The 461373-nt window shown below is 57.8% G+C and carries 425 protein-coding genes, 8 tRNA genes, 5 other RNA genes, 7 pseudogenes and 1 riboswitch (1 of these 446 cut by a window edge); of the genes and pseudogenes, 269 read left to right on the forward strand and 176 right to left on the reverse strand.

The genetic code is table 11. From position 1 onward, the window contains the following. Positions 1-287: 287 nt before the first annotated feature. The 3 genes from ACL2XM_RS01060 (at position 288) to ACL2XM_RS01070 (ending at position 2627) form a co-directional block, all read left to right on the forward strand. Positions 288-1028 (forward strand): SDR family oxidoreductase, encoded by a 741-nt coding sequence (locus ACL2XM_RS01060; protein WP_413723485.1) that lies wholly within the window; start codon positions 288-290, stop codon positions 1026-1028. Positions 1029-1228: 200 nt separating this feature from the next. Continuing rightward, a complete protein-coding gene (locus ACL2XM_RS01065) occupies positions 1229-1891 on the forward strand; it encodes a dTMP kinase (protein WP_410016746.1) in 663 nt (220 codons plus the stop codon). A gap of 253 nt (positions 1892-2144) precedes the next feature. After that, positions 2145-2627 carry a glutathione peroxidase gene (locus tag ACL2XM_RS01070; protein WP_410013943.1) on the forward strand — a complete coding sequence of 161 codons (483 nt, stop codon included), beginning with the start codon at positions 2145-2147 and terminating at the stop codon, positions 2625-2627. 182 nt (positions 2628-2809) lie between these two features. On the opposite strand, the gene ACL2XM_RS01075 is transcribed toward ACL2XM_RS01070, so the two are convergent. Continuing rightward, the gene (locus ACL2XM_RS01075) at positions 2810-3730 is read right to left on the reverse strand and encodes a LysR substrate-binding domain-containing protein (protein ID WP_413732137.1); all 921 of its coding nucleotides are present in this window, start codon (positions 3728-3730) and stop codon (positions 2810-2812) included. A gap of 141 nt (positions 3731-3871) precedes the next feature. Here ACL2XM_RS01075 and ACL2XM_RS01080 point away from each other — a divergent pair, with 141 nt between their 5' ends. Beyond that, positions 3872-4261: a RidA family protein gene (locus ACL2XM_RS01080; protein ID WP_413721223.1), complete on the forward strand. Its 390-nt coding sequence runs from the start codon at positions 3872-3874 to the stop codon at positions 4259-4261. Positions 4262-4410: 149 nt separating this feature from the next. Next, positions 4411-5370: a quinone oxidoreductase family protein gene (locus ACL2XM_RS01085; RefSeq protein ID WP_413727411.1), complete on the forward strand. Its 960-nt coding sequence runs from the start codon at positions 4411-4413 to the stop codon at positions 5368-5370. A 197-nt stretch (positions 5371-5567) separates the two neighbouring features. On the opposite strand, the gene ACL2XM_RS01090 is transcribed toward ACL2XM_RS01085, so the two are convergent. Then, on the reverse strand, positions 5568-5975 hold the full coding sequence (locus ACL2XM_RS01090) for a RidA family protein (RefSeq protein ID WP_413732139.1): 408 nt from the start codon (positions 5973-5975) through the stop codon (positions 5568-5570). Between the two features lie 144 nt (positions 5976-6119). Between ACL2XM_RS01090 and ACL2XM_RS01095 the strand changes: the two genes are divergently transcribed. Next, positions 6120-6725, forward strand: a complete 606-nt coding sequence (locus ACL2XM_RS01095; RefSeq protein WP_413733170.1) for a TetR/AcrR family transcriptional regulator — start codon at positions 6120-6122, stop codon at positions 6723-6725. Positions 6726-6964: 239 nt separating this feature from the next. Here the strand turns inward: ACL2XM_RS01095 and ACL2XM_RS01100 are convergent, their stop codons facing one another. The 3 genes from ACL2XM_RS01100 to ACL2XM_RS01110 are packed head-to-tail and all read right to left on the reverse strand — an operon-like array spanning position 6965 to position 8697. Then, complete coding sequence (locus tag ACL2XM_RS01100; protein WP_413732141.1) at positions 6965-7807, reverse strand: MBL fold metallo-hydrolase; 843 nt, start codon at positions 7805-7807, stop codon at positions 6965-6967. A 13-nt stretch (positions 7808-7820) separates the two neighbouring features. Next, on the reverse strand, positions 7821-8147 hold the full coding sequence (locus ACL2XM_RS01105; protein WP_413732143.1) for a hypothetical protein: 327 nt from the start codon (positions 8145-8147) through the stop codon (positions 7821-7823). 4 nt (positions 8148-8151) lie between these two features. Beyond that, the gene (locus tag ACL2XM_RS01110; protein WP_413732145.1) at positions 8152-8697 is read right to left on the reverse strand and encodes a sugar ABC transporter; all 546 of its coding nucleotides are present in this window, start codon (positions 8695-8697) and stop codon (positions 8152-8154) included. 164 nt (positions 8698-8861) lie between these two features. Between ACL2XM_RS01110 and ACL2XM_RS01115 the strand changes: the two genes are divergently transcribed. From ACL2XM_RS01115 to ACL2XM_RS01145, 7 genes are all read left to right on the forward strand, one after another. Next, positions 8862-9752 carry a LysR substrate-binding domain-containing protein gene (locus tag ACL2XM_RS01115; protein WP_413732146.1) on the forward strand — a complete coding sequence of 297 codons (891 nt, stop codon included), beginning with the start codon at positions 8862-8864 and terminating at the stop codon, positions 9750-9752. A gap of 324 nt (positions 9753-10076) precedes the next feature. After that, positions 10077-10967 (forward strand): oxidoreductase, encoded by an 891-nt coding sequence (locus ACL2XM_RS01120; RefSeq protein ID WP_413732147.1) that lies wholly within the window; start codon positions 10077-10079, stop codon positions 10965-10967. A 138-nt stretch (positions 10968-11105) separates the two neighbouring features. Further along, on the forward strand, positions 11106-11645 hold the full coding sequence (locus tag ACL2XM_RS01125; RefSeq protein ID WP_413727840.1) for a DUF2058 domain-containing protein: 540 nt from the start codon (positions 11106-11108) through the stop codon (positions 11643-11645). Positions 11646-12022: 377 nt separating this feature from the next. Beyond that, complete coding sequence (locus ACL2XM_RS01130) at positions 12023-12364, forward strand: DMT family transporter (protein WP_410013953.1); 342 nt, start codon at positions 12023-12025, stop codon at positions 12362-12364. Then, the gene (locus ACL2XM_RS01135; RefSeq protein WP_413732149.1) at positions 12364-12957 is read left to right on the forward strand and encodes a TetR/AcrR family transcriptional regulator; all 594 of its coding nucleotides are present in this window, start codon (positions 12364-12366) and stop codon (positions 12955-12957) included. The genes ACL2XM_RS01130 and ACL2XM_RS01135 overlap by 1 nt, the downstream gene beginning before the upstream one ends. A 145-nt stretch (positions 12958-13102) precedes the next feature. Continuing rightward, the gene (locus ACL2XM_RS01140; RefSeq protein ID WP_413732151.1) at positions 13103-13372 is read left to right on the forward strand and encodes a hypothetical protein; all 270 of its coding nucleotides are present in this window, start codon (positions 13103-13105) and stop codon (positions 13370-13372) included. Between the two features lie 218 nt (positions 13373-13590). Beyond that, positions 13591-14067, forward strand: a complete 477-nt coding sequence (locus ACL2XM_RS01145; protein WP_413732152.1) for a cold-shock protein — start codon at positions 13591-13593, stop codon at positions 14065-14067. A 353-nt stretch (positions 14068-14420) separates the two neighbouring features. Here the strand turns inward: ACL2XM_RS01145 and ACL2XM_RS01150 are convergent, their stop codons facing one another. Then, positions 14421-15227 carry an SDR family NAD(P)-dependent oxidoreductase gene (locus ACL2XM_RS01150; RefSeq protein WP_413721208.1) on the reverse strand — a complete coding sequence of 269 codons (807 nt, stop codon included), beginning with the start codon at positions 15225-15227 and terminating at the stop codon, positions 14421-14423. Between the two features lie 280 nt (positions 15228-15507). Then, a complete protein-coding gene (locus tag ACL2XM_RS01155; protein WP_413728749.1) occupies positions 15508-16410 on the reverse strand; it encodes a LysR family transcriptional regulator in 903 nt (300 codons plus the stop codon). Between the two features lie 91 nt (positions 16411-16501). Between ACL2XM_RS01155 and ACL2XM_RS01160 the strand changes: the two genes are divergently transcribed. Continuing rightward, positions 16502-17518, forward strand: coding sequence for an NADP-dependent oxidoreductase (locus tag ACL2XM_RS01160; RefSeq protein ID WP_413732153.1), 1017 nt, complete (start codon positions 16502-16504; stop codon positions 17516-17518). A gap of 288 nt (positions 17519-17806) precedes the next feature. Here ACL2XM_RS01160 and ACL2XM_RS01165 read toward each other — a convergent pair whose 3' ends face one another. From ACL2XM_RS01165 to ACL2XM_RS01175, 3 genes and pseudogenes are all read right to left on the reverse strand, one after another. Next, the gene (locus ACL2XM_RS01165; protein ID WP_410013959.1) at positions 17807-18217 is read right to left on the reverse strand and encodes a type II toxin-antitoxin system HicB family antitoxin; all 411 of its coding nucleotides are present in this window, start codon (positions 18215-18217) and stop codon (positions 17807-17809) included. 71 nt (positions 18218-18288) lie between these two features. Next, positions 18289-18480 (reverse strand): type II toxin-antitoxin system HicA family toxin, encoded by a 192-nt coding sequence (locus tag ACL2XM_RS01170; protein WP_413729639.1) that lies wholly within the window; start codon positions 18478-18480, stop codon positions 18289-18291. A 294-nt stretch (positions 18481-18774) separates the two neighbouring features. Beyond that, positions 18775-19511 (reverse strand): annotated as a pseudogene (locus ACL2XM_RS01175) (transposase). Between the two features lie 108 nt (positions 19512-19619). Here ACL2XM_RS01175 and tnpB point away from each other — a divergent pair. Further along, positions 19620-19727: pseudogene (tnpB, locus tag ACL2XM_RS01180) on the forward strand (IS66 family insertion sequence element accessory protein TnpB); the annotation flags it as partial. Positions 19728-19774: 47 nt separating this feature from the next. Here the strand turns inward: tnpB and ACL2XM_RS01185 are convergent. From ACL2XM_RS01185 to smpB, 5 genes are all read right to left on the reverse strand, one after another. Further along, the gene (locus ACL2XM_RS01185) at positions 19775-19957 is read right to left on the reverse strand and encodes a hypothetical protein (RefSeq protein ID WP_410016824.1); all 183 of its coding nucleotides are present in this window, start codon (positions 19955-19957) and stop codon (positions 19775-19777) included. 183 nt (positions 19958-20140) lie between these two features. Beyond that, positions 20141-20425, reverse strand: coding sequence for a type II toxin-antitoxin system RelE family toxin (locus ACL2XM_RS01190; protein ID WP_413729641.1), 285 nt, complete (start codon positions 20423-20425; stop codon positions 20141-20143). Further along, the gene (locus tag ACL2XM_RS01195) at positions 20415-20666 is read right to left on the reverse strand and encodes a prevent-host-death protein (RefSeq protein ID WP_410013962.1); all 252 of its coding nucleotides are present in this window, start codon (positions 20664-20666) and stop codon (positions 20415-20417) included. Before ACL2XM_RS01195 ends, ACL2XM_RS01190 begins: the two co-directional genes overlap by 11 nt. A gap of 542 nt (positions 20667-21208) precedes the next feature. Further along, positions 21209-21591, reverse strand: a transfer-messenger RNA (tmRNA) gene (ssrA, locus tag ACL2XM_RS01200). A gap of 46 nt (positions 21592-21637) precedes the next feature. Beyond that, positions 21638-22120 (reverse strand): SsrA-binding protein SmpB, encoded by a 483-nt coding sequence (gene smpB / locus ACL2XM_RS01205; RefSeq protein ID WP_410013963.1) that lies wholly within the window; start codon positions 22118-22120, stop codon positions 21638-21640. 159 nt (positions 22121-22279) lie between these two features. On the opposite strand from smpB, the gene ACL2XM_RS01210 reads away from it, so the two are divergent. Together ACL2XM_RS01210 and ACL2XM_RS01215 are read left to right on the forward strand one after the other, a co-directional pair. Continuing rightward, positions 22280-22717: an SRPBCC family protein gene (locus tag ACL2XM_RS01210; protein ID WP_413721195.1), complete on the forward strand. Its 438-nt coding sequence runs from the start codon at positions 22280-22282 to the stop codon at positions 22715-22717. After that, positions 22707-23003, forward strand: coding sequence for an RnfH family protein (locus ACL2XM_RS01215; RefSeq protein ID WP_413721194.1), 297 nt, complete (start codon positions 22707-22709; stop codon positions 23001-23003). The genes ACL2XM_RS01210 and ACL2XM_RS01215 overlap by 11 nt, the downstream gene beginning before the upstream one ends. A 176-nt stretch (positions 23004-23179) precedes the next feature. Here ACL2XM_RS01215 and bamE read toward each other — a convergent pair whose 3' ends face one another. From bamE to nadK, 3 genes are all read right to left on the reverse strand, one after another. Continuing rightward, positions 23180-23527, reverse strand: coding sequence for an outer membrane protein assembly factor BamE (bamE, locus tag ACL2XM_RS01220; RefSeq protein WP_410013965.1), 348 nt, complete (start codon positions 23525-23527; stop codon positions 23180-23182). 113 nt (positions 23528-23640) lie between these two features. After that, complete coding sequence (recN, locus tag ACL2XM_RS01225; protein ID WP_410013966.1) at positions 23641-25302, reverse strand: DNA repair protein RecN; 1662 nt, start codon at positions 25300-25302, stop codon at positions 23641-23643. A gap of 87 nt (positions 25303-25389) precedes the next feature. Continuing rightward, complete coding sequence (gene nadK / locus ACL2XM_RS01230; RefSeq protein ID WP_413721191.1) at positions 25390-26268, reverse strand: NAD(+) kinase; 879 nt, start codon at positions 26266-26268, stop codon at positions 25390-25392. A 123-nt stretch (positions 26269-26391) separates the two neighbouring features. Here nadK and grpE point away from each other — a divergent pair, with 123 nt between their 5' ends. Beyond that, positions 26392-26988 carry a nucleotide exchange factor GrpE gene (grpE, locus tag ACL2XM_RS01235; RefSeq protein WP_410016750.1) on the forward strand — a complete coding sequence of 199 codons (597 nt, stop codon included), beginning with the start codon at positions 26392-26394 and terminating at the stop codon, positions 26986-26988. Between the two features lie 62 nt (positions 26989-27050). Here grpE and ung read toward each other — a convergent pair whose 3' ends face one another. Next, positions 27051-27734 (reverse strand): uracil-DNA glycosylase, encoded by a 684-nt coding sequence (ung, locus tag ACL2XM_RS01240; protein ID WP_410013968.1) that lies wholly within the window; start codon positions 27732-27734, stop codon positions 27051-27053. Between the two features lie 339 nt (positions 27735-28073). On the opposite strand from ung, the gene grcA reads away from it, so the two are divergent. After that, entirely contained in the window at positions 28074-28457 is a 384-nt protein-coding gene (gene grcA, locus ACL2XM_RS01245; RefSeq protein ID WP_410013969.1) for an autonomous glycyl radical cofactor GrcA, read from the forward strand. A 366-nt stretch (positions 28458-28823) separates the two neighbouring features. Here the strand turns inward: grcA and srmB are convergent, their stop codons facing one another. After that, on the reverse strand, positions 28824-30179 hold the full coding sequence (gene srmB, locus ACL2XM_RS01250; RefSeq protein ID WP_413721190.1) for an ATP-dependent RNA helicase SrmB: 1356 nt from the start codon (positions 30177-30179) through the stop codon (positions 28824-28826). A 132-nt stretch (positions 30180-30311) separates the two neighbouring features. On the opposite strand from srmB, the gene ACL2XM_RS01255 reads away from it, so the two are divergent. Continuing rightward, positions 30312-31109 carry a tRNA1(Val) (adenine(37)-N6)-methyltransferase gene (locus tag ACL2XM_RS01255; RefSeq protein WP_413721189.1) on the forward strand — a complete coding sequence of 266 codons (798 nt, stop codon included), beginning with the start codon at positions 30312-30314 and terminating at the stop codon, positions 31107-31109. A gap of 32 nt (positions 31110-31141) precedes the next feature. Here ACL2XM_RS01255 and nadB read toward each other — a convergent pair whose 3' ends face one another. Beyond that, on the reverse strand, positions 31142-32782 hold the full coding sequence (gene nadB, locus ACL2XM_RS01260; RefSeq protein ID WP_413732155.1) for an L-aspartate oxidase: 1641 nt from the start codon (positions 32780-32782) through the stop codon (positions 31142-31144). A gap of 422 nt (positions 32783-33204) precedes the next feature. Here nadB and rpoE point away from each other — a divergent pair, with 422 nt between their 5' ends. From rpoE to acpS, 11 genes are all read left to right on the forward strand, one after another. Beyond that, complete coding sequence (gene rpoE / locus ACL2XM_RS01265) at positions 33205-33780, forward strand: RNA polymerase sigma factor RpoE (protein WP_162368415.1); 576 nt, start codon at positions 33205-33207, stop codon at positions 33778-33780. A 28-nt stretch (positions 33781-33808) separates the two neighbouring features. Further along, on the forward strand, positions 33809-34462 hold the full coding sequence (rseA, locus tag ACL2XM_RS01270; protein WP_410013973.1) for an anti-sigma-E factor RseA: 654 nt from the start codon (positions 33809-33811) through the stop codon (positions 34460-34462). After that, positions 34462-35427: a sigma-E factor regulatory protein RseB gene (rseB, locus tag ACL2XM_RS01275; RefSeq protein ID WP_413732156.1), complete on the forward strand. Its 966-nt coding sequence runs from the start codon at positions 34462-34464 to the stop codon at positions 35425-35427. Before rseA ends, rseB begins: the two co-directional genes overlap by 1 nt. Continuing rightward, positions 35424-35900 carry a SoxR-reducing system protein RseC gene (rseC, locus tag ACL2XM_RS01280; RefSeq protein ID WP_413729645.1) on the forward strand — a complete coding sequence of 159 codons (477 nt, stop codon included), beginning with the start codon at positions 35424-35426 and terminating at the stop codon, positions 35898-35900. The genes rseB and rseC overlap by 4 nt, the downstream gene beginning before the upstream one ends. A gap of 298 nt (positions 35901-36198) precedes the next feature. After that, positions 36199-37998, forward strand: a complete 1800-nt coding sequence (lepA, locus tag ACL2XM_RS01285; RefSeq protein WP_410013976.1) for a translation elongation factor 4 — start codon at positions 36199-36201, stop codon at positions 37996-37998. 15 nt (positions 37999-38013) lie between these two features. Then, a complete protein-coding gene (gene lepB, locus ACL2XM_RS01290; RefSeq protein ID WP_410013977.1) occupies positions 38014-38991 on the forward strand; it encodes a signal peptidase I in 978 nt (325 codons plus the stop codon). 185 nt (positions 38992-39176) lie between these two features. Then, complete coding sequence (gene rnc, locus ACL2XM_RS01295) at positions 39177-39857, forward strand: ribonuclease III (protein ID WP_162368421.1); 681 nt, start codon at positions 39177-39179, stop codon at positions 39855-39857. Further along, complete coding sequence (era, locus tag ACL2XM_RS01300; RefSeq protein WP_410013978.1) at positions 39854-40759, forward strand: GTPase Era; 906 nt, start codon at positions 39854-39856, stop codon at positions 40757-40759. Before rnc ends, era begins: the two co-directional genes overlap by 4 nt. 11 nt (positions 40760-40770) lie before the next feature. Next, the gene (recO, locus tag ACL2XM_RS01305) at positions 40771-41517 is read left to right on the forward strand and encodes a DNA repair protein RecO (protein WP_413732158.1); all 747 of its coding nucleotides are present in this window, start codon (positions 40771-40773) and stop codon (positions 41515-41517) included. A gap of 43 nt (positions 41518-41560) precedes the next feature. Continuing rightward, entirely contained in the window at positions 41561-42292 is a 732-nt protein-coding gene (gene pdxJ, locus ACL2XM_RS01310) for a pyridoxine 5'-phosphate synthase (protein WP_410013980.1), read from the forward strand. After that, positions 42292-42678, forward strand: coding sequence for a holo-ACP synthase (gene acpS / locus ACL2XM_RS01315; protein ID WP_413732159.1), 387 nt, complete (start codon positions 42292-42294; stop codon positions 42676-42678). The genes pdxJ and acpS overlap by 1 nt, the downstream gene beginning before the upstream one ends. Before the next feature lie 139 nt (positions 42679-42817). Here the strand turns inward: acpS and ACL2XM_RS01320 are convergent, their stop codons facing one another. Further along, on the reverse strand, positions 42818-43078 hold the full coding sequence (locus ACL2XM_RS01320) for a YfhL family 4Fe-4S dicluster ferredoxin (RefSeq protein WP_410013982.1): 261 nt from the start codon (positions 43076-43078) through the stop codon (positions 42818-42820). Between the two features lie 424 nt (positions 43079-43502). Next, the gene (locus ACL2XM_RS01325) at positions 43503-43811 is read right to left on the reverse strand and encodes a hypothetical protein (protein ID WP_410013983.1); all 309 of its coding nucleotides are present in this window, start codon (positions 43809-43811) and stop codon (positions 43503-43505) included. A 605-nt stretch (positions 43812-44416) separates the two neighbouring features. Here ACL2XM_RS01325 and ACL2XM_RS01330 point away from each other — a divergent pair. Then, complete coding sequence (locus ACL2XM_RS01330; RefSeq protein ID WP_410013984.1) at positions 44417-44851, forward strand: GtrA family protein; 435 nt, start codon at positions 44417-44419, stop codon at positions 44849-44851. A 100-nt stretch (positions 44852-44951) separates the two neighbouring features. Here ACL2XM_RS01330 and ACL2XM_RS01335 read toward each other — a convergent pair whose 3' ends face one another. Further along, positions 44952-45800: a MurR/RpiR family transcriptional regulator gene (locus ACL2XM_RS01335; RefSeq protein WP_413721185.1), complete on the reverse strand. Its 849-nt coding sequence runs from the start codon at positions 45798-45800 to the stop codon at positions 44952-44954. Between the two features lie 180 nt (positions 45801-45980). Here ACL2XM_RS01335 and murQ point away from each other — a divergent pair, with 180 nt between their 5' ends. The 3 genes from murQ (at position 45981) to tadA (ending at position 48324) form a co-directional block, all read left to right on the forward strand. Next, positions 45981-46922 (forward strand): N-acetylmuramic acid 6-phosphate etherase, encoded by a 942-nt coding sequence (gene murQ, locus ACL2XM_RS01340; RefSeq protein WP_410013986.1) that lies wholly within the window; start codon positions 45981-45983, stop codon positions 46920-46922. A 192-nt stretch (positions 46923-47114) separates the two neighbouring features. Further along, the gene (yfhb, locus tag ACL2XM_RS01345) at positions 47115-47753 is read left to right on the forward strand and encodes a phosphatidylglycerophosphatase C (protein WP_410013987.1); all 639 of its coding nucleotides are present in this window, start codon (positions 47115-47117) and stop codon (positions 47751-47753) included. Between the two features lie 55 nt (positions 47754-47808). Beyond that, positions 47809-48324 (forward strand): tRNA adenosine(34) deaminase TadA, encoded by a 516-nt coding sequence (gene tadA, locus ACL2XM_RS01350; RefSeq protein WP_413721184.1) that lies wholly within the window; start codon positions 47809-47811, stop codon positions 48322-48324. Here the strand turns inward: tadA and mltF are convergent. Further along, complete coding sequence (gene mltF / locus ACL2XM_RS01355; RefSeq protein WP_413721183.1) at positions 48314-49945, reverse strand: membrane-bound lytic murein transglycosylase MltF; 1632 nt, start codon at positions 49943-49945, stop codon at positions 48314-48316. The genes tadA and mltF overlap by 11 nt on opposite strands. A 223-nt stretch (positions 49946-50168) precedes the next feature. Between mltF and purL the strand changes: the two genes are divergently transcribed. From purL to glyA, 6 genes are all read left to right on the forward strand, one after another. Further along, entirely contained in the window at positions 50169-54056 is a 3888-nt protein-coding gene (purL, locus tag ACL2XM_RS01360) for a phosphoribosylformylglycinamidine synthase (protein WP_413732161.1), read from the forward strand. Positions 54057-54704: 648 nt separating this feature from the next. After that, positions 54705-56141 carry a sensor histidine kinase gene (locus tag ACL2XM_RS01365; protein WP_410013991.1) on the forward strand — a complete coding sequence of 479 codons (1437 nt, stop codon included), beginning with the start codon at positions 54705-54707 and terminating at the stop codon, positions 56139-56141. A 2-nt stretch (positions 56142-56143) separates the two neighbouring features. Further along, the gene (locus tag ACL2XM_RS01370) at positions 56144-56929 is read left to right on the forward strand and encodes a two-component system QseEF-associated lipoprotein QseG (RefSeq protein WP_410013992.1); all 786 of its coding nucleotides are present in this window, start codon (positions 56144-56146) and stop codon (positions 56927-56929) included. Further along, entirely contained in the window at positions 56929-58266 is a 1338-nt protein-coding gene (gene glrR, locus ACL2XM_RS01375) for a two-component system response regulator GlrR (protein ID WP_410013993.1), read from the forward strand. Before ACL2XM_RS01370 ends, glrR begins: the two co-directional genes overlap by 1 nt. A gap of 65 nt (positions 58267-58331) precedes the next feature. Further along, entirely contained in the window at positions 58332-58670 is a 339-nt protein-coding gene (gene glnB, locus ACL2XM_RS01380; protein ID WP_331122444.1) for a nitrogen regulatory protein P-II, read from the forward strand. A gap of 280 nt (positions 58671-58950) precedes the next feature. Beyond that, a complete protein-coding gene (gene glyA / locus ACL2XM_RS01385; RefSeq protein WP_410013994.1) occupies positions 58951-60204 on the forward strand; it encodes a serine hydroxymethyltransferase in 1254 nt (417 codons plus the stop codon). A 169-nt stretch (positions 60205-60373) separates the two neighbouring features. On the opposite strand, the gene csiE is transcribed toward glyA, so the two are convergent. After that, positions 60374-61651, reverse strand: a complete 1278-nt coding sequence (gene csiE, locus ACL2XM_RS01390) for a stationary phase inducible protein CsiE (RefSeq protein WP_410013995.1) — start codon at positions 61649-61651, stop codon at positions 60374-60376. Between the two features lie 228 nt (positions 61652-61879). On the opposite strand from csiE, the gene ACL2XM_RS01395 reads away from it, so the two are divergent. Next, positions 61880-62545, forward strand: a complete 666-nt coding sequence (locus ACL2XM_RS01395; RefSeq protein WP_413733171.1) for a DUF1007 family protein — start codon at positions 61880-61882, stop codon at positions 62543-62545. 2 nt (positions 62546-62547) lie between these two features. Next, the gene (locus ACL2XM_RS01400; protein ID WP_413733173.1) at positions 62548-63591 is read left to right on the forward strand and encodes a nickel/cobalt transporter; all 1044 of its coding nucleotides are present in this window, start codon (positions 62548-62550) and stop codon (positions 63589-63591) included. Between the two features lie 12 nt (positions 63592-63603). Here ACL2XM_RS01400 and suhB read toward each other — a convergent pair whose 3' ends face one another. Beyond that, the gene (gene suhB, locus ACL2XM_RS01405) at positions 63604-64407 is read right to left on the reverse strand and encodes an inositol-1-monophosphatase (RefSeq protein WP_331122451.1); all 804 of its coding nucleotides are present in this window, start codon (positions 64405-64407) and stop codon (positions 63604-63606) included. A 117-nt stretch (positions 64408-64524) separates the two neighbouring features. Here suhB and trmJ point away from each other — a divergent pair, with 117 nt between their 5' ends. The 5 genes from trmJ to sseB all read left to right on the forward strand — a co-directional run bounded on the left by trmJ (position 64525) and on the right by sseB (position 69504). Further along, positions 64525-65268: a tRNA (cytosine(32)/uridine(32)-2'-O)-methyltransferase TrmJ gene (gene trmJ / locus ACL2XM_RS01410; protein WP_410013999.1), complete on the forward strand. Its 744-nt coding sequence runs from the start codon at positions 64525-64527 to the stop codon at positions 65266-65268. Between the two features lie 102 nt (positions 65269-65370). Further along, positions 65371-65871, forward strand: a complete 501-nt coding sequence (gene iscR, locus ACL2XM_RS01415) for a Fe-S cluster assembly transcriptional regulator IscR (RefSeq protein WP_413721180.1) — start codon at positions 65371-65373, stop codon at positions 65869-65871. A 51-nt stretch (positions 65872-65922) separates the two neighbouring features. Further along, positions 65923-67137, forward strand: coding sequence for an IscS subfamily cysteine desulfurase (locus ACL2XM_RS01420; protein WP_413732163.1), 1215 nt, complete (start codon positions 65923-65925; stop codon positions 67135-67137). A 155-nt stretch (positions 67138-67292) separates the two neighbouring features. Continuing rightward, positions 67293-68591, forward strand: a complete 1299-nt coding sequence (gene pepB / locus ACL2XM_RS01425; RefSeq protein WP_413732165.1) for an aminopeptidase PepB — start codon at positions 67293-67295, stop codon at positions 68589-68591. 118 nt (positions 68592-68709) lie between these two features. Next, positions 68710-69504, forward strand: a complete 795-nt coding sequence (gene sseB, locus ACL2XM_RS01430) for an enhanced serine sensitivity protein SseB (RefSeq protein WP_413732166.1) — start codon at positions 68710-68712, stop codon at positions 69502-69504. A gap of 106 nt (positions 69505-69610) precedes the next feature. Here sseB and sseA read toward each other — a convergent pair whose 3' ends face one another. After that, a complete protein-coding gene (gene sseA / locus ACL2XM_RS01435; RefSeq protein ID WP_413732168.1) occupies positions 69611-70453 on the reverse strand; it encodes a 3-mercaptopyruvate sulfurtransferase in 843 nt (280 codons plus the stop codon). A gap of 498 nt (positions 70454-70951) precedes the next feature. On the opposite strand from sseA, the gene ndk reads away from it, so the two are divergent. From ndk to ACL2XM_RS01485, 10 genes are all read left to right on the forward strand, one after another. Beyond that, positions 70952-71383, forward strand: coding sequence for a nucleoside-diphosphate kinase (gene ndk / locus ACL2XM_RS01440; RefSeq protein ID WP_331122459.1), 432 nt, complete (start codon positions 70952-70954; stop codon positions 71381-71383). 180 nt (positions 71384-71563) lie between these two features. Next, positions 71564-72760 (forward strand): bifunctional tRNA (adenosine(37)-C2)-methyltransferase TrmG/ribosomal RNA large subunit methyltransferase RlmN, encoded by a 1197-nt coding sequence (locus ACL2XM_RS01445; protein WP_410014005.1) that lies wholly within the window; start codon positions 71564-71566, stop codon positions 72758-72760. Between the two features lie 83 nt (positions 72761-72843). Beyond that, positions 72844-73599, forward strand: a complete 756-nt coding sequence (gene pilW, locus ACL2XM_RS01450) for a type IV pilus biogenesis/stability protein PilW (RefSeq protein ID WP_410014006.1) — start codon at positions 72844-72846, stop codon at positions 73597-73599. Next, a complete protein-coding gene (gene rodZ, locus ACL2XM_RS01455) occupies positions 73589-74575 on the forward strand; it encodes a cytoskeleton protein RodZ (RefSeq protein WP_413721175.1) in 987 nt (328 codons plus the stop codon). Before pilW ends, rodZ begins: the two co-directional genes overlap by 11 nt. Positions 74576-74606: 31 nt before the next feature. Continuing rightward, positions 74607-75728, forward strand: a complete 1122-nt coding sequence (gene ispG, locus ACL2XM_RS01460) for a flavodoxin-dependent (E)-4-hydroxy-3-methylbut-2-enyl-diphosphate synthase (RefSeq protein WP_413721174.1) — start codon at positions 74607-74609, stop codon at positions 75726-75728. Between the two features lie 23 nt (positions 75729-75751). Continuing rightward, positions 75752-77026: a histidine--tRNA ligase gene (gene hisS, locus ACL2XM_RS01465; RefSeq protein WP_410014009.1), complete on the forward strand. Its 1275-nt coding sequence runs from the start codon at positions 75752-75754 to the stop codon at positions 77024-77026. A 13-nt stretch (positions 77027-77039) separates the two neighbouring features. Continuing rightward, positions 77040-77663: a YfgM family protein gene (locus ACL2XM_RS01470; RefSeq protein ID WP_410014010.1), complete on the forward strand. Its 624-nt coding sequence runs from the start codon at positions 77040-77042 to the stop codon at positions 77661-77663. Between the two features lie 10 nt (positions 77664-77673). Further along, entirely contained in the window at positions 77674-78855 is a 1182-nt protein-coding gene (gene bamB, locus ACL2XM_RS01475) for an outer membrane protein assembly factor BamB (RefSeq protein ID WP_410014011.1), read from the forward strand. Positions 78856-78992: 137 nt separating this feature from the next. Beyond that, complete coding sequence (gene der / locus ACL2XM_RS01480; RefSeq protein ID WP_413721173.1) at positions 78993-80474, forward strand: ribosome biogenesis GTPase Der; 1482 nt, start codon at positions 78993-78995, stop codon at positions 80472-80474. An 81-nt stretch (positions 80475-80555) separates the two neighbouring features. Next, positions 80556-80777 carry a zinc ribbon domain-containing protein gene (locus ACL2XM_RS01485; protein ID WP_410014013.1) on the forward strand — a complete coding sequence of 74 codons (222 nt, stop codon included), beginning with the start codon at positions 80556-80558 and terminating at the stop codon, positions 80775-80777. On the opposite strand, the gene ACL2XM_RS01490 is transcribed toward ACL2XM_RS01485, so the two are convergent. The 5 genes from ACL2XM_RS01490 to mqo all read right to left on the reverse strand — a co-directional run bounded on the left by ACL2XM_RS01490 (position 80774) and on the right by mqo (position 87918). Continuing rightward, positions 80774-81115: a protealysin inhibitor emfourin gene (locus tag ACL2XM_RS01490; protein WP_410014014.1), complete on the reverse strand. Its 342-nt coding sequence runs from the start codon at positions 81113-81115 to the stop codon at positions 80774-80776. The genes ACL2XM_RS01485 and ACL2XM_RS01490 overlap by 4 nt on opposite strands. A gap of 80 nt (positions 81116-81195) precedes the next feature. Then, positions 81196-82230, reverse strand: coding sequence for a M4 family metallopeptidase (locus tag ACL2XM_RS01495; protein WP_413721172.1), 1035 nt, complete (start codon positions 82228-82230; stop codon positions 81196-81198). A gap of 145 nt (positions 82231-82375) precedes the next feature. Further along, positions 82376-82828, reverse strand: coding sequence for an N-acetyltransferase family protein (locus ACL2XM_RS01500; protein ID WP_413721171.1), 453 nt, complete (start codon positions 82826-82828; stop codon positions 82376-82378). Next, a complete protein-coding gene (locus tag ACL2XM_RS01505; RefSeq protein WP_413721170.1) occupies positions 82821-86036 on the reverse strand; it encodes a beta-galactosidase in 3216 nt (1071 codons plus the stop codon). Before ACL2XM_RS01505 ends, ACL2XM_RS01500 begins: the two co-directional genes overlap by 8 nt. Before the next feature lie 262 nt (positions 86037-86298). Continuing rightward, positions 86299-87918: a malate dehydrogenase (quinone) gene (mqo, locus tag ACL2XM_RS01510; protein WP_413732169.1), complete on the reverse strand. Its 1620-nt coding sequence runs from the start codon at positions 87916-87918 to the stop codon at positions 86299-86301. A 487-nt stretch (positions 87919-88405) separates the two neighbouring features. Between mqo and ACL2XM_RS01515 the strand changes: the two genes are divergently transcribed. Beyond that, positions 88406-89629 carry an MFS transporter gene (locus ACL2XM_RS01515; RefSeq protein ID WP_413729654.1) on the forward strand — a complete coding sequence of 408 codons (1224 nt, stop codon included), beginning with the start codon at positions 88406-88408 and terminating at the stop codon, positions 89627-89629. A 28-nt stretch (positions 89630-89657) separates the two neighbouring features. On the opposite strand, the gene xseA is transcribed toward ACL2XM_RS01515, so the two are convergent. After that, entirely contained in the window at positions 89658-91103 is a 1446-nt protein-coding gene (gene xseA / locus ACL2XM_RS01520; protein WP_413732170.1) for an exodeoxyribonuclease VII large subunit, read from the reverse strand. Positions 91104-91264: 161 nt separating this feature from the next. Between xseA and guaB the strand changes: the two genes are divergently transcribed. The 3 genes from guaB to ACL2XM_RS01535 all read left to right on the forward strand — a co-directional run bounded on the left by guaB (position 91265) and on the right by ACL2XM_RS01535 (position 95557). Further along, on the forward strand, positions 91265-92728 hold the full coding sequence (gene guaB / locus ACL2XM_RS01525; protein WP_410014021.1) for an IMP dehydrogenase: 1464 nt from the start codon (positions 91265-91267) through the stop codon (positions 92726-92728). A gap of 150 nt (positions 92729-92878) precedes the next feature. Next, the gene (gene guaA, locus ACL2XM_RS01530; RefSeq protein WP_413732172.1) at positions 92879-94456 is read left to right on the forward strand and encodes a glutamine-hydrolyzing GMP synthase; all 1578 of its coding nucleotides are present in this window, start codon (positions 92879-92881) and stop codon (positions 94454-94456) included. A gap of 276 nt (positions 94457-94732) precedes the next feature. After that, the gene (locus ACL2XM_RS01535) at positions 94733-95557 is read left to right on the forward strand and encodes an isocitrate lyase/PEP mutase family protein (protein WP_413732173.1); all 825 of its coding nucleotides are present in this window, start codon (positions 94733-94735) and stop codon (positions 95555-95557) included. 448 nt (positions 95558-96005) lie between these two features. Here the strand turns inward: ACL2XM_RS01535 and ACL2XM_RS01540 are convergent, their stop codons facing one another. Further along, positions 96006-96749 carry an SDR family NAD(P)-dependent oxidoreductase gene (locus ACL2XM_RS01540; RefSeq protein WP_413729657.1) on the reverse strand — a complete coding sequence of 248 codons (744 nt, stop codon included), beginning with the start codon at positions 96747-96749 and terminating at the stop codon, positions 96006-96008. A 92-nt stretch (positions 96750-96841) separates the two neighbouring features. Between ACL2XM_RS01540 and ACL2XM_RS01545 the strand changes: the two genes are divergently transcribed. After that, on the forward strand, positions 96842-97396 hold the full coding sequence (locus ACL2XM_RS01545) for a TetR/AcrR family transcriptional regulator (protein WP_413729658.1): 555 nt from the start codon (positions 96842-96844) through the stop codon (positions 97394-97396). Positions 97397-97743: 347 nt separating this feature from the next. Further along, entirely contained in the window at positions 97744-97878 is a 135-nt protein-coding gene (locus ACL2XM_RS01550; protein ID WP_410014026.1) for a hypothetical protein, read from the forward strand. Positions 97879-98359: 481 nt separating this feature from the next. On the opposite strand, the gene ACL2XM_RS01555 is transcribed toward ACL2XM_RS01550, so the two are convergent. From ACL2XM_RS01555 to ACL2XM_RS01575, 5 genes are all read right to left on the reverse strand, one after another. Further along, entirely contained in the window at positions 98360-98605 is a 246-nt protein-coding gene (locus tag ACL2XM_RS01555; RefSeq protein ID WP_413729659.1) for a hypothetical protein, read from the reverse strand. Between the two features lie 211 nt (positions 98606-98816). After that, on the reverse strand, positions 98817-99017 hold the full coding sequence (locus ACL2XM_RS01560) for a hypothetical protein (RefSeq protein WP_410014028.1): 201 nt from the start codon (positions 99015-99017) through the stop codon (positions 98817-98819). An 81-nt stretch (positions 99018-99098) separates the two neighbouring features. Further along, the gene (locus ACL2XM_RS01565) at positions 99099-99563 is read right to left on the reverse strand and encodes an ABC-type transport auxiliary lipoprotein family protein (RefSeq protein ID WP_413732175.1); all 465 of its coding nucleotides are present in this window, start codon (positions 99561-99563) and stop codon (positions 99099-99101) included. Continuing rightward, positions 99472-100341 carry an SDR family oxidoreductase gene (locus ACL2XM_RS01570; RefSeq protein ID WP_413729660.1) on the reverse strand — a complete coding sequence of 290 codons (870 nt, stop codon included), beginning with the start codon at positions 100339-100341 and terminating at the stop codon, positions 99472-99474. Before ACL2XM_RS01570 ends, ACL2XM_RS01565 begins: the two co-directional genes overlap by 92 nt. Before the next feature lie 55 nt (positions 100342-100396). Continuing rightward, entirely contained in the window at positions 100397-101329 is a 933-nt protein-coding gene (locus tag ACL2XM_RS01575) for an NADP-dependent oxidoreductase (protein WP_413729661.1), read from the reverse strand. Between the two features lie 107 nt (positions 101330-101436). On the opposite strand from ACL2XM_RS01575, the gene ACL2XM_RS01580 reads away from it, so the two are divergent. Then, positions 101437-102345 carry a LysR family transcriptional regulator gene (locus tag ACL2XM_RS01580; RefSeq protein ID WP_413732176.1) on the forward strand — a complete coding sequence of 303 codons (909 nt, stop codon included), beginning with the start codon at positions 101437-101439 and terminating at the stop codon, positions 102343-102345. Here the strand turns inward: ACL2XM_RS01580 and ACL2XM_RS01585 are convergent. Continuing rightward, positions 102342-102953, reverse strand: a complete 612-nt coding sequence (locus tag ACL2XM_RS01585; RefSeq protein ID WP_413729663.1) for a glutathione S-transferase family protein — start codon at positions 102951-102953, stop codon at positions 102342-102344. The two genes, ACL2XM_RS01580 and ACL2XM_RS01585, sit on opposite strands and share 4 nt — an antisense overlap. Before the next feature lie 488 nt (positions 102954-103441). Here ACL2XM_RS01585 and ACL2XM_RS01590 point away from each other — a divergent pair, with 488 nt between their 5' ends. Beyond that, on the forward strand, positions 103442-103873 hold the full coding sequence (locus ACL2XM_RS01590) for a helix-turn-helix domain-containing protein (RefSeq protein WP_413729665.1): 432 nt from the start codon (positions 103442-103444) through the stop codon (positions 103871-103873). A 46-nt stretch (positions 103874-103919) separates the two neighbouring features. Here the strand turns inward: ACL2XM_RS01590 and ACL2XM_RS01595 are convergent, their stop codons facing one another. Further along, positions 103920-104858, reverse strand: a complete 939-nt coding sequence (locus ACL2XM_RS01595) for an AraC family transcriptional regulator N-terminal domain-containing protein (protein ID WP_410014040.1) — start codon at positions 104856-104858, stop codon at positions 103920-103922. A gap of 156 nt (positions 104859-105014) precedes the next feature. On the opposite strand from ACL2XM_RS01595, the gene ACL2XM_RS01600 reads away from it, so the two are divergent. After that, complete coding sequence (locus tag ACL2XM_RS01600) at positions 105015-105512, forward strand: MarR family winged helix-turn-helix transcriptional regulator (protein WP_413728751.1); 498 nt, start codon at positions 105015-105017, stop codon at positions 105510-105512. Positions 105513-105797: 285 nt separating this feature from the next. Beyond that, positions 105798-106973, forward strand: a complete 1176-nt coding sequence (gene ampC, locus ACL2XM_RS01605) for a class C beta-lactamase (RefSeq protein WP_413732178.1) — start codon at positions 105798-105800, stop codon at positions 106971-106973. Here ampC and ACL2XM_RS01610 read toward each other — a convergent pair. Continuing rightward, complete coding sequence (locus ACL2XM_RS01610) at positions 106970-107884, reverse strand: LysR family transcriptional regulator (RefSeq protein ID WP_410014042.1); 915 nt, start codon at positions 107882-107884, stop codon at positions 106970-106972. The genes ampC and ACL2XM_RS01610 overlap by 4 nt on opposite strands. Before the next feature lie 154 nt (positions 107885-108038). Between ACL2XM_RS01610 and ACL2XM_RS01615 the strand changes: the two genes are divergently transcribed. Continuing rightward, complete coding sequence (locus ACL2XM_RS01615) at positions 108039-109058, forward strand: zinc-dependent alcohol dehydrogenase family protein (protein ID WP_413727877.1); 1020 nt, start codon at positions 108039-108041, stop codon at positions 109056-109058. A gap of 111 nt (positions 109059-109169) precedes the next feature. Here ACL2XM_RS01615 and ACL2XM_RS01620 read toward each other — a convergent pair whose 3' ends face one another. Further along, complete coding sequence (locus ACL2XM_RS01620) at positions 109170-109565, reverse strand: hypothetical protein (protein WP_413721156.1); 396 nt, start codon at positions 109563-109565, stop codon at positions 109170-109172. A 115-nt stretch (positions 109566-109680) separates the two neighbouring features. On the opposite strand from ACL2XM_RS01620, the gene ACL2XM_RS01625 reads away from it, so the two are divergent. Further along, complete coding sequence (locus tag ACL2XM_RS01625; RefSeq protein ID WP_410014045.1) at positions 109681-110289, forward strand: TetR/AcrR family transcriptional regulator; 609 nt, start codon at positions 109681-109683, stop codon at positions 110287-110289. 26 nt (positions 110290-110315) lie between these two features. Here the strand turns inward: ACL2XM_RS01625 and ACL2XM_RS01630 are convergent, their stop codons facing one another. The 3 genes from ACL2XM_RS01630 to ACL2XM_RS01640 form a co-directional block, all read right to left on the reverse strand. Next, positions 110316-111209: an SDR family oxidoreductase gene (locus ACL2XM_RS01630; protein WP_413732180.1), complete on the reverse strand. Its 894-nt coding sequence runs from the start codon at positions 111207-111209 to the stop codon at positions 110316-110318. Between the two features lie 122 nt (positions 111210-111331). Beyond that, a complete protein-coding gene (locus ACL2XM_RS01635; RefSeq protein ID WP_413732182.1) occupies positions 111332-112285 on the reverse strand; it encodes a quinone oxidoreductase family protein in 954 nt (317 codons plus the stop codon). 202 nt (positions 112286-112487) lie between these two features. Beyond that, complete coding sequence (locus ACL2XM_RS01640) at positions 112488-112934, reverse strand: N-acetyltransferase family protein (RefSeq protein ID WP_410014048.1); 447 nt, start codon at positions 112932-112934, stop codon at positions 112488-112490. Between the two features lie 424 nt (positions 112935-113358). On the opposite strand from ACL2XM_RS01640, the gene ACL2XM_RS01645 reads away from it, so the two are divergent. The 4 genes from ACL2XM_RS01645 to thiD all read left to right on the forward strand — a co-directional run bounded on the left by ACL2XM_RS01645 (position 113359) and on the right by thiD (position 116470). Then, positions 113359-114090: a helix-turn-helix transcriptional regulator gene (locus ACL2XM_RS01645; protein WP_413732184.1), complete on the forward strand. Its 732-nt coding sequence runs from the start codon at positions 113359-113361 to the stop codon at positions 114088-114090. Positions 114091-114393: 303 nt separating this feature from the next. After that, positions 114394-114621 (forward strand): hypothetical protein, encoded by a 228-nt coding sequence (locus ACL2XM_RS01650; protein WP_410014050.1) that lies wholly within the window; start codon positions 114394-114396, stop codon positions 114619-114621. 114 nt (positions 114622-114735) lie between these two features. After that, positions 114736-114836: riboswitch (TPP riboswitch) on the forward strand. 39 nt (positions 114837-114875) lie between these two features. Continuing rightward, positions 114876-115670 carry a hydroxyethylthiazole kinase gene (gene thiM, locus ACL2XM_RS01655; protein ID WP_413721150.1) on the forward strand — a complete coding sequence of 265 codons (795 nt, stop codon included), beginning with the start codon at positions 114876-114878 and terminating at the stop codon, positions 115668-115670. Beyond that, entirely contained in the window at positions 115667-116470 is an 804-nt protein-coding gene (gene thiD, locus ACL2XM_RS01660; RefSeq protein WP_410014052.1) for a bifunctional hydroxymethylpyrimidine kinase/phosphomethylpyrimidine kinase, read from the forward strand. The genes thiM and thiD overlap by 4 nt, the downstream gene beginning before the upstream one ends. Here the strand turns inward: thiD and ACL2XM_RS01665 are convergent. The 12 genes from ACL2XM_RS01665 to ACL2XM_RS01720 all read right to left on the reverse strand — a co-directional run bounded on the left by ACL2XM_RS01665 (position 116417) and on the right by ACL2XM_RS01720 (position 133800). Then, positions 116417-117331, reverse strand: coding sequence for a hypothetical protein (locus tag ACL2XM_RS01665; RefSeq protein ID WP_413732185.1), 915 nt, complete (start codon positions 117329-117331; stop codon positions 116417-116419). The two genes, thiD and ACL2XM_RS01665, sit on opposite strands and share 54 nt — an antisense overlap. Before the next feature lie 131 nt (positions 117332-117462). Beyond that, positions 117463-118362: a lipid kinase YegS gene (gene yegS / locus ACL2XM_RS01670; RefSeq protein ID WP_410016752.1), complete on the reverse strand. Its 900-nt coding sequence runs from the start codon at positions 118360-118362 to the stop codon at positions 117463-117465. 252 nt (positions 118363-118614) lie between these two features. Then, the gene (gene yegQ, locus ACL2XM_RS01675; RefSeq protein WP_413732186.1) at positions 118615-120003 is read right to left on the reverse strand and encodes a tRNA 5-hydroxyuridine modification protein YegQ; all 1389 of its coding nucleotides are present in this window, start codon (positions 120001-120003) and stop codon (positions 118615-118617) included. A gap of 155 nt (positions 120004-120158) precedes the next feature. After that, a complete protein-coding gene (locus tag ACL2XM_RS01680) occupies positions 120159-120497 on the reverse strand; it encodes a YegP family protein (protein ID WP_410014055.1) in 339 nt (112 codons plus the stop codon). A gap of 85 nt (positions 120498-120582) precedes the next feature. Next, the gene (baeR, locus tag ACL2XM_RS01685) at positions 120583-121293 is read right to left on the reverse strand and encodes a two-component system response regulator BaeR (RefSeq protein ID WP_410014056.1); all 711 of its coding nucleotides are present in this window, start codon (positions 121291-121293) and stop codon (positions 120583-120585) included. Further along, entirely contained in the window at positions 121290-122675 is a 1386-nt protein-coding gene (gene baeS, locus ACL2XM_RS01690; protein WP_413721147.1) for a two-component system sensor histidine kinase BaeS, read from the reverse strand. Before baeS ends, baeR begins: the two co-directional genes overlap by 4 nt. An 8-nt stretch (positions 122676-122683) precedes the next feature. After that, on the reverse strand, positions 122684-124138 hold the full coding sequence (mdtD, locus tag ACL2XM_RS01695; protein WP_413721146.1) for a multidrug transporter subunit MdtD: 1455 nt from the start codon (positions 124136-124138) through the stop codon (positions 122684-122686). 7 nt (positions 124139-124145) lie between these two features. Then, entirely contained in the window at positions 124146-127232 is a 3087-nt protein-coding gene (gene mdtC, locus ACL2XM_RS01700; RefSeq protein ID WP_413721145.1) for a multidrug efflux RND transporter permease subunit MdtC, read from the reverse strand. Then, positions 127229-130348 (reverse strand): MdtB/MuxB family multidrug efflux RND transporter permease subunit, encoded by a 3120-nt coding sequence (locus ACL2XM_RS01705; RefSeq protein WP_410014060.1) that lies wholly within the window; start codon positions 130346-130348, stop codon positions 127229-127231. Before ACL2XM_RS01705 ends, mdtC begins: the two co-directional genes overlap by 4 nt. After that, positions 130348-131604 carry an MdtA/MuxA family multidrug efflux RND transporter periplasmic adaptor subunit gene (locus ACL2XM_RS01710; protein WP_413732188.1) on the reverse strand — a complete coding sequence of 419 codons (1257 nt, stop codon included), beginning with the start codon at positions 131602-131604 and terminating at the stop codon, positions 130348-130350. Before ACL2XM_RS01710 ends, ACL2XM_RS01705 begins: the two co-directional genes overlap by 1 nt. 190 nt (positions 131605-131794) lie before the next feature. Then, positions 131795-132577: an ABC transporter substrate-binding protein gene (locus ACL2XM_RS01715; RefSeq protein ID WP_410014062.1), complete on the reverse strand. Its 783-nt coding sequence runs from the start codon at positions 132575-132577 to the stop codon at positions 131795-131797. A gap of 59 nt (positions 132578-132636) precedes the next feature. After that, positions 132637-133800: a methionine aminotransferase gene (locus ACL2XM_RS01720; RefSeq protein ID WP_410014063.1), complete on the reverse strand. Its 1164-nt coding sequence runs from the start codon at positions 133798-133800 to the stop codon at positions 132637-132639. 248 nt (positions 133801-134048) lie between these two features. Between ACL2XM_RS01720 and ACL2XM_RS01725 the strand changes: the two genes are divergently transcribed. Beyond that, positions 134049-134978, forward strand: a complete 930-nt coding sequence (locus tag ACL2XM_RS01725; RefSeq protein ID WP_413732190.1) for a LysR substrate-binding domain-containing protein — start codon at positions 134049-134051, stop codon at positions 134976-134978. Positions 134979-135009: 31 nt separating this feature from the next. Next, positions 135010-135966 (forward strand): aldo/keto reductase, encoded by a 957-nt coding sequence (locus ACL2XM_RS01730; protein WP_413729671.1) that lies wholly within the window; start codon positions 135010-135012, stop codon positions 135964-135966. Positions 135967-136062: 96 nt separating this feature from the next. On the opposite strand, the gene ACL2XM_RS01735 is transcribed toward ACL2XM_RS01730, so the two are convergent. Together ACL2XM_RS01735 and ACL2XM_RS01740 are read right to left on the reverse strand one after the other, a co-directional pair. Continuing rightward, the gene (locus tag ACL2XM_RS01735) at positions 136063-136245 is read right to left on the reverse strand and encodes a hypothetical protein (protein WP_410014066.1); all 183 of its coding nucleotides are present in this window, start codon (positions 136243-136245) and stop codon (positions 136063-136065) included. A 177-nt stretch (positions 136246-136422) separates the two neighbouring features. Then, complete coding sequence (locus ACL2XM_RS01740; RefSeq protein ID WP_410014067.1) at positions 136423-136653, reverse strand: DUF1272 domain-containing protein; 231 nt, start codon at positions 136651-136653, stop codon at positions 136423-136425. Between the two features lie 147 nt (positions 136654-136800). Here ACL2XM_RS01740 and ACL2XM_RS01745 point away from each other — a divergent pair, with 147 nt between their 5' ends. The 8 genes from ACL2XM_RS01745 to ureG all read left to right on the forward strand — a co-directional run bounded on the left by ACL2XM_RS01745 (position 136801) and on the right by ureG (position 142726). Next, a complete protein-coding gene (locus ACL2XM_RS01745; protein ID WP_413723403.1) occupies positions 136801-137313 on the forward strand; it encodes a GNAT family N-acetyltransferase in 513 nt (170 codons plus the stop codon). Between the two features lie 341 nt (positions 137314-137654). Further along, positions 137655-138488 carry an urease accessory protein UreD gene (locus ACL2XM_RS01750; RefSeq protein WP_410014069.1) on the forward strand — a complete coding sequence of 278 codons (834 nt, stop codon included), beginning with the start codon at positions 137655-137657 and terminating at the stop codon, positions 138486-138488. A gap of 11 nt (positions 138489-138499) precedes the next feature. Next, the gene (locus ACL2XM_RS01755; RefSeq protein WP_323476240.1) at positions 138500-138802 is read left to right on the forward strand and encodes an urease subunit gamma; all 303 of its coding nucleotides are present in this window, start codon (positions 138500-138502) and stop codon (positions 138800-138802) included. Between the two features lie 16 nt (positions 138803-138818). Continuing rightward, entirely contained in the window at positions 138819-139136 is a 318-nt protein-coding gene (locus ACL2XM_RS01760) for an urease subunit beta (RefSeq protein WP_410014070.1), read from the forward strand. Beyond that, the gene (ureC, locus tag ACL2XM_RS01765; RefSeq protein WP_413729673.1) at positions 139133-140836 is read left to right on the forward strand and encodes an urease subunit alpha; all 1704 of its coding nucleotides are present in this window, start codon (positions 139133-139135) and stop codon (positions 140834-140836) included. The genes ACL2XM_RS01760 and ureC overlap by 4 nt, the downstream gene beginning before the upstream one ends. 17 nt (positions 140837-140853) lie before the next feature. Continuing rightward, positions 140854-141306, forward strand: a complete 453-nt coding sequence (gene ureE / locus ACL2XM_RS01770; protein ID WP_410014072.1) for an urease accessory protein UreE — start codon at positions 140854-140856, stop codon at positions 141304-141306. 1 nt (position 141307) lies between these two features. Beyond that, a complete protein-coding gene (locus tag ACL2XM_RS01775; RefSeq protein WP_410016753.1) occupies positions 141308-141985 on the forward strand; it encodes an urease accessory protein UreF in 678 nt (225 codons plus the stop codon). A gap of 105 nt (positions 141986-142090) precedes the next feature. After that, complete coding sequence (gene ureG / locus ACL2XM_RS01780) at positions 142091-142726, forward strand: urease accessory protein UreG (RefSeq protein ID WP_413723401.1); 636 nt, start codon at positions 142091-142093, stop codon at positions 142724-142726. Positions 142727-142760: 34 nt separating this feature from the next. Here the strand turns inward: ureG and yegD are convergent, their stop codons facing one another. From yegD to ppk1, 6 genes and pseudogenes are all read right to left on the reverse strand, one after another. Continuing rightward, a complete protein-coding gene (yegD, locus tag ACL2XM_RS01785) occupies positions 142761-144119 on the reverse strand; it encodes a molecular chaperone (RefSeq protein ID WP_413732193.1) in 1359 nt (452 codons plus the stop codon). Between the two features lie 72 nt (positions 144120-144191). Further along, a complete protein-coding gene (locus ACL2XM_RS01790; RefSeq protein ID WP_413732194.1) occupies positions 144192-147554 on the reverse strand; it encodes a diguanylate cyclase in 3363 nt (1120 codons plus the stop codon). Positions 147555-147696: 142 nt separating this feature from the next. Continuing rightward, positions 147697-148956: pseudogene (locus ACL2XM_RS01795) on the reverse strand (magnesium transporter); the annotation flags it as partial. Positions 148957-149336: 380 nt separating this feature from the next. Further along, positions 149337-149483: a YfgG family protein gene (locus ACL2XM_RS01800; RefSeq protein WP_410014076.1), complete on the reverse strand. Its 147-nt coding sequence runs from the start codon at positions 149481-149483 to the stop codon at positions 149337-149339. A 263-nt stretch (positions 149484-149746) separates the two neighbouring features. Continuing rightward, positions 149747-151282 (reverse strand): exopolyphosphatase, encoded by a 1536-nt coding sequence (gene ppx, locus ACL2XM_RS01805; protein ID WP_413732196.1) that lies wholly within the window; start codon positions 151280-151282, stop codon positions 149747-149749. Between the two features lie 3 nt (positions 151283-151285). Next, a complete protein-coding gene (ppk1, locus tag ACL2XM_RS01810; protein ID WP_410014078.1) occupies positions 151286-153355 on the reverse strand; it encodes a polyphosphate kinase 1 in 2070 nt (689 codons plus the stop codon). A gap of 178 nt (positions 153356-153533) precedes the next feature. Between ppk1 and ACL2XM_RS01815 the strand changes: the two genes are divergently transcribed. Genes ACL2XM_RS01815 through pstB form a run of 3 tightly spaced genes read left to right on the forward strand, consistent with a single transcriptional unit; the run spans position 153534 to position 158207 of the window. Further along, a complete protein-coding gene (locus ACL2XM_RS01815) occupies positions 153534-155768 on the forward strand; it encodes a phosphate ABC transporter permease (RefSeq protein ID WP_413732198.1) in 2235 nt (744 codons plus the stop codon). Then, complete coding sequence (gene pstA, locus ACL2XM_RS01820) at positions 155765-157378, forward strand: phosphate ABC transporter permease PstA (protein WP_413727892.1); 1614 nt, start codon at positions 155765-155767, stop codon at positions 157376-157378. The genes ACL2XM_RS01815 and pstA overlap by 4 nt, the downstream gene beginning before the upstream one ends. A 13-nt stretch (positions 157379-157391) precedes the next feature. Beyond that, positions 157392-158207, forward strand: coding sequence for a phosphate ABC transporter ATP-binding protein PstB (gene pstB / locus ACL2XM_RS01825; RefSeq protein WP_410014081.1), 816 nt, complete (start codon positions 157392-157394; stop codon positions 158205-158207). Positions 158208-158311: 104 nt separating this feature from the next. Here the strand turns inward: pstB and purN are convergent, their stop codons facing one another. After that, complete coding sequence (gene purN / locus ACL2XM_RS01830; RefSeq protein WP_413732200.1) at positions 158312-158950, reverse strand: phosphoribosylglycinamide formyltransferase; 639 nt, start codon at positions 158948-158950, stop codon at positions 158312-158314. Then, positions 158950-159987, reverse strand: a complete 1038-nt coding sequence (gene purM / locus ACL2XM_RS01835) for a phosphoribosylformylglycinamidine cyclo-ligase (RefSeq protein ID WP_413732201.1) — start codon at positions 159985-159987, stop codon at positions 158950-158952. The genes purN and purM overlap by 1 nt, the downstream gene beginning before the upstream one ends. A 235-nt stretch (positions 159988-160222) precedes the next feature. On the opposite strand from purM, the gene upp reads away from it, so the two are divergent. The 3 genes from upp to hda all read left to right on the forward strand — a co-directional run bounded on the left by upp (position 160223) and on the right by hda (position 163026). After that, positions 160223-160849: a uracil phosphoribosyltransferase gene (gene upp, locus ACL2XM_RS01840; RefSeq protein ID WP_162368174.1), complete on the forward strand. Its 627-nt coding sequence runs from the start codon at positions 160223-160225 to the stop codon at positions 160847-160849. 57 nt (positions 160850-160906) lie between these two features. Then, positions 160907-162205, forward strand: coding sequence for a uracil permease (gene uraA, locus ACL2XM_RS01845; protein ID WP_410014084.1), 1299 nt, complete (start codon positions 160907-160909; stop codon positions 162203-162205). A 107-nt stretch (positions 162206-162312) separates the two neighbouring features. After that, positions 162313-163026, forward strand: coding sequence for a DnaA inactivator Hda (hda, locus tag ACL2XM_RS01850; protein ID WP_410016754.1), 714 nt, complete (start codon positions 162313-162315; stop codon positions 163024-163026). Between the two features lie 54 nt (positions 163027-163080). Here hda and ACL2XM_RS01855 read toward each other — a convergent pair whose 3' ends face one another. The 3 genes from ACL2XM_RS01855 to ACL2XM_RS01865 all read right to left on the reverse strand — a co-directional run bounded on the left by ACL2XM_RS01855 (position 163081) and on the right by ACL2XM_RS01865 (position 165716). After that, positions 163081-164553 carry a M48 family metalloprotease gene (locus ACL2XM_RS01855; RefSeq protein WP_413732202.1) on the reverse strand — a complete coding sequence of 491 codons (1473 nt, stop codon included), beginning with the start codon at positions 164551-164553 and terminating at the stop codon, positions 163081-163083. 105 nt (positions 164554-164658) lie between these two features. After that, complete coding sequence (bcp, locus tag ACL2XM_RS01860) at positions 164659-165126, reverse strand: thioredoxin-dependent thiol peroxidase (protein ID WP_410014086.1); 468 nt, start codon at positions 165124-165126, stop codon at positions 164659-164661. After that, entirely contained in the window at positions 165126-165716 is a 591-nt protein-coding gene (locus ACL2XM_RS01865) for a glycine cleavage system transcriptional repressor (protein WP_413723395.1), read from the reverse strand. The genes bcp and ACL2XM_RS01865 overlap by 1 nt, the downstream gene beginning before the upstream one ends. A gap of 128 nt (positions 165717-165844) precedes the next feature. On the opposite strand from ACL2XM_RS01865, the gene dapA reads away from it, so the two are divergent. The 6 genes from dapA to ACL2XM_RS01895 all read left to right on the forward strand — a co-directional run bounded on the left by dapA (position 165845) and on the right by ACL2XM_RS01895 (position 172331). Further along, the gene (gene dapA, locus ACL2XM_RS01870; RefSeq protein WP_410014088.1) at positions 165845-166735 is read left to right on the forward strand and encodes a 4-hydroxy-tetrahydrodipicolinate synthase; all 891 of its coding nucleotides are present in this window, start codon (positions 165845-165847) and stop codon (positions 166733-166735) included. Between the two features lie 18 nt (positions 166736-166753). Beyond that, positions 166754-167803 (forward strand): outer membrane protein assembly factor BamC, encoded by a 1050-nt coding sequence (gene bamC, locus ACL2XM_RS01875; RefSeq protein ID WP_413727896.1) that lies wholly within the window; start codon positions 166754-166756, stop codon positions 167801-167803. 245 nt (positions 167804-168048) lie between these two features. Continuing rightward, positions 168049-168762 carry a phosphoribosylaminoimidazolesuccinocarboxamide synthase gene (gene purC, locus ACL2XM_RS01880; protein ID WP_410014090.1) on the forward strand — a complete coding sequence of 238 codons (714 nt, stop codon included), beginning with the start codon at positions 168049-168051 and terminating at the stop codon, positions 168760-168762. Between the two features lie 159 nt (positions 168763-168921). Further along, positions 168922-169779 carry a neutral zinc metallopeptidase gene (locus ACL2XM_RS01885; protein ID WP_410014091.1) on the forward strand — a complete coding sequence of 286 codons (858 nt, stop codon included), beginning with the start codon at positions 168922-168924 and terminating at the stop codon, positions 169777-169779. Positions 169780-169801: 22 nt separating this feature from the next. Further along, complete coding sequence (locus ACL2XM_RS01890) at positions 169802-170254, forward strand: DUF441 domain-containing protein (RefSeq protein WP_331117787.1); 453 nt, start codon at positions 169802-169804, stop codon at positions 170252-170254. A gap of 22 nt (positions 170255-170276) precedes the next feature. Beyond that, positions 170277-172331 carry a tRNA(Met) cytidine acetyltransferase TmcA gene (locus ACL2XM_RS01895; protein WP_413732204.1) on the forward strand — a complete coding sequence of 685 codons (2055 nt, stop codon included), beginning with the start codon at positions 170277-170279 and terminating at the stop codon, positions 172329-172331. A 55-nt stretch (positions 172332-172386) separates the two neighbouring features. On the opposite strand, the gene ACL2XM_RS01900 is transcribed toward ACL2XM_RS01895, so the two are convergent. From ACL2XM_RS01900 to ACL2XM_RS01920, 5 genes are all read right to left on the reverse strand, one after another. Continuing rightward, a complete protein-coding gene (locus tag ACL2XM_RS01900) occupies positions 172387-172575 on the reverse strand; it encodes a YpfN family protein (protein WP_331117783.1) in 189 nt (62 codons plus the stop codon). A gap of 4 nt (positions 172576-172579) precedes the next feature. Further along, entirely contained in the window at positions 172580-173254 is a 675-nt protein-coding gene (locus tag ACL2XM_RS01905) for a M15 family metallopeptidase (protein ID WP_413727898.1), read from the reverse strand. After that, positions 173251-174378, reverse strand: a complete 1128-nt coding sequence (gene dapE / locus ACL2XM_RS01910; RefSeq protein ID WP_413723393.1) for a succinyl-diaminopimelate desuccinylase — start codon at positions 174376-174378, stop codon at positions 173251-173253. The genes ACL2XM_RS01905 and dapE overlap by 4 nt, the downstream gene beginning before the upstream one ends. 1 nt (position 174379) lies before the next feature. Next, positions 174380-174760: an ArsC family reductase gene (locus ACL2XM_RS01915; protein WP_410014094.1), complete on the reverse strand. Its 381-nt coding sequence runs from the start codon at positions 174758-174760 to the stop codon at positions 174380-174382. Positions 174761-174979: 219 nt separating this feature from the next. Continuing rightward, positions 174980-175156 (reverse strand): hypothetical protein, encoded by a 177-nt coding sequence (locus ACL2XM_RS01920; protein ID WP_410014095.1) that lies wholly within the window; start codon positions 175154-175156, stop codon positions 174980-174982. 363 nt (positions 175157-175519) lie between these two features. Here ACL2XM_RS01920 and ypfM point away from each other — a divergent pair, with 363 nt between their 5' ends. Further along, positions 175520-175579 carry a protein YpfM gene (ypfM, locus tag ACL2XM_RS01925; protein WP_410016756.1) on the forward strand — a complete coding sequence of 20 codons (60 nt, stop codon included), beginning with the start codon at positions 175520-175522 and terminating at the stop codon, positions 175577-175579. 117 nt (positions 175580-175696) lie between these two features. On the opposite strand, the gene acrD is transcribed toward ypfM, so the two are convergent. Further along, a complete protein-coding gene (gene acrD / locus ACL2XM_RS01930; RefSeq protein ID WP_410014096.1) occupies positions 175697-178873 on the reverse strand; it encodes a multidrug efflux RND transporter permease AcrD in 3177 nt (1058 codons plus the stop codon). A 307-nt stretch (positions 178874-179180) separates the two neighbouring features. Between acrD and nudK the strand changes: the two genes are divergently transcribed. Continuing rightward, positions 179181-179759, forward strand: a complete 579-nt coding sequence (gene nudK / locus ACL2XM_RS01935) for a GDP-mannose pyrophosphatase NudK (RefSeq protein ID WP_413723390.1) — start codon at positions 179181-179183, stop codon at positions 179757-179759. A gap of 218 nt (positions 179760-179977) precedes the next feature. Then, complete coding sequence (locus ACL2XM_RS01940; protein ID WP_410014098.1) at positions 179978-180685, forward strand: phage antirepressor KilAC domain-containing protein; 708 nt, start codon at positions 179978-179980, stop codon at positions 180683-180685. A 171-nt stretch (positions 180686-180856) separates the two neighbouring features. Here the strand turns inward: ACL2XM_RS01940 and tkt are convergent, their stop codons facing one another. From tkt to amiA, 5 genes are all read right to left on the reverse strand, one after another. Next, entirely contained in the window at positions 180857-182851 is a 1995-nt protein-coding gene (tkt, locus tag ACL2XM_RS01945) for a transketolase (RefSeq protein ID WP_413732205.1), read from the reverse strand. Between the two features lie 15 nt (positions 182852-182866). Beyond that, the gene (gene tal, locus ACL2XM_RS01950; protein WP_410014100.1) at positions 182867-183817 is read right to left on the reverse strand and encodes a transaldolase; all 951 of its coding nucleotides are present in this window, start codon (positions 183815-183817) and stop codon (positions 182867-182869) included. A 221-nt stretch (positions 183818-184038) separates the two neighbouring features. Further along, on the reverse strand, positions 184039-184488 hold the full coding sequence (locus ACL2XM_RS01955) for a YaiI/YqxD family protein (protein WP_410014101.1): 450 nt from the start codon (positions 184486-184488) through the stop codon (positions 184039-184041). Next, complete coding sequence (hemF, locus tag ACL2XM_RS01960) at positions 184488-185408, reverse strand: oxygen-dependent coproporphyrinogen oxidase (protein WP_413727903.1); 921 nt, start codon at positions 185406-185408, stop codon at positions 184488-184490. The genes ACL2XM_RS01955 and hemF overlap by 1 nt, the downstream gene beginning before the upstream one ends. Before the next feature lie 103 nt (positions 185409-185511). Then, on the reverse strand, positions 185512-186387 hold the full coding sequence (gene amiA, locus ACL2XM_RS01965; protein ID WP_410014103.1) for an N-acetylmuramoyl-L-alanine amidase AmiA: 876 nt from the start codon (positions 186385-186387) through the stop codon (positions 185512-185514). 243 nt (positions 186388-186630) lie between these two features. Here amiA and ACL2XM_RS01970 point away from each other — a divergent pair, with 243 nt between their 5' ends. Beyond that, positions 186631-187056, forward strand: coding sequence for a GNAT family acetyltransferase (locus tag ACL2XM_RS01970; protein WP_410014104.1), 426 nt, complete (start codon positions 186631-186633; stop codon positions 187054-187056). Positions 187057-187099: 43 nt separating this feature from the next. Here the strand turns inward: ACL2XM_RS01970 and ACL2XM_RS01975 are convergent, their stop codons facing one another. Further along, positions 187100-187495, reverse strand: a complete 396-nt coding sequence (locus ACL2XM_RS01975) for a YgiW/YdeI family stress tolerance OB fold protein (RefSeq protein ID WP_410014105.1) — start codon at positions 187493-187495, stop codon at positions 187100-187102. 299 nt (positions 187496-187794) lie between these two features. Between ACL2XM_RS01975 and ACL2XM_RS01980 the strand changes: the two genes are divergently transcribed. The 8 genes from ACL2XM_RS01980 to ACL2XM_RS02015 all read left to right on the forward strand — a co-directional run bounded on the left by ACL2XM_RS01980 (position 187795) and on the right by ACL2XM_RS02015 (position 195509). Continuing rightward, the gene (locus ACL2XM_RS01980) at positions 187795-188379 is read left to right on the forward strand and encodes an RpoE-regulated lipoprotein (protein ID WP_413732206.1); all 585 of its coding nucleotides are present in this window, start codon (positions 187795-187797) and stop codon (positions 188377-188379) included. 250 nt (positions 188380-188629) lie between these two features. Continuing rightward, a complete protein-coding gene (locus ACL2XM_RS01985) occupies positions 188630-189652 on the forward strand; it encodes a sulfate ABC transporter substrate-binding protein (protein WP_413732208.1) in 1023 nt (340 codons plus the stop codon). Then, positions 189652-190485 carry a sulfate/thiosulfate ABC transporter permease CysT gene (gene cysT / locus ACL2XM_RS01990; protein WP_410014108.1) on the forward strand — a complete coding sequence of 278 codons (834 nt, stop codon included), beginning with the start codon at positions 189652-189654 and terminating at the stop codon, positions 190483-190485. Before ACL2XM_RS01985 ends, cysT begins: the two co-directional genes overlap by 1 nt. Further along, positions 190485-191351: a sulfate/thiosulfate ABC transporter permease CysW gene (gene cysW / locus ACL2XM_RS01995; protein WP_410014109.1), complete on the forward strand. Its 867-nt coding sequence runs from the start codon at positions 190485-190487 to the stop codon at positions 191349-191351. Before cysT ends, cysW begins: the two co-directional genes overlap by 1 nt. Continuing rightward, the gene (cysA, locus tag ACL2XM_RS02000) at positions 191351-192442 is read left to right on the forward strand and encodes a sulfate/thiosulfate ABC transporter ATP-binding protein CysA (protein WP_410014110.1); all 1092 of its coding nucleotides are present in this window, start codon (positions 191351-191353) and stop codon (positions 192440-192442) included. The genes cysW and cysA overlap by 1 nt, the downstream gene beginning before the upstream one ends. A gap of 72 nt (positions 192443-192514) precedes the next feature. Further along, positions 192515-193402 (forward strand): cysteine synthase CysM, encoded by an 888-nt coding sequence (gene cysM, locus ACL2XM_RS02005; RefSeq protein WP_413723384.1) that lies wholly within the window; start codon positions 192515-192517, stop codon positions 193400-193402. A gap of 110 nt (positions 193403-193512) precedes the next feature. After that, complete coding sequence (locus ACL2XM_RS02010) at positions 193513-194193, forward strand: response regulator transcription factor (protein ID WP_410014112.1); 681 nt, start codon at positions 193513-193515, stop codon at positions 194191-194193. Beyond that, on the forward strand, positions 194193-195509 hold the full coding sequence (locus ACL2XM_RS02015) for an ATP-binding protein (RefSeq protein WP_410014113.1): 1317 nt from the start codon (positions 194193-194195) through the stop codon (positions 195507-195509). Before ACL2XM_RS02010 ends, ACL2XM_RS02015 begins: the two co-directional genes overlap by 1 nt. 1490 nt (positions 195510-196999) lie before the next feature. Here the strand turns inward: ACL2XM_RS02015 and crr are convergent. The 5 genes from crr to cysZ form a co-directional block, all read right to left on the reverse strand. Beyond that, positions 197000-197509: a PTS glucose transporter subunit IIA gene (gene crr, locus ACL2XM_RS02020; RefSeq protein ID WP_413723383.1), complete on the reverse strand. Its 510-nt coding sequence runs from the start codon at positions 197507-197509 to the stop codon at positions 197000-197002. 41 nt (positions 197510-197550) lie between these two features. Beyond that, positions 197551-199278, reverse strand: coding sequence for a phosphoenolpyruvate-protein phosphotransferase PtsI (gene ptsI / locus ACL2XM_RS02025; protein ID WP_410014114.1), 1728 nt, complete (start codon positions 199276-199278; stop codon positions 197551-197553). Positions 199279-199331: 53 nt separating this feature from the next. Further along, the gene (gene ptsH, locus ACL2XM_RS02030) at positions 199332-199589 is read right to left on the reverse strand and encodes a phosphocarrier protein Hpr (protein ID WP_162368145.1); all 258 of its coding nucleotides are present in this window, start codon (positions 199587-199589) and stop codon (positions 199332-199334) included. A 414-nt stretch (positions 199590-200003) separates the two neighbouring features. Next, positions 200004-200972 (reverse strand): cysteine synthase A, encoded by a 969-nt coding sequence (cysK, locus tag ACL2XM_RS02035; RefSeq protein WP_410014115.1) that lies wholly within the window; start codon positions 200970-200972, stop codon positions 200004-200006. A 143-nt stretch (positions 200973-201115) separates the two neighbouring features. Beyond that, positions 201116-201880: a sulfate transporter CysZ gene (cysZ, locus tag ACL2XM_RS02040; protein WP_410014116.1), complete on the reverse strand. Its 765-nt coding sequence runs from the start codon at positions 201878-201880 to the stop codon at positions 201116-201118. Positions 201881-202108: 228 nt separating this feature from the next. Between cysZ and zipA the strand changes: the two genes are divergently transcribed. From zipA to ACL2XM_RS02055, 3 genes are all read left to right on the forward strand, one after another. Continuing rightward, the gene (gene zipA, locus ACL2XM_RS02045; RefSeq protein ID WP_413723381.1) at positions 202109-203122 is read left to right on the forward strand and encodes a cell division protein ZipA; all 1014 of its coding nucleotides are present in this window, start codon (positions 202109-202111) and stop codon (positions 203120-203122) included. 68 nt (positions 203123-203190) lie between these two features. Beyond that, positions 203191-205215, forward strand: a complete 2025-nt coding sequence (gene ligA, locus ACL2XM_RS02050; RefSeq protein ID WP_413732210.1) for an NAD-dependent DNA ligase LigA — start codon at positions 203191-203193, stop codon at positions 205213-205215. 29 nt (positions 205216-205244) lie between these two features. Continuing rightward, positions 205245-205463, forward strand: a complete 219-nt coding sequence (locus ACL2XM_RS02055; protein ID WP_331120350.1) for a DUF3820 family protein — start codon at positions 205245-205247, stop codon at positions 205461-205463. 580 nt (positions 205464-206043) lie between these two features. Here the strand turns inward: ACL2XM_RS02055 and ACL2XM_RS02060 are convergent. Beyond that, positions 206044-207366 (reverse strand): transglutaminase-like domain-containing protein, encoded by a 1323-nt coding sequence (locus ACL2XM_RS02060; RefSeq protein WP_413723379.1) that lies wholly within the window; start codon positions 207364-207366, stop codon positions 206044-206046. Positions 207367-207886: 520 nt separating this feature from the next. Between ACL2XM_RS02060 and ACL2XM_RS02065 the strand changes: the two are divergent. Then, positions 207887-208425: pseudogene (locus tag ACL2XM_RS02065) on the forward strand (IS630 family transposase); the annotation flags it as partial. Between the two features lie 148 nt (positions 208426-208573). On the opposite strand, the gene ACL2XM_RS02070 reads toward ACL2XM_RS02065, so the two are convergent. The 4 genes from ACL2XM_RS02070 to ACL2XM_RS02085 form a co-directional block, all read right to left on the reverse strand. After that, positions 208574-209506 (reverse strand): putative B6 ABC transporter permease subunit 1, encoded by a 933-nt coding sequence (locus tag ACL2XM_RS02070; RefSeq protein WP_413732212.1) that lies wholly within the window; start codon positions 209504-209506, stop codon positions 208574-208576. Positions 209507-209516: 10 nt separating this feature from the next. Further along, positions 209517-210605 carry a putative B6 ABC transporter permease subunit 2 gene (locus ACL2XM_RS02075; RefSeq protein ID WP_413723377.1) on the reverse strand — a complete coding sequence of 363 codons (1089 nt, stop codon included), beginning with the start codon at positions 210603-210605 and terminating at the stop codon, positions 209517-209519. Further along, positions 210602-212164 carry a putative B6 ABC transporter ATP-binding protein gene (locus ACL2XM_RS02080; protein WP_413732214.1) on the reverse strand — a complete coding sequence of 521 codons (1563 nt, stop codon included), beginning with the start codon at positions 212162-212164 and terminating at the stop codon, positions 210602-210604. The genes ACL2XM_RS02075 and ACL2XM_RS02080 overlap by 4 nt, the downstream gene beginning before the upstream one ends. Before the next feature lie 62 nt (positions 212165-212226). Beyond that, positions 212227-213258, reverse strand: a complete 1032-nt coding sequence (locus ACL2XM_RS02085; protein ID WP_413732215.1) for a putative B6 ABC transporter substrate-binding protein — start codon at positions 213256-213258, stop codon at positions 212227-212229. Between the two features lie 117 nt (positions 213259-213375). Between ACL2XM_RS02085 and ACL2XM_RS02090 the strand changes: the two genes are divergently transcribed. Together ACL2XM_RS02090 and ACL2XM_RS02095 are read left to right on the forward strand one after the other, a co-directional pair. Further along, positions 213376-213798: a hypothetical protein gene (locus tag ACL2XM_RS02090; protein WP_413732217.1), complete on the forward strand. Its 423-nt coding sequence runs from the start codon at positions 213376-213378 to the stop codon at positions 213796-213798. Between the two features lie 198 nt (positions 213799-213996). Beyond that, positions 213997-215475 carry a 4-hydroxyphenylacetate 3-hydroxylase N-terminal domain-containing protein gene (locus tag ACL2XM_RS02095; protein WP_413732219.1) on the forward strand — a complete coding sequence of 493 codons (1479 nt, stop codon included), beginning with the start codon at positions 213997-213999 and terminating at the stop codon, positions 215473-215475. Positions 215476-215540: 65 nt separating this feature from the next. Here the strand turns inward: ACL2XM_RS02095 and ACL2XM_RS02100 are convergent, their stop codons facing one another. Then, positions 215541-216461, reverse strand: a complete 921-nt coding sequence (locus tag ACL2XM_RS02100; protein WP_413732220.1) for a proline iminopeptidase-family hydrolase — start codon at positions 216459-216461, stop codon at positions 215541-215543. Between the two features lie 90 nt (positions 216462-216551). After that, positions 216552-217310 carry a LuxR family transcriptional regulator gene (locus ACL2XM_RS02105; protein ID WP_413729703.1) on the reverse strand — a complete coding sequence of 253 codons (759 nt, stop codon included), beginning with the start codon at positions 217308-217310 and terminating at the stop codon, positions 216552-216554. A 253-nt stretch (positions 217311-217563) separates the two neighbouring features. On the opposite strand from ACL2XM_RS02105, the pseudogene ACL2XM_RS02110 reads away from it, so the two are divergent. The 14 genes and pseudogenes from ACL2XM_RS02110 to ACL2XM_RS02175 form a co-directional block, all read left to right on the forward strand. Further along, positions 217564-217977: pseudogene (locus ACL2XM_RS02110) on the forward strand (alpha/beta fold hydrolase); the annotation flags it as partial. Between the two features lie 23 nt (positions 217978-218000). After that, complete coding sequence (locus ACL2XM_RS02115) at positions 218001-218939, forward strand: ABC transporter permease (protein ID WP_413732222.1); 939 nt, start codon at positions 218001-218003, stop codon at positions 218937-218939. Then, positions 218936-219781 carry an ABC transporter permease gene (locus ACL2XM_RS02120; protein WP_413732224.1) on the forward strand — a complete coding sequence of 282 codons (846 nt, stop codon included), beginning with the start codon at positions 218936-218938 and terminating at the stop codon, positions 219779-219781. The genes ACL2XM_RS02115 and ACL2XM_RS02120 overlap by 4 nt, the downstream gene beginning before the upstream one ends. Further along, entirely contained in the window at positions 219778-220770 is a 993-nt protein-coding gene (locus ACL2XM_RS02125) for an ABC transporter ATP-binding protein (protein ID WP_413732226.1), read from the forward strand. The genes ACL2XM_RS02120 and ACL2XM_RS02125 overlap by 4 nt, the downstream gene beginning before the upstream one ends. Continuing rightward, a complete protein-coding gene (locus tag ACL2XM_RS02130) occupies positions 220767-221777 on the forward strand; it encodes an ABC transporter ATP-binding protein (protein ID WP_410014131.1) in 1011 nt (336 codons plus the stop codon). Before ACL2XM_RS02125 ends, ACL2XM_RS02130 begins: the two co-directional genes overlap by 4 nt. Positions 221778-221789: 12 nt before the next feature. Beyond that, on the forward strand, positions 221790-223304 hold the full coding sequence (locus tag ACL2XM_RS02135) for an ABC transporter substrate-binding protein (RefSeq protein WP_413732227.1): 1515 nt from the start codon (positions 221790-221792) through the stop codon (positions 223302-223304). A gap of 239 nt (positions 223305-223543) precedes the next feature. Then, complete coding sequence (gene eat / locus ACL2XM_RS02140) at positions 223544-224929, forward strand: ethanolamine permease (protein WP_410014133.1); 1386 nt, start codon at positions 223544-223546, stop codon at positions 224927-224929. 13 nt (positions 224930-224942) lie between these two features. Beyond that, positions 224943-226322: an ethanolamine ammonia-lyase subunit EutB gene (locus ACL2XM_RS02145; RefSeq protein ID WP_413732229.1), complete on the forward strand. Its 1380-nt coding sequence runs from the start codon at positions 224943-224945 to the stop codon at positions 226320-226322. A gap of 42 nt (positions 226323-226364) precedes the next feature. Continuing rightward, positions 226365-227171 carry an ethanolamine ammonia-lyase subunit EutC gene (eutC, locus tag ACL2XM_RS02150; protein WP_410016757.1) on the forward strand — a complete coding sequence of 269 codons (807 nt, stop codon included), beginning with the start codon at positions 226365-226367 and terminating at the stop codon, positions 227169-227171. Positions 227172-227235: 64 nt separating this feature from the next. Further along, positions 227236-227970 carry a 4'-phosphopantetheinyl transferase family protein gene (locus ACL2XM_RS02155; protein ID WP_413732230.1) on the forward strand — a complete coding sequence of 245 codons (735 nt, stop codon included), beginning with the start codon at positions 227236-227238 and terminating at the stop codon, positions 227968-227970. 210 nt (positions 227971-228180) lie between these two features. Further along, positions 228181-228627 (forward strand): MarR family winged helix-turn-helix transcriptional regulator, encoded by a 447-nt coding sequence (locus tag ACL2XM_RS02160; protein ID WP_410014136.1) that lies wholly within the window; start codon positions 228181-228183, stop codon positions 228625-228627. A 15-nt stretch (positions 228628-228642) separates the two neighbouring features. Continuing rightward, entirely contained in the window at positions 228643-230106 is a 1464-nt protein-coding gene (locus ACL2XM_RS02165) for an efflux transporter outer membrane subunit (protein WP_410014137.1), read from the forward strand. Between the two features lie 10 nt (positions 230107-230116). Then, positions 230117-231337 (forward strand): efflux RND transporter periplasmic adaptor subunit, encoded by a 1221-nt coding sequence (locus tag ACL2XM_RS02170; protein ID WP_410014138.1) that lies wholly within the window; start codon positions 230117-230119, stop codon positions 231335-231337. A 12-nt stretch (positions 231338-231349) separates the two neighbouring features. Further along, the gene (locus tag ACL2XM_RS02175; protein ID WP_410014139.1) at positions 231350-232873 is read left to right on the forward strand and encodes a DHA2 family efflux MFS transporter permease subunit; all 1524 of its coding nucleotides are present in this window, start codon (positions 231350-231352) and stop codon (positions 232871-232873) included. 18 nt (positions 232874-232891) lie between these two features. Here ACL2XM_RS02175 and ACL2XM_RS02180 read toward each other — a convergent pair whose 3' ends face one another. Beyond that, positions 232892-233812 (reverse strand): LysR family transcriptional regulator, encoded by a 921-nt coding sequence (locus ACL2XM_RS02180; protein ID WP_410014140.1) that lies wholly within the window; start codon positions 233810-233812, stop codon positions 232892-232894. Between the two features lie 110 nt (positions 233813-233922). Between ACL2XM_RS02180 and ACL2XM_RS02185 the strand changes: the two genes are divergently transcribed. Then, positions 233923-234747: an SDR family oxidoreductase gene (locus ACL2XM_RS02185; protein WP_410014141.1), complete on the forward strand. Its 825-nt coding sequence runs from the start codon at positions 233923-233925 to the stop codon at positions 234745-234747. A 63-nt stretch (positions 234748-234810) separates the two neighbouring features. On the opposite strand, the gene ACL2XM_RS02190 is transcribed toward ACL2XM_RS02185, so the two are convergent. The 4 genes from ACL2XM_RS02190 to ACL2XM_RS02205 all read right to left on the reverse strand — a co-directional run bounded on the left by ACL2XM_RS02190 (position 234811) and on the right by ACL2XM_RS02205 (position 238080). After that, positions 234811-235779 (reverse strand): alpha/beta hydrolase, encoded by a 969-nt coding sequence (locus tag ACL2XM_RS02190; RefSeq protein WP_410016758.1) that lies wholly within the window; start codon positions 235777-235779, stop codon positions 234811-234813. A gap of 622 nt (positions 235780-236401) precedes the next feature. Next, the gene (locus ACL2XM_RS02195; protein ID WP_413723366.1) at positions 236402-236815 is read right to left on the reverse strand and encodes a carboxymuconolactone decarboxylase family protein; all 414 of its coding nucleotides are present in this window, start codon (positions 236813-236815) and stop codon (positions 236402-236404) included. Between the two features lie 2 nt (positions 236816-236817). Next, a complete protein-coding gene (locus tag ACL2XM_RS02200) occupies positions 236818-237225 on the reverse strand; it encodes a nuclear transport factor 2 family protein (protein ID WP_413723365.1) in 408 nt (135 codons plus the stop codon). A gap of 18 nt (positions 237226-237243) precedes the next feature. Beyond that, positions 237244-238080: an enoyl-CoA hydratase/isomerase family protein gene (locus tag ACL2XM_RS02205; protein WP_413723364.1), complete on the reverse strand. Its 837-nt coding sequence runs from the start codon at positions 238078-238080 to the stop codon at positions 237244-237246. Between the two features lie 117 nt (positions 238081-238197). On the opposite strand from ACL2XM_RS02205, the gene ACL2XM_RS02210 reads away from it, so the two are divergent. Beyond that, entirely contained in the window at positions 238198-239100 is a 903-nt protein-coding gene (locus ACL2XM_RS02210; RefSeq protein WP_413729708.1) for a LysR substrate-binding domain-containing protein, read from the forward strand. Positions 239101-239138: 38 nt separating this feature from the next. Here ACL2XM_RS02210 and ACL2XM_RS02215 read toward each other — a convergent pair. The 8 genes from ACL2XM_RS02215 to ACL2XM_RS02250 form a co-directional block, all read right to left on the reverse strand. Continuing rightward, a non-coding RNA gene (locus ACL2XM_RS02215) (RtT sRNA) lies at positions 239139-239264 on the reverse strand. Positions 239265-239308: 44 nt separating this feature from the next. After that, positions 239309-239434: non-coding RNA, RtT sRNA (locus ACL2XM_RS02220), on the reverse strand. 45 nt (positions 239435-239479) lie between these two features. After that, positions 239480-239605, reverse strand: a non-coding RNA gene (locus ACL2XM_RS02225) — RtT sRNA. A 44-nt stretch (positions 239606-239649) separates the two neighbouring features. Next, positions 239650-239775: non-coding RNA, RtT sRNA (locus ACL2XM_RS02230), on the reverse strand. Between the two features lie 44 nt (positions 239776-239819). Then, a tRNA-Lys gene (locus tag ACL2XM_RS02235) sits at positions 239820-239895 on the reverse strand. Between the two features lie 17 nt (positions 239896-239912). Further along, positions 239913-239988 (reverse strand) — tRNA-Val (locus ACL2XM_RS02240). Between the two features lie 41 nt (positions 239989-240029). Next, a tRNA-Val gene (locus ACL2XM_RS02245) sits at positions 240030-240105 on the reverse strand. A 56-nt stretch (positions 240106-240161) separates the two neighbouring features. Further along, positions 240162-240237: transfer RNA gene (locus ACL2XM_RS02250), tRNA-Val, on the reverse strand. Between the two features lie 247 nt (positions 240238-240484). On the opposite strand from ACL2XM_RS02250, the gene gltX reads away from it, so the two are divergent. From gltX to ACL2XM_RS02265, 3 genes are all read left to right on the forward strand, one after another. Next, entirely contained in the window at positions 240485-241894 is a 1410-nt protein-coding gene (gene gltX / locus ACL2XM_RS02255) for a glutamate--tRNA ligase (RefSeq protein WP_413723362.1), read from the forward strand. Between the two features lie 126 nt (positions 241895-242020). Then, positions 242021-242096, forward strand: a tRNA-Ala gene (locus ACL2XM_RS02260). A gap of 66 nt (positions 242097-242162) precedes the next feature. Then, a tRNA-Ala gene (locus ACL2XM_RS02265) sits at positions 242163-242238 on the forward strand. Between the two features lie 155 nt (positions 242239-242393). Here the strand turns inward: ACL2XM_RS02265 and ACL2XM_RS02270 are convergent. Continuing rightward, on the reverse strand, positions 242394-243578 hold the full coding sequence (locus ACL2XM_RS02270) for a NupC/NupG family nucleoside CNT transporter (protein WP_410014143.1): 1185 nt from the start codon (positions 243576-243578) through the stop codon (positions 242394-242396). Between the two features lie 383 nt (positions 243579-243961). On the opposite strand from ACL2XM_RS02270, the gene ACL2XM_RS02275 reads away from it, so the two are divergent. Continuing rightward, a complete protein-coding gene (locus ACL2XM_RS02275) occupies positions 243962-245200 on the forward strand; it encodes an Nramp family divalent metal transporter (protein WP_413727918.1) in 1239 nt (412 codons plus the stop codon). Between the two features lie 177 nt (positions 245201-245377). Here the strand turns inward: ACL2XM_RS02275 and mgrA are convergent, their stop codons facing one another. Further along, on the reverse strand, positions 245378-246367 hold the full coding sequence (gene mgrA, locus ACL2XM_RS02280) for an L-glyceraldehyde 3-phosphate reductase (RefSeq protein ID WP_413727919.1): 990 nt from the start codon (positions 246365-246367) through the stop codon (positions 245378-245380). A gap of 321 nt (positions 246368-246688) precedes the next feature. Between mgrA and ACL2XM_RS02285 the strand changes: the two genes are divergently transcribed. Both ACL2XM_RS02285 and glk read left to right on the forward strand, forming a co-directional pair. Next, on the forward strand, positions 246689-247381 hold the full coding sequence (locus ACL2XM_RS02285; RefSeq protein ID WP_410014146.1) for an aspartate/glutamate racemase family protein: 693 nt from the start codon (positions 246689-246691) through the stop codon (positions 247379-247381). A 135-nt stretch (positions 247382-247516) separates the two neighbouring features. Next, the gene (glk, locus tag ACL2XM_RS02290) at positions 247517-248494 is read left to right on the forward strand and encodes a glucokinase (protein ID WP_413732232.1); all 978 of its coding nucleotides are present in this window, start codon (positions 247517-247519) and stop codon (positions 248492-248494) included. A gap of 86 nt (positions 248495-248580) precedes the next feature. Here the strand turns inward: glk and ACL2XM_RS02295 are convergent, their stop codons facing one another. Next, the gene (locus tag ACL2XM_RS02295) at positions 248581-249315 is read right to left on the reverse strand and encodes a LytR/AlgR family response regulator transcription factor (protein ID WP_413723358.1); all 735 of its coding nucleotides are present in this window, start codon (positions 249313-249315) and stop codon (positions 248581-248583) included. Between the two features lie 34 nt (positions 249316-249349). Further along, the gene (locus ACL2XM_RS02300; protein WP_413723357.1) at positions 249350-251029 is read right to left on the reverse strand and encodes a LytS/YhcK type 5TM receptor domain-containing protein; all 1680 of its coding nucleotides are present in this window, start codon (positions 251027-251029) and stop codon (positions 249350-249352) included. 395 nt (positions 251030-251424) lie between these two features. On the opposite strand from ACL2XM_RS02300, the gene alaC reads away from it, so the two are divergent. Together alaC and iraP are read left to right on the forward strand one after the other, a co-directional pair. Further along, on the forward strand, positions 251425-252657 hold the full coding sequence (alaC, locus tag ACL2XM_RS02305; protein ID WP_413723356.1) for an alanine transaminase: 1233 nt from the start codon (positions 251425-251427) through the stop codon (positions 252655-252657). 327 nt (positions 252658-252984) lie between these two features. Next, positions 252985-253287, forward strand: a complete 303-nt coding sequence (gene iraP, locus ACL2XM_RS02310) for an anti-adapter protein IraP (protein WP_413723355.1) — start codon at positions 252985-252987, stop codon at positions 253285-253287. A gap of 411 nt (positions 253288-253698) precedes the next feature. Here iraP and ACL2XM_RS02315 read toward each other — a convergent pair whose 3' ends face one another. Then, on the reverse strand, positions 253699-253893 hold the full coding sequence (locus ACL2XM_RS02315; RefSeq protein WP_410014152.1) for a hypothetical protein: 195 nt from the start codon (positions 253891-253893) through the stop codon (positions 253699-253701). A gap of 465 nt (positions 253894-254358) precedes the next feature. Between ACL2XM_RS02315 and ACL2XM_RS02320 the strand changes: the two genes are divergently transcribed. After that, entirely contained in the window at positions 254359-254985 is a 627-nt protein-coding gene (locus tag ACL2XM_RS02320; protein WP_413732234.1) for a glycoside hydrolase family 19 protein, read from the forward strand. A gap of 98 nt (positions 254986-255083) precedes the next feature. Here the strand turns inward: ACL2XM_RS02320 and ACL2XM_RS02325 are convergent, their stop codons facing one another. Next, positions 255084-255791, reverse strand: a complete 708-nt coding sequence (locus ACL2XM_RS02325; RefSeq protein WP_413733175.1) for an SOS response-associated peptidase family protein — start codon at positions 255789-255791, stop codon at positions 255084-255086. 416 nt (positions 255792-256207) lie between these two features. Between ACL2XM_RS02325 and ACL2XM_RS02330 the strand changes: the two genes are divergently transcribed. Together ACL2XM_RS02330 and ACL2XM_RS02335 are read left to right on the forward strand one after the other, a co-directional pair. Next, positions 256208-256927, forward strand: coding sequence for a LuxR C-terminal-related transcriptional regulator (locus tag ACL2XM_RS02330; protein ID WP_413729714.1), 720 nt, complete (start codon positions 256208-256210; stop codon positions 256925-256927). 660 nt (positions 256928-257587) lie between these two features. Further along, entirely contained in the window at positions 257588-259705 is a 2118-nt protein-coding gene (locus tag ACL2XM_RS02335; protein WP_413732236.1) for a phage tailspike protein, read from the forward strand. A gap of 515 nt (positions 259706-260220) precedes the next feature. Here ACL2XM_RS02335 and ACL2XM_RS02340 read toward each other — a convergent pair. Further along, positions 260221-261320 (reverse strand): IS3 family transposase gene (locus tag ACL2XM_RS02340; protein WP_413732238.1). Its coding sequence is split into 2 segments (ribosomal slippage): positions 260221-261068 and positions 261068-261320, totalling 1101 coding nucleotides; the frame shifts between segments, so codons are not numbered across the junction. A gap of 275 nt (positions 261321-261595) precedes the next feature. Between ACL2XM_RS02340 and ACL2XM_RS02345 the strand changes: the two genes are divergently transcribed. From ACL2XM_RS02345 to umuC, 5 genes and pseudogenes are all read left to right on the forward strand, one after another. Continuing rightward, positions 261596-261877 (forward strand): hypothetical protein, encoded by a 282-nt coding sequence (locus ACL2XM_RS02345; RefSeq protein WP_413732239.1) that lies wholly within the window; start codon positions 261596-261598, stop codon positions 261875-261877. A gap of 361 nt (positions 261878-262238) precedes the next feature. Beyond that, a complete protein-coding gene (locus tag ACL2XM_RS02350) occupies positions 262239-262523 on the forward strand; it encodes a hypothetical protein (RefSeq protein ID WP_410014158.1) in 285 nt (94 codons plus the stop codon). 195 nt (positions 262524-262718) lie between these two features. Then, positions 262719-263438: a PAS domain-containing protein gene (locus ACL2XM_RS02355; protein WP_410014159.1), complete on the forward strand. Its 720-nt coding sequence runs from the start codon at positions 262719-262721 to the stop codon at positions 263436-263438. A 189-nt stretch (positions 263439-263627) separates the two neighbouring features. Next, a pseudogene (umuD, locus tag ACL2XM_RS02360) lies at positions 263628-264010 on the forward strand (translesion error-prone DNA polymerase V autoproteolytic subunit). A 2-nt stretch (positions 264011-264012) separates the two neighbouring features. After that, a complete protein-coding gene (umuC, locus tag ACL2XM_RS02365) occupies positions 264013-265281 on the forward strand; it encodes a translesion error-prone DNA polymerase V subunit UmuC (RefSeq protein WP_413732241.1) in 1269 nt (422 codons plus the stop codon). A 28-nt stretch (positions 265282-265309) separates the two neighbouring features. Here the strand turns inward: umuC and ACL2XM_RS02370 are convergent, their stop codons facing one another. From ACL2XM_RS02370 to ACL2XM_RS02400, 7 genes are all read right to left on the reverse strand, one after another. Continuing rightward, a complete protein-coding gene (locus tag ACL2XM_RS02370; RefSeq protein ID WP_413723349.1) occupies positions 265310-265843 on the reverse strand; it encodes a contact-dependent growth inhibition system immunity protein in 534 nt (177 codons plus the stop codon). Between the two features lies 1 nt (position 265844). Next, a complete protein-coding gene (locus tag ACL2XM_RS02375) occupies positions 265845-266306 on the reverse strand; it encodes a hypothetical protein (protein ID WP_413732242.1) in 462 nt (153 codons plus the stop codon). Positions 266307-266376: 70 nt separating this feature from the next. Further along, positions 266377-267941 (reverse strand): IS3 family transposase gene (locus ACL2XM_RS02380; RefSeq protein ID WP_413730138.1). Its coding sequence is split into 2 segments (ribosomal slippage): positions 266377-267485 and positions 267485-267941, totalling 1566 coding nucleotides; the frame shifts between segments, so codons are not numbered across the junction. A 57-nt stretch (positions 267942-267998) separates the two neighbouring features. After that, positions 267999-268727 carry a hypothetical protein gene (locus ACL2XM_RS02385; protein WP_413732243.1) on the reverse strand — a complete coding sequence of 243 codons (729 nt, stop codon included), beginning with the start codon at positions 268725-268727 and terminating at the stop codon, positions 267999-268001. Between the two features lie 162 nt (positions 268728-268889). Next, a complete protein-coding gene (locus ACL2XM_RS02390; RefSeq protein WP_413732244.1) occupies positions 268890-270263 on the reverse strand; it encodes a hypothetical protein in 1374 nt (457 codons plus the stop codon). Between the two features lie 653 nt (positions 270264-270916). Then, positions 270917-270991 (reverse strand) — tRNA-Arg (locus ACL2XM_RS02395). A gap of 149 nt (positions 270992-271140) precedes the next feature. After that, positions 271141-272082 carry a formate/nitrite transporter family protein gene (locus ACL2XM_RS02400; RefSeq protein WP_413732246.1) on the reverse strand — a complete coding sequence of 314 codons (942 nt, stop codon included), beginning with the start codon at positions 272080-272082 and terminating at the stop codon, positions 271141-271143. 299 nt (positions 272083-272381) lie between these two features. On the opposite strand from ACL2XM_RS02400, the gene ccmA reads away from it, so the two are divergent. The 12 genes and pseudogenes from ccmA (at position 272382) to sixA (ending at position 281689) form a co-directional block, all read left to right on the forward strand. Beyond that, entirely contained in the window at positions 272382-273029 is a 648-nt protein-coding gene (gene ccmA / locus ACL2XM_RS02405) for a cytochrome c biogenesis heme-transporting ATPase CcmA (RefSeq protein ID WP_413727927.1), read from the forward strand. Then, the gene (ccmB, locus tag ACL2XM_RS02410) at positions 273017-273676 is read left to right on the forward strand and encodes a heme exporter protein CcmB (RefSeq protein WP_410014164.1); all 660 of its coding nucleotides are present in this window, start codon (positions 273017-273019) and stop codon (positions 273674-273676) included. The genes ccmA and ccmB overlap by 13 nt, the downstream gene beginning before the upstream one ends. Positions 273677-273736: 60 nt before the next feature. Then, complete coding sequence (locus ACL2XM_RS02415) at positions 273737-274474, forward strand: heme ABC transporter permease (RefSeq protein WP_410014165.1); 738 nt, start codon at positions 273737-273739, stop codon at positions 274472-274474. Then, positions 274471-274704 carry a heme exporter protein CcmD gene (ccmD, locus tag ACL2XM_RS02420; RefSeq protein WP_410014166.1) on the forward strand — a complete coding sequence of 78 codons (234 nt, stop codon included), beginning with the start codon at positions 274471-274473 and terminating at the stop codon, positions 274702-274704. The genes ACL2XM_RS02415 and ccmD overlap by 4 nt, the downstream gene beginning before the upstream one ends. Beyond that, positions 274701-275150, forward strand: a pseudogene (gene ccmE, locus ACL2XM_RS02425) (cytochrome c maturation protein CcmE); the annotation flags it as partial. The gene ccmD and the pseudogene ccmE, both read left to right, overlap by 4 nt. Before the next feature lie 140 nt (positions 275151-275290). Beyond that, on the forward strand, positions 275291-277258 hold the full coding sequence (locus tag ACL2XM_RS02430; protein ID WP_413732247.1) for a heme lyase CcmF/NrfE family subunit: 1968 nt from the start codon (positions 275291-275293) through the stop codon (positions 277256-277258). Beyond that, complete coding sequence (locus tag ACL2XM_RS02435; RefSeq protein ID WP_413732249.1) at positions 277255-277806, forward strand: DsbE family thiol:disulfide interchange protein; 552 nt, start codon at positions 277255-277257, stop codon at positions 277804-277806. The genes ACL2XM_RS02430 and ACL2XM_RS02435 overlap by 4 nt, the downstream gene beginning before the upstream one ends. 8 nt (positions 277807-277814) lie before the next feature. Continuing rightward, the gene (locus tag ACL2XM_RS02440) at positions 277815-278273 is read left to right on the forward strand and encodes a cytochrome c-type biogenesis protein (protein ID WP_410016759.1); all 459 of its coding nucleotides are present in this window, start codon (positions 277815-277817) and stop codon (positions 278271-278273) included. Further along, on the forward strand, positions 278270-279484 hold the full coding sequence (ccmI, locus tag ACL2XM_RS02445; RefSeq protein WP_413727930.1) for a c-type cytochrome biogenesis protein CcmI: 1215 nt from the start codon (positions 278270-278272) through the stop codon (positions 279482-279484). Before ACL2XM_RS02440 ends, ccmI begins: the two co-directional genes overlap by 4 nt. Before the next feature lie 34 nt (positions 279485-279518). Further along, positions 279519-280280: a phospholipid-binding lipoprotein MlaA gene (mlaA, locus tag ACL2XM_RS02450; RefSeq protein ID WP_410016760.1), complete on the forward strand. Its 762-nt coding sequence runs from the start codon at positions 279519-279521 to the stop codon at positions 280278-280280. Between the two features lie 110 nt (positions 280281-280390). Continuing rightward, positions 280391-280687: a YfcZ/YiiS family protein gene (locus ACL2XM_RS02455; RefSeq protein WP_410014170.1), complete on the forward strand. Its 297-nt coding sequence runs from the start codon at positions 280391-280393 to the stop codon at positions 280685-280687. Positions 280688-281206: 519 nt separating this feature from the next. Further along, a complete protein-coding gene (gene sixA / locus ACL2XM_RS02460) occupies positions 281207-281689 on the forward strand; it encodes a phosphohistidine phosphatase SixA (RefSeq protein ID WP_410014171.1) in 483 nt (160 codons plus the stop codon). Positions 281690-281695: 6 nt separating this feature from the next. Here sixA and smrB read toward each other — a convergent pair whose 3' ends face one another. Further along, on the reverse strand, positions 281696-282226 hold the full coding sequence (gene smrB, locus ACL2XM_RS02465; protein ID WP_410014172.1) for an endonuclease SmrB: 531 nt from the start codon (positions 282224-282226) through the stop codon (positions 281696-281698). Between the two features lie 205 nt (positions 282227-282431). On the opposite strand from smrB, the gene prmB reads away from it, so the two are divergent. The 7 genes from prmB to ACL2XM_RS02500 all read left to right on the forward strand — a co-directional run bounded on the left by prmB (position 282432) and on the right by ACL2XM_RS02500 (position 289502). Beyond that, the gene (gene prmB, locus ACL2XM_RS02470) at positions 282432-283364 is read left to right on the forward strand and encodes a 50S ribosomal protein L3 N(5)-glutamine methyltransferase (RefSeq protein WP_410014173.1); all 933 of its coding nucleotides are present in this window, start codon (positions 282432-282434) and stop codon (positions 283362-283364) included. A 37-nt stretch (positions 283365-283401) separates the two neighbouring features. Then, positions 283402-284487 (forward strand): chorismate synthase, encoded by a 1086-nt coding sequence (gene aroC / locus ACL2XM_RS02475; protein WP_410014174.1) that lies wholly within the window; start codon positions 283402-283404, stop codon positions 284485-284487. A 4-nt stretch (positions 284488-284491) separates the two neighbouring features. Continuing rightward, positions 284492-285322, forward strand: a complete 831-nt coding sequence (mepA, locus tag ACL2XM_RS02480; RefSeq protein WP_410016761.1) for a penicillin-insensitive murein endopeptidase — start codon at positions 284492-284494, stop codon at positions 285320-285322. A gap of 105 nt (positions 285323-285427) precedes the next feature. Next, complete coding sequence (locus tag ACL2XM_RS02485) at positions 285428-286225, forward strand: sulfite exporter TauE/SafE family protein (protein WP_413732250.1); 798 nt, start codon at positions 285428-285430, stop codon at positions 286223-286225. A 16-nt stretch (positions 286226-286241) separates the two neighbouring features. Continuing rightward, a complete protein-coding gene (locus ACL2XM_RS02490; RefSeq protein ID WP_410014176.1) occupies positions 286242-286817 on the forward strand; it encodes an elongation factor P hydroxylase in 576 nt (191 codons plus the stop codon). 9 nt (positions 286818-286826) lie between these two features. Beyond that, positions 286827-287123: a YfcL family protein gene (locus ACL2XM_RS02495; RefSeq protein ID WP_410014177.1), complete on the forward strand. Its 297-nt coding sequence runs from the start codon at positions 286827-286829 to the stop codon at positions 287121-287123. 306 nt (positions 287124-287429) lie between these two features. Beyond that, positions 287430-289502, forward strand: coding sequence for a TonB-dependent copper receptor (locus ACL2XM_RS02500; RefSeq protein ID WP_413733178.1), 2073 nt, complete (start codon positions 287430-287432; stop codon positions 289500-289502). 69 nt (positions 289503-289571) lie between these two features. Here ACL2XM_RS02500 and ACL2XM_RS02505 read toward each other — a convergent pair whose 3' ends face one another. The 4 genes from ACL2XM_RS02505 to mnmC all read right to left on the reverse strand — a co-directional run bounded on the left by ACL2XM_RS02505 (position 289572) and on the right by mnmC (position 296396). After that, positions 289572-290645, reverse strand: coding sequence for a porin (locus ACL2XM_RS02505; protein WP_413727933.1), 1074 nt, complete (start codon positions 290643-290645; stop codon positions 289572-289574). A gap of 121 nt (positions 290646-290766) precedes the next feature. Next, positions 290767-292317: a glycoside hydrolase 43 family protein gene (locus tag ACL2XM_RS02510; protein ID WP_413727934.1), complete on the reverse strand. Its 1551-nt coding sequence runs from the start codon at positions 292315-292317 to the stop codon at positions 290767-290769. A 51-nt stretch (positions 292318-292368) separates the two neighbouring features. After that, positions 292369-293802, reverse strand: coding sequence for a glycoside-pentoside-hexuronide (GPH):cation symporter (locus ACL2XM_RS02515; RefSeq protein ID WP_413728756.1), 1434 nt, complete (start codon positions 293800-293802; stop codon positions 292369-292371). A gap of 575 nt (positions 293803-294377) precedes the next feature. Next, positions 294378-296396, reverse strand: coding sequence for a bifunctional tRNA (5-methylaminomethyl-2-thiouridine)(34)-methyltransferase MnmD/FAD-dependent 5-carboxymethylaminomethyl-2-thiouridine(34) oxidoreductase MnmC (gene mnmC, locus ACL2XM_RS02520; RefSeq protein ID WP_413732251.1), 2019 nt, complete (start codon positions 296394-296396; stop codon positions 294378-294380). A gap of 155 nt (positions 296397-296551) precedes the next feature. Between mnmC and fabB the strand changes: the two genes are divergently transcribed. Continuing rightward, positions 296552-297763 (forward strand): beta-ketoacyl-ACP synthase I, encoded by a 1212-nt coding sequence (gene fabB / locus ACL2XM_RS02525; protein ID WP_410014179.1) that lies wholly within the window; start codon positions 296552-296554, stop codon positions 297761-297763. Positions 297764-297898: 135 nt separating this feature from the next. On the opposite strand, the gene flk is transcribed toward fabB, so the two are convergent. Both flk and ACL2XM_RS02535 read right to left on the reverse strand, forming a co-directional pair. Then, positions 297899-298933 (reverse strand): flagella biosynthesis regulator Flk, encoded by a 1035-nt coding sequence (gene flk, locus ACL2XM_RS02530; protein WP_410014180.1) that lies wholly within the window; start codon positions 298931-298933, stop codon positions 297899-297901. Between the two features lie 130 nt (positions 298934-299063). Beyond that, entirely contained in the window at positions 299064-299966 is a 903-nt protein-coding gene (locus tag ACL2XM_RS02535) for a DMT family transporter (RefSeq protein WP_413732252.1), read from the reverse strand. Between the two features lie 222 nt (positions 299967-300188). Here ACL2XM_RS02535 and pdxB point away from each other — a divergent pair, with 222 nt between their 5' ends. The 14 genes from pdxB (at position 300189) to hisP (ending at position 314006) form a co-directional block, all read left to right on the forward strand. Further along, the gene (gene pdxB / locus ACL2XM_RS02540) at positions 300189-301325 is read left to right on the forward strand and encodes a 4-phosphoerythronate dehydrogenase PdxB (protein WP_413732253.1); all 1137 of its coding nucleotides are present in this window, start codon (positions 300189-300191) and stop codon (positions 301323-301325) included. Between the two features lie 108 nt (positions 301326-301433). Further along, positions 301434-302444, forward strand: coding sequence for an aspartate-semialdehyde dehydrogenase (locus ACL2XM_RS02545; protein WP_410014183.1), 1011 nt, complete (start codon positions 301434-301436; stop codon positions 302442-302444). Continuing rightward, on the forward strand, positions 302444-303265 hold the full coding sequence (truA, locus tag ACL2XM_RS02550; protein WP_410014184.1) for a tRNA pseudouridine(38-40) synthase TruA: 822 nt from the start codon (positions 302444-302446) through the stop codon (positions 303263-303265). Before ACL2XM_RS02545 ends, truA begins: the two co-directional genes overlap by 1 nt. Before the next feature lie 40 nt (positions 303266-303305). After that, positions 303306-303959 (forward strand): DedA family protein, encoded by a 654-nt coding sequence (locus tag ACL2XM_RS02555; protein WP_410014185.1) that lies wholly within the window; start codon positions 303306-303308, stop codon positions 303957-303959. A 232-nt stretch (positions 303960-304191) separates the two neighbouring features. Then, positions 304192-305112, forward strand: coding sequence for an acetyl-CoA carboxylase, carboxyltransferase subunit beta (gene accD / locus ACL2XM_RS02560; RefSeq protein ID WP_410014186.1), 921 nt, complete (start codon positions 304192-304194; stop codon positions 305110-305112). A gap of 11 nt (positions 305113-305123) precedes the next feature. Beyond that, positions 305124-306392 carry a bifunctional tetrahydrofolate synthase/dihydrofolate synthase gene (gene folC / locus ACL2XM_RS02565; protein ID WP_413732254.1) on the forward strand — a complete coding sequence of 423 codons (1269 nt, stop codon included), beginning with the start codon at positions 305124-305126 and terminating at the stop codon, positions 306390-306392. Further along, a complete protein-coding gene (gene dedD, locus ACL2XM_RS02570) occupies positions 306382-307215 on the forward strand; it encodes a cell division protein DedD (protein ID WP_413723339.1) in 834 nt (277 codons plus the stop codon). The genes folC and dedD overlap by 11 nt, the downstream gene beginning before the upstream one ends. 642 nt (positions 307216-307857) lie before the next feature. Next, positions 307858-308358, forward strand: coding sequence for a colicin V production protein (gene cvpA / locus ACL2XM_RS02575; protein WP_410014189.1), 501 nt, complete (start codon positions 307858-307860; stop codon positions 308356-308358). Positions 308359-308379: 21 nt separating this feature from the next. After that, positions 308380-309897: an amidophosphoribosyltransferase gene (gene purF / locus ACL2XM_RS02580; RefSeq protein WP_413727938.1), complete on the forward strand. Its 1518-nt coding sequence runs from the start codon at positions 308380-308382 to the stop codon at positions 309895-309897. A gap of 132 nt (positions 309898-310029) precedes the next feature. Further along, on the forward strand, positions 310030-310602 hold the full coding sequence (locus ACL2XM_RS02585; protein ID WP_413727939.1) for a UbiX family flavin prenyltransferase: 573 nt from the start codon (positions 310030-310032) through the stop codon (positions 310600-310602). A gap of 357 nt (positions 310603-310959) precedes the next feature. Beyond that, positions 310960-311742, forward strand: coding sequence for a lysine/arginine/ornithine ABC transporter substrate-binding protein ArgT (argT, locus tag ACL2XM_RS02590; protein WP_410014191.1), 783 nt, complete (start codon positions 310960-310962; stop codon positions 311740-311742). Between the two features lie 75 nt (positions 311743-311817). Further along, positions 311818-312504, forward strand: a complete 687-nt coding sequence (locus ACL2XM_RS02595; RefSeq protein WP_410014192.1) for a histidine ABC transporter permease HisQ — start codon at positions 311818-311820, stop codon at positions 312502-312504. Next, positions 312501-313208 (forward strand): ABC transporter permease, encoded by a 708-nt coding sequence (locus tag ACL2XM_RS02600; protein WP_410014193.1) that lies wholly within the window; start codon positions 312501-312503, stop codon positions 313206-313208. The genes ACL2XM_RS02595 and ACL2XM_RS02600 overlap by 4 nt, the downstream gene beginning before the upstream one ends. A 24-nt stretch (positions 313209-313232) precedes the next feature. After that, on the forward strand, positions 313233-314006 hold the full coding sequence (hisP, locus tag ACL2XM_RS02605) for a histidine ABC transporter ATP-binding protein HisP (protein ID WP_410014194.1): 774 nt from the start codon (positions 313233-313235) through the stop codon (positions 314004-314006). 832 nt (positions 314007-314838) lie between these two features. Here the strand turns inward: hisP and ACL2XM_RS02610 are convergent. Next, positions 314839-315741 carry a TIGR01777 family oxidoreductase gene (locus tag ACL2XM_RS02610; protein WP_410014195.1) on the reverse strand — a complete coding sequence of 301 codons (903 nt, stop codon included), beginning with the start codon at positions 315739-315741 and terminating at the stop codon, positions 314839-314841. A 165-nt stretch (positions 315742-315906) separates the two neighbouring features. Continuing rightward, positions 315907-316539: a glutathione binding-like protein gene (locus tag ACL2XM_RS02615; protein WP_413723336.1), complete on the reverse strand. Its 633-nt coding sequence runs from the start codon at positions 316537-316539 to the stop codon at positions 315907-315909. Positions 316540-316694: 155 nt separating this feature from the next. Here ACL2XM_RS02615 and yfcE point away from each other — a divergent pair, with 155 nt between their 5' ends. Next, on the forward strand, positions 316695-317249 hold the full coding sequence (yfcE, locus tag ACL2XM_RS02620) for a phosphodiesterase (RefSeq protein WP_413732255.1): 555 nt from the start codon (positions 316695-316697) through the stop codon (positions 317247-317249). Between the two features lie 91 nt (positions 317250-317340). Further along, a complete protein-coding gene (gene yfcD, locus ACL2XM_RS02625; protein ID WP_410014198.1) occupies positions 317341-317913 on the forward strand; it encodes an NUDIX hydrolase YfcD in 573 nt (190 codons plus the stop codon). Positions 317914-319696: 1783 nt separating this feature from the next. On the opposite strand, the gene pta is transcribed toward yfcD, so the two are convergent. Together pta and ackA are read right to left on the reverse strand one after the other, a co-directional pair. Further along, positions 319697-321847 carry a phosphate acetyltransferase gene (gene pta / locus ACL2XM_RS02630; protein WP_410014199.1) on the reverse strand — a complete coding sequence of 717 codons (2151 nt, stop codon included), beginning with the start codon at positions 321845-321847 and terminating at the stop codon, positions 319697-319699. A 78-nt stretch (positions 321848-321925) separates the two neighbouring features. After that, complete coding sequence (gene ackA / locus ACL2XM_RS02635; RefSeq protein WP_410014200.1) at positions 321926-323128, reverse strand: acetate kinase; 1203 nt, start codon at positions 323126-323128, stop codon at positions 321926-321928. Between the two features lie 363 nt (positions 323129-323491). On the opposite strand from ackA, the gene yfbV reads away from it, so the two are divergent. From yfbV to ACL2XM_RS02655, 4 genes are all read left to right on the forward strand, one after another. Further along, entirely contained in the window at positions 323492-323947 is a 456-nt protein-coding gene (gene yfbV, locus ACL2XM_RS02640) for a terminus macrodomain insulation protein YfbV (protein ID WP_410014201.1), read from the forward strand. 214 nt (positions 323948-324161) lie between these two features. Then, a complete protein-coding gene (locus ACL2XM_RS02645; RefSeq protein ID WP_410016763.1) occupies positions 324162-324656 on the forward strand; it encodes a YfbU family protein in 495 nt (164 codons plus the stop codon). A 23-nt stretch (positions 324657-324679) separates the two neighbouring features. Continuing rightward, positions 324680-325339, forward strand: a complete 660-nt coding sequence (locus ACL2XM_RS02650; protein WP_413727941.1) for a sugar phosphatase — start codon at positions 324680-324682, stop codon at positions 325337-325339. 54 nt (positions 325340-325393) lie between these two features. Next, a complete protein-coding gene (locus tag ACL2XM_RS02655) occupies positions 325394-327268 on the forward strand; it encodes an SLC13 family permease (RefSeq protein ID WP_413732256.1) in 1875 nt (624 codons plus the stop codon). 48 nt (positions 327269-327316) lie between these two features. On the opposite strand, the gene yfbR is transcribed toward ACL2XM_RS02655, so the two are convergent. After that, positions 327317-327916 (reverse strand): 5'-deoxynucleotidase, encoded by a 600-nt coding sequence (yfbR, locus tag ACL2XM_RS02660; RefSeq protein WP_410014204.1) that lies wholly within the window; start codon positions 327914-327916, stop codon positions 327317-327319. Between the two features lie 102 nt (positions 327917-328018). Further along, the gene (locus ACL2XM_RS02665) at positions 328019-329233 is read right to left on the reverse strand and encodes a pyridoxal phosphate-dependent aminotransferase (RefSeq protein WP_410016764.1); all 1215 of its coding nucleotides are present in this window, start codon (positions 329231-329233) and stop codon (positions 328019-328021) included. Positions 329234-330266: 1033 nt separating this feature from the next. Here ACL2XM_RS02665 and lrhA point away from each other — a divergent pair. The 30 genes from lrhA to ACL2XM_RS02815 all read left to right on the forward strand — a co-directional run bounded on the left by lrhA (position 330267) and on the right by ACL2XM_RS02815 (position 364645). Beyond that, complete coding sequence (gene lrhA, locus ACL2XM_RS02670; RefSeq protein WP_410014205.1) at positions 330267-331202, forward strand: transcriptional regulator LrhA; 936 nt, start codon at positions 330267-330269, stop codon at positions 331200-331202. A gap of 671 nt (positions 331203-331873) precedes the next feature. Then, positions 331874-332311 carry an NADH-quinone oxidoreductase subunit A gene (locus ACL2XM_RS02675; RefSeq protein WP_331121040.1) on the forward strand — a complete coding sequence of 146 codons (438 nt, stop codon included), beginning with the start codon at positions 331874-331876 and terminating at the stop codon, positions 332309-332311. A gap of 15 nt (positions 332312-332326) precedes the next feature. Continuing rightward, a complete protein-coding gene (locus ACL2XM_RS02680) occupies positions 332327-333013 on the forward strand; it encodes an NADH-quinone oxidoreductase subunit B (RefSeq protein WP_331121041.1) in 687 nt (228 codons plus the stop codon). Positions 333014-333104: 91 nt separating this feature from the next. Continuing rightward, positions 333105-334904 carry an NADH-quinone oxidoreductase subunit C/D gene (gene nuoC, locus ACL2XM_RS02685; protein ID WP_410014206.1) on the forward strand — a complete coding sequence of 600 codons (1800 nt, stop codon included), beginning with the start codon at positions 333105-333107 and terminating at the stop codon, positions 334902-334904. A 2-nt stretch (positions 334905-334906) separates the two neighbouring features. Then, positions 334907-335440 carry an NADH-quinone oxidoreductase subunit NuoE gene (nuoE, locus tag ACL2XM_RS02690; protein ID WP_410014207.1) on the forward strand — a complete coding sequence of 178 codons (534 nt, stop codon included), beginning with the start codon at positions 334907-334909 and terminating at the stop codon, positions 335438-335440. Next, positions 335437-336786 carry an NADH-quinone oxidoreductase subunit NuoF gene (nuoF, locus tag ACL2XM_RS02695; RefSeq protein WP_413727943.1) on the forward strand — a complete coding sequence of 450 codons (1350 nt, stop codon included), beginning with the start codon at positions 335437-335439 and terminating at the stop codon, positions 336784-336786. Before nuoE ends, nuoF begins: the two co-directional genes overlap by 4 nt. Positions 336787-336895: 109 nt before the next feature. Continuing rightward, entirely contained in the window at positions 336896-339625 is a 2730-nt protein-coding gene (nuoG, locus tag ACL2XM_RS02700; protein WP_413723335.1) for an NADH-quinone oxidoreductase subunit NuoG, read from the forward strand. Next, the gene (gene nuoH, locus ACL2XM_RS02705) at positions 339622-340599 is read left to right on the forward strand and encodes an NADH-quinone oxidoreductase subunit NuoH (RefSeq protein WP_410014210.1); all 978 of its coding nucleotides are present in this window, start codon (positions 339622-339624) and stop codon (positions 340597-340599) included. Before nuoG ends, nuoH begins: the two co-directional genes overlap by 4 nt. Positions 340600-340613: 14 nt before the next feature. Next, positions 340614-341156, forward strand: a complete 543-nt coding sequence (gene nuoI, locus ACL2XM_RS02710) for an NADH-quinone oxidoreductase subunit NuoI (protein WP_410014211.1) — start codon at positions 340614-340616, stop codon at positions 341154-341156. A gap of 10 nt (positions 341157-341166) precedes the next feature. Next, complete coding sequence (gene nuoJ / locus ACL2XM_RS02715; protein WP_410014212.1) at positions 341167-341727, forward strand: NADH-quinone oxidoreductase subunit J; 561 nt, start codon at positions 341167-341169, stop codon at positions 341725-341727. Next, complete coding sequence (gene nuoK / locus ACL2XM_RS02720) at positions 341724-342026, forward strand: NADH-quinone oxidoreductase subunit NuoK (RefSeq protein WP_162367989.1); 303 nt, start codon at positions 341724-341726, stop codon at positions 342024-342026. Before nuoJ ends, nuoK begins: the two co-directional genes overlap by 4 nt. Continuing rightward, positions 342023-343867, forward strand: a complete 1845-nt coding sequence (nuoL, locus tag ACL2XM_RS02725; protein WP_410014213.1) for an NADH-quinone oxidoreductase subunit L — start codon at positions 342023-342025, stop codon at positions 343865-343867. Before nuoK ends, nuoL begins: the two co-directional genes overlap by 4 nt. Before the next feature lie 112 nt (positions 343868-343979). Then, positions 343980-345521: an NADH-quinone oxidoreductase subunit M gene (gene nuoM / locus ACL2XM_RS02730; protein WP_410014214.1), complete on the forward strand. Its 1542-nt coding sequence runs from the start codon at positions 343980-343982 to the stop codon at positions 345519-345521. A gap of 6 nt (positions 345522-345527) precedes the next feature. Further along, positions 345528-346985, forward strand: a complete 1458-nt coding sequence (nuoN, locus tag ACL2XM_RS02735) for an NADH-quinone oxidoreductase subunit NuoN (protein WP_410014215.1) — start codon at positions 345528-345530, stop codon at positions 346983-346985. A gap of 207 nt (positions 346986-347192) precedes the next feature. Then, the gene (locus ACL2XM_RS02740) at positions 347193-349139 is read left to right on the forward strand and encodes an FTR1 family iron permease (RefSeq protein ID WP_413729738.1); all 1947 of its coding nucleotides are present in this window, start codon (positions 347193-347195) and stop codon (positions 349137-349139) included. Between the two features lie 42 nt (positions 349140-349181). Further along, positions 349182-349706 carry an iron transporter gene (locus tag ACL2XM_RS02745; RefSeq protein WP_410014217.1) on the forward strand — a complete coding sequence of 175 codons (525 nt, stop codon included), beginning with the start codon at positions 349182-349184 and terminating at the stop codon, positions 349704-349706. Between the two features lie 106 nt (positions 349707-349812). Beyond that, positions 349813-351210 carry a Fe-S-containing protein gene (locus tag ACL2XM_RS02750; protein ID WP_413732257.1) on the forward strand — a complete coding sequence of 466 codons (1398 nt, stop codon included), beginning with the start codon at positions 349813-349815 and terminating at the stop codon, positions 351208-351210. Positions 351211-351213: 3 nt separating this feature from the next. Beyond that, complete coding sequence (locus ACL2XM_RS02755) at positions 351214-352503, forward strand: ABC transporter permease (RefSeq protein ID WP_413732258.1); 1290 nt, start codon at positions 351214-351216, stop codon at positions 352501-352503. 67 nt (positions 352504-352570) lie between these two features. After that, complete coding sequence (locus ACL2XM_RS02760; RefSeq protein ID WP_413723473.1) at positions 352571-353683, forward strand: ABC transporter permease; 1113 nt, start codon at positions 352571-352573, stop codon at positions 353681-353683. Between the two features lie 2 nt (positions 353684-353685). Then, on the forward strand, positions 353686-354411 hold the full coding sequence (locus tag ACL2XM_RS02765; protein ID WP_413723332.1) for an ABC transporter ATP-binding protein: 726 nt from the start codon (positions 353686-353688) through the stop codon (positions 354409-354411). Continuing rightward, positions 354389-354892 (forward strand): TlpA family protein disulfide reductase, encoded by a 504-nt coding sequence (locus ACL2XM_RS02770; RefSeq protein ID WP_410014221.1) that lies wholly within the window; start codon positions 354389-354391, stop codon positions 354890-354892. Before ACL2XM_RS02765 ends, ACL2XM_RS02770 begins: the two co-directional genes overlap by 23 nt. Continuing rightward, positions 354889-355227, forward strand: a complete 339-nt coding sequence (locus ACL2XM_RS02775) for a c-type cytochrome (RefSeq protein ID WP_410014222.1) — start codon at positions 354889-354891, stop codon at positions 355225-355227. The genes ACL2XM_RS02770 and ACL2XM_RS02775 overlap by 4 nt, the downstream gene beginning before the upstream one ends. A 95-nt stretch (positions 355228-355322) precedes the next feature. Next, positions 355323-355643 (forward strand): stress response protein ElaB, encoded by a 321-nt coding sequence (gene elaB / locus ACL2XM_RS02780; RefSeq protein ID WP_410014223.1) that lies wholly within the window; start codon positions 355323-355325, stop codon positions 355641-355643. Between the two features lie 189 nt (positions 355644-355832). Further along, positions 355833-357197 (forward strand): isochorismate synthase MenF, encoded by a 1365-nt coding sequence (gene menF, locus ACL2XM_RS02785; protein ID WP_410014224.1) that lies wholly within the window; start codon positions 355833-355835, stop codon positions 357195-357197. 135 nt (positions 357198-357332) lie between these two features. Continuing rightward, on the forward strand, positions 357333-359036 hold the full coding sequence (gene menD, locus ACL2XM_RS02790) for a 2-succinyl-5-enolpyruvyl-6-hydroxy-3-cyclohexene-1-carboxylic-acid synthase (protein ID WP_413727948.1): 1704 nt from the start codon (positions 357333-357335) through the stop codon (positions 359034-359036). Further along, the gene (gene menH, locus ACL2XM_RS02795; RefSeq protein ID WP_413727949.1) at positions 359033-359974 is read left to right on the forward strand and encodes a 2-succinyl-6-hydroxy-2,4-cyclohexadiene-1-carboxylate synthase; all 942 of its coding nucleotides are present in this window, start codon (positions 359033-359035) and stop codon (positions 359972-359974) included. The genes menD and menH overlap by 4 nt, the downstream gene beginning before the upstream one ends. 11 nt (positions 359975-359985) lie before the next feature. Beyond that, positions 359986-360843 (forward strand): 1,4-dihydroxy-2-naphthoyl-CoA synthase, encoded by an 858-nt coding sequence (gene menB, locus ACL2XM_RS02800; RefSeq protein ID WP_410014227.1) that lies wholly within the window; start codon positions 359986-359988, stop codon positions 360841-360843. Then, the gene (gene menC, locus ACL2XM_RS02805; protein WP_413732259.1) at positions 360843-361862 is read left to right on the forward strand and encodes an o-succinylbenzoate synthase; all 1020 of its coding nucleotides are present in this window, start codon (positions 360843-360845) and stop codon (positions 361860-361862) included. The genes menB and menC overlap by 1 nt, the downstream gene beginning before the upstream one ends. Positions 361863-361899: 37 nt before the next feature. Then, the gene (gene menE, locus ACL2XM_RS02810) at positions 361900-363297 is read left to right on the forward strand and encodes an o-succinylbenzoate--CoA ligase (RefSeq protein ID WP_413732260.1); all 1398 of its coding nucleotides are present in this window, start codon (positions 361900-361902) and stop codon (positions 363295-363297) included. A 64-nt stretch (positions 363298-363361) separates the two neighbouring features. Next, complete coding sequence (locus ACL2XM_RS02815) at positions 363362-364645, forward strand: nicotinamide mononucleotide deamidase-related protein YfaY (RefSeq protein ID WP_413732261.1); 1284 nt, start codon at positions 363362-363364, stop codon at positions 364643-364645. A gap of 102 nt (positions 364646-364747) precedes the next feature. On the opposite strand, the gene ACL2XM_RS02820 is transcribed toward ACL2XM_RS02815, so the two are convergent. Continuing rightward, on the reverse strand, positions 364748-365647 hold the full coding sequence (locus ACL2XM_RS02820; RefSeq protein WP_413732262.1) for a LysR family transcriptional regulator: 900 nt from the start codon (positions 365645-365647) through the stop codon (positions 364748-364750). Positions 365648-365826: 179 nt separating this feature from the next. Between ACL2XM_RS02820 and ACL2XM_RS02825 the strand changes: the two genes are divergently transcribed. Further along, positions 365827-366963: an epoxide hydrolase family protein gene (locus ACL2XM_RS02825; RefSeq protein ID WP_413732263.1), complete on the forward strand. Its 1137-nt coding sequence runs from the start codon at positions 365827-365829 to the stop codon at positions 366961-366963. Between the two features lie 84 nt (positions 366964-367047). Here the strand turns inward: ACL2XM_RS02825 and ACL2XM_RS02830 are convergent, their stop codons facing one another. From ACL2XM_RS02830 to ubiG, 5 genes are all read right to left on the reverse strand, one after another. Continuing rightward, on the reverse strand, positions 367048-368559 hold the full coding sequence (locus ACL2XM_RS02830) for an MFS transporter (protein ID WP_410014233.1): 1512 nt from the start codon (positions 368557-368559) through the stop codon (positions 367048-367050). 131 nt (positions 368560-368690) lie between these two features. Next, entirely contained in the window at positions 368691-368951 is a 261-nt protein-coding gene (gene yfaE, locus ACL2XM_RS02835; RefSeq protein WP_410016766.1) for a class I ribonucleotide reductase maintenance protein YfaE, read from the reverse strand. A gap of 12 nt (positions 368952-368963) precedes the next feature. Continuing rightward, positions 368964-370094, reverse strand: coding sequence for a class Ia ribonucleoside-diphosphate reductase subunit beta (gene nrdB, locus ACL2XM_RS02840; RefSeq protein WP_413723324.1), 1131 nt, complete (start codon positions 370092-370094; stop codon positions 368964-368966). A gap of 49 nt (positions 370095-370143) precedes the next feature. Next, positions 370144-372429: a class 1a ribonucleoside-diphosphate reductase subunit alpha gene (gene nrdA / locus ACL2XM_RS02845; RefSeq protein WP_410014235.1), complete on the reverse strand. Its 2286-nt coding sequence runs from the start codon at positions 372427-372429 to the stop codon at positions 370144-370146. Positions 372430-372744: 315 nt separating this feature from the next. Next, on the reverse strand, positions 372745-373488 hold the full coding sequence (gene ubiG, locus ACL2XM_RS02850; RefSeq protein WP_410016767.1) for a bifunctional 2-polyprenyl-6-hydroxyphenol methylase/3-demethylubiquinol 3-O-methyltransferase UbiG: 744 nt from the start codon (positions 373486-373488) through the stop codon (positions 372745-372747). 239 nt (positions 373489-373727) lie between these two features. Here ubiG and gyrA point away from each other — a divergent pair, with 239 nt between their 5' ends. Both gyrA and rcsC read left to right on the forward strand, forming a co-directional pair. After that, a complete protein-coding gene (gene gyrA / locus ACL2XM_RS02855) occupies positions 373728-376409 on the forward strand; it encodes a DNA topoisomerase (ATP-hydrolyzing) subunit A (protein ID WP_413727953.1) in 2682 nt (893 codons plus the stop codon). 147 nt (positions 376410-376556) lie between these two features. Continuing rightward, on the forward strand, positions 376557-379433 hold the full coding sequence (rcsC, locus tag ACL2XM_RS02860) for a two-component system sensor histidine kinase RcsC (RefSeq protein ID WP_413723322.1): 2877 nt from the start codon (positions 376557-376559) through the stop codon (positions 379431-379433). Positions 379434-379569: 136 nt separating this feature from the next. Here rcsC and rcsB read toward each other — a convergent pair whose 3' ends face one another. The 4 genes from rcsB to ACL2XM_RS02880 are packed head-to-tail and all read right to left on the reverse strand — an operon-like array spanning position 379570 to position 384546. Next, complete coding sequence (rcsB, locus tag ACL2XM_RS02865; protein WP_331121075.1) at positions 379570-380220, reverse strand: response regulator transcription factor RcsB; 651 nt, start codon at positions 380218-380220, stop codon at positions 379570-379572. Between the two features lie 8 nt (positions 380221-380228). Then, positions 380229-382940, reverse strand: a complete 2712-nt coding sequence (gene rcsD, locus ACL2XM_RS02870) for a phosphotransferase RcsD (RefSeq protein WP_413723321.1) — start codon at positions 382938-382940, stop codon at positions 380229-380231. A 22-nt stretch (positions 382941-382962) separates the two neighbouring features. Then, a complete protein-coding gene (locus ACL2XM_RS02875) occupies positions 382963-384114 on the reverse strand; it encodes an MFS transporter (protein WP_413723320.1) in 1152 nt (383 codons plus the stop codon). 48 nt (positions 384115-384162) lie between these two features. Continuing rightward, positions 384163-384546 carry a DUF4186 domain-containing protein gene (locus tag ACL2XM_RS02880; RefSeq protein WP_413723319.1) on the reverse strand — a complete coding sequence of 128 codons (384 nt, stop codon included), beginning with the start codon at positions 384544-384546 and terminating at the stop codon, positions 384163-384165. Positions 384547-385336: 790 nt separating this feature from the next. On the opposite strand from ACL2XM_RS02880, the gene ompC reads away from it, so the two are divergent. From ompC to ACL2XM_RS02895, 3 genes are all read left to right on the forward strand, one after another. Then, positions 385337-386473: a porin OmpC gene (ompC, locus tag ACL2XM_RS02885; protein WP_413729747.1), complete on the forward strand. Its 1137-nt coding sequence runs from the start codon at positions 385337-385339 to the stop codon at positions 386471-386473. Between the two features lie 467 nt (positions 386474-386940). After that, a complete protein-coding gene (locus tag ACL2XM_RS02890; RefSeq protein WP_413723317.1) occupies positions 386941-388044 on the forward strand; it encodes a porin in 1104 nt (367 codons plus the stop codon). Between the two features lie 451 nt (positions 388045-388495). Beyond that, positions 388496-389497: an ABC transporter substrate-binding protein gene (locus tag ACL2XM_RS02895; protein ID WP_413732264.1), complete on the forward strand. Its 1002-nt coding sequence runs from the start codon at positions 388496-388498 to the stop codon at positions 389495-389497. Here ACL2XM_RS02895 and ACL2XM_RS02900 read toward each other — a convergent pair. The 4 genes from ACL2XM_RS02900 to ACL2XM_RS02915 form a co-directional block, all read right to left on the reverse strand. Then, positions 389479-390621 carry an iron-containing alcohol dehydrogenase family protein gene (locus tag ACL2XM_RS02900; protein WP_410014243.1) on the reverse strand — a complete coding sequence of 381 codons (1143 nt, stop codon included), beginning with the start codon at positions 390619-390621 and terminating at the stop codon, positions 389479-389481. The genes ACL2XM_RS02895 and ACL2XM_RS02900 overlap by 19 nt on opposite strands. 61 nt (positions 390622-390682) lie before the next feature. Continuing rightward, positions 390683-391549 carry an ABC transporter permease gene (locus ACL2XM_RS02905; RefSeq protein ID WP_413732266.1) on the reverse strand — a complete coding sequence of 289 codons (867 nt, stop codon included), beginning with the start codon at positions 391547-391549 and terminating at the stop codon, positions 390683-390685. A gap of 40 nt (positions 391550-391589) precedes the next feature. Further along, on the reverse strand, positions 391590-392444 hold the full coding sequence (locus ACL2XM_RS02910) for an ABC transporter ATP-binding protein (RefSeq protein WP_413732268.1): 855 nt from the start codon (positions 392442-392444) through the stop codon (positions 391590-391592). Positions 392445-392476: 32 nt separating this feature from the next. Beyond that, entirely contained in the window at positions 392477-393481 is a 1005-nt protein-coding gene (locus ACL2XM_RS02915; RefSeq protein WP_410014246.1) for an ABC transporter substrate-binding protein, read from the reverse strand. Positions 393482-393773: 292 nt separating this feature from the next. On the opposite strand from ACL2XM_RS02915, the gene ACL2XM_RS02920 reads away from it, so the two are divergent. From ACL2XM_RS02920 to cbl, 4 genes are all read left to right on the forward strand, one after another. Beyond that, positions 393774-394805, forward strand: coding sequence for a malate/lactate/ureidoglycolate dehydrogenase (locus ACL2XM_RS02920; protein WP_413732270.1), 1032 nt, complete (start codon positions 393774-393776; stop codon positions 394803-394805). A 35-nt stretch (positions 394806-394840) separates the two neighbouring features. Further along, entirely contained in the window at positions 394841-395851 is a 1011-nt protein-coding gene (locus tag ACL2XM_RS02925) for a D-cysteine desulfhydrase (RefSeq protein WP_413723313.1), read from the forward strand. After that, the gene (locus ACL2XM_RS02930; protein ID WP_410014249.1) at positions 395848-396558 is read left to right on the forward strand and encodes an aspartate/glutamate racemase family protein; all 711 of its coding nucleotides are present in this window, start codon (positions 395848-395850) and stop codon (positions 396556-396558) included. The genes ACL2XM_RS02925 and ACL2XM_RS02930 overlap by 4 nt, the downstream gene beginning before the upstream one ends. A 268-nt stretch (positions 396559-396826) precedes the next feature. Further along, positions 396827-397783 (forward strand): HTH-type transcriptional regulator Cbl, encoded by a 957-nt coding sequence (cbl, locus tag ACL2XM_RS02935; RefSeq protein WP_410014250.1) that lies wholly within the window; start codon positions 396827-396829, stop codon positions 397781-397783. A 1685-nt stretch (positions 397784-399468) separates the two neighbouring features. Here cbl and ACL2XM_RS02940 read toward each other — a convergent pair. Together ACL2XM_RS02940 and ACL2XM_RS02945 are read right to left on the reverse strand one after the other, a co-directional pair. Further along, positions 399469-400638 carry an amidohydrolase gene (locus ACL2XM_RS02940; RefSeq protein WP_410014251.1) on the reverse strand — a complete coding sequence of 390 codons (1170 nt, stop codon included), beginning with the start codon at positions 400636-400638 and terminating at the stop codon, positions 399469-399471. A gap of 165 nt (positions 400639-400803) precedes the next feature. Continuing rightward, a complete protein-coding gene (locus ACL2XM_RS02945; RefSeq protein WP_410014252.1) occupies positions 400804-401658 on the reverse strand; it encodes an oxidoreductase in 855 nt (284 codons plus the stop codon). A 545-nt stretch (positions 401659-402203) separates the two neighbouring features. Between ACL2XM_RS02945 and ACL2XM_RS02950 the strand changes: the two genes are divergently transcribed. Then, positions 402204-403487 carry an MFS transporter gene (locus tag ACL2XM_RS02950; RefSeq protein ID WP_410014253.1) on the forward strand — a complete coding sequence of 428 codons (1284 nt, stop codon included), beginning with the start codon at positions 402204-402206 and terminating at the stop codon, positions 403485-403487. 88 nt (positions 403488-403575) lie between these two features. Here ACL2XM_RS02950 and ACL2XM_RS02955 read toward each other — a convergent pair whose 3' ends face one another. Continuing rightward, positions 403576-404103, reverse strand: coding sequence for a hypothetical protein (locus tag ACL2XM_RS02955; RefSeq protein ID WP_410014254.1), 528 nt, complete (start codon positions 404101-404103; stop codon positions 403576-403578). A gap of 282 nt (positions 404104-404385) precedes the next feature. Between ACL2XM_RS02955 and ACL2XM_RS02960 the strand changes: the two genes are divergently transcribed. From ACL2XM_RS02960 to ACL2XM_RS02975, 4 genes are all read left to right on the forward strand, one after another. Then, positions 404386-404787: a YidH family protein gene (locus ACL2XM_RS02960; protein ID WP_410014255.1), complete on the forward strand. Its 402-nt coding sequence runs from the start codon at positions 404386-404388 to the stop codon at positions 404785-404787. Continuing rightward, complete coding sequence (locus ACL2XM_RS02965; RefSeq protein WP_413729751.1) at positions 404784-405107, forward strand: DUF202 domain-containing protein; 324 nt, start codon at positions 404784-404786, stop codon at positions 405105-405107. Before ACL2XM_RS02960 ends, ACL2XM_RS02965 begins: the two co-directional genes overlap by 4 nt. A gap of 662 nt (positions 405108-405769) precedes the next feature. Beyond that, the gene (locus tag ACL2XM_RS02970) at positions 405770-407482 is read left to right on the forward strand and encodes a recombinase family protein (RefSeq protein WP_413732271.1); all 1713 of its coding nucleotides are present in this window, start codon (positions 405770-405772) and stop codon (positions 407480-407482) included. Between the two features lie 66 nt (positions 407483-407548). Further along, entirely contained in the window at positions 407549-408328 is a 780-nt protein-coding gene (locus ACL2XM_RS02975) for a hypothetical protein (RefSeq protein ID WP_413732273.1), read from the forward strand. A gap of 196 nt (positions 408329-408524) precedes the next feature. Here ACL2XM_RS02975 and ACL2XM_RS02980 read toward each other — a convergent pair whose 3' ends face one another. Then, positions 408525-409082, reverse strand: a complete 558-nt coding sequence (locus ACL2XM_RS02980; protein WP_413732274.1) for a tyrosine-type recombinase/integrase — start codon at positions 409080-409082, stop codon at positions 408525-408527. An 814-nt stretch (positions 409083-409896) separates the two neighbouring features. Between ACL2XM_RS02980 and ACL2XM_RS02985 the strand changes: the two genes are divergently transcribed. The 17 genes from ACL2XM_RS02985 (at position 409897) to ACL2XM_RS03065 (ending at position 422430) form a co-directional block, all read left to right on the forward strand. Continuing rightward, positions 409897-410106, forward strand: coding sequence for a hypothetical protein (locus tag ACL2XM_RS02985; protein ID WP_413732275.1), 210 nt, complete (start codon positions 409897-409899; stop codon positions 410104-410106). Between the two features lie 1642 nt (positions 410107-411748). Beyond that, a complete protein-coding gene (locus tag ACL2XM_RS02990; protein ID WP_413732276.1) occupies positions 411749-411913 on the forward strand; it encodes a hypothetical protein in 165 nt (54 codons plus the stop codon). After that, entirely contained in the window at positions 411891-412580 is a 690-nt protein-coding gene (locus ACL2XM_RS02995; RefSeq protein ID WP_413732277.1) for a DUF6945 domain-containing protein, read from the forward strand. The genes ACL2XM_RS02990 and ACL2XM_RS02995 overlap by 23 nt, the downstream gene beginning before the upstream one ends. A gap of 29 nt (positions 412581-412609) precedes the next feature. Beyond that, a complete protein-coding gene (locus tag ACL2XM_RS03000; protein WP_413732278.1) occupies positions 412610-412765 on the forward strand; it encodes a hypothetical protein in 156 nt (51 codons plus the stop codon). Continuing rightward, complete coding sequence (locus ACL2XM_RS03005; protein ID WP_413732279.1) at positions 412743-413204, forward strand: hypothetical protein; 462 nt, start codon at positions 412743-412745, stop codon at positions 413202-413204. The genes ACL2XM_RS03000 and ACL2XM_RS03005 overlap by 23 nt, the downstream gene beginning before the upstream one ends. Then, the gene (locus ACL2XM_RS03010; protein ID WP_413732280.1) at positions 413204-413548 is read left to right on the forward strand and encodes a hypothetical protein; all 345 of its coding nucleotides are present in this window, start codon (positions 413204-413206) and stop codon (positions 413546-413548) included. The genes ACL2XM_RS03005 and ACL2XM_RS03010 overlap by 1 nt, the downstream gene beginning before the upstream one ends. Before the next feature lie 23 nt (positions 413549-413571). Further along, positions 413572-413901 carry a hypothetical protein gene (locus tag ACL2XM_RS03015; RefSeq protein ID WP_413732281.1) on the forward strand — a complete coding sequence of 110 codons (330 nt, stop codon included), beginning with the start codon at positions 413572-413574 and terminating at the stop codon, positions 413899-413901. Positions 413902-414351: 450 nt separating this feature from the next. Continuing rightward, complete coding sequence (locus ACL2XM_RS03020) at positions 414352-414561, forward strand: hypothetical protein (RefSeq protein WP_413732282.1); 210 nt, start codon at positions 414352-414354, stop codon at positions 414559-414561. A gap of 4 nt (positions 414562-414565) precedes the next feature. Beyond that, complete coding sequence (locus ACL2XM_RS03025) at positions 414566-414919, forward strand: hypothetical protein (protein ID WP_413732283.1); 354 nt, start codon at positions 414566-414568, stop codon at positions 414917-414919. 30 nt (positions 414920-414949) lie between these two features. Further along, entirely contained in the window at positions 414950-415993 is a 1044-nt protein-coding gene (locus ACL2XM_RS03030) for a major capsid protein (RefSeq protein WP_413732284.1), read from the forward strand. Positions 415994-416130: 137 nt separating this feature from the next. Continuing rightward, positions 416131-416310: a hypothetical protein gene (locus tag ACL2XM_RS03035; protein WP_413732285.1), complete on the forward strand. Its 180-nt coding sequence runs from the start codon at positions 416131-416133 to the stop codon at positions 416308-416310. 73 nt (positions 416311-416383) lie between these two features. Beyond that, positions 416384-418336, forward strand: coding sequence for a hypothetical protein (locus ACL2XM_RS03040; protein ID WP_413732286.1), 1953 nt, complete (start codon positions 416384-416386; stop codon positions 418334-418336). 7 nt (positions 418337-418343) lie between these two features. Next, positions 418344-418967 carry a phage baseplate protein gene (locus tag ACL2XM_RS03045; protein WP_413732287.1) on the forward strand — a complete coding sequence of 208 codons (624 nt, stop codon included), beginning with the start codon at positions 418344-418346 and terminating at the stop codon, positions 418965-418967. 216 nt (positions 418968-419183) lie between these two features. Next, complete coding sequence (locus ACL2XM_RS03050) at positions 419184-419624, forward strand: DUF305 domain-containing protein (RefSeq protein ID WP_413723309.1); 441 nt, start codon at positions 419184-419186, stop codon at positions 419622-419624. A 31-nt stretch (positions 419625-419655) separates the two neighbouring features. Next, positions 419656-421104 (forward strand): YncE family protein, encoded by a 1449-nt coding sequence (locus ACL2XM_RS03055; RefSeq protein ID WP_413723308.1) that lies wholly within the window; start codon positions 419656-419658, stop codon positions 421102-421104. 25 nt (positions 421105-421129) lie between these two features. After that, the gene (locus ACL2XM_RS03060; protein WP_410014259.1) at positions 421130-421651 is read left to right on the forward strand and encodes a sigma-70 family RNA polymerase sigma factor; all 522 of its coding nucleotides are present in this window, start codon (positions 421130-421132) and stop codon (positions 421649-421651) included. Then, positions 421648-422430 carry an anti-sigma factor family protein gene (locus ACL2XM_RS03065; RefSeq protein ID WP_413732288.1) on the forward strand — a complete coding sequence of 261 codons (783 nt, stop codon included), beginning with the start codon at positions 421648-421650 and terminating at the stop codon, positions 422428-422430. The genes ACL2XM_RS03060 and ACL2XM_RS03065 overlap by 4 nt, the downstream gene beginning before the upstream one ends. 109 nt (positions 422431-422539) lie before the next feature. Here ACL2XM_RS03065 and ACL2XM_RS03070 read toward each other — a convergent pair whose 3' ends face one another. After that, complete coding sequence (locus ACL2XM_RS03070) at positions 422540-423178, reverse strand: nitroreductase family protein (RefSeq protein WP_410014261.1); 639 nt, start codon at positions 423176-423178, stop codon at positions 422540-422542. Between the two features lie 431 nt (positions 423179-423609). Here ACL2XM_RS03070 and pagP point away from each other — a divergent pair, with 431 nt between their 5' ends. After that, complete coding sequence (gene pagP / locus ACL2XM_RS03075) at positions 423610-424191, forward strand: lipid IV(A) palmitoyltransferase PagP (protein ID WP_413732289.1); 582 nt, start codon at positions 423610-423612, stop codon at positions 424189-424191. A 61-nt stretch (positions 424192-424252) separates the two neighbouring features. On the opposite strand, the gene ACL2XM_RS03080 is transcribed toward pagP, so the two are convergent. Continuing rightward, entirely contained in the window at positions 424253-425140 is an 888-nt protein-coding gene (locus tag ACL2XM_RS03080) for a class I SAM-dependent methyltransferase (RefSeq protein ID WP_413732290.1), read from the reverse strand. A 272-nt stretch (positions 425141-425412) separates the two neighbouring features. Between ACL2XM_RS03080 and ACL2XM_RS03085 the strand changes: the two genes are divergently transcribed. Both ACL2XM_RS03085 and ACL2XM_RS03090 read left to right on the forward strand, forming a co-directional pair. Continuing rightward, a complete protein-coding gene (locus ACL2XM_RS03085) occupies positions 425413-425640 on the forward strand; it encodes a YgdI/YgdR family lipoprotein (RefSeq protein ID WP_413727963.1) in 228 nt (75 codons plus the stop codon). 48 nt (positions 425641-425688) lie between these two features. Then, the gene (locus ACL2XM_RS03090) at positions 425689-425886 is read left to right on the forward strand and encodes a hypothetical protein (RefSeq protein WP_413723303.1); all 198 of its coding nucleotides are present in this window, start codon (positions 425689-425691) and stop codon (positions 425884-425886) included. A 99-nt stretch (positions 425887-425985) separates the two neighbouring features. On the opposite strand, the gene ACL2XM_RS03095 is transcribed toward ACL2XM_RS03090, so the two are convergent. From ACL2XM_RS03095 to ACL2XM_RS03125, 7 genes are all read right to left on the reverse strand, one after another. After that, entirely contained in the window at positions 425986-426810 is an 825-nt protein-coding gene (locus ACL2XM_RS03095) for a helix-turn-helix domain-containing protein (protein WP_413732291.1), read from the reverse strand. A gap of 117 nt (positions 426811-426927) precedes the next feature. Continuing rightward, positions 426928-427350, reverse strand: a complete 423-nt coding sequence (locus ACL2XM_RS03100) for a DUF2000 domain-containing protein (protein WP_413732292.1) — start codon at positions 427348-427350, stop codon at positions 426928-426930. Between the two features lie 227 nt (positions 427351-427577). After that, on the reverse strand, positions 427578-429161 hold the full coding sequence (locus ACL2XM_RS03105) for a rhodanese-like domain-containing protein (protein ID WP_413723300.1): 1584 nt from the start codon (positions 429159-429161) through the stop codon (positions 427578-427580). 27 nt (positions 429162-429188) lie between these two features. Then, positions 429189-430334: an LLM class flavin-dependent oxidoreductase gene (locus ACL2XM_RS03110; RefSeq protein ID WP_413729759.1), complete on the reverse strand. Its 1146-nt coding sequence runs from the start codon at positions 430332-430334 to the stop codon at positions 429189-429191. An 8-nt stretch (positions 430335-430342) separates the two neighbouring features. Then, positions 430343-431554 (reverse strand): acyl-CoA dehydrogenase family protein, encoded by a 1212-nt coding sequence (locus ACL2XM_RS03115; RefSeq protein WP_413729760.1) that lies wholly within the window; start codon positions 431552-431554, stop codon positions 430343-430345. Next, positions 431547-432332, reverse strand: coding sequence for a class II aldolase/adducin family protein (locus ACL2XM_RS03120; protein ID WP_410014270.1), 786 nt, complete (start codon positions 432330-432332; stop codon positions 431547-431549). Before ACL2XM_RS03120 ends, ACL2XM_RS03115 begins: the two co-directional genes overlap by 8 nt. 1 nt (position 432333) lies before the next feature. Next, positions 432334-433935, reverse strand: coding sequence for an ABC transporter substrate-binding protein (locus ACL2XM_RS03125; protein WP_413729761.1), 1602 nt, complete (start codon positions 433933-433935; stop codon positions 432334-432336). Between the two features lie 299 nt (positions 433936-434234). Here ACL2XM_RS03125 and ACL2XM_RS03130 point away from each other — a divergent pair, with 299 nt between their 5' ends. Genes ACL2XM_RS03130 through ACL2XM_RS03155 form a run of 6 tightly spaced genes read left to right on the forward strand, consistent with a single transcriptional unit; the run spans position 434235 to position 441964 of the window. Further along, the gene (locus ACL2XM_RS03130) at positions 434235-435839 is read left to right on the forward strand and encodes an ABC transporter substrate-binding protein (protein WP_410014272.1); all 1605 of its coding nucleotides are present in this window, start codon (positions 434235-434237) and stop codon (positions 435837-435839) included. 49 nt (positions 435840-435888) lie between these two features. Continuing rightward, positions 435889-437151, forward strand: coding sequence for an acyl-CoA dehydrogenase family protein (locus tag ACL2XM_RS03135; protein ID WP_410014273.1), 1263 nt, complete (start codon positions 435889-435891; stop codon positions 437149-437151). Positions 437152-437193: 42 nt separating this feature from the next. Further along, positions 437194-438549: an LLM class flavin-dependent oxidoreductase gene (locus ACL2XM_RS03140; protein WP_410014274.1), complete on the forward strand. Its 1356-nt coding sequence runs from the start codon at positions 437194-437196 to the stop codon at positions 438547-438549. Next, positions 438546-439898 (forward strand): LLM class flavin-dependent oxidoreductase, encoded by a 1353-nt coding sequence (locus ACL2XM_RS03145; protein ID WP_410014275.1) that lies wholly within the window; start codon positions 438546-438548, stop codon positions 439896-439898. Before ACL2XM_RS03140 ends, ACL2XM_RS03145 begins: the two co-directional genes overlap by 4 nt. Before the next feature lie 9 nt (positions 439899-439907). Continuing rightward, positions 439908-441140 carry an acyl-CoA dehydrogenase family protein gene (locus tag ACL2XM_RS03150; RefSeq protein ID WP_410014276.1) on the forward strand — a complete coding sequence of 411 codons (1233 nt, stop codon included), beginning with the start codon at positions 439908-439910 and terminating at the stop codon, positions 441138-441140. 11 nt (positions 441141-441151) lie between these two features. Beyond that, entirely contained in the window at positions 441152-441964 is an 813-nt protein-coding gene (locus ACL2XM_RS03155) for an SDR family oxidoreductase (protein ID WP_410014277.1), read from the forward strand. Positions 441965-442021: 57 nt separating this feature from the next. Here the strand turns inward: ACL2XM_RS03155 and ACL2XM_RS03160 are convergent, their stop codons facing one another. From ACL2XM_RS03160 to ssuE, 4 genes are all read right to left on the reverse strand, one after another. Beyond that, entirely contained in the window at positions 442022-443671 is a 1650-nt protein-coding gene (locus ACL2XM_RS03160) for an ABC transporter ATP-binding protein (protein ID WP_410014278.1), read from the reverse strand. A 6-nt stretch (positions 443672-443677) separates the two neighbouring features. Next, on the reverse strand, positions 443678-444520 hold the full coding sequence (locus tag ACL2XM_RS03165) for an ABC transporter permease (RefSeq protein ID WP_410014279.1): 843 nt from the start codon (positions 444518-444520) through the stop codon (positions 443678-443680). Further along, complete coding sequence (locus ACL2XM_RS03170) at positions 444517-445503, reverse strand: ABC transporter permease (protein ID WP_413723296.1); 987 nt, start codon at positions 445501-445503, stop codon at positions 444517-444519. Before ACL2XM_RS03170 ends, ACL2XM_RS03165 begins: the two co-directional genes overlap by 4 nt. Positions 445504-445620: 117 nt before the next feature. Beyond that, on the reverse strand, positions 445621-446184 hold the full coding sequence (gene ssuE / locus ACL2XM_RS03175) for an NADPH-dependent FMN reductase (protein ID WP_413723295.1): 564 nt from the start codon (positions 446182-446184) through the stop codon (positions 445621-445623). A gap of 283 nt (positions 446185-446467) precedes the next feature. On the opposite strand from ssuE, the gene ACL2XM_RS03180 reads away from it, so the two are divergent. Together ACL2XM_RS03180 and ACL2XM_RS03185 are read left to right on the forward strand one after the other, a co-directional pair. Then, a complete protein-coding gene (locus tag ACL2XM_RS03180) occupies positions 446468-447313 on the forward strand; it encodes a metal ABC transporter substrate-binding protein (protein ID WP_410016769.1) in 846 nt (281 codons plus the stop codon). A gap of 215 nt (positions 447314-447528) precedes the next feature. Continuing rightward, positions 447529-448470, forward strand: coding sequence for an SDR family NAD(P)-dependent oxidoreductase (locus ACL2XM_RS03185; protein ID WP_410014282.1), 942 nt, complete (start codon positions 447529-447531; stop codon positions 448468-448470). Between the two features lie 109 nt (positions 448471-448579). On the opposite strand, the gene ACL2XM_RS03190 is transcribed toward ACL2XM_RS03185, so the two are convergent. The 9 genes from ACL2XM_RS03190 to ACL2XM_RS03230 all read right to left on the reverse strand — a co-directional run bounded on the left by ACL2XM_RS03190 (position 448580) and on the right by ACL2XM_RS03230 (position 454418). Then, positions 448580-448675: transfer RNA gene (locus tag ACL2XM_RS03190), tRNA-OTHER, on the reverse strand. Between the two features lie 77 nt (positions 448676-448752). Then, positions 448753-449937, reverse strand: coding sequence for a phage integrase Arm DNA-binding domain-containing protein (locus ACL2XM_RS03195; protein WP_413732294.1), 1185 nt, complete (start codon positions 449935-449937; stop codon positions 448753-448755). Positions 449938-449939: 2 nt separating this feature from the next. Next, the gene (locus ACL2XM_RS03200) at positions 449940-450152 is read right to left on the reverse strand and encodes a hypothetical protein (RefSeq protein WP_413732295.1); all 213 of its coding nucleotides are present in this window, start codon (positions 450150-450152) and stop codon (positions 449940-449942) included. Further along, the gene (locus ACL2XM_RS03205; protein WP_413732296.1) at positions 450149-450445 is read right to left on the reverse strand and encodes a hypothetical protein; all 297 of its coding nucleotides are present in this window, start codon (positions 450443-450445) and stop codon (positions 450149-450151) included. Before ACL2XM_RS03205 ends, ACL2XM_RS03200 begins: the two co-directional genes overlap by 4 nt. Position 450446: 1 nt before the next feature. Continuing rightward, on the reverse strand, positions 450447-450938 hold the full coding sequence (locus ACL2XM_RS03210; RefSeq protein WP_413732297.1) for a hypothetical protein: 492 nt from the start codon (positions 450936-450938) through the stop codon (positions 450447-450449). Then, complete coding sequence (locus ACL2XM_RS03215) at positions 450931-451548, reverse strand: 3'-5' exonuclease (protein WP_413732298.1); 618 nt, start codon at positions 451546-451548, stop codon at positions 450931-450933. Before ACL2XM_RS03215 ends, ACL2XM_RS03210 begins: the two co-directional genes overlap by 8 nt. 117 nt (positions 451549-451665) lie before the next feature. Then, positions 451666-452493, reverse strand: coding sequence for a YfdQ family protein (locus ACL2XM_RS03220; protein WP_413732299.1), 828 nt, complete (start codon positions 452491-452493; stop codon positions 451666-451668). Positions 452494-452525: 32 nt separating this feature from the next. Further along, the gene (locus ACL2XM_RS03225) at positions 452526-452897 is read right to left on the reverse strand and encodes a hypothetical protein (RefSeq protein ID WP_413722661.1); all 372 of its coding nucleotides are present in this window, start codon (positions 452895-452897) and stop codon (positions 452526-452528) included. Positions 452898-453773: 876 nt separating this feature from the next. Further along, the gene (locus tag ACL2XM_RS03230) at positions 453774-454418 is read right to left on the reverse strand and encodes a LexA family protein (RefSeq protein ID WP_413732301.1); all 645 of its coding nucleotides are present in this window, start codon (positions 454416-454418) and stop codon (positions 453774-453776) included. Positions 454419-454515: 97 nt separating this feature from the next. Here ACL2XM_RS03230 and ACL2XM_RS03235 point away from each other — a divergent pair, with 97 nt between their 5' ends. The 10 genes from ACL2XM_RS03235 to ACL2XM_RS03280 form a co-directional block, all read left to right on the forward strand. Continuing rightward, complete coding sequence (locus ACL2XM_RS03235; protein ID WP_413732302.1) at positions 454516-454731, forward strand: Cro/CI family transcriptional regulator; 216 nt, start codon at positions 454516-454518, stop codon at positions 454729-454731. A 19-nt stretch (positions 454732-454750) separates the two neighbouring features. Continuing rightward, positions 454751-455215 (forward strand): YmfL family putative regulatory protein, encoded by a 465-nt coding sequence (locus tag ACL2XM_RS03240; protein WP_413732303.1) that lies wholly within the window; start codon positions 454751-454753, stop codon positions 455213-455215. A 277-nt stretch (positions 455216-455492) separates the two neighbouring features. Continuing rightward, the gene (locus ACL2XM_RS03245) at positions 455493-455669 is read left to right on the forward strand and encodes a DUF4222 domain-containing protein (protein WP_413722665.1); all 177 of its coding nucleotides are present in this window, start codon (positions 455493-455495) and stop codon (positions 455667-455669) included. Then, positions 455666-456685 (forward strand): conserved phage C-terminal domain-containing protein, encoded by a 1020-nt coding sequence (locus ACL2XM_RS03250; RefSeq protein ID WP_413732305.1) that lies wholly within the window; start codon positions 455666-455668, stop codon positions 456683-456685. Before ACL2XM_RS03245 ends, ACL2XM_RS03250 begins: the two co-directional genes overlap by 4 nt. Beyond that, on the forward strand, positions 456682-457026 hold the full coding sequence (locus tag ACL2XM_RS03255) for a hypothetical protein (protein WP_413732306.1): 345 nt from the start codon (positions 456682-456684) through the stop codon (positions 457024-457026). Before ACL2XM_RS03250 ends, ACL2XM_RS03255 begins: the two co-directional genes overlap by 4 nt. Then, positions 457023-457268: a PerC family transcriptional regulator gene (locus tag ACL2XM_RS03260; RefSeq protein ID WP_413732308.1), complete on the forward strand. Its 246-nt coding sequence runs from the start codon at positions 457023-457025 to the stop codon at positions 457266-457268. The genes ACL2XM_RS03255 and ACL2XM_RS03260 overlap by 4 nt, the downstream gene beginning before the upstream one ends. Next, positions 457265-458143, forward strand: coding sequence for a phage N-6-adenine-methyltransferase (locus tag ACL2XM_RS03265; protein WP_413732309.1), 879 nt, complete (start codon positions 457265-457267; stop codon positions 458141-458143). The genes ACL2XM_RS03260 and ACL2XM_RS03265 overlap by 4 nt, the downstream gene beginning before the upstream one ends. Further along, a complete protein-coding gene (locus tag ACL2XM_RS03270) occupies positions 458140-460095 on the forward strand; it encodes a DNA cytosine methyltransferase (RefSeq protein ID WP_413732310.1) in 1956 nt (651 codons plus the stop codon). Before ACL2XM_RS03265 ends, ACL2XM_RS03270 begins: the two co-directional genes overlap by 4 nt. Continuing rightward, positions 460092-460463 carry a RusA family crossover junction endodeoxyribonuclease gene (locus tag ACL2XM_RS03275; RefSeq protein WP_413732312.1) on the forward strand — a complete coding sequence of 124 codons (372 nt, stop codon included), beginning with the start codon at positions 460092-460094 and terminating at the stop codon, positions 460461-460463. Before ACL2XM_RS03270 ends, ACL2XM_RS03275 begins: the two co-directional genes overlap by 4 nt. Further along, positions 460460-461373 carry the 5' portion of a DUF968 domain-containing protein gene (locus ACL2XM_RS03280; protein WP_413732314.1) on the forward strand. It continues 94 nt past the right edge of the window, so the window shows 914 of its 1008 coding nt (coding positions 1-914); the start codon lies at positions 460460-460462; the stop codon falls past the right edge of the window. The genes ACL2XM_RS03275 and ACL2XM_RS03280 overlap by 4 nt, the downstream gene beginning before the upstream one ends.

Raw genomic sequence — 461373 nt, forward strand, 5'->3', positions numbered from 1 at the left:
TTTGAGATGTTGGCCAAGGCAACCGCTCAATTCAACAGGCTTATCCACAGCGCTCCTGGCCAAGGGATCTGCCGGGAATGCCCTTGCTATCAAAGTATTGTCTGCTTTGTGCCAGAGCAGACTTTGAAACAATTCTAAAAACGCCTGACAACGAAATGACTAACCAAAAGTGAATCTGCTCTGGATAGGTCATCCATTCATGCCACTTCTACACAATTAAACAGATGACGACTATGTTTATCTTTCGTAAGGTAAATGGCGATTATAAGGATCAAAAGGGCGTAATTATGGGAAGATTTCACGGTAAACGTATACTTATAACGGGTGGCACCAGCGGCATTGGGCTGGCAGGCGCGCTGCGAATTGTGAAAGAGGGAGGACAAGTTGCCATCACGGGGCTGAGTGAAGAACGTCTGGCCCAAACCCGCAAACTGTTGCCGGACACTGCACTGATCCTGAAAAGTGATGCTGCAAGTGAGGCTGATATTGATGCGCTCGCAACGGCAGTCAGCGGCTGGGGGCACCTCGACGGATTGTGGCTGAATGCGGGTTACGCAGAAATTGGCGCACCGGAATCCGTTACGGCCGACGCCTTTAATCGCATGATGAATGCCAATGTTCGCGGGCCCATGCTGCAGCTTGCATCACTTTCCAACACGTTGAACCCAGGTGCATCAGTGTTGGTCACCGCATCGTCTTCAGTCTATGAAGGTGCGCCCATGACGAGCTTATATGGTGCAACAAAAGGCGCCGTTGTCGCCATGGTAAAAAGCTGGGCCGCCTCACTGGCCGCGCGCAATATTCGCGCCAACACGCTGGTGCCAGGACCTATCGAGACTAATTTTAGACACTTCATGTCCGGGGAGTCGCGGCAAAAGTTTGAAGATTTTGTGGTAAGCCAGGTGCCTCTCAGGCGAGCCGGTACAGCTGATGAAGCTGCCGCCGTCGCACTTTTTCTGCTTTCAGATGATGCGTCCTACGTAACCGGAAGCCAGTATGCTGTGGACGGCGGGCTGGTTCACTATTAATGTGAAACCCAATTTAGATCATTATCTTACTATATGATTTGGTAATCTATTCATTTGCCTGTTTTGGGTATTGGGTTCACGCTGACGCTACAGGCAACTGCTACGAACGAAAGGGTGGTCAGCGGTTAATAAGAAGGTAATAAGATGCTTTTGCCAGATTTGAGTTTTAAGCAAACCCTATGTCAATCGTCATTTCAAGAATGAGTCGTCCGCTGTTTATTTCTCTGGATGGGCCCAAGGGAGTCGGCAAAACCACACTGTTGGAGGCCATTACGAAAGTACTCAGGGCAGATAACAAGACGGTGATCCGACTTTGCGAGAAAAAAAGCGATCCCTACAGGAGGGAAACAATGGCCCTCGTGAACAGGCTCGCTAGAAATCCCACCCTGGATTTGGAATTGGAAGTTTGTGAGCGCTTTGCCGATAGCCGTGCCTGGATTTCCGAGCATGTGCTGACTAAACAGCCACCGGGCAGCATTATCTTAATGGATCGTTGGTACCCGTCGGAAGCCGCGTTTCGCCGGATGGTTCCATTTGCAGAGATCTTACAGCTTAACATTGAACGAAACGTGCGAACGCCAGACCTGCATGTCGGGGTTGTTACTGCGCCTGACATTTCATGGACAAGGGCCGCGGCCAGAACGCGTGGGCTAAGTAGTACGGTAATTCATAAGCTGGAAGAGCATGTAGCCTGTACCAAGGCGTTTGAGCGAGAAGTTGCAGATCACGGCTGGGTTTTATGCCGTAATGAAGGAATCATCGAAGACGCAACGATGCAGGTTATTTCTGAGATCTACAGAGTGCTTGGATGCCCTATAGGCATCGGTTTTGCGGGCAGGGCTTCTGCCGCATGTCGCCAGTAATTACAGCGACCTATTCCGTCACCCTCCACCCCAGTGTGATCCTCAGATTTGTGTTGCGTCTACAGAATCGAAACCACTCAGTATTTTCAGTCTTGGTATGATTTACCGGGCTGGCTGCCAGCCACGGTCGTGAATACACATTGAATCGGCGCTGCTACTGACTCTATCTTACTCATAACGACACGAGGCCTTTAGCACGTCTGTTTGTTGTTCTTTTCGTTCGACTTTGCAAATCTTCTCTGAGGAGCCCGACATGATCACCTTTCATCAACTCACCGCCACCAGTCTGGGTGGCCAGCTCATCTCTATGGCCGACTATGCGGGTAAGCTGGTTCTGGTGGTTAATACCGCCAGCCATTGTGGCTTCACGCCACAATACGCAGGCCTTGAATCGCTCTACAAGAAGTTCGCCGCCCAGGGTCTGGTGGTGCTTGGTTTCCCCTGTAACCAGTTCGGTAATCAGGAACCCGGCGGTGCCGATGAAATCGCGCAGACCTGCCACATCAACTATGGTGTGAGCTTCCCGATATTCGAAAAAGTGGAGGTCAACGGCGCTGCTACGCACCCGGTGTTTCGTTACCTGAAAGACGAATTGCCCGGTGTGCTGGGGGGGCGGATAAAGTGGAACTTCACTAAGTTCCTGATCGGACGCGACGGCAAACCGGTCAAGCGTTTTGCACCGTTCACCACCCCAGAGAAAATGGAAACCGTAATTCTTGCTGCACTTGAAATCTAAGTGTTCGTGTAATTCGAATCGTCCACATTTAGAGAGCTTCCGATAAACTGATTATGCCCGAGTGGGATTAACGTCCGCTCTGTGCCAGGAGCGGACGTCGACATCTGAATTCCCTTTCAGTCAAGACCACCAGAATGACCACCAATCGACGCTGATGAGCGAATCAGGGGGCTGGGACGTAGTTACTTATTGTTAGAATTGGGGACATGGTGCTGCATCAATTCAACGATCCAATCAATAAAAACTCGCAGTTTGGCGTTGACATGGCGGTTCGGCGGAAACGCCAGGTACAGGGGCATTGGATTAATACGCCAGTGTTCAAATAGCGGAGTCAAGGAGCCACAAGCCTGATGTGCTGCCGCCATATAGACTGGCAGCGCAATCACGCCTAACCCGGCTAGCCCAGCTTCGAGGTAAGCATTGCCATCATCCACTGCAAGCACATAGCTGCTTTTGATTTCAATATGTTCACTCTCACAGTGCAGCACCAGAGGATCAATCTTACCGGTGCGTGAAGACAAGAATCCCACTATGCGATGGTCGGTGTTTTCCAGATCGCGCGGGTGCGCAGGAGCGCCAAGGCGTTCCACATAGCTGGGGGCGGCGTAGACGCCGATTTGCAAATCGCCGACATGGCGTGCGATCAGGGACTGGTCGGTGATTTCGCCACCGCGCAAGACGCAATCCACATTGTCGCCGATCAGATCCACCACCCGGTCGCTCACGCCCATGTCGAACTGGATATCAGGGTAGCGTGCGTGGAAAGCCGGTAGCGCTGGCACCAGCACAAGGCGGGCCAGCGGACTGGGCACATCCACCCGTAATCGTCCTCCGGGCGTAATCGCCGCACTGGAGAGGCTGTTTTCAGCATCCTCCATGTCCGCCAGCAGGCGGATGACGTGCTCGTAGTAGACCGCGCCGTCGGGAGTGACACCGAGCTTGCGGGTGGTGCGATGGAGTAACTTGACGCGCAGGCGCGCTTCCAACTGCTGAATAAGTTGCGTCACCGTGGTTTTGCTCATATGAAGCGTCTGGGCAGCCTTTGTGAAGCTACCTGCCTCCACCACGCGAGCAAAGGCGCACATCGCATCGAAACGATCCATTCCTTATCCTCTCTTTCTCACCGATTGTTTGGATTTTACAAACAATGATGGACAAAGTCGCCTGTTTATCCGCCCGATCCAGTACCTGTAAAGTGTCTTTATGTTCACCGGGCAGATTTCGCCCATTGCAAAGGTACAAACATGACAACACGCGAAGCAGTTTTTCCCTTCGGTCGGCAGGCGCTCTATGAGCGCAATCGCTATTCACCGGCCATCAAATCCAACGGTTTCTTGTTCGTTTCGGGGCAGGTGGGTAGCCGGGAGGATGGTTTGCCTGAACAGGATCTTAAAGAGCAGATCAGGCTGGCATTCGATAACCTTAATGCTGTTCTCGCGGCTGCGGGCTGCACGTTCGGTGATGTGGTTGACGTTACCCTCTTTGTCGTCGATCCCGAGTCAAACCTCGACGCTATCTGGAGTATCCTGCCAGAATATTGGGGGGAGGCGCCTTACCCTACGTTGACCGGGATCGGCGTGACGTGGCTTTACGGATTCCAGTTTGAGATTAAGGTGATTGCCAGGCTGCCCTAAGCGTTACGGGTCTTTCCGCCAGTCGAAAATTCAACAGGGCAGACCGCGCTGCCTGTAGAGGCAGCAGAGAGATTTCTGAATTGCTATATGCCGCATCGGGATGGTTTGCCAGGCTGGTCAGGATTTACTGATGAGACAGAGGAAAATTTATGAAAGCAGCGGTTTATGACGTGGAAGGCGCTCCCGGCGTCCTGAAATATGTCGATATCCCCGATCCGGTCGCAGGACCTGACGACGTTCTGATTTCTGTCGAGGCTATCTCGATAGAAGGTGGAGATCTGATCAACCGCCGTTTAACTCCGCCGCCTCTTCCTTCATGGATCGTCGGCTACGCGGCCGCGGGCACAGTTGTTGCAGTAGGATCGAACGTCCGTAGCCGTACGGTTGGGGACAGAGTCGCGGCTTTTCACATGCAGGGATCACATGCGGAACGTTGGTCTGTGCCCGCGGAACGAACCTGGCTTATACCCGATGGGGTGGATATGGCAGAAGCGGCGGTTTTACCGATTTCTTTTGGAACCGCGCACCATTGCCTTTTCACTCGAGGCATGCTCCGGCACGGAGAAACCGTCCTTATTCAGGCAGCAGCTGGTGGCGTGGGGCTCGCGGTCGTTCAGCTTGCCTCACAAGCAGGCGCAACGGTCATCGCCGTGGCAAGCGGAACGCAGCGAAGAAGCCGGTTGCTGGAACTTGGTGCCGATCATGTCGTGGATCGTGCAGAGAATAACGTCGTGGACAGTGTCAGACAGTACACCCATGGCAGCGGTGTTGACCTCGTCATCGATCCGGTGGGGACGACGTTGCCTGCTTCGCTTTCTGCACTCGCTCCGGAAGGACGTCTCATCTTCGTCGGTAATGCGGGCGGTGGAGGCCTGACTGTCGACTTGTGGCCGCCAATGCAGTCTAACCAGACACTCATGGGGGTATTCATGGGACCCCTTTTTGAAAGGCCCGGAGTTCGGGCAAGTGTGGACGACATGTTGCAGGCTTTAGCAGCAGGGCGCATCAGGATTGTCATTGACCGCATCTTCCCCCTGGCCAGCGCTGCTGCGGCCCACGAATTCGCCGAGACAGCGAAACCGCTTGGGCGCATCGTTATGAAGCCATGAGGTGTGTTTGACCCGTATGAGCGCACTGGGCTAATTACTGTGTTCTGGTGTCAAGGCTAAGTTCAGATGTCAAGGGTAGGGAAAAGCTGAAATGTCCGCTCTGTGCCAAGAGTGGACGTTATGTCGGTTCTGAAACAACGCTTTTCATAGTGACGTCCTCATCCCATTGATGAAGACGTCACTAACATTACGGTCTGTCAACCTGCGGAGGTTGAAGCTGGAATTCGGGCAATGACCTTAATTTCAAAATCGAATCCCGCAAGCCAGGTCACTCCAACGGCTGTCCAGTTCGGGTAAGGGGGCTGCGGGAAAATTGACTGTTTCACCTGCATAATCGTCGGAAACTGATTTTCCGGGTCAGTATGAAAGGTGGTGACATCAAGCAGGTCGTCAAACGTACAACCAGCTGCTGCAAGAGTCGCTGCCAGGTTATCAAACGCAAGTTGCACCTGCGCGGCAAAATCCGGCTCCGGCGTACCGTCGGCGCGGCTGCCAACCTGGCCGGAAACGAACAACATATCGCCAGAGCGGATCGCGGCGGAATAACCGTGTTCTTCATAGAGAGCATGGCGGTTAGCAGGAAATACAGGTTCACGCTGGATCATGGCATGTCCTTTCTTGAGTTAATGTGTGATGCGGGATGTGCGGTATGTAAAATTGATTTAATATACGCGGCGTATGTTGAATTAATCACACATACGCCGCGTATGTCAAATAACATCCGTTACGTATGTCAAAAAGGAGATCGTATGGCCGCCAAATGCCGCGCTGAAACAATGGAAGAGAACCGCGCCAAATTGATTACGGCAGCGCGGAAAGCCTTTGCCGAAAGAGGTTTTGCTGCCGTATCAATGGATGAATTAACCGCCAGCGTTGGCCTGACACGTGGGGCGCTATACCACAACTTTGGTGATAAAAAGGGGCTGCTTGCCGCTGTTATTGCTCAAGTAGATGGTGAAATGGCACAACGAGCCAAAGCCGCCGCCGCGACTGCCGGTGACGACTGGGAAAGGCTGCTGGCTGAAGGGATTGCCTACATTAAGATGGCGCTGGACACAGAAGTAAGGCGCATCGTTCTGCTTGATGGTCCGGCTTTCCTTGGGGATCCTGCACAATGGCCCAGCCAGAATAGCTGCCTCGAATCCACCCGCCAGACCGTTATAAAGCTGATCGAACGCGGCGTACTTAAATCGGTTGACGCGGATGCCGCTGCACATCTGTTAAACAGTGCCGCGCTGAATTCCGCACTTTGGATTGCTGCGAGCGACAATCCTCAGCGGGCGCTGCCAAAAATTATTGAGGTGTTTATTCAACTGGCAAGCGGCTTACGGAATAGTTCCAATAAACTACGATGAGACGCTTATAGGGTGGGGTGAGCGACGACCTTACAGTGCGCACCAAACAACTTAGTTTGGGTAATTACATTTGATCTGACAGTCAGCCCTGCGCCACGAGCAAACACGACTAACATCGCGGTGCGTTAATCAATGGAGAGCAGATCGCCCTCTCCTGGCTTACTCCTCTACCACTTCTGGTTTTTTGGAAGCGGTTAAGTGATTTGCGAACAGGTATTTCATGAGAGGCGAATAGCCATTCATTCTTCCGGGTAGGAAATTCGATATCCGCCATTAGCCATGAGAACGCTGGCAAACCCCCGACGCTCTAAGTGCATGCCTGCAATGAGCAGTTTTTCCCTGACTGCCTGTTCCAGGAGTTTTTTCCGTGTGTCTTCGGCCTGAGCGGGGTTGCAGTCAAATACAATGGAAACGGCCGGGTGTGCTGACTGGATATGCGGGAAGTGGACGATGTCTCCCCATATCAATAAGCATTTATCACCTGAATCGATGCGGAATCCGGTATGGCCTGGCGTGTGACCCGGCAGCCATACCGGGAGAATGCCCCCGGTTATCTCCTTCCCGTCCAGAAAGCGCAAGTTCTGCGCATACGCTTCTAACGTTCGGCGGACCAGCTTAAAATTACGCTGCCCACGCTCGCTGGCCATTTTTAATCTTTCATCATCCCGCCAGTATTCCGCTTCAAGAGGATGAAGATAGAGTTCAGCATGTTTATAGACTGGCCTTCCTTCAGCATCCAGCAGGCCGCCAATATGGTCAGGATGGCCGTGCGTCAATAAGACGGTGTCCACGTCAGCGGGGCTTACCCCCGCTGCACCGAGGTTTCTTTTGAGCAGCCCTCCGACGTTGTTCAGGCCTCCCGCGCCGGCGTCAACCAGAATGGTGCGTCCCTGACCGCGGATCAGATAACAGTTGATATGGATATTACCGGGTTCAGCGATCCCGGCGCTGCGCTGAATTAACCCAGCATCCGCCGTCTCAATGCCTGAAAGTAAATCCAGGCTGGCTGACATATTGCCATCACTCAGGGCGGTAACCAGAAAATCCCCAATCTGACGGGATGTGAAAGGCGGATGGTTCATAAATTCCTCATGGTCAGTTTCGAGCGAATATTTGTGGTGTGCTCGAGCCAAAACAGCGGATACGCGCCATTAGCCCCGAGGCCTGCCGAATGGCCAGATCCAGTTCACGCATAAACTTTTCCATCACGTCCGGCACACGCGATTTTGTCAGGCGATAACAGAGTTCGGCATACACCGGATGCCCGCATCCCGGCCTGACATCGACATATATGATGTGAACTTTTTCTGCTTCTGCGCCGAGAATCTCACTGCACAGTGCGCGGCAGATATGGGTGAAATCGGAGAGATCGGTGAACCTGTCAGACTGATCTTCAGAAATGTAAAAAGTCAGATTTGGCATGATTTTATTGTTTTCCTCTCTGGTGACCCTTAGCCGGGTTCTGCAATTGCGGTGTAAGCGTTTCGTAGAGGTATGCTCCGGGGACTTCTGCTAACTGCGCGGCATTTTCACGTGCAAGAACGTAGGCAACGCGCCGTTCCGGGGATTTATCCAGCCCTGACGCCTGCATTGCCAGTGCCCGGTATCCCAGCCCGGTCTCGATAAAGCCGATCGGCCGGGCGCTGAGCAGCAGTAGTTCATCCGATGATACGGCCGGAGCCGGGCCTTCACACTCATACAGATTACGATGCCAGTCAGTGATGTGCTCCTGCCAGCGCGAGAAATTACCGCCTCCTTTCAGCCGGTATTCGTCACTGGAGATCACATCCGCATCCTTAATGGTATGAATGGCGAGATAAACAGGGCAGCCAGGTTTCAGGGCCCGGAAGCGCTGGGAAGTACTGAATCCGGTGACGGAGACCAGCGCCGGCAGTTTTTCCCGGCTGTAAAATTCATTCCAGTCTTCCTCGCTTCCGGGATTGGCATAGGTGCATTCCACGATATACAACATTGACTAACCTCTGCATGAATAAACGGCAGGAATCTCATGAGCCCGTTTAATGATTTTTCATCATGCTACATGCTGTTTTTTTGGCTATAAATCGATATTATTTCATCGTTTAGTGATATTCATTCACTGATGGGTCACCCTATACACACAACAGGGGCGGTTTTATGCGCAGAAAAATTCCCAGCAGCACTTCCCTGCAGGCTTTTGAGGCTGCCGCAAGGCACGGTAATTTTGCCCGGGCCGCAGAGGAGTTATCGCTGACGGAAGGCGCCATCAGCCGGCAGATTGCGCGCCTTGAATCTTTGCTGAACTGCAAACTGTTTGACCGTACCGGAAGCCGCGTCAAGCTTAATCCTGTAGGGGCACGCTATGCACATCACATACGCGAAACGCTCGAACGACTCGACAGGGATACTCAATACATAATGGGGATGCCTGAAGGTAGCAAAAGTCTGGAAATTGCCGTCCTGCCGACGTTTTCCAGTCGTTGGCTGATTCCCCGCCTGAACGGCTTTAGATCTATGCATCCGGATATCACATTACATATTGCGGCCAGAACCGACCCATTCATTCTCACCGGGAGTGGCTTTGACGCCGCAGTTCATTTTGAACATGCCGCATGGGCAGGGATGCGTTTGCATTTTCTCTTTCAGGAAAAACTGGTGCCTGTATGCCATCCTGCACTGTTAACGGACAAGAACGTCTATGAGAGGTTGAACGAACTACCGCGTATTCACCGGCGGCAGAATCCGGAAGCATGGCATCACTATGCCCAGGAAAACGGAATAATCCTTGATAATCCGGCGCAAGGTGTCCGGTATGACCTTCATGAAATGGCAATAGCTGCCGCTTTGGCGGGACAAGGCGTGGCAATGGTGCCGCGTATGTACGTCGAAAAAGAACTGCGTAGCGGAGCGCTTGTCGCACCCTGGCCAGAATCAGAAAACCTGAGCAAAAAATTCTGTTTGGTAAAACCGGTGGAAACAGGAATAAATGAACCTGCACTGCAGGATTTTGAACACTGGCTACTGGCTGAAATTATTGGCGGGACATGACAGAATTGGGGTGACATAGTGTGGGCTGGTGTATGCCAACCGTCCCTGCCAAAATGAGGACCGGACTGCTAAGCGTCATCGGAACCATCATGAAATTCCGTCGCTGGTTACTGGCAGAATCACAACAGGCGCAGCTCAGTTACCGTTACTACATGAGTATTTACTCATGCCTCGATGACGACACTTCACTTTTCATCCGGGCGCGCGCTGTTTAGCATGAGCCTATGCCTGGACACATTATTTTGCTTACGTTATTCGCCGCCCTGCAACATGCCAGCTGGAACGCCTTATTACGCGGCGGTATTCACATCAGGAGAACACAAGATGTCTGATCATCCCACAATTGCTCTTATTGGTCCGGGTGCTATCGGTACCACCATCGCCGCTGTACTGCATGAAGTTGACCGCACGCCGGTCCTTTGCGGGCGCACCGCGCATCCGCGGTTAATTCTGCGCCACGATGAGGGTGAAATTGTGGTGCCCGGTCCGGTATTGACTCATCCGGCGGCTATCAACCATCCGTTCGATCTGGTGTTTATCGCGGTGAAAACCACCCAGGTAGCTGACAGCGCCAACTGGCTGGCCGCACTGTGCGATGAAAACACTGTGGTATGCGCACTGCAAAATGGCGTCGAGCAGAAAACCCAACTGGAACCCTACGTCAACGGCGCAACGGTGCTGCCTTCGGTAGTGTGGTTCCCGGCACAGCGCGAGCCGGATGCCTCAGTCTGGCTGCGCGCCAAACCGCGCCTGACGCTGCCGGATGTGGCGCCGGCAAAACGGGTCGCGGATGCGCTCAGCGGCACACGCTGCGCGGTTGAGCAGTCAGCCGATTTTATCTCCATCGCCTGGCGCAAACTGCTGCAGAATGCGGTCGCGGGTCTGATGGTACTGGCGAATCGCCGTGCAGGAATGTTCTCACGCGAGGATATCACTGAACTGGCACTGGCTTATCTGCGTGAGTGTCTGACGGTTGCGCGAGCGGAAGGTGCTGTACTGGATGATAACGTTCCGCAGGAAATCGTTAACGGCTTTCATCATGCGCCTGCGGATCTGGGCACCTCCATTCTCGCGGACCGGCAGGCCAATCGCCCACTGGAGTGGGATATCCGCAACGGTGTGATACAGCGTTATGGTCGCTCACAGGGTATTCCCACGCCCATCAGCGACGTGCTGGTGCCATTGCTGGCGGCAGGGAGCGAGGGGCCGGGCTGAAATCCTAAGGGCAGGCCACGCCAACCTCTGATAGACCCGCCAAACTCATGCCGCACGGTGATCAGGTGCTCAATCTGGTACAGCCTCATACATTACGGGTATAATCACACAAATTATTCGACTGTTTGAGAAACGAAGATGACAAAACTCACCTTACAAGAGCAGATGCTAAAAGCTGGATTAGTAACCAGCAAAAAAATAGCCAAAGTCCAAAAAACGGCTAAAAAATCACGGGCGCAGGCCCGTGAGGCAAGAGAGGCCGTGGAAGAAAATAAAAAAGCACAGCTTGAACGTGATAAACAGCTCAGCGAGCAACAAAAACACGCTGCTTTATCGAAAGAATATAAAGCCCAGGTGAAGCAGTTAATTGAAATGAATCGAATCAATATTGCCAGAGGCGATATTGATTTTAACTTCACAGATAATAATCTCATTAAAAAGATAGCTGTGGACAAGCTGACTCAATCTCAGCTGATCAGTGGCCGTCTCGCCATTGCCCGGTTGGTTGATGATAACAGCGGCGTGAGTAAATACGCTATTATCCCGGCGAGCGTAGCCGATAAAATTGCGCAGCGAGATGCGAACAGTATTGTATTAAATAGTGCGCTAAGTCAGGAAGAACAAGATGAAGAAGATCCGTATGCCGATTTTAAAGTGCCGGATGATTTGATGTGGTAATCGACGCCTTGCTGATGCTGATGTATGAAAAGTCCTTCCGGGCTTTTCATTAACATCGGATGTTCAGCCAGTACCGGAAAACGCAGGGTTATTCTCGACAGTCTCCAACGCCTGCGCTGCCGGCCCGACGGGATGACGTCTTTTGGCGTTCCCGCTTTTTATCGTATCCAGGCTAGGGTTAGTCCCTTTTTGCTGTTATGGGTGCCAACAGGCGTGACCGGCAACGTGGTGCCATGAGGATGGCCGCGGGGGGTTTCTGCCTGTCACAGCACGTCTTATGTTAATCCGAGGTTACGCAGCAGAAAAAAAACGCTGACGCTTAACTTGCATACCGGCCGGTAGGTATCTAGTATTGGTTTTTATTTCAGGAGAAAACCATGTCTTCACTACTCGCTTACGCAGCACTCGCACTCGCCATCGTTCTGGAAGTGGTGGGCACCCTGTTTCTGGGCAAGTCTGAACATTTTACCCGCCTTATGCCCTCGCTAATTTGCGCTGTTCTTTATGCCTGTTCCTTTTATCTGCTGGCTCAGGTGCTGCGTACGCTTCCGCTAGGGATTGCTTATGCCTCCTGGGGAGGGCTGGGCATTATTCTGACGACCCTTATCGGCGTGGTCGTTTTCAGGCAAAAACCTGATGCGGCGGCCATCGCGGGTATCGCGCTGATTGTTGTCGGCGTGGTGGTGATTAACGGCTTTTCCAAGATGAGCGCCCACTGATGATGACAGCGTCCGGCAGACCAAAAAAAGACCCTGTCAATGTGCGCCGCCGTTTGCTCAATAGTACGGCAAGTCTGATGGCGGCCCGTGGCTTTGCCGGTGTCAGCGTCAGCGACATCGCCTCTGACGCGGGTGTGACCAAAGGCGGCCTGTTTCACCATTTTTCCAGCAAGCAGGATCTTATCACTGCGGTATTTGATGATGAGCTGGAGCAGTTCAATGTGCTCCTTGAGGACTTTATGGTGCGTGACCCCGGCGGCTACGGTCGCTTTACACGGGCTTATATCAGGACGACAATTGTCGCCTGCACGGAAAAGATGTCAGCTCTGACGTTTTCTCTCTGTGCTGAACCTGAACTGATAACACGCTGGGAAAGCTGGCTCGCTCAGCGCCTGAAACAGCATCAGGAGACTGACAGTGCACCGGATCTGGAGATTGCCAGACTTGCGGCAGACGGCATCTGGTTCACGAGTCTGCTTAAAGGCGGAACGCCGGGAAACAGGGAAAGCCTGCTCAGCCTTCAGCAGAGGCTGCTTGCGCTGACACTGAACAATCATCCAGACCATATCAGCCCGGGAGTGGCAGATGAATAGGGCCAAAAACATTCCTTACTGGAAATGAGCAAATAAAATACGCGTGATTGATCTGGCGGCGGCGAATATACCGGCAGATGTATACAACTTGAAGTGAGACCGGATATATTGTTTATATCATATCCTCTTCCCGGTGGAGCACCCAATGCCGGAATACCTTTTTTTCAAAAAGGGTAAGCAAACCGTCGTGCTGGAAAGATCAGACACGGACCTGGCCTCTCGGCTGACCCATCAGGGTTATAAAAAACAATTTGAAGAGGTCAGCGCCACTGATGAAAAACACGCGCTTGCCCGCTTTGCTGATATCCGCCGGGAAAAACGAATAGATCAGCATAACTTCATAGCCGGCGCCGGAGCCATGCCCCTGATAGGTGTTCTGACGGCAGCGGCTGTTTTTCTTTTGCACAAAAAATAGCCAGACCTGATGCTGCTGCCGCCACGTTAACTCTTCCGCCACGTCTGGCCGCAGCGTTTCACTCTGCGTCGCTGACGCCTTTACCTGGCCGTCCCGTTCGCATACCCTACATTTATCGTCCAGACTTAAACCAAAGACGTAGTCTGCGCAGGCATTGTGTTTTACACTGCGCGCTGCAAAAACTGATTAGATAAACGATTAAGCAGGCGGTAACGGCGATGAATGGAACGATCACAACCTGGTTTAAAGATAAAGGTTTTGGATTTATCAAAGATGAAAACGGCGATAACCGTTATTTTCATGTGATTAAGGTCGCCAACCCTGAGCTGATTAAAAAAGATGCGGCGGTGACCTTCGAACCCACCACGAATAACAAGGGGTTATCGGCTTATGCCGTGAAAGTCGCACCGGAAAGCAAATACATCTATATCGCAGGCGAGCGTCTTAAGCTTACGTCGATCAAGTCTTACCTGGTTTACAGCGAAGAAGTGCCTGCCGAGACCCGCATTGATAAAGAAAATGCGGTGCTGTCCGTAGGGGTGCTGATGAGTAGCATCCGGCCGAAATCAGCCACGAAGCCTGGCGACATGCGCTCGCTGAAAAAACTGGCGATCACCACCTTCCAGGGAACGACGTTAATTTTCTCGGAAGATGAGATAGACGTGGATGCCACGGTAAAATTGCTCAAGGTCTGAAATAATTCGGACCGACCCCATGCCTCGACGAGCCGGCGGATAACGCCTGGCGTGTGTCCGTACCGCCGCCTTTCCCCCCCGGAACATTTCCATCTCCTGCCGCGGGAGGGAAAGACCTATGCCATTGGCGGCAGGAGAGAAAACGCTTCACAACATATCCAGACGATTTAGCGGCTCGCGCTGATCCCGAAGGATGCAACCCGGGTTGCGTTTCTTCTGATGCCTGTGCCGCGAAGCGGCGCGCAGGCCGCTATCCTGAAAGGGAACATTTGTCTGGGGAGAAAATGCGGCGGCGCCTCCTTACCCATGTCAACCCGCTGTATACCTGGCCATAGCAGCGGGTGTGATCAGCATTACATAAACCGGTCCGCGCCGCCGGACGCTTCCACGGTGTGCCCGGTAACGAACTGATTGCGTGCGGAAAGCAAAAACGCGGCGATAACGGCGATATCCTCCGGGCGTCCGAAACGCCCGACGGGGGTTCTTTCCTTACCGAGAATGTCCATGATGTCCTCATCGGTTTTACCGGCCAGTTCCGGACGGCGCTCGCGAACGTTGGGCAGCATGTTGTTTGCCCAGTTTTCCGTCGCGACCGCGCCAACGCCAATGGCATTGACCAGAATGCCCATCGGCGCGACATCCAGCGCCAAACTGCGGGTCAAATTATTAATGGCCGCACTCAGGGCATGGGAAACGGTTAGCGGCGGGTTGGGATACAGCCCTCCGATGGAGGAGATATTCACGATACGTCCCCACCGGCGCCGTTGCATACCCGGGATCACCTCGCGGCAAAAACGGCGCATGGCGGTAAATTTGGTGGCGGTCATCGCCTCCCAGTCTTCCTCCGTGGTGGTCAGCAGCGTGCCGGCATGGGCCCGGCCCGCATTATTGACCAGTAAATCAATGCCGGCAAACCGCTGCTCCGCCAGGCGGACTGCCTCGCGGGGAAACGCGGCATCGGTCACGTCGCCCGCCAGCGGCAGCGTGGAGACGCCATAACGCCGCGCCAGCCTGTCGGCGGCGTCGTCCAGCCGCGATTGGGTCCTGGCCACCATCACCAGATGCACGCCGTTTGCCGCCAGCTCTTCACAAATGCTGAAACCGATACCGGTGCTGGCGCCTGTCACCAGCGCCACTTTGTCTTTGAGATCCAAATCCATTACGGGCTCCTGCTGTTTAATTAGGGGGTCATCAGGTATAACGCATTTCATGCCCGGATGCTTGCTCACTGAAATCCAGACGTCTGAAATAAACGGCCATAGCGCGTATTCCGGCTGCGCTGTTATGCCGCGGGTTTTCAGGATCACTGTGGCAGGAGGGGGCAATGCATTCTATACCCGACGCGCTTTCCTCCGGTTGTGCGCTGCTACCGGCTGTCACCTGTTGCCGCGTGGTGACGGGACATGTCCGCCGTTTTGCGGGCGGTCCAGTTAAGAGAATTTAAAACTGCTCCAGCATAAATTCCAGAAACGCACGTACGGCAGGGTTTGAACGACGACTTTCATGCCAGACTGCCGAAATATTATGCCGTTCTACAGAAAAATCCGTCAGAACGGGAATTAACTCCTGGCGCCTTACCAAAGAAGCCGCCATAAAACTTGTCGCCATTCCTATTCCGGCACCGGCAGCGACTGCCGCTATAACGGCTTCGCTTGCATCAACGATGACAGTAGAGGACGGCACGATTTCGATCTCCCGCTCGCCAACCCGGAACGGCCAGCGAAAAATCCGCCCCGTATTTTGGTAACGCAGATTGACCGTTTTATGCCCTATGAGATCATTAGGGTGTTTTGGCGGGGCGCATTTGGCCAAATAATCAGGCGAAGCATAACAACCCATCTGATAGGGCGAAAGGCGACGCGACAGGAGATTTGAATCCGCGAGGTCGCCGAGCCGGATGGCAATATCAATGCTTTCGTCAACGATACTGATCACGCGATCGCTTAACCGTAAGTCAATCGTCACTTTTGGATGCAGGGCGCAGAATGGCGCAAGCGCAGGGGCGATCATATGGAGGCCTATCGGCAACGATGCCGCAATGCGTAATGTTCCCGCGGGCTCTGCCCGCGTACGCATGGCTACCTGCTCGAGCTCCTCGGCATCGCGCAACAACCGTAAAGCCCTCTCGTGCAGTTCGCGGCCTTCAGCAGTCAAAACCAGCGAGCGTGTGGTGCGGGTGAATAAAGTGACGCCAAGACGCTGTTCCAGTCGCTGGATGCTCTTACTTATCGCTGAAGGTGAAACGGATAGCGAGCGCGCAGCGGCGGTATAGCTGCCAAGCGCTCCCGCGCGAGCGAATGCGATAAGACCGGTGAGTCTTTCAAAACCTATTTGTTCCTTCATGGCAACATTAAAGCGAAATCCAGCCCCATTATCAATCATCATTATTAGTCATATTATCTGGCAACTGAATCCCCATTAGAGTGAGCTTGTGATGACTGAAATGATGAAAGCAGTACGACTGCACGCGTTTGGTGGTCCAGAGAACCTTAAATATGAAGATGCACCCCGGCCAACGATGGGATGTACGGAAGTGCTTGTTCGGGTGTATGCGGTCAGTCTCAACCCGCCAGACTGGTATCTGCGTGACGGTTATCGGGCGTTGCCGCCTGAATGGTGGCCCCATCCCCACTTTCCGCTCATCCTGGGCACGGATATATCCGGTGTAGTCGTAGCGGTCGGCAAAAATGTTTCCGGATTCAGCATTGGCGATGAAGTCTATTCCATGGTGCGTTTTCCTGAAAGAGCCATGGAAGGCAGCGGTGCCTATGCCGACTACGTGAGCGTTCCTGCATCAGAGCTGGCGTTAAAACCTCAGAACATCGAACATGTCCAGGCCGCGGGTGCGCCGATGTCACTGCTCACGGCCTGGCAGTTCCTTGTCGAACTGGGGCATGACGCGCCTAATCCGTTTCAATCATTCAAACATACACCTGTTCCTCTAAAAGGCCGGACAGTAGTGGTCAACGGCGCCGGAGGAGGCGTAGGACACCTTGCGGTGCAGATTGCCAAGTGGAAAGGCGCGCGAGTGATTGCAGTCGCTTCTTCCCGCAATGAGGCGCTTTTACGCGATCTCGGTGCGGATGAGTTTATCGACTACACCAAAATAGCTCCCGAGACCGTAGTAAAAAATGCCGATCTTGTCATTGATACTTCAGGTGGAACGCGCGTTGAGCGCTTTTTGAGCAGCATCAAGCAAGGCGGGGCAATGTTTCTTGTTAATCCTTTGCATTTTTCCGGGCAGAAGGAGGCCGCCGAAAGAGGAATTACGGTGTCAACAACGCAAGTGCGTTCCAGTGGCGCGCAACTCTCAGCGGCGGGTAGCCTTCTGGAAACGGGAATTATCAGGGTCGTCATTGATAGCACCTACCCTTTACAAATGGCTTCAGCTGCACATAAGCGTGCTTTATCAGGCAGTATCCAGGGCAAAATTGTGCTTACACACTTTTGATTATCTTATCCCACTTCGCCATGTGTTGAGGCCGGCTGGACTGCAGGATAAGAAAAGTAAAATGCTCATTATTTCCGGTTATTTTTACCTTGAGCCTTCGGTTCTGGGGCAGGTTATGGCCGAACTTACATGATTGTCTAATGCTGTGCGACGGCGCGAAGGAACAAGGCCAAAGGCGACGTCAACGTCGTCCGTTCCCGGTTAAACGTGCTTTCATGGGAATAAGGGGGCTTCAGCGAAAATCTCTGTAGGTGTAAACAAGATTGGCCCCGCTAGAGGCCATATCAATCAATTCCTCGCAATTTCCTTGCGGGCCAACTCCGCAAGAAACGCCGAACGGTTTTTGTAATGCCCGTTTGTCTCAATATAACGGTCGATGGCCGTAATGAGATTGCCGGGCATAGTGAGATTAAATTTAACGGCTTTGGTTTCGTACTTTGTCGGATCGAGCTCAACAAAGCCTAGGAAGCCGTCATCCTCTGACAGGCGATCATCGTGAATATAGGCTGAGGGATCAGTAGGGGCGGGAACGTGCTCGCCGCGCTCTGTTAGGGCTTCAGCATGTATACCGAATGCTTTTTCTGCGTCGCGAACGGCTTCTTCCAATGTATCTCCGGCAAAAAAACAACCGGGAATATCGGGGAAATAACCGTCATATTCACCGCTTTTAGTTCCGAAAATGAAAACTGGATAGATCATTAAGTACCTCGCATGACTTACTATACTAAGGGTGAAAGCGCTATTAAAGGCAGCTTGCGCCGTCCTTTCTGTTAAATGACCTTTAGCCCCGAAATCTTCTTTACTTGTCTTAGAACTCCTTTTGAGATTTCTTTCCTTGGGTGGGGAAGGGTGATGATTTCCCTTACTCCCTCCTTTTCAAGCGTGATATGACTGCTTGCTTTTTGTTTCCTTGCTATCCATCCATCATTTATCAATAGCTTGATTAACTTAGCGCTTTCCATCCTGACTCCATTTTGTCCCTCTGTGGGTATAGTACCCACAGAAAAAATATGAGTCAATATGATAGTGGGTATAATAACCACTTTTAACAATACTGCCTCCGGGTGGCCATTCCTTGTTGGACTATCTGTTAAATCTAACAATCAGCCACCATAGTCCCGCACCTACCTCGACAATATTGTGGCTTGAAATTTCTTCTGGGGTTTGGGTCACTAATCCGGGATCAGGGTCAGTCAGGTGGTTAGGCGATTGCGGCTCATTTCTGAGATAGGGCTGAAACTGTAAGCACACCGGTTTTAGTCCCACACACTTTTTGAGATTTCCGGATTTTCAGCCATCAGCCGGTACTCTTCCGGCGTCAGGTTATTCAGCGATTCATGAGGCCGCTCGCTGTTATATTCAGTCAGTCAGCACTCTGTGATTTCCCGTACTTCATTCAGTGTCCTGAACAGATAAAAATCCAGTATTTCTGTCCGGTACGTCCGGTTCGACCGTTCGATAAACGCATTCTGTGTCCGCTTGCCCGGCCTGATAAATTCCAGTATCACGCCATGTTCTTCCGCCCATTGCGCCAGCGATATCAGTTCCGGACCGTTATCCATCCGCAGTTTCAGCGGATATCCGCGATTTGCCACTATCCGATCCAGCACTCTAACGACGCGCTTATCCCATCATGGCCTTGCTGCCAAAAGCAGCTGACTTGCGAGAGGCCGGATACATTAACGCAAACAGCTTTTATCATCGTATGCTTGCAAAACGGGGGCGAACCATACATTTTTTCGATGACATCTTTTAACGCCCGGTTTTCCAGACTGAGATCGGCAAACATCTGTTTCAGGCTACGGTTTTCATCCTCAAGATCTTTCATCTTTTTGATATTAGAGGCTTCCATGCCGCCAAACTTCGCTTTCCAATTGTAGTAGCTGGCTTCAGCGATACCGGCTTCGCGGCAGACATCTTTAACGCTGCGTCTGGCTTCGACTGAGTTCAGAACGGCGATGATCTGGTGTTCGGTGAATCGGGCTTTACGCATGGCGATCTCCTCTCGGGACATAATCAGTATGCCGGAAGCTCTCTAAAGGTGAATGGTCCGTTTGGCAGGGATACTTACAGTATCTGGCTGGTTGCCGGCCACACTGATATGAGAAAGGGATTCCAGGGCCTCGCCGCCAAAGTCGTATCCGCCCTCCGGGAAGATCCGTTGTCCGGCCATGTCTTCGTCTTCCGGGGCAAACGCGGCAATTGGGTACCGGAGGCTAAACCGCGTTCCAACCGTGTAATAGCCGTTGTTTTGGTTCACATTCGCTCAGCGATTTGCGCTTGGGCGAGGCCGGCTTTTTTGCGTGCGGCCAACCGCTCATCAAGTAGGGCGCATTCCCGATCCGGTTTTTCGTATTCAGCCTTGAATTCCGGTTGCCCCATCCACTCAGTGACCATTTCGTCATGGGTTTTGGTTGGCGGCAGGCGTTTAGCGTTCATATGTTATCTCTTTCAATCTGGCTTCAGCGCCGGGGGAATCTGCATTTTCAACGTAATGCATTGGTATAAATGGATTAAGTTGCAATTCAGATTTTAGGATATACCTAAACGTATACCAATGCGGAAAAGTGATGGGATTATGTGGTCAGATTTTGAACCGTTGTTCCAGCACATGCCACCCGGTTATAGCCAGGCTTTAGCGGCGTTATAAACTTCCGAGCGGTCGCGTTTGCCCACGGCCAGCACCAGCACAATCACCTGTTCATCGATCGCCTGGTAAACCAACCGATACCCGGCAGACCTGAGCTTGATTTTATAACAATCAGGCATGCCGCTGAGCCGATTGGCGGGAATATGGGGATTGACCAAAATCTCTTTTAACTTCTTTTTGAACTGCTCCCGTAACGGCGCGCCCAGTTTTTTAAACTCCTTAAGAGCATGCTCTTCAAACTCCAACTCATAGCTCATCCAGCTTGACCTTAACGCGCTTACCTTTCATCCGTGAACGGGCGATCTTGCCAAGCTCGATATCTTCCTGATAATCCACCATGGCTTCCCATGTTTCCGGTGAAATGTAGTAACCGGAGATATGTCCGTTGGTCAACACTGCCACCGGTTGGCCGTGGGCCTCTTTCAGGGCGCCATTAGGTGACTTTTTAAAATCGCTGATACTCACCGACACATTGGCAAGGATAGGTTGTACCGACATAACGAGTCCTTTTTAGTATGATATTTGATACTAAATTTAGCACTAAGTTAAAAGGGTAGCAACAGTGTTACGTGGGTCCCACGCGGAAAGATTGACGTAATACTGTTCAGTCTTTTCATTTTTTATTAATATATAACATAGTGTTAAGTAATCAGGGGTGATGGATATATTTGTGGGCGGGGAGGCCTATCTGAAAGGTGATGCTAAACCGTTCAAAAAATATTTGATGCTCATGAGAAAGCCATAAAACGACGAAATAAAATAGCCCTGGCATGGGTCACACAACGGGTGTGAATCATGAATAGGAATAACTAAAACTTTGAGTTTTATTGTTTCTTGCGGGTGATTACACGGCAAGAAATTGTCCCTCTATGGGGCAACCGGGCAATGGTAAGGGGCATCTCTCCCGGAACAAGATTGGTTGCATGCCAAGGTGTGGCCTTATCAGCTGGTTTGCTTTACATCCGTTACTAGCCTGTCGCCATTTTGCCGCCAATCCAAAAGAGAAAGGGTCGCGCTTGCGCGCAACCCTTTGTTTTTATTGGTGGAGCTGGGGGGATTTGAACCCCCGTCCGGAATTATTACATCCTCGGTACTACATGCTTAGTCCAATCATTACATTCGCCAGTTAGCTGCGGATGGACACGCTACTAACAAACTAGCCTGATTAGATTTGACGCTTTGACCCCAGGCAGGATCTCTACGCGAGCTCTTTTGGGTTTGACCTCTCTTGATCCCCGTCCTAAGAGCGGAGGCTAGGGAGAGAGGGAACCATCAGTGGTTTAGACTGATTAAGCTGCTAAAGCAGCGGGTTCGTATTGCGAGTCGTTTGCAATTATTTTTTTTGAGGCTGTTTAACGAGGCCTACCTCACCTCGGCATGCACCTTGGGTTTCACAAATCCCGTCGAATCCAGAATCAGCCCCAAGTTGTTAATTTCATTATAGCAAAAATTCAATAGCGCGGCAAATCTTAACGGTTGGCGTTCTTCATAATGCGTGCTTTATCGACTTGCCATTCGCGGGATTTGACATCCTCACGCTTATCGAAATCTTTTTTACCCTTGGCGACGCCAATCTTGACCTTGGTCCAGGCGTTTTTCCAGTACAGCGACAGGGCGACCACGGTGTAGCCCTCGCGGTTCACCCGGCCGAACAGCGAGCTTAACTCACGCTTGTTGAGCAGAAGTTTACGCGTGCGCATAGGGTCGCATACCACATGCGACGAGGCGGCCATAAGCGGCTGGAAGGTGGCGCCAAATAAGAAGGCTTCGCCATCTTTAAGCAGCACATAGCTATCGCTGATGTTGGCCTTGCCGGCACGGAGCGATTTGACTTCCCATCCCTGCAACGCGAGTCCGGCTTCGAACTCTTCCTCGATGAAATATTCATGTCGGGCGCGCTTGTTTTGCGCAATGGTGGCTGAACCGGGTTTGTAAGCTTTTTTCTTTGTCATGATACTAAATATTATACAGTTTTATGGGCGGGAATAAAATGCTTTCCTTACGTTACCTTGCGGTATTGATGCTTTTTAAGACAAACGGGCGCCAACACTTTTTGTCTCAAGACAGATAAATGATAATATTAAGCAATGATCGTCAAGACAGGAACCCTTATGCCTCATATCAGTCGTTCCGCGTTAGTGCCCTACAGCGCGGAGCAAATGTTTGCCTTGGTCAATGATATTCGCGCTTATCCGGAGTTTATTCCCGGATGCACCGGCAGCCGCGTGCTGGCCAAGGAAGGAAACGAACTGACCGCCGAGATGGATGTTTCCAAAGCGGGCATCAGCAAAACATTCAGGACCCGTAATGTCATCACCGACAACGAAAGCATCGTAATGCGCCTGGTGGAAGGGCCGTTCCGCTCGTTTGCCGGCGACTGGCGTTTTACCACGCTGAGTCCCGAGGCGTGCAAGGTCGAATTCGAAATGAGCTTTGAGTTTAAGAACCGGCTAATCGAGCTGGCGTTCGGGCCAATTTTTAAAGAGATGGCGAATAACATGGTCCAGGCATTCACCCAGCGGGCAAAAGAGGTTTACCGTGCCGCCTGAAGCTGCGGATATCCGCGTGGAAGTGGTGTATGCGCTGCCTGAGCGGCAATACCTGCGGCAGTTGGTGCTGGCTGCGGGCAGTACGCTTGAGCAGGCGATACAGGCCTCGGGCCTTCTGGCAATACGGCACGATATCGATCTGGACAAGAATAAGGTCGGTATCTTTAGTCGCCCGGCCAAATTAAGCGATCGGCTCAATGACGGCGATCGCGTGGAAATTTACCGCCCGCTGCTGATTGATCCCAAGGAGCTGCGCCGCCAGCGCGCGGAACGCACAAAAAAGTAGAGGGTGCGCGGGACGACGGGGGCCGGCAGTGTAGGTAATATACCCCAGGCGCCCGGCCCGTTGCCCTCTCAAGCGTGTTAACTTCGCATTGCCCCGTTTTACCGCTGTGCCGCCTGCGCTGGGATTACTTCGCCAGGCGTTGCCGCTTCGCTTCAGTTCGGCTTTTTACCGCTGATTTACCCGCGCGGGGTATCCAATGACGGCCGGTTATCGATATTGGTCAGGGTGCCGGTGTTGTTAAAGGTCAGGGTAAGCGTTTGTTGCGTGACAGGCTGATGACCGGGCTGGCGGCGGAACACATAAAACCAGGTACTGCTGCCGAACGGATCCTGCATCATTGGCGTGCCCAGGATATACGCCACCTGCTGCTTGGTCATGCCGGTATGAATTTTAGCTACGTCAGTTGCTGTCAGATAGTTTCCCTGGTTAATGTCCGGGCGGTAGACCAATCTTTCAAGCGTGGAGCAACCGGCGGTTAACATCAGGAGAACGACGGCAGCAGCGGTCAACGTCTTACAGCTCATAATAATCACATTCCTTTTAGGCATAGGATGCCGATGATAATAGACCTTGCCGACATTGGGAACCTCTACAAGGCCCATCTATGACCACGGGAACGTAAAAAAGTTAGCCTTTTCTAAGCTGCGAGCAGTTCTTTAGCGTTTGCCAGCGTATTTTTGGTGACCTCGCTCCCGCCCAACAGGCGCGCCAGCTCTTGCAGGCGGGCTTTTTTGTCCAGGGCGATCATTTGGGTTTCGGTCTCGTTACCGTCGGTATTTTTGCTGACAAAAAAGTGATGGTGACCGGAGCCCGCAACCTGGGGCAAGTGGGTTACGCACATCACCTGGGTGGATTCGCCCAGCCGACGCAGCATTTTACCCACAATTGCGGCGGTGGGGCCACTAATGCCCACATCCACTTCATCAAAAATCAGCGCCGGGGTATCCATCTTGCGGGCGGTAATCACCTGTATCGCCAGGCCGATGCGCGATAATTCGCCGCCGGAGGCCACTTTCGCCAACGGCTGCAAGGGCTGGCCGGGGTTGGTGGTGACCAGGAATTCGATACGATCCGCCCCTTCGGCGCTCAGCTGTTCGGCATCGAAATGCGTTGTGATTTCCAACCTGCCGTGCGGCAGGGACAGCTCGCGGATACTGCGGGTAATCAGGGCGGAAAGTTCAGTGGCATGATGCACGCGTTTTTCATGCAGCCGCCGCGCGGTTTGCACCGCCTGGAGGTGGTGCTGCGCCACTGTCTCGACCAGCGCCTGGGCGTCGGTGTCGTGCTGCTCCAGCAACTGTTGTTCTTGCAGCAACTGCTGATAAAACAGCGGCAGGTCTTCCGGTTTCACATGATGCTTGCGCGCCAGGGAGATCTGGCGGGACAGCCGCTGTTCCAGCTCATACAGCCGCGCCGGGTCCAGGTCGAGCCGATCGCCGTAATGGCGCAGCTCCTCCGCGGCCTCGGTCAGCTGGATTGAGGCTTCTTCCAGCAGATCCATTACCGGGGAAAGCGCGCCGTCCATGCCCACCAGTTCGCCTACCCGCTGCTGGACGGCGTACAGCTGGCCAAGCAGGGTCTGGTCCTCGCCCTCGCTGAGCATCTCAAGCGCCTGGCGGGTGGTGGTGATCAACTGGCCGCTGTTGGCCAGCCGCTTGTATTCCTGATCGATTTGCTCGAATTCGCCGTCCGCCGGGATAAAATCGTTCAGCTCCTTTAACTGGTACTGCAATAATTCGCGCCTGGCCTCGCGCTCCGAGGCGTGCTGGCGGAACGCGGCCAGATCCAGGCAGCTCTGGTGCCATTGCCGATAAGCGCCGGCCATGGATTGCCGCAGCGCTTGTTCATCCGCATAGGCGTCGAGCAGCTGTTTTTGATAGTCGGGACGCAGCAGCAACTGGTGGGCATGCTGGCCGTGGATCTGGATCAGGTGATGGCCCAGCTCGCGCAACTGCGATAAGGGCGCCGGCATGCCGTTGATAAACCCCCGCGAGCGCCCGTCATGGCCGACCACGCGCCGCAGCAGGCATTCATTGCCGTTATCCAGCTCATTGTCCGCCAGCCACCGCGCTGCCAGCGGGGCGTCGCCGAGGGCGAAACGCGCGCAGATATCCGCCCTGGGGGCGCCGGGGCGCACCATGCCTGCGTCGGAACGGCTGCCGAGGCACAAACCGAGGGCATCGATGGCAATGGATTTGCCCGCCCCGGTTTCGCCGGTGATAACGCTCATTCCCGATTGAAAATCAATCGTCAACTCGCGCACGATCGCAAAGTTAGCAATGGTCAGTTGAGCCAGCATGATACGTTTCCTGTATATAAAAACACAGCTGTGGTTAAACACAGTATAAACTGGTTTTATATACAGTAAAGAAACGAATGCTGATTTTCAGAATAATTTTTTCGACCAGCCGAGCTTGGTGCTGAGCGTATTGAAATAGTTGTAATCATGGGGATGGACCAGATCCAGGTGATATTCGCTGCGCCGGATAAAAATTTCCTCGCCCTCCTGTATCGGCAGCGCGATCTGGCTGTCGCAGCTGATCTCCAGTTCGCTGCTGGCCTGGGAAAATTTCAGCCGGATGGTGCTGCTGCCGTTGATAACCAGCGGCCGGGAGGACAGGGTATGCGGAAACATCGGCACCAGGACGATGGCGTCTAGGGGCGGGGTCAGGATCGGGCCGCCGGCGGAGAGGGAATAGGCGGTGGAACCGGTCGGCGTGGCGATGATCAGGCCGTCGGAACGCTGCGAAAAGGCGAAGCTATCGTCGATATACACTTCAAATTCAATCATATGCGCCACCTTTCCAGGATGGAGCACCACTTCGTTGATGGCGGTGCTGAGCCGTCCGCATTCATTGCCCCGGCAGACCTGGGCCTCCAGTAAAAAACGCTGTTCGCAGCGGTAATTGCCCGCCAGCACGTCCGTAAGCTGCTGCAGCGCGGAATCGGGATCGAGATCGGTAAGAAAGCCCAGATTGCCGCGGTTGATGCCGATGACTTTAATATCGTACCGCGCCAGGATGCGCGCCGAGCCCAGCATATTGCCGTCGCCGCCCACCACCACCGCCAGATCGGCCCGCTGGCCGATATCCGCCAGGCTGCCGGTAATAGCGCCGGTAAGATCAAGGTCGCGGGCGATGTGCTGCTCCATGATCACCTCATGTCCCTGCCCGATCAGCCAGTGGTACAACATCTCGTGCGTGGCCAGGGCGTTGGGATGACGCGGATGGCCGACAATGCCGATGCTTTTGAAAGGGGTGTTCATGTATTTGCTTTTCCTCGCCGTGTTTTGCTGACTACATTATGCGACATCCCTTGAATACCTGCTATTCATCCCCATAATAAGCGGAGTAGCAAGACTAAAAGGCTAAAACGCGGAGAACTCATGATGAGTAGTAAAGAACAGAAGATACCTGACGAGCAAGTCTCACAAGACATTACCACGGATGAGATGGATGCCGGGCAGCGGATGGACGCGGCGCCCGAGACGGAGAACGTCGTGGATCCGCGCGATGAGCGTATCGCCAGTCTGGAAGCCAAGCTGGAAGAATTGCAGCAGCGCGAGCGCGACAGCCTGCTGCGCGCCAAGGCGGAAATGGAAAATCTTCGTCGCCGCACCGAGCTGGATGTGGAAAAAGCCCATAAATTCGCCCTGGAAAAATTTGCCGGCGAACTGCTGCCGGTGATTGACAATCTGGAACGCGGCCTGGATATGGCCGATAAAAACAATAGCGAGCTGACCCCGCTTATCGAAGGCATCGAACTGACCCTGAAGTCGCTGCTGGACGTGGTGCGCAAGTACGGCATCGCCGTGGTCGACCAGACCCATGTGCCGTTCGATCCCGCGGTGCACCAGGCCATGACCATGCTGGAATCCGATGAGCACGAGCCAAACCATGTCATGATGATTATGCAAAAAGGCTACACCCTGAACGGCCGCCTGCTGCGTCCCGCCATGGTGGCGGTATCGAAAGCCAAGGCGTAGGATTTCCGCGCCCGCGAGCCGGTCGTCGAGCCCGATAACCGGCCCATTCCCTGTTCCCCCAGTTATTCCGACGGCAACCGCGGTTGCCAGTCAATCTCCGGTTTTCCCTGCTGTGCCAACAGGGCGTTGGCCCTGGAGAAATGCCCGCAGCCTAAGAAACCCCGGTGCGCCGACAGCGGCGACGGATGCGGCGCTTTCAGAATATGATGGCGTTGCGGGTCGATAATCGTGCCTTTTTTTTGCGCGTGCGATCCCCACAGCATAAAGACGATCCCCTCGCGCTGCTCGTTCAGCACGGCAATCACTTTATCGGTAAAGGTTTCCCAGCCCAGGCTGGCGTGGGAATGGGCCTTGCCCGCCTCGACGGTAAGCACGGTATTGAGCAGCATCACGCCTTGCCCGGCCCAGCTTTGCAGGCAGCCGTGCTCCGGTTTGGTAAAACCCGGAATATCATTGGCCAGCTCTTTGTAGATATTGACCAGCGAGGGCGGGGCGGGCACGCCCGGCCGGACGGAAAAGGACAGGCCGTGCGCCTGGTTGGGGCCGTGGTAGGGATCTTGCCCCAGTATCACCACCTTTACCGCGGCAAGTTCGGTGAAGCGGAACGCGTTGAATACGTCTTTTTGCGGGGGATAGATAATCTTGCCCGCCGCCCGCTCGCTGGCGACGAAGTTCAGCGTTTGCTGGAAATAGGGCTTGGTCTTCTCTTCGGCGAGCGCATCCCGCCAGGTTGGACTTTGTGTCATGGTACGCTCCATGTGGATTGGCGACTGGCGTTAGCTTACCGGCTTATGTCCGCAGGCGGAATCTTTTCCGCCGCCAGGGGCACGCCAACAAAATAAATAAAGCTTAAAAAAAAGTTAAATTAGTGAAAGTGATAAATAACTCAAAAATTGATATAAAACAAAAACATGACTTTTTGATGCGTTTCTTTACTACGGATAAATTGATTTAAATCAAGGAAACGATGCCGATTGGCTGGTATACAGTCAGTTAGACAAATTGGTTTTACCAAATACCCAAGCAGCCGGTAGCCTACCGGACGACGACGGGCAGATTTTGTAGCCACACCATGGAGACATTCTATGATTATCGGAACTCAAATCACCAAGGCCGACAACAAAGCATTGGTTAACTCTTTCTGGCTGCTGGATAACAGCATTGAACAGGCCCGTTGCCTGTGTGCCGTTGCCGGCTACGCCGACGATCAGGTCGTTGCCTTAAGTGAACTGGGCAATATCGAATACCGTCAAATTCCGCTGGAAGCCAAGGAAACCGTACGCGTGGAAGGCGGCCAGCATCTGAATGTCAACGTGCTGACCCGTGAAACCCTGGAAGACGCCGTGGCCAACCCGGACAAATATCCGCAGCTGACCATCCGTGTCTCGGGCTATGCCGTGCGTTTTAACTCGCTGACGCCTGAACAGCAGCGCGATGTCATTACCCGTACCTTTACCGCCGCCCTTTAACGGCGTCGCGGTGTATAAAAGGGAGCCTAGGCTCCCTTTTTGATTTCCGCTATTTCCGCACGGCAAAAACCCTGTATTAAAATCAATATGTTGCGTTTAGAAATGCTGAATTCCCGTCTGGATCAAAATATGAATATTCACCCCCTGCGCCTATTTTGACCAATGCCATTTTATGGCAAAACTATCTTTAACCTAATGAAATAAATTGTTTTTTTCATTCATTTACGCCGCGCTTGTTTGTGGCGCGCGCAGCTTTCAGCCGGAAATTAGCTGATTTAGGCGAAAAATGGCTTAAGGCGTTGAAACTTACCCCTAAGGCGACAAAAAAGCCGCCCGTGCGGGCGGCTTTTCAGGGCGCGTGATGGTTTATTCATCATGCGGTTTTGGCGTAACGGCCGCCGCCGCATCCTCCGCGGCCGATTTTGGCGCCCGGCGTTTGCCGATATTGCGCTTATCGCGTAAACGCACCTTGACCTTAACCTTGTCCTTCATCTGGCTCAGCTCTTTTTTCTCTTTGCGTTTGGCCAGCACTTTTTTCGAAGGTTTGCCGGTGGTTTTTTCGGCCGGCGCACGGGTGACGGGACGCAGTTCATCCACCACCCGCGCTTTCAGCGGCTCGTTCAGGTAGCGGCTGATTTTACCCAACAGCAGATGATCGTGCGCCTCCACCAGAGAAATGGCCGAGCCTTTGCGTCCGGCGCGGGCGGTACGGCCGATACGGTGCAGGTAGACGTCGGCGGTGGTCGGCAAATCGAAGTTGATGACATGGCTGATATCGTCGATATCCAGGCCGCGCGCCGCCACGTCCGTCGCCACCAGCACGTTCATCCGCCCGTCGGTCATGCGGTTGATGGCTTCATTGCGTTTGGCCTGCACCATTTCGCCTTCCAGATAGCATGTGGCGATGCCGGCCGCGTGCAGCCAGCCGACCAGTTCATGCACCCGCTCGCGTTTGCGTACGAAAACGATAGCCTTGGTCACGTCCGGCAGTTTGAGCAGATGGGCCAGCAGGGCGGTTTTATGCTTGATATCGTCGGCGCGATAATACCATTGGGTGATCTTTTTACGCTCGCGCCGTGAGGGCGATGCGTCGATTTCCACCGGATCGTTTAGCAGCCGCTCGGCGAAATCCTTGACCGCGTTGCCCTCCAGGGTGGCGGAAAACAACAGGGTCTGCTTGCGCCAGCGGGTTTCGGCGGCGATCAGCTCCACATCCTGCGCAAAACCCATTTCCAGCATGCGATCCGCTTCATCCAGGATCAGCGTTTCCACCGCGCGGCAGTCAAAATTTTCTTCCTTGATATATTGCAGCAGCCGGCCGGTGGTGGCCACCACGATATCCTGGTTGTCGCTGAATACGATGGCATGATTCATAAACGCCACGCCGCCGGTGATGGTGGCGATGTCCAGGTGCGTATGCGCGGCGAGTTCCTTGGCCTGTTCCGCCACCTGCATGGCCAGCTCGCGGGTAGGGGTGATAATCAGTACCCGCGGCGGGCCGGATTTCCGGCGGGGGAAATCAAGCAGGTGCTGCAATACCGGTAACAGATAGGCGGCGGTCTTGCCGGTACCGGTAGGCGCCGAACCCAATACGTCGCGCCCGTCCATCGCCGGCGGGATCGCTTCGGACTGAATGGCGGTGGGGCGCTCGTAACCTTTATCGCGCAGTGCGGCGATCAGGCTTTCATGCAGGTCGAGTTCGGAAAATTGGGTTACAGTCATGGTCTACCTCTGGTTGGGGCGCAGATTATAGACGGATCGCGGATAATCTTCATCTGTTTCCGCGCAAACGGATGATTTCATCCGCGGCCGGTTTGCCATAAAGTACCCCGATATGTCCCAAAGAGCCTAATAATGATCGAATCGTTAAAACAGACTATGCCGCTGCGCCGGGACGGTTTTACCTTCAGGCAATTTTTTGTCGCCCACGACCGTTGCGCAATGAAAGTGGGGACCGACGGCGTGCTGCTGGGGGCCTGGACGCCCCTGGGCACGGCGCGGCGGGTGCTGGATATCGGCGCCGGCTGCGGCCTGATCGCTCTGATGGTGGCGCAGCGCGCGGACCCTGGCGTGCGCATTGACGCCGTCGAGCTGGACCCCGCCGCCGCCGGACAGGCGGGGGAAAATTTCGCCGCCAGCCCGTGGTCGTCCCGCTTGCGCATTTTTAACGGCGATATACTGGACTTTGCGCCGCAGGCGACGCCGGGGTTTTCCGCGCAACGCGGCGGGAAAGAGGATCCCGGGGCGGGATATGGGCTGATCGTCAGCAATCCGCCTTATTTTCCGGTCGGTTTGGCCACCAGAAGCGCTGAGCGCGATAAGGCGCGTTACACGGCGACCCTGACCCACCGGCGCCTGCTGGATGCCGCGCGGCGGCTGGTGGCCCGCGACGGCCTGTTGACGCTGGTATTGCCGACCGCTACCGGCGAAGAGGTCATCGCCATGGCGCAGCGCGGGGGCTGGCATTTGCGTTATCGCACCGACGTGGCCGATCGCGCGGGAAAACCCTGTCATCGGGTGCTGCTGGGCTTTTCGCCGCAGGCGGGAGAACTGACGTATACGACATTGGCGCTGCGCGCTGGCGACGGCGCTTATTCCGCCGCCTATCGCGCACTGACCGACGGGTTTTATTTATCCCGGCCGGCAGGGTAGGACCGGCGGGCGGGCCGCCGGTTTGCCATGGATCAGGGATGCAGGATGGTCGGCTGCGGGTTGGTGGCCATTTCCGGATAATCCAGGGTGTAATGCAGGCCCCGGCTTTCTTTACGCAGCATGGCGCTCTTGACGATAAGCTCGGCCACCTGGGTCAGGTTGCGCACTTCCAGCAGGTTATTCGAGATACGGAAGTTGGAATAGTACTCGTCGATTTCCCGCTGCAGCAGGTTAATGCGATGCAGGGCGCGCTCCAGGCGTTTGGTGGTGCGCACGATGCCCACGTAATCCCACATAAACAGCCGCAGCTCGTGCCAGTTATGCTGTAGCACCACCTCCTCGTCGGAGTTGTCCACCCGGCTCTCATCCCAGGCCGGCAGCTGTTTGGCCAGCTTGATGGCCGGCAGGCGCGTGCGGATATCCTCCGAGGCCGACCAGCCGTAGACCAGGCATTCCAGCAAGGAATTGGACGCCAGGCGATTGGCGCCGTGCAGGCCGGTATAACTCACTTCGCCGATGGCGTAGAGTCCGTCGAGATCGGTGCGCCCGTGCTGATCCACCATTACGCCGCCGCAGGTATAGTGTGCCGCCGGCACGATGGGAATCGGCTCTTTGGTCAGATCGATATCCAGCGTCAGCAATTTTTGGTAAATCATCGGGAAATGCTGGCGGATAAAGTCCGCGGGCTTATGGCTGATATCCAGGTACATGCAGTCGGCGCCCAGGCGCTTCATTTCATGGTCGATGGCGCGGGCCACGATATCGCGCGGCGCCAGCTCGGCGCGCTCGTCGAAATCGGGCATAAAGCGCGAGCCGTCCGGACGTTTCAGGTAGGCGCCCTCGCCGCGCAGCGCCTCGGTAAGCAGGAAATTACGCGCCTGGGGATGGAACAGGCAGGTGGGGTGGAATTGGTTGAATTCCAGATTGGCCACCCGGCAACCGGCGCGCCAGGCCATGGCGATGCCGTCGCCAGACGAAATATCGGGATTGGTGGTGTACTGATAAACCTTCGAGGTGCCGCCGGTAGCCAGCACCACGGCTTTGGCCCGGCAGGTTTCCACGCGTTCCTTTTCGCGGTTCCAGATATAGGCGCCGACCACGCGCCGGGTGCCGGGCAGGCCGATTTTATTGGAACTGATCACATCCACCGCGTTGCAGCGTTCCATAATATGGATATTGGGATGATTGGCCGCCTGGGAAACCAGGGTGGTTTCCACCTCTTTGCCGGTGGCGTCCGCGGCGTGCAGGATGCGCCGGTGGCTATGGCCGCCCTCGCGGGTCAGGTGATAGCGCTCATCGGGAGACGTGCCGGCATGGTGTTCCGTTTCCACGCCGCCGGTGCCAGTGCCGGATTCCGTATCGAACAACACGCCCTGGTCTATCAGCCACTGTACGCAATGACGGGCGTTGCCGGCGATGAATTCCACCGCCTCGCGATCGCACAGGCCGGCGCCGGCGATCAGCGTATCCTCGACGTGGGAGGCGATAGTATCGGTTTCATCGAACACCGCCGCGATCCCGCCCTGGGCATAATAGGTTGATCCTTCGTTAAGCGGGCCCTTGCTTAAAACCATGACCTTACAATGTCCCGCGAGACGCAGCGCCAGTGAAAGACCGGCGGCGCCGCTGCCAATGACCAGCACGTCGGTTACATGTTCAGTTAAAGGTTGCATAATGGGGTGGTTACCCTGCCAGAAATAATAGTTTTCCGATGTTAGCACTGTATGATTTAGGGCTGAACCGCTAATTGCTGATATTTTACCCGTGGGGGTATTTACGCATGTTTACTGACATCCGGAGGATTTCACGGTACCCTGCGCTTTCAATAGGGTGCCGGGCGTAAACGTGCCGCTTCGGCAGAGTGATTTCAGGATTCTGACACTATAAAACTTTATTTCATGATAGTCTGACTGCTTCCCGGCCAACGTGCTGGCGCGCCGAGATCCGTCCCCGATTACATTTAACAAAAAAGACAGGCGGGACGGAACTTTATGTATAGCGTAAACTCCAAACGGGAGCTTGCTCGTGTTATGGGTTTAGAGGCTGGCGGTACTATTTTTCGCGTGGAGATAAATTTGAGGAGAATTTACCTCGGATGAGCGAGCAGTTAACGGATCAGGTGCTGGTTGAACGGGTACAAAAAGGCGACCAAAAAGCGTTCAATTTACTGGTCGTTCGTTACCAGCACAAAGTGGCGAGCCTGGTATCCCGATATGTTCCCCAGGGGGATGTGCCGGATGTGGCCCAGGAATCGTTTATCAAAGCTTATCGCGCCCTCGAGTCATTTCGGGGGGATAGCGCTTTTTATACATGGTTGTATCGTATCGCTGTTAACACGGCTAAAAATTATCTGGTTGCTCAGGGCCGGCGCCCACCGTCAAGCGATGTGGACGCCAACGACGCCGAAAATTATGAAAGTGCCGGCGCGTTGAAAGAAATATCGAACCCTGAGAATTTAATGTTGTCTGAAGAGTTGCGACAGATAGTGTTTCGCACTATCGAAGGGCTTCCCGAAGATTTGCGTATGGCAATCACGCTTCGGGAACTGGATGGCCTGAGCTATGAAGAGATAGCGTCCATCATGGATTGCCCGGTGGGAACGGTAAGATCGCGAATCTTCCGTGCGCGCGAAGCTATTGACAACAAAATTCAACCGCTGATTCAGCGATAACGATGGCGGCAGGAGAAGGTACCCACGCATGCATAACGAAAAGCTTTCCGCTCTTATGGATGGGGAGTCGTTCGATAACGAACTGCTCAACGAATTATCCAGGGATGATAAGTTACAACAAAGCTGGCAACGGTATCATCTGATTCGCGATACCCTGCGCGGGGACATCGGCGCGACGCTACATCTCGATATCGCCGACCGCGTCGCGCAGGCTATCGCCCGTGAGCCGGTCCGCCTGGTGCCCGATGCGGTCAAGGAATCGCAGCCGCAGCCCGAGACCTGGCACAAGCTGCCGTTCTGGCATAAAGCCCGTCCCTGGGCCGCGCAGATTACGCAAATCGGCCTGGCCGCGTGCGTGTCGCTGGCGGTGATTGTGGGCGTGCAACACTATAACCAGCCGGTCAACAACGATACCCAGCCGGAAGCGCCGGTGTTCAATACGCTGCCGATGATGGGCCAGGCGTCTCCGGTCAGCCTGGGCGTGCCTTCGGCGACCAACACCGCTGATAACGGTTCCCAGCAGCAGGTGCAGGAACAGCGCAAGCGTATCAACGCCATATTGCAGGATTATGAACTGCAGCGTCGGGTTCACTCCACGCAGCTGCAATTCGACCAGCATGAAACCCAGCAGGCCGCGGTACAGGTGCCTGGTACCCAGTCTTTAGGAATGCAACCGCAGTAATGAAGCCATTTTGGTGTGCTGTGTGTTTAATGACAGGCAGCCTGCTCTTTTCCTTCAGCGCGACCGCCGCCGATACGCCGGCCATGGCGCCCGGGGCGTTGTTGCAGCAGATGAGCCAGGCCAGCCAGTCATTGAATTATGAGTTTGCTTTTGTCAGCGTCAGCAAGCAGGGTGTCGACTCCTTACGCTTTCGTCACGCGGTGTATCAAAAACATCGCCTGGCCCAGCTGCTGCAAATGGACGGTCCCCGCCGCGAAATCTTACAGCGTGATAACGAGATCAGCTTTTTCGAGCCTGGTCTGGAGCCTTTTACGCTGGCCGGCGATCATATCGTTGATTCCCTCCCTTCTATCGTTTACGCTGATTTTGAACGCCTGGCCCAATTCTACGATTTTATTCCTGTCGGCCGCACCCGGGTTACCGATCGTCTGTGCGACGTGGTACGGGTTGTGGCGCGGGACGGCACACGATTTGGTTATGTGCTGTGGATTGACGCCGCCACCAAATTGCCGCTGCGCGCCGATCTGCTCGATCGCGACGGCGAGGCGCTTGAACAGTTTCGCGTGATCTCGTTTATCGTGGATCCGCAGGTGCAGTCCCTGATGCAAGGTCTGGAAACGGTCAACCTGCCGCCGCTGCTGGCTATGCCCGCCTCGGAGAAAGCGGAGTTTGACTGGACGACCAACTGGCTGCCGGCGGGCGTGAGTGAAGTCTCGCGCAGCCGCCGTACATTGCCCGGCATTAACGTGCCTATCGAGACCAGGCTGTTTACCGACGGATTGTTCAGTTTCTCGGTAAATGTCTCGCAGGCGCAGCAGGGCGACGCGGAGCGGTTTATCCGCACCGGCCGGCGCACCATACACACCGAGGTCCGCGACAATAAAGACATTACCGTTGTCGGCGAATTGCCTCCGGCTACCGCCAAACGCATTGCCGACGGCGTTTTATTTAAGGCGCAACCATGATCAAAGAATGGGCGACGGTTATCTCCTGGCAGCAGGGTGTGGCGCAACTGCGCTGCGAACAGCGTTCCGGCTGCGGCAGCTGCCACTCCAGCAGCAGTTGCGGCACCAGCATCCTCAATAAAATGGGGGCTGACTCAGCGCATCAGCTGAAGGTGGAAAGCAAGCATCCGCTGGTGCCGGGACAGCGGGTGGAAGTCGGCATCACCGAGGCCAGCCTGATCCGTTCGGCGCTGCTGGTCTATATGCTGCCGCTGGTGGGCCTGATCGGTTGCGCGGCCATTATGCAAGGCTGGTTTAATACCGACCTCGCCGCGGCCTGCGGCGGGCTTATGGGCGGTGTCGGCGGGTTTATGCTGGCGCGGTTTTTTGCCCGGCGCATCGGCAACGATCGCGAATACCAGCCGGTGATTTTGCAAGTCGCGCTGCCGCCGTCCTCGTTTTATCTCCGCCGTGAAACCCCATCCAGGGACTAAGGCCGTCTGGCCTTGCGGCCCCCATTACTACTTATGCCACTCCATACCATGATTAAAGCCGACGTCATTGCGCCTGATGATCTTCGCCGATGGCAATCTTGAGTAGCGCGAGGGATCGCGGGCATGGCTCGGCGATGCGGGAAGGGGGCTGTCATCGATGCTAACAGCGCCCACCTTTAATGATTTGTCCTTTCAGTGTAAGATGCCTCCATATTTTCACGGGTGGTTTGTACTTGTGCCCACGTCCGTGCCCATTGTCCTATTTTTTATCAAAAATACCCGAGAAAATTCCTTATAAATGAAGAACATTCGTAATTTCTCCATTATTGCCCATATCGACCATGGTAAGTCGACCCTATCCGACCGGCTGATCCAGACCTGCGGCGGCCTGGCGGAACGTGAAATGGAAGCCCAGGTCCTGGATTCCATGGACCTGGAGCGTGAACGCGGCATTACCATCAAGGCCCAGAGCGTAACGCTCGACTACAAAGCCAACGACGGCCAGATTTATCATCTTAATTTTATCGACACGCCGGGCCATGTGGATTTTTCCTATGAGGTTTCCCGTTCCCTGGCCGCCTGCGAAGGCGCGCTGCTGGTGGTGGACGCGGGGCAGGGCGTGGAAGCGCAGACCCTGGCCAACTGCTATACCGCCATGGAAATGAATCTGGAAGTGGTGCCGGTTCTGAACAAAATCGATTTACCCGCCGCCGATCCCGACCGGGTAGCACAGGAAATCGAGGATATCGTCGGCATCGACGCCACCGACGCGGTGCGCTGTTCGGCCAAGACCGGCGTGGGCATCCCCGAACTGCTGGAGCGGCTGGTGCGCGATATCCCGCCTCCGCAGGGCGACGCGGAAGCGCCCCTGCAGGCGCTGATTATCGATTCCTGGTTTGATAACTATCTGGGCGTGGTGTCGCTGGTGCGGGTGAAAAATGGCACCCTGCGCAAGGGCGACAAAATCAAGGTGATGAGCACCGGCCTGACTTATAACGCCGACCGGGTGGGCATATTCACCCCCAAACGCATCGATCGCGATATTCTCAGGTGCGGCGAGGTGGGCTGGCTGGTGTGCGCCATCAAGGATATCCTGGGCGCGCCGGTGGGCGATACCCTGACCCTGGCCCGCCAGCCCGCCGATAAGGCGCTGCCGGGCTTTAAAAAGGTCAAACCGCAGGTGTATGCGGGCATGTTCACCATCAGCTCCGACGACTATGAGGCGTTCCGCGACGCGCTGGGCAAACTCAGCCTCAACGATGCCTCGTTATTCTACGAGCCGGAAAGCTCCACCGCCCTGGGTTTTGGTTTTCGCTGCGGCTTCCTCGGCCTGCTGCATATGGAGATCATCCAGGAACGGCTGGAACGCGAATACGACCTGGAGCTTATCACCACCGCGCCCACGGTAATCTACGAAGTCGTGACCACCGATAACCAGACCATTTACGTCGACAGCCCGTCCAAGCTGCCGCCGCTGAATAATATCCTCGAGCTGCGCGAGCCTATCGCCGAATGCCACATGCTGTTGCCGCAGGAGTTCCTGGGCAATGTGATCACCTTGTGCATCGAGAAACGCGGTATGCAGACCAATATGGTCTATCACGGCAACCAGGTGGCGTTGACCTATGACATTCCCATGTCGGAGGTGGTGCTGGACTTCTTCGACCGGCTGAAATCCACTTCGCGCGGCTACGCCTCGCTGGACTACGGTTTTAAGCGATTCCAGACCTCGGACATGGTGCGGGTGGATATTCTGATCAACGGCGAACGGGTGGATGCCCTGGCCCTGATCACCCACCGCGACAATTCCCAGCGCCGCGGCCGCGATATTGTGGAAAAAATGCAGGAGCTGATCCCGCGCCAACAGTTCGATATCGCCATTCAGGCCGCCATCGGCAATCACATTATTGCCCGTTCCACCATTAAGCAATTACGTAAGAATGTCCTGGCGAAATGTTACGGCGGCGATGTCAGCCGTAAAAAGAAATTGCTGCAAAAACAGAAAGAAGGCAAGAAGCGCATGAAGCAGGTGGGGAACGTCGAGCTCCCGCAGGAAGCGTTCCTGGCGATCCTGCACGTTGGCAAAGACAGTAAATAACCCAAAGGAGTTGGCATGGCAAATATGTTTGCCCTGATCCTGGCAATAGCCACCTTGATAACCGGCATTATCTGGTGCGTGGATCGATTTAAACTGGCACCGGCGCGCCGCATCAGGCAGGCGCAGTTAAGCACGGCCGCGGAAGGTGACGCGGCGCAGAACAAGGCCTTGCTGAAAAAGGCCAAACAGCCGGGCTGGGTTGAAACCTGCGGTTCCATATTCCCGGTATTATTGGTGGTATTTATTGTACGATCATTTATTTACGAGCCGTTTCAAATTCCTTCCGGTTCCATGATGCCGACGCTGCTGGTGGGGGATTTTATCCTGGTGGAAAAATTTGCCTATGGCATCAAAAATCCCATTACCCAGACGACGCTGATACCGACCGGTCATCCGCAGCGCGGGGACATCGTGGTATTTAAATATCCGCCCGATCCCAAGCTGGATTATATTAAACGGGTGATTGGTTTACCGGGCGATCGGATTATTTACGATCCCCTGAACAAAAGCGTGACGGTACAGCCGGGCTGCGCCAATAATTCGTCCTGTTCCAGCGCATTAGCGGTGACTTATAGCGACATGGCGCCGAGCGATTTTGTCCAGACCTTTGATTCCACCGGCAGCGGCGAGTCCGCCACCGGCTTCCTGCAGGTCCCGCCCGATCAGCAGGTGGACGGCGGCATCCGCCTGGCGGAGCGCACCGAGACCCTGGGCAACGTGACGCACCATATCCTGACGGTGCCGGGCCAGCAGGATCAGGTGGGAATGTATTACCACCAGCGCAATCAGCAACTGGCGGAATGGTCGGTACCGGACGGGCAGTATTTTATGATGGGCGATAATCGCGACGACAGCGCCGACAGCCGTTTCTGGGGATTTGTTCCGGAAAAAAACCTGGTTGGCAAAGCGACCGCGATTTGGATGAGTTTTGAAAAACAAGAAGGCCAATGGCCCACCGGCGTGCGTTTACGGCGGATTGGTGCAATACATTAATCAAATACGTTTTTTAAGCGAAGCATTATTATGCTTCCCGTTGTAGAATACCCCCTTCTGGCAATAAAGACTGGCCCCCGATTCGGGGGCCACTGCACACGAAACAGCTTTGATCCGGTATTGTCCCGACAGGCCTGTTCCGTCTGCTGTAGTTATTTGACGCATGGTTGAGTTATTGGTAACGCATGAATCCCATCTTAATAAACAGGCTCCAGAAAAAACTGGGCTACACTTTTCAACAGCATGAGCTTTTGTTACAGGCCCTGACACACCGAAGCGCCAGCAGCAAACATAACGAACGGCTGGAATTCCTGGGGGATTCCATATTGAGTTTTGTTATCGCCAATGCGCTGTACCTGCGTTTTCCGCGGGTGGACGAAGGCGATATGAGCCGGATGCGCGCTACGCTGGTGCGTGGCAATACCCTGGCCGAGATGGCGCGCGAGTTTGAACTCGGCGAGTGCCTGCGCCTGGGGCCGGGCGAATTGAAAAGCGGCGGATTTCGCCGCGAATCCATTCTAGCCGATACGGTGGAAGCGCTGATTGGCGGTATTTTTCTTGATAGCGATATTGAAAATATCGAACGCCTGATCCTCAATTGGTATCAAAGCCGCCTGGACGAAATCAGCCCCGGCGACAAACAAAAGGATCCGAAGACCCGGCTGCAGGAATATTTGCAGGGGCGCCATTTGCCGTTACCGACTTATCTGGTGGTTCAGGTGCGTGGCGAGGCGCATGACCAGGAATTTACTATTCACTGCCATGTCAGTGGCTTGCCGGAACCCGTCGTGGGCAATGGCTCAAGCCGCCGTAAAGCCGAACAGTCAGCCGCCGAGCAGGCGCTGAAAGAGCTGGAGCTTGAATGAACGAAGATAAAACCTATTGTGGATTCGTGGCGATTGTCGGACGGCCTAACGTGGGCAAGTCCACCCTGCTGAACCAGTTCCTGGGGCAGAAGATCTCCATTACCTCGCGCAAGCCGCAAACCACGCGCCACCGCATTATGGGCATTCATACCGAGGGGCCTTACCAGGCCGTCTACGTCGACACCCCCGGGCTGCATATTGAAGAAAAACGCGCCATTAACCGGTTAATGAACCGCGCCGCCAGCAGCTCCATGGGCGACGTGGAACTGGTGATTTTTGTCGTGGAAGGCACCCATTGGACGCCGGACGATGAAATGGTGGTCAACAAGCTGCGCGGCGTAAACTGCCCGGTGGTGCTGGCCATCAATAAAGTGGACAACGTCACCGACAAAAGCAAGCTGCTGCCGCATATCACGTTCCTCAGCCAGCAGATGGATTTTCTTGATGTGGTGCCTATTTGCGCCGAAACCGGGATGAATGTCGATACTCTCGCGGGCATAGTGCGTAAGCATATGCCCGAGGGCGAACATCAGTTCCCGGAAGAATATGTCACCGACCGCTCGCAGCGGTTTATGGCCTCGGAAATCATTCGCGAAAAGCTGATGCGTTTCCTGGGCGAAGAGCTGCCGTATTCGGTGACGGTCGAGATTGAGCGTTTTATCACCAACGAGCGCGGCGGTTATGATATCCACGGCCTGATTCTGGTGGAGCGCGAAGGCCAGAAGAAAATGGTTATCGGCAACGGCGGCGCCAAGATCAAGACCATCGGTATCGAAGCCCGTCAGGATATGGAAACCATGTTCGAGAACAAGGTGCATCTCGAACTGTGGGTCAAGGTTAAATCCGGCTGGGCCGATGATGAACGCGCCTTGAAAAGCCTGGGTTACGGCGACGACGTCTGAGGAACCCGCCGATGGAAGGCTGGCAGCGCGCATTCGTCCTGCATGGACGCCACTATAGCGAAACCAGCCTGCTGTTGGATTTCTTTACCGAAAACGACGGACGGGTGCGTATCCTGGCCAAAGGGGCGCGCTCCCGGCGTTCCGCCCTTAAAGGCGTGCTGCAGCCGTTTACGCCGTTGCTGATCCGCTGGAGCGGACGCGGCGAGGTGAAAACCCTGCGCAGCGCCGAACCGGTCTCCATGGGACTGCCTCTTACCGGCCTGATGCTCTACAGCGGCCTTTACACCAACGAACTGCTTTCCCGCGTGCTGGCGCACGAAACCGATTACTCCTCGCTGTTTTTTGATTACCTGCACTGCCTGCAAACCCTGGCCGGCGCCAGCGGCTCGCCTGAACCCGCGCTCCGGCGCTTTGAGCTGGCCCTGCTCGGGCATCTCGGCTACGGCGTGGATTTTCTGCACTGCGCCGGCAGCGGCGAACCGGTCAGCGATGAGATGACCTATCGTTACCGCGAGGAAAAAGGGTTTATCGCCAGCGTTATCATCGATCATTACAGCTTTACCGGCCGCGAGCTGCGCTCGCTTGCCGCGCGTGAATTCGCCGATATCGCCACCCTGCGCGCCGCCAAACGCTTTACCCGCATGGCCCTCAAACCCTACCTGGGCGGCAAGCCGCTGAAAAGCGCCGAGCTGTTTCGTCAATTCATGGCCCGGAAACCCCCGCTGAAAACGTTGCCCAACGACGGCCCCTCCAGTTAAACTGGGATCTTTGGATCCACGCGTCACAGTAACCGAGGATGGTATGTCAGCACTGTTGTTAGGCGTCAATATCGATCATATCGCCACCCTGCGCAACGCGCGCGGCACGGCTTATCCCGATCCGGTGCAGGCGGCGTTTATCGCCGAGCAGGCCGGGGCCGACGGCATCACCGTGCATTTGCGCGAAGATCGCCGCCATATCACCGATCGTGACGTGCGCCTGTTGCGTGAAACGCTGCATACCCGCATGAACCTGGAAATGGCGGTAACGGACGAGATGGTCGCCATCGCCTGCGCCACGCGTCCCGACTTCTGCTGCCTGGTGCCGGAAAAACGCCAGGAAGTCACCACCGAAGGCGGGCTGGACGTGGCCGGACAGCGGGCGAAAATGGCCGATGCCGTGGCGCGCCTTGCGGCGGCCGGCATCCAGGTTTCATTATTTATCGACGCCGACGAGGGACAAATCGCCGCCGCCGCCGCCGTGGGCGCTCCATATATTGAAATCCATACCGGCGCCTATGCCGACGCCGCGAATGACCACGCGCGCCAGGTTGAATACGAACGTATCCGGCAGGCCGCGGTCTATGCCGCCGGCCTGGGCTTAAAAGTCAATGCCGGCCATGGCCTGACCTATCACAATGTCCAGCCGATCGCGGCGCTGCCGCAGATGCATGAGCTTAATATCGGCCATGCCATTATCGGCCGCGCGGTCATGAGCGGCCTGGCCGGCGCGGTGGCGGAAATGAAACGGCTGATGCTCGCGGCGCGCGCCTGATGGCTATCCTCGGCATCGGCACCGATATCGTTGAGATTGAGCGGATCGAAGCCGTGGTGGGGCGCAGCGGCGACCGCTTCGCGCGCCGCATTCTCAGCGACGCGGAGTGGGCGCAGTACCAGGCCCATCGGCAGCCGATACGCTTCCTGGCGAAACGTTTTGCGGTAAAAGAGGCGGCGGCCAAGGCTTTCGGCACCGGCATCCGCAACGGGCTGGCGTTTGCGCAATTTGAGGTGGTCAATGATGTACTGGGTAAACCCGGCCTCAAACTCTATTTACAGGCCGCCGCGCTGGCGATTAGCCTCGGGGTCACCAGCGTCCACGTTACGCTTGCCGACGAACGGCGCTACGCCTGCGCGACGGTGATTATCGAGGGCCAGGGCTGAAATCAGGGCGATAGGGAACCGGCACGGCAGGGGATAACCCAGGCCGGCATCAGGGCGATTATCGACGCGAGGGCGGCAATGACGAGGTGTAGGGGATGGCGCTTTATCTGGCTGGCAGAGAAGGTCCGGCGCGTGGCCGTCAGAGTCGATCGCCGTGGTACATGACGACAAATTTTTCCCATAGCTGTTCGCTGCTCTCGCTACGCGCGGGATCCGGCAGGATGGTATTATCGATCGGGCACACTTTCTGACAGGTGGGCGTGTCGTAATGGCCGACGCACTCGGTGCAGCGGTTGGGGTCGATCTCGTATATCTGCGCGCCCATGGTAATGGCCTGGTTCGGGCATTCCGGCTCGCACATATCGCAATTAATGCACTTCTTGGTAATGAATAAAGCCATATCAATAACTTAGGTAATATCTTATTATAAATCATCAAGAGGACGGGTTGCTTATCAGCACGCCATTGTGAAAAGCATGTGTATTAATACAGTTCAAATCACATTAAAAAACCAAAGCAGCAAAGGATTTTTAATGACGGGCACAGTACCACAAAGTACGTTAAAGGCCAATAATACGGGATTTTTAGCCGCAACCGCGTTCAGGCACGGCGGTAAACCGCCTGACGCAGGCGCGCGGTGAAGCCGGTGTTGCGGCGGCTAAAAATCATTTTTGCCCCCGCGCTGAATAAGTACCTGTGGCCCAAGGACGAAAAGAGCACCCCCCCGCATCTCATTATCCGGCCATGGCTTCAAGGTACTTTGCTTAACGCTACAATAGATTTTTAATAGCATACCTGCCGTTTTCACGCACAGGCGGCCTTTTTTATATCATCCGGCATAAATAGCCGCCGCCTGGGAAATAGGTGCCATCGTATTTCTTCGGGTGCGGGTGGTAGCCGATGGCTTTACCGTTGCCATCGCGGGCACAGGCGTTATCACCTTCCTGCTGCTGGTTCTTTGGTACGGCTCCGAATAATCCCGGATCGTTCCAAAATTGTTTTTGACCGGCGGCCGTGACGATTTTTGGTGAAACGTTGGAAGGCTGTTCTCCCGGCGTCCCGCTTAAATAGCTGCATCCTGAAGACATAAGGATTAAAAAAGACAAGGGTATTAAAAAAATAGATTTATTCATTGTTATTTATTCCTGGGTATGTTTGTTCTACCCGAAACCCTGGAAAGGGTTCCTGGTCGCAAAATGGTTATTTTATTTTTTAAACTTTGATGCTTTTCTGTTAAAAAATATAACGGCGTCAGTTTGCATGTGAGCCCAGTGATATTCAATAAAGAGGGGATGAAAAGTGAGTGAAATTTAAATGCATATGAAATTTTATAAGTAAAATAATGATGTGAAATGAATGTCCTATAACGCTTATCAGGATAAAGTGACGTTTTTATAATCAATATTGCGACGATTTTTATCAATGTCCCCTTGCATTAACTCCCTTTCTTATTATGACCTCTGGCGGTGCGCTTGACGTTTACATCAGCATTATCCGCCTGGCGGCGGCGCCCGGGGTTTGCACACTTCCGGCGGTGCTTTATCTCACGGGCCAAACGTGGTTATCATTTACTGACGCGGCTTTTGGCAAAACGGTTTTACGCTCAGGAAAGGAGGCCGCTGGCATGAATTTGAGATACAGTATCGGCAATGCTCCTGCGCTTCGCGGCGCCCAGACAAAAAATCAACATGGCCGGCCCTGATGCCTTATGGGCAGCAGCACACGTTGAGTGGAAAATATGCAAAAAATTAAAGAACTGTTCTTCTTCGGTATGATTGGTGGTGTCGGTTTTATCGTCGACTCGGGAGTGCTGTATCTATTAAAGGATGCGTTAGGCCTGTATGCCGGACGCGGGGTGTCTTTTGTCTGCGCGGTGCTGACCACGTGGATCCTGAATAAAATGATTACCTTTCGCCAAAGCCGCAGCGGTCGCTCGGCTCTGTCCGAGGCCATCAGGTACGGTATATGTATGCTTAGCGGCGGGGCGGTCAATTACCTGACCTATTGGTTTCTGGTGTCCTGTTATGCCTTGGTACAGCAGTACCCGATTTTGGGGGTGGCGGCGGGTAGCCTGACCGGGATGGTATTTAACTATTCCACCGCCCGGTTTTTTATCTTTAATCAGAAAACCCGCCTGCCGGCGTCCCCTGACGGCAAGCCGAACCCGCGCTGACCGCGACGGGGCTACGCCTTTGGCACGGGCGCATTGAATGCTGAAACCGGCTGGGGATGCGGCCGGGGCCGCGCCGGCGCATCTCTCGTCAGGATGGGGATTATACTAATTTTTTGAGCAGTTCTTCGCTATGGCGGATGCGCTGCGGCGCATTTTCCAGGTCGCGCTGCACCAGCGCCATAAACAGCAGATCGGTCAGCGATTGCTGAGCGATGGTGGAGGAAATGGCGCCGCTGCGCTGCGCCTGTTCTTCCGCCACCGTGTAGAGGGCGATATCGGCGTGCTGTTGCAGCGCATTAGGCGAGAAGTGAGTGATTGCCATCACCCGCGCCCCTACCCGGTGCGCCTCCTGCGCCGCCAGGTTAATCTCGCGGCGCGCGCCGCTAAAGGAGATGGCCAGCAGCAGGTCATGGGGGCTGACCGCCTGGATGGTGGCCAACAGTACGTGCATGTCGGTTTCCGCCACCGCCGACATGCCGATTTTCATCAGCTTATAGGAGAAATCCTTGGCCACCAGGCCGGATGCGCCGATGCCGACGATAATCACCCGGCGGGCCTCCTGCAACATGGCCGCCGCCTGGCGGAGTTTTTCCTCGCTATTGATATCAAGCGTCGCCCGCAGCGCGGCCACTTTTTCCGTCAGCAGCTTTTCGCCCACCGCTTTCAGCGGATCGTCGCTTAAGATATGGTTATGCACCCTGATGGACGGCAGCTCATAGGCGCCGGCCAAGGTTTCGCTGAGCGCCAGTTTTAACGCCGTAAAGCCTTTGTAACCCAGCTTTTGCGCGAACTTCACCACGCTTGACTGGCTGACGCCTGCCTGTTCGGCGACTTTTTGCGAGCTGAGATGCCTTGCCTGGTCGGTTTGCGTTAAAAGATAATTGGCCAGCTTGCGGTCGTTGAGCGATAGCGAGCGATATAGCTGACGAATACGAAGCACACTGCTCATAACAAAAGACTCATAACGAAAAACTCATAAAACAACGGCCCATTAACAAGGGATTATAAATAAAGCGCCCAGGGTGAACATGCATGTCGAACCCTGCCATGGCCATTCCGCTCCGGAGACGACAGAGTACAGAATTTTCTCGCCTGCCGGAATTTAATATTCAATAATAGATTCAATTAAATGAATAAAAAATTCAATGGTGACGAGATGAACAATGATGTGGCAACCCTGGGCGCGTTGGTATCGGAGACCCGTAATCCGGCCTCGATGAACCTGGATATGCTCTCCACCCTGCAGATGGTGACGTTGTTTAATCAACAGGATCGCCTGGTGCCGGAGGCCATCGGCCGCGAATTACCCGCCATCGCCGGGGCGGTGGATCTGGCGGCGGCGGCGCTTGCCGCCGGCGGTCGCCTGATCTATCTGGGCGCCGGCACCAGCGGCCGGCTGGGCGTGCTGGACGCGGCTGAATGTCCGCCCACCTTCGGCGTGCCCGAAGGCATGGTGGTGGGGCTGATCGCCGGCGGGCCGGGCGCCTTGCTGAAAGCGGTGGAGGGGGCCGAGGATAGCCTGACCCTGGCCCGGGATGATTTGCAGGCCATCGGACTGCGCGCCGTGGATATGGTGGTCGGGCTGGCGGCATCGGGCCGTACCCCGTACGCGATCGGCGGTTTGCGCTATGCTGCGGGGCTGGGGTGTCCCACGGCGGCCATTTCCTGCAATCCCGGTTCGCCGCTGGCCCGTGAGGCGCGTATCGCCATTTCGCCCGTGGTGGGCCCCGAGGTGCTGACCGGCTCCACCCGGATGAAGTCCGGCACCGCGCAAAAGCTCGTGCTGAATATGATTTCCACCGGCGCCATGGTGAAACTCGGTAAGGTCTATCAAAATCTGATGGTGGATGTGAAGGCCACCAACATTAAACTGGCGGATCGCGCCTGCCGTATTGTGGCCGAGGCGACCGGCTGCGATACGGCGCGGGCCGGTGAAATCCTCGCGTTGACCGGCTATGCGGTGAAACCGGCGATTTTGATGATCCTCACCGGCGCTGACGCCGACGAGGCGGCGCGCCTGCTGTCGGAGCACCGGGGCTATTTGCGCCATGCCCTTGATGCCGGGAAATAAAACACCGTTTTCAGGGCGCGGTAAATAGGCTACATCCACCAGTACTGTCTACACTGATAACAACCGTATGCGCATGCGCGTATTTTTCCCCTTCCGGCGCCGGACATGTTTTCCGTGGGCCGGCATGATCGTTACCCTGGCGACGGGGACGGACGCCCGGGATCATAAGATATTTTAACCGGAGGAGTTGTTTTGAGTCGCACAGCAGCCTCGCGCATAGTTTTTTTCGATTTGGACGGCACGCTGCATCAACAGGATATGTTCGGTTGTTTTCTGCGTTATCTGCTGCGCCACCTGCCGCTGAACGCCATCCTGGTCCTGCCGGTATTGCCGGTCGTCGGCATCGGGCTATTGGTGAAGGGGCGCTCGGCGCGTTGGCCGATGAGCCTGTTGTTATGGGCAATTACCTTCGGCCACAGCGAAGCCCGGCTTATCAAGTTGCAGCAACGTTTTGTCGTCTGGTTCCGCCAGCGGGTCACCGGCTTTCCCATCGTGCTGCAGCGCCTGAACGACTATTTGGCCAGCCAGGATGCGCAGGTGTGGCTGATCACCGGCTCGCCGGAACCCTTGGTGCAAGGAGTGTACGCCGACGCGCTGTTTTTGCCGCGGGTTAAGCTTATCGGCAGCAGGATGACCCGCCGGCACGGCGGCTGGGTATTGACCCTGCGCTGCCTGGGGCATGAAAAAGTGGCCCAGCTCGAGCGCGAACTGGGCACGCCGCTTAAGCTGTTCAGCGGCTATAGCGATAGCCAGCACGACAGCCCGCTGCTCTATTTTTGCGAACATCGCTGGCGCGTCACCCGCGAGGGCGAGTTAAAACAACTGGATTAAAAAATCCCTTTATCCCTGTATAATCACCGGCTGCGAATCATCCGGGAGAACAGATATGCACGGCGAACAGGGCGACGAAATCTGGATGCGCCATGCCCTCTCCCTGGCCGGCCGGGCCGAAGGCGAGGGCGAGGTGCCGGTGGGCGCGGTGCTGGTGCTGGACGGCCGGGTCATCGGCGAAGGCTGGAATCGTTCCATCGGGCGTCACGATCCCACCGCCCATGCGGAAATCATGGCGCTGCGCCAGGGCGGGGCGGTGCTTGGCAACTACCGGTTGGTGAATACCACGCTATACGTCACGCTTGAACCCTGCGTAATGTGCGCCGGCGCGATTATCCATGCGCGCGTCGGCCGGCTGGTCTTCGGCGCCAGGGATGAGAAAACCGGCGCGGCGGGTTCGTTGTGCGATGTGCTGCGCCAGCCGGGCATTAATCATTGCGTGGCTATTACCGAGGGCGTACTGGCCGGGGCGTGCTCCGCCCAGCTGAGCGCGTTTTTCCGTGCCCGCCGCGAGGCGCATAAAGCGCGCCGCCTGGCGCTGAAGTCCCAGGACCCGACGATTACGGAATAACGCCGCCGGGCCGGATCCAGGGCGGCGCGGCCACGGCGCCGGTCGCATTGGGCGGGAACAGTCCGGTGATCTGCGGCGGGATTTTCGCCGGCGCCGGGCCGGGCGTCGCGGCCGGGGACGGGGCTAGCGGTTCAGCCTCGGTCGCCGCCAGCTGCGCCGCCTTTTTCTCTTTCTCTTCCAGGTAGCCGTTCAGGCTCATTTCATAGCGCCGGATATTTTCCACGTAATTGTAGGCTTGCTGGCCGCGCGCATAGCCGTAAGTGGTTTGCTGATAGTAGCGCGGCTGGCTGAGCATCGGCAGGCGCAGCTTGACGTCCACCCAGCTGTCGGGATTGCCCTGCTGCTTTGCCGTCAGGGCGCGCGCGTCCAGCATATGCGCATAACCCATATTATAGGCGGTCAGCGCAAACCAGATTTTTTCATCCTCGGGAATGGTATCGGGCACTTTTTGCATCATGCGTTCCAGATACAGCGCCCCGCCCCGGATGCTTTGTTCAATGTCCAGCCGATCGGTAATGCCCAGGCTATCGGCGGTGGCGCGGGTCAACATCATCAGGCCGCGCACGCCGGTGGGGGAGACGGCCTGGGGATTCCAATGGGATTCCTGATAGGAGATGGCCGCCAGCAGTTTCCAGTCGATTTCCTTGGCATATTGCTGGAACAGCCCTTGCAGCGTCGGCAGCGTGGCGTCGATGGAGGTCAAAAAGGTCTTGGTGTCCACGTAATCAAAACTGCCCACGTGGCCGAGATATTTTTCCTCCAGCCGCGCCATGGTGCCGTCCGCTTCCTGGCCGCTGAAAAAATCCAGCAGGGCGGCGGAAAGGTTGTCGCTATTGCGCCGCGGCAGATACCAGGTGACCGGCTCCTCGTCGCTGACGTCGAAGGCCACGGCCAACTGCGGATGCACCCGTTGCAGCAGGCCGACGGTCGCCGAATCCACCAGCGTATAGTCGAGCTTGCCTTCGGCCACCTGCTCCAGCAGCGCCTTGCTGCTGAGATCGGAGGATACCTCCCATTGCAATTGCGGATATTTTGTTTCCTTCAGGCCGCGCAGCAGCGAGATATGCGCCGACCCGGAGGAGACGGCCAGCCGGCCCTGCAGGGCGCCGAGGTTTTTCGGCCGCGGCTGGCCCAGGCGGTACACCAGTTGCTGGGAAACGTAATAATAGGCGGGGCCGGTAGTAAAACGCTGCAGGCGGTCGTTATTGTAGAGCAATCCGGCGGCGAGCAGATCGGCATCGTCGTTGTCCAGATCGTCGAACAGTTCATTGAGGGTATGGCGCTGGCGGATGACCAGCCTGACCCCCAGATAATCGGCGAAACGCTTCGCCAGTTCGTAATCGAAACCGGTTTGCTGGTTGTTGGCGGTATAAAAGCTCAGCGGAGCGTCGATGGTGCTGACGCGCAGCGTTCCCCTGGCTTTTATCTGGCTGAGTTTATCGTCCTGCATGCTGTGCCAGGGGACGTTTAACCACAACGCCCAGGTCAGCAAGACGGCGATAACGCCGGTCACGACATAATTTAATTTAAAACGCTTCAAATAGTTATCTCTCGCCGGGGCGATTTTATCGCGGTCTGTGATCGCGGTGTTATTATCTTTTTTTCCCTGGGGTCGGAGCATTTTGCTTAACAAAACGCCAAGGTGCAAATTTATTGCATTCCCGCCGCGGGGACGTTTTAACAAGAAGAATCGCAACAATAACCGCGCAAACGGTTTCGTCCGCCGCCGGGATTCTCTATAATGGCGCGCGTTTCCCCCCTGAAGCTGCGCTAAAGATGCGCCCCATGGCAAGCCGTACCCGAGCACCTTTGGTCGCCGGTTCAAAGACGAGAGATCTTTTATTATGGAAATACTGCGTGGTTCGCCCGCTCTGTCGGCATTTCGTATCAACAAGCTATTGTCCCGCTGCCAGGATGCCCGGCTTCCGGTCAGCGATGTCTATGCTGAATATGTCCACTTTGCCGACCTGAGCGCGCCGCTTTCCGCCGACGAGCTTGCCCGGCTGCAACGGCTGCTGAAGTATGGCCCCTCTCTCGCCGAACATGCGCCCCAGGGCCGGCTGCTGCTGGTTACGCCGCGTCCCGGCACATTATCCCCCTGGTCGTCGAAGGCCACCGATATCGCCCATAACTGCGGGCTGGCGCAGGTCAAGCGCCTGGAACGCGGGCTGGCGTTTTATTTCCAGGGCGCGTCGATGACCGGGGACCAGTGGCGGCAACTGGGGACGTTGCTGCATGACCGGATGATGGAAACCGTCTTCAGCGAGCTGGAGCAGGCCCAGGCGCTGTTTGCCCACCACGAGCCCGCGCCGGTGCGCACCGTGGCTATGCTCGCGGACGGCCGCGACGCCCTGGAGCAGGCCAACCAGACGCTGGGGCTGGCGCTGGCGCCGGATGAAATCGACTACCTGCTCGAGGCGTTCACCCGCTTGGGCCGCGATCCCACCGACGTTGAGCTGTATATGTTCGCCCAGGCCAATTCCGAACATTGTCGCCATAAAATCTTCAACGCCGACTGGATTATCGACGGCCAGGAACAGCCGAAGTCGCTGTTTAAAATGATCAAGAATACCTTTGAACAGACGCCGGAGTTTGTCCTGTCCGCCTATAAGGACAACGCCGCGGTCATGGAGGGACCGGCGGTGGGACGTTTCTTCGCCGCACCCGGCAGCGCCCGTTACGATTATCACCAGGAAGCGGCGCATATCCTGATGAAGGTGGAAACCCATAATCATCCCACGGCTATTTCACCCTGGCCCGGCGCCGCTACCGGCTCCGGCGGCGAGATACGCGATGAGGGCGCCACCGGCCGCGGGTCCAAGCCCAAGGCCGGCCTGGTGGGCTTTTCCGTCTCCAACCTGCGCATTCCCGGTTTCGGCCAGCCGTGGGAAGAGGATTTCGGCAAGCCGGATCGCATTGTCAGCGCGCTGGATATCATGACCGACGGTCCGCTGGGCGGCGCGGCGTTTAACAATGAGTTCGGCCGTCCCGCGCTGACCGGGTATTTCCGCACTTATGAGGAGCGGGTCAACAGCCATAACGGCGTTGAGCTGCGCGGCTACCATAAGCCCATTATGCTGGCGGGCGGCCTCGGCAATATTCGCGACGGCCATGTGCAGAAAGGAGAGATCACCCCCGGCGCCAAGCTTATCGTGCTGGGCGGCCCGGCGATGAATATCGGTCTCGGCGGCGGCGCGGCGTCCTCGATGGCGTCCGGCCAGTCGGACGCCGATCTCGACTTCGCCTCGGTGCAGCGCGACAACCCGGAAATGGAGCGCCGCTGCCAGGAGGTGATCGACCGCTGCTGGCAGATGGGCGACGACAATCCTATTTTGTTTATCCATGACGTCGGCGCCGGCGGGCTGTCCAACGCCATGCCGGAGCTGGTCAGCGACGGCAATCGCGGCGGGCGTTTCCAACTGCGGGATATTCCCAACGACGAGCCCGGCATGAGCCCGCTGGAAGTCTGGTGCAATGAATCGCAGGAACGTTATGTGATGGCGGTGGCGCCTGAACAGCTGGCGGCCTTCGAGGCCATCTGCCGCCGCGAGCGCGCGCCCTTCGCGGTGATTGGTGAGGCGACGGAAGAACTGCATCTCAGCCTGGACGACAGCCATTTCAACAACCGTCCCATCGATCTGCCGCTGGACGTGCTGCTCGGCAAAACCCCGAAAATGACGCGCGACGTTGTCCGGCTGCCAGTGGCGGGCACGCCGCTTAACCGCGGCGGCATCGAGATGGCCGAGGCGGTAAAACGGGTGCTGCATCTGCCGGTGGTGGCGGAAAAAACCTTCCTGATTACCATCGGCGATCGCACGGTCACCGGCATGGTGGCGCGCGATCAAATGGTCGGGCCGTGGCAAGTGCCGGTGGCGGACTGCGCGGTCACCACCGCCAGCCTGGACAGCTATTACGGCGAAGCGATGGCCATTGGCGAACGCGCGCCGGTGGCGCTGCTGAATTTTGCCGCCTCGGCTCGGCTGGCGGTGGGCGAAGCGCTTACCAATCTGGCGGCGACCCAGATTGGCGATATTAAACGCATCAAGCTTTCCGCCAACTGGATGGCCGCCGCCGGCCATCCCGGCGAGGATGCCGGCCTGTATGACGCGGTCAGGGCGGTGGGCGAGGAGCTTTGCCCGGCGCTGGGCCTGACCATTCCGGTGGGCAAGGATTCGATGTCGATGAAAACCCGCTGGCCGCAGGGTGCTGAGCAGCGTGAAATGACGTCGCCCATGTCGCTGGTGATTACCGCCTTCGCCCGGGTGGAAGACGTGCGCGGCACGGTAACCCCGCAGCTGCGCGCCGGGCAGGATAACGCCCTGTTGCTTATCGATCTGGGCGCCGGGCATCAGGCGCTGGGCGCCACCGCCCTGGCGCAGGTCTATCGCCAACTGGGCGACGATACGGCGGACGTGCGCGACGTGGCGCAGTTGGGCGGCTTTTATCGCGCGCTGCAGCAACTGGTGGCGGACCGCGTTCTGCTGGCGTACCACGACCGTTCCGACGGCGGCCTGCTGGTGACGCTATTGGAAATGGCCTTTGCCGGCCATTGCGGCCTGGATATCGATATCGCGGCCCTTGGCGAGGATACGCTGGCGGCGTTATTTAATGAAGAGCTTGGCGCGGTGATCCAGATCGCCGCCGGCGATCGGGATCGCGTCGAACAACTGTTCGCCGACCATGGCCTGGCGGATTGCCTGCGTTATCTCGGCCGGGCCGAAGCGGGCGACCGGGTGGTTATCCGCCGCGCCGACCGCGCGGTCTATAGCGAAAGCCGCACCCTGCTGCGCACCTGGTGGGCGGAAACCACCTGGCAGATGCAGCGTCTGCGTGATAACCCCGACTGCGCCGACGAGGAGCACGCCGCCAAGCAGGATGATAGCGATCCGGGCCTGAATGTCGCGCTGAGCTTTGACCCGGCCGAGGATATCGCCGCGCCTTATATCGCCAGGCAGGCGAAGCCCCGGGTGGCTATCCTGCGCGAGCAGGGGGTGAATTCCCATGTGGAGATGGGCGCGGCGTTCCATCGCGCCGGCTTTGACGCCATCGACGTGCATATGAGCGACCTGCTGTCCGGGCGCCGTGATTTGCAGGAGTTCCAGGCGCTGGTGGCCTGCGGCGGCTTCTCCTACGGCGATGTGCTGGGCGCGGGGGAGGGCTGGGCCAAATCCATCCTGTTCAATCCGCGCGTGCGCGACGAGTTCGAGGCGTTTTTCAACCGTCCGCAAACCCTGGCGCTGGGGGTGTGCAACGGTTGCCAGATGATGTCCAACCTGCGCGAGCTTATCCCGGGGGCCGAACTGTGGCCGCGCTTCGTGCGCAACAAGTCGGAACGCTTTGAAGCCCGCTTCAGCCTGGTGGAGGTGACGCAAAGCCCCTCGTTATTGTTGCAGGGCATGGTCGGTTCCCGCCTGCCCATCGCCGTATCCCACGGCGAAGGGCTGGTGGAGGTGCGCGATGCCGCGCATCTGGCGGCGCTGGAACATGCGGGCCTGGTGGCGCTGCGGTTCGTGGATAACACCGGCAAGGTTACCGAAACCTATCCGGCCAATCCGAACGGGTCCCCGAACGGCATCACCGCCGTGACCAGCGCCAACGGGCGGGTCACTCTGACCATGCCGCATCCTGAGCGGGTATTCAGGACGGTGAGCAATTCCTGGCATCCCGGCGAGTGGGGCGAAGACGGTCCCTGGATGCGCATGTTCCGCAACGCGCGCAAACAGCTGGGCTAAGCCGGCCGTGGCGCTCACGGCGCGCGCGGCGGCATCCTGTGCGTGCCGTGGCGCCGTCCCGTCAGAGGCTAATCAGCGGCTGTCGGCTCGTTGCCGGCGCTTTTTTTTCACGTACTCCGCCGGTGGGGCAGCCGAAAGCAAAGTGTCGCTTTAATTCATTTCTTAAGATAATTCTGTCTCTTTTTGGAGACACTTAATTAATTGTTTTTTAATGATATTTTATTTTACTGCGATTTATGTCTCTTTCGGGAGACAAACGGTGGCGCCGGCCCGGGCAGTACAATGCGGTATAGGGGTCGATACCAGAAAATGTTATTTATTTTCAACGTATTATAAAATTATTTTATTTATGGCATGAATGCTGCATACTATAGCCCAGTTGCTCATTCACCCCGATATGACAGCGCCGTTTACGCTTAACCAACGGCTTTTGCTTCATAACTACCGAATGACGCCAAAGAACGGTGCCTATCGTCCAACATACCGATAATTGCCTTACGGCTTTATCACCCACAGGACGACACGTTGAGTGAGGCACCCCCTATTCCGATAAAAAAGCACTTGCCCGCGGGCCAAGTGCTTTTTTTATGCTTTCTTCAAGCCACCGAACCGGATAGCATCGGCAAAGACTTTGTCGGCAATCACAGGATGATTTTTTTGAAGACGTGGCGTCCCTTTCCCCGATCTCTGCGGCAACTGGTGATCCTGGCCTTTACGCTGGTGCTGCTGCCCCTGCTGTTACTGGCTTACCAGGCCTGGCAAAGCCTGGATAATCTTAGCGAGCAGGCGGCGGATATCAACCGTACCACGCTGTCGGACGCCCGGCGCATCGAGTCCATGGGCAGCGTGGCGCTGGAGATGGAGCGCAGCTATCGCCAGTATTGCGTGCTCGACGATGAAACCCTGGTCACCCTTTACCAAAACCAGCGACGGCAATATACCCAAATCCTCAACGTCCGCGCCGGCATGCTGCCCGATCAACGCTATTATCAGCGGCTTACCCAACTGCTGGACCAGCTCGCCGCCATTCAATGCGAAAACAGCGGACCGAATGCGCAGGCGTCCGCCTTGCTGAGGGATTTTTCCCATGCCAACAATGATATGGTGCAGGCCACGCGCAATGATATTTTTACCCGCGGCCAGCAATTGCAGCGGGCCATCGCCGAGCGCGGCCGTTTTTTCGGCTGGCAGGCGCTGCTGCTGTTTATGTTTAGCCTGGTGCTGGTGATCCTCTTTACCCGCATGATTATCGGTCCGGTGAAAAGGGTCGAAAAAATGATTAACCGGCTTGGGCAGGGACGGCCCCTGGACGATTGGGTCTCTTTTACCGGCCCGCGTGAAATCCAGTCGCTGGCGCAGCGCATTTTATGGCTTAACGAACGATTGTCCTGGCTGGAATCCCAGCGCCATGAGTTTTTACGCCATATCTCCCATGAACTGAAAACGCCCCTGGCCAGCCTGCGCGAGGGCACGGCGCTGCTGGCGGACGAGGTGGCCGGTCCGCTGACGCCGGATCAGCAGGACGTGGTGGCCATCCTGGACAGCAGCAGCCGTCACTTGCAACTACTGATCGAACAGCTGCTCGACTACAATCGCAAACTGGCCGACAGTCCGGCGGACTATGAAGATATCGCTCTCGGCGCCATGATCGAGCGGGTTATTACCGCCCATAGCCTGCCGGCCCGCGCCAAGGACATCCATACCCTGGTGGCGCTGGAGTGCGAACGCGTCAGGGCGCAGCCGGTGCTGTTAATGCGCGTGCTGGACAATCTCTACTCCAATGCGGTGCACTATGGCCCGGAATCCGGTAACATTTGGATCCGCAGCCGCACTTCGTCCGGTCGCCTTATCCTGGACATCGCCAACAGCGGAGAGCCGATCATGCCGGCGGAGCAAACCATGATTTTCGAGCCGTTTTACCAGGGCCGCGTTCAACGCAAGGGCGCGGTTAAAGGCAGCGGCCTGGGATTAAGCATCGCGCGTGATTGTATCCGCAGGATGAACGGCGAGCTTAACCTGGTGACGGTGGAGTATGCCGGGGTCTGCTTTCGGATAGAATTACCCTTAACCGCCGAGAATGAATAATAATGATGTTACGTACCGCACCGGCGATGGGCAGATTGACGCTAAGCTTTAATCGCCTGATTCGCTTTTCCTTGCCGCCGGCATCAATACGCGGGCTGTTCAGGCCGGTATGCCTGCTGCCCGTGCTGCTGGCGGGATGCCATGGTTATCCCGCTCACCGCGATGTGGCCGGCTCTTCCACGGCCCAGGTGCAGCAGGTCTCGCCGCCGAACCGTTTCGCCGCCGAATGCAACGAACTCTGGCAAACCGACGCAGAATCCACCCTGGCCGACCCCGGCTACTGGCTGCGCGCCATGCAGTGCGCCGAACGCATAACGCCCACCCAGGCGCGCGCCGAAGCCGGGCATCAGTCGGGCGAGACCTGGCATGACGCCTTCAGGCAGAGTATTTTGCTCAATTCAGCCGGCATCAGCGTGATTGAACGGCGCGAGTCTTATCAGCACCTGTTGGAATTCCGTTCCCAATTTCCCGCGACGATCTATCCGCTGTTTAAAATGTGGCGCCAACAACAGGCGCTGCGCCTGATGCTGGCGGAGGAGCGCAGCCGCAGCCAGCGGCAGCAGGAAACCAGCGCCAGCCAGATAGACATGCTGCGCATCCAGCAGATGGAGCTGCAGCGTAAGCTGGACGTGACCACCCGCAAACTGCAGAACCTGACGGAAATCGAGCAGCGGTTATCCTCCCGCAAGCAGCTGTCGCCGGATATGCCCGACAACGACGATAACGACGCGCCGGACGCCGCCGCGGGCCGTGGCGCCGCCGGACCACAACAGGGAACCGGTAAATAATGAGCCAACATCAAACCGCCCATTTATTATTGGTCGACGATGATACCAGCCTGCTGAAACTGCTGGGCATGCGCCTGACCAGCGAAGGATTTACCGTCACCACCGCCGAAAGCGGCCAGGACGCCCTGCGCGTGCTGGCGCGGGAAAAAATCGATCTGGTGATAAGCGATCTGCGCATGGACGAAATGGACGGGCTGGCGCTGTTCGGCGAGATCCAGCGCCATCAGCCCGGCATGCCGGTGATCATCCTGACCGCCCATGGTTCCATACCCGATGCGGTAGCCGCCACGCAAAAAGGCGTGTTCAGTTTCCTGACCAAACCCGTCGACAGGGATGCCTTATACCAGGCTATCGATCATGCCCTGCAACTGTCGATGCCGGCGGGCGACGACAGCTGGCGCGAGTCAATCGTCACCCGCAGCCCCCTCATGCTGCGGCTGCTGGAGCAGGCTAAAATGGTGGCGCAGTCGGATGTCAGCGTGCTGATTAACGGCCAGAGCGGCACCGGCAAGGAGATCCTGGCGCAGGCGATCCATGCCGCCAGCCCCCGCGCCAAACATCCTTTTATCGCCATTAACTGCGGCGCGTTGCCGGAGCAGTTGCTGGAGTCGGAGCTGTTCGGGCATGCCAAAGGGGCGTTTACCGGCGCGGTGAGCAGCCGGGAGGGTTTGTTCCAGGCGGCCGCGGGCGGGACGCTGTTCCTGGACGAGATTGGCGATATGCCGCTATCCTTGCAGGTCAAGCTGTTGCGCGTCCTGCAGGAGCGCAAAGTGCGCCCGCTGGGCAGCAATTGGGATGTGGATATCGACGTCAGGATCATTTCCGCCACCCACCGCGATCTGCCCAAGGTGATGGCCGCAGGCGGGTTTCGCGAAGATTTGTATTACCGCCTGAATGTGGTCAGCCTGAAATTGCCGGCGCTGCATGAGCGTGCCGAGGATATCCCGGTGCTGGCCAATCATTTGCTGCGGGCGGCGGCGCTGCGCCATAAGCCGTTTGTACGCAGCTTTTCCACCGATGCCATGAAACGTCTGATGGCGGCCAGTTGGCCTGGCAATGTACGTCAGCTGGTTAACGTGATAGAACAGTGTGTGGCCCTGACGTCGGCCCCGGTCATCAGCGAAGCGCTGGTGGAGCAGGCGCTGGAGGGGGAAAATACCGTCTTGCCGACGTTTGTTGAGGCCAGATTGCAATTTGAATTACATTATCTGCGTAAATTATTGCAGATCACCAAAGGTAACGTTACCCAGGCGGCGCGTATGGCCGGACGTAACCGCACTGAATTTTATAAGCTTTTGTCTCGTCACGAGCTGGACGCTAACGACTTTAAAGCCTAAGTTGGCTCTCTTTTTACCCATGCTGCGCGGCCGGCGTCGCCGGGCTGCCTGAAAAAGGTTTTACGATGAAAAAAATCGATGCAATTATCAAACCGTTCAAACTGGACGATGTGCGCGAGGCGTTGGCGGAAGTCGGCATCACCGGCATGACCGTCACCGAGGTGAAAGGCTTCGGGCGCCAGAAAGGCCATACCGAGCTTTATCGCGGCGCGGAATATATGGTGGATTTTTTGCCCAAGGTAAAAATCGAGCTGGTGGTGGCCGATGATATCGTCGACAGCTGCGTCGATACCATCATGCATACCGCCCAGACCGGTAAAATCGGCGACGGTAAAATCTTTGTTTTCGACGTTGCGCGCGTTGTGCGTATCCGCACCGGCGAGCAGGACGAAGAAGCGATCTGACGCCCGCCGTTATTCCCGCGCCCGCGGCATATACCGCTGGGCGGGGAGTCCCGTGGTCATGAAAAAATTCCCCGCCGGCATGAAAAAAAATCCCAATCCCCTTGCGACCCGCGCGTGCCCGCCCTTATGGGCGCGCGGCGACGGAATCGTTTGCTTAAAAACCGGCGCGGGCCCTATCGGAGCAGGGGCAAAAAAGTTTACACTATCGCCATAGCGTCAACGGATTCTTACAATCTTTTTTTTCACCCCACAGCGATGCCAGCTGAGCCAGGAGAAGCGGATGTTAAAGCGTGATATGAACATTGCAGATTATGATGCCGAATTATGGCAGGCAATGGAGCAGGAAGTGGTGCGCCAGGAAGAGCACATTGAACTGATTGCCTCGGAAAACTACACCAGTCCGCGCGTCATGCAGGCTCAAGGCTCCCAGTTGACCAATAAATATGCCGAAGGTTATCCGGGCAAGCGTTATTACGGCGGCTGCGAATTTGTCGATATCGTCGAGCAGCTGGCCATCGATCGCGCCAAGGAGCTGTTCGGCGCCGATTATGCCAACGTGCAGCCGCATTCCGGGTCGCAGGCCAACTTTGCCGTCTATACCGCGCTGTTGCAGCCCGGCGATACGGTGCTGGGCATGAACCTGGCCCACGGCGGTCACCTGACCCATGGTTCGCCGGTTAACTTTTCCGGCAAACTGTATAACATCATTCCTTACGGCATTGATGAGAGCGGCCATATCGATTACGCGGAGCTGGCGCAATTGGCCGAAACGCATAAGCCGAAGATGATTATCGGCGGTTTTTCCGCCTATTCCGGTATTGTCGATTGGGCTAAGATGCGTGAAATCGCCGATAAAGTGGGCGCTTACCTGTTTGTCGACATGGCCCATGTGGCCGGCCTGGTCGCCGCCGATGTCTATCCGAACCCGGTGCCTCACGCGCATGTGGTGACCACCACGACCCATAAAACCCTGGCCGGTCCACGCGGCGGCCTGATCCTGGCCAAGGGCGGCAGCGAAGAACTGTATAAGAAGCTCAATTCCGCCGTTTTCCCGGGCGGGCAGGGCGGGCCGTTGATGCATGTGATCGCCGGCAAGGCGGTGGCGCTGAAAGAAGCGATGGAGCCGGCGTTCCGTATTTACCAGCAGCAGGTGGCCAGGAACGCCAAGGCCATGGTGGCGGTGTTCCTGGAACGCGGCTACAACATTGTTTCCGGCGGTACCGATAACCATCTGTTCCTGCTGGACCTGGTGGACAAAAACCTGACCGGTAAAGAAGCCGATGCCGCGCTCGGAAGGGCGAATATCACCGTGAACAAGAACGCCGTGCCAAACGATCCTAAAAGTCCGTTTGTCACCTCCGGTATCCGTATCGGCACGCCGGCGGTCACCCGGCGCGGTTTCGGCGAGCAGGAGGTGCGCGAGCTGGCCGGCTGGATTTGCGATATTCTGGACAGCATCCATGACGAAGCGGTTATCGAGCGCACTAAAAAGAAAGTGCTGGATATCTGCGCGCGCTATCCGGTTTATGCCTGATAGCCCCCCAGGCCCGCGCTCACGTTGATACGTCTGGTTTGAATATCGTGTTGGCGGGCCTATCGTGCCATGGGGCGCCCGGGCGGGCGTGAAAACCACGCCCGATTCGGCCCCCCATCGGCACGCATTCCCTTTAACGCGTCTGCTTTGCGTTCGGTGTGAATCTGTCTCAGCAGTTGCCGGCCGTGCCCGGGGTTTCCAAAAGCTGGCGGATGCGCTCTTGCTGGCTTTGCGCCAGCGGCAGGCGCACCAGCATCAACGGCGGGGAAAACAGCGGCAGCGGCATGGCGAACGAGGTCACCACCAGAACGGTGTTTTTCGGCGCGCCTTGCGCCTGGAATTCCGCCAGCGCCTGGAATTTAATATTCAGGGGCAGCAGGGTTAACTCGCGAATCTGCAGCTCCAGCAACTTCTCCTGCTCGCCGCCGCTTTTGGTCAGGATCACCACCTGTTTTTCCTGCAAATCATTGTCCTGCATCAGCCAGGCGCCAAAAATGACCGCAATCAATCCCATCTCTTCGCGTGAAAAACGAATGCGATAGGCGGCCTCAAACGGCATAACCGCCGTCTTGGCGGTGCGCAGCAGCCGCGGGTATTTCTCCTCCACCTCCATTTGCAGGCTGTTGTCGATGCCCACGTGAAAATGACAGCGTTCCAGGGCCGCGCTGAGATGTGAAAACAGCTGGCCGGCCAGCATTTCCGGCTCATTGAAACTCATGCCGGCCAGTTGCTCGAAGCGTTTGACCAGTTCCTCCACCTCGTGCAGTAACTGCCGGTCCTCGCCGGAAGGCGAACGGGCGCGGTGCGGGGTTTTCAGCATCCGCGACAGGAGCGTCAGGCACAATAGTTCGGCGGGAGGGACCGGCCAATGGCGGAACATGTCCGTCACGGCGGCATACTCGGCTTTTTGCCGCAGCCACTGCTGCTGATGCTGGTTGAATTCAGGATGATCGGCCAACGGGCACTGACAAAGGATATAGCGCAGATAAATCGCGAGAAAAGCCCGGTCATACGGGGCGGCGGGGCGATCGATAAGCACCGTGAACCGCTCAACCAGTTCGTCTATTTGTAGCGCGCTTGCCTGAAAAGCGGCGGGAGCCTGGGACCAGAGCTGTTCCTGCAACGGCAGGAAATAGCGGGTTACTTTGTCCGCGCACAGGCGTAAGGCCCGGCGCATGCCTTCTATCAGGCATAGGCGCTGGTTTAGGATTGTGCCTTCGATCCGGTAGCTGCCGTCATGATGCGCAATCAGCTGAAGATGGTATATGCGTCGGATCTCGCTCTCTATATGAGCCAGATCGCGCCGTGTCGTGGGCAAATCCTCGCCGTTATAACGGGCCAGGGCGGCCAATGACAATGACGGCACGGGCGCAAAAAGCATCAAAAGCAAATGGCTACGGCGTTGTGGACCTGAAAGCGCTGGCACCTCTGGGGTGTTCAGGCTCATAGATGTGATGCCCTTACGTTAAGGAATACAGCTAATAATAGCGAAACAATTTCCCTAAGTGAGATTACAGCCTATTTTGTTTGCGGGCTTTAAGCCCGGTCACACTTTAGCCTTCCTAATCGTTTCGCCGGTTATGCAAAGTTGACCGAAAATGTCTTGCGGCGCGTTCCGGATTTCCGCTAGCATCTTCCCGGGGAATAACAGGACGGCAAAATGTTATGTGGCAACATGGGTAAAGACAGGAGTAATACGCCATGCCGGCGGTTGCCCCTCGGATTGTTTCTGGCCGTCGCCGGTGGTTTTTGCCGGCCGGTATATGCTCATCCACATAGTTTTATCGATATGAAAACAGACATCCTGGCGCAAGACGAGCGGCTTACCGGGCTGAAGATGACCTGGACCATGGATGAGATCACCTCAGCCGATGTATTTTATGACGCCGGCGACGCCAAACCGGACTCGGTGATCTGGAAAAAGCTGGCGGCGCAGATTATGGCCAATGTGCTGGGCCAGCACTATTTCACGGAAGTGTACCGGGACGGCAAGGCGGTGAAATTTGAAAACCTGCCCACGGAATATCATCTGGAGCGCAATGGACTCAAGGCGCGGCTGGTATTTGTGCTGCCGCTGGCGCATCCGCCGGAGCTGAAAGGGGCGCCCATCGTGTTTTCCACCTTTGATCCTACCTATTTTGTCGATATGACCTATGCGGATAAACAGGCCGTCAGCCTGCCGCCGGACTTGGCCGCGCGGTGCGCCATCGACCTGATGACCCCCGCCCCCAACGCGGCGCTGCAGCGCTATGCGCTGTCGCTGGATAAAGCGGCGGCGCCGGACGTCGATATGGCGCTGGGCAAACAGTTTGCCCAGCGGGTGACGCTGCAATGTCATTAAGGATGCGAACCGGCCAAGCGCCGGGGCCCGCGGCCAATCCCTGGTTCAGCCTGTGGCCGTTCTGGTTGTTTTTGCTGGCGTTGCTGGGCGCGCTGGGCTGGATATCGTTGCACTGGGCCAACATCATGACGCAAAGCATAGAGTGGCAGCGTCAGTTGCATCAGCAGCTGGCCCAGCTGATGCAGCAGGTGCAGCGTGATCCCGGGCGATACGGCGGCGCCCTGCTGCTGTTCAGCCTAACCTACGGCATACTGCACGCGGTCGGCCCGGGACATGGCAAGGTGGTTATCACCACGTATCTTTCCACCCATCCCGCGCGCTTAAAACTCAGCCTGACGATGACGCTTGCGGCCTCGCTGCTGCAGGGCGCCATGGCGATTGCGCTGGTGACGCTGGTGCTGGTGGCGCTGCGGCTCTCTTCCGGGATTCTGCATCTGAGCGAAGCGTGGCTGGAGCGGGCCGGTTATCTGCTGATGATCCTGGCGGGCGTACTGCTGTGCCGCCGGGCGGCCCTGCGGCTATGGCGGACGCTGAGCCGGCGCTACGCTACCCGCGGGCGGGCCCTGCCGCTGGCGTGTTATCCCCGGCTGACTTATTTGCCCTCCGGGGGCGGCGGGCCGGGCGATCATCACCATCATGGCGGCTGCTGCCACCGCCATCTGCCCGGCGATGAGGAGCTGGTCTCTGCGGAGGGCTGGCGTACCCGGCTGGCGGTGGTGCTGGCCATGGGCGTGCGTCCCTGTTCCGGGGCGGTAATGGTGCTGCTGTTTGCCAAGGTGCTGGGGGTTTATCTGTGGGGTGTGCTGTCGGCGCTGGTGATGGCGGCGGGGACGTCGCTGACGCTGTTGCTGGTATCGCTGCTGGTATTTTTCGGGCGCCGTTATGCCGAACACCTGACTCGCAGGCACGCAGGCGGCGCTGCGCGCGCTGCCGCCTGGGCGGCATTATCCCTCGCCGGCGGCATGGCGCTGATCGTTGCCGGCGCGGTGCTCTTCGCCGGCGCGCACTATGCGCCAACGATCGGCATCCGGCCTTTCAGCCAGTGAAGCTGATGGCGCTTAACGCCTTAACGCGTCGCTCAGTTCTTCGCGCATCGCGCCCAGCATGGCCTTGACCACGCGCGGGTTGCCCGCCACCAGGTTACCGGAGACCAGATGGTTATGGCCGCCGACAAAATCGGTGACCAGGCCGCCGGCTTCACGCACCAGCAGCTCGCCGCCGGCGTAGTCCCAGGGTTTCAGGCCAATTTCAAAAAAACCGTCTACCCGGCCGGCCGCCACATAGGCCAGATCCAGCGCGGCGGAACCGCTGCGACGGAAATCGGCGCATTGCTTGAACAGCTTGCCGACAAGGTTCATATAGGTGGCGGAGTGCTGTTTTAGCTTAAATGGGAAACCGGTGGCGATGATCGCCCCTTCCAAATCGCGGGAGGTGCTGCCGCGCAGGCGATAGCCGTTCAGCTGGGTGCCCTGGCCGCGGGTGGAGGTGAACAGTTCATTGCGCATGGGATCGTAGACCACGGCCACTTCGGTGCGGCCTTTAATGCGCACGGCGATGGACACGGCGAAATGCGGGAGGTGCTTGATAAAATTGGTGGTGCCATCCAGTGGGTCGATAATCCATTGTACATCGGGGTCTTCGCCTGCCAGTTCGCCGCATTCTTCACTGATGATGGTGTGCTGGGGATAAGATTTGCGGATAACTTCGATGATTAAACGTTCCGCCTCGCGATCGACGTTGGTCACGAAGTCATTATCGCCTTTCTGGCTGGCTTCGACGGCATCGGGGGTTTCATAATGTTTGGCAATTAAATTACCCGCCTTTCGCGCAGCGCGAATGGCGATGTTGAGCATCGGATGCATGGATATCGTCCACTAAGATGTTAAAGAACTAAAACGGCGCAGATTATAGCAGAGCGCCAGCAATATGCCTACGGCTGTGATAAACTATTGACCATAATTCCTTTGCCTTGAAAGTCTATGCTGCACAATATCCGCGTCGTCCTGGTTGAAACTTCCCACACCGGCAATATCGGTTCCGCCGCCCGGGCCATGAAAACCATGGGATTAAGCAACCTGTACCTGGTCAATCCGCTGACGAAACCCGATTCGCAGGCCATTGCCCTGTCGGCCGGCGCCAGCGACATCATCGGCAACGCCACCCTCGTCGATACCCTGGACGAGGCCCTGGCCGGCTGCAGCCTGGTAGTCGGCACCAGCGCCCGCTCGCGCACCTTGCCCTGGCCGATGCTGGAGCCGCGCGAATGCGGCGTGAAATGCGTGCAGGAAGGCGAACATGCGCCCGTGGCGCTGCTGTTTGGCCGCGAACGCGTCGGCCTGACCAACGACGAATTGCAAAAATGCCATTTTCATGTGCAGATCCCGGCCAATCCGGAGTACAGTTCCTTAAACCTGGCGATGGCGGTGCAGATCCTGGCCTATGAGGTGCGCATTGCCTTTCTCGAGCGCCAGCAGGCCGGCGTGCCGGAAAACCACGAACCGTCGCCTTACCCGCTGGTGGATGAGCTGGAACGGTTTTACCAGCATCTGGAGCAGGTGCTGGACCAGACCGGTTTTATCCGCAAGGCGCATCCGGGGCAGGTGATGAACAAGCTGCGCCGCCTGTTTGCCCGCGCCCGGCCGGAAAGCCAGGAGCTGCATATACTGCGCGGCATCCTGACCTCCATCGAGCAACAGCATAGGTCTCATGACGGGACACTGTGATATCGGACGGGAATACTTGAGTAAAACGGTTGGTTAAATAGTTGACTAAATTAGTCAGGAATGGCAGACTTTTACGATATTTCACCCACCGGGACCACCATTATGAGACTGACATCCAAAGGCCGTTATGCGGTTACCGCCATGCTCGACGTTGCGCTGCATTCCAACGAGGGGCCAGTTCCCCTTGCTGAAATTTCCGAACGCCAGGGCATTTCCCTCTCTTATCTCGAACAGCTGTTTTCCCGCTTGCGCAAGCATGACCTGGTGGCCAGCGTGCGCGGACCGGGCGGCGGTTATCTGTTGGGCAAGGCGGCGGATCAGATTGCCGTCGGCGCCATTATCACCGCGGTCGATGAATCCGTCGACGCCACCCGTTGCCAGGGAAAAGAAGCCTGCCAAAACGGCGAACGCTGCCTGACCCACACCCTGTGGCGCGATCTCAGCGTGCGCATCAGTGATTTCCTCAATAATATCTCTCTGGCCGAACTGGTCAATAACGAAGAAGTCCTGGACGTGGCCGATCGGCAAAACAACGATATCCGCCGCACCGCTACCGCCAACGGACGTATACAGGAAACCATTAACGTTAATCTGCGCGCATAAGCAGAAATACGACGGCTGCGATATACGCAGTGTTTCAGGGGCATATGAGCAATGAAACTACCGATCTACCTGGATTATTCCGCCACCACGCCAGCCGATCCGCGTGTGGCTGAAAAAATGATGCAGTATCTCACCATGGACGGTACTTTCGGCAATCCCGCTTCCCGCTCGCACCGTTTTGGCTGGCAGGCCGAAGAAGCGGTGGACATTGCGCGCAACCAGATAGCCGAGCTGGTGGGCGCCGACCCGCGCGAAATCGTGTTTACCTCCGGCGCGACAGAATCCGATAACCTGGCGATCAAAGGCGCGGCCACCTTTCACCAAGGGAAAGGCCGCCATATCATCACCAGTCAAACCGAACACAAAGCCGTGCTTGATACCTGCGCCGAGCTTGAGCGCGAGGGTTTCGAGGTCACTTACCTGGCGCCGCAGCGCAACGGTATTATTCTGCTGCAACAGGTGCAGGACGCCATGCGCGCCGACACCATCCTGGTGTCCATCATGCACGTCAACAACGAAATCGGCGTGATACAGGATATCGCCGCGCTCGGCGAGCTGTGCCGCAGCCGCGGCATACTGCTGCATGTGGACGCCACCCAGAGCGTCGGCAAGCTGCCTATCGATCTCAGCCAACTGCACGTTGATCTGATGTCTTTTTCCGGCCATAAAATTTATGGGCCGAAAGGCATCGGCGCGCTGTATGTTTGCCGTAAGCCGCGGGTACGCATTGACGCCCAGATGCATGGCGGCGGCCATGAGCGCGGCATGCGTTCCGGCACGTTGCCGGTGCACCAGATTGTCGGCATGGGCGAGGCCTACCGCATCGCCAAAGAAGAAATGGCTACCGAAACGCCTCGCCTGCGGGCTCTGCGCGACCGCTTGTGGCAGGGGCTGAAGGATATCGAGGAAATCTATCTCAATGGCGACCTGGCGCAGGGCGCGCCAAATATTCTTAACGTCGGTTTTAACTACGTGGATGGCGAATCGCTTATCATGGCGTTAAAGGATCTGGCGGTGTCGTCCGGGTCCGCCTGCACGTCCGCCAGCCTGGAGCCGTCCTACGTGCTGCGCGCCCTGGGCGTGGAAGACGAGCTGGCCCACAGCTCCATTCGTTTTTCGCTCGGGCGTTATACCACTGCGGAAGAGATCGACTACGCCATCCAGGTGGTGCATCAGGCCATCGGCCGCCTGCGTGAGCTTTCGCCGCTGTGGGGCATGTACAAACAGGGCGCGCAGCGCAGCGGCGCCGACTGGGTCCGCCGCTAAGCGGCTCCTGTCATCTCCTTGTCATCCCGGCTGGTCATCCTGGCCGGTGATAACGTCCGCCCTTTCAGGTAATATCCTGTCAAATCACGATTAACCGTCACCGCGCGGGATACGCACGGCATGGGATTAAACATAAAAACTCTAGGAGCCTGGTTATGACAACCGAAGCGATGCCGGTGATGCTGGCAACCACCCCCGCCGACGCCCGCTGGGGCGAAAAAGCGCTGCTGAGCGTGAACGATCGCGGCATGACCATCCACCTGACGGGCGAAAACCGTCTGGCGGCGATCCAGCGCGCGGCGCGCAAAATCGACGGGCAGGGCGTCCGGCATGTGCGCCTCGACGGCGAACTCTGGGACCTCGAGGGCTGCTGGTCCTTTTGGCAAGGCTATCGCGGGCCGAAGGGACAGCGCGAGGTATCCTGGCCCGAGCTTGAGGCCGCGGCCAGGCTGGAGCTGGATAACCGGCTGAAGATCATCGACTGGGTACGCCACACCATTAATACCCCGGCGGAAGAGCTGGGGCCGGAACAGCTGGCGCAGCGCGCGGTGGATATCATGTGCTCCGTCGCCTGCGACGACATCAGCTATAAGATCACCAAGGCCGAGGATTTGCGCGACAAAAACTATATGGGTTTGCACACCGTCGGCCGCGGTTCCGATCGCCAGCCGGTGCTGCTGTCGCTGGACTATAACCCGGGCGGCAATCCCGACGCGCCGGTGCTGGCCTGCCTGGTGGGGAAAGGCATTACCTTCGATACCGGCGGCTATAGCCTGAAAGGCAGCAGCTTTATGGATTCGATGAAGTCCGATATGGGCGGGGCGGCCACGGTGACCGGCGCGCTGGCGCTGGCCATCGCCCGCGGCCTGAAACAGCGCGTGCGTCTTTATCTGTGCTGCGCCGATAATATGGTCAGCGGCAACGCCTTCAAGTTAGGCGATATCATCCGCTATCGTAACGGTAAGAGCGTCGAGGTGATGAATACCGACGCCGAGGGGCGGCTGGTGCTGGCGGACGGTCTGATCGACGCGTCGGCGAAAAAACCGCGCATTATCATCGACTGCGCCACGCTGACCGGCGCCGCCAAGACCGCGCTGGGCAATGATTTCCACGCCTTGTTCAGCTTCGACGATGTCCTGGCCCAATCGTTGCTGGAGAGCGCGGCGGCGGAAAACGAACCGTTCTGGCGCCTGCCGCTGGCGGAGTTCCATCGCGCGCAGCTGCCGTCCAATTTCGCCGACCTGAGCAACGTGGCGGGCGCGGCGCATAGCGCCGGCGCCAGCACCGCCGCGGCGTTCCTGTCGCACTTTGTCGAAAACTACCGTCAGGGCTGGCTGCATATCGACTGTTCCGCGACCTATCGCAAGAGCGCCGTGGACCAGTGGTCGGCCGGCGCCACCGGACTGGGCGTCCGCACCCTGGCCAACCTGTTGCTGGCCCAGGCGGCGGAATAATAGGGCATTTGGCGGCACACCGGCGGCCCTGAGGCCGGTTATGCTGTCGCCTTGGTTTTCCCTGGCCGCCGTGCGGTGACCCTGCCGGCGGCCGGGACGTGATTGCAGGAAATACGTCATGAAAGCATCCCTCGATAATGCGCTGGAACAGGCGCTGGCGCTGGCGGCCAACGAACCGGCCCATCGTCCGGCCTTTTTCAGTCTGTTGCTGGAATCCACGGTGTATGTCCTCGGCGACGCGGGGGACGGCTGGATTGCCGGCGCCGCCCGCCACGACGGGGAACAGCCGGTCAATTTGCAGCACTGGGAAAAACCGGACGGCACCACCGCCATTCCTTTTTTTACCTCACTTGACGCGCTGCAACAGGCCGTGAGCCAGACCCAGCCGTTCCTGGCGCTGCCCGCCCGCACCCTGTTTGCCATGACCTCCGGTGCGGAGCTGTTCCTGAACCCTAAGCTGCCGTACGGCAAAGCCTTCGGGCCGGATGAAATTACCGCCCTGATGATGAATGAAGGCGACGCCTTGACCGAGCGGGAGATCCTGGAGGGTGAAATGCGTATTACGCTAAGCGATCCGGCGGAAAAACCCGCGCAGATGATCGACTCGCTCACCCGGCTATTCGCGGATATCAAGCAGGTGCGCCGGGCGTTTGTCGTCCAGGTGCAGGACTCCCCGCAGGAGAAGCCGCACTGGCTGATTGGGCTGGAGTGCGAGGGCGATGAGGAAGCGACCATCCAGGCGGTGGGACGGGTTGCCACCGATACCGCGCCGGACGAGGAGCCGGTGGATATCTGCCTGGTCGGACAGGAGGAACCGGGCATCAGCCACTACTTTATCCATCATATTACGCCGTTTTACGAGCGCAAATGGGGCAGTTGGCTGCGTACCGTGCGCGACAGCGGCAAACATTGACATCGCGTCCCCGCGCCGGGGACGCCGCCTGTGACGGCAAAACACTGCCGGCGCGCTACGCGTTATTCTCCCTGCCCGCCATGCCCGTTTCGGACGTCACGCCAACTCAGCCGGCGACGGGGACATCGTCCCGACCGCCCCATTCGCTCCAGGACCCGTCGTACAGCGCCACATCCTCCACCCCCAGGGCCGTCAGCGCCAGCACCACCACCGCGGCGGTAACACCGGACCCGCAGCTGGCCACCAGCGGCCGGCGCAGATCCACCCCCGCATCGGCGAACAGCGCCCGCAGCGCGTCATCGGATTTTAACCGCCCGTCCGCCACCAGCGTGCTCCAGGGCACATTGACGCTGCCGGGGATATGGCCCATGCGCAGGCCGGGACGCGGCTCAGGCGCCTGTCCGCTGAAGCGGGCGGCGGGGCGGGCATCGACAATCTGCGCCGACCGTTCGGCGATGAGGCGCCGCATCTGGGCGATATCCCGGACTTTATCCGCGGCAAACCGGCCCGTAAAGACGCCCGGCGCCGCGGGCACCGGACCCTGCGCCAGCGGCAGGCCGGCCTGCCGCCACCCCGCCAGTCCGCCCGCCAGCAACGACACCTGTCCGACGCCGGCAATACGCAGCATCCACCATACCCTGGGCGCGGAAAACAGCGAGCCGTCGTCGTAAATCACCAGGTGCTGGTCATCGCTGATGCCCAACTGCGCCATATCGCGGGCAAAATCCTCCGGGCGCGGCAGCATATGGGGCAGGGGGCTGGCGTTGTCCGAGAGGGCTTCCACATCAAAAAAAACCGCCCCCGGCAAATGTCCGTCGAGATACTCCTGATAAAGGTCGCGCGGCCCCTGGTAGCCTGGCGGCAGCATACGGGCATCGATAACCCTTACCTCGGGATCGTCCAGGCGCTCGGCCAGCCAGTCTGGGGCAACAAACAGGGATGAATTCATGCGGGCTCTCCGGTAACGGCCCGGCGGGCGCAGAGGCGCCCGCCGCGCAGCGGTAAGATAACCGGCATTGTCAGCGATTTTTCCGCGCCGGACAAGAGGAAGACGGCGCTGGCCGCCGCCGTTATCCGCATGCCGGCGCCGAAACCGGCTTTGCACGGCCTAAACGCGGAAAATGACGGATAGGACGCGTTTTCGTCCCGATGATAATGTTAACGTCCTGCGCATAAATTGCGTCGGCCTCAAGCACTTAGCCCCCGGCGGCGTCCCGGCGGGACAATCTCGCCGGTTGGATGAAAATTACGCTAGAATTTATTTTTTATTTATGGAAAATAGAATAGCCCCTTGAAAAGTAGGGAATAAGCTGCATTTTTTTTAATGGAATGTTGCATTTCTGGTAGGCAAGCGGCTGTCCGATCCCTATAATCTGCGCCACTTAAACAGGCCGGTATAACAACTGATTAACCCGGTCTTCCATTGCTGTGTAACATAGAGGTCATAATGTCGATAGAACGTACTTTATCCATCTTAAAACCCAATGCGGTGGCAAAGAATGCCATTGGCGCGATTTTTAACCGTTATGAAAGCGCCGGTTTTACTCTGGTTGCAGCAAAAATGTTGCACCTTACCCGCGAACAGGCTGAAGGTTTTTACGCCGAGCACCAGGGCAAACCCTTCTTTGATGGACTGGTGGGTTTTATGATCTCCGGACCGGTTATGGTCCAGGTACTGGAAAGTGAAAACGCCGTGCACCGTCACCGCGACATCATGGGCGCCACCAACCCGGCCAACGCCCTGGCCGGCACCCTGCGCGCCGACTACGCAGACAGCTTTACCGAAAACGCGGTGCATGGTTCCGACTCGGCGGAATCCGCCGCGCGGGAAATTGCTTATTTCTTCAGTGATGACGAAATCTGCCCGCGCACACGCTAAGCGTCGCGCATTATCGATAAAAAAGCCGGGCTTATGCTTTTAAGCCGCGCGGCTCTGCGCTAAAATCTATTTCCAATGCGCCCCGGATCAGGAGTTGACGAGGAGTTAGTCCGCACTCTCTCCGGGGCTTTTTTTATCTTTTCCACGCCATAACGTGTAATAACGAGGCATTTCTACATTATGTCAGAACAACTTATCACCGCGGCAGTCTCGGACGCCTTGTCCGACGCGCCCGCATCGGCGCCACCGGCTGGCGCGTCCGCCCATCAAAAACTGAACCTGCTGGACATGAACCGCCAGCAGATGCGGGAATTCTTCGCCGGCCTGGGTGAAAAACCCTTTCGCGCCGATCAGGTGATGAAGTGGATGTATCACTATTGCTGCGATGATTTCGACCAGATGACCGACATCAACAAACATCTGCGCGCCAGGTTAAAAGAGCTGACCGAAATCCGCGCGCCCGAGGTGGCGACCGAGCAGCGCTCCACCGACGGCACCATCAAATGGGCCATCAAGGTCGGCGACCAGCAGGTGGAAACGGTCTATATCCCGGAAGACGATCGCGCCACCCTGTGCGTGTCGTCGCAGGTGGGCTGCGCGCTGCAATGCACTTTCTGCTCCACGGGCCAGCAGGGGTTCAACCGCAACCTGCGCGTATCGGAAATTATCGGCCAGGTATGGCGCGCCGCCAGGATTATCGGCGCCGTCGGCGTCACCGGCCAGCGTCCGATCACCAACGTGGTGATGATGGGCATGGGCGAACCTCTGCTGAACCTCAACAATGTGGTGCCGGCGATGGAAATCATGATGGACGATTTTGGCTTCGGCCTGTCCAAGCGCCGGGTGACGCTGTCGACCTCGGGCGTGGTGCCGGCGTTGGATAAGCTCGGTGAAATGATTGACGTGGCGCTGGCTATTTCCCTGCACGCGCCCACCGATGCCATCCGTGATGAAATCGTGCCGATTAATAAAAAGTACAATATCGAAACGTTCCTCGGCTCGGTGCGGCGTTACCTGGATAAATCCAATGCCAACCAGGGACGGGTCACGGTGGAATACGTCATGCTGGATCATATCAACGACGGCACTGAACATGCCCACCAGCTGGCGGAATGCCTGAAAGACACGCCGTGCAAGATCAACCTGATCCCCTGGAATCCCTTCCCCGGGGCGCCCTACGGCCGTAGTTCCAACAGCCGCATCGATCGGTTTTCAAAAGTATTAATGGAATATGGTTTTACCACGATCGTGCGTAAGACCCGGGGCGACGATATCGACGCCGCCTGCGGCCAACTGGCCGGCGACGTCATCGATCGCACCAAAAGAACGCTGCGCAAGCGTATGGCGGGCCAGCCGATTGACGTCAAGGCGGTTTGACGCCGGGAAACGGCATCGGGATTGAGTCCGCGCGCCTTGATTAACGGCATGGACGCTCACAGAACAGGATAAAGGGAACAAGCATGACGCTGACGCGGTTAAGTGGGATAGCAGCAGTAGTGGTTATTGCCTTATTGAATGGATGCGCCGGCGAAAAACCGCCGACCGATGTTTCCGCCCAGTCCGCGCAAACGCGTTTGCAGCTGGGCATGGAGTACCTGGCCGCCAATAACCTTGACGCGGCGCGGCAAAATCTCGCCAAGGCGGTTAAAGCGGCGCCGGACGATTACCGTACGCAGCTGGGCATGGCGCTTTATGAGCAGCGGGTCGGTGAAAACGACGCCGCTGACAGCCGTTACCGGCTGGCGCTGAAACTGGCGCCGCAAAACGCCACTGTTCTGAATAATTACGGTGCGTTTTTATGTAGTTTAGGGCAGTATGTACCGGCGCAACAACAGTTTGCCGCCGCGGCGCAAGCGGCGGATTATGGTCTGGTTGCCGACAGCCTGGAAAACGCCGGTTATTGCTTTTATAAGGCCGGCCAAAAAGAAGAGGCGCGGACGTTGCTTAGCCGCGCGCTAAAATACGATCCGGAGAAAGGCGTGCCTTTGCTGGCGGAAGCAGACCGGCAATTCAGTGAAGGGAAAGGCGACAAAGCACAACTATTATTGGATGTTTATCAGCATATTCTTCCGGCAAGCGCTGAAAGTTTATGGTTACAGATTCGTTTCGCTGCGTTAGCGGGACGCCAGAATGACGTACAACGTTATGGCGCACGGCTTGCGCGAAGTTTTCCACAATCTAAACAGTACCAGCAGTTCCTAGCTAATGAATACTGAAGCCCTCCAAGATCAAGCAGTACCGACGACGACAGGCGGACGCCTGCGTCAGGCCCGTGAACAAATGGGTTTGAGCCAGCAAGCCGTGGCGGAACGCCTGTGCCTGAAGGTCACTACCGTCAGGGAAATAGAAGAGGATAAAGCCAACCCCAACCTGGCCTCGACCTTTTTACGCGGCTACATCCGCTCCTATGCCCGATTGGTCCATGTCTCTGAGGAAGAACTCCTGCCGATGATGGCGAAACAGGCGCCGATCCGGGCCTCGAAGGTTGCTCCGATGCAGAGTTTTTCCCTCGGGAAAACCCGCAAAAAACGGGACGGCTGGCTGATGGGGTTCACCTGGCTGATTTTATTCGTGGTCATCGGCCTGACCGGCGCGTGGTGGTGGCAAAATCACCAGGCGCAGCAGCAGGATATTACCGATATGGCCGATCAGTCCTCCAACCGGCTCGCGACGGGGGCGGATAGCGATAATACCGCCGCCGCCCAGAACGGCGGCGATAATACGTCCACCGACGAGGTGGGGCAACCCCCCGCCGACCAGCCTGCGGAGAGCGAAGCACATTCGGTGCCGCTAGCCCAGTCGCCCGCCGCGGCGCAGCCCGCCACGCCCCAGCCCGCCACGCCCCAGGGCGCGGCCGTGCCGGCCCCCAACAGCGCGGCAAGCTCCGCCCCCACGCCCGCCCCGGCTGAATCACAGCCCGCGCCGGCGCCGTCCGACACCACCGCCGGCGGCGGACTGGTGATGAATTTTACCGCGGATTGCTGGCTCGAAGTCTCGGATGCCAGCGGCAAGAAGCTGTTCAGCGGCACCCAGCGCAGCGGCGGCAAGCTTAACCTGGCGGGTCAGGCCCCCTATAAATTGAAAATCGGCGCGCCGGCCGCGGTACAGATTGAGTTCCAGGGCAAGCCGGTTGATCTTAGCCGTTATGTCAGGTCAAACCAGGTTGCCCGATTTACAATAGCGGCTAACTAAGCTTCTGTTCGGCAATTATGGAGAGAACATAATGCATAATAAAGCACCCATTAACCGCCGCAAATCGACCCGGATTAACGTAGGCAACGTGCCCATCGGCGACGGCGCGCCTATTGCCGTGCAGTCGATGACCAATACCCGCACCACCGACGTGGCGGCGACGGTGAAGCAAATCCAGGCGCTTGAGCGCGTGGGCGTCGATATCGTGCGCGTTTCCGTACCCACCATGGATGCGGCGGAGGCTTTCCGGCTTATCAAGCAGCAGGTCAATGTTCCCCTGGTGGCCGATATCCATTTTGATTACCGCATCGCGCTGAAAGTGGCGGAGTACGGCGTCGATTGCCTGCGCATCAATCCCGGCAATATCGGCAGCGAGGCGCGCATCCGCTCGGTGGTGGACTGCGCCCGCGATAAAAACATCCCGATCCGCATCGGCGTCAACGCCGGCTCGCTGGAGCGGGATATCCAGGAAAAGTATGGCGAACCCACGCCCGAGGCCCTGCTGGAATCGGCCATGCGCCATGTGGATATCCTGGAAAAACTGAATTTCGACCAGTTTAAGGTCAGCGTCAAGGCGTCCGACGTTTTCCTGGCGGTGCAGTCCTACCGCCTGCTGGCCGCGCGCATCGAGCAGCCCCTGCATCTGGGCATTACCGAAGCGGGCGGCATGCGCAGCGGCTCGGTGAAATCCGCCATCGGCCTGGGGATGCTGCTGAGCGAGGGCATCGGCGACACCCTGCGTATCTCGCTGGCGGCCGACCCGGTTGAGGAAGTGAAGGTGGGATTCGATATCCTCAAGTCCCTGCGCATCCGCGCGCGCGGCATCAATTTTATCGCCTGCCCGACCTGCTCGCGGCAGGAGTTTGATGTCATCGGCACCGTCAACGCCCTCGAACAGCGCCTGGAGGACATTGTCACGCCGATGGACATCTCGATTATCGGCTGCGTGGTCAACGGTCCGGGCGAAGCCCTGGTCTCGACCATCGGCGTTACCGGCGGCCATAATAAAAGCGGTTTCTATGAAGACGGCGTGCGCCAGCGGGATCGTTTTGATAACGAGCAGATGATAGATCAGCTCGAGGCTAAAATTCGCGCTAAGGCGGCAATGCTTGATGAAAGCAATCGCATTACCGTTAATTTGATTGATAAGTAACTCAAAACCCGAAGAGAATCGACATGGCAAAGAACATCCAGGCCATTCGCGGCATGAACGACTATTTGCCGGAAGATACGGCTGTCTGGCAGCGCATTGAAGGCACGCTTAAGAACGTCCTGGCCGGTTACGGTTATAGCGAAATTCGCCTGCCCATCGTTGAGCAGACGCCCTTGTTCAAGCGCGCCATCGGCGAGGTAACCGATGTCGTGGAAAAAGAGATGTACACCTTCGAGGATCGCAACGGCGAAAGCCTGACGCTGCGCCCGGAAGGCACGGCGGGCTGCGTGCGCGCGGGGATTGAACACGGCTTGCTGTACAACCAGGAACAGCGGTTGTGGTATATTGGCCCGATGTTCCGCTATGAGCGCCCGCAAAAAGGCCGCTATCGCCAGTTCCATCAGCTGGGCGTCGAGGTGTTCGGCCTGGCGGGGCCGGATGTCGATGCGGAGCTGATTTTGCTGACCGCGCGCTGGTGGCGGGCGCTGGGCATCGACGGACATGTGGCGCTGGAACTGAATTCCATCGGCTCGCTGGACGCGCGCGCGCGGTATCGCGAGGCGCTGGTGGCTTTCCTCGAGCAGCATGAGGAGGCGCTGGACGATGATTGCCGCCGGCGCATGCATACCAATCCGCTGCGCGTACTTGACTCCAAAAATGCCGGCATCCAGGCCTTGCTGAACGATGCGCCGGTCTTGACCGACTACCTTGACGACGAGTCGCGCGAACACTTTGACGGCCTGTGTGAACTTTTAGCGCGGGCCGGTATCCCATATACGGTTAATCCGCGTTTAGTGCGCGGCCTGGATTATTATAACCGTACCGTTTTTGAATGGGTCACCACCAGCCTTGGCGCGCAGGGCACCGTCTGCGCCGGCGGCCGTTACGACGGGCTGGTCGAGCAACTGGGCGGGCGCGCCACGCCGGCGGTAGGGTTTGCCATGGGGCTGGAGCGCCTGGTGCTGCTGGTGCGGGAAGCGAACCCGCAGTTCAAGCCCAGGGCGGTGGTGGATGTCTACCTCATTTCCTCCGGCAATGAGACCCAGGGCGCGGCAATGGCGCTGGCGGAGCAAATCCGCGACGCCTTGCCCGACCTGCGGTTAATGACCAATTACGGCGGCGGTAATTTTAAGAAGCAGTTCGGCCGGGCCGACAAATGGGGCGCGCGCCTGGCCCTGGTGCTCGGTGAGGACGAAGTCGCCGCCCAACAGGTGGTGATGAAGAATTTGGCCACGGGCGACCAGGAAACGCTGGCGCAAAGCGATGTCGCGGCGCGCCTGGCATCGATATTAGGTTAAGGAGAAGGACCACGTGGAAGTCTACAGCTCGGAAAACGAACAGCGCGAAGCGCTCAGTCGGTTCTTTGCGGATAACGGTAAAGCGCTGGTTATCGGCGTGGTCATCGGTATCGCCGCGTTGGTGGGCTGGCGTTATTGGCATAACCATCAAAATGACGCCATGATGGCGTCGTCTGCGTCATGGCAGCAGGTGAACACGGCGCTGACCCACGACGCCGCCCCGCCCGCCGTCGACGCAGCGCAGAAATTCGCCGACGCCAACAACAATAATTATGGCGCCCTGACCTCCATGGATCTGGCGCGTTTTTATGTGGATAACGGTAATTTCGCCGCCGCCGAAAAGCAGCTGCAAAAAGCGCTGACCCAGACCAATGAAGAAAACCTGCAGGCGCTGATAAACATTCGTCTGGCGCGTGTCCAGATCGAGGCGAAAAACGTCGACGGCGCGCTGAAGACCCTGGAAAAAGAAACGCATGCCGGCTGGTCGGCATTAGTGGAAGATGCCCGTGGCGACGCGCAGGTCATCAAAGGCAATAATCAAGCGGCGCGTGAAGCGTACGATAAAGCGCTTAAAGCGAACCCGCCTCAGGCATTACAAGCCTTGTTGCGCATGAAACTGAATAACCTGTCCAGCTAAGAGGGACCCCATGCAATTGCGTAAAACATTTTTCGTAGGTCTGATTTCCGTTGCCTTGCTCAGCGGCTGTTCCTGGTTTAGCGGTGAAGAAGATGTGGTGACCATGTCCCCGCTGCCGAAAGTGGACAATCAGTTTCAGCCTACCCAGGTATGGAGCCGCTCGGTCGGTAATGGTACCGGCGAGTTTTACTCCAACCTGCGTCCCGCCTGGCAGGATAACCGCGTGTTCGCCGCGGACCGCCGCGGTACCGTAACCGCGATGGATATTGATACCGGCAAGGAAATCTGGTCGGTGGACCTGTCGGAAAAGACCGGTTTCCTGTCGCGTAATCTTCCCGCGCTGTTATCCGGCGGCCTGGCCGTGGCCAACGGGCATGTTTTCGTCGGCAGCGAAAAGGCCCAGGTCTATGCGCTGAACGCCGAGGACGGCACCATCGCCTGGCAGGCCAAGGTGGCGGGCGAAGCCTTGTCGACGCCGGTGGTCAGCGACGGCCTGGTGCTGGTCCATACCAGCAACGGCATGCTGCAGGGTCTTAACGAAACCGACGGCGCCGTGAAGTGGACGGTTAACCTCGATATGCCGCCGCTGACCCTGCGCGGCGAATCGGCGCCGACGCCGGCGTTTGGCGCGGCCATCGTCGGCGGCGATAACGGCCGGGTCAGCGCGGTGATGATGACCCAGGGCCAGCTGATCTGGCAGCAGCGTATTTCCCAGCCGAGCGGCGCGACGGAAATCGCGCGTCTCGGTGATGTCAACATGACGCCGGTGGTGGTCAATAACGTGGTCTACGCGTTGGCCTATAACGGCAACCTGGCGGCGCTGGATCTGCGTTCCGGGCAAATTATCTGGCGCCGTGAAATCGGTTCGGTCAACGATCTTATCGTCGAAGGCGGCCGCATTTACCTGGTCGATCAGGACGATCGCCTGATTGCGCTGGATACCCAGGGCGGCGTTACCCTGTGGCGCCAAAGCGAGCTGCTGCACCGCAACCTGACGTCGCCGGTGCTGTTCGACGGGTATATCGTCGTTGGCGACTCGGAGGGCTATATGCACTGGATCAATACCGACGACGGACGTTTTGTCGCGCAGGTTAAGGTGGACAGCTCCGGCTTGCAAAGCAATCCGGTGGTTGCCGGCGGCAAGCTGCTGTTGCAGGCCAACGGCGGCGAGGTGTACGCCTTTACCCGCTAATGCCTGTGCTTATCCGCCGCTGACGTCTGGGCGCGCGGGTCATTAACGGCTCCTGACATGTTCAGGAGCCGTTTTGTCTTATATAATCAGCCTGATTAAGTGCTGAAACAGAAAAATTACCTGATGAGGTTGTAACAATGATACCTGTCGTCGCGCTGGTCGGGCGCCCGAATGTAGGAAAATCCACCCTGTTTAATCGGTTAACGCATACCCGCGATGCGTTGGTGGCGGATTTTCCGGGGCTGACGCGTGACCGCAAGTATGGTCGTGCAGAATGGGAAGGCCATGAGTATATCGTCGTTGACACCGGCGGTATCGACGGCACCGAGGATGGCGTCGAAACCCGTATGGCCGGGCAGTCGCTGGTGGCGATCGAGGAAGCGGATATCGTGCTGTTCCTGGTCGACGGCCGCGCCGGACTGATGGCGGCGGATCAGGGCATTGCCAAACACCTGCGCAGCCGGCAGAAAACCACGGTGGTGGTAGCCAACAAAACCGACGGCATTGATGCCGAGAGCGCGGTGGGCGATTTTTATTCCCTCGGGCTGGGTGAAGTCTTCGCCATTGCCGCCTCCCATGGCCGCGGCGTTAGTGCCCTGATGGAAGAAGTCTTGCTACCGCTGGTAGGCGATGGCGGCGCGGTCGAGGAGCCTATCGAGTATCCCGGCATGGAACCCTGGACCGAAGAAGACGAGGACGATTACGAAATCCCGCAGGACGAGGAAGAAGCGTTCGATCCGCAGTCCCTGCCGATCAAGCTGGCCATCGTCGGGCGTCCTAATGTCGGCAAATCCACCCTGACCAACCGTATCCTGGGCGAGGATCGCGTGGTGGTCTACGATATGCCGGGCACAACCCGCGACAGTATCTATATCCCCATGGTGCGCGACGAGCGGGAATATATCCTTATCGATACCGCCGGGGTGCGCAAGCGCGGCAAGATTACCGAGACGGTGGAGAAATTCTCGGTGATCAAGACCCTGCAGGCCATCGAAGACGCCAACGTGGTGCTGCTGATTATTGATGCCCGCGAGGGGATTTCGGATCAGGACCTGTCGCTGCTGGGCTTTATCCTTAACAGCGGGCGATCGCTGGTGATCGCGGTGAACAAATGGGACGGCCTGACGCAGGAGATCAAGGACGAGGTCAAGGAAACCCTGGATATGCGTCTGGGCTTTATCGACTTTGCCCGGGTGCACTTTATTTCCGCCCTGCACGGCAGCGGCGTGGGCAACCTATTCGAATCGGTGAATGAAGCCTATCGTTGCTCCACCAAGCGCATCAGCACCGCGATGCTGACCAAAATCATGCAAATGGCGGTGGAAGAGCATCAGCCGCCGTTGGTGCGCGGGCGCCGGGTGAAACCGAAATATGCCCATGCCGGCGGTTATAATCCGCCGATTGTGGTGATCCACGGCACCCAGGTCAAAAACCTGCCGGACTCCTATAAACGCTACCTGATGAATTATTTCCGCCGCTCGCTGGAAATCATGGGCACGCCGATCCGTATCCAGTTCAATGAAGGGGAAAACCCGTTCGCCGGCAAGCATAACAAGCTGACGCCGAACCAGATGCGTAAACGCAAGCGTTTGATTAGTCACATTAAAAAAAGTAAATAAGCACGCGATGCCCACCGGGTCCGCGCTAAGCGGGTGAATTGCGGCCGGGTGCGGCTACACGTGGGAAAGGGGGAGGCGATCATGACGCCACGGTGTCCGGTATGCGCCGGTCCGATGCAGGCCGACGGCGAAGATCAGGTTTGCGAGCATTGCCGTCGCCGCTTTCAGGCGCAGGCTATCTGTCCCGACTGCGGGCAGCCCTTGGACGTGCTTAAGGCCTGCGGCGCGGTGGATTATTTCTGTCCGCGCGGCGACGGCCTGATTTCCAGGAAAAGGGTGGACTGGCATTACGCCGCGCTTTAAAACGTCCCCTTTTGCCATAAAATTTCCAATTCCGGCGGCGCGCTGCTCTCCGGCACCACGATTTCGGCCTGTGCCGGCTGCGCCTCTCCCGGCGGTTGGCCGACGATCAGGATGCGGTAAAACCGCTGATCGCCGCTGCCGGGCGCGCGGTTCTGCCCGCTGTGCTGGGCCAGCAGCGCCACGCGGCTGACCAGATGGCACAACTGCTCCCGCTGCGCCGACGACAGGTCGCACAGGGCAAAACGCTGTTGGGCGGCAAGCTTGGGAATATAGGCAAAGCCCCCCTCGCGCGACAGTTCAATCACCGCATGCTCGTTTAATAAAGATAACAGGTCCATCAGGCTCTCCCGGCATTATGTCAACGCAACACCCACTCCGGGCCGCATGCCGGCCCTTGCCGAGGCGAACGGCACGGGCCTTAAGACAATACGCCCACCTCGCGCCAGGCCTGCTCCACCGCCTTGGCCTCTTTAGCGGCAAAACGCTCGCCGGCGTGTTTCACGGTCAGTCTGGCGAAAGCGGCGAAGTCGGCGTTTTGTTTTAACTGGCTATCGCACAGCGTGGCGTACCAGATAGCCCCCGCTTTTTCCCAGGCATGGCCGCCCAGGGCTATGGCCGCCAGGTAAAACGCCCGGTTGGGAATGCCGGAGTTGAGATGCACGCCGCCATTGTCCTCGCGGGTGTGCACAAAACCGGCCATGTCGGCGGGCTGGGGATCCTTGCCGAGCACCGGGTCGTCGTAGGCGCTGCCGGGCTTGGCCATCGAGCGCAGCCCTTTGCCCTTGATGGTGGCGGCCAGCAAACCGGCGCCAATGATCCAGTCGGCCTGTTTGGCGGTTTGTCCCAGGTGATATTGTTTCACCAGCGAACCGAAGACGTCCGACAGCGACTCGTTAAGCGCGCCCGCCTGTTCAAAGTAGATTAAATTCGCCTCGGATTCCGTGACGCCGTGGGTTAATTCATGGGCCACCACGTCGATAGCGATGGTAAATCGGTTAAATATTTCACCGTCGCCATCGCCAAATATCATTTGTTCACCGTTCCAGAAGGCATTTTGGTAATCGGTACCGTAATGCACGGTGCCGGTCAGCGGCAACCCTTTGGCGTCCAGCGAGTTGCGCTGGAACACCTGCCAATAAAAATCGTAGGTGACGCCCAGGTAATCGTAGGCTTCATTGACCGCAACGTCGTTCCCCGCCGTCTGGCCTTCCCGCCGCACCGCCTTGCCGGGCAGGTTAGTGGTGTTATGCGCGTCATAAATGGCGCGTTCCACCGTGCCGGCTTGCGCCGTCGGCTGGTAACGGGCCGCCACCGGGTTCTGTCCCATCAGGCTATAGACATGGTTCAGGGTATGCCGGGCATACTGGCGCTGGTGTTCGCTGCCTTTTTCGATAATGCGCCGCAGTATATAGGGTGGAATAACGCTCAGGTGCCGCCGGTATAGGTTTTCCATTTTACCCCCTATCAATAATTAGCATTTTATTAAAGTATAGGGGTTTTTATCATCGCGACCAAAGCGGATCGCTAAGCCTTGGCTGCCGGCAGGTCGTTGCCGGTGGCGGGCGGCGCGCCAGAAACCGGGCTCACCCGCCGCGGGGCTAGCGTTGGTATTTGATAAAATCGGTCTTATGGGCCACCTTGTCATACAGTTTCATGGCGGAATGGTTCGTGGTGCGCGTCGTCCAGTACACATTGGCCATGCCGTGGCTGTCCGCATGGGCGTAAACCCGTTCGATCAGCTGCCGGCCCGCGCCTTTGCCGCGCGCCGATTCCTCCACATACAGGTCCTGCAGGTACACGACTTTTTCATGATACCAGCCGTGATCGTGCACGATACAATTGACCAGGCCGATAAGATGCCCCTGCAACAGCGCCACATAGGCAAACATGCCGGGGCAGGCCGGGTCGAGCAGGCGCGCGAAGGTATGCTCATATAGCGCATCGTCGCGGATGGTGGAGTAAAAACTTAAATAACGGCGCCAGAGGAATTTCCATTCCTCTTTATCTGCAAGCGTCATGGGACGGATAACTATCCTGGTATCATCAGTCATGGGCGCCTCCCCGGTCCGGTATGGTCGAGGTTGATACCGGTGTTGGCGATAAAATGGCCGCGCTGTCAAGGGATACCCGCCGCCAACGTAACCTGTAATCATATTCCCGCTCACAGAGCAGATAATCCTGATGCACGCTCGGGCTCCAGGAGTCATCGCCGCCCACGCCCATATGGCGGGCGTCCAGATGCAGCCACAGGCCCGGTTCCGGTCGCAGCAAATGCCAGTGGGTGGCGCGGGTGAGCTGCCCGGTGCCGTAGGGGCTAAGGGAAAAATGAAAATTGCCGTCGATCCGCCAGTCGCCGAAGGCCACTTCACGGGTAAAACAGCGCAGGCCGTTTTCCACCGGGAAAATATAAGGCGTATACATCTTATCCAGCGGCAGGCGCCAGCGGGAGAATTGCGCCGAGGCGAGGCGATCGGGATAGTTTTCGTGCGGCCCCAGCCCCAGCCAGGACACCTCCTGCGCGCCGGGGGCGAGCTGGCATGCCGCGCCGACGCGCGCCAGGGGCGGCAGGGACGGCGACACCACCACCCGGACCCGGTTTTCCATCTGGCCGGCATGGTCGATGGTCGTGTGCCAGTGGCTTTGCAGCAGCAGGCGATCCTGGTGGAAATAGCCGTGTACCGCCTCGAACACAACCCGATCCGCCAATTGATCGGCGCAAAGCCGCAGGCAGCGGTGCTCAAGGTCATACAGGCCGGCGGCGCGCCAGCGCTCCACCCAGGCGTTGGGGTCGACGCAGTCCGCTTCGCTGATGCCGATATCGTTATCCAGCGGCGCGCGGATAAACTGATCGGTCAAGGGACTGAGCAGACCCGGCGCGTCGCCGCGATACCACTGGGTTAACTGGCCGCGCTGTTTATCCACCATCCAGCGCTGATCGTGATGGCGGACGATAAACTCGCCGGCATTCTCAGTCAGACTGGGCGTTTCGTCCGTCGGGCGGGAGGGGCCGGGGACGATGGGCGCCATAAACCCGCGGGCCAGTTTCCAGTGCGCCCAAGCCGCCTGATGTCCGGCGGGGGACCAGGGGGTGGCGGCAGGCTGCTCGACGCTGACGCGCAGATACCATTCGCCCGCCTTTTCCGCCTGCGGCGGAAGGTCGCCTAACGTCAGCGCGGCGTGTTGCCCCGGCGCCAGCCGCAGCGGCGTCGCGCCGCTTAACAGCGGATCGCCGTCGCATTCAAGGGTCCAGCGCAGCAGCTCGTTATCGCTGGCGCGAAACAGATATTCGCTGGCGACGTCTATTTTCAGCGGCCGGGTGTCCAGCAGGCGGAACTGGAAAAACTGCTGCTGGTGCTTTGCCTCCACCAGGGCCGGATGAGGGGTGCGGTCGGGAAACACCAGGCCGTTAAGGCAGAACTGGCGATCGTTTGGGGTATCGCCGAAATCGCCGCCGTAGGCCCAGAACATCCGGCCTTCGCCGTCCTGGCGCTCGAGCGCCTGATCCGCCCAGTCCCAGATAAAGCCGCCCTGCAGGCGCGGATGCTGGCGGAAGGCGCGCCAATACGCGGCAAAACCACCCAGGCTGTTGCCCATGGCGTGGGCATACTCGCATAAAATCAGCGGACGCTGCTCATCGGGCAGGCCGATCCATTTTTTTATCGACCATTTCGGCACCGCCGGGAACGGCTGATCTTCATCGACGCGCGCATACATCGGGCAGATGATATCGGTGGCGCGGGTATTGGCCCCGCCCCCTTCATACTGCACCGGCCGGCTGGGATCATGGGCTTTCACCCACTGATACAAGGCGTCATGGGTGGCGCCGTGGCCGGACTCGTTACCCAGCGACCAGATGATGATGCTGGCATGATTGCCGTTGCATTGCACCATGCGCGTAACCCGTTCGCTGAATGCCGCAAACCAGGCCGGGTCGTCGGCCAGCCGGCTCATGGGTTCCATGCCGTGCGTTTCGATATTGGCTTCATCCACCACGTACAGGCCATACCGATCGCATAACCGATACCACAGCGGATGGTTGGGGTAATGCGAACAGCGCACCGCGTTGAAATTATTCTGTTTCAGCAACAGGATATCCCGGCGCATCGTTTCTTCGTCCATGACCTGGCCATGGGCCGGGTGATGCTCGTGACGGTTAACGCCGCGGATCAGCAGCGGCTGGCCGTTAAGGCGCAGCAGGCCGTCGCGTATCTCCACCCGGCGAAAGCCTACGTCATATGCCTCGGCTTCCACCAGCGCGCCCCGGCCGTCGCGCAGCGCCACCACCGCCCGGTATAAATCCGGCGTTTCGGCGCTCCACAGGCGCGGCGCGGCCACCGGCAGCGCCAGGGTAACCCGCTCCGGATAGCGGCCGCGCTCGTCGATTATCGCGCTGCCGAGCGCAGAACATTGAGCGGCCACGCGCAGGTCACCCCGCCAGAGGGCGACCTCGACGCTATAGTCCGAGGCGGCGCCGGCGGCCTGAGGGGTAATCGCGATGTCCACGTCCAGCACGGCGTCATGCAACAGGGCATCCAGCCGGGTGTGAATACGGATATCCGTAAAACCGACCGGCGGTTTATGCAGCAGGGACACCGGGCGGAAAATGCCGCTCATACGCCACATATCCTGATCTTCCAGATAGCTGCCGTCGCTCCAGCGCAACACTAAAACACAAAGCCGGTTGCGGCCCTGATGCACATAATCGCTCAGGTCAAATTCCGCCGGCAGGCGGCTATCCTGCGAATACCCCACCCAGTGTCCGTTGCACCACAAATAAAACGCCGAATTAACGCCGTTGAAAATAATCCGCGTCCGGCCCTGGCCGGCCCAGCCGTCGGGCAGCAGAATATCCCGCGAATAGCAGCCAGTGGGATTATCCTCGGGCACATAGGGCGGATTGACCGGGATAGGGTATTTGACATTGGTATAAATGGGCCGGTCATAACCGGCGGTTTGCCAGTTTGACGGCACGGCCATGGCCTGCGCGCCGGGCAGATCGTCCTCCAGCCAGCTTTCCGGTACCGCCTGGGGGCGTGGGAAATAGCTGAAACGCCATTCGCCGTCCAGGGAACGGCGTTGTTCGCTTTCGGTGTCCCGACGCGCCAGTTCCTCGTCGCGCCAGCTATGGAAGGGCGGATGGGCGGGCAGCCTGCGGTAATGGGTCGCGCCGGGATTTTGCCAATCCCCGCGCGCCAGCACCGCCGCCAGCGAGGATAACGACGATGCCGGGCTGTTTTCTTGTGTCGGGGATAGCGGCATGGCATACCTTCTTTAGGGTGATGATTGCCCGGGCGTCTTTGGCGGTGATGCCATGGCCGGCAGGGAAAGCATGTACTTTGTTCACATAGTATTTCAGTTAAATGCCAATGTATACGCCATCGCCAAACGGCGGACAGGGGCGTTCAGGGTCCGTGCACCCGGCCGCCGGGGCAAGGCGGCTTGGCGGGGGAAAAAACGCGATGACCGCCGGGCGCTTGCTTGCCGCGGCGGGCGGCCGGCGCATAGCCGGGCGCTGTGCGCGCTAGATGGCTTTGGGCAAGGTATCCCACAGGCCGGCGGACCCTGCGGCGCTGCCCTGGGTAGCCTCGACGCAGGCCAGCTGCAGGATCCCGCTGGTATAGGCGCGTATTTTATTGGTCATTTCAACGCTGCCGTCGAGCGGGCGGCCGTAGGAGGGGATGATTTCCTGGAGCTTGGCGCGCCAGGCGGGGGAGGCTGCCTGCTCTTTGAACATGCTCTCAAGCAGTTGCAGCATAATCGGCGCGGCGGTCGAGGCGCCGGGCGACGCGCCAAGCAGCGCCGACAGACTGCCGTCCGCCGAGCTGACCACCTCGGTGCCGAACTGCAGGATGCCGCCTTTCCTGGCGTCTTTTTTAATGATTTGCACCCGCTGGCCCGCGTCGGTCAGTTCCCAATCCTCCAGCCTGGCCTCGGGATAATATTCCTTCAGCGCCGCCAGCCGTTTTTTATCCGACATAAACGATTGACTCACCAGGTATCCCAGCAGGCCGAAATTATCCAGGCCGACACGGATCATCGGCATCAGGTTCTGCCACGTCAGCGAACCGAACAAATCAAACCAGGAGCCGCGTTTAAGGAATTTACTGCTGAACGTGGCGTAGGGGCCGAACAGCAGGGTGCGCTCGCCGTCCAGCATGCGGGTATCGATATGCGGCACCGACATCGGCGGCGCGCCGACCGACGCCTTGCCGTAAACTTTCGCCAGATGGCCGTTGACCACCTCAGGCCGGGTGGTCACCAGGAACTTGCCGCCCACCGGAAAGCCGGCATAACCCCGGGCTTCGGGAATGCCGGATTTTTGCAGCAGCGTCAGCGACGCGCCGCCGGCGCCGATAAAAATATGGCGTGCGCGCACCGAGCTTTGCCGGCCGTTGTTGTTCAGGTCGGCGACTTTTACCGTCCAGGTACTGTCGTCGTTGCGGCTGATATCCAGCACGTCGTGGCGCAGGTGCAGGTTAACGTTCGGCCGCCGTTCCAGCGCGGCGAGCATCTGCCGCGTCAGTTCGCCGAAGTTGACGTCGGTGCCCATGGCCATGCGCGTGGCCGCCACCTTTTGGAACGTGTCGCGGCCCGCCATGATCATCGGCGCCCACTGCCTGATGACGTGGCTGTCCTCGGTATATTCCATGCCCTGGAATAACGTGCTGCCCTGCAGCGCGGCATAACGCTTGCGCAGGAAATTAACGTTTTCCTCTCCCCAGACAAAACTCATATGGGGAACGTTATTAATAAAGGATTTGGGGGCGCCGAGAATATTATTTTTTACCAGATAGGCCCAGAATTGGCGGGAAATTTCATACGCCTCGTTGACCGCCACCGCTTTGGTGATATCAATCGAGCCGTCGGCCATTTCCGGGGTGTAATTTAACTCGCAGTACGCCGCATGGCCGGTGCCGGCGTTATTCCAGCCATTGGAGCTCTCTTCCGCGGTCTTATCCAGACGCTCATACATATTGATGGTCCAGTCTGGCTCAAGTTCCTTAAGGTAGGTTCCAAGCGTAGCGCTCATGACTCCACCGCCGATCAGGACAACATCCACCGGGGCGTTATTCGCAGCCGTTTGCCGTTGGGACGATGCCAACAAATTCATGCAAAGGGGTGCGATGAAATGCTCGTTCATGCGCAGTGTCTCTATTTAAGAAAATTAAGTATACCGCAGGGCAATATTATTGAGGTTGCTTTGAGCCCAATACTGTCTGCTTAGCGTTTTTGATTCTATTAGCCGTCAACGGCTAAGTAAACTAAAAAGTGATGTTATCACCTGGTTAAGATACATAAAGCTTATAGGTTGTAAATGGTTGATAAACAGGTGGTTGTCCAAAGGTGATGATTAATTTTTACCTTTCATTAACAAATGCTTACTCTCTTTTTATCAGGACAAAAAAGGCATTTTAAGTGTAATCTGCGATGGTTTACCCATTAGGCAGCCGGATCCTCTCTATTACGGGAATAATTAGCAGCTCGTCATTTCACCCTTTTTTTCCCTGGCGCAGAAGTTGTTTTCATGGCGGCTGGATTGATATTATTTTTGCTACTCGGGAGCACTACGGCGACGTGTGGGTAATTATTTCCGCCAATCCATGGCCATCACAGATCTCAGGAAGGATATGACAAGCACCCCGACGGATTCGGCTGACGGCAGCCGCTACTGGCAACAAAATTTGTTTGTCTGCGTCTTTGGTTCGTTCACCACCATTATCGCCATGACCCTCCTGCTGCCGTTCCTGCCCCTGTATGTAGAACAGCTGGGCGCAACGACCCACGCCGCCATCAGCCTCTGGTCGGGCCTGGCCTATGGCGCCACCTTTTTCAGCGCGGCGCTGACCGCGCCGCTGTGGGGACGCCTGGGCGATCGCTATGGCCGCAAGCTGATGCTGATCCGCGCCAGCCTCGGCATGGCGGTCGCCATGACGCTGCTGGGCATGGCGCACAGCGTCTGGCAACTGGTGGCGCTGCGCCTGCTGGCCGGCCTGCTGGGGGGCTATGCGTCGGGGTCCATGATCCTGGTGGCGACCCAAACCCCCAAAGCGCGCACCGGCTGGGCGCTGGGCGTCCTGTCTTCCGGCATCATGGCCGGTAATTTCATCGGTCCGCTGATAGGCGGCACCCTGCCGCCGCTTATCGGCATCCGCGCCACGTTTATGGTGGCCGGCGCGACGATTTTTATCTCCTTCCTGGCGACGACGTTTTTGTTGCGGGAAGAACCGGGCGCCACCATCAGGCGCAAAAAAGAGAGCGTGCCGGAGGAGGCCGCCGGGTTTACCCGGCCGGTGCTGGCGATGCTGATTACCGGCGCGCTGCTGATGGTGGCCAATATGTCCATCGAGCCGATTATCACCCTGTACGTGGCGCAACTGGTGGCGTCCACGCAGGTGACGTTTGTCGCCGGACTGGTGATGGCCAGCGCGGCGCTGGGCAGCATTGTCTCCGCGTCCTGGCTCGGCAGGCTGGCCGATCGCAACGGGCCGTGGACGGTGATAATCGGTTGCCTGCTGGTCGCGGGGTTATTGCTGATCCCGCAGGCGATGGTCACCCGCGGCTGGCAACTGGTGGTATTGCGCTTTTTTATGGGCGTGGCGCTGGGCGGGCTGCTGCCCTGTATCGCCAGCGTTATCCGCCATAACGTGCCGGACAAGATTGCCGGCAGGATGCTGGGTTATTCCACCTCGGCGCAATATGTCGGCCAGGTGGCGGGACCGCTGCTGGGCGGGGTTATCGGCGGGCATTTTGGTATGCGGCCGGTGTTTTTCGGCACCTGCGCATTGCTGGTGATTGGCGCGGGCTATAACGCTTTTGCCCGCCTGGCCTCTGCGCGCGGTAATCAGAAATAATCAGGCGTCCGGGGGCCGGCCCCGGGCGTTAATTGGCGTCCTTGGCGCGCCGCGCGGGTTTCGCCGCGGCGGGCGTGACGCTCAGCACCTGGCTTTCCACCCGCCCGTCTTCCAGACGTGTTGACAGGATATCCCCCGCCTTCACCTGCCGGGCCCGTTTGACCAGCGCCCCCTTGGCATCGGTGGTAACGCTGAACCCGCGCGCCAGCGTTTTCAGCGGACTGACCGCTTCCAGCTGGGAGCACAGCATGCCGAAGGTCCGCTGCTCCCCGCTTAACTGCCGGGTGATGCCCTGCGCCAGCCGGTAGCGCAGCGCCTGTATTTGTCCCTGCTGGTTCAAGCGGCCGCCGATCGCCTGCCGTAGCCGGTAGCCTAAAGACTGTAAGCGCTGCTGCGCGTGATTAATGCGCGGCAGCGGCGCCCGCTGGCCCAGGCGCTGGAGCAAACGCTCCTGGCGTAAGCGCGCCTGGCGCAGCTGCCCCTGCAGGCTGTCGTCCAGCCGGCGGCGCAGTTTTATCAGCGCCGTTTGCTGGCGCGCCAGGCGCAGGTGCGGATGCTGTTGCTGCAGGCGGTGCTGCATCCGGGTCAGGACCTGCTGGCGCTGCGCCATAAAATAGTCCATCGCCATTTCCAGGCGCTGCTGCTGGGATTGTAATTGCCGCGCCAGCTCCAGCTGGTTGCGGCTGACCAGCTCCGCCGCCGCCGAAGGGGTAGGGGCGCGCAGGTCGGCGACAAAATCGGCGATGGTGACATCGGTTTCATGGCCGACCGCGCTCACCACCGGCAGGCGGCTGGCAAAAATCGCCCGCGCCACCCGCTCATCGTTAAAGCCCCAGAGATCTTCAAGCGAACCGCCGCCGCGGCCCACGATCAGCACGTCGCACTCGCCGCGCCGGTTGGCGGCCTCGATGGCGCGCACGATCTGCGCCGGCGCGTCCTGGCCCTGCACCTGGGTGGGATAAATCACCACCGGCAACGAGGGATCCCGGCGCCGCAGAATATTGAGGATATCATGCAGCGCCGCGCCGCTGGCGGAGGTGATCACGCCGACCCGGCGGGCCGGGCTGGGCAAAGGCTGCTTATGGATGCTGTCAAAAAGACCTTCGGCGGACAGGCGCTGCTTAAGCTGCTCGAATTGCTGTTGCAGCAGGCCGTCGCCGGCGGGCTGCATGCTTTCGGTTACCAACTGGTATTCGCCGCGCGGTTCGTACAGCGTCAGCGCCGCCCGCACCAGCACCTGCTGGCCGTTGCGCGGCAGGAAGGTTACCCGCCGGTTGCTGTTGCGAAACATCGCGCAACGCACTTGGGCGCGATCGTCCTTCAGCGTAAAATACCAGTGGCCGGAGGCGGGCTGCGAGAAGTTGGAGATTTCGCCGGTCAGCCAGACCTGGCCCATTTCGCCTTCCAGCAGTTCGCGCACCGTCTGGTTAAGACGGGAGACGGTAAAAATCAAAGCGGTGGGCGGTGAAGACATGTGAGCCAGATCAACTTCTATAAATAAGGGTTAATCGATTGATGTTACTTATCGCTCAGCGCAGATCAAGCATTTTTTTTAAAAAGTGCTGGAGGCAACCGGTTACGTTCTGTATAATGCCACGGCAATATTTTATACATTCATCCTGGTGAGATATTGCTATGTTACGTATCGCAAAAGAAGCTCTAACGTTCGACGATCTCCTCCTGTTACCTGCACATTCCACGGTGTTACCCAACACGGCCGAACTCGGCACGCAACTGACTAAAAAAATACGCCTGAATATTCCGCTGCTCTCCGCCGCCATGGATACCGTGACTGAAGCGCCCCTGGCTATCGCCCTGGCCCAGGAAGGCGGCATTGGTTTTATCCATAAAAATATGTCCATCGAACGCCAGGCCGAAGAAGTCAGCCGGGTGAAAAAACACGAAAGCGGCGTGGTCACCGATCCCAAGACCGTTACTCCCGCCACCACCTTATCCCAGGTAAAGGAACTGACCGCCCGTAACGGTTTTGCCGGCTACCCGGTGGTCACCGACGACAACGAGCTGGTGGGCATTATCACCGGCCGCGACGTGCGTTTTGTCACCGACCTGTCCCAGCCGGTTACCGCGGTCATGACGCCGAAAGAGCGCCTGGTCACGGTAAAAGAAGGCGAGGCGCGCGAAGTCGTGCTGCAGAAAATGCATGAAAAGCGCGTGGAAAAAGCGCTGGTGGTGGATGCGCATTTCCATCTGCTCGGCATGATTACCGTCAAGGATTTCCAGAAAGCGGAGCGCAAGCCCAACGCCTGCAAGGACGAGCACGGCCGCCTGCGGGTAGGCGCGGCGGTAGGCGCCGGCGCCGGTAACGAAGAGCGTATCGACGCGCTGGTCGCCGCCGGCGTCGACGTATTGCTGATCGATTCCTCCCACGGCCATTCCGAGGGCGTATTGGAACGTATCCGCGCCACCCGCGCCAAATATCCCGACCTGCAGATTATCGGCGGCAATATCGCCACCGGCGCCGGCGCCATCGCGCTGGTCGAGGCGGGCGTCAGCGCGGTTAAAGTGGGCATCGGTCCCGGCTCCATCTGCACCACCCGTATCGTCACCGGCGTGGGTGTGCCGCAAATCACCGCCATTTCCGATGCGGTGGAAGCGCTGGAAGGCACCGGCATCCCGGTTATCGCCGACGGCGGTATCCGTTTCTCCGGCGATATCGCCAAGGCCATCGCCGCCGGCGCCTCCTGCGTCATGGTCGGGTCGCTCCTGGCCGGCACCGAGGAATCCCCCGGTGAAATCGAGCTCTACCAGGGCCGTTCGTTTAAATCCTATCGCGGTATGGGGTCGCTCGGCGCCATGTCCAAGGGCTCCTCCGATCGCTATTTCCAGACCGACAACGCCGCCGACAAGCTGGTGCCGGAAGGTATCGAAGGCCGGGTGGCGTATAAAGGCCGCCTGAAGGAAATCGTCCACCAGCAAATGGGCGGGCTGCGCTCCTGTATGGGCCTGACCGGCTGTGCTACTATCGACGAGCTGCGCACCAAGGCTGAATTTGTGCGTATCAGCGGCGCGGGTATTCAGGAAAGCCACGTCCATGACGTCGCCATCACCAAAGAATCCCCGAATTACCGCATGGGCTAAGCGCTGCGCGCGGCGCGGCGTTGACCCGCGTCGGCGGCCCGCAGTCAATTACGCTTCGGATGGCCGAGGAATGGCCCTCCCAGCTGTTATTCTTCCCGGCCGCGGCCGGGACGTATTTTATTTGCTATCCGCTCCTGGAATATGCCTTCTATGACAGACAATATTCATCAACACCGCATCCTGATCCTGGACTTCGGCTCGCAATATACGCAGCTGATCGCCCGCCGCGTCCGTGAGCTCGGCGTTTATTGCGAACTCTGGGCCTGGGACGTGACGGAGGCGCAGATCCGCGCCTTCGCCCCCAGCGGCATCATCCTTTCCGGCGGCCCGGAAAGCACCACCGAACTGAACAGCCCCATCGCCCCGGACTATGTGTACCGGGCCGGCGTGCCGGTCTTGGGCGTTTGCTACGGCATGCAGACCATGGCCATGCAGCTGGGCGGCCGGGTGGAAGGCTCCAGCCAGCGCGAGTTCGGCTACGCCCAGGTCGAGGTGGTGGCCGACAGCCAGCTGGTGCGCGATATCCAGGATTCCTTAAGCGTCAACACCCAGCCGCTGCTCGATGTGTGGATGAGCCACGGCGACAAGGTCACCGGCATTCCGGCGGGTTTTGTTACCGTCGCCAGCACCGAAAGCTGCCGGTTCGCCATTATGGCCGACGAAGAACGGCGTTTTTACGGCGTGCAATTCCACCCGGAAGTGACCCATACCCGCCAGGGACAGCGCATTCTGCAACGCTTTGTCCTTGATATCTGCCAGTGCGAGGCCCTGTGGACGCCGGATAAGATCATCGAGGACGCGGTCAGCCGGCTGCGCGCGCAGATAGGCGAGGATCACGTGATCCTCGGTCTGTCGGGCGGGGTGGACTCCTCGGTCACCGCCATGCTGCTGCACCGCGCCATCGGCAAGCGTTTAACCTGCGTGTTTGTCGATAACGGCCTGCTGCGCCTGCACGAAGCCGACCAGGTGCTGGAAATGTTCGGCCAGAAATACGGCCTGAATATCGTCCATGTCGCCGCCGAAGAGCGTTTTCTCAGTGCGCTGGCCGGCGTGGACGAGCCGGAGGCCAAACGCAAAATCATCGGCCGGGTATTTGTCGAGGTTTTCGATCAGGAAGCCAGCAAACAATCCCTGGTCAAATGGCTGGCGCAGGGCACCATCTACCCGGATGTGATCGAATCCGCCGCCTCCGCCACCGGCAAGGCCCATGTCATCAAGTCCCATCACAACGTCGGCGGCCTGCCGAAAGAGATGAAACTGGGCCTGGTGGAGCCGCTGAAAGAACTGTTCAAGGATGAAGTGCGCAAAATCGGCCTGGAGCTGGGCCTGCCCTACGATATGCTTTATCGTCACCCCTTCCCGGGACCGGGTCTTGGCGTGCGCGTGCTGGGCGAAGTGAAGAAAGAATATTGCGACCTGCTGCGCCGCGCCGACGCGATTTTTATCGAGGAACTGCACCGGGCCGAGCTCTACCATAAGGTCAGCCAGGCATTTACCGTATTCCTGCCGGTACGCTCGGTGGGCGTCATGGGCGACGGCCGCAAATACGACTGGGTGGTCTCGCTGCGCGCGGTGGAAACCGTCGACTTTATGACCGCTCACTGGGCGCATTTGCCCTATGAGTTCCTGGGCCGGGTGTCTAACAGAATCATCAATGAAGTCGATGGGATTTCAAGGGTGGTTTACGATATATCGGGGAAACCGCCGGCGACGATTGAGTGGGAATAAGTTTTTAGCATCCACTGAGTTCCGCTAACGTCTAAAATCGCCAGTAAAATCATAGGATTTATTGGCGATTTTTTTTTGTGGGCCATGGGAATCCATCTGGCTTTATATGGAATAGAACTCCAGCATAAGGTCGGTTGCCTCGAATGAGTTTTTTGATATAGGGTGATGAAACTCTCCACGGCGAAAACAGCTGTGTATTTAGTTTGATAATCAACGGATGGCCCCGAATGATTTCCAGCCATTTAAAACAAATTAATACCACTCAAGGGGACATTTATGGGAGATAAAAGCAAGGCTTTTCGGCTCCTTCATGAAATGCCGGATACTTTTATTATTCCTAATCCCTGGGACATTGGGACGGCCAGAATACTTGAAAGTATGGGATTCAAGGCACTTGCTACGACCAGCGCCGGTCTTGCATTCTCCTTAGGTGTACCTGAAGGGCGGGTTTCGTGGAAGCAGACTATTGATCATTGTCAGGCCATTGTTGAATCAACGTCTCTGCCAGTGTCAGCGGATCTTGAAAAAGGAATTGGTGATGATCCGGACAGTGCCGCGGAAACCATAAAAATTGCGGTCAATATTGGTCTGGCAGGTTGCTCCCTCGAAGATCATACCGGTCTGCCCGATGCCCCGGTCTATGGTTTAAGCCTCGCAGTCGATCGTATTGAAGCCGCAGTAAAAGCACGAGAAGCGCTGGATCATGATTTTGTGATCACGGCTCGCGCCGAGAATTTTATGTGGGGACGTCCTGATTTGGATGATACGATCCTGAGATTACAAGCTTTTGAAAAGGCGGGAGCTGATGTACTTTATGCTCCCGGCCTTCACGATCTTTCAATGATCAAGACCGTTTGTGAATCAGTGACAAGGCCAGTTAACGTTGTTATGGGATTGCCGGGTGAGACGTTCAGTGTTGTGCAACTGGCCGAAGCGGGAGTGAAACGTATCAGCGTTGGTGCATCAATGGCCAGACTGGCATACGGTTCTTTTGTTCAGGCAGCCCGCGAGATATGCGCTGAAGGTACTTTCGGTTATTCAAAGAAGGCTATTGGTTTCTCCGAACTGGAGGCATTTTTTAGAAAGTCTGAAGGTGCTTAGCCTTCTAAGCTCAGGTTTGCATTTCTGCCTGCCGTATGCAATTCGTCGCGCTGATCCCTCAAGCCCCGATCATCGGTCAATACCCTGGCGTAACCGATCCGCAGGTGGCCGCTTTCCAGGTCGAGCGTACAGGGGCTGTGTTTGTCTCTCATGGCGCCCCCATTGTGTTGCAAATATTGCCGCATATTATAGGGAATTTGCGACTGACTTTTGCAACGTCTGAGCGCCAGGAAAAACCGACGGCGAGGTGTTGTCGCAAAACGTTGGACTTAGGCGACAAATGACAAAGATAAAAAGGGAATCTTTCTTTTCACCCCCCTCGGACTGGCGAAAATGCGCGGTAGACCCAGTGGCCTTATTGTCGCCCCGAAGAGCGAATTAACCTGTCGTCGCCAGTCGGCTAGACGGCCTTACCACAGGCCGCAAAACTGAAGGGTCGCACCGCATATCAGACGGCCACGAAGCCACCATCAACGAACAGTTCCTCACCACCGATGAAGCTGCTTTCGTCCGACGCCAGAAATAGCACGGCTTTGGCGATTTCTTCAGTCGTGGCGAGCCTGCCGAACGGGATGGTTTGCTGCATCCATTCTTCAGCGCCGGCGTTGTTTTGCAGATAGGTCTGCATTGCCGGGGTCAGTACCATGCCCGGCGAAACGACATTCACCCGAATGCCCTGATTTTTCAGGTCGGTCGTCCAGGTGCGGGCGAGCGAGCGGATCGCCGCCTTCGTCGCGCTGTAGACAGATAGATTTGCAAAGCCCTTGCTGCCTGCTCCTGATCCAGCCAGCACAACCGCGCCGCCAGCAGACATCAGCGGCAGGGCTTTTTGCACCGTGAAGACCGTGCCCTTCACATTGATGCCGAACACGCGATCGAAATGGTCTTCCTCGATGCCACCGATGGGTGCGGATTCCGATACGCCAGCATTGGCGAAGACCACATCCACGCGACCTTTCTCTCGCTGGATCTGTGCGTACAGACGATCAAGGTCGGCAAGATTGCTGACATCGCCTTGCACCCCAATGGCACCGTGCCCGATTTCCTTCAGAACCTCATTTAGGCGCTCTTGGCGGCGGCCAGTGATGTACACATGAGCGCCCTGTTCCGCGAAGGACGCCGCCGTGGTCAAACCGATGCCGTCCGTGCCGCCCGTAACCACCACAACCTTATTTTCAAATCGTTTCGCCATGTCGTAAGCTCGCTTTCGTATCAAGTGGAGGATTGCTCCATTTATTATATGGAGGTATCCTCCACTTAACAAGTAGCAGCGAGACTATTCCTTTGACCGATGAACCCACATTGAGAGCCGATGCGCAGCGAAACAGAGAGCGTATTCTTGCAGCCGCCGAGGAAGTGTTTCTTGAGAAAGGCGCGAGCGCCTCATTAGAGGACGTAGCGAAACGAGCGGGCGTAGGAATCGGCACGCTATACCGGCGCTTTCCGACACGCGAAGATCTTTTGGCGGCGGCCTACAGCGCTCGTTTCCTGGCATTAGCAGAAACCAGCCGTGCCAGAAACGCAGAGCTTGCCCCACTGGGCGGCTTGCGGGCCTATCTCGAAGAGCTGGTTCAATACACTACGGTCTATCGCGGCCTCGCGGCCTTGCTCGGAACGGTTCTCCAGATTGGAACGCCGGGATGCCTGGCAACCAGTGGGGAAGGGGTCCGTCTTTTGGACCTGGCGCAGAGGGGCGGAGCTATTCGGCCTGATGTCACTTTCAACGACTTGGTGTGCATCGCAACGGCAATCTCACTCGCTGTCGAGAAAGACAGCTCTCCAAAAGCACGGATCGCGCATCTGGTGAGCCTGTTTTTGAATGGGGTGGGCGTGCGTTGAAGCCACATTTGGGTCGCTGATTTTAGGATTTTTGCGACACGGCAAGACACATTTTTCTGGCGCCGCTGATAAGCCCTGACATATTGGGCCGGAGGCAAGATCGCTTATGGCCGAGCTTTTGTATCTCTCTTGCCCAGTGATGTGATGCTCCACAAGCTTCCATAGCAACAGTCATAGGCGGTTGCTGAGCGTAAACGGCTACGCGGAAGTTTTATCTTGCCAGCCGGTTTTCCATAAGCATGGGTACTGAAGAGATAAAAGGTCGTTTTAGCCAGATCGATGCCGGTAATTTTCATTTCAAACAGGGTATCCCTCTTACTTTTTCTTCTGATTAAAGTTTATCCATCATGGCGGAAATGGATGCTGTCGTGAAGAAGGGGGAAGATCATCTCATCGCTTACGCTTACGAGCAAACAGGCAGCGGTGGATTAAAAATAGCGCATCGTTCTATTGACAGGCAAATAAAGATCATGCAAAACTAAACAGTACGGTACGGTTTAGTAGGGTTTCCGCTCAACGCCTTGCAGTAAAAGCCGTGACCTACAGCCGTACCTTAAATAATCCCAGTTGTTTACCCATTTGGAGTCTTTATGAACCGACTGATTTTACCTTTATGCATGCTGTCGATATTCGTCCTAACCGGCTGTGTTTCGTTATTTTAATCTATGGACGGGCGCGAGTTTATTGAGCATCGCGATCTCGGGGGGTGAATATGAAAAGAATCATTTGGCTAAGCTGTACGCCATTAGTGTTGATGTTATCCGGCTGTATTTCCTTGGGCACGCATCTGTAACCAACGCCTGCCGGCAACGCAGTCCGGCGGCGTGGCGGAACACTTTGATTGTCGGGTTAGCCGCGGGAGGAAAACCGCAATGCGGCTACTATAATAATAGCCGCATGTCACTGGCACAGCACGCACCAAAGGATAGGCGGGAGGGGGAGACTAACGTGACAATTGCTTTATCAGATTAATGATCCTATCACCGAGGAAAATAACATATTTTTGGTGAATTCACCCAGGGATTGCGCATCTTCCCTGCGTCGCGCGGCCAATTTTTTTATCGCCTCAATTTGTGTTGATGCTTCAACTTCCTGGTCCAGTTTATAAAACCCGTCGGCGGTGATTTTTGCTATCTCGGCGTCGTGCAGCTGCTTACTTTCGTAAACGTTTAATGCCGTGTCGTTGGTATAAAAAACGTACATTGCCATAAGGTTAGCCTCGTCATCTTGTCGCAATGGTCAATCGATTGGGCAGGGTCCTCGCGGGACTGGCTTCCCTTCACCGATCGCCCCGATTCCCAAGCTCTGGTCGTGCAGGCATTACCCCGGTCAGCGCGCCCGCATCGCTGCGCTGACCACGATAATCCGGTAAGGGTCAGTGTATATAGACGTGATGTTAGCAATGGTAGCCGGATAAGTTTTATCTATAACGCGGGCTATTGTCGCGATCGCGATCACGCCCCTGGATATGCTCACGATCCCGGTCGCTTAACCGGCCTTGGTGGTGGTTGTAGCGATCGTCATAGCGCCGGTCCGGGTGCCGGTCGTGTCCGCCCACCATCAGGCAGCCGTTGAGTAAAAAAGCCAGCGCGATGTAAACTGGCAATAGTATTTTTTTCATAGTGTGGGTTCCTGCCTCTATGCAGTTTAATCATCAGATAACCCCAGGGCGCCACGTTGCGCGGCGGCCCGCAGGCGTGGGTTATGGCGCGGCGCAAACGTCGCGATTGTCACGAACCCAGTTCCTGGCCTGGGTGGCAATCTGCGCCGCCAGCCGCGTTATCACCTGGCGTTGCGACGCTAGCATAGTCGCATCTTCGCCCAGTGCAAGCTCAGTGAATTGGCTGTGGCAGGTAAGCCCGATGCGCCGATCGCCGCTGAGCCGGCTCAGGCGCCAATCGGCGGCAAATTCAACAAACTGTCCGGGCCACACGTCGAACTGGCGCTTGGAGGTGAATGGTAAGTATCGGCAGGGCGTCGGTGCGGTTGGCCAGCCCGGACATATCCCGGGTGGCCAGGCGTGCGGCGCAAGCTGGCTAAGTGTTTCCCGGCCAAGCGCCAGGCGGATCGCGCTGTCAAACTGCAGCGGCGATTTCGGATGCAAAGGCGCGATAAGAGCGCAGCGGGCGTCCCAACAGCGTGGTGAGGCGTTCGACGTCGCCGGCATCCGGGAGCATGCCTTCGGTGAGGAAACGCTCTCCCATCAGGCGCATGTCGTAGGCCATCCAGCCCGGCATGAATTGCCGCAGGCTGTGCTCGAACCCCGCGGTGTCGTTGCCGGGGAAGGCGATCGGACGCCCGAGGACGTCGGTCCAGATGGCGGCGACGTCAGGGCCGGTCAGCGTCTCGGGGCCGACCAGGTTGATCCGCTCAAGCGGGAGCGCCGCGGCGGACTTCTCGCGGCGCAAGAGTTCGATGGCCGCGATCTCGCCGACGTCGCGCGCGTCGATCATGGCGAGCCCCTTGCTGCCGATCGGCATCGGGTAGATACCGTGGCGGGTCACCACGTCCTTGATGGTGACGTCGTTGTTGATGAAGTAGGCGGGGCGCAGGATGGTCGCGTTCAGGCCAAGCTGCTCGATCATCCGCTCGACGGCGAACTTGCCCGCAAAGTGCGGCACGTTCGCGTAGCGGTCGCTGTGGATCACCGAAAGGTAGACGATCCGCTCGATGCCTGCGTCGCGGGCGAGGTTGAGCGCGATCAGCGCCTGCGTGAATTCGTCGGCAACGACGGCGTTGAGCAGGAACAGCGTCGAGACGCCTGATAACGCGGCGCGCAGCGCGTCGACGTCGAGCAGGTCGCCCTGGACAATGCCGACGCCGGCCGGGAAGTTGGCTTTTGCGGGATCGCGCACGAACGCGCGGACATCGGCGCCGCGCTTCACGAGCTGTTCGACGACTTGGCGGCCGACAGTGCCGGTAGCGCCGGTAACGAGAATGGTCATGATGATGTCTCCATGGTTTAGGTTGGTTGGTTTATTTCAACGTGGCGCAGTGGATTCACAGGGAGAAATCCACCACGGTCTTGCCCACCTGTGGCTGCGTCCGATTACGCTCGATAGCCGCGGGCAGTTCGCCGAAGGACACGACGGCGCCAATCCTGGACTGCAAGCGTCCACGCGCCACATCTTCGGCGATCGCTTGCAGCCGTGCGGCATCCGGCGTGTTCATGAACCAAAGGCCGCGGCGCCCTGCCGGGGTGCTCGCCAGTATGGCCGGCGATGCGGTGCTGACGATGACGCCATCTTCGGCGAGGACGGACCACGAGCGGTTCAGCACCTCGCCTCCGATGTAGTCGAGCACCAAGTCGATATCGCTTGCCGTGGCTTCGAACTGCTCTTTATCGTAGGCAATAACCTGGTTCGCGCCCAGGCCGCGGACATAGTCGGCGTGGCTGCCCAAGGCGGTGGCGTACACCACGGCGCCGGCTTGATGTGCGTATTGCACCGCGAAGCCGCCCAGACCGCCGGCCGCGCCCTGGATCAGGATGCGCTGCCCGGAACCGATGGGGCCGGCGAAGTTCAGGCTTTGCCACGCCGCCACCGACGCGACGGGCAACGCCGCCGCTTCGACGAAGCTCAGCGAGTCCGGCACCGGGCTGAGATTGGCTTCGCTCACCGCCACCAGGTCGGCGTAGGCGCCCAGCCCGCCGAGCGGTCCCATGACGCGATCGCCTTTGCGCAACCGGGTGACGCCCGGGCCTGCCGCTTCGACGACGCCGGCGAGTTCGATGCCCAGGACGGTCGGCAACTGCAGCGGGAAAGCGTCCCGGACATAGCCTTCCCGGACCTTCCAGTCCAGGCCATTGACGCCGGCGGCCTGGACGCGGACCAGCACCTGGCCTGCGCCTGCCGTCGGCGCCACCACTGACGAAATCCCGACGGCGGCGGTGCCGCCGTACTCGTTGAGCACCAGTGCACGAATGTGGTTCATAAGAAACTCCTTTAGGGTGTGGGTTGCGTATGACCCAACAATAAAGGGTTTCATATTCAAAACAAAGACTCTAAAATATAGACAACTTGTATTGAAAATGAGACATCATGAATTTAAACGCCCTAGAGGATTTTCAGCTGGTGGCGGCTCACGGCGGCTTCGGCAAAGCCAGCCGCGCCAGCGGCCGGTCTAAGGCAACCCTGTCGCGCCGTGTCGCCGATCTCGAAGAAGCGCTGGGCATTAGGCTTATCGAGCGGGGTACGCAGCGCCTGGAGTTGACCGAAGCCGGCCACCTGTTGCTGAGCAGAACGGAGGGGCCGATGCGCGAGGTTGTTGAAGCGGTGGCGGCGGCACGGGACGGCCTCGGGACGCCGCGGGGCCGTCTGCGCCTCGCGGCACCGCTCCTGTTTTCGCAGTTGGCGCTGGGGCGGCTTGCCGCTGAGTTCCTGGTGCTCTATCCCGACGTCCAGATCGACGCCGTGGCGGAGGATCGTCTCGTCAATCTCGTGGAAGAACATGTCGATGTCGCCATCCGCATCAATCCGGGCAAGGACAGCACATTGGTCGGCAGGTGCTTTGCCAGGGACAGGCTGGTCCTTGCCGCCGCGCCATCCGTTCAGATGCCGACGGGGCGACGCGACAAGCCTTTCCAGGTTCCGGCGGTCGTCATGCCTTCCTATCGCGACGGCGATATTTGGTCGGTCCGCAACGATCAGTTCACCGTCGAACCACAACCTGTTCTGCGTTTGTCTTCGCTCCTGATGGTGCGGGATGCCATTGCCGCCGGCGCCGGGGCGGCGATGCTGCCGCAGTCCATTATCGGGAGCCTGCTGGAAAAGGGCGAACTGGTGATGTGGGGGATTGCCGGCGACGAAGTCGAGCTATGGGTTCTGCACACGTCGCGCCGTTTGCAGAGCGCCAAAGTCCGGGCCTTCGTGGAGTTCATGTGCAACCAGTATCCCCATGGATCCTTTACCCTGCCCATGGGGGATAATGGTTTGCGCCAACCGCTCTAATAGTCTGCGCTCGGGCGTAACCGAAAGCGCCTGTACCAGGCATCCAACCGCGGATGATCTTCGCCGAAGGGAAGGCTGAACCTCTCGCGCGCCGTTTGAAAAATCGGGAAGACGGTGAAGTCGGCAATCGTCGGTTCATCGCCGGCGAGGAACGCGTTCCCGCCAATTTCTTTCTCCAGGATATCGAGAAGTTCCGATAAGTAGCGGGAGATGCGATCGGCCGTCTCCTGCGACGGGGCCGGCTCCTTTGCCGGGAAGGCGTTGGTCTGGTTCCAGAGCCACAACTGGCCCCGGGCGACCAGATCGCTGCCCAACCTTTCAAGCGAGCGCACGCGTGCCCGTGACAGGGGGTCGGAACCTATCATCGGCCTGTCCGGAAAGCGTTCCTCCAGGTATTCGACGATCGCCGCCGAATCAGTGATCGCAAGGCCGGTATCGGTTACCAGGGTCGGGGCCCTGCCCGACGGATTGATGCCCAGGTAGCGAACGGAGCGATGCTCGCCGTTCGCGTAATCGAGTTCGTAGCGTGGGATGTCGATCCCTTTCTCCGCGAGATAGATGATGACGCGCCGCGGGTTTGTGCCCATGCGAAATTGATACAGCAACATTGTTCCAACCTCTTGTTTGTAGCTTGATGTCAACGCCGACAGAATTGCGATCCTTTACGGCAACGTAACACGGCCTCCCAACGTATCGCGCGTTGTTGCCCGGGATTATCCGCGGTAACGGGATCATGTTTAACGTGCCGCTTAGCCGGTAGGGTTGTCCGCTGATTGGCACAACGGGGGCGGCAATGGATCCAGCATGACAGGGCCAGCCGCATCTCGTCGTCGCCAAAGGTGCCAAAGGGCCGGTTACGCTTCGGCGGCCTGCCGCCTGATTCATTGCGACGCGCCACTTGAGGCCAGGCAGCATAAGCGTTGCCTCAGCTCATCCACCAGAGGCGGTCGCGGCGCAAATCAAAGGGGAAATGGCCGCAAGTATTTCAGTGCCATCCGTTCGCCGCCCCGAGTTCTGGTGCGCGACAGTAAGTGGGTGGTAAGCCGGTAAGCCATAACATACCTTGCCGCCTTACCGTGCCTGTAAAGGGAACCGGGTGGAAAAGAACGATCTTAACCTGGGAGTCATTATGTACCATGAGAATATTTTGGATGATTTGTTGATATGGATTGAAAGCAATCTTGAGGCGCCGCTGAATGTGGGGATACTCTCCGCCAAGTCCGGCTACAGCAAATGGTATTTACAGCGATTGTTCAAAAAGCTCACCGGGTATTCCCTTGCCGCCTACACCCGCAAAAGAAGGTTGACCCGTGCGGCCGAGGAGTTGCGCCAGTCGGCAATCACCATCAAGGACATCGCCCATAAATACCAATTCGACGATCATTCGGCCCTGACCCGGGCGTTTAAAAAAAATTTCCATATCACGCCTTCGGCGTACCGGCGTTTACCCGTGCGCACGGATTATGGTTTACAGCCGGTCCTCACATTAAAAAACAGCCCGCGCCCAGGCCCCGGTTATCGCCTTTAAATTACCTATTGGCCCGCCAGTAACGGGAGGGCGGGCCCTGCGCGGTTCATCTCGCCCTGGCCGTCCGTAATGACGTGACGTCGCGAATGGGCGGCGCGCCGAACATGCGCCGGTACTCGCGGTTGAACTGCGTGACGCTTTCGTAGCCGACCCGGATCGCCGCGGTGCCGGCATCGATATTTTCTCCCAGGAGAATGCGCCGGGCTTCATGCAGCCGCAGATGCTTTTGATATTGCAAGGGACTCATCGCGGTCATGGCCCGGAAGTGATGGTGCAGCGTGGAGACGCCCATGGCGGCCAGTTCCGCCAGGTTCTCGACGCGCAGTGGTTGCGTATAGTTTTCCCGCAGCCAGGCGATCGCCTTGGCGGTTCGTTGACTTTGCGTACCGAGTAAGACGGTTTCCCGAAAACGCGTCCCCGCCGAACTGGTGAGGATGCGATAGATGATCTCCCGCTGGATAAGCGCACCCAGATGGGGAAGATCCCGAGGCTTGTCGAGCAGATCGACCAGACGCGTCACGGCATTGAAAAGCTCAGGGGTGGCGGGACCGGTTGCCATGGCCGTTCCCGCCACAGGCGCGTTCGATGCGTGCGTATCCACGTCGGCGATGATTTGCCGCGCCGCCTGAAGATCCAGCCTCATCAGCAACGAGACATAGGGGACCGCGGGGCTGGCCTCCAGCACCTCGGTCACGGTAGGAAGATTGACCGCGGTCAGCAGGAAGCGGGACTCGTCATAGAGGTAGGTGGTATTGCCGAGCTGAACGCGCTTCCTGCCGCGAATAATCATGGAAAGGCTCGGCTCATAGAGATAGGACGTCGGCGGTCTCGGCTCCCTGACCTGTGCAAAGCTCAGGCCGGGCAGAGTCGTGGCGCGTTCCTCGCCGTCCCCGACAAAGGCCGTGATCCGGCGTGCAAGCCCGGCACGGATGTGTTCGGTTTCATTGCGCAGGCGGCGATCCGCTTCGTCAGGTTCAAAAATCATGGCGGCCTTCCTGATGCGATGGTGTAGGACGTCAGTATACTCAATCGTGGTGGTTGATTGATTGATTAATTTCCGGCAAGGGAATGGCTCAGCCGCTGAATTCGCTATCGCGATCCGATCCTGTCTGTGTAATATGCACAGAATAGGCATCGGGCTATATCAACGGGAAAAAGAGTGCGGGATAAACAAATTTCTGAACAGCTCCGGGCGTTGCACGGGGCGCTGCTGGGGATCGTGAGCGTGATGAACCGTCCGCAGAACGATGAAGCCATGGTACGGGAGGCCGGCATTGCGCTCGATCGGGCCTTGTTTCCACTGCTCGTATTGATAGAGCGTCTCGGGCCCATCGGCGTGGTGGGCCTTGCCGATCGCGTCGGGCGCGACCACACCACGGTCAGCCGCCAGGTTGCCAAGCTTGAGAGCCTGGGTTTGGTGACGCGTCGGCCCGGGATGATCGATCGCCGCCTGCGGGAAGCGGAGGTAACGCCGAAGGGAAAATTAATGACCGATGCCGTGGATGCCGCGCGGGAGCGGAGGGGACGGGCGATTTTTTCGCATTGGGACCCGGCGGAATTTGACGAACTGGTGCGGCTGGCGTGCCGGTTTGCGCACGATCTTGAACGCTCTGCGTCCGACAATCAGGCCGATGCATAGCGCGCGGGTTATCTTCTAAGGCATCGGCATTACCGGGCAATAAAGGGTAGGCATCGTATTTTGCCGCTGAGCGGCGGTACCCGGCGGGGGTATTTTTGACATTAAGCAGCGGATTCGCGGCGGGCAAATACGACCTAATCATGGCCGGTTTATCAGATATTGAATCAGTGGAGATGATCATGTTATCCGTTGGCGAAGACAACATCGCATGCACCCACGCTGTTTTAACCGTCATACAGGTTAATGACTGCACCAGTGCCTATCATCCATCGTAATGAGCGTTTTATGTATAAAACAAAGCCATTTCCCTTTATCGCCCTGTCCCTGCTTGCCATCACCCTAAGCGCCCGGGCTGCCGACGCAGCGCCGGATGCCTATCGCGCCGACGTCGATCGCGCCATCCTGCCGATGATGAAAAAGCACCAGATTCCCGGCATGGCCGTGGCCCTTACGGTGGACGGCAGGCACTATTTCTATAACTACGGGCTGGCGCAACGGGCACCGGCAAAAAAAGTGACGTCCGATACCCTGTTTGAGCTCGGGTCGGTGAGTAAAACGTTTAACGTGGCGCTGGCCGCCTATGCCGCACAGCACAATAAATTGGCCTTATCCGACAAGGTCGGGCAATACCTGCCCGTCTTGCGGGATACCCCTTTCGGCAACCTGACGCTTATCAATTTGGCCACCCATACCAGCGGCGGGCTGCCGCTGCAGGTTCCCGATGCCGTAACCAGCGAGGCGCAGCTGATGGACTACCTGCGCGCCTGGCGTTCCGCGCAGGGCGCCGGGCAGGGGCGCTCTTATTCCAATATCAGTATCGGCGTCCTGGGACTTATTTCCGCCCGGGCGATGGGAGGAACCTATGTTAATCTGCTGCGGGACGTCATCCTGCCGGGGCTGGACATGCGCCATACCTGGATTACCGTGCCGGAACAGGAGATGAAAAACTATGCCTGGGGGTATGATAAGCAGAATAAGCCGGTACGCGTCACTCCCGGCCTGCTGGGCGAAGAGGCCTATGGCGTAAAATCCACCGCCGCCGATATGATCCGCTTTGTCGACGCCAATATGCTGGGCAATGGCGAGGGATCGCCTGTGCAGCAAGCCGTGACCGCAACCCATCGCGGCTATTTCTCAACCACGAAATACACCCAGGATATGATTTGGGAGCAATACCCCTGGCCGGTGGCGCTGCAGACGGTTATCGACGGGAATGCGGATGATATGACGTATGCTATCCAGCCGGTAACAATCCATACCCCTCCCACGCCGCCCAATCAGGCCGTTTTCCTGAATAAAACCGGCGCCACCAACGGCTTTGGCGCCTATGTGGCCTTTATCCCGGAGAAAAAAATGGGTATCGTGATGCTGGCCAACCGCAACTATCCGAATGCTGAGCGCGCCCAGGCGGCATGGCGGATCTTTAACGACATAGCCGGGCAGGACGCCCTGGCGCGCTAAACCCGCGCGCCAAGCGAGGGGATCGGCAGCTTGATAAAGTCGACGAACGCCCTGAGCGCCGCCGGCATATGGGGCTTGTTGGGATAATAGAGATAAAAGCCCGGAAAGGGTTTGCACCATTCTTCCAATACATGGATCAGCTCCCCGCGGTCAATATAGGGCGCAACAAAGCTTTCGGGCAGGAACGCGAGGCCGGCGCCTTGCAGCGCCGCCGCAAGGAGCAGATCCGTGTCGTTGGCGGTAATGGCGCTGTCGACGTCGACGGCCAGGGAGCCGTCCGGACCCTGGAAGCTCCAGCGGTACAGCGCGCCGGTCTCGTGCCAGCGGTAGGTGACGCACCGGTGATCGCGCAGCTCCCGTGGCGCCAGGGGCGCCGTTCGGCCAGCGAAATAGGCGGGTGACCCGACGACCGCCATCTTCAGGTCCGGCGTCAGCCTGACCGCCACCATATCCTGCTGCACCAGCTCCCCCGAACGGATCCCCGCGTCAAACCCCCTGGCCACGACATCGGTAAGGCTGTCATCAATCACCAGGTCAAGCCATACGTCAGGATAAAGCGCCTGGAACGCCGCCAGGACAGGCGTCACCACCAGGCGGGCGGCAATACGCGGCAGGTTCACGCGCACCACGCCGCGCGGCTGTAGCTGGCAGGCGCCGACGTCCCTGACGGCCCCCTCCATATCGGCGACCGCGGGGCGCAGGCGATTGGCCAGGTCGCTGCCGGCTTGGGTTGGCGCCACGCTGCGGGTAGTGCGGTTAAGCAACCTGGCGCCCAGGCGCTCCTCAAGCGAGCGGATGGTGTGGCTGAGGGCGGAGGGCGACAGGCCCAGCCGCCGGGCGGCGCGACGGAAGCTTCTTTCTTCCGCGACGGCCATAAAAGCCAGCAGCTCGGCGAATTCCGCGCCTTTCATACAGTTGCCTCACATTCAACAGATTGTGCCGATTATAGCGCATTATCATGCACTATCCAGGATGCGATACTGTGCGGACCCTAACCTCAAGGGCCTCTGCCGGGCGGATGATCGCGCGGGACGCCCTTTCCGCCAAGATGCAACGGAGTACGTGATGACAAAAACCATGAGACGTTGGGAGATGGACGCCATAGGCCGGGACCGGCTGGCGCTGCGTGAGGTGCCGATTCCGGCGCCGGGGCGGGGCGAAGTCCTGGTGAAGGTGGCCGCCGTCTCGCTCAATTATCGCGACAAGATGGTAACCGAAAGCGGCCGGGGTTTACCCATCGCGTTTCCCTTCACCCCCGGTTCCGATCTCGCAGGAACGGTGATCGCCGCGGGCGCGGATGCCGCCCGCTTCAGCACCGGCGAGCGCGTCATCTCGACCTTCACGCCCGGTTGGATCGACGGCGTCCGGCGCGGTGACGCCCGCACACCGTCCTATCGTACCCTGGGCGGTTTTTATCCCGGCGTGCTGGCGGACTATGTGGCGTTCCCGGAAGACTGGTTCGTGCGGGCGCCGCATACGCTGGATGATGCGCAAGCCAGTACATTGCCCTGCGCCGGGCTTACCGCCTGGTTCGCGCTTGTCGAGCGCGGCCGCCTGCGCGCCGGCGAGACGGTGCTGATAGAGGGAACGGGCGGCGTCGCGCTGTTCGGCCTGCAGATCGCCAAGGCGCATGGGGCCGAAGCCATTGTCTCCGCCAGCGCCGACAAGCTGGCGCGCGCCATGGCGCTGGGCGCGGATCATGGCATCGATCGCCGGCACGCAGATTGGGTGGACGCGGTACTGCGCATCACCGGCGACCGCGGCGCCGATCATATTCTCGAGCTGGTCGGCGGACCGCACCTCGGCAAGGCCGTCCAGACGGCGGCTGTCGGCGGGCGCATCTATCAGATTGGCGCGCTGGAGGGGTTCGAGGTGTCGGCTCAGGCCATGCCGCTGATGCTTAAGGATGTCAGCATCCAGGGTATAGGCACCGGCCATCGCCGCGCGCTGGAGGATCTGGTCCGGGCCGTCGACCGGACGGGCCTGAAACCGGTGATCGATACCCGCTATCCGCTGGCTGATCTTGCCGCGGCGCTCGATCATCTCGACCGCGGCGCTTTCGGCAAGATCGTTATGGAAATGTAGCGCCCGGCCAACGGCGCCAGCTTGCGGAAAGCCTTCGCCGCAATATCCCCAGGCGTTCTGGCGCGTCTTTGCGCGGGCGCTGCGCAATAGCGTTGACAAATTGTCTGCCGCCTAGCGTTGGCCTGGCTCCCAATCCGGGCTGTAGCCGCCCAGCTGCGGGTGATACATCTCGTCGCCGTCATGCTGGGTAAACTCGACGTTGAGCCGATCCGCGCGCAGTCCCAGTATTTCGACACAGTGCGCGCAAAGCGCCTTGGCCACCGCCATGCGCTGGTCGGCCGACCGGCCTTTGCGGATGTCCAGCATCAGCACCGAAACCGGCTCCGGCGCGCTATCGGCCGCCGTAATACGCCAGACGCCGCCTGCGCCCAATTCCCGGATGGCGATGCTGATACGCCGGATATCGACGGACATCATATCGGCATAGGTGGCGCAGAGTTTGGCGGCCAGGCGCTGCTTATCCGGCGTGGCATAATGGCCGTTTACATCAAGTTGCAGATAAGGCATGGGCTCTCTCCTTCACAGTGAAACACGCGGGCAGGGGCAAACAGTGTAGCGCCGGATAGCTGCCAGGGCTATAATAGATGATGCTGATAATGTATATGCCATAGTGGGAGTTGCCATGCCGCGGGTATCAAGAGCCGAAACCGAACGCAACCGCGTCGCCATTGTAGACGCCTCGTCACGTTTGTTCCGTGAACAGGGCCTGCGCGTCAGCGTCGCCGATCTGATGGGCGCGGTGGGCTTGACGCATGGCGGGTTCTACGGGCATTTTGCGTCGAAGGATGAACTGGCCGCCATTGCCTGCGCCAAGGCCTTCGGGGATTCGGTTGAGCGCTGGCATGCGCGCATGGACGGGACCGGGGACCCCGCCGCGGCGCACGCCGCGCTGATTGAGGCATATCTCGCGCCGCAGAATCTGACGGCGGTGGCAACGGGGTGTCCGCTGGCCGCCTTGGCCACCGATGTCGCCCGTGAGCCGCAAGACAAGCCCGTGCGCCTGGCGTTTCTCCAGGGGCTGGAAAAACTGATTGCCCTGCTTGCCGATGGGCGGGAAGAGGGCGATGCCGGCGCTGCGCGGGAAGCCGCACTGGCTGAGATGGCCACCCTGGTCGGGGCGCTGGTGCTGGCCCGGGCCACAAAAGGGCAGGCGCTCTCGGATGAGATTATGGCGAGCGCCAGGCGCCATCTGCTCGCCGGCGAAGCCCAAAACATACCGGCTTCTTCCTGATCACCGGCCGAAAACCGCCGTGCCGGTCAGGAAAAATAGCGTGGGTGGTCGAGATCGGCAATCAGTCCAGGCTGCTCCGGCCGCCAGCCCAGCTGTTCGCGGGTCTGCCGGCTCAGGGCCGGGCTGTTAAGCGCGGCGAAGTGCGCGAACCAACCGAAGTGTGCGGCGGCTTCACCGGCGGTCTTGGCGACGACCGGCAGGCCCAGGCGGCGGCCGATAACCTCGGCGATCGCGCGAAACGGCACCCCTTCTTCTGCGACGGCATGATAGCGGGCGCCCGCAGCGCCTTGTTCAAGCACCAGCCGGAACAAACGCGCCGCGTCGAGCCGGTGCACGGCGGGCCAAAGATTAAGGCCCTCGTCCACATACGCTGAAACGCCCCGTTCGCGCGCGATGCCGATCAGCAGCGGCACAAAGCCATGATCGCCCTCACCATGGACCGAAGGCGGCAGGCGTATCAGCGAGACGCGCACGCCCTGCGCCGCCAGCGCGGCCACCGCGTTATCCGAGGCGACCCGGGGTATCGCGTCGGGGCCGGCCGCCGGGACATCGTCCTCGGTGGCGCTACGGCCGAGCGACATCAACCCGGTGGCGGAGGTGACCACCAGGGGGCGGCCACTGCCGGAGACCGCGGCGCCGAGCGCCTCGATGGCGCGCCGGTCTATCGCGCAATTTTCCTTCATTTTGGTGAAGTCGTGGATAAAGGCGGTATGAATGACGCCGTCGGACAGGGACGCCCCGGCGCGCAGGCTGTCCAGATCTTCCAGGCTGCCGCGATGCGCCTGGGCGCCGGCGGCGATAAGCGACCCGGCGGAGGCCTCCGAGCGGGCGAGACCGAGCACCTGATGGCCGGCGGCGATCAGTTCCCTGACAATGGCGGAGCCGATAAACCCCGTAGCGCCGGTAACAAAGACACGCATGATAGCTTCTCCAGAGAGGTATGGGCGAAGAGCTACTATCGGCTATCCGGCCGTAGGGGTAAAGTAGTGACGTTATACGGGTATATCGACTAACAGGTTCGGCAATGACCCTGAACGGGCTTTCAGGGCCGCAATACGATGCGCGCGCCGTCGTTATCAGCGGCCCAGGCCCGCGCGACCTCCGCCAGCGGCATGGATTGCGCCGCGATGGCAAAACCGGCCTCCGGGGCCGCCGCCAGCACGCCCTGGATGGCCGCCAGCATGCGCGGAAACGGCACGCTGCCGATGCCGCTGCCCATCAGCTGCAATGCGGACGACCGCAACGCCGCCCCCGGCAGGATGATATCGGCCCCGCTTAACGAGCCGATTTGCACAAAACGAATCGGCACGCCCTCAGGACCGGCCTTGGCGGCGGCTATAGCCAGCGTTTGCGCGCTAACCCCCCATAAATAATCCAGCACGATATCGACGCCCTGGCGAAATTCGTGCGTAAAGGCCTGCTCCTGGGCGTTCAAATCCTGGACCAGCGGAATCGTCACGTCGGCGCCAAGACGGCGAAGATCGCCGAACGATGCGGTCCGGCGTCCCGTCGCAATGATTTTCCCGGCGCCGAGATGCCGGGCAATCTGGATTGCCAGGCGGCCGGACGTGCCCGCGGCGCCGTTAATCAGCACCGTTTCACCCCCGCGCAGCCGGGCGCGTTCCACCAGGGCCGCCCATGACGACATGCCCGGTATGGCCATGGCGGCGGCGGAAACCTCGTCCAGGTCGTCCGGCAGGGCGATGCAATGGCCCGCGTCCACCAGGCATTGCTCGGCCATGGCGCCGTAAGGCTGCTCCGGCAACAGAAAATAGACGCGCCGGCCGTCTTGCGTGATGCCGGTGCCATCGATGCCGGGAATAAACGGCAGCGCGCTGTCGGCGCTGTAATGCGCGCCCGACGCGCGATTCCTGGTGATGTGGCTCAGCGACGACGCGCTGACGCGGATCAGGCTTTTGCCCGGCGCGGGCGCTGGTTCACTGAAGTCTCCGTAGACGGGGGGCTGGCCCGCCGTTGTTACGATCGCTGCTTTCATTCCGTTTCACCCCTGGGCGCGAATCCGGCCATCCCCGATGGCAACCGGGTTCAAATGGATAATATGTGTATTATGCACATACATGGTCGCCAGGAAAAGCCGCACAGAAGAATAAATCGTCACGGCAACAGACGCCCGCGCATCGTCCTGTAACCCCAAGACGGGGGCAGCGGCCACGAAAACGCGGCGCGGGCGCGCCTGGCTACTGCTGCCGTATCCTGCGGTGCATCAGATAATATTTGCCGTGCTCGGAAACGCCGGATGAGATAATCGTCCAGCCGTGACGCAGATAGAATTGCTGCGCGCCCACATTCTCCTGCAGGCATTTAAGCGCCATGGTGCCGCGGCAGAGCGGATAGCACGCCGTCAGCAGCGCGGTGGCTACCCCGCGGCGCTGCCAGGCAGGATCGACAAACAAATTATGCAAAAAGCTGTCCGGCAGCCAAAGCGAGGCAAAACCGGCAATATGGCCCTGTATTTCGGCGACGATGATCTTTTCATCGAACGTGGCGCCGTCAAAATCCTCCAGCCGCCACTGCCGGTTATCAAGCCAGGTCCAGCCGGCCTTGCGTGCCGACAGATAGAGAGTACGCAGAAAAGGACGATCCGCTTCCCGGTAATCCCTGACAACCACATCCTCTTTTTTCATCTGAAACCTTAGTTAACTTATTGATTTGTTACCTTCTCAGTATCAAGTTTAACTTATAGATGGAATAAATAATATTGTGCTTATTATTTCCAGGCGGTATAGGATGCGGTGCCGGCGCGGTGCGGTCCGTCGGCAGGCGATCGCGATTATTATCCGGTCGCATCTAGCTGAAGCTTAAACTAGATTAATATAAACGCGGGATGCCGCTGAGGATAAACCGTCTTAAACACCGGTATGAGGGTAGCGCAAGCCCTGGGCGGCAGTCATTAGCGCCGCAATGATTGATAAAACTGTTAGAGGTTGCATCCATAGCCTGCCTCTTATATTATCCAAAATCCCACCGGTATTACATGTTGAAACTGCTCTTTATTACCCCTTATGGATAATAAATGATGAGTGTTAGTTAATATGGCAGGCATATTTTATGGAAAAACCCTTAGAGAATAATCAAGATTTCTTTATCCAAACGATGAAAATAGAAATCAAACTTTATCTTCAGCAGATATTCAAGAACGCCAACGCGTTCTGTTTTGCCTACTTTATGATGAATAAAAGCGATAACTTCCCAGCCTATATAATATCCGACTACCCCAGCGGCTGGCTGAATCAATACCGCAGTTACGGTTATCAAAAAATCGACCCGGTGATGCTCATCGCCTGCCGGAAATTCACCCCTTTTTTTTGGCCTGATAATCCGTCGATAATACAAGAGCATAGCTTTTTCAGGCTGTCAAAATATTACCGGCTTGACAGCGGCTACACTTTTACGTTGCATGATTGCGATAACAACCTGGCTACATTAAGCATCAGCAACCGCCAGGGAAAGGAGGACTTTTATCATTTCATTGAGCAAAACAAAGAAAGACTGCAGATGCTGCTGATTAGCACTCATGATAAGGTATTGAACTTTATGCAAAATACGTTGCCCGACGCCACGTCCCATGGCGAGAGATCACACGTCCAGGCGCTGTCTCCCCGGGAAAAAGAAGTATTATTCTGGGCCAGTGTCGGAAAAACCTATGGCGAGGTCGCGACCATCCTGGCAATACGCGAGGGAACGGTAAAATTTCATATCAGAAATATTATTGATAAGCTAGGCGTTACGAATGCAAAACATGCCATCAGCCGGGCCACGGAACTTAAATTATTTGGTTAACTATCCATTTATCATTTCGCGCAACGCGATCACAACCCTGTCCATCTGTGGGAGTTTTATTATGCTGTCGGCTTAAAATGGACAGCGTTGCCAATATATTTGCAATCATTTATATAGTGTTTAAGATGCAGGCGTTGCCGCGAGAAATTTGATGCTATCATTGCCCGGTGATTCTTCTGGCTGTTGAAGGTAGGCATGATTAGATTCTGTCTTTTTAATTTATTAGCTTTGTTTTCATTAACGGCATATTCCTCTGAGCATCTCCATAAAATAATTTTAATCGATCTCATGAATAATAAGCCAATGTTTTGTCATGCTGAGCCCCGTTGGCGCTTTTCCCCGCCGATAAAAGACGATCCCTGGCTGGCCGGGCGGTTAAGCGCGCTGGCCGAGGCGGGATTTGCCCGCCTGGAGGGGGCCGGGGACAGTGCGCAGTGGTGGTTGACGCCCACCGGCGCCACGGGTGCGCAATTCTGCGGGGACGTTTGTTACGGCCGGATGTTGGTCAGTCCCCAGCGGCCCTGCTCATAGCCTTATTATTAAGTCTGCTGATAATTGTGTTTATGAGATCGACGCCGGCGGAGGGACCAGGCTCCGCCGGCAAACTCACCATTGATCTTTTCTCCCGCCCGCCGGATAATCATGCCACTTGACTCGGGGTGTCCGCCGCTGTGCGCCGGACTGAGATTTTACCCGTATGACCTGATCTGGATAATGCCAGCGTAGGGAAGTCACGGCCTGTTGTCCCGCCGGGTCCGTCTTCCTCAGCGCCGGCTGGGAGCGCTATGATTACCGAACCTGCCGAACTGCCCGGCTTAGCCGCCGCGTCTTCCCTTACCCTGCTGCGCCAGCGCAAGCCATTAGTCCATTGTATGACCAATGACGTGGTACAGGCGTTTACCGCCAATGCGCTCCTGGCCGTCGGCGCCGCCCCGGCCATGGTGATCGAACCCTGTGAGGCGGTTCAGTTCGCCGCCATGGCCGATGCGCTGCTGGTGAATATCGGCACGCTGACCGCGCCGCGGGCCGAGGCGATGATGGCCGCCATTACGTCGGCCAATCAGGCCGGCACGCCATGGGTGCTGGATCCGGTGGCCGTGGGCGCATTAACCTTCCGTACTGAATTCGCCCGGGGCGTATTGCCGTTAAAACCCGCCGCCATTCGCGCCAATGCCTCGGAAATCCTGGCGCTGGCCGGGCAGCCGGCCCTGGGCCGCGGCGTGGACAGCGCCGACGACTCCCGCCTCGCCCTGCCTTTTGCCCGCCGGCTGGCCGCGGACTATGGCACCCTGGTCGCGGTTACCGGCCGGGTGGACTTTATCACCGACGGCGATCGGGTCTGGTCCGTGACCGACGGCGACGCCATGATGACGCGCGTCACCGGTACTGGCTGCGCCTTATCGGCCGTGGCGGCGGCGTTTTGCGCCCTGCCGGGCGATCGGTTGCAGCATCTGGCCGCCGCCTGCAGGATCATGGCGCTGGCCGGGCGGTTAACCGCCCGGGACGCGGCGGGTCCGGGCAGCTTTGCCGTCGGCTTCCTCGACCGGCTGTACGGCCTGCAGGAGGAGGATATACCATGAAGCGCTGCCATAACCTGCTCAGTATCGCCGGCACCGATCCCAGCGGCGGCGCCGGTATCCAGGCTGATTTAAAAACCTTCTCGGCGCTTGGCGCCTATGGCGCCACGGTCATCACCGCGCTGGTGGCGCAAAATACCCGCGGCGTGCAGTCCATCTATCCTATCAGCGCTGAATTCGTCGCCGCCCAGCTGGATTCCGTGCTCGGGGACCTGCGTATCGACAGCGCCAAAATCGGCATGCTCGGGCAGGCGGACATCGTGCGGACGGTGGCGGCAAAACTGCGGCAATATCCCATACCCTATGTGGTGCTCGATACCGTGATGGTGGCGAAAAGCGGCGATTTCCTGCTGTCGCCGGATGCCGTGAGCGCCGTGCGGGATGTCTTATTGCCGCTGGCGTCCATCATCACCCCTAATTTGCCGGAAGCGGCGGCGCTGCTGGGCTGCCGCGCCGCCGCCAGCGAGGAGGAAATGCGCCGGCAGGGCCGGGAACTCCTGGCCTACGGCTGCCAGGCGGTGGTGATGAAGGGCGGCCACCTGCATGGCGACTCCAGTCCCGACTGGCTTATCACCGCCACGGACGAACGGCGTTTCGACGCCGTCAGGGTGAACACCCGGCATACCCATGGCACCGGTTGCACGCTCTCCGCCGCGCTGGCGGCCCTGCGTCCGCTGCATGACGACTGGGCGCAAACGCTCGCGGCGGCCAAAGCCTGGCTGCAGCAGGCGCTGCTACATGCGGATGATCTACAGGTCGGGCAGGGGATCGGGCCGGTCCATCATTTCCACCAGTGGTGGTGACATTCCGGTGAGAATGCCCTGGGCAAAGTTAAGCAGCGAGCGGGCGTCGTGCAGATGCCGGGCGTCGAAGGCGTTGAGCAAATAACTGTTCTCGCCGCGGTGCGGGCGGATGCGCAATGACGGCAGGGGCGTGCCGCCCCGGTATTCCGGTACCGCCGTATAGATATACCCCGGCTGCATCTGGTTGTCTTCATCGCGCCATAATAATTGCAGCGCCGGATAAGGGCCGAGACAGCGGCCGATAAAGACATTCCCGGCCCAGAAACCTTCGTACTCGCCGTCTTTTTGCAGTCGTTTTTCGCTGAACACCGGCGCGTTGATCAAGCCTGATAGCTGGTCGGGCGTTAACGTCTGCAGCAGCTGATGCCACAGCGGATTGCCGTTTTCCAACTGCCAGCAGGCCATGCCGATATAGTCGTTAAGCGCCTGCCAGTCCTGCTCCAGCATGCGCTTGACCGGCTTATCGGTCATATTGCGAAACTGCATCAGCGGGCTGACCATATCGCCCAGCGTATTGTAGGTAATCAGCGTCATGGTGCGCGGATTGCGGCGCAGCGACAGCCAAAGGATTAATTTTGGGATGCGGAACTCAATGGATTGCACGCTGAGCCGGTACTGGTTCTCTTTGGTCAACACAAAACCGTTGGAGGTGCCGCGCTTTTCGCGGTAGTTATGGATAACCACCACGCTGTGGGGCCCCATCCAGCCGGTAATATAATGTTCTTTGTCACTCTGGGTGACTTTCATATCCTCGACCATGTCGCACAGGCTTTTTTCCGTCAGCGTCTCCAGGGGATGGGCTTCCCCGGCGCTGTAGTAAAGCGTTTGCGGCGCGGGCAGGGCGGGTGAAAATGCTTGCATGATAACTTCCTGAAACAGCTACATAGCCTATAGATTACCCTAAGTTGTTATACAAATTCTTGCGCGTGTCGTCCCGGACTGTCGAAAATGTGCGTAAGATCAAATCACTGGCGGCGACATGGCCGGTTCCCCTAGGCCAGCAGCGGACAAAGGGGCGGCAGACGGCATGCCAGCGCCGCCGGCAAGATGGTAATCAGGAATTTTTTTCCCTTCAGCGGCTCACCGTCGAGGTTGAAGGTGACCTCATGCGGCGCCTCGATTTCAAGCCAGGGCAGAGAAGCGGCGATGACATGGGGGTTTTGCTCATCGCTGGTCAGGCTGTTGAGGAGGATCGGCAGCAGCGCCTCCGAGGCGAAAACGCGCAGCTGCAGCAGGCCGTCGTTGATCAGCGCGTCCGGGCAAAGCGCCTGCCCGCCGCCGGCCTGGCGGCCGTTGCCGATACCGATAACCAGCGCCTCGCCCGCCCAGTTAAAGCCCGGGCCGCGGATTGCGCAGCTGTCGGCTTTCAGGGTATCCATGCGCAGCAGACCATGGATAAAATAGGATGCGCCGCCCAGGGCGGATTTCAGCTTGGCCGGCGTCTCGGCGGTGATGCGGGTGCCGAAGCCGCCGGTGGCCATATTGATGAAATAACGATCGTGATTAACCTGGGCGATGTCGATATCCACCGCCTTGCCGTTAATGGCCAGCATCAGCGCTTTATCCAGCTCCTGGGGAATGGCGCAGCTGAGGGCAAAATCGTTGGCGGTGCCCAGCGGCAGGATACCCAGGCAAGGGCGGCGCGCCGCCGGCAGCAGCGCCAGGGCGCTGGCGATTTCGTTAATGGTGCCGTCGCCGCCGCCGGCGATGACCGTGTCCACCCGCAGGCGAACGGCTTCCTCGACGTAGCGCTGCGCGTCTCCATGCTCCCAGGTAACGCGCACGTGCAGCGGAAAACCGGCTTCGCGTTGCTGCTCCACCGCCAGTCTGAGCTCTTCGTTACCCGCGCTTTTGCCGTTCACGATAAGCAGTGAGGCGGGAGTGGTTGCCATGGCTGATTGCATCAATGCCTTTCCTTGAAGTAGGGGTTTTCATACAGAAATGATAATGCGTCATGAAGGGGCTTTTCGCCAAATAAAAAGCCAGCTCAAGGGAGGATGAGCTGGCGAAAGAGGTGGTTCCTGGTGAGGCTGGGTCATTGTTTTGCATTTTGATTCAGCAAGCGCATTATACGCTTTGCCCCCGGTACGTATTGTGACCCAATTCTAATTTCCGGATGACCAATGCTGAATTTCGTTGAACGATCAGCCCGCGGTGCTGTCCGCCGCCGCGACGCTGCCGTGCGGATTACGCGTGGTGGTGCCCGGCAGGTTTCGCAACAATATGGCGAAGCGCACGTCGATAGCCTCCGGGATCGGCAGGTAGACCCTATGGCCGTTGCCCGGCGCCACGTCGGCGTCGGCGCCTTTGCCGGTGACGATGCGTTCCAGGGTAAAGCTGATATTGCCTTGTGGGGTCATCAGTTCCACGCTGTCGCCGCGGGAGAATTTGTTTTTCACGTCCACTTCGGCCAGCCCGTCGCGCCGGGCGCCGGTAAATTCGCCGACGAACTGCTGGCGGTCTGAAACAGAATAACCGTAATCGTAATTCTGCTGATCCTCATGGACATGGCGGCGCAGGAAGCCTTCGGTATAACCCCGGTGCGCCAGGCCCTCAAGCGTTTTGAGCAGGGAGGCGTCAAACGGCTTGCCGGCCACGGCGTCGTCAATCGCCCGGCGATAGACCTGGGCGGTGCGCGCGCAATAATAAAAAGATTTGGTGCGGCCTTCTATTTTCAGGGAATGCACGCCCATCGCCGTCAGGCGTTCCACGTGCGCGACGGCGCGCAGATCCTTTGAATTCATGATATAGGTGCCGTGTTCATCCTCGAACGCGCTCATATATTCGCCGGGGCGCTGGGCCTCTTCCAGCATGAACACCTTGCCGGTCGGCGCGCCAATGCCGAGCGTCGGCTCAACCTGGGTAACGGCGATCGGCTCATGCTGATGAACGATATTGCCTACCTCGTCTTCCTTGCCCTCCTGCACGTTATATTCCCAGCGACAGGCATTGGTGCAGGCGCCCTGGTTGGGGTCGCGCTTATTGAGGTATCCCGACAGCAGGCAGCGGCCGGAATAGGCCATGCACAGGGCGCCGTGGACAAACACTTCCAGCTCGATTTCCGGTACCTGCGCCCGGATTTCCGCAATCTCCTCCAGCGACAGTTCCCGGGAAAGGATCACCCGGGTCAGTCCGGCCTGCTGCCAGAATTTTACCGTTGCCCAGTTTACCGCGTTGGCCTGGACCGACAGATGGATGGGCATGGCCGGAAACGCCTGGCGCACCAGCATAATCAGGCCGGGATCGGACATGATCAGCGCGTCGGGACCCATCTCGACCACCGGCGTGAGATCGCGGATAAAGGTTTTCAGCTTGGCGTTGTGCGGGGCGATATTCACCACCACATAGAATTTCTTACCCAGGCTATGGGCTTCCTGAATGCCCGCGGACAGGTTTTCGTGATTGAATTCGTTATTGCGTACCCGCAGGCTATAGCGCGGCTGGCCGGCATAGACCGCGTCGGCGCCGTAGGCAAAAGCGTAACGCATATTTTTTAACGAACCGGCGGGTGAGAGTAATTCCGGAGTAAACATGATAAATCTCGTCTGATGTCAAGTCAGGCTGCCCCTGCGGGGGCAGTGCAGCACGGGATTTTAGCCCCTGGCGGGGAAAAGATCAGCAAAAACCGATAACAGGCAGGGTTAATTCATCGCAACGGGGACACCGGATGCGCCCCCGGCGGAACGGATCAGGCCGTCAAATCCATGATCTCTTTCGTGGCGGCGCATTCCATCGCGGCTTTGATGCCTCGTCGGGCGGCGGTTTCGGAATTGTAAGGACCGCTTTGGCCGAGGATTTGATAATTGCCGCCCCGCAGAATAAAATACGCATGCCGGTCCCGGCTGCTTTTCAGCTCGTAGTTATTCTCGTCGGGGGCATTGTAACGGGCGAAACGAATGGCATTTTCCGCTGACGCCTTGCTGCAAAAGGTGGCGCTGGATAAAATGATTTCGTCGTTATTACCCTTTAATTTAAATATGAAATGCCCGTTCTTCACTTTTTCCAGCTCATAATGTACGGTTGCCATGTCGGCTCCTCCTCAACGTTGCACGGCGCCTTCGCGCTAAATGAAGTATAGGAGACGATCGCGGCTGTCACCGTGGCTGAATCGGTTAAATTAAATCTCCGGGCTCGGCTTCCCAGCGATAGCCCATGCCGTAGACGGCGCGGATAAACACCACATCGTCGGCCAGTGCTTCCAGCTTGCGGCGTAAATTCTTGATATGGCTGTCTATGGTGCGGTCGGTCACCACGCGGTAATCGTCATACAGCTGGTTGAGCAGGGCTTCGCGCGAAAAGACCTGGCCGGGCGCGCCGGCCAGTATTTTCAGCAGGCGGAATTCCGCCGGGGTTAAATCCAGCGCCAGATCGCGGTAGCTGGCCTTGAACCTGTTCTCGTCGATTTTTAACGGACTGGGCTGCGGCGCGCAGGCCTGCGGACGATAGCAGCGGCGCATGATGGCCTTGACCCGGGCCACCACTTCCCGCGGGCTGTAAGGTTTGCAGATATAATCATCCGCGCCGATTTCAAGGCCCAGCAGGCGGTCGATCTCATCGGTCTTGGCGGTCATCATGATAATCGGCACATCGGAAAAGCGCCGGATATCGCGGCACACCGACAAGCCGTCGCGGCCCGGCAGCATCAAATCCAGCAGCACCAGCGCGGCCGGCGTCTTCAGCAGATAGTCGGCCACTTCGTCGCCCCGCGTCAGCCAATGGGTGCGGTAATCCGCCGCCTGGAGGTAATCCACCAGTAATTGCCCAAGCTTGGGCTCATCCTCGACGATAAGGATGGTTAGCGGCGCGCTGTCGAGTTCGCTCATAGAGTCCTGGGTGCCCGTTGATCGAGGGGTAATTGTACCGTGATTTGCAGGCCGCCAGAAGCCGAATGCGCGGCCGATATGCGTCCCCCGTGCGCCTCGACGATATTCTGGCAAATAGGCAGCCCGAGCCCCGAGCCGCCGCTGGCGCGATTGCGTGAGCCCTCGGTACGGTAGAACCGTTCAAAAATCTGCGTAAGCTGGTCATCCTCGACCCCGGGCGTGCTGTCCCGCCAGCGCAGCGTCAGGCTGTCTTCCCGTATCCATCCCTCGACGGCCACGCTGCCCGGCGCGTCGGTATAACGCAAACTGTTTTCCAGCAGGTTGAGGAACAGCTGCGTCAGGCGATCCGCATCGCCGAATATCCATGCCTTATCGGGCAGCGCCAGGGTCAGGTCCAGCCCTTTGAGCACAAAACGTTCCCGAAACGAGGCCGCGGCGATAGCCAGGATATGGATGGCGTCCACCCGGTCCTTGCGATAGGCCAGCGCGCCTGAGTCGGAGAGGGAAAGCTGATGTAAATCATCCACGAGCTTGGTCAGGATGGCGACCTCCGCCTGCAGGGACGCGAGGGATTCGCCGGTGGGCTGGCGCACCCCGTCCTGCAGCGCTTCCAGCTCGCCGCGCAGTATCGACAGCGGCGTGCGCAGCTCGTGGGAAATATCGGCCATAAACGCGCGGCGCATGGCGTCGTTTTTTTCCAGCGACATGGCCAACTGGTTAAAGTCATTGGCCAGCCGCCCCAGCTCATCCTGGGTGCCGGTCTCCACCCGGGTTGAAAAGTTGCCGGCGGCCAACTGATGGGTCCCGCTCACCAGCCGTTTGACCGGCGCCAGCAGGCCGCGCGCGGTCAGCCAGGTAACCGCCGCCGCCAGCAGTCCCGCCAGCGCGACAATCAGCCAGCTGGTGCGCCGCTGCTGGGCGTCGAAACTGATATCCGCATCGCGTGTCAGGCGCTCGACCGGCGTCGACATCACCCAGCCGACCAGGGTGCCGTTCACGTTGATCGCACGGCGCGGGCCTTCATCCGGCAGGGGGCCGCCCGGCCCGACCAGCTTTTGCCGCTGCGCGTCCACCACCCAGATCTGGGTGCGCAGGCCGTGGGGCGGCAGGTTCTTGCCCTCGTCCAGGTTTTGTTCAAAAGAACGCAGCAGTTGGTAGACAAAACGGTCGTTATTGCGCAGGAAACGCCAGTCGCCGTGCAACTGGTACTGTTCGGCCAGCGCGGTGCTTAACAGCTCGATGCGCTGGTTATTGCTGCGTTTAATATAATCGATAAAACCGCGCTCAAAGCTGACGCGCACGCCCCAGTGCATGGTAATCACCACCAACATGCAGGTGGCGAAAATGGCGAGGAACAGCTTTGCGGTAATGCCGAATTTCATTTTACGCCTCATTGGCCCTTCGGGTCGCTTTGGGACAATAGCCCATTGGGCGAGGTGTCCGGCGGTACGCGCATAAATACCAGCGCCGGCAGGGCAATCACCACCGCCATGCATAAATAGGTGGCGATAAACACGCCGTGGATATCCCCTGTCGCCAGCGGCGCCTGGCCGCCGGCAAACAAGCCCAGCAGGATGCCCACCGTGGTCACGCCCAGGCTCATGGACAGCTGCATCACCATCGACAACAGGCTGTTGCCGCCGCTGGCCAGCGGATCGGGCAGATCCTTGAGCGTCAGGGTGTTCATCGAGGTGAAACGCATGGCGTTAACCACGCCCTGGAAAAACAGTACCACCGGGATGGCGTAAGTCCAGCCCGCCAGCGCCACCAGCGGAAACACCAGGCTCACCGCCGCCAGCCCGAGCGTGGCGCCGGTCAGGACGTTCCGATAACCGGCGCGGTTGACCAACTGCACGATAATGCGTTTGGTGCCCATGCTGCCTATCACCATCGGGATCATCATCAGCCCGGCGTGAAAAGGGGTGTAGCCCATGCCGAGCTGTAAAAACAGCGGCGTCATAAACGGCAGCATGCCGCTGCCGATGCGGCCCAGCAGGCTGCCGAGCAGGCCGATGGCGAAGGTGGGCGTTTCAAACAGCCGCAGGTTGAACAACGCGTTTTCATTGCGCCTGGCGTGCAGCCAGTAGCCAAACAGCGCCAGCAGGCCGGTCAGCATCAGGCCGACGATATACGCCGGGGGGATATTCAGCCCTTTATGGCCTTCCAGCCCCAGGGTCATGGTGGCCATGCCCACCGCCAGCAGGAAAAATCCGCCGATATCAAAGCCGCGGGTTTCCATTTTGTAGTTCGGCATCAGCAGCCAGGTGATCAGGGCGCCGACAATCCCCACCGGCAGGTTAATCAGGAAGATCCAGTGCCAGCTGGCGTATTGCACCAGGAAGCCGCCCAGGGCGGGACCGATCAGCGGCCCGATCTGCCCCGGCATGGTGACAAACGCCATCGCCGCCATATACTGCGAACGCGGCACGATTTTCATCACCGTCAGGCGGCCCACCGGCACCATCATCGCGCCGCCGATGCCCTGCACCACCCGTGACAGCACCAGTTCCTGCAGCGACCCGGCCCGCGCGCACAGCAGGGAACCCAGGGTAAACAGCACGATGGCGCTGAAAAAAACCTTTTTCACCCCGAACCGGTCCGCCAGCCAGCCGCTGGCCGGCAGCATCACCGCCACCGTCAGCACATAGGAGACGATAACCGAATGCATATGCAGCGGGTTTTCCTTCAGGCTATGGGCCATCGAGGGCAAGGCGGTATTGACGATGGTGGTGTCCAGCGTTTGCATAAAAAAGCCAAAGGCCACCGTCCACAGCTGCCAGTGCACAGAAGCGGAGGGCCGGGGGTCGGCGGGGGCGGTGTTATGATGAAAGGGATGCCATTGCATATCGCGGTTACTCTTGCTCGGGGATAACGATGCCGGCGCGGGACGGACGCCCTTTCAGACGCAATTTATCAAAAAACAGATAAATCACCGGCGTGGTGTACAGGGTCATCAGCTGGCTGACCACCAGCCCGCCGACGATGGTAATGCCCAGGGGCTGGCGCAGCTCGGCGCCGTCGCCGCTGCCGATCACCAGCGGCAGCGCGCCGAACAGCGCGGCCAGGGTGGTCATGAGAATGGGCCTAAAGCGCAGCTGGCAGGCCTGAAAAATGGCATCCGCCGCGCTGATGCCGCTTTGCCGCTGGGCGGTCAGGGCGAAGTCCACCATCATAATGGCGTTCTTTTTGACGATGCCTATCAGCAGCAGGATGCCTATCATGGCAATCAGGCTGAACGGGGCGCTGAACGCCTCCAGGGCCAGCAGCGCGCCGATGCCCGCCGAGGGCAGGGTGGACAGGATGGTCAGCGGATGAACATAGCTTTCATAGAGGATCCCCAGCACGATATACACCGTGGCGATGGCGGCGATGATAAGCCACAGTTGGGATTGCTGGGTCTGCTGGAAGACCTTGGCCGTGCCGGCGAAGGTGCCGCGCACGCTGGCGGGCACGCCCAATTCCGTCATGGCGCGTTCGATGGCGCCGGAGGCGGTGGACAGCGCCACGCCTTCCGGCAGGTTAAAGGAGATGGTCGAGGCAGCGGACAGTCCCTGGTGGTTAACCGACAGCGGGGCGTTGGCCGGTTGCCATTGGGCAAATGCCGACAGCGGGATCGGCTGGCCGGCGCTGTTGATCAAAAACATGTGGTCCAGCGCGCTGGGGTCCTGGGTATAGGCCGGCGCCACTTCCATCACTACTTTATATTGATTCAGGGGCTGGTAGATGGTGGATATCTGGCGCTGGCCGAACGCATTGTTAAGCAGATTATTGACGTCCGAGACCGCCAGACCCAGGCTGGACAGCACGTCGCGATTATAGATCAATCCCAGCTCCGCCCCTTTATCCTGCTGGTCGGAGTTCACATCGGCCAGTTCGGGCAGCGCCGCCAGCGCCAGGCGCACCTTGGGTTCCCAGGCGCGCAGATCCGCCAGATCGTCCGCCAGCAGCGTGTACTGGTAGGCGGCGTTGGACTCCCGCCCGCCGACACGGATATCCTGCACCGCCGACAAATACAGATCGGCGCCCGGCTCCCGGGCAAGCTTGGCGCGCAGGCGGGCGATAATTTCCTGCGAGTTTTCCCGGCGTTCGGATAACGGCTTCAGGGAGATGTACATCGAGCCGGCATTGGTGCGCGAGCCGCCGGTATACCCGGTGACATTGTCCACCGCCGGATCGGCCGCCACGATTTTCATAAAGTCCTGCAGCTTGCCGCGCATCGCCTGGAAGGAAATACTCTGATCGGCCTGGATAAACCCTTGTATCCGCCCGGTATCCTGCTCCGGCATCAGGGTTTTGGGTATGGCGATATACAGCCATACATTCAGCGCCAGGGTGGCCAAAAACAGCACCAGCACCCAGCCGGCATGATTAAGCACCCAGCGCAGCGAACGGGCGTAGCCGCCCTGCAGCCGCAGCAGCAGGGCGGTAAACCGATCGGTTTTTTTAGCGGCGCGCGCGGTATCCCTGCCCAGCAGGCGGGCGCAAAGCATGGGCGTGAGCGTCAGCGACACCACCAGGGAAATCATGATAGCCACCGACAGCGTCACGGCGAACTCGCGGAACAGCCGGCCCGGCAGGCCGCTCATCAGCAGCAGCGGAATAAATACCGCCACCAGGGACAGGCTCATCGACAGTACGGTAAAACCCACTTCACGCACCCCCAGCAGGGACGCCGCCAGGGGATTCATACCGGATTCCACGTGACGGGCGATATTCTCCACCACCACGATGGCGTCATCCACCACGAAACCGGTGGCGATGGTCAGCGCCATCAGCGAGATATTATTCAGGCTGAACCCGCACAGGTACATAGCGGCGAAGGTGCCGATCAGCGACACCGGCACGGCCAGCGCCGGAATCAGCGTCGCGCGCCAGGAGCGCAGGAACAGCAGTACCACCAGGATCACCAGCGCCACCGCAATCACCAGCGACTGTTCCACTTCGTCGAGGGAGGCGCGGATAGTCGGCGAGCGATCCTGCGCCACGTTCATCTCGATGCCGGCCGGTATCGAGGCGCGCAGGGCGGGGATGGCCGCCCGGATGCTTTGCACCGTGGAAATGATATTGGCGTCGGGGGAGCGGAAAATCACGATCAAAATGGCCGGCTTGCTGTTGACCATGCCGGCGTTGCGCACATCCTGTACCGCATCGCGCACGTCGGCCACGTCCTGCAGCCGCACCACGCCGCCGTTTTGGTAGTGCACAATCAGCGGCTGGTATTCCCGCGCAGTAGACAGGGCGTCGTTGGTGCGGATTTGCCAGCGGGACTGGTTGTCCTCCAGCGCCCCCTGCGGACGGCGCACGTTCGCCTGGCTGATGGCCTCGCGCACTTCGTCAAGCGATACGCCCTGGTTGAACAACGCCTGGGGATTGAGCTCGACCCGCACCGCCGGCAGCGAGCCGCCGCCGACCGTGACATTGCCGACGCCGTCCATCTGGGAAATATTCTGCGCCAGCTGGGTGGACGCGATATCGTAAAGCTGGCCCTGGCTGTAGGTGTCCGAGGTCAGGGTCAGGATCACGATCGGCGCGTCGGACGGATTCACCTTGCGGTACTGCGGCCGGTTGGGCATGCCGCTGGGCAGCAGGCTTTGCGCCGCGTTCAGCGCCGCCTGAACGTCGCGCGCGGCGCCGTTGATATCGCGGTCAAAATCAAACTGCAGGATAATGCGCGTGGTGCCCAGGGCGCTGGTGGACGTCATCTCATTGACGCCGGCCACATGGCCCAGCGCCCGCTCAAGCGGCGTGGCCACCGACGAGGCCATGGTCTCGGGGGAGGCGCCGGGCAGGGACGCCGTGACCAGCAGCACCGGAAAATCCACCTGCGGCAGCGGCGCCACCGGCAGCAGGCGAAAGCCTATCACCCCGCACAGGGCAATCGCCAGCGTCAGCAGCAGCGTGGCCACCGGGCGGTAGATAAACAGGGCGAAGAATTTCATGTCGTTTCCGGCTTATCGACAACGGCCCGGCCGCGGCGCGACAGGCGGTCGAACAGCAGATAGATCACCGGGGTGGTGAACAATGTCAGCACCTGGCTCACCACCAGCCCGCCCACCATGCAAATTCCCAGCGGCCGGCGCAGCTCCGCCCCGACCCCGGTGCTGAACATCAGCGGCAGGGCGCCGAACAGCGCGGCAAGGGTGGTCATCAGGATCGGGCGAAAGCGCAGCAGGCACGCCTGGAAAATGGCGTCATAGGGCGTCATGCCTTTTTCCCGTTCGGCGGCCAGGGCAAAGTCGATCATCATGATGGCGTTTTTCTTGACGATGCCGATCAGCAGGATAATGCCGATTATGGCTATCACGTCCAGCTCGTGGCCGGACAGGATCAGCGCCAGCAGCGCGCCCACTCCGGCGGTGGGCAGGGTGGACAGGATGGTGACCGGATGGATAAAGCTTTCATACAGCACGCCCAGCACGATATACACCGCCACGATGGCCGCCACGATAAGCCATACGGTGCTCTCCAGCGCCGATTGGAACGCCAGCGTACTGCCCTGGAACCGGGTGGCCACGGAGTCGGGCACATCCAGATCCTGTTCCGCCCGGGTAATGGCCTGCACCGCTTGGCCCAGCGAATACCCGGGGGCGAGATTGAACGAGACGGTGGCGGCGGGGAATTGCTCGAGATGGTTGATGGACAAGGCGCCCAGGCGCTGCTGTACGCTGCTGATGGCGCTTAGCGGCACCATATTGCCGTCGGCGCCCCTGATGCGGATATCGTCGAGCGCCGCGAGCCCGGAAAGGGTGTCGGTATCCTGCTCCAGCACCACGCGGTATTGGTTGGCCTGGGTATAGATGGTGGAAACCAAGCGCTGGCCAAAGGCGTTATACAGCGCGTTCGCCACATCGGCCATGCTGACGCCCAGGCGGCTGGCGCTGTCCCGGTCCACCTTGATATAGGCTTCAAGGCCGCGATCCTGCAAATCGCTGCTGACATCCCGCAGCTGAGGCAGGCTTTGCAACCGGGTGAGCAGCGGCGGTATCCATTTACCCAAATCGGTCAGGGACAAGGACTGCAGGGTAAACTGATACTGGGTATGGCTGAGCTGGGTATCGATGGTCAGGTCCTGCACCGGCTGCAGGTAAAGCTGGATGCCGGTCAGGCCGGCGGTGGCCCGCTGCAGGCGTTCGATCACCACGCCGATCCTGTCCTGGCGCTTATCCAGCGGCTTGAGGTTGATCTGCAGCCGTCCGCTGTTCAGCGTGGCGTTGGCGCCGTCCACGCCAATCAGCGAGGATACGCTTTGTACCGCCGGATCGCGCATGACGACCGACAGCACCTCCTGCTGGCGCTGGGCCATATTGCTGAACGACACGCTTTGCGCCGCCTGCACCGTGCCCTGGATCACGCTGTTGTCCTGGGTGGGGAAAAATCCTTTCGGGATAACCAGGTACAGGACAATGGTCAGCGCCAGCATGGCAATCGCCACCGACAGCGTCAGCCAGGGATGAAACAGCACTTTGCGCAGCCAGCGGCCGTAGCCGGCCACCAGTTGTTCGAACAGCCTTTCGCTGGCGCGGGTAAAGCGGTTCTGCCGGCGCAGGGATTCGTAGCTCAGCATGCGCGCGCACATCATCGGCGTCAGGGTCAGGGACACCACCGCCGAAATCAGGATGGCTATCGCCAGGGTCACCGCGAATTCCCGGAACAGCCGCCCGACGATATCGCCCATGAACAGCAGCGGGATTAACACCGCGATCAACGACACGGTGAGGGAAATAATGGTAAAGCCTATCTCGCCGGCGCCCTTCAGCGCCGCCGCCAGGGGTTTTTCCCCCTGTTCGATATAACGGGAGATGTTCTCGATCACCACGATGGCGTCGTCCACCACAAAACCGGTGGCGATGGTCAGCGCCATCAGGGTCAGGTTATTGACGGAAAATCCGAGCAGATACATCACCCCGAAGGTGCCCACCAGCGACAGCGGCACGGCCACGGCGGGGATAATGGTGGCGGCGGCATTGCGCAGGAACAGGTAAATCACCATCACCACCAGCGCAATGGACAGCAACAGTTCAAACTGCACATCGCTGACCGAGGCGCGGATATTGTCGGTACGGTCGGCCAGCAGCGAGACGGTGACCGACTTCGGCAGGCTGGCGGTTAACGAAGGCAACAGGGCGCGGATGCTGTCGGCGGTGGTAATGACATTGGCGCCGGGCTGGCGCTGGATATTCATGACAATGGCCGGCTGACGGTTGGCCCAGGCGCCCAGGCGGTTGTTCTCGGCGCCCTGTTCAATGGTCGCCACATCGCGCAGCCGCACCGGCGCGCCGTTTTGCCAGGTGACGATAAGCCGGCGGTAATCCTCGGCGGATTTCATCTGATCGTTGGCCGACAGGGTTACCGAACGCTGCGGGCCATCCAGGCTGCCCTTGGCGGAATTGACGTTGGCGGCGTCGATGGCGGTGCGCACGCTTTCACTGTCCAGGCCATAGGCCGCCAGGGCGGGGGCGTTAAGCTTGACCCGCACCGCCGGGCGCTGGCCGCCGGAAATCGAGACCAGCCCCACGCCGCTGACCTGGGAAATTTTCTGCGCCACCCGCGTTTCCACCATATCTTCCACCTGGATCATCGACATGGATGTCGACGTGACCGCAAGCGTCATAATGGGCGGATCGGCGGGATTGACCTTGCTGTATACCGGCGGATTGGGCAGATCGTCCGGCAGCAGGTTGGTGGCGTTATTGATGGCCGCCTGCACTTCCTGTTCCGCCACGTCAAGCGGCAGCGACAGCTGGAACTGCAGCGTAACCACCGACGCGCCGCCCGAGCTTTGCGACGCCATTTGCTTTAATCCCGACATCTGGCCGAACTGCCGCTCCAGCGGCGCGGTGATGGCGGAGGTGACCACGTCCGGGCTGGCGCCGGGATACAGCGTCACCACCTGGATCGTGGGATAATCCACCTCGGGCAGCGCCGACACCGGCAGCGTCCGGTAGCCGAGGATACCGGCCAGCAGGATGGCGATCATCAGCAGCGTCGTGGCGACCGGCCGCAGGATAAACAGGCGCGAGGGGCCGCCGCTATGGCTGGACGGCAGCAACTCCATCAGGATTTTTCCCCGCGGCGCGCGGGGGCGCGGGGGACTGCGGCGGGCTGCGTGCTGGCGGGGGCGATAACCTCGACCTTGACCCCTTCGGTCAGCCGGTCAAGACCGTCGGTAACCACCCGCTGCCCCGCCTGCAGGCCGGCGGTGATCACCACCTGCTGGCTGTCTTCCATGCCGGTGGTGACCCGGTGCTGGCTCACCTGGTCGTCATCGTTCAGGACCCAGACAAAATGGCCGTCGTTGCTCATCTGTACCGCGGCGGGGGGGATCACCACCGCGTTTTGCAAGGTGTCCACCTTCATGCGGATATTGACGAACTGATTGGGAAACAGGCTGTCGTCGGCATTGGCAAAGCGGCCCTTAAGCCTTACCGTGCCGGTGGTGGCGTCGATTTGATTGTCCAGGCTGAGCAGCGCGCCCTCGGTCAGCTTGGTTTTATTGGTGCGATCCCATACTTCAATCAGGGGCGCGTTGCCGGTTTTCTGCGCGGCGATAACGCTTGGAATATCGCTTTCCGGCAGCGTAAAGAGCACATCGATCGGCCGCGTCTGGGTCAGCACCACGATGCCCGTGGTATCGCCGCTGGTGATAAAATTACCCACATCCACCTGGCGCAGGCCGACCCGGCCGTCCATCGGCGCGGTAATGCGGCTGTAGGCCAGTTGCAGCTCGGCGCTGGCCACCGCCGCCTGGTCCACCAGCAAAGTGCCCTCGGCCTCGCGCACCAATGATTGCTGGGTGTCGAGCTGCTGACGGGAGACCAGGCTGGTTTTGACCAACTGCTGGTAGCGCGCCATATCCTGCCGGGCGTTGGCGAGCGTCGCCTGGTCCTTCGCCAGCTGCCCCTTGGCCTGCAGCAGCGCCACCTCAAACGGCCGCGGATCGATTTGCGCCAATAACGTCCCCGCCTTGACCCATTGGCCCTCGGCGAAATGCAGCGCCATCAGCTGGCCGTCCACCCGGCTCCTCACGGTGACGGTGCCGGCGGCGGTCACCGTGCCCAGGCCCGTGAGAAACCGCGGCACCGATCGGGACTGCGCGGTGGCCGCCTGCACCGGCGACAGCGTTTGCGCGTGGCGCCCGGCGCGGCCGCCACGCCGCCCGGTCTCGGGGCGGGCCGCGCCCGGCCGGGCGGCGGCGGTGGGTTCGGCGGCGGGCTGTTCCCGGACATGCCGCCATATGAAAAACGCGCCGATAAGGAGGATCAGCAGTGTCGTTATCAGGAGCAATAAGCGTCCATTGCGTTTACCCTTCATGTATCGCTATACCTGTAATCATGCGGACAAGGCATCAGAATCGCACGTTCCCGCATAAAATAAGAATGATATACCCAGTTTAGCCAAAAAAACGCGGGTAAAAATGGAGGAAGTGTGGAGGTATTGTCAGGGTTTGTCGTTCTGGTATGAATATTGCCCCGAAAAGTGCTTTCCGGGGCCTGCGGACGCATCAGTTGGGGGCGGACACGTCGATATCGCCGAAATATTTTTTCGCCAGGGTGCCGATGGTTCCCTGGGCCTTCACCTTGGCGATGGCGTCGTCCAGCTGTTTTTTCAGGGCGTCGTCGCCTTTGCGAATGCCGAAGGCGATGCCGCTGCCGAGGATGGCGTCATCGCTGACCGCGGGTCCGCTAAACGCAAAGCCCTTGCCCTGGGGCTGGGACAGGAAACCGGACTGCCCGGCCGGCGCCAGCACCAGCGTGCCATCGAGGCGGCCCGAGGTCAAATCCATATAGATCTGGTTTTGATCCTGGTAGGCCACCACGTTCACGCCCTGGCCGGCCCAGTGGGCGTTGGCGTAGGATTCCTGGATGGAGCCTTGCAGCACGCCGATGCTTTTACCTTTCAGCGCGTCCGGGGTCGGCTGCAGCCCCGCGTCGGCGCGGGCGATAAGTTTGGTGGGTACCCGATAGATCACCTGGGTGAAATCGATGGCCTGGCGGCGCTTCTCGGTGACATTCATCGCCGAGTTGATGGCGTCGAATTTGCGCCCCTGCAGCGCCGGGATTAAACCATCGAATGAGGTATCCAGCCATTCGCATTTGACGCCGGCGGCCTGGCACACGGCGTTGCCCAAATCGATATCGAACCCCTGCAATTCACCGCTCGGCGATTTGGATTCAAACGGCGGGTAAAGCGCTTCCAGGCCAAAACGGATTTTGCCCTCGGCCGCCATGGCCGGCAGCGCGGCCATGCCGCAGGCCAATATCAACAGTGTCGCTATTTTTTTCATTGTCGTGTCCCGTCATAGGTAGTGTGTGAACGTCAAAAAAATACGGCCATCCCGGCCACTTACGCCTGGCGCCATGCGCAAAGCCGGCGCGCGCCTTCGCGCAGCGTGGCTTCATCTTTGGCGAAACTGAGCCTGATCATGCCGGTTTCGGTGCCGTCGCTGTAAAACGCCGACAGGGGTATCGACGAGACTTTGGCATCGCGGATTAATTTTATAACCATATCGTTATCGCTGTCCGCCGAGAAATGGCTGAACTGCGCCAACAGGAAAAAACCGCCCGCGCTGGGCAGCAGTTTAAACGGCGAATCCCGCAGGGCGCGGGTCAGTATATCGCGCTTTTGCTGGTAAAAAGCCGCCAGGCCGAGATAACTTTCCGGCTTGCCCAACGCTTCGGCAAACGCATACTGCATCGGCGTATCGGCGGCAAAAACCATAAACTGATGCACCTTGCGGATTTCCAGCATCAATTCGGCCGGCGCCAGGCAATACCCCACGCGCCAGCCGGTGACGCTGTAGGTTTTACCGAAGGACGAAACCACCACGCTTCGCTCGGCCAGGGCGGGATACGCCGCCATGCTGCGGTGAGGCGCGCCGTCGAACACCATATGCTCATACACTTCGTCGGAGAGGATCAGGATATCGGTGCCGGCGGTCAGGGCGGTCAGCCGCTGGATATCTTCTTCGCTGAACACCATGCCGGTAGGGTTATGCGGGCTGTTGACGATAATCATGCGCGTGCGCGGCGTCACGGCCGCGGCCACCGCGTCCCAATCGATAGCGTGCTGTTCCAGCGGGATTTTCACCGGCACCGGCACCGCCCCCTGCAAGCGGGCGATGGGGGAATAGCTGTCAAACGCCGGTTCAAAATAGATCACCTCGTCGCCCGGATGCACCAGGGCGCTGATGGCGCTGTAAAGCCCCTGGCTGGCGCTGGCGAGTATGGTGATTTCGCTTTCAGGATCATACCGGCAGCCGTACAGGCGCTCGACTTTATCCGCCAGCGCCTCGCGCAGGGCCATCAGTCCCGGCATTGCCGCATACTGGTTATGTCCGGCACGCATGGCTTTCGCCACGCCGTCTATCAACAGCGGATCGCAGTCAAAGCTTGGCGCCCCCGAGGACAGATTCAGGGCCTGGTGCTCGGCGCTCAGCTGTCCGATGGTGGTGAAGATCGTGGTGCCGACATCGGGCAACTTAGACCTGGGGGGAATAACGCTCTGCATGGGAACAACCTCCTGGTAGGGTTAAAACCGCAAAAGCCGTGACACGTAAGGCTGGATGAATCATGATTAAGCAACATATCCGGCCGCGCGACAACCGATCCTTTATCATGCATGCCATGCGCCGGGAACATGCCTGGAGCGCGGCGATAATCTCATCAGCGCGGCGCAGCCGCCTTCGCCGGCCCTATTACCACTGGAGCCATGCCCGTGGATGTTTCATCAATCCTGCTGTTATCCGGAGCCGAATCATGAATCCGCTGCCCTCGCTGGACGTGCTGAAAACCTTTATCGTAGTCGCTGAGCGGCTAAATTTCACCCATGCCGCGCGACATATGCATCTCACCCAGGGCGCCGTCAGCCGCCAGATAGCCGGCCTGGAACGGCACCTGGGCTGCGCGCTGTTTATTCGCCAGGCGCGGGGACTGGAACTGACCGAGCAGGGCGCCGCCCTGCTGGCGCCGCTGCAGCAGGCGCTGGGGCAAATCGACGCCACGCTCGCCCTTGCCGCCAGGCGCACGGGCACGCTGCGGGTAAAATGCCCCACTTGCGCCATGCGCTGGCTGCTGCCGCGCATTATGCAACTGCAAAACCAGCATCCGGAAATCGATATCGCCCTGACCACCTCATTCTCGCACGGCGTTAATTTCGCCAGCGAACATTTTGACGCGGCGGTGATCTTCGGCCGGCCGGAGAATAAACGCATCCAGGCCACCCCGCTGTTTGATGAAATACTCACTCCGGTGTGCATCCCGGCACTGTGGACCGCGCCTGACGCCGACGTCGCCCGGCTGGTGGATAAAACCCTGCTTCATCCCACCCGCGATCGCCGCGATTGGCTATTATGGTTAAAGACGGCGGGCTGCGACGTAGCGCCGCTGACCAAGGCGCAGCATTTTGACACGCTGGATCTGGCCATGACCGCGGCCCTGCAGGGATATGGCATCGCCATGGGCGATCTCTGCCTGCTGGAGTTCGATCTTGAGGCCCGGCGCCTGACGGCGCCGTTTCCGCTGTGCATACAAAGCGGCGCCTCTTATTATCTGATTCATCCTGAGCAAAAGGTCCTGTCGCCTTCGCTTACGCTGTTCAAGCACTGGCTGGAGCGGGAGGCGCGGGAGAGCCGGCAAAGGCTGGCGCGTAACCTGGGGAATGCTAAGGTAGTCAGCATGGCAAAATAGTAACGCTCAACAGCAATAAGGGGGTATCACCATGGAAACAAGAACACTGGGCCGTTCCGGGATTACCGTGCCGCCGCTGGCATTCGGCGGCAATGTATTTGGCTGGACCATCGATCGGCAGATGTCTTTTCGCCTGCTTGACGCCCTGGCGGAGCGCGGGCTGAATTTCATCGATACGGCCGACGTCTACTCGGCCTGGGTTGACGGCAACCAGGGCGGCGAATCCGAAACCATTATCGGCGAGTGGCTGAAAAAAAGCGGCAGGCGGGACGGGATGATTATCGCCACCAAGGTGGGCAAGCCCATGGGCGGCGATAAAAAGGGGCTGTCGGCGGGGTATATCAAACGCGCGGTGGAAGAGTCGCTTAAGCGCCTGCAAACCGATTATATCGATCTGTATCAATCCCACGACGACGACAAGTCCGTACCGCTGGAGGAGACCCTGGCCGCGTTCGACGCCTTGATTAAAGCAGGCAAGGTGCGGGCCATCGGGGCGTCGAATTATGAAGGTCCACGCCTGGCGCAGGCGCTGCGCATCAGCGAACAGAATGGCCTGGCGCGTTATGAAACGCTGCAGCCCAAGTTTAATCTCTACGATCGCCAGGAATACGAGCAAAACCTGGCGCCGGTGGTGACCGCGCATGGCGTTGGCGTAATCAACTTTTACGCGCTGGCAAGCGGCTTCCTGACCGGTAAATACCGCGCCGCCGAAGATGCCGCCAAAAGCCCGCGCGGGCAAAGCGTGGTCGAGGGATACTTAAACCCGCGCGGCCTGCGCATCCTGAAGGCGCTGGATGCCGTCAGCGAGCAGCACCAGGTCACGCCGACCCAGGTGGCGCTGGCCTGGAATCTCAAGCAGCCCGGCATCACGGCGCCTATTGCCAGCGCAACGTCGGTGGAACAGCTTGACGAACTGGCGCAAGCGCTTGAACTGCGGCTCAGCGCCGAGGATGTCCGCGTGCTGGATGAAGCCAGCGCCTGGAAATAAACCTCGCGGCCGCGGCGCGCAGCCATGCCGGGAGGAGCCACGCGCCGGGTAGGGCATCATACCGGGCGGGCGGCTTCACTTTCCCGCCCGCGGGCGTTAAAAGGATTTGACCAGCACACCCTTGGCGGGCTGCGCGGTTCCTGTTCTGATCAGGGAATCAAAGGATTTTTCCGCTTTCATCACCTGTTGAAAAAATTCTTCCGGCGTCAGGCCGGTGGCCTTGCCGCTCATATAGGCCAATGCCAATTCTTTTGCCTGAAAACGTGAAAAATTATACATTTTTTGCCTCGGATAACGTTAATTTTATGCACAAAAAGTGGGCCGGATAAGGGTATTAATCCTTTATCTATCGGCCAGCACCGAATGGTCATCATTCCTTTGTCGCCGATGAAAGCATATTACGTTAATGCCTTATCTTTGATAGCTGCTTTCATAGATGGATTCGATAGCTGAAAGTTAACGTTTTGCAATAATACGCCGTGTCGAGGCAGGATGCAGTTTAAGCCGGTGGGGTGGACGGATGGGCCTGGCAGTTAATTCTCCGCCGCAGTTGGGGCAGGTATTATTAAGTTCATTGGCGGCACAGTCGGCGCAGAAGGTGCATTCATAAGAACAGATGCGCGCCTGATGGCTTGCGGGGGGTAAATCGCAATCACAGCGTTCGCAGTTCGGGCGTAATTCAAGCATCTTTTCCCCACGTAATAAAGTTTGACGGCAACTTGTGATTTTTAACAAAATATATTGATATAGTACAGGCCAAAAGCGGCCGGGATGAGGTCCATTTCGGGACAGATATCCCAGGGTCGGGTTAATGTCCTTACACGGCGGGGTAGAATGAATATACGTCATATGGCGGAAGCTGATTTTCCCGGCATCTGCCGCTGGTTTAACACCGAAAAAGAGCTGGCGCAATGGGGCGGTCCCCTGCCGCGTTTTCCCCTGGATCCGCCGCAATTAGCTGAAATGCTCGGCGAATCGGCCGGCACGCCTCCCCGGAGATGGCTGTTTTGCGCCGGGGAGCCCGGCGCGGCCACCGCTACCGCCCAGGTGACTTTTGACTGGCGCAACGGCGTCGCCCTGCTGGGGCGGGTGGCCGTGAACCCCGCCAACCGGGGGCAGGGCATCGCCATCCCCTTCCTGAGCGCCATTGTGCAGCGGGTGTTTGCCGAGCCGCTGATTGAGCGTCTGGAACTGAATGTCTACACCTTTAACCAGGCGGCAATCCACACCTATGAAAAACTGGGTTTTATCCGCGAAGGCGTGCGCCGCAGCTCGGCCAAAGTGGGCCGGGAGCGCTGGGATACCGCCCTGTACGCCATGTTGCGCGGTTCTGGCGCCTTGGCTTAACGCCATTTTAGCCCCCTAATCCCCGGTGCCTTAACGCGCCCAACGGTTAATTTTATCTCGCCCTATAGCTGAACCCGGGTCGGCGGGTAACCCTGTTTTTCCCGCCGGGGAAGGCGGTGTTGGCGTTATAGCGCGTTCACCCTTGCGCACCGGCATGGCGCATTTTTATCGCTGTTACCGCTTGGGGTGCAGGCATGGCACTAATATGGTGCGCCATGAGGGCGTGAGCACAGGTGATCCCCGGTTGAGAATTGGCTTAAATATTGCTACGGAAAGGCTTTGGACTTGTTATCTCATGGCCTGTCACTACAAGGCCATGGTATGCCGTGCAGTAGGGTGCTATGACAAACGACACTGTTCTACCCGTGCCGCCGCCCGCGGGCTGGCTGGGTAAGCTCGCGCTGGGATTCGAGCGGCGCCACGGCCGGACGTTGCTGACGACCCGGCGGCATAGCGGACCCTACCGGGTGCAGCGGGCGTTTTATCCCCAGGCCGATCACCCCCACGTCTATTTGCTGCATCCGCCGGGCGGCGTGGTCGGCGGTGACCGGCTTGAATTATCGGTCGCCATGGCGGCGCAGAGTCATGCGCTGCTGACCATGCCGGGCGCCACCAAATTTTACCGCAGCGCGGGCCAGCTGGCCCGGGTGTCGCAGCGATTTTCGCTCGGCGAGGACAGCATACTTGAATGGCTGCCGCAGGATAATATTTTGTTCCCGGCCGCCAGGGTGGCTATCGATACCGAGTTCCGGCTGGCCCCCGGCGCGCGCCTGCTGGGCTTTGAAACCCTATGCCTTGGCCGGCCGGCGGCCGGCGAAGCCTTTACCTCCGGTAGCCTGGATGCGTCCCTGCGCATTATCCTGCCGGGATCGCCGGGCCTGTTCGAGCGGTTGCGCATCAGCGCGGGCCGGCTGGAAAAACTGGGCGGCCATCCGCTAAGCGCGACCTTTTATGCCACCCCCGTCACCGAGAAGATGCTGGCCGAGGTGCGTCTGCTGCTCGACGCCGCCCATGCGCCGGCGGCCGGCGCCAGCCTGCTGGATTCATTGCTGGTCGTACGGGTGCTGGATAATGATAACCAGCGGCTGCAGCATCTGCTGCACCGGATCTGGGCCTGTTTACGGCCCGGGATGCTGGGGCTGGAAGCGTCGCCCCCGCGTATCTGGGCAACCTGAGGAGTTGAAGAATGGAATTGTCGCCAAGAGAAAAAGACAAGCTGTTGCTGTTTACCGCCGCCCTTCTGGCGGAACGGCGACAGGCCCGTGGGCTGAAGCTGAATTATCCGGAGGCGGTGGCGCTGATAAGCGCCGCGATCCTGGAGGGCGCGCGCGACGGGCTGACGGTGGCCGAACTGATGAGCCTGGGCCGCGAGGTATTAACCCGCGATGACGTGATGGAAGGGGTGCCGGAAATGATCCCCGACGTGCAGGTGGAAGCGACCTTCCCCGACGGCACCAAACTGGTGACGGTCCACGATCCGATAATCTGACAAGCAGCGAGGCGTTATGATACCTGGTGAAATGTGTATCGCCGAGGGCGATATCGAGCTTAACACCGACCGCGATCGCGTGACGGTTACCGTCGCCAACCATGGCGACCGGCCGGTACAGGTGGGATCGCATTACCATTTTTTCGAAGTTAATCCGGCGCTGAAGTTCGATCGCGCGGCGGCGCGCGGGTTCAGGCTGGATATCGCCGCCGGCACGGCGGTGCGCTTCGAGCCGGGACAATCCCGGGACGTTACCCTGGTGGCCTATGCGGGCAAACGCGAAGTCTACGGCTTTCGCGGGGAAATCATGGGTAAGCTGGAGTCATCGTCATGAGCAGAATTTCCCGCCGCGCCTATGCGGAAATGTTTGGCCCCACGGTGGGCGACCGGCTGCGGCTGGCGGATACCGAGCTGTGGATCGAAGTGGAAAAGGACTTTACCCTGTATGGCGAAGAGGTAAAGTTCGGCGGCGGCAAAGTGATCCGCGACGGCATGGGGCAGGGGCAGATGACGTCGGCGTTTTGTGTCGATCTGGTGCTGACCAACGCCCTGATTATCGATCACTGGGGTATCGTTAAAGCGGATATCGGCGTCAAGGACGGACGGATCGTCGGCATCGGCAAGGCAGGCAACCCGGACATCCAGCCCGGGGTGACCATCCCCATCGGTCCCGGCACTGAAGTGGTGGCGGCAGAGGGCAAAATCGTCACCGCCGGCGGTATCGACGCGCATATTCATTTTATCTGCCCGCAGCAGGTGGAAGAAGCCATCTGCGCCGGCGTAACGACCATGATCGGCGGCGGCACCGGGCCCGCGGCGGGCACCAACGCCACCACCTGCACCCCCGGTCCCTGGTATCTGGCGCGCATGCTGCAGGCGGCGGAAACCCTGCCGGTCAATATCGGTTTTACCGGTAAGGGCAACGCGTCGCAGCCGGCAGCGCTGGCCGAACAGGTGGAAGCCGGGGCCATCGGCCTGAAGCTGCATGAGGACTGGGGAACCACGCCGGCGGCCATCGATTGCTGCCTGGGCGTGGCGGATAATTATGATGTGCAGGTGGCTATCCATACCGACACCCTGAACGAAGCGGGATTTGTCGAGGATACGCTGGCCGCCATCGGCGATCGCACCATCCATACCTATCATACCGAGGGCGCGGGGGGCGGCCATGCGCCGGATATCATCAAGGTGTGCGGCCACGCGAATATCCTGCCCTCATCCACCAACCCCACCATGCCTTATACGGTGAACACCATCGACGAGCATCTGGATATGCTGATGGTTTGCCACCATCTTGACGCCGGCATCGCCGAGGACGTGGCGTTCGCCGAATCGCGCATCCGGCGTGAAACCATCGCCGCCGAGGATATCCTGCACGATTTGGGCGCGTTTTCCATGCTGTCGTCCGACTCGCAGGCGATGGGCCGGGTGGGCGAGGTGATCCTGCGCACCTGGCAGGCGGCGCATAAAATGAAGGTGCAGCGCGGCCCGCTGGCGCCGGACGGTGAGCGCAACGACAATTTCCGGGTCAAGCGCTATATCGCCAAATACACCATCAACCCGGCCATCACCCACGGCATATCCCATGAGGTTGGCTCCATCGAGCGCGGCAAGCTGGCGGATCTGGTACTGTGGTCGCCGGCGTTTTTCGGCGTCAAGCCGGCGCTTATCATTAAGGGCGGCATGATCGCCATGGCGCCGATGGGCGATGCCAACGCGTCGATTCCCACGCCGCAGCCGGTCCACTACCGCCCGATGTTCGGCGCGCTCGGCGGCGCGCGCCATGCCACGCGCATGACGTTTTTGTCCCAGGCGGCATACGGCAACGGCCTGGCCGGCCGGCTGGGCCTGCAAAGCCTGCTGGGCGAGGTCAGGCACTGCCGCCACGTCAGGAAGGCCGATATGATCCATAATCACTGGCAGCCTACCATCGAGGTGGACGCGCAGACCTATCAGGTCCGGGCCGACGGCGAACTCCTGACCTGCGAGCCCGCCGATATTTTACCGATGGCGCAGCGCTATTTTCTTTTTTAACCGAGTCGGGAATCAGGATGATTGTTTTAACGAAACACCTTGATAAGGCTTTAGAGGCTACCGCCACCGTGACGCTGGATCTGGATACACGCATCAAGAGCCGGGCCCAGGTGCGGCTGGACGACGGCCGCGAGGCCGGCCTGCTGTTGCCGCGCGGGCAGGTGATCCGCGGCGGGGACGTGCTTGCCACCGAAGACGGCGACGAAGTCGTGCGGGTGATTGCCGCGCCTGAAACCGTCTCCACGGTGTATGCGCGCGATACGCTGCTGCTGGCGCGGGTCTGCTATCACCTGGGCAACCGCCATGTGCCGTTGCAGATCGAGCGCGATTGGGTGCGCTATCAGCACGATCATGTGCTGGACGCCATGGTGATGGGATTGGGCGCGGCGGTCAGGACCGAGCAGGCGGCGTTCGAACCCGAGGCCGGGGCGTACCAGAGCGCGCCCCATGGCCATCATCATCCGCACTGATATGCTGGAGCAAACCGCGCTGCTGCGCCTGATGCAGCTTATCAGCCCCAGCCTGCCGGTGGGCGGTTTTACCTATTCGCAGGGGCTGGAATGGGCGGTGGAGGCGGGCTGGGTTATGTCAGGCGACGCCTTTGCCGACTGGCAGCGGCAGATTATCGCCGACACCTTAGGCGGCCTGGACTGGCCGGTATTGATCCGCCTGTACCGGGCCTGCGCGGCGGATGACAGCGGACAATTTGCCCGCTGGAGCGATTTTCTGCTGGCCGCGCGCGAGACCTGCGAGCTCAGGCGCGAAGAACAGCAGCGGGGCCAGGCGTTAAGCCGGCTGATCCTGGAATGGCCGGACCTGCCGCTGGACGGCGCATGGCTGCCGGCGCTGCGCCAGAGCCAATTGGCGGGTATGGCCTGGCTGGGCTGGCAATGGGCGATTCCTCTGGAGGCGCTGGCCATGGGCTACGGCTACAGCGTGCTGGAAAGCGGCGTCATGGCGGGGCTGAAGCTGGTGCCGTTCGGCCAGCAGAAGGCGCAAAGCCTGTTACGTGAGCTGTCCGCGCTGCTGCCGGCGGCATTCGCCCGCGCCGGGCGGCTGGAGGACGATGCGCTGGGCGGCAGTTTTCCGCTGCAGGCCATTGCGTCGTCCCGCCATGAAACCCAGTATTCACGCCTGTTTCGTTCCTGATGATGTCAGTATCGGGCGCAAACGGCGGACGCTTCGCCCCCTGTGCTGAGTGCGGCACGGGTTATTGAACAATGCCCTATTTTGCGATGTTATCCGGGAGTTAAGATGCAAGAATATAAACAACCCTTACGCGTCGGCGTCGGCGGTCCGGTGGGTTCCGGCAAGACCGCGCTGCTGGAGGTGCTGTGTAAATCGCTGCGCGATCGCTATCAGCTGGCGGTGGTGACCAACGATATTTATACCAGGGAAGATCAGCGCATCCTCACCGAGGCGGGCGCGCTGGCGGCCGATCGTATCGTCGGTGTGGAAACCGGCGGTTGCCCGCATACCGCCATTCGCGAGGATGCGTCCATGAACCTGGCGGCGGTGGAGGATCTGGCGCGCAAATTCGGCAATCTGGACATTATTTTCATCGAAAGCGGCGGCGATAACCTGAGCGCGACCTTCAGTCCGGAGCTGGCCGATCTGACCGTTTACGTGATTGACGTGGCGGAAGGGGAGAAGATCCCGCGCAAAGGCGGGCCGGGCATTACCAAATCCGATTTCCTGGTGATCAATAAAATCGATCTGGCGCCCTACGTCGGCGCATCGCTGGAGGTGATGGAGCGCGATACCAACCGGATGCGGCCAGCGCGCCCCTGGGCGTTCACCAACCTGAAAACCGGCGACGGCCTGGATACGCTGATCGCCTTTATCATCCGCCAGGGCCTGCTGGAAACCGACGGCGGGTTGCCGCGCTAAGCCGCCGGCCAGGCGCTACGGCCGCCGCCCGGCTTCAGGCGATGAACTGGCGCTGCGCCCAGCGCGCCAGTCCGGCGGTGACCGAGCCGAAATCATCGCCGCCGGCGATCGGAATGTCCGGCAGGCTGCGCTCAAGCGCCTGGCGCAACAGCGGCGAGCGGGCGCTGCCGCCGGTGAGATAGACCACATCCGGCCGCGGCGCGGCGCCCTGCGCCAGCACGTCGTCCACCTGTTGCCGGATCCGGCCCAGCGGCGCCCTGATGGCCTCCTCCAGTTCCGCCTGGCAGATGGGCACCTGCATGCCGGGGCGGATAAACTCCAGGCCCGCCCGGGTCGCCGGTTCGCTGGACAGGGCGATTTTGCTCTCTTCCGCGCTCTTCACCAGGCGATAGCTTAACCGCTGCCGGTAGACCTGCAGTAAGGCGCCGACGCGTTCGGGATCGGCGGCATCGCGGATCAGTTCACGCAGGAACCGGCCGTTATTGTTGCTGTAAAAATCACCCTGCGCCGGGATATCGTTAATCGCCACCGCCTGCCAGAACGGCAGGGCGGGCAGCGCCAGGCCTTTTTCCGTCATGCCGCCCAGGCCCAGCTCCGGCATCAGCGATTTAAACGCCAGCATGATATCCAGATCGTTGCCGCCGACGCGGCAGCCGCTGTGCCCCAGCAGGCTTTGCCGGCGATCCCGCTGCTTCAGCCATTCCGGCCCCATCAGCAGCAGCGAGCAGTCGGTGGTGCCGCCGCCGATATCCACCACCAGGACAATTTTTTCCCGATCGAGGGTGGCTTCGAAATCCAGCCCCGCGGCCACCGGCTCGAACTGGAAGTCGATATCGGTAAACCCGGCGCGTGAGGCGGCCCGCTGCAAAATATCCTGGGCCTGACGGTTGGCTTCCTCGCCGCCGGTGCCCTGGAAATTGACCGGCCGGCCAATCATGGCCTGGGTAATGGGCGTGGACAAGGCCGCCTCGGCCTGGCGTTTGATATAACGCATCATGGCGCAGACCAGATCCTCGAACAGCGCAATCTGCTGCGGCTTGAGACCGTTGGCGCCCAGGAAGGATTTAGGCGATTTGACGAAATAAACCTCTTCGGGATCGGCAATATAATTTGCCAGCGCCTGCCTGCCGAACTGCAGGCTTTGCTCCGTCAGGACGATATCTTCTTCCCGGTTGGCGTTAATCGCCCGGCGCAGCAGCCGTTGATTTTCATCACTGCCGGTGGGCACCTGCCAGAACTGATGCAGGTATTCGCTGACAGCCTCGCGCGTCGGCGCGCAAAGCATAGAGGCCATATAGGGCGACGCGCCGTCCAGCGGCAATAAGCGCGGCCGGTCGCCGTCCATCACCGCGACCGAGCAGTTCGCGGTACCGTAGTCAAAACCAATAAACATCGCTGCCTCCCCATGCCGATGAGGCGGGGAACTTTACAGCAATGTCGGGAAGCAGGCAACGGCGCGCGACGATTATTGAACAGTGAAATAGCCTTTATTCAATAGGGTGGACAGCGGCAGGCTCTGGCCTACGGTTTCGCCGGCGGCGAAATCGACGCCGATGGCGGCAAGGGCGGCGAGCGTGGCGGGCAGGTTGGCGGGACCGGCCAGGGAGCGCGCCCGCAGGCGATGGATATGGCCGTGGATCACCCTGACCATAATATCGTCCATCTGGCTGCAATGAACATTGGCGATAAACGGGTCAGGCAGCCTGATATAATCGATATGCCCCGCTTTCAACTTGTTAAACGCGCCTAAATCGGCGCCGAACTGATTAAGCATGATGGGGTAGCCGTACTGGCGCAATCGGTCCGCGGCCAGCCCGGCGGCGGGATAAGCGGCCATGAAATCCTCGCCGTCGAGACTGATAATCAGCCGGCGCGCGTTCAGTAAAGGATGGCGCTCGCCGAGAGACAGCAGCTCATCCATCACGTCTGCGTCGGCCAGCCCTGCCATGGACAGAGGGAGTACCAGGCAAATCCCCTGGGCGGCGATGGCGGCGCCATGGACGGTGAAGATCTGACCTAGCAGCCAGCGATCCACCGCCAGCGATAAATGACGCGCCCGCGCCGCGCGCATAAAGTCTTCCTGGCTGACCAGTAATGCGTCCCGGCCCTGGATGACGAAACTTATCAGGTAGAAACCCACTTCAAGCCTGGCATCGGGCGGCGCGACCGCCTCGATCTGCACGTGGAGACTCTCGTTATCCATCATATCAAGCAGCCGCTCGCGGCTCAGGATATCCTGTGTTACCGACGCGGGGCCGGCGGGATCCTGCCGCGCCTCGTATAACAATACCTGGCCGCGGCCGCTATGTTTTGCCGCATAGCAGGCGCTGTCGGCCTGGGCCATGACTTCCTTGGGATCGCAATTATCCGCCGATATCAGCGTGACGCCGGCGCTGCCGCCGATACGGAATAATTGCTCCTGCCAATAAAAGCGGTAGGCGTTAACCGCATCGATGACGCGCTGGGCCAGACCCTGTGCCTCGGGTAAGGGACAATCGGTGAGGAGCAGGCCGAACTCGTCTCCGCCGAGTCGCGCCAGGCAATCATACTGCCGGATATTGTCCTGCATCAGCAGGCCGAGCTCCAGCAGCAAGGCGTCGCCCGCCGCGTGTCCGGCCGTGTCGTTAATCTGTTTGAACCGGTCCAGATCGATAAAGACCAGGGCGTGACGGCGTTTTTCGCGCGTTGCCGTCAGGAGCGCGGCATCAAGATGCTGTTTGAAACTGGCCCGGTTCGGCAGGCCGGTCAAGACATCATGGGACGCATTGTAACTGAGCTGCAACAGCAACTGGCGCGACTCGCTGACATCCTTGATAACCAGCACCGCGCCCAGGATTTCCCCCTTCAGGTTCTTGAGCGGCGTGGCGCTGTAATGAATATCGAACAGCGTGCCTTTGCGGTTGTTGAGCACCAGATCCTGGCGCAGGGTCAACCCCTCGTGGGGCCCGGCATTGACATCGTCCATCGACATGCCCACCCGCGGGCCATCGACGCCGAGGCTGATATGCATAATGCTGTCGATATGCCGGCCATGGGCTTTCTCCTGGCGCCAGCCGGTCATCTTTTCCGCCACCGGGTTCATGAAATTGACGCGCATCCCCTGGTCTACGGAAATCACCGCGTCGCCGATGGAATCGAGGGTAATATGCAGCCGTTCCTTTTCCTCGTGCAGGGCCTCCCGGAGGCGGACCTCGCTGGTCATATCCAGATTGACGCCCAGCATGCGCACCACCCGGTCGTTCTCATCCATCAGCATATTGGCGTAGGCGCGGATATGGCGGATTTCCCCGCCGGGATGGCGAATGCGGAATGCCAGCAGGAACGGCTTATTTTCCTCCAGGGATTCGTTCAGGGTTTGCAGGGCCAAAGGCCGGTCTTCATCGATAATGCGCGCCAGCCAATAGTCATAGCTGACGGTTTCGCCGGATTGCATGGCGTAAATTTCCATCATGCGCTTATCCCAGCTCATGATTTTCGCCTCGACATCCCACTCCCAGATACCGACGCCGCCCGCCTCGTTGGCCAGGGTAATGCGCTCCATCAGGCGCTGGTTGATAATATTGTTGTGTTTGATTTCGCTGATATCTTCTATTTGGGAAATAAAATAGAGCGGCTTGCTCTGCTGGTCGCGCACCACGGATACCGCCAGCAGCGCCCAGACAATTTCCCCATCGCCGCGGATATAGCGTTTTTCCAGCGTATAGCTATCAATATGGCCGTTAACCAGATCGTTGAGTTGGATAAGATCGGAACTGAGATCGGCCGGATAGGTGATCTCCTGGAAACTGAGCTTCTTCAGTTCGGCGGCCTCATAGCCCAGGAACCGGCACAGCGCTTTATTCACCTGCATCCAGGTGCCTTCCAGCGAGACCAAGGCCATGCCGATGGCGGAATACTCCATGGCGTTGCGAAAACGGGTCTCGCTTTGCATGATATGGCCGCGTTCCAGGCGAAAGGCGTACATGACCATGGCCATCGCATTGGCGGGGATCAGGATCATCAACAGCGGTATATGCAATAAAATGGCGAGGTGATTGCTGGTGGGTGAACCCACCTTGATAAACCCGGTACTCAGCGTAATGAATAATGCCAGGGTGGCGACTAAAAACAGGCCGAAGGCTTCAAAGCGCGGCAAGCGTATGGCGCCCATCAGCAGCGGCAGAATAATAATGGTAAAGGGGAAGGGGAAAAACCGCAGGGCAAAATAGCTGATAACCAGCGTCAGCAGGATCATCAGCAGCAGTTCCAGCCAGGATCGCTGTTTTAGCATCAGCGGCAGCGTCTGGTGCCGGCAGAGCATGCCCACCGGCGTCAGCGCCAGGACGCCGGTGGCCTCGGCGGTAAACCACTGCGGCGCGAACGCCATGAAACCGATATGGGCGGGCGCGGCAAGGAAACCCGCGGCCAGCGCGCCGAGAAAGGGGATCAGGAGCACCGCAATCAGGAAAAACTTCATCCAGGGCACGATGCCGTCCAGCGGATCGAGGGGATCTAACGTCCATTTCAGCAGCCAGGCGCCGCAGGCGGCCTCGGCAAAGGAAATGCCAATCAGGGGCAATGCGGCCGGCATATCCTCCGCCATCAGCCTATGGGCGGCAATGACCGCCAGTGCGCAGCACAGTATCATCGCCGGCCAGCGGCGCCACGGGCAGGAAAACAGCACCGACAGCATAACGGCGGTGACAAGCCATAAGGGGGACAAGGGTTCGGCGTAATGATTGAGGCGCAGGCAAGCCATGGACAAGATGAAAACCAGCAAAGCTACCGCCGCAATAAATATCCCTGTTTTTTTAACCTTATAAGCGGAGGCTGCGTCGTTGGCATGCATAATAGAATCCTAGGCTTTCTTATAGTTAGAATAGTTCAGAAACCGCATAAAAGTGTGTTTAGGCCGTTTATACATAAGCAAAGGACATAATAGGTCTGATGGTCTGAACCTTGCGCCGCGCCGTGGTCAGAAAAAGGGCGTGTTAATGCATTAAAAACAGCGTCGCCAGCCCGAGAAAAATAAAAAAACCGCCGGTGTCGGTCACGGCGGTAATCATCACGCTTGATCCCACCGCCGGATCCTGACCGAAGCGTACCATGGTGAGCGGAATCAGCACCCCCATCAATGACGCCAGCACCAGGTTAAGCAGCATGGCCAGCATCATGACGCCGCCAAGGCCCGCGTCGCGATAGAGCAGCCAGGTGACGATGCCCATAATGCCGCCCCAGACCAGGCCGTTGATCAACGCCACGCCCAATTCCCGCAGCAGTAAAAACACCGCGTTGCCTTTTTCCAGCTGATGCAGCGCCAGCGCGCGGACAATCATGGTGATGGTTTGATTACCGGTATTGCCGCCGATGCCGGCGACGATGGGCATCAGGGCCGCCAGCGACACCAGTTGCGATATCGTGCCTTCAAACAGTCCGATCACCCTGGAGGCGATAAACGCGGTGCACAGGTTGACCGCCAGCCACGCCCAGCGGGTGCGCACCGTTTTGCTCACCGGGGCGAAAATATCCTCGGCGGGGCTTAAACCGCCCAGGTTACGCAGGTTGCTGTCGTTTTCCTCAAAAAACAGATCGACCATATGTTCGATGCTCAGCCTGCCCATCAGCTTGCCTTTGACATCGACCACCGGCGCGGTAATCAAATCGTAACGTTCAAACGCGCCGGCCGCGTCCTCCGCCCGATCTTCCGGATGAAAGGTAGTGGGATTGGGATCCATGACCTCAAGGACCTTTTTCTGCAGCGGCTTAAGCAGCAGCGTGGACAGCGCCAGTTCCCCCACCAGCAGATTGTGGCGATCGACGACAAAGAGTTTATCGGTATTGGCCGGCAGCGTTTTGCGTAAGCGCAGGTAGCGTTGCACCGTGGCGAGCGTTACGTCGGGACGAATCGCCGCCAGTTCGAAATCCATATGATGGCCAACGCTATCCCGGTCAAAATTCATCATTGCCCGTACCTGGGCGCGCTGGTGCGGTTCCAGGGACGTCAGCATGCGGCCGACCAGATCCCGCGGCAGATAGCGGGCCAGGTAGGCCTGCTCGTCGACATCCAGCGGCCTGATGGCATTGAGGATATCGCGGTTGCTCATTCCGGCGATCAGGCTTTCCCAGACGCTTTCGGAGGCTTCCACCAGCGTTTTGCCGCGCTTATCGTTGCCCACCAGCCGCCAGAGCGCCAGCCGCTCATCATGGGGCAGGCTTTCCAGCAAATCCGCCAGATCCGCCGCGTGCAGGTGCCGTTGAATCGCCACCAGCCGGCCGGTCTGGTCGGAAATGAGCTGGGGAGCGACCGAGGTATCGCGCGCCGGCCTTCCCAGGATGCTGTCGACCAGCGCCCGGTTGGACAGCAGTAAACCCAGTACCTGACGGCGCAGGCCGGTCAGTTCCAGGGAGTGTTGTTTGATGGCGGGCATAGCGTGCGTTCCCCGTGTTTGACTATGGGCTGCGGGCGGATAAATCGGTTACCGTCGCAAGCAGTATAGATAGCACAGCGGGGCGCGGGAAGGATCGGACGCGATAAAAGCGACGGGGAAAACGGTCGCGGCGCAGCGGATTGCGCGGGCCTGTGCCGGAACAGCTTACAGCCGGCTACACGCGAACGGCGGCGGGGGCGGGATTAATCGTCGTGGCTATTGTCGACATTGATGATCTGGCCGGCCGGTTCCGACAGGGTATCCTGGTGATGGTCCCAGGCGCCAAGTGTGGCGAAGATCAGACGGGCGAATAAAAAAATAAAGCTGATAAACAGGATCCAGCGAGTCATTCGCACCGAGGTTCGTCGTCTGCGCATAGGATAGGCCAACTTCACTAAAGGGGTCCTTTCAAGGTTATGGGATAACGGCATCGGTTGTCAGTATAACCGCATTGGGGAAGCGATTGTATGATCTCCGGACGCTTTTCAGTCATAAGAATGTTATACATCCATGTCAAACCGCACACAAGCCGCACATGAGCCTGGGGCGGTAACATTGTGCTAAGCCATAGCGCGCCATGGCCCCCTACGCCGGGAGCCTCTGCGCGCCGCGGTTAACTCACCGCCTCGGCTTCCTCGGTGATATCAAGGCGCCAGCCGGGAACTTCCGCCCAGTATGCTTGCTCCCGTTCCAAATCCAGCTGCACCAGATTGTTCTGGGCGAAAAAACCGGCCGGGAACACCAGCGTCCAATGATGCTCGTGGGTCAGCAGCCGCAGCTGCGTCGGCGAGGTGGCCTGGCGCTGGTTATTCAGCAATACGGCCAGCCGCAGTAACTGCAGGCAGGGCAGAAAATGCTTTTTCTTGAACAGCGTCAGGCGCGGCATGTCGTCGAGCTTGATGCCCTTGCGGTGAAAACGCACCAATGTCGCCAGCAACAGCTGCTGTTCCTGGTTAAATCCCGGCATATTGGTCTGCTGCAATATATAGGCCGAATGACGCTGCAAACCGCTATGGTTAATACCCAGGCCCACTTCATGCAACTGCGCGGCCCAGATCAACAGCGCTTCCAGCTGCGGGTTTTGCAAATCCTCGTTCTGCCGGCACCATTGCTGATACAGATGATCGGTGGTGTCGCAGACGCGTTTGGCCTGATCGCTGTCGATATTGTAGTGTTCCGCCAGGCTTCTGGCGGTGCGCGAGCGAATATCCTGATGCCGGAAGCGGCCTTCCATCTCATACAGCACCCCTTCGCGCAGGGCGCAGTCGGAAAGCTGTAATTCACTGATGGCCAGGGCATCCACCACGCCGCACAGAATCGCCAGGCCGGGCACGAACACGCTCTTTCGCTCATCGGACAGTCCCGGCAGGTTCAGGGCGCTGAAATTTTTAAACTTCATGATTTTGTCATGCAGCAGTTGCAAACGCTCAGGCGTAATGGCGCCGTCTTTTTCGCCCAGCGCCAGCAGCACTTCACAGGCCGCCTTGATGGTGCCGGACGCGCCCAGGGCCACCTGCCAGCCGAGAATGCGGTATTGCCAGGCCAGGGTTTCCACTTTTTGCGCCGCCGCGAGGCGGGCGCGCCGGAAATGCGCCGGGCTGATGACGCCGCCGGGGAAAAACAGATTGCCGAAACTCACGCACCCCATCCTGCGGCTTTCCACCAGGATAGGCTCGAAATTTTCGCCAATCACCAGCTCCGTCGAGCCGCCGCCGATATCAATCACCAGCTTGCGGCCTTTTTCGGATTGGGTATGCTCCACGCCCATAAAAATCAGCCGCGCTTCCTCATGGCCGGAAATAATTTCAATCGGGTAGGGGATCACCTGCGCCGCCAGGGTGAGAAACTTTTCGGCATTCACCGCCTCGCGCAGGGCATGGGTGCCGACAATGGTCACCCGCAGCGGGGAAAACCCCTGCAGGCGCTCGGCAAACAGCGCCAGGCAGTTTATCCCGCGCTCTATGGCCTCGTCGCTTAACACATTATTGGCATCCAGCCCGTCGGCCAGGTGCACCCGCTGCTTTAGCCGGCTCAGCACTTGCAACGCGCCGTTGACCACCCGGGCGACCACCATATGGAAGCTGTTCGATCCCAGATCGATGGCCGCGAATTCTTCGGGTTTGGGCGTGGTTAAGTTATTTAATGGCATACGTCAGGCCTGATCTCCGGATTGCTCAAGTCGCTTAATATAATCATAGATGGCTATCTGCGCACGTACCTTACGACGATTGCCGCGCGGGACATAGCGATTACTGAGGGCGGCATCAATATAGCGCGCTTTTACCGTATCGCTGAACAGTAATGCCAGAATATCCAGAACCTGCTGCTTGAGGCGCGGGTCCAGCAGCGCCACCGCCACTTCGATACGGTAATCGATATTGCGGGTCATCCAGTCGGCGGAGGAGAGGAATACCTTTTTATCACCGCCGTTTTCAAAGACATAGACCCGATCGTGCTCCAGGTACCGGTCGACGATGCTGGTTACCTGGATATTGTCGCTGATGCCCGGCAGGTTGGGGATCAGCGAGCACATGCTGCGCACCAGGATACGGATGCGCACCCCCACGCCGGAGGCCGCGTACAGCCGGTCGATAAGCCCCTGATCCACCAGGTTGTTAATCTTAAGCGTAATGCCCGAGGCAAGCCCGGCCTGGGCATTGGCGATTTCCTGATCGATCATCTGGTACAGCATATGGCGCGAATTCTGGGGCGATACCATCAGATAATCGAAGCTGACCGGACGATAAGGATTTTCGATAAAATTAAACACCCGCCGCACTTCGTTGGTAATGCGCGGGTCGGCGGTAATCAGAGAATAATCGGTGTAGAGGCGAGCGGTTTTTTCATTGAAGTTGCCGGTGCCGATATGCGCATAGCGCATGATCTCCTCGCCTTCCATGCGCGATATCAGGAACAGCTTGGCGTGGATCTTAAGCCCCGGGGCGGAGAAAATCACATGGACGCCGGCCTCGGTCAGCCGTTTTGCCCAGTGGATATTGGCTTCTTCATCAAAGCGCGCCTGCAACTCCACCACCACGGTGACTTTTTTGCCGTTATGGGCGGCATGGATCATGGCGTCGATAATGCGCGAATCTTTCGCCACCCGGTAAATATTGATTTTAATCGACAGCACGTTGGGGTCGAAGGACGCCTGGCGCAATAATTCCAGGACGTGCTCGAAGGTATGATAAGGGTAATACAGCAATATATCCCGTTCCCGGATGGCGTCGAATCCGTTGCGGAAGTGTTCGAACCACGTATGGCGCAGGCGCGGCAACGGTTTATTCACCAGGTTGGCCTTGCCGACGTTGGGGAAGGTAATAAAATCCTTGAAATTATGGTAACGGCCGCCCGGGATGACCGAGTCATAGGATGAAATACCCAGCTTATCCTTGAGCATTTCCACCATGCTGTTGGGCATATCGCGCTGGTAGACAAACCGTACCGGCTCCGCGGTCAGGCGCTGCTTAAGGCTTGACGACATCAGCTCCAGCAGGCTCGACTCCATTTCCGTGACCAGGTCATACTCCGCGTCACGGGTCATTTTCATGGAGTAGGCGTTCAGGGTATCGTAGTCAAAAAAGCCGATAAAAATATCGTCAAGGCAATAGCGCAGGATATTATCAAGCAAAATCATCGGTTTGCGCCGGCGTGGCGGCTCGGCGGGCAGATTGATAAAACGCGGCACTTTATCGGCCGGAATTTCCAGCAGGGCGTAGTTGGTCTCCTGGCCGCGGATAATCTCCACCGCCAGATAGGTATAGTCATCCTTCAGGAATTGCACCAGATTCGTGTCATGCTGGATGAGGATCGGCGTAATATGCTGGCGCAGCTGCTGTTTGAAATATACGCGCAGCCACTCCTGCTGATTGGGGGATAATTGCCGTTCGTTAATCAGGAATATCTGGTTGCGCGCCATTTCCAGCAGCAGATCGTTATAGAGATTATCGAACTCCTGCTCGGCATTGAGCACCTTGGCCTGGATTTTATTGAGCAGATGGCGCGATGTTACCTTGGATCCTTGTTCTTCGCTTATCAGGATGCGCCGTTTTAATTCCGCGAACCTGACTTTATAAAACTCGTCCAGGTTGTTGGAATAAATGCCTAAAAACCGCATACGCTCAATGAGCGGATTGGATTTGTCCGCGGCTTCCTGCAAAACACGTTCATTAAACGATAACCAACTCAGTTCTTTTTCGCTGTAAAGCTTTTCCTGACCCATTGCCACTCCGTTAATTTGTTCAGGAAGGGGGGATCCTGTATTAAGAGTATTATCGCCCCCACGGGAGCAAAGTCCATCAGAACAACCTTCTTAAGATTGTCATCTTAATATCTTACAGGCAACATAGGCTTCCTTAATCAGTACCGACCATAGGGTTGACTCTATATAACAGAGGAATATGACAATAAAACGGCTATCCAATACGAAAACCGCCGCCTACCGTCGATGGAGCGACCGCGTGACGCGCGGCCTCGTCAGCGGCGGCGGGGCATTGGTGCTGTTAACGCTGTTGGTCATGTTTTTTTATCTGCTGTACGCGGTATTGCCGCTGTTTCGTTCCCCCTCGGTCACGCCGCTTGACGCCGTTCCCTGGAGTCAGGCGGTAAGGGATCAGGCGGCCGCGCCGCCGGACGGCGCTGGCGTGGCCGCCATTCAGGCCATGGGTATCGACGCCTCCCTGTCCAGCGCTTATGTTATTGATGGGCGCGGGCAGGGACATCTGCTGCCGCGGCGCGGCGCGGCGCCGTCCGCGGCCGGCCTGATGGCGGATTTTGCCGGACTGGCGGCGGCCAGCGGCGGCCAGCCGCTGTACCTGCTGCTTGACCGCCGCGGCAACGCCCGTCTGGCGCAGCCGCACGGCCGCGCCGCCGCGCCCTCATGGGTATTTCCGTTTGGGGAAAACCCGCTGCCGTTAAGCGGCGACGGCCAGCCGCTGCGTCATGCGGCGCTGGCGCAGCCGGCGGAAAAGCAGGCGGTCATGGCGGCGCAGCTGGCATCCGGCCGGATTCTGGTCGCCCGCCTGGGGCCAGACGGCTTGACGCGTAGCGAACTGACCCCGGACGACGGCACCGTCGATGAGGTGCTGCTGTCGCCGGACGGCCGCCTGCTGTATCTGCGGGCCGAAAACCTGCTGAGCATCTACCGGCTCAACGACGACGGTCAAATCCAGCTGCGCCAGCGGCAGGCGCTGGCGCCAGCGGGCCCGGCGCAGGTGACCCTGCTGCCCGCGGACGGCTCACTGCTGGTGCGCGCCGCCGGCCAGCGGCTCGCCCTGTGGTTCGATGTCAGCGACGATAACGGACATCATTTGGCGCGCATTCGGGAATTTGCCGCCCCGCTGCCGCCCGGCGCGCAGATCCTGGCGTCGGCGCAGCGCGCGGTGTTCGGCGTGCTGGCCCCGGACGGTACGTTCTCCCTGTTCAGCGCCCGCCAGGAGGACCCCCTGCTGCAGACCCGTTTGGCGCCCGCCCTGCGCGCGGTATTCAGTCCGATAATCGGTGAGCCAGGCCCCGGCCCCGGCGGCGGGGCGGATGAGGCCATCGTCACCCTGGATGCCGGCGGCTGGCGCATCTGGCGGCTCGATACCGCCTTCCCCGATATCAGCTGGCGCACGCTGACGCAAAAAATAGCCTATCACCACTATCCCGCGCCGGCCTGGGTTTGGCAATCCACCGCCGCCGGCGGCCTGGACGGCGGCAAATTCAGCCTGGTGCCGCTGCTGGCCGGCACCCTGAAGGCCGCCGGTTACGCCATGCTGTTCGCCACCCCGCTGGCGCTGGCGGCGGCAATGTATACCGCCTGGTTTATGGCGCCGGCACTGCGGCGGTGGATCAAGCCGGCCATGGAAATCATGGGGGCGGTGCCAAGCGTCGTTATCGGCCTGATCGCCGCTCTGTGGCTGGCGCCCTACTATAGCCGGGTGCTGAGCGGCATTTTGCTGCTGCCGCTCTTGCTGCCGCTGGCGATACTGGCGACCGGCTGGGGGGTCAGCCGGTTGCCCGCCCGCCTCGGCGCCCGGTTTTCCGCGGGCTGGGACTGTCTGCTGCTGCTGCCCGTGGTGGCGCTGGTGGTTTGGCTGGCGTGCCGCCTTTCGCCCTGGATCGATGCGGCGTTGTTCGGCCAGCCCCTGTCGGGTTGGCTGGGAGACGATTTTAACCCGCTGAACGCGCTGGTGGTCGGCACCGCCATGGGTTTCGCCCTGGTGCCGGTGATGTTTTCTCTGGCGGAGGACGCGCTGTTCAACGTGCCGGCGCGGTTGATCCAGGGATCGCTGGCGCTGGGCGCAACCCCCTGGCAAACGCTGCTGGGGGTCACCCTGCCGTCCGCCGGCGCCGGCCTGTTTTCGGCGTTTATCCTGGGACTCGGACGCGCCACCGGCGAGACGATGATCGTGCTGATGGCCAGCGGCAACATGGCGCGCGTGGACGGCAACCTGTTCCAGGGGCTGCGCGCGCTGGCGGCCAATATCGCCATCGAGATACCCGAGGCGTCGCTTAACAGCGGGCACTATCGGTTATTGCTGCTGACAGCCCTGGTGCTGTTTATCTTTACGTTCCTGATAAACACCCTGGCCGAAGCGCTGCGCCTGCGCCTGCGCGCCCATTACCGCCAACAGGACGGGGAGACGGGATGAAGCACTGGTTCCAATCCGGCCGCCCATGGGTCTGGCTGACGGCCGGTTCGGTCAGCGTCAGCCTGCTGGCCATGCTGATGCTGGTGGCGTTGCTCAGCCTGCAGGGCATGCGCCTGTTCTGGCCGCAGCCGGTGTATCAATTGCAATTGGAGACGGCGTCCGGCCAGCCGGACACGTGGATCGGCGAAATCTACGCCGAAAAACGCGCCGCGCCGCCCGGCGGCGAGGGGGATAAATTTTATATTATCCGCACCGGCGGCGCCTCAGCCGCCCGGGATTTTTATCGGGTGCGGGCGGATCGGGTGGTGGCGCGCTCCCGCCCGCCGGATCTGGTGGTGCTGGAACGCAGCGGCTATGGCAGGGAGTATGGTTTCCTGCAGGGCATGACCGAGGACGGGCAACCCCTGACCGCCGACGATATGCCGCGGGCGCTGCAACAGCGGCTGGCGTCAATGGCCACGCAGCGCCGGCTGGCCGCGGGACTGCGCGCCAGGATGCAGGCCGACCTTGGCCAGCGCGCCGAACGGTTAGCCGCCCGGCGGCAGCAATGGGAAAAAGACGGGCTATGGACGCCGCTCAACCAGGCGCTGTACCGCGCCGGCCAGGGTGAGCTCGAACACCAGGCGCAGAGTCTCTCCCGCCAGGCGGCGGATATTGATAAAGAGATGGACCGCGATCGGGTGCTGCTGCGTGACGCCCGGGGCGCCACCCGCGAGATACCGCTGCGGGAAATCGAGCGCGCCTGGTATCCCAACGCAATGGGATTTATGGCAAAAGTCAGGCTTTGGGCCACGCAGATCGGTCATTTTGTCGCCCGCGACGCCAATGACTATCCGGCGCAGGCCGGGGTTTTCCCGGCCATTGTCGGCACGCTGCTGCTGGTGATGCTGATGTCGGTGATGGTGATGCCGCTCGGGGTGATGGCGGCGGTGTATCTGCATGAATATGCCAAGTCCGGCTGGCTGACCCGGCTAATCCGTATTGCGGTGGGCAACCTGGCGGGGGTGCCCTCTATTGTGTATGGCGTGTTCGGCCTGGGCTTTTTTGTCTATGTGCTTGGCGGTACGCTGGACCAACTGTTTTATGCCGATGCGTTGCCCAATCCGACCTTCGGCACCCCCGGGCTGCTGTGGGCCGCGCTGACGCTGGCCCTGCTGACGTTGCCGGTGGTGATCGTCGCCACCGAGGAAGGCCTGGCGCGCATTCCGCCGTCGCTGCGCCATGGGTCGCTGGCGCTGGGGGCCACCCGGGCGGAAACGCTGTGGCGCGTCGTGCTGCCGGGCGCGGCCCCGGCGATGATCACCGGGCTTATCCTGGCGGTGGCGCGGGCGGCGGGCGAGACCGCGCCGTTGATGCTGGTCGGGGTCATTAAATCCGCGCCGCTGCTGCCGCTGGACGGGGTGTTTCCCTATCTGCACGCCGAGCGGAAATTTATGCATCTGGGCTTCCAGATTTACGATATGGCGCTGCAAAGTCCCGATAGCGACGCGGCGGGTCCTTTGGTCTTCGCCACGGCGCTGTTGCTGGTGGTGATCGTGGTGGGGCTGAACCTGGCGGCCATCGGCCTGCGTCACCGCCTGCGGGAAAAATACCGCGCGCTGGCGCTTTAATGGAGTGTGATTTATGTCCCTGCTAACCCCCGATCTCTTTGCGCAGATGCCGGATGTCCAGCGCTTTACCCCGCAGCAGACTGTCCTGGAGACCGAGCATCTTAGCGTCTCCTACGGCGGACGCACGGTGCTTGAGGATATCACCCTGCGCATCCCGCGCCAGCGTATTACAGCGCTGATCGGTCCCTCCGGCTGCGGCAAATCGACCTTGCTGCGCTGTTTTAACCGCATGAACGATTTGAACGATGATTGCCGCGTCGAAGGCGCGGTGCGCCTGGCGGGGCGGGATGTCAACGACGCGCGGCAGGATGTGGTGGCGCTCCGGCGGCGTGTGGGCATGGTGTTCCAGCGGCCCAATCCCTTTCCGAAATCCATCTACGATAACGTGGTATACGGCCTGCGCCTGCTGGGCATTCGCGACCGGCGGGTGCTGGACGACGCGGCCGAGCAGGCGCTGCGCGCGGCGGCGCTATGGCATGAAGTAAAAGATCGGCTGAAGGAGAATGCGTTCCGCTTGTCCAACGGCCAGCAGCAGCGGCTGGTCATCGCCAGGGCGATAGCCATTGAACCGGAAGTATTGCTGCTGGATGAACCGACCTCGGCGCTTGATCCCATCACCACGCTGACCATCGAGGAACTGATGATTTCGCTGAAAGCGCATTTCACCCTGGTGCTGGTGACCCACAATATGCAGCAGGCCGCGCGGGTATCGGATTATACCGCCTTTATCCATCAGGGCAGGCTGGTGGAATACGCCGGCACCGATCGGCTGTTCACCTCGCCCGCGCAGCGTAAGACCGAAGAATATATTACCGGCCGCCTGCGCTAATTCGCCTGGCGATGTTACCGGCGAAGGGCGTCGGCGCCCAGTGAACGTCCTTACCGGCCGGGCGCCGTGGCTGCCGCCGGCGTTATGGCGCGGCGCGGCGGCGTTTATTCCGCCGCGTATCCCGCCGGCGGCAGGGGCGCGCCGTCCAGCCAGGCGGCGCCTTCCCGCAGCGTAAGCCGGCCGTCCAGCAGCCAGCTTATCACCAGTGGGTAGATGTCATGCTCCTGGGTTTTAATCCGGGCGATCAGGTCGGCCTCGGTGTCGCCGGGGAAGACCGGCACTTTCGCCTGCAGGATGACCGGGCCGCCGTCCAGCTGTTCCGTCACGAAATGCACCGAGGTGCCGTGTTCGCGATCGCCGTTGGCCAACGCCTGGCGATGGGTATGCAGGCCCGGATACAAGGGAAGCAGGGAAGGGTGGATATTCAGCATCCGTCCCGCGTAATGGCCGACAAAGTCCGGCGACAGGATGCGCATATAACCGGCCAGGATCACCGCGTCCGGCTGATAGCGGTCGATGGCCTCGCATAGGGCGCGGTCGAAGGACGCGCGGTCGGGATAGTCGCCGGGCAGCAGCGCGCGGGCGGGCACATCGGCGCGGGCGGCGCGCCTGAGTCCTAACGCGTCGGCCCGGTTGCTGAAGACCGCCGCGACCCGTGCCGGCATTCTTTCCTGCCGGCAGGCGTCGATCACCGCCTGCAGATTGCTGCCCTCGCCCGAGATCAGCACCACCAGCTTTTTCATTAACGGATAATGACCCGTTCGCCGCCGGCCAGCGTCTGGATCTCGCCCAGCTTCCAGGCGGTCTCGCCCAGGCCGGCCAGCAACGACAGCGCCCGATCGGCGCTGTGCGCAGGCACCACGACAATCATGCCGACGCCGCAGTTAAAGGTGCGGTACATTTCATGGCGGCTGACGTTGCCGGCCTGCTGCAGCCAGCCGAATACCGCCGGCCATTGCCAACTGCCCTCGTCGATGACCGCCTGCGTGTCCGCCGGCAATACCCGGGGGATGTTTTCCCAAAAACCGCCGCCGGTGAGGTGGGCGATGGCGTGGATCTCGGTTTGCGCGATAAGCTCCAGCAGCGCCTTAACATAAATGCGCGTCGGCTCAAGCAGGTGATCGGCCAGGGGCTTGCCGTCCAGTTGGGTGGTGAGCGGGTCGGTTTGGCTGAACTCAAGGATCTTACGCACCAGGGAATACCCGTTGGAGTGCGGGCCGCTTGAGGCCAGGGCCAGCAGAGTATCACCGGCCTGTACCTTGCTGCCGTCGATGATTTCCGATTTTTCCACCACGCCGACGCAAAAACCCGCCACGTCATAATCCTCGCCATGATACATGCCGGGCATTTCCGCCGTTTCGCCGCCGACCAGGGCGCAGCCGGACTGTTTACAGCCTTCGGCAATGCCGGTAATCACCGCCGCCGCGGTATCCACATCCAGTTTGCCGGTGGCGAAATAGTCCAGGAAGAACAGCGGCTCGGCGCCCTGCACCACCAGATCGTTGACACACATCGCCACCAGATCGATGCCGATGGTATCGTGACGTTTTAAATCCATCGCCAGACGCAGCTTGGTGCCGACGCCGTCGGTGCCGGATACCAGGATGGGTTCGCGGTATTTCTGCGGCAGGGCGCATAGCGCGCCGAACCCACCCAGCCCGCCCATGACTTCCGGACGTTTTGTCTGTTTCACCACACCTTTGATGCGGTCTACCAAGGCGTTGCCGGCATCAATATCCACGCCTGCGTCTTTATAGCTGAGAGAGGTTTTATCGGTCACTGCAAGATCCCCACGGAGATGGTATGTTGGCTTGTATTCTGGCGCAGGCAATTCTAACAGCGTGGGCAATCGTTTGCGAGTGGTGATGTCAAACGCCCTCCCGGCTTTTGTTGTCCAGCCTTTATTTCGCTTAACGGTTGATCAGGATCAGCTATTTTCGTATGGCGCAGTAAATAAAAGGGGTTATAATCTCGCGATTTTTTTGCGCAATTAATGCTACTTGGGGAGAATAATGATGAAGATCGTTGAGGTAAAGCACCCGCTTGTGAAACATAAATTAGGTTTGATGCGTGAAAATGATATCAGCACCAAGCGTTTTCGTGAATTGGCCTCTGAAGTGGGAAGTTTACTGACCTACGTAGCAACCGCCGATCTGGAAACTGAAAAGGTCACCATCGAGGGATGGTGCGGTCCGGTGGAAATTGAACAAATCAAGGGTAAGAAAATTACCGTGGTGCCTATCCTGCGCGCGGGCCTGGGCATGATGGACGGCGTGCTGGAGAACGTGCCCAGCGCGCGTATCAGCGTGGTCGGCATGTATCGCGATGAAACCACCCTGGAGCCGGTGCCTTATTTCCAGAAGCTGGCCTCGAGCATCGACGAGCGCATGGCGCTGGTGGTCGACCCGATGCTGGCCACCGGCGGCTCGATGATCGCCACCATCGACTTACTGAAGAAGGCCGGCTGCAAGAGTATCAAGATATTGGTCCTGGTGGCGGCGCCCGAAGGTATCGCGGCGCTGGAAAAAGCCCATCCCGATGTCGAGCTGTATACCGCGGCCATCGACAAGGGGCTTAACGAGCACGGCTACATTATGCCGGGCCTCGGCGATGCGGGCGATAAACTCTTTGGCACCAAATAAAATCAAGCCGGCCGGCAGGCCGGCTTTTTTTTGCTTCTCACTTTAAGGAAACTCAACATGACCCGTCGCGCCATCGGTGTTGATGAACGCCCGCCGCTACTGCAAACCATCCCGCTCAGCTTTCAGCATCTGTTCGCCATGTTCGGCGCCACGGTGCTGGTGCCGATTTTATTTAAAATCAATCCGGCCACCGTCCTGCTGTTTAACGGTATCGGCACCTTGCTGTACCTGTTTATCTGCAAGGGCAAGATCCCGGCGTACCTGGGTTCCAGTTTTGCCTTTATATCGCCGGTGCTGTTGTTGCTGCCGCTGGGCTATGAAGCGGCGCTGGGCGGTTTTATCGCCTGCGGCGCGCTGTTTTGCGTGGTGGCGCTGATCGTCAAGGTCGCCGGTATCGGCTGGATTGACGTGGTGTTTCCGCCGGCCGCCATGGGCGCCATCGTCTCGGTAATCGGCCTGGAACTGGCCGGCGTCGCGGCTAATATGGCGGGGCTGCTGCCGACGGAAGGCGCGCCGGTGGCGAGTTCCACCATTATTATTTCCCTGGTGACCCTGGGTGTTACCGTGCTGGGATCGGTGCTGTTTCGCGGCTTCCTGGCCATTATCCCGATCCTGATCGGGGTGCTGGTGGGCTACGCGCTGGCCTGGGCGATGGGCGTGGTGGATTTATCCCCGGTCGCCGCCGCCCATTGGTTCGCGCTGCCGACCTTTTATACCCCGCGCTTTGAGTGGATCGGCATCCTGACCATCCTGCCGGCGGCGCTGGTGGTGATAGCCGAACACGTCGGACACCTGGTGGTGACGGCCAATATCGTCAAAAAAGATCTGTTGCGCGATCCCGGCCTGCATCGCTCGCTGTTCGCCAACGGTTTTTCCACCATGCTGTCCGGATTTTTTGGATCGACGCCCAATACCACCTACGGCGAGAATATCGGCGTGATGGCCATTACCAAGGTCTACAGTACCTGGGTTATCGGCGGCGCGGCTATCCTCGCCATCCTGCTTTCCTGCGTCGGCAAGCTGGCGGCGGCCATCCAGGCGGTGCCGGTGCCGGTAATGGGCGGCGTTTCCCTGCTGCTGTACGGGGTGATTGCCGCCTCGGGCATCCGGGTGCTGATCGAATCGAAGGTGGATTATAATAAACCGCAAAATCTGATCCTGACCTCGGTTATCCTTATCATCGGCGTCAGCGGCGCCAAAATCCATCTGGGCGCCGCCGAACTGAAAGGCATGGCGCTGGCCACCGTGGTGGGCATCGGCCTGAGCCTGCTGTTCCGGGTCATTACCCTGGTGCGCGGCGAAGAAGTGATTATCGAGGCGACCGAACTCCCGGCCCCCGAATCCGCCGAAAAATAACCTCGCGCCCACGGGTGTACGGATAACCCGCGGCCGGTGCTTGGCGGTGAAGCAATACGCCGCCGTGGCCATTCTATGATAAACTAGATCGGTTCCCGCCCGTATGCATAGAGGTCTTTCTGAACACGCCGGCACAGCTTTCCTTACCGCTTTATCTCCCCGACGATGAAACTTTCGCCAGCTTTTATCCGGGCGAAAACAGGTCGTTGCTGGCGGCGCTGCACAGCATGCTGGCGCAGGAACACGGCAGCTATCTTTACTTTTGGTCGCGCAAGGGGGGAGGCCGCAGCCATCTGATGCACGCCGCCTGCGCCGAACTTTCCCAACGGGGGGAGGCGGTGGGGTATGTGCCGCTGGATAAGCGCACCTGGTTTGTGCCGGAGGTGATGGACGGCATGGAGCAACTGGCGCTGGTCACCATCGACAACATCGAATGCATCGTCGGCGACGAACCCTGGGAAATGGCCATTTTCAACCTGTACAACCGCATCCAGGAAACGGGCCGCACCCGGCTTATCATCAGCGGCAACTGTCCGCCGCGCCAGCTGAACCTGAATTTGCCCGATCTGGCCTCGCGCCTGGACTGGGGGCAGATTTACCGCCTGCAGGCCCTCTCCGATGAGGAAAAAGGGGCCGCGCTGCAGCTGCGGGCCCGGCTGCGTGGTTTTGAGCTGCCGGAAGATGTCAGCCGTTTTTTGCTCAAACGGCTGGAGCGGGATATGCGCACGCTGTCGCATACGCTCGATCAGCTCGATCACGCCTCCATTCGCGCACAGCGCAAGCTGACCATTCCCTTCGTCAAAGATATCCTTAATCTGTAACGGCCGCGCGCCGGATAAGCAACGCACCGTGCCCGGCCCGGCCCGGCGCAATGCTTATGACTTCTGGAAGGGTTTAAAGCGTTTTTGCATCTGGCGCAGCTGGTCGATGCGCGCGTCATAGCGCGCCTGCTGCAGGCTGCCGAGCTTAACCTGCGAGCTGGCGCTGCTTAACGCCCGTACCGCCTGATCCAGCTCGCCGTTCAGCGCCAGGCTTTCGGCGCGCGCCGCCAGTTCCTGATCGCGCAGTCCCTGGCCGGCGTTGGCCTGCGCCAGCAGGTCCCAGCCGTTGGTGTCGTCGGGATGATTAAAGGTGTAGCGGTTAAGCAAACGGCTGGCATCGGCAAAACGTTTCCCCTCCACATAGGCGTTCGCCAGGTTAAGCAACAGCACCGGATTCGCGTTGTTGTCCTGGACCTTCACCAGCGCCTCCAGGCGGGTAATGGCCCGGGGAGCCTGCTGTTGCGCCAGATCGATATCGGTCATCAAATCCACGAACCAGATATTGGCCGGCTGTTTGGCCAGCAGGGGTTGCAGCGCCCTGCGGGCGTCGTCGTATTTTTTCGCCTGGTAGAACAGGATGGCCTGGCCGTACTCGGCGGCAAGCTGCTGGCGCGCGTTGCCTTTTTTCCAGGCGGCGATCAGATCGTCGTCCAGCACGATGCCGCCCGAGCCGTACATGCCGAGGATACGCGCCTTGGCCAGATAAAAATCCTGCGACGAATCGATGACCAGATGCTTCATCTGGTTCGCCCGGTTACGGATGTCCGACAGGCGGCTCATCGGCAGGGGATGGGTGAGCAGCATTTCAGGCGGCGCGGTGGAGTAGCGCACCCGATCGGAAAGCTTTTGCAGAAAGTCCGGCATGGCCTGGGGATCAAACCCGGATCGTTGCAGCACCTGGATGCCGATACGATCCGCTTCCTGTTCGTTCGCCTGGGTGAAGCTGATCATGCCCTGCTGGGTGCCGGCGATGGTGCCGCTCAGGGCCGCCATGCCCATTTGCGGATTGGCCATGGTCAGTAATATCGACCCCAGGGCGCCGGCCCAGGTCAGGGGAGCGTTGCGCTTCTGGTCTTCCATCGCCCGCGCCAGATGGCGCTGGGTGACATGGGAAAGTTCATGGGCCAGCACCGAGGCCAGCTCGCTTTCATTGGCGGTATAGTAGAACAGGGCGGAATGCATCACCACATTGCCGCCGAAAAAGGCGAAGGCGTTCAGCTCATCGCTGTGGATCAGGAAAAAATGGAACGGCGTACGCACCGAATTGGCATGCGCCACCAGCACGCCGCCCAGATGATTGATGTAGGCGTTGAGGAGGGGATCGTTAATCAGCGGCGCGCCGCCCCGCATCTGGCGGACATAAAAATCCCCCATCTGCATTTCCTGGTCGATGCTGAGCGTGCTGCCGGCGGTGGTGCCCATATCCGGCAGCTGGTCCTGCAATTCGTCGGCCAGCACGGGCTGCCCGCCCGCGACCATGGCGGTCAACAGGCCGGCGACAAAACTTTTTTTCATCCATGTGTACATAAACTATCCAACCTTAACCTGGGTGATATCACTTGGACAGCCAGGGCCGGAAAGTGTTCTCACCGCTGGCGCGCCCGGTGTACGGGCACAGCGGACCCGGCGGGGCTACGCCTCCTGCAGATAAGCCAGCACGATGTCATGGTGGTTGCTGGTCTTGAAGTCGTCGAAGACTTTTTCAATCCTGCCGTCCAGTCCCACCAGGAAACTGATGCGATGGATGCCGTCGTAGGTTTTGCCCATAAACGATTTTTCGCCCCAGACGCCGAATTCCTCGGCCACCTGATGATCCGCATCGGACAATAAGGTGAAATTCAGCAGCTCTTTTTCGGCGAAGCGCGAGAGTTTCTCCGGTTTGTCGGTGCTGATGCCCAGCACTTCCACACCCGCTTTTTTCAGCTGGTCCATATTGTCGCGCAGTCCGCATGCCTGGACGGTACAACCGGGCGTCATGGCTTTGGGATAAAAGTAGACCAACACTTTTTGTCCCTGGAAGTCGGTCAGACTGACCTGTTCGCCGTCCTGATCGGGCAAACTAAATTTCGGTGCGGTATCTCCGGCTTTCAGTGGCATCATTAACATACTCCATCTTTCTCTTGATTCTGTGGATGATTCACAATGCTAATACTGCCTTGCGCATTCAGTTCTGTACAGAGCTGATGAAACCTATCTTCGATCTGTTCCACCGGCCAGCCGGAGGGACCGTGCGCGGTAATCTGGATATTCAGGCGCGGCGGCGCGTCGCCCCGCGCCGGCTGGGTCTTGGAGGCCAGCTCCGCGATATTCATGTGCTGGCTGTCGAACAGATCGGTAAAACGCTCGATTAAATGCGGCGAGTCCTGCACATCGACCTTGACCCAGACGGTATTCGGCGTCGCCTGCTGCTCGCCGGCGTTGGTGCGTTTCATGACAATCAGCAGGTCCAGCTCGGCGCCCTTGAGCGGCAGGGTGGATTCGATCAGGGTAATCGCATTCCAACTGCCCGACAACAGCATGATAAGCGTAAACTCTTCACCCAGCATGGCAAGACGGCTATCTTCAATATTGCATCCACAGCTGCTGACGTGACGGGTAATGGTATTGACGATACCGGGACGGTCGGTGCCAAGCGCAGTAATGACCAGATAGTGTTGTTGTGACTGTGGCAAAATGGTGCTTCCTGTCATGGCTGATGTGATTTACATGGTAACCCTAAAAAAAACCTGCTGCCAAGGGCTTACATGGCCGATGTTTGCTTGCTTTTGGATAGGTGACAAAAGTACCATGAATAACCTGTTTGTGGAGGGGATGGTCAATGTTTACGGGAAGCTTTATTGGCAGCATAGTTGCGCTGGTTACACCAATGGATGACAAGGGTGCCGTCGATTGGGTAAGTCTAAAAAAATTAATCGATTATCATGTGGCCAGCGGGACGTCGGCTATCGTCTCCGTCGGGACGACAGGGGAATCGGCGACGCTGAGCCATGACGAACACGGCGAAGTGGTGATGCGCACCCTGGAGTTAAGCGACGGGCGCATTCCGGTTATCGCCGGCACCGGCGCCAATTCCACCGCCGAGGCGGTCAGCCTGACGCAGCGCTTTAACGATAGCGGCGTAGTCGGATGCCTGACGGTGACGCCTTATTACAATAAACCGACCCAGGAAGGGTTGTTCCAGCACTTCAAGGCGATTGCCGAACACACCGATCTGCCGCAAATCCTGTATAATGTGCCGGCGCGTACCGGGTGCGATATGCTGCCGCCGACCATCGGGCGTTTATCGAAAATCAAGAATATCGTGGCTGTTAAGGAAGCGACGGGGAACTTAAACCGCGTCAGCCAGATCCAAGAGCTGGTTGATGAGGACTTTATCCTGTTGAGCGGCGACGATTCCACGGGTCTGGACTTCATGCAACTGGGCGGCAAAGGCGTGATTTCCGTCACGGCCAATATCGCCGCGCGGGAAATGGCGGAGCTTTGCGCTCTGGCGCTGCAGGGCAATTTTGCCGAAGCGCGCCGCCTGAACCAACGCCTGATGCCGCTACATCAGAAATTATTTATTGAATCCAACCCAATTCCCGTTAAATGGGCCTGTAAAGCATTGGGATTAATGGCAACCGATACGTTACGTTTGCCGATGACGCCGCTGACCGAGAATGATAGCCGTGTTGTTGAGCAAGCTTTAACGGATGCCGGTTTGCTATAACTCTGTTAGGGAGAATTGATGGCTTATTTATTGCAAAAGTCGATGGTGGCAAAAGTGGTGGGCGCGTCGTTGTTCATGCTGCTTGCGGCCTGTTCCAGCGATCAACGTTACAAACGGCAGGTCAACGGCAACGAAGAATACCTGAAAGCGCCGGCGCTGCGCCCGCTCAACAGTCCATCAGGGATGATCCTGCCGGTGCAGACCGGGGATTACGAAGTGCCCGTCGCGAACGCCCGCGGGAACGTGGGCAAGGGACTGGATATTCGTCCTCCGGCGCAGCCTTTGGCTTTGCTTGATGGTTCCCGCTCGCAATATACGGGCGATACCGCGGTCATCCAGCTTGAAAACAGCGCGCAAACCCGCGACCTCTGGTCCAAGGTGGTCGCTGTGGTGCAAAGCAAAGGTTACACCATCGCCTCCCGCCAGGACGGCAGCCAGACGCTCAATACCGATTGGGTGCAGTGGACGCGGGCCGACGAGGACGTGCAATACCGCGGCCGTTACCAGGTCAGCCTGCGCACCGAGGGCTACCAAACCTCGCTGATGGTTAAATCCTTAGGGCTTGAGCAGCAGGGCAATCCGGTCAGCGCCCCGGCTATCGTACAGCGCTATACCGTCGCCATGCTGAACAGCGTGGCGCAGGGGATTGAACAGCTCGACAGCGACCAGGCAAGTAAAATCGCCTCGGGCCAGACGGCGGATCTGAGCGTTATCAGCGGCGCCGACGATTCCGGCCTGCCGTTGCTGGTGGTGCGTTCCCCTTATGCCGTGGTATGGCAACACCTGCCGGCGGCGCTTGAAAAAATCGGGATGAAGGTCAAGGATACCAGCCGTCCGCTGGGCACTATTTCCGTGACCTATGATGCGCCGGGCAGCGGCACCTGGGACGACCTGGGCGTCAAGGATCCGGATCTTCTTAACGGCGACTACAAGCTGCAGGTCGGCGATCTCGGCAACCGCAGCACCTTGCAGTTTACCGATCCGAAGGGCCATACCCTCGCCCAGGCGCAAAACGACGCGCTGGTGGCGGTGTTCCAGGCGGCGTTCAGTAAGACATCGAGTAGGTAATATCAGGGGCTAACGCCCCGTTGTATTTGCTGACCAGCCTTCGTAGGCGTTTGTACCGCCAGGATGGGCAAGGTGTATAAAGGTAAATAAAGGTGGCGCGCCAGGGATGGCGCGCCCGAGCCGGCATGGACGTATTGACGGCGGCTTGATGAACTTCTACCCGCGGGCAGCGGTTTGTTAGCAAACAGAGGGCCTACGCCCTTTTTTATTTTTAGTCTGCGTTATCTGCCACTGGAGTAAAAAAGATGCAAAAGTTAGCTGAGTTGTATCGCGGAAAGGCGAAAACGGTCTATACCACCGCCGATCCGGATTTGCTGATTCTGGAATTCCGCAACGATACGTCAGCGTTAGACGGTCAGCGCATTGAGCAGTTCGAGCGCAAAGGCATGGTTAACAATAAATTCAACTATTTTATCATGACCAAACTCGCCGAAGCCGGGATCCCCACGCAAATCGTGCGTCTGCTTTCGGATACCGAAGTGCTGGTGAAAAAACTCGCCATGGTGCCGGTCGAGTGCGTCGTGCGCAACCGTGCGGCGGGCTCCCTGGTGAAACGCTTGGGGATAGAGGAAGGGCTGGTGCTCAATCCGCCGTTGTTCGATATGTTTTTGAAGAACGACGCCAAACACGACCCGATGATCAACGAGTCCTACTGCGAGACCTTCGGCTGGGCCAGCGCACCGCATCTGGCGCGCATGAAAGAACTGACCTACCGGGCCAATGACGTGCTGAGTAAAATATTTGACGATGCCGGCCTGATCCTGGTGGATTTCAAACTTGAGTTCGGCCTGTTTAATGGCGAGGTGGTGCTGGGGGATGAATTTTCGCCGGACGGCAGCCGCCTGTGGGACAAAGCCACCCTCAATAAGATGGATAAAGACCGTTTTCGCCAGAGCCTGGGCGGGGTTATCGAAGCCTACGAGGAAGTCGCCCACCGTATCGGCGTAACGCTGGACTAACGACGCAATCGTTTCCCTGCCGTCGCCGCGGCCTGCCGATCGAGGCGACAGGCATGCCGCGTCATGCCGTTTTTCCCGCGCGCGCCGGCGGACGGCGCCGTCCAAAGCGGCATTTTGTGCTATCCTCCACGGTATAACTAAACAGCCGTAGGTAAGCGTATGCGTTGGCAAGGACGTCGCGAAAGCGATAATGTTGAAGACAGGCGTAATTCATCTTCCGGCGGCGGTGGCGGCATGCGGATCCCGCTGCGCGGCAAGACGGGCGTGGTGGTGCTGATCGTGGTGGTGGTGGCCGGTTATTACGGCATCGATTTGACGCCTTTGCTTACCGGCGGCGGCCAGTCCGTGCAGCAGTCGTCACCGCAGCGCGCCAGTCCCAATGACGACGAGGCGGCCAAATTTACCTCGGTGATGCTGGCCACCACCGAAGATACCTGGAAAGAGATTTTCCAGCGCACCGGCAACACCTATGCGCCGCCTAAGCTCGTCATGTACCGCGGCGCCACGCAAACCGGTTGCGGCACCGGCCAGTCGGTGATGGGGCCCTTTTATTGTCCCGCCGACAGCACGGTCTATATCGATCTGTCGTTTTATGATGAAATGAAAAATAAACTCGGGGCCGGCGGCGATTTTGCCCAAGGATATGTGATTGCCCATGAAGTGGGGCATCATGTCCAGCATCTGCTGGGCACCGAGCAAAAGGTCAGGCAAATGCAGCAGGGCGCCACGCAGCAACAGATCAACCAGCTTTCGGTAAAAATGGAGCTGCAGGCGGATTGTTATGCCGGCGTGTGGGGCAACGCCATGCAAAAACAGCAGATCCTCGAGACCGGCGATCTGCAGGAGGCGCTGAACGCGGCCACGGCGATCGGCGACGACCGCCTGCAGCAGCGCGGACAGGGCAGGGTGGTGCCGGACAGCTTTACCCACGGCACGTCGCAGCAGCGTTATACCTGGTTTAAACGCGGTTTTGACACCGGCGATATGAATCAATGCGATACCTTTGCCGGTCGCTAAAGGACTCAGCAGGGACTACACCATGACATTTCTGGATCCTACGCTGCTGATTTTGCTGGCGCTGGCGGCGCTGGGCATTATCAGCCACAACAACACCGTTACGGTGGCGATCCTGGTATTACTGATTATCCGCATTACCCCGCTGAGCCATTTTTTCCCCTGGGTGGAAAAACAGGGGCTGACGCTGGGCATCATTATCCTGACCATTGGCGTCATGGCGCCCATCGCCAGCGGCACCATTTCCGCCGGCAGCGTCATGCACTCCTTTCTGCATTGGAAATCACTGCTGGCAATCCTTATCGGCGTGGCGGTGTCCTGGCTGGGGGGACGGGGCGTGTCCCTCATGGCCCACCAGCCTTCGGTGGTGGCCGGGTTGCTGGTGGGAACGGTGATGGGCGTGGCGCTGTTTCGCGGCGTGCCGGTCGGGCCGCTGATTGCCGCAGGCATACTGTCGCTGTTGATTGGCAAAACCTGACATGGACAGGGCGGCTCCCGGCGTGACGGACCCCTGGCGCGCGGCGACGGCCCGAATGCGGCGCGCCGGCGTGCGCCGTTTGCTGGTGGTAAGCGGCGACGCCGAATGGAGCCTCGCGCAGGCGCAGATGCTGCGCGGCCGGTTGCCCGGGGACTGGCCCTGGATTGGCGCGCCGCCGGAGGACTGGCCGCTTTGCTGCGCGCCCGCCGCATTCAGGATGCTATTGGGGCGTGAATTCAGGCACGCGGTGTTTGACGCGCGCCACGGCCTGGCGGTCGACGCGCTGGCGGCGCTGGCCGGCACGCTGCGGGCCGGCAGTTGGCTGGTGCTGCTGGTGCCCGAATGGACATCCTGGCCAACGCGTCCCGATATCGATTCCCTGCGCTGGAGCGAACGTCCCGTACCCATGGCAACCCCCCATTTTGTGGCGCATTTCCGGCAAAGCCTGTTGGCCGACCCCGGCGTGGCGCTGCTGCGCCAGCACCAGCCGCAGGACGCTATTTTTGCGCCGCAGCCGGTGCTCCCCCGCTGGCGGCCGCCGGCACCGGGGCCTACCGATGAACAGCGGGCAGTATTGTCCCGGCTGCAGGCGACTGAAACCGGTATTTTTGTCCTGACCGCGCCGCGCGGACGCGGCAAATCGACCCTGGCCGGGATGCTGGCGGCGCGCAGCGAAGGACGCTGCTGGGCGACGGCGCCCGCCAAAGCCACGGCCGAGGTCCTGGAGCGGCATGCCGGACACCGTGTCCGTTTTTTCGCGCCCGACGCCCTGCTGCTGCAGTGCCGCCATCATCCGGCGGCGGACTGGCTGCTGGTGGATGAAGCCGCCGCCATTCCCATGCCGTTGCTACGGGAACTGCTGGGTTATTTCCCCCGGGTATTATTGACCACCACCGTGCAGGGCTACGAAGGCACCGGACGGGGTTTTCTGCTTAAGTTCTGCGCGACGCTGCCGAGATGGCATCACCTTACCCTGGAACACCCCCTGCGCTGGGCCAAAGACGACCCGCTGGAGCGCTGGCTGGGCGCGGCGCTGCTGTTCGCCGAGCCGGCGGAGCGGGACGCCGCGCCCCCCGACGCCGCCCCGGCGCTGACCCGGCCCTCCCGGGAACACTGGCTGTCCCATCCCCGGGAATTACAGGCGTTCTACCAGTTGTTGGCCAGCGCCCATTACCGTACCACCCCGCTGGATTTACGCCGGTTAATGGATGCGCCGGGGCAATATTTTATTGCCGCCCGGTCGGGCGATCGCTTAACCGGCGCGCTCTGGTCGGTGGCGGAGGGCGGTTTGCCGCCGGCGCTGGCCCATGAGGTCTGGGCGGGAAGAAGGCGCCCGGCGGGCAGCCTGGTCGCCCAATCGCTGGCGGCGCACGGCGGCCTGTGGACGGCGCCCTGCCTGCGATCGCGCCGCATCAGCCGCATTGCGGTGACCGCGGCCGGGCGCCGCCGGGGGTGGGGACGGCAGCTGGTAGCGTGCATGGTGGCCGGGGCCGCGCCATTGGATTTTGTCTCGGTCAGCTTCGGGCTGACCGCCGAGCTGTGGCGGTTCTGGCAGGCGGTGGGATTTCATCTGGTGCACATCGGCACCCATCGGGAGGCCAGCAGCGGGTGCTACAGCGCCATGGCGCTCTATCCGCTCAGTTCCGCCGGTCATCGGCTGGCGGCGCAGGGCGCGGCGCTGTTAACGCGTGATGGTGTTATCCACGCAGACGCCTTCCATGCCGCCGGCGCCGGCGGCGGACACGGTTGCGCACGGCCGGCCGCCGACGAGCTGGATGATGACGACTGGCGCAACCTGGCCGGGTTCGCGTTTGCCCGGCGAACGCCGGAGGCCTGCCGCATGTCGCTTAGCCGGTTGCTACGCCGGTCGGACTTGCCGCTGGCGGCGCTGCGGTTATGGCTGGAGCAACGGCTTGACGTCAACGCTATCGTGGAGCAAACGGGATTAAGCGGTAAAAAGGCGGTGATAACACGCTGGCGGGAGGAGACCGCGCGGGCGCTGGAAGATATCAGTAGCGACACTTGCCGCCGCTGGCGTGACTGGAGCGCACCCGGCGGGCACCTTCAAGGGGCGTGACGCAGCAAGACCCGTCGCCTCTTCACGCGACGGAACCTGCCGTTATTTCTGGCCGCTAGGGTTTCTTTTTCGGCCAGTCGTCGTCGTCGTCCCATTTTGCGTTGTTGTCGCGGTGCGGCGGCAACTCGGGCTTGTCTTTCAGGTAGCGTTTCACATCTACGCGGCGCAACTCTTTAATGCCGCTTATCAGCATACCCGCCAGGATAATTAAAATAATCCACCAGTAGTCCGCCAGCCAATGCATATCCTTACTCCTTATCCACATTTCCAATATAACGGCGAAACAGGGCCGGCAATCGAGGCGTCAGCCAGGATGCGCCCGCCACATCGCGGTCTTTCCATGATGCCAGCAGTAATTGCGGCGTAAGCAGCCGCTCCGCCTCCTGCGCCAGGGGACGATAGCTCAGGTGCCAGGGTTCCGCGGCCACGCCGCCGCGGTCATGGGCGTAGGGGCGGTAAAAACCGTATCCGGCCATCCATTCGCCCAGCCAGTCGGCCAGCGGGGCAAGATAGCCGCCCGGCAGATACTCCCACGGCTCCAGCTGCAGCGTCGCGCCGGCGGGCAATAAGTCCGGATCGTACACATCCAGATCGCTGCCCCAGTGATGGCGGCTGGCGCCCGGCAGCGCCGACCAGCGCAGGATGGCGTGGCAGCGCTCGGCCACCGTCAGGCTTTGACTGTCCAGCGGCCGGCTGTGGTTATCTAATAATGGCCGCTCGCCGCGAAACTTGCCATTCCAGATAGCCAATTGGCGGTCAAAATCACGAAAACTGCTGGCCGGCTGCAGATTGAAACCCGCCTGGCGCGCAGCCTGCCGCAGGTCTTGAAAGGCGGTGACCGCCTCGGGCTGCAGGCGATGGCGATCGCACAGCGGCGCCAGGTGCCGGTCGGTCTGGCCGGTCAACATGTCCGGCGTCATCATGGGATCAGTTGCTCCATGATGCGCTGATACATCCGGCTTAGCAATTGCAGGTCGGCGGCGCTGACGCATTCGTTCACTTTATGGATAGTGGCGTTCACCGGCCCCAGTTCCACCACCTGCGCGCCCATGCGGGCGATAAAACGCCCATCCGAGGTGCCGCCGGTGGTTTCCAGGCGCGGCGTCAGGTCCTGGTAATGCCTGACCGCGTTGATGACCGCCGCCACCAGCTCTCCGGGCGGCGTGAGAAACGGCTGGCCCGATAACCACCAGTCGATATGGTAGCGCAGCCCGTGACGCTCCAGCAGGGCCTCCACCCGGGACCGGATCAGGGTATCGGTCAGTTCGGTGCTGAAGCGGAAATTGAACTGCACCAGCAATTCGCCCGGAATCACATTATTGCTGCCGGTACCGGCGTGGATATTAGCGATTTGCATGGTGGTGGGGGGGAAAAACGCATTGCCTTCGTCCCAGACGATCGTCACCAGCTCATTGAGCGCCGCCATGGCGCGGTGCACCGGATTATCCGCCAGATGCGGGTAAGCCACATGCCCCTGGGTGCCGAGCACGGTAAGCGTGGCGGTAAGCGAACCGCGCCGGCCGTTTTTCACGATATCGCCGACGCGCAGATGGCTCGACGGTTCACCCACCAGGCAATAATCCAGCCGCTCATCGCGCGCCATCAACGCTTCCACCACTTTTACCGTACCGTCGGCGCCGGTGGCCTCCTCATCCGAAGTGATAAGGAATGCCAGCCGTCCCCGATGCTGTGGATGCTGGGCGACGAAACGCTCGGCGGCGACGATCATGGCGGCCAGCGAACCTTTCATATCGGCGGCGCCGCGGCCGAAAAGCATGCCGTCGCGCAGGGCCGGCTCGAACGGCGGATTATCCCAGCCGAGAGCATCGCCCGCCGGCACCACGTCGGTATGGCCGGCAAACGCCAGGGTTCTGCCCTCGCCGCGCCAGGCCCAAAAATTGTGCGTGGCGCCAAAGTTCATCGGCTCGATGGTAAACCCGGCCGCCCGCAGGCGGTCAATCAGCAGCGCCTGGCAGCCGGCGTCGTCGGGGCTGAGGGACGGGCGTTTGATTAACTGCTGCGCCAGCTCCAGTACCGGACAAGACATGTCAGGCCTCCTTGTGGGTGATGAAGAGTTGGTAGCCTTCGGCGTCGAAACCCACCATAAGCCTGCCGTCAGGGGACTGCAGCACCGGCCGCTTGATGACGGCCGGCTGGCCGACCATCAGCGCCAGCGCCCCCGCGGCCCCTTCGGCCGCCTGCCGCTCGGCGTCGCTTAGCTTGCGCCAGGTGGTGCCGCGGGTATTAAGCAGCGCCTGCCAGCCCACGCCGTCCGCGAAACCCTGCACTAATCCGCGGTCGACGCCATCGACGCGATAGTCGTGGAACCGGTAAGCCACCTGCCGCTCGTCAAGCCAGCGGCGGGCCTTTTTTATCGTATCGCAGTTTTTGATACCGTAGAGCGTAAATGCAACATCCGGGTCTGCCATGGCAAAGCGTTACCTGTAAAAAAACATTGTTGCGCCAATAATGCGGGAAAATGGCCGGAGGATCCAGACGGCGGGGCAATCATTGCTTATCGTTATAGACGACGGGCAATACTGTCTTTTTTACCGCGCTAAAAACCCTATTATTAACCCAAGTGATAACATAATGTGCCAATAATTTAACTTATGCATCGATTTATTATTTTACGCCCATGTATCGCTTTACCGGGGTTGCGTTTTTTCTGCCGGGCCATAGTGCTGTTTATTAAAAAGCAGCGCCAAGACAATGAAGGCAATAAAGGATTTCTTGCTGCGCTTATAAAGGGTTGCGTTCGACTCCCCGACACCCGCTTTTAAGCATTCAGGGTGAATATGTTTTTTTATCATTACCTGGTTCATGGGCGCCAAACCATAAAAAGAACTTATGAAGAAAGCGTAGGGCAAATGCCTGGTTTTGCCTGTTCAAATGCGGATATTGCGATGATGATTAAAGATTTATTGTTTAAAATCAGCAATTAATTGCAATTTTTAGCAAATTGCAATCATTGCGGCTGAATTGTCACATTTTTGATCTAAACATTAACCATTGCGGGGAAAAAACCGGTCATGGCCGGAGAGTCGTGCATCAAAACAGGGCATTAGCCCCCTGAGGCTAATATATTATGTGATCTCTACGGGCAATTAAAATTAATACATCCGTAGCCCTCTTTTATTTTCTAAAGAGACTTTGTATAATCGCCGTACAAAAAAGAGAGGCAGGGTATGATTGATACAGAGTTAGTCACTTGGAAAGATTTCATCGAAGCAATGCTGCGCAAGTAGTGGCAAGCTGAAAAAAGGCGTTGTTCCTTTTTAACGCTAACCAGCTTGGAAATCATCGTACGAATAAACGGCCACCTCTCATCAAGGTGGCCTTTGTCGTTTTAGCGGATTATCGGTTTAAAGCCGGGTTGGGCCGTCGCCGGGCGTTACGTCCGCGTTATCCGGCAATAACTGGATATTGGCGTCCGGATGATCTTTGGTCGGGAAGCGCTGGCGGATCAGCACAAAAAACAGCGGGATAAAAAAGATCGCCAGTATCGTGGCCGAGATCATGCCGCCGATAACGCCGGTACCGACCGCGTGCTGGCTGGCGGACCCCGCTCCCCGGCTGATGGCCATCGGCAGCACCCCGAAGATAAACGCCAGCGAGGTCATCAGGATGGGCCTTAACCGCATGCGCGAGGCGTGCAGTGTGGCCTCGATCACTCCCTGGCCGCGCTGGTTCAGCTCATTGGCGAACTCTACGATCAGAATGGCGTTTTTCGCCGAGAGGCCGATAACCGTCAGCAGGCCGACCTGGAAATACACATCGTTTTCCAGCCCGCGCATCCAGGTTGCCAGCAGCGCGCCCACCACGCCCAGCGGCACCACCAGCATCACCGAAAAAGGTATCGACCAGCTTTCATACAGCGCCGCCAGGCTCAGGAATACCACCAGCAGCGAGATAGCGTACAGCGCCGGCGCCTGGGAACCCGAGAGCCGTTCCTGATACGACATCGCGGTCCATTCCAGCCCCATGCCGTTGGGTAGTCCCGCCACCAGCTTCTCCATCAGGTCCATCGCCGTGCCGTTGCTCACGCCGGCCGCGGCTTCGCCGACAATTTCCACCGACGGAACGCCGTTATAGCGTTCCAGCCGCGGCGAGCCGTATTCCCAATGTGAGGTGGCGAACGCGGAGAAGGGCACCATGGTGCCGCTGCCGTTACGCACATACCAGCGATACACGTCGTCGGGCAGCATGCGGTATTTGGCCGCCGCTTGCACATAGACCCGCTTGACGCGGCCGCGATCGATAAAGTCGTTGACGTAGTTGGAACCCCAGGCGGTCTGCAGCGTATCGTTAATATCGTCAACGCTCACGCCCAGGGCCTGCGCCTTGCGCTGATCGATGTCGATCTGCAACTGCGGACTGTCGTCCAGCCCGTTATGCCGCACGCGCGACAGCTCAGGCGAAGCGGCCGCCTGTGACAGCAGCTGGTCGCGCGCCTTCATCAATGTGTCATGGCCCTGGCCCGCCTTGTCTTCCAGCATCAAATCGAAACCGGCGGCGTTGCCCAGGCCGGAGATGGCCGGCGGATTATTGGCCAGCACCCGCGCCTCGGAAATATGGCTGAACTCCCTGGTGGCGCGCGCGATAATGGCTGATGCGGTGCGATCGGCGCTCGCGCGGTCATCCCAGTTCTTCAGGCGGATAAACATCCTGGCGACATTTTGCCCGTTGCCGCCGGGACCGGCGCCGATGGTGGAGAATACCGACAGCACATTATCTTTTTCATGGGTCAGAAAGTAGTTTTCCACCTTGGCGACCACCTTCAGCGTTTGTTCCTGGGTCGCATTGGTGGGAAGCGTCACCTGTCCCATAAACACCCCCCGGTCCTCCTCGGGCAAGAACGACGTGGGCAGGTGCAAAAACAGAAACGCCATGCCGGCCAGCAGCAGGCCGTACAGCAGCAGCCAGCGCGCCGTGCGTTGCAAAATGCGCGTGACCCCCTGCTGGTAACGTTCCGCCCCCCGGTCAAATACGCGGTTAAACCAGCCGAAAAAACCGCGCCGCGCGTGCTGATGATTTGCCGGCAGCGGTTTAAGCAGGGTGGCGCACAGCGCCGGGGTCAATATCATGGCCACCAGCACCGACAGCACCATCGCGGCGACGATGGTGACCGAAAACTGACGATAGATGGCGCCGGTGGTGCCGCCAAAAAAGGCCATCGGCACAAACACCGCCGACAGCACCAGGGCGATGCCCACCAGCGCGCCCTGGATCTGGCTCATGGATTTGCGCGTGGCGTCGCGCGGCGACAGGCCCTCGGTGCTCATCACCCGCTCGACGTTTTCCACCACCACGATGGCGTCGTCCACCAGCAGCCCTATCGCCAGCACCATGGCGAACATGGTCAGGGTATTGATGCTGAACCCGCTGGCAGAGAGCACCGCAAAGGTGCCGAGCAGCACCACCGGCACGGCGATGGTCGGGATCAGGGTGGCGCGGAAATTCTGCAGGAACAGGTACATGACCAGGAACACCAGCACAATGGCTTCCAGCAGGGTTTTCACCACGTCCTCGATGGAGGCGGTGACAAACGGCGCTGTTTCATAGGCGATTTCGGCCTTCAGGCCATGGGGGAAAAAGGGCGCCAGCTCCGCCAGCTTTTGTTTTACCAGCCGGTTGGTATCGAGCTCATTGGCCCCGGAGGCCAGCTTGATACCCATGCCCGCCGCGGCCATGCCGTTATAGCGGGTCAGGTAATCGTAGCTTTCCGAACCCAGCTCGATGGTCGCCACCTGGCCGAGCGTCACCGCCGAGCCGTCGCTGTTGACCCGCAGGGTAATGGCGCGAAACTGCTCCGGCGTCTGCAACTGCGACTGGGCGTTAATGGTGGCGTTAAGCGCCTGCCCGTTCACCGCCGGCGTGCCGCCCAGCTGGCCGACCGCCACCTGGCTGTTTTGCGCCTCGATGGCCGTGACCACGTCGGCGGTGGTTAACTGGTAATTGACCAGGGCATCAGGATTAAGCCAGATGCGCATCGAGTATTGCGACCCGTAGGCATCGATGCTGCCGACCCCGCTGACCCGGCTGAGCGGTTCTTGCAGGTTGCTCACCATATAATCCGCGATATCGGATTTATCCATCGACCCGTCGGTGGACACAAAGGCCACCATCATCAGGTTGCTGTCGCCGGTCTTGGTGACGGTCACGCCCTGGGTCTGCACCGCCTGCGGCAATCGTTTCATCGCCACCTGCAGCTGGTTCTGCACTTCCTGCATCGCTTCGTTGGGGTCGGTCCCCGCCTCGAAAGTCAGGGTGGTGGTGGCCTGGCCGGTATTGCTGCTTTGCGAGGCCATATACAGCAAATTATCCAGGCCGGTCATGTTTTGTTCGATAATCTGGGTAACGGCATTCTCCACCGTTTTGGCGGAAGCGCCGGGATACTTGGAGGTAATACGCACCGTGGGCGGCGTTAATTTGGGATATTGCTCAATGGGCAGCGTAAATATAGCCATGGTGCCGGTCAAGGCAACGATAATTGCCAGTACCCAGGCGAAAATCGGGCGATCGATAAAAAAATTAGCCATTCAATAAAACCCCGGGGCGAGTGTCCTGTTATCGTACGGCGAAAGTGACGTTGCTCGCCGCCATGGTACTTTACGCGCCGGGACCGAAGAAAACGTGGAGAAAAAAAGGAGATCGTGTAAAGAAGTACTAGTGTCGTTGTATCCGAGGCGGACGCCGCCGTTTTCCACGCCGGTCGCGCGCGGCGCCAAGCCTGTTCCCACCTTATCCTTTAACGCGGTTTGCCCGGAATCGCTCTCGCTCCGGCGCCGGTTTGCGTTATGATCAAGATCACAGTTCCAGGTCTTTAGTCGGATTATAGAGGGCGTCATGGCGTTTATGATCAAAATTATCGAAAATAAGTTGTTATCGGACCATTGGTTTGTATTGCGGAGATTTGTTTTCGAACTGCAAAGAAAAGACGGCACGCCGGTACGCCAGATGCGCGAAGTCTACGACCGCGGCAACGGCGCCGTCATCCTGCTGTATAACCGCGCCAAAAACAGCGTGGTGCTGATACGCCAGTTCCGTATGCCTACCTACGTTAACGGCAACGCCACCGGCATGCTGCTGGAAGCCTGCGCCGGCCTGCTGGACGATGACTCGCCGGAGGAGTGCATCCGGCGCGAAGCCATTGAGGAAACCGGCTATGCGGTGGGAACGGTGGAGAAACTCTTTTCGGCCTATATGTCGCCGGGCGGCGTTACGGAAATCCTGCATTTTTTTGCCGCCGAATATGACGATGCGCAGCGCGACAACAGCGGCGGCGGTATTGATGATGAGGATATCGAAGTGCTGGAGCTGCCGTACCCTGAGGCCATGGCGATGGTGCAGGACGGCCGCATCCAGGACGGCAAGACCATTATGCTGTTGCAGCAGGCGCACATCCGGGGCTGGCTGAAGGCATAACGCCCAGGCGGCGGACGGCTGGGTAATCTGCGGCTGTAACGACTCGCGTTAATAAAGTACTGGATAAATACACATCTATGCTGTATATTTATTACACTACCGACAGGGAGCCTGTCTCCCGGCAAAGGCTCCGGTCCGGTGGTGAACCATAATGGGCTCTGTTCGGCGATATGCCCGCACTGCCTGTTTGCCGTACTGATAAAGACGTGGGGAAAGCTATGATGATATCCGCAGCGGGTTTTGAAACCCTTCATCAAACGGTCTCGATGAGCAGCCGTGAACTGGCCGGTCTGACCGGCATCTCCCACGGTGAAGTGAAACGCCTGATCAACAGCCTGGACGCCTCCCGGCGCCTAAGCCAGCCTGTGCGCGCGACGGATTATCAACGCCCGGACGGAACCTCCCAGGAATATCAGCTGAACAAGCGCGACTCGCTTACGGTCATTGCGCGGCTGTCGCCGGGCTACACCCCGGCGGTGCTCGATCGCTGGCATGAACGGGAAATGCAGCACGACCTGCCGGACTTTACCAACCCGGCGGTGGCGGCGCGCGCCTGGGCCCAGGAATATGAACGCCGCCAGGCGCTGGAAAACCGCCTTGCCGCTATCGCGCCCAAAGCGGATTTTTTCGATCGCTACGTGGTGGTCGACGGCGCCCTGGGGTTTCGCCAGGTCTGCAAATTACTGAAAGCCAAAGAAGCGGATTTCCGCCAGTTCCTGCTGGAACGCCAAATCATGTACCGCCTGTCCGGCGTGCTCACGCCGCACCAGCAGCACCTGGAGGCGGGGCGCTTTGAACTATACCGTGGCACCGGGGAAAACCGCCACGCCTTTTCCCAGACCCGCTTCACGGCCAAAGGCGTAAAATGGGCCGCCGGCTTATGGGCGGCGCATATCGCCCAGGAACAAAAAGGCGCCGCGGCCTGAGTACCGTTTCCGCCGCTTCCCGGCATAAAAAAAAACAGCCGGCAAATGCCTGCTGGTTTCAGAAGCAGGGTAGTCACGGAGAATGAAATCCGCAGGTAAACCTGTTCAAGGCAGAGCGTGACGATGGGGTCGACTCGGGCGTGGTGTTGCCGCCCGACCGAGCGCCCAAGACTACTTTAACAAGCCGCGCGCTTTTTCCAGCACATTCTCGACCGTAAAACCGAACACCTTAAACAGTTCCTCGGCCGGAGCCGATTCACCAAAGGTGGTCATGCCGACAATGGCGCCGTTCAGGCCGACATATTTATACCAATAATCGGCAATGCCGGCTTCAATCGCCAGGCGCGCCTGCACCCCATGGGGCAGCACCGCTTCACGGTACGCCTCATCCTGCTTATCAAACACGTCGGTGGACGGCAGCGACACCACCCGCACCTTACGGCCCTCGCCGCTCAGTTTCTCCCACGCCGCCACCGCCAGCGACACTTCCGAGCCGGTGGCGATAATAATAAGCTCAGGCGTACCCTCGCTGTCTTTCAGGACATAGCCGCCGCGGGCGATATCGGCCAATTGCTGCGCGCTGCGATCCTGCTGCGCCAGGTTCTGGCGCGAGAGGATAAGCGCGGTAGGTCCGTCATGACGCTCAAGCGCCTGCTGCCAGGCCACGGCGGTTTCCACCTGGTCGCACGGCCGCCAGTTGCTCATGTTCGGCGTCAGCCGCAGGCTCGCCAACTGCTCCACCGGCTGATGAGTCGGGCCGTCCTCGCCCAAGCCGATGGAATCATGGGTATACACCATGATCTGCCGCGCCTTCATCAGCGCCGCCATACGCACCGCGTTGCGGGCATATTCCACGAACATCAGGAAAGTGGCGGTATAAGGCACAAAGCCGCCGTGATGCGCGATACCGTTGCCGATAGCGGTCATGCCGAACTCGCGCACGCCGTAATGAATATAGTTGCCCGCGGCGTCATCGGCGATGGACACCGATTTCGACCAAAGGGTCAGGTTGCTCGGCGCCAGGTCGGCGGAGCCGCCCAACAGTTCCGGCAGCAGCGGGCCAAAAGCCTCCAGGGCGTTTTGCGAGGCTTTACGGCTGGCGATACTGGCCGGGTTGGCCTGCAGTTTTTCGATATACGCCTTGCTCTGCGCCTGCCAGTCGGCGGGCAAATGGCCCTGGGTACGGCGCTTGAATTCCGCCGCCAGCTCCGGGAAGGCTTTTTCATAGGCGGCGAATTTTTCGTTCCAGGCGGACTCTTTGGCCGCGCCGGCCTGTTTGGCGTCCCACCCGTCATACACCTCTTGCGGGATGACAAACGGCGGCTCGTTCCAGCCGATGGCCTTACGCGTGGCGGCGACTTCGTCGGCGCCCAGCGGCGCGCCGTGCGCCCCATGAGTGCCGGCTTTATTCGGCGAGCCGAAGGCGATTACCGTCTTGCACATCAGCAGCGACGGCTTATCGGTCACCGCGCGCGCTTCTTCAATCGCCGCTTTCACCGCAACGCTGTCGTGACCGTCAACACCGCGCACCACGTGCCAGCCGTAGGCTTCAAACCGCTTGGCGGTATCGTCGTTAAACCAGCCCTCCACATGCCCGTCGATGGATATGCCGTTATCGTCGTAGAACGCCACCAGCTTGCCGAGCTTCATGGTGCCGGCCAGGGAGGAGACCTCGTGGGAAATGCCTTCCATCATGCAGCCGTCGCCTAAAAAGACATAGGTATGATGATCGACGATCTCATGGCCCGGACGGTTAAACTGCGCCGCCAGGGTGCGTTCGGCGATGGCGATGCCCACCGCGTTGGCGAGGCCCTGGCCCAATGGGCCGGTGGTGGTTTCCACGCCGTCGGTATAACCGTATTCAGGGTGGCCCGGTGTTTTGGAATGCAGTTGACGGAAGTTTTTCAACTCTTCGATGGGAAGGTTGTAGCCGGTCAGGTGCAGCAGGCTGTAGAGCAGCATCGAGCCGTGGCCGTTGGAAAGGATAAACCGGTCGCGATCCATCCATTTCGGATTGGACGGATTATGGTTCAGATAATCGCGCCACAACACTTCGGCGATATCCGCCATGCCCATCGGGGCGCCGGGATGGCCGGAGTTGGCTTTTTGAACCGCATCCATGCTTAAGGCGCGGATGGCATTGGCAAGCACTTTACGAGAGGTCATTGAATGCTCCAAAGATTACAGTTTGGCCGCCAGGAGGTCTTCCAGGCTCTGTTGGTCCACCGCAAACTGACGAATGCCTTCAGCCAGTTTATCAACGGCCATCGGATCCTGGTTGTGTTCCCAACGGAATTCGGGTTCGGACAACGGGGCGGGCTGGTGAAAACCTTCAGTGGAAGGAGAGAGCTTGCGCTCTACCGGTTCTTCGCTGTTATGCAACTCTTCCAGCAAGGCCGGGGAAATGGTCAGGCGATCGCAGCCGGCTAACGCCAGGATCTGTTCCGTCTTGCGGAAGCTGGCGCCCATGATCACCGTCTGGTAGCGATGTTCTTTATAATAATCATAGATAGCGCGCACCGACTTAACGCCCGGATCCTGTTCCACATCGTACGGTTCCATCGGTTTACGCTGGTTATACCAGTCATAGATGCGCCCGACGAACGGCGAAATCAGGTATACGCCGGCTTCGGCGCAGGCACGGGCCTGGGCGAACGAAAACAGCAGGGTCAGGTTACAGTTGATGCCTTCCCGTTCCAATTCCTCCGCCGCCTTGATGCCTTCCCAGGTGGAGGCCAGCTTGATCAGGATACGGGATTTATCAATGCCCTGATCCTGGTAAAGGCCGACCAGTTTGCGCGCCTTGGCCACGCACATACCGCGATCGAATGACAGGCGGGCATCCACTTCGGTGGAGACGCGGCCCGGGACGCTTTTCAGTATTTCGACGCCAATATTCACCGCCAGCTTATCGCTGGCATTGATGATCTGCGTTTCCCGGGTGCCGCCCTGCTTGCGGGCATAGGCCAGCGCGTCTTCAAACAGCGGCTGGTAGGCGGTCAGGCTGGCGGCCTTGAGGATCAGCGATGGATTAGTGGTGGCATCCTGCGGGGTATAATGACGAATCGATTCGATGTCGCCGCTGTCGGCCACGACGGTAGTGAATTGCTTTAGCGCTTCTAACTGATTCATTTCTCAACTCCATGAAGAAAATAATACATCTGATCTAAGTTACAGTTAACCTAAGGATAACACTGCCTCAACAAGACGCAGAATGAAATGCGCTTTTTCTGATTATTATAATGGACAAAAACGATGGCGGCCCCGCGGCAAGCGGGGCCCGGGCGCCGAATAAAAAGCGGCGGCCCGTCCGCCGCCGGCGCCGCCGTGTGCCGGGTGAAACCGTGGCGTCGTCAGCCTTTGGCCTGCTGCAGCCACTTATCCAGCTCGCGGGCGAATTCCTGGCGTTCGCGCTGGCTGAGCGGCGGCGGCCCGCCGGTCTGGATGCCGCTGGAGCGCAGGGTATCCATAAAATCCCGCATGGTCAGCCGTTCGCGAATCGTCTCGGGTCGGTACATCTCGCCGCGCGGGTTGAGCGCCACCGCGCCTTTTTCCAGCACTTCCGCCGCCAGGGGAATATCGGCGGTGATCACCAGATCGCCCGGGCCGACGCGGCGGACGATTTCATTATCCGCCACGTCAAAGCCGGCGCCGACGCGCAGGGTGCGGATAAAGGGCGAGGGCGGCACCGCCAGGGTCTGGTTGGCTACCAGCGTCACCATGACCGACAAACGTTGCGCGGCGCGGAATAAAATCTCCTTGATGACCTTGGGGCAGGCATCGGCGTCAACCCATATCGCCATTAACGTTCTCCTTGGGACAGCCAGTCGCGCACCGGCAGGAAGTCGCGGTACAGCGCCGCCTCCGGGCTGTCCGGCTGCGGTTGATAATCATATTCCCACCGCACCTGCGGCGGCAGCGACATCAGAATGGATTCCGTGCGCCCGCCCGAATGCAGCCCGAACTGCGTACCGCGATCCCAGACCAGGTTGAACTCGACGTAGCGCCCGCGGCGATAGAGCTGAAACTGGCGTTCCCGCTCTCCCCACGGCAAAACCTTGCGCCGGCGGACTATCGGCAGGTAGGCGTCCAGGTAGCCTTCGCCCACCGCACGGGTAAAGGCATAGGCCCGCTCGAAATCCGGCGTGTTGAGATCGTCGAAAAACAGCCCGCCGATGCCGCGCGCCTCGTTGCGGTGTTTCAGGAAGAAGTAGTCGTCACACCAGCTTTTGTAGCGGGAATACACATCGTCGCCAAACGGACGGCAGAGGTCATGGGCGGTCTGGTGCCAGTGCACCGCATCTTCCTGGAAACCATAAAACGGCGTGAGATCGAAGCCGCCGCCAAACCACCACACCGGATCGGCGCCGGGTTTTTCGGCGATAAAAAAACGCACGTTGGCATGGCTTGTGGGAACGTAGGGGTTGTGCGGATGGACCACCAGCGACACGCCCAGTGCCTGAAAGCTCCGCCCGGCCAGTTCGGGCCGGTGCGCGCTCGCGGAGGCGGGCAGGCGCGCGCCCTCCACGTGGGAAAAATTGACTCCCGCCTGTTCAAATACCCGGCCCTGGCGCAGGACCCGGGTGCGCCCGCCGCCGCCCTCGTCGCGCGTCCACAGGTCTTCCCTGAAGGCGCCGCCGTCTTCCGCGGCTAGGGCATGGCAGATTCTGTCCTGCAGATCCAGCAGGAAGCCTTTGATATGTCCAATATCAGGTGAAGTCATGTCGCAAGCCCTGGTTGATTGCGCGCGGGGTTAAGGCCGCGCGGAGATATAGGCCATGCAGTATAACCTCGCCGGCTGCCGTGACCAACCGCCGCAACGCCCCTTAAGGGCGGGTGGCGCCGCCCGCATGCCGCTCATGGGCGTCGAAATAGGCGAAAAAGTCCACGATGCCGCTGCTGATGGCCGAGGCGATACGATCCTGAAACGCCGCGGTTTCCAGCAACTGCTCCTCCCGATGGTTGGTGATAAAGGAGGTTTCCACCAGTACCGACGGGATCGAGGCGGATTTCAGCACCGCGAACGCCGCCTGCTCGGTATGCTGGCTGTGCAGTTGATGCACCGGCCGGATATGGTTAAGCAGGTGGCGGCCCAGCGTCAGGCTGTTTTTAATGGTATCGGTCTGCACCAGATCAAACAACACCTGCTGCAGATAATTATCCTGCTGCCGGTATTTGCCTCCCGCCACGTCATCGGCGGCGTTTTCCTTTTGCGACAGATATCCGGCCATGGCGCTGCTGGCGCCGCGATTAGACAGGGCGAATACCGACGCGCCGGCGGCGTCCGGGCTGGTAAACCCGTCGGCGTGGATGGAAACAAACAGATCCGCCCGGTGCTCATGGGCCAGCTCGACCCGCCGGAACAAGGGAATAAATTCGTCCTGCTCGCGGGTCAGCCGGGTCTGGATATGGCCGTGCCGCGCCAGGTTGTCGCGCACCTTGTTGGCAATCGCCAGCACCACATGCTTCTCCTTGGCGCCCTGGTGGCCAATGGCGCCGGGATCGATGCCGCCATGGCCGGGATCAATCATCACGCAGTGCGGACCGCCGGCGGGCCTGGGCGCGCCCGGGCTTGCGGGCAGCAGCGCGCCGGCGGCAAAGCCCGGCCGGGCGGTCAACGAGGCCAGCGCCAGGCACGACAGCAGCATTTGGCGGCGGGATTGCAGAATATTCAGGGGGGCGGAGGGTATGACTTTTTTCATGACCATAGCTAAAACAGACCGGATGCTGAGGGTTGGCGGCAAATGTTAGGGTATAACATAAGAATCTCCCGCGATCGATGGCGGAACTATGTCCATCTATTACCTGCCGGCGCGCGGGAAAAACCGTTATCAGGTTAATAAGCAAGAAATAGCGCTCCCGGCGACAATGTTATTTGCCTTCAGGGTAAATAACGCGATAATCAGGCTATTAGGTTTATTTGCTTGAGATTACGGCGGTCAGCTATGGAAATCCGTGTATTTCGTCAAGACGATTTCGAGGAAGTGATTACGCTTTGGGAACGTTGCGATTTGCTGCGTCCCTGGAACGATCCGGAAATGGATATCGAGCGCAAAATGCAGTGCGGCGCCGACCTGTTTATGGTGGCCGAGGTGGCGGGGGAAGTGGTCGGCTCGATTATGGGCGGGTACGACGGCCATCGCGGCTCGGCCTATTATCTTGGCGTACACCCCGATTACCGCGGCCGGGGCATTGCCAACGCGCTGATAAGCCGTCTGGAGAAAAAGCTTATCGCGCGCGGTTGTCCGAAGATCCATCTGATGGTGCGCGAAGACAACGAGGCGGTGATCGGCATGTATGAAAAGCTGGAATACGAACTTATCGAGAGCGTGACCCTGGGCAAGCGGCTGATCGAAGATCAGGAGTACTAGCGCGGCGGGGGAAGGGCCGGTGGTCGTGCCGGCCCCGGCCGGCTTATTGCTTCAGGAGATGTTCCACGTCCACGTTTACGCCGTGGCGATCCTTATCCAGCTTACCGCTGATGACCAGTAAATCCTTGGGAGAGACATCCTGCCCGTTCCATTTATCATTATCGATTTCCACCTCGATACTGCCGGTATGGTCGCGAAACAGGTATTTATCCCCGCCAAGCTTTTTCTCGATATTGCCCTGCAGGGTGACCCAGGCATTGTCTTTCATCCCCTTGGCCTGCTTTATGGTGACCTGCTTGGCATCGGCGGAGCCTCTGAAGCCGCTTTGCTGTTTGTCGGGGGGCGGGGGCGGCTCGTCGCCGTGAAAACCGCCGTTTTGCGCCAGTGCCGGCAGGCTGCATAATAGGATAAGCGCGGCAATTGTCGCTTTTTTCATCATCAATAGTTCTCCTTTTAAATCGGCCCATGCCGCCGTAACCGGTGGAATGGGCAGGGTAGAATCCCGATTATTTATTTATACAATGAAAACCTAAGCATGGCACATGGCGCTTGATTTGCGAGCCCGCCGTCATTACGGGGCCGGTAAACAGACATTAACGCACCCTATAATCCGTTATCCGCCGGAATGTTCCCGTGTTAGAAGCGGGGTTTGTCAAAAAATCCGATAAATGGCACTTTACGTCGCTTGCGGTATCCAATACCGCAAACGCTTGCCGGAATCTTTGTTAAGGAGTTTACATGAAGCAGTTGCGCCCGTTGATTATCGGGCTTCCCATTTTGTTGGCGGGCTGTTCGACCCTGTCCAATTTCTCCTGGTCCAGCCTGTCGCCGTTTAACTGGTTCGGCAGCAGCGCCACTGTCGGCGATACCGGCGTCGGCAATGTTACCGCCGCCACGCCGCTGGAACATGAGGCGCTGGATAAGGCGCTGAACGGCAATTATCGTCTGCGCGGCGGCATGGAGACGCGCAGCGGCGGTATCGTCGCCTTTTACCAGGCGTTAAAAGACGATCGGGTAAAGATGACGTTTTACGGTCCGCAGGCGGGGAAGGTTGAACGCGTGGAAGTGACGGACAGCGATATCGCCAGCGCCTGGGGCGTAAAAATCGGCACGCCCTTCAGCAGTCTGTACGACAAAGCCTTCGGCGCCTGCGCGCGCGGCGCAGGCGAGGATCAGGTGGTGTGCGCCGCGCCGCAGAGCCGCCATGTGAGCTATGTTTTTTCCGGCACCTGGCATGGTCCGGATGAGCTGATGCCGGCGGACGACACGTTAAAAAGCTGGCGGGTCAGCAAAATAGTCTGGCACGCCAACAGCGCCAATTAAGCCGTTCCCCGCCGGCGGCGCGCATGACATGCCGGCGCGGCTCACCGCCGCAGCCGGCATTTTTTTACCCTGGTTCCTAGCCTTAACGGCCGCCGTCGGGCGGCGTTTTACGCACCATGAGGGTGCTTATAGCTTTTCATGCTCTTAAAGCAGAAAAAGGTATAAAAAACCGTTACAGGTTATAGGGCTGTTATAAATAAACTGTATCACCATAAGGCAGGTTTTATAACGCATGAACCAAAGGTAAAGAATGAATCAAACGCTGATTTCAAGCCGTGCAGTCAAAGGTTGCATCGCGGCGGTATTGCTGGCTTGCGGTCCGGCTCACTCGACTGAATTGCTGAACAGCTCCTATGATGTGTCGCGCGAGCTGTTTGCGGCCCTGAACCCGGCGTTTGAACAGCAGTGGCAAACGCAGCATCCCGGCGACACGCTGACCATTAAACAATCCCACGCCGGCTCCTCCAAACAGGCGCTGGCGATTTTGCAGGGCCTGAAAGCGGACGTGGTGACCTACAACCAGGTTACCGACGTGCAGATCCTGCACGACCGCGGCGATTTAATCCCGGCGAACTGGCAAAGCCGGCTGCCCAACAATAGCTCGCCGTTTTATTCCACCATGGCGTTCCTGGTGCGCAAGGGCAATCCCAAAAATATCCATGGCTGGAACGATCTGGTGCGCGACGACGTGAAGCTGGTGTTCCCCAACCCGAAAACCTCCGGCAACGGGCGTTATACCTATCTGGGCGCCTGGGGCGCCGCCAGCCTTGCGGACGGCGGCGACGAGGCGAAGACCCGCGCCTGGATGCAGAAATTCATCGCCAATGTCGAGGTTTTCGACACCGGCGGCCGCGGCGCCACCACCACCTTTGCCGAACGGGGCCAGGGAGACGTGCTGATCTCCTTTGAATCGGAAGTGAATAATATCCGTAACCAGTACGGCACCGACAACTATGAGGTTATCGTGCCCGCGGTGAATATCCTGGCGGAATTCCCGGTGGCCTGGGTGGATAAAAACGTCGAGAAAAACGGCACCCTCGAGGCGGCGAAAGCCTACCTGAATTACCTTTACAGCCCGGCGGCGCAGCAGGTCATCGCCAACTTCTATTACCGGGTCAATAATGACGCCATCATGACGGCGGCGAAGGATAAATTTCCGGCAATCACGCTGTTTCGGGTCGAGGACCAGTTCGGCGGCTGGCCGCAGGTCATGACCACCCATTTCGGCAATGGCGGCGAGCTGGATAAATTAATCGCGGCGGGACATCGTTGATGTTGGCCCTGCAAAGCAAACGCGTGCTGCCCGGTTTCGGCTTGAGCCTGGGCAGCAGTCTGCTGTTTGTCTGCCTGATTTTATTATTGCCGCTGAGCGCGCTGGTGATGCAGCTCGCGCAGATGAGCTGGCAGCAGTATTGGGAGGTGATCACCAGCCCGCAGCTGCTGGCGGCCTATAAGGTCACGCTGCTGTCGGCGGGCGTCGCCTCGCTGTTTAACGCCGCGTTCGGCATGCTGATGGCCTGGATCCTGACGCGCTATGATTTTCCCGGCCGCCGGCTGCTGGACGGATTGATGGATTTGCCCTTTGCCCTGCCCACGGCGGTGGCGGGCCTGACCCTGGCGACGCTGTTTTCCACCACCGGCTTCTACGGAGCCTGGCTGGCGCACTTCGGCATCAAGGTATCCTATACCTGGCTGGGCATTACCGTGGCGATGGCCTTTACCAGCATTCCGTTCGTGGTGCGCACGGTGCAGCCAGTGCTTGAGGAACTGGGCCCGGAATATGAAGAAGCGGCGCAAACCCTGGGCGCCAGCCGCTGGCAGTCGTTTCGCCGGGTGGTATTGCCGGAGGTGGCCCCGGCGCTGCTGGCCGGCGCCGCGCTGTCGTTTACCCGCAGCCTGGGCGAGTTCGGCGCGGTGATTTTTATCGCCGGCAATATCGCCTGGAAAACCGAGGTCACCTCGCTGATGATTTTCATCCGGCTGCAGGAGTTCGATTATCCCGCCGCCAGCGCCATCGCCTCGGTGATCCTGGCGGCGTCGCTGCTGCTGCTGTTCGCCATTAACGTCTTGCAATCGCGCTTTGGCAGGCGCCTGGGAGGTCACTGATGGCTGATATCTCCGCCTTTAACGGCGCGGAACGCGTGCGCACCGACTGGCTGAAATGGCTGTTAATCGGCACCGGCATGGTGATTTCACTGCTGTTTTTGGTGATCCCGATGGGCTACATTTTCGTCACCGCGCTGGCGGATGGCCTGGCGCCGGTTTGGCGCAACCTGAACGATTCGGACATGCTGCACGCCATCTGGCTGACGGTGCTGGTGGCGCTGATCGCCGTGCCGGTCAACGTGGTGTTCGGTACGCTGATGGCCTGGCTGGTGACCCGGTTTAACTTCCGCGGCCGGCAGCTACTGCTGACGCTGATGGATGTGCCGTTTGCGGTATCGCCGGTAGTGGCCGGCCTGCTGTATCTGCTGTTCTACGGATCCAACGGCCCGCTGGCCGGCTGGCTGGACACCCATAATATCCAGCTGATGTTTGCCTGGCCGGGCATGGTGCTGGTCACGGTGTTTGTCACGTGTCCGTTCGTGGTGCGCGAGCTGGTGCCGGTGATGCTAAGCCAGGGCAGCGACGAGGATGAGGCGGCGATTTTGCTCGGCGCCTCCGGCTGGCAGATGTTCCGCCGGGTGACGTTGCCCAATATCCGCTGGGCGTTATTGTACGGCGTCATCCTCACCAATGCGCGCACCATCGGCGAATTCGGCGCGGTGTCGGTGGTTTCCGGCTCGATTCGCGGCGAGACCTATACCTTACCGTTGCAGGTTGAATTGTTGCATCAGGATTACAACACCGTGGGCGCCTTTACCGCCGCCGCGCTGCTGACGCTGATGGCTATCGTTACATTATTCCTGAAGAGCGGTTTGCAGTGGCGCCTGGCGCGCCAGCAGGCGCATCTTCGGCAGGGGGAGCAGTGATGAGTATCGAAATCGACAATATCAGCAAATATTTCGACAGCACCAAGGTGCTGAACAATATCTCCCTTGATATTCCCACCGGCGAGATGGTGGCGCTGCTGGGACCGTCCGGTTCCGGCAAGACCACCCTGCTGCGCATTATCGCCGGTCTTGAGCACCATAACAGCGGCCATCTGCGTTTTGGCGGGCAGGATGTCAGCCAGCGTCATGCCCGCGATCGCCATGTTGGTTTCGTGTTCCAGCACTATGCGCTGTTTCGCCATATGACCGTGGCCGACAATATCGCCTTCGGCCTGACGGTATTGCCCAGGCGCGCGCGTCCCTCCGCCGCCGCCATCAAGCAGAAGGTGGCGCAACTGCTGGAGATGGTGCAGCTTGGCCACCTGGCCAACCGCTTCCCCTCGCAGCTTTCCGGCGGACAGAAACAGCGGGTGGCGCTGGCGCGCGCCCTGGCGGTGGAACCTGAAATCCTGCTACTCGACGAGCCCTTCGGCGCGCTGGATGCTCAGGTGCGCAAAGAACTGCGCCGCTGGCTGCGCCAGCTGCATGAAGAGCTGAAATTCACCAGCGTGTTTGTTACCCACGACCAGGAAGAAGCCATGGAAGTGGCCGACCGCGTGGTGGTGATGAGCCAGGGCAATATTGAGCAGGTCGGCACGCCGCAGGACGTCTGGCGCGAGCCGGCCACCCGTTTTGTGCTGGAGTTCATGGGCGAGGTAAACCGGCTGGATGGCGAAATCCGCGGGTCGCAGTTGTATATCGGCCAGTATCATTGGCCGCTGTACTATGCGCCCATCCACCAGGGCCACGTGGATCTGTTCCTGCGTCCCTGGGAAATGGAGATCGCCGATCAGCCCAGCGATCGTTGTCCGCTGCCGGTGCAGGTCATTGATATCAGCCCGCGCGGGCATTATTGGCAACTGCTGGTCCAGCCCGTCGGCTGGCACCAGGAGCCCCTGAGCGTGGTATTGCCCGGCGCGGGCGTGACGCCGCCGCGGCGCGGCGAGCGGTATTACCTCGGGGCGCAGAACGCCCGCCTGTATGTGGGCGATAAGGCGTTGCAACCCGTTGCTTTCGCTGAAAGCGCTTGATAAGTTCTTTACCTTACCCCTTCTCGCAACAGGCGGCCCGGCGGCCGCCTGTTTTATTATTGGAATAGCGACGTGACAACCCTTGAACAATGCATAGGCAATACCCCGTTGGTAACATTAAGCCGTATGGGGGCGGGGACCGGCAGCGAGATCCGGGTTAAGCTGGAAGGCAATAACCCGGCCGGCTCGGTCAAGGATCGCGCGGCGCTGGCGATGATAGCCCAGGCGGAGCGGCGTGGCGAAATCGCGCCGGGCGATAGGCTTATCGAAGCCACCAGCGGCAATACCGGCATTGCGCTGGCGATGATCGCCGCCATGAAGGGCTACCGGCTGCGGCTGCTGATGCCGGAGAACATGAGCATGGAGCGGCAGGCGGCGATGCGCGCCTATGGCGCCGAGCTGGTGCTGGTCAGCCGGGAGGAGGGGATGGAAGGCGCGCGCGACCGGGCGCAGGATATGGCGCGCTCAGGCGAGGGCAAGGTGCTCGACCAGTTTAATAATCCTGATAATACCTATGCCCACTTTTCCACCACCGGCCCGGAAATCTGGCGGCAAACCGCGGGCGGCATCACCCACTTTGTCTCGGCCATGGGCACCACCGGCACCATCACCGGCGTCGGCCAGTACCTGAAAAACCAGAACGGCGGCGTGCGCGTTATCGGGCTGCAGCCCGCCGAAGGCAGCGCTATCCCCGGCATACGCCGCTGGCCGCAGGCCTATCTGCCAGGCATATTCCGCCCGGAGGTGGTTGATGTGATCATGGATATCCACCAGCGGGAAGCCGAGGACACCATGCGTCAGCTGGCGCGCGAGGAGGGCATTTTCTGCGGCGTCAGCTCCGGCGGCGCGGTGGCTGGCGCGTTGCGCATTGCCCGCGAGGCGCCTGGCAGTCTGGTCGTGGCGATTATCTGCGATCGCGGCGACCGTTATCTTTCCACCGGCGTGTTTGACGCGGTCTGAACGACTTACCTGATTAGCGGTCTGCATAAGGGGATAATTCGCCTGCCCGGCGCGGTTTTATGCCATGCTTAGGCCTGATGAAGAGAGATGCCGCTGTTATGGAGAAAAATATGAAGATTTTGCTGGTTGACGACGATCAGGAACTGGGCAAGATGCTCAGTGAATACCTGAGCGCTGAAGGATTTACCACGTCGTTGGCCCTGACCGGAAAGGAAGGCGTCATCGGCGCGTTGTCCGGCGACTATACCGCCATGGTGCTGGATATCATGCTGCCGGATATGAGCGGTACCGATGTGCTGCGCCAGGTGCGCAAAAGCAGCCGTATCCCGATTATCATGCTTACCGCCAAAGGCGATAATATCGACCGGGTGATCGGGCTGGAAATGGGCGCCGACGACTATATGCCCAAACCCTGTTATCCACGCGAACTGGTGGCGCGGCTGCGCGCCGTGATGCGCCGGTTTGACGAGCAGCGCAGTGAACCGCCGGAATCGGGGGCGGTACGCTATGGCGAACTGACGCTCAACCCCGCCACCCGCTCCAGCCAGTGGCAGGGAGTGGCCTTTGACCTCACCGCCTCGGAGTTTAATTTACTGGAATTGCTGATGCGCACGCCGGATCGCGTGGTTTCGAAGGACGACCTGTCGGAAAAGGGATTGGGCCGTCGCCGCGAGGCCTACGATCGCAGCGTCGATGTCCATATCAGCAATATTCGCCAGAAATTATCCGTTTTGCCCGGCAGTAATCTGAGTATTGAAACCGTGCGCAGCATCGGTTACCGGATTCGCTAATGGCCAACCGGGGTCGTTTGTTCTGGAAGATACTGCTGGGATTCTGGCTGATTTTCCTGTTGATCACCCAACTGCTCTGGGTGGTGTTCTCCCTTTACGGCAGCCATCACGAGCCGCCCGAGGAAAATATCGCCCGCCGTATCGCCAACCTGCAGCTTGACTCCGCCGCGTCCGTACTGGCCAGCGGCGGGACACCGGCGTTCGAGGCCCTGCGCGCGGCATGGACGAGCACCGATCGGCAGTTCTTCTCCTTTGTCGCCGACGTCGCCGATCCGGTCGCGGACGATACCACCCGCTTCGGACCGCCCGACATCATCAGCCGGCGGGTTACCGCCGCCGACGGACGGCATTACCTGCTCAGTTACGATCTTCTCGGGCTGCGCCATGACGCGCACCAGGGACGCCGCGGCAGCATTTTGCATATGCCAAGCCCGTTGTTCTGGCTGGGCCTGACGGGCGGGCTGCTGTTCAGCATGCTGCTGGCCTGGAACCTGACCCGGCCGATGCTGATGCTGCGCAGGGCGTTTGAACGGGTATCCCGCGGCGATTTAAGCGTGCGCCTGCTGCCGGTGATGCGTCGGCGCCACGACGAAATTACCGACGTGGCCAAGGATTTCGACGCCATGGCCGAACGGTTGCAGGTGCTGGTCAGCGATCGCGAGGCGTTGCTGCATGACGTTTCCCATGAGCTGCGCTCGCCGCTGGCGCGCCTGCAGCTGGCCATCGGCCTGGCGCACCAGAATCCGAATAATGTTTCCGCATCCCTGGATCGCATCGAACATGAGGCGGGCCGTCTGGACCGGATGATTGGCGAGCTGCTGGCGCTCACCCGCGCCGAGCACCAGGGGTCTGCCGGCGAAGACTATTTTGATCTGTACGGGCTGGTGGAGGCGGTGGTCAACGACGCACGCTACGAGGCGCAGGTGCCCGGGGTGGAAATCGCGCTGAGCGCCGCCCAGCCGGAAGACTATACCGTGAAAGGCAATGCGGAAATGATGCGGCGCGCGGTGGAAAATATCGTGCGCAACGCCGTGCGTTTTTCCACCCACGGGCAACGCGTCAGCGTGACGCTGTCCCGGGTGGAGACTCAACTGGATATTACCGTTGCCGATCAGGGGCCGGGCGTGGAGGAGAGCAAGCTCTCGAGTATTTTCGATCCCTTCGTGCGCGTCAATTCGCCCTTGAACGGCAAGGGCTACGGCCTGGGCCTGGCCATCGCCCGCAAGGCGGTGCTGGCGCACGGCGGGCAGGTGGAAGCGTTTAACGGCGCCAGCGGCGGCCTGGTCATCCGTATCCGTATTCCTCACTGGGCCTGAACCCTGCGCGTGTTTAAGGGTGCAGATGGCGTAGCGTCGGGCCAGTTTTTTAGTCAACTGCGCGACAGGCTTGCGGGGGGGGACTTATGTTGCCGTAGTGAGGGTTTCGCTGACGCTTGCGGGTGAGGTTTATGTTGCCGCGGCGAGGGTTCCGTTTGTGGTTTGCGGGGCGGTTTATGTTGCCGTGGCGTGGGTTTCGCTTGCCGTGCGTGAGGTGTTCATAGGTATTGCCGGGCGCCGGCAAGCGACAAAGAGGCCGTACCGCGACGGCCTCCTTGACCTCCGCGCGTCCGGCAGATCGTGCGCCGCTGCGCGGTGCCCGGCATCACCCATCCCGGCTTTTGGACCGCCCGATATGCGCTCCCGGCGCAATCCGGGCTTTCGCCGCTCCCGGCGGCTCATCCAGCCGTGATGCGCGCCGCCGGCGCACTCTATGCCGGCACCACGTCAACACCATCGCCTGTGAGTAAAATAGCGTTTTTGGGTTTCTTGCGGCATGCACTTACCGGGAAAAATATCAGCATCCATTTTGGCCCAGAGTCTACCCGCTGATGGCCGAAAGTGTAATGCTTACTATTAAAGCTTAAAGTTGAATGATAAACACTTTACTGCCTAACTGCCTAACTGCCTAACTGCCTAACTGCCTAACTGCCTAACTGCCTAACTGCCTAACTGCCTAACTGCCTAACTGCCTAACTGCCTAACTGCCTAACTGCCTAACTGCCTAACTGCCTAACTGCCTAACTGCCTAACTGCCTAACTGCCTAACTGCCTAACTGCCTAACTGCCTAACTGCTAAGAGCATGCCTGTATGACCTGTCTTTTGCTCTACCAACTGCATCTATAACGGTCAATCGTCTGCCGACGCCAGACCTTATCCCAGGCAACAGCGTCGCGATCGCTTCATAGGCTGCAGGCGAACAGCGACATGTGGACCGGCATAAAGCGCGCTGACGGCGCCAGTGGCCCCGGCATGAGCCGCCGGGAGCGGCGAAAGGCCCGGTGGCGCCGGGAGCGCTAACCGGGCCGGTGCATAACGGGGACTTGGGCGGCGGAAGGCATCGCGCAGCGACGCGCGACCTGCCGGGCGCGCGGAGGTCAAGGAGGCCGTCGCGGTACGGCCTCTTTGTCGCTTGCCGGCGCCCGGCATTGCATATAACCACCGCACGCACGGCAAGCGAAACCCACGCCACGGCAACATAAACCTTACCGCAGCGGCATAAACCTTACCGCAGCAGCATAAACCTTACCGCAGCGGCATAAACCTTACCGCAGCGGCATAACCCTCGCCGCAGCGACATTCACTTGCACAGAACCTAAAGACCACCTCAGTCCCATGGCGCGACGGACCCCATGATCACCGGCCGCAATACAGACGTGTTAAAGGCAAATCATGGCAACACCGGGTTCAGCAAAGAGAAACGGCACCCGCTGGGGTGCCGTTTGCGCCGGACGATAACACATCCTGGCTGGGACTGGGTTGCCTGGTATTATTTCTTTATACGAATAATGGGTGTTTCGCCTACAACAACACTGCCGGTCAGCTTAATCAGTTCCTTGATCTCATCCATATTGGAGATCACGACCGGAGTCAAGGTGGATTTGGCTTTCTCTTCCAATAACGGCAGATCAAACTCAATCACGACGTCGCCTTTCTTGACGCGCTGACCTTCCTGTGCGATACGCTTAAAGCCCTCGCCCTTCAGCTCGACGGTATCGATGCCGAAATGGACAAAAAGCTCGATCCCGTTATCGGATTCGATGGAAAAAGCATGGTTGGTTTCAAAAATTTTCCCAATGGTGCCGTCAACCGGTGCCACCATTTTGTTACCGCTGGGTTTAATGGCAATGCCGTCGCCCACGATCTTTTCGGCAAAAACGACATCAGGCACATCTTCAATGTTAACAATTTCACCTGAAAGGGGTGCAACTATTTCTATGCTTCCCATGTCTTTCTTATCATCGGAAACCAGAGATTTCAGTTTATCGAACAAACCCATGATCTTCTCCTAAGCATTTATAGCGGGTCAGCGTCGTGAAATCAGCAGAGCGTTTTTTCTTCAATGAATTTGTTTATCAGATTCATCAACTCGTCCGCGGTCGGTTGAGCTAAAGCTTCCTCTGCTAACGCCTTTGCATCGCCAAAATTCGTATTACGAATAATTTTCTTGATGCGCGGGATAGAGATAGCACTCATGCTGAATTCATCCAGTCCCATCCCTAATAACAGTAGTGTAGCACGTTCATCACCTGCCAGCTCGCCACACATACCAGTCCATTTACCTTCCGCGTGAGATGCGTCAATAACCTGTTTAATCAGCGTCAACACCGCCGGTGACATGGGGTTGTAGAGATGCGAAATTAACTCGTTACCGCGATCCACCGCCAGAGTATACTGAGTTAAATCGTTTGTCCCAATACTAAAGAAATCAACTTCTTTCGCCAGATGATGGGCAATGGTCGCGGCGGCCGGTGTTTCCACCATCACGCCCACTTCGATAGACTCGTCGAAGGATTTCCCTTCCTCGCGCAACTGGGCTTTCAGCAGGTCCAGCTCCACCTTCAGTTCGCGCACTTCTTCCACCGAGATAATCATCGGGTACATAATGCGCAGCTTGCCGAAGGACGACGCCCGCAGAATGGCGCGCAGCTGCGCGTGCAGCATTTCCTTGCGATCCAGGCCGATGCGGATGGCGCGCCAGCCCAGGAACGGATTGTCTTCTTTCGGCAGGTTCATATAAGGCAAATCTTTATCGCCGCCGATATCCATGGTGCGCACGATAATGGAACCGGTGCTGAGGGATTCCGCCACGGCTTTATAGGCCTGGAACTGTTCTTCCTCGGTGGGCAGGGAGTCGCGATCCATAAACAGGAACTCGGTGCGATACAGGCCCACGCCTTCGGCGCCGTTGCGCTCGGCGCCCGCGACGTCGCGCACCGTGCCGATATTGGCGCACACTTCGACCTGATGGCCGTCAAGGGTAATGGCCGGCAGGTCCTTCAGCTTGGCCAGCTCAGTCTTTTCCAGCACGTACTGGCTGTGCAGCGCCTTGAGTTCTTCGATTTGCTGCGGCGTCGGATTGACATACACCTGGTTGTTGACGGCATCAAGAATCAGATAATCGCCATTAACCACGCTTTTAGTGACGTTGCCGGTGCCCACGATGGCCGGCAGTTCCAGGGAACGGGCCATAATGGACGTATGGGAGGTGCGCCCGCCCAGATCGGTGACAAACCCCAGCACCTTGTCAAGATTGAGCTGCGCCGTCTCTGAGGGCGTCAGATCGGTTGCCACCAGCACCACTTCTTCGGCGATGGCGCTTAAATCGATGATGGGCATGCCGAGAATGTTGCGCAGCAGCCGCTTGCCGATATCGCGCACGTCAGTGGCGCGTTCCTTCAGATATTCGTCGTCAAGCTCTTCCAGCGCCTTGGCCTGGGTCTCGATAACGTTGTAAACGGCGGCGTCCGCCGTCGCCAGGTCTTCTTTGATAAGGGCTATGATATCCTGCTCAAGCTCTTCGTCTTCCAATAACATGATATGGCCTTCGAAGATTGCTTCCTTTTCTTCACCGAAGGTTTCGCCAGCTTTGGTTTTGATCGCTTCCAGCTGCGCGGATGCTTTGGTACGTCCAGCCAGAAAACGCTCGATTTCCTGCTCAACCTGGTTGGCAGAAATCTTTTTCCGGTTGATGACGATGTCATCTTCCTTTAGTAAGAGCGCTTTACCAAAGGCGATGCCCGGTGATGCTAAAATGCCTGAAATCATAACCCTACCTTACTCACTCGTGACTCGCGTTAACGTAAAAAAACGGGCCTGGATTACTCAAGCTCTGCCATCAGTTTAACCAGATGTTCCACAGCTTTTTGCTCGTCTTCCCCTTCGGCGATAATGGCGACCACGGTACCCTGGGTCAGGCCCAGCGTTTGCAGTTTGAACAGGCTTTTTGCGCTGGCGCTTTTACCGTTGGAGCTTACGGTGATATCGGAAACGAAGCCTTTGGCTTCCTTGACAAACTGAGCGGCAGGGCGGGTATGCAGACCATTAGGTGCGGTAATCGTGACTTCTTGCTGGAACATTATGTTTCCCCAACTTATTAGATGATATCAGTGTTGTGGGGCTAAAGTTTAGCTTAAAACATGGACTTTAGCCTATATGGTTAGTGCCTGAGTATGTTACAAAGACAAAGATGTATGCGAGCAAAAAACGGTATAAAAGCATTTCTGGCTAACGCTTATGAAAGCTGTGATACGCCGTTGTGCCATTTACCATTATGCCGCTTTTGCGCCAAAATCCATAGGGCGTTAATCGATTCAGCTAGCAGAACAATTAATAGCCTGATTAATTTCATACATCGAAATAATTGTCTGCTTAAATACAAGACAGAGCCAACAAAATCAATTATGCAGGGGGCAAAAATTTGATCTACTCCACAAAAAAGCACCCGGCAGGGTGCTTTTTGGGGTAGAAGCGCACATAAGCGACGATGGATTTTACTGCTGCAACTCTTTTTCGGTAAACACATCGGCAAACAGCGCGGTGCTGAGATAACGCTCGCCGGAAGAGGGCAGTACCACGACAATGGTCTTGTCGGCGAAGGCCGCGTCTTCCTGTAATTTCAGCGCGGCGGCAACCGCGGCGCCGGAGGAAATGCCGGCGAGAATGCCTTCTTCTTCCATCAGGCGGCGGGCGGTGGCGATGGCCTCGTCGTTGGTGATCTTCACCACGCGGTCAATCAGGCTCAAATCCAGGTTTTCCGGGATAAAACCGGCGCCGATGCCCTGAATTTTATGTGGGCCGGGCTTGATTTCTTCACCGGCCAGCGCCTGGGTGATCACCGGCGAGTCCGTGGGTTCAACCGCCACCGAAATAACCGCTTTTCCCTTGGTCTTTTTCAGATAACGGCTCACCCCGGTCAGGGTGCCGCCGGTGCCGACGCCGGCGATGAAGACGTCGACATCGCCATCGGTATCTTCCCAGATTTCCGGGCCGGTGGTCTGTTCATGGATGGCCGGGTTGGCCGGATTGCTGAACTGTTGCAGCATCAGGTAACGCTTGGGATCGGTGGCCACGATCTCTTCCGCCTTGGCGATGGCGCCCTTCATGCCTTTCGGCCCTTCGGTGAGCACCAGGCTGGCGCCCAACGCCTTGAGCAGCTTACGGCGTTCGGTGCTCATGGTTTCCGGCATGGTCAGGGTCAGCTTATAGCCCCGCGCCGCCGCGACATAGGCCAGGGCGATGCCGGTGTTGCCGCTGGTGGGTTCCACCAGTTCAACGCCGGGTTTGAGCACGCCGCGTTTTTCCGCGTCCCAAATCATATTGGCGCCGATGCGGCATTTCACGCTGAAGCTCGGATTACGGGATTCCACTTTCGCCAGAATACGACCATTGCCGATGCGGTTTAAGCGGACAAGGGGCGTATGGCCGATGGTGTAGGAATTGTCTTCGTAAATGTTGCTCATGGCCGGTCCTTTACTGTAAGTGCAAATTGGGGGAATGATAACCAAAGCATACCCTTTCGCATGGCCGACGGAAGTAAAAGAATAGTATATCGATATGTTATTAAGACATAAGTTTTAAGAACGTACCGCCGGGGGGCGGGCCATTACCTCATAGGCACCGGCGCCGCGAAATCGGTACGATACCTGTCGACCCACATCGCCGTGGCGCCGCATACTGCCACCGGCATAATCACCAGATTAAGCAAGGGGATTACGGTACAGATATAGACCAGGGCACCGAACTGCAGGTTCTGGGCTTTGTGTCGCGCCAATGCGCGGCGCATGGCGATAAAAGGCACTTTGTGATTATCGAAGGGATAATCGCTGTATTGGATGGCCATCATCCAGGCGCCGAACAAAAACCACAGCACCGGCGCCACGGTCTGACCGAAGGCCGGTATCAGGTGCAACAGCAGCAGCGCCAGCGCCCGCGGCAAGTAGTACGCCAGTTTAAGCCATTCGCGGTGCAGGATGCGCGGCGTATCCCGGACCATGGCCATGACCCCGCTGTCGGGCAGGGTATGACCGGTGAGACGCGCTTCCAGCTGTTCGGCGAGCAAACCGCAGAACGGCGCGGCAATCCAGTTGGCGACGGTGCTGAAAAAATAGCTGAATATCAGCAGCACCGCCAGGACGCACAGCGGCCATAACAAATAGCCCAGCCATTGCATCCAGGCGGGGATATGTTCCATCAGCCTGGGGATCCAGATATTCAGACGTGTGTACAGCCACCAGAACGCGCCGCCGAGCAGCACGATATTCATGATAAGCGGCAGTACAACGTAGCGTTTGATGCCCGGCAGCATGATTAAATGCCAGCCGCGGACAAAATAATGGCAACCGCTGCGGGATTTTGTATCGTTAAACATTTTTTTCGACCATTTTTTATACGGAGAAAAAGGAAAACGGACGCATCGGCTACGCCAGTATTTTGTCGTTTTAGCACTTTTGGTTGAAAAAACAGCAAAAAACTGTGCTGATGCTATCTTTATTGTCAGAAAGTACCGCGCGGACTTGCACTTGTCTACGCAGGCAAATAGAGTTAACAGAGTAAATGTTTGCCGCCGTGGCAATGAATTAGAACAACTGAGATGGCAATGATGCAGGATTTGCGTCTGATATTAATCGTTGTTGGTGCGATCGCTATCATAGCGTTGCTCTTGCACGGCCTGTGGACCAGCCGTAAAGAACGCTCATCGGTTTTCCGCGATCGCCCGGTTAAACGACTGAAACAAGACCGACAGGATCAGGACGAGCCTCCGCTGGAAGAGCGTGATGAAGGTGTGGGCGAAGTCAGGGTAACCAAGGTCCGTGCCGACGACGAGCCCGCGTTTGGGCGCTATGACACGCAGGAACCCGAGATTCGCGTCCCGGGAGGACATGCGCGTGGACCGCGTTCGCAGCAGGAACCGGGTTTCGGCAATAAGTCCGCAACCCATGCGCGCAATAACTTCGATCCCCTGCTCGATGATGTCGACGCCGACAGCGAGGCGGAAGAAGCGGAAGACGAGCTCGCGCCGCCCGCTCCGGCGCCGCGGATGAAGACCTCATTTTTCAAAAAACGCCAGCAGGCCGTGTTGCCGGACGAGCCGCCTCCGGCTCCCGCGCCGTCCCGTCCCCGTGAGGAAACGCGCGGCGACGCGCCAAGGGACGCCGACCCTCAGCCGGCCCAGCCGGCCAAGCGCCGGGAGACCGTGCTGGTCCTGCACGTCGCGGCCCACAACGGCACCGTCATCGGTGGCGAGGAACTGCTGCAAAGCGTGCTGCAGGCCGGCTTCCAGTTTGGCGAAATGAATATCTTCCATCGTCACCTGAATCCCGCGGGCAGCGGCCCGGTGCTGTTCAGCCTGGCGAACATGGTCAAACCCGGATCCTTTGATCCCGAGGAAATGGCGGCCTTCACCACCCCGGGCGTCTCTATGTTCATGATGGTACCCTCCTATGGCGACGCGCATCAGAATTTCAAACTGATGCTGCAATCGGCGCAGCGTATCGCGGACGATTGCGGCGGCGTGGTGCTGGATGATGAACGCCGGATGTTAACGCCCCAGAAGCTGGATATCTACAAGGCGCGCATTCGCGACGTGCTTGATGTTAACGCCAGCGCCTGACGCCAACGGCTGTTGCGCCTGATTTTCACGCCCCCCGCTTGCGGGGGGTTTTTCGCTGATGGTGAGCAATGGAACCAATCAATCAACAAATAGACGCCCTGCGCGCCCTGCTGCGCCGTTATGAATATTTTTATCATGTGATGGATGAGCCGCAGGTGCCGGATGCCGAATACGATCGGCTGATGGCGCAGCTGCGCGAGCTGGAAGCGCAGCATCCTGAACTGCTTACCGCGGATTCCCCCACCCAGCGCGTCGGCGGCGCGCCGCTGACCGTCTTTCACCAGATTCGCCATGAAGTGCCGATGCTGTCGCTGGATAACGTGTTTGACGAAGACGGTTTTCTGGCGTTTGACAAGCGGGTGCGCGATCGCCTGAGAAGCGACGACGACCTGGTATTCTGCTGCGAGCTGAAGCTCGACGGCCTGGCGGTCAGCCTGCTGTATGAAGACGGCCGGCTGGTACGCGCCGCCACCCGCGGCGACGGCACCACCGGCGAAGACATCACCGCCAACGTGCGCACCATCCGCACCATCCCCCTGCGGCTCCAGGACGGCGACGGACCCCTTCCCCAACGGCTGGAAATCCGCGGCGAAGTGTTTATGTCCGAGGCCGGTTTCCAGCGGCTGAACGACGACGCCAAACGCGAGGGCGGTAAAGTGTTCGCCAATCCGCGCAACGCCGCCGCCGGCTCGCTGCGTCAGTTGGATCCGGCCATCACCGCCAAACGGCCGCTGACCTTTTTCGCTTACGGCGTCGGCCTGCTGGAAGGCGGCGAACTGCCCGCCAGCCATTGGCAACGCTTGCAACTGTTTAAATCCTGGGGCGTGCCGGTCAGCAACCGCATTAGGTTGTGTACCGGCGCCGAACAGGTGCTGGAATTCTATCGCCATGTCCAGGAACAGCGCGCCAGCCTGGGCTTTGATATCGACGGCGTGGTGATCAAGGTCGATTCCCTGGCGCTGCAGCAGCGGCTGGGTTTTGTCGCCCGCGCGCCGCGCTGGGCCATCGCCTATAAATTTCCGGCGCAGGAGCAGATGACGCGGGTGCGGGACGTCGAGTTCCAGGTGGGCCGTACCGGGGCGGTAACGCCGGTGGCCCGTCTGGAGCCGGTGCTGGTGTCGGGCGCCATGGTCAGCAACGCCACCTTGCACAATGCCGATGAAATCGAGCGACTGGGGTTGAAAATCGGCGATACGGTGATTATCCGCCGCGCCGGCGACGTGATCCCCCAGGTGGTGGGCGTGGTGCTGGAGCGACGCCCCGGCGATGCCCGGCCGATCGCCTTTCCCACCCATTGCCCGGTGTGCGGCTCCGACGTCGAGCGGGTGGAAGGCGAAGCCGTGGTGCGCTGTACCGCCGGCCTGGTCTGCGGCGCCCAGCGCAAAGAGGCGCTGAAGCATTTTGTGTCGCGCCGGGCGCTGGATGTGGACGGCATGGGCGATAAAATCATCGATCAGCTGGTCGAGCGCGAGCTGGTCAAGACGCCCGCCGATCTGTTCCGCCTGAATAAGGACATCCTGGCCCGTCTTGATCGCATGGGGCCGAAGTCGGCGCAAAATCTGCTGACGGCCCTGGAGACCGCCAAACAAACCACGTTTGCCCGTTTTCTGTATGCCCTGGGCATTCGCGAAGTGGGGGAGGCCACCGCCGCCAACCTGGCGGCGGAATTCAAAACCCTGGATGCGCTGTACGCCGCCGATATTGACGCGCTGGTGAGCGTGCAGGATATTGGTAAAGTGGTGGCCGCCCATGTGCGCAACTTTTTTGACGAGCAGCACAACCTGGATGTTATCGCCGAGCTGGTCAGCCCCGCCATCGGCATCCACTGGCCGGAGCCGGTGGCTGTGCCCGCCGAAGACAATAACCCGTTCGCCGGCAAGACCATCGTGCTGACCGGCTCGTTAACCGGGCTTTCCCGCGACGAGGCCAAGGACCGCCTGGTGGCCCTTGGCGCCAAGGTCAGCGGCAGCGTGTCGGCCAAGACCAATCTGGTGATTGCGGGCGAGGCGGCCGGTTCCAAGCTGACCAAGGCGCAGCAGCTCAATATTCCGGTAATAGATGAGGCGGAAATGATGCGCCTGCTGGGCGAGTGACACCGATCCCGGCCCAAGAGGAGTCAATCATGGAGAAAGAAGATCTGGTGGCCATCGCCAATACCGAAATGCCGTTCGGCAAATATCAGGGGCGGGCGCTTATCGATCTGCCCGAGCCTTATCTGCTGTGGTTTGCCCGTAAAGGTGAATTCCCCCAGGGCCGGCTGGGGGAACTGATGTCGATTACGCTCGCCATTAAAATCGAGGGGCTTGAGGGGCTTATCAAGCCGCTTAAGCAAAAAAAATGAACTAATATCGTCGAGAATACAAAATATGCCTTAAGTTAGAGTAATTATTTGGGGACTATATTTATAACATTTGTGTATTGTTGACACCTGAGCTGCGCCAAGGCTATTTTTAAGGTGTATTTTCGCACTAAAGCTCAGCATAGCTGATTCTGATACATTTCAATCAAAGTATTTTTAGTGAAATTTACTGATTCCAAAGGCGATTGAGGCGCCGCGGCAATAAACGGTCTGGTTCCGGTCTTTTTATATCATCCAGCAGTTCTCATTTACGCCGACCTCGCGCCGACATACTCCACCGGTTATGAAAACGGGAAGCCCATTTTCCGAAGGGAGGCACGGTCAAGCAAAAGTGTCGTGGTATGAGGATCACCTATTTAGGTGAATGAACCAGGTAGAATACCCGGCTCATGTTGAAAACAGCGGCAGTGTCAAATTTTGGGGTTCAGTACATCTTAGGCACTTCTTACCGTCGAGCGGCTTCAAAATTCCTCATTATTGCTAATGGATGTAGGGTTACGTAAAACTACGCATTAAGCTTTATAATCAATGCGTTGAATAATGCTTTACAATTAAGAAATTTTTAACCCGCTGCTTTTTTATCAAACCCTTTATTTTTCAATTTATCTTCTAGATAATTTATGAAGGCGGAGCCAACAACTTGACGCCCCAGGTTTAATTTCATTTTGCGTACTAACTTGAATTTAGAAATATCTTCTGGTGTCATCAATAGGTCAACAGGCGTTATACTATTTTGACTCATGTGAATAGTTCCAGCTTCCCCGTTTAAAATAAATTTACCACTTTTGTTCCAGGCGGCAATTTTATTCTTCAGAGCTGATATAAAATTTATTTCTTTACATATTATATTAGCCCAAGGATCGAGTATGTAATATTCATTGTTTATTTTAACACCACATGCTACGTGATTAGAATATTTATTTTTTTCAAAACTAATAAACTCTGGACATAAATGATAACTTTCACAAAAGGCATAAGTTATTCTTGCCATTTCGCCGCAATTCCCAACTTGATGGTCGACTGAAAATTTGATATATTCTTCAAGAAATCCAGTATTAGGATATTCACGGCATAATCCTAAGAGTCTTATCGTTTCGATGTGTTCATCCCAGCGAACTTTTATATCATCGTTGGTCTTTATCTTATTACTCGACTTGAAACGGCTACCCTTGAAAAAATACCGAGTTTTTTTTAATATGCCGTTAAGGAGTTTTAATTTATCATCAGACGTCACTACATTTGCTAAAGCTGCTGTCTTATCAACTTCAATTTTCTCTAAGACAACGACCAATTTCTCCGCGAATCCAGTTCTTATAATCCCAGCCGCAATAATCTTAATTAAGTCATGTGAGTAATCGTAAAACCCATAAACCTTACCTTCAGCATTAACTGAGAGATTCACAACTGCACCATTTTTGAATGCAAAACGAATCTTATCATACTTAACATCGAAAAAGGCGCGGCAGTGGTTAAATTCAACACATTCACCTTCCGTAGTTAATGTCTCAGCATAGCGAGAATTAATTACATCGATTAAAGACTCAGATAAATTGTCAAGGCTAATGAATTTCTTGTTCATTATAAATGATATGTAATCATTAGTTCTATTATTTTTAGGAGACACTACATGGTTTGATTGATTATATTTAAAGGGAGTTGTAAGAGTGTTTAATAATACTTTATTCGTAAATAATTCGCAAAATTTTAGATTTCCCACTGCTTTTTCGTCAAAAATCAGCTTTGTATTAACAGCAAAATTTCCCGCTTTTTTTAAACCTTGTAGGGGATTTGGCAAGAAGGAAGCGTCATCGTAAAACCTACGACATCCATATGAGGGCTTAGTGTTTATTGAGCTCGGTGAGTTGAATGTTAACGTAGTTTGCATGGGTTCTCCTGTGATCGTCTTAAAATTTTTTACACAACTTAATATTATTTACCTTAGGCCAGATAAATTAGAGGGTGCTCCAATTTTTCAGCACCATAAGTTAATATTAGCCAATGCAACAAGCATTAACTAGTAATAAATTATTTTCCCGCGTTGATTGAATAATAATTGCACACATCTTCTCCTTATCACATCTGTTGAACATTATGTGTTGGATTATGACGAAATACATTTTAATGATCCTTTAATGCCCTTCTGCCTACTACCTCACCTTTCTCTTTCACCCTATAAACAGGTTCATATTAATGATGCATGTTTCAAATTTCTTTAAGGTACGATTAGTGCAATCATTCAATTAGGCGTGTTCTCCAGAAATTAATAGCAAGCTTATGTGATATTGAGTGTTTGTCACATTAATTTTCACCAATGAACATATCCACCGATGACTTGTCCGAGAATGATGGAGGTGATATTAGAAAATATTTAATTCAAAATATACATAGCCATAATATTTATCCTGTCGTCGCTGACGCGTTGGATTAATTGGTTCACGCTTTATGGCCCGGAAGGTCTAAAACCATAGCCCCGGGACATGGGCGACGCTGGCCGTTTGAGTATATCTGCGCACTATTGAGTTAGCTTGTTAAACACTCGCCGGGAGATTTTGGCTATCAGCGCTCACGCTGGAGCACAAAGTTATTGGCAATCAAAATCAATGAGATAACAGGTTGTCGTTTACATGCTTCAACGGTGAGACGTTGGCTTCCCGCTGCCGGGCTGGTGTGGCGAAGGGCAGCGCCAACGCTGAGCATTCGTGACCCACATAAAGAAGATAAAGTGGCCGCTGTTGCTGAAGAGCTTGCCCCGTGCAGTCATGAAAATCCAGTGTTTTACGAGGACGAGGTGGGGATCCATCTTAACCCAAAAATCGGTGCCGACTGGCAGCTACGCGGTCAGCAAAAACGCATTGTCACGCCCGGACAGAACGAAAAATATTATCTGGCCGGTGCATTGCACAGCGGGACGGGCAAAGTCAGTTACGCCGGCGGGAGCAATAAATGAAAACAGTAAGCCCATTTCCCGCAGGGAAGCACGGCCAAGCAAAAATGTAGCGGTATTAGGATCATCTATTTAGTGCTCTAACAATTTATCGATAGTCCCATTTAGTTGTACGGCTTTCATATCTTTATAAGTAGATTTAACGCCCTTAGCGTTCACCCCGGATATAGGCCGTTCCCAGGGCGTCGGGCAAGCTGGCGCGCCGGCCGAATGCGACCAGCACCACCATCACCGCCATAAACGGCAGCATCTGGATCACATCGGTGGGCATATCCACCCCCAGCACTTGCAGGGCGGTGGTCAACGACAGGCAGGCGCCGAACAGCAATGCTCCCCCCAGTACCCACAGCGGCCTGCCGCGCGCCAGCATCGCCAGTACGATGCCGATAAATCCGTTGCCCTGGGTCATGAAGGGCACAAAAATACCGGCGCCGACCTGCGACATAAAGGCGCCGCCAAGCCCCGCCAGAGCGCCCGTCACCAGTACCGCCAGCGTGCGTGTCCACAAAACGCTTACCCCGGCGGCGTCGAGGGCGGCGGGCTTGTCGCCGGCGGCCTGCAGATACAGGCCGAGGTTGGTATGGCGATAGACCACGGCAAACAGCGCCACGCAGCCCACCGCCAGATAGACAATCAGCGGCTGGTTGAACAGGATGCGCCCGATAAAGGGTATGCCGGACAGCAGCGGCAGCGCCACGCTGTCGATACCGCCCAGGCGGGGGTAGGTGCGGCTGAATTGCAGGTAGTGCAACAGCGCGGTGGCGCCTTGGGCGCCGAGCGTCAGCGCGATACCGATGACGATCTGATTAAGGCGCAGCCACACGCACAGCACGGCCATCAGCAGGGCGATGAGTATGCCGCCGGCAGCGCCGCCCACTAGCCCCATGCCCATGGACTGGGTCTGCCAGGCGGTATAAAAACCCAGGTAGGCGCCGGTGAGCATCATGCCCTCCAGTCCGATATTCAAGACCCCGGCCTTTTCCGATAACTGTTCGCCCAGGCCGGTCAACAACAAAGGTACTCCGGCGATAATCGCCCCCAGCAGCAGGGACGAGAGAAAACCTTGCGTCAGTAAATCCATATGATTTGCCTCATTGCCCGCCGGCACGGCCGCGTCGCCGCTGCGCGACCATTTCCGTCAGGCCGAACACGATAAGCAGCACGGCTACCGTGACCAGGGTAAAATGGTTGGGAACGCCCATCCGCCGGGCCGCGCTTTCGCTGCCGATGGACAGCACCGAAAAAATAAAGACAAAGGCGATGGTGGCGAACCCGTTGAAGCGGGCCAGAAACACCAGCGGCACCACCAGCAGGCTATAGGCCGGGTTCCAGTCGGCGCGCACGTTGCCTTCGATGCCGATAACCTCCACCGCGCCGGCCAGGCCCGCCAGCGCGGCGGACAGGGCGAGTACCGCGATGGTCAGCGCCCCGACCGGCAGGCCGGCATGGAGCGCCGCGCGCGGATTGGCGCCGACGGTGCGCAACCGCAGCCCGAAGGCGGTGCGGTTCATGAGCCAATGCACCGCGATCACGGCAAACAGGCCAATCAGCAACCCGCTTGAGGTATGGGTGCCGAACAGCGGCGGCAGCCGCTGCGCATAAGGAAGGGTACGGGTTTCCGGCACGGTGGTGGCGGGATCGGCGAACACCAGCTTGACCAGCACATTGGCCAGCGAAATGCCTAAAAAGGACATCATCATCGTGGTAATGATTTCGTTAATATGCTGCCAGGCCTTTAAGATGGCCGGCAGAATCGCCCATGCGCCGCCCATCAACGTACCGGCCACCATTGCCGCCAGTAGCGTCAGCCACGACGGCGCCCCGAGCTGATTCAGCGGGGCCGCCACCGCCGAGGCGATAACCGCGCCCAGTAAAAACTGGCCGTCGCCGCCCAGGTTCCACAGACCGGCGCGAAACGCCACCATCAAACTGGCGGCAATAAGCAACAGCGGCCCCATGCGGGTCAGCGTCGCCTGCAGGCCCGAGGGCGTCATCAGCCCCTTTTGCAGAATAAAACCGTAATAATCCAGGGGATTGACCCCCATGATCCGCAACAGGGCGCCGGTGATCACCAGGGCGATAACCACCGGCCCCACGGACAGCCCGGCGCGTGCCAGGGCGGATTTAAGCCGGGCCGGCGACAGCCGTCGCCCCCAGGCAGGACCGGAGCGACCGCTCATGTCATGGCTCCGCTCATCAGCTCGCCGATGCGGCCCCGGGCCGCCGGATTATTCTCCACCATGCCGATTATTCCGCCCTGCGCCATCACTGCGATCCGGTCCGCCAGTTCCAGCAGTTCCTCCAAATCCGTTGATATCAGCAATACCGCCATGCCCGCACCGGCCGCGCGGCGTATCCTCCCGCGGATCGATTGCGTGTTTTGCAGGTCGAGCCCATGGGTCGGCTTGGCGAAGATGACCACCCGGGCCTGGCCGCTAAGTTCGCGCGCCAGCAGCGTCTTTTGGATATTGCCGCCGGACAGCTTGCCAACCGGCGTATCGACCGCCGGGGTACGGATATCGTATTCCAGGATTTGCCTGAGCGCGTGCCGTGCAATAGCCGCCGGCTGCACGATGCCCCGCCGCCAGAAGGGCGTGTCGCCTATCTGCTTGAGCAGCAGGTTAATCGAGACCGGAAAGGTGGCGACGGTACCTTCGCCCAGCCTGTCGTCGGTGACGTAGCGCAGACCGCGCCGGCGCCGCTGGCCGATGTTTTCATGGTCTATCCGCTCGCCGTCCAGGCAGATTTGCCCGCTGGCCACCGGGCGCTGGCCAGCCAGCGCCTCGGCCAGCTGTTTTTGCCCGTTGCCGTCGATGCCGGCGATGCCGACGATTTCGCCGGCGCGAACCATCAGATCGATGCCGGCGACCGGCACCAGCGGATCCTCTACCGCCAACCCCTGCGCCTCAAGCACCGGCTTACCGGCTGTTTTCGGCGCCGGCGCCGCGGCTGCCGCGGGCGTCGCGGCGGCCTGGCCGGGAATGCCGAACATCATTTCGACCACTTCCTGGGTCGTCTGCGGGGCGGTAAGGGATTTGAGCCGTTCAGGCCCTATCTCGCCGGCTTTACGGCCGCGGCGCAGCACCGAGATGCGATCGCCCCAGGCCAGCGCCTCGTTAAGCTTATGGGTGATGAAGACCACCGCCAGGCCCTGCGCCACCAGCCGGCGCATCAACCGCCCCAGTTCGTGCGCGTTGTCGGGCGTCAGCATGGCGGTGGCTTCGTCAAGGATCAGCACACGGCTGCCGCGCAACAGGGTACGAACGATTTCCGCCTGCTGCAGCTCACCGAGTGAGAGCGATCCCGCCAGGGCGAACGGGTTGACCCTGACGCCGATATCCCGGGCGATGGCATTAACCCGATCCGCATAATGGCGGCGCGCGGGACGCCGCCACCAGGGATCGCCGAGGGCGATATTATCCACCACGCTTAATGCCGGCACCATCATGGCATGCTGGAACACGGTGCCTATGCCCAGCGCGCGGGCGCGACGGGGGGAGGACAGCGATTCGACCCGGCCCCCCACCGCGATATGCCCCTCGTCAGGTTGCTGCAGCCCGGAAAGCATGGCGACCAGGGTGGATTTCCCGGCGCCGTTTTCCCCCAGCAGCACATGAACCTCGCCGGGCCACAGCGCCAGGTCAACCTGGTCATTGGCGATAATGCCGGGATACCGCTTGGTGACCTGGCAGACGGTCACGACCGGGCAGGCCGATGAAGGCAGATTCTGGCTCATCATGATCTCGATAACGTTAAGCGGAGCGCGACGGGCGCGCCCCGGCCGGGGCGTTTGCCGCCGGACTATTTACCGCCGGCGGCCAGCAGGTCGTGCAGCGATTTAGCGTCGTAATCCGCCGGCACGGTGATTTTACCGCTGATGATGTCGTCGCGCACCGCGTTGACGCTCTGCCAGATATCGTCCGGGATATGGGCGGTTTTCAGCAGACTGATCGAGCCGTCCGCCAGCGAAGTCTTGTAGTTGTGGGAGCCGAATTTATCCTGCTTGAGATCCTCGATCATGGCGGTGTAGACCGGCGTCAGGTTCCACAGGACGGAACTGAGCAGGTTGCCTTTATCAATGGGGGATTTGTCGCCGATGACGTCGATAAAATAGACTTTGCCGCCGTCCGGCGCCGGGGTGGTTTCCACCGCCTGCAGCATGCCGAAGCTCGAGCCGTTGCCCTGGCCGAAGATAATATCCACGCCGGCGGCGATAACGGAGGCCGCCACGCGTTTACCGCCCGCGGCATCGCTGTACGCCGCCGGGCCGATCACCGCGTAACGGATTTTAATATCGCTCCTGGCCGCCCTGGCGCCGCGGATAAAAGCCGAGGACTGCGCGTTCCAGGCCGGCGGCTCGCCGGAAACCACGATGCCGATGGTGCCGCTGCGCGTCATTTTCGCCGCCAGCGCGCCGGCCAGGTAGGCCCCCTCCTGGCCGCTTACCGTATAATCGGCCACTTTGCCGGCTTTTAACGACGACGGGCTGTCGGTGATGGCCACCGGCACATTGGCCTGCGCGCCGATTTCCGGCCCTGACTGGTTATAACCGCTGGCGTGGGCGATGATAAGCTGCGCCCCATCTTCCGTCAGGTCGCGCAGCGTGGGGCGGATATCGCCGTAGCCGAGGTTCTCCGCCACCATGACCTTGACGCCTTCTTTGGCACCGGCCGCCCTGGCGGCGCTGATGCCCTGTTGGTTCCAGCCGAAATCAGTGCCGGGTTCGGGGGTGACTATGGCGATAGTTTTAATATCAGCGGCATAGGCCGCTGAACAGAGCACCGACAGCACCGACATCGCAGCCGCGTATTTTAACCAACCTTTACCCATCATCTTCTGTCCTCGATACATTTTATTGTTGACAATACGGCTAATAAAATCTTTTCTGATGCATTCCTAACGGATAGGACCTGTTTACTGGAGCATTTTATGACACTAAAGGGGCTAGTATTGCCCTGTTTGTTTTTTTTCACCACCGCAATCTGCGCCGGGGAATCAACAAATTATCAACGCGGTACGCGGGGATTAACCCCTTTTCTGGTGGTGGTGAATAACACCGGCCATCGTCCCCTGGATTGCGAAGCGACCACCGCCCACTGGTATTCGGTCCCGTTGGGCGCCGTTGCCCCCGGCGCGACGCTATCCACCGGGCTGTGGAAGAATATCGCCAGCGGCGAGGTGATTATCCTCAATGACCATCAGGATCGGTTGCCCGTTCAACGCTTGTGGTGCGGCGAGCAGGGGCGATCCTGGCAAACCCGCTACGAGGTGGCCTTGTCGACGCACCGGGGCGAAAGCCCGCGCTCCCTTACGCTCGACTGCGCCGGCGGCGCGGACCCCATCCAGTGCCGCGTCGCGCCGAGCGGTCTGTAGCCCAGAGGGTTTCTTAAACCCTTCTTATCCCGGCAAGACATAACGTTTGAATCTTGCTTTAGCCCGTGCTTAGCTTAACCGGCCGGGTACGGTGGATAGCGGCAGGCCATAAAGACCGGGCCGGGATAGGTAAAAATAGCGCCCGGCGCGCGTAAAGCCGGGGCGTTGCGTTTTTGACCCAAGGGAAGGGGAATCACTATGACATCCGTGTTGGCAAAGGGTAAGCCGCACCGGCTTAAGACCGGCGCCGAGTTCAAGGCATCCCTGGAGGATGGACGGCGGCTGTGGGTTAACGGCAACAGGCTTGGCAGCGTGATGGACGACCCCGCGCTGGCGGCGGGGGTCAATGTGCTGGCGTCGATGTTCGACGACCAGTTCAGCGCGGAGCATGCCGACGCCACCACCTGCGTCGATCCCGCCAGCGGGACGGTGGTCAGCCGCGCCTGGCAAATTCCCCGGACCTGCGATGATCTGCGCGAGCGGCGCAAAATGATTGAATACACCTCGCTCAAGACCGGCGGCACCTTCGGTCGCCCGCCCGATCTGGCGCCCGCCATCGTCGTGGGACTCTATGCCCTGCTGCCTGTCTTTAAAGCCAAGCGGTCCGCCCTGGACGGCTGCCGTCCCGATTTTGCCGAAAATATCGAACGCTACCTGGCCTATGGCCGCGATAATAACCTGACCGCCGCGGAAAGCCTGGCGGGCCCGCAGGCTGACCGATCGTCGCCCAAGGCGGGTTGGGGGTCGCTGCTGCGGGTAAAAAGTATCGAGCGGGGCGGGATTCGCGTCTCCGGGGCCAAAACCGTCGGCTCCGTTGCCGCCCAGGCCAACGAGATTTTTTTCACCAACCTGGGGAGTCGCCAGGAAACGCCGCCGGAAGCCTGCATCTGGGGGGCGATCCCGGTTAACGCCGAGGGCATCAAATTGATTTCGCGGGAAATGGTCTCCCATCCCGGCGCCGATCCGTTTGACCACCCCATCGCCGGGCTGGGAGAAGAAGCCGACCAGTTTATTATTTTCGATAACGTTTTTGTGCCCGCCGAACGTATCTTTAATCTTGGCGATCCCGACGCGATGCGGTATTACGGCCCGGTATGCGTTTTCGCCCACTGGCATGTGCTGACAAGGCTGGCGGTAAAGGCTGAGCTGTTTGTCGGCGCCGGGCAGCTGGTGCTGGATGTGCTGGGCACCGGCCGCATTCCCGCCGTGCAGGCCATGCTGGGGGAGCTGATTGAATATGCCCAAACCCTGCGCGCCTTTATCTATGCCGCCGAAGCGCAGGCGCGTCTTACCGAGGGCGGCGTAATGGCGCCCGATGCCGGCATGCTGACCGCCGGCCGCCTGTATTCCATCCGGCACTATCCGCACATTGTCCATATCCTGCAGGAGATGTGCGGGCAGGGGCTGGTGATGCGTTTTGGCAAGGCGGCCTTCGACAATCCCGATATCGGTCACGCGCTGCGGGAGTTATTGGCCGGCCACGGCGCCAGCGCCATGGAAAAAGAACGCTTGATGAATTTTATCTGGGATATGACCACCGGGGCGCTGGCCGGACGGGTGGCGCTGTTCGAGAATGTTAATTCCAGCCCGGCGCCGCGGCTGCGCGCCCGGCTATTCGAGGAAGTGAAGCGCGATGCGTTCGTCGGCCAGGTAAAAAAACTGGCCGGGCTGGCCTGATGACCGCACGGCCGCGGTTGCCGGGCCGCGCCAACACATCGCCGCCGGCAACGTCGCCGCGGCGGTTAACGGCCGGCGACGCTCTCCCGGGCATCCAACTGCCGGTCCAGGAAGTTCCCCACTACCCGCATGCAGGCCGCGCGCTCCTCTACGTGCGGCATATGGCTTGATTGCTCGAATATCACCCATTCGGCGCCGGCGATATGATCCTTGAAGGGCTGCACCACCTCCGGCGCCGCCTCGTCGTAGCGGCCCGATATCAGCAGCGCCGGCACCTGTATCCGCGCCAACCGGTCAATAATGTCCCAGTTTTTCATGGTGCCGATAACGTGGAATTCCGTCGGACCGTTCATGGCATGGTACACCGTCGGGTCGGCGTCCATGGCGGCGAAGGTGCGCGTGACTTCTTCCGGCCAGGGCGTAAGCCGGCAGACGTGCCGCTGGTAAAATACCCGGGTGGCCTGGCGATACGCCTCGCTGTCCAGGGTGCCCGCGGTTTCGTGCTCCACCAGACAGCGCTGTACCGGGGCCGGTAACTGGGCGCGCAGCCTGGCCGCCGCCTGTAGCCATAGCGCCATCGACGCCGGCGAATTGGCGATGACGATTGCCTTGAGACCTTCCGGGCGCAGCACGGCGTGCTCCGCCGTCAGCATCCCGCCCCACGACTGGCCGAGCAAGGCATAGTTGCTGCCGATGCCCAGATGCGCCAGCAGGTTATCCAGCTCCGCCAGGAACAGCGATACCCGCCAGAAGTCGGCTCCCTGGTCCGGTAAATGGGTGGAACGGCCATTGCCGAGCTGATCGTAATGGATGACCGCCCGGCCGCTGGCGGCGATATCGCGGAACGCGTCGACATAATCATGGGTGCAGCCCGGGCCGCCGTGGATCACCACCAGGGGCGTCCTGTCATTATGGAGATCGCCGCAGATGCGGTACCAGGTTTGGTATTGCTGAAACGGCGCGTAGCCTTCGGTAATGCTGTACATGACGGTTTACCTGTCGGTTAAGGATAACCTAGGGTAAAACAGCGCGCCCGGCGGCGGATAGCTAGAGAAAATGCTAGGTATTGCGCCGGCTCAGCTGTCGAGCAGGCGGTAATGCATCGCCCGCACCACGGCCTGGACCCGGTTGCTGGCCCCCAGCTTGCGTGCCGCGGAGTTCAAATGCAGCGTCACGGTGGCAATCGAGCGCGACAGCTTGCGGGCGATCTCCTTGGCGGTCAGCCCCTCGGCCGACCAGCTCAGGCACTCCCGTTCGCGTTTGCTCAGGCGCACATACTGGCAGGTCAGCATCTGGCGGTCGAATAGCGGATAAACACGCTCCTGAAAGGTATGGGCCAGCAGGCCCAGCTCCGCCAGAGTCTGGGTCAGATCGCGCTCCCGGCCGCCGCCGCTGACGATGCCGGTCAGGGTGGCGAATCCCCCCTGCGGCAGGTGCAGGGGCACCGTGGCGCCGCAGGGCATATTGTTGTCGCGCATATAGTGCGTTACAGGCTGATGTCGCTCACCGATGATATCGCGCAGCAAAGTCGTATCCGGGCGCTGATAAGACCAAACGAAAGGCGCGCAGCTTTTCAGGGCGTACAACTGCACCGGATCCACCTGGTAGTAGCCGCTTTCGGTCCATAGCTGCCGCATATCCTCCGGCACATTGCTCATGCGCAGCACCGACGGCGTAATGAGTTCGCCTTCCAGCGAGCGCGGCACCGGCGTGTAATCATAAATCAGCGCCTCCATGCCCAGCCGGGCGCTTTGCCGGTACAGGGATAAAAAGGCGTCGTCAAGACTGCAGCCGGCCTGCGGCGTCGGCAATACATCGGTTACCACAATGCTCATCGGCCCCCCTTATCTCATCCAGTCTCCATGGCGCCAGGGCATGGATCCTGCAAAGCCATTCCCGTATCGCTTCCGGCGCTCGCGACGCTTGTTGTCGGCCACCGGATGGCATGCAATTTGGATGCCACGCCGCCCGGGGACCGGAGGCGAAACCTAGCATTTTTACTAACTGTTCAGCGCCGCGGCTTATGCGTAGCGTAAAGACATCATCATGGCGGCGCGGCGCGGGCCGCCGGCAAGCACCGGGGGAGATATGTGGCGTGAGATCAGGCCTGACCGGCAAGTGGATATTGAGGTCGACGGTTATCGGGTGACGGCCTACGAGTTCGGCGCGGGCGACGAGACAGTGCTGTGCCTGAACGGCGGTCCGGGGCTGCCCTGCGACTACCCGCGCGAAGCGCAACCCTGCCTCAGCCACCACGGCTACCGGGTGGTGGCGTTTGATCAATTGGGCACCGGCCGGTCCGATCGGCCGGATCTGCCCGGATTATGGACCATGGCGCGCTATGTGCGTGAAGTGGACACCGTACGCCGGGCTATGGGCCTGGAGCGGGTGCATCTGCTTGGTCATTCCTGGGGCGGCTGGCTGGGCATCGAGGTGGTATTGCACCATCCGGGTGCAATCAAACGCCTGATGCTGGAAAATACCGCGGCGGATATACCCCATCAACGCGGCAGGGGGTAGGGAGAATGCACCGTTATCGCTTCGTCCTGTTCCGTCCGCTGCAACTGGTACCGGTATTGCTGGGCATTAGCATCATCACCTTTATGCTGGTGCGCGCCATCCCGGGCGATCCGGCGCGCATTCTGTTGGGGGTGCGCAGCACCCCGGCGGCGATCGCGCGTATTCGCGCCCAGTATGCGTTGGATCAGCCCCTATGGGTTCAGTACGGCTATTTTCTCAATAACCTGCTGCACGGCGAGCTGGGACGCTCCATTGTCTATCGCATCGATACCCTGAAACTGATTATGACCCGCATTGAGCCCACGCTGTGCCTGGTCGCGGGCAGCGTCCTGCTGGCGCTGCTGCTCACCGTGCCGCTGGCCGCCGTCGCCGCCCGCCGGCGGGGGAGCGCCGCCGACCAGGTTATCCGGCTGCTTTCCACCGCCGGACTGGGTTTTCCGGCGTTCTGGCTGGGCATTATGCTGATCCTGCTGTTTAGCGTCACCCTGGGCTGGTTTCCTGTCTCCGGTTATGGCGACGCGTGGAGCGCAAGGCTGCATCACCTGGTGCTGCCCTGCCTGACGGTGGCGCTGGCGCTGTCGGCGGTGCTGACGCGTAACCTGCGCGCCAGCCTGCTGGCGGAGCTGAAGGCGGATTACGTCACCGCCGCCAGGGCGCGCGGGCAGGAGGAGGGACGTATCTTCTGGCGTCATGTCATGCCTAACTCGCTGGTGCCTACGGTCAACCTGCTGGCGGTGAATATCGGCTGGCTTATCGGCAGCACGGTGGTGATTGAAAGCGTCTTTGCCATCCCCGGCATGGGCCAGCTGTTGGTCAAGGCGATATTCAGCCGCGACTATATGGTGGTGCAGGGCGTGGTGATGGTGTTTGCCCTGGCGACGGTGCTGGTCAACCTGCTGGCCGATCTGCTGACCGTGGCCCTGGACCCGAGGGTCACATTATGATGTCCATCCAGGCCGTCCGCCATTTTTCCGTGCGCTGGCTGCCCCGGCGCGCGGCGCTGCGCGCGGGCATGGGTATCCTGCTGATGTGGTGTGTGCTGGCGGCGCTCGCCCCCTGGCTCGCGCCCTTCGATCCCCTTTATCAGAATGCGGATGCGCGCCTGCTGGCCCCTGGCCTGCCGCACCCGTTCGGCACCGATAACTTCGGCCGCGATATTTTCTCCAGGATCCTCTGGGGGGCGCGCGTCGATTTGCAGATCTGCCTGCTGGGCGTGGTGTTTCCGTTTACCATCGGCACCATCGTCGGGGCGTTGTCCGGTTATCTCGGCGGTCCCGTCGACGCTTTCATCATGCGCTGCATCGACATTGTGCTGGCATTTCCCTTCCTGGTGCTGATGCTGTCGATTATCGCCATTATCGGACCGGGGCTGGGCAGCTTTTATATCGCCATGGCGCTGGTGGGCTGGGTTTCCTACGCCCGGCTGGTGCGTTCGCAGGTCCTGATCCTCAAGCATAGCGACTTTATGCTGGCGGCGCGCAGCCTGGGGTTTAGCCACGGACGCATTCTGTTCGCCCATTTATTGCCCAATGCCCTGACCGGCTCCATCGTGTTTTCCATGTCGGACTGCGTGCTGGTGTTGCTGAACGGCGCGGCGGTGAGCTATCTCGGCCTCGGCGTACAGCCGCCGACGGCGGAGTGGGGGGTGATGATTGCCGAAGGGCAGAGCTTCATCACCACCGCCTGGTGGATCACGACTTTTCCGGGACTGGCCATCGTGCTGCTGGCGATGGGCTTCAGCCTGCTGGCCGATGGCCTGGGCGATAAACTGGGGGCACGGCCATGAGCGCGCCGGTACTGCGGGTCAATCACCTGACCGTCAACAACCGCCAGGGCACCGCCCTGGTGGATGATGTTTCCTTTACCCTGGCGGCGGGCGAAATGCTCGGCCTGGTGGGCGAAAGCGGTTCAGGCAAAACCGTCACCTGCCGGGCGCTGATGCGGCTGCTGCCCGGGGAAGGATTAACCATGGGCGGCGGCGAGGCGTGGCTGGGCGAGACCGATATCATGACCCTCGATCCCCGCCAGATGACCCGGGTGCGCGGCCATCAATTGGGCATGATTTTCCAGAATCCCGCCAGCCATCTTAACCCGGTGATGACCGTCGGCGGGCAGATCGCCGAAAGCCGCCGCGCCCATTTCGGCGCCGGGCGGCGGGAGGCGCGTGCGGCGGCCGTCGGCCTGCTGCGCCGGGTGGGCATCCCCGATCCCGAACGGCGGGTGGATCATTACCCGCATGAGTTCTCCGGCGGCATGCGCCAGCGGGCGATGATCGCCGTGGCGCTGGCCTGCGAGCCCAAAATCCTGATTGCCGATGAGCCGACCACCGCGCTGGATGTGACGGTACAGGTGCAAATCCTGCGTTTATTAATGGATCTGCGCGACCGGCTGGGCCTGGCCATCATTATGATCACCCACGATCTGGGCGTGGTGGCGCAAACCTGCGATCGGATCGCGGTGATGTATGCCGGCCGATTGTGCGAGGTCGGCGCCAAACGCCGGGTATTGGCGCAGCCGCTGCACCCCTATACCCAGGGATTGATCGATTGCCAGCCCGTGAGCGAAGGCGGCGGCGGCCGTTTAAAGACCATCGCCGGCCAGCCGCCGTCGGCGGATGGCTTTGCGCCGGGCTGCCGGTTCCATACCCGCTGTCCGCGCGCCGGCGAGGCATGTCCGTCCGTGCAACCGCCGCTGCTGGCCGCGCGCGGCGATCCGGCCCACGGCGCGGCCTGTTTTTATCCTCTGCATGCGTTAACCCACCGGGAGGGATCATGATCACCAACGCCTATCCATTATTGGAAGTCGATGAGCTGCGGGTGTCGTTTCCCCTGTCCGGCGGCAATCCGCTGCGCTGGAACCGGCCGCGGGTTCAGGCGGTGAACGGCGTATCGCTGCGTATCCACCCCGGTGAAACCCTGGGACTGGTGGGCGAGTCCGGCAGCGGTAAAAGCACGCTCGGCCGCGCCATCCTGCAATTGGAGAAAAGCACCGGCGGCAGCGTACGTTTCGACGGCCGCGACGTAACCCACGGCCTGACGAGCGATATCGCCCGCCTGCGCCGGCAGACGGCGATGATTTTCCAGGACCCGTTTTCATCGCTCAATCCCCGCCAGACCATCGGCGCCGCCATCGCCGAAGTGCTGCGCGTGCATCGCAAAGTGCCGCCGGGGGCGATAACCGCCCGGGTGGCCGAACTGCTGACGCTGGTGGGGCTGCAGCCGGCGCAGGCGGATAAGCGGCCGGGCGCCCTGAGCGGCGGGCAGTGCCAGCGGGCCGGCATCGCCCGCGCTCTGGCGCTGGAGCCGCGGCTGATGGTGGCGGATGAATGCGTTGCCGCGCTGGATGTCTCCATCCAGGGGCAGATTATCAATCTGCTGATGGATCTGCGTGAGCGCATGGGGCTGGCGATACTGTTTATCGCCCACGACCTGGCCATTGTCCGCCGCCTGTGCGATCGGGTGGCCGTAATGTACCTGGGACGTATTGTCGAGGAAGGCCCAGTGGAATCGGTATTCCATTTGCCGCGCCATCCGTATACCGCGGCGCTGGTGGCGGCCATTCCGGAAATCAACCCCGATCTGCCGTTGCCCGCCGAGCCGCTGGCCGGCGAACCGCCCAGCCCGATTGCCATTCCGCCGGGGTGCGCCTTTCATCCCCGCTGCCGTTATGCCCGACCCGCTTGCCGTACCGGTTCCACCCCTGATACCCGGCATGTTGCCGACCATGCTTTTGCCTGTGTGCTCGACAGAAATACCGGCGAAGCCGACTTTCCTTTTCAATGAGGTATGTTAACCATGAAGCGTAAGCATTTTAACGTTGCCGCCGCCGCGGTCTTTCTGGCGCTCAGCGCGGTCGGCCAAATCGCCGAAGCCGCCGGGGTATTGAGCATTGGCCGGCGCGAGGATTCCACGACCTTCGACCCGATTAAGTCGGCGCAAAACGCCGATAACTGGGTGTTTTCCAATGTATTCGACGTGCTGGTGCGGGTGGATAAAAACGGCACGCGCCTGGAGCCGGGGCTGGCGGAAAGCTGGGAAATCTCCCCCGACGGCAAGGTCTATACCTTTAAGATGCGCGACGCCAAATTCTCCGACGGGTCGCCGGTGACCGCACAGGATGCGGTGTTCAGCCTGCTGCGCATACGCGATAATGAAGGGTCCTTATGGCGCGACTCCTACAGCGTCATCGATAAAGCCGAAGCCACCGACCCCCACACCCTGGTGGTAACGCTGAAAACGCCGTCCGCGCCGTTCCTCTCGCAACTGGCGCTGCCGAATGTGTCGGTGCTGCCGGAAAAAGTGGTGAAAGCCATGGGCGAGGAGGCGTTTGCCGAAAAACCGGTGGGCTCGGGCGCCTTTAGCGTCAAGTCCTGGACCCGTGGCGAAAAGGTGGTGCTGGTAAAGAACCCCTATTTCTGGCAGGCGGATCGCGTCAAGTTGGACGGCGTGGAATGGCTGACGCTGCCGGACGACAACACACGCATGCTGAAAGTGCAGGCGGGTGAGCTGGACGCGGCGCTATCGGTGCCGTTTTCCCGCATCGCGTCATTGCAAAAAGACCCCAACCTGGACGTGCATCTGGATCGATCCACCCGCGAGGATCATTTGCTGATTAACCACGAGCATGGCGCGTTGGCCAAGGTCGAGGTGCGCCAGGCGCTGGATTTCGCCATTGATAAAAAAGCCATTGTCGATACCGTGACCTTCGGTTTCGGCCATGTCGCCAACTCTTATATTCCCGAGGGCGCGCTGTTTCATTATGCGGACAACCTGCAGCGTCCCTACGATCCCGAGAAAGCCAGGCAGATGCTTAAGGCCGCCGGCGCGGCGGATCTGAAGCTGAATTATGTCGTCAACGCCGGGGATGAGGTGGACGAGCAGATCGCCATTCTGCTGCAACAGCAACTGGCCAAGGCCGGGGTAACGGTGAACCTGCAAAAGGTCGACCCAAGCCAGAGCTGGGATATGCTGGTGGCGGGCGAATATGATATTTCGGTGATGTACTGGACCAACGATATCCTCGATCCGGATCAGAAAACCACCTTTGTGCTGGGCCATGACGCCAATATGAATTACATGACCCGCTATCATAACGATAAGGTCAAGGATCTGGTGGCCGCGGCGCGGGTGGAAATGAATGCCGGCAAGCGGCAGCAGATGTATATCGACCTGCAAAAAATGGCCAAGGCGGACGTGAACTGGATCGATTTATATTACAGCCCCTATCGCAACGTCAGCCGCAAGAATATCAAGGATTTTTACCAGAATCCGCTGGGACGCTTCGCGCTTGAGGATACCGATAAGCTCTAGCCCGAGGGCAGGGGGCGGACATGCGCATGCTCCCTGCACCGGCACGCGTCAGACGGCGGTGAATTCCCCCTTTATCTGCACCAAAAAGCATCATGGCGCCCGTGTTTATGCCTCCCGGCCGGCGCTTTAATCAACGATTCGGCTGTTTTATCAGCATATTGGCCTCAATTCACCGTGCTCCGCTGATGTGGTATGACCTTTGCACCTTTACAAATACTTACATAGCCTAGGACACCATTATGCAAAGCACAAAAGTGGCACCGGTTTTGAAGCGTACGCTGGGGAGTTTCCATTTGTGGGGAATCGCCGTGGGCCTGGTGATTTCCGGCGAGTATTTCGGCTGGAGCTACGGCTGGGCCCAGGCGGGCACGCTGGGCTTCCTGGTCACCGCGGTGGCGGTGGCGGCCATGTATTGCGCCTTTATCTTCAGCTTCACCGAACTGACCACCTCCATACCCCATGCGGGCGGTCCCTTCGCCTACGCCCATCGCGCGTTCGGTCCCACCGGCGGTTTTATTGCCGGTTTCGCCACCCTGGTGGAATTTGTCTTTGCCCCGCCGGCCATCGCCATGGCCATCGGCGCCTATCTTAACGTGCAGTTTCCGGCGCTGGAACCGCGCTGGGTGGCCCTGGCCGCCTATCTGGTGTTTATGACGCTGAATATTCTCGGCGTCAGTATCGCCGCCACGTTCGAGCTACTGGTCACCCTGCTGGCGATATTTGAGCTGTTGGTGTTTATGGGCGTGGTGGCCCCGGGCTTCGACCTGGCCAACTTTACCCGCGGCGGCTGGGCCGGCGCGGAACACTTCAGCGTCGGCGCGTTTTCCGGTATTTTTGCCGCCATTCCGTTTGCCATCTGGTTTTTCCTCGCCATTGAAGGCGCCTCCATGGCGGCCGAAGAGGCCAAGGATCCCCAGCGCACCATTCCCCGCGCCTTTATCGGCGGCATCCTGACCTTAACGGCGCTGGCGCTCGGCGTGATGGTGTTTGCCGGCGGGGTGGGCGACTGGACCAAACTGGCCAATATCAACGACCCGCTGCCGCAGGCGATGAAGATTATCGTCGGCGGCAGCAGCGGCTGGCTGCATATGCTGGTCTGGCTGGGGCTGTTCGGGCTGATTGCGTCGTTCCACGGTATTATCATGGGATACTCGCGCCAGATTTTCGCCCTGGCGCGCGCCGGCTACCTGCCGAAACCGCTCTCCAGGATCAACCGTCGTTTTCGCACGCCGCATCTGGCGATCGTTGCCGGCGGCGTGGTGGGCATCGCGGCGATTTTTTCCGATTCCCTGATTATCATCGGCGGCCAGCCATTAACCGCCAACATCGTTACCATGTCGGTATTCGGTGCTATTGTAATGTATATCATCTCCATGGCGTCACTGTTTAAACTGCGCCGCCTTGAACCCCGGCTTATCCGCCCGTTCCGCGCGCCGCTGTATCCGTTTGCCCCGGCGCTGGCGCTGGTGATGGCGGTCATCTGCCTGGTGGCGATGATCTATTACAATCAAATGCTGTTTATGATTTTCGCCATAATGATGTTATTGGGTTATGCCTATTTCCGCCTGACGCGTTATGCCCGCGACGCGGCGGCGCCGGATCCGCAGCTGACGTTATCGGACTGATCCCGGAGGGTTGATGTTTCACGCCACGCTAAGTCATCGCAGCTACCGTTTTGCCGATTTGCGCGAACTGATGGCCAAGGCATCGCCGGCGCGTTCCGGCGATTACCTGGCCGGAGTGGCCGCCGGCAGCGCCGAGGAGCGTATGGCGGCGCGCATTGCGCTGGCGGATGTGCCGCTGACGGTATTTTTGCAGCAGCCGCTTATTCCTTATGAAACGGATGAGGTCACGCGCCTGATTATCGACGGTCACGACGCGGCGGCCTTTGCTCCCATCGCCCACCTGACGGTGGGCGATTTCCGCGACTGGCTGCTGTCCGAGCGCACCGACAGCGCCCGCCTGGCCCAGGTCGCCGCGGGCATCATGCCGGAAATGGCCGCGGCGGTAAGCAAAATCATGCGTAACCAGGATCTGATCCTGGTGGCGAAAAAATGCCGGGTGATCACCCGCTTTCGCAATACCATCGGCCTGCCGGGCCATATGAGCGTCCGGCTGCAGCCCAATCATCCCACCGACGATCTCAAAGGCATCGCCGCCAGCATGCTCGACGGTTTGCTGTATGGCAGCGGCGATGCGGTGATCGGCATCAATCCCGCCAGCGACAGCCTGCCGCTGTTGGAAAAACTCAACTATATGCTCGATGACGTGATCAGCAGTTTTGCCATTCCCACCCAATCCTGCGTGCTGACCCATGTCACCAATACCATCAAGCTGATTGAGCGCGGCGCGCCGGTAGATTTGGTCTTCCAGTCGATAGCCGGCACCGAGGCGGCCAACGCCGGTTTCGGCATCAACCTCGCGCTGCTGGATGAAGCCCGGCAGGCGGCGCTGAGCCTGAACCGGGGCACGCTGGGCGACAACGTGATGTACTTCGAGACCGGGCAGGGCAGTTGCCTGTCGGCCAATGCCCATCACGGCGTCGATCAGCAGACCTGCGAAGCCCGCGCCTATGCCATCGCGCGCCGCTTTAAACCCTTGCTTATCAATACCGTGGTGGGATTTATCGGACCGGAATATCTCTATGACGGCAAACAGATTATCCGCGCCGGGCTGGAAGATCATTTTTGCGGCAAGCTGCTGGGCGTGCCGCTGGGGTGCGATGTCTGCTATACCAATCATGCCGAGGCCGACCAGGATGATATGGACACGCTGCTGACCCTGCTGGCCGCCGCCGGGCTGACGTTCTTGATCGGGGTGCCGGGCGCGGACGATATCATGCTGAATTATCAAAGCACGTCGTTCCATGACGCCCTGTATGTACGCGAGCTGTTCGGGCTCAAACATGCCCCGGAGTTTTCCGCCTGGCTGCAGCGTATGCAGATTATCAACGCCGACGGGATGCTGCGCGACACCAGCGGCCAGCATCCCCTGCTGCAACATCATGTCCTGGAGTGAGCCATGAGTAAAACTGTCCCGCCGCCGGCCGGCAAATATCCGGTGGGCAATAGCGTCCATGCCAACCCCTGGGAGGGCCTGCGGGAGTTTACCGCGGCGCGCATCGCGCTCGGCCGTTCCGGCTCCAGCCTGCCTACCCGTGAACTGCTCAACTTCGGGCTGGCCCATGCCCAGGCGCGCGACGCGGTGCATCAACCCTTTGACAGCGAATCGCTGGCGCGACAGCTGGAAGCGGATGGCATAACCACGCTTACGGTGCACAGCGCGGCGCAAAACCGGGAGACCTATCTTTGCCGGCCGGACCTGGGCCGCCGTCTTGGCGACGACAGCCGCAAGATGTTAACCGCGTATCCGGATAAACAGGCCGATATCCTGCTGGTAGTCGGCGACGGCCTGTCCTCAAAGGCGGTACATCGCCAGGCGGTGCCGTTTATCCGCGCGTTGACGCCTTACCTGGCGCTGTTGGGGCTGAAAATGGCGCCGGTGGTGCTGGCACACCAGTCGCGGGTGGCCCTGGGGGATGATATCGGCGCCTGCCTGCAGGCGCGGGCGGTGGCAATCCTGATTGGCGAGAGGCCCGGCTTATCCTCGCCTGACAGCCTGGGCATCTATTTTACCTGGGAGCCCCATATCCGGCGCCTGGAGTCGGAACGCAACTGTATCTCCAATATCCGTCCCGAGGGGCTGGATTATCCCCAGGCGGCCTTTAAACTGGCATGGCTGCTTGAACAGGCCGGGCAGCGGCGTTTATCGGGCATCGCGCTGAAGGATGAAAGCGACAATCCGGCCTTATACGGCCTGATTAAGCCCTTGTTTAAACAGGCCGAACGCCTGCCGGGCAAAATGTGATTATACTTATGCGGATAGCGCCGGTTTTCCTGAGCGTTTGACCCGATAAGGATACCTTCACGATATGAGCCACCCTGTTTCCTGTATTTTATCCGTGGACCAGGGACTGCCGTTCGGCCCCGCCGATCTGCTTACCCTGGTTGCGCCAGCGCGGGCCTGGTCCTGTCGCTTTGACATCGCCTTATATCACGATGAGGATTTTGCCGCCCGGGGTATCAGGCTGCCGCCGTCAATCGCCGGCGCCGCCGTTAAACGGCGCGGGGAGTATCTGGCGGGGCGCATCGTCGCCGGACGCGTATTAGAGGATGCGGGCTATCGCCATTTCGATTTGCTGGCGGGGGAAGACCGGGCGCCGGCCTGGCCGGACGACGTGCAGGGCGCGCTGACCCATCACGGCACGCTGGCCATCGGTATAGGCTGGCGGCGCCCAGGCCGTCCGGTATCCGGGTTGGGCGTAGATATCGAAACACTGATTAACGCTCCCCGCGCGCTGGAACTGTGGCCCGGTATCATCAGCGCCTGGGAGCGCGAGTATTTCGCCACCCTGGAACTGCCTTTCGCCGTCGCCCTGACCCTGGCGTTTTCCGCCAAGGAGAGCCTGTTCAAGGCGCTGTATCCCTCGGTCAAGCGTTACTTCGATTTTCTCGACGCGCGCGTGGTCCGCCTGGCCGGCAACCGCATCACCCTGGAGCTGCAGGTCGAACTGACGCCCGCGCTGCCGGTGGGCATGCTGTTTGAATGCGGTTATGCCGTCAGGGAGGAGGATGTGCTGACGGTGCTGGCGATCGGCAACGACTGAGATCCTGCGGCTGCTGCTGGCCCGGCGAGGCTGGCCGGTTTACCAACGAGGCTGGTCGGTTTACCAAATAGTGCGCTTTTCTCCATGTGGAAAAGCCCGCGCCGGCCGATTTCTCCATGTGTAAATATTTGGTTACAAAACTGACGGTTGTTTACGTACTTTAGCCGCAGTATAGTCCCCCGCCTAATAGCTGCCTAGGCAAAGATTATTATGGACCATTTTTCCGCTGACGATATTGATAAGGTCTATGCCTGGGGACGGCAAATCCACCGGTTGAACCTGTGCAAGGATCGTATTCTTGAACGCTATCTGGAACCCTACGAGATTACCGCCGCCCAGTTCAAGGTCATGTTGATGATGAACCGGGACGGTTTAACCACGTCGGCGGAGCTATGCCGCTGCATCTCCCTCGATAGCGGCGCCATGTCGCGCATGCTGGACCGGCTGCAGAATAAAAAGATGATCATGCGGGTGCGCAGCACCACCGATCGACGTCAATTCCATCTGGCGCTGACCGAGCAGGGGCATGCGTTTTGCCGGCAGATCCCGCAGATAGCGCTCAAGTCCTTTAATGATTTACTGGCGCCCCTGACACCCTCAGAACTTAATGAATTCGATCGCCTGCTGAAGAAGCTGGCGATCCCTGCCGGTATTTAAGGAGTAAATTTTACTATGCCGTTGCGCATTCGTTTATTACCGTTGCTCTGCTCGCTGATCCTGGCGGGGTGCGCCCTGCCAAATGGTTTACATACCGAAGGCCGGACGCTTGATGTCGCCAGCCTGCACAGTGAAAACACGCTGAAGGCCAATACCCTGTCCAGCGCCGGCTGGCCGGCTGCCGACTGGTGGAACAGCCTTGGCGACCCGCAGCTTAACCTGCTCATCCAGCAAGCCTTGCGTTCCAGCCCCGATCTGCAGGTGGCGGACGCGCGCGCGCGCCAGGCCAGCGCCACGGTCCTGGCCGCCGAGGCCGATCGCATGCCGACGCTTGATGCTAACGCCGGCATCACGCGCGAACGCATGTCCGCGGTGGACGATCCTACCGGGCAAGGTAAAAGATATGCCACGCTGCGCACCCTGTCGGCGAACTTCGATTACAGCTTCGATTTATGGGGCGGGCAGCGTGCCGCCTGGGAAGCCGCGGTCGGTCGGGCCAACGCCTCGGAGGTCGATCGCCAGGCGGCCAGGCTGACGTTGTCCGCGGACGTGGCGCGCGCCTACAACACCCTGGGCCAGGCCTGGGCGATGCAGGATCTGGCGCAAAAAGATCTGGAGCGCACCCGCACCATGCTGAATCTGGCCTCCAAGCGTCTTAACGCCGGGCTGGACAGTAAATTCCAGTATCAACAGACCGAAAGCCTCGAGGCCTCGGCCGAAGCCAGCCTGACCGACACCCAGCAGCAGGTGCGCGCCGCCGGCATCCGTCTGGCGGTCTTGCTGGGGCAGGGCCCGGATCGCGCCGCCGGCCTGCCGCGGCCGAAGCTGATTGCGCCGTCCGTCGTCAGCCTGCCGCCCACGCTTCCGGCCGAGCTGCTCGGCCGCCGGCCGGATCTGGTGGCCGCGCGCTGGCGGGTCGAGGCGGCAACCAAGGATATCAAGGTCAGCCGTACCGCCTTTTACCCCAACATTAACCTGACCGCCGCCGCCGGCACCAAATCGCTGGTGGGAGACGCGTTCTTTGGCGCGCCAGAACGTTATTTCAGCATTGGACCGGCCCTGTCGCTGCCCATCTTCGACGGCGGCCGCCGTCGCGCCGATCTGGCCGGCAGCAATGCCGATTACGATCTGGCGGTGGCGCAATACAACCAGTCGCTGGTGTCGGCGCTGGGGGATATTGGCGATGCCATTACCCGCCTGAATTCACTGGATATCCAAATCCAGCAGCAAATGCGCGCGCGGGATATCGCCAATGATTCATGGGGCAATGCCATGCAGCGCTACAGCGCGGGCGTCGGCAACTATCTTGATGCCCTGAGCGTAGAACAACAGCTTATCCAGGCCGAGCGTCAGCTGGCCGCGTTGAGTGCCGATCGTACCGACACCGCCATCTTGCTGATGCAGGCGCTGGGCGGCGGCTTTCATTCTTCCGTTTCTTCCAATGCCGCGCAAAACGTGGCCATGAATCAAGCACACTGAGAACTATTTTATGGCTGAGAATTCCACCAACGCTCCAACAGATAACAACGCCGCGCCGGTCAATCCGCCGGCGAAGTCGGGTAAGCGCAGACTGATGTTGTTGATTTTAATGGCGATAATTATTGTGGCCGCTATTGCTTTTGGCCTTTATTATTGGCTGCACGCCCGTTTTTTTGAATCCACCGATGATGCTTATGTCTCCGGCAATCTGGTGCAGATTACGCCGCAGGTGTCGGGTACGGTTACCGCCATCGCCGCCGATGACGGCGACTTTGTCCGCCAGGGCCAGGTATTGGTGCGCCTGGATCCCAGCGATACCATCGTCAACCAGGAAAGCGCCGAGGCCAATCTGGCCAAGGTCGTGCGCCAGGTGCGGGGATTATACAGCAATGTGGATAATTACAAGGCCATGGTGGCGGCGAGCAAAATCCAGCTGCAGCGCGCCCGGGACGACTACCAGCGGCGGGCCAACCTGGCGCGCGACGGGGCGATATCCCAGGAAGAGCTGTCGCATTCACGCGACGCGCTGACCTCGGCGGAAACCTCGCTCACGTCGGCCCAGCAGCAGTTAAGCACCACGTTTGCCCTGGTGGACGACACCACCATCAGTTCCCATCCCGATGTGAAGGCCGCGGCCGCCCAGCTGCGCAAGGCCTATCTGGATCATGTGCGCAGCACCATGGTGGCGCCGGTCAGCGGTTATGTGGCCAAGCGTTCCGTGCAGGTCGGCAGCCGCGTGCAGCCGGGCAGCGCCCTGATGGCGGTGGTGCCGCTGGATCAAATCTGGATCGACGCCAATTTCAAGGAAACACAGCTGGTGAAAATGCGCATCGGCCAGCCCGTGGAAATTGATGCCGACCTTTACGGCGGCGATGTCGCCTATCGCGGCAAGGTCGAAAGCCTGGGCGTCGGCACCGGCAGCGCCTTCTCGCTGCTGCCGGCGCAAAACGCCAGCGGCAACTGGATCAAGATTGTCCAGCGTTTACCGGTGCGCATTCGCCTGGAGCCCGATCATCTGGATAAATTCCCGCTGCGCATAGGGCTGTCCACCAACGTGACCGTGAACCTGCACAACCAGGACGGCCCCGTGTTGGCGGTTAATCCGCAAGAGCAGCCGCGTTTCGCCACCGATGTCTACGACCATCAACTGGTGGAAGCCGATAAGCTGGTGGCCCGCATCATCCATGAAAATGGCGAGCAGGCCATGGCCGCCGGCCAGGGTAAAAATTAATGCGGAGTCGCCATGAGTGAACAATCGTTTCGTCCGCCCAGCCTGGTCTTGGCCACCATCGGACTGTCGCTGGCGACATTTATGCAGGTACTGGATACCACGATTGCCAACGTGGCGTTGCCGACCATTTCCGGCAATCTGGGCGTCAGCTCGGAGCAGGGGACCTGGGTTATTACCTCGTTCGCGGTCTCCAACGCCATCGCCCTGCCGTTGACCGGTTGGATGTCGCGGCGCTTCGGCCAGACCAAACTGTTCCTGGCGTCGGTGCTGCTGTTTATCATCACCTCGTTTTTGTGCGGTATTTCGCAAAGCATGACGCAATTGGTCATTTTCCGCGCCTTGCAGGGGTTCTTCGCCGGTCCGCTGTATCCCATGGCGCAGACCCTGCTGCTGTCGATTTATCCCGCCGCCAAGCGGGGGATGGCGCTGTCGCTGCTGGCCATGGTGACGGTGGTGGCGCCCATTGTCGGTCCGCTGGCGGGCGGCTGGATTACCGATAACTACACCTGGCCGTGGATCTTCTTTATCAACGTACCCATAGGTATATTTGCCGCCATGCTGGTGTTCGCCCAGTTAAAGGGGCGCCCGGAGGAGCAGGAGCACCAGCCTATAGATTATATCGGCCTGGGCCTGCTGGTGGTGGGCGTCGGCCTGCTGCAGGTGGTGCTGGATAAAGGAAACGACCTGGACTGGTTTGGGTCCAACTTTATTATCATCGGCGCGCTGATTGCCGCTATCTCGCTGACAGCCCTGGTGATTTGGGAGTTTACCGATAAACATCCCATCGTTAATCTGCGACTGTTCCGCTACCGCAACTTTTCATTCGGCACCCTGGCGCTGGTATTGGGGTATTCGGGCTTTTTCGGCATCAATCTGTTACTGCCGCAGTGGCTGCAAACCCAATTAGGCTACACACCGGTTTGGGCGGGGCTGGCGGCGGCGCCGATCGGCATACTGCCGGTATTCATGTCGCCGTTGGTGGGGCGCTATGCCCATAAGTTCGACCTCAGGCTGCTGGCGGGCGGCTCCTTCCTGGTGATCGGCGTCAGCTGCTTTATGCGCGCTGATTTCACCACCCAGGTGGATTATTATCATATTGCGATGATCCAGGGCTTTATGGGGATCGGCGTGGCGCTGTTTTTTATGCCGACCACCAGTATCCTGCTCTCGAGCCTGTCGCCAAGGGAGATTGCCGACGGATCGGGACTGGCAACCTTCCTGCGCGTATTGGGCGGCAGTTTTGCCTCTTCGTTAACCACCTGGATTTGGCAACGGCGTGAAATTTTCCACCATGCGCAGTTGACGGAAAACATCACGCCCTACAGCGCCAACACCCAGGAGTACATCGCCGGGCTGGGGGGCGCCAGCCAGACTGCCATGGCGCAACTGGATAAGCTGGTGGAAAGCCAGGCGTATATGCTCTCCACCATTGACTACTTTACCCTGCTGGGCTGGATGTTTTTTGCCCTGATCCTGGTTATCTGGCTGGCGAAACCGCCGTTCAGCGCCCAGGGCGGCGGGGGCGGGGCACACTAACGTCATTGCGCGCATTCTTCATGGCGGCGTCCGGGCGTCGCCATGACTATCCATGACTTCACGGATAAGATCGATAAACATGCGTAAACCGGCCGGCACCAGCCGGTGTCCCGGATAATACAGGCGCAGCCCCGCAAACCGCGGACACCAGTCTTCCAGTACCGGCGACAGCGCGCCGGACAACAGATAGGGCGCCGCCGCCGATTCACTCACCCAGGCCAGACCGGCGCCCGCCAGGGCTGCGTCGATCATCAGCGGCTGGTTATCCAGCGTCAGCGGGCCGCTCACATTCACCACCCGCTTTTCGCCCCGTCGTTCAAATTGCCAATGCAGCGGCGCGCCGCTGGGCAGCAGGCTGCGCAGGCAGCGGTGCCGGACAAGTTCGCCCGGCTCCTGCGCACGGCCGTATAAGGCAAAATACGCCGGCGCGCCCACCACCAGAAAACGCAGCGGCGGCGAGCAGGGCACGGCAATCATATCCAGCGGCACGCTTTCCGCCAGCCGGATGCCGGCGTCGAAGCCCTCCGCGACGATATCCACCAGCCGGCCGTCGGCCACGATCTCCACCGTCATATCGGGATAACGGCGCAAAAATTCCAGCACGATCGGCCGCAGGATCATCCTGGCCGCCGCTTCGGCGGTATTGAGCCGCAGGCGCCCGGACGGCGTCAGGCGAAACCGGTTGACGCCCTCCATGGCCGCATCGATTTCATTGAGCGCCGGGCGCACCCGGTTTAGCAATTGTTCGCCAGCCTGGGATAATGAAACGCTGCGGGTGGTGCGGTTAAACAGACGCACCCCCAGACGGCTTTCCAGCGTCGCCACCCGGTGGCTAAGCGCCGACGGTGAAATGCCGAGCTGGCTGGCGGCCTGACGGAAACTGCCGGCCGACGCCACCGCGTCTATAGCCTGCAGTTCGAACAATGCCGTATTCTTCATTGTGCTATTTCCTGCATCAAATCATGTCAAATTAGGCCTATTGTTGCATGCTTTCAACGGATTTATGCTGGCCGCAGGCATTCACGCCTTTCCAACGGAGTCTGTCACCCATGGCAAAAACCCTGCTCATCACCGGCACCTCTTCAGGCATCGGCCTGGCCGCCGCCGGCTATTTTGCCGATCAAGGCTGGAACGTGGTCGCCACGCTACGCCACCCGCAGCCGGAATCCCCGCTGGCCGGGCGCGATAATATCTTGCTGACCAGGCTGGATGTGGAGGATGCGCACAGCATCGGCGACGCCATCGACGCCGGCATGCAACGCTTTGGCGCTATCGACGCGCTGGTCAATAACGCCGGCTTCGGCCAGTTCGGACTGTTTGAGGCCGTGACCGAGGCCCAGATCCAGCGGCAGTTCGCCGTCAACGTTTTCGGGGTCATGGCGGTGACACGGGCGCTGCTGCCGCATTTTCGCCGCCAGGGCAGCGGCACTATTATCAATCTCAGTTCCGGCGCCGGCCTGTTCACCCTGCCGATGATTTCGCTTTATTGCGCCAGTAAATTTGCCCTGGAGGGGTTTAGCGAAGCGCTGGCCTATGAGCTGGCGGCGGTGGGCATCGGCGTAAAACTGGTTATCCCGCACGGCGGCGTGACGGAAACCCGGTTTGTCGAGCGCCAGGGCGAATATCAAGCCCAGGATAAAGGATTAACCGATTACGCGCTTTTTATCGCCAAGACGCAGCGGGCATTTGCCGCGCTGGGCGCGGCCAGGACCATCAGTGCGCTGGATGTGGCCAAGGTTATCCATGAGGCGGCCACCGATGGGTCGGATCGTTTGCGTTATCTGATCGGGGACGATAGCCGGGGATTTATCCGCGCCCGGCGCGAATTGCCCGAGGATGAGTATATTGCTTTTATGCGGGAAAGATTTTGCTGACAGCCCGGCTGCGGATAACGCAAAGGGAGCCATCAGGCTCCCGGGTGGTCATCAACGGAGTGCTTATTGCAGATGGGTTTTCAGTTCGGTCGCGGCCTGCAGGACTTGGGAACGCACCGCCGGCACCTGGCTTAACGGGTTTAACAAGCCGAAGTCATGGATCATGCCGTTATAACGGGTGATGGTAACGTCTACGCCGGCGGCATCCAGTTTGCGGCCATAGGCTTCACCCTCATCGCGCAGTACGTCCAGCTCGGCGGTTTGGATAAGCGTCGGCGGCAGGCCTTTCAACTGGGCCGGGGTTGCCATCAGCGGCGAGGCGTGAATATCCTTGCGCTGCGCGACATCCTTGGTATAAGCATCCCAGAACCATTTCATCATATTACGCGTTAGGAAATGGCCGTTGGCGTAGGTTTTATAGGAAACAGTATCGAAATTCGCGTTGGTCACCGGCCACATCAGGGCTTCGAAACGGATTTTCGGCGCGCCTTTTTCTTTTGCCATCAGCGCCACCACCGTCGCCATATTGCCGCCGACGCTGTTGCCGGCCACGGCGAGACGTGAGCCGTCGACGCCGATTTCCGCTCCATGTTCGGCTACCCAGCGCGTTGCGTCATAGGCCTGGTTGATGGCCACCGGATAATGCGCTTCTGGGGAAGGCGTGTAATTTACAAATACCGCCGCCGCTCCGGATTCCACGACCAAATCACGCACCAGGCGTTCATGGGTGGGGAAGTCGCCCAGGATCCAGCCGCCGCCGTGGAAGAACATAAATACCGGCAGCGTGCCGCTGGCGCCGGCAGGTTTGACGATGGTCAGGGAGATATCCTTCCCGTCGACGTTAATGGTTTTTTCGCTGACATCGGCCGGCGGCAGCTTGGCGTTGGCTTGCGCATCAACCAATACCTGGCGTGCATCTTGCGGCGAAAGCTGCTCCATGGGTTTGCCGCCCTGGCTGTTTAACGCGTTCAGGAACGCCTGGACCTGGCGATCGGCGGCGGAGGTCTGGGCCGCGGCAAACGCGCTGCTCATGCCGAGCGTCAACAGTGAAGCGGTAAACAGGGTGGTTAATTTGTTCATGATAAATTTCCTTGTGTGATAAAAGGTATCGCCGGGGGCGATGGTGACGGTTATGCTACGCACATCATTAAATAGTGAAATAATATATAGCACACTATTTAATTGGTTGTAACTCTGTCCTGAAAACGTTAGCACAGGTGCGGTGTCTTGTAGGTTAACTGGGTCTTTCCGGCCTTGCTAAGTTCCCTGGAGGTAATTTAGTTAACTCGATATTAAATAGCAAGCTATTTAATAAGTTTTTTTTAGCCACCCCAGCCGCTCGCGTTCCCCGCGAGCCGATTGACGGCGCCGCTTGTGGGATAGGTACATGTTTAAAAAACATTTAATCAGATTAATTTTCGGTCTGTGTTCGCTGAAAGCAGTATACACATCCGACAGCTATGCCAGCCTGTTTCTGGCCCGATGACAAAATATATCGCCTCCCGCAGTGGGTTTTACTGTAAGGTACCGCCGGGCCAGAAGATGGTTATGACATCCATCAATTAAGTTCAAAAGCCATGAGTCGGGGGAAACATATTTCCCAAAAAATAACGCACAGCCTGATGGTAGTGCGTTCTGCATGGGCGTCTGGTCGTCAGTCCTTTTTGCGCTCCGCAAGTAACGCTGAAATTGCCTGCGAAGCCATGATGGCCCGGGGGAAACCACCCGGAATAATCACGATATTGGCGATTTCCTTAATTTCTTCTTCGCTGGCACCGTGATTGAGGGCATAACCGGCATGAATCTTCAAAAAATCCGTCAGACCCAGCGCTGCGAAAGCCGTACAAAGCGCAATCTGACGCGTGCGAATGTCCAACACGCCGGTGCGATCGAAAATTTCACCAACCGCGAATGCACTCACGGCATTTGAAAGAAACGGGAAGTCACGTTCCAGTGCATCCAGTGAAGCAGGCTGCGGTGCGCCATTGGTCAGTAGACGTATGATTTCCTCACCTCGCTGACGACGTTCAGTGGTGGTCTGGCTGAGGTTAATAGCGGATTGTGTCATGTTTATTTCTCCTGTGTTTGGTCACGGGGCGGCACCGGAGGGCTGAGGTAATCGGTCGTGTCAAGAATCAATCCATCACGGACCCGCCAGATGAAACACGCTTCCAGATCAAAATGTTCCATCCCGAAACCCTTTTCACCGTGGTAGGTGAAGGAACCGATCACCAGTTCGGGGTCCGTGGTATCAATGAAATGAATCGGTGTCGCACGCAATTTCACTCCTGTGGCGAAAAAACGTTCAAAATGCTGTTTTAGGCCTTTACGTCCTTGCAGCAACGAGCGCTCATCACGTGCGATGGGATGGCGGACAACTGCGTCAGGTGCATACAGCATGTGCAGTTCGTGCCAGTTATCACTCGAAATATCATCGACCAGCTTTTGCATCGCTGCCCTGGGTGTTAAGTGGATCATGTGATATCTCCTTTCCGATTAGGAAGATTGCAGCTTGTCGAGCGAACTGGCGAAGTCGTTTTTCTCAAACTCCACCGTCTGCGCTCCCATAGCGAGAAACGATTTCATCCGGCGTTGAGCTTCGCCACTCACCAGCGTCTGATTAAGGGTATGACTCTCTTCGAGCAGGCCGAGATGGATCGGCAGATGATCGGCAGCATCCACCGCCACTTTGGTGAGTGCGATAGCCTGCGCCGGGAAAGTTGCAATCCGGTGGGCTAGCCTCTTCACAAAGGGTTTGAGCTCGGCCACTGGCATCGCACGGTTGATAAAGCCATAACGTTCAGCCACATCAGCGGCGATTTCATCGCATCCCAGAATCACTTCAAGTGCCCGCATACGTCCCAGTAGGCGTGGCAGGCGCTGTGACCCCGTTGCACCAGGCAGCACGCCCATAGCCACCTCGAATTGCATCAGGACCGAGCGATCAGAGGCAAAAGCCATATCACAGGAGGTAAGAAACTCCGGCCCAATCCCGACTGCACGCCCGTCAAGCATAGCGATAGTGGCCTTAGGCAGCGTTCGCAGTGTTTCCAGAAGGGTTTGCAGTGGGTTGAGTGTGTTGCCTTTCGGCGGCACCCGATCACGGGGGCCGAGAAAGAGGTTGAGATCCGCATGTCCGATAAAAAAATCGGGGTCAGCACTGTCGAACACAATGGTGCGTACCCTATCATCCGTTCGCAATTCCTCAAGCAGTAGTGTCAGTTCCCCGATCACTTCAGGGGTGACGAGATTGAGGGGAGGATTGTCAAACGTGACAGTGGCCACGCCATCATCCAGTTGCTTACGCAGGGTGGAATATCGCTTGTCAGGCATCAAGGTTCTCCTATTAGTGTGTCTAGTGTGTCGACAAGCATACATATTATAAATAAAATGATAATCGCCGTTATTTTCAATTAACTATGTCAGTTAGGATATATAATTTACACCTCTATGAAATCGACTCTATTTAAAGACTACGAAGCGTTCATCGCTGTTGCGACAGCCGGTAGCTTTAATGGCGGGGCTCGTCTGCTGGAGATTAGCCCTTCAGCGATGAGCCAGATCATTCGTCGCCTGGAGGAGCGGACCGGGGTCCAGCTTTTTCATCGTACCACTCGAAGTGTGTCCACAACCGATCAGGGGGCACAACTGTTGGCACGCCTGAGCCTGGCGTTTCAGGAAATTGAAGCCGCAACCCGGGAACTATCCTGGCAACGTGAACACCCGGTCGGGAATGTCAGGCTCGTTATGCCGCGCGTTGCCTGGAATGATCTGATCGCCCCTCGTCTTGCGACATTTCATACCTCATACCCGGAAATCACTCTGGAAGTTCGTCTGGACGATGCCTGGATCGACATCGTCAGTGAGGGATATGACATTGGTTTTCGCTTAGGTGAATACATACACCCGGAAACGGTCGCCTTTCCGGTTGGCCCTGCACTACGACAAATTCCGGTGGCTTCCCCCGATTACCTTGCGACCAATGGAACACCAGAACACCCCAGAGACCTGGCTCGCCATCGATGTATTAACTGGCGGCAGCAGCCTGATGCCTCGCCTTATAACTGGGAGTTCAGTAAAGGCAGCGAGAAAATCACCCTTGCAGTACAGGGGCCACTGACCATCAATGATCGGCGTGCAGCGGTACGGGCCGCAACAGAGGGTCTGGGTATTGCCATGTGGGTCGAGCACCATTTACAGGAAGAGATTGATAGCGGGAAGCTGGTGCCTTTGTTGCAGGAGTGGTGTCCTGTCTATCAGGGCTTCTGGGCCTACTATTACCGTGATAAGCACATCAGCGCAGCAACCAGAGCCGTGCTCGATTTTTTACGCAGCAAAACCGCGGCGGTATAGCTGAAGTTATCGGGCCAGTGTCACCCCGGAACGAAAGCTGTTGGGTCGTGCAGGATGACTCGGCCGCTGGCCTCGCCCTTCGGGTCGTCGCCTGGCGGCAACGCTGTCTCGCTGCGCTCGACCCGAACCTGCGCAGGTTCAAATCCGCACGACGCGCGAAATATTGAGGTATTGGCCTGGTTTGAAGTTTGAGGGGTATTCTTGAAAGTGGTGGGTCGTGCAGGATGACTCGGCCGCTGGCCTCGCCCTTCGGGTCGTCGCCTGGCGGCAACGCTGTCTCGCTGCGCTCGACTCGAACCTGCGCAGGTTCAAATCCGCACGACGCGCGAAATATTGTAGTATTGGCTTGGTTTGAAGATTGGGGGGGTATTCTTGAAAGTGGTGGGTCGTGCAGGATGACTCGGCCGCTGGCCTCGCCCTTCGGGTCGTCGCCTGGCGGCAACGCTGTCTCGCTGCGCTCGACTCGAACCTGCGCAGGTTCAAATCCGCACGACACGCGAAATATTGAGGTATTGGCTTGGTTTGAAGTTTGGGGGGTATTCTTGAAAGTGGTGGGTCGTGCAGGATGACTCGGCCGCTGGCCTCGCCCTTCGGGTCGTCGCCTGGCGGCAACGCTGTCTCGCTGCGCTCGACTCGAACCTGCGCAGGTTCAAATCCGCACGACACGCGAAATATTGAGGTATTGGCTTGGTTTGAAGTTTGGGGGGTATTCTTGAAAGTGGTGGGTCGTGCAGGATTCGAACCTGCGACCAATTGATTAAAAGTCAACTGCTCTACCAACTGAGCTAACGACCCACTTAAAAGGACAGAAATGGTGGGTGATGACGGGATCGAACCGCCGACCCTCTCCTTGTAAGGGAGATGCTCTCCCAGCTGAGCTAATCACCCATTTCTGTAAACGAACATCAAAACAATACCGACTTAAGAAGTGGTGGGTGATGACGGGATCGAACCGCCGACCCTCTCCTTGTAAGGGAGATGCTCTCCCAGCTGAGCTAATCACCCACTTCTTACCGCGTATTACTTCTATTTCTCACAGCGGAGCCACTTAGAAAATTAAGTGGTGGGTGATGACGGGATCGAACCGCCGACCCTCTCCTTGTAAGGGAGATGCTCTCCCAGCTGAGCTAATCACCCCGCCGTGTGGAGTCGCATTATAGGGATACTGCCAAGTGAGTCAACGATTTTTGAAAGTAAAAAGTGTGTTCGTCGTAAAATTAGTCAAGATGAACGGGTTTGCGCCTTTAATCTCTGCAAAAGGAGCAGCAAAAGTGGAACAGCGTTGAGGAATCGGGCTGGAGTGGTAGAATATTGTCCACTTTTTATAACCGGCCGGGAGCATTGCTCCCGACTGTCAGCCATGCGTAATAAGGCAGTGTTCCTGATGAAAATTAAAACCCGTTTTGCGCCCAGCCCCACCGGCTATCTTCATGTCGGCGGCGCCCGTACCGCTTTATATTCATGGCTGTTTGCCCGTAGCCAGGGCGGGGAGTTCGTGCTGCGTATCGAGGATACCGATCTTGAGCGCTCCACCCAGGAAGCTATCAACGCCATTATGGACGGAATGAACTGGCTGAACCTGGATTGGGATGAAGGTCCTTACTACCAGACCAAACGTTTCGACCGTTATAACGCGGTGATCGACGACATGCTGGTGCAGGGCACCGCCTATAAATGCTATTGCTCCAGGGAGCGCCTGGAAGCCCTGCGCGAGCAGCAAATGGCCAACGGCGAGAAACCGCGTTACGACGGCCGCTGCCGCCACAGCCATGAACAGCATGACGATGCCGAGCCTTGCGTGGTGCGTTTCGCCAATCCCCAGGACGGCTCGGTTATCTTTAATGATAATATTCGCGGCCCGATTGAATTTAGCAACCAAGAGCTTGACGACCTGATTATCCGCCGTACCGACGGCTCGCCCACCTATAATTTCTGCGTGGTGATTGACGACTGGGATATGGCAATCACCCATGTTATCCGCGGTGAGGATCATATCAACAACACGCCGCGCCAGATCAATATTCTCAAGGCCCTGGGCGCGCCGGTGCCCGAATATGCCCACGTCTCGATGATCCTGGGCGACGACGGCAAGAAGCTGTCCAAACGCCACGGCGCGGTGGGCGTAATGCAGTACCGCGACGACGGTTTTCTGCCTGAGGCCCTGCTGAATTACCTGGTGCGCCTGGGCTGGTCCCATGGTGATCAGGAAATTTTCTCCATCGAAGAAATGAAGCGGCTGTTTACCCTGGACGATATCAGCAAATCGGCCAGCGCCTTTAACACCGAAAAGCTGCTGTGGCTTAATCACCACTACATTAATCATCTGCCGCCGGAATACGTCGCCACCCACCTGGTATGGCATATGGAACAAGCGGGCATTGATACCCGCAATGGGCCGCAACTGGCGGAGCTGGTGACATTACTCGGCGATCGCTGCAAGACCCTGAAAGAAATGGCGGCCTCATGCCATTATTTCTATGAGGATTTCGAGCAGTTCGATGCCGACGCGGCCAAAAAACATCTGCGCCTGGTGGCCCGCGAGCCGTTGGTGCTGGCGCGCGCCAAACTGGCCGCCCTGACGTCGTGGTCGCCTGAACACGTGCATAACGCTATCGAGGAGACGGCGGCGGAGCTCAACGTGGGCATGGGCAAGGTAGGGATGCCGCTGCGCGTGGCGGTCACCGGCGCGGGCCAGTCGCCGGCGCTGGATGTCACCGTCCATGCCGTCGGACAGTCACGTTCGTTGGCCCGTATCGATAAGGCGCTGGACTATATCGCCCAGCGCGCCGGATAAACCGTTCGTTATCGAGGATTTGACGGCTTTTTCAGCGTTTGATGCGTTAATTTCAATTAGCCGTTGACACTGTTTGCCGGGTTTCATATCATGCGCCCCGTCCACCAGACATGATGTGTCGGGTACGGGGCTATAGCTCAGCTGGGAGAGCGCTTGCATGGCATGCAAGAGGTCAGCGGTTCGATCCCGCTTAGCTCCACCAATCACCTCGATTGGCCTGATATGATGATGTTTTACGACGGTGTTCGTGTTACCCAGGAAGTACGTTGGGGCTATAGCTCAGCTGGGAGAGCGCTTGCATGGCATGCAAGAGGTCAGCGGTTCGATCCCGCTTAGCTCCACCACATTAAAAAAACCGGCTTCTGGCCGGTTTTTTGTTTTTATATCTTGTGCGTGCATGCCTGGCGCCGCCTCGATTTATCGCGTCAATCCTATAAAAAAGGCCGGGTTTCCCCGGCCCCAACCGCACCGTCGTTATGACGGCAAGATGGACGGCGGTTTAAATTACCAAACCGGTGATGGCGGCGGACAGCAGGCTGACCAGCGTCGAGCCGTACACCAGCTTCAGGCCGAAGCGGGATACCACGTTGCCCTGGTGTTCGTTAAGGCCTTTAATCGCGCCGGCCACGATGCCGATGGATGAAAAGTTGGCAAACGACACCAGGAATACCGACAGGATGCCGACGGAATGCGCGGACAGTTGGCCGGCAACCTTTTGCAAATCCATCATGGCGACAAACTCATTGGAGACCAGCTTGGTGGCCATGATGCTGCCGACCCGCAGCGCCTCGTCGCCCTGGATGCCGATGACCCGGGCAAAGGGATAAAATATATACCCCAGTATGCCCTGGAAGCTGATGCCGAACACCAGGCTGAACAAGGCGTTTATGGCGGCGATAATGGCAATGAAGCCAATCAGCATGGCCGCGACGATAATGGCCACCCGGAAGCCCGCCAGGATATATTCACCCAGCATTTCGAAAAAGCTCTGTCCTTCATGCAGATTACTCATCTGCAGCTCTTCTTCCTTGCCGACCTGGTAAGGATTGATCAATGACAGCACAATAAAGGTGCTGAACATATTCAATACCAGCGCGGCCACCACATAGCGCGGTTCCAGCATGGTCATATAGGCGCCGACGATGGACATCGATACCGTCGACATCGCCGTGGCCGCCATGGTGTACATCCGGCGTTCGGACATCTTGCCCAGGATATCCTTATAGGCGATGAAGTTTTCCGATTGCCCCAGGATCAGCGAACTGACGGCATTAAACGACTCCAGCTTGCCCATACCGTTAATTTTCGACAGCAGGGTACCGATGATGCGGATAATAAAAGGGAGCACCCGGATATGCTGCAAAATACCTATCAGGGCCGAGATAAATACAATCGGACATAACACATTCAGGAAAAAGAATGCCAGGCCCTGTTTATTCATATTACCGAAAACAAATCCTGTCCCTTCGGCGGCAAATCCTAGCAACTTATCAAACAGCGCCGAGAATCCCTGCACAAAACCCAATCCAATCTGCGAGTTGAGGAAAAAATAAGCAAGCAGGACTTCAATGACTAATAGTTGAACAATAAAGCGCAGCCTGATTTTTTTACGATCGTGGCTGACCAATAACGCCAGGATTGCCACTACGGCAAGAGCGAGGACAAAATGAAAAATCCGGGACATAGTTGCTCCAGTTATGAGGCAGGCAATAATTTGCCGCTCATTCTATGTAACGGTCGAACTAAAAACGAGTTATAAGTTGCAAATATATAAAAATCCTCTAGCAGAAGATGAGGATAGCGAGGCGGTCACAGATAAGTCGCGAAAAAAGTTAAATTTATATCCAATTATGTTAATAGTGTGCTAATGTAATTTAGTAACCCATTGGCGCTTCTAAGCCGGTCCAATTAGGGATGAAACTGTCATTAGGCTGGGTTTTGCCCCCTTTATGCTCATCATCATCGTCATCTATCGCAGAGATAACCCGAAACGTCCTAAATGCGCTTGATAATTATTATCGTTTGGATAGGATGAAGCTAATTCGATGGATCATAAGGGTCACTGATATGCTGAATAGCCGAACTGCGGACGGTGTCAATCGCGCATCACGCAAGGTAAAGCTCTCATTGCTTGGCCCGGCGTTTATCGCGGCGATTGGCTATATCGACCCCGGTAATTTCGCCACCAATATCCAGGCGGGCGCCAGCTTCGGGTACCGATTGCTCTGGGTGGTGGTGTGGGCCAACTTTATGGCCATGCTCATCCAGCTGTTGTCGGCAAAGCTGGGTATCGCCACCGGCAAGAACCTGGCGGAGCATATCCGCGATCGCTTCCCGCGCCCGGCGGTGTGGGCCTACTGGATACAAGCTGAAATCATTGCCATGGCCACCGATTTGGCGGAATTCGTCGGCGCGGCCATCGGTTTTAAAATGCTGCTGGGCTGCTCGCTGCTGCAAGGCGCAATCATTACCGGCATCGCCACATTCTTGATCCTCATGTTGCAACAGCGGGGTCAAAAACCACTGGAATTGGTCATTGGCGGGCTGCTGCTGTTTGTCGCCGCCGCCTATATCGCGGAGCTGTTTTTTTCGCAACCGAATATGGCGGAACTGGGTAAAGGCATGCTGCTGCCCAGCCTGCCGAACGGCGACGCGGTTTTCCTGGCCGCCGGGGTGCTGGGCGCCACCATTATGCCGCATGTGATTTACCTGCATTCTTCCTTGACGCAAAACGGACTGCACGGCAACCGCGCCCAACGCTACTCCTCGACTAAACTGGATGTGGCCATCGCCATGACCACCGCCGGTTTTGTCAATCTGGCCATGATGGCCACCGCGGCGGCGGCATTTCACTTCAGCGGGCATACCGGCATCGCCGATCTGGATGAGGCCTACCTGACCTTGGCGCCGCTGCTGAACCATACGGCGGCGACGGTATTCGGTTTAAGCCTGGTGGCGGCGGGCCTGTCCTCCACCGTGGTGGGCACCATGGCCGGGCAGGTGGTGATGCAGGGATTTGTGCGCTTTCACATACCGCTGCTGGTAAGGCGGGTGGTCACGATGCTGCCGTCCTTTGTGGTTATCATGATGGGGCTGGACCCGACCCGTATCCTGGTATTAAGCCAGGTCCTGCTCAGCTTCGGCATTGCGCTGGCGCTGGTGCCGCTGCTGACCTTTACCGGCAACCGCGTCCTGATGGGCGACATGGTGAATTCGCGTCTGATCCAGACGTTGGGGTGGGTTATCGTGGCGGTGGTGGTAACGCTGAATGGCTATTTGATGGTGGGCACCGCGTTCGGCCTGTAACCGGACTTTATCTTCTCCGGCTATCCGATACGCCACCCTACCGCAGGGGCCGCACCCGGCGCGTTAAGGGCAATGCGTGTCTATGGGGTTGGTCGGGCGCGGTTTATGCGCCCGACCGAGGCTCCGTGGCACGCCGGGCCCGCCAATACCGGGCGGAAATTGCGGGCCGGCGCGGCCTTATGCCAGTATCGCTTCGATACGCGCCAATTCGTCGGCGCTGAATTCGCGATTGGCCAGCATCCCCACCGCGTCGTCTATCTGCGAGGTTTTGCTGGCGCCAATCAGCACCGACGTTACCCGATCGCCGCGCAGCACCCAGGCCAGAGACATTTGCGCCAGCTTCTGGCCGCGTTCCAGGGCAATATCGTTCAGGCGCCGTACCTTATCCATTTTCTGCGCGGTAAGCTGTTCCGGCGTCAGGGTCAGACCCGGTCTGGCCGCCCGCGAATCCTGTGGTATGCCGTTCAGGTAGCGGTCCGTCAGCTGACCGCCGGCCAGCGGCGAAAAGGCTATCGACCCCACGCCGTTCTCAGCCAGCACATCAAGCAGTTCCGGTTCCACCCACCGTTCAAACATGGAATATTTGGGTTGATGAATCACGCAGGGGGTGCCGAGGTCGTTTAATAGCGCCAACGCCTGCCTGGCGAGCGCGGCGGGGTAGTTGGACAGGCCGATGTAGAGCGCCTTGCCCTGGCGTACCAGCAGATCCAGCGCGCTCATGGTTTCGGCAAGCGGCGTAGCGGGGTCCGGACGATGATGATAAAAGATATCCACGTAGTCCAGGCCCAGACGGCGCAGGCTCTGATCCAGGCTGGACACCAGATATTTTTTCGAGCCCCAGTCGCCGTAAGGCCCGGGCCACATGGTATAGCCCGCCTTGGTGGAAATAATCAGCTCGTCACGGTAGGGGAGCAAATCCTCGCGCAGCAACCGGCCGAAATTGGCTTCGGCGGATCCCGGGGGCGGCCCGTAGTTATTGGCCAGGTCAAAATGGGTAATGCCTAAGTCAAAGGCGCGGCGCACCATGGCGCGGCTGTTTTCCAGCAACGTGACGTCGCCGAAATTATGCCACAGGCCGAGCGACACCGCCGGCAGTTGAAGACCGCTATTACCGCAGCGACGATATAACATATCGTCGTAACGCGTTGGATTGGCCAGATAAACCATAAAGTATCCTTTTATCATTACTATCACGGTAGGAATCGGTCACCGCTTAATTCGCCGGGCAAGCGACGGCATAGGCTTACCGGCAACGGTGGATTATCCTGGTCGGATAATATATTGCGCTTTGCATCAGTTAAGCGATAAATTCCATTAAAAATAACTCAGACTACTGACAAACAAACGTGCGCGAGCTTGTCGCGGGTGTGATGGGCAAGCACCGTTTTATCATCAAACTCAGTTAAAAATAACCCTTCCCTGACAAACAATACAAGCGCTACGGGTGCCGCGGCATTGACCCGGCCGAAGACGCACGAGGATCACACAGTGAAAACACTAGGACTGTTAGGCGGCATGAGCTGGGAATCCACTTTACCTTATTACCGCTTGATTAACCAAGGCATTAGCGGCGCATTGGGCGGGTTGCATTCGGCGGATCTGGTGCTGTACAGCGTCGATTTCGCCCAAATCGCCCGCATGCAGGCCGAGGGTGATTGGCAACGGGCGGGCGATCTGCTGGCGGCCAAAGCGGTATTGCTGCAAAAAGCCGGTGCCGAGGCCATCGTCCTTTGCACTAACACCATGCATAAGGTGGCGGACACCATTGAATGGGCCTGTCCACTGCCGCTGTTGCATATCGCCGATGCCACCGCCCGGGAAATCAATGCCCGTGGCCTGCGGCGGGTCGGGCTATTGGGCACCCGCTTTACCATGCAGCAGGATTTTTATCGCCGGCGGTTCGAGCATCCGCACGGCATCGAAATCACCGTTCCGGGCGCTGCGGAAATGGACGCGATTCATAACATCATTTTCGAGGAGTTATGCCTGGGCAAGATCCGCGATGAATCGCGCCACACCTTCCGGCGCATTATTGCTTCGCTGGAGAGCCAGGGCATCGAGGGACTGATCCTCGGCTGCACCGAAATCGGCCTGCTGATCGGCGAAGACGACGCAACGGTGCCGCTGTTCGACACCACCACCCTCCACGCCGCCGCCGCGGTGGCCTTTGCCCTGGGATAAAGGCGAATCCGAAAGCAAACTCAATTTATAGCATTGGCCAATATAACTGGTATTATTATTATATTAATAAATTGTTTATGTTTGCTGCCGGTAACCCTCCGACGGCAAGTAGAAGAGTTAGCGGAGCCTTACATAATGACAAAATATGCCCTGGTCGGTGACGTTGGGGGAACCAATGCCCGCCTGGCGTTATGCGATATGGACAATGGCGCGATTTCCCATATCCACACCTATTCCGGTAAAGATTACGCCACCCTTGAAGCGGTGATCCGTCACTACCTGACCGCGCAAAAGGTCGAGGCCACGGAGGCCTGTATCGCTATCGCCTGTCCGATAACCGATGACTGGGTGGAGATGACCAACAGCACCTGGGCATTTTCCATCAAGGCCATGAAGGACAGCCTGGGATTAGCGCGCCTGGAGGTCATCAATGATTTTACCGCCGTCTCGATGGCGGTGCCGATGCTTGCCGCCGGCGATGTGGTGCAGTTTGGCGGCACGCAGGCGCAGGCCCAGGGGCCGATTGCCGTGTACGGCGCCGGCACCGGCCTTGGCGTGTGCCATCTGTTGCATCTGGACCAGCGTTGGATAGGCCTGCCGGGCGAAGGCGGCCATGTCGACTTCGCGCCTAACAGCAAAGAGGAAGCCGATGTCCTGGCGGTGCTGCGCGGCGAGTTCGGCCATGTGTCGGCCGAACGCGTATTATCCGGACCCGGGCTGGTTAATTTGTACCGCAGCCTCGTCACCATCGATGGCCGCGTTCCGGATTCACTGGAGCCGCAACAGGTCACGGAACAGGCCGTCGACGGCAGCAATGACGATTGCCGGCGCGCGCTGTCGCTGTTCTGCGTGCTGATGGGGCGTTTTGGCGGCAATCTGGCGCTGAACATGGGCACGTTTGGCGGCGTTTATATCGCCGGCGGCCTGGTGCCGCGCTTTCTGGAATTTTTCCGCGCCTCCGGTTTTCGCGCGGCGTTCGAGGATAAAGGCCGCTTTAACGATTACGTACGCGATATCCCGGTGTTTCTGATCAGGCACGAACAACCGGGCCTGCTCGGCGCCGGCGCGCATATGCGCCAGCTAATGGGTCTTCAACTCCAGGTTTCGGCGTGATTTGACTACACGCCGGCTGTTGCCGACAGGGCGGCTTATTCCGGCGCCTTTACCCTCTTGCCCACGGTTCTGTAGCCAAACCCCGGCTACAGCCGCATCAATTGCCGGAAAGCCCTGACCTTGCTGCGGCTGACCGGCACTTCAAAATCCAGATCGCTCAGGCGCAGCAGATAGGTATTATTAAACCAGGGCACAATTTCACGAATTTTTCCCAGGTTCACCACATACGACCGATGGCAACGGAAAAAAAACTCCTCCGGCAACCGGCTGCAGAATTCCGTGATGACCATCGGCATGACAAATTCCTCGCGCCGCGTATAGACCAGGGTCACCTTTTCCTGCGCCGCCGCATAATAGATATTGCTGATATCGGTAACGATAATGCGCTCGTCTTTGATCAAATTAATGGCGTGTTGATTCCGCCGCCCTGGCGCCGCACCCGCAGCCGGCGCCGGGGCGGCCTGATGCTGCGCCTCCAGCTTTTGCAGCATGGTGACGATGCGCGATTCCTGATAAGGCTTCAGGATATAGTCAAAGGCTTCCAGCTCAAACGCCTCCACCGCATGTTCTTTATAGGCGGTAATAAAGACTATTTCCGGCTTATGGCTGAATTTACTGATATTCTGCGCCAGCAACACGCCGTCCAGGGAGGGGATATTGATATCGAGAAAAATCACATCCACCTCATGATGCTGCAGGTAGCGCAGGACATCCAGTCCATCGTCGAACGTGGCCTCGATAGTCAGGCCGCTGTGCTTATGGATAAGGTAGCGTAATTCTTCCTGGGCGAGGAATTCGTCTTCGACAATTATGGCTTTCATGGTGCCTCGCGGTTAAACATGTCCTCCATGGACGTCATGCCGCCAGCTTGTGGGGCTGGGGGGTAATGTAAAACCAGATCTCGGTGCCCGGTTCAAGACGGCGGATATGCAGCCCTTCGCCATATAACAGCAATACCCGGTGATGAACATTCAGCAGGCCGATTTTCCCGGCCGGCAGTTCATTGCGTTTAACCTGCTCGATGACTTCCGCGCTGATGCCACCGCCGGTGTCTTTTACCGCAATACGGATACGTCCGCCGGTATCCTCCCGCACGGAAATCACCACCACGCCTTTACCGCGGCAAGGCTGGATGCCGTGTACAATAGCGTTTTCCACCAGCGGCTGGATGAGCAGGCTGGGCAGGGGGAACGACAACTCTTCATCGATATCAAAAATAACGCTCAGCTTGCTGCCGAAACGCGCCTGCTCGATGGCGATATAATCCTGGATTTGATAAAGCTCTTTTTTGATATCGATTTGCGCGCCGTTTAATTCCAGATTGTACCTCAGGTAACGGGAAAGATTGGTAATCAGCTGCCGGGCGGTATCCGGATTGATGCGGATCGACGAGGAAATGGCGTTAAGCGCATTAAACAGGAAATGCGGATTAATTTTGCTTTGTAACGCGCGCAGTTCCGCCTGGTCGGCCATTTCCCTCAGCTGTTCGATGCGCGACACCTCGATCTGCGTCGAAATAATCTGCGACAGGCCGATGGCCATCACTTTGAGTGAATTGGTGATCTGATGGGCGTGACAGTAATAGATCTTCAGGGTGCCGGTGACCACGCCTTTTTCCCATAACGGGATAATGATAAGCGAGTGGATTTGCGGCGTACGGTCCGCCTCGTCATTGTTCTTGATGGTGATGTTGCCGCTTTGAATACTCTCCCTGGTCATATCGCTGATGATCTCATGGCCGATATTGTACAATTCGGCCCCGACCCCGACATAAGCCAGGATATGATGTTCATTGGTGATGGCCACGGCGTCGGCCTTGATATCGGCGCGGATGATATCGCAAATGGTGGTGAGGGATTCGCTGTTGATATGGCGAAAGTAGGGCAGGGTCTTATTGGCGATATCCAGCGCCAGCTTGGCTTGCCGGGCGGCGATCACCTCTTTTTCATCCTCGACCCCCTGCACCAGCAGCACGATCATGCCGATGCTGACCCCGCCGAGGATCATCGGCAGCGCAATTTTGGACACGATATCCAGCCCCAGGGACATCGGCTGCGCCCAGAGAATGACCAGCAGCATGGTCAGGCACTCGCACAGCATGCCGCCCAGGATGCCGATGCCCCAGCGGCGCTCTTTTATCACCCTAAGCTTGATCCAGCCCGAGACAAAACCCGCCACCACGCTGCTGATAAGGCAAGGCACCGAGGTCGGGCCGTCGATATCGATCAGATAGCGGTGCACGCCGGCGATAATCCCGGTGGCGATGCCGACCCAGGGCCCGAATAAAATACCGCCGGACATGACCGCAATAATCCGCACGTTAATCAGCGAGCCTTCCACATGGATGCCGGAATAGGTGCTGAAAATGGCAAACAGGGAAAAAATGGCGGTGACCGCCAGCAATTCCTGGCGGGTGTGCTGTTCTTTTTGCAATAACTGGCGGAACTGGCGGATGCGCGTCAACAAAAACAGACAAATCAACATTAATGCCGCCCGTTCATAGACCGCCAGCAGCATTTCGAACATTTCTTTCACCACGACATCCCGGTAAATGGCCAACCTTTAGCCGTTACTATAAGCAATGGACGCCTGAGATTCCAGATTTGCCGCCGCGGCCGCCGTCGGGGAACGCGGCGACTCCGGCCGCCATGACGCGAGAAGTGCCGTAAAACGGGGAAGTCTGAGTAAACATAAGGGGATTTCATTTACCGGCATAAAACGCCTGCCGCACGGTTTTAGGCCAACGGCTACCGCAATAAAGGGGAATAATCGATAAATAAAATTTCATATTTCCTCTTTTTATCTTGTCCGCCGCGATGTCTGCCGTTGATATTGAAATCATGCCGAATATAGGATAGCTTCATGGACAGGCCCACGCATGGGCCGGCGTCGCTCGGATGGTCCGGGCGCTAACGTATAACGAGGATATTATGGCCGCATCCGGTTTGCCACGGCGTTTTACACGCATCGATCGTCTCCCCCCTTATGTATTCAATATCACCGCCGAGTTGAAAATGGCCGCGCGCCGGCGCGGAGAGGATATTATTGATTTCAGCATGGGTAATCCCGACGGACCCACGCCGCCGCACATCGTTGAAAAGCTTTGTACTGTCGCCAAACGGGAGGATACCCATGGATATTCCACCTCCCGCGGTATTCCCCGGCTGCGGCGCGCGATCTCGGGCTGGTATGCCGATCGCTACGGCGTCGAGATCAATCCCGACAGCGAGGCCATCGTCACCATCGGTTCCAAAGAGGGCCTGGCCCATTTGATGCTTGCTACCCTCGATCATGGCGATACCGTACTGGTGCCGAATCCCAGCTATCCGATACATATCTACGGCGCGGTGATAGCCGGCGCCCAGGTGCGCTCGGTGCCGCTGGTGGCGGGGGTGGACTTTTTCCGCGAGCTTGAGCGCGCCATTCGCGAAAGCATTCCCACGCCGAAAATGATGATTCTGGGCTTCCCGTCCAATCCCACGGCGCAATGCGTAGAGCTGGACTTCTTTGAACGGGTGGTGGCCCTGGCCCAGCAGTACGGCGTGCTGGTGGTACACGATCTCGCCTATGCCGATATTGTTTATGATGGATGGAAAGCGCCGTCGATCATGCAGGTGCCAGGCGCCAAGGACATTGCGGTGGAATTTTTCACCCTGTCGAAAAGCTATAACATGGCCGGCTGGCGCATCGGGTTTATGGTGGGTAATCCGGAACTGGTCAACGCCCTGGCGCGTATCAAAAGTTACCATGACTACGGTACGTTTACCCCCCTGCAGGTGGCCGCCATCGCCGCGCTGGAAGGTGACCAGCAATGCGTACTGGATATCGTCGAACAATATCACCAGCGCCGCAATGTCCTGGTGCGCGGCCTGCACGAGGCGGGATGGATGGTAGATACCCCAAAGGCGTCCATGTATGTCTGGGCCAGGATCCCGGAGCACTATGCCCATCTCGGTTCCCTGGAGTTCGCGAAAAAACTGCTGTCGGACGCCAAGGTCTGCGTATCGCCGGGCATTGGGTTCGGCGACTACGGCGATACCCATGTACGTTTCGCGCTGATTGAGAACCAGGATCGTATCCGGCAGGCGGTACGCGGCATCAAGGCCATGTTCCGTGCCGATGGCGTGCTGAAACCCGCCGGCGCCAAGGCCATCACGGACTAGGGAACGGCTACCCGGCCCGGCGGAGGGGGAACGTCTTCTCTTCCGTTCCGGCAACACGGCATTCGTCCCCGCATACGGCGTTTTGCTTCGTGGGTGGGGATAATGTTGTGTTGATTGATAAATATTTCTAATGAATTAATCCCTGCACAACAGCGCCCTATACGCGTCAATGGGACTACAACTGGCGTGGGCGCCATGGTGGCGGTCATCGCGCACAATACTTACAGTTCAGAAGATGTTATCCTACTCACAATAAGAGTAATATAAGCAGGCTATGTTTAGTGCCGTGGCAACCTGTTGGCCGCGATTTCGTCCAGGTAGGAAACTATGAGAAACCTTGTCATTGATATATTGAAAAAAATGGCCAAAGCGGATGCGGCGGCAAAAGAGCTGACTGCCCAGGTTGAAGCCCAGTCCCTGCTCCTGGCCGCGCTGGTGCTGACTGTCGGGCAGGGTAGCTCATCGGTTATGGCGACCAACATAGAAAAAGCCATTTTATCGGCTTCCGGCGCCAGCGAGGAGATTCTGCAAACGGATGTGGATTTATTATTGGCGCATTTTGTCCGGTTGATCTCAGTCTCGCAGTATGTTGAAGTCAACGGCGACGAAGAAAAGGTTAACAACGATTAATAGCCCGTGGCTTAACGGCGCGGTGATATCGTAGTATAACTTATTGATGTTATTGTCGTTTAAATAATAAGCGCTGGCGCGCTGCCCATCAGCATGGCTTCCTGTTTCCTATGCCGACGGGCAGGTTCCGGCGGCAATATCCTCATTGATTGCCTCTGATAATAGCGCATTAGCCAATAATTAAAACAATAACCCCTGCAATAAGATAATAACAAGCCTACAACACCCAGGAAATATACCGGCAAAATATTATGTTAATTAGTATAATGTCAAAGTGTAATCACTTTTAATTGGTATGAAAAAAGCCGCTATTTTATGGCGGGTCCTGCCGGATAAACGCCATCAGCCTATCTCAACGCAATACGACCCGGTTTCGCCACGCTGTTGCTGTTAAAGCTGATTTACTCCCCATCATCTGTTATGTCCCACCTGTGGCTCGGCCTTGCGATAGATCTGCTTTTTGCCATGATGCTTTGCCGCACGGTGGTGACGGTGATATTTATGCACTGTTTTAGGATGATATTCATCCCCGGCATGGGCATACGTAAGGGGGGCAAAGGGTAGGGCTAATACTACAGTCATCATTGCGATGATGAATTTCTTCATGTTAATGCCATGCCTTTTAAAATGTTTCCATTATGTGATAGCACATCCCACCAGCGGAAATGCGCGCTTACCTGATTATTCTAGCGCAAAAATGGCTTGCTGCTCTTTTATCTCCGCCCCGGCCGCTGCCCGCCCATGACGGACACACCTGGCATCGCGGTCACGCAGATAGCGACTGGGTGAGGTAAACATGGTTAAGCCCCGTCAGACCCAGCGTTGGGCGCTAAAGGCGATTTCCTTCCCGAATTGCCCGGATTGCTCACCCGCGGAATCGATCAAGCTCCCCTGCTAGGCCGGCATGTTCATGATACTGATGGCCCTGACGATTGTTCATCAAGCGCAGCCCTGCGGCGGGACGCGCCAGGGTTAAGGGCCATCACCGCCGGGCCGGCAACCTTTAGCAGCGTGGACGGCTTGCCTTGTGTAAGGGTTGGAGGAAAACCAGGCGGTTAAGGGCCAAAGCATATGACACTCGAGCAATTCCAACAGGCGGCTAATATCAGCGCCGGGTTAGCCGCACGCTGGTTTCCGCATATGGCGGCTATTATGGCTGAATTCAGTATTAATACGCCGCTGCGCCAGGCAGCTTTTATTGCGCAAATCGGTACGGAATCAGGTGGATTTACCACAGTAGTGGAATCGTTTAATTATTCGATAAACGGACTCAAGATATTCGGCAATCGCTTAACGCCGGCACAGCGCGAGGCGTTGGGCCGCCAACCTTCTGAAAGAACCCTGCCTATCGACAGGCAGCAGAAAATAGCCAATATTGTTTATGGCGGCAGATACGGAAATACGCGACCGGGAGACGGCTGGTTATATCGCGGGCGAGGTTTAAAACAGGTAACCTTTTATGCTAATTATGCCGCCTGCGGTAAAGCGCTCGATTTAGATCTGCTTGCCGAGCCTGATTTGCTCCTGGCGGATATCAATGCCGCGCGTTCGGCCGGATGGTTTTGGCAGGCCAATAAATGTAACACTTTCGCCGATATTGGCGATATGGTGGGGCTGACTAGACGGATTAACGGCGGCGTCAACGGCTTGGCCGATAGGCAGGCCCGCTATAAAGTCGCCGTGGATGCGCTGTACTGAAAATGCCGTGGCGTGCCGTCCTGGCGGCTGATATGACCGTTTGTGCGGCACCCACGGTACCCGGCGGCATCCCTGTATAGTCCTCGCCGGCGCGAGGACTATAAGTGTGAATTATAAATTTTTGCAATTAGCGAACTGTTGTTATTGTGAATATTCCCCACAGTCTTGCTGACAGGATGAAACGCAAACTCCCCCGCCGGCATGGCGCAATCATGGGCCAGCTCCTCGGCGCGCCCCGACGTCGTATCCGGCGATATCCATTCTAATGACGCCTTTCGCGTCATGATCAGCGGCCGCCGGTCATGGATATCCACCAACCCCTGATCACTGGCCGCCGTCACGATTACAAAACCATCATCTTCCGGCGCGTCCAGGGCATCGGGATGGAATCTGCCTATCGCGGCCAGGTATATCGGCTTCTTATTTTTATGATAGATAAAATAGGGTTGTTTAACTTTTGTATGGTCCGGGTCTTTCTTCCACTCATACCAACCGTCGGCCATCACCAGCGCGCGGCCATGGTGCCATAGCGGCTTAAACATGCGGCTGGCGGCGGCAGTTTCTAACCGGGCATTAATCAGGGGAGGGCGGCCTGCTTCTTTGGCCCAGGCGGGCTGATAACCCCAGATAACGGGATCCAGATGCAGCGTATCGTCGCGCTGGTTCAGCAGCAGAACGCGACTGCCTGGAGCAACGTTGTAGCGGCCTATCGGCTCGCCATCCAATGCGCCCGAAAACGCAACATCACTTCGCAGGAAATCGAGATAGTGTTCTCTGGTATTAAATTCAGCAAATCGGCCGCACATGGTCGTCATCTATATTGCAGAGAGATCTTAAGTATAGACGGGATAGAAGAGACAGAACTGTGGCAGCCCGACAATAATTTAAATTGTGCCGTAAAACTAAACCGACCATTTCCCCGTCATTAATCCTTTCAGTAATTCGAAATTTAATGCTTCCATAATATCATTAATAAAAATGGGCCATAATGGGCCAAAGCACTGCGGGACTCACACTATTAATAATTACGTTTCTCATCAATAATTTTTTATTTTAAATGCAAGGCTAGTTATATTTTTATTAAAGCGAAAAAATTCGTTAATTAAAAACCTTAAGCCGTAAAATTAAGGATGTTATTTTATTACGCTGTACTTTAGGCCAGTAGTTAGTCACTCCTTGCGATGATACAGTTTTTAAATATCATCAATGACCGGGGGTAATTATGAGTAATGACATATGCAAGTGTACTGTGGTTCCCGAAGTTAATATTACAAACACCATGCGTTACGTTTTTGACCAATTAAAAAGTCCCATAGCGATAAGAGATTTGTCCTCCAGGCTGGTTTATTGCAATCAGCCGCTTGCTCTACTCGCAGACAAAAAGTCGCCTAATGAAATCATTGGTAAATTCGACAGTGAATTCGATTGCGCTATATTAGATACCGAGGAATCAATAGAGAATTTTGCTAAACAATATAAACGTATATTTGAGACGCAGACTCCTTTTTCTACGTTGGAGCTACATCCTCATGCTGTGGATTTTCCATTCATATTTCATAAAATCCCTTATTTTAATGATAAGCACGAATGCATAGGTATGCTTGGTTATAATACACAACTTACAGTATATACACTTAACGACTATGTAAAAGGGCATATGCCGGGATCACTATTATTGAATAAGCCGGATGACACTTTCACTGAGCGTGAGTGCGAAGTAATGTTTTATCGCTTGCAAGGTTTGAAGTCAAAAGAGGCTGCTGCTAGGTTAAATCTTTCATTAAATACATTTAATAACTATATGCAGAAGATTTACAATAAAGTGCATGTAACAGAGATCGGGGAGTTAAGGGATTTTTGCGAGAAACATAATTACCATCGTTATCTCCCCAAGAGATTTCTAACTCATGAAGCAATTAATTTCAGCGATTCAATAATCTGATCTTTGCTTTGGTCAGTTCTGGGCGGGGGTGAATGTAAATCTCCCTTCCGCTCAGTGCCATACGATTTCCCGGCCATGTCCGTTTCGCAAGTTCAGCCTTTCATACTGACCCCACCCCGAATTCTGCCCCACCCAAAATCGCCAATCCTACGTGATGAACCTATCCCTTTGACAGAGGTAATGCCGACCAAAAAGTCCCGTTACACAGAAGCGTGGATCGCGTTTGATTTCAAACAGGCTGGACTGGATACCCCCGTACCAGCGGTTTGTGGCAAGCTGGGGATTTCCGATATAACTTTTACACCTGGTGTAAACGAGTGGTTGGTCTGTCTTCCTCTGGATGGCAACACTTATGGCAACCGGAGAAGGAGAATGTCCGGCTGAAATAGCTGATGATCGATTTAAACCTCAGCAATGCCTGCTGGGGGTGTAGTCAAGTACTGTTTTTATTTACAGTTCTCTATGATACGATTTTTGGCATGGACATATTTCAGGAAGCATTTTTACATAATTATCTGTTATGTGGTTAAAAATGCCGTTGTTTAATTTGTGCCGCTTCTCTTTTGGTCATTACATTACTCAGTCCATTTAACAGGTTGCTAAATATCAACCTAATGAAGTAAACGGTTTATCTAACACATTCAAAGAGGTACTAAACATATGACCATACCTAATATCGTTGTATCTATGCCATCACAATTATTCACCCTTGCCAATAGCTTCCAAGCATGCGCCAATGGTTCTGTCTATGTCGGGCAGATTGACACGGACCCGACTGTGGCTGCAAATCAAATACAGGTTTATGTAGAGAGTGCGGAGGGTACCTATACCGCGGTAGCTCAACCTATAAACATCAATGCCGGAGGCTATCCAGTGTATGCCGGTCAGGTAGCAAAATTTGTAACGGTTGAAGGGCAGTCAATGACCGTCCTTGATGCTGATGGCGTCCAGCAATTTTACTTTCCAAACGTGTTGAAATATGACCCTGATCAGTTTAAAGATCAGTTGTTAGATACGGCTGCAGCTGGGTGGATAGGCTATGATATAACGAATACTTATCCCCAAAAAACAATCGGTAATAAGCTGAGTCACACCATAACACCTTATGATTTTGGCGCCATAGGCAATGGTGTTACGGATGATACCGCAGCGATTCAAGCATGGCTTGATTTTTGTTCGTCCATAGGTGGCGGATATTTTAATACAAGCTCTGGCACGTTTTTGATAACTCAGCAGCTTTCAATTAATCGCACAGCGGTCAGTAATGTCATCGATCACGTGCTGGATTTTTCCGGCGCGCGGATCCTGGTCGACGCGGGCACATTAATAGCGCAATATATTGCTGGTAGCGCCGTTACTTTCTCCGGATGGTCATTGACCGGCAATGTTGAACTCACATCAACAGGCGGTTTATCCTGGGGTGCTGCTTCAGCCTCGCAAGGGATGGCGAGAATTATTCTTACCGGTCTTACGGTTGGTAAAACATATAAAGTTATGGCCGATATCAAGGGTTATGACGTAGCTGTGTCCGCAGGCTCTTTCGCAATGTATATTGATGAAATAGGGCGCATCACCCGGGCATGGAAAGGTAATGGAGTTCCCCGTGGAGAATTTATTGCCACCGCGACTACCCACACCCTCCGTTTGCAATCTGATTCCACAGATCCTTTATGGCAAGGTCTCGTTTATAAAGTTGATGTACGGGAATCCGTTTATGGCCTACGTCTTTATCAAACTGGTACAGCAGCAATGCATGCGCATTTCGAGGTCCGCGGATTGAGGATGGAAAATAGGACTAACAGTGCTGCGGCTGGTGGTCTACGGATGGATGATTGTGGGGCGGCTAAATTTCATAATTGTTCATTTATAGACTTTAGTAATGGTGAAGGAATATTGACAAACAATAAGCTGTTCTGGTCTGAAAACAATGCATTTTATAACATTGCCTATGTCAATTGCCGGTTTGCGCATCGCTATGGCCGGACTATTGGACTAGGCGCACAATCTTCATTCGCTAGGCAATTCGAACAAAATATGTTTATTGCTGATATTGAATATGCTTTATATTTTGAAGAAAGTACATCACAATATGATTCAAAATGGACTGAGATTCATGGAAATACAACTGTAAAATTGAAGGCTATACTTCATATTGAAGGCGACCAAAATAACACAGTGATTGAAGGCATCAGAACAGAAAAAGGAGGCGCTTCTCATGAAGATGGCAATGGTATTATTGAATATGCACAAAATGACTTATCTCGGCCATGGATCGGTAGTATAGGCTCTAGTGTCAATATTCCAATATACAGGCTAGGATCTATGAATGCTGGTCGAACATGGATGGAGCGCCCACAGACCGCTTTTGATTTAACTCGGGATAGAACGGTTGTCCAATCGCTACGTTATTCTACGGCTCAAATTAATGGTGTGACATTCGGTTACGAATGGCACGAAGTTATTACCGATGCTATTAATGGCACCGTTTATGATATTTCTGATGGCGGCGATATTATTATCACACACGGAGTAGCGGAAATTATTATCACAACTCGCGCTGTGGATGGTAGTGCCATTGAGGGTAGTAAGTATATGTGCGTTTTGGGTAAGCGTGGCGTTGATGGTTCAGTCTCTACGCCTGATACTGTACTGTGCGACCATAGAAATTCTGGTACTGGAATTTTTGTGACTTGGCCCGCTAATTCATCGCCGCGAGTTGCTGTTACTGGCGTCAGTTCTCCCTTTGCCATTGCTATTAATATCAGAATATTCAACTAACCCGCTCAGTGATGATTTGATTAACCAAGCCCCATCCCCGGGGCTTGGTTTTCCAATCTTTGCCACACAGTACGGCTGTAATGATTTTGCAAGTATCCCACATAATCGTTCCATCCACTTATATAGATTTTCCGGCATAATAAATATGCCAACGAGGAGGACATTATGCACAAAGTCCGTTTTACCGAGCACCAAATCCTGGCCGTAACTGAGCGCGTCATAATGAAATACACAGGTTCCAATTCGTTAGTTCATAAATATCTTATTTATGATGTTTTTTTGATAAATACACGATTAATATCTAACTTTAAAATTATAAAAAAGGCCACGGATGGCCCTCTACTTAAAATAAGATAACGCTTATATAGCAAGCTGCTAGGTTAAAGTGAATTGTTTCCATAAGCTCCATGATTTTCCATTGTAGACACGAGAATATAAAGCGTCGTAATTACTGCCAGAAGTACCGTAACCGTACAAGACTTGTGACCTCCCCCCATATCCTGATCATGGCTAAATTAGAGGATTTGCCGTTTTTGGTGACTTCGGATAAATTCCGCCGGAGTCAGATCATTTAATGAAGAATGTGTCCTGTCATGGTTATATTCCTCCCGCCAGCGATCAAGCTTTTCCTGCACATCTTCCATCGACAGGAACCAGTGGATATTTAGGCATTCATCCCTCAGGCTGCCACTAAACGATTCGATAAACGGGTTATCCGTCGGCGTGCCGGGGCGTGAGAAGTCCATGGTGACCTTATTTTCGTACGCCCATCTATCCAGCACTTTTGAGATAAATTCGCTGCCGTTGTCGGCCTGGATCCTTAACGGCACACGATTGTGCATCAACCTCAGATGCTCCAGTACCGCCACCACATCCTCGCCCCTGAGCGACTGGCCGGCATGGATCGCCAGGCATTCCCGACTAAAACTATCGACCACAGTTAACGCCCGAAACCGGCGCCCGTTAAACAGATTATCAGCAACGAAATCCATGCTCCAGCATTGATCCGGATTTGACAGTAACGGCCTCTCACGCCGGTGGGCAGCCGTCACATGGCGCCGGGGCCGTTTGCACCGCAAATTTAACCCCTCCTGGCAGTATATGCGGTGCGTTTTTTTGTGGTTCACTCGCCAGCCTTCACGCCTGAGCTGTACATGTAATCGCTCGCAGCCATAACGGATCCGGGTTTCAGCGATCTCCCTGATCCGCGTGGTCAGCCCCCGGTCATCACGGCAAGAACGGTAGTAATAAACCGAGCGGCTCATGGGGATCGTCTGGCAGGCGCGACGAATGCCTACCCGGTAAGCGTCAAGCAAAAAATGGACAATTTCACGCTTACGGGCAGGCTTTAAAACTTTCGTTTTAGCACATCCTGCAGCATCTCTTTGTCCAGGCTCAGATCCGCCACCAAGCGTTTTAGCCGCTGATTTTCATCTTCCAGCTGACGCAAGCGCCGCAGTTCAGCCACGCCCATGCCGCTAAATTTTTTCTTCCAGTTGAAAAAGGTCGCTTCAGAAATGCCCATCGTGCGACACACTTCCGCCACGCGGGTGCCGCCTTCCGCCTGTTTCAAGGCAAAAGCTATCTGTTCCTCGGTAAACTTGGATTTTTTCATGCCCGGATCCCCCCTTTTAGTATGAGAAGTGTGGCAGAAAACTCCAGTTTAGCCTGGTCCTGTTTAATAGGAAGAGATCAGCTCGCGAGCAATATGTGGATCTATTGGCGGCATTTGTGGGCTGGGCAGCAATTAATTGAAATATCGTGATAAAAATAATTCTGCAATATTTTGCCATATATGTGGCTAAAATGTGATGGAGTTAACTGATACTAATCTGTTTATCAGATTCTATTATCATGCATAACTTCTAAATCGACATAAGAGAGGTCATTATGAGTGCACCAGATTTTGGAGAAGCGGAACGATATGGAATAACCCGGGAACAATTCAACCAAGCTTTACTGATTGGGGATACTATAGAAGATATCTGTAATGAACTTGGCCGACTCTCCCATGAAGCATTGGGGAGCGATGCCGCTTTTATCGCTGATGATTTTTATGGACTGGTTCGGCGCTGGGATTACACCCCAAGGATTAATGCTTGGCGTGAAGAAAACAGTATCGCTCCGATTGTGGCGCCGCCTCCGATTCCAGGAAACGAAGATTCCGAGTGATTGCAATACAAATATGAAAAGTGTCCCGACTCAGGTCGGGCCTACGCTGGCCCTCTAGTAGCACTTGCAAACTCTATCGAAACGCGCCTGAGCATCAATGCTTAGCGTCCTTACTGCGGAATGCAGTACTATAGAAACTGAATTATATTATTATTCAAAGACATGTTTTTTTTTGCCCTCGGTTCACTTCACAAAATCGCCTTCACATGATTATACTGTATATAACAACAGTATTATGTTGCAATGTTATGGCGTTCGGTCTCCCGTGACATTAAAGCCAACTTTTCCGATTGAAATATAAGGTGTAACTGTCTGTTGTTATCTGGGCTTCAACAATAAAAACAACTTAAGTGAGGTAACTATGAGTGAACCTAATTTTGCTTATGAAGAAGGTTATTATGGAATTCCCCATGCTCAATTTAACCAGGCATTGCTTGTAGGGGATACTATAGAAGACATTTGTAATGAACTTGGCAGGCTTGGCCACGAATATCTAGGAAGCGATGCCACATTCGCTGCTGATGATTTTTACGGCAGGGTCAGGCGTTGGAATTATACCCCCGACATCAATGCGTGGCGAGAGGAAAACGGAGTTGCTCCTGTGGTGGCGCCGCCTCCGTTTCCATGGACCGAAGATTCTAATTAATTACAGTACAAAAATGATAAGTGTCCCGGCTTAGGCCGGGCCTTCCCTGGCCCTTTAGAGGCACCCACGCACTTTACCTAATTATTAAATATCAATATTATTAAAGTTAGTTTTTACTCTACACTTTAAGACAGTAGTTGTTAACCTCCTGCGGTGATAAAGTCATTTAAATATCATCAATAGGAGTAAGTTATAATGAATAATGATAAATGTAAGAGTAGTATCGTTCCAGAAATAAATATACCGAACTCAATGCGATATGCCTTTGATCAGCTAAAAACTCCTTATGGCATAAGAGATTTGTCCGCAAGATTAATTTACTGTAATCAGGCTGCCGCTGATTTGCTTGGCGCTAAATCACCCGCGGATATTATTGGTAAGTATGATTGTGAAATTGACAATAACCTTTTCGCAGTAGATGGCGTAGTAGATGAATTTGATAACCAATACAAGAGGGTTATAAAAACTCAGGAACAATTTTCAACGTTAGAACTGCATCCTCATGCGGTTGACTACCCCTATATATTTAGGAAGATGCCTTTTTATAATGATAATCATGAGTGTGTTGGTATGTTTGGATATAATATAGAGTTAACGGTATATTCCTTAAATGACTACGTTAAAGGTCATATGCCAGGGTCTTTGCTTCTAAATAAACCGGACGACACATTTACTGAGCGAGAGTGTGAGATAATGTTTTATCGACTGCAAGGATTAAAATCAAAGGAGGCTGCCGAAAGGTTGAATCTTTCATTAAATACATTCAATAATTATATGCAACGGATATATATCAAAGCTCGCGTAACAGATATTGGTGAACTAAGGGAATTCTGTGAAAAACACCATTACAATCGTTATCTTCCCAAGAGATTTTTAACCAGAGAATCAATTAATTTCGGCGACTCAATCATTTAACCAGTCTCATATGTGATCCTAACGCGGTGGTTAAACTAAATCTCCCCACCGCTCAACACCCTACGATTTACCGCCTCACTCGCCTTTCACAATCCACTGGCATCATGCTTATGCTGTACAAAACAACAGTAATGATCCATTTGAGTATGCGAACATGATTTTTATCGGGCCGTTGAACTTGCCGAAGTAATACCCCTCCCTCTTTTTTTGGGGCGGGTGCCCGCTGGCTTCCCCAGTCCAGCCCAAGACTATATTGAAAACCGTATAGATTTAAATCAGTTATGTGTGAGCCATCCAGCCGCTACCTATTTCGTCAGGTGATCGGTGACTCGATGATCGAGGGGTTTATCAACGAGGGCGACATGCTCATTGTAGATAGCGCGCTCACAGCACAGCATGGACAGATTGTCATTGCAGCAGTTGACGGTGAGTTTACTGTCAAACAATTGCAGCTCACCCCTACACCGCACCTGCTGCCTATGAATACGGCTTATCGGGCCATCCCAATCCGTTTAGAGGACAACGTCGAGATATTCGGCGTAGTGACGTTTCTCATTCACTCGGCACCCTGACCATGTTTGCCCTGGCGGATGTGAACTCAATTTATGCATCCTGCGAAACGGTATTTCGTCCAGATCTGAAAGGTAAGCCCGTCATCGTTCTGAGTAACAATGACGGCTGCGTAATAGCGCGTTCGGCTGAAGCTAAAAAGCTTGGTTTCAAAACCGGGAATCCTTTTTTCGAGATTAAGGACATCGTCAGGAAACACCACGTGCATGTGTTTTCCAGTAACTATGCTTTGTATGCTGATATGTCCAACCGGGTTATGACGACACTTGAAGAGATGGCCCCGTCAGTGGAGATTTACTCCATTGATGAAGCTTTCATGAATTTGTCAGGGGTCAGCAACTGCATGCGCCTGGAGCAGTTTGGCCGCGATGTCAGGGAACGGGTAAAGCAGCGCACTAAGCTCACCGTGGGCATGGGCATTGCCCCGACCAAAACTCTGGCGAAACTCGCCAACCATGCTGCCAAACAGTGGACACAGACAGGCGGAGTGGTAGACCTCTCATCATCGGTCAGGCAACGAAAATTAATGGCCCTGGTGCCTGTAGAGGACGTTTGGGGCATTGGCCGGCGTATATCGAAGAAGCTTACTGCTATGGGGATTTATAACGCTCTCCAGCTGGCAGACAGTCACCCGCCATTTATCCGCAAACATTTCAGCGTTGTGCTGGAGCGCACCGTCCGGGAACTCAATGGCGAATCATGCATGCAGTTGGAAGAGTTTGCACCCACTAAGCAAGAGATAGTCAGTTCGCGATCATTCGGTGACCGGGCAACCACCTATCAACAGGTAAGGGAGGCTATCTGCGCATATGCTGAGCGCGCAGCGGAGAAACTCAGGGGTGAACGGCAGTACTGCAAAAAGATATCCGTATTCATCAAGACAAGCCCGTTTGCCGTAGATGAACCCTATTACGGCAATCAGGCGACCGGTAGCCTCACTATCCCGAGCAATGACACCCGCGACATTATCCGCGTCGCCATGGAGTGCCTGGACAAGATTTTCTTGCCAGGAATGCGCTATCAGAAAGCCGGCGTTATGTTGGGGGATTTTTACGGTCTGGGGGTGGCTCAACTGGCTCTATTCGATGAGCATAAGCCGCGGGTTAACAGCGAGGCGCTTATGAAGGTCTTGGACGGGATAAACCACTCTGGTATAGGGAAAGTATGGTTTGCGGGGCAGGGAATACAGCAAGCCTGGAGGATGAAGCGCACATTGCTTTCACCGCGCTACACGACGCAGTATAAAGACTTGCCGGTTGTTAAAGCCAAATAAAAGCCCCGGCATAAGCCGAGGCTGTTTTTCAACCAGTGCATCGGCTCAATGCGAGGCGCAGTCCGGCACCTATCTCCGTGGGAACACTACTGGCGGGGATGATGACCTTATCGGCATCTGTTAGGCCGTCACCATCCCAGTTTGCTAATTTTTTGTGATGCCAGGGAGTAAAGATGATCTGACCATTAGTCCGGGTCAAAGAGCAGTTTTTCAACTGTTTATACATTTGGTTTTCGTTTTTATAAGAAAACCTCTTCATGATATATTCCACCCATGCATCATATCTTTCTTCCATGAGTTTATTGTCATAAAATTCAGGCTCGAAAACTGTATCCGGGTGGATTACAACATCCTGGCGAAATCGTGGCAGGACAAGCCTGCTATGTGATAACGCATCTAAAATAAGCAAACCAACATCATCGTCCGCGCTTTTAGGATCTATAATGTGCTGAACCCCTTTGGGATCGCGCTGGCCCCCTCTGTAGCCGGAGCAAGTGCTTATACAGATAAAATCTTGGTTAGAAAGGATGGTTGCCCATTCTGATTTTACAAAGGCACTCATATTATTCCACCTTGAATATTGTGAATTTTATGCCATTCTCTTCACCATACTTGATGGCTTTATTAATCTGTTCCCACTGCGCCGTAGGAGTTTTTGCTGGCACACCTAAGAATATTTCCCGTGAAGAAATTTCTTCAGAAGTAAGAGAGAAATCCTTCATTTGTTGCTGCTTGAAATTCTTCGCTTTGTTAACATACCTGGTTAACCTGCTATATATACCTGCTGGCTTTTTAAGTATCGACGGCGTGAGAGTATCTAATGTTTTAACGCTCACCGCTACGCCAGTTAATTTATCATGAAAATCGAAAGCTTCAAATGGTTTAGGTGATTGAATACTTTCGGGCAAATACTCTTTACCGATGAAAGTTTCAAATGGATCACCTTGCTTCATGTTTCCTTCACCCCAAACCATTCCGGTATCTGCTTGCTTAACAGTTTTTGTTCCTGGTGGTGATGCATCCATTCGCGACGCAACTTTTGCTGCGATGCGCTGACCCCGGTGTTTGTCAAAGATGTTGAGATAAAATTGCGATTTATGCAGCCTGTAAATTCTCGGCGTTTTCTTGTGTCAACGGCCGATCTGGATTGAGTTGAACTTCCTTGTCCCAACCCCAATTTCTTGTCTCACCTCGCCACCGTTCCGGGCACGCAGCGCGGGCGGCTTGATAGACTTGGTGACGCTTTAACAGCAAGGCTTTATCCTTGCCCTGATGGCGCTGCGCCGGCGTCACGAATTTGATCCCGCTGTGGCGGTGGACGTGGCAATACCAATCAATGAAGCGCTTCACCCACTGCCGTGCAGCATCAATCGAGGTAAATCCTTTGCGCGGCCAGGACGGCCAATATTTCAATGTACGAAAGATTGATTCTGCGTACGGATTGTCATTGGATACCCGCGGCCGACTAAAGGATGACGTTATACCCAGGGCTTCCATCTTGGCCTTCAGCGTATAACTTTTCATCGGCGCACCGTTATCCGAGTGCAGTACCAAGGGTTGCATAGCACAGCGCTGCCCCAGGACACATCGTTGTAGCAGATCTGCCGCCAGCTCGCCGGTCTCTTCATCATGGACTTCCCAACCCACCGGGTAGCGACTGAATAGGTCTTCAAATAAATACAGCTTATAATACAGCCCCTTAACACTACTCGGCAACCAGGTCACGTCCCACATCCAGACCTGGTTAGGGGCGGTGGCGGTAAAGCTGGTCGGTTTTGCCACGCGCACAGCCTTGGCGGCACGTCCACGATGCTGCACTTGACCCGCCTCTCTTAATACCCGATACATCGTCGATTCAGAGGCCATGTAGCAACCCTCGTCTGCCAGAATCGGTACGATCTGACTCGGCGGAACGCTGTCGAAACGCGCGCTATTGCATACCGCCAACACCGACTGGCGTTCCGTTGAGCTCAGTTTGTTGGCCGGCTCAGGGCGGTCAATCAATGGACGCTGATCCGCAATAACAGCACCATCCTGTTGCCACCGATACCAACTGTGAACAGAGATCCCTACCCCCTCGCAAGAACGGTACAACGATGCGCCATCATTGCACGCCTGCTGAACCCAGGCGGTGATCTGTTCCCGGTACGCCAGAGGAGTTAATCGTCCTCGTTGTCGCCCCAAAGGGCGCGAACTTTTTTTTGCAGGATCAGTAATGCCGCTGCCTCCGCCAGTGCTTTATCTTTACGCAGGACTTCGCGCTCAAGACGTTTAATTTGCTTACGCTGGGCCTTATTCTGCTGTGCGCTGGCCGCATCATTAAAACCGCCTGGCTCTGCATGGGCCTGGATCGATATTTCGCGCCACTGCTTAACCTGCTCTGGGAAAAGACCTTTGGCTCGGCAATACTCGCTCAACTCGATCTCCGACATCGACGAGGTTTCGACGACGACGGCGAATTTAGTTTGCGCAGACCAATTCTCACTGCTGCGATCATGTTCGGGCACAGGGCGACCTTCTTTGCGAAGCTGATTACGCCAATTGTACAGTGTAGCTTCTGAAATCCCTTCTCTTTGTGCCAATTCACGGATGGTCGGCGGATGAGGGGCAAGCATTTTACTTAAAATGGCGTCCTTGCGAGCCTGAGGTAAACGCGACATGGTGATGCTCCGGCCCCCTGGATTGAGAATGAAATCCCGAAAAAGGGATCTTCTCAACTACTCTGACACAGGGGGACCCGCTGAAACTCCAGCGTTTGCAGCAGCTTTAGTGAGCTTCACGGCGCCAACGCCAGCCGCGCCTAGTGTGACAACATCAGTAACAAGCTTGCCCCCTTCCACTCCTGCCTGAAAAAATTCAGCAACACCGCCTCTTTCTTGGGCTGCAACCATTTTGTCGAGATGAGCTACCCATTTATCCTTCATAGCCTCGGATACGTTACCAAGTACGTCACCGCTATTAACGAGCGCTTTAAGTGCGGCATACGTTTCAGAGTAATGCATTCCAGCATGGATTATTCCATTTACGGTGTCGTTCAGCTCAGCGGGGACACCCGCGGCTATTCCACCGGCAAAAGCGAGCGTCTGACTTGCCTCAATCGATGCCCATTTAGCCTGCGTGCCCAGGTCACATACCAATGTCTCACAATTGGTAACTTCATTTTTCTTCAGGGTTTGTTGCTTAGTGTTCAAAAAGCTAAGTTTATTAATCAATGAGTCAACTTTGGCTGATTTTTCTTTGGAATATGCAATGTATTCATCAATTTTACTATTGATATTAGTTATATTTATTAATTCAAGTTCTGAGCGTGAAATTATTATTTTTTTATTATTTAGCTCAGTGTGACGCAACTGATTCCATTTTTTAATTAAGCGTTCTTTTGGCTCCGGCTCAAGATCTGAGTTATTAACGTCGTTAATGCAATGATCAAAATGATGATTTATCATTGATAGATGGCTTTGTTGTAATGCAAGTCTCGCATGAGTTTCATTGAGCCAGTGTTCAACTTTATGTGCTTTTTCTTTAAGAGTGAAGATGTTGTTTTTAATTTCAATATCTTTTTGCGTAACTGATAAATGAGAGTAAATTTTAACTCTGAATATATCAATCTAATTTTTGATGCTATCAAGTTCATTATTATATAATTTGTTGCGCTCTGCCGCTTCCTCGTGGCGACTCTTAACGGCTCGATGATGGATTTCTTCTGATTCGTATTGTGATTTTATTATTTTTAGCTCGAAATCGCGCTTGGCAACATATCTTTTCAACTGTTCTTCTTTTTCTTTGAAATATACAATGCATTCATTAATTTGATTATGGATATGAGTTATATTGCTTAATTCAAGTTCTGAGCCTGATATTATTATTTTCTTGTTGTTTAGTTCCGTATGACGCAACTCGTCCCATTTTTTAATCAGGCGTTCTTTTGGCTCGGGTTCAAGATCTGAGTTATTTAGGTCGTTAATGCAATGATCAAAATGATGATTTATCATAGATGGGTGGCTTTGTTGTAATGCAAGCCTTGCATGGGTTTCTTTAAGCCATTGTTCAACTTGCTGTGCTTTTTCTTTAAGAGTGATGATGTTGTTTTTTATTTCAATATCTTTTTGCGCAACTGAAGAATGTGAGTCAATTTTAACTCCGAATATATTAACCAAATTTTTAATGCTATGAATTTCTTTATCATATAATTTATAACGCTCTGCCGCTTCCTCGTGGCGACTCTTAACGGCCTGTTGATGGGTTTCCGCAGAATTGTATTGTGATTTGATTATTTCTAGTTCAAAATTACGCCTGTAAGAATATCTTTGTATTTCTTGTTCATTTTTCTGCAATTCAAGCAGTTGCATCTGAAGTTTTTCATTTTCTCTAGCTAATTCCTGCAACCGGTGCTCATCTTCTTGCCTTTGTTTTTCCGCTATTTTCTTTGCTTGCTGAAAAGCTCTAGATTTTCCAAGCAAGTCACCAGCGAGTTGCATAGATGCCATACTTTTTGCCATCTGTGTACGGAATTGTGCCTGTGTGCTTTGTACGCTTGTTGCAACAATAGAGTTAGAAATTTCTCGTTGTTGTGTTAGAGAAACTTGCATTTTGTTATGTAGGTTTGTCTGTAAATTCCTCACTCTCTCCAAGTCGGCGTTCCTGTGATTTAAAGAAATTTTTTGATCTTCAATCAATTTTTTCACTTGTTGCTGATGCGCGTCCAGCTTGGTTGATTCGGTAGCCATTAATTTTAAGTGTGCCAGTTTTGCCTCGATAATATTCTTTTGTGCCTGTTCAATTTGTTCTCTGGCATTTTTATGAATAGGCACAACGTTTTCTATATGTGATAAATTGGCATTTATTTCTTGGAAAACAGCATCAGAGGCGTTATAAACTCCACATAATATACTACTGAACGGTTTTGAACGGTCAAAAGGAATATCTATACAATTTTTTGTTATTGCTGGTGGATTGGCATAAACAGTGAGTATTTCTTCCATACTTTTACCCAGTATTGATTTGTGAATTATTACTTACGATGCTTAATAGCTTGCACGCTCTTCGAATGCATTGTTTGCTTAAAAACTTAAATTAATCACAATGAGGGTCACAGAAAGATAAATGGTGTGCAGATAGTAAAATTTTTCTAGGGTGAATAAAAAATTATCTGTGGGGTAATAATTACAAGTTATTCGCATTACGGAAGTAGAACAATGGGGGAATACAAATTCATGAAATGAATCGGCGGTTACAGCTCATGATTATCGGTCTATTTGATAATCCCTACTTTGTCGTTGTGAGTATTGCCGATAGCTTGACTGACAGGGTTGAAAGAAAATTTTCAGCCGGTATGGTGAAATCGTGCGCCAGCTCTTCGGCGTTTCCCAGCGTTGTCTTGGGCGATAGCCATTAGAGGCGTACCTCCCGCGTCATCGCTAAGGGATGGCGGTCGTGGATATATACCAGCCCTTTTACTGGCCGCCGTAACGATAATAAAGCCGTCGTCTTGCGGCGCATCAGGGTGAAACCGGCTTATCGCGGCGAAGAAGATCGACTCTTTGCTTGAGTTTCAGGTGGGTTTAGTTCGCATGCAGACGTGACGCGAATCGAGACGGGATTTGTTTAGCTGGAATTATGCGGATTTAGGCGGTGATGGTGTCCCCGACAGGAATCGAACCTGTAACTAGCCCTTAGGAGGGGCTTGTTATATCCGTTTAACTACGAGGACCCTGTAGCGGGCATGATTATACCCGATTATGCACCGAAAATAAGCACTTAACGGCGCGTTTGCTCATTCCTTCGACAAACGCGGGCAAAAAAATCCGTTTGCCCGCGCGCGGCGCGGCAGTCAGGGCCTCCGCCGCCAGGCCCTGCGTGCTACTCCTCACCGGTATCCACTTTCTGGCGGCGGTTTTTCCGTTGCCCGTCGCGGGCGGCGTCTTTTTTCAGCGCTTCCTTGCGCTGGCGGCTGAGGTCGTTGCGGATCTGCGCATGGCTGAGCAGGGCAAAGATAAAGGTGCCGCCGACGATATTGCCGGCAAGGGTGGGCAGGGCGAACGGATAGATAAAGTGATGCCAGGGGATATCGCCGTTAAAGACCAGGTAGAACACTTCCACCGAACCCACGACAATATGGGTAAGATCGCCAATCCCCACCAGGTAGGTCATCAGGATAATCACCAGGATTTTGGCATTGCCCGCGGAAGGCATCATCCAAACCATGGAGGCGATAATCCAGCCGGCAATAATGCCGTTGGCGAACATATCGCCGGGAGGATTGACCATGATTGCCTGCGATAGGGCGACAAAGGCCTCGCGCGTGGCCGGATTAAAAATCGGCATATGGAGAAAGGCAAACGCCACCACCGCGGTGCCGGCAAGATTGCCCAGCAGCACCACGCCCCACAATCGCAGCAGGATCAGGATATTATGGCCGGTGGGCTTTTGCATAATCGGCAGCACTGCGGTCAGGGTGTTCTCGGTGAACAGCTGCTGGCGCGACATAATGACAATAATAAAACCCAGGGTGTAGCCCAGGTTTTCCAGCAAAAATCCCGCGGCGCCCTCGGGCAGATGGGCATGCAGGATACCCTTGGCCATCAGCGACGCGCCCATCGACAGGCCGGCGGCCACCGCCGACCACAGCAGCGCCTGGCCGTCGCGTTCCAGCTCCTTTTCACCCTCTTCGCGGATCATTTCATGTATGGCGGCGGCGCGCGAAGGAAGATTCTGTTCTTTCACCTCGATATCGGTATTGGCGTCATGCTCGTCACTCTCCACGGCGACGCCGGGATCATCATGTTTGTTGGTCTCGCTCATCCGCATTCCTCATCCGTATCCGTCGGGTTATTAATACATTCGCTATTAATCAATAAGCGTAGCGGTATTTTGTTCCGGCGGCGCTAAAAGAAGTCCGCCGGGTCGGCGGAGTCGCCGGTAGAATTGTCACCAGCCGGGGGCAATACGTAACAAAATTTTAACTTTGCTGGTATTTGTTGCGTTTTATTGATCTAATACAATCCTTCCTGGACCGAAAAAGAATGCAATGGCGATGAACAGCGCTGCGATAGTCGCCTATGCTATGATCGCCATACAATTAATGATGAATTGGGTTTCTGATGCTGGAAGCAAACAACCTGTCCTGTATTCGTGATGATCGCGTGTTGTTTTCCGGATTGAGCTTCCGCATTTCCCCCGGGGATATTGTCCAGGTCGAGGGCGCCAACGGCGCCGGTAAAACCTCTTTACTGCGGATCCTGGCCGGGCTGGCGCAGCCGGACGAGGGCCAGGTCAGCTGGCGGCAGCAACCGATTCGCCGCGAGCGCGGGTTGTATCACCGCGAGATGCTTTTTATCGGCCATCTATCCGGGATTAATCTGTCCCTGACGCCGCTGGAAAATCTGGCATTCTTCCAGGCGCTGGGCGGCGGCGGACGCAATGAGGCGGATCTGTGGCGGGCGTTGGAGCATGTGGGATTGTCGGGATACGAGGACCTGCCCGCGGCGGGGCTGTCCGCGGGCCAGCAGCGCCGTATCGCGCTGGCCCGTCTGTGGCTGAGCCCCGCAGCGCTGTGGATCCTGGATGAACCGCTGACCGCCATCGATCAACAAGGCGTGGCGCAGCTGATGTCGTTGTTTGCCGCGCACGCCGACGCGCGGGGCAGCGTGCTGCTGACCACCCATCAGGCGCTGCCGGACACGCATGCGCGGGTGCGCAAAATGGCCCTGGCCGCACGGCAGGGGGAGGCGGCGCCATGTTCTGGCTGATTGTGCGCCGCGAGCTGCGGCTGGCCTTGCGCAACCGCGCTGATATCGTGAATCCGCTGTGGTTTTTCCTGATCGTGATTACGTTATTCCCGCTGGGGGTGGGGCCGGAACCGCAGTTGTTGCGGCGGATCGCGCCGGGCGTCATCTGGGTGGCGGCTTTGCTGGCTTGCCTGCTGTCGCTGGAGCGGTTGTTCCGCGATGATTTTCATGACGGCACGCTTGAGCAGTTGCTGCTGTCGCCGCTGCCGCTGCCGCTGGTGGTGATGGGCAAGATCTGCGCGCATTGGCTGGTCACCGGGTTGCCGCTGCTGCTGCTATCGCCGCTGGTGGCCCTGTTCCTGGCGCTGGACCGCCACACCTGGCAGGCAATGGCGCTGTCGTTATTACTGGGAACGCCCACCCTGAGCCTGATCGGCGCTATCGGCGCCGGCCTGACCCTGGGATTGCGTAAAGGCGGGGTGCTGCTAAGCCTGCTGTTGCTGCCATTATTTATACCGGTACTGATATTTGCCACCGCCGCGCTGGATAACGCCGCGCAGGGGCTGCCCTTTGACGGCTATCTGGCGATCCTCGGCGCCCTGCTGGCGGGAAGCGCGCTGCTGGCGCCTTTCGCCGCCGCCGCCGCGCTGCGCGTGAGTCTGCAATAACCTGCGGCCTGCCGGCAAGAACAGGCCGTGTTATGTATTTTTACTGTGAGCAAAACAATAATGTGGAAGACACTACATTTGTGGGCGAAGCCGGAGCGGCTGTACCAGCTGTGCGGCCGGCTGATACCGGTTCTGGCGCTGGCGAGCGCGGCGACGCTGTTGCTCGGCTGGGGCTGGGGATTCGGTTTCGCCCCGCCGGACTATCAGCAGGGCGATAGTGTCCGCATCATGTATATCCATGTGCCCGCCGCCATGTGGTCCATGGGCATCTATGCCGCGATGGCCGTTGCCGCGTTTATCGGCCTGGTCTGGCAGATGAAGATGGCGGATCTGGCGGCGGCGGCCATGGCGCCGGTGGGGGCGGCGTTTACCTTTATCGCGCTGGTTACCGGCTCCGCCTGGGGCAAACCCATGTGGGGCACCTGGTGGGTATGGGACGCCCGGCTGACCTCGGAGCTGGTATTGCTGTTTCTCTACCTCGGCGTTATGGCGCTGTACAACGCGTTTGAAGATCGGCGCCTGGCCGGGCGCGCCGCCGGCATCCTGATCCTGGTGGGCGTGGTCAATATCCCGATTATTCATTACTCCGTGCAGTGGTGGAATACCCTGCATCAAGGCTCGACCAATATGCAACAAAGCATTGATCCCAGCATGCGCACTCCGCTGCGCTGGGCGATCTTCGGTTATCTGCTGTTTTTCGCCACCCTAACGCTGATGCGTTTACGCAACCTGATATTGCAACAGGACCGCCATCGCCCGTGGGCGGTGGCTCTGGCTGATAAGGCGCGGCGATCGTGAGCCCGGCTTTCACCTCCTGGACGGCGTTTTTCGCCATGGGCGGCTATGGTTTCTACGTCTGGCTGGCGGTAGCGGTTACCCTGGCGTCGCTGGCCGGATTGATAGCCCATACCCTGTGGCGGCGGCAACAGCTGCTCGACGCTATCCGCAGGCAGCAGGCGCGCGCCCTGCGTATGCGCCGTGGCGGCGCGCCGGCCGATCCGTCCGCGCGTCGGGGGGATGCCCGATGACGCCGCGCCGTAAAAGCCGTCTTTACCTGGCCGTCGTGATGCTGATGGGCGCCGCGCTGATAGTCACGCTGGTGCTCTACGCGCTCAGTTCCAATATCGATTTGTTTTATACGCCGCGCGAGATCCTCGAGGGCAAGGGCGAGCGGCAGGAGTTGCCGCATATCGGGCAGCGCCTGCGCATCGGCGGCATGGTCATGCCGGGATCGGTAAAGCGCGATGCCCATACCCTGAAGGTCACCTTCAGGATCTATGACGCCGTCGGCTCCGTACCGGTCACCTATGACGGCATTTTGCCGGATCTGTTTCGCGAAGGGCAGGGCGTGGTGGCGCAGGGCGTGTTGGGCGCGGGCAATCTGATCCAGGCGCGTGAAGTCCTGGCCAAACATGATGAAAACTATACCCCGCCCGAAGTGAAGGATGCGATGAAAACCCATTCTCGGCCCGCCGGTCAACGCGCCATGGCCGAAGGCGCAGTGCAGGCCGGCATGACTGGCCAACCCCAGGACCGGACGCAACGCCTGGCGCGCGGCGAAATACCCTACCCCGGGCAGGATACGGCCCGGGCCGCGCCGTCTAAGGAACAGCCATGATGCCGGAACTCGGTAATTTCCTGCTGTGCCTGGCTATCGGCCTGGCGCTGTTGCTGGCGGTGTATCCGCTCTGGGGCGCCTCGCGGCAGGACGCCAGGCTGATGGCGGTGGCCAGGCCGTTGTCCTACGGTGTGTTTGCGTCCATCGCCGGCGCCTTTGCCTGTCTGGTCTATGCGTTCGTGGTCAATGATTTTTCCGTGGCTTATGTCGTGAATAATTCCAATACCGCGCTGCCGGTGTATTACCGGGTCGCCGCCACCTGGGGCGCCCATGAGGGATCGCTGCTGCTGTGGGTGCTGTTGCTCAGTTGCTGGACGCTGGCGGTGGCGCTGTTCAGCCGCAGCATGCCGGATGAGGCCGTCGCCCGGGTGCTGTCGGTGATGGGCATGATCAACAGCGGATTTCTGGCGTTTATTTTGCTCACGTCCAACCCGTTTGCGCGTACCCTGCCGGATATTCCCATCGACGGGCATGATTTAAACCCGGTGCTGCAGGATATCGGCCTGATTTTTCATCCGCCGCTACTGTATATGGGGTATGTGGGTTTTTCAGTGGCGTTCTCGTTCGCCATCGCCTCGCTGATTGCCGGCCGGCTGGATACCGCCTGGGCCCGCTGGTCCCGTCCCTGGACCCAGGCGGCCTGGATTTTCCTGACGCTGGGCATCGTGCTGGGGTCCGCCTGGGCCTATTATGAACTGGGCTGGGGCGGCTGGTGGTTTTGGGATCCGGTGGAAAACGCCTCGTTTATGCCCTGGCTTGCCGGTACGGCGCTGCTGCACTCTCTGGCGGTGACCGAAAAACGCGGCACCTTCAAATCCTGGACGGTGCTGCTGGCCATCGCCGCCTTTTCCCTGTGCCTGCTGGGGACCTTTCTGGTGCGTTCCGGGGTATTGGTGTCGGTGCATTCGTTTGCCTCGGACCCGGCGCGCGGCATGTTTATCCTGGCGTTCCTGATTCTGGTGATCGGCGGTTCGCTGCTGCTATACGCCATCAAGGGCGGCAAGGTAAGGAGCCGCGCGCAGCACGAGGTTTTCTCCCGCGAGACCTTCCTGCTGGGCAACAACGTGCTGCTGATGGCCGCGATGCTGGTGGTGTTGCTCGGCACGTTGCTGCCGCTTATCCATAAACAGCTTGGCATGGGCAGCATCTCCATCGGCGAGCCTTTTTTCAACAGTATGTTTACCTGGCTGATGGCGCCGTTTGCCCTGTTGCTCGGTATCGGGCCGTTAATCCGCTGGCGCCGGGACGAGGCGAAAACGCTGATTAAACGCCTGGCGCTGGCCATGGCGGCCACGCTGGCGCTTTCCATCCTGCTGCCCCGGCTGATGGGCGATGAGATCGAGGCCATGACGGTGGTGGGTCTGATGATGTCGCTGTGGGTGATTATCCTGTCGCTGATGGAGGTGCACGAGCGCGCCACCCATCGCCACCGCTTTATCCGCGGGCTGGCCCATCTTACCCGTAGCCATTGGGGCATGGTGCTCGGCCATCTTGGCGTGGCGGTGACGGTTATCGGCATCACCTTCAGCCAGAACTATAGTCTGGAGCGCGATGTGCGCATGAAAACCGGCGACAGCGTGGACATCAAGGCGTATCACTTCGTCTTCCGCGCCGTGGAGGATTTGCGCGGCCCTAATTATACCGGCGCCGCGGCGGTGTTTGACGTGACGCGCCATAACCACCCGGAAGCCATGCTCCGGGCGGAAAAGCGCTTTTACAGCGTCAGCCGCACGGTGATGACCGAGGCGGCCATCAGCGGTGGGTTGAGCCGCGACTTATATGCCGCGCTGGGCGAGGAGATGGATGACGGCGCCTGGGCGGTCAGGCTCTATTATAAACCCTTTGTCCGCTGGATATGGCTGGGCGGTCTGTTTATGGTAGCCGGCGGCCTGTGCTGCCTGGCCGACCCCCGTTACCGGGCCGACAAAAAAGCCCGCCGGGCCGCACGTCGGGTGCCACTATGAAAAAAAAGCTGCTGTATATTCCGCTGGTGCTGTTCCTGCTGCTGGCCGCCGCATTTATCGTGCAATTGTCACGCAATGCCCATGGCGATGATCCCACGCTGCTGGAATCGGCGCTGATCGGCAAGCCGGTGCCGGATTTCCGGCTGGCGTCCCTTGACGATCCCGCCAAGACCTACGATCGCTCGGTACTGCGCGACGGGCGGCCGATGCTGCTTAACGTCTGGGCCACCTGGTGTCCCACCTGCCGGGCCGAGCACCAGTTCCTCAATACCCTGGCGGCCCAGGGCGTCAGGGTGGTGGGCCTGAATTACAAAGACGATCGCCTCAAAGCGGTTAACTGGCTGAATACGCTGGGCAATCCCTACACGCTGAGCCTGTACGACGGCGACGGCATGCTGGGGCTGGACCTGGGCGTCTATGGCGCGCCGGAAACGTTTCTCATCGACGGCCGGGGGATAATACGCTATCGCCACGCGGGCGATCTGAATGCCGACGTCTGGCGGCGCGAGGTGCTGCCCTTGTACCAGCAATACGCCAAGGGGACATGAGCATGGCGATAAAATGCATTATGCTGTTGCTGTGCCTTTGCCTGGGTTTTAGCGCCGGCGCGGCGATAGATACCCGGCAGTTCAACAGTGTGGCGCAGGAGCAGCAATACCGGGAACTGACCCAGCAACTGCGCTGCCCGAAGTGCCAGAACAACAGTATCGCCGACTCCAATGCGATTATTGCCGCCGATATGCGCGCCAAGGTCTATCAGCTGATGATGCAGGGCAGGAGCAAGGAGCAGATCATCGCTTACATGGTGGCGCGCTACGGTAATTTCGTGACTTATGTGCCGCCCCTTAATCCACTGACGATTTTTTTGTGGCTCGGGCCGCTCGCGGTGGTGATCGCCGGCGGTTTGACGGTGGTGCTGCGCGCGTCGCGGCGTGGCGGGCGCAGTCCGCTATCCAGCGAGGAACGGCAGCGTCTGGCGCGGTTGCTGGAAAAAACCAATCGGGAACAGCCATGATAATAGCCGGCATGACCTTTACCCTACTGCTGACGCTGGCCTGCGCGCTGTTTGTGCTGCCGGCGCTGCGCTACCGCCGGCAAGGCGGCGCGATAACCCGCGACAGCCTGAACCAGGCGTTTTTTACGCACCGGCTGGATGAACTGGCCCAGGATGAGGCGCAGGGCGTGGTGGCTGAGCGCACCCTGCATATTGAGGAGCTGCAGCAAAACCTGTTGTCGGATATCCCCGTGGCGCCGGCGCCGGCCAGACCGCCGCTGGGCGCGTGGGTCCTGATCCCGGGCGCGGCGGCTCTGGTGCTGGTTACCCTGGCGTTTTACGCCTGGACCGGCGGCGCGTTCCAGGTATGGCGCTGGCAGCAGACGGTGGCGGAGATGCCGGCGCTGCGGGCGCGCATTATGGACCCGCATGCCAGCCAGCTGTCGGCGCAGGAGCTGGCGCGGTTTGCGGTCGGGCTGCGCGCCTCGCTGCGCGAACATCCGCAACAGACCCAGGATTGGCTGATCCTCGGGCGCATCGGCGTGGTAATGAATGATGCGGCCATGGCCACCCAGGCGTTTGAACGCGCCCATCGTCTGGCCCCGGACGATGACGCGATTACGCTCGATTACGCCGGGGTATTGACCCGGTCCGCCGACGCGGGCGACAACCAGGAAGGCGACAGCCTGCTGCGCGCGCTGCTCAAACGGCAGCCAGGCAACATCACGGCGCTTAACCTGCTGGCGGTCGGCCTGTATCAACAAGGCGACTACGCGCAGGCGATAAGCCTGTGGCGCCAGGTATTGACCCTGCTGCCCGCGGGCGATGTCCATGGCGACGCCATCAGGCGCGTGATTAACCAGGCGCGCGCGTTGTCAGGCCAGGAGACGGCGAAACTTACCGTGGATGTTACTTTGGCGCCGGCCCTGGACGATAAACCGCCGGCACAAGGAACGCTGTTTATTTCGGTCACCGACGGAAAAAGTCCGGTACCGGTTGCGGTTAAAACTTTGCCATTGAGCCGCTTTCCGTTATCGTTAACGCTGGATGACAGCAATGCCATGTTGCCGGAGCGTTTGCTTTCCGCCCAGCGACAGGTAAAGGTACGGGTGAGGATTGCCCGTGACGGTGGCGCCGACGCCAGGCCCGGCGACTGGTTTGGCGAGAGCGCGTTGCAGGATTTCAGCGGCACCGGCCGGATCGCCGTGCGCATAGATCAACACATGCCCTAGCGGCCGGCATAACAATAATAAATGGAGTTGAATGATGAATTACCGCCTGTCAGGTTTGGCGCTGGCCAGCGTATTGCTTCTGGGATGCGCCAGCGATAAAACCGATCCGTCTTCACAGCAGCGTTCGGACCCTCTGGAAGGGTTTAACCGTACGATGTTTGATTTTAACTACAATGTCCTGGATCCGTACGTGGTGCGTCCTGTGGCGGTGGCCTGGCGCGATTACGTGCCCAAGCCCGCGCGCAACGGCCTGGGTAATTTTCTGAGCAACCTTGAAGAACCGGCCTCCATGGTCAACTATTTCGCCATCGGCAAGCCCTATGAAGCCATGATCCACTTCAACCGTTTTTTCCTCAATACCCTGTTGGGGATGGGCGGCCTGATCGACGTGGCGTCCATGGCCAATCCCAAGCTGGCTAAGGAACAACCGCGCCGGTTCGGCAGTACCCTTGGCACCTATGGCGTCGGCTACGGTCCTTATGTGGTGCTGCCGGGTTACGGCAGCTTTACCCCGCGCGAGGATCTGGGCGGGGCGGTGGACAACTTCTATCCGGTGTTAAGTTATCTCACCTGGTGGATGTCCGCCGGTAAATGGGTATTCGAAGGCGTGGAAACCCGCGCGCAGCTGCTGGACTCCGACAGCCTGTTGCGCAATTCCGCCGATCCTTATGCGCTGGTGCGCGCCGCCTATTTCCAGCGGCATGATTTCCTGGCCAGCGGCGGCCGGCTGAAACCGCAGGAAAACCCCAACGCCCAGGCGATACAGGGCGATCTGAAGGATATCGATTCGCAATAGCCGGCGGAGCCGGCCCTATCAACGTTGGGTGTACAGGAGTATGATAAGCCGTAGATACTTTTGAACGGCTTATTATTGTCAAACAGGTAAATCCTGTGGAGAAGATTGCAATGACTCACTCTATTAACAAATGCAGTGCTGAAGAAACCGCCGCCTGTTGCTGTGTCGATGTCGGCACTATCATTGATAACGAAGACTGCACGGCGTCGTTCAGCAAGGTGTTTGAACAGCGCCAGGAAGCGGAAGCCATGCTGGCGATGCTGACGGAAAAAGCGCGCGCGGTGGAATCCGATCCCTGCGACATCAGCAGCCGCATCGAACCCGTTAAGGGCGGCGTTGAGCTAAACGCTGATTTTACCTTCAGCTGCCAGGCTGAAACGCTGATTTTCCAGCTCGGTTTGCGTTAATCCGCTCATGACAGGCCCGTGACCGGGCCTGCGTTTGATGACCCATGGGCAAGATTATACCGGCGCCATAACCCTATCCGTCCTTGTCGTTATCGCGCCCGGGCGCGCAATTATGGCTTACTTTACCCTGGGCCGGCGCCCGCGGCGTCGTTCCAGACGTAGTGTTCCCTGGCGCTACGCTTTATTTTTCGTGCCGTCATGCCAATATTAAGCTTATGAGCGGATTGGCCCGTGGCCGCTTGCTGAATTACCGGTTCCGGCCACTCTCCGGGGGGTATTCGTAAATATGTTACTTAGCCTGCACCTTTACCGGTAATAGTTGTCATACGCTAATAGCCTCAGTCTGCTGCGGGTTTTTCCCCTATGGAAAAGCCCGGCGGAGGATCAATTAACGTCCATGTGTTGACTCCATGGCGGGTATTGATGTAAAAAGCAGCGTTTTATTTACGCGATTTCGAGCGCAAAGGCCCGGTCGTTGCGTTTATCTTTCGCGTTTTTGTCAAACAACAACGGTGCACTATGCAAGTTTTAATTATGCGGCACGGCGACGCTCAGCTCGAAGCGGCCAGTGATGCGGAAAGGCCTCTGACAGTTCGCGGTCGTGATGAATCACGCCTGATGGCATGTTGGTTAAGTACCAGGATCCTCGATACCGATCGTGTGTTGGTCAGTCCTTATCTGCGCGCCCGGCAAACGCTGGACGTGCTGCGTGACGAACTGGTGTTGCCGGACGGCGAGGAAAGCCTGCCCGAGCTGACGCCGGGCGGCGACGTCGACCTGGTGTGTTGTTATCTGCAGGCGCTGGCGAATGAAGGTCTGGGATCGGTGCTGATCGTTTCCCATCTGCCGCTGGTGGGCTACCTGGTCGCTGATTTATGCCCCGACGAGCAGGCGCCGATGTTCGCCACCTCGGCGGTGGCCTGCGTCACCCTGGAGGGCGAAAGCGGCCAGGGCAAACTGGAGTGGCAGGTCAGCCCGGCGCAATTGCTGGTGAAAGTCTAAGGCACGTTATGCGCTAAGTTCAATCAGGACCAGCAGCGCCGCGTCGCCGCCGAAGTTTTTCGGCGCCTGGTGGAAGCCCAGCACATCGGGGTGCTGGGCCAGCCATAACGGCGTTTGCTGTTTCAGGATATGTTTACCGTGGCCGTGCATGACGCAGGCGCAGTGCACATGTTCCCGCCGGCAGGCGGCAATCAACGCCCCCAGTTCCTCTTTGGCCTGCGCCTGGGTCAGCCCGTGCAGGTCGAGGAACAGCTCGGGGGTATAATCCCCGCGCCGCAGTTTTTTCACCTCATAGGGACTGGCGTCCGGGCGTACATAACGCGCCGGCCCTTCACTGTCCAGCAACGGCTGGAACTCATCGGAAAAATAAAAACTGGCGTCCACCTGTTCCTGCATCAAGCGCCGGGCGGGCAGGACGGCCCTGCTGCGGCGCGGCTTGGGGGGCTTGACGGTATCTTGGCGCAACGGGCGCGTACCGGCGATGGATTCCCGGAACAGATGGCGTTCTTCATCGGCCAGTTGGTATCTTTTTTTCATTCCCTGCTCTGCGTTTGCTGCTTTTATGCAAGTTTACCCCGTCTTGTCATTTTCCGGCGAAATTTTCCATTTCCGGCGCCATTTTCCCCCAGCGGTAAAAAATGTCGGCCATCACGCGGCATGACGGGGCGATGCCTGCTGCTTTGTCGTGCGCTTCATGGCAAACTATGTCCTTAGAACCGCATCATGCCCTGGGGTGAAATAATTGGACAAAATTTTTGTGGATGAGGCCGTCGCCGAACTGCACAGTATTCAGGATCTGCTGCGCTGGACGGTCAGCCGTTTTAACGCCGCGCAGATTTTCTACGGCCACGGCACCGACAATCCCTGGGACGAGGCGCTGCAGCTGGTATTGCCCAGCCTGTTCCTGCCGCTGGACCTGCCGAAGGACATGTATGGGTCGCGGCTGACGTCCAGCGAGCGCTACCGCATCGTGGAGCGGGTGGTGCGCCGGATAAATGAACGTATCCCGGTGCCTTACCTGACCAACAAAGCCTGGTTTTGCGGTCTGGAATTCTATGTGGATGAACGGGTGCTGATCCCCCGTTCGCCCATCGGCGAGCTTATCGACGATCGCTACCGCGACCTGCTGCCGCATCCGCCCGGCCATATCCTGGATATGTGCACCGGCAGCGGCTGTATCGCCATTGCCAGCGCCTTTGCCTTTCCGGAGGCGGAAGTGGACGCGGTGGATATCTCCGCCGACGTTCTGGCGGTGGCCGAGCACAATATCCAGGCGTACGGACTCGACGAACGGGTCACGCCGCTGCGTTCCGATCTGTTCCGCGAACTGCCGGCCCTGCGCTATGATCTGATTGTCACCAATCCTCCCTATGTGGATGAAGAGGATATGAACGACCTGCCGCAGGAGTTCCACGCCGAGCCGGTGCTGGGGCTGGCGGCGGGCCGCGACGGCCTGAAGCTGGTGCGCCGCATCCTGGCCTGCGCGCCGCAGTACCTGAATGACGACGGCGTGCTGATCTGCGAAGTGGGCAACAGCATGGTGCATCTGATCGAGCAGTTCCCCGACGTCCCGTTTAACTGGCTGACGTTTGACCACGGCGGTGAGGGGGTATTCTCACTGACCCGCGAACAGCTTGTGGCCTGTGGCGATTGCTTTACAATATTCCAGGATTAACCGGTATGCGTGTTAACACATTGAGAGAGGCGTCCTGATGGCAGGGAATAGTATCGGCCAATTATTTCGCGTCACCACCTTCGGTGAATCCCATGGGGTGGCGCTGGGGTGCGTCGTCGACGGTGTGCCGCCGGGCCTGCCCCTGACCGAGGCAGACCTGCAGCAGGACCTGGACCGGCGCAAGCCCGGCACCTCGCGCTATACCACCCAGCGGCGCGAGGCGGATCAGGTGAAGATCCTGTCCGGCGTGTTCGAGGGGGTGACGACCGGCACCAGCATCGGCCTGTTGATTGAAAACACCGATCAGCGCTCGCAGGACTACAGCGCCATCAAGGATGTTTTCCGTCCCGGCCATGCCGATTACACCTACGAGGTGAAATACGGCGTGCGCGATTATCGCGGCGGCGGCCGCTCGTCGGCGCGGGAAACCGCCATGCGGGTGGCGGCGGGTGCGATTGCCAAAAAATACCTGGCGCAAAAATTCGGCGTGACGGTGCGCGGCTACCTGGCGCAGATGGGCGACATCGCCTGCGAGCTGAAAGACTGGGACCAGGTCGGGCAAAATCCGTTTTTCTGTCCCGATCCGGACCGGCTGGAGGCGTTGGACGAACTGATGCGCGCCCTGAAGAAAGAGGGCGACTCCATCGGCGCCAAAGTCACGGTGGTGGCGGAACATGTGCCCGCGGGCCTTGGCGAGCCGGTGTTCGACCGTCTGGACGCCGATTTGGCCCATGCCCTCATGAGCATTAACGCGGTGAAGGGCGTGGAAATCGGCGACGGCTTTGCGGTGGTGGCCAAGCGGGGAAGTGAAAACCGCGACGAAATCACGCCGCGGGGATTTACCAGCAACCATGCCGGCGGCGTATTGGGGGGCATCAGCAGCGGCCAGGCGATACTCGCCCATCTGGCGCTGAAACCCACTTCCAGCATCATGGTGCCCGGCCAGACCATTAACCGCGCCGGCGAGCAGGTGGAAATGGTGACGCGCGGCCGCCATGACCCCTGCGTGGGCATCCGGGCGGTGCCCATCGCCGAGGCGATGATGGCGATGGTATTAATGGACCACTTCCTGCGCCAGCGCGCGCAGTGCGGCGATGTCAACTCAACCCTTCCTCAGTGGTAATATGATGCGGCAATGGATAGTCGGATTACTGGCCCTGGCCTCCGTCCAGGTGTTTGCGGCGCCAACGCCGTGGCAGAGCATCAACCATCCGGTCCCCGGACCGGCGCAGGCCATCGGCGAGTTCGCCAACGGCTGCATTATCGGCGCGCAGCCGCTGCAGCTGCAGGCGGCCAACTACCAGGTCTTGCGCCCGGACCAGCGGCGCTTTTACGGCCATCCCGATCTGCTGATGTTTATCCTGCGCCTGAGCAATCAGATCCGCCATCTCAACCTGGGCGACGTGCTGCTGGTGGGCGATATGGCCATGCCCGCGGGCGGGCGTTTCGGCAGCGGCCACGCCAGCCATCAGTCGGGCCTGGACGTGGATATCTGGCTGCAGCTGCCGCGCCAGCGCTGGACGGCGCAGCAGTTGCTCAAACCGCAGCCCCTGGATCTGGTGACGGCTAACGGCCGCGATGTTAATCCGGCGGTATGGCAGCCGCAAACCGCGATGCTGATCAAACTGGCCGCCGAAGACAGCGAGGTCACGCGGATTTTTGTCAGCCCGGCGATTAAAAAGCAGCTGTGCCGGGTGGCGGGCGATGATCGCGGCTGGCTGACCAAGGTACGCCCGTGGTTTGGCCATCGCGCCCATATGCACGTGCGCCTGCGCTGTCCCGCCGACAGCCTGGAATGCCGTGAGCAGGCGCCGCCGCCCGCCGGCGACGGCTGCGGCGCCGAGCTCGACAGCTGGTTCCTGCCGCCGAAACCGGGCGTGCCGCCGGTGAAAAAAACGCCGCCGCCGCTGCCGGCATCCTGTCAGGCGCTATTGGATCGCCATCTGATCACGCAATAACCGACGCCGCCGCGGGCCGGGGAGCGTCCGGCACGGGCGCCGGTTGGCGCCGCCCGGCTTCATGCCGGGCGGGTATGGTTTTTTTACCACTGGATTCATTCATTCATGGATTGGTTAGCGGTTTCCCCGATGGTGTTTGCCTTGTTGTTTTTCGTCAGCATGCTGGCGGGGTTTATCGACTCCATTGCCGGCGGCGGCGGGTTAATTACCCTGCCGGTGCTGCTGGCGGCGGGATTGTCGCCGGCGCAGACGCTGGGCACCAACAAACTGCAGTCGGTGGGCGGTTCCTTCTCCGCCAGTCTTTATTTTGTGCGCCAGCGGGCGGTGGATATCGGCAACCAGAAGCTGACCATCGCCATGACGTTTATCGGCTCGATGACCGGCGCGATACTGATCCAGCATCTGCGCGCCGACCTGTTGCGCCAGGTATTGCCGCTGCTGGTGATAGGCATCGGCTTGTATTTTCTGCTGATGCCGCATATCGGCGAGGACGATCGCAAGCGCCGCCTGTCCGCCTGGCCGTTTGCGCTGGTGGCAGGGTGTGGCGTCGGCTTTTATGACGGGTTTTTCGGCCCCGGCGCCGGCTCTTTTTATGCGCTGGCCTACGTGACGCTGTGCGGCTTTAACCTGGCGAAATCCACGGCCCATGCCAAGGTGCTTAACTTCACCTCCAACCTGGGCGGACTGCTGCTGTTTATCTTTGCCGGCAAGGTGGTGTGGAGCGTGGGCGTTGTCATGCTGGCCGGGCAAATCCTGGGCGCGCGCCTGGGCGCCCGCATGGTGCTGACCAAGGGGCAACGGCTGATACGCCCGACCATCGTGGTGGTATCGCTCCTGATGAGCCTGAAACTTTTGTACGATAGCCATGGCGCGGCGATTGCGCTCTGGCTGTCTTCATTGTGATAACCGAACCGAGATTATGTCTAGCGAAACCCATGATGTTCAGCACTTGATCGCCTTGTTCGACGGCTGTTTTGCCGACACGCTTAACACCCGGCTAATCAGGGGCGACGACGAACCCATTTACCTGCCGGCCGATGGGGATCTGCCTTTTCACCGCATTGTTTTTGCCCATGGCTATTACGCCAGCGCCATGCATGAAATCTCCCATTGGTGTATCGCCGGCGCCAGGCGCCGGCTAATGGTGGATTTTGGCTATTGGTACTGCCCGGACGGGCGCGACGACACCACGCAGCGCCAGTTCGAGCAGGTGGAAATCAAGCCCCAGGCCCTGGAATGGCTATTTTGTGCGGCGGCGGGGTTTCCCTTCAATGTCAGCTGCGATAATCTCAATGGCGATAGCGAGCCGGACCGTATCGCGTTCCAGCGCTTGGTGCATGGGCAGGTCATCCGCTATCTCGACCAGGGTATTCCTGACCGTGCGGCCTGTTTTATCCAGGCGTTGCATGCGTTTTACCATACCCCGCCGTTAACGCGGAGCCAGTTCCGTTCCCCGGTCGCGATAGATGCCGCCCCGACGTTGCATAATGAATGAGGACATTCGATGATCGTAACTTTTGAAACGCGTATCCTGGCGTTAATTGACGATATGGTGGAGCATGCCACCGACGATGAATTATTTGCCGGCGGCTATTTGCGCGGCCACCTGACGCTGGCGGTCGCCGAAGCGGAGGAAAATAACGAGCATACCCTTGAAGCGCTGCACGATCGGGTACAGGCCTGCCTGGCCAAGGCTATCGGCAATGGTGAACTGTCGCCGCCGGATCAGGTGTTGGTGCTGGGCATGTGGCACCGGCTGTATGAACAGGCCAAAGCCGTACCAACGATAAACGAAATTTAAGTTATCACACGCCATCCTGGCCTATCACGTACAATCCGGCATTAACGTGATGGACGTTTTTCAGGCTGATGGCGCCAATTTACAGACCTTGTTACAGTAGCATTTGCGGCGTTATTTCCTGCGGCTCGCCGCGTGAACGCCCGTGTATCCCTGCCGCGCGTACCGCCGGCACATACCCGTTCCCCCCTGAATCACGCCAACGCGCCATCCCCTTCCGCCGGACATTGACAGGCCTGGCCGTCCGCGCCGGTAGCACCCTTACCTCCGTCTTATCAGGAAGCAGAAACTCAATCACAAGGAACGATGATGTCTGGCTACCCCATACACCCTAAAGACACCTGTCCGCCGCGCCGTCTGACCGGCCTGATACCGTTATTTACCCTGGTGGCGGCCCACCACGCCGTCGCCCATCCTGTGCCCGCGCCGTCCGCCGCCGCGCCGCCGGTCATCGCCGACAGCGATGTGATAACGGTAACCGCGCCATTGCATTCCCCGCTGACCGTCGTCACGTCCCCTAAGACGCCGCGCCAGCCGTTGCCGGCCAGCGATGGCGCCGGTTACCTTAAAACCATTCCCGGCTTCGCCCAGATCCGCAACGGCGGCACCAACGGCGATCCGGTTTTTCGCGGCATGTTCGGATCCAGGCTGAAAATACTCGCCGACGGCGCGGAAATCCTCGGTACCTGCCCAAGCCGCATGGATGCGCCGACCGCCTATATCTCCCCGGAAAGCTATGATGTCCTGACCCTGGTCAAAGGCCCGCAAACCGTTCTGTGGGGGCCGGGCTCCTCGGCGGGCACCCTGCGTTTCGAACGCGTCTTTCCGCATTTCGATAAGGCCGGCGTAAAAACCCAGCTTGGCCTGCTGGCGGGATCCAACGGGCGCCGGGATGAAACTGTCCAGGCCGCCGTGGGCAATGCGCTGGGCTATATGCAACTGTCCGCCAACCAGTCCCGCGCCGGCGACTATCGCGACGGCGCGGGACGGCGCGTGCCCTCGCGCTGGGATAAATGGAACGGCGACCTGGCGCTGGGCTGGACGCCGGATGACGCCACCCGGATGGAGCTGACCCTGGGCCGGGGCAACGGCGAGGCCAGTTATGCGGGCCGGGGCATGGACGGCGCGCAAATCAAACGCGAAAGCCTGGGCGCGCGCTTTGAGAAAACCGGTATCGGTGATGTGCTGGACCGGGTCGAGGCCCAGCTCTACTACAGCTATGCCAATCATGTCATGGACAACACCAGCCTGCGCTCTCCCGTGCAGCAGCCGGCCGCCGCCCGCTGCTGCACGATGCGCGCACGCCAGGGGCCTTCAAACGCCGCCCGGCGCAGTAACCCGGATCGTCGCACCCTGGGGGGGCGCGCCGCCGGCACCTGGCTGTGGACCGATTTCCAGCTGCAGTCCGGCGCGGACATGCAAACCAACACGCATCGCGTCAAAAAAAGCACCGGCTGGGACCGGGATGCGCGTTTTCAGGATTACGGCGTGTTCAGCGAGCTGACCTGGCATGCCTCCGGGCATAACCGTATTATCGGCGGCGCGCGCCTCGATCGCAGCCTGGCGGACAAATACGATGATACTGGGTCGCGGTCGCGCGCCGCAATCCTGCCCGCGGGCTTTATCCGTTACGAGCAGCAGCTGAGCGCGCCGCTGCTGTGGTATGCGGGCATAGGTTATACCGAACGTTTTCCGGATTATTGGGAATTATTCAAACCCAAAGCCGGACCGCGGCCGGGATCCGATCCCTTTGCCGCGCTGAAAAGTGAAAAAACCACCCAGTTCGATGCCGGCTGGCACTATGTGAATGGCGGTTTCAACGGGTGGCTGTCCGGTTATGCCGGACGGGTGGATGATTTTATTTTAGTCAAATACGACCCGAACAATGCCTACGGCAGCCAGGCGGTCAATATCAGCGCCCATATCATGGGCGCGGAGCTGGGCATGGGGTATCGGCTGGCCGAACACTGGAAAACCGACGCCAGCCTTGCCTGGTCGTGGGGCAAAAATACCCGCGACGGGCGTCCGTTGCCGCAGATGCCGCCGCTGGACGCCCGTGCCGGCCTGACCTATGAACGGCAACGCTTTAGCAGCACCGCGCTATGGCGCGTGGTCAGCGCCCAGCGCCGCATCGCCGCCAACCAGGGCAATGCGGCGGGTAAGGATTTTGCCGCCAGCCCCGGCTTCGGCGTCCTGTCGGCCAATGTGGCCTACAGGTTAACCAAAGGCATCAAGCTCAGCAGCGGCGTCGACAATATCCTCGACAAGCGTTACAGCGAGCACCTCAACCTGGCGGGCAACAGCGGCTTCGGCTACGCGGCCGATAGGCCGATTACCGAGCCGGGCAGGACCCTGTGGGGCAGGGTGAATATGGTGTTCTAGCCGCCGGAGGGCGGGGCAAAAAACCGGCCGTGCTTTGGGCACGACCGGCGGCATAAAACATGAAAACGGTTAAAACCGGTAGCTGAGCCCCAGGCCGAAGACATCATCGGCCGCGATGGACATTGGATTATCATCTTTTAACAAGTTGATTTTATAGTCTGCATAGACCGACATGTTTTTATTGAAGAAATAGGTCAGGCCCAGATCGGCGTATTTGATCAGGTCAACATCTCCATAACCCTCGATCTGTTTGCCTTTCGATTGAAAATAACCTATTTCCGGCTGTAGGCCGAAATCGAACAGATATTGTGCCACCGCCTCCATATTCTGTGCCTTATTGGCCATGCCGATAGAACCTATGGGCGCCATATTGTGCGTTTCGGAATAAAGCGTGGCCAGGTACAGGCTGTGGGCATTATATTTTAGGCCCGTAGCCCAATTTTCCGCTTTGTCGCCCCGGCCATAGGCAAGTTGTTGCTGCGCCTTGGTGCGATTGGACACTGAATACGCGCCCAGTATGGCACCGCCCCAGTCAAAAGTATAAGAGGAAGAAAAACCGTAACCATCACCATTCGCCTTGGTCGCCATGCGTGCGTCGTTAGAGTTTTCATCATTGGCACCTTGGTATTGCACCGCAAATTTCAATCCATCGGCCAGACCGAAAAAATTGTTATTACGATAGGTCAAGAGGCCGGTTGAACGACCGCTCATAAAACTGTCTGAATAACTGTAGGTCAAATCGTCAAATATCGCCGCAATATCTGTGATGGAAGCGACGTCATACAGCACCCCCCAATTCCGTCCATAATCCAGAGAGCCAAAATTGCTCCATTTCAGGCCAGCAAAGCCCAGGCGGGTTTTATTGCCCGATAAGGCGTCACTGCCGCCCTCGGTGTGATTGGTCTGAACATTATATTCCCATTGACCATAACCAGTAAGCTGGTCATTAATCTGGGTCTGCCCTTTGAATCCGAAGCGGATATAACTGTTATCACCATCGCTGCCAGTGTAATTACTAAAATAATGCCGCGCTTGCACACTGCCGTAAAAATCGAGCTTGTTAGCATCCTTATTATAAATTTCCGCTGCCGACAGATAAGGCGCGGCGAGAATAATCACAGTTGCTGCCATTGTTTTATTCATTGTTTATTTTCTCATATAATGATTATTGGAGTTGCTGCGTTTTAAAACAATAGTTCCCCTGAGAGGGAGAAATTAACGTTCTCCCCCTTCGCATCATGCTGCTTGAACTTAAGGTGGCGCGTTAAACCGCCGCGCTAACGGTAAAGAATGAAAAATTGGCCGTGCCGGCCTGGCCGTCTCCTTTATTGCGCGCCACGGCAAACAAACCGGCTTTTGCTCCTACCCATTTCCCCGGACCGGCGGCAAATGCGGTGGGCAGCAAGGTAAAAGCCTGGCCATCAGCGCCGTAGGAAAACGTACAGATGGCATCCCGCCTGACGGTAATGCGCAAATAGAGCGGCGTGGCGTCCGGCCAGGGTACCAGGTCGCGCTTGGAGATATTGACCTCGCCGCCATCGCCCCGCCAGCCTGTATCCCAGGTCAGGCAATACCGGCCTTGGGACCGCTGCACACTGAGGGCGGCGTAACGTTCGCCATAGATAATAATGCCGGCCTGCTCGCCGTCATGGCGTAGGTCCGCCGTCATGCGGGTGGTAAGGGTAAATTCCCGGGCGGGGAATTTCTGCAGCAAGAGATTGGCAGCATCATAGAGCGAAGGCTGGCCGTCGCGCAGCGGCAGGTGTTCGCAGGCTAAGTGGAGGCCCCGGTTATCCAGGCTCGCCCAGTAGGGCTGGGGATTGGCCTGCCACTGCCATTGCAAGCCCGGACGGGCCGATAAGAAATCATCCGACGTGCGCGGTTCACAGGGCGCGCGGGAAAGAGCGGTTGCAGGTTTTACCCAACGTTCCACGGGTTCGCCGCAGGCGATCACCGGCCAGTCATCCACCCAGCGCAGGGGTTGCAGATGAACCAGGCGGCCATAGGTCCCGGCGTCCTGAAAATGCATAAACCAGCTTTCGCCATTATCAAGCTCCACCCAGCCGCCCTGATGCGGACCGTTGACTGCGGTATTGCCCTGGCTCAAGATTTTTCTTGCTTCATAAGGACCCTGGATGCTGCGCGCGCGCAGCACCGCCTGCCAGCCGGTGGCCACGCCGCCGGCCGGGGCGAAGATATAATACCAGCCGTGGCGCTTGTACAGTTTAGGCCCTTCAAGGGTCGGCAAGTCGGCGCTGCCGTCATAAAGCGCTTGTCCTTCGTCCAGCAGGGTCTGGCCATCCGGCGACATGGCGCACAGCTGCAGCCGATGTTTTATGCCGCTACGGCTATAAGCAAAGGCATGAACCAACCATGCCCGGCCGTCGTCGTCCCAGAAGGGGCAGGGATCGATCCAGCCTTTAGCCTGTTTCAGACAGTGCGGCGCTGACCATTCTCCCAGCGGGTCGGTTGTTCGGCACATAAAAATGCCCTCGTCAGGTGTGCTGAAAAACACCCAAAACAGGCCGGCGTGATAGCGGATGCTGGGCGCCCAAACTCCTTTCCCCGGCTGAAAGGCGTCATACCCCGGCAATGCCAGGCACGGTAATACATGGTTAACGATTTGCCAGTTGACCAGGTCGGTGGAGTGCAGGATCGGCAGCCCGGGCATATGATTAAAACTGGAGGCCACCAGATAAAAATCATCTCCGACGCGTACAATGTCCGGGTCCGAATAATCGGCATGTAGCACTGGATTCTGATAAGTTCCGTCACCCCGATCGGGGCGCCACGGGGAAAGCTCATTGTCATGCATGATTAATGTCCTTTGACGAAGATAAATGTCGCCGCGACGCAGTACCGCCCATTAAAGGCGATTCGCCAGCGGCTCGTCACCGGTAATAATGATATCGCCGGCCGCGGCCTGCGGTATCAGCTGGCGCTGCGCCAGGTCCGCCTGGATATTTGCCATGGTTTTATCATCGAGCTTATAGAAACGGGTCAGCCAATATAAGACCAGGTAAGACAGGCTGGGGCCGACGGTCAGCAAACCGATGATGCCGGTGGTGGCCAGAGCGCTTTGTGTCGTCGATCCGGCCTGGTAGCCAAACCAACCCAGGGAAAATCCCACCAGCGCGCCCGCCACCGCCATGCCCAGTTTCAGCGCGAACAAATTGCCGGAGAAAGAAAGGGCGGTTATGCGCCGGCCGGTTTTCCATTCACCGTAATCCGCGGCATTGGCCATCATATTCCATTTAAAGGGCTGATACATTTGATGGAAAAAGCCAATCAGGAAATAAAGCGGGAACACGACGCTTAGCCATTTCGGCGGCATAAAGAACATAATCACGCCGGTGAGAACCAACAGTAAATTAATGTTTTTAAACATGCTGACCGCATTAAAGCGTTTAGCGAAAAAGCCGGCTGCCATTGCGCCGAGAATGGTGCCTACGACGCTGGTGGTAATAAACGCCGTTTTCATCGCCGTGCCTGTCAGGTCGGAATGCTGCGGATCAAGCATTAGGTAAGTGGCGTAATAGAGCGTGGCGGCGCTGCGCATGACGCCGGCCATGCTGGAAAAGAACGTGATGATGGCCACGATGCGCCACTGATCGTTGGATAGCAGATTTTTTAGATCGCTTAATACGGTTTCATTGCCGCGTGCCTGCGGGTTGATTTGTTCCTGGGTAGTAAAAAAACAGATAAACAGCATAATGACCGCGAGGACACCCATGACCGCCATCGTACATTGATAGCCCAGTTGTTTATTTCCTTTGCCGAACCAGTCCACCAGCCATAATGTGCCGATGGAAACCACCAAACCCGCCGCCGATGAAATGGTAAAACGATAGGATTGGGCGGAAAGGCGATCTTTTTCATCCGAAGTGATGACCCCGCCGAGAGAGCAATAAGGAATATTGATAAAGGTATAGAACAGCATTAACAGCGTATAGGTAATATAGGCATAGACTAGTTTGCCGGTGCCGGTGAGTTCGGGCGTGGTAAAAGTGAGCACCGCAATAACGGCATATGGAACGGCAAACCATACCAGCCAGGGCCGGAAATGTCCCCATCGGGTGCGTACCCGATCCGCTAATAAGCCTGTCAGCGGATCCGATACTGCATCTAAAATACGGGTTACCAGGAACATAATGCCGACCGCGGCCGCTGATATACCATATATATCCGTGTAAAAATAAGTCAGAAACATGGTTACCGACGAATAAACGATGCCACATGCGGCATCTCCCATGCCAAAACCCATTTTTTGCCAAACCGTGAGTTTTTTTATTCTTATCATCATTCATCTCCAGTTAAATGAAAAATCATCTTTTTAGCGCCGCCATTTTATGGATTATTAACAACTGCAACTATTGTAAATTTATGTATGAGCATTATGATTTTTGTTAAATGAGATTATTATCACAAATCGCATGCATCCAGGTAGGTGCGATTTTATGAAAATTAATAAAATAAAATATTAAAAATCAATACGTTATGATTATTCTTGCGGTTATAGTTATTGGTCCTTTAACTTTTGGAGAAAAATCATCCCACGGGTAGAATCAACATTCTATGGACGCTTAAATGTGATATTGATCACACTATAAAGGAGGATTACGCACAAGATATCATACCAATTGTAAAAGCATTCATTTCTCAGAGGTGTAATAGGTATAACAACAGTCGCCATTTTAACCGCCTGCGCCCGGCGTAAAACCGGTCCCCGGCAGAATGGGTATGAGTTTTGGGTGGGGTTTTAATCATGGATTCATCCGCAGGATAATTTCTATTTTGGTAAATATCATTCACCCAGAGAAATATCAGTATTCATTTAACCGGGTGAATATAATATCTTCTTTTACCGAAGTGGATTTATATTTCACGCCCCTTTAACACTTTACGCAGCCAAAAACGATTGGGACTTAATGCCGCCGACTGTGCCAGGTTTAGCGGCAGTGGCTCGCCGAATATCTGGCCGGCCAGGATCTCTGCCGCCAAGGGGGCGGTGCATAAACCGCGCGACCCCAGGCCGCCCAGCATAAACAGATTGGCATACACCGGCGCGTCCGCCACCGCCTCGCCGGCCAGCAGGCGTCCGGGCAGATCGCCATACGCGCGTTGGGTGGCGGCAAAATCCGGCACGCCGCCCAGCATGGGCAGATGATCCCTGGCGCTGCTGCGTATGCTGGCGCGTGCCTCGCCGGCGCTGACATCAACGCACTGTGCCCAGGATTGCCCGGGCAGGCAGGCGATTAACCGGTCGCGGTTGGCCCGCTGCTCATCGGGGCGGTAAGTCATGTCCTCGTCGTCGCGCCGGGCGCTGGCGCCCAGGCAGTGGGTGCGAAAGCCGGGGCTTGCGGGCGTCAGGTAACCGTCATAACACAGCACCTGCTTCAAGGTCCGCAGTGCCGGCTGGTCGGGAACATAGCTGACCTGCCCGCGCACGCTGGTCAACGGCAGCGGGGCGGTAATCGGCCATTGCAGCATGCGGTGCCCGGCGGCCAGCACCACCGTGGCATGGCGGGCCTGGCGCCCCGCGCCGAAATCCAGCAACCAATCGTCCGCGCCGGCGTTTAATCCCCGCACCTCATGGCCGTAGTGCACCGCCATGCCGCGGGACTGCGCGCGCGCGATGATGCCGGCGGTGAATTGGGCGGGGTTGAGCCAGCCTCCCAGCGGATAGGTGACCCCGCCGCTGCCGGTGGCAAGCCCGGTCAGCGCGGGCATGTCTTCGCAGGCCACCGCGCTGATGAGCTGCGCGGGCCAGTCCGTGGCCAGGATTTGCCGCAGCTTGCGCCGGGATCGGTCGTCATAGGCCAGTTGCGTGACGCCGCACCACTGGTGCTCAAAGATGACCCCCTGGCGTGCGCACTCCTGGTAATAGTGGTGCGCGAAAGGAAAAGCGATGGCAAAAAACTGCGCCAGCTCGTCATCCTCATTATTCAGCAGTGGATATAAGGCGCCCTGGCGATTGCCTGACGCCCCCTGGGCCGGGCCGCTATCGGCGCAATAAAGAGTCACCCGCGACCCGCGGCGCTGCAGGGCCTCCGCCGCCAGGGCGCCGGCAATTCCCCCGCCGATAATCGCCACCTCAAGCGGGTCGCGCGCGGGGCGCCGGACGTACCAGGGCGCGCGCGGCGCTGTCGCCAGCGGCGCGGCCAGGCTGCCGGCCAGCATTTCCCGCTTGCGGCCGAAACCCGGCGGCTTAAGGACGGTAAATCCCGCCTGGCGCAGGCCGCGCCGCACAAATCCCGCGGCGGTAAAGGTGGCGAAGGTCCCCTGCGGCGCGGCGAATCGCGCCATGGCGTGAAACAAGGCTTCGCTCCACATGCCGGCGTTTTTCGCCGGGGCGAAGCCGTCCAGGAACCACGCATCCACCCGGCCGGACAGGCTGTCGTCCAGAAGCGGCAGCAACGCGTTGATCTCGCCGTACCATAAATCCAGCGTGACGGCGCCGTCCGCCAGGATCAGCCGGTGGCAACCGGGCGTCGGCAACGGCCAAAGGCTGCGCAGCCCGGCGGCATAGCCGGCCAGCTCCGGCCAGCGCGCGTGGGCCTGCGCCATATCCTCGATTTTCAGGGGGAACTGCTCGAAGCTGATAAAGTGCAGGCGTCGCAGCGGCGCGTCGGGCCGCCGCCGTCTGAACTGGTCAAAGGCCTGCCACAGCGCCAGAAAGTTAAGTCCGGTGCCGAAGCCGGTTTCCGCCACCACCAACGATGCCCGCGTATGTTGTGCAAACCGCTCCGGCAGTCCGTTGCCGGCTAAAAAAACATAGCGGGTTTCTTCCAGTCCATCCTGGCTGGAAAAGTAGATGTCATCAAACTGTCGGGATACAGGTGTACCGTCTTCATTCCAATTAAGGATGGCGTTGCAGATAGGCGCGCGATTCACGGCGTAAGGCTCTTTTGTCAAGAAATGTTGAGATTTTAACGAGGTGTGCTTTGCGGCGCAAATTTTGCAAACTTCGTCTGATCGGACTTGTTCAGCGTACAACTGTACGCTAAAGTGCGTCACAGAATCTTATATATAAATACAAGAGGTATTAAATGAAACGTGCAGTGATTACCGGCCTGGGGATCTTATCGAGTATTGGTAATGACCAGAAAGAAGTCCTGGCATCTCTGCAACAAGGCCGCTCCGGAATCACTTTTTCCCAGGAATTGAAAGATTCCGGTATGCGCAGCCATGTGTGGGGGGATATTAAACTTGATACTAACGGGCTGATCGATCGTAAAATTGCGCGCTTCATGAGTGATGCCTCCATTTATGCCTACCTTTCCATGGAGCAGGCTATCCAGGATTCCGGGCTAAGCCCCGAGCAGGTTTCCAACGATCGCACCGGCCTCATCGTCGGTTCCGGCGGCGGCTCGCCGCGCAACCAGGTTGCCGGTTCCGACGGCATGCGTGCGCGCGGCCTGCGCGGCGTCGGCCCCTATATGGTCACCAAGGCCATGGCTTCCGGCGTGTCCGCCTGCCTGGCGACGCCGTTTAAAATCCGTGGCGTCAACTATTCCATCAGCTCCGCCTGCTCCACCTCCGCGCACTGTATCGGCAACGCGGTGGAAATGATCCAACTGGGCAAGCAGGACGTGGTGTTTGCCGGCGGCGGCGAGGAATTGTGCTGGGAAATGGCCTGCGAATTCGACGCCATGGGCGCGCTGTCTACCCGCTACAACGAGACCCCGGCCAGGGCGTCCCGTACCTATGACGTCAACCGCGACGGTTTCGTCATCGCCGGCGGCGGCGGTATCGTCGTGGTGGAAGAATTGGAACACGCGCTGGCGCGCGGCGCGCATATCTATGGCGAAATTATCGGGTACGGCGCCAACTCCGACGGCGCCGACATGGTGGCGCCTTCCGGGGAAGGGGCTATCCGCTGCATGCAGATGGCGCTGAAAGACGTCGATACCCCGATCGATTACCTCAACGTACACGGCACCTCCACGCCGGTGGGCGATGTCAAGGAACTGTGGGCCATCCGTGAAACCTTCGGCAGCCAGCAGCCGGCGTTTTCCTCCACCAAAGCCATGACCGGCCACTCCCTGGGCGCGGCGGGGGTGCATGAAACCATCTATACCCTGCTGATGCTGGAGCATAACTTCATCGCGCCGAGCATTAATATCGATGAGCTCGATCCGCAGGCCGAAGGCATGAATGTCATCACCGTACCCACCGAGCGGCGGCTGACCACGGTAATGACCAACAGTTTCGGGTTCGGCGGCACCAACGCCACCCTGGTCATGCGCAAGTATCTCTAACGGGGTGATGCCTTTGGGCGTGCGTCAGGCAACGCCTATCAGGCATGCGGGAATATTCTCTCCCTGGCCGTAATAAAAAAACCATCCTGCCGGCGTGTCCGCATGCAGGATGGTTTTTTTTGTCGGCCAATCAGCTCAGATCAGGATCCAGATCAGCAACAGAACCCCGGCCACGGCAATCGCCATGATCCAGCGCGAGCGGATGGTTTTTGCCGCCGGCGTCATCGGTTCGGTGGCGATAAGCGGGCTCATGGCCGGCTGCAGCAGACGGGGGTCGGGGGTTTGATGCTGGCTTTGCGTGCGGGTAAGGCGATAGATAAACAGGAACTGCATTACCGCGCCCACCTGCGCCGGCGTCAGCACGCTCTGGGGCAGCGCGTTGAAATGCTGTTGGCAGTACGCTTCTATCGCCTGCTGTTCATCGCTATTGGTCGGCTGTTTCAGGGTGGCCTGCACCGATGCCAGGGTAGGGGAGGCCTGCTGCGACAGCGTCATATGTCCCTGCAGAAATTGCATCAGCAGCTGGAAATGGCGCGCCGGGATAGGATCGCCCGCTTTCAGGCCCATCATGGTCATCACGCTTTGCCAGATTTCCGCCGGGGATTCGCCGGTGACCGCCGCCAGGCGGGTAATCTGCTGGTTCAGGGCATGATGTTCGGCCGGCAACAGCGTGCGATCGGTAATGGCGGACTGCTGTGGCTGCGGGATATTCAGCTGGCCGTTTTGCAGTAACGCCACCACCTGCAGCAACTGCTCGGGGCCAAGCTGGCTTAGCACGGTATGACCATATTCCCGGCGAATAAAATCACTGACCGCCTGGCGGTTGTTACCCTGGGGCAGCAGTTCGGTGAGCTGTTGCATAAGCTGGCGCCCGGCGTGGGTTTGCTGTGCCTGGCCCAGCCTGGTTTGCAGCAGCTGTTCGGCGGGCTGGAAATGGCCCGCCGTCAGCTCGCCGTCGTTGGCGATATTCAATTGATGGCGCAATGCGGCCCAGATCTCCGGGGCCTTGCTGTTGCTTAACGCCATGATCTTGATAATCAGACGCTCCAGGGCGGTGCGTTGCGCCGTGGTCAGCGGCTTTTCACTCTCCGGCCCTAAAGGTGCGCTGCCCGCGGCGCCATGGGGCGGATCGCCCTGTAAAGGTGTACCGGGGCCACTTACAGGTTGCATATGACTCATCCTTTAGCATAGGGCGCTGTCGTCCAGCCCGGCCATAGCAACTGCGTTATGGCATCGTGCGCTCAGATCAACAATGCGGCGAATGATAACAAGCCGCCGTGGCTTGCGGTAGCGGCACGCGTCAGGAAGGCATTTTCTGCTCTTTACCTGGCCTGCGTATCAGGGGAATGCGCAGCCGTTGTGCCAATATAACTCCCAACAGTGTAATCCCACCGCCGACGACGTGATAGCTGTGCAGTCGCTCATGTAAAAAAAGTACCGCGATGGCGGCGGTAAACAGCGGCGCCAGGTTCATAAATATCGACGCGGTATTGGCACCCAGCCGCATTACCCCCTGGATCCACAGGTAAGGCGCGATCAGGGACGCGGCGATACCGGCAAAGATCACCAGCGGAATATTGCGCGCGGTCAGGCCAACGTCCGGCGCCAGCAGGAACCCCGGCAGCAGGAGCAGCACGCCGAACGCCACCTGGATATAAAGCGATTGCCAATTGGGCAGCGGTATCGTCCAGCGCCGGGTCAGTACCCCGTACAGGGCATAGGACGCGGATGCGCCTATCATCATCAGCTCGCCGCCGCCCATGCCGTGGCTCAGCAGCACCCGCGGATGCCCCGAGCTGACCAGCCAGACCAGGCCGCCGAACGAGAGCAGGGTGCCCAGCAAGACGCCCAGCGTCGGCACGGCGCGCAGCAGCAGGATACTCAATAGCACCGTCAGCAGCGGAATCAGCGAATTCAGTATCCCCATAAACAGTGCGCTCACGCTGTGCGCGGCATAATAAGCCAGGCTTTGGTACAACACCATGCCCAGCAGGCCAAGCACCAGCAGGCGCCAGCCCTGGGCGCGCACGACGCGGCGGTTGCGCAGCACGCCGGGCAGGACAAAGGGCGTCAGTATCACCAGGGCCACCAGCCAACGGTAAAAGGAAATCGCCGCCGGGTCGATGGCGCTGGCGGACATTTTGCTGACGATGGCGTTGACCGACCAGATCAGCACGGCCAGCAGGGGATAAAAAATAGTCATGCGACGGTCCTTTTAACGTCAATCCGCCATGATACGGTTCTCAGAGTAGCCTGGCGGATAAAAGGGTTTTTCTTAGGGCATCCTAAACATAAGCGGGCAATAATAATACGGTATTAATATGTTGTGCCAATCCCGTGCGCGATAGCATTGGGATTTTTCCCCGTTCGGTGGCAAAATATTCCCCCTTTTTAACACGCAGGCCGCTGGCTTCCGGAGTCGGATGTGAAAATACTGGTCGATGAAAACATGCCCTATGCCCACGAATTGTTCAGCCGGCTGGGCGAGGTCGTGCCGGTTGCCGGACGCCAGCTGTCGGCCGCAGCGCTTGCGGGCGCCGATGCGCTGATGGTGCGCTCGGTCACTCAGGTTAACGCCGGGCTCCTGGCCGGCAGCGGCGTGAAATTCGTCGGCACGGCGACCGCGGGCACCGATCATGTGGATGAAGCCTGGCTGGAGCAGGCCGGCATCGCTTTTTCCGCCGCGCCGGGTTGTAATGCCGTCGCGGTGGTGGAGTATGTTTTTTCCTCCCTGCTGATGCTGGCGGAGCGCGACGGCTTTTCCCTGCGTGATAAAACCGTCGGCATTATCGGCGCAGGCAACGTGGGTGGGCGGCTCGATCGCCGCCTTAAGGCGCTGGACATCCGCACCCTGTTGTGCGATCCCCCGCGCGCCGATCGGGGCGATGACGGGGATTTCCATCCGCTGGCAACCCTGGTGCGCGAGGCGGACGTGCTGACGTTCCATACCCCCCTGAACATGTCCGGGCCTTATCGCACCTGGCATCAGGTGGATGCGGAACTGCTGGCGGCGCTGCCCGACGGCCGTATTTTAATCAATGCCTGCCGCGGCGCGGTGGTGGATAACGCCGCGCTGCTGGCCGCCCTGGAGCACGGGAAAAAAATGCGCGCCGTGCTTGATGTATGGGAACCGGAGCCGGCGCTGTCGCCATCGCTGCTGTCTCGTGTCGATATCGGCACGCCGCATATTGCCGGCTATACGCTCGAAGGCAAGGCGCGCGGCACCACCCAGGTTTTCGAGGCATACAGCGCTTTTCTCGGCACGCCGCTGCGAGCGCCGCTCGGCGAGCTGTTGCCCCGGCCGTCGGTAGAGCGGGTACGGTTACACGGCGGCCTTGACGAGGCGATGCTCCGCCAGTTGGTCCATCTGGTGTATGATGTGCGCCGCGATGATGCGTCCCTACGCCGGGTGGCGGCCATGCCGGGAGAATTCGACCGGCTGCGCAGGCAGTACCATGACCGACGCGAATGGTCGTCGCTGTGTGTTGAAAGCGATGACGCCGCGGCGGCGGCGACGCTGCGCGAACTCGGTTTTAACGCCCTGCTGGCCGGCGCCCGCTAGACACCCGACCGTACCTATACCCTAACGTGAAGTATGGCGGGTATAACCTTATTGCGCGGGCAGGCTCTGCCTCCCCGCCCCGATGATGCATTGCTTTGGAGAGTTGTTATGTCTGACGGCTGGAATATCGCCCTTTTGGGCGCAACAGGCGCGGTCGGTACGGCGCTGCTGGAATTGCTGCAAGAGCGGCAGTTCCCGGTAGGTGAACTGTTTTTACTGGCCAGCGAGCGCAGCGCCGGTGAAACCCTGCGTTACGACGGCAAAAGCATCCTGGTCGCCGACGCCGCGCAGTTTGACTGGACCCAAGCGCAACTGGCCTTTTTCGTGGCGGGCAGCGGCGCCAGCGCGCTTTATGCTGAACCCGCCGCCGCCGCGGGCTGCGTGGTTATCGATTCCAGCGGCCTGTTCGCACTGGAGCCGGACGTGCCGCTGGTGGTGCCCGGCGTCAATGACGCGGTGCTGGCGGATTATCGCAACCGCAACCTGGTGGCGGTCGCCGACAGCCTGACCAGCCAGCTGCTGCTGGCGGTGAGGCCGCTTACCGACCTGGCCGGCATCGCCCGGCTGCATGTCGTCAACCTGCTCTCCGCTTCCGGCCAGGGCAAGGCGGCGGTGGACGCGTTGGCGGGCCAAAGCGCCAGGCTGCTGAACGGCCTGCCCACCGAGCCGGGCTTCTTCAGCCGCCAGTTGGCGTTTAATATGTTGCCTCTGGTGGCGGACGAACTGGGCAGCGTCCAGGTTGAGCGGCGCCTGGTGGATGAAGTGCGCAAGGTTCTGCAGGACGAGGGATTGCCGATTGCGGTCAGCAGCGTCCAGGCCCCGGTATTTTACGGCCACGCCCAGATGGTGCATCTGGAAACCCAGCGGCCGATGGGCCCTGAGGAAGCGCGCGACGCGTTAACGGCGGGCGAAAGCATCAATGTCAGCGAGGAAGGGGAGTATCCCACCCAGGTGGAGGATGCCTCGGGACAGGCGCACCTTAGCATCGGCTGCCTGCGCAACGATTACGGCATGCCGGATCTGCTGCAATTCTGGTCGGTGGCGGATAATGTCCGCTTCGGCGGCGCGCTGATGGCGTTGCTGACCGCGGAGCTGCTGGTGGCGGAGTACTTTTATTAATGTCCCGGGAAGTGTTCGCCGGTCAGCCGGCAACGTCCAGGATAGCGCTGGGCATTGAATATGACGGCAGCCGTTTCTACGGCTGGCAGCGCCAGTCGGAAGTCGTCAGCGTCCAGTCTTGCCTGGAGCAGGCCTTATCCAAAGTCGCCAACGAGCCGATCGCGGTGCAGTGCGCCGGGCGTACCGACGCGGGCGTGCACGCCACCGGCCAGGTGGTGCATTTCGACACCGGCGCGCGGCGCGAAGACTCCGCCTGGACCCTGGGCGTTAACGCCAACCTGCCGCCGGACGTGGCGGTGCGCTGGGTCCGCGCCGTCGCGGGCGAATTTCACGCGCGTTTTAGCGCCACGGCGCGTCGTTACCGCTATATTATCTATAATCATCCTTATCGCCCGGCAATTTTATCCCGGGGCGTGACGCATTATTACCATCAGCTGGATGCGGATATCATGGAGCGGGCGGGGCAATGTCTGCTGGGCGAACATGATTTTACATCGTTCCGCGCCCTGCAGTGCCAGTCGCGCACGCCCTGGCGCAATCTAAAACATCTGCAGGTCACGCGCCACGGCGCTTATATCGTGGTGGATATCAAGGCCAACGCTTTCCTGCATCATATGGTGCGTAATATCGTGGGCAGCCTGATGGAAATAGGCTGCGGCAACCGTCCGCTGGAGTGGATGAACGAATTACTGGAAGCACGGGATCGCGCCCTGGCCGCCGCTACTGCCAGGGCGGAAGGGCTTTATCTGGTGGCGGTGGACTACCCTGGCCAGTTCGATTTGCCGTATCCTCCCATGGGACCGTTATTCCTGCTGGATTGACGGTACTGAACATATCATTTGCGCTTCCGGAATTCTGAACATGGAATTTATAAGATTTATTATTGATTTTATTCTGCATATTGACGTCCATCTGGCGGAATTGGTGGCGCAGTACGGCATCTGGGTCTACGCCATCCTGTTTCTCATTCTGTTTTGTGAAACCGGTCTGGTGGTGACGCCCTTCCTGCCCGGCGATTCGCTGCTGTTTGTCGCGGGCGCGCTGGCGGCCTTGCCGAGCAACAGCCTGGATGTGCATCTGATGGCGCTGCTGATGGCCGCCGCCGCGATATTGGGCGATGCGGTCAACTACACCATCGGGCGGCTGTTCGGTGAAAAACTGTTCAGTAATCCCCATTCCAGGATTTTCCGCCGCAGCTACCTGGACAAGACCCACCAGTTCTACGCGCGTCACGGTGGTAAAACCATTATCCTGGCCCGGTTTGTGCCGATTGTCAGGACGTTCGCGCCCTTCGTCGCCGGCATGGGACATATGTCCTATCGCCATTTCGCCCTGTTCAATATTACCGGCGGCGTCATATGGGTAGTCCTGTTTACCTATGCCGGTTACCTGTTCGGCGATCTGCCGGTGGTGCAGGAAAACTTGAAATTATTGATTGTCGCCATCATTCTGCTGTCTATCCTGCCCGGGGTGATTGAGGTATGGCGCCACAGGCGCGCCGCCGCCCGCAGATAAACGCGCGGGATTTGTCCGCGCCATGGATGATTTGTGAGCGACGGGCAGAGTTTTCTATCCCAACTCGTTGGCGGTTATGGTTTAATGGGCGACATTTTCAAAGGCTCTTCATCGCGCCGTCCAGGCGCGTTGAATAAGGCGGCGGCAAGACAACGACGGACGTCCTGCCGCGCCGCGGCCAAGGTATGAATAGCGGACTGGCGCTTGCCAGGTTCAAACAGAAAGGTTATCGATGAGCTGGATTGAACGAATACTTAACAAGAGCACTATCACCCCGGCGCGCAGGGCGAATATCCCCGAAGGCGTATGGACCAAGTGTGATAGCTGCGGGCAGGTACTCTACCGTGCCGAGCTTGAGCGCAACCTCGAGGTCTGCCCCAAATGCGATCATCATATGCGCATGACCGCCCGCGCCCGCCTGCATGCCTTTTTGGATAAAGGCAGCGAGGTGGAGTTGGGCAGCGAGCTGGAACCCCGGGATATCCTGAAGTTCAAGGACTCGAAAAAATACAAAGATCGCCTGGCGGCGGCGCAAAAGGCCACCGATGAAAAAGACGCGCTGGTGGTAATGAAAGGCACCCTATACGCTATGCCGGTGGTCGCGGCGTCTTTTGAATTCGCCTTTATCGGCGGCTCTATGTCGTCGGTGGTCGGGGCGCGTTTCGTCCGTGCCGTCGAGCAGGCGCTGGAAGACGAATGCCCGCTGGTCTGCTTTTCCGCCAGCGGCGGCGCCCGTATGCAGGAAGCGCTGATATCGCTGATGCAGATGGCGAAAACCAGCGCCGCGCTGGCGAAGCTGCGCGCGCGCCGTTTGCCTTATATTTCGGTGCTTACCGATCCGACCATGGGCGGCGTATCCGCAAGTCTCGCCATGCTCGGCGATTTGAATATCGCCGAACCCAAGGCGCTGATAGGTTTTGCCGGGCCGCGCGTCATTGAACAAACGGTACGGGAAAAACTGCCGGCCGGGTTCCAGCGCAGCGAATTCCTGCTGGAGAAAGGCGCCATTGATATGATTATCCGCCGGCCGGAGATGCGCCTTAAACTGGCGGGACTGCTGGCCAAAATGACCGGCAGGCCGCAGCCGGAAGCGGAACATTCCCATGAGGCGAGGCCTGAGACGATCCACGAAGAGCGTCCGGACGAAGTCTGAGGACGGGGCCTATGGAAAACCTTGTTGCTCCACAAGCCACCTCGCCGCTGGCGGCGTGGCTGCATTATCTTGAACGCCTGCACGCCAAGACCATCGACCTCGGCCTGGATCGGGTAGGCCTGGTCGCCGCCGATATGGCCCTGCTGCGTCCCGCCCCCCGGGTTATTACCGTCGCGGGCACCAACGGCAAAGGCACCACCTGCCGGCTGATCGAGGCGGTATTGCTGGCCGCGGGATTCAAGGTCGGCGTCTACAGTTCTCCCCATCTGCTGCATTATACCGAACGGGTGCGCATCCAGGGGCGGGAACTGCCCGAGGCGCGGCACAGCGCGGCCATGGCGGCGGTTGAAGCGGGACGCGGCGCCACTTCCCTAAGTTATTTTGAGTTCGGCACCCTGGCGGCCTTTTGGCTGTTCAAGCAGGCGCAGCTGGACGTGGTGGTGCTCGAGGTCGGCCTGGGCGGGCGGCTGGATGCCACCAATATCGTTGATGCCGATGTGGCGGTGATCACCAGCATCGCCCTTGATCATACCGAACTGCTGGGGCCGGATCGCGAGAGTATCGGCCGGGAAAAGGCCGGGATCCTGCGGGCGGGCCGCCCGGCTGTGGTCGGCGAACCGGATCGACCCGCCTCAATCGACAGCACGGCGCTCGCCGTGGGCGCGCTGCTGTACTGCCGCGATCGCGACTGGCGCTTCAGCCGGGACGGCGATACCTGGGACTGGCGCGACCAGCAGTCGGCGCTGACCGGATTGCCGCTGCCGCTGATTCCGCTGGAAAATGCCGCCACCGCCCTTGCGGCGCTCCGGCGTTTTCCCCTGCCGGTCTCCGACCAGGCCATCCGCCGGGGACTCGCCGAGGCGTCCCTGCCGGGCCGTTTCCAGGTCGTCGGCCAACGGCCGCTGCGCATCCTGGATGTGGCGCATAATCCACACGCCGCCGGGTATCTGGCGCAACGGCTGGCAACCCTGAAAATCCGGGGGAAAGTGCGCGCCGTGGTGGGCATGCTGGCCGACAAGGATATTGCCGGCACCCTGGGCTGCCTGCGCGGGCAGGTGGCTGAATGGTATTGCGCCACCCTGATTGATGCGCGCGGCGCCACCGCGGCGCAGCTGGCGGCCTATCTCGATCATGCCCGGCAATTTGACGATGTGGCCTCGGCCTGGCGACAGGCGTTGCAGGATGCCGACGCCGATGACTGCGTGCTGGTGTTTGGTTCATTTCATACCGTGGCGCCGATCGTTGCGATAACAGACCCGGAGAAAGAACGTGGCGAGTAAGTTTCAAAACCGCTTGGTGGGAACCATCATCATCGTCGCCTTGGGGGTTATTGTCCTGCCCGGGCTGCTGGATGGCAAAAAAAAGCACTACCAGGACGAGTTTGCCGCTATTCCCCTGGTGCCTAAACCCGGCGACAGCGACGAGGCGGATGCCTCGCCGCAGGCCAACCAGGCCCTGCCCAGCCAGCCGCCGGAAGGCGCGGGGGCGGCGGTAGAGCAGGCCAGCCAGGCGCCGGATGCGGACGACTCCGACACGCCGGACGCCCCGCAGCCAGCGTCGCCGCCGGTGAAGGCAGCGCCCAAGGCCCCGCCGCGCGAGACGGTAAAGGCCGCACCGGCCAAACCCACCGCCGCCGCCCGCCAGGAGCCGGTCAAACCCACCGCGCGACCTGAGCAAGCCAAACCCGTCGCCGCGCCCGCGCCGCGCATGGAACCGGCCAAGCCGGCCGCGAAACCCGAGGCCCGCACGGAAATCGCCGAGGCCAAACCCGTTGCGCCGCGCACGGACGCGGCCCCTGAAGCCAAACCGGTCGCCGCGCCTAAGCCGGTGGAAAAGGAAACCCCGGAACAGGCGCCACAGGGACAAGCCTGGGTAGTGCAGCTCGGGGCGCTGAAAAACGCGACCAAGGTAACGGAAATTGTCGGCAAGCTGCGCTTGTCCGGTTACCGGGTCTATACCGTGCCGTCGACGCCGGTGGCGGGGCAGATTACACGCATTTTCGTCGGGCCGGACGCATCGAAGCAAAAGCTGCAAAGCTCGCTGCCTGAAATGAACCAGCTCAGCGGCCTGAGCGGCCAGCTGCGGGCTTACCAGCCCCGGTAATAGATATGCGGCAGGCCCGCTCGCACCGTCCTTGCACAGGGCGCGTTAAAGGGAGAGCGTGCCAATGGGGTCGAATCGGGCGTGGTGTTCCCGCCCGACCGAGCGCCCCATGGCGCGGCAGGCCCGCTAGCACCGTCCTTGCACAAGGCGTGTTAAAGGAAGAGCGTGCCAATGGGGTCGAATCGGGCGTGGTGTTCCCGCCCGACCGAGCGCCCCATGGCGCGGTAGGCCCGCTAGCACCGTCCTTGCACAAGGCGTGTTAAAGGAAGAGCGTGCCAATGGGGTCGAATCGGGCGTGGTGTTCCCGCCCGACCGAGCGCCCCATGGCGCGGCAGGCCCGCTAGCACCGTCCTTGCACAGGGCGTGTTAAAGGGAGAGCGTGCCAATGGGGTCGAATCGGGCGTGGTGTTCCCGCCCGACCGAGCGCCCCATGGCGCGGTAGGCCCGCTAGCACCGTCCTTGCACAAGGCGTGTTAAAGGGAGAGCGTGCCGTCGCCGGCCTATCTTCCTGCGGCGATTGGCTTTTTTTAATCGCCGTTATTTATTTAACTTTGGGCAGGAATTCCGCTGCGCAAACGTTTTCGTTTTCTGATAGAATTCGCCGCGAACCAGCTTCGGGGCGGATGACCAAGGGATGCATGCATGATCTGGGTTGATTACGTCATTATTGGCATCATCGTATTTTCTGCTCTGATAAGTCTGATTCGCGGGTTTATACGTGAAGCATTATCATTAGTGACATGGGCATGTGCGTTTTTTGTGGCCAGCCACTATTATGTTTATCTTGCTATCTATTTTACCCGCTTTGAAGATCAGCTGGTTCGTAACGGTATCGCGATTGCCTTGCTGTTCGTGGCTACCCTGATCGTCGGGGCAATCGTCAACTACGTGATTGGCTCTCTGGTGGAGCGGACCGGTTTATCCGGCACCGACCGCGTGTTGGGCGTCTGTTTCGGCGCACTCAGGGGCATACTGGTCGTATCGGCCATGCTATTCTTCCTGGATACCTTCACCGGCTTCTCCCAGAGCGCGGACTGGCAGCAGTCCCAGCTTATACCGCAATTCAGCGGTATTATCAGATGGTTCTTCGACTATCTGCAAAGCACGTCGAGTTTCTTACCCAAGCATCTCACGCTTCGGTAACGCTGATGAGGAAATGACATTATGTGCGGTATTGTCGGTATCGCCGGATTTATGCCGGTCAACCAGTCGATTTATGACGCGTTAACGGTGCTCCAGCACCGTGGGCAGGATGCCGCAGGCATCGTCACCATTGATGCATTGGATTGCTTTCGCCTGCGCAAAGCCAATGGCCTGGTGAAGGATGTATTTGAAGCACGCCACATGCAGCGTTTGCAGGGGACCATGGGCATCGGCCATGTACGTTACCCCACCGCCGGCAGTTCCAGCGCCTCCGAGGCGCAACCCTTCTATGTCAATTCCCCGTTCGGCATCACCCTGGCGCATAACGGCAACCTGACCAACGCCCACGAATTACGCAAAAAATTATTCGAAAAAGGACGCCGGCATATCAATACCACGTCCGATTCGGAAATCTTGCTGAATATCCTGGCCAGCGAACTGGACCGCTTCCCGGACTACCCGCTGGAAGCCGATGATATCTTCGCGGCGGTTGCGGCCACCCACCAGCAGATCCGCGGCGCCTATGCCGTGGTCGGCATGATTATCGGCCATGGCCTGATTGCGTTTCGCGATCCGAACGGCATCCGCCCCCTGGTTATCGGCAAGCGCACCCTCGCCGACGGACGCAACGAATACATGGTGGCTTCCGAAAGCGTGGCGCTTGATACGCTGGACTTTGAGTTCCTGCGCGACGTGGCGCCGGGCGAGGCGGTGTATATCACTGAAGCGGGCCAACTGTTCACCCGCCAGTGCGCCGAAAACCCCCAAAGCCATCCGTGCCTGTTCGAATATGTCTATTTTGCCCGCCCGGATTCCTTTATCGATAAAATTTCGGTCTACAGCGCCCGCGTGCGCATGGGGCAAAAACTGGGCGAAAAAATCGCCCGTGAATGGGAAGACCTGGATATCGACGTGGTGATCCCCATCCCGGAAACATCCTGCGATATCGCGCTCGAAATCGCCCGCATCCTCAACCTGCCTTACCGCCAGGGTTTTGTAAAAAACCGCTACGTGGGCCGTACCTTTATCATGCCCGGCCAGCAGGTGCGCCGCCAATCGGTACGCCGCAAACTCAACGCCAACCGCGCCGAGTTCCGCGATAAAAACGTACTGCTGGTGGACGACTCCATCGTGCGCGGCACCACGTCCGAACAGATCGTGGAAATGGCGCGCGAAGCCGGGGCGCGTAATGTCTACCTGGCCTCCGCGGCGCCGGAAATCCGTTTCCCCAATGTCTACGGCATTGATATGCCAAGCGCCACCGAACTGATTGCCCACGGCCGCGAAGTGGACGAAATCCGCGCGCTGATTGGCGCGGACGCGCTGATCTTCCAGGACCTCGGCGACCTCGAGGCGGCGGTGCGGGAAGATAACCCGGATGTGGTACAATTTGAATCCTCGGTATTTAACGGTATTTACGTCACCAAGGATGTCGACCAGCGTTATCTCGACTATCTTGAATCGTTACGCAACGACGACGTCAAAGCCGTCCAGCGCCAAAACGAAGTCGAAAACCTGGAGATGTATAACGAAGGGTGAGGGGCGCAACCCGCACCGATCCCCCGGCGGTTAACCGGTAGACGATATATGCACCCGGGCGGTAACACGCGCCGGGTGTTTTTATTATGGGCGGCGCCGATCCATCCGGCGTCCGCGACAGGGAGAACTGACATGAAACGACTGATCGTCGGCATTACCGGCGCCAGCGGCGCCATTTATGGCATCAGGCTGCTGCAGGTGCTCAAGGCGCTGGACGGCATTGAAACCCATCTGGTGCTGAGCAACGCCGCGCGCCAGACGCTGGCCCTTGAAACCGATTACAGCGTGCGCGATTTGCAGGCCCTGGCGGATGAGTTCCACGATTGCCGCGACATTGCCGCCAATATCAGCTCCGGCTCCTTCCACACCGCCGGCATGGTGATTCTGCCCTGTTCAATGAAAACCCTGTCGGCCATCGTCAACAGCTACAGCGACAGCCTGCTCACGCGTGCGGCCGACGTGGTGTTAAAAGAGCGGCGCACCCTGGTGCTGGGCGTGCGCGAAACGCCGCTGCACGTGGGCCATCTGCGGCTGATGACCGCCGCCGCGGAAATGGGCGCCGTCATCATGCCGCCGGTGCCGGCGTTTTATCACCGTCCCGTCACCCTGCACGACGTGGTCGACCAGACCGTCAACCGGGTGCTGGACCAATTCGATATCGCGCTGCCGCAGGACCTGTTCCAGCGCTGGCAGGGCGCTAACTGACGGTGAAAATCCTGCCGGATTTATTCGCGGGATGTGAAGCCGCCGGCATTTTTATAGGTTGTTTCCAGCATAGCGACGCAACCTGATGGCGCGTTCTGATAACATTGCACCAATAGTAATCAGGCTGTGTTTTTTTATGGTGCAGCCGCCCCGCGGCACCCGCCCTGACGCTATGCCCTCAGGCTGGAAACGGCGCGGGTTCGCCCCGGCCCGGGTAGTAAATAAGCAGGTCAGCCGGTTTTGTGCGCAGGTGGTCGGGCTATTGGCCACTCGCGCTGAAATGGCACGAAAAGTGCAACTCATTCCGCTGAAAACATCACGGTGTGTGCCTAATTAAAATTATTCCGAGGGTAATGTATGAATAAGCTGGTTAAAGTCCTTCCTCTGGTATTTGCTCTGGCCGCTGCCGGCAGCGCGTATGCCGCCGTGCCCAAAAATATTAAAATCGGCACCGATCCCACCTATGCGCCGTTCGAATCGAAAAATGCCAGCGGCGAACTGGTTGGTTTTGATATTGACCTCGCCAAAGAGCTTTGCAAACGTATCCAGGCTAAATGCACCTTTGTGGAAAGTGATTTCGACGCCCTGATCCCCTCGCTGAAAGCGAAAAAAATCGACGCCATCATCTCCTCGCTTTCCATCACTGAAAAACGCGAACAGGAAATCGACTTTACCGATAAGCTGTATGCCGCCAATGCCCGCCTGATCGCCAAGGCCGGCACCACCATTACCCCGACCCTGGATGCCCTGAAGGGTAAACGCGTCGGCGTGCTGCAAGGCTCCACCCAGGAAGCCTATGCCAACGCCAACTGGGCGCCGAAGGGCATTGACGTCGTCGCCTATGCCAACCAGGATCTGATCTATGCCGATCTGGCCGCCGGCCGTGTCGACGCCGCGTTCCAGGATGAAGTGGCCGCCAGCGAAGGTTTCCTGAAACAGCCTGCCGGTAAAGGCTATGTCTTCGCCGGTCCGGCGGTTAAAGACGATAAATTCTTCGGCGTCGGCACCGGCATGGGCCTGCGTAAAGATGAAACCGATCTGAAGGCCGCGCTGAACAAAGCCTTTGCCGAGATGCGCAAAGACGGCACCTACGATAAATTTGCCAAGCAGTATTTTGATTTTGACGTGTACGGCGGTTAATCCTGTCATTTTGTGTTTGCCCGCGCCTTGCGCGGGCGAATAGTTGTTATCCTCCGCCAGGACAGGATATGATCGATGCTTTATGGTTATTCGCAACTCATCATTAACGGTGCCCTGGTTACCCTTGAGCTGGCGCTTACGTCGGTGGTGCTCTCGGTAATCATCGGCCTGATCGGCGCCGGCGCAAAACTTTCCCGCAGCCGTACCCTGGCAGGCATTTTCGACGGCTATACCACGCTCATTCGCGGCGTACCCGATCTGGTGCTGATGCTGCTGATTTTCTACGGCCTGCAAATCGCCCTGAACAGCCTGACCGAAGCCATCGGCATGGACCAGATTGATATCGACCCCATGGCGGCCGGCATCATTACCCTTGGTTTTATCTACGGCGCCTATTTTACCGAAACCTTTCGCGGCGCGTTTATGGCAGTGCCGCGCGGCCAGATAGAAGCGGCCACCGCCTTTGGTTTTTCCGGCGTGCAGATTTTCCGCCGCATCATGTTTCCGGCCATGATGCGTTTCGCGCTGCCCGGTATCGGCAACAACTGGCAGGTTATTCTCAAGGCCACGGCGCTGGTCTCGCTGCTGGGCCTTAACGATGTGGTCAAGGCCACGCAGCTGGCCGGCAAGGGTACTTATCAACCCTTTTATTTCGCCATCGTGGCGGGGGTGGTCTACCTGATTTTCACCACCTTGTCCAACGGGGTGCTGTTATGGCTGACCCGGCGTTATTCCATGGGCGTTAAGAAGGCCGAGTTATGATTGAGATCCTGCGGCAATATGGTCCGGCTTTGTTATGGAGCGACGGTTATCGTTTTACCGGACTGGCGGTAACACTGTGGCTGCTGATTTCTTCCGTGGTTATCGGCGGGGTGCTGGCGGTTTTTATGGCGGTGGCGCGCGTGTCGCCGCGTCCCTGGGTGCGTTTCCCGGTCTGGCTGTTTACCTATATCTTTCGCGGTACGCCGCTGTATGTGCAACTGCTGGTATTTTATTCCGGCATGTACAGTCTGGAGATTGTGCGCGGCACGGATATGCTTAACGCTTTTTTTCGCAGCGGCCTGAATTGCACCATACTGGCGCTGACGCTGAATACCTGCGCCTATACCACTGAAATCTTCGCGGGCGCCATTCGAGCGGTGCCGCACGGCGAAATCGAGGCGGCGCGGGCCTATGGGTTCACCTGGTTTAAGCTGTACCGTTGCATCATCCTGCCCTCCGCGCTGCGTACCGCCATCCCGGCCTACAGTAACGAGGTGATCCTGATGCTGCACTCCACCGCCCTGGCCTTTACCGCCACGGTTCCCGACGTGCTGAAGATTGCGCGCGACATCAACGCTGCGACCTACCAGCCTTTTTACGCCTTCGGTATCGCGGCGGTGATTTACCTGATGATCTCTTTTGTGCTGATAGGGCTGTTTCGCCGGGCGGAAAAACGCTGGCTGCGCCACGTTAAGCCGCAATAATCCCATTACGCGCAGGATATGACTATGCAAGATACCAAACTGTTGATTAAGGAGCTGCACAAGCGCTACGGCGATCAGGAAGTCCTGAAAGGGGTTTCGCTGGAGGCGCGCGCGGGGGATGTTATCAGCATTATCGGCTCCTCGGGGTCGGGTAAAAGTACGTTTTTACGCTGTATCAACTTCCTGGAAAAACCGAGCGAGGGGTCGATAAGCGTCAATAATATCGATATCCATATGGTGCGGGATCGGGACGGGCAGTTGAAAGTGTTCGATAAAAAACAGCTGCAGCTGCTGCGGACCCGGCTGACCATGGTATTCCAGCATTTTAATTTGTGGAGCCATATGACGGTGCTGGAAAACGTGATGGAAGCGCCGGTGCAGGTGTTGGGATTAAGTAAGAGCGAGGCGCGCGAGCGGGCGGTGCTGTATCTGGATAAGGTGGGCATCGACGCGCGCGCCCAGGCGAAATATCCGATCAATCTGTCCGGCGGGCAGCAGCAGCGGGTGTCCATCGCGCGCGCGTTGGCGATGGAACCGGATGTGCTGTTGTTTGATGAACCGACCTCCGCGCTGGACCCCGAGCTGGTGGGCGAGGTGCTGCGTATTATGCAGAAGCTGGCGGAAGAGGGTAAAACCATGGTGGTGGTGACCCATGAGATGGAGTTTGCCCGGCATGTGTCCAATCACGTTATATTTTTGCACCAGGGGGTTATCGAGGAAGAGGGGACACCGGCCGATGTGTTCGGGAGCCCGAAGAGCGCCCGGTTGCAGCAATTCTTGTCCGGCGCCCTCAAATAGAACGGACGCCCCATAGGCACGCTCTCCCTTGAACACGTCTGCTTTGAGATAAGTGTTGGCGGGCCTACCATGCCATGGGGCCTCGGTCGGGCGGGAACACCACGCCCGATTCGACCCCATTGGCACGCTCTCCCTTGAACACGTCTGCTTTGAGATAAGTGTTGGCGGGCCTACCATGCCACGGGGCCTCGGTCGGGCGGTAAAATCATGCCCGATTCGACCCAAAAGGCACGCTCTCCCTTGAACACGGCTGCGTTAGGTCCGGTGTTGGCGGGCCTACCATGCCACGGGGCCTCGGTCGGGCGGTAAAATCATGCCCGATTCGACCCAAAAGGCACGCTCTCCCTTGAACACGTCTGCTTTGAGATAAGTGTTGGCGGGCCTACCATGCCATGGGGCCTCGGTCGGGCGGTAAAATCATGCCCGATTCGACCCAAAAGGCACGCTCTCCCTTGAACACGTCTGCTTTGAGATAAGTGTTGGCGGGCCTACCATGCCATGGGGCCTCGGTCGGGCGGGAAAATCATGCCCGATTCGACCCCATAGGCACGCTCTCCCTTGAACACGTCTGCTTTGAGATAAGTGTTGGCGGGCCTACCATGCCACGGGGCCTCGGTCGGGCGGGAAAATCATGCCCGATTCGACCCCATTGGCACGCTCTCCCTTGAACACGACTGCTTTGAGATGAGTGTTGGCGGGCCTACCATGCCACGGGGCCTCGGTCGGGCGGGAAAATCATGCCCGATTCGACCCCATTGGCACGCTCTCCCTTGAACACGACTGCTTTGAGATGAGTGTTGGCGGGCATACCGTGCCATGGGGCGCTCGGGATTTATTCGTCTTTAACGATATCGGCCAGCGCGTCCCTGAGCTCCATGTAGCGAAAGGTAAATCCGGCCGCTTCCAGGCGTTTGGGGACCGCCCGCTGGCCGCCCAGCATCAGCGTGGCGCCTTCGCCCATCATCAGCTTTACCGCCGCCGCCGGAGCGCGCATTAAGGCCGGGCGGTGCAGCGCCTCGCCCAGGGTGGCGGCGAATTGTTCATTATGCACCGGGTAGGGCGCCACCAGGTTGAACGGGCCGCTTAACCCGTCGGTGTTCAGCAGGAAGATCAGCGCATCCACCATGTCGTCGATATGGATCCAGGACAGGAACTGGCGACCGTTGCCGATAGGTCCGCCCAGCCCCAGTTTAAACAGCGGCAGCAGTTTGCCCAGTATGCCGCCGTCCGCCGCCAGCACCACGCCGGTGCGCGACAGGCAGACGCGCGTGCGCGGACTTTGCGCGCTCAGCGCCAGCTCTTCCCAGCGCTGACATAAGGTGTGGGTGAATTCGGCGACCGGCGGTTCGTCCTCGGTGACCAGGATCTGATCCTGGTTGCCGTAAAAACCCGTCGCCGATCCGGAAATAAATACGCGGGGCGGATCGTCCCCCTGGCGTATCAGCTGGCTCAGGCGTTCGGTCACGTCCCAGCGGCTGCGGCAAAGACGATCTTTTTGTTCCTCGGTCCAGCGCTTATCGGCAATAGGCTCGCCCGCCAGATTGAATACCGCGTCAAACGCATCCAGGTGGGGACATGAGGCCAGCGTGGTCAGGGTGGTCACGTGGGTACCCAGTTTTTGCTGGGCACGCTGGGGATCGCGGGTCAGTACCGTGATCTGGTGCGACAATGTCAGCAGCCTGGCGATCAGGTGCCGTCCAATAAGCCCGGTTCCGCCGGTGATCAAAATTTTCATATTTGCCCTCGCTTCCCGCAATGCGCACGTCAATTAACAGCTTGGTTACAAGCATAGGCCATTTTTGCGGGAAAATGAGTGAACAAAACCCCTGAACTGACAATAAATTGACAATTAAACCGGTAAAATAAACCGCGCCGCCGGCTGGACGGCGCGGCGCGTGGGCTAGGCTTTTTGCGCGGGTATCTGATAGGCGCGCTCGACCGCGGGGCGGGAGCGAATGCTGTCGAACCAGCGCCGTACCGCCGGGAAATCCGCTAAATCGATATGCTGACGCTCGTGGGAAACGACCCAGGGATAGGTGGCGATATCGGCAATGCTGATGTTGTCGCCGGCCATATAGGCATGGCGGGCCAGTTGCCGGTTTAAAACGCCGTACAGGCGCACGGTCTCAAGCTGGTAGCGCTCGATGGCGTAAGGCACCGGCTTGGGCGCGTAATGGCTGAAATGGTGGTTCTGGCCCAGCATGGGGCCAAAACCCGCCATTTGCCAGAACAGCCATTGCAGCGTGGCCTGGCGCTCGCGGAAATCCTTGCTGATAAGCTGGCCGGTTTTATCCGCCAGATAAAGCAAAATCGCCCCGGATTCAAACAGGCTTAACGGCGCGCCGCCGTCGGCGGGTTGCTGGTCGACGATCGCCGGTATTTTATTGTTGGGCGAGATGGCGAGAAATTCCGGCGCGAACTGTTGGTTGGCGGAGATATTGATCGGATGGATTTGATAAGGCAGGCCGGTTTCTTCCAGGAAAATCGTTATTTTATGGCCGTTGGGCGTGGGCGCGTAATAGAGGTCAATCATAGAAGCTCCTTGTGAATGTATAGCCGCGTGATGACACTCTAGAACAAATGCCCGTTGAAATCACCACCCGTTCCGGCCGCCGCATCATAGCGCCGTTACCGGCGCCGGTAAGTTTGTTAAGCTTGAGAGATGATGAACAACCAGAGGATGCTGCCATGAAACTGATGTTTGCCGCCGATATACACGGCTCGCTTGCCGCTACCCGCCGTATGCTGGCGGCCTATGACGCCAGCGGCGCCCAGTGGCTGGTGCTGCTGGGCGATTTGCTTTATCACGGCCCGCGCAACGCCCTGCCGGAGGAATACCAGCCGGCGGCGGTGGCGGAGCTCCTGAACGGCTATGCCGATCGTATCATCGCGGTGCGCGGCAACTGCGACAGCGAGGTGGATCAAATGCTGTTAACGTTCCCTATTACCTCGCCCTGGCAGCAGGTCCTGCTGGAGAATCATACCCGGCTGTTCGTCACCCACGGGCATCTTTTCAATCCCGCCAGCCATCCCCCGCTGCGGCGTGGCGACGTGGTGGTCTACGGCCATACTCATATTCCGCAGGCGGAGCGGCGGGAGGATATCCTGTGTTTCAATCCCGGCTCGGTCAGTCTCCCCAAAGGCGGCTTCGCCGCCAGCTACGGCCTCCTGGAACAGGAAATATTACGAGTTGTGTCATTGGAAACGAGCGAGACTATTGCGCAAGTGGCGATTAACCACTAAGTTATGACGGATCCACTCGTGCAAATTTTTTTATTTTATTACAATTAAGGTGCGCGGCTCTCCCGCGTCTCGTTAACAAGGGATTCGAAAGATGGTGGAACAGAGTCAGGCTGCTGGCGTGGAATGGGTTGACATCGTCAACGAAGAGAATGAAGTCATCGCCCAGGCCAGCCGTCAGCAGATGCGCGCAGAACGTCTCAGGCACCGCGCCAGCTACATCGTGGTCCATGACGGCATGGGCAATATCCTGGTGCAGCGCCGTACCGCCACCAAGGATTTTTACCCGGGTTATCTGGATGCCACCGCCGGCGGCGTGGTGCAAAGCGGTGAAAATATGCTTGATTCCGCCCGCCGGGAAGCAGAGGAAGAGCTGGGCATCGCCGGCGTGCCGTTTGCTGAGCACGGGCTGTTCTACTTTGAAAACGACCATTGCCGGGTCTGGGGCGCGCTGTTCAGCTGCGTCACCCACGGTCCGTTTGCCCTACAGGCTGAAGAAGTGGAGGCGGTCAAATGGCTGCGCCCGGAGGAAATCACCGCCCGCTGCGATGAATTCACCCCGGACTCCCTCAAGGCGCTTTCGCTTTGGATGAGCCGCAATAACCAGCAAAGCCACGGCAAGCCTTTACCTCCCTCCGCCCCGGAGCAAAAAACCGCAGAAGAGTAACTGCCTGCCTCAAGGCTAATCTGGGCATGTTAAAGGTAATACCTGTCTTGGCGGCTGAATCGGGCGTGGGTCTCGCTTGCCGTGCGGGGTGATTTGTGTTGCCGTGGCGGGGGTTTTGCTTGCCATGGTTTGGTTGGCTTGTGGCCGGGTATATGTCGCCACGGCGAAGGTTTCGCTTGCCGTGCGTGAGGTGTTCATAGGTATTGCCGGGTGCCGGCAAGCGACAAAGAGGCCGTACCGCGACGGCCTCCTTGACCTCCGCGCGTCCGGCAGATCGTGCGCCGCTGCGCGGTTCCCGGCAACGCCGCATCCCGGCTTTTGGACCGCCCGATATGCGCTCCAAGCGCAATCCGGGCTTTCGCCGCTCCCGGCGGCTCATCCAGCCGTGATGCGCGCCGCCGGCGCACTCTATGCCGGCACCAGGTCAACACCATCGCCTGTGAGAAAAACAGCGTTTTGGGGTCCATCGCGGTATGTGATTACCGGGAAAGGTATCAGTATACATTTTGCGCTAAAGTTTACAGTTTGATGGCTGATGGCTTACCGCTTACTGTTAAAACTTAAAACTGAATGATGAATGTCTTATTGCATGATTGCATGACTGCATGACTGCATGACTGCATGACTGCATGACTGCATGACTGCATGTCCAACTTTTCGCTGTGCCAGCTGCATTCCAGACCCGTCAATCGTATTCCGACGCCAGGCCTTATCCAAAACAACAGCGCCACTATTGCTACATAATATGCCGTGCGAACAGCGACATGTGGACCGGCATAAAGCGCGCTGACGGCGCCTGTGTCCCCGGCATGAGCCGCCGGGAGCGGCGAAAGGCCCGGTGGCGCCGGGAGCGCTAACCGGGCCGGTGCATCACGGGGGCATGGGCGACGGAAGGCATCGCGCAGCGACGCGCGACCTGCCGGGCGCGCGGAGGTCAAGGAGGCCGTCGCGGTACGGCCTCCTTGTCGCTTGCCGGCACCCGGCATTCCATATAACCGCCGAACACACGGCAAGCGAAACCCCCGCCACGGCAACATAAACCTCCCCGCAAGCAGGTTAACCTATCCCGACGCCAGACCCTATCCAACACAACAGCGCCGCTATCGCTTAAAAAAATACATTACCAACAGCGACATATGCCCCGGCATAAAGCGCGCTGACGGCGCCTGAGACCCCGGCATGAGCCGCTGGGAGCGGCGAAAGGCCCGGTGGCGCCGGGAGCGCTAACCGGGCCGGTGCATAACGGGGGCATGGGCGACGGAAGGCATCGCGCAGCGACGCGCGATGCCTTCCGGGCGCGCGGAGGTCAAGGAGGCCGTCGCGGTACGGCCTCCTTGTCGCTTGCCGGCACCCGGCATTCCATATAACCGCCGAACGCACGGCAAGCGAAACCATCGCCATAGCAACATAAATCCCCCGCACGCTGCCAGCGCAACCCCCGCCACAGCAACCTACATCTCCCGCACGCCGCCAGCGCAACCCCCACCCCGGCGACATCGACGTGGCGACGTTGACCTTCACGGATGCCCAAAAGGGCCCGACCCTAGGACTCCCATAGCCCGCCAGGACCCGGGACCGCGATCGCAGAACCTACACCCGGCGTGTTAAGGGAAGCGCATGCCAACAGGAGGGGAACCGGACATGGATTTCCCACCCGACCGAAGTCCCCTGGCGCGGCAGGCGCGTAACCACCCATCCCAGACAAGGTATATCAAGACTACCCGCACAAATAAAAACGCCGGCTTGCGCCGGCGTTGTGCTTACTGCTGGCAGGCCAGCGGGCTTATTTAGCCGTTTCAGCCTGTTTGGACTGGATGGCGGTCAGGGCGATGGTATAAACGATATCGTCCACCAGCGCGCCGCGCGACAGGTCATTAACCGGCTTGCGCATCCCTTGCAGCATCGGCCCGATGGAGATCAGATCGGCTGAACGCTGCACCGCTTTGTACGTGGTGTTGCCGGTGTTCAAATCCGGGAAAATGAACACGGTGGCTTTACCGGCAACCGGCGAATTCGGCGCTTTGGACAGCGCCACATCGGCCATAATGGCGGCGTCGTACTGCAACGGACCGTCAATCACCAGGTCAGGACGTTTTTCCTGCGCCAGACGGGTGGCTTCACGCACTTTTTCCACATCGCTGCCGGCGCCGGACGTGCCGGTGGAGTAGGAGATCATCGCCACACGCGGTTCGATGCCGAAGGCCGCGGCGGAATCAGCGGACTGAATGGCAATTTCGGCCAGTTGTTCCGCGGTCGGGTCCGGATTAATGGCGCAGTCGCCATACACCAGCACCTGTTCCGGCAGCAGCATAAAGAACACCGAGGACACCAGCGAACTGCCCGGCGCGGTCTTGATCAACTGCAGCGGCGGGCGGATGGTATTGGCGGTGGTGTGAACCGCGCCGGATACCAGGCCGTCAACTTCGCCTTGTTCCAGCATCAGGGTGCCCAGCACGACGTTATCTTCCAACTGCTCGCGCGCGACCACTTCGGTCATGCCTTTGCTCTTGCGCAGCTCCACCAGACGGGCCACGTAACGTTCGCGGGCCACTTCCGGGTCGATAATCTCGATGCCTTTACCCAATTCCACGCCCTGCACGGCGGCAACGCGATGGATTTCGTCCGGATTGCCCAACAGCACGCAATGCGCGATGCCGCGTTCAGCGCAAATAGCCGCCGCTTTCACGGTACGGGGTTCATCACCTTCGGGCATCACGATACGCTTGCCGGCCTGGCGCGCCAGCTCGGTCAGCTGATAACGGAACGCCGGCGGCGACAGGCGACGCGAACGCTCGGAGCTGGCGGTCAGGGACTCGATCCAGTTGTTGTCGATATGACCGGCAACGTAGTTCTGCACTTTTTCCACCCGGCTATGGTCGTCGGCCGGCACTTCAAGGCTAAAGCCCTGCAGGCTGAGTGAGGTCTGCCAGGTATTGGTCTGCACGGTGAACATCGGCAGGCCGGTCAGGAAGGCGCGATCGCACAGGCGTTGGATGCGTTCGTCCACCTTATAGCCGCCGGTCAGCAGGATGGCGCCCAGTTCCACGCCGTTCATGGCCGCCAGACAGGCGGCAACCAACACGTCGGGACGATCGGCGGAAGTCACCAGCAGCGAACCCGGGCGGAAATGCTCCAGCATGTTCGGCAGGCTGCGCGCGCAGAAGGTCACCGAACGCACGCGACGGGTCTGGATATCGCCTTCGTTGATAATGGTGGCGCCCAAATGCCTGGCCATGTCGATGGCGCGCACGGCAATCAGGTCAAAGCTCCAGGGTACGCAACCCAGTACCGGCAGCGGACTGTTTTCAAACAGCTGCTTCGGATCGATATTGGCGACGCTGGCCTTGGGCGTGTCGTCAAAGATTTCCGACAGGTCCGGACGGGTGCGGCCCTGTTCGTCCACCGGCGCGTTCAGTTTATTGACGATAACGCCGACGATGCTTTTATTCTTGCTGCCGCCGAAGCTGGAACGGGCCAGCTCGATGCGTTCCTTCAGCTGATCGGGCGAATCGTTGCCGAGCGACAGCACAAAGACGATTTCCGCGTTCAGCGTCTTGGCGATTTCATAGTTCAGCGCGTTGGCGAACTGATGTTTACGGGTCGGCACCAGGCCTTCCACCAATACCACTTCCGCGTCTTTGGTATTGTCATGATAACGGGCGATGATCTCTTCCATCAGCACGTCTTGCTGGTTGGAGCCCAGCAGCGACTCCACATAGCTCATGCGCAGCGGTTCGGCGGATGGAATGGTGGAGTTGGCGCGGATAATATTCGTGGTGGCGTCAAGACCGTCATCGCCGGCACGGGGCTGCGCGATCGGCTTGAACACGCTCAGGCGCACGCCTTTCTGCTCCATGGCGCGAATGACACCCAGGCTGATGCTTGTCAGGCCGACACTGGTGCCGGTTGGGATCAACATGATTGTACGGGACACGGCTAAACCTCTTTCAACGGTTGCTCGTTAGTCAAACAAGTATTCCGCCGGCGCTTGTCCGGCGGAACGGAGATACTGTTACGCCGTCAGACGGGCGGCATCCTGGGCAATGACCAGTTCTTCATTGGTGGTGATGACAATCGCCGGACGGCTGGCGTCGGTGGTGATCACGCCGCTGTTGCCGAAACGGGCCGCTTCGTTGCGCTTCTGGTCGATTTCAAAGCCCAGCAGGGCCAGTTTGCCCAGGGTCAGTTCGCGCACCTTGGCGGCGTTTTCGCCGATGCCGCCGGTGAAGATCACCGCGTCCAGGCGACCGTCCATCAGGGCGGTATAGGAACCGATATATTTCGCCAGGCGGTGGCAGAAGACATCCATGGCGCGCTTGGCTTCAGGTTTCGTATCGTAATTGTCGATAACCCAGCGCATATCGCTGGTGACGCCGGTCAGGCCCAGCAGGCCGGATTCCTTGGTCAGCAGTTTATCGATTTGTTCAACCGACATGCCCATGGCATTATGCAGGAAGAAGATAATGGCGGGATCGAGATCGCCGCTGCGGGTGCCCATCACCAGGCCTTCCAGCGGGGTCAGGCCCATGGAGGTGTCAACGCTCTTGCCGTTGCGCACTGCGGTAACCGAACCGCCGTTGCCCAGGTGGCAGGTGATCAGGTTGACGTCTTCCACCGGTTTATCCAGCATGCGCGCCGCTTCATGCGTCACAAAGTAGTGGCTGGTGCCGTGGGCGCCGTAGCGGCGGATGCGGTGCTCTTCATATAACGCATAGGGCAGGGCATACAGGAACGACTCTTCCGGCATGGTCTGATGGAAGGCGGTATCGAACACGGCGACGTTTTTGTCGGCCAGTTTTGGAAACGCCTTGAGCGCTTCGTTGATGCCGATGATATGGGCCGGATTATGCAGCGGCGCAAACGGGATGGAATCCTTGATGGCTTGCAGCACATCGTCCGAGAGCAGGGCGGAGGCGGTATACTTTTCGCCAACATTAACGACGCGATGGCCGATTGCGGTGAGCTGCGCTGATAATTCTGGTTTTTGAGCGAGAATTGTATTAACAATAAAGCTCAACGCTTCGCTGTGCGCGGCGCCGTTTCCTAACGCAGCTTCGTGCTTGCCGCCGTCCATCTTCCATTTGATGCGCGCTTCCGGCAGGTTGAAACATTCTGCGAGGCCGGAGAGATGTTCTTCACCGTTGGCAGCATCGATAATGGCAAATTTTAGGGATGAACTGCCACAGTTAAGAACCAGTACTAGCTTACTCGACATGGAAGTACCTATTTGTTGTGCATGGTTAATAAATCATCAATCAGCTATAAAGCGTAGCGCATTACGCCGTTGAGATTTATGATTAACATCATGCCAAAGTGCGTTTTATTTGACATGAAATCGAAAACTGTTGAAGTTAAACATTTTTTTGAAACACGTGTTTACTTATCGCGGTTAATCGTAGCGACATTACACGGAATCGTGCTGCTCAGGCGGCGCAAACGGTGCGTAGGGGCCAGCCATAAGGCGGCAATAAGGATAACGATTGCCGGTAGTAAAGACAAAATATATTTAAAAGTTATACAATTTGATTGTGATTTTGCACAAAAATTTTAATTTTTATTCGTAAAGTTGAGGCCCGCTATGGCGACAATTCCTTCCGGTTCGGTAAGCTGGTACAAAATTTTCCAGCGCGGACAAGATTATATGAAAACCTGGCCGACCGAGAAACGCCTGGCGCCGCTTTTTCCTGAAAACCGCATGATCGCGGCCACCCGCTTTGCCGTGCGCTACATGCCGGCGGTGGCGGTCTTTACCCTGACCTGGCAAATCGCCCTCGGCGGCCAGCTTGGGCCGGCGGTGGCCACCGCCATCTTTGCCTGCAGCCTGCCGATGCAGGGGCTGTGGTGGCTGGGTAAACGCTCCGTGACGCCGCTGCCCCCCACGCTTTTGCACTGGTTCCATGAAGTACGCCATCAGCTTAACGAGGCGGGTCAGGCGCTGGCGCCGGTGGAAGGCGTGCCGACCTATCAAATGCTGGCCGACGTGCTTAAGCGTGCGTTTAAGCTGCTGGATAAAGCCTTCCTGGACGATTTATAAGCGTTATGTCGCTGTCCGCCAGCCGCCGCCCCGGGCAGCGGACGGGCGATATTTCGCCACCTGCTGTCTTAAATCAAAAAAGCGCCGGCTTCCGGTACCGCCATCGTACGCATTATGCGATGCTAGCGCCAGACGACTAGAGGCACCCACGGGGCGGCGCTCGCCATTGGCGCGAACAGTTCGGCGCCCCACGGTATACAATCAGGAGTGGATGATGGAGATGACAAACGCCCAACGGTTAATTCTGTCCAACCAGTATAAGATGATGTCCATGCTGGACCCGGACAACGGCGAACGCTATCGCCGTCAGCAAACCATTGTGGAACGCGGCTACGGCCTGCAGATGCGCGAGCTGGACCGTGATTTCGGCCAGTTGAGCGAAGACGTCTGCCGCACGATTATCGATATCATGGAACTGCACCACGCGCTGCAGGTCTCCTGGTCGAACCTGAAGGAAAAACAGGACATCGACGAGCGTCGCCTGGCGTTCCTTGGCTTTGACGCCGCCACCGAGGCGCGTTACCTGGGCTATGTACGCTTTATGGTCTTTACCGAGGGACGCTACACTCACTTTGATTCCGGCACCCACGGTTTCAACGCCCAGACCAAGATGTGGGATAAATATCTGCGAATGCTGGCCGTCTGGCAATCCTGCCCGCGCCAATATCATCTCAGCGCGGTGGAAATTACGCAAATTATCAATGCCTGACGGCTTAACCCGGAGATATGCCTGTGCTGTGTAAAGGTTTTTTATTTGACCTTGATGGAACCTTGATTGATTCATTGCCGGTGGTGGAATTAGCCTGGGGAAATTGGGCCAGGCGGCGGGGGGTTCCCGTCGACGAGGTGTTGAACTTTATCCACGGCAAACAGGCTATTACGTCGTTGCGCCATTTTATGCCGGGGGAAAGCGAAGAACGCATCCAGTCCGAATTCAGCGCGTTGGAAAAGTTCGAGGCGGAGTGCATCGACGGGGTAACGGCGCTGCCCGGGGCGGTGGATTTGCTTAACCGGCTCAACGCGCTGGATATTCCCTGGGCCATCGTGACCTCCGGGTCGATGCCGGTGGCCACCGCGCGGCTGCGGGCCGGGCGCCTGCCGCAGCCGGCATGGCTTATCACCGCCGAGCAGGTCGCCCGCGGCAAACCCCAGCCGGACGCCTATCTGCTGGGCGCGAAAAAACTGGGGTTTGCGCCGGTGGACTGCATCGTCGTGGAGGATGCCATCGCCGGCATCCAGGCCGGCCTGGCCGCCGGCTGTCCGGTCATCGCGGTCAATCCGCCGCCGGAAACGCCGCAGAAAGAGGCGATCGGCCTGCTCCTGACCTCCCTGGAACAACTGGTGATTGAACGCGACGGCCAGGGTGCGCGCGTCAGCCTGCGCACAGCTTGAGAGAAATCAACTGTTTAATGATTTAGCCCCGCCATCCCGGGGCTTTTTTATGGCATGATTGGCCGCAGACACCGCTTTATAATCCGGGAAAACGTTGTGAATAACGAACTCATCTGGGTGCTGGCCCTGCTGTTGATCGCTATCTTTCTCTTTACCACCAACAAAGTGCGCATGGATGTGGTGGCGCTGCTGGTGATCATCGCCTTTGTCCTGAGCGGCACCGTATCGTTGCCGGAAGCCACCGCCGGCTTCAGCGATCCCAACGTCTTACTGATCGCCGCCATGTTTGTCGTCGGCGAGGGCCTGGTGCGTACCGGCATCGCCTACCAGGTCGGCGAGTGGCTGATGCGGGTGGCGGGCAAAAGCGAAACCCGCATGCTGATCCTGCTGATGATCACCGTCGCCGCCTTGGGCGCCATTATGAGCTCCACCGGCGTGGTGGCGATATTCATCCCGGTAGTGCTGAGCGTGTCGCAGCGCATGAAAACCTCCCCCAGCCGCATGATGATGCCGCTGAGCTTTGCCGCCCTGATAAGCGGCATGATGTCCCTGGTGGCGACCCCGCCCAATATGGTGGTCAACAGCGAATTGGTGCGCGACGGCGCCGAGGGCTTCGGCTTCTTCGCCGTTACGCCGGTGGGCGTGGTGGTGCTGGCGTTGGGCGTCGGCTATATGCTGGTGGCGCGCTACTGGCTGGGCGGCGGCGAGGCCAGCCATGAGCGGGAGCAGTGGCAGCGCCGGACGTTCCGCGATCTGATCCGCGATTATAAGCTGACCGGCCGCGCGCGTCGCCTGGCCCTGCGCCCCGGCTCGCCGCTTATCGGCCAGCGCCTGGACGACCTCAGGCTGCGCGATCGCTACGGCGCCAACGTGGTCGGCATCGAGCGCTGGCGCAAATTTCGCCGGGTAATGGTAAGCGCCGGCGGCAATACCGAACTGCGCCAGCGCGATGTATTATTAATCGATATGTCCGCCTCCGAGGTGGATCTGCGACAGTTTTGCAGCGAGCAGCAGCTGGAACCCATGGTGCTGCGCGGCGAATATTTCTCCGAACAGGCCAGGGATGTGGGCATGGCGGAGGTGAGCCTGATTCCCGATTCCGAATTGGTGGGCAAGACGCTGCGCCAGGTGGGCTTTCGCAGCCGCTACGGCGTTAACGTGGTGGGCATCCGTCGCAACGGCGAGGCGATGGCGGGCAAGCTGATTGACGAGGAGCTGACGCTTGGGGATATCCTGCTGGTGATTGGCGACTGGAAGCTGATTCGCCAGCTGCAGCTGAAGAAAAACAATTTTATCGTACTGAACCTGCCGGCCGAGGTGGACGACGTGGCGCCGGCGGTGAGCCAGGCGCCCCACGCGCTCTTCTGCCTGGCGCTGATGGTGGCCATGATGCTGACGGAGGAGATACCCAACCCCATCGCCGCCCTCATCGCCTGCGTGCTGATGGGCAAGTTCCGCTGTATCGATATGGAAAGCGCCTATCGCGCCATCCACTGGCCGAGCCTTATCCTTATCGTCGGCATGATGCCCTTTGCGCTGGCGCTGCAGAAAACCGGCGGGGTGGACCTGGTGGTGCGGCTGCTGATGGATATCTCGGGCGGGGCGGGGGCGCATATCATGCTGCTGAGCCTGTTTATCCTCTGCGCGGTTATCGGCTTGTTTATCTCCAATACCGCCACCGCGGTGCTGATGGCGCCGATCGCGGTCGCCGCGGCCAACGAGATGGCGGTGTCGCCCTATCCCTTCGCCATGATTATCGCCATCGCCGCGTCCTCGGCGTTTATGACCCCGGTCTCGTCGCCGGTCAATACCCTGGTGCTGGGGCCGGGAGGCTATAAGTTCGGCGATTTTGTCCGTATCGGCGTGCCGTTTACCCTGCTGGTGATGGTGGTGAGCGTGGTGCTGGTGCCGATACTCTACCCGTTTTGATCTCACGGCGTGCGCCCGGCACGACTGTATCCGGACGGAGGTACGGGGCTAGAGCGGCGTGTCCTGGCTGATCTCGTCCAGGGACAGGCTGAAACTGGGCACAAACACCCGGATAAAGTACTCCATCTCCGGGCTGCGCCGCTGCTCCAGGGTTTTTTCCAGCCGCGCCATCGCCATGGTAAATTCATTATTGCCCGCGGAGATCTCTTCCAGGCACTTCAGGTAGGCACACAGGGTATCCGCCTGTTTCACCACCGCTTTTTCCTCTGGCTGGTAATAATCGTCGTCAAGCAGGGCGCGGTAGTCGTCCCGCAGCTCGGCCGGCAACATGTCAATCAGCTTCTGCTGGGCGATCTTCTCGATGTTTTTATATTCGTGGGCCATCTGCGCGTTAAAATATTTGATAGGCGTCGGCATATCGCCGGTCAATACTTCGCTGGTGTCATGGTACATCGCCAGCAGCGCGATGCGCTCCGGGTTCAGGGCGCCGCCGAACTTACGGTTGTTGATCACCGCCAGGGCGTGGGCGACAAACGCCACCTGCAGGCTGTGCTCGGAGACGTTTTCGGTGCGGACGTTGCGCATCAGCGGCCAGCGGTTAATCAGTTTCAAACGGGAAAGATGGGCAAAAAAGTGGCTTTGGGTCATGATGCGCCCTTACGGCAGGTGAATAAGGGATCTATTGTGCGCACAGCCGGCGGATTATGCAAATCCGCCGGTTCCGTGCCGGGCTGGCCCGAACGGCGTGGGTCATTGATGATAATGCTGCAGGAAGCGCCCCAGTTTGCCGATGGCGGTTTCCAGGATGTCGACATGCGGCAGCGTCACGATGCGCAGGTGATCCGGCCACGGCCAGTTGAAGGCGCTGCCCTGGACCAGCAGCACTTTTTCCTGTAGCAGCAAATCGAGCACCAGCTTCTGATCATCAAGAATATTGAAGCGCCGGGCGTCGATGCGCGGGAACATATACAGCGCGCCGCTGGGTTTGACGCATGACACGCCGGGAATATCGTTGATCAGCGCCCAGGCGCGGTTGCGCTGTTCATACAGCCGGCCGCCCGGCGCGATGAACTCGCTGATGCTCTGGTAGCCGCCAAGCGCGGTCTGGATGGCGTGCTGCATGGGGACGTTGGCGCAAAGGCGCATCGACGCCAGCATTTCCAGCCCCTCGATATAGCCCCGGGCGTGTTTTTTCGGCCCGTTCAGCACCATCCAGCCCTGGCGAAAACCGGCGACGCGGTAGGTCTTGGACAGTCCGTTGAAGGTGACCGTAAGCAGATCCGGCGCCAATGCGGCGATGGAGTGGTGCTGCGCCGCGTCGTAAAGGATTTTATCGTAGATTTCGTCTGAGAAGATGATCAGGTTATGCTGGCGGGCAATTTCCACCAGTTCCAGCAACATTTCCTTACTGTATACCGCCCCGGTCGGATTATTGGGATTGATAATCACCAGGCCGCGGGTACGCGGGGTGATTTTGCGGCGGATATCGTCCAGATCCGGAAACCAGCCGGCCTCTTCATCGCACAGGTAATGCACGGCATTGCCCCCGGAGAGGGACACCGAGGCGGTCCACAGGGGATAATCCGGCGCCGGGATCAGCATTTCGTCGCCGGTATTGAGCAGCGCCTGCATGGATTGCTGGATAAGCTCCGATACGCCGTTGCCGATAAAAACGTCCTCGACGGTCAGGTCGAGCATATTGCGCGCCTGGTAGTGCTGCACAATCGCCTTGCGCGCCGAATAAAGGCCTTTGGAATCGCAATAGCCCTGCGAGGTCGGCAGGTTGCGGATAACGTCCACCAGTACCTCTTCCGGCGCATCGAAGCCGAACGGGGCGGGATTACCGATATTTAATTTGAGGACTTTATTGCCTTCTTCCTCCAGGCGCTTGGCTTCTTTCAGCACCGGACCACGAATGTCATAACAAACATTTTCCAGTTTGCTGGATTTTTCTACAGGTGAAATCACGATATTAGGCCTTCTCACAGGTAAACGTATTCCAACCATGGAATCACGCGTTCTGCATAATGTACTCTTCCGCTCTGATTTTTTGAAGGATAACGGGTGGATGCGCATCGAATGTTAAGATGGAAAATAAGAAACAGTTAAAAATTTATTTTCTTCGCTAATTTTTTAGATTAAAAAACTATTAAAACACCATCGTGTCAAGATTTTAGTGCTTTAAAATCCTATAAGAACAGTTAATTTGCGATTTTTTGCGTATTTTTTATACTACTTGGACCTGATAAAGGTTACTCTGCTAAATGAAAGGCGGTGGGCGGCGGTCAGTCGACGAGGACAAGGGTTACAGCAACCGACACCATTATATCGCTTCCCCAAGGGTAAAACACGGCGGGAAAATTAACCCGCTTTGCCTGACGCGCATCACACTTTTTATCGGGGTAAAGTATTGCCACTTCATCTGTTTGTGAACATTTATCCATAGAAAAATAAAGGTCACATTTTGATGCTTACAAATTATTGTTGTTTCGTTTATGGTAGCTATTTATGGTATACATTTATGCAGGTGTGCATTTAGAAAGAGATTTATTTTGATCGTATAAACAATAGTTAAGAAAAATTTATGTTAATTATGACGGTTGGGATAAGAAAATACGACTTAACCGGTAATATTCAACATTTATTTTAAATACCAAGGCCGGTTTTAATAAATTACATTTAAGTTTTGATGTGTCATTCAAGCCGTTACGGATTTTTTTTCTGCGCTATGCAAATGATATCATTGTGAAATTTAGTGTCTCATCCAGGACGAGGGCTGGATTTCGAGGACCGGGGCTACCTTTTATATCGGTTAGAGCTTTGTTTGATGAGTGCGAACTCCCCAGAGATTAAAGCATGTACCAGTTAACATAACGGCCGTGGTAACGTCGCTATGGTATGAAGGGGATATGCTCATAACAGTTTTAGCTTGGAAATGATTTTTTTGAAACGCCAGGGTAGTAGTGTGTAATTAGAATACAAAAGTGAAGACAATATTATGACCAATGCAAATCGTCCAGTGCTCAATCTTGATCTTGATTTATTGAGAACGTTTGTTGCAGTCGCTGATCTCAACACCTTTGCGGCCGCTGCAGCATCAGTATGTCGAACACAGTCGGCTGTCAGCCAGCAAATGCAACGATTAGAACAACTTGTCGGCAAAGAGTTGTTTGCCCGTCACGGTCGCAATAAGCTGTTGACCGAACACGGAATACAATTGCTGGGTTATGCCAGGAAAATTTTACTGTATAACGACGAGGCATGTACTTCCTTGATGTACAGTAATATCCAGGGGGTGCTGACCATCGGTGCTTCCGACGATACTGCCGACTCAATTTTGCCTTACTTACTCAGTCGTGTAACGCGGATCTATCCAAAATTAGCGATTGACGTTAATGTCAAACGCAGCCCTTTGATGCAGGAAATGCTGACAAACGGCGAAGTGGATCTGGCTATTACAACATTGACTAATCCAAATCATCCTTACGTTACGCTGCGTTCGTCGCCGACGTTATGGTTCTGTTCGTCGGATTACCGCTTTATTCCAGGGGAAGTTATTCCGCTGGTGGTGTCCGATGAGCCCAGTCCCTTTCGCGCCATGGCCATCGAGCAACTGCAGGCCGCCGGCATCTCATGGCGCATCGCCTACACTGCTTCTACCCTGGCCGCCGTGCGCGCCGCAGTAAAAGCGGGATTGGGCATTACCGTCCGGCCGGTGGAGATGATGAGTTCCGATCTGCGGGTGCTGGGGCAAAACGAAGGATTGCCGACGCTGCCCGATACGCAGTATGTCCTGTGTAAACATCCCCAGTGCGAGAATGAACTGGCCATGGCTATCTTCAGCGCGGTACAGACCGGTAACGACTCCTATAAACCAGACGTGGCCCGCCCGGTAAAAGGGGAGGGGGAAAGCTTCACGGTCAGTGACGAATAAATGAAATCAACTGGATATTAAGCCCCTGAAAATGGGGCTTAATTTTTCGTAAAATATAATTTATGCTGTAATAATGTAGTTTTATATTTCAACAGGTCTTAAAATACAGTCTTCCCGCCTGGTATCCCCGGTCCGTCATCTCCGTCGCGCATTAGCGCGCGCACACCAGAACTGGTTGTTTTTTATTCATGCCAACTAAATCAAAACACTGTTTCTATAATGTTTTTTGGTTAATGGCGCACAGAATGTGCATCTTTTATTCTGATTAGTTGCAAAATTGTGCCCTGGATCAAATTTTGCCCTTACCGATTGCGCGGAATAACGTGATTTTGCCTGAAAATGGTATAGTTACCTGCGGGCAATCATGGTGTCATAGAACCGCCCTATGTTATTGCTATGTTGCTGGCGCGCAACACTGACTCGATTAAGCTAAAATCGTGCGCATCAAATGTTAATTAGATATTAACTGTGTAAATTACTATGAAGTTTCTTTTGTCCAAGTTGACAAAAGGTTATGTAAAGGAGTAAAAACCCCACACAATGGCTGTGTATGCCGGTGGCAACAGCGCGGTGCGGTTTTTTCCTACTCCTTCCCATAAATCGATGTGGTGAGTCGAACTGCCGTTGACGAAGAGCAGACTGCAAAATGCCACTTTTGATGAGCAAAGAAAATGTCAATAACCACTGAAGTTACCGCCCATTACTGGGCGTTCGCCGTATTCCTCGTTGGTGCCGTCGGCCTGTGCTGCTTTATGCTGCTGGGCGGTTTCTTATTAGGCGGACGCGCCCACTCCCGCTCAAAAAACGTGCCCTTCGAGTCCGGTATCGACCCGGTGGGGACGGCAAGACTGCGTCTTTCGTCTAAATTTTACCTGGTGGCCATGTTTTTCGTCATTTTTGACGTGGAAGCCCTGTATTTATACGCCTGGTCGGTATCCATCCGCGAAGTCGGCTGGGTCGGTTTCTTCGAAGCAGCCGTTTTTATTATTGTGTTGTTGGCGGGCCTGGTGTACCTGGTGCGCGTCGGCGCGCTGGACTGGACGCCCGAGCGTTCCCAGCGTCTCAAGCGCGCGGGCCCAATCGCCGAAAACCAACGTCATCAGCAGTAACAGCGAGGCATAACCATGGATTACACCCTCACCCGTGTTGAGCCGGACGGTGAGAATGGCGGTGAAAATGACCGTTATCCCCTGCAAAAACAGGATATCGTCGCCGATCCCCTGGATGGGCACGTCAACCGCAGCGTTTTTTTGGGTACCCTGGAAAACGCGTTGCATAATGCGGTGAACTGGGGCCGGGGCAACTCGTTGTGGCCGTATAACTTCGGCCTGTCCTGTTGCTACGTCGAAATGACCACGTCCTTTACCGCGGTGCACGATGTGGCGCGTTTCGGGTCGGAAGTTATTCGCGCCTCACCGCGCCAGGCGGATTTCATGGTGATCGCGGGCACGCCGTTCACCAAGATGGCCCCGGTCATCCAGCGTCTTTATGATCAAATGCTCGAGCCGAAATGGGTGATTTCCATGGGCGCATGCGCTAATTCCGGCGGTATGTACGATATTTATTCCGTCGTGCAGGGCGTGGACAAATTTTTGCCGGTCGATGTCTATATTCCCGGCTGCCCGCCACGTCCGGAAGCCTATATCCAGGCGCTGCTGCTGTTAAAGGAATCCATCGGCAAGGAACGGCGTCCGCTCTCCTGGGTGGTGGGCGATCAGGGGGTTTATCGCGCCAATATGCAGTCGGAGCGCGAGCGTAAACAGGGCGAGCGTATCGCGGTAACCAACCTGCGATCTCCCGACGAGATTTGACGCGCGCGGCGATGTGGCGGTTGTCGTCCATAATCATTTAACGCGCACAGTGGCATGACGCCGGCACAGCATTAATTTGGTGAAAATAACTATGACAGAGTTGATGACGCAACATCTCGCCCAGCCGGCCTGGCAGACCCGGGATCATCTTGACGATCCGGTAATCGGCGAATTGCGTGACCGTTTTGGCGCCGAGGCGTTTACCGTCCAGCCCACCCGTACCGGCATTCCGGTGGTATGGGTCAAACGCGAGCAGATTCTCGAGGTCTTGACGTTTTTAAAAAAACTGCCGAAGCCCTATGTAATGCTCTACGATCTGCATGGCGTGGACGAGCGCCTGCGCACCCATCGCCAGGGCCTGCCCGCCGCTGAGTTCACCGTGTTTTATCACTTGATATCCATCGACCGCAACCGGGATATCATGCTGAAGGTGGCGCTCTCGCAGAGCGATTTCCATCTGCCCACCGTGACCAAAATTTTCCCCAACGCCAACTGGTATGAGCGCGAAACCTGGGAAATGTTCGGCATGACCTTTGACGGCCATCCGCATTTGACCCGCATCATGATGCCGCAAAGCTGGCAGGGCCATCCGTTGCGTAAAGACTATCCGGCGCGCGCCACCGAATTCGATCCTTATATGCTGACCAAGCAGAAAGAGGATCTGGAAATGGAAGGGCTGACCTTCAAGCCGGAAGACTGGGGCATGAAACGCGGGCGCGAAAACGAAGATTTCATGTTTCTTAACCTGGGGCCGAACCATCCGTCGGCGCACGGGGCTTTCCGCATTATCCTGCAGCTGGACGGCGAGGAAATCGTCGACTGCGTGCCCGATATCGGGTATCACCACCGCGGCGCGGAAAAAATGGGCGAGCGCCAGTCGTGGCACAGCTATATTCCCTATACCGACCGGGTGGAATACCTCGGCGGCTGCGTCAATGAAATGCCGTATGTGCTGGCGGTGGAAAAACTCGCCGGCATCGTGGTGCCCGAACGGGTCGAGGTGATCCGGGTCATGCTCTCCGAGCTGTTCCGCATCAACAGCCATCTGCTGTATATCAGCACCTATATCCAGGACGTCGGCGGCATGACGCCGGTATTCCTGGCCTTTACCGACCGGCAGAAAATTTATGACGTGGTGGAGGCCATTACCGGCTTTCGCATGCATCCGGCCTGGTTCCGCATCGGCGGCGTGGCGCACGATCTGCCGCGCGGCTGGGACGGCCTGCTGCGCGACTTCCTGAACTGGCTGCCCAAGCGCCTGGATTCCTACGTCAAGGCGGCGCTGCGCAACAGCGTACTGCGCGGACGGGCCGAGGGCGTCGCCGCCTATGGCGCCCAGGAAGCGCTGGATTGGGGCGTGACCGGCGCCGCGCTGCGCGCAACAGGCATCTCTTTCGACGTGCGTAAATGGCGTCCGTACTCCGGCTACGACAAGTTTGATTTCGAGGTGCCGGTGGGCGACGGCGTCAGCGATTGCTACAGCCGCGTGATGCTGAAGGTGGAGGAGATGCGCCAGAGCCTGCGCATCCTTGAACAATGCCTGAACAATATGCCGGAAGGCCCGTTCAAGGCCGATCATCCGCTGACCACGCCGCCGCCGAAAGAGCGGACGTTGCAGCATATCGAGACCCTGATTACCCACTTCCTCCAGGTCTCCTGGGGACCGGTGATGCCGGCTAACGAATCGTTCCAGATGATCGAGGCCACCAAGGGGATCAACAGTTATTACCTGACCAGCGATGGCAGCACCATGAGCTACCGGACCCGTATCCGCACCCCGAGTTTCCCGCATTTGCAGCAAATTCCCTCGGTGATTCGCGGCAGCCTGGTATCGGATCTCATCGTCTATCTGGGCAGTATCGATTTTGTTATGTCAGATGTGGACCGCTAATTATGCATGAACATACAGATACGCATGGGCGCGACGCCGCCCCCGGCCGCCAGGACGACACCGCCGCCTTTGTGCTCACGGCCCAGGAGCGAGAGGCCATCGAGCATGAAAAGCACCATTATGAAGATGCCCGCGCCGCCTCCATCGAAGCGCTGAAAATCGTGCAGAAACAACGCGGCTGGGTGCCGGACGGCGCCATCGCGGCGATTGCCGAGGTGTTGGGCATTCCGGGCAGCGATGTGGAAGGCGTGGCCACGTTTTACAGTTCGATTTACCGCCAGCCGGTCGGGCGCCATATCATTAAATATTGCGATAGCGTGGTGTGCCATATCACCGGCTACCAGGGCATCCAGGCGGCGCTGGAGCAAGCGCTCGATATCAAGCCGGGGCAGACCACCGGCGATGGGCGCTTCACCCTGCTGCCCACCTGCTGCCTGGGCAACTGCGACAAGGGGCCGAGCATGATGATTGATGACGACACCCACGTTCATCTGACGCCGGAAGGTATCGGTCCGCTATTGGAGCAGTATCGATGATCAAACAGATTGTACGTACCGCCGAAATGCATCCGTTGACCTGGCGCCTGCGCGACGACGGCCAGACGGTATGGCTTGACGAGTATCGCGGCAAGAACGGCTATGCCGGCGCGGAAAAAGCGCTCAAAGGCATGTCCCAGGACGACATTGTCACCCTGGTCAAGGACTCCGGCCTGAAAGGGCGGGGCGGGGCGGGGTTTTCCACCGGCCTGAAATGGAGCCTGATGCCCAAGGATCCGGCCATGAACATCCGCTATCTGCTGTGCAACGCGGATGAGATGGAGCCGGGCACCTATAAAGACCGCCTGCTGATGGAGCAACTGCCCCATTTGCTGGTGGAAGGTATGCTGATTGCCGCTTTTGCCCTTAAGGCCTATCGCGGATATATCTTCCTGCGCGGCGAATATATCGAGGCGGCGGTGAACCTCAGGCGCGCCATCGCCGAAGCCACCGAGGCCGGTTATCTGGGCAAGAATATCCTCGGTACCGGCTTTGATTTCGAGCTGATCGTCCATACCGGCGCCGGGCGTTATATCTGCGGCGAAGAGACGGCGCTGATCAATTCCCTGGAAGGCCGCCGCGCCAACCCGCGCTCCAAACCGCCGTTCCCGGCCACCGCCGGCGCCTGGGGCAAACCGACCTGCGTCAATAACGTCGAAACCCTGTGCAACGTGCCGGCCATCCTTGAGAACGGCGTGGACTGGTACAAAGGCATCACGGCGGGCAAAAGCAGCGATACCGGCACCAAGCTGATGGGGTTTTCCGGGCGGGTCAAATATCCCGGCCTGTGGGAATTGCCCTTCGGCATCACCGCGCGCGAGATCCTGGAAGATTACGCCGGGGGCATGCGCGATGGCCTGACGCTCAAGGCGTGGCAGCCGGGCGGCGCCGGCACCGACTTCCTGACCGGCGATCACCTCGACCTGCCGATGGATTTCGAGAATATCGGCAAGGCGGGCAGCCGCCTGGGCACGGCGCTGGCCATGGCGGTGGATAATGAAATCAATATGGTATCCCTGACGCGCAACCTGGAAGAGTTTTTCTCGCGCGAGTCCTGCGGCTGGTGCACACCCTGCCGCGACGGCCTGCCCTGGAGCGTGAAGCTGCTGCGCGCCATAGAAAAAGGCGAGGGGCAGCCGGGGGATATTGAAACGCTGGAACAGCTGTGCCGGTTCCTCGGCCCGGGCAAAACCTTCTGCGCCCATGCGCCGGGCGCCGTCGAGCCGCTGCAAAGCGCGATAAAATATTTCCGGGAAGAATTTGAAGCGGGAATTGCAACGCAGCATATCGGTAATACCCGCACTATTGCCGGTATCCAGCCAAACTTGCTGAAAGCGCGTTGGTAACCCTGCATCCGCGCCTTTAGGCCAAACGAGGCCGGGCGGATGTTATGCACCCGAGACGCATTTTGATTAACGCCCGCGCTATTGCGGGCCACACTTGAGCATGCTGACTATGGCTACCATTCATGTAGACGGCAAAGAATACGAGGTTAAGGGGTCGGACAACCTGTTGCAGGCATGTCTTACCCTGGGTCTCGATATTCCTTATTTTTGCTGGCACCCGGCGCTGGGCAGCGTCGGCGCTTGCCGCCAGTGCGCGGTCAAGCAATATCAAAACGCCGAGGATACGCGCGGCCGGCTGGTGATGTCGTGCATGACGCCGGCGTCGGACGGTACCTTTATCTCCATCGATGATGAAGAGGCGCAACAGTTCCGTAAAAGCGTGGTGGAGTGGCTGATGACTAACCACCCCCACGATTGCCCGGTGTGCGAGGAGGGCGGCAACTGCCATCTGCAGGACATGACGGTCATGACCGGCCAGAATTTCCGCCGTTACCGGTTTACCAAGCGCACCCACCGCAACCAGAACCTCGGCCCGTTTATCTCCCACGAGATGAACCGCTGCATCGCCTGCTACCGCTGCGTCCGCTACTATAAGGATTATGCCGACGGCACCGATCTGGGCGTCTACGGCGCCCACGATAACGTCTACTTCGGCCGTCCCGAGGACGGCACGCTGGAAAGCGAGTTCTCCGGCAACCTGGTGGAAGTGTGCCCGACCGGGGTGTTCACCGATAAAACCCATTCCGAACGCTACAACCGCAAATGGGATATGCAGTTCGCGCCCAGCATTTGCCAGCAGTGCAGCGTGGGGTGCAATACCAGCCCCGGCGAGCGTTACGGCGAGCTGCGGCGCATTGAAAACCGCTTTAACGGCAGCGTTAACCACTACTTCCTGTGCGATCGCGGCCGTTTCGGTTACGGTTACGTCAATCTCAAGGATCGTCCGCGCCATCCGCTGCAGCGCCGCGGCGACGACTGGATCGCCCTGAACGCCGAACAGGCGATGCAGGGCGCGGCCGACGCGTTGCGCCACGCCAAGAAGATGATCGGCATCGGCTCTGCGCGCGCCAGCGTGGAAAGCAATTTCGCGCTGCGTGAACTGGTGGGCGCCGCCAATTTCTATACCGGCATCTCCGGCGCCGAGCAGGCGCGGCTGGCCCTGATGCTGGACGTGCTGCGCAACGGCGGCGTGCATACCCCGTCGCTGCGCGAAATGGAAAGTTACGACGCGGTGCTGGTGCTGGGCGAGGATTTAACCCAGACCGGCGCGCGCATCGCCCTGGCGGTACGCCAGGCGGTGAAGGGCAAGACCCGTGAAATGGCCGCGGCGCAAAAAGTCGCCGACTGGCAGATTGCCGCCATCCAGACCATCGGCCAGCATGCCCGCCATCCGCTGTTTGTCACCAGCGTCGATCGCACCAAGCTTGACGATATCGCCGCCTGGACCTATTGCGCCCCGGTGGAGGATCAGGCGCGCCTGGGCTTTGCCGTCGCCCACGCGCTGGACGACAGCGCCCCGGCGGTGGAGGGCCTGGATGACGAGTTGCGCGCCAGGATCGATGTGATCGTGCAGGCCCTGGCGGGCAGCCGCAAGCCGTTGATCGTCTCCGGCAGCAACGCCGGCAGCGAGGCGGTGATTGCCGCCGCCGCCAACGTCGCCCGCGCGCTGAAAGGCCGCGGCGCCGACGTCGGCATAACCTTCGTGGCGTCAAGCGCCAACAGCATGGGACTGGCGCTGATGGGCGGCGGTACTCTGGACCAGGCGCTGGAACAGCTTGAGCAGGGCGCGGCGGACAGCGCGATCGTGCTGGAAAACGATCTGTACCGCCACGCGCCGGCCCAGCGGGTGGACGCGGCGCTGGCCAAAACCGTCAATCTTATCGTGCTCGATCATCAGCGCACCGCCATCATGGATAAGGCCAACCTGATCCTGCCGGCGGCCAGCTTTGCCGAAAGCGACGGTACGCTTATCAACCAGGAAGGCCGCGCGCAGCGCTTCTTCCAGGTATACGACCCGGCCTACTATGATGCCGAGACCATTATGCTGGAGAGCTGGCGCTGGCTGCATTCGCTGCACTCCACCTACCTGGATCGCCACGTGGACTGGACCCAGTTCGATCATATCATCAGCGCCTGCGCCGAGACGCTGCCGCAGCTGGCCGGGATCAAAGAGGCCGCGCCCGATGCCGGTTTCCGCGTCAGCGGCCAGAAGCTGGCCCGCGAGCCGCACCGCTACAGCGGACGCACCGCGATGCGCGCCAACATCGACGTGCACGAGCCGCGCCAGCCCCAGGACAAGGACACCATGTTCGCGTTCTCCATGGAAGGCAACAGCAGCCCCCAGGGCATGAGCAAGCAGGTGGCCTTCGCCTGGGCGCCGGGCTGGAACTCCCCGCAGGCCTGGAATAAATTCCAGGCGGAAGTGGGCGGACACCTGCGCCACGGCGATCCCGGCGTACGGCTGCTGGAAGCGGGCGAGGGCCGTATGGACTGGTTCACCGACGTGCCGGCGGCGTTTGTCGCCCCGGTCGACGGCCAGTGGCGCGTGGCGCCGTACTACCATCTGTTCGGCAGCGAGGAAACCTCCCAACGCGCCGCGGTGATTCAGGAGCGCATGCCGCAGCCTTACGTGGCGGTAAGCCGCCAGGACGCCGAGCGGCTGGGCGTCAACAGCGGCACGCTGCTGGAATTCACCTGCGCCGGGCAGTCGCTGCGCCTGCCGGTCAGGTTCAGCGACGCCCTGGCGGCCGGCCAGGTGGGCCTGCCGTTGGGCCTGCCCGGCATTCCGCCGGTGTGGGTAGGACAACGCGTTGAAAACCTGCGGGAGGCCGCGTTATGAGTTGGTTAACATCGGACGTGATTGACATCATTCTGACGGTACTGAAAGCGGTGGTGATCCTGCTGGTGGTGGTCACCTGCGGCGCCTACATGAGCTTTGCCGAACGCCGGCTGCTGGGCCTGTTCCAGAACCGCTACGGACCCAACCGGGTCGGCTGGGGCGGTTCGCTCCAGCTGGTGGCGGATATGCTGAAAATGTTTTTCAAGGAAGACTGGGTCCCGCCGTTTTCCGATCGCATGATCTTCACCCTGGCGCCGGTTATCGCCTTTACCGCTCTGCTGGTGTCTTTTACGGTGATCCCGGTCAGCCCGACCTGGGTGGTCTCGGATCTGAATATCGGCGTGCTGTTCTTCCTGATGATGGCGGGCCTGGCGGTGTACGCGGTGCTGTTCGCCGGCTGGTCGAGCAATAATAAATACTCGCTGCTCGGCGCCATGCGCGCCTCGGCCCAGACCCTCAGCTACGAGGTCTTCCTGGGCTTGTCCCTGATGGGCGTGGTGGCGCGCGCCGGTTCGTTCAGTCTCGGCGATATCGTCGCCTCCCAGGCCCATCTGTGGAATATCATTCCGCAGTTCTTCGGTTTCGCCACCTTTGTGCTGGCGGGCATCGCGGTCTGCCACCGGCATCCGTTCGACCAGCCGGAAGCGGAACAGGAACTGGCCGACGGCTACCATATCGAATATTCGGGCATGAAATTCGGCCTGTTTTTTGTCGGCGAATATATCGGCATCGTCACGGTGTCGGCCCTGATCGTCACGCTGTTTTTCGGCGGCTGGCAGGGGCCGTTTTTACCGCCGTTCATCTGGTTTGCCATTAAAACCGCCTTCTTCATGATGATGTTCATCCTGATCCGCGCGGCGCTGCCCCGTCCGCGCTATGACCAGGTGATGTCGTTCGGCTGGACAATCTGCCTGCCGTTAACGCTGCTGAACCTGCTGGCGACGGCGGCGGTCATTTTGTACAACGCTCAATGAGGGGTGAATAAACCATGACGTTAAAAGAATTAGTGTATGGTGCCGGCACCCAGCTACGCAGTATCTGGATGATCGGCATGCAGGCGTTCAGCAAGCGTGAAACGCTGATGTATCCCGATGTGCCGGTCAATACGGCGCCGCGTTTTCGCGGCCGCATCGTACTGACGCGCGACCCGGACGGCGAAGAGCGCTGCGTGGCCTGTAACCTGTGCGCGGTGGCGTGCCCGGTGGCCTGCATTTCCCTGCAGAAAGCCGAGACCGCGGACGGACGCTGGTATCCGGAGTTTTTTCGCATCAACTTTTCGCGCTGCATTTTCTGCGGCCTGTGCGAAGAGGCGTGTCCGACCACGGCTATCCAACTGACCCCGGATTTTGAAATGGGTGAGTACCGGCGCCAGGATCTGGTTTATGAAAAAGAAAATCTGCTGATTTCGGGGCCGGGTAAATATCCGGAATATAATTTTTACCGCATGGCCGGTATGGCGATCGACGGGAAAGATAAGGGCGAAGCGGAAAACGAAGCCAAACCCATTGACGTCAAAGGTTTGCTGCCCTAAGGAGTTAAGCATGGAAGTCGCTTTTTATTTGTCAGGCCTGGTGGCGATACTGGCAACCCTGCGGGTTATCACCCATACCCACCCGGTGCACGCATTGCTTTACCTGATTGTCTCGCTGCTGGCTATCGCCTGCGTATTCTTTGCGCTCGGGGCCTATTTCGCCGGCGCGCTGGAAATCATCGTCTACGCCGGCGCCATCATGGTGCTGTTCGTGTTCGTGGTGATGATGCTTAATCTCGGCGCCGCCGACCAGCGGCGCGAACGCGGCTGGCTTGCCCCGTCCGCCTGGGTCGGGCCGGGCATACTGTCGCTGCTGTTGCTGGCGATCCTGATCCGGGCCATATACGGCGTGCCCGATCACGGCATATCGGGTGAGGTGATCAGCGCCAAGGCGGTGGGCATCGCGTTGTTCGGACCTTACGTCCTGGCGGTGGAGCTGGCGTCCATGCTGCTGCTGGCCGGGCTGGTGGTGGCGTTCCATCTCGGGCGTGAAGATCGCGAGGGCGATGCGCTGCCCAAGGGACCCAAGCTGCCCGATGGCATAAAAAGAAAACCGGAGGAGCAGGCATGATCCCGTTAACGCACGGACTCATTTTGGCCGCCATTCTGTTTGTACTGGGTTTGACGGGCATGCTCATCCGCCGCAACCTGCTGTTTATGCTGCTGGGGCTGGAAATCATGATTAACGCCTCCGCCCTGGCGTTTATCGTTGCCGGCAGCTACTGGGGACAGGCCGACGGACAGGTCATGTATATCCTGGCCATTAGCCTCGGCGCCGCCGAGGCCAGCATCGGCCTGGCGCTGCTGCTGCAGCTGCATCGCCGCCGCCAATCCCTGAATATCGATAACGTCAGCGAGATGCACGGATGAACCTACTCTATTTAACTATTCTGTTTCCCCTGGTGGGGTATCTGCTGCTGGCGTTTTCACGGGGACGCTGGTCGGAAAACCTGTCGGCCCTGGTGGGCGTCGGCGCCGTCGGCCTGGCCGCGCTGACCACGGCCTGGGTAGCGGTTGATTTTCTCGGCACGCGGGAAAGCGCGGCGGCGGTATTCAACCAGCCGCTGTGGACCTGGATGACGGTGGGCAAGTTTAATATCGCCTTTACCCTGTCGCTGGACGGCCTGGCGCTGACCATGCTGTCGGTGGTGACCGGGGTCGGTTTCCTGATCCATCTGTTCGCCTCCTGGTATATGCGCGGCGAAGAGGGCTATTCGCGCTTTTTTGCCTATACCAACCTGTTTATCGCCAGCATGGTATTGCTGGTGCTGGCCGATAACCTGCTGCTGATGTATCTCGGCTGGGAAGGGGTGGGGCTGTGCAGCTACCTGCTGATTGGTTTCTATTATAAAGAATCCAAAAACGGCGCGGCGGCGATGAAAGCCTTTATCGTCACCCGCGTCGGCGACGTGCTGCTGGCGTTTGCCCTGTTTATCCTGTATTCGGAACTGGGCACGCTGAATTTCCGCGAGCTGATGGTACTGGCGCCGCAGCATCTGGCGGTGGGCTCCACGGCCATCACCTGGGCGACGCTGATGCTGCTTGGCGGCGCGGTGGGTAAATCGGCGCAGCTGCCGCTGCAAACCTGGCTGGCGGACGCCATGGCCGGCCCGACCCCGGTGTCGGCGCTGATCCACGCCGCCACCATGGTCACGGCCGGCGTATACCTGATCGCCCGTACCCACGGACTGTTCCTGATGGCGCCCGAGGTCTTGCACCTGGTGGGCATCATCGGCGCGGTTACCCTGGTGCTGGCCGGTTTCGCCGCGCTGGTCCAGACCGATATCAAGCGGGTGCTGGCCTACTCCACCATGAGCCAGATCGGCTACATGTTCCTGGCGCTGGGCGTGCAGGCCTGGGATGCGGCCATTTTCCACCTGATGACCCATGCGTTCTTCAAGGCGCTGCTGTTCCTGTCCTCCGGTTCGGTTATCCTGGCCTGCCACCACGAGCAGAATATCTTCAAGATGGGCGGGCTGCGCAAGTCCATCCCGCTGGTCTATATCTGCTTCCTGGTGGGGGGCGCGGCCCTGGCGGCGCTGCCCGTGATTACCGCCGGTTTCTACAGTAAAGACGAAATCCTGTGGGGCGCGCTGGCGAACGGCCATTTCAACCTGATGCTGGCCGGGCTGGCGGGCGCGCTGCTGACCTCCCTCTATACCTTCCGCATGATCTTCATCGTGTTCCACGGCAAGGAGCAGATCAAGGCCCATGCCGGCAAAGGCATCAGCCATCACCTGCCCCTGCTGGTGCTGCTGGTGCTGTCCACCTTTATCGGCGCGCTGATTACGCCGCCTTTGGCGGGCGTGCTGCCGGACAGCCACCTGGGTGAAGAGGGCAAGATCACCCTGGAGATTGTCTCCGGCGTGGTGGTGATCCTCGGTATTCTGCTCGCCGCCGGGCTGTATCTCGGCAAGCGCCGCTTGGTGCATGCCGTGGCCGCCAGCGCCCCGGGACGGTTCTTCACCGTCTGGTGGTTTAACGCCTGGGGCTTCGACTGGCTGTATGACAAAGTGTTTGTCAGGCCGTACCTGGGCGTTGCCCGGCTGCTGCAAAGCGATCCGCTGAACAGCCTGATGAGCGTGCCGGCGGTGCTGGCGCGCTGGGCCGGACACGGGCTGACGCTTAGCGAGAACGGCCAGTTGCGCTGGTATGCGGCATCCATGAGTCTGGGCGCCGTGATTGTGGTGGCGCTGTTGATATTCGTGTAAACGGCGGCGGCGTTAAATGACACGCGCGGGGCGGGAAGAACACCGGCATCATGTCTTCTCCCGCCAGTAGGTAAGTTTTCAGGTTTTTTTCAATTTAGGGATGCACAACGCCATGCTACTACCTTGGCTAATACTTTTCCCCTTCATTGGCGGTCTGCTGTGTTGGCAATGCGAGCGCTTCGGTACCAAGGTGCCGCGCTGGATAGCCTTGATCGCCATGGGGCTGACTCTGGCGCTCTCCCTGCAGCTGTGGCTGCAGGGCGGGTATTCACTGGTTTCGGCGCAGGGCCTGCCGCAGTGGCAATCCGAGTTTGTGCTGCCGTGGATACCGCGTTTCGGTATCTCGTTCCGCCTGGCGCTGGACGGTCTGTCCCTGCTGATGGTGGTGCTGACCGGCCTGCTGGGCGTGCTGGCCATTCTCTGTTCGTGGCGTGAAATCCAGCGCTACCAGGGCTTTTTCCATCTTAATCTGCTGTGGATCCTGGGCGGCGTCATCGGCGTGTTCCTGGCCATCGACATGTTCCTGTTTTTCTTTTTCTGGGAAATGATGTTGGTGCCGATGTACTTCCTGATTGCCCTGTGGGGCCATAAGGCCTCCGACGGCAAGACGCGCATCACCGCCGCCACCAAGTTCTTTATCTATACCCAGTCCAGCGGGCTGGTGATGCTGGTGGCGATCCTGGCGCTGGTGCTGGTGCATTATCATGCCACCGACGTCTGGACCTTCAATTACGAAGACCTGCTGCATACCCCGATGTCGTCGCTGGTGCAGTACCTGCTGATGCTGGGCTTCTTTATCGCCTTCGCGGTGAAAATGCCGGTGGTGCCGCTGCACGGCTGGCTGCCGGACGCCCATAGCCAGGCGCCTACCGCCGGTTCGGTCGACTTGGCGGGCATCCTGCTGAAAACCGCCGCCTACGGCATGCTGCGCTTTTGCCTGCCGCTGTTCCCCGAGGCGTCCCACCAGTTCGCGCCCATTGCCATGTGGCTGGGCGTGGTGGGCATTTTCTACGGCGCCTGGATGGCGTTTGCCCAGACCGATATCAAGCGCCTGATTGCCTATACCAGCGTTTCCCATATGGGGTTTGTGCTGATTGCCATCTACACCGGCAGCCAGCTGGCCTACCAGGGCGCGGTGGTGCAGATGATCGCCCACGGCCTGTCCGCCGCCGGGATGTTTATTATCTGCGGCCAGCTGTATGAACGTCTGCATACCCGCGATATGCGCCAGATGGGCGGACTATGGGGACGGATAAAATTCATTCCCGCGCTGTCGCTGTTCTTTGCGGTGGCGACGCTTGGGATGCCGGGTACCGGCAACTTTGTCGGCGAGTTCCTGATCCTGTTCGGCAGTTTCCCGGTGGTGCCGGTGATTACGGTTATTTCCACCTTCGGCCTGGTTTTTGCCTCGGTGTATTCGTTGATTATGATGCAGCGCGCTTATTACGGTCCGGCGAAATCGCAGGAACCCTTGCCGGGCATGACGATGCGCGAGCTGTTGATCATTATGCTGCTGGTGGTGCTGCTGGTGTTGCTGGGCTTCTTCCCGCAGGCGGTGCTGCAAACGTCCGACGCGGCAATGAGCAACGTTCAGCACTGGTTCTCGCTAAACGCAGCAGGATCAGCTGTTTCAACTCTAACAACAAGGCCGTAATTCGCCATGACAATAACTCCTCAACAACTGATCGCACTGTTACCGCTGTTGATCGTCGGATTGACGGTGGTGGTTGTGATGCTGTGCATTGCGTGGCGACGCAACCACTTTGTCAATGCCACCCTGACCGTTATCGGTCTGAACCTGGCTTTACTGTCGCTGTTTTTTGTCGGCCAGGCCGGCCCGATGGATGTGACGCCGCTTATCCGCGCCGACGGCTATTCGATGTTCTATACCGCGCTGGTCCTGGCGGCGAGCCTGGCCACCAGCACCTTCGCCTATCCGTGGCTTGCGGGCTACCCCGGCAACCGCGATGAGTTTTACCTGCTGGTGCTGATTGCCGCCATGGGCGGCATCCTGCTGGCCGGCGCCAATCATCTGGCCTCGATGTTCCTGGGTATCGAGCTCATTTCCCTGCCGCTGTTCGGCCTGATAGGGTATGCCTACCGGCAAAAGCGCTCGCTGGAAGCCAGCCTGAAATACACCCTGTTGTCCGCCGCCGCCTCGTCGTTCCTGCTGTTCGGCATGGCGCTGGTCTATGCCGACACCGGCGCCCTGGGTTTTGGCGCGCTGGGACAGCGTCTGGACGACGCCATGCTGCACCAGCCGCTGTTGCTGGCGGGGCTGGGCATGATGATTGTCGGCCTGGGCTTTAAGCTGTCGCTGGTGCCGTTCCACCTGTGGACGCCGGATGTGTACCAGGGCGCGCCCGCGCCGGTGTCCACCTTCCTGGCCACCGCCAGCAAGGTGGCGATTTTCGCCGTGCTGATGCGCCTGTTCCTCTATACGCCGGTGGTGAATAGCGACGCGCTGCGCCTGGCGCTGGCCATTATCGCCTTCTGCTCCATTATGTTCGGCAACCTGATGGCCATCGGCCAGACCAATATCAAGCGCCTGCTGGGGTATTCCTCCATTGCCCATCTGGGCTATCTGACGGTGGGTCTGATTGCGGTACAGGCCCATCAGCTGGCCATGGAGGCGGTGGGCGTTTACCTGGCCGGCTACCTGTTCAGCAGCCTGGGCGCCTTCGGCGTGGTCAGCCTGATGTCCAGCCCCTACAGCGGTCCGGATGCCGACTCGCTGTTCTCCTATCGCGGCCTGTTCTGGCACAAACCGATTTTATCGGCGGTAATGACGGTGATGATGCTGTCGCTGGCCGGCATCCCGATGACCCTGGGTTTTATCGGTAAATTCTATATCATGGCGGCCGGCGTCGGCGCGCACCTGTGGTGGCTGACCGGCACCGTGGTGCTCGGCAGCGCTATCGGCCTGTACTATTACCTGCGCGTGATGGTCAGCCTGTATCTCAGCCCGCCGGAAAGATTGCGCCGGGATACGCCGAGCAACTGGGCGCTCACCGCCGGCGGGGTGGTGGTGCTGATCTCCTCCGTGCTGGTGTTGCTGCTGGGTATCTTCCCGCAGCCGCTGATCTCCCTGGTGAGACTGGCGCAGCCGTTGATGTAACACGTTTTTCCCCTCCCGGTTACCGCGGCGGGAGGGCCGCGCGGGGCGGCGGTCGCCATGGCCGTTGCCCGACCCGGCCGTAAACGCGTCTGACTGAATAAACGAAATAGTTCTCGTTAAAAAATGCTTTATTGACCCCCGTCATTGTTTCTTAATGCCATTCGGTGATAATGAAAATAACTCTCATTGACGTTTGGCGTTGGCTCGATGTTCACTTCCGTTTTAAAATACCTTCTCTGCAGCGCTGTCCTGTTCCTGGGCATATCATCCGCCTGGGCGGCCGATGATTACCAGACGTGGGTCACTGATATCCAGGGACGGCTGGACACCACCGCGCGGCTGTATCAGCAGCAGCAGAACGACGCCGCGCGCCGCGAGGTGCAAATGGCCTATTTCGAGGTATTCGAAAATCTCGAGGGGCCGATCCGCATCAATATTTCCGCGCAGAAAAGCTATCAAATGGAAAGCCAGTTCGGCGAGATCCGCCGTCTGATCGGCGAGGGCAAGCCGCTGGCGGAAGTGCAAGATAAAATCAACGGCTTGAAAAATGAATTGACCGGCGTGCTGCCGGCATTGTCCGGCGGCCATCAGCTGGTGGCCGCGGGCCAGCATGACGCCTATAGCAATACGCAAATCGCCCTGTACTGGCAGCAAAGCTTTAAAACCATCGACGATCTGCTGGCCGACGCCCTGACGCAATACCAGGCGGGACAATATGCCGCCGCGAGCCAGCGCGTGCAGCAGGCGCATTTTCAGGGCTATAAGAATTCGGAAATGGAAATGTCGGTGCGCAATAACCGCTCCGCCCAGCAGGCGGCCGCCATCAACCAGGAATTTATCGCCCTGATCGCCCTGGCCGCAAAACCCGATCAGATGAATGACCTGTCCTACGGCGTCACCCAGCTATTGCAGGATCTGGAAGACCTGCTGCCGGGCCTGCCCACCACCCGTCCCGACCAGCCGGTGACCGCGCCCGCAGCCAACGCCCCGGCCAGCGCCGCGGCGGGCGGCGACGCCCAGCCCGACGCCAACTGGCGGCAGGTCGGCGACGACATCAACGCCGCGGTAGCCGCCGCCATCGCCCAATATCGCGGCGGACAGGCCAAAGCCGGCATGATGGCGATACAGGACGCGTATTTCGACCGCTTCGAAGCCACCGGCATGGAGAACAAAATCGGTTCGCGCGACGCGGCGTTTAAATCGACGCTGGAAGGCTATTTCACCCGCCTGGTCAGTCTAATGAAAGCCGGCCAGTCGGTCGCCCAGATCCAGGAACAGGCCGACGCGCTCGCGCAAAATCTCACCAAAGCGGTGGAAATGCTGGGCGAGGGCGGCGAAAGCCAGTGGACATTGCTGGTGTACAGCCTGCTTATCATCGTGCGCGAAGGCATGGAGGCATTGTTGATCGTCGCCGCCATCGTGGCCTACCTGGTCAAGAATAAGCATCAGGATAAGCTGCCGCTGATCCGGCAATCGGTTTGGGTTGCCCTGCTGGCGAGCGTGGTCACCGCCGCGCTGTTCCAATGGCTGTTCGCCAACTCCGGCGCCAACCGCGAACTGCTCGAAGGCGTCACCATGATGGTCGCCGTGGTGACGCTGTTCTTTATGAGCTACTGGCTGCTGTCCAAAGTGGAGGCCCGGCACTGGCAGGCCTATCTGGAAGGCAAGCTGACGCTGTCCCTGACCACCGGCTCCCTGGCGGGCCTGTGGTTTACCAGCTTCCTGGCGGTGTATCGCGAAGGCGCGGAGACGGTACTGTTTTATTACGCCCTGGTGGGGGACGCCGGCAATATGGCCGGGCAATTCGCCATCCTGGGCGGTTTCCTGATCGGCTGCGTCATCCTGGTGATGGCGTACCTGCTGATGCGGTATACGGTGGTGAAACTGCCGCTGAAGCCGTTCTTTATGTTTACCGGTACATTTATGTATTTGATGGCCTTTGTTTTTGCCGGTAAAGGGGTACTGGAGTTAATTGAAGGTAAATTATTCGAACCCACGTTATTAAAGGGCATACCTGAAATAAGCTGGTTGGGGATTTATCCCTATCTGGAGACCCTGGCGCCTCAGGTCGTTTTAGTACTGGCCGCGCTGGTCGCCCTCTGGGTGATGCGCCGGCGCTCCGGTACCCTGATACCAAAACAAGAAACTGTGTGAGCGCACAAAGCAATTTTTTTGATGACTGAGGAATGAGAGTTGATGAAGATGAATAACAGCCTGGCGGCCGTGATGGCCGTTGCCGGTATGACCTGCGCCCCGGCCGTGTTTGCGGCCGAGCATCCGGCGGGTGAAACCGTCACCATGAATGAAATGCAGATTGCTGCGGTCTATTTACAGCCTATCGATATGGAACCGCGCGGCATGGGTTTACCCGCAGCCAAGGCCGATGTTCATCTAGAAGCCGATATCCACGCGGTGGAAGGAAACAAAAACGGTTTCGGCGCCGGCGAATGGATGCCGTACCTGACCATCAGCTACACGCTGGTCAACACCGATTCCGGCGACAAACAGGAAGGCACCTTTATGCCGATGGTCGCCAGCGACGGTCCGCATTACGGCCAGAATGTGAAAATGATGGGCGTGGGCAACTACAAAGTGACCTTCCATATCGAACCGCCGTCAAAAGCCGGCCTTCATCGCCATACCGACGCTGAAACCGGCGTGGGCCGCTGGTGGAAGCCATTCGACGTCAGCTACGATTTTAAATATATCGGCCTGAAATAAATCCGCCGCGCCACGGCTGCCTGGCGGCCGTGGCGGTATTGGCTCTTGTCGCAGCGGCCTGCCGGAGCGCTGCATGACGAAGTGTTTCCGGTTCTGAGTCGTCGTCATGAATTATTTTTTTGTTACCGCCTTGCAAGCTTTCCTGCCGGTGACACTGCTATGCGGATTAAACTGGGCTAACCGCCCCGCGCCATCGGTGCGCGCGCTGGTATGGGTCAACCTGCTGGCGCTGGCGGCCGGTACCCTGGCGGGCGTGCGCCTGCCCGGCGGCCAATCGGTGCAGCTCACGCTGGTTTTCTTGCAACTGGCGGGGCTGGTAGTGTTCCTGGCCTGCCAATTTTCCGTTTCCGCCAGGGTGGGCTACTGCTGGCAAGGCCTGCTGGTGGCCGGCGCGGCGCTGCACTGGAGCAACGATCCCAATTTAAGCGCGTTGACGCCCACGGGCGTCATCAACACCGATTTATTACTTAATCTGAGCGCGGTGGTACTGGCCGTCGCGTTACTGGCGCTGTGCGCGGTGCTGACGGCGATGCTGGTGAAGCGCCTGCCGGCGTGGCGCTGGCCGCTGCTGCTGGCGCTGGCGCTGCTGTTGTTGCTGCCGTTGTGCGGCCAGGCGACGCTACTGTTGATGAAACTGGACGTCCTCGGGCTGACCAAGCCGCGGCTGAGTTTTGTGTCCAACGTCACCAACAGCAACCCCTGGCTCAACTATATCAGCGCCTTGCTGATGGCGGCGCTGCTGGCGGGCTTTATTGCGCCGCTGCTGCGCCTGCGCGGCGGATATCGCCACCAGGTGGAGCCTATCGCGCGCCGCAAGGCCATCGCGCGCTATCGCAATGCCCGGCGTACCGCCGCAACGCTGCTGGCCGCGCTGATGGTGGTGGTGGCCGCGCAGCTGTATTGGGATTTGGTGGCCTCGCAGCCGCCGCGCCTGTCGGAAGCGGTGCCCGTGACCCTGGGCGCCGACGGCCAGGTGCATATTCCACTCGAACAGGTGCGCGACGGCAAGCTGCATCGTTTCGTTTGGGTGGCCGAGGACGGCAAGGCGGTGCGTTTCCTGGTGATTAACCGTTATCCCGATCGCCTGCGCCTCGGCGTGGTGTTCGACGCCTGCCTGCTGTGCGGCGACCAGGGGTATGTGATGGAAGGCAACCAGGTGGTGTGCGTGGCCTGCGGAGTGCATATTTTTATCCCCTCCATCGGCAAGGCGGGCGGCTGCAATCCCATACCCATTGACAACTGGCGCAACGACGACCATGAGCTGACCATCGGCAAAGCGGCGCTGGTGGCGGGGGTCAACTATTTTACCACCGTGCTCACCCTGCAGGTGACCGATCCGGTGGACGGCAGCAAACTGACCAATGTCAGCGCCTCCCATAAATACAGTTACGGCGGCAAAATGTACTTTTTTGCCAGTGAAGACACTTACAATCGTTTCCGCGCGCAGCCGGCGCAGTTCGTGCCGGCCACCGCCGCCGGCAGCGACGAAGCGGAGGGCGAGTAGCTTATGTTGTGGCGTATGTTACGGCAGTCCTGGTGCAGGAATATCCGGCGCAAGTCCCTGGCGGTATTAACGGTGTTCCTGGCCGCCGGGTTGATTTCGGCGCTGCTGGCGGTCTCCATCGATATCGGCGACAAGATGGCGCGCGAGCTGAAATCCTATGGCGCCAATATCCTGATTGAACCGGCGGGCCAGGCGGCGCTGCCCGCGCTGTTTGGCGAGCGGGGCGCTCCCCTGTCGGGGCAGGATCTGATCGACGAGTCCGAATTGCCCAATATCAAGGATATCTTCTGGCGCAACAATATCATCGGCTTTGCGCCGCTGCTTGGCGGCGAAGTGCTGGTCAACGGCGCGCCGGTGCCGGTGCTGGGCACCTTTTTCTCGCAGCCGGTGAATGTGCCCGATGAAACGGATTTTCATACCGGGCAGCAAATCATCAGCCCCTATTGGCGGGTTACCGGTCAATATCCCCATGAACCGGTAACGCGGGAGCAGCCGCCCGAAGCGCTGGCGGGCAAGCAGCTGGCGCAGCGCCATGGCTGGCGGCCCGGCGACGTAGTGACGCTGGACGGCCCGCACGGCCGGGCCAGCGTGCGCATCAGCGGCGTGCTCGCCAGCGGCGGCGATGAGGAAGGCCGTCTGGTGATGCCCCTGGCCACGGTGCAGCAACTGCTCGGCCTGCCCGGCAAAGTGCAGGCGATACGGGTCTCGGCGCTGACGGTGCCGGAAAACGATCTTTCCCGCCGGGCCAGGGATAATCTCGACGGACTGACGGCGGAAGAATACGATCTGTGGTATTGCACCGCTTTTGTGTCGTCGATTTCCCATCAGCTGGAAGAGGCGATTTCCGGATCGGTGGTGCATCCTATCTGGCAGGTGGCGGCATCCGAAGGCGTGGTGATTGAAAAAATCCAGCTGCTGCTGGCGGTGGTCACCCTGGCGGCGCTGGCGGCATCGGCCATGGGCATCGCCTCGCTGATGACCAGCACCATTATGGAGCGCGGGCGGGAGATTGGCCTGATGAAGGCCCTCGGCGCCCGCCAGTGGCAAATTATGCTGCTGTTTTACCTGGAAGCGGTAATGAGCGGCGCCCTGGGCGGATTGCTGGGCTGCGTTGCCGGCTGGGGACTTGCGAAAGCCATCGGCCTGATGCTGTTCGGCGTGCCGCTCAGTTTTGCCTGGATTGTGGTGCCGAGCGTGCTGGTGATCGCCATCCTGATTGCCGTGATCGGCACCTGGTTCCCGGCACGGCGCATCGCCAAACTGTATCCGGTGGAGGTGCTGTATGGCAATTAACATCGTGGCCGCGGCGCCGGGCCGGGGCGGACGGCGCGCCAAACGTCCGTCGGGACTGATGAACAATATGTTCTGGCTGCTGGTGGTGCGGGCGCTGCGGCTACGGCTGCAACGGGTGGCGGTGGTGTTCGCCGCCCTGACGGTGGGCGCGGCCATCGTGACCGCCATGGCCTCGGTCTATTTTGATATCAACGCCAAGATGAGCCAGGAGCTGCGCACCTTCGGCGCCAATTTTTATCTTGGTCCCGGCCATGGCAACAGCCTGCCGGCGGCCACACTGCAGCCGATTCTGGATCAGGCGCCCAAGGGGCTTATCAATGCGTCCAGCCCGTATTTGTACGGTATGGCCCGCACTGAACTGGAAAAAGTGGTGGTGATGGGCGTCTGGTTCGAGTCGCTGCAACAGCTGGTGCCTTATTGGCAGGTCAAGGGCGACTGGATTGGCGTCAGCTTTGACGACCGGCATGCGATGATCGGCGTGAAACTGGCCGATCGCCTGCACCTGAAGGTCGGCGATCGGGTAACCCTGGTTGACGGCCAGCAGCGCCAGAGCCTGATTATCAAGGGCGTGGTCGAAGCCGGGGACGCCACCGATAATATGCTGATCGTCAACCTGGAGCTGGCGCAGAAATGGCTGCATCAGCCCGGCGCCATCAGTAACGCCATGCTGAGCGTCAATAACGATATCGGTCAGGTGGACGCCTTTGCCGCCCGCTTGCAGCAGCAGTATCCCGACCTGGACGTGCGGCCGATCCTCAAGGTTTCCGCCTCCGAAGGCCAGGTGCTGGATAAGATCAAAGGGCTGATGGGACTGGTGTCGGCGGTGATCTTGATTTTGTCGTCGCTGTGCGTCAATACCACCCTGATGGCCATCGTCGGCGAGCGCTCGCGCGAGTTTGCCCTGCAAAAGGCGCTGGGCGCCAGCGCCGCGGATATCAGCCGGCAAATGCTGGCGGAAACCGGCATCATCGCCCTGGCGGCGGTGCTGGTGGGCAGCGTGTTCGGCTTTATACTGGCGCAGGTGCTGGGACATGCGGTGTTTAACGCCGCCATTGCCCTGCGCGCCCCTGTTTTTCCACTGACGCTGGCGTTATCCCTGCTGGTGGCGGCGGTGGCGGCCATCGTGCCGGTACGGCGTGCGCTGCATGTCGAACCGGCGCTGGTCCTGAAAGGAGAATAACCATGGCATCACCTATCCGGTTGATACAGCCGCAGCCCGCGGCGGAATATGTGATTGAGACCCGCGGCCTGTATAAACGCTTCGGCAAGGTCACGGCGCTGGATGATATCAACATCCGCATCCGCCGCGGGGAGTTCGTGGCCTTTATGGGCGCTTCCGGCTCCGGCAAGACCACCCTGATGAATATCCTCACGTGCCTGGATACCGTGAGCGAAGGCCAGGTGTTGCTGGACGGCGTCGACGCCGCCGCGCTGGACGAGGAGGGGCGGCGTAATTTCCGCGCCGACAAAATCGGCCTGGTATTCCAGCAATTCCACCTGATCCCGTTCCTGACCGCGCTGGAAAACGTCATGCTCGCGCAGCATTATCATAGCGTGGTGGATGAAGGCGCCGCCCGCGCCGTGCTCGACCGGGTCGGCCTGGGCGAACGCGTCGGCCATCTGCCCAGCCAGCTTTCCGGCGGGGAGCAGCAGCGCGTGTGTATCGCCCGGGCGCTGGTCAACGAGCCGCCGGTGATCTTCGCCGACGAGCCGACCGGCAACCTGGATGAGGAAAATGAACAACGGGTGCTGGACCTGCTGACCGATCTGCATCGCCAGGGCCGCACCATCGTTATGGTCACCCATAACCCCGAACTGGGCCGTTTCGCCGATCGTATCATCCGTTTGCAGCACGGTAAATTCCTGGGCGAGGAGCGAAATCATCATGAGCTGGCATCCCGTGGTTAGGTTGTTTTGCGCGCTGGCCCTGCTTGCCGCCCTGGCGGGATGCAAAGAGCAGCAGGTGGCCATCGGCGCGCCGGCGCCGAAACTGGCGGCGTTCGATCTCAACGGCCAGCCGGCGGCGCTCGATCAATGGCGCGGCAAGCCGGTGTACCTGACGTTTTGGTCCTCCGACTGCGGCGGCTGCGCGGCGGATATGAAACTGCTGCAAAAGCTCACCGACGTCTACGGCGATCGGCTGGTGGTGGTGGCGGTGAACACCGATCCGCAGCAGACCGATATCGCGCCTTTCCTGGCCGCGCTGCAGATCCATTATCCGGTGGTGCGCGATCAGCTGGGCATCACCAGGGAGCGTTACCAGGTGATCGGCACGCCGACGTCCTACCTGCTTAGCGCCGGGGGCACCGTGCTGGAGGCGCATCAGGGTTTGCAGGGCGAGCCGGCACTCGTCGCGATGTTCCAAAATGCACAACGGGATAAATCATGAAGAAGCTTATGCTGGGCATGTTATTACTCTGCGTCAGCGGTACGGCGCTGGCGGACGCCGCGGACGGGGCGCAAAAATATGCCCAGGGCTGCGCCGATTGTCATGGCCGCAAGGCCGACCGGGCGGCGTTCGGCAAAGCGCCGCCGCTGATAACCTTAAGCCGCGAACAGCTGGTAAGCGCGCTCACCGACCGCCGGGACGGCAAGATTGCCACCAGCGGCGCGGAGCAGCGGGCCAAGGCGGCGCTGAGCGATGGCGATATCCAGGGACTGGCGGATTATATCCGCTCCCTCGATCCGCAGGCATCGGCCGCGAAGCCGGCGGTAGCGAATTGATTTTAAGAATGATCTGCCCGTAATTGTTCGCCAGGACGCGCAATTTATGACTATAGTTAGAGTGACGGTCTTTCATCAGAACACGGAGAACAATTATGGTAACCCCGACAGATCCCATCCAACCGCATGAAACTCATGTTGATGATGACGTGCAGTTGCTGTCCGAGACGCTGGAGGAAGTGCTGGCCTATTCCGGCGACAAGGCGGATCAAAAATATGTTGAGCTAAAAACCCGTGCCGAAGCGGCGCTGGAAGAAGTTAAAAAACGCATCAGCCATGCGTCCGATAATTACTATTACCGGGCCAAACAGGCGGTTTACCGCGCCGATGACTATGTGCAGGAAAATCCCTGGCACGGTGTCGGTATCGGGGCGTCCGTCGGCCTGGTGTTCGGGCTGCTGCTGGCCCGTCGCTAAGGTTTCTGTGCCAAGTTATCCGGCTGGCGCGCTCACCAGCCGGTATTTTCCGCCGCCGCGCCGGCGGGAATGAACAAGTCATGCTATTTATTACGCCATTCATCATACTTAATGGCGCTAATCTTTCGTTTTTGCTTCCGTAAACCGTATAATCCATACTCTTAATTAGGTCTTGGGGTAGGGGTCTCTATGCTGACGTTACTCAACTCGGCGCTGCAACAGCATATTGATGCCGGCATCTCCGCTGGGCCCGGCCTGTATCAGATTGCGCTTCCCTGGACTCCCGGCAGCCATGTGCCGATGCTTGACTGGCTGCATGCCACCCCGCTGTATCCCCAATTCTACTGGCAGCATCGCGACGGCGCGCAGGAAGCGGCGGCAGGCGGCGGCCTGCGCATCTTCGATCGCCTGAGCAAGGCGCGGGACTTTATGGCGGCCCATAGCACGGCCTGGCCTGCGCTGCGCCTGTGGGGCATCAATGCCTTCGGCGGTGAAGACGATAACGACGCCGGCGATGATGACAACGGCGCCGGCCGCGGCGGCGAGCCGGAAAGCTGCCTGTTTTTGCCGCGCCTGACCTGGGAGCGCGACGGGTCGTCACACCGGCTGGTGCTGAACCTGGCAAGCGATGTTTCCCTGCGCGACGACGCCAGGCGGTGCCTGGCCTGGCTGCAGCAGGCCGCGCCCGCAGCACCCCTGGCGCCCTGGTCGGCGCAGCTGCGCGAAGAGGTGCACGAGCCGGAACACGCCCGTTGGCGAATGATGGTCTCCCAGGCCCTGGCCGCCTTTGGCCAGGGCGGATTAACCAAGGTGGTGTTGGCCCGCCGCACCCGGCTCGGCTTTAAAGGCCACCTCGACCCTCACGCCCTGATGGCGGCCAGCCGTCGGGTCAATCTCGATTGCTATCACTATATGCTGGCCTGGTCGGCGCAGCGGGCGTTTTTGGGCTCCAGTCCCGAGCGGCTTTACCTGCGGCGCCAGGAAATGCTGGATACCGAGGCGCTGGCCGGCACGGTGGCTACCCGGAGCCCCACGGCCAATGCCGGGCAACTGGCGCGCTGGCTGATGAACGATGATAAAAACCAGCGGGAAAACCTGCTGGTGGTCGACGATATTTGCCAGCGGCTGCAGGAGGCGGCGGTGACGCTCGACGTCATGCCGCCGGAGATCGTGCGGCTGCGCACCGTGCAGCATTTGCGCCGCGCCATTACTGCGCGCCTGGACTGCCGCGATGATGTCCGCTGTCTGGCCATGCTGCAGCCCACCGCCGCGGTGGCGGGGTTGCCGCGCGACGTCGCCCGCGCCTTTATCGCCCGCCACGAGCCGTTCGACCGGCAATGGTATGCGGGCTCGGCCGGCTATCTCTCGGATGCGCAGACGGAATTTTGCGTGACCCTGCGCTGCGCGCTGATGGAGCGGGAGTCGCTCTGGCTTTATGCCGGGGCAGGCATTGTCGAGGGATCGGATGCGGATCGGGAATGGCAGGAAGTGAACAACAAGGCCGCCGGGCTCAGGACCCTGTTTACCGGCGACCAAGCCGTCGCGCCGAATTAAGGGAATCCGGTTCTATATCAACATCCCGCGGCTGAAACAAAATATAATGCCGGAGCCGTTATTGATCGGCATCCGCGCCGCCGGGGTTATCCGCCGATCACGCATGGGTTCAGACGCGCACTGACAGAAGGTTCCATGACTACATCCGTTTTGCCAGACATGTCTTCACAATTTAACCGGCGCTGGGCCAGGGTGCTGCTGGAAACCCTCACCCGCCATGGGGTAGGGCATATCTGTATCGCGCCCGGCTCACGCTCCACCCCCCTGACCCTGGCGGCGGCGGAACATCCGTCCATCCTGTGCCATACCCATTTCGACGAGCGCGGGCTGGGGCATCTGGCCCTCGGCCTGGCCAAGGCGGCGCGCGGGCCGGTGGCGGTGATCGTTACGTCCGGCACCGCGGCGGCCAATCTGTACCCGGCGGTGATCGAAGCCAGCCTGACCGGGGAAAAGCTGATTATGCTGACCGCCGATCGGCCGCCGGAGCTTATCGACTGCGGCGCCAACCAGGCTATCCGCCAGCCGGGACTGTTTGCCGGTTTTGCCGTCCAGCGCGTGGATCTGCCGCGCCCGACGCCGGATATCCCTGCGCGCTGGCTGGTTTCCACCCTGGATCGGGCGCTGGCGGACCCGGCGCCGGGCGCGGTGCATATTAACTGCCCGTTCGCTGAACCGCTCTATGGCCCAGACGAAAACGGCGACGACGCCTGGTCGCGCGCGCTCGGCGACTGGTGGCAGGACGCCGGCCCCTGGCTGGCGCTTCCGCTGCCCGTCGCGCCCGCCGCCGCGCCGGACTGGGCGCAGTGGCGCACGCGTAAAGGGGTGGTGATTGCCGGGCGCATCCCCTGCGAACAGGGAGCGCGCCTGGCGGCATGGGCGGCCGCGCTCGGCTGGCCGCTGATTGGCGATGTGCTGTCGCAGACCGGCCAGCCGCTGCCTTATGCCGATCTCTGGCTGGCCCATCCCGAGGCGCGTCGGGTGCTGGATCAGGCTGAGTTGGTGATCCAGTTCGGCGGCAGCCTGACCGGTAAACGGCTGCTGCAATGGCAGGAGCAGTGCCGCCCGGCGGAGTACTGGCTGGTCGACCCGCTGCCGGGCCGCCTCGATCCGGCCCATCACCGGGGGCGGCGCATCAGTGCGCCCATCGGCGCGTGGCTTGGCGATCATCCCGCGCGCACGCAGGCTCCCTGGGCCCCTGAACTGGCCGGATTCGCCGCGCTGGCGCGGGATCGCATCCGGGCGGCGCTTGCCGACGGCCTGGGCGAAGCCCAGCTGGCCTGCCATCTTAACGATCTGCTGCCCGCGGGCGGCGCGCTGTTTCTGGGCAACAGCCTGACGATACGGCTGGTGGATGCGCTGGCCCAACTGCCGGCGGGTTACCCGGTATATGGTAACCGTGGGGCCAGCGGCATCGACGGCCTGCTGGCCACCGCCGCCGGCGTACAGCGCGCCAGCGACCGGCCGCTGCTTGCGCTGGTGGGCGATCTATCGGCGCTTTACGACCTGAATGCCCTGGCGCTGTTTCGTCATACCACGGCGCCGGTGGTGATCGTGGTCATCAATAATAACGGCGGCCAGATTTTTTCGTTATTGCCGACGCCGGAAGCGGTGCGCGAGCGTTTTTACGTGATGCCGCAGCAGGTGGAGTTTCGCCACGCGGCGGCGCTGTTCGGGTTGGATTACCTGCGGCCCGGGAACGCCGCTGAACTGCGCGACTGCGTTCAGCGCGCCTGGCGCCGGCCTGGGGGCGGGGCGGCCACGCTGCTGGAGCTGGCGGTGCCGCCCCGGGAGGGCGCGGATGTTTTTCGCCAATTGGTGGCCGGGATGGCCAGGCCATGAACCGCCATGCTCCGCTGCCGCCTGCGGCAATCGGCATTCCCGTCGGGCCGGGGAAGGGCGCCGGCTGGACGGTAAGCCGCCTGCGCCGGGGCGATCCCGGCCGGCCGTGGCTGGTCTGGCTGCACGGCCTGCTGGGCAGCGGCGACGACTGGTCGCCGGTACTGCCTTATTTCAGCGACTGGTCCCTGGCGACGCTCAACCTGCCGGGGCATGGGCCCGATGCGGGCGCTGCCCGTGCGCCGGCGTGCGCGCTTCACCGCGAGCAGGCGGCTGATGGCGGCGCCCCGCGACAGACGGCCGGGCTGGACTTTGCCGCGGTGTCCGCCGGGCTTGCGCATACGCTGGCCGCGCTGGGCATCACCCGCTATATTCTTATCGGTTATTCCCTGGGCGGGCGCATTGCGCTCTACCATGCCTGCCGGGGACGGTGTGGCGCGGGTAATATCCCCGGCGCCGCCGGCGCGAACGGTCAAGAGGGGCTGTGCGGACTGTTTGTCGAAGGCGCCCATCCCGGCCTGGCGCACCGGCGGGAGCGCGCGGACCGTCTGCGCCACGACGGCCTGTGGGCACGGCGCTTCAGCCGGCAGCCGATAACCGCGGTACTGGCCGACTGGTACCGCCAGCCGGTGTTCGGCGATTTGTCCGACGACGCGCGCCGGCAGCTGGTCGCGTTGCGCGCCGCCAATGACGGCGCGGCTGTCGCCGCCATGCTCCTGGCCACCTCGCTGGCGCGGCAGCCCGATCTGGCGGCGCGGTTGCGCGCGCTGGACCTGCCGTTCGGTTACCTGTGCGGCGAACACGACGGCAAATTTACCGCCCTGGCCCGTGGGGCGGCATTGCCCCTGGTCCCGGTGCCCGGCGCCGGCCACAATGCCCACCGGGCCAACCCGCCGGCTTTTGCCGGCCAACTGCTCACCCTGCTAGCTCCGTTTCATTAAAGGAATGTTTTATGCTTAAACCCAGCGAAGACCAGTGGTACGCCCCTATCGATTGGCGCGATTGCAGCGGCGATTTCGAGGATATCCGCTATCATAAGTCCGCCGACGGCATCGCCCGGATTACCATCAACCGGCCCCAGGTACGTAATGCGTTCCGGCCGCTGACGGTCAAAGAAATGATCCAGGCCATGGCCGACGCCCGTTACGACGAAGGCATCGGCGTGATTATTCTTACCGGCGAAGGGGATAAGGCGTTCTGTTCCGGCGGCGACCAGAAGGTGCGCGGCGACTACGGCGGTTATAAGGACGACAGCGGCGTGCATCATCTTAACGTGCTGGACTTCCAGCGCCAGATCCGCACCTGCCCGAAACCGGTGGTGGCGATGGTGGCGGGTTTCGCCATCGGCGGCGGCCATGTGCTGCACATGATGTGCGACCTGACCCTGGCGGCGGACAATGCGGTATTCGGCCAGACCGGGCCTAAAGTCGGCTCCTTCGACGGCGGCTGGGGCGCGGCCTATATGGCGCGCATCGTCGGCCAGAAAAAAGCCCGGGAAATCTGGTTCCTTTGCCGGCAGTACGATGCGCGGCAGGCGCTGGACATGGGGCTGGTCAATACCGTTGTGCCGCTGGCCGACCTGGAGAAGGAAACCGTACGCTGGTGCCGGGAAATGCTGCAGAACAGTCCGATGGCGCTGCGCTGCCTGAAGGCCGCGCTGAATGCGGACTGTGACGGCCAGGCGGGGCTGCAGGAGCTGGCAGGCAACGCCACCATGCTGTTTTACATGACGGAGGAAGGGCAGGAAGGGCGCAATGCGTTCGTTGAGAAACGCCAGCCCGACTTCAGCAAATTCAAGCGGAACCCCTGATGCGCAGCGCAACGATCTACCGCTACAGCCTGCCGATGGAAGCCGGCGTGGTGCTGCGCAACCAGCGCCTGAAAAGCCGTGACGGCCTGGTGGTGCGGCTGGAGTGCGACGGCCGTGATGGCCTGGGGGAAATCGCGCCGCTGCCCGGATTCAGCCGCGAAACGCTGATCGAGGCGGAGGCGTCGGCGCTGGAGCTGCTGCGGCGCTGGGTCGACGGCGAGGACGCGGCGGCGGACGGCGGCGGTCTGGCGTTGGCTTCCGGCCCCGCGGCGCCGTCGGTGGCGTTCGGCATCAGCATGGCCCTGGCCGAACTGGCGGGTGAACTGCCTGAAGCGGCGCCTTATCAGACCGTGCCGCTGTGCACCGGCGATCCCGATAGGCTGATACCGATGCTCGCGGCGTTGCCCGGCAGGAAGATTGCCAAGATCAAGGTCGGCATGTATGAAGCGATCCGCGACGCCGTCATGGTCAACCTGCTGCTGGAAGCGGTGCCGGATCTGCATGTGCGGCTGGACGCCAACCGCAGCTGGACCCCGGCCAAGGCCGCCGGCTTTGCCCGCTATCTGGACCCCTCCCTTATCGCGCGTATCGATTTTCTGGAAGAACCCTGCGCCACGCCGGCGCAATCGCTGGCCTTTGCCCGCGATACCGGCATCGCCATTGCCTGGGATGAAAGCCTGCGCGAGCCGGATTTTCAACTCCGCGCCCAGCAGGGCGTGGCGGCGGCGGTCATCAAACCCACGCTCACCGGCAGCCTGGCGCGCTGTCGCGCGTTGGTTGCCCAGGCGCACCGGGAGGGACTGACGGCGGTTATCAGTTCGGCCATCGAGTCCAGCCTGGGCCTGACGCAGCTTTCGCGCCTGGCCGCCTGGCTGACGCCGGGTATCCAGCCCGGCCTGGATACCCTTACGCTGATGCGTTCGCAGCTGATCCGTCCCTGGTCCGGCAGCCCGCTGCCGTTATGCACCGCCGGGCAACTCTCTCAAACACGACTGGAGCCGACGGCCCGCCGCCTTTAAGGCAATCTCCGGACCGGCTTACTATGAAGATGCAATCATGATGACTTTCGCTACCTGGCCCTGGCACCATTGGGCGCAGCAGACGCCGCACAGTATTGCGCTGCGCGCCGACGACGCCGACTGGAGCTGGCGCAACCTGGTGATGCGCGTCGACCAGATGGCCGCCGCCTGGCAGCGGGCGGGCGTCACGGTGGGCTGCGGAGTGGCGTTGCGCGGTAAAAACAGCCTGGATCTGCTGCTGGCGTATCTGGCCGCGCTGCAATGCGGCGCGCGGGTTCTTCCCCTGAATCCCCTGTTGCCGGCCGAACTGCTGGCGCAGCGCCTGCCGACGCTGAATATGGATTTCGGCTGGTGCGCGCGCGGCCTGCCCTGGCCCGGGACCATCGCGCCGTTAACGATAATCGACGCCGACTCCGCCGTCGCCGCCGCGCCGCTGGTGTCCTGGCAGGTTAACCGGCTGGCGACCCTGACGCTGACTTCCGGTTCCAGCGGCCTGCCCAAGGCGGCGGCCCATACCTACGCCGCGCACCTGGCCAGCGCCCGGGGCGTCACGCGGCTGATGGCCTTCCAGAACCGCCATCGCTGGCTGTTGTCGCTGCCGCTGTGCCATGTTTCCGGGCAAGGCATTGTCTGGCGCTGGCTGGCGGTGGGCGCCACGCTGGCGCTGGCCCGGGACCAGACGCTGGAACGGGCGCTGGCCGGATGCACCCACGCCTCGCTGGTGCCGACGCAGCTGTGGCGTCTGCTGCAGGGTGACCCCGCGCGGCTTAGCCTGCAGGATGTGCTGCTGGGCGGCGCGATGATCCCCCTTGACCTGACCCGCCGGGCGGAAGCGCTCGGCGTGCGCTGCTGGTGCGGCTACGGCCTGACGGAGTTTGCCTCCACCGTCTGCGCCAAGCGCGCCGATGCCTCGGGCGGCGTCGGTTCGCCCCTGGACGGCCGCGAACTGCGGCTGGTGGACGGTGAAGTGTGGCTGCGCGGCAGCAGCATGGCCGCGGGTTACTGGCAGCAGGGCCGGTTGCTGAAGCTGGCCGATGACGACGGCTGGTTTCATACCCGCGACGGCGGCCGGTTTGTCGACGGCGAACTGCATATCAGCGGCCGGCTGGATAATGTCTTTTTTTGCGGCGGCGAAGGGGTGCAGCCGGAGGATATCGAACGCATCCTGGCCGCCCATCCCGCTGTGCGCCAGTCGTTTGTGGTGCCGGTGGACGACGGTGAGTACGGCCAGCGGCCGGTGGCGGTGCTGGAGGCCGATGCGCCTTTTCCCGAGCTGCGCGCCTGGCTGGAGCCGCAGCTGGCGCCGTGGCAGCGCCCGATCGCCTATCTTGCCCTGCGCCAGGTGCTGCCGGACAAGCTGGACGCCGGCGGCATAAAAATCCCGCGCAGCCAGCTTACCCGGCTGGCGCAGGCGCAATTCGCGTTAAATCCCTAAAGAAAGGTTGTGTTTGTCGGTCCGGCTTTCTAAAGTGGCGGTATAAAGATGAGAGGAGAGAAGCATGCTTAGGGTAGAAATGCTGTGCACCGGCGACGAAGTGCTGCATGGACAGATTCTCGATACCAATGCGGCCTGGCTGGCGAACTATTTGTTTGAGCAGGGGCTGCCGATGAGCGCGCGCATGACCGTAGGCGACAACCTCTCCGCCTTGGTGGCGGCGCTGACCGAGCGCAGCCTGCGCGCCGATATCATGATCGTCAACGGCGGCCTGGGGCCGACCAGCGACGATCTCAGCGCGCTGGCCGCCGCCACCGCCACCGGCGAGGAACTGATCGAACATCCCGAATGGCTGGCGAAAATCGAAGCCTTTTTCGCCGAACGCGGCCGGGTGATGGCGCCGAGCAACCGCAAGCAGGCGCAAATTCCCGCCAATGCCGAGATGATCGATAATCCGGTGGGCACCGCCTGCGGTTTTGCCCTGCAGCTTAACCGCTGCCTGATGTTTTTTACTCCCGGCGTGCCGTCGGAGTTCAAGGTGATGGTCGAGCAGCAAATCGTGCCGCGCCTGCGCGAACGTTTCGATCTGCCGGATCCGCCGCTGTGCCTGCGTCTCACCACCTTCGGCCGTGCGGAAAGCGAGCTGGCGAGCCAGCTTGACGACATGACGCTGCCGGAAGAGGTGGTGCTGGGCTACCGATCCTCAATGCCGATTATCGAATTAAAACTGACCGGCCCGGCCCATGAGCGCGACGCCATGGAACTGGCCTGGCAAAAAGTGCGCGCGGTGGCCGGTGAAAGCGCTATTTTTGAAGGTACCGACGATCTGCCGACCCAGCTGGCGCAACGTCTGCATCAGCGTCCGCTGACCCTGGCCATCGGCGAACGTTTTACCGCCGGACTGCTGACCTGGCAATGCCAGAGCGCGGGCATGCCGGTAAAGGGCGGCGAATGGCTGGAGGCCCCCGGCCCTGAGATCGCCGGTACTGCCGATGGCGACACCTTCTCCGGGCACCTAAGCGCGGCGGATGCCTTCCCGGCCCACGACGCCCAGTCGCCTTTGCGAAAGCTGGCCCGGCAGGCGCAAGGGCTGGCGGCGCGTCACGGCACGCAGCTTGCGCTGGTGGTCGGCGATATGGCGCAGGACAGCCTGAGCCTGGCGCTGCACACGCCGGACGGCGATTACGCCCAAACGGTGGTGTTCGCCGTCAGCATACAGCGCCACGGCCTGAAAACCCGCCAGGAAATGGTGTCGCTGATGGCGCTGAATATGCTCAGACGTTGGCTGAACGGCTGGCCGGTCTACGGCGAGCACGGCTGGATACGCATCGCCGCAACCCTGGCGTAAGCGCCGCGGGCGGTAATCGGCATCACGGCGGGCCTCCGGTCTGGCGTTAACGTCGGACCAGGCACACCCCGGCTGCTCTCCCCCGTCAAGGCGTGGCTGTAATCACGGTTGCGCAGGCGATGCGCACAGCCGCCCAACGAGGTAATCGACGAAGCAACGCACCCGGGCCGGTGTGTGCGCTCCGCCCACGAATACCGCATGCACCTCCTCACCATCGCCGGGATTGAACGCGTCGAGGATAGGCACGAGCCTGCCTGCCTGGATGGCGTCTGCCACCGTCTCGGCGCAAACACGCGCGATCCCGATCCCTTCGAGGGCCAGTTGGCCTTCCGTATCGCCATTATTCGTTTCCACGCAGCCCGTGATCGGCAATGAATAATCGCGGCCGTCTTTGCGAAACGGCCACGTTGGCGCGGCGCGTTTGAAGTTGAAGCCAATACAATCGTGATGGTAGAGATCCTCCGGAACCGCCGGCGTGCCGCGACGTGCGAGATAGTCCGGAGACGCCACGATGACCTTATGGGTGACGCCAAGCCGGCGGGCGGTAAGCAGTCCGTCGGGCAGCGGCCCCAGCCGCACTGCAATGTCCGCCTGGCCCGCGGCGATGTCCACGACGGCGTCGGTGGCAATGATTTCCAGCAGGATGCCGGGGTATTGCTGCATGAACGCGCGAAGAAGCGGTACGACGAACATTTTTCCATACTGCAGCGACAGACAAATCCGCAGACGCCCCCTGGGGGAACTCTGATTCGCAATGGACTGCTCGGTTTCCTTCAGATCCGCGATGATGCGCCGGGCAGACGCCAGATAAGTCATGCCCTCGGGCGTGAGTATCAGCGAGCGCGTGGTTCGCAGCAGCAGGCGAACGCCAAGCCGTGCTTCGATGCGGTCGATGACCCGCGCGATTGAAGACGGCGCCACCTTCAGCCGGCGTCCCGCCGCCGAAAAACCGCCTTCCTCCGCGACGAGCACGAAGATTTCCAGATCGCCGGCCAGGGCCATAAATACCACCTGTGCGTTTTACGCAAAAGAATTGAGCAAATTCATAGCATAGACGTCCGCATGGCGTGAGTCTATCTTTGCATAAGGGAGTGCAATGCCTTTTAACCGTGGCCGCTGCGGTTGAAGCTCAACGCTATCCCCATCTCTGTGCAATCTACGGCACCCATGAGGAGAGGACTATGGTTTCACCTTACCAGATACATATTCCTGACCAGCGGCTCGCCGCGATCAGGGCGAAAGTCGAAGGTTATGACTGGCATTTGCTGGCGGATGCGGGCGGTTGGTCGGCGGGCGTCGGCATCGGCGACCTCAAACGGCTCGTCGCCTACTGGCGGGACAGCTATCAGTGGCGCGAGGTGGAGCGGCGCATCAACCAGCTCCCCAATTTCACGACGGTTGTCGAAGGCGAGCATATCCATTTCGTCCATGTGAAGGGAGACGGGTCCAAGCCCCCCGTACTCCTCCTGCACGGCTGGCCGGGCTCGTATCTGGAGTTCGAGCGGCTGCTGGCGCCGCTTGCCGCCGATGGGCACGATGTCATCGTTCCCTCGCTCCCAGGCTTTGCCTTCTCGAACCCCATCACCGGCGTTATCGGGCCGCGCCGGTCGGCCGAGCTTATGCACGGGCTGATGACGCGCTTGTTCGGCCAGGCGCGCTACTTCGTCCAAGGGGGCGATTGGGGGGCGCATATCGCCAGCTGGCTGGCTCACGCGCGGCCGGACGCGCTGCTCGGTTTCCATATCAATATGGTGAGCATCTTCGCCGGGGATAGCGTTCCCACCACGCCGGAGGAAAAGGATCTGTTCTCCCGCCGCGCCGCGATCCTCGATTGGGAGACGGGCTATAATCACGAGCAGGAGACGCGCCCGCAGACACTGGGCGTCGCGCTGGCCGACAGCCCGGTCGGCGCGGCCGGCTGGATACTCGAAAAATTCGGTAAATGGTCGGATCTGCCGACGACGGCCGACGGCGGTCCGGACATCTGGAGCACATACTCGGAAGAGGAGTTGCTCACCAATATCATGCTGTATATCGCGACGCCGGCGGCGGTCACGGCAATGTGGATTTACCATGGCAAGCGCCTGGAAGGCGCGGATCGGTTCCCGGCCGGAACCCGCGTCCAGGCGCCGATGGGCGTCGCGGCGTTTCCCGATCCCGTCTTTCTGCCGACGCCACGCTCGTTTGCCGAAAAGACCTACAATATCGTGCATTGGACGGACATGGAGAGGGGCGGCCATTTCGCCGCGCTGGAACAGCCGGATCTGATGTTGGCGGACCTGCGCGCGTTCATCGCCACGGTGTTGGCCGCGCGCTGATAAGGCGCGGCGGCTTCGTCTCCGGGGTGCCGCAGCGCCTTTACGTCCCAGGGCTTCAATGCCGGCGCCGGCAACGGCCCTGTTTTAACGCGACTGAGTATCCCCGGCGGGGCGGAGCGGGGCGGCAAAATCCTCCGCATCCACATCATAACCCGACGGTTCCCAGCGAATCGTCAACAGCGCCGCCAGTCCGGCCAGCGGCGCGATGGCAATCACCCAGAACACGCCGGTATTCAGCAATGCCGCCAAGACCGGAAACAGGAACAGTGAAACGGTGGAGCTGGCGCGCATCAGCGTCTGGTTAAATCCTACCCCAACGCCGCGCAGCGAGGTCGGATAACTTAACGACGCGAAGGTCATGCTGTGCGAACCGGGGCCGATGCCCTGACCGAATAAAAACAGCGCCAGCATGGCGATAGCCAGTCCCGCGTGCAGCCCGTCGGCCGGCCGGCCGATCAGCGCCAGGCCGATAAGCGCCGCCAGCTGGAAGGCATACCCCAGCACCGTCATGTTCCAGGCGCCGAAACGCGGCACCCAGCGCACCGCTATCAGCCCGCCGACAAACGCAAACAGCAGGTTCAGCGCCAGCGACGCCAGAATCGTGGTCAGCATGGACTGCGCCAGGAAACTGCTGATGATCACCGGCAGGCCGAACGCCACGGCGTTATAGGCAAAAGACGAGGCCACGGCGATAATGGTCGCCAGCACGGTGCGCTTAAGGTAAATGCCTTTGAGCAGTTCGCCGTAATTGCGAAAACGCGCGCGGCGCGCGGGTACGGCGGCCGGGCCCTTGCCGGCGTCCGCCGCCACCCGGGCGTTAATGCCGTAGGAGCGCCTGAGGATGCGCGCCGCGCCGGCCAGATCGCCCTGATTGGCCGCCCATACCGGCGACTCGCTCATATATTTGCTGCGAATGGCGATGATAAACAGCGCCGGCACGGCGCCGAAACCCAATATCAGGCGCCATAGCCAATCGGTATACCCCGCGGGCAGCACGCCGTATAGCAGCAGCACCAGCAGGTACGACACGCTGATGGCGGCATACCAGGTGGGGCACCACATGGCGATGCTGGCCGCCTTGTTGCCCCGTCCCTGCAAACGGGAAAACTCCGCCAGGAAGGCCATGGCCACCGGCAAATCAATGCCGACCCCCAGCCCCATCACAAACCGCGCCCCGGCCAGCACCCACTCGTTGGGCGCAAAGGCGCAGGCCAGCGCGGCGATGACAAAAAAGAACATATCCGCCATAAACACCCGGTAGCGGCCGATTTTATCGGTCAGGTAACCGCCGAAAAACGCGCCGACGATAGCGCCGAAGGTGATTGCCGAGGCCACCATGCCGGTGCCGGCCGGCGTCAGGTTAAACTCGCGGGTAATATCCTTGACCCCAAAGGCCAGCGCCCCCAGATCGTAGGCGTCGAGGAACACGCCGCCCAGCGCAATGCCGATAATGATGCCGGCATGATTGCGTTTTTGCGTACCGGCGTTGACCAGCTGGGAGATATCAGCGGCGCTCTTGATAAATACCGGATCGCCTTCGGGCGCCATATCGGCGTCCAGCGTCGCGGTGTGGGCGGTACTCAGGAGTAGGGACATAGCGTGCTTATTGATTAAATCGAAAAGGTAAGGCGCAGCATACCCAGCGGCCGGCCCCAGGGAAAGGCCGAAAAGTTATAACTTAATACAAAATAATAGGTTGCACGCTGCTGGTGCAACCCGCGGCGGCATTACAGCTCCAGTTCGATATCCGCCACGGGCAGGCAGCAGCAGGGCAGGATCTCGCCGGGCCGGATAAACGCCAGCGGAGCATGCTGATATTGTACCTGCCCCTGCGCCAGGCGCAGGCGACAGGCGCCGCAATAACCCGAGCGGCACTGGGATTCCACCGGCACCTGGTGCGCTTCCAGCGCGTCCAGCAGCGAACCGTGGCGGCTCTCGCAGGCCAGGCGCGTCCCATCGCGGCGCAGCGTGATCATAGGCAGGGGCAGGGACACGGCGGCTTACAGCTGAAAGTCGCTAAGGTCGTCGGCGTTGACCTCGGAGTCAATCTGGCCGACAAGATAGGAGCTCACCTCCACCTCCTGCGGCGCCACCTGTACGTTATCGGACACCAGCCAGGTATTGATCCAGGGGATGGGATTGGAGCGGGTGGCGAACGGCAGTTCCAGGCCCACCGCCTGCATGCGGATATTGGTAATATAATCCACATACTGGCACAGGATATCCTTGTTCAGCCCGATCATCGAGCCGTCGCGGAACAGATAGCTGGCCCACTCCTTTTCCTGCTCCGCCGCCAGCACAAACAGGTCGTAGCATGCCTGCTGGCATTCTTTGGCGATCTCGGCCATTTCCGGGTCATCCTCGCCGGAACGCAGCAGGTTCAGCATATGCTGGGTGCCGGTCAGATGCAGGGCCTCGTCGCGGGCGATCAGGCGGATAATCTTGGCGTTGCCTTCCATCAGCTCGCGCTCGGCGAACGCAAAGGAGCAGGCGAAGCTGACGTAAAACCGCACCGCCTCCAGGGCATTGACGCTCATCAGGCACAGATACAGCTTTTTCTTCAGCTCGCGCAGGTTAACCGTCACTTCCCGGCCGTTCACCTGATGGGTGCCGACGCCCAGCAGATGGTAATAGCCGGTCAGCTCGATCAGATCGTCGTAGTACCCCGAAATATCCTTGGCCCGCTTGAGGATCTCCTCGTTGGTGACGATATCGTCGAACACCAGCGACGGATCGTTGACGATATTGCGGATGATATGGGTATAGGACCGGGAATGGATGGTTTCCGAAAAGGCCCAGGTTTCCACCCAGGTCTCCAGCTCGGGAATGGAGATCAGCGGCAGCAGCGCCACGTTGGGGCTGCGTCCCTGGATGGAGTCGAGCAGGGTCTGGTATTTCAGGTTGCTGAGGAAAATATGCTTTTCATGCTCCGGCAGCGCCTGGAAATCGATACGATCGCGCGATACGTCCACTTCTTCCGGCCGCCAGAAGAAGGAGAGCTGTTTTTCAATCAGCTTTTCGAAAATATCGTATTTTTGCTGGTCGTAACGCGCCACGTTAACGTTCTGGCCGAAGAACATCGGCTCGAGCAGCTGGTTGTTTTTATGCTGTGAAAATGTGGTATAGGCCATGGTCACTCCTGTTACCCACGGACGGCGCCAGCGCCGCCCGCGGCCGGTGTTAAATCTTACAGGCGCCGCTTTCGCAATCGTCGGTCTCGGCGGCGGCCTGCATATCTTCCTGCGCATCTTCGGCGCCATCGCGGGTATTTTGATAATACAGCGTCTTGACGCCGAACTTATACGCGGTCAGCAAATCTTTCAGCAACTGCTTCATCGGCACTTTACCCGCCGGGAAACGGGACGGATCGTAGTTGGTATTGGCCGAAATCGCCTGGTCGACAAACTTCTGCATGACGCCCACCAGATGCAGGTAACCGTCGTTGTTGGGCATTTCCCATAACAGTTCATAGGCGTCCTTCAGCCGGTTGGACTCCGGCACCACCTGGCGCAGGATGCCGTCCTTGGAGGCCTTGATGCTGACATAACCGCGCGGCGGCTCAATGCCGTTGGTGGCGTTGGAAATCTGCGACGACGTCTCGGAGGGCATCAGCGCCGAGAGGGTGGAGTTGCGCAGGCCGTGCCGCTGAATATCGGCGCGCAGGGTTTCCCAGTCATAATGCAGCGGCTCGCTGCAAATGGCGTCGAGATCCTTTTTATAGGTATCTATGGGCAGGATGCCCTGGGCGTAGGTGGTTTCGTTAAACCACGGACAGGCGCCGCGCTCCTGCGCCAGTTCGTTGGATGCCTTCAGCAGGTAATACTGGATGGCTTCGAACGTACGGTGCGTCAGGTTATTGGCGCTGCCGTCGGAATAGCGCACGCCGTTTTTCGCCAGGTAATAGGCGTAGTTGATCACGCCCACGCCCAGCGTGCGCCGGCCCATGGCGCCGCGCTGCGCGGCCGGGATCGGATAGTCCTGGTAATCGAGCAGGGCGTCGAGCGCGCGCACCGCAAGCGTCGCCAGCTCTTTCAGGTCATCCAGGCTGTCCAGGGCGCCCAGGTTAAACGCCGACAGGGTGCACAGCGCGATTTCCCCGCTTTCGTCGTTAACGTCTTCCAGCGGTTTGGTCGGCAGGGCGATTTCCAGGCACAGGTTGGACTGGCGGATCGGCGCCACGGACGCGTCGAACGGGCTGTGGGTATTACAATGGTCCACGTGCTGGATATAGATGCGGCCGGTGGAGGCGCGTTCCTGCATCATCAACGAGAACAGATCCACCGCCTTGACGCGCTGCTTGCGGATACTGTCGTCCTGCTCATACCGGGTATACAGCCGTTCAAACTCTTCCTGGTCGGCAAAAAAAGCGTCATACAGCCCCGGCACGTCGGACGGGCTGAACAACGTGATGTCCTCGCCCTTGACCAGGCGCTGGTACATCAGCTTGTTAATCTGTACGCCGTAGTCCATATGGCGCACGCGGTTGCCTTCCACCCCGCGGTTGTTTTTCAATACCAGCAGGCTTTCCACCTCAAGATGCCACATCGGGTAAAACAAGGTGGCCGCGCCGCCGCGCACGCCGCCCTGGGAACAGGACTTCACCGCGGTCTGGAAGTGTTTATAAAACGGCACGCAGCCGGTATGGAAGGCTTCGCCGCCGCGGATCGGGCTGCCCAGCGCCCGGATGCGGCCCGCGTTGATGCCGATGCCGGCGCGCTGCGAGACATATTTGACGATGGCGCTGGAGGTGGCGTTGATGGAATCCAGGCTGTCGCCGCACTCAATCAGCACGCAGGAGCTGAACTGGCGGGTCGGGGTACGCACGCCGGACATGATGGGCGTCGGCAGCGAGATCTTAAAGGTGGAAATGGCGTCGTAAAAACGTTTCACATAGTCCAGGCGGGTGGCGCGGTCATAACCCGAGAACAGGCAGGCCGCCACCAGGATATACAGGAACTGCGCGCTTTCGTAGATCTGGCCGCTGACCCGGTTTTGTACCAGGTATTTGCCTTCCAGCTGTTTCACCGCCGCATAGGAAAAATTCATATCGCGCCAGTGGTCGATAAAGCCGTCCATCAGGGCAAACTCTTCGGCGCTGTAGTCTTCCAGCAGATGGCGGTCGTATTTGCCCATTTCCACCAGCCGGGTGACGTGATCGTACAGCTTCGGCGGCTCAAACTGGCCGTAGGCTTTTTTACGCAGGTGGAATACCGCCAGACGGGCGGCCAGGTACTGATAATCCGGGGCATCGCGGGAAATGAGATCCGCCGCCGCCTTGATAATGGTTTCATGGATATCGGCGGTTTTGATGCCGTCGTAAAACTGGATATGGGAGCGGAGCTCGACCTGGGAAACCGAGACGTTTTCCAGGCCTTCCGCCGCCCAGTCGATCACGCGGTGGATCTTGTCGAGGTTGATTTTTTCTTTACTGCCGTCGCGTTTTGTAACAAGCAGACTCTGGTTCATAAGCCGCAATACCTGTCTGAGTGACCCCGGGCTTTATGCTCGCGCATAAGAAAAATAGTGTCTCCCGTTGCGGTAAAACACTATATATAGGGTTTTTTCGTTAATTTGATAACAAGATAGTGACAAACCGCAGCCAATGCAAGGGACTAAAACGCCCGATTTTGTGGATAACTTGGGGGTGAAATGTTAACGGATTCTTTAAAGCGCTATTTCACCGGCGCTTAGCGCATGTCAATGGCCGGCGAAAAAAATTCGAAAAGGGATTATTTGGTGTTTTATTAAACTAGGGGTAACGATTTTCGCTACCCCTGTCGGTCAAGACGCGTGGCGCGTATGCAGCATATAGTTAACGTCGACATTGCCGCCGAGGGTAAAACGATCGCGCAGCGGATTATAATGCAGCCCGATGATATGGCGCTCGCGCAGGGGGGTGCTTTCCAGCCAGTTCAGCAGCTCGGACGGCTTGATGAATTTCCTGATGTCATGGGTGCCGCGCGGCACGATGCGCAGCAGGTACTCGGCGCCGACGATGGCCATCAGCCACGACTTGGGGTTGCGGTTCAGGGTGGAGAAAAACACGTCGCCGCCGGGTTTCACCAGCCGGGCGCAGGCGCGCACGATCGAGGCCGGGTCGGGCACGTGCTCCAGCATTTCCATACAGGTGACCACGTCGTAACGTCCGGGATTGGCCGCGGCATGGTCTTCCACCGTTTGCTGGATATAGTCGATGTTTATCCCGGTCTCCAGCGCGTGAAGGCGCGCCACCGCCAGCGGCTCGGTGCCCATGTCAAGGCCGGTCGCCCGCGCCCCTTCGCGCGCCATGCTCTCCGTCAGGATGCCGCCGCCGCAGCCCACGTCCAGCACGTCTTTACCGAACAAGCCCCCGGCGCGGCCCAGGATATAGTCCAGGCGCAGCGGATTGATCCGGTGCAGCGGCTTGAATTCGCCCTCCAGATCCCACCAGCGCGAGGCGACGGCGTCAAATTTGGCAATTTCCTGCTGATCGACATTGTCGTGGCGCACGACGTCCTGTTTATTGCTGCTGACTTCCGGATTCATCACGCACGCTCCCTTATCGCGTTGGTGTTTGCATTCATACAGGTGTTTCCCGGGGAGAATCTTCCCGCCTGCGGCAAGTATACCGTTAACCGCGCAACTGACCAGCGGCATAACGGCGGAAATCACCGGCGCGGATGCTTCCGGGCGCCGACTATTTTCCCTGAATCACCGATGTATGGTATACTTTGGCACCTTCAAATCCGGGTAGATGCATCAATTAGTAGAGGGATAGCGGCTGCATGAGCGACCTTGCCAGAGAAATAACACCGGTCAACATCGAAGAAGAGATGAAACGCTCTTATCTGGATTATGCCATGTCCGTGATTATCGGACGTGCGCTGCCGGATGTACGTGATGGACTGAAGCCGGTACACCGCCGCGTTTTATTCGCGATGAGTGTGCTAGGTAACGACTGGAATAAACCTTACAAAAAATCGGCCCGTGTGGTCGGGGACGTTATCGGTAAATATCACCCCCATGGTGATTCCGCGGTCTACGACACCATCGTGCGTATGGCCCAGCCGTTCTCGCTGCGTTATATGCTGGTGGATGGCCAGGGTAACTTCGGTTCCGTCGACGGCGACTCCGCCGCGGCGATGCGTTATACCGAAATCCGCATGTCGAAAATCGCCCATGAGTTATTGGCGGACCTCGAAAAAGACACCGTGGACTACGTGCCGAACTACGACGGCACCGAGCAGATCCCCGAGGTCATGCCCACCAAGGTTCCCAACCTGCTGATCAACGGTTCCTCCGGTATCGCGGTCGGCATGGCCACCAATATTCCGCCGCACAACCTCACCGAGGTGATCAACGGCTGCCTGGCCTATATCGATGATGAAAATATCAGCGTCGAAGGGCTGATGGAACATATCCCGGGGCCGGACTTCCCCACCGCCGCCATTATCAACGGCCGGCGCGGCATTGAAGAAGCCTATCGCACCGGACGCGGCAAAATCCTCATTCGCGCCCGCGCGGAAGTGGAAGCGGATGCCAAAAGCGGCCGCGAAACCATTATCGTGCATGAAATTCCGTACCAGGTGAACAAAGCCCGGCTGATCGAGAAGATTGCCGAACTGGTCAAGGACAAGCGTATCGAGGGCATCAGCGCCCTGCGCGACGAATCCGATAAAGACGGCATGCGCATCGTGATCGAAATCAAGCGCGACGCGGTGGGCGAGGTGGTATTGAACAACCTCTACTCCCAGACGCAGCTGCAGGTGTCGTTTGGCATCAATATGGTGGCGCTGCACCAGGGCCAGCCAAGGATCATGGCGCTGAAGGATATTTTGTCCGCCTTTGTCCGCCACCGCCGCGAAGTGGTCACCCGCCGTACCATTTTTGAACTGCGCAAGGCGCGCGACCGCGCCCATATCCTTGAAGCCCTGGCCGTGGCGCTGGCGAATATCGATCCGATCATCGAGCTTATCCGCAACGCGCAGAATCCGACGGAAGCCAAGGCCGGGCTGGTGGCCCGTCCCTGGGAGCTGGGCACCGTGGCGGCCATGCTTGAGCGCGCCGGCGACGACGCCGCCCGCCCGGAATGGCTGGAGCCGGAGTTCGGCATCCGTGACGGCAAATATTACCTGACCGAACAGCAGGCCCAGGCCATCCTGGATTTGCGCCTGCAGAAACTGACCGGACTGGAGCATGAAAAGCTGCTCGACGAGTACAAAGAGCTGCTGGATCAAATCGCTGAACTGATTATTATCCTGGAAAATCCCGATCGGCTGATGGAAGTGATTCGCGAAGAACTGAACGCGATGAAAGAGCAGTACAACGACCCCCGCCGCACTGAAATCACCGCCAATACCTCGGATATCAATATCGAAGATCTGATCAACGAGGAAGACGTGGTAGTGACCTTGTCCCACCAGGGCTATGTCAAATACCAGCCTCTGACCGATTACGAAGCCCAACGGCGCGGCGGCAAGGGCAAATCGGCGGCGCGCATCAAGGAAGAAGACTTTATCGACAGGCTGCTGGTGGCCAATACCCATGACACCATCCTGCTGTTTTCCAGCCGCGGCCGTATGTACTGGATGAAAGTATATCAACTGCCGGAAGCCAGTCGCGGCGCCCGTGGCCGGCCGATCGTCAATCTGCTGCCCCTTGAGCCGAATGAACGCATCACCGCCATCCTGCCGGTGCGGGAATATGAGGAAGGCCGCCATGTGTTTATGGCGACCGCCAGCGGCACCGTGAAGAAAACCGCGCTGACCGAGTTCAGCCGGCCGCGCAGCGCCGGCATCATCGCCGTCAACCTCAACGAGGGCGACGAACTGATCGGCGTCGATCTGACCGACGGCAAGAACGAAGTCATGCTGTTCTCGGCCTACGGTAAGGTCGTGCGCTTCCCGGAAGGGCAGGTGCGCTCCATGGGCCGTACCGCCACCGGCGTGCGCGGCATCAACCTGGCCGAGAAGGATCGCGTGGTGTCGCTTATCATACCGCGCGGAGACGGGCCGATCCTGACCGTTACCCAGCATGGTTACGGTAAACGTACCGCCCAGGAGGAATACCCCACCAAATCCCGCGCCACCCTCGGCGTGATCTCGATTAAGGTGAGCGAACGCAACGGCGAGGTGGTCGGCGCGGTGCAGGTGGCCGATACCGATCAGATCATGATGATCACCGACGCCGGCACCCTGGTGCGTACCCGGGTTTCCGAGGTCAGCATCGTCGGGCGCAATACCCAGGGCGTGACCCTGATCCGCACCGCTGAAAACGAGCATGTGGTCGGCCTGCAGCGCGTGGCCGAGCCGGTTGACGACGAAGAGCTTGACAGCGTCGAAGGCCTGGCCGATGGCGACGAAATCGAAGACGCCGCCGATGAGGATATCGATGGCGAGGACGCCGGCGACGATATCGGCGCGGACGACGATGACTCGGCGGACGGAGACGACGAGCCGAACGCCTGATTGCCGCCGCCGCCCGGTGTCAGCATAGCGCCGGGCGGCACGGCCGCCCCGAAAGCCAGCCGCCGCGCTGGCTTTTTTTATAGGGGGCCGGTAGTGTAACGCATACGCTGGCCTCCGATTAAAGACTATTACCGGAACGTGACTTTCTTGAAATACTTCACATCATTTCGCACAACGGTAAAAATATCCCGCTATCTGTTCCGCACCCTGGCGCTATTGCTGTGGGCGCTGGGCGCGCTGCTGTCGGCTTTTTACATTATCAGCCAATTACACCAGCGCGAGTCCGATCTGCGCCAGGAGTATTACACCAGCTACGGCCAGGCCCAGGCCTATATCACCCGTTCCACCACCATTATGCGGGAAATTAAATATGTGGCGGAAAACCGGCTTAACGCCGGCCTGCCGGGACTGGATATGCTTAACGGCGTATTTGCCGGCAAGGCCAGCCGCCCCGATATTTCGCCGCTCTATCCCACTGCCGACTGTAGCGGCACCGGTACCGAATACCATAACGCCGTCGATTCCCTGAGTTATTTCCTCAGCTACTGGAAAGACAGTTTTTCCGATGCCTACGACCTTAACCGGGTGTTTTATATCAGCGGCGAAAGCCTCTGCATGGCGGATTTCAACTTCCGCGGCACCGCGGGCACGGCGGCCTCCCTGCCGAAAAGTCTGCAGCAGGAGATAATCAAATACCGCAACGCGCGCCAAAACGGACGCGAGGACGACTTGTATTGGGTGGTGCCCGGCGCGCGCTCCGGCAGCGGCTCGCTGTACGTATTGACGCCCATCTATGTCGCCAGCAAACTGCAGGCGTTGCTGGGTATAGAACTGAGCATCCGGCTGGAGGATTTTTCCACCGCCAGTACCCTGCCTATCGGCATCACCCTGCTGGATCAGGGCAATATGCCGGTGCTGTCGCTAGCCGACGGGGAGCGCAAAGCGTCGGCGCTGACGGAGTATCCGGCGCAGGCCAGCTATTACGGTTATACGGATAGCTATAAAAACCTGGTGATGAAAAGAAACCTGGCGCCGTCGTCGTTGAGCATCCTGTATTCACTGGCGCTGACCACGATGGTGGAAAATTTCAAGCCGCTGATTTTTAATGCTTTGTTGTTGAATGTCCTGTCGGCCACCCTGCTGTTTATGCTGGCCTGGCTGTTTGAGCGCAGGATGTTCTCCCCGGCGGAAAAAAACGCCCTGCAGCTGGAGGAGAACGAGCAGTTTAATCGCAAAATCGTCGCCTCCGCGCCGGTGGGCATCTGCATCCTGCGCATCAGCGACGGCGCTAACCTTATCAGCAATGAGCTGGCGCATAATTATCTCAGCCTGCTGACGTTTGAGGATCGGCAGCGCATCATCCATATTATCTGCGGCCAGCAGGTGAATTTTGTCGATGTCATGACCAGCAATAACAACAACCTGCAAATCAGCTTCGTGCATTCGCGCTATCGTAATGAAAACGTCGCCATCTGCGTGCTGGTGGATATCAGCGCCCGGGTAAAAATGGAGGAATCCTTGCAGGAAATGGCGGCGGCGGCGGAACAGACCAGCCAGGCGAAGTCGATGTTCCTGGCCACGGTCAGCCATGAGTTGCGCACCCCCTTGTACGGTATCATCGGCAATCTCGATTTGATCAAGACCAAGGCGCTGCCGGACGGCGTCGATCGCCTGGTGATGGCGATGGACAACTCTTCCGCGTTATTGCTCAATATCATCAGTGATATCCTCGACTTTTCGAAAATTGAATCCGAACAGCTGAAAATCGAGCCGCGGTGTTTTTCCCCGCGGGAAGTGGTCAGCCATATCGCCGGCAATTACCTGTCGCTGGTGGTGAAAAAACGCTTAGGGTTGTACTGTTTTATCGATCCCGACGTGCCGCAGAACCTGCGCGGCGATCCGGTGCGCCTGCAGCAGGTGTTGTCCAATCTGCTGAATAACGCCATTAAATTTACCCACAGCGGTTGCCTGGTGATCCGCGTTTATCGTGACGCGGATTACCTGCTGTTCCAGATACGCGACACCGGCGTGGGCATCCAGCAGCGCGAGCTGCTGCGGCTGTTCGACCCCTTTGTGCAATTGGGCAGCGGCGGGCAGCAGCAGTCCCATGGCACCGGGCTGGGGCTGGCCATCTGTGAAAAGCTGGTCAATCTGATGGACGGCGATATCGCCGTTGAGTCCGAGACCGGGCTGGGAAGCCAGTTTACCATCCGGCTGCCGCTCTACCAGGCAAGCTACGCGCCGCCGGTGCTGAGCAGCGACCTGTACGGGCGCGTCTGCTGGCTGCATGTGCGCAATGCGGCGCTGGAGGCTTACCTGATCCGTTTGCTGGGCGCCGAAGGCATGGTGGTTAAACGCCATACCTGGCAGGACATTGACAACGAATCCGTGTTCATTACCGATGACGATGATGCGCCGGCGCAACGCCCGCGCGTCTGGATCCGTTTTATGGTCAACCATATCGGCCCCGCGCAGGAAATGTCCGCGGGGGAATGGTGGCTAAGCTCGGCCTTCGCGGACGCGCTGCCGCTGCTGTTGCTGAAAATCTGCCGCGATGACCAGAAGACGGTGCCGGCGTTGCCCTCGCCGGCGGCCATGATGCAGAACGCCTGCGACCTTAATAACGATATCCGCATCCTGGTGGTGGACGATCACCCCATTAATCGCCGGCTGCTGGCGGATCAGCTTGAATCGCTGGGCTATCAGGTGATTACCGCCAACGATGGGGTGGATGCGCTGGGGACGCTGCAAAAACAGTCGGTGGATATCATCCTTACCGATGTCAATATGCCGAATATGGACGGCTACCAGCTGACCCGGCGCTTACGCGGGCAGGGCGTCCAACTGCCGGTGATTGGCGTGACCGCCAACGCCCTGGCGGAGGAAAAACAGCGCTGCCTGGATGCGGGCATGGACAACTGCCTGTCCAAGCCGGTCACCCTGAGCGTATTGCAGCCGGCGCTGGCGCATTTCAGCCAGCAGACCCGGCGGCAACGCCAGCAATCTCCCGCCGATGCCGGTTAAAGGCAATGGAATGCGCTGCGTATGGCGGCGCCATGGCACGAGGGACGATGAGGGTAGAGAAAAGCACAAGGTCGCGGGGGACGTCGGCATATCGGACGGGCGGCGTAGTACGCCGCCCGTTGCGGCAAGAGGGGCGTTACTCTTTGTCCACCGGCGCCATACTGACTGACGACAGGTAATTAAGCAGGGCGATATCATTTTCCACGCCCAACTTCAGCATGGCTGATTTTTTCTGGCTGCTGATGGTCTTGATGCTGCGATTGAGCTTTTTGGCGATTTCCGTGACCAGGAATCCCTCGGCGAACAGCCGCAGCACTTCACTCTCTTTTGGGGAAAGGCGCTTATCGCCATAGCCGCCGGCGCTGATGCGCTCAAGCAGTTTCGCCACGCTGTCGGGAGTATATTTTTTACCCTTTTGCAGCGAGGCCAACGCCTTGGGCAGGTCGGTGGGCGCCCCCTGCTTAAGGACGATACCGTCGATATCCAGCTCCAGCACCGCGCTTAAAATGGCCGGGTTGTTATTCATGGTCAGCACGATAATCGCCAGGTGCGGGTAGTGGCGTTTGATATATTTGATAAGGGTGATGCCGTCGCCGTATTTCTCGCCGGGCATCGAGAGATCGGTCACCAGGACGTTGGCGTCCAGCTTGCTCAGGCTGTTGATTAACGAGGTGGAGTCTTCGAATTCACCGACAACTTTAACCCACTCGATGGATTCCAGGGATTTGCGAATGCCAAACAGGACGATGGGATGGTCATCGGCAATGATGACGTTCAGATTATTCATAATGTTGACTACCTTGCATGCTGTAGCAGTTTAATAACAAAAGCATCAATTTGGTGGATATCGTTGCCGATTTTTGTATTATCATTTTGCATAGTAGCTTGTTTTATATGTTGTTCCAGGGTTTCACATAACACCTTGCCCGGAACCAGGTTCAGCATGGCAAAGACGCCTTTGAGGCGGTGCGCGGTCTGGGCCAGAGCGCTCAGGTCGCCGCTCTCGGCTTCAGTATACAGCCTCTTGACGTCATCGGGTACTGTATCGACGAATAGCGGAAAATAGCCGCTCGAAAAGAGCTGTTCCAGGGCCGCGTTCTCCTGGTTCCCAGGCGTAGTATCCATGTCCCTGCCGCTATCCGCCTGGGCCAGCCTCAGCTCCATCAATTGTAGCATTGCGTCCAGCAGCGGACTGCTCAGATTATAATTAACCCGCAGACGGTACGGCGAAAGCGAGGTAATCGCCGGTTCGCCGCCGTGCAGCAAAATGGCGAAATCCTCCAGGCGATTGCTATCGTCGGTCAGCAGCAGGTCATGCTCCTGGACCAGATGGTGCTCATCGGGATACAGACATTTCCCCCCCCACTGGGTCACCATGGCGTTGACGATGGCGCGGACTTCCTCATTGGCGATATCCAGCAGTACCTGCGTATCCTCCAGGATCTTTTCCTGTTCATCCGCATCCTCGCCGCCGGCCGCCGGCGGCAGCTGCAGCCTGACCCGGTAGCGGGTGCCGATATCGGCCTTGCTATGGATATCCAGGCCGCCGCCCAGCTGTTTACACAGCTTCGAGCACAGGAACCAGGTCAGGGCCGACCCGCGCTGGTAATGATCTTCGCGCGCCCGGCTGACAAAGGGCTGGTGCAGGTTAGCCAGCTCTTCGGCGCTGATGCCGCTGCCGGTATCGCTGATGGTGCACAGCAAAATATCGGGGCGGGACGGGTCCTGATCCACGGATAAGACGATTTTGCCGTACTGGGTGCTGATAATGCTGTAATCCAGCAGCAGCGAAATGATTTTTTTCACCGCCAGCGCGTCGCCCCAGTGCCGCTGGTTTAAAGGCAAATGGTAGTGGTGATACAGGGTCAGCCCTTTTTGCGCCACGGCGGGCAAACGCTCCACCAACAGGGCGTCGATAAGTTCCGCCAGCGAAAAGTCCGCCGGATTCGGCTGCCAGTCCTTAATTTCCAGCGCCGTCAGCAGGCGCAGGTTATCAAACAGCGCGGCCAGGCGCGAGGACTCGCATTTCAGGCCCGCCAGGCAACGCTTGCGATCCTCGTCGGTCGCGGCGTGCTCCAGGGCATCGGTTAATTCATTTATCACCATCAGCGGGCGGCTTAACTCATTCTGGAAGTTGGTGAGAATGGCGCGCCGCGCCTGGTGGTTTTTCGCCAGCTCCTGCTGCGCCTGCTGCAGCCTTTTATTCACCAGCACTTCTTTATCGTGATCCAGCAGTTGGAACAGATAGGTCTCCGGGGAAAGCTGGCTTTTGAACATGCGGATTTCATACACTTCGTTATTGACCGTCGCCTGGATGATGCCCTGGTGGCTTTCGGCCAGGTTGGCGATTTTTTGCAGGCTGAGATGGGGCAGCAGATGATCGCCGATCTTATTGCTGGCGACCAGGGTGTTATCGCTGAAATCGTACACCAGCAGCCCCAGGGGCAGATTGGCTATCACTTCCTCGCTTAGGATACGGTGGGATTTCAAATCGTGCGCCATATTCGCGCGCGGGCGCAGGAAATGCTGGCGCACCAGGTAAACGCCCAGCAACGAGAGGGCGATCATCAGCAGCTCAATGGCAACCGGCCAGATATTATTGCGCAGCAGATCAAGGATCAGGCCGCCCAGCGGCACGCGGTACACCAGATTCAGCGGCGCATTGCTAAACCGGGCGGTGATGGCGAGCGCCGACCCGGTTATCACGCTGGTTGCCGGCTGCGCGTTGTCCTGCTCGTCTTCCTCGTCGTCATTGGCCGCGCCGGCGCCGACCAGGGAGAAATTGGCCCGCGCCATGTTCAGCGGGATCACATCGCTGACCGGCAGATCGAAGGCGACGATGGTGGCCAGATGCCCCGGCTGGTTGATGATGATCCGGTGAGTAAAGTAGTAGTCGTTCTGGAAACGGTATTTGCGCAGCGGCGAAAAACTTTCGCGTTCATCAAGGATATTAGCCTGCTGCAGCATTTCGGCCCGACGGGATTTTACCAGGGCGCTGATAAAGCTGTCTTCGAAACGCGGCGCGATATCCCGCAGCGGCTGCGTGGAAATCAGCGTCAGGCTGTTGTCGACGCCGTTGAGATAAAATAAAGAGTAGTTATTGCTCTCGCCGCCCCACAGCACGTCCAGGTAATCCGACATCTTCACCGCCGTGGCCAGGGTGGCGCTTTCATGGGCGCCAAAGATCAGTCCGTCGGTTTTTCGATGGGGTTTTTCAATGTAGAACACATCGGGACGCAGGCGGGTTTCGTGAATATTCCCAAGCGTCATGTCGACCGGGCCAGTACCGGTGGATTGCTCATAGAGGCGATCCGCCACGAAACGGTAGGTATCGATGCGTTTTTGCAGCGCCACGGTGATGGTGGTCATGCTGTGCTTTTTTTCAATGATATAGGCATTAACGGCATGCAGGCCAAACAGCCATAACGACAGCAGCAATAATAAAATAAACACCACCAGGCCGCGGGTGAGCGCGGCCGGTGTCAGGGTCAGGTTCTTGATTTGCATATTTTTTTATCACCGGCTTTCTTTATCGGGTCACCCGGCGCGCGCTCAGGGTAACCACCAGAAGTAACAATGCGACGCAGCCGAACGCGGTGAACAGGCTGGTCAAATGGGCAATAAAGCCGATCAGCGCCGGGCCGGCCAGGATACCGGCGTAACCGACGCCGGAAATGGCCGCCAGGGCAAGATTAGGCGGCATATCCGTTTGGGTGCCCACGACGCTGAACAGCAGCGGCACCAGGTTGGCGGCGCCCAGTCCCACCAGCATAAAACCCAACAGCGTCACCAGCGGCTGATCGATGAAAATGGCCAGCCACAGCCCGGCGGAGGCGCACAGGCTGCCGGCCGCCAGGGTGCGGAACCGGCCGATGGCGTTGATAAGCCGGTCGCCGTTCAGGCGCCCAACGGTCATGGCGATGGAGAACAAGACATAGCCCAGGCCGCCCCTGGCGCTGTCAAGCCCACGCTCGACGGTCAGGAACAAGGCGCTCCAGTCCAGCATCGCGCCTTCGGCCAGGAACAGGATAAAACAGAGCATTCCGATAAACAGCACTTTACCGCGCGGGCGTACGAACAGCGGGCCGGGATCGTTTTCCTGCGGTTGCGCCAGCAGGTCTCCCGCGGCGTACAGCAGCAAGGCCACAATCGCCAGGTCGGCGACGGCAATCGACCAGAACGGCGTACATCCAAGCCACAGCAGAATACTGACCAGACCGGCGCCGGCAATGCCGCCGATGCTGAAAAAACCGTGAAATCCCGACATCATGGCCCGGCCGCTGGCTTTTTCCACCGTCACCGCCTGGATATTCATGCTGATGTCCATGGCGCCGAGCGCCGCGCCGAACAGCAACAGGGCGACGCCAAGGGATACCGGGGCGGCCGCCAGCGCCAGGGCCGGCAGCGTCAGGCAAAGCAATACGCCGGCGCCGGTAATCATCCGCCGGCAGCCGAGCCTGGCGGCCAGCGGCGCCGCCAGCGGCATGGCCAGCAGCGAACCGATGCCCAGGCACAGCAGCAGCATGCCGAGGGCGGCGTCATCAATATCCAGGCGCAGCTTGGCGAAGGGAACCAGCGGCGCCCAGGCCGACATGCCGAAGCCGGCGATAAAAAAAACGATCCGCGTGGCGATACGTACCGGCAGGCCGATGTGTTGCTGCGTATTATAAGTCGTGGTCATGAAGCTTTCCGCATATCCTGCCTGGAATCAAAGAGTAAAGCGGCGCCGTTATGCACGGCCGCCGCCGCTGTCGCCGCCCCGACGCTCAAGCCACAGCGCGATCACCTGTACGATATAGTCTTGTTGCGCGGCGCTCAGCGCCTGTCCTTTCGCGATGCCGTGCCATTTTTCCAGGCATCCCCGGCAGCAGGTGGCGGTGGCGTGCTGGGCGACAAATACCGGATGGCCACGCCAGGGCGTTTGCTTGCCGTCTTTGGTCGGGAGCGCCGGCGCCAGCCGGGCGGCGATAAAATCACGCGCATGGGCAAGCACCACCGCCATACCTTTATTATGCAGGTAGGTAAGGTCTTTTTCATTAAGCCGGAATGTTGACCGGAAAGCGGAGCGCTGTAAGCGCTCCCAAAGGATGTCGAAATTCTGATCTTGTCCCATGGTGCCCCTTGCTGTCCTGCGGTGTGGCCGTAAATCCCCGGTATCCGGGAAAATGACGGCATAAAGTGTAGCATGCCCAGCGCCGGATAACGAAGTACGCCTTGCAAGGCGGGGCCGGCTGAGGCGGCGGGACGCGTGCCCGGGCAGGGTACGCCGGTGGGGGGCGCGGTAAAAATAAATGATTTTTAATGTGATCAATATCGTATTTTTTTATATTCCTTTTCATGTTATAGCGGATGAATAATAAATTACCCGATAATTAAATTGATGTTTATAAAAAGAACTTTAGGTAAAAATGATGTCGGGCGGCAATAACGATTTATTTTCTAACATTTATTAATAAATGTTAATATTTTCACGATACGCCAAAAAAAAAGCCGGTCTTCTAACCGGCGAGGGAAAAAACATCAGTGATGAGAGTAACAATGAAAATTAATGATGATAGCGTAGATAATATTAGTTAAAAATAAATTCATTTTTTGCCAGAAAGTGCTATTGATGACTGATGGTTTTATCCTATTGATATTAATCGATAAAATAAATGTTTTGTCGACATTTTCATCTGGGGAACGCCGCCGGATGACGGGTGAAAATGGGATAAGTTCCCTTCGGGAAACATGACTAAATATAACCCTTGCATTTTGAAACATTGTAAGCCACTTGGTATCATTTTATCGCTAGTATAAAAATGCATTTAACGCAAAATGAAATGGCTTATCGAGGCGTAATAAATCCTGTAAGCACCCAAAACAATGGTGGCCAAAGATAATAAATATTTGAGGATAAAAGAATGAAACTTCACGTTCTCTCCCTGCTCATACCCGCATTGCTGGCCGCCGGTTCGGCCGGCGCGGCAGAAATCTACAATAAAGACGGCAATAAACTGGATCTGTACGGCTCACTGCATGGTTTACACTACTTTTCCGATAATGACGGCAACGACGGCGACAAAACCTACACCCGTATCGGCTTCAAAGGCGAAACGCAGATCAATGACCAGCTCACCGGCTACGGCCAGTGGGAATATGAAATCAAGGCCAACAATACCGAAGGCAGCGATTCTACCGACGGCGACCACACCCGCTATGGTTTCGCCGGGGTGAAATTCGGCGACTACGGCTCGTTTGACTATGGCCGTAATGACGGCGTGCTGTACGATGTCGCCGCCTTTACCGATTTGCAGCCTGAGTTTGACGGTTCCACCTATGGCGCCGATCAATTTATGTTCCAGCGCACCAGCGGCGTGGCGACCTATCGCAATAACAACTTCTTTGGCCTGGTGGATGGCCTGAAATTCGCCCTGCAGTATCAGGGCAAGAATGCCGACCCGGAAGAATCGGCAAACGGGCGCGATGTATTGGGACAAAACGGCGAAGGCTACGGCATGTCCCTAAGCTACGATCTCGGCATGGGCGTCAGCGCGGCGGGGGCCTTTTTTAACTCGAAACGTACCGACGACCAGAACGGCGCGCGCAATTACAATACCATTATGGGACGCGGGGACCGCGCGGAAGGCTACTCGGGCGGGTTAAAATACGATGCCAACCAGGTTTACGTGGCGGTCATGTTTACCCAGTCCTATAACGCGGCGCCTTTCGGTTCCAGCGACTCAAGCGTGTACGGCTACGCCAACAAAGCGCAAAGCTTCGAAGCCTATGCGGATTATAAGTTTGATTTCGGACTGGTGCCGTTCGTGGGTTATAACCAGACCCGGGGCAAGGATCTTGGCCGCGCCGGCGACAACAATACCTATCAAAATGAAGATTTGGTGAAGTTTGTCGACCTGGGCGCCAGTTATTACTTTAATAAAAATATGTCCACCTATGTTGATTACAAGATCAATTTGATGGACGACAATAACTTTACCGATGCCGCCGGTATTAATACCGACGATGTGGTGGCGGTAGGCCTGGTGTATCAATTCTAAGCAGCGTGCGGGAAAGGGGGCGGGCGCGCCCTTTCCCGTTATGGGGCATTATTCCGGCGGTTGAATTAAATAAATCATAAACAACACGCATTGGCCGCGATGTGAAAAACAGAGATATATAAATATATTAGCTCGATAATAAAATAATTTAATTTCTCTTTGCGCGCTGTTTGATTCGAACGCAAAAAATATGATATTATTTTAACTATTTGATATTTAACGAATTAAAAATTAATTTTAAAAATATTTATCCCGTATTGGTCAATAAATAAAAACCCACTCTCATTTATCCTCTATTTATATTGCTGCTTTAATATCCATTTCCTGTGGTTGAATAGCAAAATTCGATTAGGTATTATCGCGGCTCATGTCAAAATCCATTTTTTTAGCGGATCATTTTTCCCTGCCGAAAACAGGATTATTTATCTGGCAGTGCTGCAATAATTTTATACACCGAGGATATTATAATGAAACTACGTCTTAATTATGCCCTGATGCCGGCATTAGTTTTTACCGGCGCGGCGGGCGCAGCCGAGATCTACAATCGGGACGGTCAGAAGCTGCATTTAAACGGTACTTTGGCTGGAGTGCATTATTTTAAAAATAATAGTTCCGATAGTGATGAATCATATATGCGCTTCGGTTTTCGCGGTGAAACCCAGGTCAACGATCTGCTTACCGGTTATGCCGAATGGCAATACCAGGCGCAACTGGCCCGGGGTGAAAAGGACGAATCACGGGACAGCACCACCCGTTTGGGTTTCGTGGGGCTGAAGTACGGCGATTATGGCTCGTTCGATTACGGTCGCAACTGGGGCGTCCTGTACGATGTACTTTCCTACACCGATAAGCTGCCGGAGTTTGGCGGTTTTTTCCAGGCCGACGGTTATCTCGCCCAGCGGGCGAGCAACCTGGCCACCTACCGTAATACGGGCTTCTTCGGCCTGGTGGACGGGCTTGACGTCGCGCTGCAATACCAGGGCGCCAACGCCGCCGGCAAAAAGAAAGGCGAGGGCCGCGGCCGCGGCGCGGCCAACGGCAATGGTTATGGCATGTCCCTGGGTTATGATTTGGGCCGGGGTTTAAGCGCCGCCGGCGCGTTCAGCAGCGCCAGCCGCACCGAAGGCCAGAGGAAACTGGCCTATGGCGGCGGCGACGGCAGGGTTAACGCCTATTCGGGTGCGCTCAAATATGACGACAAAAACCTGTACCTGGCGGTGATGTATACCCAAAGCTATAATCTGGTGCGGTTCGGCGAATTCAAGGATGATAAAAAAGTCAGCGGCTTTGCGCATAAGGCGCAAACTCTGGAAATGGTGGCGCAGTATATGTTTGATTTCGGTCTTACGCCGTCGCTGGCCTATCTCTGGACCACGGGGCGCAATATTGAAAAATACGGGCGCCAGGATCTGCAAAAGTTTATCGATATCGGCGCCACCTATAATTTCAACAAGAATTTGGCGACCCATATTGATTATAAAATCAACCTGCTGGGCGGCAATACCTTTACTCAGGAAGCTGAAATTCATCGGGGGAATATCGTTGCGGCGGGGCTGACGTATCAGTTCTGAGCAAGGCTGGGTTGGCAACGCCCGCCGGAGCGGCGGCAGGACGGCAGGCTGCCTGTCCTGCCCGCGTTCCGCCTGTGGGCGGACTCAGGGGCGCTGAGGCCCGCCATGGCCAGGCGCTAACGGTGCCGCTGGCGAATTAGCGATTTCTTCCGCGTATCTTTAACTGCCATAACCAATGAAAATATCGCAATGCCGAGCAATACGGCGATGAGAATCAAATTCTGCATTGTCTTTGCCCTCTATTACACTTACAAAAAGTGATTTTGCGGGAATTTACCCTGGGCCGCCATCGGAGCATTCTGTATAACAGTTGAAAAAACAACAACAATACTGTTTCGCTTCCACTATTCTACATAGATGGCGCGGCTGATTCCGCATTACCTGCCCGTGCCTGCCTGCCCCCTCGGGGATCGGTTATCACTTGCCCATCATGGCTTAAGGGAAATGATTTATGACATTATCTGCATTATTTCGTCATGCGGCGTTAGGCGCGGCCGCCGTGCTGGCGCTGTCGGTCACCGCTTTTTCCATCCAGGCCGCCCAGGCGCCGGCCAAAGTGACCTTTGTCCAGGAATGGCCGGTGGCGGACGGCTTTTGGATCCCCTGGACGCTGGGTAAAGCCAAGGGTTTTTATCTGGAAGAGGGGATTGACCTGAATATCGTCGCGCCGCCCACGGTGGCCGATACCATGAAATTTCTCGGCACCGGCCGTGCCGACGTGGCGTTTACCACGGTGATGGACATCATTTTCGCCAAGGAGCAAGGCGCCCCGGTCATCGCCATCGGCCGTTACGGCAGCGGCAATAACTGGGGGATTTTTACGCCGCAGGGTAAGCCGGTAACCGTCGCTGAACTGAAGGGTAAAAAAATCGGCATCTATAATGACGCCTGGACCAAGGCGCAGCTGTCGCTGATGTTGAAAAGCGCCGGCATGACGCTTGACGACGTGCAGATGGTTGCCGCCGCGGATGATACCGTGCCGCTGCTGCTGCAAAACCGGGTGGACGCCACCACCGGCATCACCAACGCCGAAGGGACGGAAATAGCCGTCACCACCGGCAAAAAGCCGGAGTACCTGGCGGCTACGGCGCACGGCGTGCCCGATACGCCGATCTTTATGTTCGCCGGCAACCAGCAGTGGCTTAATAAGAATCCGCAGCTGGCCAAGGCCTTTATGCGTGCCACCGCCAAAAGCATCCGTTATGCCATCGAGCACCCCGACGAAGGCACGGCGGCTTTTGCCGCCCAGTACAGTAAAGCCTATGATCCCGCCTTCGTGAAACAGCAGTGGCAGGACACCATGGCGATACTGGGCAAACCGGGCAAGGACCAGCTCAGGCTGGACGATAGCGCCTGGAGCGCGCTGCTGAGCGCCGTTACCAGCCTTGGCATTGTCAAGCAGAAGCTGCCCGCCGCTCAGTACTATACCAACGACTACCTGCCGCAGGAATAAGCCGGCTTCGGCGAGGCAACCCCGTCGCGCGGCGCGTCCCCGCCGGCGGTTTTGGCCAGCGCCCGCTCGATGCGCTCCGTCCCCAGCGCAAAGGGCAGCCGCGCGGCGTTGTCCGCCGAAATTTTCACCCCCAGCGCAATCTGTTTAATGCGCTGGTCAATCGCGTCGGTGATGCCCAGCTGCCGCAGGGTGAGCGGCGTGGAAAACAGCGTCAGCAACTGCAATAAATGGGCCTGCGCCGCCAGGCTGTCCGGCCGGTCGTCGTCCAGATAGGACTGTACCACCAGCCCGAATCCCACCAGTTCGCCATGCAAAAATCCGTGCAGATCGGGATGGTAGGTCATGCTGTTGTGCACGGCGTGGGCGACGCCGATACGGGGAATTTCATCGCGCATGCTGTTGGCCATGCCGGCCAGGGCAATCACCCCGTCCAATACCCTGGCCAGCACCGGCGTGGCCAGGCCGGCCTCATTATCGGCCAGCGCCTGCGCGCCCGACTGCTCAAATATATCCAGCGCCAGTTTTGCCGCCTGCGCCTTGAGCACCAGCGACAGGCTGCTGTCGTCCCGGCGCAGGTAAGGCTCGAACTCATACCATTTGGCCAGCGCGTCCACAATACCGGCCTTCAGGTAGCGCACCGGCGTGGCGGCGATAATCGCGCTGTCCACCAGCACCCATTCCGGGGTGCGCTGCAACGGCATGGAGTTCAGATGGCCGCCGGCCTCGGTGTATAGCACCGAAATCGGCGACCAGGCGGCGCATGTGGCGGCGATGGTTGGCACGGTGATAAGCGGCAGTTGTCCGCAGGATTCGGCGATACCCTTGGCCGTGTCCAGCACTTTACCGCCGCCGACGCCGATAACCAGCCTGATGTCCTGGGCCTGCGCCTGGGCGCTGAAGGCGGCGATAGTGGCGCGGGTACATTCGCCCTGTAAAAAATAGCGCTGGAAACCGATACCGTGGGCGCTGAAGCTGGCTTCCAGCGCCGGCTGCGTTGCCTGCCAGGCGCGCGGGCTGGTAATGATCATCACCCGTTCGCGCGTTATTGGCGCGACGTAGTCGCCGATGCGGTTAATCAGTCCGGCTTCGTTAAGGTAATTCTGGGGTGCTTTAACCACAATCACGATATGTCTCTCCTTGCCAGCCGGCCCGGCCGGCGTGGGTTTATAGGGTGGATGCCCCGCGCTATTTCTGCATGCCCCAGCGCTTGACGGTGACGCGCTCGAGGGTGGTGAAAATCAGGCCTTCCACCAGTAAGCCGATAATGATCACCGAAATCAGCCCGGCAAAAACCCGATCGGTAAAGAGTTCGTTGCGGTTCTGGAAAATATACCAGCCCAGCCCGCCCTTGCCGCTCGACGCGCCGAACACCAGCTCGGCGGCAATCAGGGTGCGCCAGGCAAAAGCCCAGCCGATTTTCAGGCCGGACAGAATCGAGGGCAGGGCGGCGGGAATCAGGATATGCCAGACGTAGCGCAGACCGCGCAGTCCGTAATTGCGGCCGGTCATGCGCAGCGTATCGGAGACCCCGAGGAAACCGGTATAGGTATTCACCGCCATCGGCCACATCACCGAATGCACCAGCACGAAAATCAGGCTGTTTTCCCCCAGGCCGAACCACAGCAGCGCCAGCGGCAGCAGCGCGATGGCGGGCAAAGGATTAAACATCGAGGTCAGGGTGCTTAATATATCCCGGCCGAGACGGGTCGATACCGCCAGCGAGCTTAACGCCAGCGCAAGCACGGTGCCGATGGCGTAGCCCTTGATCAGGGTGCCCAGCGACAGGCCGATCTTGGCCGGCAGTTCGCCGCTGGCCATATCCTGGGTAAAGGCGGTAAAGGTCTGGATAAAGCCGGGCAGCAGCAGATCGTTGTTTTGCCACCGGGCGGCGATTTCCCACAGCGCTATCAGCACCAGCAGGATGGCCGTTTTGCGCAGCCAGGTAAGATTCCACAGCCGTGTCGACCAGGGCAGCGGCGTAGCCAGGCTCAGTTCGGCTATCGGCGGCAGATCCCGCTGATATTCGGGGCGTATCGGAGGATTTTTGGTCATGGCAACGCTTCCTGACGGTATGGCTTAGGGCTAAAAATGATCATCGCGCGCCGCCGACCACTTTAAACCGTGGTTTGTCCGCGACCGCGCGATCGGTCTGGGACGCCGTCGGATCGCTGAATAACAGGTCGTGGATGCGGCGCGCGGCCTGCTGGAAATCGCTGCCGCCGAAGTCGTTGATGCCGAACTGATGGCTGTTCATCTCCGCGCGCACCCGTCCTGGATGGGGCGACAGCAGCAGGATGCGGCTGCCGACCACCAGCGCTTCCTCAATGGAATGGGTAACGAACAGCAGGGTAAAGCGCACCTCTTCCCACAGCGCCAGCAATTCCTCCTGCATTTTGCGCCTGGTCAGGGCGTCGAGGGCGGCGAAAGGTTCGTCCATCAGCAGTACCTTCGGCTCCATCGCCAGCGCCCGGGCGATGGCGACCCGTTGTTTCATGCCGCCCGACAGGGTATGGGGATAAGCATCGGCAAACGCCGTCAGCCCCACCTTGTCGAGAAAATACCCGGCGCGTTCACGGGCTTCGGGCCGCCGGGCCTTGCCGCTCGCCAGCAGCGGGAACATGACGTTTTCCAGCACGGTTTTCCAGGGCGGCAGCTGATCGAACTCCTGAAACACCATCAGCCGGTCCGGCCCGGGCTGCGTGACGCGTTCGCCGTCCAGCAGAATGCTGCCGCCGACCGCGGGCAAAAAACCCCCCACGGCTTTCAGCAGACTCGATTTGCCGCAGCCCGACGGCCCCAGCAACACAAAACGATCGGCCGGGAAGACATCAAAACTGACATCATGGGTGGCCCGCACCACGCGCTGGCGCGTGCGGTATTCCAGGTTCAAAGCGCCTACCCGCAACAGCGGCGCGTTATCCGGAGCCTGCTGGATATGTAATGTCATGGTGCGTTTTCCTTTTAACCGGAAGCCCGGATTCAACTGCCGGGCAGGGCGTAGGCTTCGGGGAAGAAGTAATCCTTCCACGAGCCGGCGCTGTTTTTCAGGATGCCGAGTTCATGCAGTTTTTCCGCGTAGACAAAGGTTTTCTGCGGCGCGATGGTAAAGTCATTTTCCGGATCGTTGACAATTTTCTCGATAAGCTCCAGCGGCAGATGGGATTGCTCTACGCGAATATAGGTCTTGGCCGCCGCGTTTTTATCGGCTTTGATGATCTGCTCCGCCTCGGCCAGGGCGTCAAAAAACGCCTTATAGGTTTTCGGGTTTTCGTCATGGAATTTTTCGGTGGCGTACAGCAGGTTAAACGTGCCTTTGCCGCCCAGCACATCGTAGGAGCTCAGTATTTTGTGGATATTGGCATGTTCCAGCGCCTGGTACTGAAACGGCGGGCTGGAAAAATGCGCGGTAATTTCCGCGCCGCCCGAGATAAGCGCGCTGGTCGCGTCGGGATGCGGCAGGCTCAGGGTAATGCTGTCGTATTTTTTATATTCCGCGTTGCCGAACAGGCGCGCGGTTTCAATTTGCAGGGTGCGGGATTGAAACCCTACCCCGGCGGCGGGGACGGCGATCCGGTCTTTATCGCTCAGGTCGCTGACGCTTTTCACCGCCGGATTATTGCTCAGCAGGTAATTGGGCATCGAGCCGAGAGCGGCCACCGCCTTGACATTCTGTTTGCCGCGGGTGCGGTCCCAAACGGTCAGCGCCGGCGGCACCCCGGCGGAGGCCACGTCCAGCGCGCCGGTCAGCAACGCTTCGTTCATCGCCGTGGCGCCGGAAATGCTGTGCCAGTCCACTTTGATATCCAGGCCCTGCTCTTTGCCGTGCTTTTCAATCAGCTGCTGGTCGCGCACCACATCAAGGATCAGATAGCCGATGCCGAACTGCTGCGCGATGCTGATGGTGCCTTCCGCCCGCGCCGGGACGCTGCCCAGGAAAATACCGCAGGCGGCAATGATGCCGATACCTTTGAACAAAACATTCATTAATGTTATCCCAGAATAGAGAAGAAAATGATTCCCGCCATCATAAAGTGATGCGGTGATAATTGTTAAATCGTTTTTTGGAATAAATTAGAAGCAGATGTTTATGCATTATTTAACTTTGCTTAGTGCATTAATGGCAATAAACGATAATAACCTAAAGTCATTTTACGTCTATCGATAGTTAATTGTTGTCTTTGGGTGGAAAGTTCTTCGGCGATATAGTGGCGGCAACGATTAAGCATGATGTTCATGGCAATAAACAGGGCGCCGTGCAACGCCAGGAGAATATAACGTGCCGCTTTTCCAGCATTCCTTTTTGCGCGACTATGTCGCCGCCCGGCTGACGGATATCAAGGTCGCGCCTGACGTGGCCGCCATGGTGGCGGATAATCTGGTGGACGCCTGCCTGAAAGGGCATGACTCCCACGGCGTGACCATGTTGCCGCGCTATATCGCCGCCATCGCCGAAGGCGGACTGCATCCCGATGCCCGCGCCACCGTCACCCTTGACGCGGGCGCCGTGCTGTCTTTCAACGGCGGCCAGGGGTTCGGCCAGGTGGTGGGGCGCCAGGCCATGGATGCCGGCATACGGCGCGCCGGGGAATACGGTGTCGCGGTTATCGGCCTGGCCGACGCCCACCATCTGGGACGCATCGGCGCCTGGGCGGAACAGGCGGCGCAGGCCGGGCTGGTCTCCATCCACTTTGCCAATGTCAACAGCCGTTCGCCGGTGATGCCCTGGGAGGGGGTGCAGCCGCGCCTGGGCACCAACCCGTTTTGCGTCGGCATTCCGGTGGCGGGGGGGCATCCGCTGATCCTGGATTTCGCCACCAGCATTATCGCCGGCAATAAGGCGCGGCTGGCCTGGAATGCCGGCCAGCCGTTGGCGCCGGGATGCATCGTCGATGATAAAGGGCAGCCCGCCGTCGACCCGCGCTGGCTGATGACCGAACCCTTCGGCGCGCTGCTGCCGTTCGGCCAGCATAAAGGGTCGGGCCTGTCGGTGGTTTGCTCGCTCCTCGGCGCGGCGCTGACCGGCGGCATGACCGAGCGCCATGACAACCGGGATAAGCAGCGCATCCTCAACAGCATGCTGTCGATCGTTATCGACCCGGAAAAACTGGGCGGCGCCGACAGCTATCGCCGGGAAATCGCCGGCTTGCTCGATTGGGTGCGCAGCTCCCGCGACGACAACGCCTTATTATTGCCCGGCGACGCCGAGCAGGAAAAATATCAACAACGCCTCAGCCAGGGCCTATTTATCGATGAGACCAGCTGGCGGCAACTGGCGGCGCTGGCAACCCCCGGCGCCGCGACACTCTGATTGTTCATTCTCGCTCTCAATCCAGGAAAAATATTATGCATCTGGCCCGTTTTCCCCGTCTGACCCTGGGGCAGTTTCCCACCCCGTTGGAAGCCTTGCCCAATTTAAGCCGCTACCTCGGCGGTCCGACCCTGTATATCAAACGCGACGACAACACCGGCCTGGCGAGCGGCGGCAACAAAACGCGCAAACTGGAATTCCTGCTGGCCGACGCGGTACGCCAGGAGGCCGACGTGGTGATAACCCAGGGGGCGACCCAATCCAATCATGTCCGCCAGACCATTGCCGGCGCCGCCAAACTTGGCCTGAAAACGCAGGTTCTGCTGGAAACGCGGGTGGACCGGTTCGGCGAAGATTACCAACGCTCCGGCAATATCCTGCTGGATAACCTGCTTGGCGGCGCCATCGTAGAACATCTGCCGGCCGGCAGCGATATGCAGGCGGCCATGGAACGGCTAGCCGACACCCTGCGCGCCCAGGGCCACCGGCCGTACGTCATCCCGGGCGGCGGCTCCAATCCCATCGGCGCGCTGGGCTATGCGGCCTGCGCCGAGGAACTGCTTTACCAGTCAAGCCAACAGCGGCTGCGCATTGATCATATCGTCCACGCCACCGGCAGCACCGGCACCCAGGCGGGCCTGGTCAGCGGGCTGGAAGCCAGCAACAGCGGCATTCCGGTGCTGGGCATCAGCGTGCGCGCCCCCAAGGCCAAACAGGAAGAAAATGTCTATGCGCTGGCCTCCCGCACCTGGCAATTGCTTGGCGCGCGCGGCGAACTGCCCCGCGATCGCATCAAGGTCAACAGCGATTATGTGGGGGAAGGGTACGGCCTGCCCACCGACGGTACCCTGGAAGCCCTGCGCCTGCTGGCGCAGCTCGAGGGCATCTTGCTCGACCCGGTCTATACCGGCAAGGGTATGGCGGGGTTGATCGACCTGATTCGCCAGGGGCAGTTCAAGCCGGGTGAGAATGTGGTCTTTATCCATACCGGCGGCTCGGCGGGACTGTTCGGCTATCGCCAATTGCTGGAGCAGTCGCAGCAATGAGCCGTTTCCTGCTGGGGATCCTGGGGGGGATGGGGCCGCTGGCCACCGTCGACCTGATGCAGAAAATCATCGAGGAAACCCCCGCGCACAGCGATCAGCAGCATGCGCCGGTGGTGGCCTGGAACGTACCGCAAGTCGCCGACCGGCAGCAGGCGCTGGCCGGCACCGGTCCGTCGCCGCTGCCGCAGCTACTGCACGGCGTGCGCCGGCTCAACGGCGCCGGCGCCAGCCATATCCTTATCGCCTGCAATACCGCCCACCACTGGTATGGCGAGCTGGCGGCGGCCAGCCGTGCGCCGCTGCTGCATATTGCCGACGCCACGCTGGACAGCCTGCGTCCGGAGCGGGGCGAACGGATAGGGCTCATCGCCACGCAGGGCACGCTGGACGCCGGCTGGTTCCAGCAGCGCATCGCCGCGCTGGGCGGCGAAACGCTGACGCCGCTGCCGCAGGAGATGCGGGAATGGTTTGTGCCCGGCTGCTATGCGGTAAAACGCGGCGATCTGCGCGGCGGCGGCGAGCTATTGTCTCGTCTTGCGCAGGCGCTGGCGGCGCGTGGCGCCGCACGCCTGATCCTGGCCTGCACCGAGGTGCCGCCGGCCTTTGCGGCCATCGACTCACCCTGGCGGTCGGTAAGCGTTGACCCGACCCGGGCGCTGGCCCGGGCCGCCGTCCGGCATTGGCTGGCGTACCGCGACGGCGCCTGATTGACTTAGCGGCTAAAGGCAAAAGCTTAGAAAAATTTTTGCTTTAGCCGCCGCACGCGTGAAGCCGTAGCCGGGCGACAGCGTTCGGCCAAAAAAGATAAAATTTAACCTACTGTTAAGCCTGTCTTTTTATTATTTTCCCGCGTTAAAGTGTTACCGCGTTTTTCCTTAGTATAAAAAACTATAAGTTACCGTTTTTTCTTATTTGTCCCTTTAGCTATTACTCGGTATGAATATAGCCATATTAAAGATAAAGGAGGGGCGTCGCGTGAACTTTCAGCAACTACGTATTATTCGGGAATCCGCCCGGTGCAATTATAACCTGACTGACGTGGCCAGTATGTTATTTACCTCCCAGTCCGGCGTCAGCCGCCATATTCGTGAACTGGAAGAAGAGCTGGGCGTGGAAATTTTTATCCGCCGCGGTAAACGTTTAATCGGCATGACGGAACCGGGTAAAGCCCTGCTGGTAGTGGCGGAACGTATATTAAGCGACGCCAATAATATTCGGCGCATCGCCGATGTTTTTGCCAATAATGATTCAGGCGAACTTTCCATTGTTACCACCCATACCCAGGCGCGCTACAGCCTGCCGGCGGTGATCAAGGAGTTTCGCGCGCTGTATCCGCGCGTGCGCCTGGTGCTGAACCAGGGCAGCCCGGAGGAGATTGTTTCCATGCTGCAATCCGGCGAAGCGGACGTGGGCATTGCCAGTGAAAAGCTGATGGGCGAAGATCAACTGGCGGCGTTTCCTTATTACAGCTGGCATCATACGGTACTGGTACCGGAAGGCCACCCGCTGACGCAGGCGGGTGACATAACGCTGGAAACCCTCAGCGAATATCCGCTGGTTACCTACCGGCGCGGCATCACCGGCCGCTCCAGGCTGGACGTGGCTTTCCAGGCCGCGGGGCTGAAGCCGGAGGTGGTGCTCAGCGCCCAGGATTCCGATGTTATCAAAACCTATGTCGAGCTGGGACTCGGCGTCGGCCTGCTGGCGGACATGTCCTACAATCGCGAGCGCGATACCGGCCTGGTCAGCCTCAACGCCGAGCATCTGTTCGAAGCCAGCACCGTATGGTTGGGGGTAAAACGCGGCCAGCTGCAGCGCAAATACGCCTGGCGCTTTATCCAGCTTTGCAACCCCCAGCTGTCCCTGACCGAAATCGAGGAACAGGTGCTTTCGCCTCACGCTCTCGAGACCGCGCTGGATTATCAAATCTAACCCCGGGCGCACCGCCCGGCCCGTCAACGTCGCGCAAAGGTGTTGAGGGAAGTGCGTGCCTATGGGGCGAATGGGGCATGGTTTTCCCGCCCGCCCGAGTCACCGTCGCGCAAGTTCAGTGTTTCGGCCGGTAATGATCTGGTGATCTTGTCACCTGGCTGCTGTGTGTAGCACGCAATGACATAGAGAGATAAACCTTTTTTCTGAATGTAAATCTGCAGCGGCCAGCCTTGGCCGGGGGGGCGCTTGCGAGTTGCGCTTGCGTGTTTATGCTACTGCGGCGAAGGGGCGTGTGGCGAGGTTTATGTTGCCGCGGCGAAGGCTTCGTTTGTGGCGTGTGGCGAGGTTTATGTTGCCGCGGCGAAGGCTTCGTTTGTGGCGTGTGGCGAGGTTTATGCTGCTGCGGCGAAGGCTTCGTTTGTGGCGTGTGGCGAGGTTTATGTTGCCGCGGTGAGGGTTTCGCTTGCCGTGCGTTCGGCGGTTATATGGAATGCTGGGCGCCGGCAAGCGACAAAGAGGCCGTACCGCGACGGCCTCCTTGACCTCCGCGCGTCCGGCAGATCGTGCGCCGCTGCGCGGTGCCCGACATCACCCATCCCGGCTTTTGGACCGCCCGATATGCGCTCCCGGCGCAATCCGGGCTTTCGCCGCTCCCGGCGGCTCATCCAGCCGTGATGCGCGCCGCCGGCGCACTCTATGCCGGCACCAGGTCAACACCATCGCCTGTGAGTAAAATAGCGTTTTTGGGTTTCTTGCGGCATGTACTTACCGGGAAAAATATCAGCATCCATTTTGGGCTAACGTCTGCAGTCTGATGGCTAAAAGCCAAAAGCCAAAAGCCAAAAGCCAAAAGCCAAAAGCCAAAAGCTAAAAGCTAAAAGCTAAAAGCTAAAAGCTAAAAGCTAAAAGCTAAAAGCGTCATGCTTACTGTTAAAACTTAACGCTAAATGATGTATGCCTTACTGCGTGACTGCATACCTGTATGCCTGTATGACTTGCTTTTCGCTGTGCCAGCCGCACTCCATACCCGTTGTATCCCCTAACGGTCACTCATATGCCGATGCCAGACCCTGTCCCAAGCAACAGCGCCGCTGTTGCTTCATAATATGCAGTGCGAAAGCGACATGTGGACCGGCATAAAGCGCGCTGACGGCGCCTATGCCCCCGGCATGAGCCGCCGGGAGCGGCGAAAGGCCCGGTTGCGCCGGGAGCGCTAACCGGGCCGGTGCATAACGGGGGAACTGGCGGCGGAAGGCATCGCGCAGCGACGCGCGACCTGCCGGGCGCGTGGAGGTCAAGGAGGCCGTCGCGGTACGGCCTCTTTGTCGCTTGCCGGCGCCCGGCATTCCATATAACCGCCGAACGCACGGCAAGCGAAACCCCCGCCGAGGTAACATAAACCTTACCGCCGCGGCAACATAAACCTCACCGCCGCGGCAACATAAACCTTACCACCGCGGCAACATAAACCTCACCGCCGCGACCTAACCCATCCACGGCCGCATAAGCGCGCCAGAACTGCGATCGCCGCATCTACCCACGACAAGTTATAGGGAATGCACATCTATCTATAAGGTTAAATCAGTCGCGGCTTTCCCGCCCGATCGGGACCCCGGCAGGGCATGCCCTCCCTCGCCGGGTTCAAAGCAGACGTGTTAAAGAGGGAACGTGCCGCCAGCCCGGCGTTAATCCACCGAAGCCGCTTGCGCGCTGGTTTGCGTCACTAGCAGCGCGGACAGCGCCTCATCGGCCAAACGCGCGAAATAGGCCGCCGCCGGATAAATCACCTGCTCGTCGGGATTAAACCGCGGATGGTGCAGACCGAATTCGCTGGCCGAACCGATGCTGACAAAGGTCCCCGGCACCTGCTGCAGATACAGGGAAAAATCCTCGCCTCCCATTTGCAGCTCCGCTTCCTGGACCTGATAACCGGCGTCGGCGGCCACCCTCTGGCTGAAATCCGCCCAGAAGGGCGTATTCACCACCGCCGGTGGCCCCGGATACCACGACAGCGACGCCTCCGCGCCCATGGCGCTGGCCACCCCGTCAATCACCCGGGTCAGAATATCCGGCACTTTCTCACGCACCTTCACATTATGCGTACGCACGGTGCCTTCCAGCTCCACCGTTTGCGGCAGCACGTTCCAGGTATTGCCGCCCTGAATACGCGTCACGCTCACCACCAGCGATTCCAGCGAGCTGAAATTCCGGCTCGGCAGGGTTTGCAGCGCGTTCACAATCTGGCTGGCGGTCACGATGGTATCAATACCCTGCTCGGGTTTGGCCGCATGGGCGCCCTTGCCGGTCACCGTAATCTGGAAACGGTCGATATGGGCATAAAACGCGCCGCGCCGGGTGGCAAAGGTGCCCACCGGCAGCTCGGGCGCGTTATGCATGCCGAATACCGCCGACACGTTCTCCAGCGCGCCGGCGTCAATCAAATGGCAGGCGCCGTTGAAATTTTCTTCCGCGGGCTGGAACAATATCCGCACCGTGCCCGGCAGGGTGGCTTCGCGCGCTTTTAATAACAACGCCGCCCCCAGCATCACCGAAGTATGGACGTCATGGCCGCAGGCGTGCATAACGCCTTCGTGGCGCGAACTGAACGGCACGCCGGAAACTTCATCGATAGGCAGCGCGTCGATGTCCGCGCGCAGGGCGATCAGGGGAAAGGGTTGTTTGCCGATTTCGGCCACCACGCCGGTCTTCAGCGCTAACGGTAAAATCCGGATGCCGGCCTCCGTCAGCCAACGGGTGATCCTTTCCGTTGTGGCGAATTCCTGGTTGGACAATTCGGGATAGGCGTGCAGTTCGCGTCGACAGCTAATCAATTTTTCAGCAATATTGCCAGACATAGGGTATGACCCTTTTGTGAGATAATGAATATCGGATAAAAAATTATCTTAGCGGTTAATGTTAAATTGCAGTAAATACTGTTCGGTTATATTACATAGCCATCGGGTCTGATGGCAGGAAGGGGGCCGCCGCCGCCCCCTTTATTCTGCATGCTGAGCCGGGCGTTACTCGTCTTTAGGGAAATCCGCGCCGCGGGTGACGTCTGCCCAGCCATCAAAATCCCGCTGCAGGAGTTTGATTTTTTTATGGGCGTTTTCGAGCGCGGGGTTGCCCAGCAGTAAACGCAACGGCGGCTGCTTGGCTTCCACCGCCTTGACGATGGCCTTGACGGCGCGCACCGGATCGCCCGGCTGCTTGCCGCTGTTATCGCGACTGACGCGGGCGCGCGCATGCGCGGTTTCGGCATAGTCGGCGATGGTCTGCGGCGCCTCATTGGCCGAACGGCCGGCCCAGTCGGTGCGAAACGGCCCCGGCTCGACGATCAGCACCTTAATGCCCAAGGGTTCCACTTCCTGCGCCAGCGACTCGGACAAGGCTTCCACCGCGAATTTCGTGGCGTGGTAAAAACTCAGCGAGGGGAAGGTGGTAATGCCGCCGATGGAGGAGATATTGACCACGGTGCCGCTGCGCTGCTTGCGCATGGCCGGCAGCACGGCCCGGGTCATGGCGGTCAGGCCCCAGACGTTGATATCGAACATGCGGCGCACATCGTCCATATCACTCTCTTCGAACGAACCGAAATAACCGATGCCGGCGTTGTTCACCAGCACATCGATACGGCCGAACTTTTCCAGCGCGGCGCTCACGGCGGCGTCCACCTGTTCCTGGCGCGTGACGTCCAGGGTTAAGACCAGCGCATGATCCTCATGGCCGGCGATCAGATCGTTGACCTGGTCCGGATTACGGGCGGTAACGACCGTCGGATACCCCAAAGACAGGGTATGGCCGGCCAGTTCCCGGCCGAAACCCGTGGAGCAGCCGGTAATAAACCATACTGGTTTTTCGTGTTGCGTCATCATTATTCTCCAGATTGTTCAGGATAAGAGCCTCGTTACACGCAGGCGGCAAAGCAGCTGGTTAGCATAGTGTAATACCCCGGCCCGGGTTGCAACCGACGGATGATGCTGACAGAGGGGAAACGGTCCCCCAGCATGCTCTGCCGGCGCCATAAATAACCGTTCAGTCCATATCATTACCGGATAATGACGGGTTTGTAATGGTGCTGTTAATCAATAAAGCAACATCCGCTAAATCATGGCGGAATAATGTAATGCAGCTATCATTTATCGGCCGTTTCATTATTTAGCCTTGTTTTCCCGCCGGCGGTCCGCCAATAAAATTTATCCATATCCCGGTAAAATATTTTTTTAAAACTAAAAAAAAGTGCTGAAAAAAAACCTAATCTCAAGTTTCTGTGAGGTTAATCACGCCAAATGCTAAAAGGCGATAATATACTCCGCGTCAAATAGAAACGGTATTTCAATTTAAATGAATTTTTGTTTCTTTTTGTGATCATCAAAGTTGCGCTCTCAATATTCACTTCATTTCTCTGGGATGGTAAAAGATGAGGATAATAAAAAACTTACGTTGGTATATGATCGGAATGGTGATGCTGGCCACCGTGCTTAACTATCTGGCGCGCAATTCGCTGGCAGTGGCGGCGCCGACCATCATGCAAGAGATGCATTTTACCGTGCAGCAATATTCCTATATCGACGCCATATTCAAAGGTTGCTACACCCTGACGCAACCCGTGGCGGGCTACATCCTGGACCTGCTGGGCACCAAGTTGGGCTATCTGCTGTTCGCCATTGCCTGGGCGGTGCTGAATATGGCCCACGCCTTCGCCGGCAGCTGGGTGGCGCTGGGTATCCTGCGCGGCGCGCTGGGCATGGCGGAAGCCGCGGTGATCCCGGCGGGCCTCAAAGCCTCGTCCGAATGGTTTCCGGCCAGGGAACGTCCTGTCGCCGTGGGCTGGTTCAACGCCGGCGCCGCTGTCGGCGGCGTACTGGCGCCGCCGCTGGTGGCCTGGGCGATTATGGTGCACAGCTGGAACTTCGCGTTTTTGTTAACCGGCGGGGTGAGTTTAATCTGGGCGGTGGGTTGGTACAAATTATATAATACCCCGGATAAACATAAAAATATCTCCTCTGAAGAACGGGAATATATTTATGCTGGACAGGAATCCCGCCATCACAGCAGCAATACACAAAAAGTACCGGTAAGCCAATTACTCAAGGATAGCCAATTCTGGGGTATCGCTATTCCGCGCTTTTTAGCCGAGCCGGCCTGGGGCACGATTAATGCCTGGGTACCGTTATTTTTATGGAAAGTCTATGGCTTTGATTTAAAGCATATCGCCATGTTTGCCTGGATGCCGCTGCTGTTTGCCGATGTGGGCTGTATCCTCGGTGGCTATATGCCGGGCTTTTTCCAGAAACATTTCGGCGTTACGCTTATCGTGTCGCGCAAGCTGGTGGTGACCGTCGGCGCGCTGTGCATGATTGGCCCCGGGCTTATCGGTTTATATCACAGCCCGTATTTCGCCATCGCCATGCTGTGCTTCGGCGGTTTTGCCCATCAGACGCTTTCCGGCGCGCTGATTACGCTGTCCTCGGATCTCTTCGGCCGCAATGAAGTCGCCACCGCCAACGGCCTGACCGGCATGATAGGCTGGGGCGGTTCGACCTTGTTTACCCTGGTGGTCGGCGCGCTGGTGGGCATTATCGGCTTCTCGCCGCTGTTCCTGATGCTGTCGATATTCGAAATTACGGCGATGATTATCGTCTGGACCGTGGTAAAAGGGCGTCCCGATAAAACGGCGCTGCAGCCAACGCCTGTGGTCTAGCGGTATAACGACAATCACTATGCCGGGACGGACCTACGTCCCTGTAGCGAAAGATGACGTCCCGCGCCGCAGTCCGGCCGGGACGTTGCTATTTTTTATCACTTCGTCTCCAGGGCAGGCAGCCTGACAGGGCATTATCCCGCGGCGGTTTTTTTGCGTAGGGCGGCGGCGGTTCGTCATGCGGGGAGAGGGGAGCAACCGCCCCGCGTACGGGGCCGCGGCCATACTCAGTGAATGACGCCGGGCCGGACATGGACGCATTTCTGGTATTGACCGGCGCTTTATAGCGCGGATAGGTTTTCGTCGGATTGCCGGCCGGCACGATCCGGGCGGCGGACGCTTTGCCCGCGCTCACGCCGGTGCCGGTCTGCGTGGCCCCGGCGATGCCGTTCTTCACGGGCGCGGGGGAAGAGAGGGCCAGCGGCGTGTTGCTCACCGTTTCAGGAAGGGGAAACGTGGTGGAGTTGATGGACGTGCGTCCATAAGGACCATAAGGAATGGAGGGGGGGGCGAAGTTGTAGCGTGCGTTGATTGACGAGCGGTCGATATTCCCCTGATAAAACGCCGGCGAATGATCGTAACGGGTATAGCGTGTGTTTAAATAAGCATTATTCATTACCGATGGTACTCCTGTCATGGGGGAACACTGTGGAAATCCCGCGGAAAAAGGGAAAGATGAAAATGATGATAATGGAACACATGACTTAAATAACGGCCTAATGACGCCGTTTGCGCAAGGACGGCGGCGGTGAATGTCTTATTGACCGGCAAAACGCCGGGGAAAAACCCATGCGCGGATAAAGTGTCGCTTCAGGTTCCGGCCGGTTTGGGCTATCTTGTTCCCGGGCGATTCCACCACTTTTTTACCGTCGGCGCCGCGCGCCGTTAACAGGCCGTTATGGACAATCAAACCGATAAGCAAGCGCCTTCGCAAACCCTCCCTTCCCAGGGCGGCGGCCGCTGGTGGCAGCAGGGTAAACCGCCGGACTACCGTTTTTCGCTGGCCAACGAGCGCACCTTCCTGGCATGGATTCGCACGGCGCTGGCTTTTCTGGCGGGCGCGGTGGGCATCGATCAATTCGCGCTGGGCCTGGGAACGCATGAGGTGCGCGCGGCCCTGGCGGTGCTGCTGTCCGTCATGGCGGCAAGCCTTGGCATCATGGCGTACCGCCGCTGGGCGGCCAGCGAGCTGGCCATGCGCACCGGCGCTTCCCTGCCGCAGACCCCTCTGCTGCTGATGATGGCGCTGTTTGTGGCGGCCGTGGCCCTGGCGTTGACCGTGCTAATCCTGATGCCATGAGCGGACCTCTCTTGCCCGGCGCCGGCGGCGCCCCGCCGCCGGACCCCGGCCTGCAGCCTGAGCGCACCTGCCTGGCCTGGTCGCGCACCGCTTTCGTCGCCGCCGTTAACGCCTTGCTGCTGCTGCGCGCGGCGGCGACGGGCGGCAACCGGCTATTGCTGGCCGGCGGAACGCTATTGTTAATCCTGGCGGGCATGATGTGGCTGTGGGGATATGGCCGTCTGACGCGTTCGGCCTGGCAAGGCCGCTGGATGATGGCGCTGACCATGCTGACCGTGCTGTCAGTCAGTGTCATGACCGTGCTGTCGGCGCTGGGCTGAGGAAAAAACCATAATAACCAGCAATGCTATGGAACTGTGATGTTTATCACTGCAGGGTCTTAAGAATAATCTTAATATACACATCATCCTTTACAGAGCTAACGCCTTGGCCCCGGGTCATGAGCGCCGGAGATAAGCGCCGGAAAGGATAACGTCATTTTTTGACGGCCCCGGTGACGGGGCTTTTTTCCTCAGAAAAGCGCATCGGCCACTTACCTCCTCGCAAGAGGGAGTACAGCAAAGGTTGTCGGTGCGCTTCTCTGTCTCTATCGTCCAGTCATCCTCTCCGATCATGCATACATAAACGAAACAAAACCAATAATAATCACGGCGAGCGCTGCGAGAAAAGTAATGTCGTTGGTTTGCATAAGTCACCTCCCTTTCACCTGTCATCATTGTGGCCTTAACAGGAGGAAACGAGTGTGACTGAACAACCATTTTGCTTATGTAATAAGCAAAATGGGGTTAATGGCCGGCCCGCGGGCAAGCTTGCGCGTAGCCGCCGTCATTCCGCCGGGCGGCAAAAAAAAAATCGCATCCGGGAATAATCCGTATCCGCGCGCGTCTTATCCGTACCTATGCACCGCTTTGACGGAATCTAACTAGATGACAATATGATATGATAGAAGATATTGTATGGTTGGATAGGGTAATAGATTGATATGAAGAAGCTTTATTCCTATGTCAGATGGTCAACGGACAGACAGACAGGCAATACAAGTCTGGACCGTCAGACGGTAAAAGCTGCTCTTTTCGCAAAAGAGCATAATCTAGAGTTGGTCAGCATGATAGACGCCGGACTAAGCGCCTTTAAGGGTAAAAATACCTCTCCAGAGTCAGCACTAGGCAGTTTTATCCGTGCCGTTGAAAGTGGAGCTATACCGTCCGATAGCTGGCTGTATGTGGAGAATCTCGACAGGCTTTCTCGGCAGGATATCATCAAAGCTAATGAGCTATTCCTGCGCCTCCTGAATCTGGGACTAACAGTAACAACCGGCATGGACGGTAAAACTTATACAGCGGCGTCTGTCAATGCTAATCCTGTGGACCTGATGGTGAGCATATTGTTATTCATGCGTGCCAACGAGGAGTCTAAAACTAAGCAGGCACGCATCTACGGCCACGCGTTATCATTGATAAAGCGACACCAACAAGGTGAAAATGTTAATATAAACAGCATAGGGGCTGTGCCATGGTGGATAGACGCATCAGGCAAAACTGTTGAAAAACATCTTCAATACTGGGATGCTGCAAAAGAAGCCGTAAGGCTATTCCTTTTGGGCTATGGTCCTTATCGAGTTGTAATAGAACTAACCAAGCTATTCCCGCCGCCGCCAGGAAAGAAGCGCGCCCATGATGCCTCGGGATGGTCTGTTATCAATATAGCGGCCATGCGTCGGAATAGGGCATTAATGGGGGATAGGGACTTATCAATCGCGGGTGTCAGTTATCGGCTAGAAAACTACTACCCCCCATTATGCAGCGCTGCTGAATTTGCCAAGATTCAAGAGGTGAGGATAGGTAACAAAATCCCACAGGGCAAACAAAAAACAGCCTTAGCGTTATTATCGGGTATAGGAATATTGCATTGTGGCGATTGCGGAGGCGGGATGTCCTTTTATGTCCGAGATGGAAAAATACGTTATCGGTGTTCATCTCACACAAACAGAGTGGAGAATTGTCGCCAGTGGTCTGTAAGCGGTGAGTTATTAGAGCGTACGGCTATGATTGCATTGGTTCGAGGTTATATCTCATTTATGCTGGGTAATAAAAATCAAACAGAGTCGTTAGCATCCTTAATAACTTCAAAACAATCAGAACTTAAAGTTATTCAAGGTCAGATTGAAAATATCACCACTGCTATTACTTTAGGTGGAAATATTCCTGCATTAGTTGAAAAGTTAACATATTTGGAAAAACAAAAGACTCCATTATTGATTGATATTGATAATTTACAGACAAGAGAGTTGATAGCAGGTGGTCGCGAAGATACCGTCGATAAAATAACTGATACATTGATATTAATTACTCCGCAGATGCTAAAAGATATCAATCACCCTGATAGAATTTCATTACGGGAAGTTATAAGAACAGTTATTGATGGAGTGGTTGTTACGAAGAGGCAGGACAAAGGAATAGTTATTGTTTATAAAATCAGAAATGAAATAAACCATACCTTTGAGGCCACTACGCGGGGACAGTACCGGCAGATTATTGAACATGAGGATGACCTAGCATTAGACCCTGAATCTGAGTTAGGAAAGACCTATTTAGCGTCACGTGAGGCACTGGAACATCAAATGCTCGCGTCAGTGGGTAAAATACTTGACCGCTTACCTCCTTTGGTGGGTAAGATGTTCTGGGCTAAGCAGTGATCCTCTGTGTGTATGAATGAGTAGGGCTTTATATCAATCATTATCGGGGAAAGGTGGAAAACGATCATGGTTCAAGGTATTTGTAAACTTTGCATGGAACATAAAGTGCTAATGAATTCTCATATCATTCCTAGAAGTTATTACAAAAGGATAAAGAATAATAGTGGTCAACTCTTGATAATAAAGGAAGAATCTAAACCAAAACTTATGAACGGAGATTCAAAAGAGTATTTATTATGTTTTGACTGTGAGCAATATTTGAGTAAAGAATTTGAGCGATACGGCACAACAATATTTCGTACGTCTACAGATGTCATCAAAAATGAAAACCATATAGTTATAAATACTTTCAAGTTTAAGAGGTTTTATTTGTTTCTTTTAAGTATTTTTTGGCGCGCATCTGTATGTTCTGATTCAACTTATGCAAACATTATCTTACCAGATGAAATTAATGATTTATTTCGATTTTGCATTTTAAAAAATAGTCTAAAATTAGGTAAAAATAATAGTATCAGAATGGATCATTTTTTGAGAATTTGTGTATTTCGAGTGATTGACAAAACGGGTAATATGCCAGACTCTGTTATTCGTTCACTTATCACAAGCTTCAGCTTTAAGAAAACATCGCAACCTGATTTTTTAACATGGTATTTTATAGTTGAAGGGTTTTTAATAGTATATATAATGACAATAGGAAAAAACATACATGATTTACGAGCATCAAGATATAAATCTCAATTGAAATCAGGTAGTAGCATGAAAATTGATAAAATAAATATAGCTGAATCCGACGAATTGAAAATTATTTTCAACACTATTATTGCCAGTACGCGGCATAATGTTTAATCATCAGTATCGAAGGTCTTTGTGAAAGGACATTCTTGCGATTTCCGCAATATTATTGTTTTTGTTATCTGACTATTGCTATAAATACAGATTTTACCGTTAGGTGTTATTTCCTCATCGGGATCTGTGAGAGTTATACGTCCAGCCCAAACGGGCAGGGAAACCGAAATCAGCAACGCTATTATTAATGTTTTCATCAGTAGTCAATCCCCTCGTAAACCTGCTCAACGTCCCTATCGATAATACCGCAGTATGCAAGTGTGACCGCCTGTGAGCTATGGCCGTAAACCTTCTGGAGCACTGGCAACGATACGCCACGCTTCAAGCCATGATAGCCGAGATTTTTACGGGGGGTATGTGTCCCGATATGCAGTCCCAGCGCATCCCCTGCTTTTTTGAACTTCGCTGCGACTGTAACCCTTGAAATACTGACGCCGCTGGCTCTGTTTGATTGAACCTCAAACAGATATCGATGGGTAGGGTTCAATGCCCTGCGCTTCTCTATGACCCGTATAGCCGCAGGCGTGAGCGGCCTATCAACATACTTCTTTGTTTTTCCCTCCTTAACCTCAAGCGTCAAAGCTGTGCCTGTAAACTGGCTAAATTCCAAAGCCAGACAGTCACTTATCCTCATACCGGTCTGATTCAAGAAAATCCAAATATCAGCGTAAATCGGGCTGCTGTTCCCTTCTCTGAGCAAAATCTCAATCGTTTTAATGTCCTCCTTACGACGTACTGGCTCTACTTTTTGCATTTTTATGCTCTCCTGTTAACTGTCCTGCAAGGCCCACCATTCGGGCGCTGCGTTTTTTATCAATGAAATTCGAGGTTTTTGCGAAATAACATAACATGCATAATTTAACACAAAAAGATGATCATTTTCAATAGGTAGGGTGATATTAAAATCAATAAAATCACGATATGTAAGATAGAAAACAGGCGTTTTTATAATACTTTTGATTATCAGATACTTTGCATATAAATGGGTATTTAACTCTATTTAAATTGCATTAAAAATAGAGAGATAGCCATTAAGCAACACCATTGCACCCTCAAAATCCATGCCAGAAATGCCAAAATATCGCCTCTTTTCCCTTCCTTCTCGCTTACTGAATACTGATTCATCAAGTATGAATATATAATCATATCAGCAATGAATACTCATTCACTTTAAATCAATGAATAATAAATAGTAACGATTTCAGGTAGTTATATTTCTAACTTACACTTACTCATACTGTAAGTTAGGATCTTGGCGAGCATACAGGGAGGATATTTATATCCAAATGTAATGATAACTTACTGATACTATATTGATACGAATAATAACATATCTGGAATGATACTATTTCGAGATAGAAAATTATTGATGAGAAGTGAAAGAGAGAGATAAAAAAGTGTTTAACAAGTATTTAGTTGATAAAATCCATAATCAATAGGTGTATCCTATCAATTTATTATAGCTATTATCTGATTGTATCTATTACCTGACCTGCTCAATAGTAAATCTCAGCTATTGGGAGTAAGTGTTAATCACACTTTTAGCCATATGGTAAGGTAATGTTAATATGAAAATAGAAATAGTATATACGCAAAATGATATCGAAAAGACATATACATATCAAGGAGAAGACCTTGATGATGAGGGGATCGACTTTGAGCTTTTTACAGGTTTGAATTTACCTATGCGCGCTGGAGAAAGAGGTAGCAGAGTAACGGCCAAAGAACATTTAACAAGTAATGGAATCGAGATAGTAAAGGTAAATAGAAGTAATTAATAATACCCATCTATTATATGCCTCGTAGTGACATTCAAACTACGAGGCAATACGTTTCCTTACCTTTTGTATTTAAACCTTACCATGGCCTGTTTAGGTGGGTTATATTTGATTCCTGAATATAAACTATGATAGTATTATTAATGACGAGTGTTATTGTTTGGATATTTACCCTCCCATTATCCTTGTACAATAAACCACATCGAATATAAGCCCTCTAAACGGGCCATAGAGACGTTCTGATAATAAGCGGTAGGGTAGCTTACCTATAGCTATTTAAATCGAATGGTGAGGCTGACATGAGGTTTATTACAGATATAAACATAATGCCCCAACACAATAGTAATAAAAAAGAAAAAACGCAGAGGCGAGTCTTTCGCTTTTGCTCTCTCTCCAACAATATAGTGCTCACTGGCGTTGCGCTGGAACCTTGCACGAGTCCAAGAGGGAATACGGAGCGTAGCGGAGTATTAGCCGATTGGTCAACGAGTGTTATGAGGAAATGAGTTTACGAATTTTCGAGTTACACATAATATATCCCAGATTCTGGGATGACTTATCATAGGCTTTCATGCATTGCATGATCCAACAATGTATCTTGATACCGTAGGTATCGCTCCAACAATGTATCAGCGTGAGCTGATGAGTTAAGTTTCTTTTTCTTTTTTGTTTTTAAAATAATTATTTCTAAAAGATCTACACCAGACTCGAGTCCGAGAACGAACGTAGTGAGTGATTGGCTAACGAGAGTTGGACAAGAGCAACCGAAGGGCGCGATTTGTCCTTATCCTGAGGGTTTGCACAGTAGTTGATGTAGTACTCAGTACAGGTTTTATTAATAAGTAACTAAAATAAGAACTGCTCTTAAGGGCAGATCGAGTACTACTTAACCTAAAGTGATCACTTTCTTTTTCTTTTATTCTTATTCTATTATTCTTAATAGTAAGTCTTACTCATGTATCAATCCTGATAGTAGGGATTAAAAGCAAAAACAGGGGTAATTTAGATGTATCTGTATGATTAATAACAAATTTATTCGTGATACGCCTAAAGGAGCCACATATCAATATTGATAGTAGGCCATGTATCAGTATTGATAGTAGGCTCTGTCACAAGGCTACCCCTTGTATCAATCCTGATAGTAGGGTTTGTCATAGCCAGCCACAGGAACTAACACGTTGTAGGCGCAGTTGTCCTTTTGCAGTGATGATGAAAATACCTTGACATTGTGTCTGTGTTTTTGTTAAGATGCATATTGAGGTATTTCATCAAAAATAATTGAAATAAATCTTGACATATCTGTTAAAAATCTATATATTAAAGGTAAGGGGCAACAAAATCATCGTTGCCTTTTAATTTAATACACATGAATACATCGGGCCTGAACTGCTATATGCGTTTGGGCCTTTTATCGTCCGTATAAAACAGGAGGCATATTGCCGACAATCAAATATAATAATGTTAATGATATTTACAACGCGCTAATTAATGGAACCGTCCCCGTAAATCAAATCAGCAACGGCGCTACCAATCGAAATCTCACCTCAGCACGGCGACATATTTATGCCAAGGCGCTAAAACTCTTTCGCCTATATCGAGCACAGACTGAGGTTATGCAAATGAATATCGACGAGGAAAAATAATGAAATTCAATTTCAAACCGGCGGTTATGAAAACTCTCATTGAACATTGTCAAAAAGAAAGAATTTCACCAGCTGCATTAATTAATACATTGGTTACGCAATATATAAACAATATAAATACTCCACATTCAGAGGATAACAATGGGAAAACCGAACAACAGTAATGACGAGCTATTTGATAAGCTTTTTAAAAAAATAAAACGGTGCCGGACAATAACAAATAAGAAAACCGGCGATGTAGTTGATATCCCTCCCACAGCAAAAATAATTTATGCACATATGAGACCCATGTACATGTTCCACCACAGCGCGGGGCGTGATTATTATGAATCATATGAAAGTATCGCGGATGAAATCGCTATAGGACGCCAGCCAGTTGCACGTTTAATGAAAGTATTGGTTAAATCTGGTTTGGTGGAATATGTTTCAAAACGGGATAAATCAGGACATCTGAGAAATATTTACACAGTGCATAGTCCTGATGTTGATTTTTTAATATTTGATTGTGGCAATCAAAAACAACCCGTAGAGCAATTAACAGAGACAACCCAGCCGGTTGCATTACCTACACACCAAGAAGAGCGCAACGGCCCTATTATGCGCCCACCTGTGGATGATATAGATTACAGTCTGGAGTATGGTAACATTATCAATAATGCAGATAATGACCAATCAGATTATTTTGATGAAGTGGCAGACAAAGAGGACTTTCTAAGGGAACTATTCACACCTGTTTCCCACAACGCTGCATTTGAACAGATAACAAAACCAATGCCTGAACGTCAACAACAATGTGTTTCGTTGATGGACGACGATGACTGCCCATTTTAAAAATTAAACAAAACTACAACGGAGAGATAATGAACAATACAAACAACAATGCCAATACCCAGATTAATTCCCAACTAGAAGCATCTGAATATTTTAATGAGGTGATAGAACCTGTCGCTGAATGGGATGAAAACTATATTGAACAGATGCTAGAACGAATCTATGCAGAACCCGCACCATTTTGATGGAGGACAATTGCCAAACCCTGGACACCGTACCGCAAGATATGATTTAAAAACCGAACGATATAATCATTCTATTCCTAATTATTTATATACGGCAAAAAAGATTTCATTTCCTACCACTGTTACGCGTAAGTATGGTGAAACAAGTAATGAAAGTTTTGCTGAAACAGCACCACAACATTCAATAACTGTAACTGATGATTTTATTTATGTTTACGTATATTTGTATACCTCATTTGTTCAGGGGCGATGTGAGTTTACTACTGCTGAAATAATCGATGGGACTGATATTAAGACTACCCGGCTACAAACAATAATCAGTCAGTTCCGCACAGCAGGCATTGCGGATATTGAATGCAGTTTTAAAAAAGTACACATAAACAGTATTTTGTCTGTTTACAAATGGGGTAACAAAAATATATGGTTGGAGGAGAATTAATGAAAAAAAATGAAAAGCAATTAATTGCATTCTTGAAAGCAAAAAAATTCAAAAATAAATCAAATGGGAATGTGATAGAGATATCAGGTAGAACAAAGGATGTTTTTAGTTATCTGAATGATATGTATTATAAAAATTATTTTACTCCAACCACTGTAAGCGCCCCCAGAATGGCCTTAGCGGTGGGTTATGAACCGGATAGGATGTTATGGTCTCTTACTGAGTTAATAGCCGTACAATGGCTTATAGGGGCTTTTAGGACCATACCTGATCAAGAAGACTGGTTTCATTATAATTATATCATCGGATTTAATGAACTTGAACGCGATTACGAATACCTATAACAACAATAAAATGGAGAATAATAATGAAAAATAACGAAATCAATGTATTTATACCCGAGGCAGAATATCTGATTGCCGAAACAGAACATAATAAATTATTTATAGCGCTAACATCATTACAAGAACTATTAGAGAAAGCAAACAACTTGCCACTGACAGAATTCATATCCAGACTTGAGAGGGAGGGCGCAGTCTTTGAAGACATTTCTATGCAATATGAAGCATCAAGAAAAATTATCCATCCTCTGCTTGTAAATAAAACAGATGATTTATACCATGGCATTATTCGATTGTACGGAAATATAACATTAGATCTGTATAAAATGTATAAACCTGCTGAAGAAATATCTTGATATTTGTTATAATCGGCACTGTAAATATTGACAAATAACGCGAAAAATGTTAATATAATTATATGGGAAGTGATAAAGGCACTATTCCTTTTATATAATAGCTCTTCTTACGAAGGCTATTCCTAAAGATATTTCAAATAAGATGTTTTTATGAATAGTATTGGCATACTGTTTTTCCTCATTGTTGTTCATATCCGGCATGGATGCATAGAAGCGGGAGAAATCCCGCTCTCTTTTTTATTTATTATCAATAATATTACTCAATTAAATATTTTCAATGAGAGTGTTTAATGAGTTGTATTTTTCACAGAGAGTACACTCCTTGATAAAAACTCCAATAGGTTTTATATGCCCTGTTAGCGCAGGGCATTTTTTTATTTCTACATTACGAAAAAACACAAAGTGACTTTCACATTTTAAAATGTGACTTTGAATAAAGGAAAATGAACAATGAAAACAGATGAAGAAATTCTTAAGGCTGTGCGAGAGGGTAATGCGGTGGTTATGTTTTGCGAACCGGATATCGCATCGCAATTAGCCGGTGAGGCTAAAAAGCACGGAATTGACACGATTTATAAAGGGAAAACTAAAGTCGACTCTGAAAATATTTCCCTTGTGATGAAATCTCGATTTATGAACAAGAACAAAAAGGAAAAATAATAAAATGGCTATTAAACAATATGATGAATTGAAAACGGACACTGATGTAATCAGTTACATGGCTGATGATGTCATGGCAATTATGGTTAAAACGTTCCCCACTCTGGCTGTAGCTGTAGAACCGGGCTATGTTATTACCTCCGCTGGCTCCCTTGTGGTTTCTGGCTCTACCGACGCATTTATATGTCTGGATTATGCGAATGCTGGCAGTAACGTGGCATTGCGAGTAGTGGTTACGTCCTGCGTAGTGAAACTTGCCGCTCTGTTTGCTACTGATGTAAATAAAGCCGTGGCTCTTCTGACCGCCGATAAATCTATTCGTGTTGCAGATTTCGCACGTAGTGCATCTGGCCTGTAATCCACTAACAATAACAATAAAGGATTTAATATGAACGCTTTAGAAAAATTTAATCTTGCCTCTATGTTGCCGCTGTTTGAAGCAATGCCATTGCGCAACTACCTGCTTGAATCACTGAATATTTTTGATAAGACGCCAAGCGAAACCATCAAAGTTTCTGTTGACCAGATTATCAATGATAACACCTCATTATTGAATAAATCAAATGCACGGTATTCCAGTGAATTTAATACTACCACGCGCCCAAAAGCGGGGAATTACCTTATTGAAATTCCGCATTTTGTACGTGTTGACCAAGCAGGTGTACAAGATTTTCAATCAAAACGCAAACCCGGCACCGAGCTGGAAGAAACCTTGATGGATATTGTTACTGAATATCTTCAACTTCATCAGACCGCGTACTACAGGACGCAGGAAGCCAGTTTTGCTCAGTCATTATTTTCTGGCACAGTGAGTGTGCCGTACACCATTGACCGCCCTTTGATTAACTGGGCTACTGAGTTTGGTCAGGTTCGCCCGACTGCAAATATTGATTTGTCCAATCAGACTATCGACGTAAACGAAATCTTTAACGGATATGTCGATACCGTAGGGGCAACATTAGGCGGGTTTACATCTAATCTGCGTCGTTATGTGGTATTCGCTGGAGCGGGCTTCTACAACTCGTTGCGTTTTCATGCTTCAATGAAATCAGCTTTCCAGTATGTCAGTCCATCATCTGACGACAATGTTATTTTCCAACGTCGGGAATATTTACCTGGAATTACCACATTCACCATGCCTGGATTGTCCGTAGATGTTATCAAGGTAACCGATCCTCTATATACCGCTTTTATCGGCACGAATGAGGCGTATATGATTCCCGTATTCACGGAAGGCACCAATATTTATAACAAGGTGTATGGCCCAGCATCCCGCCATGTACAGATTGCCCAAGGCCCGACCGCCGAGGTTTACAGCTATACTATTGTAGATCCAAAATGGGCAGGTGTTGACGTGGTCAATGAGTTTGGCATTCTCCCTGTCAATCATGGCATCGGTATGAGTTTGAAAATTACGAATACGGCAGCATAATGAAAATGGTTAAATGCATAATAATAGTTTTGGTTATCTATTTATGCATTTTATATTGGATAATTAGCGGGGTGTATATAAGCGTTCCGCTGATGCTAATTATTATGAATGCTTATAATTAATATGGAGCAACACACATGCGAATAAATATTGAAGGGGCGAATCATCGCCCGGCTTTCACATTTCAGGGTGACGATGAAGAAGCCTTGCGGTTTCTAAATCTATCAGCGCTGGCGCGGCACTGTGGAATAAATTATTCCACTCTTCTTTGGAAAATGAAAGTAAAAAAAATGACTTTAGAAGAAGCACTTCAATAATAAAGGCCAGCCAGTAGGCTGGCTTTTTGTTTTATGGAATAGATGTGAACAATATGAACAATATGGGGAATATATGAGTGTAACAGTACAGGCAACAAAACTTGTCAATACAGTCGAATACAAAACGGATTTAGCAAGCCTGAAAAATGTTATGAATCAAATGCGAAAACTGCAAGGTTTCAGCAGCAAGCTAATGAGTAAGAATGTTATTGATAACACCAAAGCACAGATATTGCAAAGTAGATTGCAGGCCCAAGAAGCGAAGACAGCGACAGCTGTTCGTATATCCGAAAGCAAAATAGCCACAAATGCTATTATTGCAGACCAGAAAAAGGCGACTGCTGTCGCTCAAGCTGAGGCCAAAAAACTAAATACTTTGAATAACCAATGGAAATCAGCAGGCAATAAGGGAATGGTTGGAAAACCCGACACGGTATATAACGCGGAATTAATTGCTCGCCAAACAGCCGCTATGACACCTCCATTAAAACAAACTCATGATGATGCACGTATAGCAACTGAGCGTAAAATGCGGGAATCGGCTTTCCAGTCGGACATTGCGCACCATGATAAATTGGTGGCATCGGCATGGCGATTAAATCAGATTAATAAAGCGGACGTAGTGACCCGTTATAAAGCCATAACCGCTGCAAGGCAGGTTTTGCAAGCAGAAAAAGAAGGACGGTATACAGCCTCCGAGACAGCGCATGAGATGCGTAAAATCACCGACCAGCTAAGGGCGCAGGCAAGGCTCCAAACGAGAGTCAACCGTGAGCAATCCAAATCTGCACGTAGCACCATTAAACGCACTGGTGGCGTTCGTAGCCCCTCAGGATTCGCAGGTGTTGCAGGTCTGTCAGGTTTATTCGGTTTGGGCCTTGGTGCAAGTTATATTGGCCGGGGTGCTGTTGCTAATACTGTCGAGCGAGAGAAAGACTACAAGCAGGCCGCGCAGTACGGAGTTGGGCGTACAGAAATGATGGGCTGGATGAACGCATTTAAACAATCCGGCGCTGATGTCTCCAGTGATAAATTTCTAGACCAGATGAAGGACTATCGCGAGAAGACAGGGGAACTGACCAGCCAAGGGCAGCTAAAAACTGACAAGCACGGCAAAACTACTTTGTCAGGCGCGGGGGAGATGGGTGATGTTATCAATGCCTATTTACAGCGTGGTGGGACTAAAACAGGCGCGGAATCATTAATAAAACAATTGCAGTCAATGAACTGGCCTGAATATCTCGTGTTTATGAAAACATGGGGCAAGCAGATGGGATTCAATTCTAAGGAAATGGCCCAGCTAACAGAAATAGTTGATGATGGGAGTTTGAGTTTTAATGCTATCAATGAGTCTGCATTGAATGTTACCGATACAATGAAACTTCTCAAGGATAACGGTTATACTCTCTCAGACCAGCAATCAAAGGCAATTTCATCTTTGCAATCTATGCTACCCGTTTTTGATAATATACGTAACGCCTTGAGCGATAAATTTACCGCTGGATTTGCTAATGGTTTGGGCCTTGTTAATAGCAGCGCCAATGATGTTTATAAACAGTTTAAAGACTTGAATCCGATAATGGAAAGTTTTGGACAGTTTACCGGTGAGACATTAAAAAACCTCATGGGTATAGTTTCCTGGTTTAATACAATAAACCCTGAGAACAAACATGAGCAATTATCAGATAATGGTATTTACACCAAAGATAGTGCCGTTGGTGATTTCATGAATCATATTAATAGCTTTTTTGATAGCTTTGTAGGGGCTAATAGTTTCGGTGGCAGACCAGCATTGCCAACTCCGGGTTTTGATTTATCTGTCCCTAATATGCTGGCATATCAGAACGCTACCGCATCCATACCAATTATTAATCAAATCAGCGTTAGCGTTCCTCAGAGTAATATAAGTGTGAATGTCGATGATTCTCGTTTATTTGGGGTGTTCGATGCAGTAGCAGATTCAGCATTTGAATATAAAATGGAGAGCCAAACAAATGATCTCTATTCCTTCCAACTTGCACGGTAGAGGTAATATGGCAGAATGGATTATGGTAGCAGGCAAAAACAATGCAAGCACATTCCAAACTAAAAGTGATGATTATTTTGTTTTCAGTTTCGATTCCATCGATACTTATAATGAAGAATGGAATAGTACCCTTAGTAAATATAGACAGGAATCGGGTACGGAAGTATCAGATCACCTGACCCTGCATAACGAAAAATTCAGCCTCGAGGGCAGAGTATCTAATAGTCCAATAGAAAAATTTGAATCTAATCAAGTAGGTTATGATTCCCTCGGCGGGATTGAGGCGAGTAATAACAATACTCGAACCAGTCAGGCAAGATTGCTTTTGAAACAGATACGCGATGCAAGAGCATCCATAACGCTTGTGAGCGAGTTCGAGGTAATGAAAGATATAGTCCTCACAAATGTTAGTTTTAGTCAGGATTCAAACACTGGCGAGCAATTACAGTTTAAGCTGGATTTTGAGAAGGTTCGCCGGGCTTCTATTGCCCTTACTACTATCTCGATCAGTAACAGCCGGGTAATCAATAAAAATGTCGCGGGGACAACGAATTCTAAAAATAAAGCATCCTCCACGGCCGAGACCAGTTTAAAAACTTACCGTAGCAAAGTGGTTGAAAATTCTAATTAAATCATAACGATAATACAAAGCGCCTTTATGGCGCTTTTTCTATTTCTGATTGAGTAAAATTTTTACTTAAATGGAATAGTTTTGCTCTTCGTTCGTCATATCAGTACCTATACACTGTGTGGAATTAATTATCTTAATGATTTATCTACAAAAAAGGCGGATAAGATGAGCGATTTTAATTGTCATCTAAAAATATTTAGGCTTGACGGAGATAAGATGCCTTTCACCCCACGCTGCCGGTGGTCCGCCGCCGGCATACTTGCGGCCCTGCTAATGACCGCCGCCCATGCCCATGGTGATAGTCATGCCGCGGCGGCGGACGCCGATACGGCTGGGGCGGCCACTGAAGCGCCTTTCCTGCGCGAGAATGATGCCGCGATGACGCAAATGATGACCGCCATGACGCTGACGCCCAGCGGCGATGTCGATCGCGATTTTGTCGCCATGATGACGCCCCATCACCAGGGCGCTATCGCCATGGCGCAGGCGGAGCTGCGTTATGGCCGTAACGAGCGGCTGCGCCGCATGGCGCAGGAAATTATCATAACCCAACAGGAGGAAATCACCGCCATGCGCCAGGCGCTGGGGGACCCGTTGCCGGCAAGCGCGCCGGCGCCCGATCTCATCCCGGCAGGCAGCGCGCGCGCCGGACATTAACGTTATAGTTCCCACTGAAAGGACAACCATCATGAAATCATCCTTTATGGCCCTATCGCTGACCCTGCTTACCGCACCGCTGTCCGGCTGGGCCGGGCAGGCGCCGCGCGCCGCCGCAAGCGCCGATATCCCCGTCAGCCATCACGACCGGGTCTACGCCGCCGAACAGTTTTCCAATACCCTTTCGGTCACCGACCCGGCGGACAATACCCTGCTGGGGGTCATTCGCCTGGGCGATCCGCAGCCGGGCAACCTCAGCCCGCTGTATCGCGGCCAGGTGCTGGTGCACGGGCTGGGCTTCTCTCCGGACGGTAAAACCCTGGCGGTGGTCGCCATCGGCACCAATTCCGTGACCTTTATCGCTACCGCCACCAACCAGGTGAAACACACCACCTATCTGGGGCGGGCGCCCCATGAGGCGTTTTTTACCCCCGACGGCCGGGAGGTGTGGGTTACGGTGCGCGGCGAAGATTATATTGCCGTACTGGATGCCGCCAGTTATGAGGAAAAGCTGCGTATCAAGGTGCCGGCCGGGCCGGGCATGCAGATTTTTTCGCCGGACGGCAAATACGGCTATATCTGTTCATCCTTTAATCCTGAAACAGTGGTGGTTTCCGTAGCCGATCACGCCATTGTCGGGCGGGTGAAACAGGCCAGCCCGTTCTGCCCGAATATTGCGGCCACGCCCGACGGCAAACAGGTATGGTTTACCCTTAAGGACTCGGGGAAAACCCAGGTGTTTGCCGCGCAGCCGCCTTTTCAGCTGCTGAAAACGCTGGATACCGGACCTATTACCAATCATGTCAATATCGCGCATAATGCCAAAGGCACCTTCGCGTATATTAGCGTTGGCGGACTTAACCAGGTAAAAGTGTTCCGCACCGATGATTTCACCCAGGCGGCCACCATCGCCGTAGGCAATTTACCCCATGGCGTCTGGCCGTCCGCCGACGGCAGCCGGGTTTATGTCGGCCTGGAAAATGACGATGCGCTGGCGGTTATCGATACGTTAAGCAATAAAGTCACCGCCACCATTCCCATCGGCCAGGCGCCGCAGGCATTGGCTTATGTGCCCAACGCGGTGCCGGAGGGGGACGGCAAGGCCGGTTTACAAACCCTGGGCGTGGCCGGGAAGGCCACGCACCTGGCGCTGCGGCGCGTCGGCGCGGCGGGGGGGCCGGCCCCGACCACGGTATCGCTGTTTGACCAGGGCCTGACGCAGGTGTTGCAGGCGGCGGTGACCGGTTTGGAGCCTAAACAGGCTTATCTGCTGGCATTGGCCACGCGCCCCGACGGCAGCGGCGGGGTACAGCCGTTAAGCGCGTTTATGACCAATCCCGCGGGCGCGGCGATTGTTAACGCCATCGGACCGATTCGCCAGGTCGTCCGCCAGGACCGCAAGGCGGAACGCCGCTATCTGGTGGTGGTGAAAGGGACCGCCGAAAACTATGGCGCGCCGGTGCAAATCCAGGCGTTGTAACGCGCCATGTCATAAAAGGAAGCTGATGACCATGTCCGGGCTTACCGATCGCCAGATAAGGGAAGTACTGCCGCAGCTGCGGCGCTTTGCCCTGTGGCTGACGCGCAATCCCGCCGGGGCTGACGATTTGGTCCAGTCCGGCCTGGAAAAAGCGTTAACCGCCTATGCGGCCCTGCAACATGAGGACAACCTGCGGGTATGGCTGTTCTCCATTCTGTACCGGCAGTTTATCGACGGGGAGCGCCGCAAAAAACGCTATTTACGTCTGTTATCGCTGTTTAAGGGAGAGGAGGAATATGCCGCCTCGCCGGAGGACCTGGCGCTGACGGATGGCGTGCTGGCGGGGTTCGCCTCGCTTCCCACCGATCAGCGGGCCATCCTGCTGCTCGTCGCCGTCGAGGGTTTGCGTTATAAGGAAGTGGCCGAGGCCCTGGACATCCCCCTGGGTACCGTGATGTCGCGGCTGTCGCGCGCGCGCAGGCAATTGCACGATTTGGCGGAAGGCACCGCCGCGCCCGTTAATCCGTCGTTAAGGAGATTAAAATGATGACCCGGACGCCCACTGAAAACGATTTACACGCCTATGTGGACAACCAGCTCGATGAGCCGCAGCGCCGGTGGGTCCAGCACTACCTCTCCCGGCATCCCGAGGCGGCGAAAATGGTCGCCGGCTGGCAAACTGAAACCCAGCGGCTGCGGGTCGCCTTGACCCATGACGAATCCCTGACGCAGGCGCCGGACCTCCAGACCCGTCTTGTGCAGGCGCAGGCAATCCGCCGCCGCATCCAGTCCCGGCGACAGACGCGCTTGGCGCTGGCCTTTACGCTGCTTTTTTCCCTGGGTGTGGGCGGTATTGCCGGCTGGCAGTTCCGGGACCTGGAGATGCAGCGCCATGCCTTGCCGATGGAGGACGCGGTACATGCCTACCAGCTGTTCAGCCAGGATAAACTGCCGGTGCTGGACGTGGTGGCCGATAACCGCGGTGACATGGACAATTGGGTCAGCCGCTATTTTATCAATGGCGCCATGCCGCCCAACCTGGAGGAATATGGCTTCACCCTGGTCGGGGGGCGCCTGATGGCGACGGATACCGGTCCGTCGGCGTTAATCGTTTATCAGGATAGCCAGGGGGTGCGGGTGACCTATTATATCCGGCCATCGGGGAGCAACGGCCTGAAGAGCGGCAAACGCGAGGCCGGCAACCTGCTGGCGCAGTACTGGAGCGACAATAAATACAGCTACGCCGTGGTCAGTCCGGTAAACAGCCGCCGCGCACAGCCGGTGCAAAATGCCATCGCCGCCTATACCGCCGCCCATAGGCTCTAAGGGCGGCCGTGCCTGACTAATGCCAGGATTCTGCCTGACCGTCGCTTATCGCCGCCGGCCATGAGCAGCAGTGGCGATCACCTCGCCGCTGAAACCAATAATGTCCGGTTCATTTTATTTCAGTGACGAAGCTATCGCGGCTGCGCCGGACTTTTTTCAGGTTCACCAGCCAGTCACCTTCGGCCGCCCGGTAACCGAGGGGCAGCATAACCACGCTACGCAGGTTCTTCGCCGGCAAACCGAGGATGTCATCGACCGCCGCCGGATCGAATCCTTCCATCGGCGTGGCGTCAACCTCTTCGAACGCCGCGGCAATCAAGGCCGCGCCCAGGCCGATATAAGCTTGCCGCGCGGCCGCCTGATAGTTAGCCTCCGTGCCCCGACCGGCGACGATACCCAGCAACATCTGGCGATAATTTTCCCAACCTTCGTTTTTAAAACCCCGCACGTCGTTGGTAAGGTCGAACATCATATTAACGCGATCGGGCGTGATGTCGTCCCAGGCGGCGAAAACCAGCAGGTGCGAACAGTCGGTAATCTGCGCCTGATCCCAAGCCACGGTGCGAATCTTTGCGCGGATATCCGCGTTGCTGACCACGAACAGCTCAAAGGGTTGCAGCCCGCTTGAGGTAGGCGCCAGCCGCACAGCTTCAATGATACGTTCAAGCTTTTCGGCGGGCACGCTTTTCGTCGCATCGTACTTCTTGGTGGCATAGCGCCATGCCAATCTTTCATTAACGGTGGTCATCTTGGTTTCCTTCAGGTGTGAATGTGCATGCCGGGATTGCGCCCGGGCTTGCGGCGTAGTGTCGGCCCCGGCAACCCCGGGGTTAGCGGCAAAAGGCGAGCTGGCTAAATAATAGCAGCATCACCGCCCCGGCAAAACCATGCCGCGTGCCGAACATTCAGATGTTACCGCAATGGCATTGCGCAAGAGGCGCAGGTTGTTATCGGGTTCATCCCTACCGGCAGTCCACGCCGGGTAATAACGTCCGCATGGCCATCCGCATTTTTTATTTTTGTTTATATTTGATTTACACAAAGTGTGGCATAACCTGCGATTCCGAAATGTATAACACCGGATCCTCCCGGCAACCGGTATAAGTCCTACGTGTAATAGTGTGCGGTAATGATGATAAATGATGATGTGGTGTATTGCTTTCAGGGAGCAGTAACCTGATGTGGTTATTTAAATGGGCGGCAATTCCCCTACTGGCTTTGGGTATAATACCTGAGGCGCTGGCAGTAAATGTCTGTCATGATCCTACGCTGGATAAGAATAAGGGTTTATGGCGGAATTTTACCGCCAATATCGCTAAAACATGGAACGCCTCACCCGACCAGGATATTTATGTGCCGGTAATAACCTGGCATAATCGCTATTTTTATGATGACGAGCATATCCGGCGTTATAATGAGCGTCCCTGGGGTTTGGGATATGGCATTTCACGACTGGACGAACGGGATAATTGGCACGCACTCTATGCCATGGCTTTTAAGGACTCCTTTAACCGCTGGGAACCTTTCGCCGGCTATGCCTGGGAATCGCAATGGCGGCCCCTTGCCGATAACGATTTCAGGCTGGGAGCGGGCTTCACGCTTGGGGTCACGGCCCGGCATAATTGGCGTTATTATCCCATCCCGGCCCTATTGCCGCTGGCGTCGGTCAGCTATCACACTATTACCTTCCAGGGCACCTATATTCCTGGTTCGCGCAATAACGGCAATGTTGTTTTTGCCTGGCTGCGCTGGCGTTTTTAACCGACGGCGTCTTTGACCACCCCGCCGGGTGAGGGAGGAGGAGCCGGGGCGATAGACGCGTTCACACCCGTTGGGCGCGTACCAGCGTCAGCGAACTCATGGTCTTTGCCAGCCGGTTATGGTGTTCATCGGTAAAATATTGTTCCTCCATTTCACGCGACGTCAATTGTTCGATGATGTCAAAATGAAACGGCGCCAGGAATTGGGCGGCTTTATTAGCCTCTATACCGAACGTCCAGGCTTCACCGAGTTTCCTGACTGCCGCCACGCATTCTTGCAAACCATATTGGCTATTTTCTCCGGCAATCGCCGCGGCATCCACATAATCAAAAAATACCTGGCTCCCCGGACCGCCGTGCCGGCTAATGGCGGTAAAAATAGCCTCGACCTGTTCCGCTTCCAGATAATAGGTCAGCCCTTCCAGCACAAAAAAACATTTTTCGCCGCGTGGAATTGCACGCTGTGTCAATATTTCGTTTATGCGTTGCCGGGAAAAATCAATGGCGATAAAATGAACGTTGGCCGGAAAATCAATATCTATTTTTTTGAAAATAGCGCGTTTCTGTTGCTGCATATCAGGATGATCGACTTCATACACCTGACAGTGCCTGAGTTGTTGCTGGAAGCGGCAGCACCTGGAATCAAAACCGGCGCCAAGAATAAAGACCTGTTTACAGTCCGCGGGCAGGGTCATGAAAATGTTATCCAGGAAGTTTGTCCGGCCTAAAATATATTCATAAGCGCCGGGCGGTACCGAGGCATTAAACATCTCGTCGTTAAGTAAAAAAGATTTATGCATCAGCGATAAAAATGAGTTCAATGCATAACAGATCATTACCGCAATAAAATCGTCGCCTTTAAAGTGTTGACGTGTTTCGCCAAAAGATTTGGCCCGAAACAGACAGGTCATTTCAGCGGTGGAAGAGAAAAAAAGCTTTTTTTTCGACATAGGCCGGATCCGCCGGTAGATAAAAAGGCATTGGCGCCCTCAGAAATCAGAAAGCATAGTAGCGCTGTAAAAAAGGACAATGTTCCAGATAACATAACGTGAGCGGCATCATAAAAGACGCGCAGGCCGCGCCCCGCGGCGCGTAGGCACGGATTCGACCGTGGGGCCGGCCGCGCCGGGGCAGGGTATAAACAGGACGAAAGATGCGTTCCGACTTGCGGCTTGGTTTGTCTGTGCTAAACCTTTAGTAGGCCTAACAAAAGGAGTTCGTTATGAAAAAAAGCTTATATGTTTTATCCGCATGTATGTTCACCATCCTGCTGGCGGGTTGCGCCGATAATAATTATGCCATGCATACCAACGACGGACGCACCATTGTCAGTGAAGGCAAACCGAAGGTAGATGACCAGACCGGTATGATAAGCTACAAAGATGCTAATGGAACCAAGCAGCAGATCAATCGCAGTGACGTTAAGGAAATGATGGAAATCCAACACTGACGCATAACATCGCGCAGAGACGAAACCCCACCCTGCTGGGGTTTTTTTATGGCCGCAATAGTAGAATGTTATCCTGCTGGCGCTAACGCCGTTTTAATCCGCCAGGAAATCAGCCTGGCAAATCCAGCCATAAGGGCCGGTAATGAGTTAATTCCAGAAATACCATTAAATAAAGCAACCATCAATTTTCACGATCATTTACCCGATCGCTTTGGTATTAAAGATCACTCGCCCAGACTTATTTAAGCGAACGATCCGATGGTGAAAGCGGTATTTCATGCCCGGCCGGCGAAAGAGGTCATCGGCAAGCGCGCGGTCCTTTTGACAGCCAGGTCATTCTCACCGCTAAACGCCGTGCAGGGCCTTTTGATATTGACCGGGCGTTACCCCCATAAAGCGCCGAAACCAGCGGGTAAAATGGGCCTGGTCGGCAAAACCGGATAAAATACCCGCCTGGCTGAGAGGGCATCTGTCGCGGATAAGATGCATGGCATAGCGCACCCGGGCCTGGCGCTGGTAGGCGTGGGGCGTCATGCCGTATTCGCGCTCAAACGCGCGCAGCAGGCGAAACGGCGGTATGCCGGTTTGGACGGCGATATCCATCAGACTGACGCGATCCCCCAAATGTTCATCCAAAAACGCCCGCGCCCGCCGCACCGCGCCAAGCTCCGGTCCGCCGTCCGGCGATTTGGCGGCGTCTTTAACGTAACGCTTCATCAGCGTGTCGGAAAACGCCAGATAAGCCTGATCGCGAAATAACAGCGATCCCTGGGTCTCCGAGCTGCGGTGTAGCGCATACAAAATAGCGTTAATCTCGGGATCCCTGATAATGGGGCCGGAAATCGTCAAGGCATGCCTGGCGCCGCGCTCGTCAACCAGCTGATGCAGATAAGCGATATCCACATACAGGGTACGCAGGCTCCACCCCTGCGCGGTGACGGGCCAGCCCGCATGGGGTTCGTCCGCGTCAATGGCATACAGATCGCCGCGCCGGGCGATAAATTCATTGCCCCGCGTGCGGATGCGGATATTACCTTCAGTGAGCAGGGCGAAACAGGCCGTATCATGGGTATGCACATCATAGGAAAAATCAACAAATGTGCCGCGCAGCAGCTCGGCCTTCAGGTCGGGCGACCGCCAGACATTGACGTCGGAAGGGTTGAACGGCATGGGGACATCCTCTGGGGCAAGGGGCGCAAACACTCCTCTGTTAGGGTACATCACTTTGAAGAACCCAGGCAACGCCGGCACGCAGGGTCCGCGCCGCCCCGGCGTTTATGCCTGCGGCTATTTTAGCAGCCCGAGTTTGGCCACGATTTTGCTTATGGGCTTACGCTCGCCGACCAGGGCAAGGCCAACATACTGTAGTTCTTCGGTGGCCACGCGGGCTACCGCCTCGCGAAAAGCGGCGTAGTCGGTGGTCTGCTGGCCCTGGACGGGAAAATCAATAATGTCGCAACCCGACCCGGTGCCTTTGGCTCTCAGGGCGGACAGCGTGGCGCGATCGGCCGCCAGAACGGTAATGCCGATTGGGATAAGGCCGGGATGTTCGCACCCGCTGGCATCGACCAGGGGCAAGCCGACCAGCGCCGGATGGCGCTGGCCAACGGTAAGGGCGATGACGGCGGCGGCGTTTGCCGCCCTGCCCACGGGCAGTTCGCTATCGACCACGATAACGCAGCGTTCGGGTATTTTGGTTGCTTCGGACATGCCTGGGACTCCATGAAATAAAAATACCGCGCTATAATGCGGCGGCCCGTCGCCGCCGTCTTGAACGCTATTGCAGGGAGAGAAGCGCTTGGGGGGAGGAACCGCGTGGCCACGCGCTGAAAGGCCTGCGCGGCGGCGGAAATAAGCCGTGGGGTCCGGCGCTGTAACCGGCGGCCGTCCGGGTAAAAGGCCTGTCGCGGCGGCGGGCGGCGCGACAGGACGGTTCCTTAGCGGCGGATGGCAAAATGCGCCGCTAAGGGGTCGGCCACCTGCCGCGGCAAATCGGCCTCCCACGCCAGATAGGCGGCGCTGGCGGCGGCATTGCCCTCATGGCGATCGTGCAACCAGAACAAATAATCAATCTGTTGGTCGGCGGGAGGATCCTGCGGACTGCTTTGCACCGTCAATCCCGCGGCCTGCCAATCCTGCGGCTTTCCGGACACGCGTTTGGCATCGAATCCGGCGTCGATTAAATCACGCACCACGCCTGCGGCCAGCGTCCCTTGCCCGGCAAACACCAGGATCTCGCCGGCCGGCGGCAAGTCGGCCGCGATCCGCGATCGGTTTACCCAGCGCGTACCGGCGGGATGCGCCCGGCGGTATTCCCAACTGCGATCGGCGCTCAGGCCCAGGGCGCCGGCGTCCAGCCGTTGCCTGGCCGCCGCCGCGTCGATAACCGGGACGGGCGGCAACGCCAAGGGCAAGGGCGCCGTGGGGTGAGATGCGGTGTTCGCCCCATCGAACCCGGGCAGCACTACCGCGTCCCAGCCGAGCTGCAGCAGCCAATGGGCGGTGGTAGTGGCGCGCACCCCGTCATTATCATTAAGCACGATGCGCGCATTGCGCGTGCCCGCCCATTTGTCCAGCGACTGTACCAGCTGTCCGCCCGGCGCCCAGCGGGCGCCGGCCCGGTGGCCGCGCTGATATTCGTCATGATTACGGACATCGAACAGATAGGTGGTGCGCTCCGGGTCCGATTGCCATTGCCCGAGCGTGGCCGCGTCGATAACGTTTACACCGTAGCGTTGTGCCAGCGCGTCCGCCCGTGCGCGGGATGATTGCTGCGCCCGTTTGCTCAGTGGCGGGAAGTAGCGGGCATCGTCCCGTACCGTCGCCAGATCGGCCAGCCGCCAGCCCTGGGTGCCGCCGGACAACGCCACCACTTTATTAGGCACGCCGGCATTAATCAGGGTCTGCGCGCCGATGATGCCGCGCGTGCGGCCCGCGCAGGAGATCACCACCAGCGTCTCGGGCGAAGGCACCAGGTCCTCGAAGCGATAGAGCAGTTCGGCGCTGGGTACGGCGATGGCGCTGGGCACATGGAAGCGGTCGTATTCCTCTACCGTGCGGCTGTCCAGCAGGACGTAATCCTCCTGGCGTTCGATCAGGCGCGCCAGTTCGTCCGGAGCGATATCCGGCGTATGCAGCAGGTGTTCGACAAACTCGGCAAAGGCTTTATAGGGCACGTTGACGCCCTTGAATAACGGGTAACCGCCGCGCTCCCAGGCCTGTACCCCACCGGCCAGAAAATAAAGCCGGTCATATCCCAGGGCGGATAAGCGCGTTATGGCCCGCGCCGTCACATCCTCGTCGTCGCCCAGCAGCACCAAACGCGTGCCGGCGCGGGGCACCAGCGGGGGCAGGGCGGTTTCGAGCAGACTGTAGGGAACGTTAACCGCCAGCAGCGGATGGCCCTCGCCATAGGGGCCTTCTTCGCGGATATCGATAAACGCCAGCTCTTCGCCGTCGTCGAGCCAGTCCAGCAGGGCGGCCAGCGTAACGGGCCGCCCGGCGTCATGTTGTCGTGTCATAAAATGCCTGTATGAAGAAATAATGCGTTAATAACGCAGGCCCGCCTGTTTTAGCAGCGGCAGGATCCGTTGGCCGAAATAAGCCAGCTCGGGTTGATAGTCGACAAAACACAGTTGCAGTCCGTCGCAGCCGATAGCCTTGAGCCGGAGGATTTGTTCGGTGATCTGCTCCGGCGTGCCCACCAGTTGGATATTGCCGCCGACAATACGCTCATCCCGCTGGTGGCCGCGCCAGGACCGGCTATCGCCGGTAGCGTGGGTATGGAAAAATCCGTCCACCGCGCCATGGTCGGCCTGGGCGATGATCGCCTGATATACTGCCTGCGCTTCGGCTTCGGTATCGCGCGCGATAATCATCGGATTGACCAGGATCCGCACGTCGCGGTTGATTGCCTGTGCCGCCGTCCTGACCTGGCGGGTAATATCCGGCAGCGCATCGATGGCCGCCTCGAACGACGCGCCGGCGGGGCTGGTCACGAAAATCAGGTCAGCCTGACGTACCGCATGGGCGATGCCGGCGGCCGAACTGGTGGCGCTGACTATCACGGGCCGGCCATAACGGGGTTTGGGCGTGACAAACGCCTGGTTCAACCGCCACCGGTCGCTGTGGTAATCCAGGTTTTCCGTGCCGGCCCAAAGCTGCTGCAGCAGCGAAACATATTCGTCGGCAAGGGTATAGCGCTGGTCGTGGCCAGGCTGCTCCTGGCCGAACATGGCCCATTCGTCTTTACGGAAACCGGTGACGACGTTCAGGCCCCAGCGGCCCCCCGACATATGATCAAGCGTCGCGCCGAACTTGGCCAAATGCAGGGGATGCCAGGGGCCATAAAAAATATGCACCGTGGAAATCAGCAGAATGCGTTCGGTAATGGCCGCCAGGCCCGCCGCGGTCATCAGGGTGTCGAGCGCCGTTTCGCGATAGCGGGTTTCTCCGCCGAACCCGCCCTTTGGCAACCAGTGCGCCGGTCCGAACACCAGTTCAAATCCCAGCGCCTCGGCCTGGCGCGTTAGCGCGGCATTGTAATCGAAGGTCCAGTCGGTGCCCCGGGGATAGGACGACATGGTCCAGCCGCCGTTATGGATGGGTAAAAACAGCCCGAGCATCAGCGGCTGTTTCATGGCTATGCCCAGGGGGCTGTCCGGCGGGAGCGGCGGCAAAACGGGATAATGCATAGGTAACCTCAAATTTTAGTGCCGATCGGGGGCAAACGGTCGTTTAGCACGAAATCGCCGATGATCTTGGTTTTGTAGGCGATGGGATCATGGGTGGTATGCGTGCGCGCATTGCGCCAGTGCCGGTCCAGGTTCAGCGGCTGTATCGTCGCGCCGGCGCCGCCGACGCGGTAGAGCATTTCGCTCACGCGCAGGGCTGCCTGTTCGGCCGCGACCTTGGCTTCGGCGACGGCGACCGAGGCCTCGCCCAGGGCGCGTTCGGCGTCCGCGCCGCGCCAGAATAACGCCATGGCCTGCTCAAGCACGCCGGCGGCGCGCCCAACCATGGCTTCGGCGCCATGAGCCAGCACCGACATTTCTCCCACCGCCTGCTGGACATACGGGTCATCGCCGGCCCGGTCAACCCCGGCGTCGCTGACGGGCCGGGCGCGGTTGCGGCCGTAATCGGCGGCATCCTCCAGCGCGGCCAGCGCGATGCCGGTATCGATTACCGCGTGCAGCAGTTGGGCAAAGGCGCCTTCATACGTGCGGCGGGTTTTCCATTCCGGCAGCGGCAGGATTTCGTCGTCGGCCAGCACGACATGCGTAAAAGTCACGCTGCCGCTGGCGGTGGTCCGCTGCCCCATGCCGTTCCAGTCATCCTGGATATGGACGCCGGCCCTGTCCGCCGGCAGCAGCGCCAGCGCCCGGCCGCCCTGGTCATCATTGGCCAGGACATAAAAATAGTGGGCGAACAGGCTGCCGGTGGCATAGTGCTTGGTGCCGTCCAAACGCCAGCCGGCGCCTTCCCGGACCAGGCGCGTGGCGATTTGTCCGACCGCGCCGGTATGGCGTTCGGCGGAGGCATTGGTGATCAGGGCGCCGTCGCTGATGGCGCCGAGGTAGCGCCGCTGCTGCGCCGGGGTGCCGTAAATGCGCAGCTTTTCGATGCCGCAGGCGTGGGGCTGGATGGCCTGGGCGATATTCGGATCGCCTTTGGCCAGGGGCAGCATCAGGCGCACCCATTGGGTCAGGCTGACCTCGCCGCCGCCGTATGCGCGCGCGACCCGTGCCGCCAGCAGGCCCGAGGAGGCCAGCGCGGCGATTTCCGCCTTGGGCAACAGCCGCTCCTGGTCGCGGCGGGCGGCGCCGGCGCTAAACTGGGCGCTGAATTGCCCGGCCGCCGCCAGTAGCCGGGAAAAAGTTAGCGGGGCATCATCCCCTGAGGCCAGGTCAGTCACGATAGTCGGGCTCGCGCCGGTCAAGCAGACGCCGCAGCGCGTCGAAATGCAGCTGATAGCCGGGTTTGTACTGCGCGCCCGGCGCATCGTGCAGTGGGGTGTTATGAATCTGGTCCTGTACCTTATCCACCTGCTCCGCGCTCAATCCCCGCAGTCGCTGGCCGGTCCACAGGGCAAACAGCTGCACCCGCGCCGCGCGCTCCAGGGTATACAGCCGATCGTAGGCTTCGGCGGTGGAGCGCCCGGTCACCAGTACGCCGTGATTGCCCATAAACAGAATGGTCTTTTCGCCCAGGATCGCCGCCAGCCGTTCGCCTTCCCGCGGATCGCGGGCCAGGCCGTCGTAACCCTCGTCGTAGGCGATTTGGTCGAGCAGCAGCGCCTCGGTCTGGCCGAGCGCCAGCAGATGCTGGCTTTCCAGCCGGGTCAGCGCGCCGGCATAGGGCATATGGGTATGGAACACCGCCTGGTGTTTGGCATGGGCGGCATGGATCGGCGCATGTATACAGTAAGCGGAACGCTGGATGATGCCTTCCCCGTCCAGCTGCGTGCCGTCAAAACCGATGGTCATCAGCTCGCTGGCCCGCACTTCCGACCAATGCAGGCCGAAAGGCGGCAGCAGGAAGCGATCGTCGCTGCCCGGCACCGCCAGGGTGAAATGATTATAAATGCCTTCACTGAAATCGTGCCAGACCGCGAGACGGTGCGCGGCGGCGAGATCCAACCGCGCCTCGTGCCGGGCCGTCGCGCCGGGATCGTTGGCGGAGAACAAACTCATATTATTTTCCTTCAGGTTGCAAAGAGACATCTTTCAGCGACGATAAGGCGCCGTCCGGCGCGGTGCTCACGCCGTGAAGCCGGGTGCTGTAGACGGTGAAATTCTGCTGTTCCACCAGGGGAATAACCGGCAGGTCGGTCTGGGCCAGACGCTGGAATTCATGGAATTCGCCCGCGCGCTTGCCGGGGTCTATTTCCACCTGCAGCCGCTCGATAATCCGGTCCATGTTGGGATTGGTGTAATTCGAGGCATTGGACCAGGGCGTGCCTTGGGCGATATTTTTGCTCCAGTAGTGGCGCAGGCCGCCGATCTGCGGGTCCATCATGGGCACCCAGCGGCCGGTCTCGATATCAAAATCGTAATCGCTGTAGATGCGCTTGATAAATGTCGCCAGGTCCTGGTTACGCACCGTCAGCTCAATGCCTATCTTGCTCAGGCTCTGGCGGATAAATTCCGCCTGATTCTTGAAACCGTCGTTGACCGGGAAATAGTCGATGGCGAGGCGGAAACGTACGCCGCCGGCCTTGCGCGGGTAGCCCGCTTCGTCCAGCAGCTTCTCGGCGGCGGCGGGATCGAAGGCATACTGCGGCACGCCGTCGATGGTATAAAAACGCTTCAGCGACGAGGGAACGGGACCGGTGGCGGGTTTACCCAGGCCGTACCAGACCACGTCCACCAGCGCCTGTTTATCGATTGCCCGGTCGATGGCCTGGCGCACCTTCAGGTTGGCCAAAATGGGGTTGCGCAGGTTGAATTCCAAAAACGTATAGGCCGCCGACGAATCGTAGCCCTGCTTGGTCACCACCAACTGCGGGTTCTGGCTAAGGCGCTTTACATCGGAAAGGGGCACCGAATCATAGGGAGCATACAGCACGTCGCCGGTTTCCAACGCGGCGGCGCGCGATCCCGCGTCGGGGATAATGCTAAAGATAACCTTATCGACCTTGGGCTTGCCGCTGTCCCAATAGTCGGGGTTGCGTTCCAGCGCAATATATTGTCCCCGCTGCCATTGCACAAACCTGAAGGGGCCGGTGCCCACCGGTTTGGCATTATAAGGGCTGGTGCGCACGTCGGTGCCGGCAAACAGATGCGCCGGTAAAATCTGCGCCTCGTTGGCGTTCAGCGAACTTAAGATCACCAGAGAGGGATGTTCGAGGCGAAACACCGCGGTATGGTCATCCGGCGTTTCCACATCCTTGAGCGCGGCAAACGTGGTGCGTCCGCGCGGATGGACTTTTTTCCATAATTCCAGCGCCGAGTATTTTACATCCGCCGCGGTAAAGGGCTGCCCGTCGTGCCATTTAACGCCCTGGCGCAGGTGAAAAGTGATGCTCAATCCGTCCGGCGCCACTTCCCAGGAGGTCGCCAGGCTGGGCTGCGGCTGCATCTCCTGGTTATAGGACACCAGGCCTTCATAGATATTATTGGAAACCACGCCGTTAGGAAAATTAGTATTAAAGGCGGTGTTCAGCGCAACGGGCTCGGGTTGCACCAGGGCGACCAGATTACCGCCGGCGGCCAGGGCGGGCCAGACGGTCAGGGTAAAACTGATGCCGATAGCGGCAAAAATGATTTTTGGCAAAGGCAGCTGAAAAATAGGCATAAATGATGACCTTACATCCTCGGTAATTATCTGGTCCGGCGTGTGGTAATAAAAAAACTTTCTTTCATTAACAATTTGGAAACACCCTAAAATATAAATTAAGGCTGCTTTTAGCCAATGCTTTTTTTGAATTAACTTAGAACCAGCTCAGTAATAAATTCGATAGCACAAAGTTGTCTATAAACAGCAATTATTGATATTTAATTAAGTTATCTTCGCCGGGATAGACTTTCTCCGCTGTTGAAAAACATCGCCTGCACAGATCCGGAACCATTATTTATAATAAAAGGTTTAAACAGATGTTAAGATCATGCCTGTCCGCCTTATCCGTGGGAGCGCTCCTGCTGGCATCCAGTTTTCTGGGCGCGGCCGGGGCGGTGGAACCGGCGCCCGTCAGGGGAGGAACCCTGATTGCCGCTATTTATCCCGAGCCGGTCACGCTGACGGCGACCTATAACAACCAATATGCCAATCGCGTGATTTCAGCCAATATATTTGACGGCCTGGTGTATTACGACGACAGGTTTCAGCCCCAGCCCCGCCTGGCGACTTCCTGGGAAGTGGCGCCGGACGGATTGAGCATCACTTTTCACCTGCGCCAGGGCGTTAAATGGCACGACGGGCAGCCCTTTACCGCGGCGGATGTAAAATACTCGGCGCTGGAAGTCTGGAAAAAAGTGCATTCGCGCGGGCGATCGACCTTCTCGGCATTAAAAGATGTGGAGACCCCGGACAACTATACGGCCATATTCCGCCTCAGCTCACCCTCGCAGGTGATATTAAGCGCGCTGGACGGCGCGGAATCGCAAGTGGTGCCGAAACATATTTTCGACGGCAGCGATATTCGCAAGAACCCGGAAAATGCGCGGCCCATCGGCACCGGTCCTTTTCGCTTTAAAGAATGGAAACGGGGGCAATATGTGGTATTGGAGAAAAATCCCGATTATTGGGATAAGGGCAAACCTTATCTGGATCGGGTCATTTACCGGTTTATCCCGGACGCGGCCGCCCGCAGCGGCGCGCTGGAATCGGGGGAAGTATCCTATATTCCCTATGCCGGCGTACCCTTTTCCGATATAGCGCGCCTGAAAAAAAATCCCGAGCTCAAATTTGAATCCCGCGGCTATGCCTATGCCGCGCAGACCTATTTTATAGGCTTTAACCTGCGATCGGCTGTTTTATCCAATGTGAAAGTGCGGCAGGCTATCGCCCATATCATCGATCGCCAGCGGTTAATCGATACCGTCTGGTATGGGCAAAGCAAGCCGGAATACAGCGTGGTGCCCGCATCCCTGACCCGGTTCTATACGGACGATATTCCCCGTTATGATTACGACGTGGCGAAAGCGGGTAAATTACTGGACGAGGCGGGTTATCCGGTGAAAGCCGGCGGCAAGCGTTTTACCCTGCGTCTGTATACCGATCCCAGCTCCGGCCAGTTCCTGCTGGCGGGAGAGTTTTTGCGCCAGGAATTCAGCAAGATCGGTATCGATATCGCGTTCTCACCGCTGGATAACGCCACGTTCCTGAAAAAAGTCTATTCGGACTATGACTTCGATATTATTTTCCAGGGCTTCGGCGTGATGCTCGACCCGCAAATGGGGTTGACGCGGGTGTTTGACTCCAAAGCACAATCCCCGGGGGTGCCCTACGCCAATGCGTTCGCGTACTCCAGCCCGGAAACGGACCGGCTGATAGCCGCCTATCAAAATGAGGTCGATCCACAACGGCGCATCGCCATTATCGGTCAGTTTCAACGGCAAACCCTGACTGATTTACCGTTGCTTCCGGTAATGGAAGCGCCTTTTTTCACGGTATACAACCGTAAATTGCACGGACTGGATTTTTCCCCGGCGGGCGCGCACTCCGGTTTTCGCGACGCCTGGATCGCCGAACAGCCCTGATGGCGACGGCGTTGATGCCACCACTTAACGGTCCCAAGCGAGGGTCTTTATGTCTTTATCTTCTTCCACCATCGACGCCGGGCCGGCCGGCCGATTTGCCGAAGCGGTCGCCGGGATTGATACCCGCGCCGGCGATGTGATAACCCGGGCGGCGGAACTCGGCGCCAGGCTGGCGGCCGACGCCTCGAGACGGGACAAGGAACGTATTCTGCCCCATGCGGAACTGGACTGGGTGCTGCGGGCGGGTATCGGCGCGGCGCGGGTGCCCGGGGCCTATGGCGGGCCCGAACTGTCTTATGCGGAACTGGCGCGCATCGTCATCCTGCTGGCGAAGGGCGATCCCAACGTGGCCCAGGTGCTGATCCCGCATTTCACCTCGGTGGAGCGTATTCGCCTGACGGGCACCGCCGCCCAGCAGGCGCGTTATTTCCACGGGTTGCTGCACGGCGATTTAATCAGCGGCGCGACCGGCGAACGCGGCGGGCAGTTCGTGGCGGAGATGACCACCCGGCTGGTGCAAACGCCGCAGGGGCTGCGTTTGCGCGGTAAAAAATTCTACAGCACCGGGGGCCTGATGGCGGATCGACTGCGGGTTACCGCTAAGGATGATCGCGGCGACACAGTTTCGGCGTTTGTGCCCCGCGCCCGGCCGGGCATTGTGCAGCACGACGATTGGGACGGCATGGGGCAACGGTTAACCGCCAGCGGCACCACCGAATTCCTGGATGTCGCGGTGGCGGACGAGGAGGTGATGTTCTACACCAGCGACGAGGGCAAAAAGCGCAACTACCAGCCGGCGGCCACGCAAATGCTGCATTCCACCATTGAGGTGGGCATCGCTCTGGCGGTTCTGGACGACGCCGTGGCCTGGGCGCATCGCGGCGCGCGGCCGCGCGCCGATTCCGGGGTACAGCGCTCCGTCGACGATTGGTTTGTCCAGCATACCATCGGCAATATCATCGCCCACGCGCATGGCGCCGAGGCGGCCCTGCTGCGCGCCGCCGCGCTGGTGGACACCGCGGCGTCCGCCTGGCACGGCGGCGAGACCGGGGATGAACTGGAGCAGAAGCTGATAGACGGCTCCATCGCCACGGCCGAGGCGAAAATCGTCTGCAACGGCGCCGCCCTCAGGGCGGCGGAGCTGATTTACGAGGTCGGCGGCTCTTCCGCGACGCTGCGTGAGAACAACTTTGACCGCCACTGGCGCAACGCACGCACCCATACTACCCACGACCCGATCAATCACCGCTATCGCGTGGTCGGCAATTATTACCTTAACCAGACGCCGCCCCCCATCACCATGTATGACTGATGGGGGCGGGTGGAAGCAGGGTAAACAAGCGGAGCGCTAACCTTGACACAACAGAAAAAACAGCTGCGCCTGGGCGCGTTTTTACAGGATGTCGGCCATCACATCGGCGCCTGGCGGCATCCCGACGCCCCGGTTAACGCCGGCATGAACCTGGAGCATTTCAAACTGCTGGCCCGCCGGGCCGAAGCGGCCAAGTTTGATATGATTTTCTTAGGCGATCAGATGACTTTCCAGTACGAGGAGGACGAATATATCGGCCGAACGACGCGCACGGTGAACTATGAACCGCTCACCCTGCTGTCCGCCCTGGCGATGGTAACCGAAAAAATCGGGCTGGTGGCCACCGCCTCCACCAGCTATAACGAGCCGTTCAATGTCGCGCGCAAGTTTGCTTCGCTCGATCATATCAGCGGGGGACGGGCGGGCTGGAACGTGGTGACCTCCTGGACGCTGGGCGAGGCGCTGAATTTTAATCGTGACGAGGTTATGGAGCACGGCCTGCGCTACCAGCGCGCCCAGGAGTTCGTGGACGTGGTGCAGGGATTATGGGACAGCTGGGAAGACGACGCGCTGCTCAATGATAAAGCGACGGGGCATTTTTTCGACCCGCGCAAACTGCATGTGCTGGATCACCAGGGGCGGTTTTTTAAGGTGCGGGGCCCGCTGAATATCTCGCGCCCGGTCCAGGGGCAGCCGGTGCTGGTGCAGGCGGGGTCGTCGCACGACGGGCAGGACCTGGCCGCGCGCCGGGCCGAGGTGATTTTTACCGCCCAGCGAACGCTTGAGGATGCGCGGACGTTTTACCGCAGCGTTAAACAGAAGATGGCGGCTTACGGGCGCCATCCCGATCAGTTGCAAATCATGCCGGGCGTATTCCCTATTATCGGCGAGTCCGAGTCTCATGCCCGGGAAAAATTCGAGCAATTGCAGTCATGGGTCGACCCGGAAATCGGCTGGCCGGTCCTGGCCCGCCACCTGGGCGGCGTTGATCTGTCGTCCTACCCCATCGACGGGCCGCTGCCGGAACTGCCGCCGACGCAGGGAAACCAGAGCCGGCAGGGGCTGCTGGCGGCGTTCGCCCGGCGTGAAAATCTGACCATCCGCCAGCTCTACTGGCATGTCACCGGCACGCGCGGCCATTGGGCGATTTTCGGCACGGCGGCGCAAATTGCCGACCAGTTGGAGGAACGGTTTACCGGCGGCGGGGCGGACGGCTTTAATATCATGGCGCCCTGGCTGCCCGGCGGCCTGCTGGAATTTATCGACCAGGTGGTGCCGGAACTGCGCCGGCGCGGCTTGTTTCGCCACGAGTATACCGGCGCTACCCTGCGCGACCATCTGGGGCTGGCGCGGCCGGCCAACCGTTATGCCGGCCGGGCGACGGGAGCGCCAGCATGAGCGGCGCGGCGCGGCATGAAATGAACCTCGGCGTGTTTGTCGAGATGACCGGCCGGCATCTGGCCAGCTGGCGCCACCAACAGGTTAATCCCCTGGGGCCGATGGATTTCGCCCACTACCGGCAGGTGGCGGAGATCGCCGAACGCGGTCTGTTCGACCTGTTCTTCCTCGCTGACGGCCTGGCCATCCGCGACCGTTCGGCCGAACGCCTTGGGCGGGGGCCAAAGGCGCATTTTGAACCCTTAACGCTGCTGTCGGCCCTGAGCCAGACGTCACGGCATATCGGGCTTATCGCCACGGCGTCGACCACCTTTAACGAGCCTTTCCATATCGCCCGCAAATTCGCCTCGCTCGATTTCCTGAGCGGCGGCCGGGCGGGATGGAATATCGTCACCTCCTCAAGCGATGCGGAGGCGGAAAATTTCGGCGCCGGGTCCATCCCGCCCGCCGGGGAGCGCTACCGCCGCGCCGGGGAGTTTGTCGACGTGGTGCGCGGCCTGTGGGACAGCTGGGATGATGATGCCATCGTGGCCGAGCGGGACGCGGGCGTCTATTTCCGGCCGGAAGGACTGCATGCCCTGGACCACCGGGGCGAATTTTTCAGCGTGCGCGGTCCCCTGAACATCGCCCGGCCGCCGCAGGGCCACCCCCTGCTGGTGCAGGCCGGTTCATCGGTGGCCGGCATGGCGCTCGGCGCCAGTGTGGGCGAGGTTATCTATACCGCGCAGACCACCCTGGCGGACGCGCAATCGTTTTATGGCCAGTTAAAGAGCCAGGCGCGGGCGACGGGGCGATCGGCGCGCGCGCTGCGTATTTTGCCGGGATTGTTTCCGGTGGTGGGCCGCACCCGGGGCGAGGCGCAGGAAAAATTCGATTATCTGCAATCGCTTATCCACCCCGAGGTTGGCCTGGCGCAGCTTGAGCACCATCTGGGCGGCATCGACCTGTCCGGTTATCCCCTGGACGGGCCGTTGCCCGACCTGCCGGCGGCCGGCGGGGAGGGCGCCAACAGCAGGATCGCGCTGCTCCGGCATATCGCCCGGCGCGATAACCTCACCATCCGTGATTTATATTTGCAGGTGGCCATCGCCCGGGGCCATCCGGTGCTTACCGGCACCGCGGCGGATATCGCCGATATGATGACCGCCTGGTTCCAGGAGGGCGGCGCGGACGGGTTTAATATCATGCCGGGCTGGCTGCCCGGAGGCCTGGCGGATTTTGTCGACCTGGTGGTGCCCGAGCTGCAGCGGCGCGGGGTATATCGCCGGCGCTATCAGGGCGCGACCACCCGGGAGATTATGGGTCTGGCGCGCCCGGCCAGTCGCTATGCGGCGCGCGATCATTATTAAGGAACAGGTATGCCGACAGACCATGACCAGCAACACGCCTTGCGCCCAGGCGGGCGAGAAGACGATATGTCCGGGCTTATCGCGGCGGCGGAGCAATTCAGGCTGCGTTTCGCCGCCGGCGCGGCGCGGCGCGATAGCCAGCGGGCCTTGCCCCACGAGGAAATCCGCGCGCTGCGGCAAAGCGGGCTGCTGTCGATGCGGGTGCCGCGGGAATACGGCGGCCTGGAAGCTGACTTGACGACTTTTTCCCGCGTGATATGCCTGCTGGCGGCGGGCGATCCCAATATCGCCCAGGCGATCGCGCCGCAATTCGCCAATCTGGAAAAACTGCGGTTATATGGCAGCGCCGCGCAGCAGCGGCACTACTTCGATCGGGTGCTGCGGGGGGCAATGATGGGCAACGCCGCCGCCGAACGTGACGGCGCCTTTATCGGCGACGTGGCCACCCGGCTGACGCGGGAAAATGGGGAGTGGCGCCTGCGCGGGCGCAAGTATTACAGCACCGGCAGTCTGTTCTCCAGCCTTATTCTGGTCACGGCGGTGCATGAGGAGGGGGGCCGGGCGGCGGTGTTCGTCCCGGTGGATCGCCCCGGCGTGACCGTCAGCGACGACTGGGACGGCATGGGACAGCGCACCACCGCCAGCGGCACCACGGTGTTTGACAATGTGCTTATCGCCGAGGGGGAGATCTTACGCATTCCCGCCTATGGCCAGCGCCGCACCCATGAAGGGGGATTCGCGCAGCTGATCCATGCCGCCATCGACGCCGGCATCGCCCGGGCGGCCCTGGAGGACGCCTGCGCTTACGGGCGTAACCAGGCGCGCGCGCTGCGCGAAAGCGGCGTCAGCGGCGCCACCGCCGATCCGTATGTGCTGCATACCGTCGGTGAAATGGCCATTATCGCGCACGGTGCGGAAACCCTGCTTGAGCGCGGGGCGCAAGCGCTGGACCACGCCCTGGCGGCACAATGGGCCGGCAGCGAGGCGAGCGATCGCCTGCTGGGGGAGGCGTCGATTGCGGTGGCGGAGGCGAAATACGCCACTTCCGAGGCCGCCGTCAGGGTGAGCGAAATGATCTACCGTCTTGGCGGCGCCTCGGCGACCTCGACGGCGCTTAACCTTGACCGACACTGGCGCAACGCGCGTACCCATACCACCCACGATCCCGTGGCGTATAAGGCGCGGGCGGTGGGGGATTTTTATTTAAACGGCATACTGCCGCCGATCAATACAAAAATTTAAGGAGCGGGGTTATGGAACTCGGATTAGCGGGGAAAGTGGTGCTGGTCACCGGCGGCAGCAAAGGCATCGGCCTGGCCGTCGCCCGGGCTTTTTTGCGCGAGGGCGCGCGGGTGGGCATCGTATCGCGGGATACGCGCAATCTGGCGCAGGCGCGGCTGGCGCTGGCGGATGACGGGCCGGAGATTGCCGTGGCGCGTGCCGATCTTAGCCACAGCGATGAGGCGGAGGCCGCCGTCGAACAGCTGGCCCGGCAGTTGGGGCCGATTGATATCCTGGTGAACAGCGCGGGCGCCGCGCGCCGCAACCCGCCGGAATCCCTCGACAGCGCCGCCTGGCATGCCGCCATGGACGCCAAATATTATACCTATATCCACGCCCAGGACGCGGTGCTCAAACGCTGGGTGGCGCAGGCCGCGGGCGCCGGCGCGCCGGCGCGCCAGGTAGGCGCCGTGGTCAATATTATCGGCACCGGCGCGCGGGTGCCGCATCCGTCGCATGTGGCGGGTGGTGCGGCCAATGCGGCGCTGCTGTTGTCCACCCTGGGACTCGGACAGTATTACGCGCGTTACGGCATCCGGCTTAATGCCGTCAATCCGGGATATACCCTAACCGATCGCATTGATCAGACCGTCGATCATGAAGCCCGGCGCCTGGGGATAACGCCCGGGGAGGCGCTAAGCCGGCTCAGCGACGGATTGCCCTTGCGCCGTTTCGGCCGTCCCGAGGAGGTTGCCGACGTGGTGTTGTTCCTGGCCAGCGAACGCGCCAGTTATGTGGTCGGCGCGTTTATCGCCGTGGACGGCGGGCAGCATCCCGTTTTTTAGGCGTATGCCGGCCAGCGGCGCAGGCGCCCGCCCCTGGCGCCTGCGCGTGCCGGGGTATCAGGCCGCCGCCAGGATCAGGCTGCGCGTATAGGGATGGACCGGGGCGTTTAGCAGGGTCATGGCGTCCCCCGCCTCGACCACGTTACCCTCCTTCATGACGATAATCCGGTGCGCCATGGCGGCCACCACCGCCACATCATGGGTAATGATCAGATAGCTCAGACCATGCGCGCGCTGCTGTCGCTGCAGCAGGGTAATGATTTGCCGCTGGATGGTAACGTCCAGAGCGCTGGTAGGCTCGTCCAGCACCAGAATATCGGGGTTGATAATCAGCGCCCGCGCAATGGCGATGCGCTGGCGCTGGCCGCCCGAAAATTCATGGGGATACCGGTGCAGCAGCCCCGGAAACTGGGTTTCGTTAAGACCCACCTCGCCGAGGATCGCGGTAATACGCCGCTCCCGCTCCCGCGCCGACAGTTCGGGATGATGGAAATGCAGGCCTTCGCCCACCACCTGGGCAATATTCAGGCGCGGGGACAGGGAAGAGAAGGGGTCTTGGAATACCGCCTGTATTTTGCGCCGTTGCGACCGGCGCGCCAGGGAAGAGTGCGCATTGGCCTGCTGCCACGACATGCCGTCGATAAGCAGCGAGCCTTCATGATCCATCAGTCCCAGCACCGCGGCGGCCAGCGTGCTTTTGCCTGAACCGGACTCGCCGATAACGCCCAGGGTTTGTCCGCGCCGCAACACGAAGTCGGCATTTTTGACCGCCTGGAATCGGTGGCGCCGGAACCAGTTGCCTATTCCCGGATGCGAAACCGGGTAGCTTATCTGCAGGTCTTTGCCCTCCAGGCGCGGGTGCTGCCCGGCGTCGTCTGCGGCGACGGCGCCGATGTCCCGTTGCGGACGGCTGTTGATCAACTGACGGGTGTAGGGATGTTTTGGCGCCTGGAACAGCTGTTCGGTCGGGGCGACTTCCACGATATTGCCGGCTTCCATGACAATGACCCGATCGGCGAAACGGCGCACCAGGTGCAGGTCGTGGGTAATAAGCAGGATGGATAACCCGTTCTTGCGCTGCAAAGCGGACAACAGTTCAAGGATTTGCAGCCGCAGGGTCACATCCAGCGCGGTGGTCGGTTCGTCAGCCAGCAGCAGTTTGGGCTCGCCGGCCAGCGCCATGGCTATCATGGCGCGCTGGCGCTGCCCGCCGGAAAGCTGGTGCGGATAGGCATTGGCGCGCCGTTCCGGCTCGGCGATGCCGGTTTCCGCGAGCCGGGCCACGGCATGCTCCCAGGCGTCCTTACGGCCCATCCGCCGCTTTAGCCGGTAAACTTCGGCAATCTGTTCCCCGACCCGATGCAGGGGATTAAGCGCCGTCATCGGCTCCTGGAAAATCATCGAAATATCCTTGCCGCTGACGGCGCGTACGTCCGCCTCGGGCAGCTTGAGCAGATCGGTATTGCCGTACAGCGCCTGTCCGGACACGCTGGCGCCGGGGATCAGGTGTAATAAACTCATGGCGCTCACGCTTTTACCCGATCCGGACTCGCCCACCAGGGCGACCTTTTCATGCGGCTTAATATGAAAAGAAATGCCGTGCACAATCTCTTCGCCATTAAAACCAATACGTAAATCCCGCACGTCAAGCAGCTTGAGCGGTATCGGTCCGTCGACGGCGGCGGTCGGTTTCTCTTCTGTTGCCATCGTAATCTACTTCCTATGCAGGCGTGGGTTATAAATATCGTTCAGGCCGTTGCCGATCAGCATAAAGCCCATAACGGTCACGAAAATAGCCAGGCCGGGCAGGGCGGTCATATACCAGGCGGTACGCAGCACCTCGCGCCCTGAGCCGACCATGCCCCCCCAGGTCACCACGCTGGGATCGCCAAGTCCGAGAAAGGATAACGACGCCTCGGATAAAATAACCTGCGCCACCAGTACCGACGAGGCCACCATCACCGGCGCGATGCTGTTGGGCAAGACATGGCGGGTGATGATGCGCAGGTGTCCAAGCCCGATGGTGGCGGCGGCGCGCACGAACTCCATTTCGCGCACGCGCAGCGCCTCGCCGCGCACCAGGCGCGCGATTTGCGGCCAGGAGGTCGCGCCCAGCGCCAGGGAAATGCTGAATGTCGAGGGACCCAGCACCATCACCAGGGCGATGGCAAAGAGTAAGCGCGGCATGGTCAGGAACACTTCGGTCAGGCGCATCAGGATATCGTCAACCCAGGATGCGCCGAAATAACCCGCGATCACGCCGATGACAATACCGAGCACCACGGAAAGCGCGGTGGCGAACAGGCCGATCATCAGCGAGGTGCGGGCGCCATACAGCAGGCCGGAAAGCATATCGCGGCCCATCATGTCGGTACCGAGGGGAAACCGGGCATCGGCGCCGGGCCAAATCGTCGGGCTGCCGACCATATTGCGCGGGTCGCCGGGGAAAAAATAGGACGCCGCCGCCGCGCCGCACAGGATCAGCAACAATAACAGCAGGCCAATCTGCGTGGAATATGAGCGGGCCAGCCGCGCGCGAAAACCGCGAGATATCATGGGCGGCGTCTCCCGATGCGCGGATCCAGCGCGACATAGATCAAATCCACCAGCAGATTCATCAGCACCACCAGAAAGGAGCTGAGCAAGAAAATGCCCAGCAGCAGGTTGAGGTCGCGGGAAAATACCGCGTCGTAGGCCAGCCGGCCGATACCCGGCCAGCCGAAGACGGTTTCCACCACCACCGAACCGCTGAGCAGTCCGCCGATTTCCAGGCCGGTAATGGTAATAATCGGCAGCGCGGCATTACGCAGGATATGGCCGAATATTACCCGCCATTCGCTTAATCCTTTGGCCCTGGCCGTGCGCACAAAGTCCTGTCCATAGACTTCCAGCATTGAGGAACGGGTGATGCGGACATACATCGACAGAAAGAACAGGCTCAGCGATAACGCCGGCAGGATCAAATGCCTTGCTACGTCCAGCAGGTAATAGACCTGACTGGCGTAGTCGGCGCCGACGGTGGCGATGCCGCTCACCGGAAACCAGCGCAAATTAATGGAAAATACGACGATCAGCAACAAGCCAATCCAGAATAAAGGCGTGGCAAAACCGATGGTGGAAAAAACCGAGATCAGCCCGTCCAAGAAGGAACCACGGTAGCGCGCGGCAATAATGCCCAGCAACACGCCAACCAACAGGGCGAAAATAATCGCCGTCAACGACAGGGTAATGGTCGCGGACAACCGGCTGAGGATTAAATCGGCAACGGGCGTGTTTTCCCGAAAGGAATAGCCCAGGTCGAAATGCGCCAGCGACTCGAGATAATGAATAAACTGCTGCCAGATCGGAATATTCAGCCCATATAATTCACGCATTTCCGCCATATATTCCGGCGTGGCCCCGCCTGATTCTCCCGCCACGACATCAATAACATCCCCGGGCGCTAATTTCATTAACACAAAGGCCAACAGCACAATGGTAAACGTGGTGGGCAAAATCTGGAACAGCCGCCAGCCTATATAGCCAATTCTCCCCTGCATCGCTTATCCTCCCGTTAAAAATAAGGATATGGGGTGTTTACCGTCATTAAACCAAGCTAATTTCATAAGGTTTACTCTATTCTCCACGTCGCGCCTGTCAGCGGCCGCTGCCGAGGCCTACGAGGCGGATGAGATATGCAAGGGGCTGAATTGCGATTGCCTTTCCAGCGCGCGGGTAAAGGTCTCCAGGGATTCCAGCAATCTGCCTTCAAGCGCGGCGCTTAACAACGGATCGCCATCGTAGCGGGTGATTTGGCTGTCTTCTGAGAAAACGCCGTGCAGGATCTCCTGGGCTTTCAGCGCGTTAAGCACCGGCTTGAGGGCATAATCCAGCGCCAGCATATGCCCTGCCGAGCCGCCGGTGGCCAGCGGCAACACCACTTTATGCTCGAACGCGCGCTCCGGCAGCAGATCCAGCAGGGTTTTCAGCGCGCCGCTGAACGAGGCTTTATAAATAGGCGTGCTGATAATCACGCCATCGGCTCCGGCAAGCTGCCTGACAAAGTCATTGAGCGCGGGGCTGTCGAAATGCGCGTACAGCAAATCTTCCGCGTTAAAATTAAACACATTCCAGGGGGTAACCTTAATACCCCGTCCCTCCAGCCAGCGCTGGGCGATAGTCAACAGCGCCGCCGAACGCGAGGGCGAACGCGGACTACCGGCCAGGGTAATAACATTCATTACAGCTCCTTGAAACAATCATCATATTCTGCCAATACAAAATATCTCAAAATAAATACAGCGCCATTACATATGCGCAACCACCTTATTACGCATGTAATAAAAATAAAAATATCTTTTTTGGCTTTCTATAGCTGAATAAATGATGACCGCCGGCGTTAAGTCTTGCCAGCAAATCGCGCTATATGTTATGTTATAAAGTAACAATAACTGGCGTTTATAGCGCGCGTTTATCAGCAAGGAGAGAAAATTGAATCGTTTAACCCTACCATTAGCGGTGGCCATGATGGTGTCGAGCCCCGCCGTGTTGGCCAAAACGGTCGATACGGTAGCCAGTTTTTCCGTACTGGCCGATATCGTAAAACAGGTTGGCGGGGATCATGTCACCGTGACCAGCCTGGTGGGCCCGGATGGCGATCCCCACAGTTTTGAGCCGGCGCCGAAAGACAGCCAGGCGTTAAATAAAGCCGACGTCGTGTTTGTCAGCGGCCTGGGGATGGAAGGATGGATGGATCGCCTGATCACGGCGTCAGGCTATAAGGGCAAGATCATTACCGCGTCCACGGGCGTAAACACGCGCAACATGGAAGAGGAAGGCAAAACCGTCACCGACCCTCATGCATGGAACAGCGCCAAAAACGGCGCAGTTTATGCCCGCAATGTTATGCAGGCGTTGATTGCCGCGGATCCTGAGGATGCGGATTATTTTCGCCGGCAAGGGAGCGCCTATATACAAAAACTGGAAAAGCTGGACAGCTGGGCAAAAAGCACCTTCGCCGCCATCCCGGCGGACAAACGTAAAGTGATTACCAGCCACGATGCTTTTGGTTATTTCGGCGCCGAGTATGGCGTGGAGTTCCTCGCCCCGGTCGGTTTCTCCACTGAAGCCGAAGCCAGCGCCAGCGACGTCGCCGGCTTGATCAGGCAGATTAAGGAAAAGCATATCAAAACCTACTTTATTGAAAATCAAACCGACCCGCGCCTGGTGAAGCAGGTGGCGGCCGCCAGTGGCGCGCAGCCGGGTGGCGAACTGTATCCGGAATCGTTATCGAAAGCCGGCGGGCCCGCGACGACCTACGAGGCGGCCTTTAAACACAATGTCGAGACGATAGCCGCCAGCATGCAATAACCCTAACGCCGCCGCGTGGCGGCGGTGGGCGTCACAACCACGGTTTTGCCCGCTGCAGTATCTTCAACTATATTGAGGCTATCCCGACGTATTCCATTGCGAACCTATCGGTATAGCCTTCCGCGCGGCACTATGTCCCCTGGCCAGGGTTCCAGGTCAGGGAGATGGATTTCCCCATTTTGGGTAAGCGCGCTAATTAAATGGAGATATCCATCATGTCAGCACACCAGCACGATCTCAAGGGGAAGACCGTCGTCATCGCCGGCGCATCCAGCGGTTTTGGCCGGGGAACGGCGCTTAAACTCGCGCAACTGGGCGCGAACGTCGTGCTTGCTGCAAGGCGGGAGGCGGCGCTGGAAGATCTGGCCGCACACATCAGGTCCACCGGCGGCGCGGCGCTGGCGGTGCGGACCGATGTCAGTGACGCCGCCGACGTCGAGCATCTGGCCCAGGCGGCGCTGGAAGGGTTTGGCGGCATCGATATCTGGATCAATAACGTCGGTATCGGCGCCCTGGGACTATTCTGGGATATTCCGCCGGCGGATCATGCGCGCATTATCGACGTTAACCTGAAAGGGCTCCTGTTTGGCGCCCACGCGGCAATCCGGCAATTTCGCATGCAGGGGTTCGGCACCCTGATAAACACCGGGTCGATCGACAGCGAAGTGCCCCTGGCCTATCAGGCATCCTATGCCGCCTCCAAGGCCGCGGTGCTGAGCCTCAGCCGCACGCTCAACGAAGAGCTGCGTCTGGATGGCAGCGCCGCCAATATCAAGGTGGCGACCATAATGCCCTGGGCGGTGGATACGCCCTGGTGGTTGCATGCCGCCAATTACAGCGGCCATGCGCCGCGCATGGCGGCGATGGACGATCCCGCGCTGGTGGTGGATGCCATCGTCGGGGCCTGCGTCAATCCACAGGAAGAAACGCCCGTCGGCTGGAAGGCCGGTTCCTCCAATATTTCCCATCATCTGTTCCCGGATTTGACCGAGCGGCTGTCAGCGGACATCGCCGACCGCGAAGTTCATAAAGCCCCGCCGGTGGCCGCTACGCAAGGGGCTATCTATGAGCCTATGGCGGAGACCCTGCGCATTGAGGGTGGCATTCGCGCGAGAATGAAACGGGAAGACGAGGAGGGCAGGCAATCATGTTTATAAAGACCTGCGCCAGACCCGGCGCCCGCGCTTAAGCCGCCGCCTGGCTTTTCAACCATGCTTCAGACGAAAAAAAAACCAACCACAAGTGGTTGGTTTTCTTCAGGATGATTGGTCGGCATGAGAGGATTCGAACCTCCGACCCCCGACACCCCATGACCCCATTCAAAAATGCGCGCAGGCCGCGCCCCGCCTGGCTTCCATGCCATTTGACTGTATAAACAAACAGTACTTACTTTGCAAAATTGACCTCATATACATCAATAAGTTAGGGTACGTTTTTCCCTACCCTTTTATCCTGATTTCGGCATGCGGTACTTCCACCCAATCCACATGATTCTGGGTGTAAACCTTTGTCGATTTGGCATCGCTATGCGCCATGCGCGCCTGGGGATCCAGACCCTGCATCTTGAACAAATGAGCCGCTAAAGCTCGGATCTCATGGAATGTAGGTCGCTCAAGCAACGGATATGTAGAAGCCACTCCGATCTTATCTCGTAAGCTGGAAAAGGAACGGCTGAGGTAGTCCGGTGCGATTTGTGTTGGGTGATAAACTTCTTTGCTTATTGGATTGCTGTTTTTCTTGGGTAAACGATGGACTACATACGGGCTGGCGATGTTATCACGGCTATCGTCTATGATCGTTTTCAATGCTTCACCAATGGGTATCGCTACATGTGAGGCTTCTTTGTCTTTAACCTTTTGCCGGTGTATGTAGAGCATACCGAATATTCCATTAAGTGGAATGTCATACCAAACGCACCCGCATACACCTTCTTTTGGCTCACGTATGCTGTATTTTATGCGTGAAACTTCCAGACGCGCCTGGGTAGTTTGCAATGCCAGATCCATTGCTGTTCTTAACCATGGAGCCGCAGCGTCATGCATCCGCCGGAAATCATCTAAAGACAACCGGCGCCTTTTTTTGCTATCAACACGCCGCATTTTTTTTCGTGTCGCCGGATTATCCATCATCAAAGATTCATCCATTGCGTAACTAAAAAGTTTGCTTAAAAAGCTTATTTTTCTATTTTGAACATTGGCTGAAGCGTCAGAATGATATTGCTGTATAAAACCGTTAACATGCTCTAATTCAATATCACTTGCGGGTATTTCACAAAAATATTCTTTTACTCTAACAAGATCATTTTGCCAGTCCGCCAAAGTACTGGCTGCGGGTTTCTCGTCTATAACTGCACGCTCAAAAAGAGCTTGAGCATGGTGGGCAAATGCTTCTGATTCCCCATGCGCGCCGCCTGACTCCTTAATTAAAGAAGTTATAGAGATAGGGGGACTAGTACGCATGATAGCGTTATATTCACGAGCTATAGCTATCGCGACCGCGCGGTCCGAACCTAGGTCTTTCTTTTTGCCGGTTATTAACGTAAATCTATAAGCGCCTTTATCCTTATCAAAGTAAAGATAGTCAGGGAGATGCCTATATTCTCGCCGGCGCGGTCTCGCTGCCATAATCATTCCTTAATTAATAATTTCACTTGATGGGATACATGGGAATCAACACCCCATCGTTCAGAAGAAAAAATCCATACTGAGCTATCAACGATTTTTCCGCGTAATAAACCATCTTCTACCCAGCGCTTGATCGTACGAGTATCAGGAATAGAGCCTTTCTCAAATTCACGCTCGCCCCAGATTCTCGCTTTCATTAATTTGTTATTTGTCATGGCTTTTCCTCCACTTTATCCGGATGGACAGATATAGATTTTTGCGTGATGCGGTTTGGATCTCCGAGGATGAATGCCCGCCTGGTAAACCCTTCCTGATCTGTCCTGCTCGATCGATCTCGCAGATGGCGCCGGACGCATTTTTCGCGCGTGCATTCCCGGCATGACCGGCCACTAACATAACGCACGCGGCCGTGGCCTGGCTTGGTGCATTCTGTACCGAGATACAGCTTATCGCCGGCGGCAAGCGCCGCGGCGTAGTCTGCTTTCAGGTTGGCGTAATCAATTTCCACGTTATTCCTCCACCTCGATACCGGCGGCGCGCAAAACCTTTATGCAGTCCTCACGCATCATATTCATGCCCTGGAACATTGCCCGGGTAGCTTTATCACCGCCCATCTTGACGTTGAATGCCGCTGGCAACTTGATCCTTGCAGGTATCAGCTGCGGGGAGGCACGGCAGGTTGCGATAGCTGCTTTAGCGCGGTCCCATGCGTCGTGCTTGCGATCTGATATGGATAAAACTTCCTCCATGACAGTTAGAAAATAATCAGGCACGTTGCCGACTGTGGGCGGGGTGTTATGGATAATGACGACATCTTGCGGGTTAACTCTTTCTCCCTTTACTATAAAACCGACGCCATATAATTTGGCGTCACGTTCAGCCGTCAGCGCCGTCAGGGCGAACTGTGCGAGTATTCCGGCTATGCCGCTGCCAGCCATTCTATTTAGTTCTCCGCTTTCCTTCATCGCCAGCACCTGGGCCAAAATTTCTGCGTTAAACATTGGCCACCGCCTGGCTGTTGAGTTGATAAGCAATAGCCATCTGTTCAGCGTCGTTCATGGCATCATGAAGGGCGTTATGTTTGATCATTGAAAAACAAGGCTGGTGGTCTTTCAGGTAACCCCGCATTCCGCGGGTCATCGCATCGATATAAGTCCGAACGTCACGCTTACCGTTGTAACGCCACGGGCATTCCATCCCGCACATCCGGTAAGCGTGCTCAAGAATCGATCCATCAAAGTCGGTACCACGAAAAAAGATGCGTGCCTCTCGGTGTTGTGCAATCCAGCTACTGAGGTTCAGCAGTTGTGAGCCCAGGCTATGGCGTTCGCCGAGCAACGCCTCGTGGGCATCCTCCCCTTGTTTTCTCCACCATTCCTGCGTCCCCAGGCTAACGGTCCGGCACATCATCAGTTGATCAAACACGTCAACTAAACCGTAGAACGCCCGGGCGGAATATTCCGCCAGTTCAGGATCCTGGACAATCTGAAAAATAGCAGATTGTGTATCGCTAATGTCGGTAACATCAAAGGCAAAACCGCCGATCGACAAAATTACCGCTGAGGGTGTTAGATCCAAATCCTCGGTATCAATGACAATGGTATTAATCATGTTATTACTCCACATTATCCGCCTGCACGCGGTCGGGCTTCGGATGAGCGAAGCCCTTGCCAGGAGGCAACAATTAAGATTGTTTTTATTAAATGCCCCGGATGGGGCATCACTACATTAAGCGGAAAATTCACCGATAAAGGTTTCGACGCTGGTGCCGTCAAACTGAGCCACAAGCAGATCGCGGAACTCGCTGGCGATTTGCTCCATTACGGCTTCCAGCTGGACAATCCGCAAGACCAGCACCGGCGCATCGCCGCCGGTCAAGACGCTGTAGCGCAGACGGATTCGGCGCTCGGCCAGGCCCTCGAAAGGGATGCACTTAAATTCAAATGCCGCCGGCATGGTGACTTTGCTCTTTGCCTCAACGCTCTGCATCAGAGAACGCTTACCGCTAAAATCATTTTCCTCATGATCCTGGCTGGTCATGGATTCGATCGTAATCTGCCGAACGCCGGCGACCGCTTTTTTAATGTCCAGCACTTCACCGTCAGCGGTGAAAGCCAGTAAATATTCGTTCCAGTCTTCCAGCCATTCTGCCAGCTCTTTCTGGCCCTCCTTACGGCCGTCGATTTCCAGCAGTGAGGAAAAAGGCGCGGTCTTTTCCAGTTTCAGGCGCGCGGTATTATCTGCATGTCCCGGTTCCGTCAGGGTGCCAAGATTGAAAATAGTGACAGCAGCCATAGCGTCGGCATTTATGAAGCAACGCACGCCGGCGCCTTCATACTCTTTGCAATAACGAACAAAGTCAGGAACGCTGGCGGTAGCCATTTTGCCACGAAAGCGGAAGCGGCCATTTTGGAGATATTCGAGGCTTTGAAGCTTTACACCATCCGGAACAGCGACAACCGGGCAATCAGCTTTGGTCAAATCTCCTACCAGTTCGCCGGTCAGGGACATATCCCGGATCTGGGTGATGGCGCTTGCGTCTATAGATTGCGACATGTGTTGAGTCCTTCGATAAATGAATTTATGAATTATTGGTTATTGAGCTTGCCGTCAGGCTGGCCGGTGATAGTGAAAAGCTGTCCCTGGTCTTCCTGCAGGATGGTGAGTTTCCCGCGCTTGCCGACGTACATCGGGGTTTCGGTAGTGTCTTCCTCGGAAGTTTTCCCGCGCGGGGTGGGGGTGGTAAAACTGAGCCGGTGTTTAATCCGGACCCGTTTTTCTTCGATTGAATTATTCAGCCGTTCAATATCAAAGGTCAGGACCACTTTGGCCTTGCCGCCGTTATTGAGCGCGCCGAGCGCGGCGTCATTCAGAGCTGCAGCAAATTTGTTTTCAAAAATTCCGGCGTCTAATTCAGAAAAAAAGTCTGGAACATTGGTAATATTATTTGGTTCAGACATGGGCTAACCCCTCGTTGATAGCGGCGCTGCACACGCCGCGGTGATACTCCACATACATAGGGCAGGGCAGAGTCCCTTGCCTATGCAGGCGAGAAAAAAGGGCGGAAATGCCAGCTAGAACATTATCTTCACCCCTTTTGAGTTGAAGAGCTGACACCACCGCCAAAGGACTACACACAGCAATACAACATCACCTCCAACAGTGATCGGTTTGTGGTGGCCGGAGCTGATCCCGGCCAGCAGGCTTCCATGGGCACAAGCCCGCACATTCACCACAATCAAAAAGAGCGAACTTCCCACTTTATGGCGCCATCATTGGGATTGATGTATCTAGGCCGGAAGTTTAGCCTTGCGCCAGTCGGATACGGTTTTGCACGCCCGCGCTCTTTGATTGTGGTGGTCCGTTAACGGGGACCGGTCGGGCCTGTATACATTCCGCGGGTATCCAGGCCATCCGCCGCGGTACAACGTGCCCCGAAGGGCGTTCTCTCTCGGTGTATAAGTGGGCGGCCGGTGTCGAACCGGCTACCGGGAGGGATATCCCGATAATCCCCTGATCACCACAACGGTAAGAGCACTGCAGGTTAATCATGAACGCCCCCGAACATGCCAACCTGCGTTAATGCTCTTGCCTGTTATGGGATCTGGTCAGCTACATCAATTCCCAAGGCACATTGCAGACAACAGCAAAGGCCAGAATCCCGATTAAGGTTGCCCACCACTTCCATCCGAGCTTTGCGAGATTTTCCATAACCTGTCCTGCACTTGGTTCCGAATGATTAAAATCTAAAATAATTTAGTTTAAACGTCAAGCATAAAACTAAACATATTTAGTTTATTAATTATTTGTCCGCTGACGGCGGACGAAGGGAGTGATTAACGACGTCTGAAACGACGGTGTTCGACCATAACACCTATGATCGAGATGGATTCTGTTTGAGAACTTTTAGTGGGAAAATCTGGATTCAGAGGGACCAATTCAAAGATTTCATCGCCTTTGGCGTCTATGCCACGCGACCGATATTTCTTGAAGGTTGCCTCGTGAGAACCATTTTTTGCGACAACATAATCACCAGGTATAGGACCTATCTCGGGATCGACAATGATGATGTCACCCTCGGTAAACTCTGGTTCCATTGACCGGCCCTTCAGACGCAACGCAAACGAGCTCGGAGATAATTTCTGGTCAGTAAGTATATAATCAACGTTCCCTTCGAGGCTGCGGGCATCGCTCTCCGCACTCCAAGCCCCAGCCTGCACGAAACTTATGATGGGTATGCTGGTGGTACCTAAAGATGCGGGCATAACGTTTGATTCCTCATTTTTGCCATAGAGGAGATACTCTTCGCTAACCCCGAAATACCTTGCTAAATTTGTCAGCGATTTCCCGCCTGGCTCATTCAGATCCCTTTCCCAATATCCTATTGTGACGTCGCTAACGCCCAAGGCTTTACCCACCTGTGATTGGGTAAGTTTACGATCCTTCCTAAGCGTCTTTACACGCTGTCCTAGAGTAACCACGGATTAGCCCTCAAAATAAAACCTAAATAATCTTAGTTTTTATTGACCAAAATTAAATTAGCTAATAATATCTAAATACTTTTAGGATGGAGGCGTTATGACTACTACCGATTTGGAAAAGTATTTCGGTGACCCGCTAAAAATTGCTGCATTTTTCGGCGTTTCCCCTGAAGCATTTTACCAATGGAGAAAACGACCGGGCCAATTGATACCCAAAGGCAGGGCCACCGAAGCTGCATATCGCACCAAAGGGGCACTTATCTATAACCCCTCGTTGTATGCAAAGAATACAGATTTAAAAGGCCAGAACTAACTACCAAAGGAAAATCAACATGGTAGATATCAAAGAAACCGTCAAAGCAATGTGTAAAGCCTATCCAGGCGGCCGGTCTGCCATGGCTGGTGCCCTGGGCATGACCACCACCCAATTCAACAACAACCTTTACGAGAAAAACGGTTGCCGCTTCTTCGAGCACCACGAACTGGAGGCCATGGAGGATATTTCTGGCACTTCACTCCTGGCTGAGTATTTCTCCCGGCGCCGCGGCGGAATGCATGTTGACGTCCCCAAGTTTGAAGAGCTGGACCAGGTGGAGCTTTTTCAGAAAAGCATCAGGACAGCCGCCGAACGTGGGCAGGTCGATTTAATTATCCAAAAGGCATTGGCGGACGGGGTAATCGATGAAGGGGAAGCGGCGGATATTGAAATACACCATGCCAAACATCTGGCAGCGCGCGAGGAGGAAATCAGGGCAATCCTGGCGCTGTTTGGCCGCAAGAAAGGATCGCGCAAATGACCAGGTCAGAAAAGTTGACGCCCCGAGTGTGCAGCCCAGGGCGTCGGCGCGGAGAAAACATATTGTGGAGTAATCAACGCATGAACAGTGTACCGGCAAACGCTGGTGGCAGGCAATTCCGCTGCCGACCTTTCGTTAATTCCGACCGGAGTCAGCCCTTTGCGTATGACTTCATCTTAAATCAGCCGGGCCAGCCCGCCAACTACCAGCCGGTGACGGAACGGGTAGATCTGGAAACCGCCTGGCGCGCATTCAACGAGCAGGGGGAGGTCGTGTTATGGCTGACCATCGCGTCAATGTGGATCGCGTTTACAGGGATAGATATGGGATTCGGGTGCACGTCGTTGGATGGGACCCCGACAAAAACCGCGTCATCTTCATGCGAGATGGATATGCCCATGAATGCGCGCTGCCGGTTAAAGAATTCAAGAATAAATTCACGAGGTTGGTATGAGCGTTAAGTTATCCAGCTGGGTCTGGGATGGCTGCGCGAATGCCGGTATCCGGGGCGCCAAACTGATGATCATGGCGCGCCTGGCGGATTTCTCCAGCGATGAGGGCATTTGCTGGCCCGGTGTTGAGACTATTGCCCGTCAGATTGGGGCAGGGCGAAGCACCGTTATCACCGCCATAGGAGAACTCGAAAAAGCCGGCTGGCTGAGCAAACAGGAACGCCGCCGCAAAGGCAATCGCAACGAGACAAACGTTTATCGGTTGAACGTTGCAAAGCTACGCAGTGCTGCCGCCGCGGCTGATTCTCACCGTCCAGATTCTGAACCTTCAGATTCTGAACGTTCAAAATCTGAAGGTTCAAATCCTGAACGTTCAGATTTAGGCGAAAAGCCGGGTTTTGACGGTCCAGAATCTGGACCCGATCCGTCATTAAGATCAACACCTGATCCATCAGATATAAAACCTCCTTGTCAGCCGCCGGTGGCGCCCGACCCTGAAATCGAAATAACCGATCATGCTAAACAAGTTCTGGCCCACTTGAACCGAACAACCGGCTCGAAGTACCAGATCAGCAAATCATCCCTGGACAACATCCGCGCCCGGCTGCGGGAAGATTTCACCATGGCCGACTTGATGCTGGTGGTTGACTACAGCGTCGAGAAGTGGGGTGAAGATCTGAAAATGACGGATTATCTGCGCCCGTCCACACTATTCCAGCCGACCAAGTTTCCCGGTTATCTCCAGTCGGCGACCAAATGGCAAACAGCCGGCCGACCGCCGCGCGCCGAGTGGGGCAAAAAAGCATCTGCAGGTGACAACGCCGAGCGGGAAGCCGCCTACAAGCGGTATTTCAGGCTCACCCTGGACAATAAATCCAAAAGCGACATTGAAACCGCCGCACGAAAAGAGGCCGACGGCGCAAGCGTCAAATCCATGCGCGCCGACTTCGCAAAGATCACCTGGAACAAAATATGGGCTGAGTGCAGCCAGCGCCTGAATGGGGGTAAAGCAGCATGAAACTGACGATTTCCGTAGACGAATTCGAACGTGCCGATATTAACGCCGGCATCCGCCGCCTGATCCTGGCCGGCTGCATGAAAGAACATGAATCGCAATTTAATCGCGTCTTGCATGCTGCCGCCGGCCCAACGTGGCGCACCCTGCGCGATCTGGAACTGCTGGTGCTGCAGATGTACGGCGTGGCCGACACACAAGCGGCAATCAGCGCGCGACTGCGCGAGGTTAAGCCGGAAATTCATGGCCTGAAGAAAGAGCGCCTGGCTATCAAAGATCCGCAAACGCTTAAAACCGTTCATTTCTACCGGCTGGTGGCCGCAACTCTGGGGGCAGCATCATGACAACACGTCTGGAAAAGGAAATCGCCCGGGCCAAACAGCTCGAAGCGTCTCATTTGTGGCGCCGTGCGGCGCGCCAATGGTTAACAGTCCTTGATATAACACCTCATACACAAGAGAAGCAACGTGATGCATTGGCCGCGCGCCGGGCACATTGCATCACCTATGGCAATCTGTTTTGCGGCGATTATTCTGGAATTCAAGAAGCAAAGCTAATCGATATGGCGGAAGGAACTGTGGTATGACGAATATCACCAAGGCCGTCTACGCCCAAGCACTGGACGCTATAAAGTCTGCGCCCGTCCATAAGCTCAAGGAAATAGGCGACCAGTGGCGCACGCCGGATGCTTTGTTTTGGGGAATAAACGCCATGTTCGGCCCGCTGGTTCTGGATCTGTTTGCCGATGAGAGCAACGCAAAATGCGAAGCCTATTACACTGCCGAGGATAATGCGCTGGCGCAGGATTGGTCAGCCCGGCTGGCGGAGCTCAACGGGGCCGCGTTCGCCAACCCGCCGTACTCCCGCGCCAGCCAGCACGACGGCCAGTACATTACCGGCATGCGGTACATCCTGGCTTACGCCGCGGAAATGCGGGAACGGGGCGGGCGGTTCGTCTTCCTCATTAAAGCTGCCACGTCCGAAGTTTGGTGGCCGGAGCAGGCCGACCATATTTCATTCATCCGTGGTCGTGTCGGTTTTGACGTTCCTGTCTGGTTCAAACCATCAGACGAACAACAGGTGCCCACCGGTGCGTTTTTTGCCGGAGCCATCGCGGTATTCGATAAAACGTGGACCGGCCCGGCTATGGGGTACGTCAATCGTGACGATTTGATCGCCCGCGGCGAAACGGCGCTGGCACAAATGCATTGGATGGCATCACGCCTAAACCCACCCCAAAATATTCCACAAATGATTCCAGTATCGGAAACGGATAACCGAGTATGGCCTGCAGAGGTGCATTTCCTCTTCGACCAGGTGCCGGTTGCTGAGACACTTCCCCCAGAATTGCAGAACAAAATCCGCCATCACATTAACCGCATGAAGCTGGATGGCCTCCCGTCAGCCTCCATTATTCAGCAAATCGCTTCACTCAGCGCAGCCATGGGAGCAACAGTATGAAGGAAATAATCGTAGATAATTTTGCCGGTGGCGGCGGCGCGTCAACGGGTATTGAAATGGCGATCGGCCGGAGCGTCGATATTGCCATTAATCACGACCAGAACGCGATCGACATGCACAGCACGAACCATCCGGACACGCTGCATTATTGCGAATCAGTTTTCGATGTCGATCCGGTTGTGGCCTGTAGCGGCAGGCCGGTAGCGCTGGCTTGGTTCTCGCCTGACTGCCGTCATTTCAGTAAGGCCAAAGGTAGCACGCCCGTAAAAAAAGAAATAAGGGGCCTTGCCTGGATTGCTCTGCGCTGGGGGCTCAAATCACGTCCACGGGTAATGATTCTGGAAAACGTCAAAGAGTTTAAAACCTGGGGGCCGCTGCTGACCGCTGATGACGGTACACAGCACCCGGACCCGGCTCGGGCGGGAGAAACATTCGCGGCGTTCGTAGCGATGCTGACGACCGGCGTAGCCGCCAATCATCCGGCATTGGACGAATGTTGCGAAATCCTCGGAATTGCTGCGGACAGTGAAGACCGCCTTCGGCTGGTGGCCGGGCTGGGCTATACCGTTGAGTTCCGTGAGCTCCGCGCCAGCGATCTTGGTACTCCAACGATCAGGGAGCGATTTTTCATGGTAATGCGTTGCGATGACGCGGCTATAGCCTGGCCGGTACCGACTCATGGCAATCCAAAATCACTGGAGGTCCAGAGCGGGAAACTCAAACCATGGCGCACCGCGGCGGAAATCATAGACTGGTCCCTACCATGCCCGAGCATATTCGAGCGCAAGCGGCCGCTGGCAGAGAACACGCTTAAACGGATCGCGCGCGGCATCCAGCGCTTCGTTATTGATAACCCGACGCCGTTTATCGTTAAGTGCAACCACTCCACCAAAGACGGTTCTTATGATTGTTTCCGGGGCCAGTCCATTGATGAGCCGCTGAAGACCATAACAAAAACCCATGGCTATGCGCTTGTCAGCCCGGTAATAGCAGGCGCTGGAGGCCCAAAATATCAGGCAAAACCCCGGTCGATAGAACAGCCTTTGCATACGCTATGCAATACCAACCATTCCTGCGTAGTGGCACCGGTTATCGCCCGTATAGGTCAGACAGGTTTCGGTGGCGACCGCATGGCCTACAGCCCGGAAGGCCCGCTCACCACTGTGACCAGTAAAGCCGAACATCTTCTGGTGGCCCCGATCATTGCCCGGCAATTCGGCAACAGCGTCGGCCATGTCGCCGATGAGCCCAGCGGTACTATCACGGCGGGCGGTGGAGGTAAAAGCCAGGTTGTATCGGCATTTCTTGCCAAACACTACGGCGGAAATTATACCGGGGCCGGCGCGGATCTGGCTGAGCCGGCGCATACAGTCACAACGGTTGATCACCATGCCCTGGTATCCGCGCAACTGGTGGGATGTGGCGGCCGGGCCGGACAAAGCCGCCCGCGAGACATCAGCGAACCAGTGCAAACCGTAACAGCAAAAGCCGATTCTGCCCTGGTCACGTCCCATCTGATTAAATTGCGCGGAACCTGCAAAGACGGCCAGCCTGTCACCGAGCCTTTGCCGACCATCACCGCCGGCGGACTGCACATAGGCGAGGTTCGCGCCTTTCTGCTGAAGTATTACGGCACAGATAAAGACGGCTGCGCCATGACCGATCCTCTGCATACCGTGACGTCTAATGATCGATTTGGCTTGGTGACGGTCGCCGGCGTTGATTATCAGATCGTGGATATCGGCATGCGCATGCTGCAACCCCACGAGCTATACGCCGCCCAGGGCTTCCCATCATGGTACATCATCGATCAAGACTACAAGGGCACCAAATACGCCAAAGATAAGCAGGTCGCGCGCTGCGGCAACGCGGTACCGCCGCCATTCGCTGAAGCGCTGGTGCGCGCTAACCTGCCGGAGTTGTGCCGGGCCAAAGCCGAGGAGGCTGCATGATATTGGTCTTGCCATTTCCGCCCAGCGTGAACAGCTACTGGCGCGCCCCGAATAAGGGGCCGCTGGCTGGCCGGCATTTAATCAGTGCTGACGGGCGCCGGTATCGAAACGATGTTTTTGCGTCAGTTCTAGAGCAGTTACGCCGGATCCCAAAGGCGTTGCGCCATGATGTGAGTATCGATCTGGTGCTATACCCTCCCAACCGCGCACGCCGGGATCTGGATAATTGCTTTAAAGCGCTGTTCGATGCGCTGACGCATGCCGGCATATGGGTAGACGACAGCCAGGTTAAACAGCTTTCGGCGCGATGGGGAGAGGTCACCACCGGCGGCAAGGCCGAGATAACGATCAGGGAGATAACAGCATGAGGGCTTTATTAACTCCCTGCCTGCAGCGCGAGCTGGGTTTGGTTTTATTCAGGCCCGGTAATGAGCTATTGCCGATGTTCACCGCAGGCCGAGTGTTGATCAGCAATGAACCAGACTTTATGAAAACCCTCCCCACCGGTGGGATGGCTGATACCAGTCAGACGCTTGCAGACGATTCCACGCTGGTGGCGTTTTTTACTGACGCCCGGGTCATAGCCGCGGCGGGTGGCGTTGCTTCGCTTGATGAATGGCTTACATTGCGCGCGGATACATGTCAGTGGCCAAATGACGAATATCACGATCCGAACATGACAATACGCCGCTACGGACCTGGCGCGGTTCGGCTGTGCTGGCACCATGACCATGCATTCAGGGATATGGCGCTGGATAAACTGGAGGAGATAGCCGCGCGCAACCTGTCCGAGTGGATTCTGGATAAAGCCCGTATTGCGTTTATGTTTCCTGAGCATCATCAAATCACTTTGCCTGAGCTTTGCTGGTGGGCCTCCCTATACAGCGTTATTTCAGCAATGCCAGAAATGCCGGCGCGGAGGGTGTTGAAATGGCCGGAGCCGGAATCCCATAAATCCGTTATGAGGGAATCCGATATAGAGCCGTTACGGCGGGCCACCGACGTTCTGGAGGAAACCGCAAAACAGGTGCTGGCCTTGAAAATAGATCCGGAAACGCCGGAATCATTCATGTTGCGGCCGAAGCGCCGTCGCTGGGTGAATGAGCAATATACCCGGTGGGTAAAGTCGCAGCCGTGCGAGGGATGCGGCAACCCGTCAGATGATCCCCATCACATCATCGGCTACGGCCAGGGTGGGATGGGAACGAAAGCGCATGACCTATTCGTGATACCGCTGTGCAGGCGCTGCCACGACGAGCTGCATAGGGATATGCGGAC

The sequence above is a fragment of the Sodalis sp. RH20 genome (assembly GCF_047324205.1).
GTDB lineage: Bacteria > Pseudomonadota > Gammaproteobacteria > Enterobacterales > Enterobacteriaceae > Acerihabitans.

Bases quoted from the DNA above. Each gene is read 5' to 3' on its own strand.
- flk (WP_410014180.1), bottom strand. From the start codon at position 298,933: ATGCAACCTGTAAGTGGCCCCGGTACACCTTTACAGGGCGATCCGCCC.
- mdtD (WP_413721146.1), bottom strand. From the start codon at position 124,138: ATGCAATGGCATCCCTTTCATCATAACACCGCCCCCGCCGACCCCCGG.
- ACL2XM_RS03035 (WP_413732285.1), top strand. From the start codon at position 416,131: ATGCGAATAAATATTGAAGGGGCGAATCATCGCCCGGCTTTCACATTT.
- ACL2XM_RS03195 (WP_413732294.1), bottom strand. From the start codon at position 449,937: ATGGCAGCGAGACCGCGCCGGCGAGAATATAGGCATCTCCCTGACTAT.
- purF (WP_413727938.1), top strand. From the start codon at position 308,380: ATGTGCGGTATTGTCGGTATCGCCGGATTTATGCCGGTCAACCAGTCG.
- der (WP_413721173.1), top strand. From the start codon at position 78,993: ATGATACCTGTCGTCGCGCTGGTCGGGCGCCCGAATGTAGGAAAATCC.
- ACL2XM_RS02270 (WP_410014143.1), bottom strand. From the start codon at position 243,578: ATGTCCCGGATTTTTCATTTTGTCCTCGCTCTTGCCGTAGTGGCAATC.
- ACL2XM_RS02370 (WP_413723349.1), bottom strand. From the start codon at position 265,843: ATGAGTGCCTTTGTAAAATCAGAATGGGCAACCATCCTTTCTAACCAA.
- mepA (WP_410016761.1), top strand. From the start codon at position 284,492: ATGCGGCAATGGATAGTCGGATTACTGGCCCTGGCCTCCGTCCAGGTG.
- ACL2XM_RS02015 (WP_410014113.1), top strand. From the start codon at position 194,193: ATGGCCAACCGGGGTCGTTTGTTCTGGAAGATACTGCTGGGATTCTGG.
- hemF (WP_413727903.1), bottom strand. From the start codon at position 185,408: ATGACTTCACCTGATATTGGACATATCAAAGGCTTCCTGCTGGATCTG.
- ACL2XM_RS03065 (WP_413732288.1), top strand. From the start codon at position 421,648: ATGATGACCCGGACGCCCACTGAAAACGATTTACACGCCTATGTGGAC.
- nuoF (WP_413727943.1), top strand. From the start codon at position 335,437: ATGATCAAACAGATTGTACGTACCGCCGAAATGCATCCGTTGACCTGG.
- ACL2XM_RS03070 (WP_410014261.1), bottom strand. From the start codon at position 423,178: ATGACCACCGTTAATGAAAGATTGGCATGGCGCTATGCCACCAAGAAG.
- grpE (WP_410016750.1), top strand. From the start codon at position 26,392: ATGAGTAGTAAAGAACAGAAGATACCTGACGAGCAAGTCTCACAAGAC.
- ACL2XM_RS03040 (WP_413732286.1), top strand. From the start codon at position 416,384: ATGAGTGTAACAGTACAGGCAACAAAACTTGTCAATACAGTCGAATAC.
- ACL2XM_RS03125 (WP_413729761.1), bottom strand. From the start codon at position 433,935: ATGCCTATTTTTCAGCTGCCTTTGCCAAAAATCATTTTTGCCGCTATC.
- pagP (WP_413732289.1), top strand. From the start codon at position 423,610: ATGTGGTTATTTAAATGGGCGGCAATTCCCCTACTGGCTTTGGGTATA.
- recO (WP_413732158.1), top strand. From the start codon at position 40,771: ATGGAAGGCTGGCAGCGCGCATTCGTCCTGCATGGACGCCACTATAGC.
- ACL2XM_RS01335 (WP_413721185.1), bottom strand. From the start codon at position 45,800: ATGAGCAGTGTGCTTCGTATTCGTCAGCTATATCGCTCGCTATCGCTC.
- ACL2XM_RS02075 (WP_413723377.1), bottom strand. From the start codon at position 210,605: ATGAGCGGTCGCTCCGGTCCTGCCTGGGGGCGACGGCTGTCGCCGGCC.
- ACL2XM_RS01615 (WP_413727877.1), top strand. From the start codon at position 108,039: ATGACAAAAACCATGAGACGTTGGGAGATGGACGCCATAGGCCGGGAC.
- ACL2XM_RS03080 (WP_413732290.1), bottom strand. From the start codon at position 425,140: ATGTCGAAAAAAAAGCTTTTTTTCTCTTCCACCGCTGAAATGACCTGT.
- ACL2XM_RS01125 (WP_413727840.1), top strand. From the start codon at position 11,106: ATGACAAAACTCACCTTACAAGAGCAGATGCTAAAAGCTGGATTAGTA.
- ACL2XM_RS02995 (WP_413732277.1), top strand. From the start codon at position 411,891: ATGGGAAAACCGAACAACAGTAATGACGAGCTATTTGATAAGCTTTTT.
- ACL2XM_RS01560 (WP_410014028.1), bottom strand. From the start codon at position 99,017: ATGAAAAAAATACTATTGCCAGTTTACATCGCGCTGGCTTTTTTACTC.
- ACL2XM_RS02095 (WP_413732219.1), top strand. From the start codon at position 213,997: ATGACATCCGTGTTGGCAAAGGGTAAGCCGCACCGGCTTAAGACCGGC.
- ACL2XM_RS02200 (WP_413723365.1), bottom strand. From the start codon at position 237,225: ATGATCCACTTAACACCCAGGGCAGCGATGCAAAAGCTGGTCGATGAT.
- ACL2XM_RS01365 (WP_410013991.1), top strand. From the start codon at position 54,705: ATGATTTTTTTGAAGACGTGGCGTCCCTTTCCCCGATCTCTGCGGCAA.
- ACL2XM_RS03235 (WP_413732302.1), top strand. From the start codon at position 454,516: ATGACTACTACCGATTTGGAAAAGTATTTCGGTGACCCGCTAAAAATT.
- ACL2XM_RS02435 (WP_413732249.1), top strand. From the start codon at position 277,255: ATGAAAAAAAAGCTGCTGTATATTCCGCTGGTGCTGTTCCTGCTGCTG.
- ACL2XM_RS01740 (WP_410014067.1), bottom strand. From the start codon at position 136,653: ATGCTTGAATTACGCCCGAACTGCGAACGCTGTGATTGCGATTTACCC.
- ACL2XM_RS02070 (WP_413732212.1), bottom strand. From the start codon at position 209,506: ATGGATTTACTGACGCAAGGTTTTCTCTCGTCCCTGCTGCTGGGGGCG.
- ACL2XM_RS02675 (WP_331121040.1), top strand. From the start codon at position 331,874: ATGTCAATAACCACTGAAGTTACCGCCCATTACTGGGCGTTCGCCGTA.
- ACL2XM_RS02330 (WP_413729714.1), top strand. From the start codon at position 256,208: ATGAGTAATGACATATGCAAGTGTACTGTGGTTCCCGAAGTTAATATT.
- ACL2XM_RS02055 (WP_331120350.1), top strand. From the start codon at position 205,245: ATGGAGAAAGAAGATCTGGTGGCCATCGCCAATACCGAAATGCCGTTC.
- ACL2XM_RS01535 (WP_413732173.1), top strand. From the start codon at position 94,733: ATGGGAGATAAAAGCAAGGCTTTTCGGCTCCTTCATGAAATGCCGGAT.
- ACL2XM_RS01420 (WP_413732163.1), top strand. From the start codon at position 65,923: ATGAAACTACCGATCTACCTGGATTATTCCGCCACCACGCCAGCCGAT.
- thiM (WP_413721150.1), top strand. From the start codon at position 114,876: ATGATTACCGAACCTGCCGAACTGCCCGGCTTAGCCGCCGCGTCTTCC.
- ptsH (WP_162368145.1), bottom strand. From the start codon at position 199,589: ATGTTCCAGCAAGAAGTCACGATTACCGCACCTAATGGTCTGCATACC.
- baeS (WP_413721147.1), bottom strand. From the start codon at position 122,675: ATGAAATTCGGCATTACCGCAAAGCTGTTCCTCGCCATTTTCGCCACC.
- ACL2XM_RS02875 (WP_413723320.1), bottom strand. From the start codon at position 384,114: ATGACCACGACTTATAATACGCAGCAACACATCGGCCTGCCGGTACGT.
- ACL2XM_RS02325 (WP_413733175.1), bottom strand. From the start codon at position 255,791: ATGTGCGGCCGATTTGCTGAATTTAATACCAGAGAACACTATCTCGAT.
- ACL2XM_RS02765 (WP_413723332.1), top strand. From the start codon at position 353,686: ATGGCATCACCTATCCGGTTGATACAGCCGCAGCCCGCGGCGGAATAT.
- cysW (WP_410014109.1), top strand. From the start codon at position 190,485: ATGGCTGATATCTCCGCCTTTAACGGCGCGGAACGCGTGCGCACCGAC.
- ACL2XM_RS02510 (WP_413727934.1), bottom strand. From the start codon at position 292,317: ATGCATGACAATGAGCTTTCCCCGTGGCGCCCCGATCGGGGTGACGGA.
- nadK (WP_413721191.1), bottom strand. From the start codon at position 26,268: ATGAACACCCCTTTCAAAAGCATCGGCATTGTCGGCCATCCGCGTCAT.
- ACL2XM_RS02755 (WP_413732258.1), top strand. From the start codon at position 351,214: ATGTTGTGGCGTATGTTACGGCAGTCCTGGTGCAGGAATATCCGGCGC.
- ACL2XM_RS02010 (WP_410014112.1), top strand. From the start codon at position 193,513: ATGAAGATTTTGCTGGTTGACGACGATCAGGAACTGGGCAAGATGCTC.
- ACL2XM_RS03160 (WP_410014278.1), bottom strand. From the start codon at position 443,671: ATGGCAACAGAAGAGAAACCGACCGCCGCCGTCGACGGACCGATACCG.
- pdxJ (WP_410013980.1), top strand. From the start codon at position 41,561: ATGTCAGCACTGTTGTTAGGCGTCAATATCGATCATATCGCCACCCTG.
- ACL2XM_RS03210 (WP_413732297.1), bottom strand. From the start codon at position 450,938: ATGTTTAACGCAGAAATTTTGGCCCAGGTGCTGGCGATGAAGGAAAGC.
- cvpA (WP_410014189.1), top strand. From the start codon at position 307,858: ATGATCTGGGTTGATTACGTCATTATTGGCATCATCGTATTTTCTGCT.
- truA (WP_410014184.1), top strand. From the start codon at position 302,444: ATGTCCCGGGAAGTGTTCGCCGGTCAGCCGGCAACGTCCAGGATAGCG.
- tal (WP_410014100.1), bottom strand. From the start codon at position 183,817: ATGAATCAGTTAGAAGCGCTAAAGCAATTCACTACCGTCGTGGCCGAC.
- smrB (WP_410014172.1), bottom strand. From the start codon at position 282,226: ATGAAAAAAAGATACCAACTGGCCGATGAAGAACGCCATCTGTTCCGG.
- ACL2XM_RS01565 (WP_413732175.1), bottom strand. From the start codon at position 99,563: ATGCCGGCGACGTCGAACGCCTCACCACGCTGTTGGGACGCCCGCTGC.
- csiE (WP_410013995.1), bottom strand. From the start codon at position 61,651: ATGAGCCTGAACACCCCAGAGGTGCCAGCGCTTTCAGGTCCACAACGC.
- ACL2XM_RS02175 (WP_410014139.1), top strand. From the start codon at position 231,350: ATGAGTGAACAATCGTTTCGTCCGCCCAGCCTGGTCTTGGCCACCATC.
- ACL2XM_RS01095 (WP_413733170.1), top strand. From the start codon at position 6,120: ATGGCCGCCAAATGCCGCGCTGAAACAATGGAAGAGAACCGCGCCAAA.
- mqo (WP_413732169.1), bottom strand. From the start codon at position 87,918: ATGAACGAGCATTTCATCGCACCCCTTTGCATGAATTTGTTGGCATCG.
- ACL2XM_RS02385 (WP_413732243.1), bottom strand. From the start codon at position 268,727: ATGATAAATCATCATTTTGATCATTGCATTAACGACGTTAATAACTCA.
- ndk (WP_331122459.1), top strand. From the start codon at position 70,952: ATGTCGATAGAACGTACTTTATCCATCTTAAAACCCAATGCGGTGGCA.
- baeR (WP_410014056.1), bottom strand. From the start codon at position 121,293: ATGAGCGAACTCGACAGCGCGCCGCTAACCATCCTTATCGTCGAGGAT.
- ccmA (WP_413727927.1), top strand. From the start codon at position 272,382: ATGCTGGAAGCAAACAACCTGTCCTGTATTCGTGATGATCGCGTGTTG.
- era (WP_410013978.1), top strand. From the start codon at position 39,854: ATGAACGAAGATAAAACCTATTGTGGATTCGTGGCGATTGTCGGACGG.
- ACL2XM_RS03245 (WP_413722665.1), top strand. From the start codon at position 455,493: ATGGCTGACCATCGCGTCAATGTGGATCGCGTTTACAGGGATAGATAT.
- ACL2XM_RS03220 (WP_413732299.1), bottom strand. From the start codon at position 452,493: ATGTCGCAATCTATAGACGCAAGCGCCATCACCCAGATCCGGGATATG.
- ACL2XM_RS01630 (WP_413732180.1), bottom strand. From the start codon at position 111,209: ATGCGTGTCTTTGTTACCGGCGCTACGGGGTTTATCGGCTCCGCCATT.
- ompC (WP_413729747.1), top strand. From the start codon at position 385,337: ATGAAACTTCACGTTCTCTCCCTGCTCATACCCGCATTGCTGGCCGCC.
- ACL2XM_RS01330 (WP_410013984.1), top strand. From the start codon at position 44,417: ATGCAAAAAATTAAAGAACTGTTCTTCTTCGGTATGATTGGTGGTGTC.
- ACL2XM_RS02555 (WP_410014185.1), top strand. From the start codon at position 303,306: ATGGAATTTATAAGATTTATTATTGATTTTATTCTGCATATTGACGTC.
- srmB (WP_413721190.1), bottom strand. From the start codon at position 30,179: ATGACTGTAACCCAATTTTCCGAACTCGACCTGCATGAAAGCCTGATC.
- lepB (WP_410013977.1), top strand. From the start codon at position 38,014: ATGGCAAATATGTTTGCCCTGATCCTGGCAATAGCCACCTTGATAACC.
- ACL2XM_RS03170 (WP_413723296.1), bottom strand. From the start codon at position 445,503: ATGCAGGGGAGAATTGGCTATATAGGCTGGCGGCTGTTCCAGATTTTG.
- ACL2XM_RS02390 (WP_413732244.1), bottom strand. From the start codon at position 270,263: ATGGAAGAAATACTCACTGTTTATGCCAATCCACCAGCAATAACAAAA.
- ACL2XM_RS03165 (WP_410014279.1), bottom strand. From the start codon at position 444,520: ATGATATCTCGCGGTTTTCGCGCGCGGCTGGCCCGCTCATATTCCACG.
- ACL2XM_RS02825 (WP_413732263.1), top strand. From the start codon at position 365,827: ATGGTTTCACCTTACCAGATACATATTCCTGACCAGCGGCTCGCCGCG.
- ACL2XM_RS01915 (WP_410014094.1), bottom strand. From the start codon at position 174,760: ATGGCAGACCCGGATGTTGCATTTACGCTCTACGGTATCAAAAACTGC.
- ACL2XM_RS01970 (WP_410014104.1), top strand. From the start codon at position 186,631: ATGGAAATCCGTGTATTTCGTCAAGACGATTTCGAGGAAGTGATTACG.
- ACL2XM_RS02190 (WP_410016758.1), bottom strand. From the start codon at position 235,779: ATGAGCAGCGCGTTTGCCGCGGCCCAGACCTCCGCCGCCGATCGCCAG.
- ACL2XM_RS02965 (WP_413729751.1), top strand. From the start codon at position 404,784: ATGAGCGGACCTCTCTTGCCCGGCGCCGGCGGCGCCCCGCCGCCGGAC.
- ACL2XM_RS01195 (WP_410013962.1), bottom strand. From the start codon at position 20,666: ATGTCGGTACAACCTATCCTTGCCAATGTGTCGGTGAGTATCAGCGAT.
- yegS (WP_410016752.1), bottom strand. From the start codon at position 118,362: ATGGCAACCACTCCCGCCTCACTGCTTATCGTGAACGGCAAAAGCGCG.
- ACL2XM_RS01370 (WP_410013992.1), top strand. From the start codon at position 56,144: ATGATGTTACGTACCGCACCGGCGATGGGCAGATTGACGCTAAGCTTT.
- murQ (WP_410013986.1), top strand. From the start codon at position 45,981: ATGAATAAAAAATTCAATGGTGACGAGATGAACAATGATGTGGCAACC.
- ACL2XM_RS02750 (WP_413732257.1), top strand. From the start codon at position 349,813: ATGAATTATTTTTTTGTTACCGCCTTGCAAGCTTTCCTGCCGGTGACA.
- ACL2XM_RS02115 (WP_413732222.1), top strand. From the start codon at position 218,001: ATGCACCGTTATCGCTTCGTCCTGTTCCGTCCGCTGCAACTGGTACCG.
- ACL2XM_RS02815 (WP_413732261.1), top strand. From the start codon at position 363,362: ATGCTTAGGGTAGAAATGCTGTGCACCGGCGACGAAGTGCTGCATGGA.
- ACL2XM_RS03055 (WP_413723308.1), top strand. From the start codon at position 419,656: ATGAAATCATCCTTTATGGCCCTATCGCTGACCCTGCTTACCGCACCG.
- ACL2XM_RS01060 (WP_413723485.1), top strand. From the start codon at position 288: ATGGGAAGATTTCACGGTAAACGTATACTTATAACGGGTGGCACCAGC.
- ACL2XM_RS02500 (WP_413733178.1), top strand. From the start codon at position 287,430: ATGTCTGGCTACCCCATACACCCTAAAGACACCTGTCCGCCGCGCCGT.
- ACL2XM_RS02760 (WP_413723473.1), top strand. From the start codon at position 352,571: ATGTTCTGGCTGCTGGTGGTGCGGGCGCTGCGGCTACGGCTGCAACGG.
- rodZ (WP_413721175.1), top strand. From the start codon at position 73,589: ATGAATACTGAAGCCCTCCAAGATCAAGCAGTACCGACGACGACAGGC.
- trmJ (WP_410013999.1), top strand. From the start codon at position 64,525: ATGCTGCACAATATCCGCGTCGTCCTGGTTGAAACTTCCCACACCGGC.
- bamE (WP_410013965.1), bottom strand. From the start codon at position 23,527: ATGAGCTGTAAGACGTTGACCGCTGCTGCCGTCGTTCTCCTGATGTTA.
- ACL2XM_RS02595 (WP_410014192.1), top strand. From the start codon at position 311,818: ATGCTTTATGGTTATTCGCAACTCATCATTAACGGTGCCCTGGTTACC.
- ACL2XM_RS01715 (WP_410014062.1), bottom strand. From the start codon at position 132,577: ATGAAAAAAATAGCGACACTGTTGATATTGGCCTGCGGCATGGCCGCG.
- amiA (WP_410014103.1), bottom strand. From the start codon at position 186,387: ATGAAAAAAGTCATACCCTCCGCCCCCCTGAATATTCTGCAATCCCGC.
- purL (WP_413732161.1), top strand. From the start codon at position 50,169: ATGGAAATACTGCGTGGTTCGCCCGCTCTGTCGGCATTTCGTATCAAC.
- lrhA (WP_410014205.1), top strand. From the start codon at position 330,267: ATGACCAATGCAAATCGTCCAGTGCTCAATCTTGATCTTGATTTATTG.
- ACL2XM_RS02185 (WP_410014141.1), top strand. From the start codon at position 233,923: ATGGCAAAAACCCTGCTCATCACCGGCACCTCTTCAGGCATCGGCCTG.
- cysK (WP_410014115.1), bottom strand. From the start codon at position 200,972: ATGAGCAACATTTACGAAGACAATTCCTACACCATCGGCCATACGCCC.
- ACL2XM_RS03275 (WP_413732312.1), top strand. From the start codon at position 460,092: ATGATATTGGTCTTGCCATTTCCGCCCAGCGTGAACAGCTACTGGCGC.
- ACL2XM_RS02655 (WP_413732256.1), top strand. From the start codon at position 325,394: ATGATTGGCCGCAGACACCGCTTTATAATCCGGGAAAACGTTGTGAAT.
- ACL2XM_RS02085 (WP_413732215.1), bottom strand. From the start codon at position 213,258: ATGATGGGTAAAGGTTGGTTAAAATACGCGGCTGCGATGTCGGTGCTG.
- ACL2XM_RS01975 (WP_410014105.1), bottom strand. From the start codon at position 187,495: ATGATGAAAAAAGCGACAATTGCCGCGCTTATCCTATTATGCAGCCTG.
- ACL2XM_RS02975 (WP_413732273.1), top strand. From the start codon at position 407,549: ATGGTTCAAGGTATTTGTAAACTTTGCATGGAACATAAAGTGCTAATG.
- pepB (WP_413732165.1), top strand. From the start codon at position 67,293: ATGACAACCGAAGCGATGCCGGTGATGCTGGCAACCACCCCCGCCGAC.
- gltX (WP_413723362.1), top strand. From the start codon at position 240,485: ATGAAAATTAAAACCCGTTTTGCGCCCAGCCCCACCGGCTATCTTCAT.
- mltF (WP_413721183.1), bottom strand. From the start codon at position 49,945: ATGCTCCGACCCCAGGGAAAAAAAGATAATAACACCGCGATCACAGAC.
- purN (WP_413732200.1), bottom strand. From the start codon at position 158,950: ATGAAAAAGCTGGTGGTGCTGATCTCGGGCGAGGGCAGCAATCTGCAG.
- ACL2XM_RS03015 (WP_413732281.1), top strand. From the start codon at position 413,572: ATGAAAAATAACGAAATCAATGTATTTATACCCGAGGCAGAATATCTG.
- yegD (WP_413732193.1), bottom strand. From the start codon at position 144,119: ATGTTTATTGGTTTTGACTACGGTACCGCGAACTGCTCGGTCGCGGTG.
- rseB (WP_413732156.1), top strand. From the start codon at position 34,462: ATGAAGCCATTTTGGTGTGCTGTGTGTTTAATGACAGGCAGCCTGCTC.
- ACL2XM_RS02610 (WP_410014195.1), bottom strand. From the start codon at position 315,741: ATGAAAATTTTGATCACCGGCGGAACCGGGCTTATTGGACGGCACCTG.
- ACL2XM_RS01550 (WP_410014026.1), top strand. From the start codon at position 97,744: ATGGCGGAAATGGATGCTGTCGTGAAGAAGGGGGAAGATCATCTCATC.
- ACL2XM_RS03010 (WP_413732280.1), top strand. From the start codon at position 413,204: ATGAAAAAAAATGAAAAGCAATTAATTGCATTCTTGAAAGCAAAAAAA.
- ACL2XM_RS02910 (WP_413732268.1), bottom strand. From the start codon at position 392,444: ATGACATTACATATCCAGCAGGCTCCGGATAACGCGCCGCTGTTGCGG.
- menH (WP_413727949.1), top strand. From the start codon at position 359,033: ATGAACCGCCATGCTCCGCTGCCGCCTGCGGCAATCGGCATTCCCGTC.
- ACL2XM_RS02945 (WP_410014252.1), bottom strand. From the start codon at position 401,658: ATGATGACGCAACACGAAAAACCAGTATGGTTTATTACCGGCTGCTCC.
- rnc (WP_162368421.1), top strand. From the start codon at position 39,177: ATGAATCCCATCTTAATAAACAGGCTCCAGAAAAAACTGGGCTACACT.
- smpB (WP_410013963.1), bottom strand. From the start codon at position 22,120: ATGACAAAGAAAAAAGCTTACAAACCCGGTTCAGCCACCATTGCGCAA.
- nuoN (WP_410014215.1), top strand. From the start codon at position 345,528: ATGACAATAACTCCTCAACAACTGATCGCACTGTTACCGCTGTTGATC.
- ACL2XM_RS01755 (WP_323476240.1), top strand. From the start codon at position 138,500: ATGGAATTGTCGCCAAGAGAAAAAGACAAGCTGTTGCTGTTTACCGCC.
- ACL2XM_RS02545 (WP_410014183.1), top strand. From the start codon at position 301,434: ATGTCTGACGGCTGGAATATCGCCCTTTTGGGCGCAACAGGCGCGGTC.
- elaB (WP_410014223.1), top strand. From the start codon at position 355,323: ATGGTAACCCCGACAGATCCCATCCAACCGCATGAAACTCATGTTGAT.
- ACL2XM_RS01400 (WP_413733173.1), top strand. From the start codon at position 62,548: ATGCGAACCGGCCAAGCGCCGGGGCCCGCGGCCAATCCCTGGTTCAGC.
- tkt (WP_413732205.1), bottom strand. From the start codon at position 182,851: ATGACCTCTCGTAAAGTGCTTGCCAATGCCATCCGCGCCTTAAGCATG.
- ureC (WP_413729673.1), top strand. From the start codon at position 139,133: ATGAGCAGAATTTCCCGCCGCGCCTATGCGGAAATGTTTGGCCCCACG.
- ACL2XM_RS01120 (WP_413732147.1), top strand. From the start codon at position 10,077: ATGTCTGATCATCCCACAATTGCTCTTATTGGTCCGGGTGCTATCGGT.
- ACL2XM_RS01730 (WP_413729671.1), top strand. From the start codon at position 135,010: ATGGAAACAAGAACACTGGGCCGTTCCGGGATTACCGTGCCGCCGCTG.
- ACL2XM_RS01745 (WP_413723403.1), top strand. From the start codon at position 136,801: ATGAATATACGTCATATGGCGGAAGCTGATTTTCCCGGCATCTGCCGC.
- yegQ (WP_413732186.1), bottom strand. From the start codon at position 120,003: ATGTTTACTCCGGAATTACTCTCACCCGCCGGTTCGTTAAAAAATATG.
- iscR (WP_413721180.1), top strand. From the start codon at position 65,371: ATGAGACTGACATCCAAAGGCCGTTATGCGGTTACCGCCATGCTCGAC.
- ureG (WP_413723401.1), top strand. From the start codon at position 142,091: ATGCAAGAATATAAACAACCCTTACGCGTCGGCGTCGGCGGTCCGGTG.
- ACL2XM_RS01540 (WP_413729657.1), bottom strand. From the start codon at position 96,749: ATGGCGAAACGATTTGAAAATAAGGTTGTGGTGGTTACGGGCGGCACG.
- ACL2XM_RS03215 (WP_413732298.1), bottom strand. From the start codon at position 451,548: ATGATTAATACCATTGTCATTGATACCGAGGATTTGGATCTAACACCC.
- ACL2XM_RS02180 (WP_410014140.1), bottom strand. From the start codon at position 233,812: ATGAAGAATACGGCATTGTTCGAACTGCAGGCTATAGACGCGGTGGCG.
- ACL2XM_RS02830 (WP_410014233.1), bottom strand. From the start codon at position 368,559: ATGTCCCTACTCCTGAGTACCGCCCACACCGCGACGCTGGACGCCGAT.
- nuoH (WP_410014210.1), top strand. From the start codon at position 339,622: ATGAGTTGGTTAACATCGGACGTGATTGACATCATTCTGACGGTACTG.
- ACL2XM_RS01905 (WP_413727898.1), bottom strand. From the start codon at position 173,254: ATGATGACGCCGGACATGTTGACCGGCCAGACCGACCGGCACCTGGCG.
- ureE (WP_410014072.1), top strand. From the start codon at position 140,854: ATGATTGTTTTAACGAAACACCTTGATAAGGCTTTAGAGGCTACCGCC.
- ACL2XM_RS02350 (WP_410014158.1), top strand. From the start codon at position 262,239: ATGAGTGAACCTAATTTTGCTTATGAAGAAGGTTATTATGGAATTCCC.
- ACL2XM_RS02275 (WP_413727918.1), top strand. From the start codon at position 243,962: ATGCTGAATAGCCGAACTGCGGACGGTGTCAATCGCGCATCACGCAAG.
- ACL2XM_RS01580 (WP_413732176.1), top strand. From the start codon at position 101,437: ATGAATTTAAACGCCCTAGAGGATTTTCAGCTGGTGGCGGCTCACGGC.
- ACL2XM_RS01135 (WP_413732149.1), top strand. From the start codon at position 12,364: ATGATGACAGCGTCCGGCAGACCAAAAAAAGACCCTGTCAATGTGCGC.
- ppk1 (WP_410014078.1), bottom strand. From the start codon at position 153,355: ATGGGTCAGGAAAAGCTTTACAGCGAAAAAGAACTGAGTTGGTTATCG.
- acpS (WP_413732159.1), top strand. From the start codon at position 42,292: ATGGCTATCCTCGGCATCGGCACCGATATCGTTGAGATTGAGCGGATC.
- ACL2XM_RS02740 (WP_413729738.1), top strand. From the start codon at position 347,193: ATGTTCACTTCCGTTTTAAAATACCTTCTCTGCAGCGCTGTCCTGTTC.
- ACL2XM_RS01485 (WP_410014013.1), top strand. From the start codon at position 80,556: ATGACGCCACGGTGTCCGGTATGCGCCGGTCCGATGCAGGCCGACGGC.
- ACL2XM_RS03000 (WP_413732278.1), top strand. From the start codon at position 412,610: ATGAACAATACAAACAACAATGCCAATACCCAGATTAATTCCCAACTA.
- ACL2XM_RS02490 (WP_410014176.1), top strand. From the start codon at position 286,242: ATGTCTAGCGAAACCCATGATGTTCAGCACTTGATCGCCTTGTTCGAC.
- ACL2XM_RS03130 (WP_410014272.1), top strand. From the start codon at position 434,235: ATGTTAAGATCATGCCTGTCCGCCTTATCCGTGGGAGCGCTCCTGCTG.
- ACL2XM_RS01140 (WP_413732151.1), top strand. From the start codon at position 13,103: ATGCCGGAATACCTTTTTTTCAAAAAGGGTAAGCAAACCGTCGTGCTG.
- ACL2XM_RS01790 (WP_413732194.1), bottom strand. From the start codon at position 147,554: ATGCATGCCAACGACGCAGCCTCCGCTTATAAGGTTAAAAAAACAGGG.
- dapA (WP_410014088.1), top strand. From the start codon at position 165,845: ATGTTTACGGGAAGCTTTATTGGCAGCATAGTTGCGCTGGTTACACCA.
- ACL2XM_RS01090 (WP_413732139.1), bottom strand. From the start codon at position 5,975: ATGATCCAGCGTGAACCTGTATTTCCTGCTAACCGCCATGCTCTCTAT.
- ACL2XM_RS01720 (WP_410014063.1), bottom strand. From the start codon at position 133,800: ATGCAGAGCGTTATTCCCCCCAGGTCTAAGTTGCCCGATGTCGGCACC.
- aroC (WP_410014174.1), top strand. From the start codon at position 283,402: ATGGCAGGGAATAGTATCGGCCAATTATTTCGCGTCACCACCTTCGGT.
- ACL2XM_RS02770 (WP_410014221.1), top strand. From the start codon at position 354,389: ATGAGCTGGCATCCCGTGGTTAGGTTGTTTTGCGCGCTGGCCCTGCTT.
- ampC (WP_413732178.1), top strand. From the start codon at position 105,798: ATGTATAAAACAAAGCCATTTCCCTTTATCGCCCTGTCCCTGCTTGCC.
- ACL2XM_RS02775 (WP_410014222.1), top strand. From the start codon at position 354,889: ATGAAGAAGCTTATGCTGGGCATGTTATTACTCTGCGTCAGCGGTACG.
- ACL2XM_RS01735 (WP_410014066.1), bottom strand. From the start codon at position 136,245: ATGTATAATTTTTCACGTTTTCAGGCAAAAGAATTGGCATTGGCCTAT.
- ACL2XM_RS03095 (WP_413732291.1), bottom strand. From the start codon at position 426,810: ATGCCGTTCAACCCTTCCGACGTCAATGTCTGGCGGTCGCCCGACCTG.
- ACL2XM_RS03030 (WP_413732284.1), top strand. From the start codon at position 414,950: ATGAACGCTTTAGAAAAATTTAATCTTGCCTCTATGTTGCCGCTGTTT.
- ACL2XM_RS03270 (WP_413732310.1), top strand. From the start codon at position 458,140: ATGAAGGAAATAATCGTAGATAATTTTGCCGGTGGCGGCGGCGCGTCA.
- ACL2XM_RS02060 (WP_413723379.1), bottom strand. From the start codon at position 207,366: ATGCAAACTACGTTAACATTCAACTCACCGAGCTCAATAAACACTAAG.
- ACL2XM_RS03045 (WP_413732287.1), top strand. From the start codon at position 418,344: ATGGCAGAATGGATTATGGTAGCAGGCAAAAACAATGCAAGCACATTC.
- ACL2XM_RS01185 (WP_410016824.1), bottom strand. From the start codon at position 19,957: ATGAACGCTAAACGCCTGCCGCCAACCAAAACCCATGACGAAATGGTC.
- ACL2XM_RS01980 (WP_413732206.1), top strand. From the start codon at position 187,795: ATGAAGCAGTTGCGCCCGTTGATTATCGGGCTTCCCATTTTGTTGGCG.
- acrD (WP_410014096.1), bottom strand. From the start codon at position 178,873: ATGGCTAATTTTTTTATCGATCGCCCGATTTTCGCCTGGGTACTGGCA.
- recN (WP_410013966.1), bottom strand. From the start codon at position 25,302: ATGCTGGCTCAACTGACCATTGCTAACTTTGCGATCGTGCGCGAGTTG.
- ACL2XM_RS02145 (WP_413732229.1), top strand. From the start codon at position 224,943: ATGTTTCACGCCACGCTAAGTCATCGCAGCTACCGTTTTGCCGATTTG.
- ACL2XM_RS02925 (WP_413723313.1), top strand. From the start codon at position 394,841: ATGCATCTGGCCCGTTTTCCCCGTCTGACCCTGGGGCAGTTTCCCACC.
- menE (WP_413732260.1), top strand. From the start codon at position 361,900: ATGATGACTTTCGCTACCTGGCCCTGGCACCATTGGGCGCAGCAGACG.
- lepA (WP_410013976.1), top strand. From the start codon at position 36,199: ATGAAGAACATTCGTAATTTCTCCATTATTGCCCATATCGACCATGGT.
- crr (WP_413723383.1), bottom strand. From the start codon at position 197,509: ATGGGTTTGTTCGATAAACTGAAATCTCTGGTTTCCGATGATAAGAAA.
- ACL2XM_RS03145 (WP_410014275.1), top strand. From the start codon at position 438,546: ATGAGCGGCGCGGCGCGGCATGAAATGAACCTCGGCGTGTTTGTCGAG.
- rseA (WP_410013973.1), top strand. From the start codon at position 33,809: ATGCATAACGAAAAGCTTTCCGCTCTTATGGATGGGGAGTCGTTCGAT.
- ACL2XM_RS02125 (WP_413732226.1), top strand. From the start codon at position 219,778: ATGAGCGCGCCGGTACTGCGGGTCAATCACCTGACCGTCAACAACCGC.
- nuoC (WP_410014206.1), top strand. From the start codon at position 333,105: ATGACAGAGTTGATGACGCAACATCTCGCCCAGCCGGCCTGGCAGACC.
- menB (WP_410014227.1), top strand. From the start codon at position 359,986: ATGCTTAAACCCAGCGAAGACCAGTGGTACGCCCCTATCGATTGGCGC.
- ACL2XM_RS01255 (WP_413721189.1), top strand. From the start codon at position 30,312: ATGATCGAATCGTTAAAACAGACTATGCCGCTGCGCCGGGACGGTTTT.
- ACL2XM_RS02375 (WP_413732242.1), bottom strand. From the start codon at position 266,306: ATGGATGCATCACCACCAGGAACAAAAACTGTTAAGCAAGCAGATACC.
- ACL2XM_RS03100 (WP_413732292.1), bottom strand. From the start codon at position 427,350: ATGTCCGAAGCAACCAAAATACCCGAACGCTGCGTTATCGTGGTCGAT.
- ACL2XM_RS02170 (WP_410014138.1), top strand. From the start codon at position 230,117: ATGGCTGAGAATTCCACCAACGCTCCAACAGATAACAACGCCGCGCCG.
- ACL2XM_RS02880 (WP_413723319.1), bottom strand. From the start codon at position 384,546: ATGGGACAAGATCAGAATTTCGACATCCTTTGGGAGCGCTTACAGCGC.
- ACL2XM_RS03180 (WP_410016769.1), top strand. From the start codon at position 446,468: ATGATGGTGTCGAGCCCCGCCGTGTTGGCCAAAACGGTCGATACGGTA.
- glk (WP_413732232.1), top strand. From the start codon at position 247,517: ATGACAAAATATGCCCTGGTCGGTGACGTTGGGGGAACCAATGCCCGC.
- ccmB (WP_410014164.1), top strand. From the start codon at position 273,017: ATGTTCTGGCTGATTGTGCGCCGCGAGCTGCGGCTGGCCTTGCGCAAC.
- ACL2XM_RS03185 (WP_410014282.1), top strand. From the start codon at position 447,529: ATGTCAGCACACCAGCACGATCTCAAGGGGAAGACCGTCGTCATCGCC.
- ACL2XM_RS02930 (WP_410014249.1), top strand. From the start codon at position 395,848: ATGAGCCGTTTCCTGCTGGGGATCCTGGGGGGGATGGGGCCGCTGGCC.
- yfbV (WP_410014201.1), top strand. From the start codon at position 323,492: ATGGCGACAATTCCTTCCGGTTCGGTAAGCTGGTACAAAATTTTCCAG.
- nuoI (WP_410014211.1), top strand. From the start codon at position 340,614: ATGACGTTAAAAGAATTAGTGTATGGTGCCGGCACCCAGCTACGCAGT.
- pilW (WP_410014006.1), top strand. From the start codon at position 72,844: ATGACGCTGACGCGGTTAAGTGGGATAGCAGCAGTAGTGGTTATTGCC.
- ACL2XM_RS01570 (WP_413729660.1), bottom strand. From the start codon at position 100,341: ATGACCATTCTCGTTACCGGCGCTACCGGCACTGTCGGCCGCCAAGTC.
- ACL2XM_RS02960 (WP_410014255.1), top strand. From the start codon at position 404,386: ATGGACAATCAAACCGATAAGCAAGCGCCTTCGCAAACCCTCCCTTCC.
- ACL2XM_RS02400 (WP_413732246.1), bottom strand. From the start codon at position 272,082: ATGAGCGAGACCAACAAACATGATGATCCCGGCGTCGCCGTGGAGAGT.
- gyrA (WP_413727953.1), top strand. From the start codon at position 373,728: ATGAGCGACCTTGCCAGAGAAATAACACCGGTCAACATCGAAGAAGAG.
- ispG (WP_413721174.1), top strand. From the start codon at position 74,607: ATGCATAATAAAGCACCCATTAACCGCCGCAAATCGACCCGGATTAAC.
- ACL2XM_RS01705 (WP_410014060.1), bottom strand. From the start codon at position 130,348: ATGGAGTTGCTGCCGTCCAGCCATAGCGGCGGCCCCTCGCGCCTGTTT.
- ACL2XM_RS01500 (WP_413721171.1), bottom strand. From the start codon at position 82,828: ATGACTGATGATACCAGGATAGTTATCCGTCCCATGACGCTTGCAGAT.
- uraA (WP_410014084.1), top strand. From the start codon at position 160,907: ATGACCCGTCGCGCCATCGGTGTTGATGAACGCCCGCCGCTACTGCAA.
- ACL2XM_RS03265 (WP_413732309.1), top strand. From the start codon at position 457,265: ATGACGAATATCACCAAGGCCGTCTACGCCCAAGCACTGGACGCTATA.
- ACL2XM_RS01075 (WP_413732137.1), bottom strand. From the start codon at position 3,730: ATGGATCGTTTCGATGCGATGTGCGCCTTTGCTCGCGTGGTGGAGGCA.
- rcsD (WP_413723321.1), bottom strand. From the start codon at position 382,940: ATGCAAATCAAGAACCTGACCCTGACACCGGCCGCGCTCACCCGCGGC.
- ACL2XM_RS01645 (WP_413732184.1), top strand. From the start codon at position 113,359: ATGGAAAAACCCTTAGAGAATAATCAAGATTTCTTTATCCAAACGATG.
- ACL2XM_RS02135 (WP_413732227.1), top strand. From the start codon at position 221,790: ATGAAGCGTAAGCATTTTAACGTTGCCGCCGCCGCGGTCTTTCTGGCG.
- folC (WP_413732254.1), top strand. From the start codon at position 305,124: ATGGAAAACCTTGTTGCTCCACAAGCCACCTCGCCGCTGGCGGCGTGG.
- bamB (WP_410014011.1), top strand. From the start codon at position 77,674: ATGCAATTGCGTAAAACATTTTTCGTAGGTCTGATTTCCGTTGCCTTG.
- ACL2XM_RS02600 (WP_410014193.1), top strand. From the start codon at position 312,501: ATGATTGAGATCCTGCGGCAATATGGTCCGGCTTTGTTATGGAGCGAC.
- ACL2XM_RS02950 (WP_410014253.1), top strand. From the start codon at position 402,204: ATGAGGATAATAAAAAACTTACGTTGGTATATGATCGGAATGGTGATG.
- ACL2XM_RS02955 (WP_410014254.1), bottom strand. From the start codon at position 404,103: ATGAATAATGCTTATTTAAACACACGCTATACCCGTTACGATCATTCG.
- ACL2XM_RS01170 (WP_413729639.1), bottom strand. From the start codon at position 18,480: ATGGAAAGCGCTAAGTTAATCAAGCTATTGATAAATGATGGATGGATA.
- ACL2XM_RS01815 (WP_413732198.1), top strand. From the start codon at position 153,534: ATGACAATAAAACGGCTATCCAATACGAAAACCGCCGCCTACCGTCGA.
- mdtC (WP_413721145.1), bottom strand. From the start codon at position 127,232: ATGAAATTCTTCGCCCTGTTTATCTACCGCCCGGTGGCCACGCTGCTG.
- ubiG (WP_410016767.1), bottom strand. From the start codon at position 373,488: ATGAATCCGGAAGTCAGCAGCAATAAACAGGACGTCGTGCGCCACGAC.
- ACL2XM_RS02335 (WP_413732236.1), top strand. From the start codon at position 257,588: ATGACCATACCTAATATCGTTGTATCTATGCCATCACAATTATTCACC.
- ACL2XM_RS02645 (WP_410016763.1), top strand. From the start codon at position 324,162: ATGGAGATGACAAACGCCCAACGGTTAATTCTGTCCAACCAGTATAAG.
- ACL2XM_RS01575 (WP_413729661.1), bottom strand. From the start codon at position 101,329: ATGAACCACATTCGTGCACTGGTGCTCAACGAGTACGGCGGCACCGCC.
- mlaA (WP_410016760.1), top strand. From the start codon at position 279,519: ATGAATTACCGCCTGTCAGGTTTGGCGCTGGCCAGCGTATTGCTTCTG.
- yfcE (WP_413732255.1), top strand. From the start codon at position 316,695: ATGAAACTGATGTTTGCCGCCGATATACACGGCTCGCTTGCCGCTACC.
- fabB (WP_410014179.1), top strand. From the start codon at position 296,552: ATGAAACGTGCAGTGATTACCGGCCTGGGGATCTTATCGAGTATTGGT.
- xseA (WP_413732170.1), bottom strand. From the start codon at position 91,103: ATGTCTTCACCGCCCACCGCTTTGATTTTTACCGTCTCCCGTCTTAAC.
- ACL2XM_RS01585 (WP_413729663.1), bottom strand. From the start codon at position 102,953: ATGTTGCTGTATCAATTTCGCATGGGCACAAACCCGCGGCGCGTCATC.
- ACL2XM_RS01900 (WP_331117783.1), bottom strand. From the start codon at position 172,575: ATGCATTGGCTGGCGGACTACTGGTGGATTATTTTAATTATCCTGGCG.
- ACL2XM_RS02615 (WP_413723336.1), bottom strand. From the start codon at position 316,539: ATGATTGACCTCTATTACGCGCCCACGCCCAACGGCCATAAAATAACG.
- nuoG (WP_413723335.1), top strand. From the start codon at position 336,896: ATGGCTACCATTCATGTAGACGGCAAAGAATACGAGGTTAAGGGGTCG.
- ACL2XM_RS01800 (WP_410014076.1), bottom strand. From the start codon at position 149,483: ATGACTCGCTGGATCCTGTTTATCAGCTTTATTTTTTTATTCGCCCGT.
- argT (WP_410014191.1), top strand. From the start codon at position 310,960: ATGAATAAGCTGGTTAAAGTCCTTCCTCTGGTATTTGCTCTGGCCGCT.
- ACL2XM_RS01985 (WP_413732208.1), top strand. From the start codon at position 188,630: ATGAATCAAACGCTGATTTCAAGCCGTGCAGTCAAAGGTTGCATCGCG.
- guaA (WP_413732172.1), top strand. From the start codon at position 92,879: ATGACAGACAATATTCATCAACACCGCATCCTGATCCTGGACTTCGGC.
- cysT (WP_410014108.1), top strand. From the start codon at position 189,652: ATGTTGGCCCTGCAAAGCAAACGCGTGCTGCCCGGTTTCGGCTTGAGC.
- ACL2XM_RS01080 (WP_413721223.1), top strand. From the start codon at position 3,872: ATGACAACACGCGAAGCAGTTTTTCCCTTCGGTCGGCAGGCGCTCTAT.
- ACL2XM_RS02980 (WP_413732274.1), bottom strand. From the start codon at position 409,082: ATGCAAAAAGTAGAGCCAGTACGTCGTAAGGAGGACATTAAAACGATT.
- nrdA (WP_410014235.1), bottom strand. From the start codon at position 372,429: ATGAACCAGAGTCTGCTTGTTACAAAACGCGACGGCAGTAAAGAAAAA.
- ACL2XM_RS01105 (WP_413732143.1), bottom strand. From the start codon at position 8,147: ATGCCAAATCTGACTTTTTACATTTCTGAAGATCAGTCTGACAGGTTC.
- ACL2XM_RS02345 (WP_413732239.1), top strand. From the start codon at position 261,596: ATGAGTGCACCAGATTTTGGAGAAGCGGAACGATATGGAATAACCCGG.
- ACL2XM_RS01110 (WP_413732145.1), bottom strand. From the start codon at position 8,697: ATGTTGTATATCGTGGAATGCACCTATGCCAATCCCGGAAGCGAGGAA.
- cysZ (WP_410014116.1), bottom strand. From the start codon at position 201,880: ATGTTTAACGATACAAAATCCCGCAGCGGTTGCCATTATTTTGTCCGC.
- ACL2XM_RS02745 (WP_410014217.1), top strand. From the start codon at position 349,182: ATGAAGATGAATAACAGCCTGGCGGCCGTGATGGCCGTTGCCGGTATG.
- yfbR (WP_410014204.1), bottom strand. From the start codon at position 327,916: ATGACCCAAAGCCACTTTTTTGCCCATCTTTCCCGTTTGAAACTGATT.
- nuoK (WP_162367989.1), top strand. From the start codon at position 341,724: ATGATCCCGTTAACGCACGGACTCATTTTGGCCGCCATTCTGTTTGTA.
- ACL2XM_RS01100 (WP_413732141.1), bottom strand. From the start codon at position 7,807: ATGAACCATCCGCCTTTCACATCCCGTCAGATTGGGGATTTTCTGGTT.
- glnB (WP_331122444.1), top strand. From the start codon at position 58,332: ATGAAAAAAATCGATGCAATTATCAAACCGTTCAAACTGGACGATGTG.
- menD (WP_413727948.1), top strand. From the start codon at position 357,333: ATGACTACATCCGTTTTGCCAGACATGTCTTCACAATTTAACCGGCGC.
- dapE (WP_413723393.1), bottom strand. From the start codon at position 174,378: ATGTCTTGTCCGGTACTGGAGCTGGCGCAGCAGTTAATCAAACGCCCG.
- ACL2XM_RS02455 (WP_410014170.1), top strand. From the start codon at position 280,391: ATGACTCACTCTATTAACAAATGCAGTGCTGAAGAAACCGCCGCCTGT.
- purC (WP_410014090.1), top strand. From the start codon at position 168,049: ATGCAAAAGTTAGCTGAGTTGTATCGCGGAAAGGCGAAAACGGTCTAT.
- ACL2XM_RS03025 (WP_413732283.1), top strand. From the start codon at position 414,566: ATGGCTATTAAACAATATGATGAATTGAAAACGGACACTGATGTAATC.
- accD (WP_410014186.1), top strand. From the start codon at position 304,192: ATGAGCTGGATTGAACGAATACTTAACAAGAGCACTATCACCCCGGCG.
- ACL2XM_RS01595 (WP_410014040.1), bottom strand. From the start codon at position 104,858: ATGATTTTTGAACCTGACGAAGCGGATCGCCGCCTGCGCAATGAAACC.
- ACL2XM_RS02165 (WP_410014137.1), top strand. From the start codon at position 228,643: ATGCCGTTGCGCATTCGTTTATTACCGTTGCTCTGCTCGCTGATCCTG.
- nuoM (WP_410014214.1), top strand. From the start codon at position 343,980: ATGCTACTACCTTGGCTAATACTTTTCCCCTTCATTGGCGGTCTGCTG.
- glyA (WP_410013994.1), top strand. From the start codon at position 58,951: ATGTTAAAGCGTGATATGAACATTGCAGATTATGATGCCGAATTATGG.
- ACL2XM_RS03225 (WP_413722661.1), bottom strand. From the start codon at position 452,897: ATGTCTGAACCAAATAATATTACCAATGTTCCAGACTTTTTTTCTGAA.
- ACL2XM_RS02970 (WP_413732271.1), top strand. From the start codon at position 405,770: ATGAAGAAGCTTTATTCCTATGTCAGATGGTCAACGGACAGACAGACA.
- hisP (WP_410014194.1), top strand. From the start codon at position 313,233: ATGCAAGATACCAAACTGTTGATTAAGGAGCTGCACAAGCGCTACGGC.
- sseA (WP_413732168.1), bottom strand. From the start codon at position 70,453: ATGAATTCATCCCTGTTTGTTGCCCCAGACTGGCTGGCCGAGCGCCTG.
- ACL2XM_RS01395 (WP_413733171.1), top strand. From the start codon at position 61,880: ATGGGTAAAGACAGGAGTAATACGCCATGCCGGCGGTTGCCCCTCGGA.
- ACL2XM_RS01320 (WP_410013982.1), bottom strand. From the start codon at position 43,078: ATGGCTTTATTCATTACCAAGAAGTGCATTAATTGCGATATGTGCGAG.
- ACL2XM_RS01145 (WP_413732152.1), top strand. From the start codon at position 13,591: ATGAATGGAACGATCACAACCTGGTTTAAAGATAAAGGTTTTGGATTT.
- ACL2XM_RS02680 (WP_331121041.1), top strand. From the start codon at position 332,327: ATGGATTACACCCTCACCCGTGTTGAGCCGGACGGTGAGAATGGCGGT.
- thiD (WP_410014052.1), top strand. From the start codon at position 115,667: ATGAAGCGCTGCCATAACCTGCTCAGTATCGCCGGCACCGATCCCAGC.
- ACL2XM_RS03135 (WP_410014273.1), top strand. From the start codon at position 435,889: ATGTCTTTATCTTCTTCCACCATCGACGCCGGGCCGGCCGGCCGATTT.
- ACL2XM_RS01155 (WP_413728749.1), bottom strand. From the start codon at position 16,410: ATGAAGGAACAAATAGGTTTTGAAAGACTCACCGGTCTTATCGCATTC.
- ACL2XM_RS01885 (WP_410014091.1), top strand. From the start codon at position 168,922: ATGCGTTGGCAAGGACGTCGCGAAAGCGATAATGTTGAAGACAGGCGT.
- ACL2XM_RS03120 (WP_410014270.1), bottom strand. From the start codon at position 432,332: ATGAGTTTGTTCTCCGCCAACGATCCCGGCGCGACGGCCCGGCACGAG.
- ACL2XM_RS01940 (WP_410014098.1), top strand. From the start codon at position 179,978: ATGATGATATCCGCAGCGGGTTTTGAAACCCTTCATCAAACGGTCTCG.
- ACL2XM_RS03255 (WP_413732306.1), top strand. From the start codon at position 456,682: ATGAAACTGACGATTTCCGTAGACGAATTCGAACGTGCCGATATTAAC.
- ACL2XM_RS01130 (WP_410013953.1), top strand. From the start codon at position 12,023: ATGTCTTCACTACTCGCTTACGCAGCACTCGCACTCGCCATCGTTCTG.
- ACL2XM_RS02130 (WP_410014131.1), top strand. From the start codon at position 220,767: ATGATCACCAACGCCTATCCATTATTGGAAGTCGATGAGCTGCGGGTG.
- nuoE (WP_410014207.1), top strand. From the start codon at position 334,907: ATGCATGAACATACAGATACGCATGGGCGCGACGCCGCCCCCGGCCGC.
- ACL2XM_RS02820 (WP_413732262.1), bottom strand. From the start codon at position 365,647: ATGGCCCTGGCCGGCGATCTGGAAATCTTCGTGCTCGTCGCGGAGGAA.
- hisS (WP_410014009.1), top strand. From the start codon at position 75,752: ATGGCAAAGAACATCCAGGCCATTCGCGGCATGAACGACTATTTGCCG.
- mgrA (WP_413727919.1), bottom strand. From the start codon at position 246,367: ATGGTTTATCTGGCCAATCCAACGCGTTACGACGATATGTTATATCGT.
- ssuE (WP_413723295.1), bottom strand. From the start codon at position 446,184: ATGAATGTTATTACCCTGGCCGGTAGTCCGCGTTCGCCCTCGCGTTCG.
- ACL2XM_RS02295 (WP_413723358.1), bottom strand. From the start codon at position 249,315: ATGAAAGCCATAATTGTCGAAGACGAATTCCTCGCCCAGGAAGAATTA.
- ligA (WP_413732210.1), top strand. From the start codon at position 203,191: ATGGAACCAATCAATCAACAAATAGACGCCCTGCGCGCCCTGCTGCGC.
- ACL2XM_RS01490 (WP_410014014.1), bottom strand. From the start codon at position 81,115: ATGGACCTGTTATCTTTATTAAACGAGCATGCGGTGATTGAACTGTCG.
- nudK (WP_413723390.1), top strand. From the start codon at position 179,181: ATGGCGTTTATGATCAAAATTATCGAAAATAAGTTGTTATCGGACCAT.
- ACL2XM_RS03250 (WP_413732305.1), top strand. From the start codon at position 455,666: ATGAGCGTTAAGTTATCCAGCTGGGTCTGGGATGGCTGCGCGAATGCC.
- eat (WP_410014133.1), top strand. From the start codon at position 223,544: ATGCAAAGCACAAAAGTGGCACCGGTTTTGAAGCGTACGCTGGGGAGT.
- ACL2XM_RS01150 (WP_413721208.1), bottom strand. From the start codon at position 15,227: ATGGATTTGGATCTCAAAGACAAAGTGGCGCTGGTGACAGGCGCCAGC.
- ACL2XM_RS01750 (WP_410014069.1), top strand. From the start codon at position 137,655: ATGACAAACGACACTGTTCTACCCGTGCCGCCGCCCGCGGGCTGGCTG.
- bamC (WP_413727896.1), top strand. From the start codon at position 166,754: ATGGCTTATTTATTGCAAAAGTCGATGGTGGCAAAAGTGGTGGGCGCG.
- ACL2XM_RS01650 (WP_410014050.1), top strand. From the start codon at position 114,394: ATGTTTTGTCATGCTGAGCCCCGTTGGCGCTTTTCCCCGCCGATAAAA.
- ACL2XM_RS03155 (WP_410014277.1), top strand. From the start codon at position 441,152: ATGGAACTCGGATTAGCGGGGAAAGTGGTGCTGGTCACCGGCGGCAGC.
- ACL2XM_RS01920 (WP_410014095.1), bottom strand. From the start codon at position 175,156: ATGAACCAGGTAATGATAAAAAAACATATTCACCCTGAATGCTTAAAA.
- ACL2XM_RS01190 (WP_413729641.1), bottom strand. From the start codon at position 20,425: ATGAGCTATGAGTTGGAGTTTGAAGAGCATGCTCTTAAGGAGTTTAAA.
- ACL2XM_RS01165 (WP_410013959.1), bottom strand. From the start codon at position 18,217: ATGATCTATCCAGTTTTCATTTTCGGAACTAAAAGCGGTGAATATGAC.
- suhB (WP_331122451.1), bottom strand. From the start codon at position 64,407: ATGCATCCGATGCTCAACATCGCCATTCGCGCTGCGCGAAAGGCGGGT.
- ACL2XM_RS03050 (WP_413723309.1), top strand. From the start codon at position 419,184: ATGCCTTTCACCCCACGCTGCCGGTGGTCCGCCGCCGGCATACTTGCG.
- ACL2XM_RS02430 (WP_413732247.1), top strand. From the start codon at position 275,291: ATGATGCCGGAACTCGGTAATTTCCTGCTGTGCCTGGCTATCGGCCTG.
- ptsI (WP_410014114.1), bottom strand. From the start codon at position 199,278: ATGATTTCAGGCATTTTAGCATCACCGGGCATCGCCTTTGGTAAAGCG.
- ACL2XM_RS03090 (WP_413723303.1), top strand. From the start codon at position 425,689: ATGGCCGCAATAGTAGAATGTTATCCTGCTGGCGCTAACGCCGTTTTA.
- nadB (WP_413732155.1), bottom strand. From the start codon at position 32,782: ATGCAACCTTTAACTGAACATGTAACCGACGTGCTGGTCATTGGCAGC.
- menC (WP_413732259.1), top strand. From the start codon at position 360,843: ATGCGCAGCGCAACGATCTACCGCTACAGCCTGCCGATGGAAGCCGGC.
- pstA (WP_413727892.1), top strand. From the start codon at position 155,765: ATGAAGCACTGGTTCCAATCCGGCCGCCCATGGGTCTGGCTGACGGCC.
- ACL2XM_RS01710 (WP_413732188.1), bottom strand. From the start codon at position 131,604: ATGAAGGGTAAACGCAATGGACGCTTATTGCTCCTGATAACGACACTG.
- ACL2XM_RS01325 (WP_410013983.1), bottom strand. From the start codon at position 43,811: ATGAATAAATCTATTTTTTTAATACCCTTGTCTTTTTTAATCCTTATG.
- ACL2XM_RS01775 (WP_410016753.1), top strand. From the start codon at position 141,308: ATGCTGGAGCAAACCGCGCTGCTGCGCCTGATGCAGCTTATCAGCCCC.
- menF (WP_410014224.1), top strand. From the start codon at position 355,833: ATGCTGACGTTACTCAACTCGGCGCTGCAACAGCATATTGATGCCGGC.
- ACL2XM_RS01890 (WP_331117787.1), top strand. From the start codon at position 169,802: ATGACATTTCTGGATCCTACGCTGCTGATTTTGCTGGCGCTGGCGGCG.
- ACL2XM_RS03085 (WP_413727963.1), top strand. From the start codon at position 425,413: ATGAAAAAAAGCTTATATGTTTTATCCGCATGTATGTTCACCATCCTG.
- ACL2XM_RS02940 (WP_410014251.1), bottom strand. From the start codon at position 400,638: ATGTCTGGCAATATTGCTGAAAAATTGATTAGCTGTCGACGCGAACTG.
- ACL2XM_RS02985 (WP_413732275.1), top strand. From the start codon at position 409,897: ATGAAAATAGAAATAGTATATACGCAAAATGATATCGAAAAGACATAT.
- ACL2XM_RS02155 (WP_413732230.1), top strand. From the start codon at position 227,236: ATGAGCCACCCTGTTTCCTGTATTTTATCCGTGGACCAGGGACTGCCG.
- nrdB (WP_413723324.1), bottom strand. From the start codon at position 370,094: ATGGCCTATACCACATTTTCACAGCATAAAAACAACCAGCTGCTCGAG.
- pstB (WP_410014081.1), top strand. From the start codon at position 157,392: ATGTCCCTGCTAACCCCCGATCTCTTTGCGCAGATGCCGGATGTCCAG.
- yfcD (WP_410014198.1), top strand. From the start codon at position 317,341: ATGGTGGAACAGAGTCAGGCTGCTGGCGTGGAATGGGTTGACATCGTC.
- ACL2XM_RS01070 (WP_410013943.1), top strand. From the start codon at position 2,145: ATGATCACCTTTCATCAACTCACCGCCACCAGTCTGGGTGGCCAGCTC.
- glrR (WP_410013993.1), top strand. From the start codon at position 56,929: ATGAGCCAACATCAAACCGCCCATTTATTATTGGTCGACGATGATACC.
- ACL2XM_RS02585 (WP_413727939.1), top strand. From the start codon at position 310,030: ATGAAACGACTGATCGTCGGCATTACCGGCGCCAGCGGCGCCATTTAT.
- ACL2XM_RS03200 (WP_413732295.1), bottom strand. From the start codon at position 450,152: ATGACAAATAACAAATTAATGAAAGCGAGAATCTGGGGCGAGCGTGAA.
- ACL2XM_RS02915 (WP_410014246.1), bottom strand. From the start codon at position 393,481: ATGAATGTTTTGTTCAAAGGTATCGGCATCATTGCCGCCTGCGGTATT.
- ACL2XM_RS02105 (WP_413729703.1), bottom strand. From the start codon at position 217,310: ATGAGCATTGTGGTAACCGATGTATTGCCGACGCCGCAGGCCGGCTGC.
- ACL2XM_RS02160 (WP_410014136.1), top strand. From the start codon at position 228,181: ATGGACCATTTTTCCGCTGACGATATTGATAAGGTCTATGCCTGGGGA.
- iraP (WP_413723355.1), top strand. From the start codon at position 252,985: ATGAGAAACCTTGTCATTGATATATTGAAAAAAATGGCCAAAGCGGAT.
- tadA (WP_413721184.1), top strand. From the start codon at position 47,809: ATGCACGGCGAACAGGGCGACGAAATCTGGATGCGCCATGCCCTCTCC.
- ACL2XM_RS02120 (WP_413732224.1), top strand. From the start codon at position 218,936: ATGATGTCCATCCAGGCCGTCCGCCATTTTTCCGTGCGCTGGCTGCCC.
- ACL2XM_RS02210 (WP_413729708.1), top strand. From the start codon at position 238,198: ATGAAATCGACTCTATTTAAAGACTACGAAGCGTTCATCGCTGTTGCG.
- ACL2XM_RS02320 (WP_413732234.1), top strand. From the start codon at position 254,359: ATGACACTCGAGCAATTCCAACAGGCGGCTAATATCAGCGCCGGGTTA.
- ACL2XM_RS02905 (WP_413732266.1), bottom strand. From the start codon at position 391,549: ATGACCAAAAATCCTCCGATACGCCCCGAATATCAGCGGGATCTGCCG.
- ACL2XM_RS01555 (WP_413729659.1), bottom strand. From the start codon at position 98,605: ATGGCAATGTACGTTTTTTATACCAACGACACGGCATTAAACGTTTAC.
- ccmI (WP_413727930.1), top strand. From the start codon at position 278,270: ATGATAATAGCCGGCATGACCTTTACCCTACTGCTGACGCTGGCCTGC.
- ACL2XM_RS01955 (WP_410014101.1), bottom strand. From the start codon at position 184,488: ATGGCGATATGGGTTGACGCCGATGCCTGCCCCAAGGTCATCAAGGAG.
- ACL2XM_RS02505 (WP_413727933.1), bottom strand. From the start codon at position 290,645: ATGAATAAAACAATGGCAGCAACTGTGATTATTCTCGCCGCGCCTTAT.
- cysA (WP_410014110.1), top strand. From the start codon at position 191,351: ATGAGTATCGAAATCGACAATATCAGCAAATATTTCGACAGCACCAAG.
- zipA (WP_413723381.1), top strand. From the start codon at position 202,109: ATGATGCAGGATTTGCGTCTGATATTAATCGTTGTTGGTGCGATCGCT.
- ACL2XM_RS02495 (WP_410014177.1), top strand. From the start codon at position 286,827: ATGATCGTAACTTTTGAAACGCGTATCCTGGCGTTAATTGACGATATG.
- ACL2XM_RS03260 (WP_413732308.1), top strand. From the start codon at position 457,023: ATGACAACACGTCTGGAAAAGGAAATCGCCCGGGCCAAACAGCTCGAA.
- ACL2XM_RS02990 (WP_413732276.1), top strand. From the start codon at position 411,749: ATGAAATTCAATTTCAAACCGGCGGTTATGAAAACTCTCATTGAACAT.
- ACL2XM_RS01445 (WP_410014005.1), top strand. From the start codon at position 71,564: ATGTCAGAACAACTTATCACCGCGGCAGTCTCGGACGCCTTGTCCGAC.
- ACL2XM_RS01620 (WP_413721156.1), bottom strand. From the start codon at position 109,565: ATGCCTTATCTGCAACTTGATGTAAACGGCCATTATGCCACGCCGGAT.
- ACL2XM_RS02515 (WP_413728756.1), bottom strand. From the start codon at position 293,802: ATGATAAGAATAAAAAAACTCACGGTTTGGCAAAAAATGGGTTTTGGC.
- ACL2XM_RS03060 (WP_410014259.1), top strand. From the start codon at position 421,130: ATGACCATGTCCGGGCTTACCGATCGCCAGATAAGGGAAGTACTGCCG.
- ACL2XM_RS02205 (WP_413723364.1), bottom strand. From the start codon at position 238,080: ATGCCTGACAAGCGATATTCCACCCTGCGTAAGCAACTGGATGATGGC.
- sseB (WP_413732166.1), top strand. From the start codon at position 68,710: ATGAAAGCATCCCTCGATAATGCGCTGGAACAGGCGCTGGCGCTGGCG.
- nuoJ (WP_410014212.1), top strand. From the start codon at position 341,167: ATGGAAGTCGCTTTTTATTTGTCAGGCCTGGTGGCGATACTGGCAACC.
- ACL2XM_RS02535 (WP_413732252.1), bottom strand. From the start codon at position 299,966: ATGACTATTTTTTATCCCCTGCTGGCCGTGCTGATCTGGTCGGTCAAC.
- alaC (WP_413723356.1), top strand. From the start codon at position 251,425: ATGGCCGCATCCGGTTTGCCACGGCGTTTTACACGCATCGATCGTCTC.
- ung (WP_410013968.1), bottom strand. From the start codon at position 27,734: ATGACACAAAGTCCAACCTGGCGGGATGCGCTCGCCGAAGAGAAGACC.
- ACL2XM_RS01210 (WP_413721195.1), top strand. From the start codon at position 22,280: ATGCCTCATATCAGTCGTTCCGCGTTAGTGCCCTACAGCGCGGAGCAA.
- ACL2XM_RS01640 (WP_410014048.1), bottom strand. From the start codon at position 112,934: ATGAAAAAAGAGGATGTGGTTGTCAGGGATTACCGGGAAGCGGATCGT.
- ACL2XM_RS01665 (WP_413732185.1), bottom strand. From the start codon at position 117,331: ATGCAAGCATTTTCACCCGCCCTGCCCGCGCCGCAAACGCTTTACTAC.
- ACL2XM_RS02315 (WP_410014152.1), bottom strand. From the start codon at position 253,893: ATGAAGAAATTCATCATCGCAATGATGACTGTAGTATTAGCCCTACCC.
- ACL2XM_RS01610 (WP_410014042.1), bottom strand. From the start codon at position 107,884: ATGAAAGGCGCGGAATTCGCCGAGCTGCTGGCTTTTATGGCCGTCGCG.
- ACL2XM_RS02890 (WP_413723317.1), top strand. From the start codon at position 386,941: ATGAAACTACGTCTTAATTATGCCCTGATGCCGGCATTAGTTTTTACC.
- ACL2XM_RS01625 (WP_410014045.1), top strand. From the start codon at position 109,681: ATGCCGCGGGTATCAAGAGCCGAAACCGAACGCAACCGCGTCGCCATT.
- grcA (WP_410013969.1), top strand. From the start codon at position 28,074: ATGATTATCGGAACTCAAATCACCAAGGCCGACAACAAAGCATTGGTT.
- ACL2XM_RS01515 (WP_413729654.1), top strand. From the start codon at position 88,406: ATGACAAGCACCCCGACGGATTCGGCTGACGGCAGCCGCTACTGGCAA.
- ACL2XM_RS02100 (WP_413732220.1), bottom strand. From the start codon at position 216,461: ATGTACAGCATTACCGAAGGCTACGCGCCGTTTCAGCAATACCAAACC.
- rseC (WP_413729645.1), top strand. From the start codon at position 35,424: ATGATCAAAGAATGGGCGACGGTTATCTCCTGGCAGCAGGGTGTGGCG.
- ACL2XM_RS01505 (WP_413721170.1), bottom strand. From the start codon at position 86,036: ATGCCGCTATCCCCGACACAAGAAAACAGCCCGGCATCGTCGTTATCC.
- ACL2XM_RS03005 (WP_413732279.1), top strand. From the start codon at position 412,743: ATGCAGAACCCGCACCATTTTGATGGAGGACAATTGCCAAACCCTGGA.
- sixA (WP_410014171.1), top strand. From the start codon at position 281,207: ATGCAAGTTTTAATTATGCGGCACGGCGACGCTCAGCTCGAAGCGGCC.
- ACL2XM_RS01085 (WP_413727411.1), top strand. From the start codon at position 4,411: ATGAAAGCAGCGGTTTATGACGTGGAAGGCGCTCCCGGCGTCCTGAAA.
- ACL2XM_RS03240 (WP_413732303.1), top strand. From the start codon at position 454,751: ATGGTAGATATCAAAGAAACCGTCAAAGCAATGTGTAAAGCCTATCCA.
- ACL2XM_RS01160 (WP_413732153.1), top strand. From the start codon at position 16,502: ATGACTGAAATGATGAAAGCAGTACGACTGCACGCGTTTGGTGGTCCA.
- ACL2XM_RS01680 (WP_410014055.1), bottom strand. From the start codon at position 120,497: ATGGCAACCGTACATTATGAGCTGGAAAAAGTGAAGAACGGGCATTTC.
- nuoL (WP_410014213.1), top strand. From the start codon at position 342,023: ATGAACCTACTCTATTTAACTATTCTGTTTCCCCTGGTGGGGTATCTG.
- ACL2XM_RS02415 (WP_410014165.1), top strand. From the start codon at position 273,737: ATGTGGAAGACACTACATTTGTGGGCGAAGCCGGAGCGGCTGTACCAG.
- ACL2XM_RS01725 (WP_413732190.1), top strand. From the start codon at position 134,049: ATGAATCCGCTGCCCTCGCTGGACGTGCTGAAAACCTTTATCGTAGTC.
- ACL2XM_RS02355 (WP_410014159.1), top strand. From the start codon at position 262,719: ATGAATAATGATAAATGTAAGAGTAGTATCGTTCCAGAAATAAATATA.
- ACL2XM_RS02485 (WP_413732250.1), top strand. From the start codon at position 285,428: ATGGATTGGTTAGCGGTTTCCCCGATGGTGTTTGCCTTGTTGTTTTTC.
- ACL2XM_RS02080 (WP_413732214.1), bottom strand. From the start codon at position 212,164: ATGATGAGCCAGAATCTGCCTTCATCGGCCTGCCCGGTCGTGACCGTC.
- rpoE (WP_162368415.1), top strand. From the start codon at position 33,205: ATGAGCGAGCAGTTAACGGATCAGGTGCTGGTTGAACGGGTACAAAAA.
- bcp (WP_410014086.1), bottom strand. From the start codon at position 165,126: ATGATGCCACTGAAAGCCGGAGATACCGCACCGAAATTTAGTTTGCCC.
- ackA (WP_410014200.1), bottom strand. From the start codon at position 323,128: ATGTCGAGTAAGCTAGTACTGGTTCTTAACTGTGGCAGTTCATCCCTA.
- ppx (WP_413732196.1), bottom strand. From the start codon at position 151,282: ATGCCATTAAATAACTTAACCACGCCCAAACCCGAAGAATTCGCGGCC.
- umuC (WP_413732241.1), top strand. From the start codon at position 264,013: ATGTTTGCCCTGGCGGATGTGAACTCAATTTATGCATCCTGCGAAACG.
- ACL2XM_RS01760 (WP_410014070.1), top strand. From the start codon at position 138,819: ATGATACCTGGTGAAATGTGTATCGCCGAGGGCGATATCGAGCTTAAC.
- rcsB (WP_331121075.1), bottom strand. From the start codon at position 380,220: ATGAATAATCTGAACGTCATCATTGCCGATGACCATCCCATCGTCCTG.
- ACL2XM_RS03110 (WP_413729759.1), bottom strand. From the start codon at position 430,334: ATGCATTATCCCGTTTTGCCGCCGCTCCCGCCGGACAGCCCCCTGGGC.
- upp (WP_162368174.1), top strand. From the start codon at position 160,223: ATGAAGATCGTTGAGGTAAAGCACCCGCTTGTGAAACATAAATTAGGT.
- ACL2XM_RS01865 (WP_413723395.1), bottom strand. From the start codon at position 165,716: ATGACAGGAAGCACCATTTTGCCACAGTCACAACAACACTATCTGGTC.
- ACL2XM_RS01115 (WP_413732146.1), top strand. From the start codon at position 8,862: ATGCGCAGAAAAATTCCCAGCAGCACTTCCCTGCAGGCTTTTGAGGCT.
- ACL2XM_RS02895 (WP_413732264.1), top strand. From the start codon at position 388,496: ATGACATTATCTGCATTATTTCGTCATGCGGCGTTAGGCGCGGCCGCC.
- ACL2XM_RS01635 (WP_413732182.1), bottom strand. From the start codon at position 112,285: ATGAAAGCAGCGATCGTAACAACGGCGGGCCAGCCCCCCGTCTACGGA.
- guaB (WP_410014021.1), top strand. From the start codon at position 91,265: ATGTTACGTATCGCAAAAGAAGCTCTAACGTTCGACGATCTCCTCCTG.
- ACL2XM_RS02195 (WP_413723366.1), bottom strand. From the start codon at position 236,815: ATGACACAATCCGCTATTAACCTCAGCCAGACCACCACTGAACGTCGT.
- ACL2XM_RS03020 (WP_413732282.1), top strand. From the start codon at position 414,352: ATGAAAACAGATGAAGAAATTCTTAAGGCTGTGCGAGAGGGTAATGCG.
- ACL2XM_RS01495 (WP_413721172.1), bottom strand. From the start codon at position 82,230: ATGGAAAACCTATACCGGCGGCACCTGAGCGTTATTCCACCCTATATA.
- ACL2XM_RS01855 (WP_413732202.1), bottom strand. From the start codon at position 164,553: ATGTACACATGGATGAAAAAAAGTTTTGTCGCCGGCCTGTTGACCGCC.
- ACL2XM_RS01065 (WP_410016746.1), top strand. From the start codon at position 1,229: ATGAGTCGTCCGCTGTTTATTTCTCTGGATGGGCCCAAGGGAGTCGGC.
- ACL2XM_RS03150 (WP_410014276.1), top strand. From the start codon at position 439,908: ATGCCGACAGACCATGACCAGCAACACGCCTTGCGCCCAGGCGGGCGA.
- ACL2XM_RS03105 (WP_413723300.1), bottom strand. From the start codon at position 429,161: ATGACACGACAACATGACGCCGGGCGGCCCGTTACGCTGGCCGCCCTG.